General features: G+C 73.9%; 404 protein-coding genes, 1 pseudogene and 2 riboswitches (2 of these 407 only partly in view). Of the genes and pseudogenes, 198 read left to right on the top strand and 207 right to left on the bottom strand.

Annotated elements, in window-relative coordinates; genetic code table 11:
* Both Pdca_RS18375 and Pdca_RS18370 read left to right on the top strand, forming a co-directional pair.
* Positions 1–1002: the 3' portion of an aromatic ring-hydroxylating oxygenase subunit alpha gene (locus Pdca_RS18375; protein WP_085911232.1), read on the top strand. The gene continues 237 nt to the left of window position 1, outside the view; only the last 1002 of its 1239 coding nucleotides appear in the window; its start codon lies beyond the left edge, outside the window; its stop codon occupies positions 1000–1002.
* Between the two features lie 93 nt (positions 1003–1095).
* A complete protein-coding gene (locus Pdca_RS18370) occupies positions 1096–2262 on the top strand; it encodes a GDSL-type esterase/lipase family protein (RefSeq protein WP_085911231.1) in 1167 nt (388 codons plus the stop codon).
* A gap of 212 nt (positions 2263–2474) precedes the next feature.
* On the opposite strand, the gene Pdca_RS18365 is transcribed toward Pdca_RS18370, so the two are convergent.
* Positions 2475–3458 (bottom strand): LysR family transcriptional regulator, encoded by a 984-nt coding sequence (locus Pdca_RS18365; protein WP_085911290.1) that lies wholly within the window; start codon positions 3456–3458, stop codon positions 2475–2477.
* Between the two features lie 91 nt (positions 3459–3549).
* On the opposite strand from Pdca_RS18365, the gene Pdca_RS18360 reads away from it, so the two are divergent.
* Positions 3550–4848: an aspartate aminotransferase family protein gene (locus Pdca_RS18360; protein ID WP_085911230.1), complete on the top strand. Its 1299-nt coding sequence runs from the start codon at positions 3550–3552 to the stop codon at positions 4846–4848.
* Positions 4849–4921: 73 nt separating this feature from the next.
* Here Pdca_RS18360 and Pdca_RS18355 read toward each other — a convergent pair whose 3' ends face one another.
* From Pdca_RS18355 to Pdca_RS18345, 3 genes are read right to left on the bottom strand one after another with little or no spacing between them, the layout of a single operon-like run.
* Positions 4922–5710 carry an SDR family NAD(P)-dependent oxidoreductase gene (locus Pdca_RS18355; RefSeq protein WP_085911229.1) on the bottom strand — a complete coding sequence of 263 codons (789 nt, stop codon included), beginning with the start codon at positions 5708–5710 and terminating at the stop codon, positions 4922–4924.
* Positions 5707–6939: a cytochrome P450 gene (locus Pdca_RS18350; protein WP_085911228.1), complete on the bottom strand. Its 1233-nt coding sequence runs from the start codon at positions 6937–6939 to the stop codon at positions 5707–5709. The genes Pdca_RS18355 and Pdca_RS18350 overlap by 4 nt, the downstream gene beginning before the upstream one ends.
* Positions 6936–8066 (bottom strand): thiolase family protein, encoded by a 1131-nt coding sequence (locus Pdca_RS18345; protein WP_232021046.1) that lies wholly within the window; start codon positions 8064–8066, stop codon positions 6936–6938. The genes Pdca_RS18350 and Pdca_RS18345 overlap by 4 nt, the downstream gene beginning before the upstream one ends.
* Before the next feature lie 299 nt (positions 8067–8365).
* Here Pdca_RS18345 and Pdca_RS18340 point away from each other — a divergent pair, with 299 nt between their 5' ends.
* The 7 genes from Pdca_RS18340 (at position 8366) to Pdca_RS18310 (ending at position 14752) form a co-directional block, all read left to right on the top strand.
* Positions 8366–9475: an LLM class flavin-dependent oxidoreductase gene (locus tag Pdca_RS18340; protein ID WP_085911226.1), complete on the top strand. Its 1110-nt coding sequence runs from the start codon at positions 8366–8368 to the stop codon at positions 9473–9475.
* Positions 9476–9481: 6 nt separating this feature from the next.
* Positions 9482–10240 (top strand): SDR family NAD(P)-dependent oxidoreductase, encoded by a 759-nt coding sequence (locus Pdca_RS18335; RefSeq protein WP_085911289.1) that lies wholly within the window; start codon positions 9482–9484, stop codon positions 10238–10240.
* Positions 10241–10312: 72 nt separating this feature from the next.
* Positions 10313–11128, top strand: a complete 816-nt coding sequence (locus tag Pdca_RS18330; protein ID WP_085911225.1) for an SDR family NAD(P)-dependent oxidoreductase — start codon at positions 10313–10315, stop codon at positions 11126–11128.
* Positions 11125–12552 (top strand): phenylacetate--CoA ligase family protein, encoded by a 1428-nt coding sequence (locus tag Pdca_RS18325; protein ID WP_085911224.1) that lies wholly within the window; start codon positions 11125–11127, stop codon positions 12550–12552. The genes Pdca_RS18330 and Pdca_RS18325 overlap by 4 nt, the downstream gene beginning before the upstream one ends.
* A 47-nt stretch (positions 12553–12599) precedes the next feature.
* A complete protein-coding gene (locus tag Pdca_RS18320; RefSeq protein ID WP_085911288.1) occupies positions 12600–13550 on the top strand; it encodes a PDR/VanB family oxidoreductase in 951 nt (316 codons plus the stop codon).
* 250 nt (positions 13551–13800) lie between these two features.
* Positions 13801–14349, top strand: a complete 549-nt coding sequence (locus tag Pdca_RS18315; protein WP_085911223.1) for a hypothetical protein — start codon at positions 13801–13803, stop codon at positions 14347–14349.
* A gap of 19 nt (positions 14350–14368) precedes the next feature.
* Positions 14369–14752: an Lsr2 dimerization domain-containing protein gene (locus Pdca_RS18310; RefSeq protein WP_085911222.1), complete on the top strand. Its 384-nt coding sequence runs from the start codon at positions 14369–14371 to the stop codon at positions 14750–14752.
* Positions 14753–14764: 12 nt separating this feature from the next.
* On the opposite strand, the gene Pdca_RS18305 is transcribed toward Pdca_RS18310, so the two are convergent.
* Positions 14765–15436, bottom strand: a complete 672-nt coding sequence (locus tag Pdca_RS18305; RefSeq protein WP_232021045.1) for a TetR/AcrR family transcriptional regulator — start codon at positions 15434–15436, stop codon at positions 14765–14767.
* Between the two features lie 262 nt (positions 15437–15698).
* Between Pdca_RS18305 and Pdca_RS36970 the strand changes: the two genes are divergently transcribed.
* Positions 15699–15959: a hypothetical protein gene (locus tag Pdca_RS36970; RefSeq protein WP_232021044.1), complete on the top strand. Its 261-nt coding sequence runs from the start codon at positions 15699–15701 to the stop codon at positions 15957–15959.
* Between the two features lie 7 nt (positions 15960–15966).
* Here the strand turns inward: Pdca_RS36970 and Pdca_RS18295 are convergent, their stop codons facing one another.
* From Pdca_RS18295 to Pdca_RS18270, 6 genes are all read right to left on the bottom strand, one after another.
* Positions 15967–17202, bottom strand: coding sequence for a CoA transferase (locus tag Pdca_RS18295; protein WP_085911221.1), 1236 nt, complete (start codon positions 17200–17202; stop codon positions 15967–15969).
* 47 nt (positions 17203–17249) lie between these two features.
* A complete protein-coding gene (locus Pdca_RS18290) occupies positions 17250–18170 on the bottom strand; it encodes a LysR family transcriptional regulator (RefSeq protein ID WP_197719756.1) in 921 nt (306 codons plus the stop codon).
* 49 nt (positions 18171–18219) lie between these two features.
* Entirely contained in the window at positions 18220–19044 is an 825-nt protein-coding gene (locus tag Pdca_RS18285; RefSeq protein WP_085911220.1) for an HpcH/HpaI aldolase/citrate lyase family protein, read from the bottom strand.
* Positions 19041–20201: an acyl-CoA dehydrogenase family protein gene (locus tag Pdca_RS18280; protein WP_085911219.1), complete on the bottom strand. Its 1161-nt coding sequence runs from the start codon at positions 20199–20201 to the stop codon at positions 19041–19043. The genes Pdca_RS18285 and Pdca_RS18280 overlap by 4 nt, the downstream gene beginning before the upstream one ends.
* Positions 20202–20239: 38 nt before the next feature.
* Positions 20240–21115 carry an HTD2 family dehydratase gene (locus Pdca_RS18275; protein ID WP_232021043.1) on the bottom strand — a complete coding sequence of 292 codons (876 nt, stop codon included), beginning with the start codon at positions 21113–21115 and terminating at the stop codon, positions 20240–20242.
* A gap of 166 nt (positions 21116–21281) precedes the next feature.
* Positions 21282–22433, bottom strand: coding sequence for a hypothetical protein (locus Pdca_RS18270; protein ID WP_085911218.1), 1152 nt, complete (start codon positions 22431–22433; stop codon positions 21282–21284).
* 199 nt (positions 22434–22632) lie between these two features.
* On the opposite strand from Pdca_RS18270, the gene Pdca_RS18265 reads away from it, so the two are divergent.
* From Pdca_RS18265 to Pdca_RS18245, 5 genes are all read left to right on the top strand, one after another.
* Positions 22633–23520 carry a methylenetetrahydrofolate reductase gene (locus Pdca_RS18265; protein ID WP_232021042.1) on the top strand — a complete coding sequence of 296 codons (888 nt, stop codon included), beginning with the start codon at positions 22633–22635 and terminating at the stop codon, positions 23518–23520.
* A gap of 28 nt (positions 23521–23548) precedes the next feature.
* Positions 23549–24316: a class I SAM-dependent methyltransferase gene (locus Pdca_RS18260; RefSeq protein ID WP_197719755.1), complete on the top strand. Its 768-nt coding sequence runs from the start codon at positions 23549–23551 to the stop codon at positions 24314–24316.
* A gap of 55 nt (positions 24317–24371) precedes the next feature.
* Positions 24372–25745 (top strand): DUF2252 domain-containing protein, encoded by a 1374-nt coding sequence (locus Pdca_RS18255; protein WP_085911285.1) that lies wholly within the window; start codon positions 24372–24374, stop codon positions 25743–25745.
* A 97-nt stretch (positions 25746–25842) separates the two neighbouring features.
* Positions 25843–26742 carry a hypothetical protein gene (locus Pdca_RS18250; protein WP_085911215.1) on the top strand — a complete coding sequence of 300 codons (900 nt, stop codon included), beginning with the start codon at positions 25843–25845 and terminating at the stop codon, positions 26740–26742.
* 31 nt (positions 26743–26773) lie between these two features.
* Positions 26774–27628, top strand: coding sequence for a universal stress protein (locus tag Pdca_RS18245; RefSeq protein WP_158092065.1), 855 nt, complete (start codon positions 26774–26776; stop codon positions 27626–27628).
* On the opposite strand, the gene Pdca_RS18240 is transcribed toward Pdca_RS18245, so the two are convergent.
* The 6 genes from Pdca_RS18240 to Pdca_RS18215 form a co-directional block, all read right to left on the bottom strand.
* Positions 27603–28574, bottom strand: a complete 972-nt coding sequence (locus tag Pdca_RS18240; protein ID WP_085911213.1) for a heme-dependent oxidative N-demethylase subunit alpha family protein — start codon at positions 28572–28574, stop codon at positions 27603–27605. The genes Pdca_RS18245 and Pdca_RS18240 overlap by 26 nt on opposite strands.
* Positions 28571–29491 carry a PDR/VanB family oxidoreductase gene (locus tag Pdca_RS18235; RefSeq protein WP_174824351.1) on the bottom strand — a complete coding sequence of 307 codons (921 nt, stop codon included), beginning with the start codon at positions 29489–29491 and terminating at the stop codon, positions 28571–28573. Before Pdca_RS18235 ends, Pdca_RS18240 begins: the two co-directional genes overlap by 4 nt.
* Positions 29488–30009 (bottom strand): dimethylamine monooxygenase subunit DmmA family protein, encoded by a 522-nt coding sequence (locus tag Pdca_RS35645; RefSeq protein WP_158092064.1) that lies wholly within the window; start codon positions 30007–30009, stop codon positions 29488–29490. The genes Pdca_RS18235 and Pdca_RS35645 overlap by 4 nt, the downstream gene beginning before the upstream one ends.
* Positions 30010–30096: 87 nt before the next feature.
* Positions 30097–31134 carry an ABC transporter ATP-binding protein gene (locus Pdca_RS18225; protein ID WP_085911210.1) on the bottom strand — a complete coding sequence of 346 codons (1038 nt, stop codon included), beginning with the start codon at positions 31132–31134 and terminating at the stop codon, positions 30097–30099.
* Complete coding sequence (locus Pdca_RS18220) at positions 31134–32678, bottom strand: ABC transporter permease (protein ID WP_232021041.1); 1545 nt, start codon at positions 32676–32678, stop codon at positions 31134–31136. The genes Pdca_RS18225 and Pdca_RS18220 overlap by 1 nt, the downstream gene beginning before the upstream one ends.
* Positions 32679–32680: 2 nt before the next feature.
* A complete protein-coding gene (locus Pdca_RS18215; protein ID WP_085911209.1) occupies positions 32681–33754 on the bottom strand; it encodes an extracellular solute-binding protein in 1074 nt (357 codons plus the stop codon).
* Between the two features lie 217 nt (positions 33755–33971).
* Here Pdca_RS18215 and Pdca_RS18210 point away from each other — a divergent pair, with 217 nt between their 5' ends.
* From Pdca_RS18210 to Pdca_RS18185, 6 genes are all read left to right on the top strand, one after another.
* The gene (locus tag Pdca_RS18210) at positions 33972–34604 is read left to right on the top strand and encodes a hypothetical protein (protein ID WP_085911208.1); all 633 of its coding nucleotides are present in this window, start codon (positions 33972–33974) and stop codon (positions 34602–34604) included.
* Between the two features lie 228 nt (positions 34605–34832).
* Complete coding sequence (locus tag Pdca_RS18205; protein WP_085911207.1) at positions 34833–36401, top strand: ABC transporter substrate-binding protein; 1569 nt, start codon at positions 34833–34835, stop codon at positions 36399–36401.
* A 3-nt stretch (positions 36402–36404) separates the two neighbouring features.
* Complete coding sequence (locus Pdca_RS18200; RefSeq protein ID WP_197719754.1) at positions 36405–37337, top strand: ABC transporter permease; 933 nt, start codon at positions 36405–36407, stop codon at positions 37335–37337.
* Entirely contained in the window at positions 37334–38215 is an 882-nt protein-coding gene (locus Pdca_RS18195) for an ABC transporter permease (protein ID WP_232021040.1), read from the top strand. Before Pdca_RS18200 ends, Pdca_RS18195 begins: the two co-directional genes overlap by 4 nt.
* Complete coding sequence (locus tag Pdca_RS18190) at positions 38212–39636, top strand: ABC transporter ATP-binding protein (protein ID WP_085911206.1); 1425 nt, start codon at positions 38212–38214, stop codon at positions 39634–39636. Before Pdca_RS18195 ends, Pdca_RS18190 begins: the two co-directional genes overlap by 4 nt.
* Positions 39629–40330, top strand: coding sequence for a (2Fe-2S) ferredoxin domain-containing protein (locus Pdca_RS18185; RefSeq protein ID WP_085911205.1), 702 nt, complete (start codon positions 39629–39631; stop codon positions 40328–40330). Before Pdca_RS18190 ends, Pdca_RS18185 begins: the two co-directional genes overlap by 8 nt.
* Here Pdca_RS18185 and Pdca_RS37580 read toward each other — a convergent pair.
* Positions 40303–40434 (bottom strand): hypothetical protein, encoded by a 132-nt coding sequence (locus Pdca_RS37580; RefSeq protein ID WP_269462800.1) that lies wholly within the window; start codon positions 40432–40434, stop codon positions 40303–40305. The two genes, Pdca_RS18185 and Pdca_RS37580, sit on opposite strands and share 28 nt — an antisense overlap.
* A 261-nt stretch (positions 40435–40695) precedes the next feature.
* Between Pdca_RS37580 and Pdca_RS18180 the strand changes: the two genes are divergently transcribed.
* Both Pdca_RS18180 and Pdca_RS18175 read left to right on the top strand, forming a co-directional pair.
* Positions 40696–41865, top strand: coding sequence for a serine hydrolase domain-containing protein (locus tag Pdca_RS18180; protein WP_085911281.1), 1170 nt, complete (start codon positions 40696–40698; stop codon positions 41863–41865).
* Positions 41866–42113: 248 nt separating this feature from the next.
* Complete coding sequence (locus tag Pdca_RS18175; protein ID WP_232021038.1) at positions 42114–43406, top strand: AI-2E family transporter; 1293 nt, start codon at positions 42114–42116, stop codon at positions 43404–43406.
* 13 nt (positions 43407–43419) lie between these two features.
* Here Pdca_RS18175 and Pdca_RS18170 read toward each other — a convergent pair whose 3' ends face one another.
* Positions 43420–45927: an HAD-IC family P-type ATPase gene (locus Pdca_RS18170; RefSeq protein ID WP_085911203.1), complete on the bottom strand. Its 2508-nt coding sequence runs from the start codon at positions 45925–45927 to the stop codon at positions 43420–43422.
* A 301-nt stretch (positions 45928–46228) separates the two neighbouring features.
* Here Pdca_RS18170 and msrA point away from each other — a divergent pair, with 301 nt between their 5' ends.
* The 11 genes from msrA to Pdca_RS18115 all read left to right on the top strand — a co-directional run bounded on the left by msrA (position 46229) and on the right by Pdca_RS18115 (position 56349).
* Positions 46229–46741 (top strand): peptide-methionine (S)-S-oxide reductase MsrA, encoded by a 513-nt coding sequence (gene msrA / locus Pdca_RS18165; protein WP_085911202.1) that lies wholly within the window; start codon positions 46229–46231, stop codon positions 46739–46741.
* 200 nt (positions 46742–46941) lie between these two features.
* Positions 46942–47838 (top strand): universal stress protein, encoded by an 897-nt coding sequence (locus Pdca_RS36105; protein ID WP_085911201.1) that lies wholly within the window; start codon positions 46942–46944, stop codon positions 47836–47838.
* Between the two features lie 146 nt (positions 47839–47984).
* Entirely contained in the window at positions 47985–48578 is a 594-nt protein-coding gene (locus Pdca_RS18155; RefSeq protein WP_085911200.1) for an Rv1733c family protein, read from the top strand.
* Positions 48579–48633: 55 nt separating this feature from the next.
* On the top strand, positions 48634–49218 hold the full coding sequence (locus Pdca_RS18150) for a dienelactone hydrolase family protein (protein WP_085911199.1): 585 nt from the start codon (positions 48634–48636) through the stop codon (positions 49216–49218).
* 53 nt (positions 49219–49271) lie between these two features.
* On the top strand, positions 49272–50252 hold the full coding sequence (locus tag Pdca_RS18145; protein ID WP_085911198.1) for a LysR family transcriptional regulator: 981 nt from the start codon (positions 49272–49274) through the stop codon (positions 50250–50252).
* 57 nt (positions 50253–50309) lie between these two features.
* Positions 50310–51617: an FAD-dependent oxidoreductase gene (locus tag Pdca_RS18140; protein ID WP_085911197.1), complete on the top strand. Its 1308-nt coding sequence runs from the start codon at positions 50310–50312 to the stop codon at positions 51615–51617.
* An 83-nt stretch (positions 51618–51700) separates the two neighbouring features.
* Positions 51701–52981 carry an aconitase X gene (locus tag Pdca_RS18135; RefSeq protein WP_085911196.1) on the top strand — a complete coding sequence of 427 codons (1281 nt, stop codon included), beginning with the start codon at positions 51701–51703 and terminating at the stop codon, positions 52979–52981.
* Complete coding sequence (locus Pdca_RS18130) at positions 52978–53409, top strand: aconitase X swivel domain-containing protein (RefSeq protein WP_085911195.1); 432 nt, start codon at positions 52978–52980, stop codon at positions 53407–53409. The genes Pdca_RS18135 and Pdca_RS18130 overlap by 4 nt, the downstream gene beginning before the upstream one ends.
* Positions 53410–53440: 31 nt before the next feature.
* Positions 53441–54472 (top strand): ABC transporter substrate-binding protein, encoded by a 1032-nt coding sequence (locus Pdca_RS18125; protein ID WP_085911194.1) that lies wholly within the window; start codon positions 53441–53443, stop codon positions 54470–54472.
* A gap of 38 nt (positions 54473–54510) precedes the next feature.
* Positions 54511–55338 carry an ABC transporter ATP-binding protein gene (locus Pdca_RS18120; RefSeq protein ID WP_085911280.1) on the top strand — a complete coding sequence of 276 codons (828 nt, stop codon included), beginning with the start codon at positions 54511–54513 and terminating at the stop codon, positions 55336–55338.
* 6 nt (positions 55339–55344) lie between these two features.
* Positions 55345–56349 carry an ABC transporter permease gene (locus Pdca_RS18115; RefSeq protein ID WP_232021037.1) on the top strand — a complete coding sequence of 335 codons (1005 nt, stop codon included), beginning with the start codon at positions 55345–55347 and terminating at the stop codon, positions 56347–56349.
* A 24-nt stretch (positions 56350–56373) separates the two neighbouring features.
* Here the strand turns inward: Pdca_RS18115 and Pdca_RS18110 are convergent, their stop codons facing one another.
* The 7 genes from Pdca_RS18110 to Pdca_RS18080 form a co-directional block, all read right to left on the bottom strand.
* Complete coding sequence (locus Pdca_RS18110; RefSeq protein WP_125911458.1) at positions 56374–56574, bottom strand: hypothetical protein; 201 nt, start codon at positions 56572–56574, stop codon at positions 56374–56376.
* Positions 56562–56999, bottom strand: coding sequence for a hypothetical protein (locus tag Pdca_RS18105; RefSeq protein WP_085911192.1), 438 nt, complete (start codon positions 56997–56999; stop codon positions 56562–56564). Before Pdca_RS18105 ends, Pdca_RS18110 begins: the two co-directional genes overlap by 13 nt.
* A gap of 169 nt (positions 57000–57168) precedes the next feature.
* Positions 57169–57996, bottom strand: coding sequence for an alpha/beta hydrolase family protein (locus tag Pdca_RS18100; protein ID WP_085911191.1), 828 nt, complete (start codon positions 57994–57996; stop codon positions 57169–57171).
* Between the two features lie 31 nt (positions 57997–58027).
* A complete protein-coding gene (locus Pdca_RS18095) occupies positions 58028–58651 on the bottom strand; it encodes an acyl-CoA-like ligand-binding transcription factor (RefSeq protein ID WP_085911278.1) in 624 nt (207 codons plus the stop codon).
* Positions 58644–60530: an MFS transporter gene (locus tag Pdca_RS18090; RefSeq protein WP_232021036.1), complete on the bottom strand. Its 1887-nt coding sequence runs from the start codon at positions 60528–60530 to the stop codon at positions 58644–58646. Before Pdca_RS18090 ends, Pdca_RS18095 begins: the two co-directional genes overlap by 8 nt.
* 78 nt (positions 60531–60608) lie before the next feature.
* Complete coding sequence (locus tag Pdca_RS18085) at positions 60609–61859, bottom strand: sensor histidine kinase (RefSeq protein WP_085911189.1); 1251 nt, start codon at positions 61857–61859, stop codon at positions 60609–60611.
* Positions 61856–62491, bottom strand: a complete 636-nt coding sequence (locus Pdca_RS18080) for a response regulator transcription factor (protein ID WP_125911457.1) — start codon at positions 62489–62491, stop codon at positions 61856–61858. The genes Pdca_RS18085 and Pdca_RS18080 overlap by 4 nt, the downstream gene beginning before the upstream one ends.
* 134 nt (positions 62492–62625) lie before the next feature.
* Here Pdca_RS18080 and Pdca_RS18075 point away from each other — a divergent pair, with 134 nt between their 5' ends.
* From Pdca_RS18075 to Pdca_RS18065, 3 genes are read left to right on the top strand one after another with little or no spacing between them, the layout of a single operon-like run.
* Complete coding sequence (locus Pdca_RS18075; protein WP_085911187.1) at positions 62626–63657, top strand: iron ABC transporter substrate-binding protein; 1032 nt, start codon at positions 62626–62628, stop codon at positions 63655–63657.
* A gap of 2 nt (positions 63658–63659) precedes the next feature.
* On the top strand, positions 63660–65351 hold the full coding sequence (locus tag Pdca_RS18070) for an ABC transporter permease (protein WP_232021035.1): 1692 nt from the start codon (positions 63660–63662) through the stop codon (positions 65349–65351).
* The gene (locus tag Pdca_RS18065) at positions 65348–66409 is read left to right on the top strand and encodes an ABC transporter ATP-binding protein (protein ID WP_085911186.1); all 1062 of its coding nucleotides are present in this window, start codon (positions 65348–65350) and stop codon (positions 66407–66409) included. The genes Pdca_RS18070 and Pdca_RS18065 overlap by 4 nt, the downstream gene beginning before the upstream one ends.
* 75 nt (positions 66410–66484) lie before the next feature.
* Here Pdca_RS18065 and Pdca_RS18060 read toward each other — a convergent pair whose 3' ends face one another.
* The gene (locus tag Pdca_RS18060) at positions 66485–67432 is read right to left on the bottom strand and encodes an acyl-CoA desaturase (protein WP_085911185.1); all 948 of its coding nucleotides are present in this window, start codon (positions 67430–67432) and stop codon (positions 66485–66487) included.
* The gene (locus Pdca_RS18055; RefSeq protein WP_085911276.1) at positions 67429–68133 is read right to left on the bottom strand and encodes a GntR family transcriptional regulator; all 705 of its coding nucleotides are present in this window, start codon (positions 68131–68133) and stop codon (positions 67429–67431) included. Before Pdca_RS18055 ends, Pdca_RS18060 begins: the two co-directional genes overlap by 4 nt.
* A 125-nt stretch (positions 68134–68258) precedes the next feature.
* On the opposite strand from Pdca_RS18055, the gene Pdca_RS18050 reads away from it, so the two are divergent.
* The gene (locus tag Pdca_RS18050) at positions 68259–69161 is read left to right on the top strand and encodes an isocitrate lyase/PEP mutase family protein (RefSeq protein ID WP_085911184.1); all 903 of its coding nucleotides are present in this window, start codon (positions 68259–68261) and stop codon (positions 69159–69161) included.
* Positions 69162–69668: 507 nt separating this feature from the next.
* Entirely contained in the window at positions 69669–70103 is a 435-nt protein-coding gene (locus Pdca_RS18045; protein WP_085911183.1) for an STAS domain-containing protein, read from the top strand.
* A 148-nt stretch (positions 70104–70251) separates the two neighbouring features.
* Here the strand turns inward: Pdca_RS18045 and Pdca_RS18040 are convergent, their stop codons facing one another.
* Positions 70252–71073 (bottom strand): hydroxypyruvate isomerase family protein, encoded by an 822-nt coding sequence (locus Pdca_RS18040; RefSeq protein ID WP_232021696.1) that lies wholly within the window; start codon positions 71071–71073, stop codon positions 70252–70254.
* 157 nt (positions 71074–71230) lie between these two features.
* Between Pdca_RS18040 and Pdca_RS18035 the strand changes: the two genes are divergently transcribed.
* Both Pdca_RS18035 and Pdca_RS18030 read left to right on the top strand, forming a co-directional pair.
* A complete protein-coding gene (locus Pdca_RS18035; RefSeq protein WP_085911182.1) occupies positions 71231–72016 on the top strand; it encodes an IclR family transcriptional regulator in 786 nt (261 codons plus the stop codon).
* A 124-nt stretch (positions 72017–72140) separates the two neighbouring features.
* Positions 72141–73025, top strand: a complete 885-nt coding sequence (locus tag Pdca_RS18030; RefSeq protein ID WP_085911181.1) for a DUF559 domain-containing protein — start codon at positions 72141–72143, stop codon at positions 73023–73025.
* A gap of 158 nt (positions 73026–73183) precedes the next feature.
* Here Pdca_RS18030 and Pdca_RS18025 read toward each other — a convergent pair whose 3' ends face one another.
* Genes Pdca_RS18025 through Pdca_RS18000 form a run of 6 tightly spaced genes read right to left on the bottom strand, consistent with a single transcriptional unit; the run spans position 73184 to position 77753 of the window.
* On the bottom strand, positions 73184–73972 hold the full coding sequence (locus Pdca_RS18025) for an urease accessory protein UreD (RefSeq protein ID WP_085911180.1): 789 nt from the start codon (positions 73970–73972) through the stop codon (positions 73184–73186).
* Positions 73973–74695 (bottom strand): urease accessory protein UreG, encoded by a 723-nt coding sequence (gene ureG / locus Pdca_RS18020; protein WP_085911179.1) that lies wholly within the window; start codon positions 74693–74695, stop codon positions 73973–73975.
* Positions 74685–75395: an urease accessory protein UreF gene (locus Pdca_RS18015; RefSeq protein ID WP_085911178.1), complete on the bottom strand. Its 711-nt coding sequence runs from the start codon at positions 75393–75395 to the stop codon at positions 74685–74687. Before Pdca_RS18015 ends, ureG begins: the two co-directional genes overlap by 11 nt.
* A complete protein-coding gene (locus Pdca_RS18010; RefSeq protein ID WP_085911177.1) occupies positions 75395–77113 on the bottom strand; it encodes an urease subunit alpha in 1719 nt (572 codons plus the stop codon). Before Pdca_RS18010 ends, Pdca_RS18015 begins: the two co-directional genes overlap by 1 nt.
* Positions 77110–77454: an urease subunit beta gene (locus Pdca_RS18005; RefSeq protein WP_085911176.1), complete on the bottom strand. Its 345-nt coding sequence runs from the start codon at positions 77452–77454 to the stop codon at positions 77110–77112. Before Pdca_RS18005 ends, Pdca_RS18010 begins: the two co-directional genes overlap by 4 nt.
* Positions 77451–77753, bottom strand: coding sequence for an urease subunit gamma (locus tag Pdca_RS18000; RefSeq protein ID WP_085911274.1), 303 nt, complete (start codon positions 77751–77753; stop codon positions 77451–77453). Before Pdca_RS18000 ends, Pdca_RS18005 begins: the two co-directional genes overlap by 4 nt.
* A gap of 122 nt (positions 77754–77875) precedes the next feature.
* Here Pdca_RS18000 and Pdca_RS17995 point away from each other — a divergent pair, with 122 nt between their 5' ends.
* Both Pdca_RS17995 and yidC read left to right on the top strand, forming a co-directional pair.
* Positions 77876–78205, top strand: coding sequence for a DUF6412 domain-containing protein (locus tag Pdca_RS17995; protein WP_125911456.1), 330 nt, complete (start codon positions 77876–77878; stop codon positions 78203–78205).
* Between the two features lie 72 nt (positions 78206–78277).
* The gene (gene yidC, locus Pdca_RS17990) at positions 78278–79216 is read left to right on the top strand and encodes a membrane protein insertase YidC (RefSeq protein ID WP_085911174.1); all 939 of its coding nucleotides are present in this window, start codon (positions 78278–78280) and stop codon (positions 79214–79216) included.
* 61 nt (positions 79217–79277) lie between these two features.
* On the opposite strand, the gene hchA is transcribed toward yidC, so the two are convergent.
* Together hchA and Pdca_RS17980 are read right to left on the bottom strand one after the other, a co-directional pair.
* Positions 79278–80153 carry a glyoxalase III HchA gene (gene hchA, locus Pdca_RS17985; protein WP_232021034.1) on the bottom strand — a complete coding sequence of 292 codons (876 nt, stop codon included), beginning with the start codon at positions 80151–80153 and terminating at the stop codon, positions 79278–79280.
* An 87-nt stretch (positions 80154–80240) separates the two neighbouring features.
* Positions 80241–80864, bottom strand: coding sequence for a PadR family transcriptional regulator (locus tag Pdca_RS17980; RefSeq protein WP_085911172.1), 624 nt, complete (start codon positions 80862–80864; stop codon positions 80241–80243).
* Positions 80865–80945: 81 nt separating this feature from the next.
* Here Pdca_RS17980 and Pdca_RS17975 point away from each other — a divergent pair, with 81 nt between their 5' ends.
* Positions 80946–81149 (top strand): hypothetical protein, encoded by a 204-nt coding sequence (locus tag Pdca_RS17975; RefSeq protein ID WP_085911171.1) that lies wholly within the window; start codon positions 80946–80948, stop codon positions 81147–81149.
* 28 nt (positions 81150–81177) lie between these two features.
* On the opposite strand, the gene Pdca_RS17970 is transcribed toward Pdca_RS17975, so the two are convergent.
* Positions 81178–81402 (bottom strand): hypothetical protein, encoded by a 225-nt coding sequence (locus Pdca_RS17970; protein ID WP_125911455.1) that lies wholly within the window; start codon positions 81400–81402, stop codon positions 81178–81180.
* 230 nt (positions 81403–81632) lie between these two features.
* Here Pdca_RS17970 and Pdca_RS17965 point away from each other — a divergent pair, with 230 nt between their 5' ends.
* Together Pdca_RS17965 and Pdca_RS17960 are read left to right on the top strand one after the other, a co-directional pair.
* A complete protein-coding gene (locus Pdca_RS17965) occupies positions 81633–82544 on the top strand; it encodes an MEDS domain-containing protein (RefSeq protein ID WP_158092063.1) in 912 nt (303 codons plus the stop codon).
* Positions 82541–83470, top strand: coding sequence for an ATP-binding protein (locus Pdca_RS17960; RefSeq protein ID WP_085911168.1), 930 nt, complete (start codon positions 82541–82543; stop codon positions 83468–83470). Before Pdca_RS17965 ends, Pdca_RS17960 begins: the two co-directional genes overlap by 4 nt.
* 43 nt (positions 83471–83513) lie before the next feature.
* Here Pdca_RS17960 and Pdca_RS17955 read toward each other — a convergent pair whose 3' ends face one another.
* Together Pdca_RS17955 and Pdca_RS17950 are read right to left on the bottom strand one after the other, a co-directional pair.
* A complete protein-coding gene (locus tag Pdca_RS17955; RefSeq protein ID WP_232021033.1) occupies positions 83514–84248 on the bottom strand; it encodes a PIG-L deacetylase family protein in 735 nt (244 codons plus the stop codon).
* Positions 84249–84293: 45 nt separating this feature from the next.
* Positions 84294–85106 carry a DUF4190 domain-containing protein gene (locus Pdca_RS17950; RefSeq protein WP_085911167.1) on the bottom strand — a complete coding sequence of 271 codons (813 nt, stop codon included), beginning with the start codon at positions 85104–85106 and terminating at the stop codon, positions 84294–84296.
* Between the two features lie 172 nt (positions 85107–85278).
* On the opposite strand from Pdca_RS17950, the gene Pdca_RS35640 reads away from it, so the two are divergent.
* Together Pdca_RS35640 and Pdca_RS17945 are read left to right on the top strand one after the other, a co-directional pair.
* On the top strand, positions 85279–85440 hold the full coding sequence (locus Pdca_RS35640) for a hypothetical protein (RefSeq protein WP_158092062.1): 162 nt from the start codon (positions 85279–85281) through the stop codon (positions 85438–85440).
* A 44-nt stretch (positions 85441–85484) separates the two neighbouring features.
* Positions 85485–86333, top strand: a complete 849-nt coding sequence (locus Pdca_RS17945) for a CBS domain-containing protein (protein WP_085911166.1) — start codon at positions 85485–85487, stop codon at positions 86331–86333.
* A 115-nt stretch (positions 86334–86448) separates the two neighbouring features.
* On the opposite strand, the gene Pdca_RS17940 is transcribed toward Pdca_RS17945, so the two are convergent.
* Both Pdca_RS17940 and Pdca_RS17935 read right to left on the bottom strand, forming a co-directional pair.
* A complete protein-coding gene (locus Pdca_RS17940) occupies positions 86449–86733 on the bottom strand; it encodes a hypothetical protein (RefSeq protein ID WP_125911454.1) in 285 nt (94 codons plus the stop codon).
* Between the two features lie 169 nt (positions 86734–86902).
* Positions 86903–88570, bottom strand: a complete 1668-nt coding sequence (locus tag Pdca_RS17935; RefSeq protein ID WP_085911164.1) for an FAD-binding dehydrogenase — start codon at positions 88568–88570, stop codon at positions 86903–86905.
* A 48-nt stretch (positions 88571–88618) separates the two neighbouring features.
* Between Pdca_RS17935 and Pdca_RS17930 the strand changes: the two genes are divergently transcribed.
* Complete coding sequence (locus Pdca_RS17930) at positions 88619–89287, top strand: class II aldolase/adducin family protein (RefSeq protein WP_085911163.1); 669 nt, start codon at positions 88619–88621, stop codon at positions 89285–89287.
* Here Pdca_RS17930 and mtnA read toward each other — a convergent pair.
* Positions 89217–90260 carry an S-methyl-5-thioribose-1-phosphate isomerase gene (mtnA, locus tag Pdca_RS17925; RefSeq protein WP_085911162.1) on the bottom strand — a complete coding sequence of 348 codons (1044 nt, stop codon included), beginning with the start codon at positions 90258–90260 and terminating at the stop codon, positions 89217–89219. The genes Pdca_RS17930 and mtnA overlap by 71 nt on opposite strands.
* 314 nt (positions 90261–90574) lie before the next feature.
* On the bottom strand, positions 90575–91936 hold the full coding sequence (locus Pdca_RS17920; protein ID WP_085911161.1) for a PQQ-dependent sugar dehydrogenase: 1362 nt from the start codon (positions 91934–91936) through the stop codon (positions 90575–90577).
* A 65-nt stretch (positions 91937–92001) separates the two neighbouring features.
* On the opposite strand from Pdca_RS17920, the gene Pdca_RS17915 reads away from it, so the two are divergent.
* On the top strand, positions 92002–92394 hold the full coding sequence (locus Pdca_RS17915) for an SRPBCC family protein (protein ID WP_085911160.1): 393 nt from the start codon (positions 92002–92004) through the stop codon (positions 92392–92394).
* Here Pdca_RS17915 and Pdca_RS17910 read toward each other — a convergent pair.
* The 3 genes from Pdca_RS17910 to Pdca_RS17900 are packed head-to-tail and all read right to left on the bottom strand — an operon-like array spanning position 92340 to position 95637.
* Positions 92340–93218, bottom strand: coding sequence for an alpha/beta fold hydrolase (locus Pdca_RS17910; protein ID WP_085911159.1), 879 nt, complete (start codon positions 93216–93218; stop codon positions 92340–92342). The two genes, Pdca_RS17915 and Pdca_RS17910, sit on opposite strands and share 55 nt — an antisense overlap.
* A complete protein-coding gene (locus tag Pdca_RS17905) occupies positions 93215–94078 on the bottom strand; it encodes an SDR family NAD(P)-dependent oxidoreductase (protein WP_085911158.1) in 864 nt (287 codons plus the stop codon). Before Pdca_RS17905 ends, Pdca_RS17910 begins: the two co-directional genes overlap by 4 nt.
* Positions 94075–95637 (bottom strand): flavin-containing monooxygenase, encoded by a 1563-nt coding sequence (locus Pdca_RS17900; protein ID WP_085911157.1) that lies wholly within the window; start codon positions 95635–95637, stop codon positions 94075–94077. Before Pdca_RS17900 ends, Pdca_RS17905 begins: the two co-directional genes overlap by 4 nt.
* A 138-nt stretch (positions 95638–95775) precedes the next feature.
* On the opposite strand from Pdca_RS17900, the gene Pdca_RS17895 reads away from it, so the two are divergent.
* Entirely contained in the window at positions 95776–96786 is a 1011-nt protein-coding gene (locus Pdca_RS17895; RefSeq protein ID WP_085911156.1) for an AraC family transcriptional regulator, read from the top strand.
* A gap of 7 nt (positions 96787–96793) precedes the next feature.
* On the opposite strand, the gene Pdca_RS17890 is transcribed toward Pdca_RS17895, so the two are convergent.
* From Pdca_RS17890 to Pdca_RS17870, 5 genes are all read right to left on the bottom strand, one after another.
* Positions 96794–97807 (bottom strand): Rieske (2Fe-2S) protein, encoded by a 1014-nt coding sequence (locus Pdca_RS17890; RefSeq protein ID WP_085911155.1) that lies wholly within the window; start codon positions 97805–97807, stop codon positions 96794–96796.
* A gap of 22 nt (positions 97808–97829) precedes the next feature.
* Complete coding sequence (locus Pdca_RS17885) at positions 97830–99425, bottom strand: FAD-dependent oxidoreductase (RefSeq protein WP_085911154.1); 1596 nt, start codon at positions 99423–99425, stop codon at positions 97830–97832.
* Positions 99422–100189, bottom strand: coding sequence for a class I SAM-dependent methyltransferase (locus Pdca_RS17880; protein ID WP_085911153.1), 768 nt, complete (start codon positions 100187–100189; stop codon positions 99422–99424). The genes Pdca_RS17885 and Pdca_RS17880 overlap by 4 nt, the downstream gene beginning before the upstream one ends.
* Before the next feature lie 86 nt (positions 100190–100275).
* Positions 100276–101487, bottom strand: a complete 1212-nt coding sequence (locus Pdca_RS17875) for a polyprenyl synthetase family protein (RefSeq protein ID WP_085911152.1) — start codon at positions 101485–101487, stop codon at positions 100276–100278.
* Positions 101488–101819: 332 nt separating this feature from the next.
* Positions 101820–102215, bottom strand: a complete 396-nt coding sequence (locus Pdca_RS17870) for a hypothetical protein (RefSeq protein WP_085911151.1) — start codon at positions 102213–102215, stop codon at positions 101820–101822.
* A 147-nt stretch (positions 102216–102362) separates the two neighbouring features.
* Between Pdca_RS17870 and Pdca_RS17865 the strand changes: the two genes are divergently transcribed.
* On the top strand, positions 102363–103466 hold the full coding sequence (locus tag Pdca_RS17865; protein WP_085911150.1) for a baeRF2 domain-containing protein: 1104 nt from the start codon (positions 102363–102365) through the stop codon (positions 103464–103466).
* 159 nt (positions 103467–103625) lie between these two features.
* On the opposite strand, the gene Pdca_RS17860 is transcribed toward Pdca_RS17865, so the two are convergent.
* Together Pdca_RS17860 and Pdca_RS17855 are read right to left on the bottom strand one after the other, a co-directional pair.
* Positions 103626–104108, bottom strand: a complete 483-nt coding sequence (locus Pdca_RS17860; RefSeq protein WP_232021031.1) for a DoxX family protein — start codon at positions 104106–104108, stop codon at positions 103626–103628.
* A 196-nt stretch (positions 104109–104304) separates the two neighbouring features.
* Positions 104305–104784, bottom strand: coding sequence for a nucleoside deaminase (locus Pdca_RS17855; protein ID WP_085911149.1), 480 nt, complete (start codon positions 104782–104784; stop codon positions 104305–104307).
* A gap of 131 nt (positions 104785–104915) precedes the next feature.
* On the opposite strand from Pdca_RS17855, the gene Pdca_RS17850 reads away from it, so the two are divergent.
* From Pdca_RS17850 to Pdca_RS17840, 3 genes are all read left to right on the top strand, one after another.
* Positions 104916–105401, top strand: a complete 486-nt coding sequence (locus Pdca_RS17850; protein WP_085911148.1) for a MarR family winged helix-turn-helix transcriptional regulator — start codon at positions 104916–104918, stop codon at positions 105399–105401.
* Positions 105402–105555: 154 nt separating this feature from the next.
* Entirely contained in the window at positions 105556–105996 is a 441-nt protein-coding gene (locus Pdca_RS17845) for a MarR family winged helix-turn-helix transcriptional regulator (RefSeq protein ID WP_085911147.1), read from the top strand.
* Complete coding sequence (locus Pdca_RS17840; protein WP_197719753.1) at positions 105993–107282, top strand: MFS transporter; 1290 nt, start codon at positions 105993–105995, stop codon at positions 107280–107282. Before Pdca_RS17845 ends, Pdca_RS17840 begins: the two co-directional genes overlap by 4 nt.
* Here Pdca_RS17840 and Pdca_RS17835 read toward each other — a convergent pair.
* Both Pdca_RS17835 and Pdca_RS17830 read right to left on the bottom strand, forming a co-directional pair.
* Positions 107223–108146: a LysR family transcriptional regulator gene (locus Pdca_RS17835; protein ID WP_085911146.1), complete on the bottom strand. Its 924-nt coding sequence runs from the start codon at positions 108144–108146 to the stop codon at positions 107223–107225. The genes Pdca_RS17840 and Pdca_RS17835 overlap by 60 nt on opposite strands.
* A gap of 86 nt (positions 108147–108232) precedes the next feature.
* Entirely contained in the window at positions 108233–108757 is a 525-nt protein-coding gene (locus tag Pdca_RS17830) for a mycothiol transferase (protein WP_085911270.1), read from the bottom strand.
* Positions 108758–108819: 62 nt separating this feature from the next.
* On the opposite strand from Pdca_RS17830, the gene Pdca_RS17825 reads away from it, so the two are divergent.
* Positions 108820–111114, top strand: a complete 2295-nt coding sequence (locus Pdca_RS17825; RefSeq protein ID WP_085911145.1) for a molybdopterin-dependent oxidoreductase — start codon at positions 108820–108822, stop codon at positions 111112–111114.
* A 57-nt stretch (positions 111115–111171) separates the two neighbouring features.
* On the opposite strand, the gene Pdca_RS17820 is transcribed toward Pdca_RS17825, so the two are convergent.
* The 4 genes from Pdca_RS17820 to Pdca_RS17805 all read right to left on the bottom strand — a co-directional run bounded on the left by Pdca_RS17820 (position 111172) and on the right by Pdca_RS17805 (position 115905).
* Positions 111172–112242: a Glu/Leu/Phe/Val dehydrogenase dimerization domain-containing protein gene (locus Pdca_RS17820; RefSeq protein WP_085911144.1), complete on the bottom strand. Its 1071-nt coding sequence runs from the start codon at positions 112240–112242 to the stop codon at positions 111172–111174.
* A 39-nt stretch (positions 112243–112281) separates the two neighbouring features.
* Complete coding sequence (locus tag Pdca_RS17815; RefSeq protein ID WP_085911143.1) at positions 112282–113808, bottom strand: dihydrolipoamide acetyltransferase family protein; 1527 nt, start codon at positions 113806–113808, stop codon at positions 112282–112284.
* Positions 113805–114776, bottom strand: coding sequence for an alpha-ketoacid dehydrogenase subunit beta (locus tag Pdca_RS17810; protein WP_085911142.1), 972 nt, complete (start codon positions 114774–114776; stop codon positions 113805–113807). The genes Pdca_RS17815 and Pdca_RS17810 overlap by 4 nt, the downstream gene beginning before the upstream one ends.
* 67 nt (positions 114777–114843) lie before the next feature.
* Positions 114844–115905: a thiamine pyrophosphate-dependent enzyme gene (locus tag Pdca_RS17805; protein ID WP_232021028.1), complete on the bottom strand. Its 1062-nt coding sequence runs from the start codon at positions 115903–115905 to the stop codon at positions 114844–114846.
* 445 nt (positions 115906–116350) lie between these two features.
* Here Pdca_RS17805 and Pdca_RS17800 point away from each other — a divergent pair, with 445 nt between their 5' ends.
* The 15 genes from Pdca_RS17800 (at position 116351) to Pdca_RS17730 (ending at position 132808) form a co-directional block, all read left to right on the top strand.
* Positions 116351–117190, top strand: coding sequence for an FAD binding domain-containing protein (locus tag Pdca_RS17800; RefSeq protein WP_085911141.1), 840 nt, complete (start codon positions 116351–116353; stop codon positions 117188–117190).
* Entirely contained in the window at positions 117187–117768 is a 582-nt protein-coding gene (locus Pdca_RS17795) for a (2Fe-2S)-binding protein (RefSeq protein WP_085911140.1), read from the top strand. Before Pdca_RS17800 ends, Pdca_RS17795 begins: the two co-directional genes overlap by 4 nt.
* The gene (locus tag Pdca_RS17790; RefSeq protein WP_085911139.1) at positions 117765–120152 is read left to right on the top strand and encodes a xanthine dehydrogenase family protein molybdopterin-binding subunit; all 2388 of its coding nucleotides are present in this window, start codon (positions 117765–117767) and stop codon (positions 120150–120152) included. The genes Pdca_RS17795 and Pdca_RS17790 overlap by 4 nt, the downstream gene beginning before the upstream one ends.
* Positions 120149–120487, top strand: a complete 339-nt coding sequence (locus Pdca_RS17785; RefSeq protein WP_085911138.1) for a hypothetical protein — start codon at positions 120149–120151, stop codon at positions 120485–120487. Before Pdca_RS17790 ends, Pdca_RS17785 begins: the two co-directional genes overlap by 4 nt.
* Positions 120484–121497, top strand: coding sequence for a glucose-6-phosphate dehydrogenase (coenzyme-F420) (gene fgd / locus Pdca_RS17780; RefSeq protein ID WP_197719752.1), 1014 nt, complete (start codon positions 120484–120486; stop codon positions 121495–121497). Before Pdca_RS17785 ends, fgd (Pdca_RS17780) begins: the two co-directional genes overlap by 4 nt.
* A gap of 17 nt (positions 121498–121514) precedes the next feature.
* Entirely contained in the window at positions 121515–122510 is a 996-nt protein-coding gene (locus Pdca_RS17775; RefSeq protein ID WP_085911137.1) for an LLM class flavin-dependent oxidoreductase, read from the top strand.
* A gap of 25 nt (positions 122511–122535) precedes the next feature.
* Positions 122536–122997: a YybH family protein gene (locus Pdca_RS17770; protein WP_085911136.1), complete on the top strand. Its 462-nt coding sequence runs from the start codon at positions 122536–122538 to the stop codon at positions 122995–122997.
* Entirely contained in the window at positions 122994–123797 is an 804-nt protein-coding gene (locus Pdca_RS17765; RefSeq protein ID WP_197719751.1) for an alpha/beta fold hydrolase, read from the top strand. Before Pdca_RS17770 ends, Pdca_RS17765 begins: the two co-directional genes overlap by 4 nt.
* On the top strand, positions 123794–124738 hold the full coding sequence (locus Pdca_RS17760) for a DUF1028 domain-containing protein (RefSeq protein ID WP_085911135.1): 945 nt from the start codon (positions 123794–123796) through the stop codon (positions 124736–124738). The genes Pdca_RS17765 and Pdca_RS17760 overlap by 4 nt, the downstream gene beginning before the upstream one ends.
* A gap of 5 nt (positions 124739–124743) precedes the next feature.
* Positions 124744–125913: a M20 family metallopeptidase gene (locus Pdca_RS17755; RefSeq protein ID WP_232021027.1), complete on the top strand. Its 1170-nt coding sequence runs from the start codon at positions 124744–124746 to the stop codon at positions 125911–125913.
* Positions 125914–125931: 18 nt separating this feature from the next.
* On the top strand, positions 125932–127038 hold the full coding sequence (locus tag Pdca_RS17750) for an S-methyl thiohydantoin desulfurase family protein (protein WP_085911134.1): 1107 nt from the start codon (positions 125932–125934) through the stop codon (positions 127036–127038).
* Positions 127035–128561, top strand: coding sequence for a hydantoinase/oxoprolinase family protein (locus tag Pdca_RS17745; RefSeq protein ID WP_085911133.1), 1527 nt, complete (start codon positions 127035–127037; stop codon positions 128559–128561). Before Pdca_RS17750 ends, Pdca_RS17745 begins: the two co-directional genes overlap by 4 nt.
* A complete protein-coding gene (locus tag Pdca_RS17740; RefSeq protein WP_085911132.1) occupies positions 128558–130219 on the top strand; it encodes a helix-turn-helix domain-containing protein in 1662 nt (553 codons plus the stop codon). Before Pdca_RS17745 ends, Pdca_RS17740 begins: the two co-directional genes overlap by 4 nt.
* 307 nt (positions 130220–130526) lie before the next feature.
* The gene (locus Pdca_RS17735; RefSeq protein WP_125911453.1) at positions 130527–132170 is read left to right on the top strand and encodes a PucR family transcriptional regulator; all 1644 of its coding nucleotides are present in this window, start codon (positions 130527–130529) and stop codon (positions 132168–132170) included.
* A gap of 155 nt (positions 132171–132325) precedes the next feature.
* Entirely contained in the window at positions 132326–132808 is a 483-nt protein-coding gene (locus tag Pdca_RS17730; RefSeq protein ID WP_125911452.1) for a hypothetical protein, read from the top strand.
* A 16-nt stretch (positions 132809–132824) separates the two neighbouring features.
* On the opposite strand, the gene Pdca_RS17725 is transcribed toward Pdca_RS17730, so the two are convergent.
* Positions 132825–134009: a CaiB/BaiF CoA transferase family protein gene (locus tag Pdca_RS17725; protein ID WP_085911129.1), complete on the bottom strand. Its 1185-nt coding sequence runs from the start codon at positions 134007–134009 to the stop codon at positions 132825–132827.
* A 113-nt stretch (positions 134010–134122) separates the two neighbouring features.
* On the opposite strand from Pdca_RS17725, the gene Pdca_RS17720 reads away from it, so the two are divergent.
* On the top strand, positions 134123–134344 hold the full coding sequence (locus Pdca_RS17720) for a hypothetical protein (RefSeq protein ID WP_085911128.1): 222 nt from the start codon (positions 134123–134125) through the stop codon (positions 134342–134344).
* Here Pdca_RS17720 and Pdca_RS17715 read toward each other — a convergent pair.
* On the bottom strand, positions 134296–134685 hold the full coding sequence (locus Pdca_RS17715; RefSeq protein WP_085911127.1) for a YchJ family protein: 390 nt from the start codon (positions 134683–134685) through the stop codon (positions 134296–134298). The genes Pdca_RS17720 and Pdca_RS17715 overlap by 49 nt on opposite strands.
* A 37-nt stretch (positions 134686–134722) precedes the next feature.
* Entirely contained in the window at positions 134723–135670 is a 948-nt protein-coding gene (locus Pdca_RS17710) for an AraC family transcriptional regulator (protein ID WP_125911451.1), read from the bottom strand.
* A 217-nt stretch (positions 135671–135887) separates the two neighbouring features.
* On the opposite strand from Pdca_RS17710, the gene Pdca_RS17705 reads away from it, so the two are divergent.
* Genes Pdca_RS17705 through Pdca_RS17685 form a run of 5 tightly spaced genes read left to right on the top strand, consistent with a single transcriptional unit; the run spans position 135888 to position 140989 of the window.
* The gene (locus tag Pdca_RS17705) at positions 135888–137432 is read left to right on the top strand and encodes an AMP-binding protein (RefSeq protein ID WP_085911125.1); all 1545 of its coding nucleotides are present in this window, start codon (positions 135888–135890) and stop codon (positions 137430–137432) included.
* 17 nt (positions 137433–137449) lie between these two features.
* Positions 137450–138637 carry a lipid-transfer protein gene (locus Pdca_RS17700; protein WP_085911124.1) on the top strand — a complete coding sequence of 396 codons (1188 nt, stop codon included), beginning with the start codon at positions 137450–137452 and terminating at the stop codon, positions 138635–138637.
* Complete coding sequence (locus Pdca_RS17695; RefSeq protein ID WP_085911123.1) at positions 138634–139398, top strand: crotonase/enoyl-CoA hydratase family protein; 765 nt, start codon at positions 138634–138636, stop codon at positions 139396–139398. Before Pdca_RS17700 ends, Pdca_RS17695 begins: the two co-directional genes overlap by 4 nt.
* Complete coding sequence (locus Pdca_RS17690) at positions 139395–140201, top strand: SDR family NAD(P)-dependent oxidoreductase (RefSeq protein WP_232021026.1); 807 nt, start codon at positions 139395–139397, stop codon at positions 140199–140201. The genes Pdca_RS17695 and Pdca_RS17690 overlap by 4 nt, the downstream gene beginning before the upstream one ends.
* A complete protein-coding gene (locus Pdca_RS17685) occupies positions 140198–140989 on the top strand; it encodes an SDR family oxidoreductase (protein WP_307724019.1) in 792 nt (263 codons plus the stop codon). Before Pdca_RS17690 ends, Pdca_RS17685 begins: the two co-directional genes overlap by 4 nt.
* Here the strand turns inward: Pdca_RS17685 and Pdca_RS17680 are convergent.
* Positions 140935–142227: a PucR family transcriptional regulator gene (locus Pdca_RS17680; RefSeq protein WP_085911121.1), complete on the bottom strand. Its 1293-nt coding sequence runs from the start codon at positions 142225–142227 to the stop codon at positions 140935–140937. The genes Pdca_RS17685 and Pdca_RS17680 overlap by 55 nt on opposite strands.
* 215 nt (positions 142228–142442) lie before the next feature.
* Between Pdca_RS17680 and Pdca_RS17675 the strand changes: the two genes are divergently transcribed.
* From Pdca_RS17675 to cobM, 8 genes are all read left to right on the top strand, one after another.
* The gene (locus tag Pdca_RS17675) at positions 142443–144260 is read left to right on the top strand and encodes a hydantoinase/oxoprolinase family protein (RefSeq protein ID WP_085911120.1); all 1818 of its coding nucleotides are present in this window, start codon (positions 142443–142445) and stop codon (positions 144258–144260) included.
* Complete coding sequence (locus tag Pdca_RS17670; protein ID WP_197719750.1) at positions 144257–144580, top strand: acetone carboxylase subunit gamma; 324 nt, start codon at positions 144257–144259, stop codon at positions 144578–144580. The genes Pdca_RS17675 and Pdca_RS17670 overlap by 4 nt, the downstream gene beginning before the upstream one ends.
* Positions 144577–146739: a hydantoinase/oxoprolinase family protein gene (locus Pdca_RS17665; RefSeq protein ID WP_085911119.1), complete on the top strand. Its 2163-nt coding sequence runs from the start codon at positions 144577–144579 to the stop codon at positions 146737–146739. Before Pdca_RS17670 ends, Pdca_RS17665 begins: the two co-directional genes overlap by 4 nt.
* Positions 146736–148844, top strand: a complete 2109-nt coding sequence (locus Pdca_RS17660) for a hydantoinase B/oxoprolinase family protein (protein WP_085911118.1) — start codon at positions 146736–146738, stop codon at positions 148842–148844. Before Pdca_RS17665 ends, Pdca_RS17660 begins: the two co-directional genes overlap by 4 nt.
* Positions 148845–148848: 4 nt before the next feature.
* Positions 148849–149643 (top strand): hypothetical protein, encoded by a 795-nt coding sequence (locus tag Pdca_RS17655; protein WP_085911117.1) that lies wholly within the window; start codon positions 148849–148851, stop codon positions 149641–149643.
* Positions 149644–149801: 158 nt separating this feature from the next.
* Positions 149802–151523 carry a nicotinate-nucleotide--dimethylbenzimidazole phosphoribosyltransferase gene (cobT, locus tag Pdca_RS37800; RefSeq protein WP_197719749.1) on the top strand — a complete coding sequence of 574 codons (1722 nt, stop codon included), beginning with the start codon at positions 149802–149804 and terminating at the stop codon, positions 151521–151523.
* Positions 151516–152754 carry a precorrin-6y C5,15-methyltransferase (decarboxylating) subunit CbiE gene (gene cbiE, locus Pdca_RS17645; RefSeq protein ID WP_085911115.1) on the top strand — a complete coding sequence of 413 codons (1239 nt, stop codon included), beginning with the start codon at positions 151516–151518 and terminating at the stop codon, positions 152752–152754. Before cobT ends, cbiE begins: the two co-directional genes overlap by 8 nt.
* Positions 152751–153503 (top strand): precorrin-4 C(11)-methyltransferase, encoded by a 753-nt coding sequence (gene cobM / locus Pdca_RS17640; RefSeq protein WP_085911114.1) that lies wholly within the window; start codon positions 152751–152753, stop codon positions 153501–153503. The genes cbiE and cobM overlap by 4 nt, the downstream gene beginning before the upstream one ends.
* Here cobM and zwf read toward each other — a convergent pair.
* Together zwf and galK are read right to left on the bottom strand one after the other, a co-directional pair.
* Positions 153497–154990, bottom strand: coding sequence for a glucose-6-phosphate dehydrogenase (gene zwf / locus Pdca_RS17635; RefSeq protein WP_085911263.1), 1494 nt, complete (start codon positions 154988–154990; stop codon positions 153497–153499). The genes cobM and zwf overlap by 7 nt on opposite strands.
* A 139-nt stretch (positions 154991–155129) precedes the next feature.
* Positions 155130–156242 (bottom strand): galactokinase, encoded by a 1113-nt coding sequence (gene galK, locus Pdca_RS17630; RefSeq protein ID WP_085911113.1) that lies wholly within the window; start codon positions 156240–156242, stop codon positions 155130–155132.
* A gap of 222 nt (positions 156243–156464) precedes the next feature.
* On the opposite strand from galK, the gene Pdca_RS17625 reads away from it, so the two are divergent.
* On the top strand, positions 156465–157262 hold the full coding sequence (locus tag Pdca_RS17625) for a GNAT family N-acetyltransferase (RefSeq protein WP_232021025.1): 798 nt from the start codon (positions 156465–156467) through the stop codon (positions 157260–157262).
* A gap of 37 nt (positions 157263–157299) precedes the next feature.
* Here Pdca_RS17625 and Pdca_RS17620 read toward each other — a convergent pair whose 3' ends face one another.
* Positions 157300–158631: an ROK family transcriptional regulator gene (locus Pdca_RS17620; RefSeq protein WP_085911112.1), complete on the bottom strand. Its 1332-nt coding sequence runs from the start codon at positions 158629–158631 to the stop codon at positions 157300–157302.
* 157 nt (positions 158632–158788) lie between these two features.
* Between Pdca_RS17620 and edd the strand changes: the two genes are divergently transcribed.
* From edd to nhaA, 3 genes are read left to right on the top strand one after another with little or no spacing between them, the layout of a single operon-like run.
* Positions 158789–160630, top strand: a complete 1842-nt coding sequence (gene edd / locus Pdca_RS17615; RefSeq protein ID WP_085911111.1) for a phosphogluconate dehydratase — start codon at positions 158789–158791, stop codon at positions 160628–160630.
* A gap of 8 nt (positions 160631–160638) precedes the next feature.
* On the top strand, positions 160639–161256 hold the full coding sequence (gene eda, locus Pdca_RS17610) for a bifunctional 4-hydroxy-2-oxoglutarate aldolase/2-dehydro-3-deoxy-phosphogluconate aldolase (protein WP_085911110.1): 618 nt from the start codon (positions 160639–160641) through the stop codon (positions 161254–161256).
* Between the two features lie 46 nt (positions 161257–161302).
* On the top strand, positions 161303–162553 hold the full coding sequence (gene nhaA / locus Pdca_RS17605; protein ID WP_085911109.1) for a Na+/H+ antiporter NhaA: 1251 nt from the start codon (positions 161303–161305) through the stop codon (positions 162551–162553).
* Positions 162554–162570: 17 nt separating this feature from the next.
* Here the strand turns inward: nhaA and Pdca_RS17600 are convergent, their stop codons facing one another.
* Together Pdca_RS17600 and Pdca_RS17595 are read right to left on the bottom strand one after the other, a co-directional pair.
* Positions 162571–162798, bottom strand: a complete 228-nt coding sequence (locus tag Pdca_RS17600) for a hypothetical protein (RefSeq protein ID WP_085911108.1) — start codon at positions 162796–162798, stop codon at positions 162571–162573.
* Complete coding sequence (locus Pdca_RS17595; RefSeq protein WP_125911450.1) at positions 162795–162977, bottom strand: hypothetical protein; 183 nt, start codon at positions 162975–162977, stop codon at positions 162795–162797. The genes Pdca_RS17600 and Pdca_RS17595 overlap by 4 nt, the downstream gene beginning before the upstream one ends.
* A 248-nt stretch (positions 162978–163225) precedes the next feature.
* Here Pdca_RS17595 and Pdca_RS17590 point away from each other — a divergent pair, with 248 nt between their 5' ends.
* The 4 genes from Pdca_RS17590 to Pdca_RS17575 are packed head-to-tail and all read left to right on the top strand — an operon-like array spanning position 163226 to position 169688.
* The gene (locus Pdca_RS17590; protein WP_085911106.1) at positions 163226–164464 is read left to right on the top strand and encodes a metallophosphoesterase family protein; all 1239 of its coding nucleotides are present in this window, start codon (positions 163226–163228) and stop codon (positions 164462–164464) included.
* Positions 164461–168063 carry an AAA family ATPase gene (locus tag Pdca_RS17585; protein WP_085911105.1) on the top strand — a complete coding sequence of 1201 codons (3603 nt, stop codon included), beginning with the start codon at positions 164461–164463 and terminating at the stop codon, positions 168061–168063. The genes Pdca_RS17590 and Pdca_RS17585 overlap by 4 nt, the downstream gene beginning before the upstream one ends.
* Before the next feature lie 27 nt (positions 168064–168090).
* Positions 168091–169008, top strand: a complete 918-nt coding sequence (locus Pdca_RS17580) for an aldose 1-epimerase family protein (protein WP_085911104.1) — start codon at positions 168091–168093, stop codon at positions 169006–169008.
* 56 nt (positions 169009–169064) lie between these two features.
* The gene (locus Pdca_RS17575; protein ID WP_232021024.1) at positions 169065–169688 is read left to right on the top strand and encodes a malonic semialdehyde reductase; all 624 of its coding nucleotides are present in this window, start codon (positions 169065–169067) and stop codon (positions 169686–169688) included.
* Between the two features lie 113 nt (positions 169689–169801).
* On the opposite strand, the gene Pdca_RS17570 is transcribed toward Pdca_RS17575, so the two are convergent.
* Genes Pdca_RS17570 through Pdca_RS17530 form a run of 9 tightly spaced genes read right to left on the bottom strand, consistent with a single transcriptional unit; the run spans position 169802 to position 179309 of the window.
* Positions 169802–170914 (bottom strand): serine hydrolase domain-containing protein, encoded by a 1113-nt coding sequence (locus Pdca_RS17570; protein ID WP_085911103.1) that lies wholly within the window; start codon positions 170912–170914, stop codon positions 169802–169804.
* Complete coding sequence (locus Pdca_RS17565; RefSeq protein ID WP_085911102.1) at positions 170911–172518, bottom strand: ATP-binding cassette domain-containing protein; 1608 nt, start codon at positions 172516–172518, stop codon at positions 170911–170913. Before Pdca_RS17565 ends, Pdca_RS17570 begins: the two co-directional genes overlap by 4 nt.
* Positions 172515–173384 carry an ABC transporter permease gene (locus tag Pdca_RS17560; RefSeq protein ID WP_085911101.1) on the bottom strand — a complete coding sequence of 290 codons (870 nt, stop codon included), beginning with the start codon at positions 173382–173384 and terminating at the stop codon, positions 172515–172517. The genes Pdca_RS17565 and Pdca_RS17560 overlap by 4 nt, the downstream gene beginning before the upstream one ends.
* Complete coding sequence (locus Pdca_RS17555; RefSeq protein WP_085911260.1) at positions 173381–174343, bottom strand: ABC transporter permease; 963 nt, start codon at positions 174341–174343, stop codon at positions 173381–173383. Before Pdca_RS17555 ends, Pdca_RS17560 begins: the two co-directional genes overlap by 4 nt.
* Positions 174344–174348: 5 nt before the next feature.
* Positions 174349–175899 (bottom strand): ABC transporter substrate-binding protein, encoded by a 1551-nt coding sequence (locus Pdca_RS17550; RefSeq protein WP_085911100.1) that lies wholly within the window; start codon positions 175897–175899, stop codon positions 174349–174351.
* 55 nt (positions 175900–175954) lie between these two features.
* The gene (locus Pdca_RS17545) at positions 175955–176491 is read right to left on the bottom strand and encodes a thioesterase family protein (RefSeq protein ID WP_232021023.1); all 537 of its coding nucleotides are present in this window, start codon (positions 176489–176491) and stop codon (positions 175955–175957) included.
* Entirely contained in the window at positions 176484–177479 is a 996-nt protein-coding gene (locus Pdca_RS17540; protein ID WP_232021022.1) for a 3-hydroxyacyl-CoA dehydrogenase NAD-binding domain-containing protein, read from the bottom strand. Before Pdca_RS17540 ends, Pdca_RS17545 begins: the two co-directional genes overlap by 8 nt.
* Positions 177472–178365, bottom strand: a complete 894-nt coding sequence (locus Pdca_RS17535) for a beta-keto acid cleavage family enzyme (RefSeq protein ID WP_085911099.1) — start codon at positions 178363–178365, stop codon at positions 177472–177474. Before Pdca_RS17535 ends, Pdca_RS17540 begins: the two co-directional genes overlap by 8 nt.
* Positions 178362–179309: a TetR/AcrR family transcriptional regulator gene (locus Pdca_RS17530; protein WP_085911098.1), complete on the bottom strand. Its 948-nt coding sequence runs from the start codon at positions 179307–179309 to the stop codon at positions 178362–178364. The genes Pdca_RS17535 and Pdca_RS17530 overlap by 4 nt, the downstream gene beginning before the upstream one ends.
* A gap of 188 nt (positions 179310–179497) precedes the next feature.
* Between Pdca_RS17530 and Pdca_RS17525 the strand changes: the two genes are divergently transcribed.
* A complete protein-coding gene (locus Pdca_RS17525; protein ID WP_085911097.1) occupies positions 179498–180949 on the top strand; it encodes a mannitol dehydrogenase family protein in 1452 nt (483 codons plus the stop codon).
* Between the two features lie 66 nt (positions 180950–181015).
* Complete coding sequence (locus Pdca_RS17520; protein WP_085911096.1) at positions 181016–181558, top strand: dihydrofolate reductase family protein; 543 nt, start codon at positions 181016–181018, stop codon at positions 181556–181558.
* A 16-nt stretch (positions 181559–181574) separates the two neighbouring features.
* Here Pdca_RS17520 and ppgK read toward each other — a convergent pair whose 3' ends face one another.
* Both ppgK and pgm read right to left on the bottom strand, forming a co-directional pair.
* The gene (gene ppgK / locus Pdca_RS17515; protein WP_085911095.1) at positions 181575–182321 is read right to left on the bottom strand and encodes a polyphosphate--glucose phosphotransferase; all 747 of its coding nucleotides are present in this window, start codon (positions 182319–182321) and stop codon (positions 181575–181577) included.
* 15 nt (positions 182322–182336) lie between these two features.
* Positions 182337–184031 (bottom strand): phosphoglucomutase (alpha-D-glucose-1,6-bisphosphate-dependent), encoded by a 1695-nt coding sequence (pgm, locus tag Pdca_RS17510; RefSeq protein ID WP_085911094.1) that lies wholly within the window; start codon positions 184029–184031, stop codon positions 182337–182339.
* A gap of 82 nt (positions 184032–184113) precedes the next feature.
* Here pgm and Pdca_RS17505 point away from each other — a divergent pair, with 82 nt between their 5' ends.
* Positions 184114–185007 carry a TroA family protein gene (locus tag Pdca_RS17505; protein ID WP_085911093.1) on the top strand — a complete coding sequence of 298 codons (894 nt, stop codon included), beginning with the start codon at positions 184114–184116 and terminating at the stop codon, positions 185005–185007.
* Positions 185008–185102: 95 nt separating this feature from the next.
* On the opposite strand, the gene Pdca_RS17500 is transcribed toward Pdca_RS17505, so the two are convergent.
* The 5 genes from Pdca_RS17500 to Pdca_RS17480 form a co-directional block, all read right to left on the bottom strand.
* The gene (locus Pdca_RS17500) at positions 185103–186245 is read right to left on the bottom strand and encodes an AbrB family transcriptional regulator (protein WP_085911092.1); all 1143 of its coding nucleotides are present in this window, start codon (positions 186243–186245) and stop codon (positions 185103–185105) included.
* A 110-nt stretch (positions 186246–186355) separates the two neighbouring features.
* A complete protein-coding gene (locus Pdca_RS17495) occupies positions 186356–186826 on the bottom strand; it encodes a nitroreductase/quinone reductase family protein (RefSeq protein WP_125911449.1) in 471 nt (156 codons plus the stop codon).
* A gap of 284 nt (positions 186827–187110) precedes the next feature.
* Complete coding sequence (locus Pdca_RS17490; RefSeq protein ID WP_085911091.1) at positions 187111–189054, bottom strand: HNH endonuclease; 1944 nt, start codon at positions 189052–189054, stop codon at positions 187111–187113.
* A 596-nt stretch (positions 189055–189650) separates the two neighbouring features.
* Positions 189651–190694 (bottom strand): hypothetical protein, encoded by a 1044-nt coding sequence (locus tag Pdca_RS17485; protein ID WP_085911090.1) that lies wholly within the window; start codon positions 190692–190694, stop codon positions 189651–189653.
* A gap of 12 nt (positions 190695–190706) precedes the next feature.
* Positions 190707–191240: a YbhB/YbcL family Raf kinase inhibitor-like protein gene (locus Pdca_RS17480; RefSeq protein ID WP_085911089.1), complete on the bottom strand. Its 534-nt coding sequence runs from the start codon at positions 191238–191240 to the stop codon at positions 190707–190709.
* A gap of 94 nt (positions 191241–191334) precedes the next feature.
* On the opposite strand from Pdca_RS17480, the gene Pdca_RS17475 reads away from it, so the two are divergent.
* Entirely contained in the window at positions 191335–192927 is a 1593-nt protein-coding gene (locus tag Pdca_RS17475) for a Na+/H+ antiporter (RefSeq protein WP_085911088.1), read from the top strand.
* Between the two features lie 133 nt (positions 192928–193060).
* Here the strand turns inward: Pdca_RS17475 and Pdca_RS17470 are convergent, their stop codons facing one another.
* From Pdca_RS17470 to Pdca_RS17450, 5 genes are all read right to left on the bottom strand, one after another.
* A complete protein-coding gene (locus Pdca_RS17470) occupies positions 193061–193882 on the bottom strand; it encodes a family 1 encapsulin nanocompartment shell protein (RefSeq protein WP_232021020.1) in 822 nt (273 codons plus the stop codon).
* Positions 193879–194478 (bottom strand): hemerythrin domain-containing protein, encoded by a 600-nt coding sequence (locus Pdca_RS17465; protein ID WP_085911087.1) that lies wholly within the window; start codon positions 194476–194478, stop codon positions 193879–193881. Before Pdca_RS17465 ends, Pdca_RS17470 begins: the two co-directional genes overlap by 4 nt.
* Positions 194479–194572: 94 nt before the next feature.
* Positions 194573–195334 (bottom strand): SDR family NAD(P)-dependent oxidoreductase, encoded by a 762-nt coding sequence (locus tag Pdca_RS17460; protein WP_085911086.1) that lies wholly within the window; start codon positions 195332–195334, stop codon positions 194573–194575.
* A gap of 37 nt (positions 195335–195371) precedes the next feature.
* Positions 195372–196340, bottom strand: coding sequence for an iron-siderophore ABC transporter substrate-binding protein (locus tag Pdca_RS17455; RefSeq protein ID WP_197719748.1), 969 nt, complete (start codon positions 196338–196340; stop codon positions 195372–195374).
* A gap of 92 nt (positions 196341–196432) precedes the next feature.
* Complete coding sequence (locus Pdca_RS17450; protein WP_085911084.1) at positions 196433–197191, bottom strand: class I SAM-dependent DNA methyltransferase; 759 nt, start codon at positions 197189–197191, stop codon at positions 196433–196435.
* A 237-nt stretch (positions 197192–197428) separates the two neighbouring features.
* On the opposite strand from Pdca_RS17450, the gene fabG reads away from it, so the two are divergent.
* On the top strand, positions 197429–198187 hold the full coding sequence (gene fabG / locus Pdca_RS17445) for a 3-oxoacyl-ACP reductase FabG (protein WP_085911083.1): 759 nt from the start codon (positions 197429–197431) through the stop codon (positions 198185–198187).
* Between the two features lie 45 nt (positions 198188–198232).
* Here fabG and Pdca_RS17440 read toward each other — a convergent pair whose 3' ends face one another.
* The 5 genes from Pdca_RS17440 to Pdca_RS17420 all read right to left on the bottom strand — a co-directional run bounded on the left by Pdca_RS17440 (position 198233) and on the right by Pdca_RS17420 (position 206075).
* Entirely contained in the window at positions 198233–199660 is a 1428-nt protein-coding gene (locus Pdca_RS17440) for a GH39 family glycosyl hydrolase (RefSeq protein ID WP_125911448.1), read from the bottom strand.
* Positions 199661–199802: 142 nt separating this feature from the next.
* The gene (gene cydC / locus Pdca_RS17435; protein ID WP_085911081.1) at positions 199803–201590 is read right to left on the bottom strand and encodes a thiol reductant ABC exporter subunit CydC; all 1788 of its coding nucleotides are present in this window, start codon (positions 201588–201590) and stop codon (positions 199803–199805) included.
* Complete coding sequence (cydD, locus tag Pdca_RS17430) at positions 201587–203542, bottom strand: thiol reductant ABC exporter subunit CydD (protein WP_232021019.1); 1956 nt, start codon at positions 203540–203542, stop codon at positions 201587–201589. The genes cydC and cydD overlap by 4 nt, the downstream gene beginning before the upstream one ends.
* 5 nt (positions 203543–203547) lie before the next feature.
* Positions 203548–204609 carry a cytochrome d ubiquinol oxidase subunit II gene (cydB, locus tag Pdca_RS17425; RefSeq protein WP_085911079.1) on the bottom strand — a complete coding sequence of 354 codons (1062 nt, stop codon included), beginning with the start codon at positions 204607–204609 and terminating at the stop codon, positions 203548–203550.
* A 29-nt stretch (positions 204610–204638) separates the two neighbouring features.
* Positions 204639–206075 (bottom strand): cytochrome ubiquinol oxidase subunit I, encoded by a 1437-nt coding sequence (locus Pdca_RS17420; protein ID WP_085911078.1) that lies wholly within the window; start codon positions 206073–206075, stop codon positions 204639–204641.
* Between the two features lie 128 nt (positions 206076–206203).
* On the opposite strand from Pdca_RS17420, the gene Pdca_RS17415 reads away from it, so the two are divergent.
* Together Pdca_RS17415 and Pdca_RS17410 are read left to right on the top strand one after the other, a co-directional pair.
* Complete coding sequence (locus tag Pdca_RS17415) at positions 206204–206833, top strand: TetR/AcrR family transcriptional regulator (protein ID WP_085911077.1); 630 nt, start codon at positions 206204–206206, stop codon at positions 206831–206833.
* 7 nt (positions 206834–206840) lie between these two features.
* Positions 206841–207614: an SDR family NAD(P)-dependent oxidoreductase gene (locus tag Pdca_RS17410; RefSeq protein WP_085911076.1), complete on the top strand. Its 774-nt coding sequence runs from the start codon at positions 206841–206843 to the stop codon at positions 207612–207614.
* An 81-nt stretch (positions 207615–207695) separates the two neighbouring features.
* Here the strand turns inward: Pdca_RS17410 and Pdca_RS17405 are convergent, their stop codons facing one another.
* Positions 207696–208094, bottom strand: a complete 399-nt coding sequence (locus Pdca_RS17405) for a Zn-ribbon domain-containing OB-fold protein (RefSeq protein WP_197719747.1) — start codon at positions 208092–208094, stop codon at positions 207696–207698.
* On the bottom strand, positions 208091–208333 hold the full coding sequence (locus tag Pdca_RS17400; protein ID WP_125911447.1) for a hypothetical protein: 243 nt from the start codon (positions 208331–208333) through the stop codon (positions 208091–208093). Before Pdca_RS17400 ends, Pdca_RS17405 begins: the two co-directional genes overlap by 4 nt.
* A gap of 36 nt (positions 208334–208369) precedes the next feature.
* Between Pdca_RS17400 and Pdca_RS17395 the strand changes: the two genes are divergently transcribed.
* Together Pdca_RS17395 and Pdca_RS17390 are read left to right on the top strand one after the other, a co-directional pair.
* On the top strand, positions 208370–209479 hold the full coding sequence (locus Pdca_RS17395) for an LLM class flavin-dependent oxidoreductase (protein WP_085911075.1): 1110 nt from the start codon (positions 208370–208372) through the stop codon (positions 209477–209479).
* On the top strand, positions 209479–210801 hold the full coding sequence (locus tag Pdca_RS17390) for a phenylacetate--CoA ligase family protein (RefSeq protein ID WP_085911074.1): 1323 nt from the start codon (positions 209479–209481) through the stop codon (positions 210799–210801). The genes Pdca_RS17395 and Pdca_RS17390 overlap by 1 nt, the downstream gene beginning before the upstream one ends.
* A 74-nt stretch (positions 210802–210875) precedes the next feature.
* Here the strand turns inward: Pdca_RS17390 and Pdca_RS17385 are convergent, their stop codons facing one another.
* From Pdca_RS17385 to Pdca_RS17355, 7 genes are all read right to left on the bottom strand, one after another.
* Entirely contained in the window at positions 210876–212315 is a 1440-nt protein-coding gene (locus Pdca_RS17385) for a M1 family aminopeptidase (protein ID WP_085911073.1), read from the bottom strand.
* A gap of 9 nt (positions 212316–212324) precedes the next feature.
* Positions 212325–213521: a heparan-alpha-glucosaminide N-acetyltransferase domain-containing protein gene (locus Pdca_RS17380; RefSeq protein ID WP_158092061.1), complete on the bottom strand. Its 1197-nt coding sequence runs from the start codon at positions 213519–213521 to the stop codon at positions 212325–212327.
* 620 nt (positions 213522–214141) lie between these two features.
* The gene (locus Pdca_RS17375) at positions 214142–214846 is read right to left on the bottom strand and encodes a hypothetical protein (RefSeq protein ID WP_269462799.1); all 705 of its coding nucleotides are present in this window, start codon (positions 214844–214846) and stop codon (positions 214142–214144) included.
* Positions 214843–219084: a Pls/PosA family non-ribosomal peptide synthetase gene (locus tag Pdca_RS17370; RefSeq protein WP_085911253.1), complete on the bottom strand. Its 4242-nt coding sequence runs from the start codon at positions 219082–219084 to the stop codon at positions 214843–214845. Before Pdca_RS17370 ends, Pdca_RS17375 begins: the two co-directional genes overlap by 4 nt.
* Positions 219085–219322: 238 nt before the next feature.
* Positions 219323–220267, bottom strand: a complete 945-nt coding sequence (locus tag Pdca_RS17365) for an alpha/beta hydrolase (RefSeq protein ID WP_085911071.1) — start codon at positions 220265–220267, stop codon at positions 219323–219325.
* A gap of 89 nt (positions 220268–220356) precedes the next feature.
* Positions 220357–221073, bottom strand: coding sequence for an FAD-binding oxidoreductase (locus Pdca_RS17360; RefSeq protein ID WP_085911070.1), 717 nt, complete (start codon positions 221071–221073; stop codon positions 220357–220359).
* Positions 221073–221693, bottom strand: coding sequence for a molybdopterin-dependent oxidoreductase (locus tag Pdca_RS17355; RefSeq protein WP_085911252.1), 621 nt, complete (start codon positions 221691–221693; stop codon positions 221073–221075). Before Pdca_RS17355 ends, Pdca_RS17360 begins: the two co-directional genes overlap by 1 nt.
* A gap of 196 nt (positions 221694–221889) precedes the next feature.
* Here Pdca_RS17355 and Pdca_RS17350 point away from each other — a divergent pair, with 196 nt between their 5' ends.
* The 4 genes from Pdca_RS17350 to meaB are packed head-to-tail and all read left to right on the top strand — an operon-like array spanning position 221890 to position 228145.
* Positions 221890–223800 carry a methylmalonyl-CoA mutase family protein gene (locus tag Pdca_RS17350; RefSeq protein WP_085911069.1) on the top strand — a complete coding sequence of 637 codons (1911 nt, stop codon included), beginning with the start codon at positions 221890–221892 and terminating at the stop codon, positions 223798–223800.
* A gap of 29 nt (positions 223801–223829) precedes the next feature.
* Positions 223830–226010 carry a methylmalonyl-CoA mutase gene (scpA, locus tag Pdca_RS17345; protein WP_085911251.1) on the top strand — a complete coding sequence of 727 codons (2181 nt, stop codon included), beginning with the start codon at positions 223830–223832 and terminating at the stop codon, positions 226008–226010.
* 9 nt (positions 226011–226019) lie between these two features.
* Positions 226020–227162: a VanZ family protein gene (locus Pdca_RS17340; RefSeq protein ID WP_085911068.1), complete on the top strand. Its 1143-nt coding sequence runs from the start codon at positions 226020–226022 to the stop codon at positions 227160–227162.
* Positions 227162–228145, top strand: coding sequence for a methylmalonyl Co-A mutase-associated GTPase MeaB (gene meaB, locus Pdca_RS17335; protein WP_085911067.1), 984 nt, complete (start codon positions 227162–227164; stop codon positions 228143–228145). Before Pdca_RS17340 ends, meaB begins: the two co-directional genes overlap by 1 nt.
* Positions 228146–228360: 215 nt before the next feature.
* Here meaB and Pdca_RS17330 read toward each other — a convergent pair whose 3' ends face one another.
* Complete coding sequence (locus tag Pdca_RS17330; protein WP_085911066.1) at positions 228361–229113, bottom strand: HpcH/HpaI aldolase family protein; 753 nt, start codon at positions 229111–229113, stop codon at positions 228361–228363.
* Positions 229114–229170: 57 nt separating this feature from the next.
* Between Pdca_RS17330 and Pdca_RS17325 the strand changes: the two genes are divergently transcribed.
* The gene (locus Pdca_RS17325) at positions 229171–229980 is read left to right on the top strand and encodes a DUF1932 domain-containing protein (RefSeq protein ID WP_232021017.1); all 810 of its coding nucleotides are present in this window, start codon (positions 229171–229173) and stop codon (positions 229978–229980) included.
* 86 nt (positions 229981–230066) lie between these two features.
* Here Pdca_RS17325 and fdhA read toward each other — a convergent pair whose 3' ends face one another.
* On the bottom strand, positions 230067–231281 hold the full coding sequence (fdhA, locus tag Pdca_RS17320) for a formaldehyde dehydrogenase, glutathione-independent (RefSeq protein ID WP_085911065.1): 1215 nt from the start codon (positions 231279–231281) through the stop codon (positions 230067–230069).
* A 211-nt stretch (positions 231282–231492) separates the two neighbouring features.
* Here fdhA and Pdca_RS17315 point away from each other — a divergent pair, with 211 nt between their 5' ends.
* The 3 genes from Pdca_RS17315 to Pdca_RS17305 all read left to right on the top strand — a co-directional run bounded on the left by Pdca_RS17315 (position 231493) and on the right by Pdca_RS17305 (position 234547).
* Complete coding sequence (locus Pdca_RS17315) at positions 231493–232698, top strand: acyl-CoA dehydrogenase family protein (RefSeq protein WP_085911064.1); 1206 nt, start codon at positions 231493–231495, stop codon at positions 232696–232698.
* 231 nt (positions 232699–232929) lie between these two features.
* Positions 232930–233703 (top strand): DUF742 domain-containing protein, encoded by a 774-nt coding sequence (locus tag Pdca_RS17310; RefSeq protein ID WP_085911063.1) that lies wholly within the window; start codon positions 232930–232932, stop codon positions 233701–233703.
* Between the two features lie 58 nt (positions 233704–233761).
* On the top strand, positions 233762–234547 hold the full coding sequence (locus Pdca_RS17305; protein ID WP_085911249.1) for an LLM class F420-dependent oxidoreductase: 786 nt from the start codon (positions 233762–233764) through the stop codon (positions 234545–234547).
* Between the two features lie 8 nt (positions 234548–234555).
* On the opposite strand, the gene Pdca_RS17300 is transcribed toward Pdca_RS17305, so the two are convergent.
* On the bottom strand, positions 234556–236706 hold the full coding sequence (locus Pdca_RS17300; protein WP_085911062.1) for a putative bifunctional diguanylate cyclase/phosphodiesterase: 2151 nt from the start codon (positions 236704–236706) through the stop codon (positions 234556–234558).
* Between the two features lie 91 nt (positions 236707–236797).
* Positions 236798–239377 (bottom strand): DEAD/DEAH box helicase, encoded by a 2580-nt coding sequence (locus Pdca_RS17295; RefSeq protein WP_085911061.1) that lies wholly within the window; start codon positions 239375–239377, stop codon positions 236798–236800.
* 82 nt (positions 239378–239459) lie between these two features.
* Between Pdca_RS17295 and Pdca_RS17290 the strand changes: the two genes are divergently transcribed.
* The 4 genes from Pdca_RS17290 to Pdca_RS17275 all read left to right on the top strand — a co-directional run bounded on the left by Pdca_RS17290 (position 239460) and on the right by Pdca_RS17275 (position 245548).
* On the top strand, positions 239460–241214 hold the full coding sequence (locus tag Pdca_RS17290) for an ATP-dependent DNA ligase (RefSeq protein WP_158092060.1): 1755 nt from the start codon (positions 239460–239462) through the stop codon (positions 241212–241214).
* 72 nt (positions 241215–241286) lie between these two features.
* Positions 241287–242018 carry a beta-phosphoglucomutase family hydrolase gene (locus tag Pdca_RS17285; protein ID WP_085911059.1) on the top strand — a complete coding sequence of 244 codons (732 nt, stop codon included), beginning with the start codon at positions 241287–241289 and terminating at the stop codon, positions 242016–242018.
* Positions 242015–244399 (top strand): glycoside hydrolase family 65 protein, encoded by a 2385-nt coding sequence (locus Pdca_RS17280; protein ID WP_085911058.1) that lies wholly within the window; start codon positions 242015–242017, stop codon positions 244397–244399. The genes Pdca_RS17285 and Pdca_RS17280 overlap by 4 nt, the downstream gene beginning before the upstream one ends.
* Positions 244400–244672: 273 nt before the next feature.
* Entirely contained in the window at positions 244673–245548 is an 876-nt protein-coding gene (locus tag Pdca_RS17275; protein WP_197719746.1) for an ABC transporter substrate-binding protein, read from the top strand.
* On the opposite strand, the gene Pdca_RS17270 is transcribed toward Pdca_RS17275, so the two are convergent.
* Positions 245523–246827, bottom strand: a complete 1305-nt coding sequence (locus tag Pdca_RS17270; protein WP_085911057.1) for an MFS transporter — start codon at positions 246825–246827, stop codon at positions 245523–245525. The genes Pdca_RS17275 and Pdca_RS17270 overlap by 26 nt on opposite strands.
* Positions 246828–247171: 344 nt before the next feature.
* On the opposite strand from Pdca_RS17270, the gene Pdca_RS17265 reads away from it, so the two are divergent.
* On the top strand, positions 247172–249433 hold the full coding sequence (locus Pdca_RS17265; RefSeq protein WP_085911247.1) for a HelD family protein: 2262 nt from the start codon (positions 247172–247174) through the stop codon (positions 249431–249433).
* Here Pdca_RS17265 and Pdca_RS17260 read toward each other — a convergent pair.
* The 5 genes from Pdca_RS17260 to recQ all read right to left on the bottom strand — a co-directional run bounded on the left by Pdca_RS17260 (position 249417) and on the right by recQ (position 255185).
* A complete protein-coding gene (locus Pdca_RS17260; protein WP_085911056.1) occupies positions 249417–250130 on the bottom strand; it encodes a class I SAM-dependent methyltransferase in 714 nt (237 codons plus the stop codon). The genes Pdca_RS17265 and Pdca_RS17260 overlap by 17 nt on opposite strands.
* 44 nt (positions 250131–250174) lie before the next feature.
* Entirely contained in the window at positions 250175–251512 is a 1338-nt protein-coding gene (locus Pdca_RS17255; RefSeq protein ID WP_232021016.1) for a GGDEF domain-containing protein, read from the bottom strand.
* Positions 251513–251997: 485 nt separating this feature from the next.
* The gene (locus Pdca_RS17250; RefSeq protein ID WP_085911055.1) at positions 251998–252573 is read right to left on the bottom strand and encodes a DinB family protein; all 576 of its coding nucleotides are present in this window, start codon (positions 252571–252573) and stop codon (positions 251998–252000) included.
* Between the two features lie 9 nt (positions 252574–252582).
* Complete coding sequence (locus Pdca_RS17245; protein WP_197719745.1) at positions 252583–253329, bottom strand: gamma-glutamyl-gamma-aminobutyrate hydrolase family protein; 747 nt, start codon at positions 253327–253329, stop codon at positions 252583–252585.
* The gene (gene recQ, locus Pdca_RS17240) at positions 253326–255185 is read right to left on the bottom strand and encodes a DNA helicase RecQ (RefSeq protein ID WP_174824260.1); all 1860 of its coding nucleotides are present in this window, start codon (positions 255183–255185) and stop codon (positions 253326–253328) included. Before recQ ends, Pdca_RS17245 begins: the two co-directional genes overlap by 4 nt.
* Positions 255186–255778: 593 nt before the next feature.
* Between recQ and fgd (Pdca_RS17235) the strand changes: the two genes are divergently transcribed.
* Positions 255779–256783 carry a glucose-6-phosphate dehydrogenase (coenzyme-F420) gene (gene fgd / locus Pdca_RS17235; protein ID WP_085911053.1) on the top strand — a complete coding sequence of 335 codons (1005 nt, stop codon included), beginning with the start codon at positions 255779–255781 and terminating at the stop codon, positions 256781–256783.
* Positions 256780–257559, top strand: a complete 780-nt coding sequence (locus tag Pdca_RS17230; protein WP_197719744.1) for an enoyl-CoA hydratase/isomerase family protein — start codon at positions 256780–256782, stop codon at positions 257557–257559. Before fgd (Pdca_RS17235) ends, Pdca_RS17230 begins: the two co-directional genes overlap by 4 nt.
* A gap of 15 nt (positions 257560–257574) precedes the next feature.
* Here the strand turns inward: Pdca_RS17230 and Pdca_RS17225 are convergent, their stop codons facing one another.
* The 4 genes from Pdca_RS17225 to Pdca_RS17210 form a co-directional block, all read right to left on the bottom strand.
* The gene (locus tag Pdca_RS17225) at positions 257575–258471 is read right to left on the bottom strand and encodes an AfsR/SARP family transcriptional regulator (protein WP_158092059.1); all 897 of its coding nucleotides are present in this window, start codon (positions 258469–258471) and stop codon (positions 257575–257577) included.
* 281 nt (positions 258472–258752) lie between these two features.
* Entirely contained in the window at positions 258753–259706 is a 954-nt protein-coding gene (locus tag Pdca_RS17220) for an ATP-binding protein (protein ID WP_158092058.1), read from the bottom strand.
* A 17-nt stretch (positions 259707–259723) separates the two neighbouring features.
* Positions 259724–260635, bottom strand: a complete 912-nt coding sequence (locus Pdca_RS17215; protein WP_085911050.1) for an MEDS domain-containing protein — start codon at positions 260633–260635, stop codon at positions 259724–259726.
* A gap of 236 nt (positions 260636–260871) precedes the next feature.
* A complete protein-coding gene (locus tag Pdca_RS17210) occupies positions 260872–261438 on the bottom strand; it encodes an OsmC family protein (RefSeq protein ID WP_085911049.1) in 567 nt (188 codons plus the stop codon).
* 53 nt (positions 261439–261491) lie between these two features.
* On the opposite strand from Pdca_RS17210, the gene Pdca_RS17205 reads away from it, so the two are divergent.
* From Pdca_RS17205 to Pdca_RS17185, 5 genes are all read left to right on the top strand, one after another.
* The gene (locus tag Pdca_RS17205) at positions 261492–262214 is read left to right on the top strand and encodes a cardiolipin synthase ClsA (RefSeq protein ID WP_085911048.1); all 723 of its coding nucleotides are present in this window, start codon (positions 261492–261494) and stop codon (positions 262212–262214) included.
* 9 nt (positions 262215–262223) lie between these two features.
* Entirely contained in the window at positions 262224–262616 is a 393-nt protein-coding gene (gene gcvH / locus Pdca_RS17200; RefSeq protein WP_085911047.1) for a glycine cleavage system protein GcvH, read from the top strand.
* 212 nt (positions 262617–262828) lie between these two features.
* Complete coding sequence (gene garA, locus Pdca_RS17195; RefSeq protein WP_085911046.1) at positions 262829–263281, top strand: glycogen accumulation regulator GarA; 453 nt, start codon at positions 262829–262831, stop codon at positions 263279–263281.
* A gap of 258 nt (positions 263282–263539) precedes the next feature.
* Entirely contained in the window at positions 263540–264016 is a 477-nt protein-coding gene (locus Pdca_RS17190; RefSeq protein WP_010224693.1) for a bifunctional nuclease family protein, read from the top strand.
* A gap of 203 nt (positions 264017–264219) precedes the next feature.
* A complete protein-coding gene (locus Pdca_RS17185; protein WP_125911444.1) occupies positions 264220–264834 on the top strand; it encodes a MerR family transcriptional regulator in 615 nt (204 codons plus the stop codon).
* Between the two features lie 19 nt (positions 264835–264853).
* Here the strand turns inward: Pdca_RS17185 and Pdca_RS17180 are convergent, their stop codons facing one another.
* Entirely contained in the window at positions 264854–265153 is a 300-nt protein-coding gene (locus tag Pdca_RS17180) for a YiaA/YiaB family inner membrane protein (protein ID WP_085911045.1), read from the bottom strand.
* A gap of 82 nt (positions 265154–265235) precedes the next feature.
* Positions 265236–265332: riboswitch (glycine riboswitch) on the top strand.
* Positions 265333–265448, top strand: a riboswitch (glycine riboswitch).
* Positions 265449–265492: 44 nt separating this feature from the next.
* Here Pdca_RS17180 and gcvP point away from each other — a divergent pair.
* A complete protein-coding gene (gcvP, locus tag Pdca_RS17175) occupies positions 265493–268372 on the top strand; it encodes an aminomethyl-transferring glycine dehydrogenase (RefSeq protein ID WP_085911044.1) in 2880 nt (959 codons plus the stop codon).
* Positions 268373–268576: 204 nt separating this feature from the next.
* On the opposite strand, the gene Pdca_RS17170 is transcribed toward gcvP, so the two are convergent.
* The 3 genes from Pdca_RS17170 to Pdca_RS17160 all read right to left on the bottom strand — a co-directional run bounded on the left by Pdca_RS17170 (position 268577) and on the right by Pdca_RS17160 (position 271555).
* Entirely contained in the window at positions 268577–268969 is a 393-nt protein-coding gene (locus tag Pdca_RS17170) for a type II toxin-antitoxin system VapC family toxin (protein WP_085911043.1), read from the bottom strand.
* Positions 268966–269250: an AbrB/MazE/SpoVT family DNA-binding domain-containing protein gene (locus Pdca_RS17165; protein ID WP_232021014.1), complete on the bottom strand. Its 285-nt coding sequence runs from the start codon at positions 269248–269250 to the stop codon at positions 268966–268968. The genes Pdca_RS17170 and Pdca_RS17165 overlap by 4 nt, the downstream gene beginning before the upstream one ends.
* Before the next feature lie 175 nt (positions 269251–269425).
* Positions 269426–271555 carry an MMPL family transporter gene (locus Pdca_RS17160; RefSeq protein ID WP_085911042.1) on the bottom strand — a complete coding sequence of 710 codons (2130 nt, stop codon included), beginning with the start codon at positions 271553–271555 and terminating at the stop codon, positions 269426–269428.
* Between the two features lie 111 nt (positions 271556–271666).
* Here Pdca_RS17160 and Pdca_RS17155 point away from each other — a divergent pair, with 111 nt between their 5' ends.
* Positions 271667–272350: a response regulator transcription factor gene (locus Pdca_RS17155; RefSeq protein WP_085911041.1), complete on the top strand. Its 684-nt coding sequence runs from the start codon at positions 271667–271669 to the stop codon at positions 272348–272350.
* Positions 272351–272397: 47 nt separating this feature from the next.
* On the top strand, positions 272398–273837 hold the full coding sequence (locus Pdca_RS17150) for a sensor histidine kinase (protein ID WP_158092057.1): 1440 nt from the start codon (positions 272398–272400) through the stop codon (positions 273835–273837).
* On the opposite strand, the gene Pdca_RS17145 is transcribed toward Pdca_RS17150, so the two are convergent.
* Positions 273811–274692: a LysR family transcriptional regulator gene (locus tag Pdca_RS17145; RefSeq protein ID WP_085911039.1), complete on the bottom strand. Its 882-nt coding sequence runs from the start codon at positions 274690–274692 to the stop codon at positions 273811–273813. The genes Pdca_RS17150 and Pdca_RS17145 overlap by 27 nt on opposite strands.
* 79 nt (positions 274693–274771) lie before the next feature.
* On the opposite strand from Pdca_RS17145, the gene Pdca_RS17140 reads away from it, so the two are divergent.
* Positions 274772–276517 carry an acyclic terpene utilization AtuA family protein gene (locus tag Pdca_RS17140; RefSeq protein ID WP_085911038.1) on the top strand — a complete coding sequence of 582 codons (1746 nt, stop codon included), beginning with the start codon at positions 274772–274774 and terminating at the stop codon, positions 276515–276517.
* Positions 276514–278040, top strand: coding sequence for a CoA transferase (locus Pdca_RS17135; RefSeq protein WP_085911037.1), 1527 nt, complete (start codon positions 276514–276516; stop codon positions 278038–278040). Before Pdca_RS17140 ends, Pdca_RS17135 begins: the two co-directional genes overlap by 4 nt.
* Here the strand turns inward: Pdca_RS17135 and Pdca_RS17130 are convergent.
* Together Pdca_RS17130 and Pdca_RS17125 are read right to left on the bottom strand one after the other, a co-directional pair.
* The gene (locus Pdca_RS17130) at positions 278020–278415 is read right to left on the bottom strand and encodes a PPOX class F420-dependent oxidoreductase (RefSeq protein WP_085911036.1); all 396 of its coding nucleotides are present in this window, start codon (positions 278413–278415) and stop codon (positions 278020–278022) included. The genes Pdca_RS17135 and Pdca_RS17130 overlap by 21 nt on opposite strands.
* Positions 278416–278448: 33 nt before the next feature.
* Positions 278449–279516 (bottom strand): DUF368 domain-containing protein, encoded by a 1068-nt coding sequence (locus Pdca_RS17125; protein WP_085911035.1) that lies wholly within the window; start codon positions 279514–279516, stop codon positions 278449–278451.
* A gap of 236 nt (positions 279517–279752) precedes the next feature.
* Between Pdca_RS17125 and Pdca_RS17120 the strand changes: the two genes are divergently transcribed.
* Entirely contained in the window at positions 279753–281486 is a 1734-nt protein-coding gene (locus tag Pdca_RS17120; RefSeq protein ID WP_085911034.1) for an ABC-ATPase domain-containing protein, read from the top strand.
* A 107-nt stretch (positions 281487–281593) separates the two neighbouring features.
* Positions 281594–281791 carry a hypothetical protein gene (locus Pdca_RS17115; RefSeq protein ID WP_085911033.1) on the top strand — a complete coding sequence of 66 codons (198 nt, stop codon included), beginning with the start codon at positions 281594–281596 and terminating at the stop codon, positions 281789–281791.
* 7 nt (positions 281792–281798) lie between these two features.
* Here Pdca_RS17115 and Pdca_RS17110 read toward each other — a convergent pair whose 3' ends face one another.
* From Pdca_RS17110 to Pdca_RS17100, 3 genes are read right to left on the bottom strand one after another with little or no spacing between them, the layout of a single operon-like run.
* Positions 281799–282677, bottom strand: coding sequence for a 3-methyladenine DNA glycosylase (locus Pdca_RS17110; RefSeq protein ID WP_085911032.1), 879 nt, complete (start codon positions 282675–282677; stop codon positions 281799–281801).
* A 25-nt stretch (positions 282678–282702) separates the two neighbouring features.
* Positions 282703–283767 carry a hemolysin family protein gene (locus Pdca_RS17105; protein ID WP_085911031.1) on the bottom strand — a complete coding sequence of 355 codons (1065 nt, stop codon included), beginning with the start codon at positions 283765–283767 and terminating at the stop codon, positions 282703–282705.
* Positions 283764–285083, bottom strand: coding sequence for a hemolysin family protein (locus Pdca_RS17100; protein ID WP_085911241.1), 1320 nt, complete (start codon positions 285081–285083; stop codon positions 283764–283766). Before Pdca_RS17100 ends, Pdca_RS17105 begins: the two co-directional genes overlap by 4 nt.
* A gap of 134 nt (positions 285084–285217) precedes the next feature.
* Here Pdca_RS17100 and Pdca_RS35635 point away from each other — a divergent pair, with 134 nt between their 5' ends.
* Positions 285218–285385 (top strand): hypothetical protein, encoded by a 168-nt coding sequence (locus tag Pdca_RS35635; protein ID WP_158092056.1) that lies wholly within the window; start codon positions 285218–285220, stop codon positions 285383–285385.
* Positions 285382–286368: a type I pantothenate kinase gene (coaA, locus tag Pdca_RS17095; RefSeq protein ID WP_085911030.1), complete on the top strand. Its 987-nt coding sequence runs from the start codon at positions 285382–285384 to the stop codon at positions 286366–286368. Before Pdca_RS35635 ends, coaA begins: the two co-directional genes overlap by 4 nt.
* Here the strand turns inward: coaA and Pdca_RS17090 are convergent.
* A complete protein-coding gene (locus tag Pdca_RS17090; protein WP_085911029.1) occupies positions 286340–287416 on the bottom strand; it encodes a M20/M25/M40 family metallo-hydrolase in 1077 nt (358 codons plus the stop codon). The two genes, coaA and Pdca_RS17090, sit on opposite strands and share 29 nt — an antisense overlap.
* A gap of 87 nt (positions 287417–287503) precedes the next feature.
* Between Pdca_RS17090 and Pdca_RS17085 the strand changes: the two genes are divergently transcribed.
* Positions 287504–287974 (top strand): MarR family winged helix-turn-helix transcriptional regulator, encoded by a 471-nt coding sequence (locus tag Pdca_RS17085; RefSeq protein ID WP_085911028.1) that lies wholly within the window; start codon positions 287504–287506, stop codon positions 287972–287974.
* Between the two features lie 9 nt (positions 287975–287983).
* Here the strand turns inward: Pdca_RS17085 and Pdca_RS17080 are convergent, their stop codons facing one another.
* Complete coding sequence (locus Pdca_RS17080; RefSeq protein ID WP_232021012.1) at positions 287984–288871, bottom strand: DUF427 domain-containing protein; 888 nt, start codon at positions 288869–288871, stop codon at positions 287984–287986.
* Between the two features lie 194 nt (positions 288872–289065).
* Here Pdca_RS17080 and Pdca_RS17075 point away from each other — a divergent pair, with 194 nt between their 5' ends.
* Complete coding sequence (locus tag Pdca_RS17075) at positions 289066–289572, top strand: MarR family winged helix-turn-helix transcriptional regulator (RefSeq protein WP_158092055.1); 507 nt, start codon at positions 289066–289068, stop codon at positions 289570–289572.
* Positions 289573–289709: 137 nt separating this feature from the next.
* Positions 289710–291752 (top strand): serine/threonine-protein kinase, encoded by a 2043-nt coding sequence (locus Pdca_RS17070; protein WP_085911026.1) that lies wholly within the window; start codon positions 289710–289712, stop codon positions 291750–291752.
* Between the two features lie 36 nt (positions 291753–291788).
* Here Pdca_RS17070 and Pdca_RS17065 read toward each other — a convergent pair whose 3' ends face one another.
* A complete protein-coding gene (locus Pdca_RS17065; protein WP_174824257.1) occupies positions 291789–292526 on the bottom strand; it encodes a sulfite exporter TauE/SafE family protein in 738 nt (245 codons plus the stop codon).
* Between the two features lie 147 nt (positions 292527–292673).
* Here Pdca_RS17065 and Pdca_RS17060 point away from each other — a divergent pair, with 147 nt between their 5' ends.
* Entirely contained in the window at positions 292674–293261 is a 588-nt protein-coding gene (locus Pdca_RS17060; protein ID WP_085911025.1) for a DUF4232 domain-containing protein, read from the top strand.
* 32 nt (positions 293262–293293) lie between these two features.
* Here the strand turns inward: Pdca_RS17060 and Pdca_RS17055 are convergent, their stop codons facing one another.
* The 3 genes from Pdca_RS17055 to Pdca_RS17045 form a co-directional block, all read right to left on the bottom strand.
* Positions 293294–294649: an MFS transporter gene (locus tag Pdca_RS17055; protein WP_232021011.1), complete on the bottom strand. Its 1356-nt coding sequence runs from the start codon at positions 294647–294649 to the stop codon at positions 293294–293296.
* Positions 294646–295278 carry an NADPH-dependent FMN reductase gene (locus Pdca_RS17050; RefSeq protein ID WP_085911024.1) on the bottom strand — a complete coding sequence of 211 codons (633 nt, stop codon included), beginning with the start codon at positions 295276–295278 and terminating at the stop codon, positions 294646–294648. The genes Pdca_RS17055 and Pdca_RS17050 overlap by 4 nt, the downstream gene beginning before the upstream one ends.
* Positions 295279–295361: 83 nt before the next feature.
* A complete protein-coding gene (locus Pdca_RS17045; protein WP_085911023.1) occupies positions 295362–296852 on the bottom strand; it encodes a PucR family transcriptional regulator in 1491 nt (496 codons plus the stop codon).
* Between the two features lie 120 nt (positions 296853–296972).
* Here Pdca_RS17045 and Pdca_RS17040 point away from each other — a divergent pair, with 120 nt between their 5' ends.
* The 10 genes from Pdca_RS17040 to Pdca_RS16995 all read left to right on the top strand — a co-directional run bounded on the left by Pdca_RS17040 (position 296973) and on the right by Pdca_RS16995 (position 306977).
* On the top strand, positions 296973–299342 hold the full coding sequence (locus tag Pdca_RS17040) for a xanthine dehydrogenase family protein molybdopterin-binding subunit (protein ID WP_085911022.1): 2370 nt from the start codon (positions 296973–296975) through the stop codon (positions 299340–299342).
* Positions 299343–299366: 24 nt separating this feature from the next.
* Positions 299367–300089 (top strand): LamB/YcsF family protein, encoded by a 723-nt coding sequence (locus tag Pdca_RS17035; RefSeq protein ID WP_085911021.1) that lies wholly within the window; start codon positions 299367–299369, stop codon positions 300087–300089.
* 11 nt (positions 300090–300100) lie between these two features.
* A complete protein-coding gene (locus Pdca_RS17030; RefSeq protein WP_085911020.1) occupies positions 300101–300346 on the top strand; it encodes an acetyl-CoA carboxylase in 246 nt (81 codons plus the stop codon).
* A 9-nt stretch (positions 300347–300355) separates the two neighbouring features.
* Positions 300356–301711: an acetyl-CoA carboxylase biotin carboxylase subunit gene (locus Pdca_RS17025; protein WP_085911019.1), complete on the top strand. Its 1356-nt coding sequence runs from the start codon at positions 300356–300358 to the stop codon at positions 301709–301711.
* On the top strand, positions 301708–302580 hold the full coding sequence (locus Pdca_RS17020; RefSeq protein ID WP_085911018.1) for a 5-oxoprolinase subunit B family protein: 873 nt from the start codon (positions 301708–301710) through the stop codon (positions 302578–302580). The genes Pdca_RS17025 and Pdca_RS17020 overlap by 4 nt, the downstream gene beginning before the upstream one ends.
* A complete protein-coding gene (locus Pdca_RS17015; protein WP_085911017.1) occupies positions 302577–303557 on the top strand; it encodes a 5-oxoprolinase subunit C family protein in 981 nt (326 codons plus the stop codon). Before Pdca_RS17020 ends, Pdca_RS17015 begins: the two co-directional genes overlap by 4 nt.
* A 121-nt stretch (positions 303558–303678) precedes the next feature.
* Entirely contained in the window at positions 303679–304851 is a 1173-nt protein-coding gene (locus Pdca_RS17010) for a hypothetical protein (protein ID WP_085911016.1), read from the top strand.
* A gap of 234 nt (positions 304852–305085) precedes the next feature.
* Positions 305086–305646 (top strand): hypothetical protein, encoded by a 561-nt coding sequence (locus Pdca_RS35630; protein ID WP_169835104.1) that lies wholly within the window; start codon positions 305086–305088, stop codon positions 305644–305646.
* A gap of 88 nt (positions 305647–305734) precedes the next feature.
* Complete coding sequence (locus Pdca_RS17000) at positions 305735–306196, top strand: hypothetical protein (RefSeq protein ID WP_125911441.1); 462 nt, start codon at positions 305735–305737, stop codon at positions 306194–306196.
* 70 nt (positions 306197–306266) lie between these two features.
* Complete coding sequence (locus tag Pdca_RS16995; RefSeq protein WP_085911013.1) at positions 306267–306977, top strand: hypothetical protein; 711 nt, start codon at positions 306267–306269, stop codon at positions 306975–306977.
* Between the two features lie 4 nt (positions 306978–306981).
* Here Pdca_RS16995 and Pdca_RS36955 read toward each other — a convergent pair whose 3' ends face one another.
* The 3 genes from Pdca_RS36955 to Pdca_RS16980 all read right to left on the bottom strand — a co-directional run bounded on the left by Pdca_RS36955 (position 306982) and on the right by Pdca_RS16980 (position 309464).
* Positions 306982–307638 (bottom strand): pentapeptide repeat-containing protein, encoded by a 657-nt coding sequence (locus Pdca_RS36955; RefSeq protein ID WP_158092053.1) that lies wholly within the window; start codon positions 307636–307638, stop codon positions 306982–306984.
* Between the two features lie 38 nt (positions 307639–307676).
* Positions 307677–308621, bottom strand: coding sequence for an esterase/lipase family protein (locus Pdca_RS16985; protein ID WP_085911011.1), 945 nt, complete (start codon positions 308619–308621; stop codon positions 307677–307679).
* An 87-nt stretch (positions 308622–308708) separates the two neighbouring features.
* Complete coding sequence (locus tag Pdca_RS16980) at positions 308709–309464, bottom strand: 2-phosphosulfolactate phosphatase (protein ID WP_085911237.1); 756 nt, start codon at positions 309462–309464, stop codon at positions 308709–308711.
* Between the two features lie 95 nt (positions 309465–309559).
* Here Pdca_RS16980 and Pdca_RS16975 point away from each other — a divergent pair, with 95 nt between their 5' ends.
* The 5 genes from Pdca_RS16975 (at position 309560) to Pdca_RS16960 (ending at position 317065) form a co-directional block, all read left to right on the top strand.
* Positions 309560–310957, top strand: coding sequence for an APC family permease (locus tag Pdca_RS16975; RefSeq protein ID WP_085911010.1), 1398 nt, complete (start codon positions 309560–309562; stop codon positions 310955–310957).
* A gap of 646 nt (positions 310958–311603) precedes the next feature.
* The gene (locus tag Pdca_RS16970) at positions 311604–312056 is read left to right on the top strand and encodes an antibiotic biosynthesis monooxygenase (RefSeq protein WP_197719742.1); all 453 of its coding nucleotides are present in this window, start codon (positions 311604–311606) and stop codon (positions 312054–312056) included.
* A gap of 47 nt (positions 312057–312103) precedes the next feature.
* The gene (locus Pdca_RS36400; protein ID WP_197719741.1) at positions 312104–312244 is read left to right on the top strand and encodes a hypothetical protein; all 141 of its coding nucleotides are present in this window, start codon (positions 312104–312106) and stop codon (positions 312242–312244) included.
* Between the two features lie 259 nt (positions 312245–312503).
* Positions 312504–313571 (top strand): IS110 family RNA-guided transposase, encoded by a 1068-nt coding sequence (locus Pdca_RS16965; RefSeq protein ID WP_125911294.1) that lies wholly within the window; start codon positions 312504–312506, stop codon positions 313569–313571.
* Positions 313572–313651: 80 nt separating this feature from the next.
* The gene (locus Pdca_RS16960) at positions 313652–317065 is read left to right on the top strand and encodes an arabinosyltransferase domain-containing protein (RefSeq protein WP_125911440.1); all 3414 of its coding nucleotides are present in this window, start codon (positions 313652–313654) and stop codon (positions 317063–317065) included.
* Between the two features lie 100 nt (positions 317066–317165).
* Here Pdca_RS16960 and Pdca_RS38035 read toward each other — a convergent pair whose 3' ends face one another.
* The 5 genes from Pdca_RS38035 to Pdca_RS35625 form a co-directional block, all read right to left on the bottom strand.
* Positions 317166–317339 carry a hypothetical protein gene (locus Pdca_RS38035; RefSeq protein WP_373865556.1) on the bottom strand — a complete coding sequence of 58 codons (174 nt, stop codon included), beginning with the start codon at positions 317337–317339 and terminating at the stop codon, positions 317166–317168.
* The gene (locus Pdca_RS38030; RefSeq protein WP_373865557.1) at positions 317330–317590 is read right to left on the bottom strand and encodes a hypothetical protein; all 261 of its coding nucleotides are present in this window, start codon (positions 317588–317590) and stop codon (positions 317330–317332) included. The genes Pdca_RS38035 and Pdca_RS38030 overlap by 10 nt, the downstream gene beginning before the upstream one ends.
* A gap of 26 nt (positions 317591–317616) precedes the next feature.
* Positions 317617–318492: an alpha/beta fold hydrolase gene (locus tag Pdca_RS16950; protein WP_085916831.1), complete on the bottom strand. Its 876-nt coding sequence runs from the start codon at positions 318490–318492 to the stop codon at positions 317617–317619.
* 22 nt (positions 318493–318514) lie between these two features.
* Positions 318515–319228, bottom strand: coding sequence for a histone-like nucleoid-structuring protein Lsr2 (locus Pdca_RS37795; RefSeq protein WP_307724090.1), 714 nt, complete (start codon positions 319226–319228; stop codon positions 318515–318517).
* Positions 319229–319324: 96 nt separating this feature from the next.
* The gene (locus Pdca_RS35625; RefSeq protein ID WP_085916829.1) at positions 319325–319567 is read right to left on the bottom strand and encodes a hypothetical protein; all 243 of its coding nucleotides are present in this window, start codon (positions 319565–319567) and stop codon (positions 319325–319327) included.
* A 165-nt stretch (positions 319568–319732) separates the two neighbouring features.
* Here Pdca_RS35625 and Pdca_RS16935 point away from each other — a divergent pair, with 165 nt between their 5' ends.
* Positions 319733–320197 carry a GNAT family N-acetyltransferase gene (locus Pdca_RS16935; protein ID WP_232021609.1) on the top strand — a complete coding sequence of 155 codons (465 nt, stop codon included), beginning with the start codon at positions 319733–319735 and terminating at the stop codon, positions 320195–320197.
* A 210-nt stretch (positions 320198–320407) separates the two neighbouring features.
* Entirely contained in the window at positions 320408–320890 is a 483-nt protein-coding gene (locus tag Pdca_RS16930) for a hypothetical protein (protein ID WP_085916828.1), read from the top strand.
* Positions 320891–320947: 57 nt separating this feature from the next.
* Here Pdca_RS16930 and Pdca_RS16925 read toward each other — a convergent pair whose 3' ends face one another.
* Positions 320948–322273 (bottom strand): ISL3-like element ISPfr2 family transposase, encoded by a 1326-nt coding sequence (locus tag Pdca_RS16925; RefSeq protein WP_026197714.1) that lies wholly within the window; start codon positions 322271–322273, stop codon positions 320948–320950.
* Positions 322274–322784: 511 nt separating this feature from the next.
* Here Pdca_RS16925 and Pdca_RS38025 point away from each other — a divergent pair.
* A pseudogene (locus Pdca_RS38025) lies at positions 322785–322889 on the top strand (IS481 family transposase); the annotation flags it as partial.
* 608 nt (positions 322890–323497) lie between these two features.
* Complete coding sequence (locus Pdca_RS16920) at positions 323498–349252, top strand: hypothetical protein (RefSeq protein WP_085912334.1); 25755 nt, start codon at positions 323498–323500, stop codon at positions 349250–349252.
* A 19-nt stretch (positions 349253–349271) separates the two neighbouring features.
* On the opposite strand, the gene serA is transcribed toward Pdca_RS16920, so the two are convergent.
* Positions 349272–350471: a phosphoglycerate dehydrogenase gene (gene serA / locus Pdca_RS16915; RefSeq protein ID WP_085912333.1), complete on the bottom strand. Its 1200-nt coding sequence runs from the start codon at positions 350469–350471 to the stop codon at positions 349272–349274.
* A gap of 113 nt (positions 350472–350584) precedes the next feature.
* Between serA and Pdca_RS16910 the strand changes: the two genes are divergently transcribed.
* Together Pdca_RS16910 and Pdca_RS16905 are read left to right on the top strand one after the other, a co-directional pair.
* A complete protein-coding gene (locus Pdca_RS16910) occupies positions 350585–351604 on the top strand; it encodes an iron-siderophore ABC transporter substrate-binding protein (RefSeq protein ID WP_085912332.1) in 1020 nt (339 codons plus the stop codon).
* A gap of 142 nt (positions 351605–351746) precedes the next feature.
* Positions 351747–351941 carry a hypothetical protein gene (locus Pdca_RS16905; protein WP_085912331.1) on the top strand — a complete coding sequence of 65 codons (195 nt, stop codon included), beginning with the start codon at positions 351747–351749 and terminating at the stop codon, positions 351939–351941.
* A 574-nt stretch (positions 351942–352515) separates the two neighbouring features.
* Here Pdca_RS16905 and bfr read toward each other — a convergent pair.
* Together bfr and Pdca_RS16895 are read right to left on the bottom strand one after the other, a co-directional pair.
* Positions 352516–353001: a bacterioferritin gene (gene bfr / locus Pdca_RS16900; RefSeq protein ID WP_085912330.1), complete on the bottom strand. Its 486-nt coding sequence runs from the start codon at positions 352999–353001 to the stop codon at positions 352516–352518.
* A 122-nt stretch (positions 353002–353123) separates the two neighbouring features.
* Entirely contained in the window at positions 353124–353321 is a 198-nt protein-coding gene (locus Pdca_RS16895; RefSeq protein WP_085912329.1) for a (2Fe-2S)-binding protein, read from the bottom strand.
* A gap of 95 nt (positions 353322–353416) precedes the next feature.
* On the opposite strand from Pdca_RS16895, the gene ligD reads away from it, so the two are divergent.
* From ligD to Pdca_RS16870, 4 genes are all read left to right on the top strand, one after another.
* On the top strand, positions 353417–355378 hold the full coding sequence (gene ligD / locus Pdca_RS37790) for a non-homologous end-joining DNA ligase (RefSeq protein ID WP_197720000.1): 1962 nt from the start codon (positions 353417–353419) through the stop codon (positions 355376–355378).
* Between the two features lie 4 nt (positions 355379–355382).
* Positions 355383–356177, top strand: a complete 795-nt coding sequence (locus Pdca_RS16880; protein ID WP_085912328.1) for a glycerophosphodiester phosphodiesterase family protein — start codon at positions 355383–355385, stop codon at positions 356175–356177.
* A 99-nt stretch (positions 356178–356276) separates the two neighbouring features.
* Positions 356277–357593, top strand: a complete 1317-nt coding sequence (locus tag Pdca_RS16875) for an MFS transporter (protein ID WP_085912327.1) — start codon at positions 356277–356279, stop codon at positions 357591–357593.
* A gap of 253 nt (positions 357594–357846) precedes the next feature.
* Positions 357847–358188, top strand: coding sequence for an RNA polymerase-binding protein RbpA (locus Pdca_RS16870; RefSeq protein ID WP_085912326.1), 342 nt, complete (start codon positions 357847–357849; stop codon positions 358186–358188).
* Between the two features lie 147 nt (positions 358189–358335).
* Here the strand turns inward: Pdca_RS16870 and Pdca_RS35620 are convergent, their stop codons facing one another.
* Positions 358336–358509 carry a hypothetical protein gene (locus Pdca_RS35620; protein ID WP_158092125.1) on the bottom strand — a complete coding sequence of 58 codons (174 nt, stop codon included), beginning with the start codon at positions 358507–358509 and terminating at the stop codon, positions 358336–358338.
* A gap of 354 nt (positions 358510–358863) precedes the next feature.
* Between Pdca_RS35620 and Pdca_RS16865 the strand changes: the two genes are divergently transcribed.
* Positions 358864–360066 (top strand): MFS transporter, encoded by a 1203-nt coding sequence (locus tag Pdca_RS16865; protein WP_158092124.1) that lies wholly within the window; start codon positions 358864–358866, stop codon positions 360064–360066.
* 275 nt (positions 360067–360341) lie between these two features.
* On the opposite strand, the gene Pdca_RS16855 is transcribed toward Pdca_RS16865, so the two are convergent.
* Positions 360342–361247, bottom strand: a complete 906-nt coding sequence (locus Pdca_RS16855; protein WP_085912323.1) for a CPBP family intramembrane glutamic endopeptidase — start codon at positions 361245–361247, stop codon at positions 360342–360344.
* 161 nt (positions 361248–361408) lie between these two features.
* Between Pdca_RS16855 and Pdca_RS16850 the strand changes: the two genes are divergently transcribed.
* Complete coding sequence (locus Pdca_RS16850) at positions 361409–362131, top strand: MerR family transcriptional regulator (RefSeq protein ID WP_085912322.1); 723 nt, start codon at positions 361409–361411, stop codon at positions 362129–362131.
* Between the two features lies 1 nt (position 362132).
* On the opposite strand, the gene Pdca_RS16845 is transcribed toward Pdca_RS16850, so the two are convergent.
* The 7 genes from Pdca_RS16845 to Pdca_RS16815 all read right to left on the bottom strand — a co-directional run bounded on the left by Pdca_RS16845 (position 362133) and on the right by Pdca_RS16815 (position 368570).
* Positions 362133–363188 carry a 2,3-butanediol dehydrogenase gene (locus tag Pdca_RS16845; protein WP_085912321.1) on the bottom strand — a complete coding sequence of 352 codons (1056 nt, stop codon included), beginning with the start codon at positions 363186–363188 and terminating at the stop codon, positions 362133–362135.
* Positions 363189–363259: 71 nt separating this feature from the next.
* Positions 363260–364024 (bottom strand): acetoin reductase, encoded by a 765-nt coding sequence (locus Pdca_RS16840; protein WP_085912320.1) that lies wholly within the window; start codon positions 364022–364024, stop codon positions 363260–363262.
* Between the two features lie 352 nt (positions 364025–364376).
* The gene (locus Pdca_RS16835; RefSeq protein WP_158092123.1) at positions 364377–365162 is read right to left on the bottom strand and encodes an alpha/beta fold hydrolase; all 786 of its coding nucleotides are present in this window, start codon (positions 365160–365162) and stop codon (positions 364377–364379) included.
* A gap of 188 nt (positions 365163–365350) precedes the next feature.
* Positions 365351–366568 (bottom strand): sensor histidine kinase, encoded by a 1218-nt coding sequence (locus Pdca_RS16830; RefSeq protein ID WP_232021608.1) that lies wholly within the window; start codon positions 366566–366568, stop codon positions 365351–365353.
* A gap of 42 nt (positions 366569–366610) precedes the next feature.
* Positions 366611–367426 (bottom strand): hypothetical protein, encoded by an 816-nt coding sequence (locus tag Pdca_RS16825; protein ID WP_085912318.1) that lies wholly within the window; start codon positions 367424–367426, stop codon positions 366611–366613.
* Positions 367423–368355, bottom strand: coding sequence for an ABC transporter ATP-binding protein (locus Pdca_RS16820; protein WP_085912359.1), 933 nt, complete (start codon positions 368353–368355; stop codon positions 367423–367425). Before Pdca_RS16820 ends, Pdca_RS16825 begins: the two co-directional genes overlap by 4 nt.
* Positions 368352–368570, bottom strand: a complete 219-nt coding sequence (locus Pdca_RS16815; protein WP_125911439.1) for a hypothetical protein — start codon at positions 368568–368570, stop codon at positions 368352–368354. Before Pdca_RS16815 ends, Pdca_RS16820 begins: the two co-directional genes overlap by 4 nt.
* Positions 368571–368710: 140 nt before the next feature.
* On the opposite strand from Pdca_RS16815, the gene Pdca_RS16810 reads away from it, so the two are divergent.
* On the top strand, positions 368711–369352 hold the full coding sequence (locus Pdca_RS16810) for a response regulator transcription factor (RefSeq protein ID WP_085912316.1): 642 nt from the start codon (positions 368711–368713) through the stop codon (positions 369350–369352).
* 28 nt (positions 369353–369380) lie between these two features.
* On the opposite strand, the gene Pdca_RS16805 is transcribed toward Pdca_RS16810, so the two are convergent.
* Complete coding sequence (locus Pdca_RS16805) at positions 369381–370589, bottom strand: FAD-dependent monooxygenase (RefSeq protein WP_085912315.1); 1209 nt, start codon at positions 370587–370589, stop codon at positions 369381–369383.
* 102 nt (positions 370590–370691) lie between these two features.
* On the opposite strand from Pdca_RS16805, the gene Pdca_RS16800 reads away from it, so the two are divergent.
* A complete protein-coding gene (locus Pdca_RS16800) occupies positions 370692–371477 on the top strand; it encodes a TetR/AcrR family transcriptional regulator (RefSeq protein ID WP_085912314.1) in 786 nt (261 codons plus the stop codon).
* Between the two features lie 86 nt (positions 371478–371563).
* Here the strand turns inward: Pdca_RS16800 and Pdca_RS16795 are convergent, their stop codons facing one another.
* The 3 genes from Pdca_RS16795 to Pdca_RS16785 all read right to left on the bottom strand — a co-directional run bounded on the left by Pdca_RS16795 (position 371564) and on the right by Pdca_RS16785 (position 373933).
* On the bottom strand, positions 371564–372337 hold the full coding sequence (locus tag Pdca_RS16795) for a polyprenol monophosphomannose synthase (RefSeq protein ID WP_085912313.1): 774 nt from the start codon (positions 372335–372337) through the stop codon (positions 371564–371566).
* 217 nt (positions 372338–372554) lie between these two features.
* Positions 372555–373367: a PIG-L deacetylase family protein gene (locus tag Pdca_RS16790; protein ID WP_158092122.1), complete on the bottom strand. Its 813-nt coding sequence runs from the start codon at positions 373365–373367 to the stop codon at positions 372555–372557.
* Positions 373368–373732: 365 nt separating this feature from the next.
* On the bottom strand, positions 373733–373933 hold the full coding sequence (locus Pdca_RS16785; RefSeq protein WP_085912311.1) for a PspC domain-containing protein: 201 nt from the start codon (positions 373931–373933) through the stop codon (positions 373733–373735).
* Positions 373934–374192: 259 nt separating this feature from the next.
* Here Pdca_RS16785 and Pdca_RS16780 point away from each other — a divergent pair, with 259 nt between their 5' ends.
* Positions 374193–374753: an HD domain-containing protein gene (locus tag Pdca_RS16780; RefSeq protein ID WP_085912310.1), complete on the top strand. Its 561-nt coding sequence runs from the start codon at positions 374193–374195 to the stop codon at positions 374751–374753.
* A gap of 112 nt (positions 374754–374865) precedes the next feature.
* On the opposite strand, the gene Pdca_RS16775 is transcribed toward Pdca_RS16780, so the two are convergent.
* Both Pdca_RS16775 and Pdca_RS16770 read right to left on the bottom strand, forming a co-directional pair.
* Positions 374866–375993 (bottom strand): M24 family metallopeptidase, encoded by a 1128-nt coding sequence (locus tag Pdca_RS16775; protein ID WP_085912309.1) that lies wholly within the window; start codon positions 375991–375993, stop codon positions 374866–374868.
* Positions 375994–376087: 94 nt separating this feature from the next.
* Complete coding sequence (locus Pdca_RS16770) at positions 376088–376927, bottom strand: ANTAR domain-containing protein (protein WP_373865477.1); 840 nt, start codon at positions 376925–376927, stop codon at positions 376088–376090.
* Between the two features lie 66 nt (positions 376928–376993).
* Between Pdca_RS16770 and Pdca_RS16765 the strand changes: the two genes are divergently transcribed.
* Positions 376994–377971 carry a 5'-3' exonuclease gene (locus Pdca_RS16765; protein ID WP_232021607.1) on the top strand — a complete coding sequence of 326 codons (978 nt, stop codon included), beginning with the start codon at positions 376994–376996 and terminating at the stop codon, positions 377969–377971.
* Between the two features lie 19 nt (positions 377972–377990).
* Positions 377991–379337: a M20 family metallopeptidase gene (locus tag Pdca_RS16760; protein WP_085912308.1), complete on the top strand. Its 1347-nt coding sequence runs from the start codon at positions 377991–377993 to the stop codon at positions 379335–379337.
* Between the two features lie 37 nt (positions 379338–379374).
* Here Pdca_RS16760 and Pdca_RS16755 read toward each other — a convergent pair whose 3' ends face one another.
* Positions 379375–379956 carry a helix-turn-helix domain-containing protein gene (locus Pdca_RS16755; protein WP_085912307.1) on the bottom strand — a complete coding sequence of 194 codons (582 nt, stop codon included), beginning with the start codon at positions 379954–379956 and terminating at the stop codon, positions 379375–379377.
* A 67-nt stretch (positions 379957–380023) separates the two neighbouring features.
* Between Pdca_RS16755 and Pdca_RS16750 the strand changes: the two genes are divergently transcribed.
* Positions 380024–381628 (top strand): bifunctional NAD(P)/FAD-dependent oxidoreductase/class I SAM-dependent methyltransferase, encoded by a 1605-nt coding sequence (locus Pdca_RS16750; RefSeq protein ID WP_085912306.1) that lies wholly within the window; start codon positions 380024–380026, stop codon positions 381626–381628.
* 19 nt (positions 381629–381647) lie between these two features.
* Here Pdca_RS16750 and Pdca_RS16745 read toward each other — a convergent pair whose 3' ends face one another.
* Entirely contained in the window at positions 381648–383174 is a 1527-nt protein-coding gene (locus tag Pdca_RS16745) for an amidohydrolase family protein (protein WP_085912305.1), read from the bottom strand.
* Positions 383174–384463: a cytosine permease gene (locus Pdca_RS16740; RefSeq protein WP_085912304.1), complete on the bottom strand. Its 1290-nt coding sequence runs from the start codon at positions 384461–384463 to the stop codon at positions 383174–383176. The genes Pdca_RS16745 and Pdca_RS16740 overlap by 1 nt, the downstream gene beginning before the upstream one ends.
* A 199-nt stretch (positions 384464–384662) precedes the next feature.
* Between Pdca_RS16740 and Pdca_RS16735 the strand changes: the two genes are divergently transcribed.
* Positions 384663–385742: a PucR family transcriptional regulator gene (locus tag Pdca_RS16735; RefSeq protein WP_085912303.1), complete on the top strand. Its 1080-nt coding sequence runs from the start codon at positions 384663–384665 to the stop codon at positions 385740–385742.
* Between the two features lie 143 nt (positions 385743–385885).
* Here the strand turns inward: Pdca_RS16735 and Pdca_RS16730 are convergent, their stop codons facing one another.
* The 8 genes from Pdca_RS16730 to Pdca_RS16695 all read right to left on the bottom strand — a co-directional run bounded on the left by Pdca_RS16730 (position 385886) and on the right by Pdca_RS16695 (position 395734).
* Positions 385886–387100, bottom strand: coding sequence for a GNAT family N-acetyltransferase (locus Pdca_RS16730; protein WP_158092121.1), 1215 nt, complete (start codon positions 387098–387100; stop codon positions 385886–385888).
* A gap of 50 nt (positions 387101–387150) precedes the next feature.
* Positions 387151–388179 carry a DUF4333 domain-containing protein gene (locus Pdca_RS16725; RefSeq protein ID WP_085912301.1) on the bottom strand — a complete coding sequence of 343 codons (1029 nt, stop codon included), beginning with the start codon at positions 388177–388179 and terminating at the stop codon, positions 387151–387153.
* A 52-nt stretch (positions 388180–388231) separates the two neighbouring features.
* Positions 388232–391177: a DEAD/DEAH box helicase gene (locus tag Pdca_RS16720; RefSeq protein ID WP_085912300.1), complete on the bottom strand. Its 2946-nt coding sequence runs from the start codon at positions 391175–391177 to the stop codon at positions 388232–388234.
* A 110-nt stretch (positions 391178–391287) separates the two neighbouring features.
* Entirely contained in the window at positions 391288–392034 is a 747-nt protein-coding gene (gene pyrH, locus Pdca_RS16715; protein WP_085912299.1) for a UMP kinase, read from the bottom strand.
* Between the two features lie 225 nt (positions 392035–392259).
* Positions 392260–393249, bottom strand: a complete 990-nt coding sequence (tatC, locus tag Pdca_RS16710; RefSeq protein ID WP_085912356.1) for a twin-arginine translocase subunit TatC — start codon at positions 393247–393249, stop codon at positions 392260–392262.
* 61 nt (positions 393250–393310) lie between these two features.
* Entirely contained in the window at positions 393311–393619 is a 309-nt protein-coding gene (gene tatA / locus Pdca_RS16705) for a Sec-independent protein translocase subunit TatA (protein ID WP_085912298.1), read from the bottom strand.
* A 136-nt stretch (positions 393620–393755) separates the two neighbouring features.
* The gene (locus tag Pdca_RS16700; protein ID WP_085912354.1) at positions 393756–394748 is read right to left on the bottom strand and encodes a helix-turn-helix transcriptional regulator; all 993 of its coding nucleotides are present in this window, start codon (positions 394746–394748) and stop codon (positions 393756–393758) included.
* Entirely contained in the window at positions 394745–395734 is a 990-nt protein-coding gene (locus Pdca_RS16695; RefSeq protein WP_085912355.1) for a helix-turn-helix transcriptional regulator, read from the bottom strand. Before Pdca_RS16695 ends, Pdca_RS16700 begins: the two co-directional genes overlap by 4 nt.
* Positions 395735–395884: 150 nt before the next feature.
* Here Pdca_RS16695 and Pdca_RS16690 point away from each other — a divergent pair, with 150 nt between their 5' ends.
* The 3 genes from Pdca_RS16690 (at position 395885) to glsA (Pdca_RS16680) (ending at position 398322) form a co-directional block, all read left to right on the top strand.
* Positions 395885–396124: a hypothetical protein gene (locus Pdca_RS16690; RefSeq protein WP_085912297.1), complete on the top strand. Its 240-nt coding sequence runs from the start codon at positions 395885–395887 to the stop codon at positions 396122–396124.
* Positions 396125–396205: 81 nt separating this feature from the next.
* Positions 396206–397252, top strand: coding sequence for a glutaminase A (gene glsA, locus Pdca_RS16685; RefSeq protein ID WP_085912296.1), 1047 nt, complete (start codon positions 396206–396208; stop codon positions 397250–397252).
* A gap of 62 nt (positions 397253–397314) precedes the next feature.
* Entirely contained in the window at positions 397315–398322 is a 1008-nt protein-coding gene (glsA, locus tag Pdca_RS16680) for a glutaminase A (RefSeq protein ID WP_085912295.1), read from the top strand.
* Between the two features lie 46 nt (positions 398323–398368).
* Here glsA (Pdca_RS16680) and pafA read toward each other — a convergent pair whose 3' ends face one another.
* On the bottom strand, positions 398369–399730 hold the full coding sequence (gene pafA, locus Pdca_RS16675; RefSeq protein ID WP_085912294.1) for a Pup--protein ligase: 1362 nt from the start codon (positions 399728–399730) through the stop codon (positions 398369–398371).
* 42 nt (positions 399731–399772) lie between these two features.
* Between pafA and Pdca_RS16670 the strand changes: the two genes are divergently transcribed.
* The 4 genes from Pdca_RS16670 to Pdca_RS16655 are packed head-to-tail and all read left to right on the top strand — an operon-like array spanning position 399773 to position 404947.
* Positions 399773–401350 (top strand): bifunctional phosphatase PAP2/diacylglycerol kinase family protein, encoded by a 1578-nt coding sequence (locus Pdca_RS16670; protein ID WP_232021605.1) that lies wholly within the window; start codon positions 399773–399775, stop codon positions 401348–401350.
* Positions 401347–402867, top strand: a complete 1521-nt coding sequence (locus Pdca_RS16665; protein ID WP_085912292.1) for an amidohydrolase — start codon at positions 401347–401349, stop codon at positions 402865–402867. The genes Pdca_RS16670 and Pdca_RS16665 overlap by 4 nt, the downstream gene beginning before the upstream one ends.
* 4 nt (positions 402868–402871) lie before the next feature.
* Complete coding sequence (locus tag Pdca_RS16660; protein WP_158092120.1) at positions 402872–403558, top strand: class I SAM-dependent methyltransferase; 687 nt, start codon at positions 402872–402874, stop codon at positions 403556–403558.
* 42 nt (positions 403559–403600) lie between these two features.
* Positions 403601–404947, top strand: coding sequence for an MFS transporter (locus Pdca_RS16655; RefSeq protein WP_269462862.1), 1347 nt, complete (start codon positions 403601–403603; stop codon positions 404945–404947).
* 94 nt (positions 404948–405041) lie between these two features.
* Here Pdca_RS16655 and Pdca_RS16650 read toward each other — a convergent pair whose 3' ends face one another.
* Positions 405042–405950 (bottom strand): SDR family oxidoreductase, encoded by a 909-nt coding sequence (locus Pdca_RS16650; RefSeq protein ID WP_085912290.1) that lies wholly within the window; start codon positions 405948–405950, stop codon positions 405042–405044.
* A 49-nt stretch (positions 405951–405999) separates the two neighbouring features.
* Between Pdca_RS16650 and Pdca_RS16645 the strand changes: the two genes are divergently transcribed.
* Positions 406000–406587 (top strand): TetR/AcrR family transcriptional regulator, encoded by a 588-nt coding sequence (locus Pdca_RS16645; protein ID WP_085912289.1) that lies wholly within the window; start codon positions 406000–406002, stop codon positions 406585–406587.
* A gap of 19 nt (positions 406588–406606) precedes the next feature.
* Here the strand turns inward: Pdca_RS16645 and mobA are convergent, their stop codons facing one another.
* The gene (mobA, locus tag Pdca_RS16640; RefSeq protein WP_085912288.1) at positions 406607–407407 is read right to left on the bottom strand and encodes a molybdenum cofactor guanylyltransferase; all 801 of its coding nucleotides are present in this window, start codon (positions 407405–407407) and stop codon (positions 406607–406609) included.
* Between the two features lie 87 nt (positions 407408–407494).
* Here mobA and fdhD point away from each other — a divergent pair, with 87 nt between their 5' ends.
* The gene (fdhD, locus tag Pdca_RS16635; protein WP_085912287.1) at positions 407495–408322 is read left to right on the top strand and encodes a formate dehydrogenase accessory sulfurtransferase FdhD; all 828 of its coding nucleotides are present in this window, start codon (positions 407495–407497) and stop codon (positions 408320–408322) included.
* On the opposite strand, the gene Pdca_RS16630 is transcribed toward fdhD, so the two are convergent.
* Entirely contained in the window at positions 408292–409365 is a 1074-nt protein-coding gene (locus Pdca_RS16630; protein ID WP_085912286.1) for a DMT family transporter, read from the bottom strand. The two genes, fdhD and Pdca_RS16630, sit on opposite strands and share 31 nt — an antisense overlap.
* A gap of 84 nt (positions 409366–409449) precedes the next feature.
* Between Pdca_RS16630 and Pdca_RS16625 the strand changes: the two genes are divergently transcribed.
* Complete coding sequence (locus Pdca_RS16625) at positions 409450–410451, top strand: LysR family transcriptional regulator (protein WP_085912285.1); 1002 nt, start codon at positions 409450–409452, stop codon at positions 410449–410451.
* Here the strand turns inward: Pdca_RS16625 and Pdca_RS16620 are convergent.
* A complete protein-coding gene (locus Pdca_RS16620; RefSeq protein ID WP_085912284.1) occupies positions 410420–411445 on the bottom strand; it encodes an LLM class flavin-dependent oxidoreductase in 1026 nt (341 codons plus the stop codon). The genes Pdca_RS16625 and Pdca_RS16620 overlap by 32 nt on opposite strands.
* A 28-nt stretch (positions 411446–411473) precedes the next feature.
* Entirely contained in the window at positions 411474–411923 is a 450-nt protein-coding gene (locus Pdca_RS16615; RefSeq protein ID WP_085912283.1) for a MarR family winged helix-turn-helix transcriptional regulator, read from the bottom strand.
* 81 nt (positions 411924–412004) lie between these two features.
* On the opposite strand from Pdca_RS16615, the gene Pdca_RS16610 reads away from it, so the two are divergent.
* On the top strand, positions 412005–412700 hold the full coding sequence (locus Pdca_RS16610) for an SgcJ/EcaC family oxidoreductase (RefSeq protein WP_085912282.1): 696 nt from the start codon (positions 412005–412007) through the stop codon (positions 412698–412700).
* 11 nt (positions 412701–412711) lie between these two features.
* Here Pdca_RS16610 and Pdca_RS16605 read toward each other — a convergent pair whose 3' ends face one another.
* The 5 genes from Pdca_RS16605 to dop all read right to left on the bottom strand — a co-directional run bounded on the left by Pdca_RS16605 (position 412712) and on the right by dop (position 417030).
* Positions 412712–413161 (bottom strand): SRPBCC family protein, encoded by a 450-nt coding sequence (locus tag Pdca_RS16605; protein ID WP_085912281.1) that lies wholly within the window; start codon positions 413159–413161, stop codon positions 412712–412714.
* Positions 413162–413211: 50 nt separating this feature from the next.
* Entirely contained in the window at positions 413212–414027 is an 816-nt protein-coding gene (prcA, locus tag Pdca_RS16600) for a proteasome subunit alpha (protein ID WP_085912280.1), read from the bottom strand.
* A gap of 52 nt (positions 414028–414079) precedes the next feature.
* Positions 414080–414970 (bottom strand): proteasome subunit beta, encoded by an 891-nt coding sequence (gene prcB / locus Pdca_RS16595; RefSeq protein ID WP_085912279.1) that lies wholly within the window; start codon positions 414968–414970, stop codon positions 414080–414082.
* Positions 414971–415135: 165 nt separating this feature from the next.
* Positions 415136–415333 (bottom strand): ubiquitin-like protein Pup, encoded by a 198-nt coding sequence (locus Pdca_RS16590; protein ID WP_085912278.1) that lies wholly within the window; start codon positions 415331–415333, stop codon positions 415136–415138.
* Between the two features lie 188 nt (positions 415334–415521).
* On the bottom strand, positions 415522–417030 hold the full coding sequence (gene dop, locus Pdca_RS16585) for a depupylase/deamidase Dop (protein WP_085912352.1): 1509 nt from the start codon (positions 417028–417030) through the stop codon (positions 415522–415524).
* A gap of 122 nt (positions 417031–417152) precedes the next feature.
* Here dop and Pdca_RS16580 point away from each other — a divergent pair, with 122 nt between their 5' ends.
* Positions 417153–417710: an NUDIX hydrolase gene (locus Pdca_RS16580; RefSeq protein WP_085912277.1), complete on the top strand. Its 558-nt coding sequence runs from the start codon at positions 417153–417155 to the stop codon at positions 417708–417710.
* A 192-nt stretch (positions 417711–417902) separates the two neighbouring features.
* Entirely contained in the window at positions 417903–418100 is a 198-nt protein-coding gene (locus tag Pdca_RS16575) for a hypothetical protein (RefSeq protein ID WP_085912276.1), read from the top strand.
* A gap of 70 nt (positions 418101–418170) precedes the next feature.
* Here the strand turns inward: Pdca_RS16575 and lpdA are convergent, their stop codons facing one another.
* Positions 418171–419574 (bottom strand): dihydrolipoyl dehydrogenase, encoded by a 1404-nt coding sequence (gene lpdA, locus Pdca_RS16570; RefSeq protein ID WP_085912275.1) that lies wholly within the window; start codon positions 419572–419574, stop codon positions 418171–418173.
* A 9-nt stretch (positions 419575–419583) separates the two neighbouring features.
* Positions 419584–420102 carry a MarR family winged helix-turn-helix transcriptional regulator gene (locus Pdca_RS16565; RefSeq protein ID WP_085912274.1) on the bottom strand — a complete coding sequence of 173 codons (519 nt, stop codon included), beginning with the start codon at positions 420100–420102 and terminating at the stop codon, positions 419584–419586.
* 111 nt (positions 420103–420213) lie between these two features.
* Here Pdca_RS16565 and Pdca_RS16560 point away from each other — a divergent pair, with 111 nt between their 5' ends.
* The 3 genes from Pdca_RS16560 (at position 420214) to Pdca_RS16550 (ending at position 423461) form a co-directional block, all read left to right on the top strand.
* Positions 420214–420762 (top strand): YceI family protein, encoded by a 549-nt coding sequence (locus Pdca_RS16560; protein WP_085912273.1) that lies wholly within the window; start codon positions 420214–420216, stop codon positions 420760–420762.
* 74 nt (positions 420763–420836) lie between these two features.
* Positions 420837–421610, top strand: coding sequence for a helix-turn-helix domain-containing protein (locus Pdca_RS16555; RefSeq protein WP_085912272.1), 774 nt, complete (start codon positions 420837–420839; stop codon positions 421608–421610).
* A gap of 99 nt (positions 421611–421709) precedes the next feature.
* Positions 421710–423461, top strand: a complete 1752-nt coding sequence (locus tag Pdca_RS16550; protein ID WP_085912271.1) for an SLC13 family permease — start codon at positions 421710–421712, stop codon at positions 423459–423461.
* A 127-nt stretch (positions 423462–423588) separates the two neighbouring features.
* On the opposite strand, the gene Pdca_RS16545 is transcribed toward Pdca_RS16550, so the two are convergent.
* The 3 genes from Pdca_RS16545 to Pdca_RS16535 form a co-directional block, all read right to left on the bottom strand.
* Positions 423589–423987, bottom strand: coding sequence for a VOC family protein (locus Pdca_RS16545; RefSeq protein ID WP_085912270.1), 399 nt, complete (start codon positions 423985–423987; stop codon positions 423589–423591).
* Between the two features lie 190 nt (positions 423988–424177).
* Complete coding sequence (arc, locus tag Pdca_RS16540) at positions 424178–425998, bottom strand: proteasome ATPase (RefSeq protein WP_085912269.1); 1821 nt, start codon at positions 425996–425998, stop codon at positions 424178–424180.
* A 239-nt stretch (positions 425999–426237) separates the two neighbouring features.
* Positions 426238–427026, bottom strand: coding sequence for a tRNA (adenine-N1)-methyltransferase (locus Pdca_RS16535; protein WP_085912268.1), 789 nt, complete (start codon positions 427024–427026; stop codon positions 426238–426240).
* A 388-nt stretch (positions 427027–427414) separates the two neighbouring features.
* Here Pdca_RS16535 and Pdca_RS16530 point away from each other — a divergent pair, with 388 nt between their 5' ends.
* Together Pdca_RS16530 and Pdca_RS16525 are read left to right on the top strand one after the other, a co-directional pair.
* Positions 427415–428320, top strand: coding sequence for a RecB family exonuclease (locus tag Pdca_RS16530; RefSeq protein ID WP_085912266.1), 906 nt, complete (start codon positions 427415–427417; stop codon positions 428318–428320).
* The gene (locus tag Pdca_RS16525) at positions 428317–429126 is read left to right on the top strand and encodes a thioesterase family protein (RefSeq protein WP_085912265.1); all 810 of its coding nucleotides are present in this window, start codon (positions 428317–428319) and stop codon (positions 429124–429126) included. Before Pdca_RS16530 ends, Pdca_RS16525 begins: the two co-directional genes overlap by 4 nt.
* Positions 429127–429216: 90 nt before the next feature.
* On the opposite strand, the gene hisG is transcribed toward Pdca_RS16525, so the two are convergent.
* The 4 genes from hisG to metH form a co-directional block, all read right to left on the bottom strand.
* Positions 429217–430110 carry an ATP phosphoribosyltransferase gene (gene hisG, locus Pdca_RS16520; protein ID WP_085912264.1) on the bottom strand — a complete coding sequence of 298 codons (894 nt, stop codon included), beginning with the start codon at positions 430108–430110 and terminating at the stop codon, positions 429217–429219.
* A gap of 56 nt (positions 430111–430166) precedes the next feature.
* Complete coding sequence (locus tag Pdca_RS16515; RefSeq protein ID WP_179956599.1) at positions 430167–430430, bottom strand: phosphoribosyl-ATP diphosphatase; 264 nt, start codon at positions 430428–430430, stop codon at positions 430167–430169.
* A gap of 235 nt (positions 430431–430665) precedes the next feature.
* Positions 430666–431355 carry an HAD family hydrolase gene (locus Pdca_RS16510; RefSeq protein ID WP_085912262.1) on the bottom strand — a complete coding sequence of 230 codons (690 nt, stop codon included), beginning with the start codon at positions 431353–431355 and terminating at the stop codon, positions 430666–430668.
* Positions 431348–434980, bottom strand: a complete 3633-nt coding sequence (gene metH, locus Pdca_RS16505; RefSeq protein WP_166665956.1) for a methionine synthase — start codon at positions 434978–434980, stop codon at positions 431348–431350. Before metH ends, Pdca_RS16510 begins: the two co-directional genes overlap by 8 nt.
* A gap of 162 nt (positions 434981–435142) precedes the next feature.
* On the opposite strand from metH, the gene Pdca_RS16500 reads away from it, so the two are divergent.
* The 6 genes from Pdca_RS16500 to Pdca_RS16475 all read left to right on the top strand — a co-directional run bounded on the left by Pdca_RS16500 (position 435143) and on the right by Pdca_RS16475 (position 441425).
* Positions 435143–436033 (top strand): PAC2 family protein, encoded by an 891-nt coding sequence (locus Pdca_RS16500; protein WP_085912260.1) that lies wholly within the window; start codon positions 435143–435145, stop codon positions 436031–436033.
* On the top strand, positions 436030–437154 hold the full coding sequence (locus tag Pdca_RS16495; RefSeq protein WP_197720076.1) for an MFS transporter: 1125 nt from the start codon (positions 436030–436032) through the stop codon (positions 437152–437154). Before Pdca_RS16500 ends, Pdca_RS16495 begins: the two co-directional genes overlap by 4 nt.
* A 116-nt stretch (positions 437155–437270) precedes the next feature.
* The gene (locus Pdca_RS16490; RefSeq protein WP_085912258.1) at positions 437271–437984 is read left to right on the top strand and encodes a hypothetical protein; all 714 of its coding nucleotides are present in this window, start codon (positions 437271–437273) and stop codon (positions 437982–437984) included.
* A gap of 4 nt (positions 437985–437988) precedes the next feature.
* Entirely contained in the window at positions 437989–440067 is a 2079-nt protein-coding gene (locus Pdca_RS16485) for a sensor histidine kinase (RefSeq protein ID WP_125911437.1), read from the top strand.
* On the top strand, positions 440036–440677 hold the full coding sequence (locus Pdca_RS16480; RefSeq protein WP_085912351.1) for a response regulator transcription factor: 642 nt from the start codon (positions 440036–440038) through the stop codon (positions 440675–440677). The genes Pdca_RS16485 and Pdca_RS16480 overlap by 32 nt, the downstream gene beginning before the upstream one ends.
* Positions 440678–440753: 76 nt before the next feature.
* The gene (locus tag Pdca_RS16475; protein WP_085912256.1) at positions 440754–441425 is read left to right on the top strand and encodes a zinc-binding dehydrogenase; all 672 of its coding nucleotides are present in this window, start codon (positions 440754–440756) and stop codon (positions 441423–441425) included.
* Between the two features lie 45 nt (positions 441426–441470).
* Here the strand turns inward: Pdca_RS16475 and mshC are convergent, their stop codons facing one another.
* The 3 genes from mshC to Pdca_RS16460 form a co-directional block, all read right to left on the bottom strand.
* A complete protein-coding gene (gene mshC / locus Pdca_RS16470) occupies positions 441471–442712 on the bottom strand; it encodes a cysteine--1-D-myo-inosityl 2-amino-2-deoxy-alpha-D-glucopyranoside ligase (protein WP_085912255.1) in 1242 nt (413 codons plus the stop codon).
* A 104-nt stretch (positions 442713–442816) separates the two neighbouring features.
* On the bottom strand, positions 442817–443002 hold the full coding sequence (locus Pdca_RS16465; RefSeq protein ID WP_085912254.1) for a hypothetical protein: 186 nt from the start codon (positions 443000–443002) through the stop codon (positions 442817–442819).
* The gene (locus tag Pdca_RS16460) at positions 442999–443991 is read right to left on the bottom strand and encodes a bile acid:sodium symporter family protein (RefSeq protein WP_174824282.1); all 993 of its coding nucleotides are present in this window, start codon (positions 443989–443991) and stop codon (positions 442999–443001) included. Before Pdca_RS16460 ends, Pdca_RS16465 begins: the two co-directional genes overlap by 4 nt.
* A 94-nt stretch (positions 443992–444085) precedes the next feature.
* On the opposite strand from Pdca_RS16460, the gene Pdca_RS16455 reads away from it, so the two are divergent.
* The gene (locus Pdca_RS16455; protein ID WP_085912253.1) at positions 444086–444946 is read left to right on the top strand and encodes a LysR family transcriptional regulator; all 861 of its coding nucleotides are present in this window, start codon (positions 444086–444088) and stop codon (positions 444944–444946) included.
* Positions 444947–445295: 349 nt separating this feature from the next.
* Complete coding sequence (locus Pdca_RS16450; RefSeq protein ID WP_085912252.1) at positions 445296–446162, top strand: NAD(P)H-binding protein; 867 nt, start codon at positions 445296–445298, stop codon at positions 446160–446162.
* A 262-nt stretch (positions 446163–446424) separates the two neighbouring features.
* Here the strand turns inward: Pdca_RS16450 and Pdca_RS16445 are convergent, their stop codons facing one another.
* Together Pdca_RS16445 and Pdca_RS16440 are read right to left on the bottom strand one after the other, a co-directional pair.
* Positions 446425–448401, bottom strand: a complete 1977-nt coding sequence (locus tag Pdca_RS16445; RefSeq protein ID WP_085912251.1) for a vWA domain-containing protein — start codon at positions 448399–448401, stop codon at positions 446425–446427.
* Positions 448394–449791 (bottom strand): ATP-binding protein, encoded by a 1398-nt coding sequence (locus Pdca_RS16440; RefSeq protein WP_085912349.1) that lies wholly within the window; start codon positions 449789–449791, stop codon positions 448394–448396. Before Pdca_RS16440 ends, Pdca_RS16445 begins: the two co-directional genes overlap by 8 nt.
* A gap of 136 nt (positions 449792–449927) precedes the next feature.
* On the opposite strand from Pdca_RS16440, the gene Pdca_RS16435 reads away from it, so the two are divergent.
* Entirely contained in the window at positions 449928–450659 is a 732-nt protein-coding gene (locus Pdca_RS16435) for a TetR/AcrR family transcriptional regulator (RefSeq protein WP_158092119.1), read from the top strand.
* On the top strand, positions 450656–451840 hold the full coding sequence (locus Pdca_RS16430) for an oxygenase MpaB family protein (protein ID WP_158092118.1): 1185 nt from the start codon (positions 450656–450658) through the stop codon (positions 451838–451840). The genes Pdca_RS16435 and Pdca_RS16430 overlap by 4 nt, the downstream gene beginning before the upstream one ends.
* Positions 451841–451844: 4 nt before the next feature.
* Here Pdca_RS16430 and Pdca_RS16425 read toward each other — a convergent pair whose 3' ends face one another.
* The 10 genes from Pdca_RS16425 to speD form a co-directional block, all read right to left on the bottom strand.
* Positions 451845–452654: a DUF6885 family protein gene (locus Pdca_RS16425; protein WP_085912250.1), complete on the bottom strand. Its 810-nt coding sequence runs from the start codon at positions 452652–452654 to the stop codon at positions 451845–451847.
* Between the two features lie 8 nt (positions 452655–452662).
* Complete coding sequence (locus tag Pdca_RS16420; protein WP_085912249.1) at positions 452663–453973, bottom strand: type I glutamate--ammonia ligase; 1311 nt, start codon at positions 453971–453973, stop codon at positions 452663–452665.
* Between the two features lie 122 nt (positions 453974–454095).
* Positions 454096–455001, bottom strand: coding sequence for a M56 family metallopeptidase (locus tag Pdca_RS16415; protein WP_085912248.1), 906 nt, complete (start codon positions 454999–455001; stop codon positions 454096–454098).
* A gap of 93 nt (positions 455002–455094) precedes the next feature.
* Positions 455095–455436 carry a BlaI/MecI/CopY family transcriptional regulator gene (locus Pdca_RS16410; protein ID WP_085912347.1) on the bottom strand — a complete coding sequence of 114 codons (342 nt, stop codon included), beginning with the start codon at positions 455434–455436 and terminating at the stop codon, positions 455095–455097.
* Positions 455437–455492: 56 nt separating this feature from the next.
* Positions 455493–455912, bottom strand: a complete 420-nt coding sequence (locus Pdca_RS16405) for a DUF2867 domain-containing protein (RefSeq protein WP_085912247.1) — start codon at positions 455910–455912, stop codon at positions 455493–455495.
* Positions 455913–456002: 90 nt separating this feature from the next.
* Positions 456003–456509, bottom strand: a complete 507-nt coding sequence (locus tag Pdca_RS16400) for a L,D-transpeptidase (protein ID WP_085912246.1) — start codon at positions 456507–456509, stop codon at positions 456003–456005.
* A gap of 177 nt (positions 456510–456686) precedes the next feature.
* Positions 456687–457427: an enoyl-CoA hydratase gene (locus Pdca_RS16395; protein ID WP_085912245.1), complete on the bottom strand. Its 741-nt coding sequence runs from the start codon at positions 457425–457427 to the stop codon at positions 456687–456689.
* Positions 457424–459964 carry an FUSC family protein gene (locus Pdca_RS16390; RefSeq protein ID WP_085912244.1) on the bottom strand — a complete coding sequence of 847 codons (2541 nt, stop codon included), beginning with the start codon at positions 459962–459964 and terminating at the stop codon, positions 457424–457426. Before Pdca_RS16390 ends, Pdca_RS16395 begins: the two co-directional genes overlap by 4 nt.
* Before the next feature lie 49 nt (positions 459965–460013).
* Positions 460014–460970: an SGNH/GDSL hydrolase family protein gene (locus tag Pdca_RS16385; protein ID WP_232021601.1), complete on the bottom strand. Its 957-nt coding sequence runs from the start codon at positions 460968–460970 to the stop codon at positions 460014–460016.
* A gap of 191 nt (positions 460971–461161) precedes the next feature.
* Positions 461162–461373: the final stretch of an adenosylmethionine decarboxylase gene (gene speD / locus Pdca_RS16380; protein ID WP_232021600.1), read on the bottom strand. The gene runs 1108 nt beyond the window's last position; 212 of the gene's 1320 nt are visible here — the last part of the coding sequence; its start codon lies beyond the right edge, outside the window — the gene reads right to left on this strand; it ends in the stop codon at positions 461162–461164.

The following is a 461373-nucleotide window of genomic DNA, read 5'->3' as shown; positions in this document are numbered from 1 at the left end:
CGGGACCGGGTGATCGTGGTCCGCGGCGACGACGGCGCCCTGCACGCCCATCACGACGTCTGCGCGCACCGCGGGTCCCGGCTCACCACCGCCGACCGCGGATGCGTGCGCGCCTTCGTCTGCCCGTACCACCAGTGGGTCTACCGCACCGACGGAACGCTGCGCTCGGCGCGGCTGATGGGAGAGGACTTCGGGGTCTCGGCGTACCGGCTCGCCCCGGCCGCGGTGCACGAGATCGAGGGACTGGTGTTCGTCTGCCTGGCCGACGAGCCGCCGGACATCTCCGGGTTCGCCGAGGCGCTGGGCCCGCAGCTCGCGCCGCACCGGCTCGCCGACGCCCGGATCGAGACCCGGCTGCGCTACCGGGTCGCGGCGAACTGGAAGACGCTGGTGGAGAACAACCGGGAGTGCTACCACTGCGCGGGCAGCCATCCCGAGTTCACGCTGTCGAACTTCGATCTCGGGGTGAACGGCGACCTCCGGTCGAACCCGCGCTACGACGCCGCGGTGGCGCGGGCCCGCTCCCGCTGGGCCCGGCGCGGGCTGGCATCGGCGGAGGTCAGCTTCCCGGACGGCGCCTGGTACCGGGTCGCCCGGCTGCCGCTGCGCGACGGCTTCGTCACCGAGTCGCTGGACGGCCGCCCGGTCGCGCCGTTCCTCGGACGGCTCGGCGCCGCCGACGCCGGCAGTCTGCGGGTGGTCGGGCTGCCCGACATGTGGGCGCACGCCAACAGCGACTACGCGGTGACCACCCGGCTCACCCCGGTCGACGCCGGCACCACCGACGTCGAGCTGTGCTTCCTGGTCCGTGCCGACGCCGGCGCGGTCGACCGGGACGCCCTCACCGCGGTCTGGCGTGCCACCTCCGAGCAGGACTGGGCGCTGTGCGAGCAGGCCTACGCCGGGATCGCCTCCCGCGGGTACCGGCCGGGGCCGCTCTCGCCGGTCGTGGAGGCGTCGGTCGAGGCGTTCCTGGGGTGGTACGAGCGGGCGCTCGGCTGAGCACACCCCGGTTGACCGTGCCGTTGCGGCACGGTGTCTGCTCGGTCCCGAGCGCGCCCATCCCGGGTGCGGCGACCCGCCGGAGGCACGAGCATGCGCAGTACCGCGCGACCGGTCAGCATCCCCGTCACCGCGGAGCTGTTCCGCGGCGCGCTGGAATTCGAGCGGACACCGGTCGGGATCCGTCCGCACCGGCTCCCCGCGGCGGCGCTCGCCCAGGCCCGGGACCCGCAGCTGGCGATGGCCGAGGCCCAGCCGTCCGGGGTCCGGCTGGTGGCGGAGACCGAGGCGAGCAGCGTCGAACTGACGGCACTCGCGACCCGGTTCGCGTTCCTCGGGCTGCCCGCGCGGCCGCCCGGGGTGTTCGAGCTGACCGTCGACGGCCGACCGGTCGCGCGGGCGAGCCTGGACAGCGCGACCACGGTGAGCATCGATCCCGCCACCGGCGCCCGGGAGAGCAGCGCCGCCGAGCCCACGACGATCGTGTTCGACGATCTCCCCGCCGGCCCCAAGCTGCTGGAGATCTGGCTGCCGCACACCGAGACCGTCGAGATCGCCGGGCTGCGCGCCGACGCCGCACTGCATCCGGCGCAGCGGCGGCACCCGCGCTGGCTGCACCACGGCAGCTCGATCAGCCACGGCACGGGTGCGGAGCACCCGCTGGGGACCTGGCCGGCGGTCGCCGCCGCGGCCGGGGGGTACGAGCTGGTCAATCTCGGCTTCAGCGGCAGCGCGCTGCTCGACCCGTTCACCGCGCGCGCCATCCGGGACACCCCGGCCGAGGTGATCAGCCTCAAGCTCGGGATCAACCTGGTGAACCTCGACCTGATGCGGCTGCGGGCCTTCGGCCCCGCCGTGCACGGGTTCCTCGACACCGTCCGGGAGGGGCACCCGGACACCCCACTGTTCGTCGTCTCGCCGATCCACTGCCCGATCCACGAGGACACGCCGGGGCCCGGTGCGTTCGATCCGGCCTCGTTCGCCACCGGCCGGATGCGGTTCGTCGCGACCGGGGACCCGGCCGAGGTGCCCGCCGGGAAGCTCACCCTGCGGGTGGTGCGCGAGCACCTGGCCCGGATCGTGGCCGAGCGCAGCGCTGACGACCCGAACCTGCGGTACGTCGACGGACTGTCGCTGTACGGCCCGGACGACGCCGAGCTGTACCCGTTGCCGGACGATCTGCACCCGGCCGCCATCACCCACGTGCAGATGGGGGAGCGGTTCGCCGCCCAGGTGCTCGCCGGGCGCGGCACCGTCTGAGAGCGTGTCGTGCACCGCGCAGCACCGCCCCACAGGTGTCGCGGCTCATCCGATCACCGGCGCGCTGTCCCCGTGGTCCACGTGGGACATCCCCGTGCCGGAATCCGCTCACCCGGTGAGCGGATTCCGGGATCAGGCACACCTGCGGGCCCGCCCCTCCGGTGCCCGGGTCGCCCGGGCACCGGAGGGACCCGTCCGTCGAGGGAATCCGCTCACTCGGTGAGCGAATTCCGGGCCACATACCTCCCCGGCCCCTCCGCGTCCGCCGCCCGGCGGCCCCGGTGTGAACCGGGGGCGGCCAGCGCCGGGATGTCGGGATGGTCGAGCAGCGCCTCGACGACCGCGTCCACCGCCGCCCGCAGCGCCGTCCCGCGGCGGCGCACGATCGCCACGTTGCGGTGCACCGGGGTGGTCAGCTCCCGGGTGACGACGTCGTGGCTGGGCGCCACCGCGAGCGCGGGCAGCAGGGCGACCGACCGGCCGGCCTCGACGTGCTGCAGGGTCAGCAGGTAGTTGCCGAAGCGGCAGGCCACCCGCGGCTCGAACCCCGACTCCCGGCACAGCCGCCGGGTCAGCTCGTCCATGTAGGAGCCCGGCCGGTCGCAGGCCCACAGCTCACCGGCGCAGGCGGCGAGATCGACCACCCGGCGCCGGGCCAGTGAGTGGTCCGGCGGCAGCACCAGCACCACCGGATCCACCCCGAGCGGCACGATCTCCAGGTCGCGGCTCCACGGGAACTCGACGAAGTCGGTGGTCGTGACGACGACGTCCAGCTCACCGGTGCGCAGCGCCGGTCCGCTCTCGTGCGGCTCGGCCTCGACCAGCTCGACGTGCAGGTGCGGATGTGACCCGGTGAGCCGGGCGGTGGCCGGGACGGCGAGCGGATGGATCGCGCTCTGGAACACACCCAGCCGCACGGTGCCGATCGGCTCGTCGTTCAGCGCGCGCAGCTCGGCCTCGGCCTCCGCCATCCGGTCCAGGATCTCCCGGCCCCGGCGGGCCAGCGCGATCCCGGTGCGGGTCAGCCTGACCCGGCGCCCGGACCGCTCCAGCAGCCTGCTGCGGGTCTCGGTCTCCAGCACGGCGAGCTGCTGGGACACCGTCGACGGGCTGACGTGCAGCGTCTCGGCGACCGCACGGACGGTGCCCAGGCTGTCGAGCAGCCCGAGCATCCGCAGCCGCCAGGGGTTCAGCACCCCCGCAGTGTGCCCGCTGTGCACCGGAACCGAACAGCAGCGTCGGAATCGTGTGATGGACGTGCACGCCGGTGGTTCCTAGCCTCGAGGCATGCCGGACCCCACCAGCCATCTCATCCGCTACGCGGGCGGGTTCACCCCCGGGATCATCGAGCGCGCGAAGGGCACCTCGGTGTTCACTGAGGACGGCCGCGAGCTGCTCGACTTCACCTCCGGGCAGATGAGCGCGATCCTCGGTCACTCGCATCCGGAGATCGTCGAGGTGATCCGCGACCAGGTCGGCCGGCTCGACCACCTCTACAGCGGGATGCTGTCGCGGCCGGTCGTCGAGCTCGCCCGGCGGCTCGCCGAGTCCCTCGGGGACCCGCTGGACCGGGCGATGCTGCTCACCACCGGCGCCGAGTCGAACGAGGCGGCGCTGCGGATGGCGAAGCTGGTCACCGGCAAGCACGAGATCGTCTCGTTCGCCCGGTCCTGGCACGGCATGACCCAGGGCGCCGCGAACGCCACCTACGTCGCCGGCCGGTCCGGCTACGGACCCGGCGCACCGGGCAACTTCGCGCTGCCGGTGCCGGACCGGTTCCGGCCCTCGATCGTCGACGCCGACGGGAACCTGGACTGGCGCCGCCAGCTCGATCTGGGCTTCGACCTGATCGACGCCCAGTCGGTCGGCAGCCTCGCGGCCTGCCTGGTGGAGCCGATCCTCAGCTCCGGCGGGATGGTCGACCTGCCGCCCGGCTACCTGGCGGCGCTGCGCGACAAGTGCCGCGAGCGCGGGATGCTGCTGATCCTCGACGAGGCCCAGACCGGGCTGTGCCGGACCGGTGACTGGTACGCGCACGAGCGCGACGGCGTCGTCCCCGACATCCTGACGCTGTCCAAGACCCTCGGCGCGGGGCTCCCGCTGGCCGCGGTCCTGACCAGCGCCGAGATCGAGCAGGAGGCGCACGACCGCGGGTTCCTGTTCCTCACCACGCACGTCAACGATCCGCTGCCGGCTGCGGTCGGGAACACCGTGCTGGACGTGCTGCTCCGGGACCGGCTCGACGAGCGGGCCCGCGACCTGGGCACGCTGCTGCAGGACGGATTGCGCGAGCTCGCCGACCGGCACCCGGTGATCGGGGACGTCCGCGGCCGGGGGCTCCTGGTCGGGCTGGAGCTGGTCGGAGCGCCGACGCGCGGCGGCGCACCCGAGACCGACGCCGGCGTCGACGCGCTCGGCGCCGCGGTCACCCGGCGCTGCGCCGAGCTGGGCCTGCACATGAACATCGTGCAGCTGCCCGGGATGGGCGGCACGTTCCGGATCGCGCCGCCGCTGACCGCCACCGAGGCCGAGATCGGGCGTGGCCTGGAGATCCTGGACACCGCGCTCGCCGAGCTCACCCACTGACCGGTGCCCGCTGCGCCGCGTCGTATGCCGCGTCGTATGCCGTGGCGGTTCGATGCGGGCGCCGGTCTCCGGGTCAGTGCATGGTCCAGCCGCCGTCGACGCACAGGGTGCTGCCGGTGATGTAGGAGCCGGCCTCGGACGCGAGCAGCAGCAGCGGCCCGTCCAGCTCGTCCGGCTCGCCGATCCGGCCCATCCGGATCCGGGTGAGCGCCCGGGCGTGCGCACCCTCGTCGTCGAGCAGTGGTGCCGTCAGCTCGGTCGAGACGTAGCCGGGCGCGAGTGCGTTCACCCGGATCCGGTGCCGCCCGGACCACTGCTGCGCGAGATCACGGGTCAGCCCGAGCATCCCGGCCTTGGACGCCGAGTACGCGGCCTGCGGCACGGTGCCGGTGCTCAGCGCGAGCGCCGAGGAGACGTTGACGATGGAGCCGCCGCGCCCGTTGTCGATCATGGCGCGGCCGACGGCCCGGCACATCTGCAGCGTGCCGAGCAGGTTGGTCTCCAGCAGCCGGGCCGCGCGCTGCGGGTCGTCGTCCTCGGCGCGGGCGGCGTAGCCGGTGCCGGCGTTGTTCACCAGCACGTCCGGGCCGCCCAGCTCGGCGGCGGCCGCGACCAGCGCCCGGCAGTCCTCGTCCCGGGCGATGTCGGTGCGGACGGCGACGCAGCGCCGCCCCAGACCGCGCACCGCGTCGGCCACCGCCTCCAGCTCGGCGACCCGGCGGGCGCCGAGCACCAGATCGGCACCGGCGCGCGCCAGCACCAGCGCGAAGTGCGCGCCGAGCCCGGCCGATGCCCCGGTGACGACGGCGGTGCGCCCGTCGAGCCGGAACCGGGCCGCCGGGTCGTCCTGCGGCGTGCTCATCCGGTGCCCGTGCGCAGGGGGTAGCGCTCCATGCCGCGAGAGAGCAGCACCGGCGCCCAGTGCGGTTCGCCCGCCGGGACCGCACCCGGCAGCCGCTCCAGGATCCGGGGGACCGCGATCGCCGTCTCCAGCCGGGCAAGTGGAGCGCCCAGGCAGTAGTGCATCCCGACCCCGAAGCCGAGCTGGCGGCCCTGCCTGCGGGTGATGTCGAAGGTGTCGGGATCGTCGAACGCCGCCGGATCCCGGTTCGCCGACGACGGGCTGAGGAAGACCCGCTGGCCGCGGCGCAGCACCCGGCCGCGCAGCTCGACGTCCTCGGCCATCAGCCGAACCACGGTCTTGGCCGGGCCGTCGAAGCGCAGCATCTCCTCCACGGCCCCGTTGACCAGCCCGGGATCGGCGGCGAGCCGGGCGGCCTGATCGGGGTGGGCGAGCATCGCCCGCACCCCGCAGCCGATCAGGTTCGTGGTGGTCTCGTGGCCGGCGAACAGCAGCAGCACGCCGGTCGCGATGACCTCGTCGTGGGTCAGGGCGTCCTGCTCGTCGCGGGCGGTGATCAGCCCGGTCAGCAGGTCGTCGGCCGGCTCCCGCTCGCGGCGGGCGACCAGCTCGGTCAGGTATCCGGTGAGCTCACCCATCCCCTCGGCGCCGCTGCGGTGCCGGTCGGAGTCGGACAGGCCGCCGAACACCAGGCCGGTGATCCGGTCGGACCAGTCCTTGAACCGCTCCTGGTCGGCCCGCGGCACGCCGAGCATCTCGGCGATCACCGACGCGGTGAGCGGATAGGCGAGATCCCGGACCACATCGAGCTCACCGGGCGGTGCGGCGTCGAGCAGCTCGTCGACGAGCTCGGTGATCCGCGGGGCGATCCGGCCGACCGCGCGCGGGGTGAAGCTGCGGCTGAGCAACCGGCGCAACCGGGTGTGGTCGGGAGGATCCTTGAACACCATCCACTCGCCGAGGACACCGAACGCGGCCCGCAGTGCCGGATCGGCGTCCGGGCCGTCGAGCTTCGCCTTCCGGTAGGGGGTGATCCGGTCGGAGGAGAACCGGGGATCGCGCAGCGCGGTGGTGACGTCGTCGAAACGGGTCACGAACCACGACCGGAAGCGCTCGCTCCAGTGCACGGGATCGTGCTCGCGCATCGCGGCGAGCAGCGGATAGGGATCGGCGACCGCCTCGGGGGAGAGCAGGTCGGCGCCGGTGACGTCGGCGGCGGTCGGGGTCATGGTGCCTCCAGCACGGCGACGGCGCAGGCGTTCCCGTCCAGCACGGACACCCCGCCGCCCATCGTCTCGACCAGGCCGAGGCGGGCGCCGTCGACCTGACGGCCGTTCGCCAGGCCGCGGAGCTGCCACACGATCTCGGCGACCTGCGCGAGGCCGGTCGCGCCCAGCGGATGTCCCCTGGAGAGCAGTCCGCCCGATGGGTTCACCGGCAGCACGCCGCCGAGCGCGGTGCTGCCGTCGGCGGCCAGCCGGCCGCCGTCGCCGGGCGCGGCGATGCCGAGCGCCTCGGTGGTGACGATCTCGCCGATGGTGAACGCGTCGTGCACCTCCACCACGTCGAGATCGTGCACCGAGTCCAGCCCGGCTGCGGCGAGCGCGTCCGCCGCGGTGTCGCGGACGACGTCGTGCCCCCAGACGTGTGGTGAGCGGTCGTCCCACGGGGCGCCGCTGCGCAGCGCGATCCCCCGCACGGTGACCGCCGGTTCCGGGCCGGCCGCGCCGAGCACGGCGGCGGCCGCCCCGTCGGAGGTCGGGCAGCACTGCAGCACGGTGAGCGGATCGGCGATCATCCGCGACCCGAGCACCTCGGCGACGGTGTAGCGGCCGGAGTACTGGGCGCGCGGGTTGTGCAGGGCGTGCGCGTGGTTCTTCACCGACACCGCGGCCAGCTGTTCGGCGGTGACCAGGCCGTCGTGCAGGTAGCGGGCCGCACCCATGGCGTAGAGCGCGGGCAGCGCGAGCCCGCTGCGCTGCTCGGGATCGGTGGGCTCGGGGGTGATCGCACCGGAGAACGCGCTGCTCATGTGCTCCAGGCCGAGCGCGAGCACCCGGCCGTAGCGCCCGGTCCGGATCGCCTCGTGCGCCTCGACGAACGCGGTGGTCCCGCTGGCGCAGGCGTTCTCCACGGTGATCACCGGGATTCCGGTGATCCCGCAGGCGCGCAGCACCCGCTGGGTCACGCCCGGTGGGCCGAACACGGTGCCCGCCCAGACGGCGTCGATCCGGGTGTCGCCGGCGTCGGCGAGCGCCTCGGTGACCGCGGCGTGCGCGAGCGTGACGAGATCGTGCTCGGGCTGGCGGCCGAAGTGCGAGGTGCCGACACCGAGCACGGCGACCCGCCCGGTCACGGCGTCACCCGGCCACGGTGGGCCGCCGGTGCGGGGCGGGGGAGCGGTGGGGCGGGCACGGGGCCTCCGTGGACGTTGCAGGGGGTGGTCTCGATCAGGATGTAAACAAACCATCGGTAGTTAATCAACTCCCGACCGTCTCGCGTTCCTGCTGGTTCTCGGCAGTCGGAGGCGCGAATCTTGACATGGACGGTGAAGCAGGTCACTGTACGCCGACAGCGATAACTACCCACGGTTTGCCAACGTCGGACCGAGCGGGTGGTTCTGCTCCCACCCCACGAGCCAGGAGGATCCGACCGATGCAGTTCGGCCTGTTCGCCATGCCCGAGCACCCCCCGATCGAGAACTGGACGCTGTCCTACGACCGCGACATCGACGACATCGTCCTGGCGGAGAAGCTCGGCTTCTCCGAGTACTGGATCGGCGAGCACCACACCGGCGGCTTCGAGAACGTGCCGGTCCCCGAGTTCATGATCGCGAAGGCGTCCGCGGTCACCAGCCGGATCCGGCTCGGCACCGGGGTGGTGAACCTGCCCTACCAGGACCCGTTCCAGGTCGCCGAGCGGCTCGCGTTCCTCGACCATCTGACCCACGGCCGGCTCGAGTACGGGTTCGGCGGCGGCGGTCTGCCGACCGACCAGGCACTGTTCGGGCTGGAGCGGGCGGAGGCGGCCCCGCGCACCAGCGAGGCGCTGGAGATCATCGAGCAGCTGCTCACCTCCGACGACCCGGTGAACTACGAGGGCGTCTACTGGAAGTACGAGAACCGCCAGCTCCAGGTCGGCCCGTACCAGGAGGTGCCGCCGTTCGCGGTGGCCGGCCTGACCGGGACGCACAACTACGCCCGCTGCGGGTCCAAGGGCTGGAAGGCGCTGTCGGTGTACTTCGCACCGACCGACAACCGTGGCTACGAGAACGCCCCGGACCTGCAGGCGCACGCCGCCGCGCTGGTCGGTGCGGCCGAGTCGGCCGGGCTCGATCCGGCGGTCGCCCGCCGGAACTGGCGGGTCAGCCGCGAGGTCTACGTCTCCGACAGCCGCAACCAGGCGATGAACGAGATCCGCGAGGGCGTCAAGCGCTCCTACGAGTACCTGCTCGGCCTCGGCCTCGGCGCCCTGATGAAGAAGGGCGACGGGATGGACGACGCCGACCTCACCTTCGAGTGGATGGTCGAGGAGATCCCCTGGATCATCGGCAGTCCGGAGGACTGCATCCGTCAGCTGCGTGAGCTGGAGGAGGGCACCGGCGGCTTCGGCACCTTCCTGATCAACGCCCGGGACTGGGTGACCACCGACCGATGGAACCGCTCGCTGGAGCTGTTCGCCCGCTACGTGATGCCGCAGTTCACCCCGCGGGAGAACATGGCGCGCCGCAACCGGCTCGCCGACGTCGCACTCGGGCGGGGCTGAGCCGTGGTGAGCAGGTTCGAGGGGCGGGTCGCCGTCGTCACCGGCGGCGTGCAGGGGATCGGTCAGGGCATCGCACTGCGGCTGGCGGCCGAGGGGGCCGCGGTCGTCATCGGTGACCTGCAGGACGACGACTCCACCGCACGGCGGATCGTCGCCGACGGCGGGCGGGCCGCGCACGTCGTGATGGACGTGCGCCGGCCCGGTGACTGGAAGCGCCTGGTCGACGAGGCGGTCGGTGGCTTCGGCGGGGTCGACGTGCTCGGCAACGTCGCCGGGGTGACCAACACGATCGGCCCGGACAACGTCGTCGAGCTGACCGAGGCGGGCTGGAACCACGTCGTCGACACCGACCTGAAGGGCGTCTGGCTGGGCATGCAGGCGGTCATCCCGCGGATGCTCGGCGGCGGCGGTGCGATCGTGAACATCGCGTCGATGGCCGCGCTCAAGGGGCTGGAGAACCTCGCCGCGTACTCCGCGGCGAAGGGCGGCGTCGTCAGCCTGACCCAGCAGGTCGCGATGGAGTACAGCCCGCGCGGGATCCGGGTCAACTGCATCTGCCCGGGCACGATCGACACCCCGATCCTGGCCGGCATCACCGACGAGATGCGGGCCAACTTCACCGACGCGCACCTGATCCCGCGGCTCGGCACACCCGCCGACATCGCGGCCGCGGCGGCGTTCCTGCTGTCCGACGACGCGAGCTTCTGCACCGGCGAGATCCTCCCGGTGGACGGTGGCTGGAACACCAAGGGCAGCGCAGGCTGAGGGCTCCCGGCCGGGCGGGACCGCCGAGCCCGCCCGGCCGGGCATCTGCACCGACCACACGAGGAGAGCTACATGAGCGACGACGGAGTTGCCGGCCGGACCGCACTGGTCACCGGGGGCGGCAGCGGCATCGGGAAGGCGATCACGGCGGCGCTGCTCGCGCGCGGCGCGAACGTCGTGGTGCTGGAGCTGTCGGCGGAGAACATCGCGGCGGCCGACGCGGAGCTCGACGGCGGCGACCGGCTCGCCTGGCACGAGGGCTCGGTGGCGGTCTCGGCCGACGTCGACGCCGCCTTCGCGCTCGCCGCGCAGCGTTTCGGCACCGTCCACCACCTCGTCAACAACGCGGGCACCGCCTCGCTGTCGCTGATCCGGGACTGCTCCGAGGAGGACTGGGACCTGATCGTCGGCACCCTGCTCAAGGGCACCTTCCTGGCCACCAGGGCGTTCGCCCGGCAGGCGATCGAGGCGGACGAGGGCGGCAGCATCGTCAACATCTCCTCGCTGAACGCGGTCGCCGCCACCGACGGTCTCGGCCACTACTGCGCCGCGAAGGCGGGGGTCGCCCAGTTCACCCAGGTCACCGCCGGTGAGCTCGGCCGGCACCGGATCCGGGCGAACGCGATCGGGCCGGGCACGGTGAACACCCCACTCGGCGCCGGGTTCACGGTCGGCCGGATCGGGCAGGAGTTCCTGGACCGGACGCTCATCGCGCCGCCCCGGCACCAGGAGGCGCAGGACATCGCCGACGTCGCCCTGTTCCTGATGTCACCCGCCGCCGGACGCATCACCGGGCACTTCCTGCCGGTGGACGGCGGCCAGCACGTCCGCGGGCTGCACTCCTACTGGGACGTCGCCGAGGCACAGGGACTGGTGAGCCGCCCGTGAGCACCGCGACCGGGTCCGCAGCGCGCGCCGAGGAGCTGGACGCGCGCGGCTTCCCACGTTTCTGGGACGCCGAACGCGAGACCAGGCCACACGCCGAACGCGAACGGCTGGTCCTGGAGCGGATCCGGCACCAGCTGCACTACGTGTACGCCGAGCTGCCGTTCTACCGCAGGCACTACGACGCGCACGGTTTCCATCCCGACCAGGTGCGCTCGCTCACCGACTTCACCACCAAGGTTCCGGTGATCACCAAGCGGATGCTGGTCGCCGACCAGGCCGAGCACCCGCCGTTCGGCAGCTACACCCCGCGCGAACCGGACGGCGGGATCGCCCGGATCCACGGCTCGTCCGGCACGTCCGGGACCCCCACCCTGTACGCGGTCTCGCACCGCGACTGGCAGCGGGCCGCCGACGTGCACGCGATGGCCCAGTGGTGCGCGGGGATCCGGCCGGACGACATCGCCCAGGTCGGCTTCCCGTTCGGGCTGTTCTTCGGCGGCTGGGGGGTGCTGCAGGGGCTGGAGCGGATCGGCGCGACCGTGTTCCCGCTCGGCGTGACCGAGTCGGAGAAGCACATCGAGCTCATCACCCGGCTGGGCTCCACGGTGTTCACCGCGACGCCGTCGTACGCGGTGCACCTGCTCTCGGTCGCCGAGCGGATGGGCGTCGATCTGGCCGCGGGCAGTGTCCGCACACTGCTGGTCGGCGGCGAGCCCGGGGGCTCCCTGCCCGGGACCCGCCGGATCATCGAGCACGGCTGGGGTGCGACCGTGATCGACGCGGGCTCGACCTCGGAGATGTACCCGTTCCAGACGAGCGTCGGCTGCCCGGCCGGCACCGGCACGCACCTGATCTCCGACGAGGTGCACACCGAGATCGTCGCCACCGGCGACCTCAACACGCCGATCCCGGCCGGTGAGCGCGGCGCGCTCGTCTACACCCACCTCTGGCGCGAGTCCCAGCCGATGATCCGGTTCGCGCCCGGCGACGAGAGCTACCTGAGCACCGAACCCTGCCCGTGCGGGCGGACGTGGCCGCGACTGCCGGAGGGCGTGCTCGGCCGGCTGGACGACATGCTGGTGATCCGCGGGGCGAACGTGTATCCCTCGGCGATCGAGACCGGCCTGCGGACGGTCCCCGAGCTCGGCCCGGAGTTCCAGATCCGGGTCAGCAGGCCCGGGGCACTGGACGAGATCACCGTGCTCGCCGAGCTCGGCCGGGACGCCGCGGCGGCACTGTCGGGCACGCCGACAGGTGCCGACGCGCTCCGGGCCGACATCGTGGCGCGGACCGAGGCGGCGCTGCGCCGGGCCGTCAACATCGGTGTGCCGGTCCGGCTGCTGGAGCCCGGCACGCTGCCGGAGACGACGTTCAAGGCCCGCCGGGTGGTCGACGAGCGTCCCCGGCCGGAGGATGCCCGTTGACCGTGCAGCAGGCGGCCGGGCGGATCGGCGAAGCGCCGGCGGGCAGCATCGGCACCGTGGTCCGCGACGTCGTCCCGGTGGCCGACGGTGTGGTCGCGATCGAGCTGGTGCCCGACGGTGGCGGCCCGCTGCCCGCCTGGGAGCCGGGCGCCCACATCGATCTGTTGCTCGGCCCGGACCTGGTGCGCCAGTACTCGCTGTGCGGCGACCCGGACGATCCGCGGAGCTGGTGGATCGCGGTGCTGCTGCGCCCGGACGGCGGCGGCGGATCACGACGCGTGCACGCCCTGCGCCCCGGTGACCGGGTACCCGTGCGCGGACCGCGCAACGCCTTCCGGCTGCACCCGGCACCGCACTACGTGTTCGTCGCCGGCGGGATCGGGATCACCCCGATCCGCCCGATGGTCGCCGCGGCCGTCCGGGCGGGCGCCGGCTGGACCCTGCACTACGGCGGCCGCTCGCGCACCACCATGGCCTTCGCCGGTGAGCTGGCCCGCTACGGCGCGCAGGTCCGGCTGCACCCGGAGGACGAGCACGGCCCGCTCGATCCGGATGCCGTCGTGGCCGGTGCGCCGCCCGGCGCACTCGTCTACTGCTGCGGCCCGGCCGGGCTGATCGACGCGATGACCGCGACGACCGCAGGCACAGCAGGTACGGCAGGCACGACAGCCGGGACGCTGCACGTCGAACGGTTCACCGCCGCGCCCGCTGCCGATCCCGCCGCCGACGCGGCGTTCGATGTGGAGTGCCGCGCCTCCGGGATCACGGTGCGGGTACCGCCGGGGGTCTCGGTACTCGACGCGCTGGAGGAGGCCGGCGGTGTGATCGTCAACTCGTCGTGCCGCGACGGTGTCTGCGGCACCTGCGAGACCGGCGTGCTCGCAGGTGATCCGGACCACCGCGACACGGTGCTCGACGACGCCGAACGCGCGGCCGGTGAGGTCATGATGGTGTGTGTCTCCCGGTCCATCGGCCCGCGCCTGGTGCTCGACATCTGACACCACGCGGCGGGCCCGCGATGCACCCGGACGGCGGCACCGTTCGGCGCCGTGTGGAGACCGGACTCACGACACCTTGATCGGAGTTACACCGGTGTTCCTACAATCCCACCGATCAGGCGGAACGGTGGTCGGCGTGGCAACGTCGATCCCGCTCGGCAGTCGTTGTCGGTGAGTGTGGTGCGGTGGTGGTCCGCGATCGGTTCGACGATTGCGGGATGCCTCGGCATCCGGGTGAAGGGAGAAGGGGTTGGCCGAGACCTCGGGCGGCACCGGTGAGTCGGTGTCCGCGAAGTCCATCCAGGGTGAGCAGCAGCAGGACACGGGTTGGGTCAAGGCGTCCGAGGAGGACGTCGACCTCTACGTGGACCGGGTGACCGATGAGGTGCTGGCCTGCCGGGAACGGGGCAGGCATCTGTTCCCGACCATCCGGCAGGCAGGCATCCACTTCACCGGTGTCGACGACGACGGGCTGCTGTTGCGCCGTCTCGTCTGCACCTGCTGCGAGCTCGCCGTGCGGGTGGAGAAGTGGGAGGGCGCCCGCCGTGGCGGGCGGACCCGGTTCCAGCGGGTCGCATCCGGTCTGGAGTACCGGACCGGGCGGGACGGCCAGGAATACCTGGCGCCCAGTGGGCGTGGGCACATGACACCGCGGCAGATCGGTGATTCGGTGGCGTCGAAGGCGTTGTCCGGGCAGACGGTGTCGGCGCTGCGCAAGGCCGCCGAGCGCGCGCAGAAGGCCGAGAAGGCCGAGCAGGCCGCTCGGGCGCGCGATGCCGCGTCGGATCCGCAGGGCTGAGCGGGCAGGAGGCTGACACGTGGGTGTTAGAGAGATCCGGTACTGCGATCTCACCGGTACCGAGGACGGCGTGGAGTCGCACGAGATCCACCTCGACCAGATGCGGATCGCGATCGACCTGGCCGCCGGGGAGTACCAGAGGCTGTTGACGGTGTTGCGTCCGTACATGGATGCGGGCCGGATCGAGGCCTCGGTCCCGGACGGTTCGTCGGTGGCGGGTGCGCGTCGCAACGAGCCCCGGCGGCGGACCACCTCCGGTCTCACCGCCGAGCAGCGGCAGGAGCTGCGCCAGTGGGCGGAGGAGAACGAGATCGAGGTGCCCTCCAACAACCGGTTCAGCCAGGCGCTCGTGCAGCGCTGGAGGGAGGCTCACGAGGAGCCGGCACCGGCATCGCAGGAGTGAGTGCCGCCGGGTTCAGGACGGGTCGCCGCCCTCCGGGGCGGTGGCCACGATCCCGGCGACCAGCAGTTCCAGGCCGAGTGCGAGGTACGCCTCGCGCTCGACCCCCTCGCTGAGCGGGCCGGCCGCCTCGACCAGCCGCGGGTAGCGCCGCACCGGGAGCGCCTCGAGACGCTCCCGGGCCCGGCGCCGCTCCGGCGATGGTCCGTCCGGCTCCCGGACGACGACCCCGGAGCCGCCGGCGGCCAGCGCCGCCAGCGAGGCGATGGCGTGCCGCGCGACCTGGGTGGCGGGCCCGGGTGCGAACCCGCCGCGCCGCAGCAGGTCCAGCAGGGACTCGGTGATCTCCAGGCCGTGTTCCGAGGTGATCGTCCTGGTGGTCAGCAGGCCTGCCGCGATCGGGTCCCGGCACAGCGATCGCAGTATCGAACCGAGCAGCGAGCGGATCCCGCCCGGCCACGGCAGCGCCGGATCGACGCCGGGATCGACCCGGTCCAGTGCCGACTCGGCCATCCCGTCGAGCAGCTCGTCCTTCCCTCGGACGTGCCAGTAGAGCGCCATCGGCGTGACCTGCAGCTCGGTGGCGACCCGGCGCACCGTCACCGCACGCAGCCCCTCCGCGCCGGCCAGGTCGTTCGCGGTCGCGATCACGCGTGCCCTGGTCAGCGGGGTCTCCGGCCGGTTCACCGGGTAACTGTACAACGTATAGCTCAATCCTGTACAACGTAGAGGACTGACCCTCGGGAGGTCCGATGAACCTGCAGCGATGGCTCTACCGCGGTGGACGGCCACGCCGGATCGCCCGGCTGCTCGACCACGCGACGGCGGCGCTGAACGGGCGGGGTCTCGGCGCCGACCGGCTGGTGACGCTGGAGGTGATCGGCCGGCGCAGTGGCCGCACGATCGCGGTGCCGCTGGTCCCGGCCGTCGTCGACGGGAGCGTCATCTGGTGTCGATGCTCGGCCCGGACGTCAACTGGGTGCACAACGTCCGGGCGGCGGCCGGCCACGCCGTGCTGCGGCACGGCGAGCGGGAAGCGGTCCGGCTGGTGGAGATCGCGCCGGGACTGCGGGCGCCGGTGCTGCAGGAGTACCTGCGACGCGCCCCGCTGGCCCGGGCCCACCTGCCGGTGCGGCCCGGCGCCCCGCTCACCGAACTCGCCGCCGTCGCGGACCGGATCCCGGTGTTCCGGGTGCTCTCGGTGCGATGACCGCCGATCAGCCGATCACACCGCGATCGTGCAGCGCACCGATCTCGGCGGCAGAGAGACCGAGCTCCCCGGCGAGGATCTCGTCGGTCTCCCGGCCGAGCCGGGGCGCGTCCCCGGCCGCACCGTGCGCACCGTCCCAGCGGATGGGGGAGCGGGCGGTGATCGCGGCCGTCCCGCCGGGCATCACGATGTCGGTGAGCAGCGGATGCGCACCGGCGCGGTGCTCGTCGACGACGTGGGTCATCCCCTGGTAGCGCCCCCACAGGACGCGGGCCCGGTTCAGCTCGGCCTCGACGGTGGCGGAGTCGCGGGCACCGAACCACGGCCGCAGCACGGCGGCGATGGTCTCGCGGAGCCGGTAACGCTCGGTCTCGTCGGTGAGGTCGGCGTCGAGCGCGGTCTCCAGTGCGGCGAAGACGGCGTCGGTGCCGGTCACCGTGATCAGCGCGCTCCACTGTCCCGGGGTGAGCGCGACGACCATCACCCGGTGGCCGTCGGAGCAGGCCACGTCGATACCGAAGCTGCCGTACACGTGGTTGCCGTGCCGGGGCCGCTCGTGGCCGGTCTCGGCCGCCTCGGAGAGCCAGCCGAGGTTCGCGACGCCGGCGAGTGCGACGTCGGACAGCGCGATCTCGGAGTAGACCCCGCGCCCGGTGCGGCTGCGCTGGTGCAGCGCGGCGAGCACCGTGGTGGACACGGTCAGGCCGGTGACCAGGTCCCACGCCGGCAGCACGTGGTTGACCGGCGCCGCACCCTCCTCGCTGCCGGTGATCTGCGGGATGCCGACCTCGGCGTTGACCGTGTAGTCCACCGCGGGCCGCCCGTCCGGATAACCCTGCACGCGGACGTGGATCAGGTCCGGGCGCCGGGCGGTGAGCACGTCGTTGGCCATCCAGCGCCGACCGACGACGTTGTCGACGAGCACACCCCGGTCGTCGCCGGGGCCGGTGGCCAGCGCGACGACGAGCTCGCGGCCCTCCTCGGAACGCAGGTCCAGCGCGATGGACCGCTTGCCCTTGTTCAGCGACGCCCAGTAGTACGAGTCGCCGGTGCCGTGCCCGGCCGCGGGCCAGCGGCCGTGGTCCGGTCCGCCGCCGAGCGGATCGATCCGGATCACCGAGGCGCCGAGCTGGGCGAGGGTCATTCCGCCGGTGGGCCCGGCCACGAAGCTGGCGCACTCCACGACGTGCAGGCCGGACAGCGGGCGGGTGCTCTCCGGGGAGGTCGGTCGGGTGGTCGTCACGTCCGGTGTGGCTCCTCGGCTCGGGTGGCACGGATGATCACGGATGATCACGGATCGAGGGTAACCGGGCCGTCGGGCGGCCCTTCGGCACGGAACCGGGCGACGACGAACTCCGCGAACCGGGCGACCACCGGTGGGCGGGGCCGGTCCCGCAGCCAGGCCAGGCCGATCATCCGGTGCGCCGCGCCGTCGGTGAGCCGGAGGTGACCGACGCCGGGCTCGGCGCGGTGCGGGCGCGGCTCCGGCACGATCGCGACGCCCAGACCGGCGGCGACGAACCCTTCCAGGGTGCCGATCTCGGTGCCCTCGAACGCGATCCGCGGTGCGAACCCGGCACGCGCGCACAGCTCGTCGGTCAGCCGGCGGAATCCGATCGGCTCGCGCAGCGTCACGAACGGCTCGTCGCCGGCCTCGGCGAGTGCGATCCGCTCGCGGCCGGCGAGCCGGTGCCCGGCCGGAACGGCCAGACACAACGGCTCGCGGTGCAGATCGGCCCAGGCGATCCGGTCGTCGTCCGGGCGGGGTGCGGTCAGCCCGATGTCGACCCGCCCGGCGCGGACGTGCTCGACGATCTCGTGCCCGACGGCCTGGGTGAGCTCGAAGGTGACGCCCGGTGCGTCGGCGCGGTGCGCCCGCAGCACCTCGGGCACCAGCCCGGCGGCGATCGAGTGCAGGAACGCGATCCGGATCGTGCCGCGCCCCGGATCGCGCAGCGCGGCGATCCGTTCCTCGGCGGCGGCGAGCTCGGCGAGGCTGCGCCGGGCGTGCTCCAGCATGATCTCGCCGTAGGGGTTCAGCCGGAGCCTGCGGTTGACCCGGTCGAACAGCGGCGCGCCGACCCGCCGTTCCAGCCGGCCCAGCGCCCGGGACAGCGTCGGCTGGGCCAGTGACAGCCGTTGCGCGGCCTGCGTCATGTGCTCGGTCTCGGCGAGCGTCACGAACCACTCCAGCTCGTCCACGGTCGTCACCCGGGTCATGATGTCAGCCACCACGATGCCGCGGGTGCATCGAGACAGGTCAGGGTGCCGCCTGCCGGAGCACCTCGCGGGCGTGCGCGAGCAGCGGGGCGTCGACCATCCGCCCGTCCAGCCGGAACACGCCCCCGCCGTGCCGCTCGGCGGCGGCGAGCACCGCGTGGGCGTGGGCCACCTCGTCGTCGGTGGGCCGGAACGCCTTCCGCACGACCGGCACCTGCACCGGATGGATGCACGCCTTCGCCGCGAACCCGGCGACGACGGCGGCCGCGGAGTCCGACCGGAGCGTCGTCAGGTCGTCGATGTCGACGAGCACTGTGTCGACCGGCGGGACGCCCGCGGCGCGGGCGGCGTAGAGGATCCGGATCCTGGCCTCCTCGACGGCCGGACGGTATCCGCCCCCGGGAGCGCGCCCCGCTCGGCCACCGAGATCGGCGACCAGGTCCTCGCTGCCCCACATCAGGCCGGCACAGCCGGGCGCGGCGGCGATCTCCGGCGCGGCGAGGACCCCGCGGGCGGTCTCGCACAGCGCGATCACCGGATGCGGGGCGAGCGCCTCGACGTCGGCGGCCCGGGTCGCCATCGGCAGCATCACCGCGACGCCCGGATGGGCGGCGAGTGCGGCCACGTCGTCGTCGAACCAGGGGGTGCCGGGCGCGTTGACCCGCACCAGCACCGCGGCCGGATCGAGATCGGGGAGCGCCCCGGCGACGGCGGCGCGGGCGGCGGCCTTGTCGTCCGGGCCGACGGCGTCCTCCAGGTCCAGGATCACCGTGTCCGCCGCGGCGGCCGCCTTCGCGAACCGGTCGGGCCGGTTGCCGGGGCAGAACAGCAGCGCGGGTCCGCGGAGCGTGTATCCGGGGTTCATCCGCGGTCCAGTCCGCCGCGCTTGACCAGCTGGGCGGCGATCACGTTGCGCTGGATCTCGTTGGTGCCCTCGCCGACGATCATGAGCGGCGCGTCGCGGAAGTACCGCTCGACGTCGAACTCGGTCGAGTAGCCGTACCCGCCGTGGATCCGGACGGCCGACAGCGCGACCTCCATCGCGGTCTCGGAGGCGAACAGCTTTGCCATGCCCGCCTCCATGTCGCAGCGCCGGCCCGACTCGTACTCCCGCGCGGCGTGCAGGATCAGCTGGCGGGCCGCGGTGATCTTGGTGGCCATGTCGGCGAGCAGATTGCCGACCGACTGGTGCTGCCAGATGGGCTTGCCGAACGACTCCCGGTCCCGGGCGTAGCGCAGCGAGTCCTCCAGCGCGGCGTCGGCGACGCCCAGCGCGCGGGCCGCGACCTGGATCCGGCCGGTCTCCAGGCCCTTCATCATCTGCGCGAAACCCTTGCCCTCCACGCCACCGAGCACGGCGTCGGCCGGGACGGCCATGTTCTCGAACACCAGCTCGCAGGTCTCGACGCCCTTGTAGCCGAGCTTGGGGAGGTCCCGGGAGACGGTGAGCCCCGGCCCGTGCTCGACGAGCAGCACCGAGATGCCCCGGTGCGCCGGCTCGGCCGCCGGGTCGGTCTTGCACAACAGCGCGATCAGCCCGGAACGCCGGGCGTTGGAGATCCAGGTCTTCGAGCCGTCGACGAGGTAGCCGTCGTCGGTCCGGCGGGCCCGGGTCGTCATCGCCTGCAGATCGGAGCCGCCGCCGGGCTCGGTGAGCGCCATCGTGGCGCGCAGCTCCCCGGTGGCCATCCGGGGCAGGTAGCGGTCCTGCTGCTCGCGGGTGCCGAACGCGACCAGCAGCTTCGCGACGACGGTGTGCCCGCCCATCGCGCCGGCCAGGCTCATCCAGCCGCGGGCGAGCTCGGCGGTGACCAGCGCGTAGCAGGGCATCGAGACCGGCGCCTCGCCCCACGGCTCGGGGACCGCCAGCCCGTAGATCCCGAGCTGCTTCATCTGCTCGATCCACTGCTCGGGATAGACGTCGGCGTGCTCCAGCTCGTTGACCCGGGGCTTCACCTCCCGGTCGACGAAATCCCGGACCGTGTCGACGACGGCCTGCTCCTCGGTGTCCAGCGCACCCATGGCGCGGACCTCCTGATCCTGGTCGGTGGTGGTGGCCCTCAGCGGAACCGGACGGTCGCGGTCAGCGACGGGGCGACACCCTCGGCGGCGACGGCGATCGTGGCACCGTCGGCGTCCCGGTCGCCGGTGGCGAGCAGCGTCGATGGCAGGAAGGCCGGCCGGGACAGCCGGTACCCGAACTCGGTCACGGTGTCGCCGGGCGCGTGCACCCGGGGCAGTTCGAGCGCGAGCAGGGCCATCAGCGGCCCGTGCACGACGAGATCGGGATAGCCCTCGACGGTCGTGGTGTACGGGTGGTCGTGATGGATGCGGTGGCCGTTGTAGGTCAGCGCGCTGAACCGCGACAGCAGCACGGTGCCGGTGGCCAGCGACCGCCGCCACGCCCCGCCGGGATCGGGCTCGCCGGCCTCCGGACGCGGGATCACCCGGCGCTGCGCACCCTCGGGCTCCGAGCGGTAGACGATCTCCTGCTCCTCCACCGCGACGACCGCCGGATCGTCGCCGATCCGCAGCTCCTGGCGGACGGTCACGAACAGCATCTCGCCGGTCCGCCCGGACTTCGGTGTCACCGAGGCGACCGCCGCGCTGCCGTGCAGCAGCGCGCCGAACGGGATCGGTGCGTGCTGGGTGAACCGGCCCCCGGCGAACATCCGGCGACGCCCCGGGACCGGCGGCAGGTGCGGCCCGTCGGCGGGATGCCCGTCCTCGCCGAGCTCCGCGGTCCGCGGGTGCCCGAGCAGCACGAACCAGTGCCACAGCGGGGGCAGCGGTGCGCCCTCGGCGAGGTCCGGGGGAGCGGCGTCGACCAGGTCGGCGAACGCCGCGGCGAGCCACGGGTCGACCCGCCGGCTGGTCCGGACGGTCGGCGGATCCCAGTCGCGCACCAGATCGGCCAGGCTCGCGGTGTCGGACACGGCACTCCTCTCGTACTGCTCGTCTCCTACTGCTCGGTCGCCGGGCCCACTCTGGTCGCTCGGGCTCGATGTGTGAAATGCAGATCAGCTGCCTGCATGATGTGTGCGGTGCATGACGAGCCCCGCGGCACCGGCGGCCTTCGCCGCGGCACCGCCGGGTGGTCGCTCAGCGGCTGCCCGCCGGCTCCTCGTCCCGGTCCAGCCGGGCCCGCCGCTCCTGTTCCCGCCGGCTGTACGCGGCCTGCCGGACGGCGCCCTCGTCGGCGAAGCCCGAGCCCAGCGCCCCCGCGATGGTGCCCATCGACGCCGACAGCACGGCGATCATCAGGTAGTCGTCGAACCCGGCCTCCCGCATGATGTTCGTGCCGAGATAGTCCGGCGGGATGACCAGCGCCGCCGCGGTCAGCGTGATCCCGAACAGCAGCACGTACATCGTGAGCACGCCGAAGGCGACCGTCAGCACCGTCGACAGGTTCGACAGCAGCATCTCCTCGCGCAGCGACCGGCTGCGCCGGGACTCCCACAGCCCGTTGTCCAGGATCAGCCAGGTGGTCATCGCGATCAGCGCGACCAGCGTGATGGTCGCCTGCCTGCCGACGCTCAGCGCGGTCGCCAGCTCCCAGATGTTCGAGTAGAAGATGCCGAACGCGGCGCCGGCCGCCGCCGCGGCGATGGCGGGCGACAGGCTGGGCACGAGCCGCCACGGCCGGTTCGCCCGGACCATGCCGGCGAGCAGCCGGATCCGTCCGCGCAGACCGGTGAGGGAGAGCCGGACGTCCACCTCGTCCTCGACGCCCGCGCTGCCCGACCGGTCGTCGCCGTCGGCGTCCGCCGCACCGGTGTCGTCGGGATCGAGCCGGGTCAGCGAACCCGCCCGACCGGCGTCGGAGTCCTGGCCGACGCCCTCCCGCTCGCGGGACGGGAACAGATGCCGGGTGACCAGCTGGACCACGGTGTCCCGGCAGCGGCGGTACTGGTCGAACGCGCCCAGCGCCGGAAGCGACACGAGCCCGACCCGGGAACCGGTGGCGCCGTCGGCGACGACCGGGTCGCTCCCGGCCCGCCGGGGCAGGTCGGTGATCAGGACGACGGCGTCGAGATCCTCCCGGTCGCGGGCTCGCTCGCCGATCTCGGTCATCGGCAGGGCGCCGTGCTCGTCCAGCGCGATCCGGTCGTCGGAGACCCGGACCTCCCAGCTGCCGTCAGCATCACGATCCAGCACGCCGGGCAGCTCGCGGGCCAGCCGGTGCGCGAATTCGGTGGGCAGGCCGGGATCGGCGACGAGGCCGAGGACGGTGGGTCGGGACGATTCGGTCACGGCGCGGCACGGTAGGCGTCCGGTGCGGGCCACCGCATCCCGGAGGCCTGCGGATGTCACGATCGGGTGTGACGGGGGAGGAGTGACGCGGTTGTCCGGCGACTGTCCGAAACGGATGCGGTACGGCCCGTGCGGTGGGGTCCGGCCGGACCTGAGCTGCGAGCTCGGCACCGGGCCGTGTCCGTTCGCGGGACGGCCGGTGGAGCGCTGGGACGGCCCGCCCGTCCGATCCGTCCTCCCGCCGGCGCTGACCGGGCCGGGCCCGATGGTGCTCACCGACCTGACGTCCTCGCCCTACGACGCCGGGGCGCTCGCCCGGCACACCCGGATCCTCGCCGGCGCCTGCGACGCGCTGCTGATCGGGCAGCACCACGACGCCCCGGACTTCCCGCCGACGCTGCTCGCCGCACTCGTCCGGGAGGCGGGCGGACGGGCCTGGGTGACGCTGACCTGCCGGGACCGCAACCGGGTCGTGCTGGAACAGGACGTCGCCGGGCTGGTGGCGGCCGGTGCCGACGCCGTGCTCTGCGTGACCGGTGACGGCCGCGCGCCCGGCGTGCGCCCGGACGTCACCCAGGTGTTCGACCTGGACGGCACCCGGCTGGCCGCGATCGCCGCCGGGGCCGGGCTCGCCGCCGTCGTACCGGAGGCACCCGCCGCACCGCCGGTGGACCTGCGCCCCGCCCGGCTCGCCGAGAAGCAGCGGGCCGGAGCGGGTGCGGCGGTGTTGAACCACGCCGGGTCCCCGTCCCAGGTGGCCCGGTTCGTGGAGCGGGCCCGCCGGCACGGCGCCACCCTGCCGGTGCTGGCCGGGGTGGCCGTGTTCACCGACGAGCCGGGTGCGCGGGTACTGCAGGCGTTCCCCGGTCTGGAGCTCGATCCCGGCACGGTGCGGGCGGTGCTCTGCGCACCGGACCCGGTGGAGGCGGGGATCGAGGCCGCCGTCGACGAGGCGGTCGCGCTGCTCGCGGTGGACGGCGTCGCCGGGGTGAATCTGTCCGGCCGCGGCAGCTCCGGCGACCACACCGCCGGCACCGAGATCAAGGCCGAGATCGGCCGCCGGATCCGGGCCCGGGTGCGCGGGTAGACCGCCCGGCACCGGGTAGCCCGGGTGCATGGCCGATCCCGTCCAGGACCGCATGGAGATCGAGTTCGACACCGTCGCCGGCTGGACCGCGGAGGCGGTCGCCGAGCTCGGCGACGATCATGCCGAGCCGGCTGCCTGCCGCGGCAGCGCCAGCCCGGCCGGGCTGGACTGGCTGGCGCGGCGGTGCGGCCTGCGGCCGGGGGACCTGCTCGCCGACGTCGGCGGCGGGATCGGCGGGCCCGCCGCCCGCGCCCGGCGGACCACCGGCGCCGCGCCGGTGGTGATCGACCCGATGCCGGCGGCGTGCCGGGCGGCCACCTCGATGTTCGGCCTGCCCGCCGTCGTCGGCGGTGGCGACGCGCTGCCGCTCAGGACGGCGTCGGTGCCGGTCTGCTGGTGCCTCGGCGTGCTGTGCACGCTGGGGGACAAGGCCGCGCTGCTCGCCGAGGTGCACCGGATCCTGCATCCGGGCGGGGCGCTGGGCCTGCTGGTGTTCACGGCGGACGAGCCGCGCCCGCCCGGTGCGCCGGAGGGGAACGTCTTCCCGACCCGTACCGCGGTGCACGAACTGCTGGCGATGTCCGGGTTCGCCGGCACCGCCGAGGTGGCGCTGACCGAGCTGCCGGCTTCCCCAGCGCGGTGGCGGCAGCGGATCGCCGCGGTCGAGGGCGTCCTCGCCCGCGACCACGGTGCCGATCCGCGGTTCGCCGCCGCGCAGGACCAGTCCCGACGGGTCGGCGGGCTGATCGACGACGGGGTGGTCGTGGGGCGGCTGTTCCACGCGGTCGCCCGTTGAACCGGCCGCCCGGATGGCTATCGTGATCGCCTGCCACATCCTCGGGGGGAACCGGATGACGAGCGTGCGGGACGCGGCCGGGCGGGCCAGGGCGAATCTGAAGCGCCGTGACCAGGCTGCGCTGGTGTTGCCGGCGGACCGCGATCCGGTCGGTCTGCTGGAGGGCCAGCACGTCTCGCGGCTCGCGGACCTGGTGCCGGTCCGGGTCGGGCGGATGCTCCAGTCGCCGTTCGCGTTCTACCGCGGCGGAGCCGGGCTGATGGCGCGGGATCTGCGGGACGCCCCGGTCTCCGGGGTGGACGTCGTGCTGTGCGGTGACGCGCACATCTCCAACTTCGGGTTCTACGCCTCGCCGGAGCGGGAGCTGGTCTTCGATCTCAACGACTTCGACGAGGCGGGCATCGGCCCGTGGGAGTGGGACGTCCGGCGGCTCGCGGCGAGCGTGCACATCGGTGGCCGGGACATCGGGCTGTCCGAGGACGCCTGCCGGGATGCCGTCGTCGCCGCCGCCGAGGCCTACCGGACCGTGCTGCGGCAGTTCGTCGAGTTGTCCGCCGTGGAGCGCTACTTCTATCGGGTCGACACCTCCGAGGTCGCCGAACGGCTCGGCGAGGCCGGGCGCCGGACCTGGCTCAAGGCCACCGACAAGGCTCGCGGCCGCACCTCGGAGCAGGTGTTGCGCAAACTCACCGTGCAGTCCGAGAACGGAAGGCTGCGGATCGACGACCAGCCGCCGGTGCTGCAGCACGTGAACCACGCGACCGCCGACGACATCCCGCAGCTGTTCGACCAGTACCGCACGACCCTGCGCGAGGACGTCGCGTTCCTGCTGGCGCAGTTCCGGCCGGTGGACTTCGCGCTGCGGGTGGTCGGTGTCGGCAGCGTCGGGACGCGCTGCTACCTGATCGCCCTGGAGGGCCCGGCCGGGGAGGTGCTGTTCCTGCAGGCCAAGGAGGCGCAGGCGTCGGTGCTGACCAGCCACGGTGGCCGTCCGTCGGTGATCCCCGGCTACGAGGGCGGCGCGGACCACATCGAGGGACACCGGGTGGTCGCGGCGCAGCGGATCCTGCAGGCCACCTCGGATCCGTTCCTCGGCTGGATCACCGGCTGGGCGGGGGAGTCCGGCGACCGCCCGCGGGTCGACTACTACTGGCGGCAGTTCCGGGACATGAAGGGCTCGATCGACCCGGCGACGCTCTCGGCCGACGGATACCGCGCCTACGGGACGCTGTGCGCGGCGCTGCTCGCCCGCGCGCACGGGCAGTCCCCGGGTGGACGGGTGATCGCCCGCTATCTGGGCCGCTCCGAGCGGTACGCGCTGGCGACGGCCGACTGGGCTGCCGGCTACGCCGACGTCGCCGAGGCGGACTTCGAGACGGTCGCCGCGGCCGTCGCGGCCGGCCGGCTCCCGGTGGAGCGCGGCGTCTGACGGCGCGGAGCCGGATGCCCCCCGATCGGGGCCCGTCGGGCACCGGGCCGTAGTGCTACGCAGGTGGGGTCCGCACGGGGGGACTACGTTGCGGCGCATGAGCCGAGCCGAGTCCCTGCCCTCCGGTGGCGCCCAGCACGGCGCCGCCGGCACGGTCCGTGGCCTGCGTCGCGCGATGATCGTCGCGGTGGTCGGGTCCCTGCTCGTCGCCTCGCTGCTGGGCATCGTCGCGCTGCTCGGCGGGGACTTCGGCGACCTGCAGATCCGGATCGTCCTGACCACCCTGGTCGTCGCCGCGTTCGGGACGACGGCGCTGTGTCATCTCGCCGTCGTCACCCGCGCGGTCCGGGTGGTGGGCCTCGCCGGGATCGCCGCGAGCATCGGTGCCGCGGTCTGCGCGCTGCTGCTGATCTGGCGGGACTGGATGTCGGACACCGGCCCGGAGGAGGGCCTGTTCAAGTCGTTGACCGTCTTCACCGTGCTGGCGATCAGCCTGGCCCACGCCAACCTGCTCCTGCTGCTCGCCGAGCGCCGGGCTCCGGTGATCCGGGCCGGGCTCGCGGCGACACTGCTCGCGATCGCGATCGTCGCGGTGATGATCCTGCTGCCGGTGCTCACCGACGGCGCGATCCCGGGCACCGACGACGGCTGGTACTGGCGCTGGCTGGGGGTCGCGGGCATCGTGGACGCACTCGGCACCGTCGCGCTGCCCGTGCTCGCGCTGGTGCTGCGCAGCCGGCCGGATCCGGCGCCTGTGGCCACCACCCCGGCTGCTCCCGGAGGTGGGCAGGACTCGGTCCGGCTGGTCCTCGACCTGCCGGCGGGGCTGGCCGCCCGGCTGAGCGGGCACGCCGGTGGCGGGGCACTGGAGAACGCCGTGCTGGACGCGATCGACCGCGGGCTCGCCGCCGCCGGACCGCCGCCGCCGGCCGGCCCCCCGTCGGCCCGTTCGGGGCCGGATCCGGCGCGCAGCACCCCGGATGTGCCAGGGTCGTAGGCCGCAACGCCTGCACGACGAAGGAGGCACCATGACCGGGACGACCGGGGAGACGGCCGCGACCGAGCTCGCGGTGGCGGTCGACGGCTCACCGGGCGCGGTGCTGGCCGCGCACTGGGCGCGCGACCTGGCGGAGGTGTGGCGAGGGCAGGTCCGGCTGCTGCACGTCACCGCCGGACCGGACGCCCCGGCGGACCTGGAGCGGCTGGCCGGGGAGACGGGTGCCGGTCTGCAACTGGTGCCCGCACCGCCCGGCGCGGGCACCGACGAGATCGCCGACGCGGTGCTGGCGGCGTCCGGGCGGGCCCGGATGCTGGTGGCCGGCAGCCACGGCGCCGGGGCGACCGGCGCGATGCTGGCGGGCCGGTTCGCCGACCGGGTGGCCCGCAGCTCACCGGTCCCGGTGGCGATCGTGCGGGACGCCGAGCCGGGCGCCGAGGGGGTCGTCGCCGGCGTCGGTGGCGGCGAGTGCGATCACGACCAGGCCGTCGTCGCCGAGGCCGCCGCGCTGGCCGCCGCGTGGGCGGCGCCGCTGACGCTGGTGCACGCCTGGTCGGACGTCGTCGCGCGAGCGGGGAGCCGGCTGCACCGGGTGCAGGCGGACCGCGCGACCGTGGCCGGGGAGGCCAACGTCGCGCTCGAGGCCGCGGCCGCGGCGGCGCGCGATCTCGTGCCGGACGTGCACACCCGCGTCGTCGAGGGCACCGCGTTGCGGGCGCTGCTCGATCTCGCCGCGACCGCCAGGGCGGTGGTGGTGGGACCGTACGGCGCCACCGCGCCGGTCGGGATGCAGCTCGGCTCGACGAGCCGGTCGCTGGTCGCCTTCGCGCCCTGCCCGGTCGTCGTGCTTCCGGCCCGGGTCAACGCCGCAGGTGCGCCAGGGTGAGCGCGGCGATCGGGCCGAGCCCCTTGTAGTCCGACACCTCGGGGGGCAGCGTCTCCAGTACCGACACCAGCCGCTCGCGCCAGGCGGGAACCCGCTCGAGCCGGCTCAGGGCCAGCAGCCGGATCCCGATCAGGAACAGCACCGAGCCGGTCAGCGGCAGCCGGATCAGGTGCTGCACCTCGGTCCGCAGGTGGATCTCCCGGCCCGGGTCGGTGATCCGCAGCGGACGGCGGGCCGGAGCCCACGACGGAGCCGCGTCCAGCGAGAGATCGAGCCGGTCGTCGGGCTGCAGCCCCCAGTTGAGCCGCCGGTAGGCCTCGCCGGGCTGCAGCCGCAGCAGGAACCCCTCGGCCCGCTCGAACACCCCGCCCGGCCCGTTGCCGGGGACCGGGCCGTGCAGCTCACGGAAGCTCATCCCGGCGTCGAACCCGATCGACCAGACCGACGCCGCGGCGACCGCCCCGGCGTCGAGCCACAGCCTGCCCTCACGCGCGCCGAGCACCACGACGTCCTCGGTGAGCTGCCGCGAGGCGAACCGCAGCGGATGCTCGGGCAGGGTCGATGCGTCGCCGAGCACGAACTCCTGGTCGATGCGCAGCCGGGTGTTGCGGAAGCGGTACCGGTCGCCGTCGCGCACCAGCGAGCAGGTGTCCGGTTGTTCGGTCGCGAGCCTGCCGGTGAGATGGAGCAGCGCGTCCCAGCAGGCGGCCCGGCTGTGCGGGGCGGCGACGAACCGGGCCGGTTCCCGGTCCAGGATCGCGGCCCGCTGCCGGGCGACGTCCTCGTAGCCGGCGCCCGATCCGGGGACGTGCAGGATCGTCGAGCCCCAGGACCCGGCCTCGGTCGGCCGGGTCACCCCGGCCGGCTCGACGTTCGCGCTGATGCGGTACGTGCTGTGCGGCAAGGGGAACGGGTACGACGCGAGGTCGTCCGGATAGCGGGTCACAGGTCCAGCTCCAGGGTGGGCCCGGCGCCGCGGGAGACGCAGAGCGCGATCCGGCCGTCCCGCTCGGCGTGCACGGTGTCGCGGTGCTCGACCGCGCCACGGCGGACCGGGGTCAGGCACTCGCCGCACACACCGCTGCGGCACAGGCTCGGCGCGGCGATCCCGATCCGGTGCACCGCGTCGAGCAGCGACTCGCCGGCCCCGACGTCGACGCTCCGCCCGCTGCGCCGCAGCACCGCCCGGAACGGGCTCCCCGGTGCGCTCCGCCGGGTGAAGGTCTCGCTGTGGATCCGGTCCTCGACCCAGTGTGCGTCGCGGGCCGCGTCCTCGACGGCGCCGGTCAGGCCGGGCGGCCCGCAGCTGTACAGATGGCTGCCGAACGGCGCCGTCGACACCAGCCGGTGGATCTCCGCGCGCGCCCCCGCCCGCCCGGTGACGGTCCTCAGCCGGTCCCCGCAGAGCTCCCGCAGCTCGGCCAGGTGCGGGGCCGCTCCGGGCCGGTGCACGTAGAGCACCGCGAACGAAGCGCCCCAGAACGCGTGCCAGCGCACGTGCGACAGCACCGGCGTCACCCCGATCCCGCCCGCCACGAGCAGCTGCCGGCGGGCCGTCTCGACCGGGGCGAACCCGTTGCGCGGCAGCGTCGACCGCACCCGGTCACCGGGTCGCAGGCGGTGCACCCAGCGGGATCCGCCCGCGCCGTTCCGGCGCAGCGCCACCGTGATGTGCAGCCGTCGCGGGGTGATCGAGGGGCCGGTGAGCGAGTAGGCGTTCCACCGCCCGGGCGCCCACTCCAGGCCCAGATGGCTGCCCGGCGGGTACGACGGGGGCGATCCGCCGTCGGCGACCGCGAACGCCACCGACCGCATCCCGGAGCACGGCTCGGTCACCGTGTCGACCCGCAGCTCCAGCGTCACGCCGGGCTCCCCAGGAACGCGGCGTGCGTGCGCGAATGATGGTGCGCCACGACCAGCGCGCAGCCGCATGCCGGGCAGTGCACCGCCCCGCCGATCGCGGCGGTCGCGGAGAACCGGGTGTGGCAGTGACCGCAGTGGACGGTGCGCGGGCGCAGCGCCTCCGGCCCGGCGTCCACATCGGTCGGCCGCAGCTCCAGTTCGGAGTCCAGCGCGCCGCGGGCGAGTGCCGCCGAGCGGACCTGCTGGACGTCGCTCTCGGTGCCGGTGACCAGGATCCGCCAGCCGGTGACCATCGTCGCCAGCTCCGCGTCGAGCAACTCGTCGGCGTCCGCGCCGCAGCGGATCGTCCGCAGCCGGTCCCCGGGGCGCGGCGCGGGCGGCTCGGCGGCGCCCACCGCGATCACCAGGTGCGGGGCGGGGGAGCGGCCGGCGGCCGGATAGCGGGGCAGCGTCGTCTGCTCCACCGGTACCTGCGATGACCGCCCGCCGCGGTGCGACGGTGGGACGGGCGTGGGCATGGCGGTCCTGTCCTGGGCGCTGGCTGTGCCGATCCGGGGGCCGATCCGGGGGCCGATCCGAGGGCAGATCCTACGGCGCAGCGGCGCTCACCCGTCGTCCCCTGCCGGGAAGAACCTCCCCGATCCCGCCACCTCGACGACGACCCGGTCGCCGGGGCGCACATGCGACCGGCCCGGCACCCTGGCGCGCAGCCCGGTCCCGTCGAGATCGAGCACGACCGTGGCGTCCGGACCGTGGAACAGCACGTCGGAGACCTTTGCGGTGGGTTCGCGGTCGCCGTCCGGCGCCCGCAGCCGCAGCTGCTCGGGCCGCAGCAGCAGCCGGCCCGGCCCGGCGCCGGAGGGGACCGGGATCCCGCCGAGCGCGGTGGCCGCCGTGCCACCGGCCGCGTCAGCCGTCAGCACCACCGCGTCGCCGACGAAGCTGCCCACCCCGATGTCGGCGGGGGAGTCGTAGAGGGTGCGGGGTGGCGCGCACTGCACCACCCGGCCACCGCGCAGCACGGCGACGAGATCGGCGGTGCCCAGCGCCTCCTGCTGGTCGTGGGTGACCAGCACCGCCGTCGCACCGGCCGCGGTGAGCGCGTCCCGCACCTGCCCGCGGACCTCGGCACGCAGCCCGGCGTCGAGCGCGACGAAGGGTTCGTCGAGCAGTACCAGCGCCGGGGCGGGTGCCAGCGCGCGGGCCAACGCCACCCGCTGCTGCTGGCCGCCGGACAGCTCGGCGGGCATCCGGGCGCCGTATCCGGCCAGCCCGACGAGCTCCAGCACCTCATCGATCCGGTGCCCGCGCCGGGCCCGGCGGTCCAGCCCGAACCCGACGTTCGCCGCGACGTCGAGATGACCGAACAGTGCGCCCTCCTGGGAGACCAGGCCGACCCGGCGTCGCTCCGGGGCGACGGCGACCCCGTCACCGGCGACGAGCCTGCCGCCGAGGTGGACGGTGCCCCGGTCGACCGGATGGAACCCGGCGACCGTGCGCAGCAGCGTCGTCTTGCCGCAGCCGGAGCCGCCGAGCACGGCGGCGAGCGTCCCGGCCGGGACGCTCAGGTCCACCCCGGACAGCACCGGTAGCCCCGGATGTCCGGCGTGTACGCCGTCCAGCACCAGCGCCGGTTCCTCCATCAGTCCCCTCCTCGGCGCCGCAGCACCCGGTCGAGTACGAGCGTCGGGATCGCGGCCAGCAGCACCAGCAGCACCGCGTACGGGGCGGCGGCGGCGAACTGGCTCGCTCCGGTCCGCGACCAGATCGCCATGGCCAGGGTCTCGGTGCCGGTGGGCCGCAGCATCAGCGTCGCGGGGAGCTCCCGGGCCACCGAGACGAACACCAGCGACGCCGCCGCCACGATCCCGGGGGCGGCGAGTGGCACGGTGACCCTGGCGAGGGTCTGCATCCGGCCGCGGCCGAGTGAGCGGGAGGCCTCCTCCAGACGCACCGGTGCGTCGGACACCGCGGTCCGCACGATCCCGACCGCGAGTGGGAGGAACAGCACCGCGTAGCCGGCGATCAGCATCGGCAGCTGCTGGTAGAGCTGCGGGAACACCCGGATCCCCAGGTAGACCAGTGCCAGCCCGACGGTGACGCCGGGCAGCGCGAAGCCGAGATAGGTGATGTTCTCCAGGGAGCGCACCAGCCGTCCCCGGTGCCGGGCGGCGAGCACGCCGACCGGCAGCGCCAGCGCGACGGTGAGCAGTGCCCCGAGCCCGGCGACCTGCAGGGTGTCCAGCGCGGTGGCGCTCAGGTGCGGCAGGTCGAGCCCCGCGGAGGCGCCCGCCACCGTCCAGACGACCAGGCTGTAGGCCGGGACGCCCAACGAGATCCCGATGACGACGAGCACGAACGCCATCCCGGCGGGTGTCCACCGGCCCAGCGGTGTCGGCCCGGCCCGGCGGCCCGCTCCGCGCCCGACGCGTTCGGTGGACCGCCCGCGCACCCTGGCCTCGGCGACGGTGACCACGATCGCCAGCGCGACCAGCGCCAGCCCCAGCACCGCGGCCGGCGTCGGATCGAACGTCGACCGGTAGCGGGTGAAGATCCCGAGGGTGAAGGTGTCGAAGCGCATCAGCGACGGCACCCCGAAGTCGCTGATCACCGAGAGTGCGACCAGCAGCGCCCCGGCGAGGACGGCCGGCCACACCCGGCGCAGCGTCACCGTCAGCAGCACCCGCACCGGGCCCAGGCCGAGCGACCGGGCGGCCTCCTCCATACCGGCGTCGCCACGCGAGAGCGTCGCGGAGACGGCGAGGAAGACGTAGGGGAAGCTGACCGAGCTGAGCACCAGCAGCGTCCCGCCGAACCCGACGATCCCCGGGAACCCGGAGATCCAGCCGAAGCCGGCGACGTAGGACGGGACGGCCAGCGGCAGCGCGAACAGCACTCCCCAGATCCGTCGGCCGGGCAGGTCGGTCCGCACCACCAGCCAGGCGGCGACCGTCCCGACGACCATGCAGACCAGGGTCGCACTGACGGTCAGGACGACCGTGTTCGCGAAGAGCTGCCCGGTCCGTGGCCGGGTCAGCACGTTCGCGACGTAGCCCGGCCCGCGTTCGAAGGACCGGATCGCGAGGTAGACGAGCGGGGTGAGCATCAGCAGCCCGGCCAGGGCGGCACCGGCGAGAAGTGCCGGTGCCGCCCCGCCGGACCGCCGTCGAAGGGCGCTGCGGAGCACGGTCAGCTCATGCCGGCTTCTTGCAGCATCTCCAGGGTCTGCTCCAGCGTGCGGAGATCGGCCAGGTCGATGTCCGGCTGCTCCAGCTCGGTGATGTCGGGCATGTCGTAGACCGTCGAGGTGATACCGGACCGGACCGCGTACTCACCCGAGGTGTCGACGAAGTACTGCTGGGCGACCTCCGAGGTCAGGAACGCGACCAGCTCCTGGGCGCGGGCCGGATCGTCCGCGGTGTCCATCACCCCGGCACCGGCCACGTTGACCAGGCCGAGCGGGTCGCCGCCGACGTGGTGATTGCGCGTGCGCAGGTTCTCCTCGCCGAGCTCCTCCATCTTGGAGTAGATGTAGTAGTGGTTGACCAGTCCGATCTGGACCTGGCCGTTCTCGATCCCGTCGATCACGCCGTGGTTGTTGTTGAACCGCTCCGGGTTCTGCGCGTCGAAGTCCGCGAGCCACTGCCGCGCACCGTCGTCACCCCGGTCCAGCCGGACCGCGGTGACGAAGGTGTTCCACGACGAGTTCCCCGGCGGGAACCCGATCCGGCCCTCCCAGCGGGGGTCGAGCAGATCGTCGAGGCTCTGCGGCAGTTCCTCGGGTGTCAGCGCCTGCGAGTCGTAGGCGATCACGCGGGCGCGCGCCGAGGTGGCGGTCCAGGAGCCGTCGTCGGCGACGTAGCCGTCCACGACCCCCTCGTGCACCGAGTCGTCGAGCGGGATCAGCCGGCCGGCCTCGGACAATGCGCCGAGTGCCCCGGCGTCCTGGGCGAAGAAGACGTCGGCCGGGCCGGCCTCGCCCTCCTCCAACACCTGCGCGACGAGTTCGGCGGTGTCGCCGTAACGGACGTCGAGCGGGATACCGGATTCGTTCTCGAACTGCTCGAGCAGTTCCTGGACCCGGCTCTCGGAGCGTCCGGAGTAGACGGTGATCGGTGCCGCCTGTCCGGCTGTCGTTCCGTCCGCCTGGGCGGCGTCGTCGCCGGCGGGAGCGCCGGCGCATGCGGTGAGGGCCAGTGCAGCTGCGGCTCCGGTGGCCAGCAGTCTCCAGTGGCGGGATGTCGGTCGTTCGGTGATCTGCATTGATCGCTCCGGGGTCGGGTCACGACAGTCGCCGGCGCGACGCTACCTCCCAAACGTACATTCAGGATGAAACATATGTTTCCGATCAATCAGGCGAACACGCGGCACGGACGGGTGATCAGGGTCACCAGGACTGATGAACTCCAACGCGGGTGGCTAACGGTGCAGGTCGGAGGGCGATGAACCGGCATCGGAGGCGAGCGGGAGGAGGTGCGTCGTGCAGCCGGTGAATCGGTCGGAATCGCCGTACCGTCCGCGACACGCCGCGCCCGACGTGCTCCCGGCGCGTCCGGTGGAGCCGGCCGCCGGTCCCGATCGCGACGGTGGGCTGCCCGGGTTCCCGGAGGCGCTGCTGCCCCGGCAGCGGTCGTCGCGGCTGATCGGCGCCGGGCTGGTCGCCGGGATCGCCGGCCTGCTCGCCGTTTTCACCGGCGTGGTCGTGGCGGCGGACCGGGCCGGCGCGCCGATCTCGTCCGTCTCCGCCGCCGGCGCCGCGATCACCGAGTGGCGGGACGGTGGCGGACAGGTCCGGGTCACCCGGATCGCCGACGATCTCGACGCGATCGCCCGGGCCGGCTCCGGACCCGATCTGGCGGCGATGGGGCAGGCCTGCCGGGCTCTGCGCGACGACGTCGCGACGGCCCGCGCCTACCCGCCGATCCCGGACGCCCGCGCCCAGGCGTCCTGGGCGGCCGGACTGACCGCCGGTGCCGGCGCGGCGCGCAACTGTGTCGCCGGCGCAGCACTGCGCGACGCCGGCCTGCTGGGGGCGGCCGCGGACGACCTGCGCGACATGAGCGGGCACCTCGACGACGTCGCGGCCCGGATCGCCGGCCTCGCCGCCTCCTGATCCGGGGCGTCGGCCCCGATCCGGCCGGGGCGTCGGGATGCGACGCAGCGGGCCGCAGTGATCACGCCGTGCGCCGGGAAGTCGTCCGGTGGCACCGGTGCAGCCGCGCGGTGAACATCACTCCATATGTACAACCGTTCATGTGTCAGGTAGGACTCCTGTCGATCGGTCGTGATCATCCGGTTCATCCGGTGCGCGCGGCCCGCCCGAAGCAGCGCAGGAGGACCCGTGACGCCCAGACGTACCCTGACCCGGCTGGCGGTGGCCGCGACCGCGGTCCTGCTCACCGCAGGATGCGTGCAGACCACCGGCGGAGAGGCCGGCGGCGACGCACCGGACACCCTCACCTTCGCCACCGGCTTCACGATCGACGACCTGGACCCGCTGGAGAACGCGTTCTGGGGGCCGGAGTTCGGCTACGTCGAGCTGCTCATGCGCCCGGACCGGGCGGGCGAGCCGACCCCGTGGGTGTTGACCGACCTCACCTCGACCGGACCGACCACCTGGGAGCTCACCCTCCCCGAGGGCGCGACGTTCGTGAACGGCACCGTGCTCGACGCCGACGCGCTCGCCGATCTGATCACCTTCCAGCTGGCCGAGAACGCGTCGCTGGCCGCCGCCCTGCCGGGTGCGAGCGCCGCCGCCACCGGTCCGCTCCAGGTCACCCTGACCACCGCCGAGCCCGCTCCGCGCGTCCCGGCGCTGCTCGCCGACGAGTCGATCCTGCCGGTCTACGACGTCGCGGCGTACCGCGCGCACCGCGACTCGGGGGCTCCGGCGTCCGAACTGGTCGGTGCGGGGATCTACACCGGGCCCTACGTCGTCGACTCGCTCGACGGGGCCGTCGCGCAGCTCTCGCCGCGGGCGGACCACTGGAAGGGCGCACCCGCGCTGAGCGCCGTGACCGTGCGGTTCGTGCCGGAGGCCTCGGCCCGGATCCAGGCGGTCCAGTCCGGCGAGGCGGACATCGCGCTGTACCCGTCGACGTCGTCGGCGCCGACCCTGCAGGACCGCGACGACATCTTCTACGTGACCGGTGAGCCGACCGGGCCGACGTTCCAGCTGGTGCTCAACCAGCAGCTGGCCCCGTTCGACGACGAGCGGGTCCGCCGGGCGGTCTACTCCGCGGTCGACTACGACTCCATCGCGAACGACGTCATGAACGGGTTCTACCTGCCCGCCACCGGCCTGTACACCGACTCCCGGCCGTGGGCGGAGAAGACCCAGGCGACCGACGTCGCGGCCGCGGCCGCGCTGCTCGACGAGGCCGGTTGGGCCCGGGACGGCGAGGGGCCGCGCACCCGCGACGGGCAGGAGCTGCGGTTCTCGGTGCTCACCTACCCGCAGCAGCCCGACTCGGACACCATCGCGCTGGCGTTCCAGGCGCAGCTCGCGCAGCTGGGGATCGGCGTGGACATCCGCCAGGTCCCCGATCTCGACGCGGAGATGAAGGAGGCCACGACCTGGCACTCCGCCATCGCGGGCAACGGGTTCATGTCCTACGGCGGCGACTACGTGTACCCGCTGGTCCGCTACGTCAGCACCGACGGGGAGCGCAACTACGGCGGCATCGTCGATCCCGAGCTGGACGCCATGATCGACCGGCTCGCCGTCGAGCTGGACACGACCGCCCGCGACGACCTGCTGCGCCAGGTCCAGCAGCGGATCGCCGATCGCGGCTACCTCGCCTACATCGGCCTGCGCAAGCCGGCCGTCGTGACCGGGCCGGCCTGGAAGGGCTACGAGATCGAGGGCTCCAACCTCTGGGTCTCGCACGACACGGCACCGACCGGCTGATCCGTGCTCGCCGTCCTCCGCCGGGTCGGTCAGGCCCTGCTCACCCTCGCCGCCGCCGGTGCGCTCGTCTTCGGGATGCTCGCCGTCACCCCGGGGGATCCGGCGCAGCGGGTGCTGCAGGCGCGGGGGATCCTCGATCCGACCCCGGTCGCGGTCAGCGCGGTGCGCGCGGAGCTGCGGCTCGACGATCCGCTGCCGGTCCGGTTCGGACAGTGGGCAGGCGACGCGGTCCGGGGGGATCTCGGGGTCTCCTGGCGGACCGGGCGCCCGGTCGGGACCGAGTTCTCCGACCGGCTGCCCGCCACGCTGCGGCTGACCGTCACCGCGCTCGGGCTGGCGGTCGCGGCGGCGCTGCTGCTCGGGACGGTCGCCGCGCTCGGCGCCGGCCGGTGGCCGGACACCGTCGCGCGCGGGATCGCGCTCGGCGCGCTGGTGGTGCCGAGCTTCGTGCTCGGGGTGGTGCTGATCGACGTGCTGGTGGTCCGGATCGGGCTCGGCCGGGTGATCGCCGACGGCACCTGGTCGACCGTGTTCCTGCCGGCCGCCGTCCTCGCGCTCGGCTCGGTCGCGACCTGGTCCCGAATACTGCGCACCAGCCTGCTGGAAGCCGGCTCCGCGGCGCACCTGCGGGTCGCCGCGGCCCGCGGTGCGGGGCCGGTCCGGCGGTTGCTGGTGCACCAGCTGCCGAACGCGATCGCCCCGTTCCTGACGATGGTCGGGCTCGGCACCGCGGCCCTGATCGGCGGTGCCGCGGTCGTCGAGAGCGTGTTCACCTGGCCCGGGGTCGGGCGTTTCACGGTCGAGGCGATCAACGCCAGGGACATGCCGGTGATCGTCGGGTTCACGCTGGTCGCGCTGGTCACCTACGTGCTGGCGAGCCTGGTGATCGATCTGCTGTGCGCGTGGATCGACCCGCGCCTGCGGAGTCCACGGTGACCGGGGCGGGGATCCTCACCCCGGTCGCCGAGCCGCCGGTCCGGGTGGTCGAGCGCGGGCTCGTCCGGGCGCTGGTCGCACGGCCCGCCGGCCGGGTCGGCCTGGCGTTCGCCGCGCTGCTGCTGCTCGCCGCGGTCGTCGGGCCGTGGCTGCTGCCCGATCCGGACCTGCCCGACTACACCCGTCAGCTCGCACCGCCGGGGCCGGAGAACCTGCTGGGCACCGACCAGTCCGGCCGGGACCTGCTCGCCCGCACCGTCGCGGGTGCGCGCAGCTCGCTCGGGGCGGCCGTGGTGGTGATGGCGCTGTCCGGGGTGATCGGGCTGCTCGTCGGCACCGTCGCCGGAGCGGTCGGCGGGATCGTGGACACCGTCGCCACCCGGCTCACCGATGTGCTGCTCGGGCTCCCGACGCTGGTCCTGACCCTGGCCGTGGTCGGGATCCTCGGCCCCGGCTACGCGAACCTGGTCCTCGCGATGGCGCTCACCAGCTGGGCCGGCCTGGCCCGGATCGCGCGCAGCGTGGCCCGCGGAGCGGCGTCCCGGCCGGACGTCGTCGCCGCCCGGATGGCCGGGATCGGCCCGGTCCGCGCCGTGCTCACGCACGTCCTGCCGGGGGTGGCGGTGCAGGTGTCGGTCGCTGCGACGCTCGGACTGGGTGAGGCGGTGCTGGCGCTGGGCTCGCTGTCGTTCCTCGGGCTCGGTGCCCAGCCGCCGACCGCGGAATGGGGCACCATGCTCGCGTCCGGCCGGGAGACCTTCGCCGCCGCGCCGTGGCAGCTGATCGGGCCGGGGGTGGGCCTGGTGCTCGCCGTCGCGGCCGCGACGCTGGTCGGCGACGCGCTGCGCGACGTCACCGATCCGGAGCGACGCCGGTGAGTGCCCTGTCGGTGCGGGGCCTCTCCGTCGTGTACCCGGGCGGGCACCTCGCCCTGCACGACGTCGACCTGGAGATCCCGCCCGGCGGCCGGTGGGCGGTGGTCGGGCGGTCCGGCAGCGGCAAGACCACGCTGGTCCGGACGATCCTCGGTCTGCTGCCGGCCGGCGCGGTCGCCACCGGCAGCGTGCGGGTCGACGGCCAGGAGATCCTCGGCCGGCCCGAGTCACAGCTGCGCGGCCTGCGCGGACGCGCGATCGGCTACGTCCCGCAGGACCCGTTCGCGGCCTGCGATCCGCTGCGGACGGTCGGCCACCACGTCGACTCGGCGTGGCGGGTGCACCGGATGGCGCCGCCGTCCGGCCGGGTCGTCGACGACCTGGGCGGGGTCGGCATCGACGACGCGGCCCGCTGCGCCGCCCGGCACCCGCACACCTGGTCCGGCGGGATGCTGCAGCGCGCCACGATCGTCGCCGGGACCGCGCACTCCCCGCCGCTGACGCTGGCCGACGAGCCCACCAGCGCGCTGGACGCCGAGCTCGCCGACGAGGTGCTGGGACTGGTCCGGCGGTGCTCCGGGGCGCTGCTGCTGGTCAGCCACGATCTGTCGCTGGTCGCCCGGCACGCCGGGCACGTCCTGGTGCTCGACGGCGGCCGGGTCGCCGAGCGCGGTCCGGCGGCCCGGCTGCTGTCGGCGCCGTCGGCTCCGGCGACCGTCGAGCTCGTCGGTGCCGGCGCACCGTCGGCCCGGCGGCCGGTGCGGGAGGAACCGGGCGGCACGGTCGTCGTGCGGGGCACCGACCTGGTCCGCAGCTACGGCCCGGTGACCGCGGTGGACGGGGTGTCGGTGACCGTGCGCGCGGGCGAGGTGCTCGGCGTGGTCGGCCGCTCCGGCTCCGGCAAGTCGACGCTGGCCCGTCTGCTGGCCGGGATGGAACGTCCCGACTCCGGCTCCGTGGAGCTGCCCGGGGCCGGGCCGGGGCACGTGATGCCGGTGTTCCAGGACCCGGTCGCGTCACTGGACCGGCGATGGCCGCTGTGGCGGACCCTGACCGAGCCGCTGCGGGCGCGCGGGGAACGCCCCGGCCGTGCCGCCGCCCGGGCGGTCGCGGCCGAGATGCTGGAGCGGGTCGGATTGGCCGGGATCGATCCGGACCGGCGCCCGGCGACGCTGTCGGTCGGCCAGGCGCAGCGGGTCGCGATCGCCCGCGCGCTCGCCGCCCGGCCGGCGCTGCTGGTGGCCGACGAGCCCACCGCGAGCCTGGACGTCGCGACCGCCGACGCGATCACCGCGCTGCTGCGGTCGCTCGCCGGTTCCGGGACCGCGATCGTCGTGGTCAGTCACGATCGGGACCGGCTCGCCGGTTACGCCGACCGGATGCTGGTGATGCGGGACGGCAGAGCGGAGGAGACACATGCCTGAGACGACCGAGCGGGCGCTGGTGCTGGTGGCCCGGCCGACCCCGTCGGGGGTGGACGGACGCTCGCTGGCCCGCCTGGCAGCCGCCGTCGCCGCCCGGGTGCCGGGGCCGGTCCGGGTGGCACATCTGGACCAGGAGGACCCGTCGGTGCCCGCGGTGCTCGACGCCCTCACCGCGGAGGCAGTACCCGCCGTCCTGCTGGTGGGGCTCGCGGTGCCCGCCGACCGCTACCTGACGACGTGGATCGGGCGGGCAGTCGCACACTGGCAGGCCTCGTCCGAGTCCGCCGCGGCCGGGCCGGACGTCCGGGTCGCGCCCGGGCTGACCGGGTTCGCCGCGGACGCCGTCGTCGAGTTGTCCGCCGAGCCGGGCGATCCGGTCACCGTCTCGGCGGGCGGGTTCGCCAGCCCGTCATGGTCGGTGCTCGACGTGCCGGACCGGCACCTGTTCGTCTGCCGCGGCCCGCGCTGCCTGGTCTACGGCGCGGGTGCGACGCACCGGGCGCTCTCCGACGAGGCGAAGGGGACCTCGACGCAGGTCACCCCGTGCGGCTGTTTCGGCCCGTGCAACCTCGGGCCGCTGGTGGTCGAGTACCCGGCCGGCAGCTGGCACACCGCCGTCGATCCGGCACGGGCCCGGGAGCTGGTCCGGGTCACCGCGCGCGGACCTCACAGCGACGGTGATCGGGTGTCGTAGCCGCGCCGGGTCCGTAACCGGCGGGGGCGCCCGCGCAGCACCTCGCGGAAGGTCGCGGCGGAACCGACGACGAGCGTCGCGAGCAACATGATCTGGGTCCACACAGGACTACCTCCGTACGGTTCGACGTGCGGCGGTGTGTGCTCCCAACCGCCTGTGACCAGGATCCGCCCGGCCCGCGGAAGCCGACAGGGGCAGGAAGGACACGGGTCCATCAATTCCTGCCACGGCACTCCGGGGGTGGGCCGACCCACCCGTTGGAGGGGGGCGGGCGGCGTCCCGATCGGCCAGGATGACGCCGAAGGTGCCCGTGGCTCACGTCACATCGAGGGCTCGACGTCACTGCGAGGGTCGTGGAGGACCGGATGGCGAACAAGATCGACGGAAGCGCGCTCGACCAGCTGCTGCGGACCGCCGTGCAGGACGGCGCGGTGCCGCACGTCGCGGCGATCGCGGCCGACCGCGACGGGATCATCTACGAGGGCGGCGCCGGCCCGCGGACGGTGGGGGAGTCCGGCGACGTCGACACCGGGACCCAGTTCCGGATCATGTCGATGACCAAGATGGTCGCCACCACGGTGGCGCTGCAGCTGGTGGAGCGCGGCGAGCTGGAGCTCGACGCGCCGGTCGACACCTACCTGCCCGAGTTCGCCGACCTGCAGGTGCTGGAGAGCGTCGACGGCGACACCCCGAAGCTGCGCCCGGCCGGTGCCCGGGCCACCGTGAAGAACCTGATGACCCACACCAGTGGCCTGGGCTACTGGTTCTTCAACGACAAGCTCGCCCGCTTCGAGCAGGTCACCGGGACCCCGAACGTGCTCGGCGGCGCCGGGGCGTTCGGGGCCCCGCTGCTCGCCGATCCGGGCACCACCTTCGAGTACGGCATCAACACCGACTGGCTCGGGAAGGTCGCCGAGAAGGTGTCCGGCAAGGGGCTGGACGTGCTGGTCAAAGAGGGGGTGACCGGCCCGCTCGGGATGAACGACACGATGTTCCTGCTGGACGAGGGCCGCAAGGCCAACGTCGTCTCGGTGCACGTCCCGGCCGAGGGCGGCGGCTGGGCGTCGGCCGGCGAGCTGCTCCCACAGGAGCCGGACTGGTGGGCCGGTGGCCACGGCCTCTACTCGACCCCGCGCGACTACATCCGGTTCGAGCGGGCCCTGCTGCGCGGCGGCGAGCTCGACGGCGAGCGGATCCTGTCCCAGGACACGGTGGACGCCGCGTTCAGCAACCAGATCGGCGATCTCGACTTCCCGGCCGAGATCCCGACCGCCGATCCGGCGATCAGCGCGACGTTCACCCCCGGCCCCGGCTTCAAGTGGGGCTACGGCCTGCTGCTCAACACCGCCGACGTCCCGGGCGCCCGCCGGGCCGGCACCGGAGCGTGGGCCGGGCTGTTCAACACCCACTTCTGGGTCGACCGCAGCACCGGCATCTGCGCCTCGATCTACACCAACTCACTGCCCTTCATCGACGAGGGCGCGCTGACCCTCTACGGGAACTTCGAGGGTGCCCTCTACGCCGCCCTGAAGTAGCCGGTGTCTCCGCAGGTCCCGGTTCCGGGCCGGGGCCTGCGGGGGTGTGTCGGGCCCGTCACGGCGCGCATCCCGGCGGCCGCGTCCCGGCGCCGTTAGGGTTGCGCCGCACAGCGCCCGTCGGGGACGGGCCAGGGTACGAACGGGGTGGGCAGATGGAGTCGCGGTCGCAACCGGCCGTCCGGGGGACCGGGCGGATCTCTCCGCGCAGGGACCCGGCCGGCGGATCGGTGCTCAGCCCCGCTCCGGTGACCTCGTTCGCCAGCCGCGGGACGCTGATCGGCAACGGACTGACCTGGATGGCGGCCTGGAGCCTGCGGCTCGCGCTGATCGCGGTCGGGCTGGTCCTCATCGGCTACGTGATCGGCAGCTTCTGGGTCGTCGCCTGGCCGGTCCTGCTGGCCATCCTGCTCACCACGGTGCTCCGTCCGCCTGCCGCGTGGCTGATCCGGCACGGGCTGCCACCGGCACTGGCGTCGATCGTCGTGCTGCTGGTCGGTATCGGCGCGATCACCGGGCTGTTCGTCGCGATCGCGCCGTCGGTGATCGGGCAGTCCCAGCAGATCGTCGACGGGGTGGTCGCCGGCCTGGCGCAGATCCAGGAGTGGATCTCCGGGCCGCCGCTGAACCTCGGCGAGGGCCAGATCGGTGAGCTCGTCGCGCAGGTCACCACGCAGCTGCAGCAGAGTGCGAGCGCGATCGCCGGCGGCGTACTCACCGGCGTCTCGACGATCGCCTCCGGCCTGCTGGCGGTCGTGCTGGCGCTGGTGCTGACGTTCTTCTTCGTCAAGGACGGCCCGCGCTTCCTGCCGTGGCTCACCTCCATCACCGGCCGCACCGCGGGCGGGCACCTGACCGAGGTGCTGTCCCGGATGTGGGCGGTGCTCGGCGGGTTCATCCGGGTGCAGGCACTGGTCAGCCTGATCGACGCGGTGTTCATCGGGATCGGCCTGGTGCTGCTCAGCGTGCCGCTGGCACTGCCGCTGGCGATCCTGACCTTCCTCGGCGGGTTCATCCCGATCGTCGGTGCCTTCGTCGCCGGTGCGCTCGCGGTGCTGATCGCGCTGGTCACCCAGGGCTTCACCACCGCGGTGCTGGTGCTGGTGCTGATCGTGGTGGTGCAGCAGGTCGAGGGGAACGTGCTGCAGCCGTTCCTGCAGGGACAGAGCCTCAAGCTGCACGGCGCGGTCGTGCTGCTCGCCGTGACCGCCGGCGGCTCGCTGGGCGGGATCGCCGGGGCGTTCCTCGCGGTGCCGGTCGCGGCCGTGGCCGCGGTGATGCTGCGCTACCTGGGCGAGCAGATCGACCGGCACGACCAGCGCTTCGCCGAGGAGCCGCCGGACGGCGGCCCGGCGGACGGGGCAGCAGAGGACGAGGCCGCGCAGCCGGCCGAGCAGGCCGACGACGAGCAGCGGACCGCGGCCGTCGAGGCCGGGACCGGCAACGGCGCGGTGGCGGTGTCGGGGCAGCCCGACGACGGTGCTCCGGCCGAACCTGCGGATCCGGCGGCGCCGGCGAAGCCGGGCACCTCCGAAGGCTGATCGGGAGGGCTGCTCAGCTCCGCCCGGGCAGCCGGTCGAGGCCGAGTACCCGGTCCATGATCCGGAACCGGTAGGTCACCCACAGCACGGCGAACCAGGTGACCAGCGCCGGGAGCACCACCAGGAACACCGGCCACGCCGCCCCGGTCAGTCCGAAGTACGACGACAGCGCGGGGGTGAACAGCACCCCGGCGAACGCCGCGGCCAGCGCCGGCACCAGCCACGCCGGGCGCCGGTCGGCGACCGGGCGGGTCCAGGCCGCCAGGAACCGGTGCGGCGGCAGCAGGAACAGGATCAGCACGAACGAGGCCAGGCCGACGAACGTCGACAGGCCGGTCTGGGCCCCGATGGTGGCGGCCGCCTCGGTGAAGCCGGCGTCCTCGCCGTAGGTCAGGCCGGTGTAGCTGTGGAACTGCGCCAGCACCTGCGCCGGGGTCCGCCCGCTGCTGAAGCCGTTCAGGATCTGTTGGTACAGCACCGTGTAGACGGCTGTGCCGATCCCGGCGGTGACGACCGCGGCCGGGATCACGAAGCGGGTGAGGTTGCCGAGCAGGTCCGGATCCGGTTCGGTGGGCTTCGCCCACAGGGTGAGGAAGAAGGTCGGGACGCCCACCGTCAGCAGGGTCAGCCCGACCTGGGTCGGGGAGTACGGGAAGCCGAGTCCCAGCATCGTGACCGCGAGGATGACCAGGCCCTGGGTGGCGACCCGGGAGAGGAACACATACATCGACAGCGCGATGCCGTCGATGATCCGCCTGCCCTCCGCGCGGGCCGGCAGCAGCGCCGAGAAGGAGTCGTCGACCAGCACGATGTCGGCGATCCCGCGGGTGACCGGTGACCCGCTGCGCATCGCCACGCCGACGTGCGCGCCCTTCAGCGCACGGGCGTCGTTGACGCCGTCGCCGAGCATCGCCACGTAGCTGCCGCGCCGGCGCAGAGCGGCGACGATCCGCTCCTTCTGCTCGGGGGTGACCCGGCCGAACACCGTCGTGCGGGCGACCAGCCGCTCGAGTCCGGCGTCGTCCAGCTCGTCGAGCAACGGGCCGGCCACCGGCTCGCCCGGATCGAGACCCGCCTGCACTGCCAGGGCGGCGACGGTGCGTGGATCGTCCCCGGACAGCACCGCGACGGTGACCCCGCTCTCGCGGAACCGGGTGATGCTGTCGACGACCTCGGGGCGCAGCTCGTCGGCCAGCGCGAGCAGCGCGATCGGCTCCAGCCGGGGCAGCGACGGGCACCCGTCGGGGGTCCGCAGCCCGGCAGCCGGATCGGCGGTGCGGGCGAACAGCAGAACGCGAAGGCCGCGCCCGGCACGGGCGGTCACGGCGTCGTCGGGGAGCGCGGTCTCCAGGTACGGGGCCAGCGCGTCGGGGGCGCCGAGTACCCAGGCGCCGGCAGCGGTGACCTGACCCGACCAGCGCAGGACCGAGGTGAATCCGATCTCGTCGTGCAGCTCCCGCGGGCGGCCGGGCAGCGCCGCGGCCAGCGCTGCCGAGGTGAGGTTCGGGTCGGAGACCGACGCCGCGAAGCGGGCCAGCGGCGGCTCGGGATCGGCCGGGCCGAGCGGCACGAGCTCGTCGAGGCGTAGTGCCCCGGTGGTGAGCGTGCCGGTCTTGTCGGTGCACACGACGTCGACATGGGTGACCGATTCGACGGCGTTCACCCGCTGCACCAGCGCACCTTGCGCGGCGATCCGGGCCGCGCCGCGGGTGTAGGCAACCGCGATCAGGAAGAACAGGCCGTAGGGCACCAGCCCGGACAGGACCGCGGTGATCTGCACGACCCGCAGCAGTGAGAAGCCCTCCAGGAACGCCTGCGCGAGGATCGCGCCGCTCATCAGTACCACCAGTGCCATCGTCAGGCGGACCACGAGGTCGATCCGGCGCTGCAACGGGGTGGGATCGGTGGTGGAGCGACGGGCGTCGAGGGTGAGCCGCCCGGCGTAGGAGTCGGAGCCGACGCCGTCGGCCCGCTGCCGGACCTCTCCGGCCGTGCAGCGGCTGCCCGAGCGCAGCACGTCGCCGGCCGCCTTCGGCAGCGGCTCGGACTCGCCGGTCAACAGTGACTCGTCGGCCTCGGCGTGCCCGGCCAGCACCGGCCCGTCGACGACGATCTGGTCACCCGCCCGCACCACCAGGAGATCGCCGGCGACCACCTCGGCCGCCGGGATCCGCTGCTCGGCATCGTCCCGGACGACGGTGACGTCGGCCTGGTCGAGGAGCTGGAGGGCGTCGAGCCGGCGCTTAGCCCTGGCCTCCTGCACCGCGCCCACGACCGCGTTGATCAGGCCGAGCCCGACGCTGATGAGCGCGTCGTCGTACCGGCCCATGACCAGCAGGATCGCGCCGATGGAGAGCAGGATCGAGTTGTAGAACGAGAAGACGTTCGTCCGCACGATCGAGCTGTAGCTGCGGGAGCCGCCCGACACAGCAGTGTTGACTCGCCCAGCACGGCGCTGCCCGGCGACCTGGGAGGCGGTGAGCCCACGTTCCTGCGGCGTGTCGACCGTGCCGGCTGCCATGGACGCCCCCCCGGGTGCTGTTCGCTCGGACCGATCATGGCACCGGATGCTGTGCGGGACCTGGGAGACGCCCGATGCGGGCCGGCCCGCCCGCGCCGGGTCGGGGGCGGTGGCTCGACGGGGGCGAACCGGCCCGGGCGGCCCGACCCGGAGGAGGATCGTGAGCCGCCGGCTCCAGCGTCCGTCGGCAGATGCGCCGCATCCAGGGGCGAAGGTCCCCGAACCGGACGGTCGTGCAGGACGGAACAACCGGTTCGGACGTACTGTTGTGCGAGGCGAACCCGAAACAGGAGGCCTTGAGATGACCGAGACCGCGATCCTCGCAGGCGGCTGCTTCTGGGGAGTGCAGGAGCTGATCCGCAAGCGCCAGGGCGTCGTCTCCACCCGGGTCGGATACTCCGGCGACCCGAACACGCCGAACGCGACCTACCGCAGGCACGGTGACCACGCCGAGGCCGTCGAGATCGTCTTCGACCCGGAGCAGATCAGCTACCGGGAGATCCTGGAGCTCTTCTTCCAGATCCACGACCCGACGACGAAGGACCGGCAGGGCAACGACATCGGCCGCAGCTATCGTTCGGCGATCTTCCACGTGACCGACGAGCAGCGGCAGGTCGCGCTCGACACGATCGCCGACGTCGACGCCTCCGGGCTCTGGCCCGGCCGGGCGGCCACCGACGTGGAGCCGGCCGGCGAGTTCTGGGAGGCCGAGCCGGAGCACCAGGACTACCTGCAGAAGTATCCGTACGGCTACACCTGCCACTTCCCGCGCCCGAACTGGGTGCTGCCGAAGCGGGCGGCCAGCACGAGCTGACGGTCCCCGCACACGGGCCGGGCCACGGGGGACACCCTCGGTGACCCGGCCCGTTCTGCTGCGGCGTGCCGGGTCGGCGGAGTGCGGTCGGGGTGCGCGCGGGTGGGCCGGAGGTCCCGCCCCGGCCGGGCCGTCGTCCTGCTGTGCCGGGGCGCCGGACCGGCCACGATGAGCCGGGGGAGACGCGGACGGGAGCGGCCATGGACGGACAGGTCGGGAACGAGGTCGCCGTCGGCTGGGACGGCTCGCCCGGTGCCCGCGCCGCACTCGCGCTGGTCCGCCGGGTGCTGCCCGATCGCCCCGTGGTGGCCGTGACCGTCGGCGCCGCACCCGGCCCGGACGATCCCGCCGTCGTGCGCAGGGTGGTCGTCCCGGCACCGGCCGCGGCGCCGGCCCGGGTCGGGCGGGCGGTGGCCGTCGCGCTCGTCGAGGCGGCCGCGGGCACCGCCGTGCTGGTCGTCGGGGCGAGCTCGACCGGTCACGGCGACCTGCTCGGGAGCACGGCGTCGGCGATCGTCGAGCATGCCGGGATCCCGGTGCTGCTGGCGCCGGTCCCGCCCGGGAACGGCGAGGGCTTCGTGCCGGCCGAGACCAGGACGTCCGCGGTCGGCGTTCCGGAGCCGCGGCGCGCCCCCGGTGCCGCGCCAGCCGGGGGAACCGGCTCGGTGGTGGTCGGTGTCGACGGGTCGGCCTCCGGCCGGGCCGCGCTGCGGTGGGCGGTGGCCGAGGCGGCGCGGACCGGCCGCGCGGTCCGCGCGGTCCGGGTGTGGGATCCGGCAGTGCTGCCGGTGGACCAGTTGCTCGCCGAGCTGCGCGCGGCGGAGCAGGCCGCACTCGCCGCGGACGTGGCGGGCTCCCCGGCCGCGGCCGAGCTCCGGGAGGGGCCGGTCGCCGCCGAGCTGTGCCGGGCGGCCGAGGGGGCGGCGCTGCTCGTGGTCGGCGGACACGGCCGTGGGCGGCTCGGACGGATGCTGCTCGGCTCGGTGAGCGCCGCCTGCCTGCAGCACGCGCGCTGCCCGGTGGTCGTGCTGACACCCGCGGCGGTGGCCGCCGATCATGCTGCGGGGCAGCTGCAGGCGCCCACTCCGACCTCTTGACCAGGGTGAGTTGTGCACCGTTTCACGCAGTGATCCTCGTCCCGACCGGCTGTAGTGGTGCCGTGGCGCGGGTACTCCTCGACGGAGCGAGCACGACCGTGGCCGCCGCGTGCCGGCGGGCCAGGAGAGCCCTGCGAGGAGATTCGATGCGTACTGCGGACGACCACGGCCGGGCCGGGGCACCCCCGGTGACCGGGCCCGCCGACCGGCTGCGGCGTAGCGCCGCCCGCTGGGAGGACCTGCTGTCCGTCGGGCTCGGGCTGCTCCTCGCGATCGGCCTCGTCGTGGCCTGGCTGGCCGGCTCGGCCGCGTCCGGCGCCGTCGCCGAGCGCGGGATGGCCGAGGCATCGGAGCGGACCGAGACCGAGGCCGTCGTGACCGAGCGGGCCACCCCGATCGGTGAGATGCAGGCCGGGATGCAGGCCGTCACCGTCGCCTGGACCGCGTCGGACGGCACGGAACGGACCGGCCCGTCGTCCACGGCCGGACTGCACGAGGTCGGCGACCGGGTCACCGTCTGGGTCGACCGGAACGGCGCGCTGACCAGCCCACCGGCCACCGCGGAGGACGCGGCCACGGTCGGCTTCGGCGCGGGGTTCATGACCGTCGTGCTGTGGGGTGTCCTCGTGGTGGGCGCGGGATTCCTCGCGTTCCGCTGGACGGCGGGTCGGTTCGCCCGCGCCTGGGAGCTGGACTGGGCCGCTGTCGAGCCGCAGTGGACCGGTCGCCGCACCGGCTGACTGTTGGTGTCCCGAACTGCCGATACTGTCCCGAACTGCCGACCGGGAGGGACTCATGGCCGACATCGTCGTCCTGCATCACGCGCTGGGCCGCACACCGGGGGTGCGCGGGTTCGCCGCCGAGCTCACCGCCGCGGGCCACACGGTGACGGTGCCGGACCTGTTCGACGGCCGCACCTTCGACACGGTGGAGGCCGGTGTCGCGCACGCGCAGTCGATCGGCTTCCCCACAGTCGTCGAGCGGGCCGCGCTCGCGGTCGCGGGCCTGCCTCCCGAGCAGGTCTACCTGGGGTTCTCGCTGGGTGTCGTCCCCGCGCAGCAGCTCGCGCAGACCCGCGCGGGCGCCCGCGGCGCCGTTCTGTGCCACGCCTGCATCCCTCCGTCGGAGTTCGGCGGGTGGCCGCCCGGTGTGCCGGTCCGGGTGCACGCCGCCGAGCACGACCCGTACTTCACCGGCGACGGTGACGCGGCGGCGGCACGCGCGCTGGTCGCCGAGGTGCCGGACGCCCAGCTGGCGCTCTACCCCGGCGACGGGCACCTGTTCGCGGAGCCGGCGTCGCCTGATCATGATCCGGCGGCCGCCGCCGTGCTGCGAGTCCGGGTGCTGCAGTTCCTGGCCACCGGATGTAAGGCTGGTTGACTCTCCGGACCGCCCGCGGATAACGTCCGCGAGTCGTGGACACGAGCCCCCGGATGACCGCCCCGACCGCCCGGCTCGCCAATCTCGACCTGAACCTGCTCGTCTCGCTGCGTGAGCTGCTGCGCGAGCGCAACGTCACCCGGGCCGCCGCCCGGATCGGCATCTCACAGCCGGCCGCGAGCGCCGCGCTGTCCCGGCTGCGCCGGCACTTCGACGACGAGCTGCTCGCCCGCCGTCCCGGCGGCTACGTGCTCACCCCGCTGGCCGCCCAGCTGGTCGACCAGGTGGAGGGGGTCTGCTCCGCGGCGGAGCGGCTGTTCGACACCGGGCACCGGTTCGACCCGGCGACGGCCCGGCGCGGCTTCACCCTGCTGGTCGCCGACTACACGATCGCGGTGCTCGGCCCGGCGCTGTCCTCGGCGCTGGCCGCCCGGGCACCGGGGGTGGAGCTGCGGCTGCGGCTGGTGCGCGAGTCGTTCTCCGCCGACATCGGCGAGACCATCCGGCTGATCGACGGCATGATCGCCCCGCACGCGATCCGGTTCGAGCGGCCCGAGCTGCGCTCCACCGGGCTGTTCTCCGATCGCTGGGTGTGCGTCGTCGACGCGAGCCACCCGAGTGCCGCGGCCGGCGCGCTGACCCTCGACGAGCTCGCCGCGATGCCCTGGGTGGTGCCGTTCGCGCCGGACCGGGGCATGTCCGCGTCCGCGCCGATGACCCGGCAGCTGAACCGGCTCGGACTCGAGCCGGAGATCCGGGTCCGGGTCGAGAGCTACCTGTCGGTGCCCTACCTGGTGGTCGGGACCGACCGGGTGGCGCTGCTGCAGGAGCGGCTGGCGCGCCAGGTCGCCGACCGGCTCGGGCTGGCCGTGCTGGCCTGCCCCGGTGAGCCGGGGCCGATCGCCGAGCGACTCTGGTGGCATTCCGATCTCGATGCCGATCCGGCGCACCGGTGGTTCCGCGATCTCATCGTGGAGGTCGCCGGGACCGTCGAGCAGTGCCCGTTGAGCAGGCACTATCTGTCCGGTCGATGATCCGTCAGGCGGAAGCTCTATTTCCGGGCCGCCCGCGGCGTGCTTAGCGTGTGAGCCATGCCTCATCCGCTCACTGACCTGCCGGTGCGCACCGTCGTCCGGGACGCCCCGGTCCGCGCGGGCGATCCGGCGGAGTACGCCGTGACCACCGACGTCTGCGTCGTCGGCTCCGGAATCGCCGGTCTGTCGGCCGCCATCGAGTCCGCCCGGCTCGGCCGGCGGGTGGTGCTCGTCGACGCCGCGCCGGTACTCGGCGGGCAGATGGTGAACTCGCTGATCGGACTGTTCTGCGGGGTCTTCGGCAACGCACCCGAGCACCGCAAGCTGACCCACGGGATCCTGGACGGCATCTTCACCGACCTGGACGCGGCCGGGGACCTGTTCTACCGGGTCGGGCACACGGTGACGGTCGGCTACGACGAGGTCCGGCTCGGCCGCTGGGTCGAGGACACCGTCCGCCGGCACGGCATCCAGGTGCTCACCAACGCCACCCTGACCGGCGTCGAGCGCGACGGCGACCGGCTGCACGCGGCCCGGTTCGCCACCCGCTACGGCTCGGTCGAGGTCCGGGCGTCCGGCTTCGTCGACGCCAGCGGGGACGCCGCGCTGTGCTGGGCCGCGGGGCTGGCGTGCCGGCTGCCGGAGCGCGAGATCTACGGCAGCCAGCAGCTCGTCGTCGAGCACCTGGACACCGGCGCCGCCCCGGATCCCGCCGAGCTGGCGGGCCGGGTCGCGGCGAAGGCGGACGAGTACGGCCTGCGGCGCCGGGACGGCCTCGCGTTCTACTTCCCCGGCCGCGACACCGCGGTGCTGAACATGACCCACATCGAGGCCCCGCTGGATCCGGTCGCGGCGGCCGAGGCGCAGCTGGAGGGCAAGGCACAGGCCGATCGCGTCGTCGAGTTCCTGCGGGCCGAGTTCCCCGAGGTCTTCGGCAAGGCCACCGTGCGCTCCTACGGCCTGCCCGGACGCAGGCAGACCCGCTGGCTCGCCGCGGTGCACCAGCTCACCGTCGACGAGGTGCGGGCCGGCACCCGGTTCCCGGACTCGGTGGCCCGCACCGCCTGGCCGATCGAGCTGCACGACACCCCGGACGGCTACGTCTGGGAGACGTTCGGCCCCGATCACCTGCACTACGTGCCGCTGCGCTCGATGACCCCGCCGGACGCGTCGAACGTGCTGGCCGCGGGCCGCTGCGTGGACGGCGACGCGGCGGCGCTGTCCAGCGTGCGGGTGATGGGCCCGTGCGCGGCGATGGGCCACGCCGCAGCGCACGCCCTCGACCTGGCCGGCCCGGACGGCAGCGTGCACGAGGTCGACGCTTCCGAGCTCACCGGCCGGATCCGGGAGAACCTCGACGACTAGTCCCGGCCCGACCGACCCACCACGAGGAGACCGGCAACGATGCCCAGTCCGAGCACGACGGACCCCGCCGCGGTAGGTGCGGCGTGATCCTCACCGACGACGAGCGAAGGATGCGCGACGGTGCGGACGGCCCCGCCGTCGCCGCGGCGATGGACCTGCTGATCCGCTACGCGGCCGCGCTGGACGCCGAGCGGTTGTGCACGGTCCGCAACGTCGCGGGGACGACCACCCAGCCGTCCCCGCTGAAGGCCCGGCTGGTGGCCGAGGGCGGCTGGGACCGGGCGTTCTCGGTGATCAACCTGGACGCCGACGAGACACTGCCGATCCCGCCGATGGCGGTCCCGACCTGTCAGCTGCAGCAGGGCTTCGGGCCGGACTCGGTGGATGTCGTGCCGTATCCGGCGGACTTCGTCGCGCTGCAGAGCGACGCCGAGGTGTTCTACGGCGGGCGCGGCGTGTCGGTGCTCGCCACCTGCACCCCCTACCAGGTCGGGAACCTGCCGGTGCGCGGCGAGCACTGCGCGTGGATGGAGTCGTCCGCGGTGGTCTACGCGAACGCCGTGCTGGGTGCGCGCACCAACTGCGAGGGGACCGCATCGACCGGCGCGGCGAGCCTCACCGGCCGGGTGCCCTGCTGGGGCAACCACCACGACGAGCACCGGCGCGGGACGCACCTGGTGCGGGTGGACACCCCGGTGGCGACGTTCCTGGACTGGGGCCTGCTCGGCTACTTCACCGGGGACGCGGTGCAGGAGGCCCGCCCGGTCGTCACCGGGGATCACGCGCTGCCCGACCTGACCGATCTCAAGCACTTCGGGGCGGCCGCGGCGTCGTCCGGCGGGGTGGAGATGTACCACATCCCGGGCGTCACCCCGGAGGCGCCGACGACCGAGGCCGCGTTCGGCGGGGCGCGCGTCCCGGAGCCGCTCGTCTACGGCGCCGCGGAGCGCCGGGCGATGTACGAGCGGCTCAACGACCAGGGTGACAGCCCGGACGTCGACTTCGTGCTGCTCGGCTGCCCGCACGCGTCGCTGGACCAGATCCGCGACGCGGCCCGTGCGCTCGACGGCCGTCGGCTGCACGCGGGCACCGAGCTGTGGATCATGGCCCCGCGTGCGCTGGCCGCCGTCGCCGAACGCTCCGGCTACACCGCGGTGATCGAGCGCGCCGGCGGCCGGGTGCTCACCGACTCCTGCCCGGCGATGTCGCGGGCCGCACCGGAGGGGACCAGGGTGTTCGCGACCGACTCGGCCAAGCAGGCGCACTACCTGCCCGCGATCCTGGGCATCGAGGCCTGGTTCGGCAGCACCGCCGAGTGCGTCGACGCCGCCGTCACCGGCCGCTGGCGCGGTGAGCTGCGATGAGCGGGGCACGCACGGTGCTGCGCGGGCGCACGGTGGTGCCCGGCGTCGTCGAGGGCGAGGCGCTGGTCTCGGAGGAGACGATCTCGGGCTGGGGCGGGATCGATCCCGCTACCGGCACGATCATCGAGGCCCGCCATCCGCTGGCCGGGGTCTGCTTCACCGGCCGGATCCTGGTGTTCCCCGGGGCGAAGGGCTCCTCGGGCTGGTCCGGGTTCTTCCAGACGACCCGGCTGCTCGGCACCGCACCGCTCGGAATGATCTTCACCGTCACGACGACCAAGGCCGCGCTGGGCGCCGTCGTCACCCGGGTCCCGGCACTCGCCGACCTCGACGGCGACCCGGTCCGGCTGCTGCGCACCGGCGACCGGATCCGGCTGGACGCGACCGCCGGGACCGTCGACCTGCTGAACCGGGCGATGCCCGGATGACGCTCCCCACCCCACACACGGAGGAAGCCTGATGTCACCCACCACCACCGGCCGGTTGGTCGCCGCGCTGCTCGCGGCGGGGCTCGTGCTCGCCGGCTGCGGCGGCGGGCCCGGCGGGGACACCGACGTCGACGAGATCACCTTCCTGAACATCCTGCCGATGGAGTCGCTCGGCTACGCGGCCGAGATGGTCGCCGAGACGAACGGCCACTTCGCGGCGCACGGGCTGGAGGTGAACTTCGAGGCCACCCAGGGCTCCGCACCGGCCATCCAGACGCTGCTGGCCGGCTCGGCCGAGATCTCGCGAATCGGTGACATCGAGACGATGGTCGCCGCGGGCGAGCGGGGCGCGCCGCTGGTCGCGATCGGCTCGGTGGTCCACAAGGGCCCGATCCGGATGATCTCCGCGGACCGGGCGCCGGTCACCGACGCCGCGGACTTCGCCGGGAAGCTGGTCGGCACTCCGTCGGAGGGCGGCACCAGCTCGATCACCCTGGACCTGGTCGCCGGCTCCGCGGGGATCCCGGCCGAGGAGGTCCGCCGCCAGGTCGTCGGGCTCAGCCCGGGCGTCTTCGAGCTGGTGCAGGGCGGCCGGGTGGACGCCTTCATCGTCTCGCTCGACACCGCGATGGTGCTCGACGCCACCCGCCCGGAGGCCGTCGTCTACGACCCGAACGACGCGATCTCGGCCGGCTCCCAGGTCTACGCGACCTCGGCCGCGATGCTCGAGGACCCGGACGAGAAGGACAAGCTCCGCCGCTACCTGGCGGCGATCGCCGACGCCACCCGCTTCATCACCGAGGACGAGGCGAACGGCTTCACCGAGACGATGCGGCTGATCGGCTCGCGGTACCAGGTCCCCGCGCTGGACGACCCGCAGGTCGCGACGGCCGCGCTGTCGGCCTACGTGGAGTCCTACAACGCGGGTGACGGCCCGACCGGGATCTCCCCACAGCGTTGGCAGGCGACCTACGACGAGGTGGCCGGGATCGGCCAGCTCCCGTCGGGCCTGGACCCGGGCGACTGGCTGGACGGGTCCGTCTCCGCGGCGGCCACGCCGTGACCACCACCGAGAGCGCTCGATCCGAGGAGGAGATGGGCATGACGCAGGACACGGCACCGCGCACGGCGGGAGACCTCGCGTCCCGGGCGGTCGGGATCCGCGTGTCGGGGGTGGACAAGGTCTACCCGACGAGGCGGGGCGAGGTGCACGCATTGTCGTCGATCGACCTGGAGGTCGGCCGCGGCGAGTTCGTGTCGCTGGTCGGCCGGTCGGGCTGCGGGAAGACGACGCTGCTGCGGATCCTGTCCGGCCTGCTGGCGCCATCGGCCGGGAGCGTCGAGGCGGGCGGCCGCCCGGCGTGGGTGGCCGGACGCCGCGACGACGCCGTGTTCGCCGAGTTCGGCCTGGTGTTCCAGGAGGCGAACCTGTTCCCGTGGTTCACGGTCGCCGAGAACGTGGGGCTGCCGCTGAAGCTGCGCGGCGCCGGGAAGGCGGCGCGGCGGGCGCGGGCGGCGGAGCTGTGCGCGACGGTGGGCCTGTCCGGGTTCGAGGAGTCCTACCCGCGGGAGCTCTCCGGTGGCATGCGGCAGCGGGCGGCGATCGCCAGAGCGCTGGCGTGCGATCCGTCGGTGCTGCTGATGGACGAGCCGTTCGGGGCGCTGGACGCCCTGACCCGGGACCGGATGAACCTGGAGCTGCAACAGATCCACGCGGTCTCGGGGGCGACCGTGGTGTTCGTGACGCACTCGATCCCGGAGGCGGTGTTCCTGGCCGACCGGGTGGTGCTGCTGACGCCGCGGCCGGGCCGGATCCGATCGGTGGTGCCGGTGGGCTTGGCCCGGCCGCGCGCGGCCGGGGTCGAGTCGGAGCAGGAGTTCGGGGAGATCGTGGCCGGGCTGCGGCGTGAGCTGGACCGGGAGGACTGAGACGCGATGACGACGGTCGAGCGAGGGGGACAGGTGCCGGAGCGGGACGGGATGCACGGACCGGGATCGGTGGCTGCGGGTGACCCGGATGCTGCGGGTGCGCCGGGCGGAGCCGGTGCGCCGGGCGTGGCGATCGCCGGCGGCCCGGATGCCGCGGGACCGGACGGCGCCCGCGCGCCGGGGCCGGGATCGCCGGGTCCGGGTGGCGACAGCGCCGCCGGCCCGGACGGGGAGTCGGTGTGGATGCGCCGGCTGCCGTGGGTCTCGGGGCCGGTGATGCTGGCGTTGCTGCTGGGTGGCTGGCAGTTCGCGGTCTCGGTGGTGGGGGTCTCGGAGTTCATCCTGCCCGCGCCGGCGGCGGTGGGCTCGGCGCTGGTCGAGCTGTTCTCGGGCCCCGAGATCTGGGGGCACGTGGGGATCACCCTGTTCGAGGTGCTGGCCGGGTTCGGGATCGCGCTGGTGGCCGGTGTGACGGTCGGCTCGGTGCTGGGACGCGTGGTCTGGCTGCAGCGGGCGGTACAGCCGGCGCTGGTGGCGCTGCAGGTGGTACCCAAGGTCGCGTTCGTGCCGATCTTCGTGATCTGGTTCGGGTTCGGCCCGACCTCGAAGATCATCATGGCGGCGTTGCTGGCGTTCTTCCCGATCATGCTGAACGTGATGCTCGGCGTGCGGTCGGTGGAGCGGGGGCACCGCGACGTGATGCGCGGGCTCGGGGCGGGGCGGTGGGCCACGTTCCGGAACCTGGAGCTGCCCTCGACGCTGCCGTACGTGTTCGCGGGTGCCGAGGTGGCGATCGTGTTCTCGGTGATCGGGGCGATCGTGGGTGAGTACCTGGGTGGCAGCGCCGGCCTGGGCTTCCTGGTGGTGTCGAGCCTGAACGCGTTGGACGCGCCGAGACTGTTCGCGGTGATCGTGTTGCTCGCGGTACTGGGCTCGATGCTCTATCTGGCGGTGACCACGACGAAGAAGCTGGTCATCCCGTGGCACGAGTCGGTTTCCACCGGCGTGTGACCCAGCTCCACAGCCCCGCCGGGATCACGGGGTGAGGGCGTCCCGGGCGACCGCATCAGCCAGCGTTGTGGCCGCCCGGGCACGCCCGACCGGCTCGGCCTGCGCGTTCGCGACAGCCGTTCCCTCCAGCCCGGAGGCGTAGTGCCGGCCGGTCCACTGCACGCGACGGCTCGTCCGGAGCTCCTGCACGTTGCCGGTGCCGTAGGTGTCGGTCAGGGTCTGCAACGCTCGGGCGTCGTCGGCGGTGGGCAGGTCGACCACCGCGACCGCCACGACCACGGTCGCGCGCTGTCCCGGACCTCGAACACGCTGCGCTGCAGGCCGGTGCAGGGGGTCGACCGGAAGAACTCCTGCACCTGGCCGTAGGAGTGGGTCGCGCAGTCGTCGTCGAACGAGACGTCCAGCCGGCTGACGACACGTCCGGCCCGGGCGAGCCGGGCGACGAGGGCCGTCGTGTCGCGATCCTGTGCCCGGAGCGACGACGAGCCGCCGCCCGACCCGCGCGGCGCCGAGGCGGTGGAGCCGCCGAGAGCACCGCCACCCGAGCCGATGCCGATCACCCCGAGGGTCAGGGCGATGGCCAGGACGATCCCGCCCGGCCTGCGGATCCACTTGCCGTCCGGTCCACGCGGCTGGTCCGGCTTGCCCACGCCTGCCCCCTCCCACCGCTGGATCGTCCAAGATCAGGTCGGTGATCGGACGTGCTGCGTTACCGGTGCTGCTCGGCCCGGTCGGCGGGGTGGTCGTCGGGGTGCTGTCAGACAGGACGATGCGGACCAGCGCCCCGGTCACGGTGCGCGGGCGGCTCGTGCGGGGCGCTCAGGCGGTCGCGGTCCGCGCCCAGCGCGTCAGCACCTCGGCGGCGGGTCCCGGATCCCTGGCCCAGCCGAAGTGCGGCTGCGTCGCGTCGATCTCCAGGTGCTCGCGGGTGACCCGGGCGTTGCCGAACATGGCGAGCAGCGCGTCGGCCGAGAAGCCCGGCGCCAGGGTGTCGCCTGCGAAGGTCAGGCCGAGCACCGGCAATCGCACCTCGGCGATCGAGGGTGTGTGGTCGATCCGGGGCCGCCCGAACGCGAGCCGCCCGGTCCGCGCCCACCGCCCCCAGTCGGCCATCTGCCCGCGCGCCTCGCGGCCGGCGAAGCCGATCCGATCCCCGGGGAAGTGGCCGAGCAGGGTGGCGGCGGCGACCACCGCCTGGGTCCGCAGCAGGTGCCGCACGCCCCAGGCGTGCCAGTGCACGCTGCCGGACGCGACCAGCGCGATCCCGGCGATCCGGTCCGGCCGGCGTGCCGCGTAGGCCGCGGCGAGATGACCGCCCAGGCTGTGCCCGAGCGGCAGCACCGGGGCCGCGGGGAGCAGCTCTCGGACCGTCTCGACCGCGGCGGCGAGATCCCCGACCAGCTCGTCGTAGCCGAAGTCGTGCCGACGGCCGGGAGCTGGCGCGGGGTGGGCCTGGTGCCCGCGCAGCTCGGTGACCGCGGCCGAGACTCCGGCGTCGCGCAGCGCGCTCAGCAACGGCGCGTAGAACGACGCCCGCATCCCCATCGCCGGAACGACCAGCAGCACCGGCGCCGCCGGGTCGTCGGCGGTGTGCAGGGTGAGTTCCAGCGGGGTCGGAGTCGGCCGGTCCAGGGTCGTCACGGTCACGCCGGTGATCCTCCCCGAGGGCCGGACCGGCTCAGGCCGGTGCCCCGGTCACGGTGCGCAGGCCGGCGTCGAGATGGGACATGACCTCGTCGACGAGCTCGGGGAGATCCGGGTCCCGCGGATCGGGACCGTGATCGCCGAGCCAGTGCTGCACGGCCACCCGCAGTCCGGTCACGGTCGCCGCGGCGACCAGCATCGGGTAGAGGTCACGGGCCGGATCGGCCCCGGTGCGTGCCGCGACGGCCTCGGCCAGCGCCCGCTCCTGGGCCACGAACGCGGCGAGCTGGTGGGCCAGCAGCGTCGGATGCCCGCGCAGCACCCGCATCCGCAGCACCCGATCCCGGTGCTGCGGATCGGACACGACGGCGTGCAGCGCGTGCCGCAGCGACACGGGTACCGGCTCGTCCGCGGGCCGGGCGGCGAACGCCTCGACCAGCACGTCGGTCGAGGTGGCGTTGCCCGCGACGACCGCCTCCTCCTTGGAGGTGAAGTAGTTGAAGAACGTGCGCGGTGCGACGTCGGCGGCGTCGGCGATGTGCTCGACGGTGACGTGCTCGAGGCCGCGTTCGCTGCACAACCGCAGCGCCGCCGATGCCAGTGCGGTCCGGGTGGCGGCCTTCTTCCGCTCGCGCCGGCCGGGTGCGGGATCAGCCATGGTCGGCACCCACGTTCTTGCGGGCCGGCGGATCGATCACGGACACGATCTCCGGCCGGTGCCTGCCGTCATCGGGCTCGAGATCGACGTCGAGGCGCAGGCCCTCCTGCGGCACGGTCACCCGGTGCGCGGCCGGGCGGCCCTCCCACCGGTAGACCGTCGACACGGTGCCGGTCGCCACGCACAGCCGGTACCGGCCGTCGGCGTCGGCCCGGGTGCTGCCGACCTCGGCGCCGTGGCCGTCGAGCACGGTCAGCACGGCACCGCCGGCCGGTGCACCGTCGGCGCGGACCACGCCGTGCAGCACCGGCCCGGGTGCGTCGCCGTGGGTCGGCTCCGCGGGCAGGTCGATGGTGTCGCGCAGCGGCACCTCGCGCAGGGCGAGGATCGCGAGCAGCGCCAGGAACGCCAGCGGCGCCGCCACCAGGAAGATCATCGAGGTGGCGTGCCCGTAGGACTCCATGACGATCGCGCGCACCGGCTCGGGCAGCGTGGCCAGGTTCGGGACCTGCCCGCCGCTGACCGGGCCCGCTCCGTCGGCCAGACCGGCGTCGGCCAGGCCGGTCGCCGTGCGGCTGCCGACGACCGAGGCCAGCAGCGCGCCCAGCCCGGCCACACCCGCCGAGCCGCCGAGCGACCGGAAGAACGTCACCGTGGAGCTGGCCGAGCCCATGTGCCGCAGGGCAACGGTGTTCTGGACCGCCAGGACCAGGTTCTGCTGGGTGGCGCCGACGCCGAGACCGATCAGCGCCATCGTGAGCGCGACCTGCCAGTACGGCACCGTCGAGGAGATCACCGTGCCACCGAGCGTCAGCCCGGCCGTCAGCAGCACACCGCCGGCGACCAGGTAGCGCTTCCACGCGCCGTAGCGGGTGATCAGCTGACCGGCGACGGTCGAGGCGAGGAACATGCCGCCGATCATCGGCAGCGTCAGGAAGCCGGCCTCGGTGGCGGTCGCGCCGCGGGCCAGCTGGAAGTACTGCGAGAGGAAGATCGTCGAGCCGAACATCGCGACGCCGACGAACAGGCTCGCGATCGTCGCGAGGACCACGGTGCGGTCGCGGAACAGGAACGGCGGCACCACCGGCTCCTTGGCCCGCCGCTCGACGACGACGGTCAGCGCCAGCAGCACGATCCCGCCCACGATGAGCCCGATCGAGGTCGGCGAGGTCCAGGCGAACTGCTTGCCGGCCAGCGACATCCACAGCAGCAGCGCGGAGACGCCGGCGGCGATGAGGAAGGCGCCGAGGTAGTCGATCGTGACGTCGTCGCGCTTCTCGGTGGGGATGTTCAGCGTGCGCTGCAGCACGACCAGCGCGATCGCGGCCAGCGGAACGCCGACGAAGAAGCACCAGCGCCAGCCCAGCGGGGAATCCACGATGACGCCGCCCAGCAGCGGTCCGCCGACGACCGCGAGCGACATGATCGCCGACAGATAGCCCATGTACCGGCCCCGCTCGCGCGGGGTGATGATCGCCGCGATGACGACCTGGGTGAGCGCCTGCAGACCACCCATGCCGAGCCCCTGCAGCACCCGGAAGCCGATCAGCTGCGACGTCGACACCGCCAGCCCGCACAGCAGCGACCCGACCAGGAAGATCCCGATCGCCACCTGGACGAGCAGCTTCTTGGAGTAGAGGTCGGCGAGCTTGCCCCAGATCGGGGTGGACGCCGTCATCGCCAGCAGCGCCGCCGAGACCACCCAGGTGTACTCGGCCTGGGTGCCGCCGAGATCGCCGAGGATCCGGGGGAGCGCGTTCGAGACGATCGTGCTGGACAGCACGCCGACGAACAGCGCCATGAGCAGGCCGGTCAGTGGGAGCAGCACGTCGCGGCGGCGGGCGGCGATCTCCTCCGGGGAGCGAGTAGTTGACGTCACGCAACTACCTTACGGGACAATCATGCAGTGAGTGCAAGTTTGCCGAGAGTGCTTCCGCGCACACCGTGCACCTTCGGTTCAGGCCGCGGGCACCTCCACCACGACCTCGGTGCCGGCGCCGGGGGAGCTGCGCACGGAGACCCGGCCGCCCGCGTCCTCGGCAGCCCGGCGGACCAGCGGGAGCCCGACGTGCCCCGGCGCCGGACGGGCGTCGGGCCGGAAGCCGGTCCCGTCGTCGGACACGGTGAGCCGGGCCAGGTCACCCGCGACGGCGAGCTGCACCGTGATCCGGCCCGCCGACGCGTGCGCCCGCGCGTTGCGCAGCAGCTCGCCCGCCATCCGGTGCAGGAGCACGGCCGGTCGGTCACCCAGTCCGCCGGTCGCCCCGATCTCGACCACGGCGACCGGCTCGCCGGTCGCCGCGAGTGCCCGCAGCGCGGCGGGTAGCCCGGCGGCGTCGATCTCGTCGGGCAGCAGCTCGTCGAGCACCGAGCGGATCCGGGTCATCCCGTCGCCGACGCTCTCCCGGGCCCGGGAGAGCAGCTCCGGCCGGGCCGGTGCCAGGTCGAGCATCATCCCGGCCGAGGCGAGGCCGGGCAGGACGTCGTCGTGCAGCCGGCGGGCCAGGTCGCGGCGGGCCAGCTCGCCCGCCGCCAGCCCGTAGAGTGCCGCGTCCCGGCGCTCGGCGCGCTCCCGGTCCCGGCGCCGGGCCAGCGCCACCGACAGCGGCAGCACCGCCAGCGCCACCGCCAGCAGCCCGGCGATCACCGGCGGCACGAGCAGTCCGAGCGCGCGGATCGTGGCCCCGGTGACGTCGACCGGGACGTAGACCTCGAGCCGCGCCGGGCGGCCCGCGGCGTCGGTGAAGCCGAGGAACACCTCGCGTTGGCTCGGGCCCTGCTCGTAGCGGTGCTCGTCGTCGGCCGGCACGCCGAGGACGACGGCCGCGCCGCCGTCCAGCCGGGCGGCGAGATCCGGGTCGAACCGCCGGGTCAGTCCCTCGACCTTCGGTTCGTCGGAGAACACCACCCGCGCCGATGGCCCCTCGACCAGCCAGATCTTGACCCGGCTGACCATCCCGACGTGGCGGAACGGGGCGACGTCCTCCAGCAGCTGCCTGCGTGCCTCGGGCCCGGCGGCGGCCAGATCGCGGTCCGCCAGCGGGACGACGACGGCCGCCGCGACCCGGTGCGAGACCTGCTCGGCACGGCGTTCCGCCTCGTCGTGCGCGAGCCACCACACCCCGGTCACGACCAGCGCGCACACCAGCAGCACCGCGGCCAGGGTGGCGAGAGCGTGCCGGAGCAGGGTCCGGCGGACGATCGTCACGGCTGCGCGTGCGGCCGTGCCGGAGCCGCCGGTTCACCCTCGGGATCGAACGCCACCAGTCCGACGCGTTCGGCCTCCACCACGGCCTCCAGCTGGGAGCGGGCACCGAGTTTGCCGAGCACCGCACGCACGTGGTCGCGCACGGTGTGCAGCGACAGGCCCAGGCCGGCGGCGATCCGGGTGGCGTCCCTGCCGTGCGCGAGCCCGGACAGCACGTCCGCCTCGCGCGGGGTGAGATGCGGCGTGGGAACGGCGGGGACGCCGTGTGCGGTGCCGCCGGCGGCGACCGCGCGGACCGCGGCCACGATCCCGGTGAGCGGGGTGTCCTTCCCGAGGAACCCGGCGGCGCCCGCCGCCAGCGCCTCCCGGGCGGGTGCCGGGCGCGGGTGCGCGGTCAGGACCAGCGCGCGGGCCCCGGCGTCGTGCACCGCGGGCAGCAGCGAGAGGCCGCCGCCGGGCAGCCGGACGTCGAGCAGCACGACGTCGACCGCGCACCCCGCCGCGAGCAGCGGCCGGGCGTCGGCGACCGAGTGCGCCACACCGGCCACGACAAGATCGTGCTCGGCGGACAGACCCAGCGTCAGAAGATCGGTGAACGACCGGTGATCGTCCACCAGGAGTACCCGCACCACGCCTGAGCACCCCCTCAATTCTCGGGAGATCCGGGGAACCTGGCCAGAGGTTAGCCTGCCCTCGCCCGGAACGGGAGTGATCGGACACTCCCGGCTTTCCGGGCCTGTGCGAACGAACCTCGGAGGACCCTCACGTGACCCGATCGACGAGACGCGGCGTGCTTGCCGGCGCGTTCCTCACCGTCTCTCTGCTGGTCGCCGCCTGTGGCGGCGGCACACCGGCCGAGCCGGCACCGGCGGAGGACGGCCAGCGCAGCCTGACGCTCTACTCCGGGCGCGACGAGGACCTCATCGGGCCGCTGATCCAGCAGTTCCAGGAGCAGTCCGGCATCACCGTCGACACCCGGTACGGCTCGACCACCGAGATGGCCGCGCAGCTCGGCGAGGAGGGCGCCAACACGCCGGCGCAGGTCTTCCTCTCCCAGGAGTCCGGTGCGCTCGGTGCGCTCGCGGACGGTGGCGCCTTCGCCCCGCTGCCCGGTGACGTGACCGGTGCCGTCCCGGCCGAGTACACCTCGACCGACGGCTCCTGGGTCGGGCTGACCGGCCGGGCGCGGGTGCTCGCGTACAACACCCGGGTGCCCGAGGCCGAGGTCCCGGCCGACGTCAAGGAGCTCACCGGCCCGGAGTGGAACGGCCGGGTCGGGATCGCCCCGACCAACGCGTCGTTCCAGGCGTTCGTCACCGCCATGCGGCTGGTCGACGGCGACGACGCCACCCGCCAGTGGCTGACCGACATCCGGGACAACGACCCGCAGATCTTCCCGCGGAACACCGCCATCCTGGAGGCCGTGGACAACGGTGCGGTGGACGTCGGCCTGATCAACCACTACTACGTGGCCGCGGCCGAGACCACGCCGGCGAACACGGCGCTGAAGTTCGGTGCGCCGGGTACCGCGAGCGCACTGGTGAACGTGACCGGCGCCGCGATCCTCGCCGGTGCGGCGGAGTCGGCCGAGGCGCAGGAGCTCGTGGCGTTCCTGGTCTCGCAGCCGGCGCAGGAGTACTTCGCGACCGAGACCGGCGAGTACCCGCTGATCGAGGGCGTCGCCGGGCCGGCCGACATGCCCGCGCTCGCCGAGATGGGCGCCCCGGACGTCGACCTGGCCGACCTCAAGGACCTGGACGCGACGACCCAGCTGCTGACCGAGGTCGGTCTGCTCTGAGCGTGCTCCACCGCACCGATCGCGCCGAGCGCACCGGCACCGCCGGGCGCCGTGCGCCGCACCAGGGCCCGCCGGAACGCTCCGTTCCGGCGGGCCCGCCCGTGCGTTCCCGTCCGCCCCGGCTGCTGGTGGCCGCGGCCCTCGTCGTCGCGGCACTGGCGGCCCTGCCGCTGGTCTGGCTGCTGGTCCGGGTCGCCGGGGCCGATCCGGACCGGGTGCTCGCCCTGCTCGTCCGGTCCCGGACCGTCACCCTGGCGGTGAACTCGGCGCTGCTGGTGACGTTCGTGTCCGCCGGCTGCCTGGTCCTGGGACTGCTGACCGCGACCTTGCTGGCCCGGGTCCGGCTGCCCCGCCCCGGACTCTGGTGGGTGCTGGCGGCGCTGCCGCTGGCGGTGCCGTCGTACCTGCTCGCGTTCGCGGTGCTCGCCGTCCGCCCGGAGTCGCGCGGGCTGGTGCCGCTGGTGGCGGTGCTGGTGCTCGCCTGCACGCCGTACGTGACGCTGCCCGCGGCGGCCGCGCTGCGCGCCGCCGACACCGGTCCGGAGGACGCGGCACGCACGCTGGGCCGTGGCCCGGTGGCCGCGTTCTGCCGGGTGACGCTGCCGCAGGCACTGCCCGCCGCGTTCGCCGGGACGCTGCTCGCGGCGCTGTACACGCTGTCCGACTTCGGTGCGCCCGCGCTGCTGCGCTACGAGTCCTTCACCTGGGCGGTGCAGGCCGCCTACGAGGGCACGATCGATCGCACCGGTGCCGCGGTGACCGCGCTGGTGCTGGCCGCACTGACCCTGCTGCTGGTGGTGGCCGAGCGGACCGCCCGGCGCCGCTGGACCCGGGCCGGGGCGACCACCGCGGTGCACCGGATCCCGCCGGCCCGGCTCGGCCGGGGCGGCACCGCATTCGCCGTGACCGGGCTCGGGGCGGTCGCCGCGGTGACGCTGCTCGGGCCGCCGGTGGTGCTGGTGGGCCGGATCGTCGCCGCGGGCGGGGTGTCGGTCGACTGGGCCCGGCTGGCGTCGGCGGCCTGGTCGACGTTGCTGCTCGCCGGGTCGGCGGCGGTGCTCGCGGTGGTGATGGCGCTGCCGGTCGGGATGCTGGCCGCCCGCTACCGGGGACGCCTGGTGGCCGCCGTCGAGTCGACCGCCTATCTCGGGCAGGGCCTGCCCGGCGTCGTCGTCGGGCTCTCGCTGGTGTTCTTCTCACTCGCCGTGGTGCCCGGGCTCTACCAGACGGCCGCGGTGCTGGTGTTCGGCTACGCGGTGCTCTACCTGCCGAAGGCGGTCGGGGCGACCCGGGCGTCGGTGGAGCGGGTCCCGGTGGAGGCCGAGGAGGTCGCCCGGACGCTCGGCCGGTCCGGACCGGCGACCTGGTGGGCGGTGACCGCGCGGCAGGCCTGGCCGGGGGTCGCCGCCGGCGGTCTGCTGGTGATGGTGACCGCGATGAAGGAGCTCCCGGCGACGCTGATGCTGCGTCCGACCGGGGTGGACACGCTGGCCACCCAGCTGTGGGCGCAGACCTCGCTGGGTGCCTACGGCGCGGCCGCCCCGGCGGCGCTGGCATTGTTGCTGCTGGCCTGCGTGCCCGCGGCCCTGCTGGTCCGGGCCGGGACCGAGCGGCCGGGCGACTCCTCCCGGCGGCCGGGGGCGGCGGACCGGCGGCGCTCCGACGACCGAGTACCTATGACGGGGGACCGATGACGCTGACGGTGCGCGGGATCGTCGCGGGGTACGGGGGAGATCCCGTGCTGCACGGCGTCGACCTGGACGTCCGGGCGGGCGAGCTGGTGTCGGTGCTGGGGGCCAGCGGCAGCGGTAAGACGACGCTGCTGCGGGTGGCAGCCGGGCTGCACCGGCCGGACGCCGGACGGGTGCTGGTCGGCGGGGTGGACGTCACCGGCGTCGCACCGGAGCGCCGCCGGGTCGGGTTGGTGCCGCAGGAGGGCGCGCTGTTCGCGCACCTCGACGTGCGGGGCAACGTCGGGTTCGGCCTGGCGCCGACGGGGCTGGCCCGGTTGCGTCCGGACCGGGCGGCCCGCGCCGTGGCCCGGGACCGGGTCGCCGAGCTCCTGGACCTGGTGGGCCTCGCGGGCAAGGCGGACCGGATGCCACACCAGCTCTCCGGCGGCGAGCGCCGCCGGGTCGCGCTGGCCCGCGCGCTGGCACCGCGACCGGAGGTGGTGCTGCTGGACGAGCCGTTCTCGGCACTGGACGCCGGCCTGCGCGAGCAGGTGCGCGGGGACGCCGTCGCCGCGCTGCGGATCGCCGGCTCCACCGCGGTGCTGATCACGCACGACCGGCGGGAGGCGCTGTCGGTGAGCGACCGGGTTGCCGTCCTGCACGACGGGTTGCTCGAACAGACCGCCGAACCGCGCGAGCTCTACGCGACCCCGGCGACCGCCCGGGTCGCGGGCTTCGTCGGCGACGCCGCGCTGCTGCCCGGGACGGCCACCGGCGACCGGGTGCGGACGGCGCTGGGATCGGCGCCGCTGCGGCCCGGCAGTGCGCCGGCGGGTGAGGTGCTGGCGGTGCTGCGACCGGAGCAGCTGCGGCTCACCCCGCAGACCGGGCCCGGCGACGTCGGCGCGCTCGCGGCGGTGGAGCAGGTCGAGTTCCTCGGCGAGGCTCTGCTGGTGACCGCCCGTCCGGAGGGCGGTCCGGCGGTCCGGGTGCGGGCCGCGGCGGGGGAGGGCTGGCGCACCGGCGACGTCTGCCGGGTGCACACCGACGGCCCGGTGCACGTCGTGCCGGTGCGCTGACCTGCCGGTGCGCCGGCTTGGTTCACACTGCCGGTGCGCCGGCCCCGTTCACGCGGCCGGCGCACCCGGCGCTGCTCACGTCGCCGGGGCCTGCTCCGGGCGGGCGGCGAGCTTCGCGAGCCGCTTCGCGGTCGGCCAGCGCACGTCGTGGGCCCAGCCGAGCAGTTCGAACAGCCGGATGGTGCCCGCCGAGATGTCGATCTCCCACCGGCCGACACCGTGCCGGGCCGAGGTCGGGTCGGCGTGGTGCAGATTGTGCCAGGACTCGCCCATGCTGGGGATCGCGAGGATCCAGACGTTGGTGGACCGGTCCCGGGCCCGCCACGGACGCTCGCCGACCAGGTGGCAGATCGAGTTCGTCGACCACGCCACGTGGTGCGACACCGCAACGCGAACCAACCCGGCCCAGAAGAACGCGGTGAGCGCACCCCACCAACTCCAGGTCACCAGCCCGCCGATCAGTGCGGGACCGAGCAGCGATACGACGGTGAGGGCGGAGAAGGCGCGGTGTACCCGGTCGATGTCGGGGTCGTCGAGCAGATCGGGGGTGAATCGGCGCTGGTCGGTGAGCGAGCGGTCGAAGATCCAGCCCATGTGGGCGTGCCAGAACCCGCGCACGAGCGCCGCGGGGGAGGTGCCGTAGCGCCACGGGGAGTGCGGGTCGCCTTCGACGTCGGCGTAGGCGTGGTGCCTGCGGTGGTCGGCGACCCAGTGCCGGACGGGGCCCTGCACGGCCAGGCTGCCCGCGATCGCCAGCGCGATCCGCAACGGCCGGTTCGCCTTGAACGATCCGTGGGTGAAGTAGCGGTGGAATCCGACCGTCACACCGAGCATCGACACCACGTACATCCCGAGCGCGAGACCGGCGTCGAGCCAGGTGAGGCCCCAGCCCCAGGCCAGCGGTACGGCGGCGACGAGCGCGATGGCGGGGACGATCGCGAACGCGTAGACGAACAGGTGCGGTACGGGGTGGCGGAGCCGGTCGGAGAGATCACGGGGAGCCGCTGGCCGAGTTTCGGTCACGAACAGCCATCGTTCCGGTTCACACCACTCGGGGCAGTGGGGAGAACCCCCCGAGCCGCTGTCATCACGGCGCGGGCGTTGGCGAGATGGGACACCATCACCGCGGCCGCCCAGCCGCCGTCGCCGGCCCGCAGCGCGGCGACGATCTCGACGTGGTGCGCGAGGCTGCGGGCCAGCGACGCCGCGTCGTAGCTGTGGAAGGTCCGCAGCACGACCGGCGCGTGGACGACGCCGGCCAGCGCGGCGGTGAGCGTCGGGGCGGCGGCGATCTCGAGCAGCCGGGCGTGGAACCGCTGGTTCAGCTCGACCAGCCGGTCGAGGTCCTGGCCGGGGCCGGGGGAACCGATCGCGAGCATCTCCTGCGCGAGGGCGTCGAGCTCGTCGAGGTCGGCTGTACTCGCACGGCCCGCGGCCCGCTCGGTCGCGCGCGGCTCCAGCGCCCGGCGGACGTCGAAGATGTCCTCCAGGTCGGTCTCGGTGAACTCGGTGACCCGGGCGCCGCGGTGCGCGTGCAGCTCGACGAGACCCTCGGCGGCCAGCCGGGACAACGCCTCGCGGACCGGGGTGCGGGACAGCCCGAGCCGCTCGGCGAGCTCGACCTCGCCGAGACGGGTGCCACCGGGCAGGTCGCCGGAGAGGATCTGCTCGCGCAGCGCCGTCTGGGCCCGCTCGGAGGCCCGGCGGGGCGTGGCCTCGGACATCATCCACCTCCAGTTGTATGCAACTGCCGAGTGTGTCAGGTCACCCACCGACCCCCAATGGGTGGTGATCCCGGTGTGACGAAGGCAGGCTGGGTCTGGTTGTACACAACGATGAAAGGATTGCCGTGGGTGACCTGCTCAGCAAGCCCGGCGACCGGCGTGCCCGGCTGCGTGCCCTGCTCGATTCCGGCGAGCCGCTGCTCGCCCCCGGCGCCTACGACGCGCTGTCCGCCCGGCTCGTCGAACAGGCCGGGTTCGGCGCGGTGTACATGACCGGCTTCGGCTCGACGGCGGGCCTGCTCGGGCGCCCCGACGTCGGGCTGCTCGGTGGCGCCGAGATGGCCGCGCACGCCGCCCGGCTGGCCGACGCCGTCGACCTGCCGCTGATCGCTGACGCGGACACCGGCTACGGGAACCCGGTCAACGTGATCCGCACCGTGCGCGACTACGAGCGGGCCGGGGTCGCTGCGCTGCACATGGAGGACCAGGTCATGCCCAAGCGGTGCGGGCACATGTCGGGCAAGCAGGTCGTCCCGGCCGGCGAGATGGCGGCGAAGATCAGGGCGGCGGTCGACGCCCGGAGCGACCCGGACCTGCTGATCATCGCCCGTACCGACGCCGCCGCGGTGGACGGCCTGGACGCCGCCGTCGACCGGGCCAAGCGCTTCGCCGACGCCGGCGCCGATCTGCTCTTCGTCGAGGCGCCCACCTCGGAGGCGCACATCGAGCAGGTCGCGTCCGCGCTGCAGGGACACAAGCTGGTGTTCAACTGGGCCGAGGGCGGGCGCACCCCGCCGCTGTCGCTGGAGCGGCTCGCCGAGCTCGGGTTCGCGCTGGTGCTGTTCCCGATCGGCACCCTGCTGGCCGCGACCGCGGCGATGGGGGAGTTCCTGCGGGTGCTGCGTGCCGATGGCACGCCGGCCGCGATGCTCGACCGGCTCGGCGGCGTGGACCCCTTCGCCGAGCTCGTCGGTCTCGGCGAGATCCGGGAGCTGGAGGAGCGCTACCGGGACCAGGGGACGGCCTGACGCTGCTCGCCGCAGCTGCACGCCGGACGATCCGGTGCCGCCGCGCGCCGTGCGCCGTCGCCGGTGACCGGCCACCGGTTGCCTCGCCGTGCTGCCGGGACACCCGACGTAGCGGGCACGCACGCCGTGGATCCGGGCCGACGGGCCGAGCGCCTGATGGCCGGAGCCGGCGGTCCCGAACGCGCCGGCTCCGGCCATGGGGCGCCACCCGCCCGCTCCCCAGCGGCGGGTGGTGGGTCCTGCGTGCACCGGCCCCCGAGGCCGACCCGCCAATACTGACGCGGCACCCCGGGGGACGGCAGGGTCGAAGGGCTCCGTCGAGTCGGGACTGTCGTGTCCGGCCCGACGGCGGGTGATGTATATCACGCACAGGGGCGTCCGGGCCAATGAATCGCCGGGCGCACCGCCGGATCGATCCAGCCTGCGGTGCCGGTGTAACCGCACGGAGACCGGGAAGCCCGGGGTCAGGCGGTCCGCAGGGGGCCGCGCGACGACGAGGAGGACTTCGTGCGGAACGACCCGGCGACCGGGCTCGCAGTCGAACCGGCCGCCCCCGGCGTCCGGCTGGTCCGGGTGACCGGCCGGCTGGACCGGCGGGGTGCCGAGGCGATCGCCCGGATGATCGATGCGCAGCGGGCGTGTGGCACCGGACCGGTGGACGTCGTACTGGACCTGGGCGGGGTCAGCGAGTTCGACGGCCCGGCGACCGAGGCTCTCGGCGGGGTTGCCACCCGCTCGCCGGACGGGGGTGTGCGGGTGCATCTCGCCGGCTGCGGCGGCCGGGCGGAGCTGCTGCCGCTGCGCGCCCGTCAGGTTCTGCTGCGGTGCAGTGCGTACCCGTCGGCTGAGGCTGCGGTCCGGGCGATTGCCGCCGTCGGGCGGGTCCCGCGGCCCCGGGAGAGCATCGCGGGCGTGAGGCCCACCGGTCGAGCAACGACGTGATCGGGCGATCGGGGACGGAAATGCGGGCGTAGCGCCCACTGGACGGCCGGGAAGAGATCGCGGGCGTCGCGCCCGCCCAGGGTCAGCAACGACGCGATCGGGCCGGCGGATCGCCCGGCCGTGTGCTCCGGCGAGCTGCCCCCGCGGCTCAGCGGACCGTCAGCCAGCCGAACGGATCGGCCGTGACGGGCCGGTACTCCAGGCTGATCCGCCCGCGGTAGCCGGCGGCGACCACCCGGTCGACGAGCGCGGCGATCGGCAACGTCCCGGTGCCCGGCTCGCCGCGGCCGGGTGCGTCGGCGATCTGGACGTGCCCGATCCGGTCGGCGTGCTGGTCGATCGCGGCGGCCGGGTCGTCGCCGTTGACGGCGAGATGGAACACGTCGAGCAGCAGCCGGACGTCGTCGGATCCGGTCCGGTCGAGCACCGCGACGGCGTCGGCGGCGGTCCGCAGCGGGTAGCGGTCGATCCCGCTGATCGGCTCCAGCAGCGCGACGGCGCCGATCCGGGCCGCCGCCCGCCCGGCCAGCGCCAGGTTCTCCGCGGCCGCCTCGTCCTGTGCGGCCGGGTCGAGACCGTCGAGCCGGTTGCCGTACAACGCGTTGAATCCGGTGGCGCCGAGCCGCTCCCCGATGCCGACCGCGACGTCGACGTTGTCGGCGAACTCGGCGCGGCGCGCCGGATCGGACAGGATGCCCCGCTCGCCGGCGGCCATGTCCCCACCGGTGAAGTTCAGGCCGGACAGCACGACCCCGGCGTCGGACACCGCGGTCACGAACCCGTCGATCTCGGCGTCGCCGGGCACCGACCGCTCGAACGGCCACCAGAACTCGACCGCGTCGAAGCCGGCGGCGGCCGCGGCGGCGGGCCGCGCGGTGATCGGCAGGTCCGGGAACAGGATCGAGCAGTTCGCGGTGAGCGGCAGCGGCAGTGTGATCGGCTGAGCGATCGGCTGAGTGGTCGGCGGGATGCTCGGCACTGGTGTCGACTCCTCCGGGAGTTCCACGATACGGAAGACGCGTTCCGACGAATGATTCTGATCCGAGCACGGCTTCCGGGCGCTGTCAAACCGGTGCGGCTGCGGCGGTTGCTGCACCGAGGATCACCGAACGGCTAGGGTTTTCGTCATGCGGAACAGCGATACCGGGGACGACGACGCCGGCGGATCCGCCGCCCCGGTCCGTTCCGGCACCGTGCAGTCGGTGGAGCGGGCGGTCGACCTCCTGGAGGCGATGGCCGACGCCGGGGGGACGGTCAGCCTGTCCCACCTGGCCGCGTCCTCCGGGCTGCCGCTGCCGACGATCCACCGGCTGGTCCGGACGCTGGCCGGTCGCGGCTACGTGCGCCAGCAGTCCTCCCGCGAGTACGCGCTGGGCCCCCGGCTGGTCCGGCTCGGTGACGCCGCGGGCCGGCTGGTCGGGGTGTGGGCGCGACCGCGGCTCGCCGAGCTGGTCGACGCGCTCGGCGAGAGCGCCAACCTGGCGCTGCTGGAGGGCAACCAGGTCGTCTACGTGGCGCAGGAGCCCGGCCGGCACTCGATGCGGATGTTCACCGAGGTGGGCAGACGCGTCTCACCGCACTGCACGGCCGTCGGCAAGGCGATGCTCGCCCGGATGGCCCCGGACCGGGTGCGGGAGATCATGCGGCACACCGAGATGGTGTCGCACACCGACAACACGATCACCGACCGGGACACCTTCGACGCCGAGCTGGACAAGGTCCGGGCCGCCGGCTACGCGCTGGACGAGGGCGAGCAGGAGCTCGGGGTGCGCTGCGTCGCCGTCGCGCTGAACGGGCCGCTGCCCGCCGCCATCTCCATCTCCGGGCCGACCACCCGGATGACCGACACGCTGCTGGAGTCCGCCGTCCCGCTGCTGCAGGCCGCCGCCGACCGGGTGGCCCGGGACACCTGATCACCGTCCGGTGGAGGGCAGGTGCCGTCGGCGGCACCAGACCTGCACCGGATCGCGATCACTCGAGTGAACCGCGGCCCGGGGATCGACCGTGGTGGCTGCTCCGGTCCCGGATGCTCCGGCGGTGCGACTGGCGGAACTGCTCACCGAACAGGCCGGCGTGCTGTCCCGGGCGCAGGCGCTCGGATGCGGTGTCGGGGCGCGGACCGTCGCCCGCAGGCGGGAGACCGGGGCCTGGATCGAGCTGTTCCCCGGCGTCTACCTGGTGTCCGGGCACCGGCTCTCCCCGGAGGCGCGGCTCCGTGCCGTGGCGCTGTGGGCGGGGCACCGGTGCACCGTGCACGGTCCGGCCGCCGCGTTCTGGCACGGCCTGCTGCCCGGGCTCCCGGCGACCGTTGCGGTGACGGTCCCGCGGGCGCTGCGGCGCCGTGCCCGGCCCGGGGTCCGACTGCGGCACAAGGACCTCGCGGATGCGGATCGGGTCGTCGTGCGACAGCTGATCGTCACGTCCGTCGCGCTGACCGTCCTCGAGACGGCGGCCGGGCTGGAACAGGGCGCTGCGTTCCTCGACCGGGCTCTGCAGCGCCACGTGTCCCCGGCGCAGCTGCAGGCTGCCCACCACCGGGCCCTCGGTGGTCACGGCATGGGCAGGGCCGGCAGGTTGCTGCTCGGTGCGATGGACCGGGCCGACTCGGCCGCGGAGCGACGGCTCACGGCCCTGCTGAGGAGGGCCGGGGTCTCCGGCATGGTCCGGGGGATGGCCTTCGGCCGGTGGACCGTGGACCTGGCCTTCCCCGAGGCGCACGTCGCGATCGAGGTGGACGGCTGGGCGTGGCACGTCGACACCGAGCGGTTCCGCAACGACCGGCGCAAGCAGAACGCCCTGGTCGCCGCCGGGTGGACGGTCCTGCGGTTCACCTGGTCGGACATCCACGAGTCGCCCGGCCGGACGGTCGCCGCGATCCGCGACGCCGTGCACCGTGGACGGCGATCGCCGTCCGGGCCGTGATGACGAGCCGGGCGATGATCCGGAGCCGGGCCGTGATCACCGTCCGGTGGAGGATCGGTGCCGCAGATGGCACCTGCCCTCCACCGGACGGTGATCACCCGGCTCGGAGCCCCACCGCGGGCTCGGGGGCCGGGCGGCGATCCCGAGGTGCGCGCTGATCACCCGGCTCGGAGCCCCACCGCCGGATCGGGACCGGGGGCATGCCCGGGATCCTGGGCCGCGAGCCTGGCCAGTGCCGCGGCGAGCCGCCGCTGCGCGGTGACCGCATCGTGCGCGACGGCCGTCGCCAGCGCACCGCGCACCGGCAGCGGGGACACGCTCCAGCCGTCCCCGGCCATCGGCTCCGGCGCCGGGCCGGTGCCGATCACCACCTCGGTGCCGAGCACCCGGTGCCCGGCCAGGTGCGCGGCCGAGCCGTCGAGCAGCGGATCGCCGACCTCCTGGGTCTGCACCAGCAGCGGGCGGCCACCGTCGGTGATCCGGACGGTGCCGCGGTAGCGCCCCGGCCGCTCCCCGGTCCGCCCGGCGACGAGCACGTCGCGGGCCCGCAGCGACGCCGTCGGCGCCAGCTCGACGTCGAGCACCGTGTGGTGGTCGGCGCGCCCGGTCACCACGGTCGGTTCCGGCCGGTGGATCAGCGAGGCGTCCTCGTCGACCCGGCAACGCAGCAGGGTCCGGCTCGGCCGCCCGGCCCCCGGCAGCGCGACCGCCGCGGCGACGCCGGTCAGCAGCAGGCTCGCGCCGGGGCCGACGGTGACCTCGATCTCGACGTCGTCACCGGCCAGCGGGGTGGCCGCCGATCCGACCAGGTGCACCTCGGCCGCCGGCCGGGCGGCGGCCGTCGCACCCCGGCGCGGGACGAGTGCGAGCGGGGCCTGCGCCCGCAGCGTCGTCACCACGCTGCGGCCGCCGCGCCACTGCACGGCCAGCGCCGCCCGGGCCCGCATTCACACCGCCGCGCGAACGGCGGCGACCTGCTCCAGCACCCAGGCACCGACCTCACCGGCACCCGGATCCACGACCAGCGACTGGGCGATCACCGGGAGCTCGCCGCGGATCCGGGCCGCGTCACCGCGCATCACGTCCAGGTCGGCACCGACCAGCGGCGCCAGGTCGGTCTTGTTGATCACCAGCAGGTCGGCGGTGGTGACTCCGGGGCCGCCCTTGCGCGGCACCTTGTCACCGCCCGCGACGTCGACGACGAAGATCTGCCGGTCGACCAGCCCGCGGGAGAACACCGCGGTCAGGTTGTCCCCGCCGGACTCGACGAGCACCAGGTCCAGATCGCCGAACCGCTCCTCGAGCAGATCGATCGCGTCCAGGTTCGCGGTGATGTCGTCGCGGATCGCGGTGTGCGGGCAGCAGCCGGTCTGCACGGCCTCGACCCGGTCCGGGGCGAGCACCCCGGCCCGGCGCAGGAAGTCGGCGTCCTCGGTGGTGTAGATGTCGTTGGTGACCACCGCCAGCCGCACCCGGCCGGCGAGGCTGCGGGCGAGCGCCGCGACCAGCGCGGTCTTGCCCGATCCGACCGGGCCGCCGATGCCGATCCGGACGGCCCTGCCGGACGGCGGTGCGGGCGCGTGGTGGTCGTGGTCGGTGACCGTCGGATCGAAGCTGATCAGGTGGCCGTGACCGTGGCCGGTTTGCGTGCCGGAACGCTCAGGAGGCAAAGAGACGCACCCTTTCTCGGTGGTGTCGGACGTGGGACTCGGCCATCAGGTCGAGCACCGGCGCTCCGGGCGCCGGAAGCTCGTCGACCGGCCCGGCCGCGAGCGCGGCAGCCTCATGCACGATCGCGTCGAGCTCGGCGTCGAGCGCGACCAGTGCGGAGTTCACCGCGAACGGATCCAGCCCGAGCAGCCGCACCGCGGCCGAGGCGGGCCCGGACACGGCCAGGTAACCGGCGCACCGGGCGGCCGCCGCGGGTGACTCGCCCGCGTGCCCGATCACGGCGCCGAGCAGCAGCGGATGGTGTGGCCGGGGGTGCACGGCGACCAGCGTGTCCAGCAGCGGCGACGGCCAGGCCGCCCGGGCCGCCCGCAGCGACGCCTTCCCCTGCGCCCGGGACGCGTCGCGCTGCGCCGCCGACGGGGTCCGTGCGTCGAGTGCGGCATCCAGCACGTCCCAGGCGACGCCCGCCGGAGCGCGGCCGGGACCGGCCCCGGGAGCCTGCGCGAGCGTCACCGCGGCGGCGGCGAACGCCGCGGCGACCCGGCCCGCGGTGCGCAGCCGCCCCCGCAGGAACGCCCCGAGCGACGGCACGTCGGACACCAGATCGCGGGCGACCGCCTCCTCCAGCCCGCCCGAGTGGACGTGCCCGCCGCCGGGGAAGCGGGCATCGGCGAGTACCAGCGATGCGAGCCCGGCCATCAGAAGAGGAAGTACCGCTGCGCCATCGGCAGCTCGTCGACGGGCGCGGGCTCGACGACGGCGGCGTCGATCGTCACCTGGAACGAGTCCGGATCGACCCGCACCGCAGGCGTCGCGTCGTTGTGCAGCATCGACGACTTGCGCACCGAGCGGGTGTCGGCGACCGGCACGCACGGCGTCGCCAGGCCGAGCCGCTCCGGCGCACCGTCGGCCAGCGCGGACGGTGCCATGAACACCAGCGAGCCCAGCGCGGCCGGGGTGTGCGCGTAGCCGAACATCGGCCGCCCGTAGACCGGGCCGGGCGTCGGGATCGAGGCGTTCGCGTCGCCCATCTGCGCCCACACCGCGAACCCGCCCTTGAGCACCACGGCCGGCCGCACGCCGAAGAACTTCGGCTCCCACAGCACCAGATCGGCGAGCTTGCCGATCTCGACCGAGCCGATCTGGTCGGCGGCGCCGTGCGCCAGCGCCGGGTTGATCGTGTACTTGGCGACGTAGCGCTGGGCGCGGGCGTTGTCGGCGCGCTCGGAGTCGCCGGGCAGCGGCCCGCGGGCGGCCTTCATGACGTGCGCGGTCTGCCAGGTCCGGATGATCACCTCGCCGATCCGGCCCATGGCCTGGGAGTCCGAGCTCATCATCGAGATCGCGCCCAGGTCGTGCAGGACGTCCTCGGCGGCGATCGTCGTCGGCCGGATCCGGGACTCGGCGAACGCCAGGTCCTCGGGCACCGAGGGATTCAGGTGATGGCAGACCATGAGCATGTCGAGGTGCTCGTCGAGGGTGTTGACGGTGTGCGGCCGGGTCGGGTTCGTCGACGACGGCAGCACGTGCGGCGTGGAGACGACCTCGATGATGTCCGGCGCGTGCCCGCCGCCGGCTCCCTCGGTGTGGAAGGCGTTGATCGAGCGGCCGGCGATCGCGTCCAGGGTGGACTGCAGGAACCCGGCCTCGTTGAGCGTGTCGGTGTGGATCGCGGCCTGGACCCCGGTCTCCTCGCAGACCCGTAGGCAGGCGTCGATCGCGGCCGGCGTGGTGCCCCAGTCCTCGTGCAGCTTGAACCCGCCTGCGCCGGCCCGGAGCTGCTCGTGCAGCGCCTCGGCGGAGGTGGTGTTGCCCTTGCCCATGAGCAGCACGTTCACCGGCTGATGGTCCATCGCGGACAGCATCCGGCCGATGTTCCACGGGCCCGGGGTGACGGTGGTGGCCTTCGACCCGTCGACCGGCCCGGTGCCGCCGCCCATCAGCGTCGTCACCCCGGACGCGAGCGCGGTCTCCACCAGCTGCGGGCAGATGAAGTGCACGTGCGCGTCGATCCCGCCCGCGGTGAGGATCTTCCCGTTGCCGGACAGCACCTCGGTGCCCGGGCCGATCACCAGGGCCGGATCGACGCCGTCCATCGTGTCCGGGTTCCCGGCCTTGCCGATGCCGACGATCCGGCCGTCGGACACCCCCACGTCGGCCTTCACCACGCCCCAGTGGTCCAGCACGACCGCACCGGTGATCACCAGGTCCGGGCACCGCGCGGCGGGCACCGCGGCCTGCCCCATCGACTCACGGATGACCTTGCCGCCGCCGAACATCACCTCGTCGCCGGACGCCGGGCCGCGGCTGCGGTCCTCGGTCACCTCGATCAGCAGGTTCGTGTCGGCGAGCCGGATGCGGTCGCTGGTGGTGGGGCCGTACAGATCGGCGTAGCGGGCCCGGTCGATGCCGGTCATCGGTCGTACCGCCGCTCGTCGAGCGCGCCGGCCCGTTCCGGACGCAGGCCCGGGACACGGCGGGTTCCCTGCAACGGCACCAGCGTCACCTCTCGTTCGACGCCGGGTTCGAACCGGACCGACGTCCCGGCGGGGATGTCCAGCCGCAGGCCCCAGGCGGCGTCCCGGTCGAACTCCAGGCCGGGGTTGGCGGCGGCGAAGTGGTAGTGCGAGCCGACCTGCACCGGCCGGTCGGCGGCGTTGACCACGACCAGCGTGCTGCGCTCCCGGCCCGGGTTCAGCGCAACCGGCTCGTCGCCGAGCAGGATCTCGCCGGGCCCGCCCGCTGCGGTGCCGCTCACGCGATCGGCCCGTGCACGGTGACCAGCTTGGTGCCGTCCGGGAAGGTCGCCTCGACCTGCACCGAGTCGAGCATCTCGGGGACGCCGTCGAGGACGTCGGCGCGGCCGAGCACCTCGCGCCCGCTGGACATCAGCTCGTGTACGGCGCGCCCGTCGCGGGCACCTTCCAGAACGTGCTCGGTGATCAGCGCGACCGCCTCCGGGTGGTTGAGCCGCAGCCCCCGATCACGACGGCGACGTGCGACGTCGGCCGCGACGTGGACGAGCAGTTTGTCCCGCTCCTGGGGGCTGAGGTGCATGGCCCGCATTCTCTCCGGCGCCTGGTTTCCGCCCGGTTTCGTCCGGGTTGCGAACGGTGACAGCCACCGTGGGGGAGGCGCTGACCACCGGATTCCGGTGTCCACGGGGTACCGTGACGAACGTGACCGGGAGCGCACGGCAGTCCAGCACCGCAGCAGCGGTGCTCGCGGCGCTCTTCGTGCTCGTCGCGGTACTGGCTCCGGCGCTGTTCCCGCCGGACGGCGATGCCGGGCTGTTCGGCGCCGTCGTCGCACTGGTCGTACTGGCCTGGGCCGGGCGCGGCCACCCCGGCACGGTCCGGACGGTGCTCACCGCCGCGACCACACCGGTCCGCGAGGCCCGCAGGGTCGCGCACCGGGCCGGCGTGCTCCGCCAGCGCGATCCCGATGCCGACGGCCGTCCCCGCCCCAGGGCACCCGGCGCGCTCCGGCCGGAGCCCGCCACCGGCTGAGGTCCTGTTCCTCCGCCACGCCTGCTCCGGCGTTCGCCCGTCCCCGGTCCGGACGACCCCTGGAGCCCGTCGATGCTCGACGTCCTGTACTACCCCGTGTCCCTGGTCATGCGCCTGTGGCACGACCTGTTCGCCTCCCTGCTCGGCCCGGCCTCCGGCCTCGCCTGGGCGCTGTCCGTGGTGTTCCTGGTGCTCACCGTGCGAGCGCTGCTGCTGCGCCCGACGTGGACCCGGATGCGCGCGGCCCGGATCGGACGCGCGCTCACCCCGCAACTCACCGAGCTGCGCGAGCGGCACCGCGGCGACCCGCGGGCACTGGCCGAGGCGACGACGCAGCTGCACCGCAGGCACGGCTCGTCCCCGGTCGCCGGGCTGGGCACCGCGCTGCTGCAGATTCCGGTGTTCGTGGCGCTGCTGCACGTACTGCGCTCGTTCAACCGGCCCGGCCTGAGCTTCGAGCAGAACGCGGCGATCGCGAACTACGCGTTCGGGCCCGAGCAGGTCGCGTCGTTCCTGCAGGCACGGCTGTTCGGTGCGCCGCTCTCGGCCTGGATGACGATGCCAGCCGAGCAGCTCGCGTCGTTCGGCGGTGCGGTGGTCGGCTCGGGTGCGGTGGCTGCCGTCGTGGTGCCGCTGGCGGTGCTCGCGGCGGTGGCCACCCACCTGAGCATGCGATTCGCCCGGACCGATGTCACCGGGCAACCCTCCGGTGTCGCCCAGGCGATGGCGATGCTGCCGTGGGTCGCGCCGATCGGCGTGCTGGCCGGCGGGCTGCTGTTCCCGGTGCCGGTCGCGCTGCTGCTCTACTGGGCGACCGGTGGTGTCGCGACGCTCGTCGTGCAGGTGGTGCTGGGCCGGATGCTGGACCGGCGGCCGCCGCCGGTGCTCGAGCCGGTCGCGGCCGCGCCCGCCGTGCGGGCGCCGCGGCCCGGCGCGAAGCCGGTCGGCCGGTCCACGGGCCGCGGTGGCGGCCGGCGCGGTCGGCGGACCGGGCGAGGGCACGGCCGGTGAGTACCGCGCCCCGCCCGGCACCGGACCGGGTTCACGTGCAGAGCCGGCTACCCGCGCCCGGTCAGCCCAGCGCCGCGGCCCGCTCGACCAGCGCGACCGCGGTGCGCCTGCCGAGCTCGTTCGCCGCCAGCGGGCTGTCCCCGGTGATCACGTTCCGGTCGGTGGTGCAGGCGCCGGACATGTCGTCGTTGACGACCCGCACGCCCGACTTCGCGAGTGCCTCGGCGAGCAGCCACGGCATCTCGCCCGGCAGGTAGCCGATGTCGATGTTCTGGCCGGCGTCCAGCGCGTCGGGGAACACGCACATCTCGTAGCCCGCGAACACCGAGCGCTCGCGGCCGATGTCCGCCGCGAGGAACGCGGCCGGCCCGTGACACAGCGACACCACGAGCCGGTCAGCGGCCATCGCCCACTCCAGGGTGTCCCGGACGTCGGTGCTCGACGGCAGCCCGGACAGCGCCCCGTGCCCGCCGGGGACGAACACCGCCAGGTAGTCGGAGTCGTCGCCGAGCTCGTTCGCGACGACGTCGGCCAGCGACTTTGGCGATCGCCACTTCTCGATCAGCGTGTCGCGGGCGGCGCGCACCGCCTCGTCCTCGGCCGGGTAGGCCCACCACTCGAACTTGGCGGGCTCCCCGGTGAGGGTCGCGATCTCGACGTCGAACCCGGCCTCCAGGACGTGGTACAGCGGGAGCAGCGTCTCCACCGGGTGGTTGCCGGTGGAGAACATCGTGCCGTTGCCCATCAGCAGATAGCGCTCGCCGGTCGCGATCACCAGCACCTTCCAGCGCCCGCCCCGGTAGGCGTCGCGCTCGGTGGCGAGACCGTCGAAGTCGGTGCGCCGGGCGGTGTAGGCATCCAGCGAGTACGGCGACGGGAAGAACGCGTTGTCCTCGGCGACGTCCGGGGTCGGTGTCCTGCTCAGTGCTTCCGTCACGGACGGTCGACCTCCTCGATCGGGGTTCGGTGCCCCGATGTAAACACGGCCCGGTAGCGGCTGCGACCCGACACACATCGACGCAGGTCACCGGCGGGCGCGGGCCGAGACCACGCGCAGCGCGTCCTCGTCCGGCCCGGCGGCGGTCGTGTCCTCCGGCCAGGACTCCACCACCGCGGTGGCCCAGTCGGCCCACTGCTCGGTGGCCTCGGAGATGTCGGACAGGTACCGCCCGACGAGCGTGTTCAGCGCCGCACGCTGCGGGAACGGGGCCTCGTGGCGGAGGTAGCCCTCGGCGATCTCCCCGTCGAGGGCGGCCATCTCCCTGGCCCAGGCGCGGGTCGAGGCGATCGTGGCGAGCAGATCGGTGCGTTCCCCGTGGTCGGCGAGGAACACCTTCAGCAGCTGCTCGGACTCCAGCACCGGTGGCACGGCCGGCTCGGCGAGCCAGCGGGCGAGCACCCGCCTGCCCTCCGGTGTGATCGTGTAGACGGTGCGCCTGCGCCGCCCGTGCAGCCGGGGCTGCGCGGTCGCCAGCCCGAGCGCGACCAGCTTGCGTGGCTCCTCGTAGAGCTTGCTGGCCGCCCGTGGCCAGAACCGCGCCAGGCTGCGCCGGATCTGGGTGGTCAGCTCGTAGCTGCTCCACGGCTGCACGGCGAGCATCCCCAGCATCGCGAACGACGTCGTGGTCGTCGTCTGACCTCGCACCATGCCGGGACCTTCGCATACTCCCCAGGGGAGTGCTCCCCATGGGAGCATGGGCCGGCCGGATCGGGGCTGGGGGGGATCGCTGTGGGTGGCGACGACGAGGGTGGCGGCGGCGCGTTCGGCCTGGCCGCGCTGTTGCTGGTCGTGCTCATCGCGGGTGCGGCGCTGCTGCTGACGACGAGCCCGTCCCGATCCGATCCCGGGCAGGCGCCGGTACCCGCGGAGGCGGGCTGCGAGGACGGTTCCCCGGGTTCGCTGTTCGGGCTGGTCTGCCCGGACGGTCACTGATCCGCCGCGCGTCGCGGCGGTGCCGGGCTCAGCCTCGGTCGACGGTGAGCCGCTGCGCGGCGCTAGACCGGCGGTGGTGCAGGACGACCAGCGGGCGCACGGACAGTGCGGCGGCAGCCAGCAGCAGGGTGACCGCGATCGGCGCGACGGACACCGAGAGGATCGTCGCGGCGGAGAGCAGCACCATCAGCAGCCCGGCCAGCACGACCGGCCGGAGCGGGACCGGGCGCGGTGCTGGGGCAGCTCGAAACATGGTGACCACCTCCAGATCGACGCGGGATGATCGCGCCCCGAACACCCGAGTTCGGTACGACTAACTCTACTCCTCGCTCCTCCTTGGGGTAAAGGGGCCGGCGCGGTCCGGGTCGCCGCATGTCCCGCGGCCACATATCGTTCCCGGGGCGTCACACCGAGTGGGTGACGCGAACTCGAACGGGGGTCCGCGTGACGGCAGGGGCGTCGGGGGCACCGGGGACGTCAGGGGTGCCGGATCCGGACCCGTCGACCCACCTGCTCACCGTCCCGGTCGGCGACGAGCAGCTCTGCGAGTCGGTGGCCGCGTTCCTCGCGGTCGGTCTGGCCGCGGGGGAGCGGGTCGTCTACTTCGACGACGACACCGGTGACGCGGTGCTCGCCCGGCTCGACGACGACGGGATCGACGTGACCGGGCCGCTGCGCAGCGGCCAGTTCCATCTGGTGCCGGGCGAGTTCACCCGGGCGGCGCTGCTGGCCCCGCTCGACGAGCTGGACGGGCTGCTCGAGCACACCGTGCGGTCCGCGCTGGACGACGGCTGGGCCGGGCTGCGCCTCACCGGCCAGATGAACCACGGCCTGACCCGGCCCGGCGGGCATCGCCTCGACGAGTACGACCGGACACTGGCCAGGGCGGTCCGCGGGCGGCCGGTGCACGCACTCTGCGTCTACGACCAGCTGCGCTACCCCGACGAGCTGATCGCCGTCATGCGCACCCTGCACCGGCGGGAGGAGCCGAGCTCACCGCTGCACGACGACAGCCTGCTGCGGATCACCGAGATCGGCCCGGCGCACGTCCGGCTGGCCGGCGAGGTAGACCACGGCAACCGGCCACACGTCCGCCGGGTGCTGGACCTGCTCATGGAGCGGGTCGCGCACGGCGACACGGACACCGACACCGTCGTCGCCGACTGCGCGTCGCTCCGGTTCTGCGACGTCGCCGCCGCCGTCAGCGTCATCCACGTCGCCGACGAGCTCCCGGTCACCCGGCGGCTGCGGCTGGACCACGTCCGGCCGGGGGTCGCCCGGCTGCTGGACCGCTGCGGTGCGCCGTTCGCGGCGCAGCTGGAGGTGCGGGTGCGCGAACCGCGGGCGCTGTGCGTCGCCGAGGCCGTCGCGCTGGCCGGGGGTGAGCCGTCGTGACCCGGCTGCAGCACGCGGTGGGCTGGTACGACGGCGACGCCGGGCTGCGCGAGCAGCTGGCCGGGGTGGTCCTGGACGAGCTGGTCCGCGGCGGCTCGGTCGCGGTGGCGCTGCGACCGGTCACCGAGGTCGCGCTGCGCGCGGTGGTGGCCGGTGAGCTGGGTGCGGAGCCGGTCGCCGGGCTCATCCGGCTGGGCCGGGAGGCGGGACCGGACGGGCCGTCCGGGCAGAACGACGTGCTGCGTGTCGCCCGGACGCTGCGCGCCTGCCACGCCCGTACCGGCGAGCCCATCACGGTCGTCTCCGAGTACATCGCCGCGTTCGACGACGCCGCGGCCACCTGTCTCGCCGAGACCGAGGCGGCCGCCGAGATCGCGCTGGCCGATCTGCCGGTGCGGTTGCTCTGCTTCTTCCCCGACGACGCTCCCGGAGCGGTCGTCGAGACGGCCCGGGTGGCGCATGCGATGCAGCTGCGCGGCGGGGTCCTGGTCCAGACCGCCCCGCCGGTGGATCCGCACCGGCGGGCCGCCGGCCGCCCGGCCGAGCTGGGCCCGCCGGTGCGCACGCTGGCGTTCGACGCAGGCCGGCTACGGGAGGTCCGGGCCGCGGTCCGCGCGCTGCTGCGCCGGCAGGGCTTCCCGGCGAGCCGGACCGACGACATCACGGTGGCGGTGAACGAGGCCGCCACCAACGCCGTCGAGCACGGGCCGGGTTCGGGTCAGCTGATGCTCTGGGCGCTGCACGGCGACGTCGTCTGTGAGGTGCACGATCCGGGCCCGCTCCGTGGCCCGCCGCCCGGGCTCGCCGCGCCGGACCGGCGGGATGCGCACGGGCGCGGGATGTGGGTCGCCCGTCAGCTCTGCGACCTGGTGCACGTCTGGACCGACGACGCCGGCACACACGTCCGCCTGCGCGCCCGCGTCTGACCCGGCGGGTCCGCCGGGGTCTCTCAGCGGGTGTCCGGGGGCCTCAGCGGGTGTCCAGCGCCCGGAACGACTCGGCGAACCGGCCGGGCTGGAACCCGGCCTGCTTGGCCTGCGACTGCGCCCAGTCGCGGATCAGCCCGTCCAGGTCCGTCATGTGCGCGGTCTGGCTCTCGTGTGCCCGCAGCGCCGCGATCTTGCGGTCGAACGTGTCGGTGATGTCGACGTGCCGGGCGCTGTCCGGGGCGCCGAGCGGGCCGCCGGTCACCCAGACCTCGCCCACGGTGTGCGCGGCGAACCCGGCCTCGGCGAGCTCCGGATGCGCCCACGGGTTGCGGGCGTCCGGGTAGACGGCACACAGCGCGGCCTCGCCGGTGGCGGTGTGGTCGGGATGGCTGCCGTACATGCTGTCCAGGTCGCGCACCGGCGACGGCACGACGACCCGGTCCGGACGCACCTCCCGGATCACCCGGGCGAGGTCGCGGCGCAGCTCCAGGGTGACCGTCAGCCGTCCGTCGGGGTAGCCGAGGAAGACCAGCTCGTGCACCCCGGCGACGGCGGCCGCGGCGCGCTGCTCGGCCTGCCGGATGCCGCCGATCTCCGAGCGCGGCACGGCCGGGTCGAATCCGCCGGCGTCGCCGTCGGTCACCAGGCAGTAGGTCACCGCGACACCCGCGTCGGTCCAGAGCGCGACCGTGCCGGCGCAGCTGAAGTCGATGTCGTCGGGGTGCGCGGCGATCACGAGTGCGCGGTCGATGCGGGAGTGTTCGTCGTCGGTCACGCCGACATCATCTCCCCGCGGGCGATCCCGGCCGCTGCCGGATGCTCAGTTCACATCGGGGGCGTCGATCTGCTCCTCCAGGCGGTCCTGCCAGTCGCGCTGGCACTGCTCGATCGCCGCCTGGTCACTGCCCGCCTGCTCGACGCACTGGTAGAGATCGGAGCCGCCGATGCTGGTGAACAGCCCGACCACGACGACCGCGAACGCCACCGTGGCCAGCACGGCCACCACGCCCAGCACCAGCCCGCTGATCGCGACGCCCTGGTTGTTCGCGATGTGCTTGCGGACCCGGGCGATGCCGATGATGCCCAGCGCGATCGCGATCAGGCCGAGCACACCGCCGATCAGGAGCCAGAAGGTCAGCAGCCCCAGGATGCCGAAGACCAGTGCGGCGATCCCGGCGCCGTTGCGCGGCGGGGGACCGGCGGGCCCACCGTAGCCCGGCTGGCCGCCCGAGAACTGGTCGGGACGCTGCGGGTAGCCGCCGTAGGCCTGCTGCCCGTACGGCTGCTGTCCGCCGTAGGCCGGCTGCCCCCCGTACGCCGGCTGCTCCGAGCCGGGCTGCTGGCCCCACCCGGGCTGCTGGCCGTACCCCGGCTGCTGGCCGTAGCCGGGCTGTTCGCCGTAGCCGGGTTGCTGCTGCCCGGGCTGCTGCTCGTAACCGGGCTGCTCGCCGTAGCCGGGCTGCTGCTGGGAACCGGGCTGCTGGCCGTACCCGGGCTGCTGCCCATAGCCGGGCTGCTGGCCGTAACCCGGCTGCTCGGGCGTGGGTTCCGCGGGATAGGGGGCCTGCCTGCCCTGCTGGTCCGGCTCCTGCGGGTCGCCGGGCTGACCCGGATACGGCGGTGGGCTGCTCACGCTGGTCCTTCCCCGCTCCGCACCGGCCGGAGTCGGCCACCGCGGACGGTGCTGCTGAGGTTGTCGTCCCCGATGATCCCGGCGTGCCCGCCGCCGGTCCAGGCGAAACGCCCGTCCGTGCCGGTGTGATGCCCGCTGTGATCGGCGCCGTTCCGGGCCGGGATCGTCGCTCGTGAGTGGACTCGACGAGATCGAGGAGCGGGCCCGGCGCCGGATGATCGACCTGGTCCGCGACGATCCTCCGGCCGGGAGCCCGGCGGATCCCGGGGCTGTGTGCGCTGCTCGGGGCGCTGCCGTCCGCCCCGCCGGCCGGGTCCGGAGCGGGCCCGCCTGATCGGGTGTTCCACATCGATACGGTTGCGCGGCTACCGTCGGAGCATGGTGTTGCGAGCGCGGGATGTCATGACCGAACGCGTCGTCACCGTGTGGGCGGACGCGCCGCTCGCCCGGGCGGAGGAGCGGATGGCGGAGTCCCGTTACTCCGCACTGCCGGTGGTGGATCGGCGGTTCTCGCTGGTCGGGATCATCAGCCTGGTCGACGTGCTGCGGTACCGGAACGACCCGGCGGCGACGGTCGGCGACGCGATGACCCAGCAGGTCGTCACGATGCTGCCGACCACCAACGTCTCGATCATCGCGCACCGGATGCGGGTCTACGGCGAGCTCCGGCTGGTGCCGGTCGTCGACCGGGGCGTGCTGGTCGGGGTGATCACCCGCAGCGACCTGCTGCGGCACCGGCTGGCCGGTGGCGTCCTCCGCCGGGCTGCCCGCCGGTTCGGCGGCGCCGGGCTGATCGGCCCGCTCCCCGAGGCGATGATGCCGCGGGGGGCCGGCCGGGTCGGCGGCCGTCCGCTCGGCTCGCTGCGGGTCGCCGACGTGATGACCGACGGCGGGCTGGTCGCGATCCCGCCGACGCTCGCACTCGACGAAGCCGCCGAGGTGCTGCTGTCCTACCGGTTCACCGCGGTGCCGGTGGTGGACGACCGGGACCGGCTGCTCGGGATCCTCTCCGAGGCCGACCTGATGCACGGCTCGCTGGACGGCGGGCGCCGCACCCGGGCCCGGACCGTCGACAACGTGATGTCCCGCGACGTCGAGGTGGTGCACCCGGACGACCCGCTCACCGACGCCGAGCAGCTGCTCTCCGAGCGCGGCTTCCGGGTGGTGCCGGTCGTCGACGCCGACGACGTGCTGGTCGGCGTGCTCAGCCGCAGCGACCTGCTGTAGTTCGGGTCACCGCGGGCGGTGCGGGCCACGGGCGGCAGCTCGGGCCACTGCCGGTAGTTCGGGCCACTGCTGGTAGCTCGGGCCACCACCGGCAGCTCAGGTCACGGGCTGTAGCTCAGGCCACCGGCGGGGCCGGGACGGCGGGAGCGGGAGCCCGGACGTCCTCGCACTTCTGCGCCGCGTCGGCGACCAGTGCCGAGAACACGACCGGGTCCTCGATGGCCTGCTGCGGCAACGCCGCGAAGTCGAGTTCCTCCTGCACGCAGGCGTACTGCGCCGCCTGGTCGGCGGGTGTCGGCTCCGGCGGCGGGACCGGCTGGGCTCCGGCGACGCCGGTGCCGGCGGCGACGACGACGAGACCGGCTGCGACGACGGCGGCGGCGCGCACGAATGTCCTCACGATGCTCCTGCTTCCTGCGCCTTCCGGCGCGGTACGGGATGTGCCGCATCGCGGGGGAGCGGTCGTCCCCCGACGTCCGCGTGGGCCGCGGTACACCGATCCTGACCGGTCGCCGGAGCACCGGCGCGCGATGTGCCCCGGACGCGTGACGCCCGTCCGGGTCGGAGATTCACGTCCCCAGCGCGAGCGCCCGCCCCGCCTGCCTGCCGGAGAACAGGCAGCCGCCGAGGAACGTCCCCTCCAGTGCCCGGTAGCCGTGCACACCTCCGCCGCCGAACCCGGCGACCTCACCGGCCGCCCAGAGTCCTGGAACGGCGGATCCGCCGGCGTCGAGCACCCGGCCGGCGAGGTCGGTCTGCAGGCCGCCGAGCGTCTTGCGGGTCAGCACGTGCAGCCGGACCGCGATCAGCGGACCGGCCGCCGGATCGAGCAGCCGGTGCGGCGGCGCGGTCCGCGCGACCTTCTCGCCGAGCGTGCGGCGGGCGTTGTGGATCGCCATCACCTGCAGGTCCTTGGCGAAGGCGTTGCCGAGCTGCCGGTCACGGGCGACGACCTGGCGGCGGATCAGCTCGACGTCCAGCTCGGGTGTGCCGCCGGTGATCCGGTTCATCCCGGCGACCAGCTCGTCGAGGGTGTCGGCGACGACGAAGTCCGCGCCGCGCTCCTTGAACGCCTCCACCGGGGCGGTCGCGCCGGGCCGGATCCGGCCGAGCGTCGCGCGCAGGTCCTTTCCGGTGACGTCCGGGTTCTGCTCGGACCCGGACAGCGCGAACTCCTTCTCGATGATCTTCTGGGTGAGCACGAACCAGGAGTGCTCGTGCCCGGTCCCGCGCAGCGCGGCGAGCGTGCCGAGGGTGTCGAATCCGGGGAAGTTCGGGGCGGGCAGTCGTTGCCCGGTGGCGTCGAGCCACAGCGACGACGGCCCGGGGATGATCCGGATGCCGTGCCCCGGCCAGATGGGGGAGTGGTTCGCCACGCCCTCGGTGTAGTGCCACATCCGGTCCCGGTTGACGATCCGGCCGCCCGCCGACTCGGTGATCGCCAGCATCCGGCCGTCGACGTGCGCGGGAACCCCGGTGACCATGTGCTCGGGTGGGGTGCCGAGCCGGGCCGGCCAGTTCGCGCGGACCAGGTCGTGGTCGCCGCCGATCCCGCCGGAGGTCACCAGCACCGCGCCGGCCCGGAAGGTGAAGTCGCCGACGACGTCGCGGTTGGTCGACGCGCCGCGCTCGGCGGCGTCCGGGGCGAACACGCTGCCGTGCACGCCGTCGACGACGCCGTCGGTGACCGCGAGCTCGTCGACCCGGTGCCGGAAGCGCAGCGTGATGGCGCCGGTGGCGGCGTGCTCGCGGACCCGGCGCACGAACGGCTCCAGCACCCCGGGGCCGGTGCCCCAGGTGAGGTGGAACCGCGGGACCGAGTTTCCGTGCCCGTCGGCGAGGTGCCCGCCGCGCTCGGCCCAGCCGACGACCGGCAGCCAGCGCACCCCCTGCTCGTGCAACCAGGACCGCTTCTCACCGGCGGCGAAGTGCACGTACGCGGTCGCCCACTGCCGGGCCCAGAAGTCCTCGCCGATCGGGTCGTCGACACCCCGCTCGAAACCGGCCGAGCCCAGCCAGTCCGACAGCGCCAGGTCGAGCGAGTCGGTGATCCCGGTGCGCCGCTGCTCGGGTGTGTCGACCAGGAACAGCCCGCCGAGCGACCAGAACGCCTGCCCACCCAGGTTCTGCTCCGGTTCCTGGTCGAGCACCAGCACCGAACGTCCGGCGTCGGCGAGCTCGGCTGCGGCGACGAGACCGGCGAGCCCGGCTCCGATCACGATGACATCGGCGTCCATGGCCGCGATCCTGCCGGACATCCCTACCCACGGGTAGGGTCTGGCGGCATGTCCCCGAGCGATCCGGACGACGCGCGCGAGGCCCTCTGCACCTGGTCCCGCCGGATGGTGCGGGACGGCCTGGTCGTCGGCACCTCCGGGAACCTGTCGCTGCGCTGCGGCGAGCTGATCGCCGTTACACCGTCCGGTGTGGACTACGAGACGATGACGCCCGCCGACGTCGTGCTGGTCAGCCCGGAGGGCACCGTGGTCGACGGTGTCCGGGCCCCGACCAGCGAGCTCGCCCTGCACCTCGCGGCGCAGGCCCGGCCCGGCACCTCCGCGGTGGTGCACACGCACTCGCCGGCCGCGGTGGCGCTGTCGCTGCTCCGTGACCACGTCCCGCCGGTGCACTACCAGATCGCGATGTTCGGCGGCACGGTGCGGGTCGCGGACTACGCCCCGTTCGGCAGCGACGAGCTGGTCGCGAACGCCGTCGCCGCGCTCGGCGACGGCAGCGCGGTGGTGCTCGGCAACCACGGGACGCTCGTGCTCGGCGAGCACCTCGGCGCCGCCTACGACGGTGCGCGGCAGCTGGAGTGGCTGTGCGACGTCTGGTTGCGGGCCCGTACGGCAGGTGAGCCGCGGCTGCTGTCCGAGGCCGAGATCAGTGAGGCGATGCGGCGATTCGCGGCGCAGAAGCGGACGGTGCGGGACTCCACGCCCGGCTCTCGGTGACGATCGCGGTCACCAGCTCGTGCGGGGTGACGTCGAACGCCGGATTGTAGACGGGAGTCCCGGGCAGGGTCATGAGCGTGCCGCCGTGCTCGCGGACCTCGTCGGCGCCGCGCTCCTCGACCACGATGTCCGCGCCGGTGGCGGTGTCCGGGTCGATCGTCTCCTCCGGGGCGACGATCACGAACGGGATCCCGGAGCGGGCGGCCGCGCAGGCCAGCATGTAGGTGCCGATCTTGTTGGCGACGTCTCCGTTGGCGGCGATCCGGTCGGCCCCGGCGAACACCACGTCGACCCGGCCGGTGGCGATCGCGGCCGGTCCCGCCGAGTCGACGCACAGTCGGTGCGGCACCCCGGCCCGCTGCAGCTCCCACACGGTCAATCGGGCACCCTGCAGCAGCGGGCGGGTCTCGCAGGCGAGCACCTCCTCGAGCACGCCGTCGGCGTGCAGCGCCAGGATCGCGCCGAGCGCGGTGCCACCGGGGCCTGCGGCGAGCGGGCCGGTGTTGCAGACGGTCAGCGCGCGCAGCGGCCGGTCGGGGCAGCGCTCGCGCACCAGGTCGGCGGCCCGCCGGGTGGCGGCGGCGTTGATCGTGGCGGCCTCGTCGGCGACCGCCCGTGCGGCGGCGAGAACACCGGCGGGGGATTCTTCGAGGGCCGCGAGTGCGCGCCGGACGCCGATCGACAGCGGCACCGCGGTCGGCCGCGCGGTCGCGATCCGCTGCGCGTCGGCCCGCACCGCGGCCCGGGCGTCCGCGGTGCCGGTGCCGTGCAGGTGTGCGGCGAGCGCGACCCCGTAGGCGCCGGTGATCCCCAGGCTGGGTGCCCCGCGCACGGCGAGCGACCGGACGGCGTCGATCACCCCGTCGACGGTGCCGAGGTGCAGGTACTCGGTGCGCTGCGGCAGCGCCCGCTGGTCCAGCAGGACGACGGCCGGGCCGCCCTCGGTCTCGTCGGCCCAGTCCACGATCCGCATCCGCCGACGGTACCCGCCCCGTGATCCGTAATCGGGAACCGGAACGGTCGCTGACCGAACGTCTCGGTTCCCGATTACGGATCATCAGCGGATGGGACGCTCAGGCCCCGGTCTGCGGTGCTCGCCGGGGCCCGGGGTGCTGGAGCGTCGCGGCGGCGGGTGATCACGGATCGGGAACCGGAGCAGTCGCTGACCGAACGTCTCGGTTCCCGATTGTGGATCATCGACGATGGGGTGCCCAGGCCGCGGTCTGCGGTGCTCGCCAGGGCCCGAGGTCCCGGAGCAGCGTCCCGACGGGTGCACCTCGACAGGGATCAGGCGGGCGGGGCGAGGCGGTAGACGGCGCCGGCGTCGTCGTCGGTGATGTAGACGGCGCCGTCCGGGCCGGAGACGGCGGCCACCGGGCGTCCCCAGCGTGCTCCCGACGGGTCCTGGAACCCGCCGACCAGGGTCTGCTGCGCGCCCATCCGGCCGTCGGCGTAGGGGAAGAAGGAGACCTCGGGTGCCCGGGGCGGGTCGGCGTTCCACGATCCGTGCACCCCGGCGAGCGCGCCCTCGGCGTACGGTTCGGGGAGCTCCCCGGAGGTGAACGCCAGGCCGAGCGGGGCGGAGTGCGCGGGGAATGCCTGCTCCATCGCCGGCAGCGTCGCGCAGTCGAGCTCCCGGCCACCGGGGTTGAGCTCGGCGTCGGCCACCATCGGCACGTCGGTGAGGTCCTGTGGGCTGCCCTGCACCCCGGGCTGGGTGTCCGGGTCCGGGTTGCAGTAGGGCCAGCCCAGGTTCCGGCCGGCGGTGAGCCGCGCGAGCGGTTCCGCCGGATGCGCGGTGACGTACTGGTTGATCACCTCACCGAACGACGAGCCGGACGCGTCGCCGTATGGCTGGTCGTAGGGGTAGGGGACGTTGTCGCGGCCGTTGACCGCGGTCCAGACGGCGCCGTCCGGGGCGACCGCCAGGCCGGTGCCGTTGCGGACGCCGACCGCGAACGGCTCGACCGGCCCGCCACCGGGCGGGATCCGCAGGATCGACGCGCGCGGCGGCGTCGCGGTGAGGTCCTCGACCGAGATGTTGCCGGTGGAGCCGATCGAGACGTAGAGCGCGCCGTCCGGTCCGGCGGCGACCGACTTGAGCTCGTGGCCGTAGGCGCCGCGCAGGTCCGGGCTGTTGGCGTCCGGCAGGTCGTCGGCGACGACGCGCGGATCGGTCGCGGCACCCGCGTCGTAGGCGTAGGAGACGACCCGGTTGCTCTCGGCGACGTGCAGCGTCGAGCCGTCCGGGGAGAACGCCAACCCGTGCGGCTGGGTGAGCCCCTCGAGCAGGGTGCGCTGCGCACCGTCGGGACCCAGGACGAGTACCCGGCCGTCGTCCGGGACGGAGACGAGTAGGTTCCGATCGGGGGTCCACACGGCCAGCCTGGCGTTCGGCACCCGCGCGAACACCGAGAGCGTCCACCCCTCCGGGACGAGTGCCTCCCGCGGCTGGTCCAGCGGTGCCGCGGCCATCCCGTCCGGGACGCCGAGCGGGACCGGCACCAGCTCCGCCGCCGCGGCGGCGACCGGGGCCTCGTTGCCGGACACGGCGTTGGTCACCGGGTTCGGGCCGGTCCCGCAGGCCGCCAGCAGGGGCAGGACGGTCAGCGCGGCGAGCCACGCACGACACAACGGTGCAGTCCGCATCAACCGGACGGTACGGGCAGTGCGGTTCCGCTGCGCGGCGGCCCGCAGGGGCGCAGGATCGGCGGATGCGCCTGACCCTGCACGCCCGCGGCCCGCAGCCCGCCGACGAGGTGTGGGAGCGCTACGCGGTTCCGTCCCGCTGGCCGGACTGGGCGCCCTGGATCACCGGGGTGGACTGCCCGGACGACCGGATCCGCACCGGATCGACCGGCGTGGTGCGCGGCCCGCTCGGTGTGCCGGCCGCGCGGTTCACGGTCACCGAGCTGGACGAGCGGCTCGGCACCTGGGCGTGGGACGTCGGGCTCGGCCCGGTCCGGTTGTCGCTCGATCACGGCGTGCGGCCGTCCGGCGGCGGCAGCCGGACCTGGCTCACCATCGAGGGCCCGGCCGCCGCCGTCCTCGGTTACGCGCTGCCGGCGCGGGTGTCGCTGGAGATGCTGGTGCGGCGCGCGGTCTGACCGATGTGCGCCAGCGCCAGCGTCGCGAAGCGCTCCGGCACCTCGATCTGCGGCATGTGCCCGACCCGGCCGAACACGTGCGTCGTCACCTGGGGCAGTTCGCGGGCGGCGGCCCGGAGCTGGGACACCGGCAGGATCAGGTCGCGCTCACCCCAGACGACCAGGGTCGGTTTCGGTGCCTTCGCCGCGGCGGAGAGCAGCGCGCTGCGCCACCCGGCCCGCACCCCGCGCACGGTGCCGAGCTCGGTGATCATCTCCAGGAAGGTCTGCGCGAACTCGGGCCGGGCGGCGATCTCCAGGGCCCGCGTGACCCGCTCCTCGGTGACCAGCGACCGGTCCACGAACAGCGACCGCTCGGTCTGCCGGGCGGCGCGGGCGTCCATCCGCCCGAGCAGGAACCGGCCCAGCAGCGGCACGCCGAGCACCCGCAGTGCGGGTGTCACCTCGGTGCCGAACCCGGCCGGGTCGGCGAGCACCAGGGTGGCGACCCGGTCCGGTGCCCTGGTGGAGAGCAGCAGCGCGACCGCGCCACCGAGCGAGTTGCCCATGACGTGTGCCGGCCGGGTCTCGCCGAGCGCGTCCAGGGTGGCCAGTGCGGTGTCGGCGAGCTTCGCCAGCGTCGCCGGGCCGTGCACGCGGTCGGAGTAGCCGAACCCGGCGAGGTCCGCGGCGATCACCCGGTACCCGGAGAGCAGCTCGTGCTGCTGGTCCCAGTCCTCCAGGCTGCGGCCGATGCCGTGCAGCAGCAGGACGGGCTCGCCCGCCGGGTCACCGGACTCGCGGATCCGGATCCGGACGCCGCCGGCGTCGACGTAGCGGGTCATCGGGCACCCGCCGTCCGCTGCGTGCGCCCGGCCGAGCCGAGCAGCCGGGACAGCAGCCGCAGGCCGTTGACCGGGGCGAGCCGGGCCAGCGCGTCGGGGACCTTCGCGCTGATCCCGATCAGCAGCCGCGGGCGGCGCTTCTCGATGGCCTCGACGATCTGCTCGGCGGCCCGGTCGGCCGGGAACGTCAGCAGCTTCTGGAAGTCCCGCTTGCCCTTCGCCGCCTCGTCGGCCGGAATGTTGACGCCGACCCGCGCCGACTCGGCGATCCCGGTCGCGATGCCGCCGGGGTGCACGGTGGTGACCGTGGTGCCGGCCTGGGCGAGCTCGCCGCGCAGCACCTCGGAGAACCCGCGCAGCGCGAACTTCGACGAGCAGTACGCCGACTGGCCGGGCGGCGCGATCAGCCCGAACAGGCTGGAGACGTTGACGACGTGCCCGCCGGGACGTGCGGTGAGCGCGGGCAGCAGGGCGTGCGTGAGCCGGACCGGGGCCCGGAAGTTGACGTCCATCACCCAATCGAACTCGTCGATCGTGAGCCGGGCGAAGTCGCCGCCCAGCGCGACGCCCGCGTTGTTGACCAGCAGCCGGATCTCGGGATGCCCGGCGCGGATCCGGCCGGCGAGCGCGTCGACCGCGTCGCGATCGGCCAGGTCGACGGTCTCGGTGGTCACCGACAGTCCGGGGTGAGCGGCGCGGATGCCACCGGCGACCGCGTCGAGCTTCGCGCCGTCGCGGTCGACGAGTACCAGGTCGCTGCCGCGCTCGGCGAGCAGCCGGGCGACGTGCGCTCCCATGCCGCCGGCCGCGCCGGTGACCACGGCGGTGCCCTCGGCGAAGCGGAACGGGGTGCGGCTCATGACGCGAGCTCCTTCACGGTCGGGGTGTCGGCGGCGATCCCGGCCTCGGACGGCGTGGTGACCGCCGCCGAGCGCTGCCCGACCGCTGACACCGGGGTCAGCAGCATGTCCTTCTCCAGATCGGCCCGGCCGAGCCCGATCGCGTCGAGGAAGAAGTTCTGCCGCAGCCGCCACGGGTCCTTGCGGCCCTGGCGCGGGAACAGGTGCTCGGAGCGCTTGACGTAGCCGGAGGCGAGATCGAGCAGCGGCCGGTCCGGCGACACGGTCGGCGCCGGCGTCGCGACCGCGATCCGGCGGCGGTCCATGTGCGCCAGCAGCCGGGGGACGTAGCGGGCGACCAGATCGGCCCGCAGCGTCCAGGACGCGTTGACGTAGCCGATGCAGAACGCCAGGTTCGGCACGCCGGAGAGCATCAGGCCGCGGTAGGTGACGGTCTTGCCGATGTCGACCTGCTCGCCGTCCACCCGGATCGTCATGCCGCCCAGTGGCTTCAGCGACAGCCCGGTGGCCGAGACGATGACGTCGGCCGGAAGCTCCTCGCCCGAGCGCAACCGGATGCCGGTCTCGGTGATCCGGTCGATGTGGTCGGTGACGACCGAGGCGTCGCCGGAGCGGATCGACCGGAAGAAGTCGCCCTCCGGGACCACACAGAGGCGCTGGTCCCACGGCTCGTAGGACGGTGTGAAGTGCTGGTCGACGTACGCCTCGTCCTTCAGGAACCGCATGGCCAGGCCACGCAGCACCTTCTTCACCCGCTCCGGGCGGCGCCGCGCGAGCTGGTAGAAGCTCTGGGTGAGCGCGACGTACTGGTAGCGCAGGATCGTGTGCGCGAGCTTCGCGGGCAGGAACCGCCGGAGCCGGTCGGCGACCGGGTCGTGGCTGGGCAGCACGGTCAGGTACGACGGCGAGCGCTGCAGCATCGTGACGTGCTCGGCCTGCGCGGAGAGCGAGGGGATCAGCGTGACCGCGGTTGCGCCGGACCCGATCACCACGACCCGCTTGCCGGTGCAGTCGAGGTCCTCCGGCCAGAACTGCGGGTGCACCCAGGTGCCCGCGAAGTCCTCGCGGCCGGGGAACTCGGGCTGGTAGCCCTGGTCGTAGTCGTAGTAGCCCGAGCACATGAACAGGAATCCGCAGGTGTAGCGGCGGGGCCCGTCCGCGGTCTCGGTGTCGACCGTCCAGCGGGCGGTCGAGGAGTCCCACGACGCGCCGACGACCTTGGTCCCGAACCGGATCCGGTCGCGGACGCCGAACTGGTCGGCGGTCTCGCCGATGTAGCGGCGGATGTCGGCGCCGTCGGCGATGGACTTGGGCTCGCGCCACGGCCGGAACGGGTAGGCCAGGGTGAACATGTCCGAGTCCGACCGGATGCCCGGGTAGCGGAACAGGTCCCACGTGCCGCCGAGGTTCTCCCGGCCCTCGAGGATCGCGTAGTCCTTGCCGGGGAGCTCCTGCTGCAGGCGGCAGGCGGCTCCGATACCGGACAGGCCGGCACCGACGATGATCACGTCCCGGTGCTCGGTCCGGTCGGGGTTGCTGGGCTGTGTCCCGGAAGTCACGGGATGGCCTCCCTGTCGTGGTCGTCTGCGCTGACTGGCCCTCGCCGGCCGCTGCCGACTGCTGTTCGTCGTCGATCCTGCCTGAAACCTACCGCGGGTAACTTGACCTCACGCGACAACAACTTAACCTCAGGCGCCATGGGGACGGGATCACTCACCCGGGCGAGGGCGCTGCGCGGCCTGCCCGAACTGATCGGCGAGCTGGGGGGCGACGGGCCCGCGATGTTCGCCCGGTTCCGGATCCCGGTCGCCGCGGTGGACGGTGCCGATCCGGACGCGCTGGTCCCGACCCGCTCGGTGGCACGCGTCCTGGAGACCGCCGCCGGCGAGCTGTCCTGCCCGGACCTGGGGCTCCGGCTCGCCGAACGACAGGGTCCGGAGATCCTCGGCCCGCTCGCCGTCGCCGTGCAGAACTCGGCGACCCTCGGCGCCGCGCTGGAGTGCGCGTCGCGCTACCTGTACGTGCACAGCCCGGTGCTGACGGTCGGCTCGGTACCCGACCCGGAGGACGCGCCGGGGGTGACCGGGCTGGAGTACGGCAGCACCGATCCGATGCCGCCACAGGTCGCCGATCTGGGCGTCGGTGTGCTGCACCGGATCGTGCGGCTGCTGGCGGGCGGGGCCTACGGCCTGCGGTCGGTGCACCTGCCGCACCCGCGGCTGACCGCACCCGAGCGCTACCGGGCCTTCTTCGACGCCGAGGTCCGCTTCGACCGGCCGGCCGCGGTGCTGCGGGTCCCCGCCGACCTGGTCCGGCGGCCGCTCGCCGGTGGCGACGAGACCGTGCGGGCGATCGCGATCGACTACCTGGAGACGCATTTCGACCGGCCGGGCCGGACGGTCGCCGATCGGGTCCGGACCGCCGTCGACCGGTCGCTGGGCAGCGGGCCGGTCCGGGTCGGCTCGGTCGCGCGGCTGCTGCGGGTGCACCCGCGCACCCTGCAACGGCATCTCGCGGCCGAGGACACGACCTTCGAGCGGATCGTCGACGAGGCGCGCCGGGATCTGGCCGAACGCCTGATCACCCGCACCGACCTGCCGTTCAGCCAGGTGGCTGGGATGGTCGGGCTGGCCGAGCAGTCGGCGCTCACCCGCTCGTCGCGGCGCTGGTTCGGCAGCCCGCCCCGGGAGCTCCGGCGGCAGGCCTGACGCGCGCTCAGGATGTGCGGGTGCGCATCTCGTAGCGCCGCTCGGCGTAGTCCAGGTCGTCGCGCCACAGCTTCGTGGCGGCGGCGGCCATCGCCGGCCGGATCGCCGGGGCGAGCCGGGACGCGACCGCGAATCCCGGCCGGTCCGATCCGGCGACGACGGCCTCGACCACCGAGGTCCGCGGCCGTCCGTCGCGGCCGGGGCCACGCGGTGTCGCGTGCGTCTCGACGACGCTGCCCAGGCCCTCGCCGTCCACGATCCGCATCACGACGGTGCGCGGCTCCGGGCAGACGAACTCGGCCTGTACCGGCACCCCGATCCGCGGTCCGACCTTGAAGGTGACGGTCACCAGGAACCGGTCGTCGGCCTCGGTCACGTCGGTGACCGCAGGCGCGGAGACGACGTCGAGCCGCTGGAACGAGTACGGGTGGAACCACGCCCCGTGCCACGGGTCGAGCCGGTTGGCGACGATGTCCTCGGGCTCGCAGATCCCGGTCAGCGTGGTCACCGCGTCCAGCGTGCGCCCGGCCGGGCGGGCCGGGACCACCGGGGCGTCGGTCGGCTCCTCGCCGCCGATCTCGTCGAGCCGGACCCAGACCAGCACGCCGTCGTCGTGTGCGGGGAAGGGGACCCAGCCCGGGCCGGAGCGGGGGCCCAGGCGCAGCCCGTGCCACCGGCACACCAGCTCCCCGCAGTCGACGGCGGCCAGCGCCATCGGGGCGCCCAGGTGCGGGCAGGCACCCGGGCCGACCCGCACCGTCCCGGCGGTGTCCCGCCAGGCGACGAGCTCGGTCCCGCCGATCCGGCTGCCGAACGGCCGGTCCGCCCGGACCTCCCGGGACGAGGCGAGCACGAACCAGTTGCCGGACGGCCGGGCCTGGGCCCGCTCCAGCGCGGCGGAGATCAGCTTGGGATCGGCCCCGGCGTAGGTGGGCTGCTGGCGTGCCCAGTCCGACGGCGGCAGCGGCTGCAGCGGCCAGCCCGCGGGCCAGCGGCGCGAGATCCGGGACATCAGGCTCATGACGGGTTCCTTCGCAGGGGGATCAGCGGGAGCGCATCGCGTACTCGGCGGCGCGGCGCAGCGGGCCGAACCGGCCACGGGTCGGGACGGTCTCCAGCGGGTGACCGGCGAGTCCCCAGCCGGCGAGCAGCCGGTTCGCCGCCAGCCAGCCGGTGCTCGCCGCACGTTCCATCAGGGCGACCGGCAGATCGACCCGGATGCCGTCACCGGCCAGCACCAGGCCGTCGACGGGGGTGACGACGCCCGGTCGTCGTGCGAAGTCGCCGAGCCCGAACATCGGGCAGTCCCGGCGCCACTGCACCAGCTCCCCGACGGCGCGGGCGCCTGCGGTCTCCGGGTAGATCGCGTGCAGCCGGGCCAGGCAGCGGCTGCGCAGATCGGCCGTCCAGGAGGCCTCGTCGAACCCGGTGGGGACGGTCGCGGAGTAGGCGTGCAGCTCGACCACCGATCCACCGGTGCGCGCCGCCCAGCTCGCGGCGTCGTGCTCGTAGCGGTCGAGCACCGAGATGTTGTCCAGCGGGTCCAGCCCGCCGGTTCCCAGGAACGGCGGCCGGTCCGCGCGGACCGGGCGGTCCAGCCAGAGCCGGTACACCAGGAACGGCGGTGCGCTGCCCAGGGCGGCGATGTCGTCGCGCCAGGCGGGCAGTGCGTCCGGCCCGGCAGGCAACGGGTCGACGGAGCCGAGATCGGAGGCGGCGACGATCTCCCGCAATCCGGGCACGTCGGTCGCCAGAACCACCGCGTCCACCTCGGTACCGCCGGACGAATGATTCACGTGGAACCGTCCACTCCCGACATCGCGCTGCACCGAGGAGGCGAGCGTGCCGGTCCGGAAGCTGACGCCGCGGGCGATCAAGTAGTGCCGCAACGGTTCCCAGAGAGCGGTGTCGAAGCCGTCGTCGGGCACGTCGAACATCAGCCCCTCGGACGAGCCGAGGAAGTAGATGTGGAACATCGTCGCGAGCTCGGCGGCCGACATCGTCGACGGCGGTGCGAAGAAGCTGCGGGAGAAGACCTCGAACGCCAGGTGCCGGGCCGCCGGCGGGAAGTTGATCGACTCGAGGAAGCTCTGCGCGTCGACGTGGTCGAGCGCCTCGTAGATCCCTGGCACCGATACCGCGGCCAGCGGCGCGGCGGCGCGTGGATCGAGCCCGGCCAGGTCGCGCGGGCGGAACGTGGGGCTGCGCAGCGCGAACAGCACGGCGTTCCACGGGGGAGTGCGGGGCAGCCCGCGGAAGGTGTCGCGCCGGCCCTCGGCGTCGATCAGCGGGTAGTCGTCGAGCGCGACCAGCCTGCGCAGGCCCGGATCGGCGCGCCGGAGCAATGCTCGCAGGTTGTAGTACTGCCGGAAGAACGCGTGGAAGCCGCGGCCCATCGACACCGCCGTGCCGTCGGGCAGCCGGTCCGACCAGGCGCCGACCCGGCCGCCGAGGTACGGCTCGCGCTCCAGGACCTCGACGACGACGCCGCGCTCGGCGAGCCCGGTCGCGGCGGCCAGTCCGGCGATCCCGCCGCCGACCACGGCGACCCGCGGGCGCCGCCCGAGCACTCCGGCGTCGCCGTGCCCGTCCGCAGGCGGATGCACGACCCGGCGGGGGTCGACGGGCGCGACGCTCATCGGCGGGTTCCCAGCACGGTGTGCACGACGCCGTTCTGCCAGCCGGTCATCGTCTCGGAGTGGACGGCGTCGAAGCCCGCGGTGCGCAGCCGGTCGCGCAGCCGCCCGATGCCGTCGAAGGTGTTCACGCTGCGCCACAGGTGCCGGTAGAGCGCGGTTTCGCCGGTGGTCAGCCGGCCGAGCGGGACGATCACACCCCAGCAGACCGCGTGCCAGACCGCTCTGGCCCGCGGCGAGTCGGCGACCGAGTACTCGTGCAGGGCGAGCACCCCGCCGGGCCGGAGCAGGTCGTGGAAGCGGCGCAGCTGGGCGTCCGGGTCGTCGAGGTTGCGCAGCAGGTAGGCGGCGAGGATCCCGTCGAAGGGACCGTGCACCCCGGCGTCGGCGAGCGCCTCCGCGGTGGAGTGCACGAACCGCACCGACGCCGGCCACGGCTTCGAGCGGGCCCGGGTGAGCATCCCGGCAGAGGCGTCGACGGCGACGATCTCGGCGCGCGGTGCGGCCGCCAGCAGCGCCGCGGTGGAGGCTCCGGTGCCGCAGCCGGCGTCGAGCAGCCGCAGGCCTGCGCCGTCGCGGGGGAGCCGCATCCGGGCCGCCGAGGCGCGCAGATGCTCGTGGTAGCCGGGGTTCATGCCGACCAGCCGGTCGTAGTCGCCCGCGCCGTCGTCGAAATGGGTGGGGACCTCGTGGCGTGGCAGGCCGGCCCGGCCGACGGTCCCGGTGCGGGCGGTTCCGGTGCTGGAGTGATCGGTGTGCTCGGCCATGCGCCGGAGCGTAGAACCGGACGCCGGCGGCGGCGCGCCGGGGGAGCGGCGGGACGGACGCGGGCCGGCCGGGTACGGCACCGTGCTCAGGAGGCCCGGTCGGCGCAGCGCACCGCCATCGCGCGCAGCACCCCGGCGACGTCGTCGCCGAGCCTGCCGTCGGCGACCGCACCGTCGACCAGCCGCAGCGCACCCTGGACCCGGGTGCCGATCAGCTCGTCGATCCGGCGGCGGGCACCGGTGGACTCGATCAGCGCACGGGCGGCCGCGACGTCGACCGGGCCACCGCCCTCCCGGGCGCTGTCGGTACCGCCCTCCCGGGCGCTGTCGGCACCGCCGTCGCCGTTCTCAGCACCGGACCCGCCGGACCCGCCGTTGTCGGAGCCGAGCAGCAGCGCGTCCAGCCGGGCCCGGGTGTGCGGTTCGGCCAGCTCCCGGGCGAGCACCACCAGGCTGGTGGCCTTGCGCTCGGTCAGGTCGTCGCCCGCGGACTTGCCGGTGGCGCCGGTGCCGAAGACGCCGAGCACGTCGTCGCGCATCTGGAACGCCTCGCCGATCATGGTTCCGTAGTCCCCGAGCAGGGTCAGCAGCTCCTCGTCGGCCCCGGCCATCGCGGCACCGAGCTCCAGCGGGCGCCGGACGGTGTAGTTGCCGGATTTGCGGCGCAACACGTCCATCACCTCGTCCAGGTCGGGGACCCGGCGGGCGTCGTTCACCAGGTCCGCGAACTGCCCGACCGCGAGCTCGGAGCGCATCGCGTCGTAGCGTGGCCAGCCGCGGTCGAGGACCTCGGCCGGCAGGCCGCTCTCCCGCATCGCCTGCTCGGCCCACACCAGGCAGAGATCACCGAGCAGCACGGCCGCCGACTCGCCGAACCGGTCCGCGCTGCCGGACATGCCCTGCTCGCGATGCCAGCCGGCGAGCTGGACGTGCACGGTGGGGCGGCCGCGGCGCAGCTGCGAACCGTCCATCACGTCGTCCTGGATGAGGGCGAAGGCGTGCAGCAGTTCGAGACCGGCGAACGCGCCCAGCGCGCCGGGGGAGTCGGGCGCCGCAGCCCGCCAGCCGAGGTAGCCGAACATCGACCGCAGGTACTTCCCGCGCCCGACGAAGTCGGCGAGCACGCCGGAGACGAACTCCGAGCCCGGCACCGAGTGCACGTGCTCGGCGCAGCGCCGCCGGACGATGTCCGCCACGTGCGCGTGCACCCGCCGGCGGATCTCCTCGGGCCAGCCCGCGCCCGGTGCCACGTGCACGACATGCTCCCGCTGCCTGGTGGTTCCCGTCTCGACGGCCATCGCCACGCCTCCTGTCGGCCGGTCGGTCGCCCCGGACGGGGTCCGGGCACGGCGGGTGCCCGCCGGGTCGTCCGAGCCTATGGGCGACAGCGTGATCGTGCCCGGCGGCCACCGGATCGGGCGAGACTGCCGGTCAGCCGCACCCGCTCCGCGAGGCGCTGTGGATCCTGGCCGAGCGCGACGTCGTCACCATCGTCCCGAACCGTGGTGCACGGGTGAACGGCCGGTCGCTGGCTCGCGAACGCGAGCATCGAGGATTGCGAGATCACCCGCGACCGTCGCAACACGCTGCTGCGCGATGTCGCCGCCGCCGGCCGAGCAGCGGCCGGGGGTCAGCGCAGCCGCAGGAACGACCAGGCGGCCAGCCACACCGAGCCCGCGGTCAGTGCCATCGCGCCCGGGAGGTGCACGATCAGGCCGGGGATGGTCCCGAAGTAGCCCTGGACGAAGGTGAGGACGAAGACGACCGTCGCCACCACCGAGGGCCACCACGGGCCGCCGTTGCGGGTGCGCAGCCAGATCGCCGCGCCCGCGGTCAGGCCGGTGACGATGTGCAGCACGATCGAGCCGGCCGCGTGCGGTCCGACCGCTCCGCCGGTGAACAGTCCGGCCGCGGTCACGAACTGCCAGGTGATCACGGCGACCGAGGCCACCGCGAGCACGCGCAGCGCCAGCACGGGCGCGGCCGACGCGCTGTCGGGGGCCACGTGGCGGTTCTGGGTGGACATCTGACTCCCGGTCGGATCCGAGCGACGCCGGTCGCGGCGCCACAGGTGATCACCGAGTCTGCCCGGAAACGCCCCTCCGTGCACGAAACACGCCCCGGTGCCCGTTGTGCGGGCGGTGGTTTGCCCGGTCGCGTGACGGGAAGGCAGATGGGGATGCGAACCGACTGGATCCGACACCTGAACGACGACGACGGCCCCTTCGCGACGGTCGTCCTGGACGCCACCCACGACACCGCCGACGCCACCGAGCGGTACCGGCTGCGGTGGCGCGACCTGCGTGAGCGGCTGGCCGACGACGGTGCGGACGAGCGGACCCTCTCCGTGCTCGACGACGCGGTGGTGGATGCTCCCGCCCCGAGCGGCACGGCGGGCCGGGTGCTCGTCGCCGCCCCGGACGGTGTGCTGCTCGACCGGCACACCGAGGTGCCGCCGGAACGCGGCACCGCGACCTGGGGCCCGGTGCCCGAGCTGCTACCGGTCCTCGCCGCGGTCGGCGAGCAGGTCCCGACGGTGGTCGTCGCGATCGACAACACCGGCGGCGAGATCCGCGCAGTGGACGGCACCGTGGAGACCGTCGGTTCGGACTCGTCCGGCCCCGTGCACAAGGCCAACACGGCGGGCCCCGGCGAGGGCGGCGCGGACGCCCGGGTCGAGGAGACCTGGAAGCGCAACGCCCAGGCCGTCGCCGAGCGGGTCGACAAGCTGGTCCGGGGCGGAAACGCCGACCTGCTCGTGGTGGCCGGTGACGCGCCGGCCAGGGCCCGGCTGCGCGACGAGCTCGCATCCGCATCGGCCGAGATCATGGCCGAGATCGAGAATACCGGCGGCACCGTGCCCGAGCAGGTCGACGACACCGTGCGGGCGGCCGCCGACGAGGTCCGTGAGCGGCGCCGGTCCGCGGCGGTCGCCGGCTACGCGACGGCGTCCGGCCGCGACGGCGGGCTCGCCGTGACCGGTCTGGGCGACGTCGTCGCCGCGGCCAGGGCGCACGCCGTCGAGACACTGGTGATCGATCCGTCGTCGGTTCCCGGTACCGAGCTCCTGGTCGGCGCGGATCCGACGGCCGTCGCACAGAAGCCGGACGAGCTGCTCGACGACGGGCCGACGACGTCGGCGCCCGCGGTCGGCGTGCTGGTGCGGGCGGTCGCCGGGGCCGACGCCGGGATCGTGCTCGCGGCGCCCGGTGACGACGTGACGCTCGTCGACGGGCTCGGCGCCGTGCTGCGCTTCCCGATCGGCCCGGCCGCCTGACGACCGAGGCCCGCTCGCGTCCGGCCGTCGTCGTGGCTGGTCCCGGGCGGTTCGCCACCCCTGGGACCCCGCCCCTGGGACCCGGCCCCTGTGGCCGAGCCCTGTGGCCCACCCCTGTGTTGCTGCCCCGTCCCCGCCGGCCGCCGGGGCGGGGCGCGATCAGTTCCGGGACCGGTGCCGGCCGGTGCTCCCGTTCCGGGTGGGCCGCAGCAGCGCCCACGAACCGCAGGACCACAGCGCCCACAGCACGAACAGCGGCTGGAACAACAGCCGGGTCGCGCGGGCGGCGTCGGTGTCGAGCCCGAACGCCGCGGTGCCGGTCAGGTACTGCGACACGTTGCCGGGGAACACGATCACGAACAGTGCGGCCGCGGCGAGCCCGGCGACCGGCCGCCGCCGGGCCGGTGCGACGAGCAGCGCCGCGCCCAGCGCGATCTCCACCAGCCCGGACACCAGCACGATCGCGCCGGGCGCGGGCAGGAACGGCGGAACCTGGGCCAGGAACTCACCGGGCACGACCAGGTGCGCGATCCCGGCGGTCACCAGGAACGCGCCGAGCAACAGGCGGGCGACGGTGCGCAACCAGGCCATCGGCCGGGCCTCCGATGCGGGTGGGAAGGGTGTGAGTGGGCCGAACGTCACCCGATCGTCTCATCGCGACGTCGTCGCTGCTCGAACCGGGTGAACTCGAGGGCACCGCGATTTCCGCCGGCGGCAGCGGGGTACTTCCGTGGCGTCACGATCCACGGCGGAGCCGGGTGCTGGGGAGCCTTCCGGCTCCGCTGATCTCACGGTCCGGGGCGCGGCCGATCGGGGATGGTCGCGCTCCGGACCTTTCTCATGCGGATCCTCGGCGGAACCGCTCGTGCAGCAGCCGTACCTGCGGCGCGAGATCCGGATCGGGCCCCTCCACCCGGATCCCGGGTGCCACGTCCGACACCGGCAGCGGCCGGACCGGGCCGGGCGCCGCGCCGAGCTCCTGACGCCAGGTGCTCAGCTGCGCGGTCGAGCTGGCGTAGACGATCCGCCCGAGCCCGGCCCAGGCGTGCGCGGCGGCGCACATCGGGCAGTGCTCGCCGGAGGTGTAGACGGTCGCCGCGGCCCGCTGGGCGGGGGTGAGCAGCTCGGTCGAGCGCCGGGCCAGCGCGAACTCCGGATGCTGCGTCGGGTCGCCGCCGGACACCCGGTTGCGGTCCTCGGCGACGGCCGTCCCGGAGCCGTCGACCAGTACCGAGCCGAACGGCTCGTCACCGGCGAGGAGCGCCTGCTCGGCCAGCTCGACGCACCGCCGCAGGTGTGTCCGATCGCGCTCGTCCATCGCCCCGCCCGTCCTGTGTCGATCGCCGTCCGGGCTCCGATGGTAGGCGGGTCCGCGGGAGTCCGTGGCGGGTCGCCGGGCGCCGGTGACGGGTGGCTGGACGCGGCCCGGCGACGGCATACCCTGTAGTGATGGAACAGCCCGGACTCGTTGCGCCGCGGGCGCTCGACGAGCAGCTCTGCTTCGCGCTGCACTCGGCCTCGCGGGCGATGACCGGGTGCTATCGGCCGGTGCTCGACGAGATCGGGCTCACCTACAGCCAGTACGCGGTGCTGCTCGTGCTCTGGGCGGAGGAGAGCATCCCGCAGCGGGAGCTGGGGGAGCGGATGTATCTCGACAGCGGCACGCTCTCGCCGTTGCTGACCCGGCTGGAGAGCCGCGGCCTGATCACCCGGGCCCGCCGCCCCGACGACGAGCGGACGGTCCAGATCTCGCTCACCACGGAAGGGGCGGCGCTGCGGGAACGGGCGGCCGTCGTGCAGGACCAGGTGGTCCGGACCACCGGGATGTCGAGCGAGGAGATCGTTGCGCTGCGCGACGACCTGCAGCGGCTCGCGGCCCGGCTGCGGGCCGGGGCCGACGGCGGCCCGGCCCGGCCCGATCCCGGCACCGACTGATCCCGGCCACCCACTGATCCCAGCGCGAGCTGATCCCGGCCCGGCCTGATCCCGGCACGAACCGATCCCGGCGCGGGGCGGTCCGGTGGGCGTTCCCGCAACGGTATATGCTTGCCGATAGGCAATAACATCGGCGGCAACGAACTGGAGCGCGATGAGCGGCCTCGATCCCGACGAGCTCGTCCGGCTGCGGGTGGTCCTCGCCCGGATCACCCGGGGACTGGACCGGCACTCCCGCGGTTCCGACCTGACCCGCACCCAGGTGTCGGTACTCGGCACGGTGGTGGTCCGGGGCCCGATCGGAATGGGCGAGCTCGCCGGGCTGGAGGGGCTCAACCCCACGATGCTGTCCCGGCTGGCCGGCAAGATGGAGGCCGCCGGGCTGCTGGTCCGCGACACCGACCCGGCCGACGGGCGGGCCGTGCGGGTCGCCGCCACCGAGGCCGGGATCGCCGAGCACACCCGTCAGCGGGAGGAACGCGCCCGGTTGCTCGCCGAGCACGTCGACGGGCTCCCGGACGGCCACGCCGAGGGGCTGCGCGCGGCGCTTCCGGCACTCGAGGCCCTGGCGGGCTCGCTCCGAGCTTCCCGGTGAGCGCCCGGACGGCGCTGCGGTCGTACTCGGCACGGACCTTCTCGTCGCTGTCCGGGCGCAACTACCGGCTGTGGTTCGGCGGCCAGTCGATCTCCATGATCGGCACCTGGATGCAGTCGATCGCCCAGTCCTGGCTGGTCTACGAGCTGACCGGGTCGGCGGCCGTGCTCGGCACGGTCGTCGCCGTGCAGACCCTGCCCACCCTGCTGGTCGGTCCCTACGCCGGGGTCTGGGTGGACCGGCTGGACCGCAGGCGGCTGATGATCGGCCTGCAGACGCTGATGGGCCTGCAGGCGCTCGCGCTGGCCGTCCTGACGCTCACCGGCACCGTCGTGCTCTGGCACGTCTACCTGCTCGCCGCGGTACTCGGCCTGAACAAGGCGTTCGAGAACCCGGCCCGGCAGGTGTTCGTGCACGAGCTGGTCGGGCCGGACGACCTGCGCAACGCCGTCACCCTGAACTCGGTACTGGTGAACGCCGCCCGGGCGATCGGCCCGGCGGTCGCCGGGCTGGTCATCGTGGCCGGCGGGACCGGCGTCTGCTTCGCGGTGAACGCGGCCAGCTTCGTCGCCGTGGTGGCCTCGCTGCTGCGGCTCGACGTCTCCGCACTCACCCCGAGCGAACCCACGCCGCGGGCGCCCGGCCAGCTGCGCGCCGGGCTGGCCTACGTCCGGCGCAGCCCGGAGCTGAGCGTCCCGCTGGTGATGATGGCGCTCGTCGGCTGCCTGGCCTACGAGTTCCCGGTGGTGCTGCCGGTCGTCGCCTCCGAGACGTTCGGCGGTGACGCGGGCACCTACGGCTACCTGACCGGTGCGATGGGGGCCGGTGCGGTGGTCGGCGGCCTGATCGTCGCCGGGCGCGGGCGGACCGGGCTGCCCGCGCTGGTCCGGACGTCGCTGCTGTTCGGGCTGTCGATGGCGCTGGTGGCGGTGGCGCCGACGCTGTGGGTCGCGCTGGTGGCGATGGGCCTGGTCGGGATGAGCAGCGTCGCGTTCATGGCCGGCGGGAACAGCACCCTGCAGCTCGCATCGGACTCACACATGCGGGGCCGGGTGATGGCGCTGTGGTCGGTCGCGTTCCTCGGGTCGACCCCGATCGGCGGCCCGATCGCGGGCTGGGTGAGCGAACAGTTCGGTGGTCGCGGCGGGCTGGCGCTGGGCGCCCTGGCCTGCGTCGGCGCCGCCGCGATCGGCTGGGCGGCGAGCCGCCGGGCCGATCGCCGCGGATCAGCGGATCCGGCCACCGGTGGCGATGCGGAGGAGGTCCCGCGCGGTTCCCTGCGGTGAGGTGCCCTGCTGCCAGACGGCGCGGAACTCCCGGGTCAGCTCGACCCCGTGCACCGGCACCTCGAGTAGGAGCCCGGTCGCGATGTCCGCGGCGACGACCATCCGGGGCAGCACCGCCGGGCCGTCCCCACCGCGGACGGCGGCCCGCACCGCGGCGTCGGCCGCCAGTTCCCGGATCGGTGCGGCGACCGGGGAGTCGCCGGCCGCGTCGCGCAGCGCCGCGTCGAGCACCGGCCGGGAGCCGGCCTCGGGCCGCCGGCTGACCAGCGGGGTCCCGGCCAGCCCGGCGCCGTCGATCCCGGGCCCGCCGGCCAGCGGATGCCCGGGTGGCACGACCAGGACCAGGGTGTCGCTCGCGACCGTGGTCGCGTGCAGCCCGTCCAGCGGGCCGCCGGTCTCGACGATCCCGACGACGGCGTCCCCGTCGCGGACCGCGGCCGCCGGGTCCGCGGTGTCGAGCAGGGTGATCCGCCCGCCCGGTCCGTCGCGCAGCTCCACCAGCCAGCCGGGGAGCAGCGACTCGGCTGCGGTCGGGCCGGCGGCGAGGACGACCGCGTCCGTGCCGTCGTCCGGCGGGCGCAGGGTGGCGACCGCGGCGTCCAGGTCGTGGGCCGCGTCGAGCACCGGGCCCGCCCACTCGACGAGCAGCACCCCGCGCGGGGTGAGCCTGCTCGACCGGCGCCCGCGCCGGCCGCGCTCCAGCACCGGGGTGCCGACCAGCTGTTCCACCGACCGGACGCGGGCCGTCGCGGCCTGCACGGACAATCCGAGTTCGTGTGCGGCGGTGCCGAGGTTGCCGGTGCGGGCGATCGCGACGAGCAGGGCGAGCCCGGTCAGGTCGGGGACGTGTACGGGTGCGGCCATTCCGATCAGCGTAGGCGGCGGCACCGCGGCCCCGGACGCCGGTGACGCCGGCGGGCCGGTGCGGCGCGCAATCGGCCGGGGACCGATCAGCGTCCGAACAGCCCGCGCAGGTAGGCGGCCTGACCGGCGTGCTGCAGATCGTCACCGAGCACGCTGACCAGCCGCGCGCCCAGGGTGACCCCCTCGCCGTAGGTGGGCGGCAGCACCCGGGCGAGATCGGCCTCGGTGATCGAGACCATGTGCGACACGGTCCTGGCGTGCACCGCAGCGCCGTACCCGGAGAGCAGCTCGGCGCTGGTGCGGACGGCGTCGACCTGCTCCCTGGTGTGCTGGTAGCCGGTCTCGTGCGGATCGAGTGCGAGCCCGAACCGCTCGACCCAGCCCTCGTCGATCCAGACCTGCCCGGTGCCGAACGCCTCGGCCAGGTGATCGTCCTGCACCCGCAGCAGGTGCCACACCAGCCAGCCGATCGGGTTGGCCGCTCCGTCGGCGCCGTCCGGGCGGCGGGCGAGATCGTCCTCGGTGAGCCCGTCGACGATCTCGTGCACGAGCTCGTCCACCCGGCCGAAGTGGTCGGTGAGCAGGTCGGCGGCGGTCAGTGTGTTCGTCATGAACACAGCTTCCCCCGCGATCCCTTCCGCATGCGGGCGCACGCCGCATAGCGTGGAGCCCGGTGACCGAGATCGAGAAGACCCACAGTGCCCACTGGGGCGTGTTCCGCGCCCGCTACGACGGCGATCGGCTGCGGGTGCGCCCGCACCCGGGCGACCCGGATCCGTCGCCGGTGCTGGACAACATCCCGGCCGCGGTCGCGCACCCGGCCCGGGTGGGGGCCCCGGCCGTCCGGCGCGGCTGGTGGGAACGCGGCCCCGGCCGTGATCCCGCACGCGGCCGGGACGACTACCTGACGGTGTCCTGGGACGCGGTGCTGGACCGGCTCGCCGAGGAGACCCACCGGGTCCGCACGACCCACGGCGACGCCGCCGTCTACGGCGGGTCCTACGGCTGGGCGTCGGCCGGGCGGTTCCACCACGCCCAGGGGCAGCTGCACCGCTTCCTCGCCGTCACCGGCGGTTACACCCGCTCGGTCAACACCTACTCCGGCGGCGCTGCGGAGGTGATCCTGCCGCAGGTCCTCGGTGCGTTCGACTCGGTCAGCCGCAACGCGGTCACCTGGGACGCGGTGGCCGCGCACACCGACACCGTGCTGGCCTTCGGCGGGATGGCTCTGAAGAACTCGGCGATCGCCGCCGGTGGGGTGAGCCGGCACGTCGAGCGTGGGGCGATGCGCGCCGCCCGCGATCGTGGCGCGGTGTTCGTGCTGGTCAGCCCGCTGCGCCCGGACCTCCCGGAGGAGGTCGACGCGACCTGGCTGCCGATCCGCCCGGGCACCGACGTGGCGTTGATGCTGGCGTTGATGCACACCGTCACCGCCGAGAACCGGCACGACGGCGACTTCCTCGACACCCACTGCGACGGCTGGGAGCAGCTGCGCGAGTACCTGTTCGCGGCGCCGGTCAAGGACGCCGACTGGGCCGCCGAGATCACCGGCATCGACGCGTCCGCGATCCGGGAGCTGGCCTGGCGGATCGCCTACGGGCGGACGCTGGTCACCGTCGCGCAGTCGCTGCAGCGCGCGGAGCACGGCGAGCAGCCGGTGTGGGGCGCGACCGCGCTGGCCGCGGTGCTCGGCCAGATCGGGCTGCCCGGCGGCGGCTTCAACTACGGCCTCGGCTCGCTCGGCCACTACGGCAGGCTGCGCAACGCCGTGCCGGTGCCGACCTTCTCCCGGGTGCCGAACCCGGTGTCGTCGTTCATCCCGGTGGCCCGGGTCGCCGACATGCTGCTGCACCCGGGGGAGACCTACGACTACAACGGTGCCGAGCACACCTACCCGCACGTGCGGATGGCCTGGTGGGCCGGCGGCAACCCGTTCCACCACCATCAGGACCTGCGCAGGCTGCGCCGGGCCGTCGCCGAGCTGGACACCTTCGTGGTGCACGACCCGATGTGGACCGCCACCGCGCGGCACGCCGACGTCGTGCTGCCCTCCACGACCACCCTCGAACGCGATGACATGGGTGCCACCAGCTCGGATCCGCTGCTGGTCGCGATGAAACAGCTCGTCCCGCCGCGCGGCGAGGCCCGCGACGACTACGACGTACTCGCGGCGCTCGCGCACCGGCTGGGCCACGGTGATCGGTTCACCGAGGGCCGGACGTCGCACGAGTGGCTGGTGCACATGTACGACCGCACCCGCAAGGCACTCGCCGACCGCGGGCTCGACGCACCCGACTTCGACGAGTTCTGGGAACGCGGCGAGCTGGAGCTGCCGCAGCGCCCGGACGACGGCGGGGTCCTCGGCCGGTTCCGCGCGGATCCCGCGGCGCATCCGCTGCCGACCCCGTCCGGCCGGATCCAGGTCGGCTCGGCGCCGATCGCCGGCTACCGCTACTCCGACCACCCCGGGCATCCGGCCTGGCTGGAGCCCACCGAGGCACCCGACGAGCGGCACCCGTTCTGGCTGGTGTCCAACCAGCCCGCGACCCGGCTGCACTCGCAGCTGGACTTCGGCGCGCACTCCAGCGGATCGAAGCGGTCCGGGCGGGAGGTCGTCCGGATCCACCCGGACGACGCCGCCGGCCTGGGGATCTCCGACGGCGACGTGGTCCGGCTGCACAACGACCGCGGTGCCTGCCTGGCCTCGGCCCGGGTGACCGAGGACATCCGGCCCGGCGTGCTGCAGTTGCCGACCGGAGCCTGGTGGGACCCGCGTCCGGACCCGGAGCGCCCGGACGCCGGCGACGACGCGCTCTGCGTGCACGGCAACCCGAACGCGCTGACCCGTGACCACGGCACTTCCCGGCTGGCCCAGGGCTGCACCGGTCAGCTCTGTGCCGTGGCGGTCGCGCCGTACCCGCACGAGCCCCCGGAGGTCACCGCACACACCCCGCCGCCGCTCGGCTGATCACCGATCGGGAACCGCGACGGTCGCTCAGCGAACGCCCCGGTTCCCGATCGGTGATCATGCGCGGGCCGTGCGGTCTCTCGCCGCGGCGAGCCGGCGGTCGGCGAGTGCGGTGGCGGCGGTCAGGGAGTCGACGCCGTCGGCGTCCGCCGCGGCCAGGATCTCCGCGGTGGTGCGGCCGATCACCGCCAGCCGGTCGCCGAACTCGGCGACGCCCCGGATCTCGGCCTCGCAGGAGATCAGCCCGCCGGCGTTGGCGACGAAGTCGGGCACGTAGTCGATCCCGCGCTCGCGCAGCCGCAGCGCCTGCTCGTCCCCGGCCAGCGCGTTGTTCGCGGCCGGGACGACCGCCCAGGCACGGAGCCGGTCGACCCGCTCGGCGTCGAGGACCAGGCCCGCCGCGGCCGGGCAGACCAGATCGACGTCGGCGAGCAGCACGTCGGTGCCGTCGGCCGGGAGCGCACCGAGGCGGGTCACCGCGTCCCGTACCCGGGCCGGGTCGAGATCGTCGACCAGCGTGCGGGCGCCCTCGGCGCGCAGCAGCTCGACGATGTGCCGGCCGACGTTCCCGACGCCCTGCACGGCGACCGACAGCCCGGCCAGCGAGTGGTGCCCGCGCCGGGCGGCGACCGCCCGCATCGCGGTGACGACGCCGGCCGCGGTGGACGGCGACGGATCCCGCTCGGCGCTGGCTACGACCGGGGTGTGCTGGGCGATCACCCGCAGGTCCTCGGGGCCGGTGCCCATGTCGGCGGCCGGGATGTAGCGGCCGCCGAGCAGCCCGATCGCCCGGCCGTGCGCGGCGAGCAGCGCCGCGGTCTTCTCGGTCCGCGGATCGGCGTTGATCACCGACTTGCCGCCGCCGAGCGGCAGCCCGGCCAGCGCCGCCTTGTAGGTCATCGCCCTTGCCAGGCGCAGCGCGTCGGCGGCGGCGGTCTCGTCGTCGGGGTAGCGACGCACCCGGACCCCGCCCAGGGCGGGCCCGAGCGAGGTGTCGTGCACCGCGATGAAGCCGCGTGGCCCGCCGGCCGGGTCCCGGCTGACGAGCAGCTGCTCGAACTCCTGCTCGGCGAAGGTGGTGAGCGCGGTCGGCGCGCCCGGGGTCCTGCGGTCGATCAGTACGGTCATGGCTCCTTCTTCGTGGGGCGAGACGGATCCGGGCGGCGCTCAGGTCAGCGCCAGTTCCCAGGTGGGGTCGGTCAGCACCGCGCCGATCCGGGCGAGCACCCGGCTGGCGAGCTCTCCGTCGACGAGCCGGTGGTCGAACGACAGCGACAACCGGGTCGTCCAGCGCGGGACGACGTCGTCGCCGACGACCCACGGCCGCCTGCGGAACGCCCCGAGGCACAGGATCGCGGCCTCGCCGGGGTTCAGGATCGGGGTCGCGGCGTCCACCCCGAACACCCCGATGTTGGTGACGGTGAGGGTGCCACCGGTCAGGTCGGCGACCGGGGTGCGGCCCGAGCGTGCGGTCGCCACCAGCGCGTCCAGTGCGCGGGCCAGGCCGGGCAGGTCCAGCCGGTCGGCGGCGGCGATGTTCGGCACGATCAGCCCGCGGTCGGTGGCTGCGGCGATCCCGAGATTCACCGCGGCGTGCTGCACGATCTCGGCGGTCTCCGCCGACCAGCGGGCGTTGATCTCCGGGTGGGCGCGGACGGCGGCGAGCACCGCCCGCGCCACCACCAGCAGCGGGGTGACCCGGCTGCCGGCGAGCCGCGGATCGTCGCGCAGCCGCGCCACCAGCTCGACCGTCCCGGTCACGTCGACGTCGAGGAACTCGGTGACGTGCGGGGCGGTGAAGGCGCTGCGGGTGACGGCGTCCGCTGTGGCCTTGCGTACGCCGCGGATCGGGGTGCGGAGCTCGCCGTCCGGCGTGGCGGGGCCGAGGGCGAGCCCGGCCGTGAAGTGGCCCAGTACGTCCTCGCGCAGCACTCGCCCGCCCGGTCCGGTGGCGGCCACCGAGGCCAGCGGGATGCCGAGCTCGCGGGCGAGCCTGCGCACGGCGGGTGCAGCCGGTGGGGGCGCGGTGCCGTTCCGGGCCGGCTGCGGCCCCGGCCCCATGGACGCCGGCCCCGCGGCCGCCGGTTCCACAGACGTCCGCCCCGCAGACGCCGGCCCCACGGTTTCCGGCCCCGCGGGCACCGGTGCGGCGGGCTCGGGATCCGGCACCGTGGTGGCGCCCCGTGCGAGGGCCGGAGCCCTCGCCGCCGGCGCGTCGCCCGACGCACCGGCGGCCGCCGCGTCCCGGATGCGCCGCCGCCTGCGGCTCGGCTCGGCCCGCGGACCGGGCCCGACCAGCACCGCGGGCTGCTCGGCCGGCTCGGCAGGGTCGTCGAGGGCAGTGGCAGTGGCAGTGGCAGTGGCGGGGGCAGAGGCATCGGCGGTGGCATCAGGAGTGGCGGGGGCGAGGGCGGGCTCGGGCGAGCCGGGCCCGTCCGCCCCGGCGAAGCGCAGCAGCACCGCGCCGACCGCGATCGTCTCGCCCTCCGCGGCGCACAGCTCGGCGACCGTCCCGGCGTGCGGGCTGCTCAGCTCGACCAGCGACTTCGCGGTCTCGATGTCGGCCAGTGGATCGTTGACCCCGACGATGTCGCCGGGGCCGACCCGCCAGGTGACGATCTCGGCCTCGGTCAGGCCCTCGCCGACGTCGGGCAGCCGGAACTCGGTACCGGTGTGTGTGGTGGAGGTGCTCATGCGGGATCCAGGGTTCGGTCGACGGCGTCGAGCACGCGATCGAGATCGGGCAGGTACTCGTCCTCCAGGCGGGCCGGCGGATAGGGCGCGTGGAACGCGCCGACCCGCAGCACCGGGGCCTCGAGATCGAAGAAGCAGTGTTCGGTCACCGCCGCGGCGATCTCGGCACCGAGCCCGAGGAAGGTCGGGGCCTCGTGCGCGACGACGGCGCGCCGGGTGCGGCGCACCGAGGCCAGCACGGTGCCCAGATCCAGCGGGGACAGCGTCCGCAGGTCGACGACCTCCAGGTCGTGCCCGTCCTCGGCGGCGGCCTCGGCGGCCGCCAGACAGACCGCGACCATCCCGCCGTAGGTCAGCAGGGTGAGATCGCGCCCCGGCCGGACCACCCGGGCCCGGTCCAGCGGGAGAACCGACGGATCGGCCGGATCGGTGGCGACGTCGCCGGTCGCCCAGTAGCGGCGTTTCGGCTCGTAGAACAGCACCGGATCGTCACCGGTGACGGCCTGGCGCAGCATCCAGTGCGCGTCCTGCGGGGTCGAGCAGTAGACCACCCGCAGGCCGGCGGTGTGCGCGAAATACGCCTCGTTCGACTCGCTGTGGTGCTCGACGGCGCCGATGCCGCCGCCGGCCGGGATCCGGATCACCACCGGCAGCCGGACCGCGCCCGCGGTGCGCGCGTGCAGCTTGGCGAGCTGGGAGACGATCTGGTTGAACGCCGGGTAGGCGAAGCCGTCGAACTGGATCTCGCAGACGGGGCGGTAGCCGCGCATCGCCAGCCCGATCGCGGTGCCCACGATGCCGGACTCGGCCAGCGGGGTGTCGAGCACGCGTGCCTCGCCGAAGTCCTTCTGCAGTCCGTCGGTGACCCGGAAGACACCGCCGAGCCTGCCGACGTCCTCGCCCATCACGAGTACCGCCGGATCGTCCTCCAGGGTGCTGCGCAGCGCGTCGTTCAACGCGCGGACCATTGTGGATTGCCTGGTCACAGGGTTGTCCTCGTCGTCGTCGGGCCGCGGTGGCCCGGAACAGGGGGAGTCAGTCCAGGAAGGACGCCGCGTAGGCGGCGTGCGCCGAACGCTCGGCGTCGACAGTGGCCGAGCCACCGGCCAGCACGTGCGCGAACACCGAGTCGATCCCGGGTGCGGCCAGTGCCAGGCAGTCGGCGCGGACCTGCGCGGCGAGCTCGTCGGACTCGCGGCGCAACTCGTCGGAGAACGCGGTGTCGGTCCAGCCGCGGCGCCCGAGCAGCCGCTCGACCCGGGTGATCGGGTCGCGGGCGGTCCAGCCGGCGAGCTCGGCGTCGTCCCGGTAGCGCGACGGGTCGTCGGACGAGCTGTGCCCGCCCATCCGGTAGGTGAGGGCCTCGACCAGTACCGGCCCGGACCCGGACCGGACGGCCGCGGCGGCCGTGGCGGTGACGGCGTGTACGGCGAGCACGTCGTTGCCGTCGACCAGGTGCGCGTCGACCCCGAAGCCCCTGGCCCGCTGGTGCAGTGGCGCGCGTTGCTGCAGCCGGGCCGGGGTGGAGATCGCGAACTGGTTGTTCTGGCACAGGAACAGCACCGGAGCGGACGTCGTCGCCGCCCAGTTCAGCGCCTCCGAGGCGTCGCCCTCGCTCGCCGCGCCGTCACCGAGACAGGCCATGACGATCTCGTCGGCGCCGTCGCGCTGCACGCCCATCGCGTACCCGACGGCGTGCAGCAGCTGGGCGGCGAGCACCAGGGTGTACACCCCGAACCGGTGCTCATCGGGATCCCAGCCGGCGGCCGAGCAGCCGCGCCACTGGGAGAGCAGGCCCGCGGGCGGAATTCCGCGGCACAGCGCCGCGGCGTGCTCGCGGTAGCTGGGGAAGATCCGGTCGCGGTCGTCGAGCGCGGTCACCGCGCCGACCTGGGCGGCCTCCTGGCCGCGGCACTGCAGCCACAGGCCGAGCTCGCCCTGGCGTTGCAGGTGCAGGGCCTCCTCGTCGAGCCGGCGGGCCAGCACCATGCGGCGCAGCAGATCACGCACGAGCGGGGCGTCGACGTCGAGCGGGTGATCGGGATGGTCGGTGAGCTCACCGTCGGGGGAGAGCAGCTGGACAGGGGTCTCGGACACGGGCACACCTCGTGGGTGATGACGGGACGGTGTCCGGCGGGGTGTGCCGGACACCGTCAGCGTGCGCATCCGGCGGAGCACAGGTCCAGACCGCGCGGGAGCGAACCGTGCCCGTCGCGCGGCGCACCGCGCGGGAACTGGCCACGGTGCACATGCCGGGCGCCGGCGAGCTGGGCACGGTGGCCAGATGATCGCCGTACCGGTGCGTCCGGCCCTGTGCACCGGCGAATCCGCCGGGCGGGGGTGGACGACCGGCGCCGCGCCCACCCGGCCACCCACCAGGGCGTCCCGCCGCGCGTTGAGCACCGTGCACATCCCGGCCGCCGGAGGTTTGTCCGCGGCGCCGAAGCGGCGCGACTGCCGTCACTCCTAGTTTCGGTTCTCGCCACCGATCGGACATCGCGCCGTCCACCACCACGTGGCGTCCCCGTCCCTGGGAGGTTCCATGCGTCCTGCCCCGTTCCGGTATCGGGAACCCCGTTCCCTCGACGAGGCGTGCGCCGTGCTCGCCGCCGAGCCGGGTGAGGTCGCCGTGCTCGCCGGCGGCCAGAGCCTGGTGCCCCAGCTCAACGCCCGTACCCGCACCCCGCAGCTCGTGCTCGCGATCGGCCGTGTCCCGGAACTCGGCGGTGTGACGCTCGACGACGACCGGCTGCGGATCGGTGCGGCCGTGACGCAGCGTGCGGTGCAGCGCGATCCGCTCGCCGCCCGGGTGCCGGTGCTGGCCGAGGCGCTCGGGCACGTCGGGCACGTCCCCACCCGCAACCGCGGCACCGTCGGCGGGAGCATCGCGTTCGCCGATCCGGCCGCGGAGCTGCCGCTGGTGCTGCTCGGGCTGGGCGGCAGCGCGGTAGCGCACTCGGCGTCCGGGGAGCGGCGCATCCCGGCCGCGGAGCTGTTCACCGGCCCGTTCCGGACCAGCCTGCGCCCGGACGAGCTGCTCACCGCCGTCGAGCTGCCGGTCCCGGCCCACCCGTGGGTGTTCGAGCAGCGGCACTTCCGGCGGCACGCGAAGGTCTCCGTGGTCGCCGGGCACGACGCGGGCGGCGCGCTCGTCGTCGCCGTGACCGGTGTCGGCGAGACCCCGGTGCTGGTCCCCGTTCCGGACACCGGCGACGTCGCCGCGGTCGCGGCCACCGCGGCCGATCTGGTCGTCCCGAACGGCGACCGCTACGGATCGGTGACCTACCGCCGCCGGTTGGTCGCCGTGGCGGTCACCGCCGCGCTGTCCCGGATCGCCCCCGATCCCGCCCGCCACACGCCCTCCCGGGAGGACGCCGCATGACCACCACCGACCTGCCACCCACCGCACCGCACCGACCCACCGGTGAACGCGTACTGACCATGCAGGTGAACGGCGAGCCGGTCGCCGCGCTCGCCGAACCGCGGACCAACCTCGCGGACTTCCTGCGCGAACGGGCCGGGCGCACCGGCACCCACACCTCCTGTCACCAGGGCTGGTGCGGGGCCTGCACGGTGCTCGTCGACGGCGAGTCGGCGCGGGCCTGCCTGACCCTGGCGGTCCAGGCGGACCGCGCCGAGGTCACCACCGTCGAGGGCGTCGAGGACCCGGACGGCACGCTCTCGCACTTCCAGCAGGCGCTGATCGAGCACACCGGTTTCCAGTGCGGGTTCTGTACCCCGGGCTTCGTCGTGCTCGGCACCGAGATCATCGCCGAGGCGCGGGCGGGTGCCCGGTTCGACCGGGACGAGCTGATCCGCAGGCTGTCGGCGAACATCTGCCGCTGCACCGGATACGCCGGGATCGTGACCGCCCTGGAATCGGCCCTGGAGTCCCTGGAATCGCTGGAACCGGCCCGGCAATCGGCACCGCGGCACGGGGGCGGGGAGGCGGGCGCATGACCGCCACCGAGCAGACGACCGGCGGCTACGTCGGGCGCAGCATCCCCAGCCGCACCGGTGACCGGTTCGTCCGGGGCGCCGGGCGCTACGTCGACGACGTGCACCACAACCGCGAGGCCACCCTGGTGGTGCTGCGCAGCCCGCATGCGCACGCCCGGATCGTCTCCGTCGACACCTCCGCGGCCCGCGCGATGGACGGCGTCTACGCGGTCGCCACCGGTGCCGAGCTGTTCGAGGAGATCGGGCCCCAGCAGTACCTGTGGGACCTGCCGGGGCAGAAGACCGGGCACGGTCGCCCGCTCACCGTCGACAAGGTGCGGCACGTCGGTGAACCGGTCGCGGTCGTGGTCGCCCGCGATCAGTACGTCGCCGAGGACGCCCGGGACGCCATCGGGATCGTCTACGAGCCGCTGCCCGCGGTGACCACGATGGACCAGGCACTCGCCCCCGACGCCCCGCTGCTGCACGAGGAGTGGGGCGACAACGTGCAGGTGCGGGCGGCCTGGCCGGTCGCCATCCCCGGCCTGCCGGAACCGCCGGACGCCGGTGCCGCGCTCGCCGGCGCGCACACCGTCGTCCGGGAGACCTTCACGACCTCCCGGATCCTCGCGAGCTCGATGGAGACCCGCGGCGTGGTCTGCGACTACGACCCGACCGGGCCCCGGCTGACCATCCACACCTCGACCCAGTCGCCGCACCAGATCCGGGAGGGCGTCGCGGCGATGCTGGGGGTTCCGGAGAACCGGATCCGGGTGATCGCCCCGGACGTCGGCGGAGCCTTCGGGATGAAGGCCGTGCTGTACCCGGAGGAGGCGCTCGTCCCGTACTTCGCGCTGCGGCTGCGCCGCCCGGTGCGGTTCACCGAGCAGCGCGACGAGGCCTTCGTCGCCTCCACCCCGTCCCGGGACCAGCGGATGGAGCTGGAGATCGGGTTCGACGCCGACGCCCGGATCGTCGGGCTGCGCGCCCGCTACCTGATCGACCTCGGCAGCGCCCCGTCGACCTGCGGTGCCGGTACCGGCTGGGCCACCGGCGCCCTGCTCTGCGGGCCGTACGCGGTGCCGGCGGTGGACATCGCGGCGACCGCGGTGGTCACCAACAAGACTCCGCTCGGGGCCTACCGCGGCTTCGGGCAGCCCGAGGCGAACTTCCCGGTGGAGCGGCTGCTCGACATCGCCGCCCCGCAGCTCGGCCTCGATCCGGTGGAGCTGCGCCGGCGCAACCTGGTCCCGCCCGAGGCGTTCCCCTTCACCACCGCCACCGGTCAGCTCCTCGACTCCGGCGACTACCCGGGGATGCTGGGCCTGGCCCTGGACCGGCCCGCCTACCGTGACATGCTGCGCGAGCGCGACGAGATCCGGGCCGCGGGTCGGCCGGCCGGGATCGGGATCGCCTACTTCAACGAGTGCACCAACTTCGGCCCGTCCGGGGTGTTCCCGCTGATCGGGATCACCACCGGCGGCTGGGACGCGACCTCGGCGACCGTCGAGCCGGACGGCCGGGTGCGCGTGGTGTCCAGCCAGACCCCGATGGGCCAGGACCTGGAGACCGCATTCGCCCAGCTGGCCGCGGACCGGTTCGGCGTGCCGCTGGACCACGTGACGGTCCGGTTCGGCGACACCGACTCCAGCCACTACACCGCCTACGCCAGCGGGGCCAGCCGGGCCGCCGGGATCGGCGGGTCCTCGCTGATCCTGGCCGCGGACAAGGCGATCGACAAGATGCGCCGGATCGCCGCGCACCTGCTGGAGGCCGACCCGGACGACGTCGAGCACTCCGGCGGCGAGTTCCGGGTGCGCGGCGCCGGCGCCGCAGGGCTGAGCTACGCCACCGTCGCCGCGGCCGCCTATCAGGGCGGCAACCTGCCCGAGGGGATGGAGCCCGGGCTGGAGACGCTCGGCGCGTTCGACCCGCAGGCGCTCGCGTTCTCCTACGGGGTGGTCGTCGCGCTCGTCGCCGTCGACCCGGACACCGGCCAGGTCGGCGTCCCGCGGATGATCTTCGGGCACGACTGCGGCACCCAGCTGAACCCGCGGATCGTGGACGCCCAGATCGTCGGCGGCGCGCTGCAGGGCCAGGGTGCCGCGCTCACCGAGGAGATCGTCTACGACGAGAGCGGGCAGCCGGGCGCGGTCGGGTTCGCCGACTACCTGATGCCGATCGCCCGGGAGATCCCGGAGCTCGACGTGTTCCACACCGTCACCCCGACCCCGTTCGCGCTGAACGGCGCCAAGGGTGTCGGGGAGAGCGGGGTGATCGCGGCGCCGTCGGCGATCGTGAACGCCCTGCAGGACGCGCTGCCCGCCGGCGCGGCGCCGCTCACCTCGATCCCGGTGCTGCCGGAGCGGGTGCTCGCCGCGCTGGCCACGGAGCCGGCCCGATGAGCCACACCGTCGTCGCCCTGACCACGCTCACCGACGAGAGGGTGCGCGCGGACTACGAGCGCTGGCTGCGCGAGGTGGACGCGCCCACCGCGGCCGCCATGCCGGGGGTGCTCGGGTTCCGGGTGCTGCGCCTGGAGGGCCCGGTGCTCGAGGGCGTCGGCGCTGTCGGGCACCACTACCTGGAGCTGATCGAGGTCGCCGATCTGGACGGTTTCCGCACCGCGATGGCCGGACTCCCGGCGAGCTTCCACGAGGCGTTGCGCACCTACATCGGCGGGATGGACGTGGCACACGCCGCGCCGGTCGTCGACTCGGCCACCGGAGGAGCGGCGTGACCGATTCGGATCCGGTGCTGGGCTACAAGGCCTCGGCCGAGCAGTTCGGCCCACGTGAGCTCGTCGAACTCGCCGTGCTCGCCGAGCAGAGCGGCATGCAGAGCGTGCTGGTCAGCGACCACTTCCAGCCGTGGCGGCACCGGGGCGGGCACGCGCCGTTCTCGATGGCCTGGATCGCCGCCGCCGGCGAGCGCACTTCCCGGGTCACCCTCGGGACCAGCGTGCTCACCGCGACGTTCCGGTACAACCCGGCGGTCGTCGCGCAGGCCTTCGGCACGCTCGGTGCGCTGTACCCGGGGCGGGTGCTGCTCGGCGTCGGCACCGGCGAGGCGCTGAACGAGGTCGCGGTGGGCCGGTCGGAGTGGCCGGAGTTCCGGGAGCGGTTCGCCCGGATGCGCGAGGCGATCGATCTCATCCGGGCGCTGTGGAGCGGCGAGCGGGTCACCGTCGACGGCGAGTACTACCGGACCGTCGACGCCACCGTGTACGACCGCCCCGAGGTCCCGGTCCCGATCTACGTCGCGGCCGGTGGCCCGGTGGTGGCGAAGTACGTCGGACGGGCCGCCGACGGGTTCATCTGCACCAGCGGCAAGGGGATGGACCTCTACACGGAGAAGCTGCAGCCCGCGGTGGACGCGGGGGCCCAGGCCGCCGGGCGGCGGCGCTGCGACGTCGACCGCATGATCGAGATCAAGGTGTCCTACGACCCGGATCCGGACGCCGCCCTGGAGAACACCCGGTTCTGGGCACCGCTGTCACTGCGCCCGGAGCAGAAGCACGGCATCTCCGATCCGCTGGAGATGGAACGGATCGCCGACGAGCTGCCGATCGAGCAGGTCGCGTCCCGCTGGATCGTCGCGTCCGATCCGGACGAGGTCGCCGAGCGGATCCGCCCGTACGTCGACGCCGGCTTCCGGCACCTGGTGCTGCACGCGCCGGGACACGACCAGCAGCGGTTCCTGCAGCTGTTCGACAAGGACCTGGCACCGCGGTTGCGGGCGCTGGGCTGACCCAGGAGTTGAAGATCATGACCAACAGGATCGGCCTGCTGCTCGGCAGCACCACCCCGCCCGAGGACATCGCCCGGCTGGCCCGCGAGGTCGAGGAGCGCGGCTTCGGGGAGCTCTGGATCCCGGAGGACTACTTCTTCCTCGGCGGCATCGCCGCCTCGGCGATCGCACTGGGCGCCACCGAGCGGATTCCGGTCGGGATCGCCGTGGTGTCGTCGATGGTGCGCCATCCCGCCCTGCTCGCCATGGAGGCGGCGACCCTGGCCCGGGCCTACCCGGGCCGGTTCAAGCCGGGGATCGGGCACGGCGTGCCGGCCTGGACCGCCCAGATGGGGCTGACCGTGACGTCCCCGATGTCGGCGCTGCGCGAGACCCTCACCGGGGTGTCGGCGCTGCTGGCGGGGGAGAAGGTCGACGACAGCGGCCGGGTGCACACCTTCAACGAGGTCACCCTCACCCACCCGCCGGCCCAGCCCCCGCCGCTCTACACCGGTGTGCTGGGGGACAAGGGCATCGCCCTGACCGGTGAGCTCGCCGACGGCATCGTCGTGAGCGTGCTCGCCACCCCGGAGTACGTCCGGGCCACCCGGCAGAAGCTGGACGCCGCCGCCGACGCGGCCGGCCGCAGTACCCGGCCCGAGCAGGTCGTGCTGGTCGCGATGAACCTGACCGGTGATCCGGCCCGGGCCGCCGAGGTGCGCGCGCAGATCACCCCGGTGCTGGCCTTCTACATCGCCGCGACCGGCCCGTGCCCGCTGTTCGCCTCGATCGGTGCCAACGACACGATCGCCGACATGATCGCCCGCGGTGGCGCCGAGACGGTCGCCGCCGAGATGCCCGACGAGTGGATCGACGCGTTCAGCGTCACCGGCGGCCCTGACGAGGCCCGCGCCGGCATCCAGGCGCTGCTCGACGCCGGCGCCGACAAGGTCGTCGTCGTCCCGGTGGTGGCCGACAACGCCGAGGAGACCCTCGCGACCGTCGCCGGTCTCGTCCCCGACTTCAGTTCCTGAACCCGACCCCCGGAGGAGATCACCCATGAGCACCCCCGAGCAGGACGCCGCCGCCATCCGGGCCGTCCACGACGGCTGGTTCGCCGCGAACGTCGGCCTCGACGTCGAGAAGATGCTGCCGTTCTTCCCGGTCGGCGACGGCTACCTGCAGTTCAACCTGAACGGCTTCGTCTACCACGGTGCCGCCGACAAGGCGAAGCTGTGGCGCAACCTCACCTCGGTCGGCGTCACCATCACCCGGATCGCGGACCTGACCGAGCCGGACATCCAGGTGTTCGGTGACGTCGCGCTGCTCACCTCGGAGGGCGAGGCCGAGCTGGTGCTGCCGACCGCGACCGGCCGGCTGGAGTCGAGCGGGGCGACCCGGTTCCGCAACACCGAGTTCCTGCGCCGCGACGACGGGGCCGGCAACGCCGATTGGCGGATCTGGCACATGCACATCAGCGAGTTCGCCCCCGAGGGCCAGCTGAAGTACGGCACCGAATGAGCGGCGTCGCGACGTCGACCCGCACCGTGGACGGCCCCGCCGGGCCGCTCACGGTGCGGGTCACCGGTGAGCCGGCCGCCGACGGCGCGCTGGTACTCCTGCACCCGATCAACACCGCGGGCTCGGTCTGGGAGCACGTCAGCGCGGCACTCGACCTGCCGACGGTGGCGCTGGACCTGCGCGGCCACGGCACGTCGACGACGGCCGGGCCGTTCTCGATCGAGGACGGCTGGCTGCCCGACGTCGTCGCCGTGCTCGACGCGCTCGGGCTGCGGACGGTGCACCTGGCGGGCGGCTCGCTGGGCGGGTCCATCGCGCTGGCCGCGGCGGCACTGCACCCGCAGCGGGTGCTCGGCGTCGCGACGTTCGGCTCCACCCTCGGGGTCGGCGCGCCGGACGAGGCGATCGAGGCGATGGTGTCCGAGCTGCGGGCCCAGGGCACCGCCGGCTACTTCGCCGGGCTGCTGCCCGGCATCGTCGGCAGCGCGTTCCGGACCGAGCCGCGGGTCGTCGACGGGCTGGCCGCGGCCGCCGGGACCCGGGACGAGGAGGTCGTCGCAGGGATCCTGCACGGCGCCTTCCGGGCCGACATCCGGCACCTGGCCGGGCGGGTCGGGGTCCCGGTGCTGGCCGCCACCGGCACCGAGGACCCGACCTGCCCACCGGCGATGACCGCCGAGATCGCCGCCGCGACCGGCACCGAACCGGTGTTCCTCGACGGCATCGGGCACCTGCCGATGCTGGAGGTGCCCGAGCGGGTCGCCGCACTGATCACCGAGCACGTGGAGGCCACCCGGTGACCTACTCGATCGTGGCGCGCTGCCCCCGTACCGGAGCGCTGGGGGTGGCCGCCCAGTCGCACTTCTTCGGCGTCGGCCGGCTCGTCGGCTGGACCGAGCCGGGTGTCGGCGCGGCGGCGACCCAGGCGTTCGTCGAGGTCGCACACGGACCCGGCGCGCTGGACCTGATCCGGTCCGGTGCGCCGGCCGCCGACGCCGTCGGCACACTCGTCGCGGGCGACCCGGACGCCGGCTACCGCCAGCTCGGCGTGGTCGACGCCGCGGGCGGCGCGGCCTCGCACACCGGTGACCGGTGCGCCCCGGCGGCGGGTGGCGTGACCGGCGACGGGGTCGCCGTGCAGGGCAACATGCTCGGCTCTGCACAGGTCTGGCCGGCCATGCTGGACGCCTACCACGGCACCTCCGGCGAGCTGGCCGATCGGCTGCTCGCCGCGATGGTCGCGGCCGAGGCGGCCGGCGGCGACGTGCGCGGGTCGCAGTCGGCGATGCTGAAGGTCGTCTCCGGCACCCGCACCGACCGGCCGTGGGAGCAGACGCTGGTCGACCTGCGGGTCGACGACCATCCCGATCCGGTCGGCGAGCTCGGCAGGCTGCTGCCCCGGCAGCGGGCGTTCGACCTGATCGGCGGCGTGATCTTCGAGCGCGGACTGACCCTGGGACCGTTCACCGGGGTCGATGCCGGCGAGCTCACCGACCGGCTGGACGGGCTGGCCAGGGCCGCCGAGCTGCTCGGCCCGGACAACCGGGAGGCGGACTTCTGGCGGGCGCTGCTGATGGCCCGCAGCGGCGACACCGACGGCGCCCGGACGTTGTTCACCGACCTGTTCCGGGCCCGCCCGCAGCTGCGCGGGTTCCTGGAGGGGATCGCCCCGCTCGGCTTCCTGGAGGGGACCGCCTTCCTCGACGACGCCCCGGACCACAGCACCGGCGCTCCGCGGTGACGGCCGTGCACACCACCGCGGACCGGGTCCGGGCGGCGGTCGACACCGGCCGCTGCACCGATCTGACGGTGGCGATGGTGCAGTGCGACACCCGGAACCCGCCGGGCGACGAGACCGCGATCGTCGGGCTGCTGCGCGACGTGCTGCACGGACTCGGCGCGCGCACCGAAGTGTTCGAACCGACCCCCGGGCGGCCGTCGGTACTGGGGACGCTCGGCGCAGGCGACGGCGGCCGCCCGACGCTGCTGGTGAACGGGCACATCGACGTCGTCGCGCTGCGGGCCGAGGACTGGTCGGTGCCGCCGTTCGGCGGGGTGGTGCGCGACGGCCGGGTGTACGGCCGCGGGGCCTGCGACATGAAGGGCGGCATCGCCGCCGCGATCGAAGGGGTCCGCGCCTGCCAGGACGCGGGCGTCGAGCTGCCCTGTGACCTGCAGTTCCACCTGGTCGCCGACGAGGAGACCGGCGGCCGGTGGGGGACCGCCGCGCTGCTGGCGGCCGGCCGGATCGCGGCGGACGCGGCGATCGTGCCGGAGCCGAGCGAGCTCGGCGTCGGGGTCGCCGAACGGGGCGCGCTGCTCGCCGAGGTGCGGGTCCGCGGACGCGCCGCGCACGGCGGCGACCCGGCGGCCGGGCACTCCGCGATCGCCGACGCGGCCCGGCTGGTGGCGGCGCTGCACCTGGCGGACTTCGGCACCGAGCCGCATCCGCTGCTGGGCGACCCGACCTGCAACGTCGGCACCATCTCGGGCGGCTCGATGCCGAACATCGTCGCCGACTCGGCGACCCTGCGCCTGGACCGGCGGGTGCTGCCGGGCTGGACCGAGCAGGAGGTACTGGCCGGTCTCGCCGCGGTGCTGGAGCGAGCCGGGCCCGGGATCGACCACACCGTGCAGACGCTGGCGTTCGTTGAGGGCTCCGAGCTCGATCCGGAGCACCCGTTCGTCCACCGGGTACGCGCCGCGGCCGGCGGCGCGCCGGTGCGCGGATTGAACCTGGGCACCGACGCCCGGTTCCTGCGCAACGCTCTCGGCATCCCGGCGGTGGTCTACGGTCCTGGTTCGATGACCGTCGCGCACACCGCCGACGAGTACGTTCCGATCGACGAGCTGGCGGCGGCCGCCCGCACGTTCGCCGCGGTGTACGCGGGTTTCGGGGTGAGTGCCCCGGCGTGAGGGAGGCGGAGCGCGGCGATGGGGTGCGGCACCGGGAACTGGATCACCACGGGCTGGATCACCGAGGACGACGTCGACGACTTCGTCGGCGGCGCGGTGGTCCTGGGCAGCGGTGGCGGGGGAGACCCGTATCTGCCCCGGCAGATGCTGCGCGCCGCGCTGCGCCGGCACGGCCCGGTCCCGCTGGTGGACGCCGCCGAGCTGCCCCCCGAGTCGCTGGTGCTGCCGGTGCTGTCGGCCGGCACCCCGTCGGTGCTGGTCGAGATGTTCCACGGTGAGCACGAGAGCGCCCGGCTGCGGACGCTGTTCGAGACGGTCGCCGAGGGCAGCTGCTCGGCGGTGCTGCCGGTGCAGCTCGGCGCCGTCAACGCGATCGCGCCGGTGGTGGCCGCCGCCCAGCTGGGGCTGCCCTGCGTGGACGCCGACGTGATGCGCCGCTGCCTGCCGATGATCGAGGCGACCCTCCTCACTCTGGCCGGGATGAGCGCGTCCCCGGTGGTGGTGGTCGACTCCCGCGGCACCTCCGCGGTGTTCTCCGCCGACGACGCGGGCACCGTGTCCCGGCTGCTGCGCAGCGCGATGCCGCACATGGGGCTGGTCGCCCTGATCAGCGCCTACCGGCTGACCGCCGCCGAGTGTGCCCGGCTCGCGCCGCGCGGCGGGCTCACCGAGTGCGTCCGGATCGGCCGCGCGCTGCGCAGCTCGCCGGTCGTCGGCGATCCCGGGCCGCTGCTGGCGGTCACCGGCGGGCGGCTGCTGTTCTCCGGCGTTGTCCGGGAGCTGGTGCACCGGGCCACCGACGGGTTCCCGCGCGGCGTGGTGAGCATCGAGTCGGATCCGCCCGCCGACCGGCGCGGCGCGCGGATGCTGCGGGTCGACTTCCAGAACGAGAACCTGGTGGTCTCCGCCGACGGTGTGGTGGCGGTGACCGTGCCGGACGTGATCGACCTGATCGACCGGGACACCGGGGCGGTGCTGCAGACCGTGGACGTCGTCGTCGGGCAGCAGGTGCACGTGGTCGCACTGCCGGTCGACGAGCGCTGGCACCGGCCCGAGGGCTACGCACTGGCCGGGCCGCGGGCGTTCGGCCTCGACGTCGACCCGGTCCGGGTCGGGGAACCGTGAGCGGCGGGCGGCTGCTGCGGATCGGGATCGACCTGGGCCCCGGCCGGCCCACCGCGGTCCTGGTCGGCGCCGACGGCCGGATCCTGGCCCGGTGCGGGTGCCCGGCCGCGCCGTCCGATCCGGCCGGCACCGTGCGCCGGCTGCTCGCCGGGGTACTGCCGCCCGATCCCGGCCCGGTGCGCGCGGTGGTGAGCTGCCCCGGCCCGGCCGACCTGCTCGGTGATCCTCGGGTGTTGGACCGGGTCGGGGTGCTGCGGATCGGCGCCCCGGCGACGACCGGCGTCCCGCCGCTGACCGGCTGGCCCGGCGATCTCGCCGGCGCCGTGCGCGGTCCGGTCGCCGTCGTCGGCGGCGGGTACCTGCACGACGGATCGGAGATCGCGCCGCTGGACACCGGCGCGATCGGCGCGTTCGCCCGGCGCTGTGCCGGCGAGGTCGCCGCCGTCGCGGTCGCGGCGGTGTCCGGGAACCTCGATCCCGGGCACGAGCAGCGGGCCGCCGGGCTGCTCGGCGCGGTGCTCGGCCCGGATGTCCCGGTGGTCACCGCGCACGGTTACGGCGGCGTCGGCCTGCTGGAGCGGGAGAACACCGCCGTGCTGGACGCGGCGCTGGCCCGCCGGGCCGGTGCGCTCACCGCGGCGCTGGCCGGCGAGCTGGCGGCCGTCGCCGGCCCGGACGCCGAGCTGTACCTGATGGACGGCGGCGGGCACGTGCTGAGCCCGGAGCTGGCCGCCGCGCATCCGGTGCTGATGCTCGGTGCACCGCACGCCACCGCCCGTGCCGGGACGGCCCGGCTGACCGGGTCACCGACCCTGGTCGTGCTGGACTCGGGCGCCGAGGGCCTGCGGATCGGTGGCCTCGACGACGGGCTGGTGCCGGACACCGGGACGTTCCGGGAGGTCCGCGGCATCCGGCTGGCGGTGCGGACCGATCGGGTCGTGCACGTGCAGCCGGACCGGAGCGCCGGCCCGGCGGTGCTGCTGGGCCGGGTCCGGGCCGGGATCGTGCGGGTCGGTGCGGCTCTCGGGGGCGCACCGGTCGCGGTGGCGGGCACCGCCGATGTGGTTCCGGTCCCGCCGGAGGCCCGCCGGCCCGCGGACGCCGAGTGGGCGATCGCCTACGGCGCCGCGACCGCGGAGGCGTCGGCCACGGTGGACCGGCTGTTCCGGTTCGCCGACGGCTCACTCGCCGACGGGGTGCGACTGGCCCGGCGGTCCGCCCGCGACGGTGCGGTTCTGGCCGGGGCCGATCCGCGGCGGGTGCGGATCGGCACGGTGCGCGAGATGGCGATGACCTATGTACCGATGCCGTGTGTGCGGCTGCGGGTGACGGCGACCGGCCCGCTGGTGGACCCGGCCGGGACGGGCACGACGGTGGGCGCAACGACCGGGGAGCCGCAGGGGGAGCCACCGGGGGAGACGACGGGCGCGGCGGCCGGAGCGGTGGCGGGCGCGACGCCGAGGGAAACGCCAGGAGCGGCGGCGGGGGAGTCGTTGGGAGACACGACGGGGGAGACACGGTGAGCGGATCGACGGTCACGCTCGGCAGGCTGCTCGCGACCGGGCTGCTGCGCGGGCACGAGGTGCTCGGCGGTGCGGCCGGACTGGACCGGGCGGTGCGGATGGTCGTGCCCGGTGTGTCGGTGCACGCCGTCGAGGCGCTCGCGCCGGGCAGCGTGGTGGTGTTCGGGCCGGAGCAGCTCACCCTGGACCTGCCCGGCGCGGATCTGGCGCTGCGACTCGCGCACGGCGCCGGACTGGCCGGGATCATCGCGCAGCGGCCCGGCTCGGCCGTGCCACTCGCCACCCGCAGGCTCGCCGACCGGCTGGTCGTCCCACTGGTCGTGCTGGACGAGATCGCCCCTGCGTCGGTGGCCGCCGCGTTCGATCCCTACGTGCGGGCCCCGGAGATCGCCGGGCTGCGGATCCTCGGGACCACCGCGCAGCGCTTCCAGACCCCGTCCGCGGACGCCGGCCGGCTCACCCGGACGCTCGCCCAGACCCTCGGCGGGCCGGTGGCGCTGGTCGACGCGGAGTCCCGCTTCGTCGCGGGCGAGCCCGCCGTCCGGGACCTGATGGACCGGCCCGAGGTGCGGTCGCACCTGGTGGCGGCCCGCCCGGCGGCGGGCACCTTCGGGGTCGGCGAGGGCGACGCACTGCTCGTGCAACCCGTCCAGCTGGATCCGGACGCGCCGGCGAACTTCTGGCTCGCGGCCCGATTGCAGACGGTCACCGGCGCGCTGCTGGAACCGATCCGCCAGTCGATGGCGATCGCGGCGCTGTCCTACACCGCCTACGTCGCGCGCACCACCGCGTCGCTGGAGCGGACCGGGCGGCACCGCTCGCTGCTGCTCGGCGAGCTGCTCGACCAGGGCGACACTCCGTCACCGCGCGCGGTGGAGCGGGCCACCGCACTCGGCTGGCGGCTGGCGGGCAGGCACACCGCCGTGCAGATCGCGGTGCGTCCCGGCGGCGTCGTGCTGCGGCCCGGTGAGCCGGTCGCCGACCTCGACGAACGGCTGGCCGGGCACGGCATGCCGATGGGACTGGTCGAGCGTCCGGACGGGTGGGTGCTGTGGGCGACCACCGACTCGTCGGGCCCCACCGGTTCGTCGGGCAGCGCCGCTGCGTCGGGCTCCGCCGGTTCGTCGGGCTCAGCCGGCCCGGACCCGGCGGCGGCGGTCCGTGAGGCGGTGCGGGAGGCGCTGCTGTCGGTCGAGGCGGACCGGCCGGGACTGCGGCTGTGTGCCGGGATCGGCGCACCCCGCGACGGGCTGGCCGGGCTGCGCAGCTCCCTGGCCGAAGCCCGCCGGGGCTGCCTGCTGGCCGGTACCGAGGACGGGCCGGCGACCGTCGAGCACGTCGACGGGGTGAGCATGAAACGGATGCTGGTCGGCTGGTACAGCTCACCGGCGCTGCGTTCGGTGGCGGCCGAGGTGCTGACCCCGCTGCTGGAGGCCGACCCGCACGGCGAGCTGGTGCGCACCCTGCGCGGCTACCTGGACCGGGAGTCCTCGGCGACCGACACCGCCGCCGCGCTGGGGATGCACCGCAACACCGTGATGCAGCGGCTGGAACGGATCCGCGATCTGCTCCCGGTCGACCTCGACGACCCGGACGACCGCATCGTGGTGCACCTGGCGACCCGGGCGCTGGGCGTGGCCTGGGAGGAGCCCGACTGAGGGCGCTCCGGTGTGGGGCACGACGCAGCGGTGGACCGGGTCGGCGCGGCTACACTCCTGTCACATTCGTGTGTCGCGGCTCGGCCGGCGCTCACCCACAGCCCCGCGGAATTGCTGCGCCGCCGCTGAGCTGCAGCCGAGCCGCTGCTGACCTGCGACCGGGCCGGCCACCCGGTTGCCCCGGGTGCAGTCTGCACACCCCACCGGGCAGGCCGTGCAGTTCGCCCACAGACTGCGGACCGCAGTGTTCCTAACCTCACTCCGAGATCGCACGCCGACCGACGTGCCCGGAGAGGTGGTGACGCAGGTGAGCCTGACGGACCGGCGACCGGTGGAGAGCACACCCGCCCGGACGGACCGCTGTCCGGTCGTCCGGCTGGTGCCCACGGTCCTCGACGAGCCGCCGCCCCCACGGCTCGCCGATCTCCTCCTCGGGCCGGGCCGCGGTGTGCTCGACGTGCTCGCCGCGCCGCACGGGATCGACGGGTCGCTCGGTGGGGTCACGCTGTGGGACCCGCTGTCCGGGCGGCCGTGCGGACCCGACGATCTGCTGCTGGTCGCCGCGCCGTCGACGAGCACCGTGCTCGCCTGCCAGGCCGTCGCCGAGGCCGCCCGCGGCGGTGCCTGCGCGGTCGTCCTCAAGGGCGTCGAGGACGTCAGCGCGGTCCGGGACCGGGCCCGCCGGGCCGGGGTGACGGTGCTCGTCGCCGCGGACCGGGTCTGCTGGGACGACCTGTGCGTGCTCGCCCGCTCCCTGGTCCCGGCCGCCCGCCTCGGCCAGCGACCCGGCGGCGCCGCGCCGGATCTGTTCGGGCTGGCGGAGGCCACGGCGGCCGCCGCCGGCGGACCGGTGGAGATCGTCGACGCGGAGCTGCGGACGCTCGCGCACGCCGGGCTCGGGCATCCGGTCGACCCGCTGCGGGAGCGCTCGGTGCTGGACCGCCGGGCACCGGTCACCGCCCGCGACTGGTTCACCGGATCCGGTGCGGCACAACGGCTGCTCCGCAGTCGCGGGCCGGAGCGGGTGCTGTTCCCGGGTGCGGTGCCGCGGATGATGGCACCGGTCGTCGTCCGGGACGCGGTCGCCGGGTACGTGATCGTCGCCGAGGGCGGCGAGCCGCTGTCCGCGACCGTGCCGGACGTGCTGACCGAGGCGGCGGCCGTGGTCGCCGCCCGCCTGGCGGGCTCGCCGGACCCGGGCTCGCGCGGGCCCGGTGACCTCGCCGACGAGCTGCTGCGCGGGGCGCTGTCCGGGACCGGATCGGTGGAGGCGCTCGGCCGGCCCGCCGAGTGGACGCTGCTGGCGCTCCGGCCGGCCGGCGACGGCCCGGAACCGGCGATCACCGCACCCGCCGGGGCCTGTGTGCGGATGGTGTTCCCGGGTGCCGCGCTCACCCGGAGCGACGGCGCGATCTTCGTGCTGCTCCCCGGCCGGCGGGGTGCCGAGGCCGCCCAGCACGACGCGGAGACGGTGCGGAACCGGCTCTCGGCGCTGCACGGCGCGCGGTTCGTCGCCTGCGTCAGCGGCCGGGTGGACGCCGACTCCGATGTCGCGGGACTGGCCCGCCCGCTCGGCCGTGCCGCGACGGTGCTCGCCGGTCGCGGACGGCCGTCGGTCGCGAGTCTGAGCGACCTGCGCCCGTGGGCGGTGCTCGCCGAGCTGGGGGAGATCGCCCGCGACCGGCCCGGCCTGTTCGACGGCGCACTGGACGCCTCGCTCGATCACGACCCGGACCGTCGCGCCGAGGTGCTGGCCTCGCTGCTGGCCTGGTTCGACGCCGGCCGCGACGTCTCGGAGGCGGCCCGCAGGCTGTGCGTGCACCGCAACACCCTGCGCTACCGGTTGCAGCGGATCGAGGCGCGCAGCGGGATCAGCCTGGACGATCCCGTGCAGCGGTTCACCGTCGAGCTGCAGGTCCGGCTGCTGGCGCTCGGGCCGGCCACCGGCTGAACGGCGAATCGCGCCGCGGGCCAGCGACCGGAGCGCCCCGGACGGGCCACAACGGTTGACACCGTCGTTGGGGCTCACAACAGTCCACTGTGACCGGGTACGTCCGCCGCTGCCGGGCGTGCACGCCGACCATCGAGCTCAGCGGAGGAGCCGACATGTCACGTGTGCTCACACGGGTCGCCACAGTCGCACTGGTGGCGGTCGCAGCCCTGTTCGTCTCGCCGGGAATCGGCCTGGCCTGGTACTACGAGCAGGGGTTCAGCAAGTACCTGCCGTGCGCGTCGGTGCCGGCCCGCGGCGAGACCATCCCGCTGGCGCGGACCGGTGAACCGGCGGAGGGCCACACCAGCAGATGGACCTTCCCGGCGACGACGACCTACAGCGACGCGCTCCGCTCGACGAAGAAGACCTGGCAGTACCGCGCCGTCTCGTTCCGCGTCGTCGACCCGGGCACGTGCGTCAACGGCAACCGCAACGTGCGGATGACCTACGCGGCCTACGAACACCGCGAGAACCGGACCGACTACGTCAAGGCGGGAGACGGGGAGATGCTGGCGCCGGGCTGGCCCGCCGAGGGCGTCGTCTCGGAGTGGCGCCCCGGGGTCGGGCCGCATCCCATTCCCGGCGGCCAGCCGTAGCGAGGCTCGGCCCGGCTCAGTCCTGATCGAGCCAGGCCCGCACCTGCGCGGAGTCGGCACCCAGCGGCGGCGGCGAGCGCCGGTAGGACGGCGGGGTCCGCGACCAGGTCACCGGATTGCGCACGGTGGGGACGCCCGCTTCGTCCGGCGCCCGCACGACCGGCTCCAGGCCCAGCTGCTCGGCCAGCGCGACACCGCCGTCGACCGAGTTGATCGGCCCGCACGGCACGCCCACCTCGGTGATCGCGGTGTACCACTCCTGCGCGGTGCGGGTGGCGAGCCGGGCCCGCAACCGCTGCTCGATCTCGGCGCGGTGGCCGATCCGGTCCGACATCGTCGCGAAGCGGGGGTCCTCGGCCATCGCCGGGTCGCCGAGCACGGTCGCGAGCCTGCGGAACTGCCCGTCGTTGCCTGCGATCACGATGAGATCGCCGTCCTTGCAGGGCATCGGCTGGTAGGGGAAGACGCTCGGGTGCTCGTTGCCCATCCGGTGCGGCACGGCTCCCGCGGCGACGTAGGCCTCGGTCTGGTTGACCAGGGTCGACAGCGCCACCGACAGCAGGTTCGTCTCCAGCAGCTGACCCTCCCCGGTGCGTTCCCGGTGCCGCAGCGCCGCGGTGACCGCCAGCGCCGCGTGCAGGCCGGTGAGCACGTCGAACACCGCGACCCCGGCCCGGTAGGGCGGGCCGTCGGCCGGGCCGGTCACGCTCATCAGGCCGGACACCGCCTGCACCAGCAGGTCGTAGCCGGGCAGGTGGGCGCCGCCGAGCGGGCCGAAGCCGGAGATCGAGCAGTAGACGACCGACGGGTTCTGCGCCGCGACCGAGGCGTGATCGAGCCCGAAGCGGGCCATCCCGCCCGGCTTCATGTTCTCCACCAGCACGTCCGCCCGGTGCGCCAGCCGCCGTGCCACCGCCAGATCGCCGGGGTCCTTCAGGTCCAGCACGATCGACCGCTTGTTCCGGTTGATCGAGAGGTAGTAGGTGGCCGTCCCGTCGTGCACCGGCGGCTTCCAGGTGCGGGTGTCGTCGCCGCCGGGGCCCTCGACCTTGATCACGGTCGCGCCGAGATCGGCCAGCATCATGGTGGCGTACGGGCCGGCCAGCACCCGGGAGAAGTCGGCGACCAGCACGCCGTCCAGCGGGCCGCCGGTCGGTGCGTCGCCGAGTCCAGGGCCGTCCTGCGTCGGGGAGTGATCCACGTACCGGGACGTTATCCCCGCCCGGACGACGTGTCAGGGGCTGGCGGGATGTTGTCGAGAATCGGCGTTGCTGCCGATTCCGTGCGGGAGCGTCCGCGGCCACGATCGACGCCATGAGCAGCGACGACAGCACACTCGTCCGGATCCTGACCGGCCTCGGCCGCACCGTGCGCGAGCTGGGCCGCGCGCAGGAGGACCTGTGGGCCCGGCTGGACCGGATCGACCCGGCGCCCGGCGAGGCCCTGCACTGGGAACCGGGGATCTCCGGCTGGCGACTGCACGGCTCCTACCTGCCGGAGCCGCCGGATCCGGGATCGAGCTCGCCGTCGACGTAGAACCAGCGACCGTCCTCCCGGACGAAGCGGCTCCGCTCGTGCAGCGTCCCGTCGTGGCGCTGCGCCCGGAACTCGACGACGCCCTCGGCGTCGAACATCGCGCCGCCGGAGCGCGCGACGATCTCCAGGCCGGTCCAGACCGATCCGGGTTCCAGCCGCAGCCGGCGCGGCCGGGTCGAGGGATGCCAGGAGGCGAGCAGATGCGCGCTGTCGCCCCGCACGAATGCGGTGTAGCGGCTGCGCATCAGGTCCTCGGCGGTCGCCGCGGGTCTGCCGCCCAGCACCGGCCCGCAACACGCCTGCTCCGGGCGGGTACGGCCACAGGGACAGTTCGCCGACATCCGCCCAGTATCCGGGTCGGGGGGTGCCCCGGACGCGTCAGCCCCCGCCGCGCACCGATCGCGGGCTGACACCGAACATGTCGCGGAACGCCGTGCTGAAGGTGCCGGCCGACCGGAAGCCGGACCGGTGGGCGATCTCGGTGACCGACATCGTCCGATGGGCCGGGCCGACGAGAAGGGCCCGCGCGCGAACCAGCCGTTCCTCCCGGATGAGTTCGCGCGCCGTCGTGCCGGCCCGCTGCAGGGCGAGCTGCACCTGACGGGTCGACCATCCCAGCGCCGCCGCGGCCGATGCGGCGTTGAGGTCCGGGTCGTCGGCGTGCTCGCGGACGTACCGCCGGACGGCGAGCTCGATCTCGCCGAGCCGCCCGTGGCCGGGCCCCGTCTGCCCGGCGATCACCATGCCGGTCAGCTCGCCGAGCCGCTCGAGCGCCGCGTCGAAATGATCCGCCGGGAGCCGCTCCTGGGCCAGGGTGCTCTGGAGTACCGCCCGGACGACGGCGCCCAGCCCGGTGCTCAGGTCGATCGGCGGGGTGCCGTCGGCCGACCGCCCGGTGTGCCGTGCGATCTCGTGGCCGGTCATGGTCAGCACGACCAGCTCGCAGTCCCGGCTGTGGGTCACCTCGAACGGCTGATCCATCCGCACCAGCGCGGCGGTGCCCGCGTCGAGCACGACGGGGCTGCGGTCGCCGCCGAGCGCGACCCGGCCGCGGGACGGCACGACGAGCAGGCAGCTGTCGATCCCATCGGCCCGGATGTGCCGGCCGGTACGCCGGTAGCGGATCGGCGAGGATCCCCAGCGCAGCAGCTGGTAGCGGCGGCTGTGGGTCCGGGTGAGCGCACCGCGGAACTCGGCCCGGTCCCCGAAGTCGCAGCTCATCGAGCCCTGCACGGCGGTCGTGAGAGTCCGCCAGCTGTCCCGCGCTCGGGCCACCGGCACGTCCCGGATCGCCGTGTACTCGCTGCGGACCTCATCGTCCGGCATCTCGTCCACCCTCCGGTCGTGACCGGCATCCGGCGCAGCGTAGCGGGCGGACGGACGGATACCGAGCGGGTGTGCTCCTGTGCCCGTCCACCACCACACGGTGGTCGCTCACTCCATTGGGCCGCCCCCGGCGGCTTCCTAGCGTGGAGTGCACGCCCGGTGCAGGCCACCGGAGGCCGGGCGCACTCACGACCGGCCCGACCCCGGAGGACGACGGATGGACCTCTCGACCCTGATCCGGTCCGGCGCACGCGAGCACCCCGAGCACATCGCACTGCGGTGCGATGCGGTGACCCTCACCTACCGCGATCTCCACGAGCGCTCGTGCCGGCTGGACAACGCACTGGCCGATCTCGGTGTCCGGGCCGGTGACCGCGTCGCCACCCTGACCGACAACAGCCCGGAGTCGCTGGAGCTGATCCTGGGGATCGCGCTCGGCGGCTACGTCCGGGCATCGCTCTACACACACAACACCGCGTCGACGAACGTCGGACTGCTGAACGCGATCGGCGCGACGGTGCTGATCGCGCAGCGTTCGCAGCACGACCTGATCGCCCCACACCTCGGTGCGGTCGCCGGGCTGCGGCACGTGATCGTGCTCGACGGCCCGGCCCCGGACGGCGTGCATGCCTACGACGAGCTGCTCGCCGCCGCAGCACCCGGCGACCGCGGCGTCGAGCCGGACCCGGATGCACCCCAGACGATCCGGTTCTCGGCCGGGACGACCGGCACACCGAAGGGCATCGTGCACTCCTGCCGGGCCTGGACCGGCCTCGGCACCGAGACCGCCGCCGCGCTGATGGAGCTCGGCCCCGACGACACCTATCTCGCCGCGGGCCCGCTGGCACACGCGACGATCATGCCGGTCTTCGGGGTGCTGGCCGCCGGCGGTTCGGTGGTGGTGCTGCGCGCCTTCGAACCGGGTGCGTTCCTCGCCGCGATCGAGCGGCATCGCTGCACCGTGACCTTCGGCGTCCCCACGATGGTCCAGGTGGCGGCCGCCCATCCGGCGGCCGCGGACACCGATGTGAGCAGCCTGCGCCAGTTCGTCTACGGCGGCTCCCCGATGACCGGGAAGGCGCTGACCCGCGCCAGGGAGGTCTTCGGCGAGGTGATGTTGCAGCTCTACGGCCAGAGCGAGGTCGCACCGGTGACGGTGCTCTCCCCGGCCGATCACCTCGCCGAGGGCGGCCGCTGGTTGCGTTCGGCGGGGCGCGCGACCCCGAACACCCGCATCACGATCGTCGACGATCAGGGAGATCCGGTGCCGACCGGCGCGGTCGGTGAGGTCGCGGCGCACAACCCCACCGTGTTCGACGGGATCTGGGCCGATCCGGAAGCCACCCGGGCCCGGTTGCTGGCCGACGGGTCCGTGCTCACCCGGGACATGGGCTACCTCGACGAGCACGGTTTCCTGTTCCTGACCGACCGCAAGGAAGACATGATCATCTCCGGCGGCTTCAACATCTGGCCGACCGAGATCGAGAACGCCCTGGCCGAGCATCCGGCGGTCCGCGAGGCCTCGGTGGTCGGGATCCCGCACGACAAGTGGGGCGAGACGCCCCTGGCACTGGTGGTGTCGCAGCCGGGCACCGAGGTCACCGAGGACGAGCTGATCGCCTGGACCCGGGAGCGCCTCGGGCCGGTGAAGCGGGTGACCACCGTGCGGTTCGGCACCGAGCTGCCGAAGACCCCGGTCGGGAAGGTGCTGCGCCGCGAGGTTCGCGCGCTGCACGCCCCGATCGACCCCCCGACGAGTTGAGGAGCAGGACCCCCGCGATGAGACGTGCATTCGTGCTCGGTGTCGGCATGACCGAGTTCAGCAAGCCAGGACGTCCCGACCCGAACTATCCCGAACTCGCCCACCGAGCGGCCGACGCCGCCCTGCACGACGCCGGGATCGGCTACCCGCAGGTCGAACAGGCCTGTGTCGGGTTCGTGCACGCCGACTCGACCGCGGGACAGCGCGCGGTCTACGAGCTCGGGATGACCGGGATCCCGGTCATGAACGTCAACAACAACTGTGCGAGCGGCTCGTCGGCGCTGCTCTACGCCCGCCAGCTGGTGCAGGGCGGACTCGCCGACTGCGTGCTGGCGCTGGGCTTCGAGAAGATGCAGCGCGGTTCGCTCGGTACCCCGAACCACCCGCATGCGGCGAACCCGATCGAGAAGTTCCTCGAGGCGCTGTCCGGGCTGCACGAGCCGTTCGGAGCGCCGGTGGTGCTGGAGATGTTCCGGGCCGCGGGCACCGAGCACATGCAGCGGTTCGGCACCACACCCGAGCAGTTCGCCAAGGTCGCCGAGAAGAACCACAGGCACTCCGCCGGCAACCCGTACGCCCAGTTCCGCGACGTCCACACGCTCGACGAGATCCTCGCCTCCACCGAGGTCTGCCCGCCGCTGACCAAGCTGCAGTGCTCGCCGACCTCGGACGGGGCGGCGGCGGCGATCGTCGTCTCGGAGGACGTCGTCGACCGCCTCGGTGCCGCGGACCGCGCGGTGGAGATCGTCGCCCAGACACTGGCGACCGACACCGCGGAGGCCTACGACAGCGCCGTGAACATCGTCGGCACCCCGATCTCGCGGCGGGCCGCGCGCCAGGTCTACGAGCAGGCCGGCGTCGGGCCGGAGGATCTCGACGTGATCGAGCTGCACGACTGCTTCTCGATCAACGAGATCCTCACCTACGAGGCGCTCGGGTTGTGCCCGGAGGGCGAGGGCGGCGCCCTCGTCGACTCCGGGGACACCACCTACGGCGGCCGGTGGGTGGTGAACCCGTCCGGTGGCCTGATCTCCAAGGGCCATCCGCTCGGTGCGACCGGGCTCGCCCAGTGCGCCGAGCTGAGCTGGCAGCTGCGCGGCGAGGCGGGCCCCCGCCAGGTCGACGGTGCCCGCCTCGCGCTGGCGCACAACGTCGGCATCGGCAGCGCCGGGATCGTCACCCTCTACCGGATGGCCCAGTCGTGAGCGGCCCGGTGCTGGTGGAGCGACGGGACACGATCGCCGTCCTCACGATCAACCGGCCGGAGCGCCGCAACGCCTTCGACCGGGCGACGGCCGAGGCGATGGAGGCCGCGATCGACGCCTTCGAGGCCGACGAGAGCCTGCGGGTCGCGGTGCTCACCGGCGCGGGCGGCACCTTCTGCGCCGGACAGGACCTGAAGGCCGCGGCCCGCGGGGAGATCGGCCGGACCGAGCGGCGTGGTGGCGGCGGGATGATGGCCCTCCCGCCGGACAAGCCGATCATCGCTGCGGTCGAGGGATACGCGCTCGGCGGCGGGATGGAGCTCGCGCTGGCCTGCGACCTGGTCGTCGCGGCACGGGGCGCCCGGATGGGCCTGCCCGAGGCACGCCGGGGGCTCCCCGCGATGGGCGGGGGATTGTTCCGGCTGCCCCGCCGGATCCCCTACGCGCCGGCGATGGAGGCCGCGCTGACCGGGCTGCCGTGGGACGCCGAGCGCTACCACGAGCTCGGGCTGGTCAACCGGCTGGCCGCCGAGGGACAGGCGCTGGAGGTCGCCCTCGAGCTCGCCGCCGAGGTCGCCGCGGGCGGACCGGTCGCGGTCCGGGCGAGCAAGGCGGTCGTGAAGCACGGTCCGGAGTGGACCGACGCGGAGAGCTGGACGGCCCAGCAGCGTTTCGTCGACGAGGTGCTGGCGTCCGAGGACTACCGCGAGGGCCTGGCGGCCTTCGCCGAGAAGCGGGATCCGGTATGGAAGGGACGGTGAGCCCGGTGGGTGCGGACGGGACCGATGTGCAGGGCCGGGTCGCGCTGGTCACCGGCGCCGGCCAGGGCGTCGGCAGGCAGGTCGCGCTGGATCTGGCGGCACACGGCGCGAGCGCGGTGCTGGTGAACGACGTGGACCCGGCCCGGGCCGACGCGGTGGCCGCTGAGATCCACGCGCAGGGCGGGACGGCGACCGGCGTCGCCTGCGACGTCACCGACTACGAGGCGGTCGGCGAGATGTTCGCCATGGCCCGCAGCGAGCACGGCCCGGTGGGGGTGCTGGTGAACAACGCAGGCAACCAGGGCGGTGGGGGAGCGGCGCCGCCGACGCTGCCGTTCTGGGAACAGGGCCCGGAGCACTGGTCGCCGTCGCTCGGGGTCAACCTGCACGGCGTGCTGCACTGCGCGCGGCACGCGCTGGCACAGATGGTGGAGGCCGGGGACGGGGGCCGGATCGTCACGGTCATCTCGGACGCGGGCCGGGTCGGCGAGATCGGCGGCCTGGAGGCCTACTCCGCGGCCAAAGCCGGCGCGGCGGGTCTCACCCGGGCATTGGCCCGGGCCGGTGGCCGGCACGCGGTGACCGCGAACAGTGTCGCGCTCGGTGCCACCCGGACCCCGGCGACCGAGCAATACCTGGCCGATCCGGCGCTGCGCAAGCAGCTGCTGGGCCGGTACATGGTGCGCCGGATCGGTGAGCCGTCGGACGCCTCGGCGATGATCGTGTTCCTGGCCTCGCATGGCGCCTCCTGGATCACCGGCCAGACCATGCCGGTGAACGGCGGCTACTCGGTGACCCTGTGAGCGACCGGGCCCCGGCCGCGGGGCTGTTCGACATGACCGACCGGAACGTACTGGTGACCGGCGGGACCAGCGGTATCGGGCTGATGATCGCGGAGGGCCTGGTGGCGGCCGGGGCCCGGGTACTGGTGTCCTCGCGCAAGCCCGCCGCCTGCGCGGAGACCGCCGCTGCGCTCGGCCCGCGGTGCACCGGCGTGCCGGCCGACGTCGGCACCCCGGACGCGGCCCGGATCCTCGCCGCGGCCGTCGACTCACACTTCGACGGCCGGCTCGACGTGCTGGTCAACAACGCGGGAGCCACCTGGGGCGCTCCGCTGGAGGACTTCCCCGACGAGGCGTGGGACAAGCTGGTCAGGGTCAACCTGACCGGTGTCTTCCGCCTCACGACGTCGCTGCTGCCCGCGTTGCGGGCGACCGCGACCGCCGACCACCCGGCCCGGGTGATCACCATCGGCTCGCTGGTCGGGCTGCGGGTCACCGAGCTGGAGAACTACCCGTACAGCGCCACCAAGGCTGCCGTGCACATGCTGACCCGGCACCTGGGGCGTCGGCTGGCCGGCGAGCACATCACGGTCAACGCGATCGCCCCCGGCTACTTCGTCAGCCGGATGAGTGCGTACGTGGCCGACGACCCGGACGCCAGGGCCGCGGTTGCCGCGGGCATCCCCGGCGGGCGGTGGGGTCGCCCCGACGACATCGTCGGGGCGACCGTGTTCCTCTCCTCGCGGGCCGGTTCCTATCTGACCGGCGTCGTGCTGCCGGTCGACGGCGGCGTCCACGGCTGCACCTGAGCCGGATCCGGCCCGGGGACCAGCCGGGCCAGCTCGGTGGCGGTACGCAGCGCCAGATCAGCGGGATCCACCGGGCGGCCCAGCAGCGACTCGATCCGCTCGACCCGTTTGACCACCGTGTTGGGGTGCACGTGCAGCCTGCGGGCGGTCCGGGTCGGGCTGCCGAGCTCGGTCAGGTGCACCCGCAGCGTCTCCAGCAGCCGGTCCGCCTCCTCGCCCCCGGCGACGAGCCTGCCCAGGGTGCGGACCACGAACGTGGTCGCGGCCGCGGAGTCGCGGGAGGCCAGCGCCAGCACCGCGACGTCGTCGAACAGCACCGTCCCCGTAGCCCCCATCCGGCGGGCGACCCGGCGGGCCTGGCGGGCCTCGTCGTGGGTGGTCCGGAACCCGGCCGGCCCGGTGGCCGGGCCACCCCAGGCGATGTGCACACCCGCCGGGAGGGCACGCCGCGCCGCGAGCTCACGCCAGCCGTCACCGCGACAGGCCAGCCAGCCGCGGATCGACCGGCCGTCCGCGGGCACCCGCAGCTGGCGCTGCGGCCGGATCAGCTCGACCAGCGACCGGACCGCACCGTCGAGCCGGTCCAGGTCGGAGCCGCGTTCGGTCCAGGCGACGTAGCCGACGTGCCGGGTCCCCAGGTCGTAGCCGAGCTCGCGCTGTGCGGCATCGGGATCCACCGTGCCGGCGAGCAGGCCGGCGACCAGGTCGGCCCGGTGCGATGCGGCGCGCCGCTCCAGCAGCGCCTGCTCGGTCCCGTAGAGCGACGCGGTGCGCTCGCTCGCGGTCCGGAAGTAGGCGAACAGCCGGGCCGCGGCCCACTCCAGCACGGCCGCCCGCTCGGCCGGGGAGGGCCGGGGGTCACCGGTGCGCAGCGCCACGACGAGGTGTTTCCACAACGCCGCGTGCAGGGTCTCGAACGAGCGCAGCAGCACCGGCAGCGGGACCGCCTCGTGCCGGGCGAGCGCACGGGTGTAGCGCGACACCATCGCCGGCATGGCGATCTCGGCGTCCGGGTCGTCGGGGGCGAAACAGCGGCTCAGCGTGTCCAGGTGCACCCGTACCGCGTCCCGGACGTGTCGGTCCGGGTCCTCGGCGGCGACCAGGATCTCGGGGATCGCCGAGGTGAGCGCCGCGACCAGCGAGTCGAGCACCATGTCGGGATCGCGCCGCAACCAACCGGCCAGCCAGGCCTGCGGGGCGGTTCCGCCCGCGCGGCCGATCGTCGTCGATCGGGTCATGACCGGACCCTGGCCCCGCCGGCAGGCCCCGGCAACCGGCGGCGCGCAAGGAACTTCGTGTGCCGCGCAGAGCCGCCTGCCGCCGACCCCGATGTGCGGTGCCGACACCGGACGGTGGCGGGCGGGCCCATTGAGCGCGTCCGGCCGTGGTTCCAGGGTTTCCGACCAACAGGGGCTGCCGGGTGCGGCGCACCGGGAACGACGGAGGGACGGCTATGCCGGTCACGATCGACATCGACACGGGAGGGACGTTCACCGACGTGTTCGTGGTGCGCGACGGCACCGTTCACACCGCGAAGACGCTCACCACCCCGCACGATCTCGCGCTGTGTTTCCGCGCCGCGGTGCAGGCGGCCGCGGAGCGCCTGGGTACCGGCGTCGCCGAGATGCTGCGCGACACGGTCGCCGTCCGCTACGCGACGACGGTCGGGACGAACACGGTGATCCAGCGCAACGGTCCGCGGCTCGGGCTGCTGACCGACGACGACCGGATCGCCACCGGCGGTCCGGCGACCGGCGTCGGCACATTCGTCGACCGCGGGATGGTCGCGCGGGTCCCGGACGGGGAGAGCGGTCTGGCCGAGACCCGCGGGCTGCTGCACGACGGTGCCCGCGGGCTGGTACTCGCCGCCGAGGACACCGAACGCGAGTCGGCACTGGCCGGCACCTTCCGCGAGCACCACCCGCGGCACTGTCTGGACGCGGTCCCGCTGCTGCGGGCCGGCGAGCTGGCCACCGGCCCGGACCCGGTGCGTGCCGCCGCGACCGCGCTGTTCAACGCCTACCTCCATCCCGACGTCGCCGACTACCTCTACCGGGCCGAGGACTACCTGCGCGACCAGGGCTACGACCGTCCGCTGCGGGTGGTGCACAACGACGGTGGCGCCGCGCGGGTGGCCCGTACCGTCGCCGCCCGTACCTACAACTCCGGTCCGGCCGCCGGTCTGCTCGGTGCCGCGGCGGTCGCCCGGCACCGCGGCATCGAGAACCTGGTGACCCTCGACATGGGCGGGACGAGCCTGGACGTGGGGGTGCTGTGCTCGGCCGCGGTCCCGGTCCTCGAGCACGGGGTGGTGGCCGGGGTGGAGATCGACCTGCCGCTGCCGGATCTGCTCCCGTTCGGTCTGGGTGGCGGCTCGATCGCCTGGCTCGACGGCACCGAGCTACGGGTCGGCCCGCGCAGCGCCGGGGCGAGCCCCGGCCCGGCCTGCTTCGGCTTCGGGGGCGCCGAGCCCACCGTGACCGACGCCGATGCGGTGCTCGGCGTGCTGCGGCCGGAGACCTTCCTCGGCGGCGGGATGGAGCTCGACGTCACCGCGGCCCGGCGGGTGTTCACCCCGATCGCGGACCGGCTCGGGATCACCGTGGAGGACCTGGCCGGACGGGTGCTGGAGACCGCCCACCGCGACGCCGGTCACGGGGTCGCCGCGGAGCTGCGCAGACGAGGGGTGGAGCCGTCGTCGGCGACCGCGCTGGCGTTCGGCGGCAACGGCGCCACCCACGGTGCCGGGATCGCCGCGGCGGCCGGGATCGGCGAGGTGCTGGTGCTGCCGTTCGGGGCGGTCTTCTCCGCGTACGGCGCCTCCACCGTCGATGTGCGGCACACCCGGCAGGTCCCGGAGGGCACCGTCGAGGAGAGCGTGCTGCGCGACCGGGTGCTGCGCGACATGCACGGTGAGGGCGTCGGCCCGGAGGACGTCGAGCTGACAGTGACCACAGTGGACCGCGACGGCGGGCGGTGGCTGGTGGTGCAGGGCGTGCACCGGCTCCCGCACCACCCGCCGACCGGACCCCGGCTGCCGGCTGCCACCGGGCGGGCCACGAGCAGCCGCCCGGTGCACTGGCCGGGGCTCGGACTGCTCGACACCGCCGTCCTGGACCGGGACGAGCTGGCCGGAGGGCCCGCGGTCCCCGGACCGGCGCTGATCGACTCCGCCGACACCACCCTGACCGTCCCGCCCGGCTGGACGCTGACCGTCGACGACCACGGCGCCGCCCGGCTCGGCGCCTCGAACGAGGGGAGCGGCCGATGAGCGACCGCATCCGGATGACCGAATACCTGGTCATCGACCGGACCACACGGAGCTGGCACTGCGAGCGGTGCGACCACCGGATCGGCCCGGCGACGCAGGACTACAAGCGCGGGCTGCTGCTGCACGACCGCGACCCGCGCGAGATCCACCCGCCGCGCTTCCCCGACGGGCACGACGTGGCGCCGGACCCCACGTGGTGCCGGATCGTCGAGTACTACTGCCCCGGCTGCGGCACCCAGGTCGAGGCCGAGTACCTGCCACCCGGGCACCCGCTGGTGCACGACATCGAGATCGACCTCGACGCCCTGGAGGCACGATGACCAGCACGGCGAGTCGTACCGTGACCTCGACCGAGATCAACGTCGACATCGGTGGCACCTTCACCGACTGCCTCGCCACCACCGCGGACGGCACCGTGTACACGGCGAAGGCCCTCACCACCCATCACGACCTGTCGATCGGCTTCCTGCGCGCGATCGGCGACATCGCCGCCGCGGCGGGCCAGGACACCGACGACCTGTTCGCCGGCACCGGCGCGATCCGCTACGCGACCACCCTGGGTACGAACGCGCTGATCGAGCGCAGCGGGCCGCGGCTGGGCCTGATCACCACCCGCGGACACACCGCGACCGTGCCCATCGGACGCTGCAGGCAGTGGGCCGACGGACTGCCCTCCTCGGCCACCCGGGATCTGCCCCGGGCCACCCGGCCGGTCCCGCTGATCGAGCCCGAGCGCATCGCCGGACTGACCGAGCGGATCGACTCCGCCGGCCGGGTGGTGATCCCGCTGGACCCGGACGAGGTCCGGGACCGGGTGCTCGATCTCGTCGACCAAGGCGTACGCGGGTTCGTGGTGTGCCTGCTCAACTCGCACCTGGCGCCCGAGCACGAGCTGATGGTCCGCGAGGTCGTCGAGCAGGAGTACCCGGACAGCTGTCTGGGCCGGTTCCCGACGATCCTGTCCCACGAGGTGTCCGGCCGGGCCGGCGAGTACGCGCGGTCCATGACCGCCACCATCGACGCCTACCTGCACCGCTTCACCTCCGACCGGCTCTCCGCGCTGCGCGACGAGCTGCGCGGCCGCGGCTACCTCGGTGAGCTGCTGCTGGTGCACAACAGCGGTGGCATGGGCGGGCTCGCCGGGACCTCACCGATCCAGACGGTGCACGCCGGACCGGTGTCCGGGCTGTACGGCTCGCGGCACATCGCGAGCGCCCGCGGCCTGGACAAGGTCGTGACCACCGACATGGGCGGGACATCGTTCGACGTCGGGATCGTCGTCGACGGCTCGGTCCGCTTCTACGACTTCCACCCGGTGATCGACCGCTGGCACGTGCAGCTGCCGATGATGGACATCTCGGCGATCGGCGCGGGCGGCGGCTCGATCGCGCGCCTCGACCCGGTCACCGGGATCGCGGTCGGGCCGGAGTCGGCCGGATCCACCCCCGGCCCGGCCTGCTACGGCCAGGGCGGCACCGAACCCACCGTCACCGACGCCAATCTGGTGCTCGGCTACCTCGATCCGGACACCTATCACGGTGGCAGGCTGCCGCTGGACCGGCGGCGCGCGGAGCGGGCCATCGCGCGCCGGATCGCCGGACCGCTGGGCATCGGCGTCGCCGAGGCTGCGCAGCGGATCCGCCGGGTCGTCGACGAGACGATGGGTGCGGAGATCTTCACCGGGATCACCGCGAAGGGCTACGACCCGCGCCAGTTCACGGTGCTCTCCTTCGGCGGCGGCGGCCCGCTGCACGCCTGCGGGTACGCGGCCGCGCTGGACGCCAGGGAGGTCGTCGTGCCCCCGCACAGCTCGGTGTTCTCCGCCGCGGGTGCGGCCGGTCTGGAGCGGCTGCACATCTACGAGCGCTCGGTGTGGATGGTGCTGTTCAACCCGCTGACCAAGCAGCTGCTCGCCGACACCGACGGGTTCAACGCGATCGTCGACGGGTTCCGGGAACGGGCCGCGACCGACTTCGCGGGCCAGGGCCACCGGTCCGAGGACGTGGTGACCACGGTCGAGCTGGACATCCGCTCGCTGGGGCAGCTCGACGTCGTGACGATCGCCAGCCCGGTCGATCGGATCACCGGTCGCGACGACCTGGTCGCGATCCTGAAGACCTACTTCGCCGAGTACGGCGACCGGTTCGGCGATGTGGCGCTGACCAGGGAGATCGGCGTCGCGATCGACGCCGTCCGGGTCCGTGCCCGGATCCCGCGCCCGGCTGCGGGGCCGCCGCCGCGGGCCGGCACCGGGACCGACGTCCGGGACGCGCTGCGGGGCAGCCGGGACTGCCACTGGGACGGCACCGGGCCGATCAGCACCGATGTCTACGCCTACGCCGCACTGGCACCCGGGCACCCGGTCGAGGGCCCCGCGATCGTCGAGGCCGACGACACCACGATCGTCGTGAATCCCGGCTGGCACGGCGAGCTCGACACCCACGGCTTCTTCCGGATGCGCCGAGAGGACCACGCATGAGCACGGACACCGAGGCGTTCCTGAACGACCTCCTGGACAACCGGCCGGTGATGTACGGCCCGGACCCCGAGCTGACCGGGGAGTTCCGGCTGCGCCCGCGCACGGACCGGGAGGACGCCGCGCTCGCCGCCGTCACCGACCCGACGGACCTGACCGTGGGACTGAGCCGGATCGAGGCCGTCCTCGAGTCGAGCATGCAGATGCTGCAGCAGATCAGCGCCTCGTCCGCGGCGAAGTGGGGTGACCTGATCATCGGGATCTACACCCGGGAAGGCGACTTCGCGATCGCCACCTCGGGCGGGGTGAACATGTTTTCCGCGACCACGTCGCCGGTGCCCAAGTTCATCAACCGGTACTGGGCGGACGAGCCCACCGTCGGGCTGGCCGAGGGCGACGTCTTCTACCACAACGACGCCAACTACGGCGGCACGCACAATCCCGACCACACCCTGCTGCTGCCGCTGTACTGGGAGGGCGAGCACGTCGCCTGGATCGGCGCGGTGGTGCACGAGGGGGAGAACGGTGCCTCGCTGGACCCGGGTGGGTTCGCGGTCCGGGCCACCACGAAGTACGGGGAGGGTGTCCGGATCCCGCCGATGAAGATCGGCGAGAGCCACACGCTGCGCCGCGACGTGGTGAACATGTTCCAGAATCAGGTCCGTGACCCGCTGCTGTGGCTGACCGACATCCGGGCGAAGCTGGCAGCCGCCCGTTCGGTCGAACGCCGCATGCACGACTTCATGGCCGAGCGTTCGCCGGAGCTGCTGGTCGCGACCCTGCGCTCGGTGCTGGAGAACACCGAGACCGAGGTGCGGCGGCGGATCGCGGCATGGCCGGACGGCACCTACCGCGGCGTCCACTTCGGGGACACGACGCTGCTGGAGGAGCGGCTGTTCAAGCTGAACGTGGAGCTGGACAAGCGGGGCGACACCCTCACCGTGCGCACCGCGGGCAGCTCCCCGGCGATCGACCGGGCGCTGAACACCCAGGCGCACTTCACCCGGGCGATGGTCGCGAACCTGTTCATGAACTTCCTCTACGGCGATCTGCCCCGGACCGCCGGGTTCATCGCCGCGCTGGACTACGACCTGGAGCCCGGGTCGATCCTCACCGCCGACACCGAGCACCCGTCGTCGCTGTCGCTGACCACGATGTTCTGCCTGAACGCCGCGCTGCACCAGGCCGTCACGAAGGCGATGTTCTCCGCACCGGGGCCGGCCAAGCCGATGGCGCCCTGGTACGCGATGATCCCGACCCTGCAGTACGGCGGCCTGACCCAGCACATGCAGGTCACGGCGAACGTGTCGACGGAGATGAACGCCGCCGGCGGTGGTGCCCGCTGCGACGCCGACGGGGAGCACGCCGCCGGACCGGTGTTCGCCCCGGTGTCGGACTGGGGTGAGATGGAGACCCGGGAAGCCGAGCTGCCGCTGCTCGGGCTCTGGCGGGAGATCCCGGCCGACAATCACGGCTTCGGGCGCTACCGCGGCGGCGCATCGGTCGAGTGGGCGTACATGCTCTACGGCAGCCAGATGTTCGGGTTCGGGATCACCAGCATGGGCGGCCGGTTCCCGGTCACCGCAGGCATGTTCGGCGGGTACGGCGGCAGCTGCACCCCGCTGACCAGGATCCGGCCGGACGGCGGGGTGGATGCGGTGCGGACCTGGCTGGCCGGCGGCGCGAAGGGCCTCACCTACGACGGGCCCTCGATGGTCGCCGATCAGCCGCTGCCGGGCAGCTACGAGGTCGGGAACCCGGTGCAGCCGGCCGACCCGATCGTCGAGGGCGACATCTGGATTCAGCGGATGGGTGGTGGTGGCGGCTACGGCGACCCGCTCGAACGCGATCCGCAGGAGGCGATGACCGACCTGCGCCGCGGGCTGATCAGCCCGGAGGTGGCGCGCGCGGTCTACCGGCTGGTGTGGGACCCGCAGCGGATGGAGGTCGATGCCCGGGCGACCGAGACCGCCCGGGCGACCGAGCGGGCCGAGCGGATCACCAGGGGGCGTGGCTACGACGAGTTCGTTGCCGGTTGGCGCGCCGACACCCCGCCGGAGCACCTCGGATTCCTGGGCTCCTGGGAGTGGCCGGACGCGGCGGGCTGATCCGGTGGACTTCGTTCCGGTCCTCGACCTGGTCGCGGCGCGGATGGCCGGCGTGCCGGTCGGTGCCCGCACCGACCCGGCGCGGTGGGCCTATCACCTGCGGGACGCCATCGCGCTGGCCCGGCCGGACTGGGTCGTCACCCATCACGATCCGCTGGCCGAGCCGGACGCCGTCCGCGAGGCGGGTGGCGACCCGCTGGACCGGCCGCTGGCCACCGCCGCCGCGGTCGAGCCGCTGGTCGAGCTGACCCGGGTGCTGGCGGGACTGTTCCCGCGCGCCACGGTGGCCGCCTCGCTCACCGGCCCGGTCGCGATGGCCAGGGCGCTCGCCGGAGCCGATCCCGGCGGTGGGCCGGCCGGTGAGCCGGCCCCGGACCTGGTGGCCGACTGCGCGGACGCGCTGGCCGAGCTGGCCTCGGCGCAGGTGCAGGCGGGTGCACGGCGATTGCTGGTGTGGGAGGACGCAGCATCGCTCGCCGGAGCACTGGATCCGCTGCTGCGTCGCGCGGCGACACTCGGGACGCCGGTCGTGGTCCGCGGCGGCACCGGACCCGGCGCGACCGGCGGCGACGGGGCCGGGTCGGTGCTGCACGCCGGCCCGGACGGCGACGGGGGCGCACTGCTGGTCGATCCCGCGGTCGTCGCAGCAGGCTCGGCGGGGGAATCGGATGAGCCGTTCGGGACACTGTGGCGACGCTGGCGGGCCGTCCCGGGGGCACGCCTCGTCCTGACCGACGGCCCACTGCCCCTCGACTGCGATCTCGGCAGGCTCCGGGAGGCGGGGGAGCGCCCCGGGTGATCCGTCCCGCTGTCCCGTGACCGCGATCTCGCCCCGTCGGGGAGCTCGGGAGCGCCCCGTGTGACCTGCCCGACCGGCCGACGGGGTCCGGTTGACCGCCCGCTGTGCGGTGTGGTCGGCTCGTTCGCCGCTGTGGGTCGATCATCGGGAGGTCAGGGGTGCAGGGCGACTTCTACGACGTGCTGCACTCCCGGCGCGACGTCCGGACCGGGTTCCGCCCCGACCCGGTCGACGACGCTGTGCTCACCCGGATCCTGGAGGCCGCGCACGCCGCGCCCAGCGTCGGTTTCTCCCAGCCGTGGGACTTCGTGCTGGTCCGCGACCCCGCGGTGCGGGCCCGGGTGCACGCACTGGTGGCCGAGCACCGCGAGCGCTACGCCGCCTCGTTGCCCGCGGCGCGGGCGGAGGCGCTGCGCGCGATCCGGATCGAGGCGATCAGGGAGACGCCGCTGAACGTCGTCGTCACCGCCGACCCGACCCGCGGTGGCCGGCACACCCTCGGCCGGCACGACCGGCCGGAGATGGGCCCTTACTCGGCGGCGCTGGCCGTCCAGAACCTGTGGCTGGCGGCGCGCGCCGAGGGCCTCGGCGTCGGCTGGGTCAGCTTCTTCGACGACGCCGGGCTGGCCGCCGTGCAGGAGCTGCTCGGGCTGCCCGCACATGTGCAGCTGATCGCCTACCTGTGCGTCGGGCACGTCGACCGGTTCCCGGACAGGCCCGAGCTCGAACAGCACGGCTGGGCCCGCCGCCGTCCGCTGGAGTGGGCGGTGCACCAGGAGGGCTGGGGCTCCCGCGGCCTCCCCGGCGCACCGCCGGCCCGCCTGCTGGAGTCCACGGTGGACGCGATCGAGCCGGTCGACGGCCCGGCCAGGGCGGCAGCCCGTGACCGGCTGGACCGGATGACGAAGCCGCGCGGTGCGCTGGGCCGGGTCGAGGACGTCGCCGTCGCACTCGCCGGGATCACCGGGGCGCCGGTGCCACCGGTGCCGTCGCCGGCCGCGGTCGCGGTGTTCGCCGCCGATCACGGGGTGCACGCCCGGGGTGTCACGCCGTGGCCGCAGGAGGTCACCGCACAGATGGTGGCGAACTTCCTCGACGGCGGCGCGGTGGTGAACGCGTTCGCCCGCCAGCTCGGCGCGGAGGTGCAGATCGTCGACATCGGGGTGGCCGCCGACCTGGACCCGGTCCCGGGGTTGCTGCCGCGCAAGGTGGCCCGCGGCACCGCCGACATGACCGCCGGGCCGGCGATGACCCGCGAGCAGGCCCGCACCGCGCTCGAGCACGGCATCGAGGTGGCCCGTGATCTGGTCGCCGCCGGGAACCGCTGCCTGCTGACCGGCGACATGGGCATCGCCAACACCACCGCCGCGGCCGCCCTGATCTGCGCCTTCAGCGGCGCCGACCCGGCCGGGGTGACCGGCCGCGGCACCGGTGTCGACGACGAGACCCTCGCCCGCAAGACCGCCGTCGTGCAGGAGGCGCTGGAGCGGCATCGTCCCGGCCCGGGGGACCCGCTCGGTGCGCTGGCCGTGGTCGGCGGGTTCGAGCACGCCGGGCTGGCCGGGCTGGTGCTGGGCGCCGCCGCGCTGCGGGTGCCGGTGCTGCTCGACGGCGTCTCGGCCGGTGCCGCGGCACTGGTCGCGGCCGCGTTCGCCCCGGAGGTGACCGGCTACTGCCTGGCCGGGCACCGCTCCGCCGAGCCCGGCGGCGCGACCGCGCTGGCCCACCTGGGTCTGACCCCGCTGCTGGAGCTGGACATGCGGCTCGGCGAGGGCACCGGCGCACTGCTCGCGCTGCCGGTGCTGCAGGGCGCGGCGCGGGCGATGGCCGACGTCGCGACCTTCGACAGCGCCGGGGTCACGGACAAGACCGATGGGTGACACACCGCTGTCGGTCGTCGGGATCGGCGCCGACGGCTGGGCCGGTCTGCCGCAGACCTCCCGGGATGCGTTGTGCGCGGCCGAGGTGCTGCTCGGCGGTCCGCGCCAGCTCGATCTGCTGCCCGCCGAGGTGGCGGGGGAGCGCCGGGAGTGGCCGTCTCCGCTGGTGCCGGCGCTGCCCGGGATCCTCGGTGAGCTGGACGGCCGCCGCACGACGGTACTCGCCTCCGGAGACCCGATGTTCTTCGGGATCGGGGCCACCCTGGCGCGGCTCGCCGGGCCGGAGCGGCTGCGGGTGCTGCCGCACCCGTCGTCGGTGTCGCTGGCCTGTGCCCGGCTCGGCTGGGGCAGTGAGCAGGTCCGGGTGCTCAGCGTCGTCGGCCGGCCGCTGGACGCGCTGCGCCGCGCGCTCGCGCCCGGCGCCCGGCTGGTCGTGCTCTCCGCCGGTGCCGGGTCGCCGGCGCAGATCGCCGCCCTGCTCACCGGCGCCGGCTGGGGCGGCTCGAGGCTCACCGTGCTGGAGCGCCTCGGCGCGGGCGACGAGCGGATACTCACCGGCACCGCCGCCGGCTGGCGGGGTGACTGCGATCCGCTGAACGTGGTCGCCGTCGAGTGCGTCGCCGACGACGGCCTGCGCCCGCCGGGGGAGACCCCCGGGCTGCCCGACGACGCCTACGAGCACGACGGCCAGCTCACCAAGCGCGAGATCCGCGCCGTCACCCTGGCCCGGCTGGCGCCGCGGCCGGGCGAGCTGCTGTGGGACGTCGGCGCGGGCTCCGGCTCGATCGGGATCGAATGGCTGCGCGCGCACCCGGCCTGCCGCGCGATCGCCGTCGAGTCCCGCCCGGAACGCGCCGATCGGGTGGCGCGCAACGCGGCCGCGCTCGGCGTCCCCGGTCTGCGGGTGGTGATCGGCCGCGCCCCCGACGCGCTGGCCGGGCTGCCGCAGCCGGACGTGATCTTCGTCGGTGGCGGCCTGACCCGCGCCGGCGTGCTGGACGCCTGCCTGGGCGCGCTGCGCCCCGGCGGCCGGCTGGTCGCCAACGCGGTGACCGTGCAGACCGAGGCGATGCTCGCCGCCTCCCACGCCGAGCACGGCGGTGACCTGGTCCGGCTGCAGGTGGCCCGGGCCGAGCCGCTCGGCCCGGCGACGGCCGGGGCGGGCTTCCACGGCTGGCGGCCGGCGATGCCGGTGACGATCTGGACGTACGAGAAGGGGGACGCGCCGTGACGGTGCACTTCATCGGGGCCGGGCCGGGTGCGGTGGACCTGCTGACCCTGCGGGCCAGGGACCTGATCGCGGCCGCCCCGGTCTGTCTGTACGCGGGCAGCCTGGTCCCGCCGGAGATGCTGGACATCTGCCCGCCGGGCGCACGCACCGTCGACACCGCGCTGATGACGCTGGACGAGATCATCGACGAGATGGTCCGGGCGCACCGGCACGGCCTGGACGTCGCCCGGCTCGCCTCCGGCGATCCGTCGGTGTTCTCCGCGATGGCCGAGCAGATGCGCCGGCTGGAGATCGAGGGTGTGCCCTACGACGTCTGCCCCGGGGTCCCCGCCTACGCCGCGGCGGCCGCCGCGCTGGGCCGGGAGCTGACCGTCCCCACGGTCGCGCAGACCGTCACGCTCACCCGGGTCGCCGCCCGGGCCACCCCGATGCCGCCCGCCGAGGACCTCGCCTCGCTCGGGAAGGCCGGTGGCACCGTGGTGCTGCACCTGGCCGTGCATCGGATCGACGAGGCCGTCGACGCGCTCGCCCCCGCGTACGGCGGCGACTGCCCGGCCGCGGTGGTCGCGCACGCCTCACGGGCGCACGAGATCGTGCTGCGCGGCACCCTGCAGGGGATGCCGAAGGCGGTCCGCGAGGCGGGTATCGAGCGCACGGCGGTGATCATCGTCGGTGAGGCGCTGGCCGCCCGGCACTTCCCCGACTCGCACCTGTACTCCCACGACCGCTGCCGGGACCGGCCTCAGTAGTCCTCGTGCCAGGCCCGGCAGTCGCGTTCGACCAGTGCGGTGGCCGAGGCCGGGCCGTTGCTGCCCGCCGCGTACGGCCGTGGGCGCTGGTCGGTGGACTCCCAGGTGCGCAGGATCGGCTCCGCCCAGGTCCAGGCCGCCTCGATCTCGTCCCGGCGCATGAACAGGGTCGGGTTGCCGCGCAGCACATCCATCAGCAGCCGCTCGTAGGCGTCGGGCAGCCGATCGCCGAAGGTGCGGGCGAACGACAGGTCCAGCGGAGCCGGGATCGGCCGGATCCCGCCGGGGCCGGGCTGCTTGGCGGTCATGTGCAGCGGCACCCCCTCGTCGGGCTGCAGGCGCAGCACCAGACGGTTCGCCGGGATCTCCTCGCCGAACGCCGGGAAGATCGAGTGCGGGACCGGCTTGAACTGCACCACGATCTCCGAGGCGTGGGTGGCCATCCGCTTGCCGGTGCGCAGGTAGAAGGGCACGCCCGCCCAGCGCCAGTTGGCGACCTCGGCGCGCAGCGCGACGAACGTCTCGGTGGCCGACCGCTCGCGCTCGCGCGGGGTCCCGGCGCGGGACTCGGCCAGCTCGGTGGCGTAGCCGGGCACCGCGGAGCCGTCGACCAGGCCCTCGGTGTACTGCCCGCGCACCGTGTCCCGGACGACGTCGGGGCCGTCGAGCGGCTTCAGCGACTGCAGCACCTTGAGCTTCTCGTTGCGCACGCCCTCGCCGTCGATCCGGGCGGGCGGTTCCATCGCGACCAGACAGAGCAGCTGCAACAGGTGGTTCTGCACCATGTCGCGCAGCGCGCCGCTGCCGTCGTAGTAGTCGGCCCGGTTACCGACGCCGATCGACTCGGACACGGTGATCTGCACGTGGTCGATCTGACCCGCGTTCCACAACGGCTCGAACAGCGAGTTGCCGAAGCGCAGGACCAGCAGGTTCTGCACGGTCTCCTTGCCGAGGTAGTGGTCGATCCGGAAGATCTGCTCCTCGGCGAACACCGAGCCGACCTCGTCGTTGATCGCGCGGGCGGAGGCGAGGTCGTGGCCCAGCGGCTTCTCCAGCACCACCCGGGTGCGGTCGTCGACGATGCCCGCGGCGGCGCTGCCCACGCAGATCCGGCCGAACAGCTGCGGCGCCGACGCCAGGTAGAGCACCCGGATCCGCTGGTCCTGCGGGCCGAGCAGCTCGGCCAGGACGGACCAGTCGGAGTCGGCGACGTCCAGGGTCACGTGGTGCAGCCTGCTCAGGAACCGCTCGTGCACCGCGTCGTCGGTGCACACGTCGGCCCCGGCCCAGCGGGGGGCGGTGGCCCGCAGCTCGGAGTCGACCTTGTCCCGGTACCCGGCGTCGTCGAGACCGGAGCGGGAGACGGCGACGATCCGGGTGCCCGCGGCGAGCTGGTCGTCGCGGTCGCGCAGGTAGAGCGAAGGTAGGAGCTTGCGCATGGCGAGATCGCCGGTGCCGCCGAACACGACGATGTCGGCGGGGTCCATGACGGGATGCGGGTGCGGATGCGGGTACGGATGCGGCACGAGCCGTCTCCTCGATCGATCGGGAACAGAGGTGCCTGTCGGACCGCCACTCGGGGCAGCCCTTCCGTACTGTACCGATTCCGATCGGACTCTTAAAAGCCTAACCAGGGAGGCGTCCGGCACCGTCACTCGGACGGCCGGGGAACACCACCGGCTCGGCCCAGCCGCGTTCGGTGTAGGCCGCCCGCACCGCCGAGGTCACCGCGTCGACCCGATCGGCGTCGCACAGCGCGATCACGCAGCCGCCGAAGCCGCCGCCGGTCATCCGGGCCCCGATCGCGCCGCCGGCACGGGCCGCCTGCACCGCCACGTCCACGTGCGGGACGGTGATCTCGAAGTCGTCGCGCATCGAGCGGTGCGAAGCGTCCAGCAGTGGCCCGATCTCCCGTGGGTCGGCGCCGCCGGAGAGCAGCGCCACCACCTCGCGCACCCGGTCGTTCTCGGTGATCACGTGCCGGGCCCGGCGCCGGATCCGGTCGTCGGTCAGCGTCGCGAGGTCGGTGAGGCGCGCGTCGCGCAGCGCGGGCACCCCGAGTGCGGCGGCCGCGGCCTCGCAGTCGGCCCGGCGGGCGCCGTACTCGCCGTCCGCGTGCGCGTGCGGTGCCCGCGAGTCGATCACCAGCAGTTCCAGCCCGTGCGCCGGTGGGTCGAACGGCACCAGCTGCACGGTGTCGTCGCGGGTGTCGAGGAAGACCAGCCGGCCGGACCTGCCGTGCATCGATGCCATCTGGTCCATGCCGCCGGTGGGCGCGCCGACGAACTCGTTCTCCGCGCGCCTGGCGATCCGGGCCAGCCCGGTCGGGTCGACCGACACTCCGGCGAGCCCGGCCAGCGCGACCCCGACCGCGCACTCCACCGCCGCCGATGAGGAGAGCCCCGCCCCGACCGGCACGTCCGAGTCGAGCCACAGGTCGACCTCGCCGACCGGGTGTCCCGCCTCGCGGAACGCCCAGCACGTGCCCGCCACGTAGGCGGCCCAGCCGGTCACCTCACCCGGGACCACGGTCGGCGCGGAGAACTCGACGACGGCGTCCTGCTGCGCCGAGTGCACCCGGCCGGTCCGGCCGGCCGCCGCCGACGCCGTGACCACGGCCCGGTGCGGCAGCGCGAACGGCAGCACGAACCCGTCGTTGTAGTCGGTGTGCTCGCCGATCAGGTTGACCCGGCCGGGCGCGAACCAGGCCCCGGCGGACGGCGCGGGCTCGGTGGACATCGCAATGCTCCTCAAGATGTGACGGGCGCTGACAGGCACTGACCAGCACTGCCCGGCGCCGACCAGCACTGACCAGCACCGACCGGCACTGCCCGGCGCCGACCGGCACCGGCCAGGGCTGCCGGGCACGACAGGTACTGACGGCGCAGACGGAACCGGCTTGCGCCGACAAGCACCGCCGGACACCGACAGCGCCCCGCGGTCCCGGGACCGGTGCCGCCGGTGCAGGATCGCAGTGTGCACGCCGATCTCGATACCGCCCTGCGCAACCCGGTCCCGGACACCCTGACCGGCAGGCTGCGCGAGTTCGGCTCGGTCCGCGGGCGGGCGGCCCGCTTCGACCGGGAGGTCTCCCCGTTCGGCGGGATGCCGCTCGCCCCCACCCACGACGACTGGTCCGACCTGGCAGTGCTCTGCGGGCCGGGCAACCCGGTCGTCCTGGTCCGCGCGGGGGACGGGCCACCGGAGCTGCCGGCGGGCTGGGAGCTGGAGCGGGCGTTCCCCGGTGTCCAGATGGACGGCTCCGGCGTGCCGGGTGAGCCGGACGACGACGCGATCGAGCTGGGCCCGGCCGACCGGGCCGAGATGGCGGAGCTGACCGCCCGCACCGAGCCGGGGCCGTGGCTGGCCCGCACCGCCGAGCTCGGCGGGTTCCTCGGATTCCGGCACGACGGCAGGCTGATCGCGATGGCGGGGGAGCGGATGCGCATCGGCGGGCCGGGCGCGGCGGGCGCGACCGAGATCAGCGCCGTGTGCACCGACCCGGACTTCCGCGGCAAGGGCCTCGCCCGGCGGCTGGTGGGCGCGGTCGCCGCCGGGATCGTGGCACGCGGTGAGCGGCCACTGCTGCACGCGTCCGCGGTGAACACCGGCGCCATCCGGCTGTACCGGGACATGGGCTTCGTGGTGGCCCGGGACATGCGCTTCGACCTGCTGCGCTCCCCGGCCGGCCGGCCGGCAGGCAGGCCGGGTAGCCGGCCACCCTCCGCCCGATGCTCGGTTGAGCCGACGTCTGCATGATCGGCCGCAGGCTGGTGCCCGGCCGCCGACTGTGTGATCAGCCGCCGGCCGCGGTGTCGGCACGGCCCGCCGCTGCACCGCCTGCGCTGTCTGCACCCTCTGCGCGGTTCGCCGCTGTGTTGTCTGCGGGGCTCGCCGCGGTGTCGTCTGCGCGGCTCGCCGCGGTGTTGTCTGCGCGGCCCGCCGCGGTGCGCACCGCGCGATCCACCGCGGCCGCCGAGAGCACCTCGTCGAGCACCAGGATCGCGCAGCCGATCACGCCGCTGCGTCCGCTGAGCAATCCGGGCTCGATCCGCAGGCTCTGCGTCGCGGTGGCCATCGACCGCCGGTAGATCGCCTCGCGGACACCGGCGACCAGCGGATCGAAAGCACCGACGAGGTCACCTCCGATCGCCACCAGCGCCGGGTTCACCAGGTTCACCGCCGCGGCCAGCACCTCGCCGAGCCTGCGCCCGGCGATCCGGACCAGCCGGACCGCATCCGGATCGCCCTGCTTGACCAGCGCGACGACGTCGGCGATCGAGCCGACGTCGCCGTCCGGGCGCCCGACCGACAGGTCGCGCACCAGCGCCCGGCCCGAGGCCAGCACCTCCAGGCAGTCGATGTTGCCGCAACCGCAGCCGATCCCCGGGCCGTCGTGCACCGGGATGTGCCCGATCTCGCCGGCCGCGCCCCAGGCGCCGCGCTGCAGGGCCCCGCCGGACACCAGCCCCGCGCCGACCCCGGAGCCGATCTTCACCATCAGCAGGTCGTCGACGTCGGGATGCGCGGCGTGCTCGGCGAGCGCCATCACGTTCACGTCGTTGTCCACCCGCACCGGCACCGGGAAGCGCTCGGTCAGCAGCGGCGGCAGCGGGATCCGCTCCCAGCCGGGCAGCGAGGGGACGCCCACCGACCAGCCGTTGCGGTCGTCGACGGTGCCCGGGATGGAGAGCCCGAGCCCGCGGATCCCGGCGTCCTCGGCGCCGGCGTCGCCCAGCAGCTTCTCCAGCGTGGCGACGGCGTCGCCGAGCAGGCGATGCGGCCCGACCGAGGCGGGCAGGTCGACCACGGCCTCGGCCTGGACGGCACCGGTGAGATCGCAGACCGCGGCCTTGCTCCGGCTGACGCCGACCGACACCGCGAGCACGGTGCCGCCGGCGGCGTTGAACTCGAGCCGGGCGGCGGGCCGCCCACCGGTGGCGGCGGCACCCACCACCTCGGTGACGAGACCGTCGGCCAGCAACCGGTCGACACGGGCCGCGACGGCCGTCCGGGACAGCCCGGTCTCCCGGCCGATCTCGGTCCGGGTCGCGGCGGTGCCGTCCCGGACCAGCCGGAAGATCTCGCCCGCGGTGGCGGGCGCGCTGGTCGGGGTGCGTCCTCGCATTCGTCCAGTCAACCACAGGGCTTTGAGCTGGCAAAACGCCGATCGACTGAGACTAACGTCTTGTGAGTACGTAATAGTCTCGTTAGAGTGCAGATGGCGGGCGCGCTCCGCCCGGTTCGGCACCTCCGCCCACCACCCCTCAGGAGATGGACGCATCGTGACCGTCATCCCCGAACTGCACCCGGTCCTCGACCAGGTCACCCGGCGGGTCATCGCCCGATCGGCGACCACCCGATCCGCATACCTCCAGCGCATCCGGGCGGCCCGCCCGCCGGCCATGGCCGGTCCCGGCCGGGAGAGTCTCGGCTGCGCGAACCTCGCCCACGGCGCTGCCGCCTGCGGCCCGGACAAGCTGACCCTGACCGCCACCCCGGCCCGCAACCTGGCGATCGTCACCGCCTACAACGACATGCTCTCCGCCCACCAGCCGTTCGAGGGCTACCCCGAACTGATCCGCGCCGCCGCCCGCGAGGCGGGCGGTGTCGCCCAGGTCGCCGGCGGCGTGCCCGCCATGTGCGACGGCATCACCCAGGGCCGGGCCGGGATGGAGCTGTCGCTGTTCTCCCGCGACGTCATCGCGATGTCCACCGCGGTCGCCCTCTCGCACGACATGTTCGACGCCGCGGTACTGCTCGGCGTCTGCGACAAGATCGTCCCCGGGCTGGTGATGGGCGCGCTGTCGTTCGGTCACCTGCCGGTGCTGCTGGCCCCCGCCGGCCCGATGCCCTCCGGTCTGCCGAACAAGGAGAAGGCCAGGATCCGGCAGGCCTACGCGGCCGGCGAGGTCGGTCGCGACGAGCTCCTGGAAGCCGAGTCGCGCAGCTACCACGGCCCCGGGACCTGCACCTTCTTCGGCACCGCGAACTCCAACCAGCTGCTCATGGAGATCATGGGCCTGCACCTGCCCGGCTCGTCGTTCGTGAATCCCGGCACCCCGCTGCGGGCGGCGCTGACCGCCGAGACCGCGCGCCGGGCGCTCGCCGCCGCCGACGACCCGGACCGCGCGATGGGCGAGATCATCGACGAGCGGGCGGTGCTCAACGGCATCGTCGCGCTGCTCGCCACCGGCGGTTCGACCAACCACACCATGCACCTGGTCGCGATGGCCGGGGCAGCGGGCGTCCGGATCACCTGGGACGACTTCTCCGACCTGTCGGCGGTCGTCCCGCTGCTCGCCCGGATCTACCCCAACGGGCAGGCCGATGTGAACCACTTCCAGGCCGCGGGCGGCGTGTCGCTGCTGGTCCGGGAGCTGTTGCAGGCCGGGCTGCTGCACGACGAGGTCCGCACCGTCGACGGGCCGGGGCTGCACCGCTACACCCGCGAGCCGTTCCTCGACGGCCCCGAGCTGGTGTGGCGCGAGGGGCCCACCGAGAGCCTGGACAAGTCCGTGCTGCGCGGGGTGGGCGACCCGTTCTCCCCGGACGGCGGCCTGCGCGTGCTGCACGGCAACCTCGGCCGCTCGGTCGTGAAGACCTCCGCCGTCGAGCCGGACCACCGGTTCGTCGAGGCACCCGCCGTCGTGTTCGACCACCAGGACGAGCTGCTCGACGCCTACCGGGCCGGTGAACTCGACGCGCGGGACTTCGTCGCCGTCGTCCGGTACCAGGGCCCGCGCGCCAACGGGATGCCCGAGCTGCACAAGCTCACCCCGGCACTCGGTGTGCTGCAGGACCGCGGGCAGCGGGTCGCGGTCGTCACCGACGGCCGGATGTCCGGCGCGTCCGGGAAGGTGCCCGCGGCGCTGCACGTCACGCCGGAGGCGGCTCGCGGCGGCCCGCTGGAGAAGGTCCGCGACGGCGACCCGATCCGCCTCGACACCCTGAACGGCACACTGTCCCTGCTGGTGGACGCCGACGAGTTCGACGCCCGCGAGCCGGCCCGGCGCACCATCCCGTCCGGGCCGACGTTCGGTACCGGCCGGGAGCTGTTCGGGGTGTTCCGGGCCGCGGTCGGACCGGCCGACGAGGGCGCCGTCATCGCGGGCCCGGGATCCTGAGAGGAACCATGAGCGAGAAGCTGCTGGAACTGGCCCCGGTCGTACCGGTGGTCGTGCTGGACGACGCCGGATCGGCCGTCCCGCTGGCCCGCGCACTGGTCGACGGCGGACTGCCGGTGATCGAGGTGACCCTGCGGACCCCGGCAGCCGCCGAGGCGGTCCGCCGGATCGTCGCCGAGGTGCCGGACGCCGTCGTCGGGACCGGCACCGTCCGCACCCCGGCCGACGTGCGGCTCTCGGTCGACGCCGGGGCGCGTTTCCTGGTCAGCCCGGGCGCCACCCCGCGACTGCTGGACGCGATGGAGGACTCCGGGCTCGATCTGCTGCCGGGCACCTCGTCGATCTCGGAGATGCTGGCCGTCGCCGAGCGTGGGCACACCGCGATGAAGTTCTTCCCGGCCGAGGCGGCCGGCGGGCGCCCGTTCCTCCGCTCGGTCGCCGGCCCGCTGCCGGACCTGCGGTTCTGCCCGACCGGCGGGATCACCGTGGCCAGCGCGCCGGACTACCTCGCGCTGCCCAACGTGTCCTGCGTCGGCGGGTCGTGGCTCACCCCGTCCGACCTGGTGGCGGCCGGGGACTGGGACCGGATCCGGTCCCTCGCGGCGGCCGCGGCGGCACTGGGCTAGAGTCCTTCCCGGTGTGCCGGGAAGTCTGGTCGGCGATCGATGACGCATGCCCGCCGACCCCCGGAGCCCCGTAAAGACCTCGCACCCGCTCACCCGTATCGCCGACGCCCTGCGGGGCGAGTCCGTCGGCGGATTCCTGCTGGTCGGCGCCGCCGTGCTGGCGCTGGTACTGGCGAACTCGCCATGGCGCGACGCCTACTTCGCGCTCTCCGGGTTCTCGGTCGGCCCGGCGGCGCTGCACCTGGATCTCACGGTCGCGACCTGGGCCGCGGACGGGCTGCTCGCGATCTTCTTCTTCGTCGTCGGGCTGGAGCTCAAACGCGAGTTCCTGGCCGGCGACCTGCGGGACCCGGCGAAAGCGGTGCTGCCGGTCGCCGCCGCGGTCGGCGGGATGATCGCCCCGGCGCTGATCTACGTGGCGATCAACCTGGCCAACCCGGACGCGCTGGTCGGCTGGGCGATCCCGACGGCCACCGACATCGCGTTCGCGCTGGCCGTGCTGGCGGTGATCGGCAGCAGCCTGCCGCCGGCGCTGCGGATGTTCCTGCTGACCCTGGCCGTCGTCGACGACCTGCTGGCCATCTCGATCATCGCGGTGTTCTACACCGACGACCTGTCATTCGCGCCGCTGCTGCTGGCGCTGGTCCCGCTCGGGCTGTTCGCGCTGGCCGTGCAGCGCGGTCTGCGGGCCTGGTGGCTGCTGCTGCCGCTCGCCGCACTGACCTGGGCGCTGGTGCACGCCTGCGGTGTGCACGCCACCGTCGCCGGGGTGCTGCTCGGTTTCACCGTGCCCGTTCTGGCCCGGCGCGGCGAGCGGCCCGATCCCGGGCGGCGATCGCCCGCGGAGCGGATCGAGCACCTCGTCCGGCCGATCTCGGCCGGGATCGCGGTGCCGGTGTTCGCCTTCTTCGCCGCCGGGGTGTCGGTCGTCGACGGCGGTGGGATCGGCGCCGCACTCGCCGACCCGGTGACGCAGGGCATCATCGCCGGGCTGGTGCTGGGCAAGACGGTCGGCGTGCTCGGCTCGACCTGGCTGGTGCAGCGGTTCACCCGGGCCCGGCTCTCCGACGACCTGGGCTGGTGGGACCTGCTCGGGCTGGCCCAGCTCGCCGGGATCGGGTTCACCGTGTCGCTGCTGGTGGGTGAGCTGGCGTTCGGCACCGGGACCCCGGAGGACGATCACGTCAAGATCGGGGTACTGACCGGCTCGGTGACCGCGGTGCTGCTGGCGACGGTGCTGTTGCGGATCCGCAACGCCCACCACCGGCGGCTCGCCGAGGACCGCGAGCGCTCCTGAGCCGCTCGGGGCCCCGGTCAGCGGTGGTCGGCGCGCGCGGCCGCGTGCCGGACGGCAGCGGGGGACAGGCCGCGCCGGGCGGCGTCCCAGTCGCCGGTGTCCGGTGCCAGGCAGGGCAGCGCGTGCACGAACGTCCGCGCCGGGGCGCCGTCCGCTGCGACACCGCACAGGGTGTTCATCCGGAGCGGCTCCGCGGTGCGGTCGATCGGGTTCCAGCACCGCTCGCAGAGCGGGTGGCGGGTCATGCCGCGCGGTCCTGCCACTCGGCGGTGAACCGGCTGCCGGCCGCCGCACAGGCTGCGGTGTGCACGGCCGCCTCGCGCCAGGTGATGTTGCCGGCGGAGTCGGCGTGGTCGATGTGCGAGAGCCGGTAGTGGCCCTCGGTGTCGGGATCGATCGGGCCGTAGCACCGTTCGCAGAGCATGATCATCGTTCACGGCCCCCGGGGAGCTGTCGGAGTCGGATCCACCATGCTTGCTCAGGGCACCCTTACCTCGCATCCGAATGTGGTGGGCGCCGCTCTGTGTCCTGGGGCACCTGAGCTGCGATTTCACGACGGATCGCGGACGCGCCGGGTCGCGTCGCGGTCGCTGTCGGTGCCCTCTCCTACACTCGGCGCGCCCCTCGACGATCACCCCGGGCAGGACCGGGCCGGGACAGGACGGAGCCGCCATGCGCCTGGTGCACGCTGCCGACCTGCACCTGGACAGCCCGCTGCGCGGTCTGGCCCGGCTCGGCGACTCCGAGCTGGCCGGCACCCTGCGCGCGGCGACCCGCCGGGCCTGCGAGAACCTGGTCGACGCCGTCGTCGATCACCGGGCCGACGCGCTGCTGCTCGCCGGCGACGTCTACGACGGCGACTGGAAGGACTACGCCACCGGCGCCTTCTTCGTCCGGCAGCTGTCCCGGCTGCACGACGAGGGCATCCCGGTGTTCCTGATCAACGGCAACCACGACGCCGAGTCCGAGATCACCCGGTCGCTGCGGCTGCCGCCGAACACCCACCGGTTGTCGGTGCAGGCACCGGAGACGGTCGTGCTCGACGACGTCGGCCTGGCGGTACACGGTCAGGGCTTCGCCCGCCGGGCCGTCCTGGAGAACCTGGTCCCCGCCTACCCGGACCGGATCCCCGGCCTGGTCAACGCGGGCATGCTGCACACCTCGGTGCAGGGCGACGACCGGCACGACACCTACGCGCCGTGCCGCCCGGAGGACCTGTCCGGCTGCGGCTACGAGTACTTCGCGCTCGGGCACGTGCACGAGCAGCGCACGGTCTGCGACGGGCCGCACAAGGCCGCGTTCTCCGGGAACCTGCAGGGCCGCCACCCCCAGGAACGCGGCCCGAAGGGTGCGCTGCTGGTGGAGGTCGAGCCGGGCGGCCCCGCGTCGATCGAGCCGCTCGTGCTGGATGTGGCGCGCTGGGAGCTGGTCGAGGTGGACATCACCGGCCTCGCCGGCGCCGACGAGGTGTTCGACGCGGCCGGTGCCGCGCTGCGCGAGCGGTGCGTGCAGGCGGCGCCGCGCGCCGTCGTCGCGCAGGTGACGCTGCACGGCGCCGGTCCGGCCGCGGCCGAGCTCACCGAGACCGAGCGGGTGCGCACCGAGCTCGACCTGGCCGCCGGGCAGGCCGGCGCGGTGCTGGAGAAGATCCGCAACCGGACCCGGCCCCCGGCCGATGCGCTCGCCGTCGATCCGGAGCTGACCGCAGCGGTCTCGGCCGCCGCCGCCGGGCTGGCCGGTGACCCGGACCGGATCCGGGAACTGGCCGCCCCGCTCGACCGCGAGGTCGGGCGCCGGCTGCGCGAGGCCGGCCTGCTGGACCTGCGTGACGACGCGCGCCTGGCCGCGCTGGCCCACGAGGCCGAGCAGCAGCTGCTGGCCCGGATGGCCGGGACGGAGGGCGACCGGTGAACCTGCGGACCCTGGTGTTGGAACGCTACGGCGCCTACGAGGGCCGCGAGCTCACGCTCGGCCGGGGCCTGACCGTGGTCTCCGGGCCGAACGAGGCGGGCAAGACGACCCTGCTCGACGCGCTGTCCGACCTGCTCTGGGGGATGCCCCGCCCGGTCCGGCACGGCTACGCGTTCAGCCCGGCCCGGCTCGCGGTGTCCGCCCGGGTGGACGGTCCCGACGGTGAGCAGCTGCTGCGGCGCACCACCCGTGGGCTGCATCGGGTGTCCGGCGACCCGGACGGTCCGGCCGAGGTCGCGCTGGACGCGCCGTGGGGCCCCGGCGGCGCCGAGGCCCGCCGGCGCTGGCGGGAGGGTTTCGGGCTCGGCCACGAGCAGCTGCGCGAGGGCGGCCGCAAGCTGTGCACCGGCGGTGGGGACCTCGCCGAGCTGGTGTTCACCGCTCGCAGCGGTCGCGACGCGCGCGCGCTGATCGCCGCGCTCGACGCCGAGGCCGACGCGCTGTTCAAGGAGCACCGAGGGAACCGGTCGGTGACGGTGCGGGCCGCGTTCGCCCGGTTCACCGAGACCGAGCAGGTGGCGACCGAGCGGACCTCGCGCGCGGGCGAGGTCACCGCGGTCGCCGACGAGATCGCCCGGCTGGAGCGCCGGGCGGCGGAGCTGGCCCGCGCGCGGCGTACCGCGGCCGACGGCGCCGACCGGGCCCGGCAGGCCCTGCGTGCCCGGGAACCGGCCCGGGAGCTGGCCGCGCTGCGCGCCGAGCGGGCCGCGCAGTGCGCGACCGGCGCCGCGCTCGGTGCCGATGCGCTCGCCGAGTACAGCCGGGCCACCGCCGACCGCGCCACCGCCGAGCAGCAGCGCGACAGCCACCGCGAGCGGGCCGACGCGTTACGGGCCGACCGGGCCGAGCTGGACCTCGACGAGGACCTGCTGGCCGACGCGAGCCGGGTGCGCGAGCTGGAGTCCGCGGCCCAGGCCCGCCGCGCCGACGCCGAGCGGGCGGCCCGGCTGCGGGCCGATGCCGCGGAGGCACACCGGCGTGCCGAGTCGGCGCTGGCCGGGCTGGTCGCCGAGGACGGTCGCAGCGCGGGGGAGCGGCTCGCCGCGGTGCACCTGCCCGCCGACCGGGCCCGCGATCTCGACGAGATCGCCCGCCGGCTGCACGACGCGATCGTCGAGGCCGAGCGCGCGGAGCGGGTGTACGCCGAGGCACTCGCCGAGGTGCGCGAGACGGCCGACGTGCCGGGCGGACTGGATCCGGAGCGGGTCGGCCGGGTCGCCGAGGTCCGGCGGGCGATCGAGGCCGACGGATCCGCGGCCGAGCTCTGCCGGACGGCGATCGCCGAGCGGGACACCGCACGTGCCCGGCGCTCCGAGGCGCTCACCGCGGCCGACTACCGCGGGCCGGGTGCGGATGCCTCCGGGCCGGGCACCGAGGTCGCGGTGCTCGCCCCGCCGGTGCGCGAGGTGCGGTCGGCCCGCACGGCGCTGCGCGCTGCCGAGCAGGAGCTGCGCGCTGCCGAGCGGGCGGCCGCCGACGCCGCCGAGCGCGAGCACCGGGCCCGGACCACCCGCGACGGGGTGGTGGCCCGTGGCCGCCCGGTCGGGCCCGACGCGCTGGCCGCCGCCCGCGCGGAGCGCGACGATGCCGTCACCCGGCTGCTGGCCGCCGACGACCGCGCCGCATCGGCCGCGGCCGGGCGGGTCGCGGCAGCGGTCGCCGCGGCCGACCGGGTCGCCGACGACATGATCGCCTCCGCGGACCGGGTCGCCGAGCTCGCACAGAAGGAGTCCGAGCTGGCCGCCGCGGCGACCGCGCTGACCGAGGCGGGCCGGGTGGTCGAGCGGGCCCGCGGCCAGGCCGACGTGGCCGGATCGGCGTGGACGACGCTGTGGCGGGCGCACGGCGTCGCGGTGCCCGACCCGGACGACGCCGACACCGTCGTCGCCGCGCTCGCCGACGCCTCCCGCGCACAGGACGAGGTGGCCCGCGCCGACGAGCGACTGGCCCGGCTGCGCGACCAGGCCGACGAGCAGGAGCGGGCACTCGGCACGGCTCTGGCCGCCGCCGGGCGGCCGCGCGACGGGGCACCGCTGGACGTGCTGCTGGTCGCCGCCGAGGATCTGGCGGTCGAAGCCGGGCACGCCAGGGACCGGCAGGTGCTGCTGTCCCGGTTGCGCAGTGAGGCGGAGCGGGCCGGGGGAGCGGCCGACGCCGCCCGGCACGACCGCGAGCTCGCGACCCAGCGCTGGCGGTTCGCGCTGCGCGGGGCGGGCCTGCCTACCGACCTGGAGCCGTCGGGCTGGGGAACCCGGCGCGACACCGTCGCCGATGCCCAGCAGGCCGGGGCGCTGGCCCGGCAGGACGATCAGGAGGCCACCCGCCTGGAGCGGGCGGTGAACGCGCACCGCAAGGCCGTCACGGCGCTGGTCGAGCGGCACCTGGACCGGGCTCCGACCGGCACCGCTTCCGCCGACCGGCTCGGTGAGCTGGCCGACCGGGTCCGCGAGGTCACCAAGGCCGCCGTGTCGGCGGGGCATCTCGACGACGGCATCGTCGACGCCGAGGACGCCGCGGCGCGGGCCGCCCGCGACGTCGCGACCGCCGGGGCGGTGCTGGACCGGCTCGCCGTCGAGCTGGCCCTGACCGAGGCGATGGAACCGGGCGGGCTGGAGGCCGCTGCCGAGCGCGGCGCTGTGGTGGCCGAACTGGACTCGCGGATCGCCGAGCAGTCCCGGCTGCTGGCCGCCGCCGCACCGGATCTCGACGCGGGCGAGCTCGTGGCGTCGGCGGCCGATCCGAGTGCACAGCCGCCCACCGGCGCCGGCGGGGTGAGCCTGAGCGCCGAGCCGGGAGCACTGGTGGAGGCCCTGGAGCGGGCCGAGGCACACGAGCGGGAGCTGGGTGCCGAGCAGGACGACGTGCGCGAGCAGCTGGGCGGGCTGCGTGCCCGGCGCCGCGAGCTGGAGGACGCCGAGGGCGCCGCCGAGCTGCACGCCCGCGCGCAGGAGGAGCTCGCGGGCGTCGCCGACGCGGCGGAGCGCTATCTGGTGCTGCATCTGCAGCGCGAGATCCTGCGCCGCGAACTGGACGCCTATGAGCGCAGCCACGCCTCGCCGTTGCTGGTCCGGGCCGGTGCGCTGCTGGAGCGGCTGACCGGCGGCCGGTTCGTGGCACTGCGCCCGCCGTCCGAGCCGGGGGCGGGCGCCCGGACACTGGTCGCGGTCCGTGCCGACGGTGAGGAGCTGACCCCGCCGACGCTCTCCGAGGGCACCGCGGACCAGGTCCACCTGGCGCTGCGGCTGGCCGGGATCGAGCAGTTGCAGGCCGACCGGGTCGCGGCCGGGCTGCCGCCGGTGCCGGTGGTGCTCGACGACGTCCTGATGACCTTCGACGACGAGCGTGCCCCGGCCGCGATCCGGGTGCTCGCCGAGCTGGCCGGATCCGCCCAGGTGCTGCTGTTCACCCATCACGAGCATCTGGTCGGGCTGGCCCGCGCGACGGGCGTCGAGTTCACCGTCGCCGAGCTGGGCCCGCCGTCGCGGATCGAACCGCTGCTCGACGCCGGTGCCGCACGTGCCACCCCGCTCGCCGGCTGACCCGTACCGGTCGAGCACACTGCGGGGATGGACGCGTGCGGTGAGCGGTTCGTGATCGTCTCCGGGGACTCCCGGGCCGAGGTGGACGAGGTCGGTGGTGGGTTGGCCGGGTTCGTCCAGGGCGGCCGGGTCCGGGTGGAGCCGCATTCGCCCACCGCCCGGCCCGCGAAGGGCTCCGGCGCGGTGCTCGCGCCGTGGCCGAACCGGGTCCGCGGCGGGCGATGGAGCCTGCGCGGCGCGCGGCAGCAGCTCGCGCTGACCGAGCCCGGCGCCGGCAACGCGATCCACGGTCTGCTCCGGCACGTCCCGTGGACGCTCGTCGACCGGGCCGGCGACCGGCTGGTGCTGGCGGCGGTCGCTGCGGCGCAGCCGGGCTGGCCGCAGCCGGTGCGGATCCGGATCACCTACACCGTCGGTGCCGGCGGGCTCGGCGTCGAGACCGAGGTGGAGAACCTCGGGTCCGCGCCGGTCCCGTTCGGCCTGGGCTTCCACCCCTACCTGCGGGTCGGCGACGTCCCGGCCGACGATCTGGAGCTGACCCTGGCCGCCCGGACCCGGCTGCCGTTGCGCGACCAGCTCCCGGACGGGCCGCCGGAGCCGCTGGAGCGCCCGTTCGCCGGGACCCCGCTGGCCGGGCTGGAGCTGGACGACGCGTTCGGCGGCTGCGTGCCTGTCGAGGGCGACGGGCTCGTCCGGCACCGGGTGGTCGCCCCGGACGGCGGTGGCACCGAGCTGTGGGCGGAGCCGGCGTTCGGCTGGGTGCAGGTGTTCACCCCGGCGGACTTCCCGCGGCACGGGCCGGACGGGGCGCTGGCCGGGGCCAGGGCGGTCGCGGTGGAGCCCATGACCTGCCCGCCGGACGCGCTGAACTCGGGCACCGACCTGATCGAGCTGATCCCGGGTGAGGCGCAGGTGCTGCACTGGGGGATCACCGCCACCGGGTGATCCACTTCACGGTGCGAGCCGGAATCCGGCGGAGTTGATTGAGCGTTCTATCGTCTGTGACGACCGAGACCCAGCTCCCCCTGCGCCTGCCCGTACTCGACGACGCCGGCCGCAGTGTGCTGTTCAGCGAGGCCCGTACGGCGAACACGTTCACCGACGAGCCGGTGTCCGACGAGACGTTGCGCGCGATCTGGGAGCTCGCCCAGTGGCCGCCGACCGCCGCGAACACGCAGCCGCTGCGGATCACGTTCGTGCGTTCGGACGAGGCGAGGCAGCGCCTGCTGCCGCTGCTCGCCGATGGCAACCGCGCCAAGTCCGAGCAGGCCCCGGTGACCGCGATCCTCGCCGCGGACCTGGACTTCCACGAGCACTCCCCGGTGACCTTCCCGATCAAGCCGGACCTGCGCGACAACATGGAGGCCCAGGGTCGCGAGGGTCGCGAGGGCATGGCGCGGTTCAACGCAGGCCTGCAGATCGGCTACTTCCTGCTCGCCGCCCGCGCGCACGGCCTCGCCACCGGTCCGATGGCCGGGTTCGACGCCGACGCCGTCACCGAGGAGTTCCTCCCCGGTGGCCGGCAGCGGGCGCTGCTCGTGGTGAACATCGGCCATCCCGGCCCGGACGCCTGGTACCCGCGGCTGCCGCGGCTGGCCGCCGAGGACGTCCTCACCTTCGCCTGACGCACCGGCTGAGACTCCGCCTGACACACCACCCGAGACACCGGCTGACACACCCCGCCGGGGACATCGCCTGAGATGCGCCGGCCGGTAGGCGGCTCATCCCGGCAGGCGGCTCAGCCCGGTCCCAGGCAGCTGTGCAGCGCGCCGAGCAGGCGGGCGGCCCGGTGGTCGACGTCCTCGGCGTGCATCTCGTTGGTGAGGAACGAGAAGCCCACACCGTGCTCGGGCCATGCGCCGTGCCGTCCGCCGCCGGCCCCGCTGTGCCCGAACGCGATCGGCTCCGGGCCGAACGTGCCGAGCGGATCGGCGAGCTCGTAGCCCAGGCCGAACCGCAGCGGCCGGTCGTTGACCGCGTCGGTGCCCTCCGCGTGCGTGCGCACGGCGCGGGCCAGCGCGGCGGCCGGGACCGGTGAGCGGGCCGGATCGGCGAGCGCGCCGTAGAGCCGGGCGATCGCCGGCGCCCCGGCCACCGCGGCTCCGGCCAGCGCCCCGGAGCGGTACCAGCCGGGTGCGTTGACGGCGTCGGCGTCGTCGAGCAGCACCCGGTACATCCGTTCGACGGTGCGCCGGCGCTGCGCGTCGTCGAGGAACGTCGAGAGCCGGTAGCCGCGGTCCCGGATGATCCGGGCCGGTGCCGGCGGCGGGGTCGTCAGGAACACCCGCGCGCCGGCCACCCGCCCGACGACGTCCTCGACGACCGTCCGCGGATCATCGCCGGTGACCCGGCGGATCAGCTCGGCGACCAGATGCCCCCAGGTCAGCGCGTGGTAGGCGACCCGGGTTCCGGGCTCCCACAACGGTGCCTGCCGGGCCAGCGCCGCGGCACCGGCCCGGTCGTCGAGCGTCTCGGCAGGCGACGGCTCCGGATCGACGTAGGGCAGTCCCGCGGTGTGCGCGAGCACCTGCCCGACCCGCACCGTGCTCTTGCCCGCGGCCCCGAACTCCGGCCAGTACCGGACCACCGGGGCGTCCGGATCGAGCCGGTCGGCGAGCGCCGCACAGGCCGTCGCGGCGAGCCCCTTGGTGCCGGAGAACAGCACCGCGACGGTGTCCGCCGACCAGGGCCGCCCGGCGCCCGGATCGGCGAGCCCGCCGTGCAGCTCCACCATCGGGACCCCGCCGCGCACCACCGAGAACGCCGCGCCGCCACGCGCGGCGGCCAGCACCTCGGCGAACGCGTCCGCGACCGCGGAGAACCCGGCCGCCACCGTGCCGTGCGGCCTCACCGCACCGCGGCCATCGACGGCGTGTGCTCCAGCAGCTCCCGGGTGTAGGCGTGCTGCGGGTTCGCCAGCACCTCCTCGACGGTGCCCTGCTCCACGATCCGGCCGCCCTGCAGCACCGCGATCCGGTCCGCGACCTCGCGGGCCAGCGCGATGTTGTGCGTCACGAACAGCATCGCGGTGCCCAGCTCGCGGCGCACCGTCGCCAGCAGGTCCACGATGGCCGCCTGTACCGAGACGTCGAGCGCCGAGGTGACCTCGTCGCAGACCAGCACGTCCGGCGCGGTGACCAGTGCCCGGGCGATCGCCGCCCGCTGCCGCTCCCCGCCGGAGAGCCCGCCCGGGTAGCGGCCCGCGAACGTGTCGTCCAGCCGTACCTGGCCGAGCATGTCCAGTACCCGGGCCCGCCGCGCCGCGGCGTCCAGATCGGTGAGGTGGCGCAGCGGCACCTCCAGCGAGCTGGCCACCGTCCGGCGCGGGTTCAGCGACGCGAACGGGCTCTGGAACACGTACTGCACGCTGCGCAGCTGGGCGTAGCTGCGCGGGGTCGCCAGCGGCTCACCGCGCAGCGACAGCGACCCGGCGTCGAGATCGAGCAGCCCGGCCAGACCACGGGCCAGGGTCGTCTTGCCCGAGCCGGACTCGCCGAGCAGCATCAGGCACTCGCCGGGCCACAGCTCCAGGTCGATCCCGTCGAGCACGGTCGTGGGCCCGTAGCGCTTCCCGGCCCCGGACACCCGCAGCAGCGGGGTGCCCGCGCCGTCGCCGGAGGGCACGGAGTCCCGCTCGACGATCCGGTCGAGATCGGGCACCGCCGCGATCAGGCTCTGCGTGTAGGGGTGCTCGGGTGCGGTGAGCACCTGGCGCACCGTCCCCGTCTCGACCACCTCACCGGCCTGCATCACGGCCACCCGGTCGGCCAGCCCGGCGACGACGGCCAGGTCGTGGGTGATGTAGAGGGCCGCGGTCCCGGATCGGGTCACCAGCTCCCGGACGGTGTCGAGCACCAGGTCCTGGGTGGTCACGTCGAGTCCGGTGGTCGGCTCGTCGAGCACGACGACGTCCGGCCGGTTCGCGAACGCGGCCGCGATCCCGACCCGCTGCTGCTGCCCGCCGGAGAGCTGATGCGGGTAGCGGTGCAGGAACGTCTCGTCGCAGTCCAGGCCGACATCGGTCAGCACCTCCCGCACCCGCTCGTCGACGTCGCCGTCGTAGCCGTGCGCCACCAGTACCTCGGACACCTGGGTGCCGATCCGCAGCAGCGGGTTCAGCGACAGCGCCGGGTCCTGCGGCACGTAGCTGACCAGCCGGCCACGGATCCCGCGGATCGTCGCCGGTGGCACCGCGAGCAGGTCGTCGTGCGACTCGGTGTGCCCGCGGAAGGTGATCGTGCCGCCGGTGTGCGCGAGCCCGGTCCGGAAGTGCCCGAGCGCCGCGAGCGCCGCGGTGGTCTTGCCCGATCCGGACTCGCCGACCAGCGCCAGGATCTCGCCGGGGGCGACGGCGTAGTCCACCCCGTGCAACACCTCCCGGCCGCCGGTGGTGGCCACCCGCAGTCCGGTGCACTCGATCGTCGTGCCCGTGCTGCTGGAATCGGCGTCGCTCATGATGCGGCCTCCCCGGTCGTGTCGGCCGACTCCTTCGCCAGCGCGTCGGTGATCATGTTCGTGCCGACGGTCAGCACCGCGATCGCGAGCACCGGCAGGATCACGCCCCACGGCGTGACGATCAGCGCGATCCGGTTCTCGTTGATCTGCAGGCCCCAGTCCGATGCGGGCGGCTGCACGCCGAGCCCGAGGAACGACAGCGATGCCACGTAGCCGATCGAGTAGGTCAGGCGCAGGCCCAGCTCGACCATCAGCGGCCCGGTGATGTTCGGCAGCACCTCGGTCGCGAGGATCCGCCGCCGCGGCACGCCGTACATCCGGGCGGCCAGCACGTAGTCCTGGCCCGCCACCGACAGCGTGGCCTGCCGGGCGACCCTCGCCACCCGGGGGATGTGCGTGATCCCGATGACCAGCACCAGCAGCCAGCCCGACGAGCCGAGCACGGCCACCGCCAGCAACGCGAGCACCAGCTGCGGGAACGACAGCAGCACGTCGCCGCCGCGCATGATCAGCGCGTCCAGCCTGCTGCGACGGTCACCGGCCGAGTACCCGGCGAGCATCCCGGCGATCGCGCCGCCGACGATGCCGATCGCGGTCGCGGCCAGCGCGTAGAGCAGCACCGGGCCGCCGCCGGCGAGGAACCGGGTCAGCACGTCGCGTCCGAGGTCGTCGGTGCCGGCGACCCCGTCGGACTGGAACGGCCGGCCGGCGAAGTCGTCCACCCCGTGGCCGGTGAGCAGCGGGCCGAGCAACGGTCCGAGCAGCGCCACCGCCACCACGACGAGGGTCAGCACCGCCCCGATCCGGGCCTGGCGGCGGCGGAACGTGCGCCGCAGCAGTCCTGCAGGAACAGTGGGGGCACTCATGCGCCACCTCCCGAGGCGTGACGGATCCGCGGATCGGCCAGGATCCCGGCCACGTCCGCGGCCAGGTTCACGAGCACGTAGAACGCCGCGATGATGAGGGTGATCGCCTGCACCACCTGGACGTCCCGGTTGGCGACGGCGTCGATCAACGCCTGCCCGATGCCGGGATAGCGGAACAGGAACTCGACGACGACGACGCCGCCGGCGAGCCAGGCGAGCTGCAGCGCGAGCACCTGCGCGACGGGCCCGATCGTGTGCGGCACGGCGTGCCGGACGAGCACGGTGCGCTCCGGCAGGCCCTTGAGCCGGGCCATCTCGACGAACCCGGCGTCCAGTGCCTCGGACAGCGTCGCGCGGGTCATCCGCACGACGTAGGGGATCACCACCAGGGCGAGCGTCAGCACCGGAAGCACCAGCTGCTCGGGGCGGGCCCAGACCGGCTCCCCGGGCCGTGCGATCGTCACCGACGGCAGGATCTGCAGCACCGAGGTGGCGAACAGGACCACCAGCAGCACACCGATCACGAACTCCGGCAGCGCGGCCAGCACGAGGCTGGAACCGGACAGCATCGAGTCGGTGCGGGTGCCGCGGCGGGTGGCCGCCCAGGCACCCAGCGCCAGCGCCACCGGGGTGCTGATCAGCGCGGTGAGCACCAGCAGCAGCGCGGAAGCGGCGATCCGGCCGCCGAGCAGCTCGGACACCGGGCCCTGGGTGGCTGCGGAGAAGCCGAGATCGCCGGTGACGACACCGCCGAGCCAGGACAGGTAGCGCTCCCAGGCGGGCCGGTCGAGGCCGAGCTGCTCGGTCAGCGCCGCCACCCGTTCCGGGGTGGCCTGCTGGCCGAGGATCGCCCGGGCCGGGTCGCCGGGCAGCAGCAGCGTCGCGGCGAAGATCAGCAGCGACACCACGAGCAGCACCAGCAGGCTCACCAGGAGCCGTTTCAGGATCATCTTGGTCAGCAGGCTCATGCGGACACCCACGCCTTCCGGAACTCGTAGCCGGACAGCGACAGCCCGGTTCGGTTCGGGACGAGCCCGCCGACGTAGGCCTGGTGCGCGTCGACCCGGTCCGGGAAGCCCCAGATCAGGTAGCCGCCGCGGTCGAACTCGATCTCCTGGGCGCGTCGCACCAGCGCCGCCCGTGCCGTCGCGTCGAGCTCGGAGCGGGCACGGCGGATGACGCCCTGGTACTCGGCGTCCTCCCAGTGCGTCTCGTTGAACGGCGCCTCGGGCATCGAGGACTGCGACGCCTGCGGGATGTAGTTGCGGGTGTTCCAGAAGCTCTGCGCGAACTCCCACTGCAGGTACTGGTCGGAGAAGAAGGTCGAGGTGTCGACCCGGCGCAACCCGATCTCGACGCCCGCCGCGCGGGCCTGCGTCGCGTACACCTGGGCCGCCTCGACGGTGCCCGCCTGGATCGGCGAGGTCACCAGCTCCAGCGACAGGTTCGGCCGCCCGGCCGCCGAGAGCAGATCACGCGCCCGCTCCAGGTCCTGCTCCCGCTCCGGGTCCAGGTACTCCGGATCGAAGCGGGCGTACAGGTCGACCGCGGGGGCGCCCAGGCCGGACAGCACCTGGTTCACCATCTGCTCGCGGCCGGCGATCAGCCGCAACGCCTGCCGGACCCGGACGTCGTCGAACGGCTCGACGTCGACCCGCATCGTGATCGGCAGCCAGGCCCCGGTCTCCGAGGTGAGCAGCCGGATCGACTCGTAGGAGCCGACGACCTCGGTCAGCGACAGCGGGACCTGGTCGATCGCGTCGACCTGGCCCGAGAGCAGCGCGTTGATCCGAGCGTCGTCCTCGGAGAAGTTGATCAGCTCCAGCCGGTCGACGTAGGGCTCGTCCGGGCGCCAGTAGCCGTCGTGCCGCACGAAGGCGCTCTGCTGGCCGGGCGACCACGACTCGAACTTGAACGCCCCGGTACCGATCGGGTTCTCGACGTCGAAGTCGGCGGGCACGATGCCGCACGAGTACTCGGCCAGGTACTGGTCGAACACCGGCGACGGCTCGGTCAGCTCGAACCGCACCTCCCGGTCACCCGCCACCACGATGTCGTCCAGGATCCCGAACTGGGACGCCCCGGACTTCGGGTCGTCCGGGTCGGTGATCCGGCGGAAGGTGGCGACGACGTCGTCCGGGGTGACCGGGCGGCCGTCGTGGAAGGTGATGCCGGCGCGGATCGTCGCCGTCCAGGCCCGTGCGCCCGGCTCCGGGCGGACCGCCTCGGCGACGGCAGGCTGCAGGGTGTAGGCGTCGTCCCAGTGCACCAGCGGCTCGTAGAGGCTCAGCGTGCGGGCGATGTCCGGGTTGGCGGCCGGGCTGTGCGGGTCGAGGGTGTCCGACGCTCCACCGCCGGTCACCCCCACCCGCAGGACCCCGCCGCGGCGGGGCGGACCGGCGTCGCGGGCGGCGGCGGGTCCGCCGCAGCCCGCGAGCAGGGCCACCGCCCCCAGACCGGCCGCACCGGCGAGCAGGCGGCGTCGTGAGAACGACGCCGCTGGCGTGCTGATCAATGAACTTCTCCTCCGGGAAGGCCCCGGAGTCCTGCCCCGGGGCCGCGGTCGCGGGCTAGGTCGGGGGCCGGCGCACCACCTTCCCGCTCCGTTCGGACCCGGCCGGTCCGACCGGCGAGATCGCGCGTCCGGCGTGCGCGGGTTCCGGATCGTCACCGGTCAGCGCGTCCAGCGCGGAGGCGACGGCGTCCGGGAACGGCAGCGTGCCGTCCGGCCCGACGTGCAGGCACATCAGTTCCTCGGTGGCCGCGAGCGGGCCGGTGCCGTCGGGCCCGGTGTACAGCTCGTGCCAGAGCCGCAGCCGCTTGGCGTCCCGGCCGAGCACCCGGGTGCGGACGGTCAGCGCGGCGCCCGGCCCGATCTCGGCCAGGTACCGGACGTGCGCCTCGACCGTGTACAGCGAGCAGCCGCTCGCCGCCCGGTAGGCCGGGTCCATCCCGGTGCGGTCCATCAGCGCGGTGGTCGCGTCACCGAACACCAGCACGTAGTACGGCTCGGAGAGGTGCCCGTTGTAGTCGATCCACTCCGGACGCACGGTGTCGGTGTGCACCAGCGGGCCGCGCAGCTCCCGGGACGCCTGCGGCTCAGCCACCGGTGCCGCCTGCCGCCCGGGCCGCCTCGACCGCGCGCCGGACGGCGATGACCGCCCGGTCCCGCTCGGCCACCAGCTCGGCCATCGGGCGTCCACCGGCACTGACCTGCGCACCGGCGACCATGTCGTCGCGCAGCGCCGTGGTCAGCTCCGGGGCGTCGAGCCGGGTCCACGGCGCCTTCAGCGATGGGCCGAAGTGATCGAGCATGTGCGCCATGCCGCCCTCGCCGCCGGCCAGGTGGAAGGTCAGGCAGGGGCCGTGCACCGGCCAGCGCAGGCCCGGCCCGTCGGTGATCGACCGGTCGATCTCCTCCGGGGTCGCCTCGCCCTCGGCGACCATGTGCAGCGCCTCCCGCCAGATCGCCTCCTGCAGCCGGTTCGCGATGAAGCCGGGCAGCTCCCGGTCCATCTCGATCACCGACTTGCCGATGTGCCGGTAGAACTCGGCCGCCCGCGTGGTCGCCCAGGCCTGCGTCGCCGTCCCACCGACGACCTCGACCAGCGGGATCAGGTAAGGCGGGTTGAACGGATGCCCGACGACCAGCCGGCCCGGGTCGGCGGCCTCGGTCGCCATGTCCGACATCGGGAATCCCGACGTCGACGACGCGACGACCACGCCGGGGCCCGCCGCGGCGGCGAGCTCGGCCAGCAGCGCCCGCTTCAGCGCCAGGTCCTCCGGCGCGCTCTCCTGCACGAAGTCGGCACCCGCGACGGCCTCGGCGGCGGTCGGGAACAGCTCCAGCGCCGCCGGATCGGCACCGTCGGCCAGGCCCAGCTCGGTCAGCGCGGGCCAGGCCGCGTCGATCGTGCGCCGCAGCCGGTCGCCGGCGTCCGGCGCCGGGTCCCAGGCGCGCACCCGCAGACCGCGGGCCAGGAAGTACGCCGCCCAGCCGCCGCCGATCACCCCGGCGCCGATGCAGGCAACGGTGCGGATCGCCGACACCGGCTGCCCGGCCGGATCGGAGCCGGGCACGGGGAGCTCAGACACCGGCCCGCTCCTTCAGCCCCAGGATCTCGCGCGCCTGGTCCGGCGTCGCGACGTTCGCGCCGAGGTTCTGCACGATCTCGACGGCCCGCTCGGTGAGCTGGGCGTTGGTCGCCTTCACCCCGCGGGCGAGATAGAGGTTGTCCTCCAGCCCGACCCGCACGTGCCCGCCCTGCAGCATCGACTGCGCCACCCACGGCAACTGGTCGCGGCCGATCGAGAAGGACGCGAAGTTCGAGCCGGGCGGCAGCAGGTCGACCATCGCGGCGAGCACCCCCGGATCGGCCGGTGCGCCGTAGGGGATGCCCATGCACAGCTGGAACAGCGGCGGGGCGTCGATCAGGCCCTCGGCGACCATCGTCGAGGCGAACCACAGCTGGCCGGTGTCGAAGATCTCCAGCTCCGGCTTCACCCCGAGCTCCTGCACCCGCTTGGCGCCGGTACGCAGCATGTCCGGGGTGGAGATGTAGAGCTGGTTGCCCTCGCCGAAGTTCAGCGATCCGCAGTCCAGGGTGCAGATGTCGGGCAGCAGCTCCTCGACGTGCGGGAGCCGCTCGAGCGCGTTCACCAGATCGGTGCCGTCGACCGGCTTGAGCGGGTCCTCGGCATCGATGACCAGGTCACCGCCCATGCCCGCGGTCAGGTTCAGGACGACGTCGACGCCGGCGTCCCGGATCCGGGTGACGGTGTCGCGGTACAGCTCGACGGCCCGGGACGGGTCGCCGGTCTCGGGGTCGCGCACGTGGATGTGCACGACGGCGGCGCCCGCGCGGGCGGCGGCGATCGCGTCGGCGGCGATCGCGGCCGGGGTCACGGGGACGTGCGGGCTGCGGCCCACGGTGTCCCCGGCTCCGGTCACCGCGCAGGTGATGATGACGTCACGGTTCATCCGTTCTCCGTCCGATCGGTCTCGGCTGATGGGTGTCCCGGCGCCGCGAGCACGGCCCGGTCGATGAAGTCGTGCAGCACCGCGCGCATCTCGGCGGGCCCGGTGCCGGGGGTGCCGGCCATGACCTGGATCCCGAGACCGTCGATCAGTGCGGTGAGCTGGTGGGCCAGCGGCTCGGCCCGGCCGGCGACGAACACGCCGGTGGCGGCGCCGTCCTGCAACGTCATGAGCACGCTGCGGTACCAGCGGTCGTAGGAGTCCCAGTAGAGCTCGCGCCGGGCCGGGTCGATCGCCGACTCCGCCCACACCTGGATCCAGATGGACCACTCGCGGCGCAGCAGCTCGCCCTGCGGCAGCTGCAGGTCGATCAGCTGCAGCAGCCGCCGGTGCGGGTCGGTGATCTCGCCCAGCTCGGCGACCTGCCGGTCGAACGCGAGCTTCACGTTGTGCCGCAGCGCCTCGTCCAGCAGCTGCGACCGGGTGGGGAAGTGGTAGTGGATCGCCGCCGGGCTGGTGCCGCATTCGCGGGCCACGTCGGCCGTCCGCACCCGGTGGTAGCCGTGGTCGGCGATCAGCCGCCACGCGGCGTCCAGGATCCGGCGCCGGGTCCGGCGGGCGCCGTGTGTCCCGGCGCCCGCACCGGCCGGCGTGCCGTCGGAGGAGGACGGGGACGAGGCGGACGAGGCAGCGGCGCCGGCCGGCACCGCGGTGTGCGTGCGGGCGTCGTCCCGGCCGTGCAGCAGCCGGTTCACCGTCTCCCCGGTGACGTCGGCGATCGAGACCAGCTCGGCGGCCGCGAATCGGCGGCGCCCGGCCAGCGACTTGGACAGCTTGGTCTCGTCCAGCCCGATCGCGGCGGCGAACCGGCGCTGGGTCCACCCGTCCCGTTCCAGCAGCGCGCGCACCCGGGAGGCGACGGCGGGCGCGGAACGAGGATCGGTCATCGCGGAGCACCGTAGTGCCCGACTTGCGCAATTCGCAACAGTGGATCAACACATGCCCTGCGTACAGCGATCTTGCGAGCATCTGTCCGGTGCACCGTTCAGCTTGCGATCACAGACCCGGTGGTCGGTGTCCGGATCACCGGTAGGGTCGCGCGTCGGTACCGAGTCGACCCGGGGGAGAGAGAGCCATGCGCTCGCTGGACGAGGCCGCGATCTGGAACGAGGGCGTGCCGGGGGTGGACGTCCCCGGCTACGACCGGACGGGCATCCGTACCGGCATCGTGCACATCGGTGTCGGCGGGTTCCACCGCGCGCACCTGGCGATGTACGTCGACTCGCTGCTGATCGCCGGGGAGGCCCGGGAGTGGGGGATCTGCGGCGTCGGGGTGCTGCCCGGCGACGCCCGGATGCGGGACGTGTTGCGCGCCCAGGAAGGGCTCTACACCCTCGTGCGCAAGGAGCCGGACGGCTCGCTCGCGCCGCGTGTGGTCGGCTCGCTGGTCGACTACCTGTTCGCCCCGGACGACCCGGAGGCGGTGATCGAGCGGATCGCGCACGCCGACACCCGGATCGTCTCGCTGACGATCACCGAGGGCGGCTACGCGATCGACCAGAAGACCGGCGAGTTCGATCCGGAGTTCCCCGGTGTGCGGGACGAGACGAGCGCGTTCGGCCTGGTCGTCGAGGCGCTGGCGCGGCGCCGGGACCGCGGCACCGGTCCGCTCACGATCATGAGCTGCGACAACATGCAGGGCAACGGCGACGCCGCGCGCCGGGTGTTCACCGGGGTCGCACAGCTGCGCGATCCCGAGCTGGGCGCCTGGGTGGCCGATCGGGTCAGCTTCCCGAACTCGATGGTCGACCGGATCACCCCGGCGACCGCCGACTCCGACCGCGAGGCTCTCGCCGAGCGCTTCGGCCTGCGCGACGGCTGGCCGGTGGTCTGCGAGCCGTTCACCCAGTGGGTGCTGGAGGACGACTTCGCCGCGGGCCGCCCGGAGTTCGAGCGGGTCGACGTGCAGGTCGTCGACGACGTCGTGCCCTACGAGTTCATGAAGCTGCGGCTGCTCAACGCGACCCACCAGGCGCTGGGCTACCTCGGCTACCTGGCCGGGCACCGGTACGTGCACGAGGTCGCACAGGACCCGGTGTTCGCGAGGTTCCTGCGCGGCTACATGGACGACGAGGCCACCCCGACCCTGCGCCCGGTCCCGGGGATCGATCTCGACGGCTACAAGGACACGCTGATCGAGCGGTTCGCCAATCCCGGCGTCGCCGACACCCTGATGCGGATCAACTACGGCAGCTCCGACCGGATCTCGATCTTCCTGCTGCCGGTGGTGCGCGAGCAGCTGGCCGCAGGCGGCCCGGTGCAGCGGGCCGCGGCCGTCGTCGCCGGGTGGTGCCGTTACGCCGAGGGGACCGACGAGCAGGGCGCCCCGATCGAGCAGCAGGACCGGCTCGCCGAGGAGCTGACCGCGCTCGCGCTGCGCGAGCGCGACGAGCCGCTCGCCTTCCTGCGCCACCCGGCGGTGTTCGGCGACCTGGCCGACGACGAGCGGTTCGCCACCGCCTTCCGGGGCGCGCTGGAGTCGCTCTACGCCCGCGGGGCGGCGGCCACGGTCGCCGATCTCGCCTGAGCCGATGAGTTCCGCCCCGGTCGACGGTCGACAGGAGAGACATCCGCTGTAGACAGGGAGACCGCCGTGGGAACAATCGACGTGCACGAGTTCATCAGCCTCGACGGTGTGGTCGAGGATCCGTCCTGGACCGCCGAGTACGGCTTCACCGAGGCGATGGGTGCCGCCATCGGGAAGCTCTGCGACCAGGCGATCCTGCTGGGGCGCACCACCTACGAGGCGTTCCACCCGGCCTGGTCGGAGCGCGGTGACGACGTCGAGTCCGGCGGCGCGTTCTTCAACGGCTCGCCGAAGCACGTGGTGACGTCCACCCTGGACGATCCGCTGGAGTGGGCGAACGCCACCGTGCTCGGCGGCTACGACCCGACACGGATCCAGGAGCTGAAGGACTCGGTCGACGGCGGCATCTACGTCAGCGGCAGCGTGCGGCTGGTCCGCGCGCTGCTCGCCGACGGCCTGGTCGACACCCTCAACCTGTTCGTCTACCCGGTCGCGCTGGGTTCGGGCCTGAGGCTGTTCGCCGACGGGCAGCAGGTGCCGCTGCGGCTGCTCGAGACCGAGCCGTTCGACAACGGTGTCGTCCGGATGACCTACGGCCCGCCCGTCTGAGCCCGCCCGGCCGGGGTCAGTCGTGCGCGAGCAGCGCGGCGCCGATGATCCCGGCCTCGTTGAGCAGCTTCGCCGGGACCATCGGGGTGCGCGTCGACACGTACGGCGACCACTTGTCGAACTTCTTGCTGACCCCGCCGCCGACGACGATCAGGTCCGGCCACAGCAGGTTCTCGACGTGCTGGAAGTACCGGGTCAGCCGCCCGCCCCACTCCTCCCAGCTCAGGTCCTCGCGCTCGCGGGCGGAGTCGGCGGCGCGGGACTCGGCGTCGTGCCCGTCGATCTCCAGGTGGCCCAGCTCGGTGTTCGGCACCAGATGGCCGTGCGAGATCACCGCGGTGCCGATCCCGGTGCCCAGCGTCGCCAGCAGCACGACGCCGGACGCCGCCCCGGCCGCCCCGAACTCGACCTCCGCGACACCGGCCGCGTCGGCGTCGTTGACCAGCAGTGCGTCCCGGCCGGTGACCTTGCGCAGCACCGAGCCCGCGTCGCAGTCGACCCAGGAGGCGTCGACGTTGGCGGCGGTCCGGGTGATCCCGTGCTGGACGACGGCAGGGAAGGTGCAGCCGAACGAGCCCTTCCAGTCGAAGGCGTCGAGGATCTCGGCGACGGTCCCGGCGACCGCCTCCGGGGTGGACGGTTGCGGGGTCGGGATGCGGATCCGATCCGCGGCCAGCTTCCCGCTCGTCAGGTCGACCGGTGCCCCCTTGATGCCGGAGCCGCCGATGTCGATACCGAACCCGTGTTCGCGCTTCCTGCTCACGTGGACGATCCTCCCTCAGCCGGCCAGCGCGGCCGACACCACGTCACGGGCCTGGTCCTGGATCCGCGCCAGGTGCTCCGGCCCGCGGAAGCTCTCGGCGTAGACCTTGTAGACGTCCTCGGTGCCCGAGGGGCGGGCGGCGAACCAGCCGGAGTCGGTGACGACCTTGAGCCCGCCGATCGGCGCGTCGTTGCCCGGGGCCCTGGTGAGCTTGGCGGTGATCGGGTCGCCGGCCAGCTCGGTCGCGGTGACGGCGTCCGCGTCGAGCTTGCCCAGCGCCGCCTTCTCCTCGCGCGAGCAGGCCACATCGGTACGGGCGTAGGCGGGTTCGCCGAAGCGGGCGGTGAGGTCGCGGTAGTGCTCGCTGGGCGTCCGGCCGGTGGTCGCGGTGATCTCGGAGGCGAGCAGCGCGAGCAGCAGACCGTCCTTGTCGGTGGTCCACGGCGAGCCGTCGCGGCGCAGGAACGACGCCCCGGCGCTCTCCTCACCGCCGAAACCGATCTCCCCGGAGCGCAGGCCGGGGACGAACCACTTGAACCCGACCGGCACCTCGACCAGCGGCCGGCCCAGGTCGGCGGCCACCCGGTCGATCATCGACGAGCTGACCGCGGTCTTGCCGATCCCGGCGACGGCGGGCCAGCCCGGCCGGTGCGCGTAGAGGTAGCCGATGGCCACGGCGAGATAGTGGTTGGGGTTCATCAGGCCGCCGTCGGCGGTGACGATGCCGTGCCGGTCGGCGTCGGCGTCGTTGCCGGTGGCGATCCGGTACGGGGCACCACGGGGAGCGTCGGCGGAACTCGCATCGGCGCTGCCGGGCTCCATCCGGGCGATCAGCGAGGCCATCGCGTACGGCGACGAGCAGTCCATCCGGATCTTGCCGTCCCAGTCCAGGGTCATGAACCCGAACGCCGGATCGACGTCCGGGTTCACCACGGTGAGATCCAGCCCGTAGCGCTCGGCGATGACGCCCCAGTAGTCGACCGAGGCGCCGCCGAGCGGGTCCGCACCGATCCGCACGCCGGCGTCCCGGATCGCGTCCATGTCGAGGACCTGGTCGAGCTGGGCGACGTACTCGCCGAGGAAGTCGTAGCGGCCGGGATCGATCGTGGAGCTGCGGCGCACCCCGGCCAGTCCGGCCTCGAGCAGCTCGTTGGCGCGGTCGGCGATCCAGGTGGTGGCCTCGGTGCCGGCCGGGCCGCCGTCCGGCGGGTTGTACTTGAAGCCGCCGTCGGCGGGCGGGTTGTGCGACGGCGTGACGACCACACCGTCGGCGAGCCGACCGGATCCGGCACCGCCTGCTCGCCCACCCGGTCCCGCGTTGGCGACCAGGATCGCGTGCGAGAGCGCCGGGGTGGGGGTGAGGCCGTCCCGGGAGTCGACGACCAGCGTCACGTCGTTCGCGGTGAACACCTCGGCGGCGGTGCGCAGCGCCGGCTCGGACAGTGCGTGCGAGTCGCGGCCCAGGAACAGTGGCCCGTCGATGCCCTGCGCGGCTCGGTACTCGACGATCGCCTGGCTGGTGGCGGCGATGTGGTCGTCGTTGAAGGTGGCCGTGCGGGCGGACCCGCGGTGCCCGGAGGTGCCGAATGCGACCCGCTGGACGTCGACCTTCGGATCCGGGTGGACGTCCCGGTACGCCGCGAGCAGCGCGGGCACGTCCACCAGGTCCTCGGGGCGGGCCGGGGTGCCGGCGCGCTCGTGCACGGTCATGTATGTCCTGTCCTTCCGGAGTACGGTCGCCGCCCACCCTGCCGTATGGGCGGGGGTGTCGGCAGCACCTACGCTCTCGTCCGTGCGGATCGCCTCGTTGCTGCCGGCCGGTACCGAGATCGCCGGGCGGCTCGGCCTGGCCGACCGGCTGGTCGGGGTGACGTTCGAGTGCGACGAGCCGGCCGGGGTGCGGGACCGGGTGCCGGTGGTGGTCGACACGGCCCTGCCCGCTGCCGGGACGCCCGCCGAGATCGATGCGGTGGTGCGGGAGCGGGCGGCGAGCGGGCTGCCGCTCTACGACCTGGACCGGGCGACGCTCGCCGCCGCCGATCCCGATCTGATCCTGACCCAGGACCTGTGTGCGGTGTGCGCGCTGCCGGGTTCGTCGGTCGCGCAGGCGCAGGCGTCGATCGGTACCAGCGCTCAGGTGCTGTCGCTCGACCCGCACCGGCTGCCCGACGTGCTGGAGGTGATCTCCGCGGTCGGCACGGCGGCGCGGGTGCCGGAGGCGGCCGCGGCGCTGGTCGGTGAGCTGAGTGCCCGGTTGGACGCGGTCGCGGCGGCGGTGCGTGGCCGGCCGGAGCCCCGGGTGCTGGTGCTCGAATGGACGGATCCGCCGTTCCTGCCAGGGCACTGGGTGCCGGACCTGGTCACCGCGGCGGGCGGGATCGCGGTCGGTGCGGTCCCGGGTGGCCGCAGTGTCGCGACCGGATGGGACGCGCTGCCCGGCCCGTTCGACGTGGTGCTGGTCGCGCCGTGCGGGTTCGGGCTGGCGGGGGAGCAGGGTGCGCTCGCGCAGGCCCGGGCGGTGCTGGACCGGTTGCCGGCGCAGTTGCCGGTGTACGCGCTGGACTCGGCGTCGTACGTGGTGCGGGCCGGTCCGCGGTTGGTGGACGGGATCGAGGCGATCGCCGCGGCGCTGCACCCGGGTGCGGTGCCGGAGCCGCCGCCGGGCCGGATCGAACGGATCCGCTGAGCCGGCTCCGGGCCGGACCGGGCGGATCCGCTGAACCGGCTCAGGGCCGGACCGAGCGGGTCCGCTGAACCGGCTCCGCTGCCGCCTGTCCGTGCCTACCTGTCCCGGCCGTCCCCGCCCGGAGTGTCCGCCGGCTCCGTCGGGTCGCCGGTCCGGTGTCCGGACCCGAGCCACCACCCGACGAACCGGGCGATCCACGGCGCGACGAGCAGCATCAGCACGACCCGCAGCACCTGAACGGCGACCACCGAGGTGACGTCGACGCCCGACGAGATCGCGGTCGCCAGCACCGCATAGACGCCGCCCGGTGTCGTCGCGAGATAGCCCTCCAGTGGGGTCATGCCGGTGAAGTGCGACAGGACGAGCCCGAGGCCGGCGCACAGTGCGACGACGGCCAGGATGAGTGCGGTGGCCAGTGGGAGCACCCGGGCGACGGTGGCGAGGGCTCGGCGGGTGAACCGCAGCCCGGCCTGCCAGCCGATCAGTGCGTAGGCGAGATCGACGATCGGCAGCGGCACCGAGGCGTCGAAGGAGAACCCGGCGAGACTGATCACCAGCGCGATGACCATCGGTCCGAGCAGGGAACCGGCGGGCACCCGCGCGAGCCGGGCGAGCGGGATGCCGACCGCGACGCACACACCGAGCAGGGCGAGCCCGATCCACCACGGCGCCGCGGACACGCCCGGATCCGGCGCCGCACCGGGTGCGGCGTGCTGCGCGCCGTAGAGCGCGACGGCGACCACCGGCATCGTCGCCGTCACCAGGCCGACCCGCAGGTACTGGATGACCGCGACCATCCGTTCGTCGCCGCCCAGTTCGCGGCTGATCGCCACCAGCCCGCTCGCGCCCCCGGCGGTCTGCGCGAGCATCCCGGTGAGCGGGGTGACGCCGCGCTGCAGACCCATCAGCAGACCGGCGGCCATGCTGGCCAGCAGCGTCGCCAGGCTGATCAGCAGTACCGGTATCCAGTTGGAGGCGATCGCGGCGAGTGTGTCGGGCCGGGCGAGCAGCCCGATGACGACGCCGATCACGGCCTGCGCGCCGGCGGTGAGCGGGCGCGCGACCCGGCTCGGACCGAGCCCGCAGAGGGCCAGCACGGTCGCCACCAGCAGCCCGGCGAACAGGGCGGGCGATGGCACGCCGAGGGCGGCCAGGCCGATCGTGCCGAGCACGGTGAGTGCGGCGAGCAGGAGCCACCGCCACCAGGAGACGTTCCGCAGACGCCGGAGCGCCGTCACCGTGCGATCACGGCCCGAGCGTATGCGGGACGCTCCCGCGCCGTGCGGCGCGCGACGGTGACACCGCCCACGATCGTTGCCGTGAGCGAACGATCTGGCGGTGGGGCAGCTCAGCCCGGTTCGATACGGAAGACCGGGCAGGTCCCGGCGAGGTCCGCCAGCGCCTCGGGTGTCGGTGCCGTCGCCACTCCGCTCGCCACCATTGCCTCGACGCCGTCCGGGGTCACCTCCGGCCAGGCCGCGAGCACCGGGCGGGCCTCGTCGATCGGCACCTCGGTGAGAACCACGGCCTCGGTGGTCGGGGGGTTGCCGCTGCTCAGCGTCGCGTGACCGGCCGCGGCGCGGACGTTCGCGATCCAGTCGGCCGCCGGGAACCCGCCGACCACGAACCGGACGCCGTCGCGCTCGTACACGGTCAGCGGAGTGGCGCGTGGGCGGCCGCTGCGTCGCCCCGGCACGGTGAGCACCGGTAGCTCGAACGGCAGCTCGCCCGCCTCACGCTGGGCGAGGAGTTGTTCGTTCATCTCCTTGAGCTCGTGCGGAGCGCGGATCCGGGAACGGGGGTCGGTGGTGCCGGTCATGAGACCTCCACAGCTCGGTGCCGGGTTCGGCACAAGTTCGGTACGGCGTACGGAGTGCAGTCTGCCAGTGATTCGGCCGTGCCGTCCATCGCATCGGGTGCTGTCGGATGCGATGGTCGCCCCGTCGCCCCGTCGCCCCGTCGCCCCGTCGCCCCGTCGCGGCACGGGACTCGACCACGCCATCACCCCGTCACGCCGCTGCGTCGCCACGCCGTCATGTCGTTGCGTCGGGCGCCGTCCGGCGGAGGTGGGTGTGGCTGTCGCGCCCTGGCCCGCCGGAGCCATCAGAAGGGCGCTGGATCGTTCGCGCAGCCCTCGGACGCACCCGGTCCGGTGAGTGAATCGGCCGGATCGGGCATGGCGGGTCGGCCGGGCTTGGCAGATGTCTCCGGGGTCCGGGACGGCACGGCGTCGGCCACCTCCGGATAGGGGTCGGTGAGGTCGCGGTAGTCGCGGGGATGTGAGGTGCTCGTCCAGCCGTGGGGGCTGATCCATTGAACGGTGCCGTCGGGGTGGGCGAGGACCTGCCAGCCGGGCCGATCCTTGAGTGTGTGGCAGCCGCGGCAGTAGCCGTGCAGGTTGTCCTCGCTGGTCTGGCCACCGCGCGCCCAGGGGACGTGGTGGTCGAGGTCGCGGATGGTGTGGTCGCAGGCAGGGCCGCGGCAGTGACCGTCGCGGGCTCGGACGTGGTCGGCCATGGCGGCGGGCGGGGAGTACGTGGTGCGTCCGACGGAGTGGATGCGCCCGGTGGTGGAGTCGGTCACGAGCTGTCGCCAGACGCCGCCGGCAGCGAGTGCACGGGCGGTGGTGGCGGGGATGGGGCCGTGTCCGGTGAGCTCGGCGGGGCGGTCGCCGGCGCCGATGAGCGTGTCGAGGGCGACCACGACCTGGATGAGTGGCTTGCGGCCGATCGTCTCGTTGGGGTCCGGCTTCTGCGCCAGGGCGCGCACCACGGCTTCGGCGAGTACGGAGGACGAGATGTGGGGCGGAATGGGGACCGCGCCGGTCGGGTCGGTGGTGGCGTCGACGGCCGTATGGTCGACGCGAGCGGAACCCGTCTCGTCGACGTGAGCGGAACCCGTGTCGTCGGCGCGAGTGGAGATCGTGTCGTCGGCGTGAGCAGAGGTCGGGCCATCCTCCGCGTCGGCCGGAGCGGCAGCTGTGTCGGTCGCAACATTGGCTCCAACAGCACCGGTCCGAGCGGCATCAGCGGTTGCGGTGTCAGCACTAACAGCGGCTGCGCCCGCCGCGAGGAGGCTGTCGACCGCGGCGTGGACCTGGCCGAGGTCGGTGACGGCGAGAGTGCCCTGCAGGAGCTGGTGGGCGAGGTCGACGCGGCGCTGTTCGAGGGTGCGAGGATCTCCGGCCCCCAGCGAGCGGGCGAGGCGGTCGAGTGATTGCCAGGAGGCCTGGGTGTCGTGGGCGGAACCGGTGAGCCAGAGGGTGGCCATGCCGTCGTCGCCGTGGGACAGCCCGATCCGGCGATCGACCAGGGAACGCTGGTGGCGGCGACGGGTGCCGTGCGGGTCGACCTTGGCCACGGCGCGGCGGAGCCGGTCGTAGACCTGGCGGCGAGTGGCTCCGGCAACCTTGGCGAGCACGATCGCCTCGACCTGCTGAGCCTGGTCGGAGTCGAGAACGTCGGTGGCGCGGAGCACCGTGTCGACCTTGCTCTGGTCGAGCACCCCGGACTGCAGTGCATCGAGCGTGCCGGGCAGGACATGAGTGAGACGCTGGGCGTCGGTGATGATCCCGCGGGCTCGCTCGCGGCTGACGGCGAGTACGAGGCCGAGCTCGTCGGGGACCCACTGTTCGGTCGGAGTCGCCGAAGCGGCGCCGGGGCGGACAGCCTGGCTGTCGCGGGGGTGCCGATCGGCGTAGGCGGCGATCATGCGGTGTTCGAGTGCGGCGAGCCAGTTGCGGTGCCGCGCGATCCCGGCAACGACCTCCAGCAGCTGGGTGTCGGTGAGCTGGGCGGCCAGGGCGGCGGCGTATTCGATGTCGAGGGCGAGGCGGGCGCCGGGTGCGGAGTCGGGATCGATGACAGGAGTGCCAGGAGTGGGCTGGTAGGCCGCGAGGAGCACATCGTCCTCGGGGTCGATGTCGGGAGGCTCGCGGTCGGCCCAGTGCGGGCGGTCGAGCATCACGTCTGCCTCGTCCATCATTCCTGCCGCATCCACTACTTCTGTCGCGTCCATCGCCTGTACCTCCCTCACGGACTCGAACATATATTCGATGGTAGTGGAGGCCGGGGCGTCCTCGCGAGCGTTCGACCATGATCGTTTGCAATGGCGAACGACATGACCACGCCGGAGCCGTGGCTACGAGTGGCATCGGCGCCGTGCCGGCCCGACGCCGCTGCCGGACGAGGCGATATGCTCGGCCGCGCGACGTCGGACGCCCGCGCGGTCACGCTCGTGAGCGGTCGAGATGCGAGGGCGGAACGTCGGCCGTCGCACACTCCCCAAGGCGGCAAGGCGGCAAGGCGGCAAGGCGGCAAGGCGGCAAGGCGGCAAGGCGGCAAGGCGGTTCGTGGTTCGCGGCCACAGTGCTGCTTCGACTCGGCGGTTGTTCCGGTCCGGCAACCGTGACGTCCGTGAACGCGGCGTAGGCGACCGGCCGGATCGCGCCCCGGTCGAGCCCCCACCCACGGGGCGCATCGATACCGACGGTGCCGGCTGCGAGCCGGTGAGGAACCCGGGGGAGCATGCCGACGACGGGCCGACGACACAGGGCGACGGCACGAGCCGGCGCGATACGAGCCGACGCGACACGAGCCGGTGCGACACGAACCGACGGTCACGAGCGCGGGACCAGCCGCCGGTCACAGCTCCCGGAGGTCTTCGACGGCCTGTTCGGCGCGGGCCACCTCGGCCGCGGTGGAGCGGGCCCGGCGGGCCGCGTCGTCGGCCTCCCGTTCCGCGGACTTCGCCTCGCGATCGGCGGCCGTGACCGCGCTGCGGGCACGATCGAGCTCGGCCCGCAGTTCCTCGACACGGCGGTGCGCATCGTCGCGCCGCCCGGTCGCCGCATCGGCCCGTTCACGGGCGTCGTCGCGCTCCCGGACCGCGTCGTTCGCGCCGAGGCGGGTCCGCTCGAGAAGGTCCTCGGCGTCGGCGACGGCCTTCTGCCGGCGTTCCTGCTGCTCCCGCGCACGGCGGAGCGCCGCGTCCTGCTCCCGCTCCTGCCGCCGTGCCGCGCTGCGCCCGCGGGCCGGCGGATCGGGTTGTGCCCGGCGGACGGTCGGCTCGGGCGCCGTCCGGATCCCGGCCGCCTGCTGTGTATCCGGATCGGGCGCACCGGCCAGCGGGCCGAATCCGCTGTGTCGCTCGAAACGCACCAGCCGCCCGGAGCGAACCCGCGCGGCCAGCTCCTCGTCGGCCAGCGCGGACTCCAGCACCACCCGCACCTCGCGCTCCAGTGCGGGCTCGATCCGGCGGCCGGTCGCCCGGCCGAGCTGCGCCGCACGCCGGGCGAGCGAGCCGACCAGCGCGTTGCGCTGCGCGGAGACCCGGCGCAGGGCGGCGCCGTCCAGCGACTGTTGCGCGTCCGCGAGCGGCGCGGCGAGATCGAGCAGGCCGTCCACCTCGTCGGGTGCCTCGGCGACGAGCAGGTTGGCCAGCCAGGCCGCCCGGGTGGGCCGCTTGAACCCGGCGATCTCGGTGGCGGACGCGCGGTCCCCGGCGGCCCGGGCCTCGGCGACGAGCGCGTCCCGCGCGGCGACGAAGTCCTCCGGCGGGATCCGGTGCAGTCGCGCCGCCGCGTCGGCGACGGCGGAGGCGGCCGCCGACCCGGAGCCGGACCCGGGGACCGGCGGGCCACCGGTCCCCGGGTGCGAGCCCGGGGCGGTGTCCTCGTCCCAGCCCACCGGGTCCGCCCGTCAGCTCAGGTTGGCGTGCGTGCCGATGAGCACCGCCCGGCCCACGGTGTGGCCGAACAGGTTGAACCCGAGGAACGCCGGCGTCGCGGTCTCCGGGACGTCCAGCGACGGGACGTCGACCGCGTGCACCACGAAGTAGTAGCGGTGCGGCCCGTGTCCGGGCGGCGGGGCGGCACCCAGGTACCGGGCCAGGCCGGCGTCGTTCTTCAGCTGCACGGCACCATCGGGGATCCCGGAGCCGCTGTCGTCGCCCGCCCCGGACGGCAGCGACGTCACCGACGCCGGGATGTTCAGCACCGCCCAGTGCCAGAACCCGGAACCGGTCGGCGCGTCCGGGTCGAAGCAGGTGACCACGTAGGACCGGGTGCCCTCCGGCGCACCGGACCAGGACAGCTGCGGGGACGTGTCCTCGCCACCGGCACCGAAGATGCCGGACAGCTGCGGGGTGGCGAGCGCGGCGCCGTCGTTCACATCGGTGCTGGTCAGCTCGAACGACGGGACCTGGGGCAGTTCGTCGTAGGGGTTACGGGGCACGTGGGCGTCCTCCTCGTCACGGGTGGATGTCCGCCGAATCCTGGCACGGCGCGCCGCCGCCCGTCCTGCCGGAGAGCGGAGAAAGCTGTACCCCGTGCAGATACTGCTGGTGGTCGTCGGGCTGATGGTGGCGACGGTGGTGCTGGTCGGGGTGGGGGAGCGGCTGCGGCTGCCGTGGCCGGCGCTGATGGTCGTGCTCGGGGCGGGTGTCGCGATCACCCCCGGCCTGCCGGACGGGTTCCGGGTCGATCCCGACCTGATCCTGCCGCTGTTCCTGCCACCACTGCTGTTCGCGACCGCGCAGCGGACGTCGTGGGCGCTGTTCCGGGCTCGCTGGCGGACGATCGCGCTGCTCGCCGTCGGTCTGGTGCTGGTGACCGCCACCGCGGTCGCGGGGACCGCCTGGCTGCTGGTCCCCGGGATCGCGGTGACCGCCGCGATCGCACTCGGGGCGATGGTGGCGCCACCGGACCCGGTCGCCGTCGAGGCGGTCGCCGGGCAGGTCCGGATCCCACGCCGGCTGGTCTCGGTGCTGCAGAGCGAGGGCCTGTTCAACGACGCCACCGCGCTGGTGATCTTCCAGGCGGCGGTGCTCGCGACGGTCGCCGGCGACGAGCTCAGCCCGCTCGGCCTCGGCGTGCGGTTCGTGGCGGGCGCGGCGGGCGCCGTCGTCGTCGGGCTGGCGGTGGCCTGGCTGGCGCGCCGGGTGCTCGGCAGGCTCACCGACACGGTCGGACGCAGCGCGCTCACCCTGGTGCTGCCGTTCGCGACCTACCTGGCGGCCGAGGAGATCCATGCGTCCGGGGTGATCGCCGTCGTGGTGCTCGCGCTGCAGCTGCGCGCCGGTGCCGACGCCGACGAAGCCGCCGAACGGCTCACCCAGACCTCGCTGTGGAACGTGGTGGAGCTCCTGGTCACCGGCCTCGCGTTCGGCCTGATCGGGCTGGACCTGCGCCAGGTGGTGACCGACGCGGGCGACGACCTGCCCCGGATGCTCGGGCACGCCGCGATCGTCTGCCTGGTCGTGATCGCGGTACGGGTGCTCTGGATGGTCGCCGCCTGGCGGATCCTCCGGCGCACCCCCGGCGTGGCCGATGCGGGGGCGGCGCCGGTCACCGGGCGGGAGGCCGTGCTGCTGTCCTGGTGCGGCATGCGCGGGCTCGCGACGCTGGCGCTCGCCCTGTCATTGCCGTTCACCACCGCCACCGGCGAGCCCTTCCCGGCCCGCGCGGAACTGGTGCTGATCGCGGTGTCGGTGCTGCTGGTGACGCTGCTGGTGCCCGGCTTCACGCTCCCGGCGCTGGTCCGCGCGCTCGACGTCGACGACGAGGCGGAGGCCGAGGAACGCGCCGAGCGGGAGATCGTCGGGCGGGCCCGCCGGGCCGCGATGGCGACGATCCAGTTCGAGCAGCAGGTTCGTGAGCTCCCCGCCGAGGTCGGCACCGCGTTGCGGGAGCGGGCGGACCGGTTGGCGGCCATGCTGGCGGGGGAGACGCCCTCGGAGGACGAACGGCAGCGGATCGCGATGGTGAAGACGATGCGCGATCAGATGGCGCAGGCCCAGGCCGCCGCGCTGGCTGCGGCCCGGGCCGAGGTGCTCGCCGCCCGCCGCGAACCCGGGGTGGATCCGCACGCGGCCGACCGGGTGCTGCGCCGGCTCGACCTGCGCACGGTGCTGCTGGACTGAGCAGGCAGGGGAAGTGCTGCGCTCAGCGCAGATCTGCTGCCGCGTTCAGCTCGGTGCGGGACGCCGACGCCTCCGCCTCAGCGCAGTACTACTGCCGCGTCCGGCTCAGCGCAGATCTGCCGCCGCATCCGGCTCAGCGCAGTACGACCGCCGCGTCCGGCTCGGTGACCCGGAAGGTGAACGACTCCTCCAGGTAGAGGTGCACGTCGTCGGCGTCGTGATCGGTGTAGCCGATCGCCAGGTCCTGCCCGACGTCGAGCACGAAGTCCCCACCGCGCTGGGACACCACGAGCGCACCGTCCAGGCCGGGCGCCCGCAGGATCTGCCCGCCCAGGATCCGGGTCAGGTGGTCGAACAGTGGGAACCCGCCGTGCTCGGCCGTCTCGGCGATCCGGGTGAAGCCCTCGGGTGCCACCGCCAGCGCGAAAGGCCCCTCGATCCCGTTGCGGCGCAACACATCGACTGCACGCGCGACGACCGCCGGATAGTGGTCGGGCTCGGCGCCGAGAGACAGCACGTCGTACGGCGTCGACGCCGCGATGCCCCCGATGCCGGCCTCCGGCCAGCCGTGGAACAGCGTCCGGTTCTCCACCTCGGCGGCTTCCCGGGCGGCCCGGGCCAGGTCGTCGAACTCGGGATCCTGCGCACCCCGCTGGATGTCCTCGATCTCCTCGCGGGACACCGTGAACGGCACCCGGAACTCGGCCAGCGGCTGCACCTCGCGCAGCCGCGCCCGGAACCCCTCGGCCTTCACCCCGGGCGGCGGGCCGTCCAGCCGGTGCGACCGCCCGGTGGAGACCGACGACGCGTTCCAGCCGGACGTCCCGCCCCAGTCGGCGAGCCGGCGTCCGGCCAGCAGCGGGGTGAGCCGCTCGCGCGCCTCGTCGTCGATCGCCTTCCAGGCGGTGACCGGGATCGGGGCCTTGTCGCGGAGAAGGTGGTCCTGCACGGTCACTGGCTCTGTCCTCTCAGGCTGCCGATGCCCAGGCCGTGGGCGGTCGGGTCGGGCGGGTCGATGCGGGCCTCTGCGGCCTCGACGTAGTCCCCGGGATCGAGATCGGAGCCGTCGGGGCCGTCGAGGCCCTCGAGATCGCCCGGGGTGGGATGGGCGTCCATGAACTCGGCGAACCGGGTCCCGAGCGACTCCCGCAGCTCCGGCGCGGCGTGCAGCCGGAAGTTCGCGAGGCCCTCGTTCTCCTCCTCGCCCATGTGCTCGTCGTTGGCCCGGCGGGCGTCCCACACGCCGTCCCACCAGCCGCGGGAGCCGACCGGGTTGCGCTGCGCCTGCGCGATCCCGTCCCGGATGTCGTTGTGGTCGCCGATCGCGTCGAGGGTCTCCTCGCGCGGGTCCTCGCCGTGCGCGAGCAGCTCCGGGTAGAAGATCCGCTCCTCGGCGACGGCGTGCACGTCCAGCCGGGCGGCGAGCGGGTCCCAGAGCCGGGTCAGTTCGCGGGGATCGGTGTCGGCCCGGGCCTGCAGCTCGTCGAGGGCCGCGAACTGCCGCCGGAACCAGGCGTGATCGTCGAGGATCAGCGTCGTGATGTCGGGCACGACCGGAGCGTAGAACGGCGGGGCGTCAGCGGCGCGCCGGAGCGGGCGGCGCGCGGAGCCGGACAGGGCCGGGTCCGCGCGCCGAGGGCGGTGATCAGGTGATGGTGAGTCCGCCGTCGACCGCCCAGGTCTGGCCGGTGACGTAGCCACCCGCGTCGGACGCCAGGAACAGCACCGCCGCGGTCAGCTCCTCCGGGTCGCCCTTGCGGCCCATCGGGATCCGCTCGGCCATCTTCTCCAGGTAGCCGGGCTGGTACTGCTCGGTCATCTCGGAGGCGAAGAAGCCGGGGGCGATGGCGTTGACCCGGATGCCCTTGCGCCCCGACCACTGCTGGGCGAGGTCGCGGGTGAGCCCGATGACGGCCGCCTTGGACGCCGAGTAGGCCGCCTGGGGCAGCGCCGCCGTCGTCAGCCCCAGGATGCTGGAGATGTTGACGACGCTCGATCCCGGGCCCATGTGCGACGCGCAGGCCTGCGCCATCCAGTAGCTGCCGTTCAGATTGATGTCGACGACCTGGGTGAACTGCTCCGGGGTCTCCTTCAACGCCGGAACCGCGGTACCGATCCCGGCGTTGTTGATCAACACGTCGAGCCGACCGAACTCGTCCATCGCGGCCTGCGCCAGTGCCCGGCAGTCCTCGGGGCGGGCCACGTCGGTGGCGACCGCGATCGCGCGGCGCCCGGCGTCCTCGACGAGCTTCACGGTGTCGGCCAGCTTGTCGGTGCGCCGGGCGCCGAGGACCAGATCGGCCCCAGCCTCGGCCAGGCCACGGGCGAAGGCCACACCCAGCCCGGAGGATGCACCGGTGACGACGGCGACCTTGCCGTCCAGTCGGAATCGTTCGATCACGCTCACGGGGACGACCCTATCCGGGCCGCCCCCGTGCAGGCGATCAGGAGCCGAGCGCAGCCTGCAGCTCGGGCACCAGCCGCTCCAGCGCGAACGGCGCGGACAGCACGCTGTTGTAGGTCATCGCACCGCGGGTGTCGGCGTCCGGCACGATCATCCGGTCCTGCGCGACGACCGGGACCTGCGCGAGCACCGCGTCCCCGGCGACCTGCTGGGCGGCGGCGCCCTCGTCGGCCAGCATCACCAGCGCGTCCCCGTCGAGCAGCCCGGCCTGCTCCGCGGCGATCTCGACGTAGAAGCTGTCCCCGGTGTCGAGCTCGTCGATCCGCGGGGGCTGCACGAGGCCGAGCCCGGTCATGAACCGGCCCCGGTTGTCGGCGGTGGTGAAGGCGCCGTACTTCCCGTCGAAGGGCAGCACGGTCGCTGCGGTCCGCCCCTGGAACTGCGGGTTCGCGGCGACGGCATCGCTGAAGGCTGCGTCGGCCTGCCGGATCAGCTCCTCGCCGCGCTCCCGCTCGCCGAGCGCGGACGCCACGATCCGGGTGTGCTCGTCCCGCGGGACGCCGAAGGCGATCGTCCCGGCCGGCCGGGCCACCACCGGCGCGATCGCGGACAGCTGGTCGTACATCGGCTGCTCGATGCCCGCGCTGACGGCGATGATCACGTCCGGCGCGAGCCCGGCGATCTGTTCGAGGTTCGGCTCCCCGGCGAGCACCACCGGTGCCTCGCCCTGCACCAGGTCACGGGCCCACGGGCCGAGCCCGCCGGTGTCCTCGTAGAACGTGTAGGAGGCCAGTCCGACCGGTGTCACGCCGAGCGCGAGCAACGGATCGGCGTCGGTCACGCCGAGTGCGACCACCCGGGAGGGGCGTTCGGGGATCTCGGTGGTCCCGTAGACGTGCTCGACGCTCACCGGGAAGGCCCCGCCGGGATCACCGCCCCGGTCGGCGGGTTCGTCGGACGCGGAGGAGCAGCCGGCCAGCAGTGCCAGCAGGGCTGGGAGTACAAGCAACTTTCGGAACACGACGGGACATTAACCCAGGCTTACCTGTGCTCGCGCCCGCGTCGAGAGCCTCGTCGCTCCCCGACGCGGGCGCGCCGGAATCAGCCGCGCGGGCGGCGCTTGCGGGCCACCACGGCCCGGTAGAGCAGCGGATCGCGGGAGGTCGCGAGCCGGTGCCGGTAGACGGTCGAGCCCAGCTGCTCGAGCTCACCGGAGTCGAGCTGCGATCCGATCAGGCCGGAGAAGCCGGAGGTGTCGCCGTCGGACAGGAAGTCGTCGCGGAGCGTGATCGCGACGAAACCGTCCACCGCGACCATGTCGAACGCCGCCCGGAAGGCGGCGGGCGGGATGTCACCGAACCCGAGCGCCGCCACGCAGGTCAGGGCATCGAACCCGCCGGCGGCGATGGACTCGGCCTGCTCGTCGTCGAGCGCTGTGAGGTCCACCACGTGGTAGTCGGCGTAGACGCCGGGACGATCCCGCTCGGCGGCGTCACGCGCCTCCGGGATGATGTCGACCCCCACGACCTTGCCGACGCCCCGGCTGCGCAGCTCCTCGGCGACGATGCCGTTGCCGGCGCCGACGTCGAGCACCCGCAGGCTCGAGGGATCGACCTGCTGGGCCCGCAGCTGCTCGACGAGCAGATCGCACACCACCGGCGGCGACTGGCACTGAAGGATGTCGTAGAACAGCTTCTCGTAGAGGCCGGGGATCCGGTAGAGCGCGTCGTAGTCGTGGAAGCGGTACTCCTGCCAGCCCCCTCCGGTGTCGATGACGCAGAACTCGGCGTCCTGCTCGTGGGTCTCGGTGGGTTCCGGCAGAGCCAGCCGGTACGGGAGTTCGGAACGCTCGACGGCCATAGAAGCACCTTCCTGGTCGGGAACGGGCTCTTCGACGTTAGTCGACCCGACGCGCCCCGTCCGGGGCGTGACCAACGCCGCACCGTGCGCGCGGCACCGGCGAGGCGGGAGTGACACGATCGACCCGGCGCCGCCGCCGTGTCCGCGTTGTCCGTGTCCGGTGGTGCGCCGCACCGGGTCCACCCGGAGTTCCGGCCCGCCGGCCCACCGGCGGCACGCGCGCACGCGAGGAGAGACATGACCCAGCAGCAGAGGACCGCGATCGTCACCGGCGGCGCCCGCGGGATCGGGGCGGCCACCGCGGTCCGGCTGGCCGCCGACGGGCACCGGGTCGCGGTGCTGGACCTCGAGGAGTCGGCGGCCAAGGCGACCGTCGAGACGATCGAGGGTGCCGGCGGCACCGCGGCGGCGTTCGGCGCCGACGTGTCCGACGCCGCCGCCGTCGAGGCGGCCATCGGGGCGATCGTCGAGAAGCTCGGCAACCCGACGATCCTGGTCAACAACGCCGGCATCACCAAGGACAACCTGCTGTTCAAGATGTCCGAGGGTGATTGGGACGCGGTGATGGGCGTCCACCTCAAGGGCTCGTTCCTGATGACCCGCGCCGTCCAGAAGTACATGGTCGAGGCGAAGTGGGGCCGGGTGGTCAACCTGTCGTCGACCTCGGCGCTGGGCAACCGTGGCCAGGCGAACTACTCCACCGCGAAGGCCGGCCTGCAGGGCTTCACCAAGACACTCGCGATCGAGCTGGGCAAGTTCGGCGTCACGGCCAACTGCATCGCGCCCGGGTTCATCGCCTCGGAGATGACCAAGGCGACCGCCGAGCGGCTCGGCGTGGACTGGGAGCAGTTCAAGGCGGCCCGCGCCGCCGAGATCCCGGTGCAGCGGCCGGGTGCGCCCGAGGACATCGCCAACACGGTGTCGTTCTTCGTCGACGAGCGGTCGTCGTTCGTCAGCGGGCAGGTCGTCTACGTGGCCGGTGGCCCGAAGGACTGATCCCGGACGGGGCGGGCCGATCCGGCCCGCCCCACCCGGCGGCCGTCAGGCGCTGTTGTCCATCGGGATGATCGCCCAGCCCGGGATGGCCTCCTGGCCGGGCACCGGGACCGGGTCGGCACTCAGGTTCATCATCAGCACCGAGCCGTCCGCCGTGCGGAACGCGGCCAGCGCGGACTCACCCTGCGCACGGCCCAGCTCGACGTCACCGGCCCGCATCTTCGGGACCAGCCAGCGCCAGGCGTCGGTCAGCGGGGTCGGCTGTCCGCCGTCGGCCTCGGTGGCCGGGCTCCACAGCGACGAGTAGTCCAGCGACTCACTGCCCTCCGGGCCCCAGAGCAGGGCACCCTGGGTGCCGCTGCGGGCCATCGCCTGGATGACGGCGAGGGTGGACACCGCGCTGGCCTCGGTGCCGAAACCGGCGTCCGAGTCCGCCGGGACGTTGGCGTAGAACTCGGCCCACCAGATCGGCAGCTGGGTGCGCTCCTGGATCCACCGGTCGATCACCGAGAACTTCTCCGCGCCGACGTCGACCGGCGAGATCGCGTCCTGCTGGCCTCGGTTGGTGGTCGCGCCGTCGACCACCATGAAGTCGGCGCCGACGTTGTTCTCCAGCCAGTACTCGATGACGTCCAGCGGTCGCTGGTCGAGCGCGCCCCATCGGCCGCGGATGTCCGAGGCGTCCGGCGAGTCCGTCGGCAGGCTGCTCATCACCACGTACGGCCCGCCGACCTGGACGTCCGGCCGGACCGACTTCACCGCCTGGTACACCTCGTTGTAGAACGCGGTGTAGCCCTCGTAGTCCCAGCGGTTCTCCTCCTCGTTGTAGAAGCCCTTGAGCTCGTTCCAGACGAGGACCCGGTCGACCTGCGGGTAGCGCTGCACGGCCTCGCGGGCGAGGTTCGCGTAGTCGCGGAAGTACTCGGGCAGCGGCGACATCTCGATCCGCTCCCAGGACGTGACGCCGGGCGGGCCGCCCTTCATCCAGTCCGGCGAGCAGCACAGCGTCAGCATCGCCTTGCCGCCGGTCTCCTCGGTCAGCTCCATCCGCCGGTCCAGCGAGCTCCACTCGAACTCACCCGGCGACGGCTCGGGGTTCAGCGTCCCGAAGCCCATCAGGTGGTGGTTCTGGTACTCCTCGCCGAGGCTGGACAGGATGTCGACGCCGCGCTGCCGGGCCTCGGCGGGCTCGGTGTCGTCCAGGCTGTTCTGGGTGTGCGTGACGCCCAGCTCCATCGGTCCGGGCTGACGGTCCCAGGTCCAGCCCTCGTCCAGGTCGACGGCGCGGGCGGAGGCCTCCAGGGAGGTCGACGGCGCAGTGTCCGTCGTCCCGGTGTCACCCGGGGTGCAGGACGCCACGGCGAGCAGCCCGACGACGAAGGCGGCGAGGGCGGGGATCCGCCGTCTCCGGAACGGGCCGGGCGGCAGGGACCGCCCCGGGGACGTCGGGGACGGACGGCGGGACACTCGCACGGGGTGGGACCTCACGTTCTGACACGGTCGCTGACACGGGGGTTCACGACCACCGGACGAGACCGTGTCACCCGGGGCCGGACCCAAGGGTCGCAGCGGGCTCCTGTGATCCGACTGAGAGCAGGAGCCGCGGCGCCCGCTCTCAGACGTTCGCAGCAGGGTATTGGCGCGGTTCGGCCGCCCCGAGCGCAGCCCCCGTGCGAGCGTGCAGCCGCCCGTCACGCAACGTGTACACGGCATCGAAGCGGTGCAGGATCGCCGGATCGTGGGTGATCAGCAGGACGGAGCGGCCCGCCGCGGCGGCCAGCAGGTCGTCCAGGACGGCGTCGCGGGTGTCCGGGTCCAGATGCGCGGTCGGTTCGTCCAGCACCAGGACGGCCGGATCGACGAGCAGCGCCCTGGCCAGCGCCAGCCGCCTGCGCATGCCGCCGGAGAGCCGGGCACCGTGCGCGCCCACCTCGTCGTCCGGGGTGAGACCGGAACCGGATCCGGACAGCCCGACCCGGCGCAGGACCTCGATCAGCTCGGCGTCCGTGCTCGCCGGGGCCGCCAGGCGCAGGTTCTCCCGCACCGTCGAGTCGAACACGTGCGGATCGGCCGGCACACCGGACACCACCGCACGGACCTCGTCCGGCGGACGGGTGCCGAGCTCGTGGCCGGCGAGGGTGATCGACCCGGCCACCGGATCGAGGAACCGGAACAGCACGGCGGCCAGCGTCGACTTGCCCGAGCCGCTCGCGCCGACCAGTGCGACGTGCTCGCCGTGCCGGACGTCCAGGTCGAGAGCGTCCAGCACCGGTTCAGCGGCCCCGGGGTGGGTCACGGTCAGTCCGCGGATCCGCAGGTCACCGCGGGCCGGGAGCGGTGCGGCACCGGGCTCGCGGTGCCGCACCGACGGCTCCGCACGCAGCACCGGGACCAGCCGGGCGAGGCCCGCCCGGACCGCGGCCAGCTTGGCGGCCGCCGCCGGCAACGGTGCGACGATCTCGAACGCGGCCAGCGCGGTCAGCACGAGCACGGCCATCGGGACGGCGCCGAGCGTCCCGGCGTCGACCGCGGCGACCCCGAGCAACAGCATCCCGGCCAGCGTCAGCCCGGCCACCAGCGCACCGGCGCCTGCGCTCAGCCCGAGCAGCCCGGCGTCCCGGCGGGCGGCGCGGGTGAGCTCCGCGTCGGCCCGCTCCACCTCGGCTACCACCCGTCCGGTGGCGCCGTGGGCCAGCAGGTCCTGTGCCCCGTCGAGGAGATCGACCAGACCGGTCGCGAGCCGGGCCCTGGCGCGCGCCGCGCGGGCGGCCGGCCCCCGGGACAGCGCCGCGGCGATCGCCGGAACGGCGACCCCGGCGAGCAGCAGCCCGGCGGCGAGCAGCGCACCACCGGGGACGAGCAGCGCGGTCGCCAGCAGCACCGCGCCGGAGCCGGCGACGGTCGCGGCGACCGGCGGGAGCACCCCGCGCACCACCAGGTCCTGCACCGAGTCGGTGTCGTTGACCAGCCGGGACACCAGATCGCCCGAGCGGAACCGGCGGACCGGCTCGGCGGCGGCGAGCCGGGCGTAGACCCGGTTGCGCAGGTCGGCCAGCGCGCGCAGGGCCGCGTCGTGCCCGACCAGGCGTTCGGCGTAGCGGGCGACACCGCGCCCCACCCCGAGCGCGCGGGTGAGCACGACGGCGATGCTCAGCGCCGTCACCGACGGGTGCTGCGCGGCGGTCGCCAGCAGCCAGGCGGCGAGGCTGAGCAGCCCGGCCCCGCAGGCGGTGGCGAGCGCGCCGAGCAGCGCGCCGCCCACGATGCCGCGGGTCCGTGGGCGCAGCACGGTGCGGGCGAGCGCCCACGGGCTGTGCGGTGTGGTGTGGGCAGGCTCGGCGGATGGTGCCGTGCGGGTGCTCGGCGGCGGGGGAGCGGGGGCGCCGGGGCCGGGGTGGGTCATCGGTGGGCCTCCTGGGCGGGCGCGGCCTCGGCTGTCCGGTGCACTGTCTGCACTGTCTGCGCTGTCTGCGCTGCCCGCGGTGCTGTTTGCTCGCTCTGCTGCTCGGCCTGCTGCTCGGTCCGCTGCGTTGCCTGCGGCGTTGTCTGCTCGGCCTGCTGCTCGGCTCGCTGTGCTGCCTGCTGTGCTGTCTCGTGTGCTGTCTCCTGTGCTGTCTGCCGGGCCGGCGGCTCGAGCCGCACCGTCCGGTCGGTGTGCTCGGTCCAGCCCGCGTCGTGGGCGACGACGATCGCGGTGCGCCCGCGCAGCAGCTCGGCGGCCGCGGCGCGGACCGCGTCGGCCGAGTCCGGATCGAGGTGCGCGGTGGGTTCGTCGAGCAGCACCAGCGGGGCGTCCCGCAGGAACGCCCTGGCCAGCGCGACCCGCTGCCGCTCACCCGACGACAGCCGCGCCCCGCCCTCACCGAGCGGGGTGTCCCAGCCCTGCGGTAGCCGAGCGACGACGGCGTCCAGCCCGGCCCGGCGGGCCGCGGCGTGCACGGCGGCGTCCGGCGCGTCCGGCTCACCGAGCCGGACGTTGTCGGCGACCGACCCGGCGAACAGGTGCGGCTGCTGCGGCACCCAGGCGACCGTCCGCCGCCAGGCGTCCAGGTCCAGCTCGGCGAGTTCCGGCCCGTCGCCGGGTGCGGATCCGTCGATCCGCACGGTGCCCGCTGCCGGGGCGACGAATCCGAGCAGCACACCCAGCAGGGTCGACTTCCCGGCGCCGGACGGCCCGCGCAGCAGCACCGACTCACCGGGCCGCACCGTGAGGGTCAGACCGGACAGCGCGTCGGCGTCCGCACCCGGGTAGCGCACCCGCAGGTCGGCCACGGCCACGCCGCGACCTGCCGGGGCCGCGGGCGGTGCCGCAGCGGTGCCCCCGGTGGCGCCGGTGGCCGGGCGGTCCAGCTCGTCGAACACCTGACGGGCCGCGGCGACGCCCTCCATGCTGGCGTGGAACCGGGCGCCGACCTCGCGCAGCGGGAGGTACGCCTCCGGCGCCAGTACCAGTACGAACAGCGCGGTGGCGTAGTCCAGGTCGCCGTAGAGCAGCCGCAGGCCGACCTCCACCGCGACCAGCGCCACCGCCAGCGTCGCGAGCAGCTCCAGCACGAACGCCGACAGGAACGCCACCCGCAGCGTGCCCATCGTCGCCTGCCGGTGCTCGTCGGTGGTGTCCCGGACCTTCTCGGCGACGATCCCGGCCCGGCGGAACAGGGCCAGCGTCGGCAGGCCCTGCACGACGTCGAGGAAGTGCCCGCCGAGCCGGGACAGCATCCGCCACTGCCGCTCGGTGCGGGCCCTGGTGTGCATCCCGACCAGCGCCATGAAGATCGGGATCAGCGGCAGCGTGACGCCGACGACGATCGCCGAGATCCAGTCCGCGTCGGCGACGACGATCAGCACCGTCACCGGCACCAGCACCGCCAGCACCAGCTGCGGCAGGTAGCGGGCGAAGTAGTCGTCGAGCGCGTCCAGCCCGCGGGTGGCCAGCGTGACCGTGGTGCCGGTGGACCGGGCCGGGTCCGGCCCGGTCGCGGCCAGCCTGCGCACCAGCTGCATCCGCAGCTGTGACTTCGCCCGTGCTGCGCTGCGCAGCGCCGCGGCCTCCGCGCCGTAGGACAGCAACGCCCTGGCCACCGCGACCCCGGCGACGGCGACCACCAGCGGGAACAGCGTGTCCAGGCCCGCGCCGGTGCCGAGGAACCCGCCGTCGAGCCCCCACTGCGGGGTCGCGCCGGCGATCACCCGGGACACCAGCCAGGCCTGGGCCAGGATCAGCGCGGTCGCGGCGACGCCGCAGCCGGCGGCGACGAGCAGGTGCACGCGCACCGCGCTCGCCGAGCGGAGCAGCCGGGGATCGACCGGTGGTCCGGCGGCGGCCGGTGGGGCGGCTGGGGCGGCCGGGGTCACGCCGCTCATCGTGGCGCCGGGACCGCGCGCTCGTCAGGGCCGTCGGTCCCGGCCGGTTCGATCCGTTCGCCCCCCAGCCGCTTGCGGAAGACCCAATAGCTCCAGCTCTGGTAGCCCAGCACGAGCGGCAGGAACACCACGGCCACCCAACTCATCACGGTCAGCGTGTAGGGGGCGGACGCCGCGTTCGCCACGGTCAGGGTGTGCGCCGGGTCGGTGCTCGACACCAGCAGCCCGGGGAACAGCTGCCCGAACAGCACCACCGACAGCCCGCCGATGGTGGCCGCGGTGGCGGTGAACGCCCAGCCCTCGCGGCCCAGCAGCAGGGCGATCCCGGCGACCGCGAGTGCCACCCCGGCCGCCCAGGCCACCGGGGTGGTCCAGGACGGGTCGCGCAGGGCGAGCGTGGCGGTCAGGAACGCGACGGTCAGCAGCAGCACCGGCAGCACCGCACGGACGGCGAAACTGCGGGCCCGGTACCGGACCGGGCCGTCGGTCTTGAGCGCCAGGAAGACCGCGCCGTGCAGCAGGAACAGCGCCGTGGTGAGCACCCCGCCGAGCACCGCGTAGCCGTTGAACAGGTCGCCGAGCGAGGCCGTGACGACGGTGTTCGCGCCGCTGCCCGGTTCGGTCACCCGGGTCGGGAGACCGCGGACCAGGTTCGCCAGCACCATGCCCCAGACGAACGACGGGACCAGCGAGCCGACGCCGATCAGCACGTCCCAGCGGGCCCGCCAGGCGGCGTCGTCGCGCTTGGCCCGGTACTCCAACCCGACCCCGCGCACGATCAGCGCCAGCAGCACGAACAGCACCGGCAGGTAGAAGCCGGAGAAGGTGGCCGCGTACCAGGCCGGGAACGCCGCGAACATGGCGCCGACGGCCGCGATCAGCCAGACCTCGTTGCCGTCCCAGACCGGGCCGATCGCGCCGATGGCGACCTCCCGGTCGTCCTCCGTGCGGCCGAACGCCCGCAGCAGCATCCCGACCCCGAAGTCGAATCCCTCCAGGACGAGGTAGCCGGTCCACAGCACGGCGACCGCCAGGAACCAGACGGTGGGCAGGTCCATCACGCTCTCCTCGTGGGATCGGGTGTCGGTCAGTAGCTGAACGCGGGCTCGCGGCGTTCCTGTGGTTCGGGATCGGGCCCGTAGGGCAGGACGGCGCCCGGTCCGGCCTTCACGTACCGCAGCAGCAGCCCGGCCTCGACCACCGCGAGTGCGCCGTAGAGCAGGGTGAACGCGGCCAGCGAGAACGCGACCTGGCCCAGGCTCACGCCGGGGGAGACGCTCGCCGCGGTCAGCAGCTCGCCGTGCACCGTCCAGGGCTGGCGGCCCATCTCGGTGAGGATCCAGCCGAAGATGTTCCCGGCCAGCGCCGCGGGCAGCGCGGCGACCACCACCCGGTACATCCAGCGCCGGTCCGGCAGCCTGCCCCCGCGGGTCAGCCAGAGCCCGGCCACCGAGACCGCGACGCCGGCCAGACCCAGCCCCATCATCAGCCGGAACGACCAGTAGAGGACGGCGATGTTGGGCCGGTAGTCGCCGGGGCCGTAGAGCTGCTCGTACTGCGCCTGGACGGGTTCGATGCCCTGCACCTCGCCCCAGGGGCTGCCGGTGGCCAGGAAGCTGAGCACGCCGGGAACCTGGATGTTGATGTGGTTGCGGCTGCCCTGGATGTCACCGACGGCGAACAGCGAGAACCCGGCGGACCGCTCGTTCTCCCAGAGCGCCTCGGCCGCGGCGAGCTTCATCGGCTCGTAGGTGGCGGCCAGCTTGGCCTGGTGATCGCCGGAGGCCACCACCAGCGCACCGGCGATCGCGGCGACCAGGAACCCGGCGCGCAGGCTGGTGCGGAACAGCTCGTGCTCCTGCGGGTGCGGTGCGTCGTCGCGCGCACCGGGCCACCGTTCGCGCATCAGCTTCCAGGCACTGACCGCGGCGACGAACAGCCCGGCGATCACGAACGACGCGGCGATCACGTGCAGGTAGGTCGACCAGGCCTGCGGGTTGGTCAGCACCGCGCCGATGTCGGTGAGCCGGGCCCGGCCGGTGGCCTCGTCGACCTCGTAGCCGACCGGGTTCCGCATCCACGCGTTCGCGGCGAGGATGAAGTAGGCGGACAGGTTCGAGCCGATCGCGGCGGCCCAGATGCAGGCCAGGTGGACGCCCTTGCGGAGCCGGTCCCAGCCGAAGATCCACAGACCGATGAAGGTGGACTCCAGGAAGAACGCGATCAGCGCCTCCATCGCCAGCGGTGCGCCGAAGACGTCGCCGACGAAGGTGGAGTAGGCGCTCCAGTTCATCCCGAACTGGAACTCCTGGACGATCCCGGTGACCACGCCCATCGCGAAGTTGATCAGGAACAGCTTCCCGAAGAACTTGGTGGCCCGCAGGTACTCGGTCCGGCCGGTGCGGTACCAGGCGGTCTGCAGCGACGCGACGATCACCGACAGCCCGATGGTGAGCGGCACGAACAGGAAGTGGTAGATCGTGGTGATCCCGAACTGCCAGCGTGCCAGGTCGAGCGCGTCCATCCGGACCTCGTCTCCGCGAAGTTCTACGTCCAGTAGTAGTTCTACCGTAAGTAGAAGATCGATGCCGGGCCGGGGTGCCGTGGGCTCGGCCACGCAGCTCCAGGACCCGTGGGGACTAGGCTGTCCGGGTGCCCCGCCCGAGCCGCTGGTCGGAGATCGTCGCTGCTGCCAGTGAGGAGTTCCGCGACCGCGGCTACGAGAACGCGACGCTGGAGAGCATCGGCGCCCGGGTCGGGATCCTGAAGGGCAGCATCTACAACTACGTGGCCTCCAAGGAGGAGCTGCTGCTCGCGGTGGTCGAGGAGCCGGCCCGGCAGCTGCTCGCCGAACTGGAGCGGCTGCGGACCGCGTCCGGGCGTACCGTCACCGTCCGACTGCGGGAGCTGATCCGGATGCAGGTCCGGATCTTCGCCGACTGCCATCCGGCCGCGTTCGTCTACCTGCAGCACCTCGGCCGGATGCCGTCGCCCCGGTTCGCGGAGTTCCGGGAGATGGACGAGCAGTACATGGACGCACTGGAGGCGCTGCTCGCCGAAGGGGTCCGGACCGGCGAGTTCGCGCTCCCCGGTGCGCCGCGCACCGCCGCCTACGTCGTGGTCGGCACGCTCGGCTGGATGCAGCACTGGTTCGTCCCGCGCGGCCCGGAGGCGGACCGCGCGCTCGCCGACCAGCTGTTCGCGCACGTGCTGGGTGGCCTGGTTGCGGGTTCCGGGATGCTCGGGATCTCCCGCTCCTTCGACAGCGACGACGACCTGTGACCCGGCGGTGAACCCCTCGTTCCGGCTGGACGGGCGGGTGGCCGTGGTGACCGGGGCGTCGTCCGGACTCGGATTGCGGTTCGCCGGGGTGCTCGCCGCCGCCGGTGCCGACGTCGTGGTGGGCGCCCGCCGGGCCGCCGCGCTCACCGCCGCACAGGACGCCGTCCGGGCCGCGGGCCGGCGCTGCGTCGCGGTCCCGACCGACGTGACCGACGACGGCGACTGCGCCCGGCTGGCCGACGCCGCGGTGCGGGAACTGGGACGGCTCGACGTGCTGGTGAACAACGCCGGAACCGGGTACGCGGCGCGGGCCGAGTCCGACGACGACCCCGCCCGGGCCGCCGAGCTGTTCGCGGTCAACCTGTTCGGCGCCTACCGGATGGCGGTGCACGCGGGCCGGGCGATGATCGCGGCGGGCCGCGGCGGATCGATCGTCAACATCGGCTCGGCACTCGGATCCGCGACCGGACCGTTGCCGGAGGCCGCCTACTCGGCGTCCAAGGCGGGGGTGGCCGGGCTGACCCGTGATCTGGCGGCCCAGTGGTCGTCCCGGCACGGGATCCGGGTGAACACGCTGGCTCCCGGCTGGTTCGCCTCCGAGCTGACCGGGCAGTTGCTGGCCTCCGACGACCACGCGCGCCGGCTCGCCGAGTGCGCGTCGCTCGGCCGGATCGGCCGCCCCGAGGAGCTGGACGGGCCGCTGCTGCTGCTCGCCTCCGACGCCGGGTCCTACATCACCGGCACGACGCTGGCCGTCGACGGCGGGTGGAGCGCGCGCTGAGCGTGCACTGAACGTGCACTGAGGGGCGGACATACGCCCGGGCGCCGCGGCCTGCCCGGTCGAGGCCGGTCGCGGGTGTGCTCAGGGGGAGGGTTCGGCGCGCACGTCCCCGCCGTCCCCGTCGCCGGGGTGACCCATCAGGTGCGGCGCACTGGGACCGAGCAGCCGCACCCGCGCGCCGATCGGCTGTTGCTCGGTGGTGTGCGCGAGCACCCGGGGGCCGTCGTCGAGATCGACGTAGGCGAGCGGGTAGGGCGGGGTGCGGCCCGGCACCGGGATCCGGACCACGGTGCTGCTCCAGACCGTGCCGCCCGGCCCGAACTCGGCGGGCTCGACGGCGCCGCCGCAGCTCGGGCAGGCGGGCCAGTCGAAGGCGGCCCGGCCCGGGCAGCGTTCGTGGTCGGCGCAGCGGACTCCGGTCACGAGTCCGGCACCGTCCGGCGCCGCGACGATGCGAGGTCGGGGATCGACGATGGTCACGTCGACATGTAAGCAAACGAAGGTTTGATTATCAATGCCGAGCACCTACCTGCGCAGCCATTATTGACAGCCACGTTGATCCCCGACAGGCTCATTCGGGCGCCGACGCCAAACAGATGTTTGTCCACCACCCGCTCGACCACCCGTCCTGCCGTCTCTGTCACCCGCCGCACGACCGTCCGCTCGACCCCCTGGCTGTTCGACCCGTCCGGCCCTGCCGGCGGCTCGACCACCGCCACCGCCCGTTCCGCGGATCGCTTGAAAGGACCCGACCGATGAAGTTCGGCTTCTTCACCATGCCGGAGCACCCGCCGATCGAGAACTGGACACTGTCCTACGACCGCGACATCGCGGCGATCGTGGAGGCCGAGCGGCTCGGGTTCGACGAGTTCTGGATCGGCGAGCACCACACCGGCGGGTTCGAGAACGTCCCGGTGCCGGAGTTCATGATCGCGAAGGCGAGCGCGCTGACGCACCGGATCCGGCTCGGCACCGGCGTCATCAACCTGCCCTACCAGGACCCGTTCATGGTGGCCGAGCGGATGGCGTTCCTCGACCACCTCACGCACGGACGGCTCGACTACGGCTTCGGCGGCGGCGGGCTGCCCACCGACAAGGCGCTGTTCGGCCTGGAACCGGCCGAGGCCGCACCCCGGACCAACGAGGCGCTGGAGATCATCTGGCAACTGCTGACCTCGGACGACCCGGTCAGCTACGAGGGCCAGTACTGGAAGTACGAGAACCGCCAGCTGCAGGTCGGCCCCTACCAGGACGTGCCGCCCTTCGCGATCGCCGGACTGACCGGCGTGCACAACTACGCCAGGTGCGGCGAGCGCGGCTGGAAGCCGTTGTCGGTGCACTTCGCCCCGATCGACAACGGGACCTACCCGCACGCCCCGGACCTGCGGGCGATGGGCCAGGCGATGCTGGAGGCGGGTGCCCGCTCCGGGATCGATCCCGCCGTCACCCGGGACAACTGGCGGATCGTGCGCGAGGTCTACGTGACCGACGACCGCGACCAGGCGCTGCGCGACATCCGCGAGGGCGTCAAGCGGTCCTACGACTACCTGTTCGGTCTCGGCCTCGGCGGTCTCATGCTCATCGGCGAGGAGATGACCGACGCCGATCTCACGCTGGACTGGATGGTCGACAACATCCCGTGGATCATCGGCAGCCCGGAGGACTGCACCCGCCAGCTCAAGGAGCTGGAGGAGGAGGTCGGCGGCTTCGGCACGCTGCTGATCAACTGCCGGGACTGGGTGACCACCGACAAGTGGAACCGGTCGCTGGAGCTGTTCGCCCGCTACGTCGTCCCGCAGTTCACCCGGCGCGAGCGGCTCGACCGCAGACAGCGGATGGCGAACGTCGCCCTCGGCCTCGCCTGATGGCAGGTGCCGACGGGCGGGACTGGCCCCGGTACTGGGACGCCGAGCGGGAGACCCGCGATCCCGCCGAACGGGACGGGCTGATCCTGGAGCGGGTGCAGGCCCAGCTCGGCTACGTCTACCACTGCCTGCCCTTCTACCGCAGGCACTACGACGCGCACGGATTCCACCCGGACCAGATCCGGTCGCTGGCCGACTTCACCGCGAAGGTCCCGGTGATCACCAAGGCGATGCTGGTCGCCGACCAGGCCGAGCACCCGCCGTTCGGCAGCTACACCCCGGAACGGCCCACCGGCGGCATCGCCCGGATCCACGGGTCGTCGGGGACCTCCGGCACCCCGACGATGTACGCGGTCTCGCGCGGCGACTGGGAGCGGGCCGGCGAGGTGCACGCGATGGCGCAGTGGTGCGCCGGGGTCCGGCCGGACGACATCGTCCAGGTCGGGTTCCCGTTCGGCCTGTTCTTCGGCGGCTGGGGCGTGGTGCAGGGCGCCGAGCGGATCGGCGCGACCCTGTTCCCGATCGGGATCACCGACTCCGTCCGGCACCTGGAGCTGATCGAACGACTCGGGTCCACGGTGTTCTCGGCGACCCCGTCGTACGCGGTGCACCTGCTCTCGGTGGCCGAGAGACACGGTGTCGACCTGCGCGCCACCACCGTCCGGCACCTGCTGGTCGGCGGGGAGCCGGGCGGTTCGCTGCCCGGCATCCGCAAGGTCATCGAGGACGGCTGGGGCGCGGTCGTCGCGGACGCCGGATCGACGTCGGAGATGTACCCGTTCCAGACCAACGTCGGCTGCGAGGCCGGCACCGGGACGCACCTGTTCACCGACGAGGTGTTCACCGAGATCGTCGACACCCACGACACGAACACGGCGGTCCCGGCCGGCACCCGGGGCGCCGTCGTCTACACCCACCTGTGGCGCGACTCCCAGCCGATGATCCGGTTCGCGCCGGGTGACGAGTCCTACCTCGCCGACGACCCGTGCCCCTGCGGCCGCACCTACCCGCGGCTACCGGAGGGCGTGCTCGGCAGGCTCGACGACATGCTGGTGATCCGCGGCGCCAACATCTACCCGAGCGCCGTCGACACCGCCGTCCGCTCGGTGCCCGGTCTCGGACCGGAGTTCCGGATCCGGGTGACCCGGCCCGGTGCACTCGACGAGATGACGGTCGAGGCCGAGGGCGATCCGGCGGCGCAGCCGGAGCTGGAGGCCGCACTGGCCAGGGTGCTCGGCATCCGGGTGCCCGCCGTGCTGCTCGCACCCGGCACGCTGCCGGAGACGACCTTCAAGGCCCGCCGGGTGGTCGACGAACGCTGACCCGGCCCCGGGATCCCCGGCGACAGCCCGGGGGTGGTGTGTGCGCCACCCCCGTGTGGTCACCGGTCCGGCGCTCACGGCCCGTCGAACGCGCCGTGTTCAGCCAGGACGTCGAGCACCTCGGGCAGCCCGGCGAACGACGCCTGCACGTCGGCCGGCTCCACGACCCGATGCGCGTTGCGGGCGATGTGCTCGCGCATCGCCGCGTCGAACCGGTCCTCGCCGACCCGGCGGCGGCCCTCCAGCAGCGCCGCGGCGCCCTGGTCGTAGACGCCGGTGACGTACCCGGCGAACCCGTCCCCGCGCCGGTCCCAGAGCGTCATCGGGTCGCCGATCCGGCCGTCCGTGGCGGGGGAGTACTTCGCAGGCCGGTAGTAGTCGATCTGGTCGGCGACGACGGCCTGGGCCCAGGTCGTGAACGACTCGTCAAGCCACGGGTCGCGGGCCTGGTCGTTGCCCAGCAGCGCGTAGAACCACATGTGCGCCAGCTCGTGCGCGGCGAGCCCCGCCCGGGTGCCCTCGTCGACGTCGCCGAACTGCAGGTGGGTGGGGAACTCGACGCCGTCGCTCTGGGAGGGGACGATCGTCAGCCACAGGTCCGGATAGGGGTGCGGGCCGAGCAGCTCCTCGAGCCGGGGCAGGAACTCGGCGACGGCGCCGGTCCAGTCGGCCGCCGAGCCGCGCAGCGCGGCACCGTCGGCCCGGCCCGCGGCCGGCACCGCGACGTGCACCCGGGTGGTCCCGACGGTGGACTCGGTGATCGCGTAGTCACCGGCCGCGATCGCGACGTCGCGGATCGCGTCCGCGGTGAAGGTGTGGGTGCTGCGGCCCGGGCCGGCGGGGGTCCGGCCCGCGGGGGTGCCGACGCCGACGACCTGCTGGTCGTCGTCCACGGTGACGGCGAGCGAGGCGAGCCGGAAGTCCTCCGACACCACCGTCTCGCCGGCCATCGACACCGCGGGCTCACGCACCCAGCCGCGCCCGCGCACGTGGTCGAGGACCGGCAGCGGGGAACCCAGCCAGGCGGTCCCGGCGGCGGGCGAGTAGCCGATCCGCTGACCGGAGTCCGCGCCCAGGGTGATCCGGAAGCCGAGCTCGGCGGTGACCGTGCCGCCCGGTTCCGCGCAGACGGGCAGGGGCAGCTCGACCAGCGTGCCCGGGGCGCCGTCGGGTGCGCCGGCCTGCTCCACCACCGGAGTGACCGGGGAGCCGTCGACCGCGGCGGTGGTGATCTCCGAGGACGTGCCGTCGGCGATGGTGGGCGGCCGGTTCGTCCAGAGCCGGAACACCAGCTCGCAGATCGGCTCGTCCGGGGTGAACCGGACGGACTGGGTGCCGGTGGCCGAGGCGAGATCGGGTGCCAGGTCCAGGGTCGCGTCGACGACCGGCCGGTCCGGGTCCGGTGCGGCCCGCTCGACGGTCGTGCCGGGCCCCGCGGCGGCGCATCCGCCGAGTATCGCCAGCGCCACGGTGAGCACGACGAACGCGCGGTACCGGCCGCTCGGGTCGATCATGTGAGGAGGTTAGTCGCGGTGCCGGCCGGCGGCGGACGGCGTGCCGGTGCCCGCCGCCGGTCGCACCCGATCGCGCACCGCGAGGGCCGGGGCCGACACCAGCGTCTCCAGCGGGCCGCGGCCGACCGCGCGCCGCCAGGCGAGCCCCGCCACCAGCGCGACGCCGGCCTGCCACAGGTAGCCCTCCAGCGGGCCGAAGGTGTCCAGCGGGGAGTTCATGAACAGGATGGACGCGACGTAGAACGTCAGCGTCATCGATCCGGCGGCCGCGAGCGGGCGCAGCAGGTGCCCCAGGACGGCCGACACGCCCCGGGTGGTGATCCCGGCGAGCAGCAGCGTCGTGCCGAGCACGGCGAGCGCGGACCCGGCGGTCTGTACGACGTCGAGCGGGGTGCCCGAGTGCGGCGCGACCGTCGCCAGCCACCACCAGGTGGTGGTCGGGGTGACGCCGTCCGGGTAGCCGGTGACGGCGTCGGCGATGGTCGGCGCCGAGTCGAGCAGCTCCGGCGGGCTCGCGGCGGCGATGACGGCGTACCCGCCGCCCGGCCCGAGCAGCCGGACCGACGCCGCCGTCGCGGCCAGCGCGGCGGCGACACCCCAGACCAGCAGCCCGGCCGCGGTCCGCGCCGACGACAGCCGCAGCCGGCCGACGACGATCCCCACCGCCATGTAGGCGAGCCAGACGACCCCCGGATAGGCGCCCGTGACGGTCAGCTCGGACAGCAGCCCGAGCGGATCGGTGAGCAGCCCGGTGAGCGACGGGTTGCCGAGGTCCGGCACCGGCAGCATCGGCCGGACCAGGTGCGACAGCACCGGGATCCCCAGGCAGAACGCCGCCGCCAGCGGTGCCAGGACCGCCGTCGGCAGCGCCACGAGCGGGATCGCGAGCAGGAAGGCGATCGCGTAGTACGGCAGGATCAGCGCGGCGATCGTCGGATCGGTCCAGCTCAGCGCCAGCCCGATCAGCATCAGCATCCCGGCGCGGGTCGCGAGCATCGCGGCGGCGGAGCGCAGATCGGGGCCGGGCCGGACCCGGGCCCGCCCGGTCAGAAAGGCGAACGAGACCCCGGCGAGCACGGCGAACAGTGCGGCCGAGCGGCCACCGAAGATCAGGTAGCTGGGTGTCGACACGCCGTCGTCGGTGGTCTCGACGAGCGCGTGCACGGCGATGATCCCGAGCAGCGCGACGCCGCGTGCGGCGTCCACGCCGATCAGCCGGGAGGCGCGTGGGGCCTGCGCCGTCGGGGGTGGGGTGGGCGGGGGCTGCGTGGTCGGGGACAGGGTGGTCGGGGACAGGGTGGCCGAGGACAGGGTGGCCGGGGACGCGGGGCGCGGCTCGTCGTCCGCGGCGGCGGGGCCGGTCGTGGGTGGGGGCGCGGTGGGCGGCGCGGCGGCCCGGGGCTCGGCGATCCGGGGGACCGGGGTCGCCGGGGCCGGGGGAGCGGAGTGGCGTGCGGCCGCGGTCGCGGTACCCCGTGGGCTCTGCAGTGCGGTATCCCGTGCGGTCGGCAGCGCAGCATCCCGTGCGGTCGGCGGAGCGGTGTCACGGCGGACCGGCGAAGCGACATCCCGTGGGCTCGGCTGTGCGCCGTCACGTGCGGTCCGAGGCGCGCCGTCACGAGGCGTCGGCGCAGGCGGGCGCGGGATCGGGGGTGCGGTGTGCCGCGGGCCGGCGGGCACCGGGGCGGCCTGTGACGGGCCGGCCTGTGCCGGGCGGGGCGTGGGCTCGGGTGTGGTCCGCACCGGTCGCACCGTCCGTACGGTCGGTGCGTCGATGCGGGGCGGGGGCACCCGCGGGGCCGGTCCCGGCGGCGGGGTCGGTCGGGTCACGCCATCACCTCGTCGATCAACTGGTGGCCGAGGTCGCGCGCGTCGGCCCGGGGGAGCCCGGCATCGGCGAACCAGTCCGGTCCGGCCTCGGGATGCGGGCCGACGACGCCGACCCGCCCGGCGCCGAACGGCAGCACGGCCGCGGCGATCTCGTCGTTCGGGTAGCGGGCCAGCACTGAACCGGCGGAACCCGGGTCGAGCAGGAACCGCGGCCCGTCCTGGAAGAACAGCGTGCGTTCCCGGCCGCGCCAGTCGATCCGGACCAGCGCGTCGCCGTCGTGGTTGACGGTGGCGCCGCGGGTGCCGATCCACCGGTCGGTGTCACCGGGCAGCAGGCCGAAGCCGGGGGTCGCCCCGGCCAGGTAGCCGCCGAGGCAGAACCCCAGGTAGCGCCCGCCGCCCGCGACCAGATCGCGGACCGGGCCGCGGACCCGGCGCACCACGGGCCAGACCGCGTCCAGCTCACCGCCACCGGGCTCGGCGTACAGCGTCGCCGCGGCCAGGGTCTGCGCGGTCAGCGGGAGCTCCTCACCGTGCCCGGTGAACCGCACGTCGAAGCCGTGCCGCGACGACGCGAGCAGCGACGCGACCGACTCCGCGCAGCCCGGCACCGCGTCCGGGCCGCGCCGGACCAGGGCGAGCGGCGCCGCACCGGGCCGGGCCGGGCCGCGGGAGCGCCGGAACGGGCGGGGCAGCCTCACCGGTCGGTCCTGCGGTGCCGGGCGCCACCGGCCCGCTGCTGCGGTACCCGGTGCCGCGGCGGACCGGACGGCCGTGGAGCCGAGCGGGCGGCCTGCACCGACCGCATCCGCACGGTGCGCCCCGGATCGACGGCCTGGCCGACCCGGGTGAGGACGGTCGTCCGTTGCACGTCCGGCGCCGCGGTGCGGACGGTCTGTTCCACCGGCGTCGCCGCGGCCGGGACCGGTACCGGCACGGGGAGCTGCGCCGGTGCCGGCGGATCGGAGACCGGCTGGGCGGTGATCCCGCGCCAGCGAGTCCCGGCGGGCAGGTGCTCGCCCTTCATCACCAGCGACAGCGGCTCCAGCCGGACCCCGGCGCCGACGACCGCGTCGTAGAGCACGATCGCCCGGTCGCCGACGGTCGCCCCGGCGCCGACGGTCACCGTGGACATCTTCATGACCCGGTCCTCGAACAGGTGGGTCTGCAGCGACACGTCCCGGCCGACGACCGCGTCGTCACCGATGTCCACCAGGTCGAACTCGGTCAGATAGGTGGTCGACAGACACGTCCGCCTGCCGATCCGGGCGCCCATCAGCCGCAGCATCGGCGGCAGCAGCGGGGAGCCGGACAGCATCGTCAGCAGTCCCGGCACGGCGGCGGCCTCGTAGAGCCCGGTGACGAACTCGGAGCGGCGCACGAACCGGCTCCACAGCGGCTCGGTGCGTGCCCGGTACGCCCCGACGACCAGCCATTTCACCGCCGCGACCAGCAGGACCAGCAACAGCGCCGTGCCGAGCGCGAGTGCCGGCGCGGCGAGCACCACGACCCACGGCGGGGAGGTACGGGCGACGTCGGAGAGCCACTGCAGGAACAGGTAGAGCGACACCGAGATCGCCGACGCGGGCAGCGTCGCCCGCAGGAACTCGATGCCCAGCCGTTCGGCGACCCGTCCGCGGGACGGCCGGAAGGTCAGCGACTCCGGATGGTCGCCGGAGTCCTGCCGCACCGGCAGGTGCATCGCGGGGGAGCCGAGCCAGGTGCTGTCCTGCGGCACACCGGACGGCGGCGGCACCGTCGCCACCCCGATCAGCGACTCGTCGCCGAGCGTCGAACCCGCCGGTACGACGGCGGCGTTCCCGACGAACGCCCGCCGGCCGACCAGTGTCGGGCGGCGCACCATCCAGCCGTTGTGGAAGGTCGCGCTGCCCACGCTCGCCATGTCGGCGACGAAGCTGCCCTGGGAGATGGTGAGCATCTCCGGGTCGATGTGCGATGCCGTCGACACCTCGGCACCGCGGCCCACCTTCGCGCCGAGCAGCCGTAGCCAGCCGACCGTGTACAGCGTCGAGTACAGCGCGTTGGTGTAGGTCAGGCTCATCTCGAGCAGCTTGTCGCCGAACCATTTCCGCAGCCCCAGCGACGACCGGGCGGGGAACACGCCGGGCCCGGTGCGCGGTGCGACCACCCACCGCCCGACCGCGACCAGCACGCAGACGGTCAGCACGAACACCGGGCCCACCGCGACCGCCACGGCGAGTGCCGGACCGTCGCCGAACAGCAGCAGCGACGTCCACACCAGCAGCACGGCGGGCACCAGCGAGGCGAGCGCGACCAGTTCGAGTGCCAGCACGCCGCCCGCAGCGGCGGCCAGCTGCGGCCGGGTCCAGGGCGGTGCCTGCCCGCGCTCGGTCAGCTCGGCCACCGCGGCGTCGGCGGCGTCGGGCACGCACGGCGAGCCCGCCCAGTGCTCGCCGCTCGGGATCACCTGGTCCTCGGCGACCGCGGACTGCTCCCCGACGACCGCGTCGGCGCCGATCACCGCCCCCGGCTCGACGACGGCGCTGGCGCCGACGTGCGCACCCTCGCCGACGGCGATCGGCGCGACCGTGACCCAGCCGTCGCCGACCGTCCACGGCCGCAGCGCGGCCCCGTAGCCGACGGTCGCGCCGTCGCCGATCTGCAGCATCCGCGGCAACGACAGCACCGACGTGCCGACGTGCACCTCCCGGCCGACGCGGGCGCCGAGCAGCCGCAGGTACGGCGCCGCCAGCGGACCACCGGACAGCACCGGCAGCGGCGACATGGCCAGCAGCTGGTCCGCGGCCCACAGCCGCAGGTGCGCGACGCCCCACATCGGGTACCGGCCGGCGCGCATCCGCGCGGTGAGCGCGCGCACCGCCAGCGGGGCGAGCAGCCAGCGTTGCAGCAGGAAGACCGCGGTCGCGCCGACGGCGAGCTGGGCCAGCACGTCCGGCGCGACCCGGCCGTCGTGCCAGGCGTAGACACCGGCGGCGGGCAGCGTCATCACCAGCAACAGCACGAACAGCGCCGCCGCCTGCACCGTCCCGGCCCGCGAGTAGCGCCCGCGCGAGTGGCGCAGCGGCTGCGGGCGCTGCGGGGGAGGAGGCGCCGCGTTCGCCGCGGGTCCGGCGGTGGGATCCAGCGCCCCGGCCAATCCGCGGACGGTCGGGTTGTCGTAGAGATCGCGCACCGCGGCCGTCCGGCCGACGGAGCGCTCGCGCAGCAGGGTCACCACCCGTGCCGCGAGCAGCGAGTGGCCGCCCAGCTCGTCGAAGAAGTCGGCGGTCACCGAGACCTGGCCGGGTTCGAACGACAGTGCCTCGGCGAGCACGTCACGCACCCGGCTCTCCAGCTCGGTGCCGGGCGCGATCACCGGCCCCGCGGACACCACGATCCGCGGCCCGGACGGCGGCGGGAGCTTCGGGCGGTCGACCTTGCCGCTGGGCATCATCGGCAGCCGGTCGAGCACCTCCAGGTAGCCGGGAACCATGTACTCCGGCAGCCGGGTGCGCAGCAGCTCGTGCAGCCCGGCCCGATCGACGCCACCGGCCCCACCCGACCCACCGGACACCGCGACGACGTAGACGGTCAGCTCCTCACCGGTGCCGTCGGCCGGCTTGGTGAGCGCCGCGACCGCGCTCTCCACGTCGGCGTGCTCCAGCGCGACGCTCTCGATCTCGCCCAGGTCGACCCGGTGCCCGCGGATCTTGACCTCGTCGTCGGCCCGGCCGAGATAGACGATCTCGCCGCGCTCGTCGAACCGGCCGAGATCACCGGTCCGGTAGAGCCTGCCGTCCCCGTCGGGCGGTGCGGCGCGATGCCGGACGAACCGGTCGGCGGTCTTCTCCGGGAGGTTGACGTACCCGACGGCGACGCCGGGTCCGCCGATGCAGATCTCGCCGACCTCGCCGCGGGGCACCTCGCGCAGCGCGTCGTCCAGGATCACCACCGAGTAGGTGGGCACCGGGACCCCGATCGTCACCGGGCGGCCCGGCAGCAGCTCGCCCCAGGTGGCGGTCACGGTGGCCTCGGTCGGGCCGTAGGTGTTGAGCATCCGGCGGCCGGGCCGGGCCCAGCGCTCGACCAGCCCGGCCGGGCATGCCTCGCCGCCGACCAGCAGGGTGCGCAGCGCCGGCAGCTCGACCGGGATCGTCGCGAGCAGGGTCGGGACGCAGCACAGCACCGTCACCCCGGTCCCGGCCAGGAACTCGCCCAGCTCGGCCCCGATCCGCCGGGAGTCGGTCGGCCCGACGACCAGCGTCGCCCCGGCCGCGAAGGTTGGCCAGATCTCCTCGATCGAGAAGTCGAACGAGATCGTCATGCCCTGGTAGACGCGGTCGTGGGCGCGGACGTCGTAGACCCGGGTGATCACGTGCACGAAGTTGCAGATGCTCGGGTGCGCGACCGCGACGCCCTTGGGGCGTCCACTGGAGCCCGAGGTGTAGATGATGTAGGCGAGCGGATCCGCGCCGGGCGGGACCGGCTCGACCGGGTGCCGGGGCAGCCGTGCCACCTCGTCGGCGCACAGGTCGAGCTGCACGAGCCGGTCCCGGGACAGCTCCGCGGCCAGGTCCGAGGTGGTGACCAGCAGATCCAGCGCCGCGTCGGAACGGATGTAGCCGACCCGGTCCGGCGGCGCCGCCGGATCGATCGGGACGAACGCGGCACCGGTCTTCAGCACGGCCAGGAGCACCGCATAGGTCCGCCACGAGCGGTGCAGCAGGATCCCGATCCGGCTGCCCGGCCCGGCGCCCCGTGCGCTCAGGTAGCGGGCCAGCTGGGCGGCCCGGGCATCGAGCTCGGCGTAGCTGAGCTCCAGGGTGCCGTCCTGCAGCGCGACGGCGTCGGGGGTGCGGGCCACGGTGGCCTCGAAGAACCGGTGCAGCCGGTCCGGGTGTCGCCGCGGGGGCGGGCCCGTGCGCGGGGCGGCGCGGCCCGCGCGGGGCGGGGACATCGTCACGTGCCGTCAACTCCCTCGTGCGACGGCGGGCCGGGCCGGGCGGGGAGCAGGGTGGTGGGGAGTCGCTCGGCCGGGCCGCCGTGGTGCATCCGGTATGTCGACGACGGTGGGTGAGGATGTTACGACGAAATTGCACCGTCAGGGCACTGTCGTCACACTGCGTGCAGATGGGGCCCGAGTTCCTACGGCCATCAGTGGTAGCCGCTGGGCCGCTCGGCGGATCCGGGCTCGGTCAGCCGGCCGCAGGGTCGGCACGCAGGGTGCGAGTGAGGAAGGACACCTGCGCGGCCACCGAGCGCTCGAACGGGGCGCCGGTGTAGATGTCGAAGTGCCCGCAGCCCAGCTCCAGTACCTCGGCGCCGGCACCGGCCCGGGCCGCGGCCCGGCGTGCCGCCGCGGGCGGTGCGATCGAGTCCCGGGCGGCGACCACGACCAGCATCGGCGCGCGCAGCCGGCGCGCGGCCGTCACCGGGCGGTTCGCCGGGATGCGCAGCGCACCGCGGGCCCGCAGGGTGTTGCGGAACGACGGGCCGGTGATCGAGGAGTAACCGGCCTCCGCGTCCGGTGCGGTGATCGCGGCGGTCGAGCCGGGCGGGCCGAACACCCCGATCCGGTGCGGCGGGCGGCCGAGCAGGGTCCCGGCGACGTCACGCAGACCGTGCCCGGTGAGCGCGAGCAGCGCACCGGGACCCGCGTTGCGCACGACCGCCCACAGGGCGCCGATCCCGTCCATCGCCGCGCCCTGCGAGATCACCGCGGCGACCTGCCCGTCCCGGGCGGCGACCGGGACCACGTGCCCACCCGAGTACGAGCTGCCCCACAGCACGATCCGCTCCCGGTCCACCCCGGGCAGCGTCCGGGCGTGCGCGATCGCGGCGTGGTAGTCGGCCCGGTGCCGCAGGTGGTGCACGTCCTGGGCGAGCCCCGGGTCGCGGGTGCCGTCGCTGGTGCCGAAACCGCGGTAGTCGAACAGCAGCACGTCGCAGCCCGCCGCGGCGAACCGCTGCGCGAACGGCAGCAACCCGGAGTCCCGGGTGGCGCCGAAGCCGTGCGCCATCACCACACACGGCCGACCCCGCTCGCCGGTGAGCGCGTCCGACGGGGTGGTCAGGTACCAGGCCGCGCAGCGGGTGCCCCGGCTGACGAACGAGGTCTCGACCGGGGTCACAGGGTTCATCGGCGCTCCCGGGGCGTGGTCACGTACGGCTCCGGGCCATCGTGACGCAGCCGGGCGACCGGCGCGCTGCGGGGGCCGCTTCCGCGTCGTCAGGCGCCGGTCGGGCCGAACTGCTCGATCCGGATCGCCGCGGGGGGCAGGCCGGCCTCGGTGAGCAGCGCCGCCGCCGCATCGGCGAACGCCGGGCTCCCGCACACGAACGCGGTCTCCCCGCCGCGGACCAGCGGCGCGACGTCGTCGAGCCGCAGCCGCCCGGCCGGCCGCCGCGAGCCCTCCGGGGCGACCTTGGTGAACACCGGGTGCACCTCGGGACCGCGCAGCTCGTCGCCGTAGTACAGGCCGCGCGGGGTGCGCACCGACAGCACCATCCGCACCAGCTCCGGCCGGCCGAGGGCGCGGGCGTGCCGCAGCATCGCGGCCAGCGGGACCTGCCCGGAGCCGCCACCGACCAGCAGCGCGGGCCCGGCGCCGTCCCAGGCGAACCAGCCGCCGACCGGGCCGCGCACCTCCAGCACGTCACCGGGGACGACGACGTCGTGCAGGAACTCCGACACCTCACCGTCGTCGAGCCGCTCCACGGTCAGCTCGATCTCCGGGCGCCCGTGGGGGGCGGAGGCCACCGAGTAGGAGCGCTGGGCGGTGTAGCCGTCCTCGGCGGTCAGCCGAAGCACGTAGTACTGCCCCGGCAGGTGGGTCGCCGGGCCGTCGAGGCCGAGCCGGAAGGTCCGCACCTTCGGCGCCTCGTCGCGGACCTCCAGCACGGTCGCGAGCTGCCAGCGCAGGGTCTTCCTGGACGTCGTCTCCATCAGTCCCCCTGGAAGCGCTGCTCGGCCCACGGGTCCCCGCGGTCGTGGTAGCCGTTGCGCTCCCAGAACCCGGGGTCGTCGTCGGCCAGCAGTCGCAGCCCGGCGACCCACTTGGCGCTCTTCCAGAAGTACAGATGCGGTACCAGCAGCCGGGCCGGGCCGCCGTGCTCCCGGGTGAGCGGGGCCGGCCGCTCGGGTGCGGACGCGGCGGCGAAGGCGAGCCAGGCCCGCCCGCCGGTGATGTCGGCCAGCGGCAGGTTCGTCGTGTAGCCGGTGTGCGAGTGCGCCACCACGTAGCGGGCCTCCGGCAGCGGGCCGGCCGCCTCCAGCAGCGCGTCGAGCGGGATCCCGTCCCAGGTCATCCCGAACTTCGTCCAGGTCGTGACGCAGTGGATGTCGCCGTCCCAGCGCTCGCGCGGCAGCGCCCGGATCTCGTCCCAGTTCCACTCGACCGAGTGGTCGACGAGCCCGTCGATGCGGAACGTCCAGCGGGCGGTGTCCAGGTTCGGCGCGGGTTCGGCGGTGAGCACCGGCCACTGGTCACCGACGTCGTACTGTCCGGGCGGCAGTCGCGGGTCCCGCTTGCGCCTGCCGACGAAGCCTCGGGTCACGGGGGGCATGAACGGCACAATGCCGCACCGGGCATGTCGTGTTCCAGGCCGTCGGATGCGTCACAGGCCGTGCGCGTCTCACCACAGCCGATGCTCCGGGACGGGTGCCGTCACTAGACTCCGTTGCACTTCGGCGCCCGTCATGGCGACGGCGCCCGGGTGGGGCAACGAGGCCGCCCACGGGCCGGTGAGGAGAACTGAGCGGATGACGGGCAGCGACCGTGCGGCGGTCGACGCAGGTGACGGTCCGGCGGAGCCGGACGAGCTGGTCCTGGCGGGCGGGTTCGACCCGGTCACCCGTGAGCAGTGGACCGCAGCCGTCGACTCGGTGGTGCGACGGTCCGGCCGGATCGGCGAGGACGCGGATCCGGGAGCCGGGGTCGATGCCCTGACCCGGACCAGTGCCGACGGCATCCGGGTCGCCCCGCTCTACGCGTCCGAGGACGTCGAGGACGTCCCCGCCACCGGTGTCCCCGGGGCGTGGCCCTTCACCCGGGGTGCGCTGACCGACGGTCACGTGCCCGGCGGCTGGGACATCCGCCAGCGGCACGTCGGCACCGATCCGGCGGCCGTGCGCGAGGCGCTGCTGGCCGACCTGGAGTGCGGCGTCAACTCGATCTGGCTGCGGGTCGGCGACGGCGGCATCCCGGTCGCCGAGCTGCCCGCCGCGGTCGAGGGCGTCTATCTCGACCTGGCCCCGATCGCCCTGGACGCCGACGCCGACGCCGTCGAGGCCGGTACCGCCTACCTGGACCTGGCCGCGCGCAACGGCGTCGAGGACGCCGACCTGCTCGGCTCGCTGGGCGCCGACCCGATCGGCCTGCGGGCCCGCACCGGGTCCGGGCCGGAGGCCGCATCGGTGGTCGAGCTCGCCCGCCGGGTCGCCACGTCGTTCCCGCAGGTCACCGCGGTCACCGTGGACGCCAGGGTGATCCGCGAGGCCGGCGGATCGGACGCCCAGGAGCTGGGCTGGTCGCTCGCCGCCGGGGTCGGCTACCTGCGGGCACTGGTCGAGGGCGGGCTCGACGTCGCCGCGGCGGCGCGGGTGCTGGAGTTCCGCTACGCGGCCACCCCCGAGCAGTTCCCGACGATCGCGAAGCTGCGCGCCGCGCGCCGGCTGTGGTCGCGGGTGCTCGAGGCCAGCGGCACCACCGACGTCCCGCAGCGCCAGCACGCGGTCGTCAGCGAGGTGCTGTTCTCCCGGCGCGATCCGTGGGTCAACATGCTCCGCGGAACCGTGGCCGGTTTCGCGGCCGGTGTCGGCGGCGCCGATGCGGTCACCGTGCCGCCGTTCGACGCCGCGATCGGCTCGGCCGAGCCGTTCTCCCGCCGGATCGCCCGCAACACCCAGAACCTGCTGGTCGAGGAGTCGCACCTGGGCCGGGTCATCGACCCGGCCGGCGGTTCCTGGTACGTCGAGCACCTCACGGACGATCTCGCCCGGGTCGCCTGGGAGTTCTTCCAGGCGATCGAGGCGGCCGGCGGCGCGGTCGCCGCGCTCGACTCCGGTCTGGTCGCGGAGCGGGTCGCCGAGGTCCGGGCGCGGCGGGAGACCGATGTCGCCCGCCGCAAGACCCCGCTGACCGGCGTCTCCGAGTTCCCGAACCTGGACGAGAAGCCGGTCGTCCGGGAACCGCTGCCCGCTCCGGTGGCCCGCGGTGGCCTCCCGCTGTACCGGCCGGCCGAGGCCTACGAGTCCCAGCGCGACCGCTCCGACGCGGTGCTGGAGCGCGACGGGCGCCGTCCGACCGTCTTCCTCGCGACGATCGGACCGCTGGCCGGCTACACCGCTCGTGCCGGGTTCACCCGCAACCTGCTCGGCGCCGGCGGGATCGACGCCGCCGAGGCCGGGCCGACCGACACCGCCGAAGCGGTCGCCGAGGCGTACCGGGCCGGTGACCGGCCCGCGGTCGCCGTGCTGTGCTCGTCGGACGCGCTCTACGACGAGCGGGCCGCCGACACCGCCGCCGCGCTGCGCGAGGCGGGCGCAACCCGCATCCTGCTCGCGGGTAAGCCGAAGGACCCGGTGCAGGGCGTCGACGGATACCTGTTCGCCGGCTGTGACGCCCTGGCCGTGATCGACGACGTGCACACCTCGCTGGAGGGATCGACGTGACCCGCATCCCCGACTTCACCTCGGTTCCGCTGACCTCCGGGGCCGTCCCGTCGTCGGCATGGGCCGGATCCGCCCCCACCTGGGAGGCCCCGGAGGGCATCGGCGTCAAGCCGCTGTACACCGCGGACGACCTGGGCGACGTCGACTTCCTCCGGACCTACCCGGGGATCACGCCGTACCTGCGCGGGCCGTACCCGACGATGTACACCAACCAGCCGTGGACGGTCCGCCAGTACGCCGGGTTCTCCACCGCCGCCGAGTCGAACGCGTTCTACCGCCGGAACCTGGCCGCCGGGCAGAAGGGCCTGTCGATCGCGTTCGACCTGGCCACCCACCGCGGCTACGACTCCGACCATCCCCGCGTCGCGGGCGACGTCGGCATGGCCGGTGTCGCGATCGACTCGATCCTGGACATGCGCCAGCTGTTCGACGGCATCCCGCTGGACAAGATGTCGGTGTCGATGACCATGAACGGGGCCGTGCTCCCCGTGCTGGCGCTCTACATCGTCGCGGCCGAGGAGCAGGGTGTCGCGCCGGAGAAGCTGACCGGAACCATTCAGAACGACATTCTGAAGGAGTTCATGGTCCGCAACACCTACATCTACCCGCCGCAGCCCTCCATGCAGATCATCTCCGACATCTTCGGCTTCACCAGCGCGAAGATGCCGAAGTTCAACTCGATCTCGATCTCCGGGTATCACATCCAGGAGGCGGGCGCGACCAACGACCTGGAGCTCGCGTACACCCTCGCCGACGGCGTGGAGTACCTGCGGGCCGGCGTCGACGCGGGCCTCGACATCGACAAGTTCGCGCCCCGGCTGAGCTTCTTCTGGGCGATCGGCATGAACTTCTTCATGGAGGTCGCCAAGATGCGGGCCGCGCGCCTGCTCTGGTCGAAGCTGGTGAACCGGTTCGAGCCGCAGAACGCGAAGTCGCTGTCGCTGCGCACGCACTCGCAGACCTCCGGCTGGTCGCTGACCGCGCAGGACGTCTACAACAACGTCGTCCGCACCTGCATCGAGGCGATGGCCGCCACCCAGGGGCACACCCAGTCGCTGCACACCAACGCGCTCGACGAGGCACTCGCGCTGCCCACCGACTTCTCCGCGCGGATCGCCCGCAACACCCAGCTGATGCTGCAGCAGGAGTCGGGCACCACGAACGTCGTCGACCCGTGGGGTGGCAGCTACTACGTCGAGAAGCTCACCTACGACCTGGCGCGCCGGGCGTGGGCGCACATCGACGAGGTCGAGAAGGCCGGCGGGATGGCCGAGGCGATCGACGCGGGCATCCCGAAGATGCGTGTCGAGGAGGCCGCGGCCCGCACCCAGGCCCGGATCGACTCGGGCCGTCAGCCGGTGATCGGCGTCAACAAGTACGTCGTGGACGTCGACGAGCAGATCGACGTGCTCAAGGTCGACAACGCGAACGTGCGCCGCGAGCAGCTGGACAAGCTGGCGCGGCTGCGCGCCGAGCGCGACGATCGCGCGCTCGAAGACTCGCTGCGCCGGTTGACCGCGGTCGCCGAGAAGATCGCCGAGGGCTCGAAGCGCGACGAGGCCGACAACCTGCTCGGGCTGGCCGTCGACGCGGCCCGGAACATGGCCACCGTCGGTGAGATCTCGGACGCACTGGAGAAGGTCTTCGGGCGGCACGCCGGTCAGATCCGCATCATCTCCGGTGTGTACTCCGCCGAGGCCGGGAAGAACCCGGCGATCGACCGCGCCCGCGAGCTGGTGGACGACTTCGCCGGGGCCGAGGGTCGCCAGCCCCGGATCCTGGTCGCCAAGATGGGGCAGGACGGCCACGACCGTGGCCAGAAGGTCATCTCGACGGCCTTCGCCGACATCGGCTTCGACGTCGACGTCGGCCCGCTGTTCCAGACCCCGGCCGAGGTGGCCAAGCAGGCCGCCGAGTCCGACGTGCACGTGATCGGCGCCAGCTCGCTGGCCGCAGGCCACCTCACGCTGGTCCCGGAGCTGCGCAACGAACTGGCGGCGCTGGGCCGCGAGGACATCATGGTGGTCGTCGGCGGAGTGATCCCGCCGGCCGACGTGCCGGAGCTGCTGAAGATGGGGGCGGCCGCGGTGTTCCCGCCGGGGACGGTCATCGCCGAGGCGGCGGTGGACCTGCTCGGGAAGCTGGCGGTCGCGCTCGGCCACGGTGAGTCCGACACGGCCACCGGGACCGGCAGCGTCTACGCGGACTGACCTCGGCACGTGAACGACCGAACGTTCCCGGCGATCGTCGCCGTGCTGCTCGGCACGGTGATCGTGCTGGCCGTCCTCGTCCCGGTGGTGGCGGCGTCCTACCGGCGGCGGGGGCGGTTCGGCCTGCGCGAGCTCGCCGTCGCGGTCGCCGTCCCGGTGTACGGGCTGGCGGTGATGACGTACACGCTGCTGCCGCTGCCCGAGGTCGACGCCGCCTTCTGCGCGGCCCGATCCTCGGCGGACGGGTTGCAGCTGCGGCCGTTCCAGTTCGTCGCCGACATCGCGCGGATCGCGGGGCGCCAGGAGGCCACCGGCGTCCGTGCCTGGCTCGCGAACTCCGCGGTGCAGCAGATCGTGCTGAACGTGGTGCTGTTCGTGCCGCTGGGCTGGCTGCTGCGCGGCCCCGGCCGGCGCTCGACCGGAACCGCGGTGCTGGCCGGGTTCGGGCTGTCGCTGCTGGTGGAGACCACCCAATACACCGGGAACTGGTTCCTCTTCCCGTGCTCCTACCGGGTCGCCGACGTCGACGACCTGATCGCGAACACCGCGGGCGCGCTGCTGGGCGCGCTGCTCGTGGCGCTGCTGCGGCCGCGCTCGGACGAGGTGATCGACCCGGGCCGGCCCGCCCCGGTCACCGCGGGCCGCCGGCTGCTCGGTGCCCTCTGCGACGTGCTGGCGGTGGCCGTCGGCGGCACCGTTCTCGGGGCGCTGGTGGGCGGTCTGAGCCTGGCCGCCGGGATGCGGTCGCCCTTCCCGGGCTGGTACGCCCCGATCTCCGAACTCGCGTCGTTCTGGCTGCCGCTGCTGGTCTTCCTGCTGGTGCCGCTGTTCGGCGCCGGCGGCACGATCGGCCAGCGGACGGTGCGGCTGCGACCCGCCTCGCCGGATGGTGGTGTCCCGGCCTGCGGGGTGCGGCTGCTGCGGGTGCTGCTCGGCACCGGCGGGGTGATCCTGCTGACCGGCCCCTCCGGGTCGCTGGGCGTGCTCGGGTTCCTGTGGTCGGTCGCGAGCCTGGTCGGGCTGTTCCGTACCGCAGGGCACACCGGCCTGGCCGGCCGGATCACCGGCCTCGTCATGATCGACAGCCGGGTGGCGGACCGTCCCGCCGCCGCGGCGCGACCCGTCCCGAACCCCGAGAACCGGAGGACCTGATGGCCCCGCGCGTGCCCGATCCCGCGGATCTCGCCCGCGGCGTGCTGGCCGGCGACCGCACCCGGCTGGCCCGGGCGATCACGCTCGTCGAGTCCAGCCGTGCCGATCACCAGCGAGCCGCGCAGGAGCTGCTGCTGGAGGTGACCCCGAAGTCGGGTGACGCCGTGCGGGTCGGCATCTCCGGTGTCCCCGGCGTCGGGAAGTCGACCTTCATCGAGGCGATGGGGACCCGGTTGACCGAGCAGGGGCACCGGGTCGCGGTGCTGGCGGTGGACCCGTCGTCCACCCGGACCCGCGGGTCGATCCTGGGCGACAAGACCCGAATGCCCCGGCTGGCCGTCGACCCGAACGCGTTCGTCCGGCCGTCCCCGTCGGCCGGGACGCTCGGCGGGGTCGCCCGCCGGACCCGGGAGACGATGGTGGTGATGGAGGCCGCCGGCTACGACGTCGTGCTGGTCGAGACGGTCGGCGTCGGCCAGTCCGAGACGACGGTCGCCGGGATGGTCGACACCTTCCTGTTCCTCACCATCGCGCGCACCGGCGACTCGCTGCAGGGGATCAAGAAGGGCATCCTGGAGCTCGCCGACGTCGTCGCGGTGAACAAGGCCGACGGGCGGCACGAGCAGGACGCCCGCGCCGCGGCCCGCGAGCTCGCCGGGGCACTGCACATGATGACGCCGACGTCGACGTCGTGGCGGACACCGGTGCTGTCCTGCTCGGCGCAGACCGGGAAGGGCCTGGACAAGGTCTGGGAGAAGGTCGGCGAGCACCGGGCCGCCCTGGATCAGGCCGGTGAGCTGGCGACCCGGCGTGCCGACCAGCAGGTCGAGTGGATGTGGCAGATGGTCCGCGACCGGCTGATGGACCGGCTGCTGCACGATCCGGACCTGCAGAAGAAGCTGCCCGCGCTCACCACGGACGTGCGCACCGGCGGGCTGACCCCGACCCTCGCCGCGCAGACCATCCTGGACACGCTGCGCTGAGCTGGACTGAGCTGGACTGAGCTGGACGGAGCTGAGCTGGGCTGGGCTGACCTGCCCTGAGCTGGACTGAGCTGCGATCTGCTGGGCTGACGTGCGCTGCGCTGACCTGTGCTGTGCTGCGCTGATCTGACCTGCGCTGGACTGACGTGTGCTGCCCTGCGCGGCTCGCCGGGCCGTTGCCCGGCCGGTGCACGGGCGGGCCGGGGCGCGCCGGGTCAGCTCGCGCGGGCCTGCGCGAGTCGCTCCGCGCAGGCCGCCCGCAGGATGGCCTGCTCCGCGCCGAGCATGGTGAACGTGCACCCGAGCTCCCGGAACCGGCGGGCGTGCGCGGGGGAGTCGCAGTAGATCCCCACCGGCACCCCCGCGGCGGCGCACCGTGCCGTGATGCCCTCGATGAGCTCGCCGTAGCGGGCCGCCTCCGGCGCGTCCGGCGCCTGTGCGGCCGGTGCGAGCCCGTAGGCCAGGGCCAGGTCCGACGGACCGACGAAGACCGCGTCGATCCCCTCCACGGCGAGGATCTCCTCCAGGTTCGCCACCGCGGCCACCGTCTCGATCATCACCACGCAGCGGCCCCCGGCGAGCAGATCACGCCCCAGCCAGGACGGCCGGACCGGGCCGTAGCTGCGGGTTCCCGCCGGCGGGTAGCGGCAGGCGGAGACCGCGGCGGCGGCCTGCTCGGCAGTCTCCACCAGCGGGACGATCACGCCGTCGGCGCCGCGGTCCAGCGCCCGGCCGATCGCCTCCGGCCCGTGCCCCGGCACCCGGACCAGCGACCGGGTGCCGGTCGCGGTGAGTGCCTGCAGCATCCCGAGGACGCTGTCGTCGCCGATCATGCCGTGCTGGGTGTCGACGCAGACGCTGTCGAACCCGACCGAGCCGACGATCTCGGCGACCGCGGAGGAGGGCAGCTGCAGCCAGCCACCGACGGCGTCGCCGGTGAACATCGGATCCGTGCTGGAAATGCTCATGGACCGACCGTGCCTGTCCGCGGCGCGTTGCGCCACCGCCGGGGCATCATGATCCCCATGCCGACGAGCCTGCCGTCCCGCCCGGTGATCGGGATCCTGCACCCCGGAGCGATGGGGGCGGCGATCGGTTCGGCGCTCAAGGCCCGGGCCGGCGCGGTGATCTGGGCCGATGCCGGCCGTAGTCACGCCACGGCGAAGCGCGCCGAGCTCGCCGACCTGGTGGCCGTGCCGGACGTCGCGGAGCTGGCCGCGCGGTCCGACGTGATCGTCTCGATCTGCCCACCGCACGCCGCCCGCGCGGTGGCGGAGCAGGTGGCGGCCGGACTCCGGGGGCGCGCCGACCGGCCGATCTACCTGGAGGCGAACGCGGTCGCACCGGGCACCGTGCACGCGGTCGCGGAGGTGCTCGGCGATCGGGCCGTGGTCTGCGACGGCGCCGTGATCGGCCCGCCCGCCTGGAAGCACGGGACGACCGTGCTGTGGCTCGCGGGCCCGGGCGCCCGGGCGGTCGCGGACCTGTTCGAGGGCTCCCCGTTCGGCGTCCGGACGCTCGACGAGCTCGGCTCGGCCAGCGGGCTCAAGATCTGCTACGCGCTGCAGAGCAAGGCCCTGCCGACGCTGTGGCTGGCGATGGCGGAGGCTGCCGACCGGTTCGGGGTCACCGAGGTACTGCACGACGAGCTGGCCCGCACCGGGGTCGAGCACACCGTGGCGCTGGCCGCGGTCCGGGAGCGGGCCGCGTCGAAGGGCTGGCGCTGGGCGGGGGAGATGGACGAGGCCGCCGACGCGCTGGCCGCGGTCGACGTGCCGGACGGATTCTCCCGGGCCGCCGCCGAGCTGTACCGGCACGCCGCAGACCGCCCCTGACGTGCGCATCCGCCCTGCCGGGTGACCGGCCTCCTCGTGGCGAGACACCGCCACGAGGAGGCCGGTGTACGAGCCCGCGCCGCGGGTCAGGCCGCGACGGAACCGTGCGGGTCGATGACGTACTTGCGCGAGGCCCCACCGTCGAAGTCCCGGTAGCCCTGCGGGGCGTCGTCCAGCGAGATCGTGGTCGCGTTCACCGCCTTCGCGATCTGCGCCCGGCCGGACAGGATCGCCTGCATCAGCTGCCGGTTGTACTTCTTCACCGGGCACTGTCCGGTGGTGAAGCTGTGCGACTTCGCCCAGCCCAGTCCGATCCGGACGCCGAGGGTCCCCTCCTTCGCGCTGTCGTCGACCGCGCCCGGGTCGCCGGTCACGTAGAGACCCGGGATGCCGAGCGCGCCGCCCACCCGGGTCACCTCCATCACCGAGTTCAGCACCGTGGCGGGCGCCTCGGCGGCGTCCTTGCCGTGGCCGCGGGCCTCGAACCCGACCGCGTCGACGGCCGCGTCCACCTCGGGCTCACCGAGCAGCTGCGCGAGCTGTTCGGGCAGCGTGCCGCCCGCGGAGAGATCGACGGTCTCGCAACCGAAGCTGCGGGCCTGCTCCAGCCGGGACGCGACCATGTCGCCGACGACCACGGTGGCCGCGCCGAGCAGCTGCGCGGCGTGCGCCGCGGCCAGCCCGACCGGCCCGGCGCCCGCGACGTAGACGGTCGACCCGGTGGTCACACCCGCGGTGACCGCACCGTGGTATCCGGTCGGGAAGATGTCGGACAGCATCGTGAGATCGAGGATCTTCTCCAGTGCCTGGTCGCGGTCCGGGAACCGCAGCAGGTTGAAGTCGGCGAAGGGCACCATCACGTACTCGGCCTGGCCGCCGATCCAGCCACCCATGTCGACGTAGCCGTAGGCCGCGCCCGGGCGGGCCGGGTTGACGTTCAGACAGACCCCGGTCTTGCCCTCGTTGCACATCCGGCAGCGACCGCAGGCGATGTTGAACGGCACCGAGCAGATGTCGCCGGGCCGGACGAACAGCACGTCGTCGCCGACCTCGACGATCTCGCCGGTGATCTCGTGGCCGAGCGTCTGCCCGGCCGGGGCGGTGGTGCGGCCACGGACCATGTGCTGGTCGGAACCGCAGATGTTGGTGGTGACAACCTTGAGGATCGCGGCGTGCGGAGCCTTCTTCTTGATCTTGAGGCCGTCCACGACGTCGGTCGGGAGTTCGAGCTTCGGGTAGTCGATCGACTCGACGGCGACCTCGCCCGGAGACTTGTAGACGACCACGCGGTTGTCGGGCATGTGACTGGCTCCCCTCACGGTGGGTGCGGTCCGCGGGCGCGGACCGGAACCGGCGGACACGTCCGGGCCCCGCCCCCGCGCCGGCCGCGTCGCCGGTCCTGACGGTGGCACAGGATGCCGACGTGCGCATACCTGGTTGCACTGCGGATCGCCGGAGTGCGTGGTGGCACGGTCCCCGGCGGGCCGGGGCGCGGGCGGTGATACTGCGCGGATGACCGATGATCTCCGCGAGCCGCCCGTCCCGGTGCTGACCGCGCCGCACCACACGCCGGAGCGGGCGGCGTTGCAGAAGCAGGCCCGCGAGTTCGCGGCCACCAGGGTGCTCCCGGTCGCGAACGAGCTCGACCCGCGCCGGGGTGAGATCCCGCGCGACCTGCTCGAAGAGATGGGTGAGCTCGGCTACTTCGGGATCACGGTCGGGCGCGAGCACGGCGGGCTCGGCCTGGGCGCGTTCGAGTACTGCATGGTGGCCGAGGAGCTGGCCAGGGCGTGGATGAGCGTCGGGTCGATCATCGCGCGCGCCCAGGGTGCCGGCACCGGGGTGGCCGATCCCGACCGGCGCGCCGAGCTGCTGCGGCGCAGCGCGCGCGGGGAGTGGATCGGCGCCATCGCGCTGTCCGAGCCGGACGCCGGCTCCGATCTCGCCGCGGTGGAGACCCGGGCCGTGCGGGACGGCGACGACTACGTGATCACCGGCCACAAGCGCTGGACCGGCAACGCGAAGGCCGCCGACTTCATCCAGGTGCTGGTGCGCACCGACGACCCGGGTCCGGGGGAGAAGCGCTCGGCCGGGCTCGCGACCGTCGTCGTCGAGAAGCAGCGAGGCACCTTCCCCGACGGGCTCACCGGCAGCCCGATCGACAAGATCGGATACCACGGCTTCGTCACCTGGGATCTCGAGTTCGACGGCCTGCGGGTCCCGGTCGCCAACCAGCTCGGCGACGGCGGCGAGGGCTTCGCCGACGCACAGGCCTGGCTGAACATCGCCCGCGTGCACACCGCCGCCCGTGCGGTCGGGCTGGCCAGAGCCGCCGTCGAGGACTGCGTGCGGTACCTGCAGCGGCGCCGGCAGTTCGAGCACCCGATCGGCGACTTCCAGGCCGTCCGGTTCACCCTGGCGACGATGGCGGCCAGGGTCGAGCAGGCGCGGTCGTTCTACCAGCACGTCGCGCACCGCCTGGACCAGGGCGAACAGTGCGCCCGGGAGGCCGCGATGGCCAAGCTGGTGGCCACCGAGATGGCCGCCGAGGTCACCGCCGACGGCATCCAGCTGCACGGCGGCAACGGGTACACCACCGAGCACCAGGTGGAGCGACACTGGCGCGACGCGCGGCTCACGACGATCTTCGAGGGGACCAGCGAGATCCAGAAGAAGATCATCGCCGACCGTTTGCTGCCGCGCAGTCCGCTGGGCTGAACGGTCCAGGCGTGTCGTGCTCCGATCGGACCTATTTTCAGCGGCCTGACCTGGGGATCCTCGTTTGTGTCACACGCCCGTGACACAGTGGACATCGTTCGGTAGCGAAGTCGATGCACCCTGTGCGTCTTCCCGGTCGCCCACAGTGATCATGACCACGGTGATCATGTTCGGCGCGGTGGACCAACGGATTTCGGCGCCGCCACCGGCGGAGCAGGAGCGGAGGGGTGGATGGCACCGTCGGACATCGGGCGGACGGGTGCCCGGTTCGGGGCCCGCCCGGCCCGGCACGCGCCGGATCCGGATCACCCGCACGGCCCCGCGGAGGACGGCGAGGAGCCGATCACCCCGGAGCCGGAGGAGGACCTGGTCGGCGTCACCGGGGCCCGGTTCGGCGGGCACTCCGCCAAGCGGAGCCGCAAGACCCGCAAGGAACGTGCCGCGGAGCGGGCCGCCGCGGCGGAACAGGAGCGGATCGCGCGGCAGGCGGCCGCCGGGTCGCACGACGGGATCGGCGATGCCGGAGACGGCACGGCCGGTACGGTCAGGGACAGCACCGCCGGTACGGCCAGGGACAGCACGGCCGGTACGGCCAGGGACAGCACCGCCGGCACCGCCGATACCGCGCCGCTCCCAGTGGTCAGCGGTGCCGCGGGACCGGCCCCACGGTCCGCGTTCACCGCGGTCCGCCCCTATGTCATCACCGGCGGCCGGACCCGGGTCCGGATGGAGCTGCGGCTGGAGACCCTCATCTCCGTCCGGCCGGTCCCCGGCCCGGCACCGGTGCTCGGCGCCGAGAAGGCGACCGTGCTGAAGCTCTGCGCGCAGGCTCGTTCGGTGTCCGAGGTGGCCGCGCTCGCCGCCGTGCCACTCGGCGTCGCCCGGGTCCTGATCGACGACCTGGCGACCGAGGGCAGGCTGACCGTGCACGGGGTCTCCTCGGCCGAGGACGGTCCGAGCATGGCGTTGCTGGACCGCGTGCTGTCCGGCCTGCGCAACCTCTGAGCCGGTCGCCTGCCGGGGTCGCGCGGCGGATGACCGGGTGATCGGCCAGTATCGGGACATGACCGATCCGCGTCCCGTCCGCATCGGGCTGCAGCTGCAGCCCCAGCACGCCGACTACTCCGACATCCGCCGCACGGTGGCCGCCGCCGAGGAGGCCGGTGCCGACGTCGTCTTCAACTGGGACCACTTCTTCCCGCTCTACGGCGAACCCGACGGCAAGCACTTCGAGTGCTGGACGATGCTGGGTGCCTGGGCCGAGGCCACCTCCCGGGTGCAGATCGGCGCCCTGGTGAGCTGCAACAGCTACCGCAATCCCGAGCTGCTCGCGGACATGGCCCGCACCGTGGACCACATCTCCGAGGGCCGGCTGATCCTCGGCATCGGCGCCGGCTGGTTCGAGCGCGACTACGACGAGTACGGCTACGAGTTCGGCACCGCGGGCGACCGGCTGCGCGACCTCGCCCAGGCGCTGCCCCGGATCCGGGACCGCTGGGCGAAGCTGAACCCGGCACCCACCCGTGACATCCCGGTGCTCGTCGGCGGTGGGGGCGAGAAGAAGACCCTGCGCTACACCGCCGAGCACGCCACCATCTGGCACGGCTTCGGCGACGTCGACACCCTCACGCACAAGTGCGCGGTGCTCGACGGGCACTGCCGCGACATCGGTCGCGACCCGGCCGAGATCGAGCGTTCGGCCGCCGTCGAGGGCACCCCGGACGAGCTCGGGGCCGGACTGTACGACGCCGGCGTCCGGATGTTCACCGTCGGCCAGGACGGGCAGGGCGGCTACGACCTCGGCCGGCTCAAGGACTGGATCGCCTGGCGCGACGAGCGCAACGGCTGACGCCCGGCTCAGCCGCCATCGCGCAGGAACGGGTCGCGGATGAGCTCCGGGACCCGTTCCGGGACGACCGCGGGCGCGTAGTACCAGCCCTGCGCGTTCGCGCAGCCGTACTCACGCAGCCGCATCGCCTGCTCCCTGGTCTCCACCGCCTCCGCGGTGACCTCCAGGTCCAGTGCCGAGGCCAGCGAGATCAGCGTGCGCAGGATGACGTCGTCCCGCTCGGCGGAGCCGGCCACGAAGTGGCCGGCCAGCTTCAGCACGTGCACCGGGAGATGCCGCAGGTAGGCGAGGTTCGAGTAGCCGGTCCCGAAGTCGTCGATCGCGATCCGCACGCCCATCCGTTCCAGCTCCCGCAGCGTCGCGGGCGGCCCGCCCGGCGACCCCATCAGGTCGGACTCGGTCAGCTCGATCTGCAGCCGTTCGGCCGGCCAGTCGTGCCGTTCCAGGGTGGCCGCGACGTCCGCAACCAGATCGGACTCGACGATCTGGCGGGCCGCGACGTTCACGCTGACCAGCAGCGGCCGGTCCGGGTGCTGATCGGCCCAGGTCCGTCCCTGCCGGCACGCCTCGTCGAGCACCCGGCGGCCCAGCGGGACGACCAGCCCGGTCTCCTCGGCGAGCGGGATGAACCGATCCGGGCCGAGCAGCTCGCCGTCCGGGCGCTGCCACCGCACCAGCGCCTCCACCCCGACGGTCTGCTCGTCGGCGAGCCGGACCAGCGGCTGGTAGACCACCACGAAGTCGTCGCGACGCAGCGCCTCGGGCATCTGCGAGGAGAGCTCGAACCGGCGGACGTCGGACCGGTGCCGTTCCCGGTCGTAGAGCACGTAGCGGCCCCGCCCGGCCCGCTTGGCGGAGTAGAGCGTGGTGTCGGCGGCCTGCAGCAGCTCGTCCGCGTCCAGCTCGCCGTCGTGCCGCACCACCCCGACGCTGGCCGAGATCACGATGTCCCGGCCGTCGATCCGGACCGGCCGGCGCACGGTGCCCAGCGCGCGACCCGCGATCTCCTCCAGATCGGCCCGGTCGGTCGTGCGGGGCACGAGCACCACGAACTCGTCGCCGCCCATCCGGGCGACCAGATACCCCTCCGGCTCCAGGGCGGCGCGCAACCGGTCCGCGAGCACCGTCAGCAGCCGGTCACCCGCCTGGTGCCCGAGGGTGTCGTTCACGACCTTGAAGCCGTCCAGGTCGAGATAGCAGATGCCGGGGCGGGGGCCGTCGATGCCGGACCCGGCGATCGCTGCGGCCAGCCGCCCGAAGAACAACGAGCGGTTCGGCAGGCCGGTCAGCGGATCGTGGGAGGCCTGGTGCTCCAGCCGTCGCTGCAGCTCGCGCTGCTCGGTGACGTCGCTCAGGACGGCGACCAGGTAGTCGGTCGAGCCGTCGTCCTCGTGGAGCGGGGTGACGACCGCGTCGATCCAGATCTCGACGTCGTCGGCGCGGCGCACCGGGCGCACGACGCGCAGCCGGTCCAGCGAGCCGTCGAGCAGCCGCGGGCGTTCCGCCCAGAGCTCGGGGGCGTGCTCGACGGACACGAAGTCGGCGACGCTCATCCCGGTGAGCTGCTCACGGGAGTAGCCGAGCATCGCCGCGGCGGCGTCGTTGGCCTCGATCGAACGACCACGCGGGTCGAAGATCACGATGCCGACCGCGGCGGAGTCGAACATCGCCGAGAACCGGGTCTCGGACGCCCAGCGGGCCCGTTCGGCGACCTCACGGGCCTCCAGTGCCGCCCGGGTGACCTGCTCCTGGTCGGCGAGCACCTGCAGCCGCAGGGCATCGGTGAACCCGCGGACGAACGACGCCTGCACCGCGGCCAGCCGCCGGACCCGGGCCCCGGTGTCGGCCCCCGGCTCCAGATGCCCGCCGAGCACCGTCAGCGAGGCCTCCAGGCAGGCCGGATCGGTGATCCGCGCCTGGATCAGCTCGCGGCCCACGCCGACGACCTCCGCCGGATCGAGGCTCTCGCCGGTCGCGGCCGCGCGCATCCGGTCGGTGAGCCGCTCCAGCAGCGGGCGCAGCTCGGCGGCGGGCTGGGCACACCGGCGGGCCAGTGTGGCGGTCCAGGCACTCACGAGCTCGGACGGCGCGGGCAACGCCTCGGCGGCGAGCGCCCGGCCGTGGTCAGCGCATGCAGCGGCGACGTCGGCCTGCTGCATCCACCGACCCCCGTTCGCTCCGGTGGAGGGACTGCCCTCTCGATCGTGGAACACCGTAACCGATCCGGCGTGTCCGATGGGGCCGACCGGGTTACGCCTGCGGGTCGAGCGCCTCCGTCGGTGAGCCGTCGGTCACCGCCGTCACCCAGACGACCGCTTCGCCCGCCTCGTCCGAGGCGGCCAGGTCGATCTCGGCGGTGATCGCCCAGTCCCGGTCACCGGCCGGATCGTCGAGCACCTGGCGGACCAGCCAGCGGTCGGCCTCCTCGGTGAGGTCGAACAGCTCCGGGCCGCGGGCCTGGGGCCCGAACCCGATCCGGTCGTGGATCTCGAAGTACGGCGCCAGTGCCTCGCGCCAGCGCGCGGCCGTCCAGCCGGCGTCGGCGTCGAGTGCGCCGAGCTCGTCGAGACGGCTCAGCGCGGCGAGCTCCACCCGGCGGAACATCGCGTTGCGGACCAGCACCCGGAACGCGCGCGCGTTGCCGGTCACCCCGGACGGCGCGGCCAGCCCGACGTCCGCGCCCGGTGGCGTGACCTCGCCGCCCGCGCCGTCGGTGTCGGCGCCCGCGGCGAGCTTCTCCCACTCGTCGAGCAGCGACGAGTCGGTCTGCCGGACCAGCTCGCCGAGCCACTCGATCAGGTCGGTGAGCTCCTCGGTGCGCGCGTGCTCCGGAACGGTCTGGCGCAGCGCCCGGTAGGCGTCGGCCAGGTAGCGCAGCACGAGCCCCTCGGACCGGGCGAGCTGGTAGTGCGAGACGTACTCGGTGAACGTCATCGCCCGCTCGCTCATGTCGCGCACCACCGACTTGGGCGACAGCACGGCATCCGCCACCCACGGTGCGCCGCCGCGGTAGGTCGCCAGCGCCGCGTGCAGCATCTCGTCCAGCGGCTTGGGGTGGGTGACCTCCTCCAGCCGCGCCATCCGCTCCTCGTACTCGATGCCGTCGGCCTTCATCGCCGCGATCGCCTCGCCGCGAGCCTTGTTCTGCTGGGCGGCGAGGATCTGCCGCGGGTCGTCCAGGGTGGACTCGACCACCGACAGCACGTCCAGCGCGTAGTCGGGGGACTCCTGGTCGAGCAGCTCGAACACGGCGAGCGCGAACGGCGACAGCGGCTGGTTCAGCGCGAAGTCGAGCTGCAGCTCGTCGACGATCCGGACCCGGGGCCGCTCGGCGCCCTCCACCCGGTACTCCTCGACGACGCCCGCGCTGCGCAGCGCCCGGTAGATCGCGATCGCCCGCAGCATGTGCTTGAGCTGGCGGCGGCGCGGCTCGTGGTTGTCGGTGAGCAGGTGCCGCATCGCGGCGTAGGTGTCGCCACCGCGCGAGACGACGTTCAGCAGCATCGCGTGGGTGACCTCGAAGTGGCTGGTCAGCGCCTCGGGGCTGGCCTGCTGCAGCTTCTCGAACGAGGTCTGCGACCAGCCGACGAAACCCTCGGGCGGCTGCTTGCGCTGGATCTTGCGACGCTTCTTCGGGTCGTCACCGGCCTTGGCGAGTGCCTTCGCGTTCTCGATGTCGTGCTCCGGCGCCTGGGCGACGACGGTGCCGACGGTGTCGTATCCGGCGCGCCCGGCCCGGCCGGCGATCTGGTGGAACTCGCGGGCCTTGAGCGGGCGGACCCGGCGGCCGTCGTACTTGGACAGCGCGGTGAACAGCACCGTGCGGATCGGCACGTTGATGCCGACGCCGAGGGTGTCGGTGCCGCAGATGACCTTGAGCAGCCCGGCCTGGGCGAGCGTCTCCACCAGCCGCCGGTAGCGGGGCAGCATCCCGGCGTGGTGCACCCCGATGCCGTGCCGGACCAGCCGGGACAGCGTCCGGCCGAACCCGGAGGTGAAGCGGAACGCGCCGATCGTCTCGGCGATCGCCGCCTTGTCCTCCTTGGACGTGACGTTCACGCTCATCAGCGCCTGCGCCCGCTCCACGGCCGCCTGCTGGGTGAAGTGCACGATGTAGACCGGCGCCTCCTTCGTCCCCAGCAGCTCGGTGATCGTCTCGTGCAACGGCTCGACGACGTAGCGGAAGTGCAGCGGCACCGGCCGGTCCACCGAGGTGATCTCGGCGGTCTCCCGGCCGGTGCGCCGGGTCAGGTCCCCGGCGAAGAACGACGTGTCGCCCAGGGTCGCGCTCATCAGCAGGAACTGTGCCTGCGGGAGCTCGACGATCGGCACCTGCCAGGCCCAGCCGCGGGACGGGTCGGCGTAGAAGTGGAACTCGTCCATCACGACGGAGCCGACGTCGGCGCCCGATCCGGTGCGCAACGCCAGATTGGCCAGGATCTCCGCGGTGCAGCAGATGATCGGGGCCTTCTCGTTGACCGCGGCGTCGCCGGTGAGCATGCCGACCTTGTCCGCACCGAACACCTCGCACAGCGCGAAGAACTTCTCGCTGACCAGCGCCTTGATCGGCGCGGTGTAGAAGGTGCGCTCCCCGCGGGCCAGCGCCGCGGCGTGGGCGCCCATCGCCACCAGCGACTTCCCGGAGCCGGTCGGGGTGGACAGGATGACGTTCGCGCCGGTCACCAGCTCCAGCAGCGACTCCTCCTGCGCCGGGTACAGCGACAGCCCGCGCTCGTCGAACGCCCAGTCGGCGAAGATCTCCACCAGGTCGGCGGGATCGATCGGGTTGTCGGGGCCGGAGGTGCGGGGAAGCCGGTCGGTGAGCGTCATGATGGCCCCGATTGTGCCTGGTGGCCCGGGCGCGGTGACCGCGGCTGGAGGCCGGCGCCGCGCGCCCGACTACCGTGGGCCCGTGACCGGGGGAGGGGTGTCGGGTGGGTCCCGCCCGACCATGCCCGATCTCGTGCCGCCGATGCTGCCCGCGACCGGCGAACTGGCCGACGCCACCGATCCCGCGCGCTGGGCCGTCGAGTTCGGCTGGGAGGGGCACCGGTGTGTCGCCTACGTGCGCCGCGGGCGGGTGCGGCTGCTGTCGTCGACGGCGCGCAGCGTCACCGGTTCGTTCCCCGAGCTGGCCGTGCTGGCCGAGCAGGCGCCGCCGGGCGGACTGGTCCTCGACGGCACCGTCGTCGCGCTCGACGAGGCGGGCCGCCCGTCCCGCGGGCCGCTGCTGCGCCGGACCGCGACGCTCACCCCGGACGCCGCGCTGCGCGCCGAGGTGCCGATCGGCTACGTCGTGACCGATCTGCTGTGGTGTGACGGGCGCCGGGTGCTGGAGCTGCCCTACCGGCGCCGGCGCGCCGAGCTGGAGAAGCTGGCGCTGGCCGGGCCGGCGATCCTGGTGCCGCCCTCGTTCGGGCTGGACGAGGCCGAGCTGGTGGTCCGCACCGCCGAGCAGTACGGGCTGGACGGGCTGCACCTCAAGCGGCTCGACGTGCCCTACCAGCCGGGCAGGCGGACCCGGAACTGGCTGCGGGTGCCGCTGCGCAGGCGCAGGCAGGTGCTCCTGGCCGGCTGGGTCCCGGCGCCGGGGCGGCCGGACCGGATCGCCGCGGTGCTGCTGGCGCTGCCCGGGCCGGAGGGGCCGCGGTACGTCGGCCGGGTCGGGATCGGCGCCGCGGACGCCGATGCACGGACGATCCTCGCCGCACCGTCCGGCCCACCGCCCTCGGCCGTGCCGGACGGGGTCGCCGAGCACGCCCGCTGGCTGGCGCCCGGGCTGGCCGCCGCCGTCGAGCACCGGGGCCGGACGGCCGCCGGACGGCTCGCGCTGCCCTCCTGGCGGGGGCTCGTCCCGGACGACGAGCGCGACGACGACCTGCTCGACATGCCGGCCGCCGGGGGGTCGCAGGGTGGCGGGCCGGTGTCGCCGGACCCTGTGCGCGACACCGGCACCCGCGCCCGCGACGAGGCCCGGTCCCGCCCCCGTGCCGACGCCGGTGCCGAGGCCCGCTCCCGCGCCGATGCCGAGCCCCGCTCACGTGCAGGTGCCGACGTCCACTCGCGCGCCGATGCCGGGGCCCGCTCGCGCACCGGTACCGACGCCCGCTCCGGCGCCGGGCCGGCGGGCACCGATGCCGCGCCGGTGCCGGCCGCCGGCCCGGAGCAGCCCGGCACCTGGCACGGCCCGCTGTCCCGGCGGCTGGAGCAGCACTTCGTCTACAACACGCTGAACACGATCGCCTCGCTGGTCCGCACCGATCCGCCGCGGGCCCGCGAGCTGCTGCTCGGCTTCGCCGATCTGTCCCGGGCCGCCGACCGCGCCGAGGAGCCGACCATCCGGCTGGACGAGGAGCTGGCCGCGGTCCGCGCATACCTGCAGATCGAGGGGACCCGGTTCGGTGCCCGGCTGAGCGCCGAGATCGACGACCCGGCGGCCGCCGGCGTCGATCCGGGGGCCGCGGTCCCGCCGCTGTCGGTGCTGGCCGCGGTGCGCCGCGGGGTGCAGGAGGAGATCGAGCCGGTACCCGGCGGGGGAGCGGTGCACGTCCGGCTCGTCACCGATCCGGGTGGACCGTCCTGCCGGATCGAGATCCGCCCCGCGGACGCCGTCCGTGACCCGTTCGTCCTGTTCAGCGTGCCGCTGGACGTTCCGGAAGGTTTGTGATCGACATCTCGGGGTAACCACTGTGGTCCCCGGGGGAGACGGAACTTCATCGATCCGGATAGCGTGCGCGCCATGCTGGGGCTCCCCGACGGCACACGAGCGTGCCTGTTCGACCTCGACGGCGTGCTGACCGATACCGCGAGCGTGCATGCCGCGGCGTGGAAGCAGATGTTCGACGAGTACCTCCGACGCCGTGACGGGGACACGTTCACCCCGTTCGACGTAGCGGCCGACTACGGTCCGTACGTCGACGGCAAGCCGCGACTCGAGGGCACCCGCAGCTTCCTCGAATCGCGTGGCGTGGCGCTGCCCGAGGGCAGCCCGGACGACGACGCCGACACCGAGACGCTGTGGGGCCTGTCGACCCGCAAGAACGACCTGGTCCAGGTGAAGATCACCGAGGGCGTCCGGGTGTACCCGGGCTCGCGGCGTTACCTGGAGGCGGTACGGGAGGCCGGGCTGGTCACCGCCGTCGTCTCGTCCTCGGCGAACGCCGAGCAGATCCTGCGGGTCACCGGGCTGGAGACGTTCATCGACCACCGGGTCGACGGCGTCACCGCCCGGGAACGCGGGCTTCCCGGCAAGCCCGCACCCGACACCTTCCTCGCTGCCGCGGCCGACCTGGAGGTCGACACCTCCGCCGCCGTGGTGTTCGAGGACGCGCTGGCCGGCGTGCAGGCCGGCCGCGCCGGAGGATTCGGCGCCGTGATCGGCGTCGACCGCCTCGACCAGGCCGCCGCGCTGCGTGAGCACGGCGCGGACGTCGTCGTCACCGATCTCGCCGACCTGCTGGAGCGCTCGTGAAGCCGGACCACCTGCCCACCTTCACCGTCGAGCCGTGGGTGGTGCGTGAGCCGCGACTCGACCTGGACGCGATGGGCCAGACCGAGTCGGTGTTCGCCCTCTCGAACGGGCACATCGGACTTCGCGGCAACCTCGACGAGGGCGAGCCGCACGTGCTGCCCGGCACCTACCTGAACTCGTTCTACGAGGTCCGGCCGCTGCCCTATGCCGAGGGCGGCTACGGCTACCCCGAGTCCGGGCAGACGATCATCAACACCACCAACGGCAAGCTGATCCGGCTGCTGGTCGACGACGAGCCGTTCGACCTGCGCTACGGCACCCTGCACCGGCACGAGCGGGTGCTGGACATGCAGGCCGGCACGCTGCACCGCGAGGTCGAGTGGGAGTCCCCGGCCGGGCGCCGGGTCCGGGTCCGCTCCACCCGCATGGTGTCGCTGACCCAGCGCGCGGTCGCCGCGATCTCCTACGAGGTCGAGCTGGTCAGCAACGGCAACGAGGGCAGCGGCGCCGCCGGTGACGGCGCGCTGCTGGTGCTGCAGTCCGAGCTGGTCGCCAACGAGCAGCTGCCCGGCCGCGACGCCGACGACCCGCGCCTGGACACCGCCCTGGACAACGTGCTCGAGCCCGAGCAGTCCCGCGCCGGTGACGCCGGGGCGACCCTGGTGCACCGCACCCGCAAGTCGGAGCTGCGCTGCGGCGCCGCGATGGAGCACGAGGTGTTCGGGCCGGAGGGGATCCAGGTGTCCACCGACGCCAACGAGGATCTCGCCCGCACCACCGTCATCGCCCGGGTCCAGCCCGGCCAGTCGCTGCGCGTGGTCAAGTACCTCGCCTACGGCTGGTCCTCGCGGCGCAGCCTGCCCGCCGTCTACGACCAGGTGCGCGCCGCCATCGCCGCCGCCCGCTACACCGGCTGGGACGGCCTGGTCGCCGAGCAGCGCGACTACCTCGACGACTTCTGGGCCACCGCCGACGTCGAGATCGACGGTGACGCCGAGCTGCAGCAGGCCGTGCGGCTGGCGACCTTCCACATCCTGCAGGCCGGCGCCCGTGCCGAGCGGCGCTGCATCCCGGCCAAGGGGCTGACCGCCGACGGCTACGACGGCCACACCTTCTGGGACACCGAGACGTTCTGCCTGCAGGTGCTGTCCTTCGTCGCCCCGGAGGCGGCGGCGGACGCGCTGCGCTGGCGCAAGTCGATCCTGCCGCTGGCCTTCGAACGCGCCGAGACCCTCGGGCTCAAGGGCGCGGCGTTCCCGTGGCGCACCATCCGCGGCCACGAGTGCTCCGGCTACTGGCCGGCGGGCACCGCGGCGTTCCACATCAACGCCGACATCGCCGACGCGGTGAAGCGGCACGTGCACGCCACCGGTGACACCAAGTTCGAGCTGGAGGTCGGGCTGGAGCTGCTGGTCGCGACCGCGCGGCTGTGGCGCTCACTGGGCAGCCACGACTCGGCGGGCAACTTCCGGATCGACGGCGTCACCGGCCCCGACGAGTACTCCTCGATCGCGGACAACAACGTCTACACCAACCTGATGGCGCAGCAGAACCTGCGCTACGCCGCCGAGGTCGCCGCGAAGCACCCGCGGTCGGCGTCGCGGCTCGGGGTGGACTCCGAGGAGATCGCGTCCTGGCGGGACGCCGCGGGCGCGATGTTCATCCCGTTCGACGAGCGCCTGGGTGTGCACCCGCAGTCCGAGGGCTTCACCGACCACCAGCGGTGGAACTTCGAGGAGACCCCGGCCGACTGCTACCCGCTGCTGCTGAACTACCCGTACTTCGACCTGTACCGCAAGCAGGTGATCAAGCAGGCCGATCTCGTGCTGGCGATGCAGATCTTCCCGGAGGCGTTCACCGAGGAGCAGAAGCGCCGCAACTTCGCCTACTACGAGGCGATCACGGTGCGGGACTCGTCGCTGTCGGCGTGCACCCAGTCGGTGATGGCCGCCCGCACCGGGCACCTGGAGCTGGCCCACCAGTACCTCGCCGAGGCCGCCCTGGTGGACCTGCAGGACCTGGCGGGCAACACCGACCACGGCATGCACATCGCGTCGATGGCGGGCACCTGGTCGGCGGTGGTGCTCGGGTTCGGCGGGATGCGGTGCGAGGCGGACGGCCTGTCGTTCGCCCCGGTGCTCCCGCCGTCGCTGTCCCGGGTCTCGTTCGGGTTGAAGTGGCAGGGCCGCAGGCTCCGGGTGACGATCACTTCCGAGGACGTCGAGTACCAGCTGCTCGACGGGGCACCGATGCGGCTGCGCCACCACGACGAGCCGATCGCGCTGGACGGGGAGGCGCCGGTGACCGCGCCGACGCCGGCCGCCGAGTGGGTCGAGCCGGTCGAGCAGCCCTACGGCAGGGCCCCGCGCCAGCGCACCTGAGCCACCTCGCCGGCACACCGGGCCGGGCCGTGTCCGATCTTCGGTCCGATCTTTCGGTCCGGCCCGGTGTGCCCGGGCACCCGCCGCAATAAGGTGAGGCACACCTGAACGTGATGGAGGTGTGCGGTGGACGCGGTGCTCAATCGTCGTGCGGTGCTGTCCTTGGCGCTGGTCGGCCTCGCAGCGGGGGCTGTCGGGTGTTCGGCCGACGGCGGGCCCGGAGCCGATGGGGCCCCGGCGGCGGGACCGGAAGCCGAGCCGGGTGCGATGCCGGTGACCATCGAGCACCAGCACGGTGCGACGACGATCAGCTCGCCGCCGCAGCGGGTCGCCGCGGTCGGCCTCGGCGATGCCGACGTGCTGCTCGCGCTCGGTGTGGTGCCGGTGCTGGTGCCGGTCTGGAGCGGCTCGACCGACGACGGTGTCGGGGAGTGGGCCCGGCCGCTGCTCGACGGGGCGGCGCCGGTCGCGCTGCAGGATGCGACGACCCGGTTCGACCTGGAGCCGATCGTGGCCGCGCAGCCCGATCTCATCCTGGCCGTCAACAACGCGATCGACGCCGACCGTTACGCGCAGCTGAGCCGGATCGCGCCGACGGTGCTGCACGCCGCCGGGCAGATCGACTGGTCGTTGCCGTGGCGGGAGGTCACCACCCGGATCGGCGCCGCGGTCGGGCTGCCGGACCGGGCGGCGGCGGAGGTCGGCGGGATCGACGACCTGTTCGCCAGGACCCGCGCCGAGAATCCCGGCTTCGGCGAGCGCACGGCCGCGCTGGTCCGGGTGCTGGACGGCGGAACCCTGCGGGTGTTCAGCCCGGACTCCGGACGCGGACAGCTGCTCACCGAGCTCGGGTTCCGCCCGGCGCCCGCGGTGGCGGACCGCTTCGGCGACACCTTCTACCTCGACATCGCGGCCGAGAACCTGCCCACCCTGGACGCCGACCTGCTGGTCGTGGACAACTACGACAACGCCAGGGAGCAGCTGGACGCGATGCCGACGTTCCAGGCGATGCCCGCCGTTCGCGCGTCCCGGCTGATCGGCCTGGACCCGGTCCTCAGCGACGCGGTGTCGATGCCCAATCCGCTGACCATCCCCTACCTGGTCGAGGACCTGCTGGCCCGGATCAGCCAGGTGCCGCTGCAGGGCTGAGCGGCCGGCCCCGGCTCCACGTCCACAGGGCGCCGGCCGCGACCGCCACGGTCGCGGCCAGCGCCCACCACGGGGTGCCGACGGCCATGATCCCGGCGTCGACGCCGTCGTACATCGCGCCGACCGCCAGTGCCCCGATCAGCGTGAGCCCGCCGCCGAGGGTGTTCAGCATCCCGAAGTGCGCACCGAGCAGGCGTTCGCCGGCCAGCCGCGCGATCACGTCACGCATCGGCGGCACCATCAGCATCTGCCCCAGGTGCAGCAGCAGCACCCAGCAGGCCAGCCCGGCCAGCGTCACGACGGCCGATCCGGTCAGCATCGGGGGCACCAGGAACGACACCGCGATCAGCGCCAGCCCGCCGACGATCGCCACCCGGTGCCCGAGCCGGGCCGCGACCGCGGTCACCGTCCGCTGCCCGCCGATGACCAGCAGCGCCGCACCGGTGAAGAACCAGCCCAGCGCGGCCTGCCCACCGACCGCCCGGTCCAGCTGCTCGGGCAGCATCAGGTAGAGCTGGTTGTAGGCGACCAGCTGCGCCCCGCACAGCACGGTGAACACCAGGAACGGGCGGTTGCGCAGCACCGTGCCCCACACCGCCTGCAGGGTCGGTGCCACGGTGCCGGATCGCTGCTCGCCGCCGGCCCCGGTCCCGGTGCTCGCGTCGGCCGGCAGCCAGCGCAGGAACGCCACCCACAACAGCGCGAACAGCCCCGCGGCCGCCGCCGACGTGACACCGAACGGCACTGCCAGCAACAGCGCGCCCAGCGCCGGGCCCAGCACCGATCCCAGCCGGCTGCACATCTGCTCGATCGCGAACAGCTCGGTGCGTGGCAACACCCCGTCGGTCTCCAGCCGGTGCCCGTAGGCGGCGTTCGCGGACTCGACCGCGGGTGCGAACAGCGCCGCGGCCACCCCGACGAGCAGCACCGCGACCAGCACCGACGCCAGATCGTCGGCCAGCCCGAGCAGCAGGAACCCGACCACCCGCACCGCGACCCCGAGCAGCACCATCCGGCGCACGCCGAACCGGTCGGCCAGGCCGCCGCCGAGGAAGAACAGGCCCTGCTGACTGAACGTCCGCAGGCCGAGCACCAGGCCCACCGCCCATCCGGCCAGCGCCAGGTTCTCCGACAGGTGCACCGCCAGGAACGGCACCACCAGGTAGAACCCGATGTTGAACACCACCATCGAGGCCAGGATCAACCTGACCGCGGGCGGCAGCACCCGGATGGTGTCGCGCAGTCCCCGGGCGGCGGGGTCCCGGCGGCGGAGGATCATGCGATCAACCTATGGCCTGGCCGCTGCGCCGCCGCGGCACGTCGGGCGCGGCCGGAGTGAGGCCGCCCACCCGGGCCGGGCGGTGGCACACGGCGGCCCGGCGCGCCCACCTGTCCGTGGGCTGCCCGGCCGAACTGCCGGGCAGCCGAACACGCAGCGCTGGTACGTTGATACGTCGCGCCGCCCGACGACGGTACTGACCGCACCGGCGGGCGAGCGCGACCGTGCTCGTCCCCTCGGTGGAGGATCCCCGCGCCGTGCCCGAACCCACTCCCGACCCGTCCGCCACCGGACGGGAACCCGAGCCCGATCCGGAACTGCTGCACGAGCAGGCCTATGTGGGCATGCTCTACGAGCAGCTCGAGGATCGCCGCAAGGACACCACCCGGCGGCTCGCCGACACGCTGCGCGAGGAGACCGTCGGCACCCCGCAGGCGCTGACCCAGCGCGACGCGGCCGCCGCGCTGCTCGCCGACAAGCTGGCCGCGCTGCGCGCCGCCGAGCACGGTCTCGCCTTCGGGCGGCTGGACTCCGACGACGGCGAGACCCGCTACGTCGGCCGGATCGGGCTGCTCGACGAGCAGAACGAGTACGAGCCGCTGCTGATGGACTGGCGGGCGCCCGCGGCGCGGCCGTTCTACACCGCGACCGCGGCGAACCCGGAGGGCATGCGCCGGCGCAGGCACCTGCGGACCCGGCTGCGCAACGTCGTCGCGATCGACGACGAGCCGCTCAACCTCGCCGAGATGACCGAGGAGGAGCAGGCCCGCGCCGGGGCCGGGCTGACCAGCGAGGCCGCGCTGCTGGCCGCGGTGTCGCAGGCCCGCACCGGACGGATGGGCGACATCGTCGCCACCATTCAGGGTGAGCAGGACCGGATCATCCGGTCCAAGCCGTCCGGGGTGCTGGTCGTGCAGGGCGGGCCGGGTACCGGTAAGACGGCGGTGGCGCTGCACCGCGCCGCCTACCTGCTCTACACCCACCGTGACCGGCTGGCCCGGCGCGGTGTGCTCGTGGTCGGGCCGAACCCGACGTTCCTGCGCTACATCGGGCAGGTGCTGCCGTCGCTGGGGGAGACCTCGGTGGTGCTGGGCACCGTCGCGCAGCTCTATCCCGGGCTGGACGCCCGCCGCCGGGAGGACCCGGCGACCGCGGAGCTGAAGGGCCGCGCCGACATGGCCGCCGTCGTCGCGGCCGCCGTGCGGGACCGCCAGCAGGTTCCGCGCAAGCCGATCGAGCTGGTGGTCGAGCAGCAGCGGGTCGTACTGGACCGGGACACCGTCGCCCAGGCCAGAACGCGCGCCCGGCGCTCCCGTAAACCGCACAACGAGGCCCGCCGGACCTTCCGCAAGGAGCTGCTGCGGCTGCTCGCCCAGCAGGTCGCCCACCGGGTCGGGGCGGAGCTGCTGGACCGGCTCGACGTCGAGGACATCCGTGAGGAGCTGACCGAGTCGGCCGCGATGGCGCACGAGCTGGAGCAGCTGTGGCCCACGCTGTCGCCGGAGCAGCTGCTCACCGACCTGTTCGCCGACCGACGGCGGCTGAACTCGGTGGCCCGCCGGATCCCGGCCGCCGAGCGGGTGCTGCTGGAACGCGACGCGCCGGATCCCGAGCTGCCCTACGAGCAGCGCTGGTCGGCCGCCGACGTGGCGCTGCTCGACGAGGCGGCCGAGCTGCTCGGCGACGACGGTGCCGCGCAGGCCGCGGCCGAGGCCGCCGCGCTGCGCGAGGAGGTCGAATACGCCCAGGGCGTGCTGGACGTCCTCGATCTCGAGGAGGATCTCGACCCGGAGCTGCTGCGCGCCACCGACATCATCGACGCCGACCGGCTCGCCGAGCGGATGCAGGTCTCGCGCTACGACTCGACCGCCGAGCGGGCCGCCGCGGATCGCGAGTGGACCTACGGGCACGTGATCATCGACGAGGCGCAGGAGTTGTCCGCGATGGCCTGGCGGATGGTGATGCGCCGGGCGCCCGCCCGCTCGATGACACTGGTCGGGGACATCGCGCAGACCGGTGACCGGGGCGGTGCCGGATCGTGGCACGACGTGCTGTCGCCGTTCGTGGCGCGCCGCTGGCGGCTGGAGCAGCTGACGGTCAACTACCGGACGCCCGCGGAGATCGCCGACGTCGCCGACGACGTGCTCACCGAGATCGACGCCTCGCTGGAGCCGCCGTCGTCGGTCCGGTCGACCGGGGTGCCGCCGTGGGCGGCGTCGCTCCCGGCCGCCGGCGCCGAGCGGGACCGGGTGCTGGTGGATCGGGTCGCCGCCGAGCGGGACGCGGTCGGCGAGGGCCGGACGGCGGTGCTCGTCCCGGCCGCACGGCTGGAGCAGACCCGGGCGGCGCTGGTCGCCGCCGGGGTCGTCGACGCCGACACCGACCCGGACGAGCTGGACACGGCCGTCGTGGTGCTCGCGGTGACCGGGTCGAAGGGCCTGGAGTTCGACGCCGTCATCGTCGTCGAACCGCAGGAGATGCTCACCGAGTCGCCGCGCGGCCTCAGCGACCTGTACGTGGCGATCACCCGGGCGACCCAGCGGCTCGGCGTGCTGCACTCCGGTGACCTGCCGCCGGTGCTGAAGCGGATCAGCCGGGAGCGGTAGCGGCGATCAGCAGGAACGCCGGCTCGGCGGACAGCGCCGCGAACGTGCCCGGGTGGTCGACGGCCATCTCCTCGACCGGCCGCGGCTCGACGAGATCGGTGAGCGACAGCCCGGCGCCGCTCACCCAGCCGGTGATCCTGCCCAGCGGATGGTGCCAGAACCGGACGGACGCGGAGACCGCTCCGACCGACCACCGGATCGGGATCGGGTAGCTGTCGAGGTAGTCGCCGTGCCCATCCGGTGCCAGGCTCGGCACCCGCCGGTCGGTCATCGGATGGTGCACCGACGCGACCAGCCGGCCACCGGGGCGCAGCACCCGCCGGATCTCGGCGAGCGGACCGGACCAGTCCGCCAGGTAGTGCAGGCTCAGCCCGGCGACGACGGTGTCGACGGCCGCGTCGGGCAGCGGCAGCGGATCGTTCATGTCGTGCTGCAGCAGCGTCGCCCGGTCGCCGAGCAGCCCGGCCGCGGCCGAGATCATCGCCGCGCTCCGGTCGAGCGCCGTGACCCTCGCTCCGGCCCCGAGCAGCGCGGCGGCGGTCACCCCTGGGCCGCATCCCAGGTCGAGGACGTCGCGTCCGCACTGGTCGCCGCACAGCTCCAGCAGGGCCGGCCGTTCGTAGTACGCGTTGTAGGGACCGGTTCGATTGTGCTCGACGTAGTGACCGGCCAGTACGTCGTAGGGATCGGTCGGCATCGGGTCAGTGGACAGGATCGGCCGCCGCGCTCGCACCGTGGCGCTCAGCGCGCGGGCCCGGCCTGCCCGCCGCCGTGGTCACGCACCCGGACCTGGTTCCGGCCGGCCCGCTTCGCGGTGTAGAGGGCCTCGTCCGCGGCGGCGAGCAGACGATCGAGCTCGGTTCCCGCACCGGGCTGCACGGCGGCCCCCACCGACACGCTGAGCCGGTCGATCCGCACGGCGCCCTGCAGCGACGGCACCTCCACGCTCATCGACTCGACCCGCCGCCGGATCCGCTCACACGTCTCGCGCACCGCCGTCGCCCCGGCCGCCGGATCCTGCTTCATCGTCCCCATCGCGACGACGAACTCCTCACCACCGAACCGGCCGACCACGTCGGTGCCACGGACCTCGCCGGTCAGCACGTCGGCCATCGAGGCCAGCACGGCGTCCCCGACCAGGTGGCCGTACCGGTCGTTGACGTCCTTGAAGTGGTCGAGATCGAGGATGAGCACGCCGGCGGCAACCCGGTCGCGGCGGGCCGCGGTGAGCAACCGGGTGGCGCGGGACCGCCAGGCGTCGGCGTTGAGCAGTCCGGTCTTGGCGTCCGTGTTCGCCTTGTCCTCCAGCTGGCGGAGCAGGGTCGTCTGCTCGAGCAGCAGCAGCGACGGCACCAGCAGGCCGACCAGCAGCCAGTAGTGCGGGACGATCACGACGGCGACCAGCGCGCCCAGGCTCAGCGTCGCCAGCTCCAGCACGATCTCGCCGCCGGCCAGGATCGCCAGGAAACTCGACCGCGGCTGCGACAACCGGATCACGGCGACCACCAGCAGGGTGTTCGTCAGCGTGTAGACCAGCAGACAGCACAGCAGGGTGACGACGCCGGCGACCGAACCGACGTCGCCGCCCACGCCGGAGTACTCCCGCAGCATCACGACCAGGTACACGGCGAGCACGACGGTGGAGGTCGAGTAGAGCTGCCGGTGCAGTGGCGTCCCGGCCGGGCGGAACACCCGGAGGAACAGGTGCAGGTAGACGGCCACCACGGTGGCGACCGCCGGCACGGCGGGCAGCAGCAGGGCGGCCGCGAAAGTCCACACCGAACTCAGGTCGATGTAGCGGGTATCGGCTATTCGGCGACGCATCCGTTCGGCCCCGAGCGAGAGCTCGGCATGCAACGCCGCCGCGACGAGTAGCGCCCCGCTGACGATCCACGGCCGCGGTTCGAGCAGTTCCGGGCCGTGCCGCAGCAGCTCTGCGGCCACCAGCAGTACGGCGGTGACCTCGACCGCGATCAGCAGCAGGCGTACTCGCAGTGGCAGCTGCCGGAACGGCCGGCGGCGCGCCGCGTTGCCGGTACCCGGTACCCGGGCGCCGGATGCCGAGGGATCTCCAGACAAGGGTGCCGAACCTTTGATCGTTTCTCCCGCCGAGCATAGCGGCTGGGAGCACGGACCCGCCGCTGGTCAGCAGGGGCGGGACCGGGCCACGGCTGCGGCCCGCGCGGTGCGGTGAACCGGCCTCTGGAGATCAACACGGCACCTGACATGGCGAAGTCGTGTTTACCCTTGTTGCCGGATCTCACCCATACGAGTGTCCGCACTGCGGACGGTGACGACTCCGGGACACATTCCGGGGAGTCAGGGGAGGGGCATGGGATCCCCGGGGCCGACGACGGGGAGGTGAATCGACATGCGCAACTGGAATTGGTGAAACAGATCGCGAAGGGATGATCACCGCGAACAGCCGGAAGGGGATCGGGCAATGCGCAACTGGAACTGGTGACCGCGTCCGAAAGCCGTCGACTCGATCGGGAAAGGAGTACGCCATGCGCAACTGGAACTGGTGAATGCGCGCCGTGCGTGGTTCTCGCGGCCCTGCCGCGTCAACCACGCACGGGCGGCGAGGCCGCATACAGATCCCGCAACAGGGCGATCTCGGCGCCGTGATGGATGACCTCACGGTGGATGTGCAGGACCAGCGTCGCGAGCGGCGCATCGGAGTACGGGCCCTCGGCCGGCCCGCACGGCCGGGCCAGCCCGTCCGATCCGAGCGCCGTGACACCCGCGGTCCAGCGGCGGTAGGCCTCGTCGAGCTGGGCGAGCGCCTCCGCCGCCGTCCCCGCGCAGGCGTGCGAGTCGTAGTCGACCGGTGGTCCGCCGAAGTGCGAGTGCACCCGCATGCCGAGCACGCCGACGATCACGTGCACCAGCCGCCAGGCGATCGTCGTGACCGGCGGCGGCTCCGGCACCGGGAACACGAAGTCGATCACCCGGTCCCCGGACCCCGCGCCGGGCGGGGTCACGGACTCGCCCCGCGGGCGCACGCTCCACATGCCGCGCACGGGCTCCCAGAGGTACTCGTCGTCGGTGAGCCCCGCCAGGCGGGGCCGCAGCTGCTGCTCCCAGTGGAACGTCAGCTGCGCACCGAGCTCGGTGTTCCAGTCGATCGTGCGGTCCATGGCGGCAGGCTAGGACCGAACGAGGTCAGGCGCTGTCCTCGTCGTCGAGCGCGATCGGGCCGCGGCGACCAGGGCACCCGCCAGCCGCAGGTCGTCCGGGCTGCGCTCGGGATGGGACTGCACCCCGAGCACCCACGGTCCGCCGTCGCCGGTCTCGATCGCCTCGACGACCGCACCGGCGCGGGCGGTCACCCGCAGCCCGGCCCCGAGCCGGTCCACCGACTGGTGATGGTGGCAGCGGACGGTGACCGGCTCGGTGCCGAGCGCCGCCGCGGCCCGGGATCCGGGCTCGGCGACGACCTGCACCGGCGCATAGCTGCCCGGCCCGGCGGAGTGCTCGGCGGCGACGCCGTCTCCCACGACGTCCGGCAGGTGCTGGTGCAGCGTGCCGCCCAGTGCGACGTTGAGCAGCTGGTGCCCGCGGCACACGCCGAGCACCGGGATGCCGAGGTCCAGTGCGCGGCGCACGGCGGCCAGGTCGGCGGCGTCCCGCTCGGGCCGGGGATCGTCGTCGTGCGGGCCGCGGACGGCGCCGTAGTGCGCGGCTCCGATGTCCGGCCCGCCGCTGACCAGCACGCCGTCACAGGCCGCTGCCGCGTCGGCGGCGTCCGAGGTGGGCGGTAGCAGTACCGGTGTGCCGCCGGCGGCGGAGATCATGTCGAGGTACCCGCGCGGGATGAGCACGGTCTCCTCGTCCTCGACGATCCAGTAGCTGGCCCGCTCGGTGTAGCCGGTGATCCCGATCAGCGGCCTCACGCGTCAGCTCCGCGCAGGACCTCGAGCACCTGGTCGCCGTAGCGGGCCAGCTTGCCCTCGCCGATCCCGGCGATCGTGCCCAGCGCCGCCCGGTCGGCCGGGGTCCGGGAGGCGATCTCCCGCAGCGTCGCGTCGTGGAAGATCACGTAGGCTGGCACCCCCTGTTCCTTGGCCGCGCCGGCACGCCAGCTCCGCAGCCGCTCGAACACCGGCGCCGCGTCGGCGGACAGCTCGACGGCGGGCTTGGAGCCCGGTCCGGAACGCGAGCGCGAGCGGGCGGCCCGCTCCGGCTCCGAGCGGAGCATCAGCGGCTTCTCGCCACGCATCACGGCGGGGGAGTCGTCGGTGAACACCAGCGTCGAGTGCAGCCCGCCGACGGCCAGCAGCCTGCGCGCCACCAGCTGGCGGATCACGCTGCGCCACTGCGGCTCCGACAGCTCGGTGCCGATCCCGAACACGGAGAGCTGGTCGTGCGAGAACTGCTCGACCTTCGCCGTCCGCCGACCCAGCAGGATGTCGATCAGGTGCACCGCGCCGAAGCTCTGCCTGCGCTCGTTCTTGAGCCGCCAGACGGCGGACAGCGCCTTCTGCGCGGCGACCGTGCCGTCCCACGACGACACCGGGGTCAGGCAGGTGTCGCAGTTGCCGCACCGGCTGGTTCCGGCGTCCTGACCGAAGTAGCGCAGCAGCTGCACCCGCCGGCACTCGGTGGTCTCGCAGAGCGCGAGCATCGCGTCCAGGTGCATGCCCAGGCGGCGCTTGTGCGCAGCGTCGCCCTCCGAGTCGTCGATCATCTTGCGCTGCTGGACGACGTCGGCGAGCCCATAGGCCAGCCAGGCCGTCGACGGCTCGCCGTCCCGGCCGGCGCGGCCGGTCTCCTGGTAGTAGCCCTCGACGGACTTGGGCAGGTCCAGGTGCGCGACGAACCGGACGTCCGGCTTGTCGATGCCCATCCCGAACGCGATGGTCGCGACCATCACCAGGCCGTCCTCGCGCAGGAACCGGGACTGGTTGTTGCGGCGCACCGCCGCCTCCAGTCCCGCGTGATAGGGCAGCGCCCGGATGCCCTGCCCGGAGAGGAACTCGGCGGTCTGCTCGACCGACTTGCGGGACAGGCAGTAGACGATGCCGGAGTCCCCGGCGTGCTCGGCGCGCAGCAGTTCGAGCAGCTGCTTGCGCGGCTCGTTCTTCGGGGCGATCCGGTACTGGATGTTCGGCCGGTCGAAGCTCGCGACGAAGTGCCGCGCGTCGGTGAGCTGCAGCCGCTGCGCGATCTCGGTGCGGGTGGCCTCGGTCGCGGTCGCGGTGAGCGCGATCCGCGGGACGTCCGGCCAGCGCCCGTGCAGCTCGGAGAGCAGCAGATAGTCCGGCCGGAAGTCGTGGCCCCACTGCGCGACACAGTGCGCCTCGTCGATCGCGAACAGTGCGATCCGGCCACGCTCCAGCAGCCGGACGGTCGACTCCACCCGCAGCCGCTCCGGCGCCAGGTAGAGCAGGTCCAGCTCGCCCGCCAGGAACTCCTGTTCGGTGAGCCTGCGCTCGTCGGCGTCCTGGGTGGAGTTGAGGAACCCGGCCCGCACGCCGAGCGCCTGCAGCGCGTCGACCTGGTCCTGCATCAGCGCGATCAGCGGGGAGACGACGACGCCGGTGCCCTCCCGGACCAGCGCCGGGACCTGGTAGCAGAGCGACTTCCCGCCACCGGTCGGCATGAGCACCAGCGCGTCGCCGCCGGCGACCACGTGCGAGACGATCTCCTGCTGGTCGCCGCGGAACGCGTCGTAGCCGAAGACCCGGCGCAGCACCTCCTGCGGGTCGGAGCTGCGCACCCGGGGCACGACGGGCTCGTCGGTCGGCATGTCCGAGCGGCCGGGGTCCTCGAAGCCACCGGAGCGCGCAGAGCCGCCACGGCCGCCGGGGCCGGCTGAGCCGGCTGGGCCCTCGGACCCGCCGGGGCCGTCATCGGGCGGCGGTTCCCAGCCGTGGTCGTCGTCCGGCTCGGGCGGGAGCGGGATCTCGTCCGGTGCGGCAGGGTCGAACACACCCCCGATCGTAGGGGCCGGGATCAGCCGGTTCCGCCCGGCTCCGGCGATCCGGCACCGAGGACCGCGGGCGGCTCGTCGAGCGGCACGATCCGGAGTGCCACGACCGTCTGCGCCCGGTCCCCGCCGCCGCACATCCATCACCTGTGCCCGCTCGATCGGGTGATGTCCGCGCCGCGGCGCGCGGTACGAGTGGATGGCCGCTGAGCTGCACGGACACGCCGTACGGGGTGGGATTCGGACAGCCGCTCGCCCCGACGGAGCACCGTCGTGGGGCGAACGGCCCCGGGCGGCGAGGGCCCCGGAGTGACCGGATCGGTGCTGCGCGCGCCCCGCCGGGGGTGTAGGTACTCGGGTAGGACACGGCGCGCCGACCCCGGTGCGCGCCCTGCACGCGGTAAGGAAACTCTGTGGATCTCAAGATCGGGTACAAGGCGTCGGCCGAGCAGTTCGGCCCGCGCGACCTCGTCGAGTACGCGGTGCTGGCCGAGCAGGTCGGGCTGGACAGCGTCTGGGCGTCGGACCACTTCCTGCCATGGCGGCACACCGGCGGGCACGCTCCCGCCGCGCTGCCGTGGATGGCGGCGGTGGGGGAGCGGACCGAACGGGTCCAGATCGGCACCTCGGTGCTGACTCCCACCTTCCGCTACAACCCGGCCGTTCTCGCGCAGACGTTCGCGACGATGTCGCTGCTCACCGGGGGCCGGATCATCGCCGGTGTCGGCACCGGCGAGGCGCTGAACGAGATCGCCGTCTCCGGCCGGGAGTGGCCGGAGTTCAAGGAGCGCTTCGCCCGGCTGCGCGAGGCGGTCCGGGCGATGCGCGCGCTGTGGACCGAGGACTCGGTCTCCTTCGAGGGCGAGTACTACACGCTGGTCGACGCCACGATCTACGACCGCCCCGAGCAGCCGGTCCCGATCTACATCGCGGCCGGCGGCCCGATGGTCGCGCGTTATGCCGGACGGCACGGAGACGGCTTCATCTGCACTTCCGGCAAGGGGATGGAGCTCTACACGGAGAAGCTGATCCCGGGCGTCGAGGAGGGCGCCGCGAAGGAGGACCGGGACGCCGGCACGATCGACAAGATGATCGAGATCAAGATCAGCTACGACCGGGACCCGGAGGCCGCCAGGGAGAACTGCCGGTTCTGGGCGCCGCTGTCGCTGACCGCCGAGCAGAAGCACTCGGTCGGCTCCTCACAGGAGATGGAGCGGCTGGCCGACGAGCTGCCGATCGAGCAGATCACCCAGCGCTGGATCGTCGCCTCCGACCCGGACGAGGCGGTCGAGCAGATCCGCCCCTACCTCGACGCCGGGCTGAACCATCTCGTCGTGCACGGGCCGGGCGCCGACCAGCGCCGTTTCCTCACCCAGTTCTCCGAGGACGTGCTGCCCAAGCTGCGGGCGCTGGCGTGAGCGCACTGGAGCGCGACGGCCGGGTACTGCGCTGCCGGGTCTCCTCCGGCCGGCACGGCACCCTGGACGGCGCCGCGATGCAGGAGGTCACCGCGGCGCTGGAGAAGCTGGCGGACACCGACCCGGCCGATCCGGACGGCGTCGGGGCGGTGCTGCTGCACGGCGACGGCGAGAACTTCTGCACCGGTGGCGACGTGCGTGCCTTCGCCGGCGCCGAGGACCGCTACGGCTACGTGCACGATCTCGCGGACACCTTCCACGCGATGCTGCGACCGCTGGTCGGCTCGCCGGTCCCGACGGTCGCCGCGGTGCCGGGCTGGGCCGCCGGAGCCGGGATGAGCATCGTGCTGGCCTGTGACCTGGCGGTGGGCGGCCGGTCGACCCGGCTGCGCCCGGCCTACCCGGCGATCGGGTTCTCCCCGGACGGCGGGATGACCTGGACACTGCCGCGCCTGGTCGGCGCTGCGCGGGCCCGCCGGATCCTGCTCACCGACGAGGTGCTGGACGCCGACGCGCTGACCGAGCTCGGCGTGCTCGCCTCGGTGGTCGACGACGACGCGGTGGCCGACGAGGCCGCAGCGCTCGCGCACCGATTGGCGCAGGGTCCGACGGCGGCGCTCGGCCGGATCCGAGGGCTGCTGGGCCGCACCTGGGAATCGACCCTGGACGACCAGCTCGCGGCCGAGTCGGACTCGATCGCGACCTGCGCGGCCGGGCCCGAGGGCACCGAGGGGCTCACCGCGTTCACCGAGAAGCGGCGGCCCCGGTTCCACTGACCGGGGCGGGCCCGGTCAGCGTCCGCTGGCCGGGCTCCCCGCGGCGAGCCGGCGGCCGCGCTGTGCCGGACGGTGGGTGCCGGGCATCCCGACACCCCAGCGCTGCACCGGGCGGTGCAGGCCCGGCCCGAGCGGCCAGCCGGAGTCGAGCGGGGCGAGCAGCCGGTCCAGCTCGGAGTCCGGGGTGGCACCGACGCTGTTGCGCAGCAGCTGCTGGAACTTCTCGTACTCGGCCAGCGCGTCGGAGACGTGTCCGCCGGCCAGCAGGGCCTCGACCAGTGCGCGGCGGGAACGCTCGCGGCTGGGGGCCGTGGCCACCGCGCGGCGAGCGACGGCGACCGCGTCGTCGTGCCGGTCGACGGCGGTGAGGGTGCCGGCGAGGCCCTCCAGCGCGGAGAGCCGCAGCTGACGGAACCGCTCCCGCTCGACGGCGATCCACGGCGCCGTCCAGGACGGCAGGATGTCGGCCTCGAGCAGGCCGGTCTGCGGGCAGCCGATGTCGCGCACCGTGCGCAGCAGATCGGCCGAGGACAGCCCGCGGACCAGCAGCAGCGCCTCGGCGAGATCGACCCGTACGTCGTCGGCGAGGTGCAGCCGGCCGCGGTCGTCGGCGGCCAGCAGCTCCGGGAGATCCACCCCGGTCACGGCCTCGTCCAGCAGCCGGGCCGCCGGGGCCGGGCCGACGCCCGACCACAGGTCGGCGGCCAGTGCGGCGGTCGGCTGGGGGCGCGGGTGCACGGCCAGGTAGGCGATGAGCCGGCGCGAGTCGACCGGCAACGGGACCGGGTGGTCGTCGACGCGCAGGCCGAACGCGCCCAGCACCCGCACCCGGGGGCCGGAGCACTCGGTGCTCCGGTCGGCCGGCGCGCGCTCGGTTGCGAGGTCGGCGGACTCGGCGTGTGCTGGTGTCACATCACACTCACTGGATCGACAGTGATCGTCGGACATGCGGTTTCCCCGGATCGTTCGTGACGTGCGGCCCGCAGGCGGCCCTGCGCCGGGCCGGGGTGCGCCACCCGGGCGGAAGACCGGGGCGCGGAGAGGGCGCGACGAGACCGCATCGCACGGACGGCGGGCGGCGTCTCCGTGCGATGTGCTCGATCGCCGAGGATAGCGGAGCCGGGCCCCGCGCGTGAGATCCGGGTAAGGATTCACTCCGGCGGCGGGGTCCGCGCACCGCCGAACGTGGCAGTTCAGGCGCGGACGAGCAGCCGGACACGGGTGCCGTCATGGGCCCGCCACACGTGCAGGCTGTCGCAGAGCTGGCGGGCGATCCAGGTGCCGCGTCCCCGGGGCCGCGACGGGTGCGGCGGCGCCAGCCCGATCAGGGCCAGTGGGATCGAGCCGGTGTCGTGCACCTCGCACACCAGCTCACCCGGGCGGGACCAGACCGACAGCGCGGCCTCCGGCGAGCCGTGCTCGACCGCGTTCGTCGCCACCTCGTTCACCGCCTGCACCATGTCCTCACCGCGGACCGGGTCGAACCGGCAGGCACGGGCGGCCTCCTCCACCGCGTCGCGCACCCGGGACAGCTCGAAGGTGTTGTACTGCAGCTGCACGTCCGGCGGCCCGAGCAGATGCGGCGGGGCGAACGGGAGCGCCGAGAGCACCTCGGCCGGTGAGCGGAACGCCGGATTGCCGGTCAGCTGCTCGGCGCGCAGCTGCAGCGGATGGTTCGCGACGGCGGCGTCACCGATCGCACCGTGCAACGGGATCCGCGGATACACGCAGAGCTGGGTGACCGCCAGGCCGTCCAGCGAGATGTTGAGCGCGGCCTCCAGCTCGATCCAGAACCCGCCGTCGATCCCGTCGAGGTCCGGATCGTGCTGCGCCACGACGAACACCGGCCTGCCCGACGACGTCAACGCCCGCAGCTCCCTGGCCCGCCACGCGGCCACCGTCTGGCCGGACTCGCGGGCCGAGCGGGTCAGCGTGGTCAGCCTGCCGATCCCGCCCGCACAGTCGGCCAGCTCCGCACGCAGCGCCTGCTCGGCGTCGGGGGAGACGGCGAGTGCGATCTGGGCGCCGGTGTCGCGGTCCGCGGCCGCGGCGACCGGGGCGACCCGGCGGACGAGCTCCGCGGTGTCGTCGGCATGCACCAGCGCGTGCGCGAACCCGGGTGGACGGGGGACCGCATTGACCTTCACCGGACCTTCACCGATCCTCACCGGACCTGCTGCGCGGGTGGCGCGAGCCGGGGCGGATCGTCGTCGAAGGCGAGCTGGGGCGAGAACGCGGCACCGCAGCGGTCCAGGATCCGCTGCACCCGGGGGCGCACCCGGTGCAGCACCAGCCGATGGGTGGACGGGAAGCCCTCGGCCGCATGCACCAGTGCCACCGCCGACGCGACGTCGACGAACCGGACCGAGGCCATGTCGAGCCCGATGTCGGTCGGGGCGTCGGCCGAGCGCAGCGTGCCGTCGAGTGCCTGGTGCAGCAGCGAGGTGATCTTCGGGCGGTTGCTGTGGTCGATCTCGCCGGCCAGCCGGGCGTGCCCGATCCCGAGCCGGACGATCCGCAGCAACCCGTCGTCGTAGGCACCGGCCACCGCCAGATGGTCACGGTGCAGCGCGCGCATGATGTCGATCGACTCGTCCGGGAAGTGCACGTGATCGAACGTGCAGAGCGCGGAGAGGTTCTCCCGGTTCTCCCGGATCAGCCGGGCGAGCAGCCCGTCGTACTCGGGCAGCGTGCCGGACGCCGAGGGATCGAGCGCCGCGTGCATCTGCCCGGTGATCCGGGTGCCGGTCCAGCCCGCGTCCAGCGCATCGGCCACCTTGCCGGTGATCCCGGCGTGGATGTCCGGGAGCGGGGTGCGGAAGGTCCGCCGGGTGTCCTCCTCCGGAAGGATCTCCAGCTGCCCGGTGCGGAGTGGCTCGTCGATCCGGTGACCGTCCTCGGTCATCCTGCGCAGCAAGCCGTCCGCCGCACCGTCGTCGTCGAAGAACAGGACCTTCTCGCCGCGGGCCAGCCCGTGCGCCACGAACCCGGACGCGATCTCCCCGAGATGCTCGACGCTCTCCGGGATCGCGCAGACGTGATCACCGGACGACACATCGTCCGCCAGCTTGATCACGTGTCACCTACCGGGGCGGGCCGCCGACTGTCGGCAGGCACGCCCTGTCACGCCTACGAGGACGACGTCACCGTACGGAGACCCGCGGAGCCCCCCGGAGACCTCGGACCGTACCGGGCGCCGAACCGACAGTGACACGCGGCGAGCGGCCCGCCACCGGCGGTGGACCGCAGGTGGCGGCACCCCGTCCGAGCCGTTCGGCGCAGCAGGATGACGCCCGGACGGACCAGAACGGATCAGGAAGCGGGCCTGACCTCGACCGATGTGGTCGCGCTGCCCTTGATCGTCTGCAGCACCACGCAGTACCGCTCGGTCAGCTTCACCAGGGTGGCGACCGTGTCCGGGTCGGCCGCCGCGTCCCCGGAGCGGACGTCCACGTCGAGGAACAGCCGGATGTCACGGAAGCCGACCGGCGCGTCCTTCGCGACACCGAGCGTGCCGCGGAAGTCGAGATCACCCTCGGCCCGCAGACCACCGCTGACGTCGAGCTCCAGCGCGGTGGCCACCGCCCGCAGCGTCACCCCGGCACACGCGACCAGCGCCTCCAGCAGCATGTCCCCGGAGCACAGCTGGGTCCCGTCGCCACCGGTGGCCGGGTGCAGCCCGGCCTCCGCGAGTGCCTGGCCGGTCGTCACCTTGCAGGCGACCCCGGCGCCGAGCTCGCCGTCCGCGGACAGCGTGACGACCGCGGAGCCGGGATCGTCGCGGTACTGCTGTTTGAGCGGAGCCTGGATGTCCTTCAGCGTTCCGCCGGGGATCGGGCCGGACCCCGGGGAGGAATGAGTGTCGGTCACGGCACCCATCCTCACCCCGCCGGGCCGGACTGCACAGTGCGGGAGCCGTCTAGGCTGACCGGGTGGGCGGGGAATCCGATACGGGCAGGGCCGCGGCGGTCCGACGCGGCGCCCGCGAGGCCCGGGACACGGTGCGCGACACCGTCCGGGACTCGGTACACGAGGTCGCCGGACCGCCCACCGGCGACGATCGGCTCTGGACGGTGCCGAACGCGCTGAGCATGCTGCGGCTGGCCGGCGTCCCGCTGTTCCTGTGGCTGATGCTGGGCCCGCAGGCCGACGGCTGGGCCGTCGCGGTGCTGGCGATCGGCGGCTTCACCGACTGGCTGGACGGCAAACTGGCCCGGGTCCTCGACCAGTACAGCCGGTTCGGCGCGATGCTCGATCCGGCGGTCGACCGGCTCTACATCCTCGCCGCACTGATCGGTCTCGCGATCCGCGACATCGTGCCGTGGTGGGCGGTGGCCGCGCTGCTGGCCAGGGACGTGGTGCTGGCGGTCTGCGTGCTCGTGCTGCGCCGCCGTGGCTACGGCCCGTTCGAGGTGATCTACCTGGGCAAGGCGGCGACCTTCGTGCTGCTCTACGCCTTCCCGTTGCTCCTTCTCGGTGACGGGCCGTCCGCCGCGGAGACCGCCGTCCGGGTGATCGCACACGCCTTCGCGATCTGGGGCGTCGCCCTCTACATGTGGTCCGGCCTGCTGTACATCGCGCAGTTCGTGCTGGCGCTGCGCAGCCCGTTCCCACCCCCGACGACCCGCTTCGATCACCCGGATGGCGGGCGCTAGGCTCACTGCGTGAGTTCGGAGATTCCGTCGGACCTGACCTACACCGAGGCCCACGAGTGGGTGCGCGACACCGGGAACGGGGTGGTCCGGATCGGCATCACCGATCATGCCCAGTCGCAGCTGGGCGATGTCGTGTTCGTCCAGCTTCCGACGGTCGGCGACACCCTCTCCGTGGGCGACGCGATGGGTGAGGTCGAGTCGACCAAATCGGTGTCGGACATCTACGCCCCGGTGCCAGGCGAGGTCGTCGCCGTGAACGAGGCACTGGACGCCGGTCCGGAGCTGATCAACTCCGCTCCGTACGGCGACGGCTGGATCATCGACCTGCGGCTCGCCGACGGTGCGACGCCGGCCGGGCCGCTCGACGCAGAGGCCTACCGCCGGCTCGCCGAGGGCTCCTGACCGACCTCGGCGACCGCCTGACGCAAGTGTCGCCCGGACGCCACCGCCTGACGTATCGCGGTGACACCCGGGCAGGTAGGTTCGGTCCCCCTGACACGTCGACACCGCAGCCGGCCGAGACAACACCGCGACAGAGCGATCACGGCGGACGGCCTGCCTGCATCACCCGGACCGTGTCCGGGATTCCCGTTTCCGGAGGAGGAGACCCCGAGGTGACCACGAACGACCCGCGCGACGTGCCGCCGGAGCGCGCACCGGAGACCACATCGGTCTTCCGGGCGGACTTCCTCGCCGATGTGGAGCAGCCGAGCGCCGAGCCCGCCGTCTCCGGCGTCGACGGGCTACCCGCCGGGTCGGCCCTGCTGGTGGTCCGGCGCGGTCCGAACGCCGGTTCGCGCTTCCTGCTCGACGTGCCGACCACCAGCGCCGGCCGGCACCCCGACAGCGACATCTTCCTCGACGACGTCACGGTGTCCCGCCGGCACGCCGAGTTCCGGCGTGACGCGGGCGAGTTCGTCGTGGTCGACGTCGGCAGCCTCAACGGCACCTACGTCAATCGCGAGCCGGTCGACACGGCGGTGCTCGCGAACGGCGACGAGGTCCAGATCGGCAAGTTCCGGCTGGTCTTCCTGACCGGCCCCCGCGAGGGCGACCCCCGGGGCTGATCCATCCGCGGCGGTCCAGTCGACACGCCGCGGGAAGGACGGGCGTGTGACGATCGTCGAAAGGACGCTCGCACACCCCGTCCGGAGGCGCGCATCGGTGGCCCCGCCCGTGTAGCGTCGGAACGTGTCGGTGGCAGCGGTACGAGCGACCACAGCTCCCAGGGCGCGGACCAGGGCGAGCAAGGCGATCAGGGCGGCCGGGGTGGCGGGTCCATCCCGGGCGGCCGACAGGCCCGACAGGGCCGGGGAGGCGGGCTGATGAGCGAGATGCGCGTCGTGGGCGTCCGGGTCGAACTCCCGGCGAACCAGCCGATCCTGTTGCTGCGGGAGACGAACGGTGATCGCTACCTCCCGATCTGGATCGGATCGGTCGAGGCGACTGCCATAGCTCTCGAGCAGCAGGGGGTGAAGCCGGCCCGGCCACTGACCCACGATCTGCTCAAGGACGTCATCGGGGCGCTGGGGCGGCGGCTGGAGCAGGTACGGGTGACCGACCTGCAGGAGGGCACCTTCTACGCCGAGCTGATCTTCGACGGCGGCGTGACGGTCTCCGCACGGCCGAGCGACTCGATCGCGCTGGCACTGCGGACCGGAGTCCCGGTGCACGCCGACGAGAGCGTGCTGGCCGAGGCCGGGCTCGTCATCCCCGACGAGCAGGAGGACGAGGTCGAGAAGTTCCGCGAGTTCCTCGACTCGGTGTCGCCGGAGGACTTCCGCGGAGCCCAGCCCGGGTGACACCCGATCGGGCGTTCCGGACCGTTCGGCGACATCGGATGCCGCTCGGCGTGTCCGGCCCGTCCCGTGCCACGTCACCTGGCGTTGTGCGGCACGGCCGTGTCGGCGAGCCGCGTTGACCACTCCGGCCGCCGCGCCTACCGTCATCTGCGTTGATGACATCCGTGCAACTCACCTTCACCGAGAGTGATGGGAAGGTGAGGATGGCCACGGTGCGGCCGACCGAGGGAGACCACGCGGTGCAGACGCCACCACCCGAGGGGCCGGGGCAGGCAGAGCTGTTCCCGGACCCGCTCGTCGGTGAGGGGCTGGACGGGGTGTCCGATCGCCTCGTCGGCTTCCGCGGCCCGACCGCGTGCCAGGTCGTCGGTATCACCTACCGGCAGCTCGACTACTGGGCACGGACCGGGCTGGTGGTGCCCTCCATCCGCGGGGCTGCCGGATCGGGCAGCCAGCGGCTGTACTCGTTCAAGGACGTACTCGTCCTGAAGATCGTGAAGCGGCTGCTCGACGCCGGGGTCTCGTTGCAGAACATCCGGATCGCGGTCGAGCACCTGCGCCGGCGCGGGATAAGAGATCTTGCCGGGATCACCCTGTTCTCCGACGGCACCACCGTCTACGAGTGCACCTCCCCGGAGGAGGTCGTCGATCTGCTGCAGGGCGGCCAGGGTGTCTTCGGGATCGCCGTCTCGGGCGCGATGCGCGAGATCAGCGGTGTGATCAAGGACTTCCCGGCGGAGCGGGCCGACGGTGGCACCGTCGACGAGTCCCCGGAGGACGAGCTGGCCCGGCGCCGGTCGCGGCGCGCCATCTCCTGACCGGCGGGCCGGTCACCGGTCACGCGACGGAGCGGAACGGGTCGTGCTCGGCGATCAGCTTCTCCAGCCGAGCCTGATCGACCCGGTTCACCACGGTCAGGCTCTCCTGCTTGTCGCGGACGCACTTGGCCAGCGTGAACGCCGAGGTGATGGCGTAGAGCACCGCGATCGCGAGGAAGGCCTTCACCCACCCGTCGACGGGCAGGTAGAAGGTCCCGATGACGACCGCGGCCAGCGAGACGCCGAAGGACAGCACCGCCTGCAGGTGGAAGGCGGCCGTGGTGGCGGGGACGGGGCTCGGAGCGTTGCTGTTCGACATGCCGGGAAGCCTGGCGTGCCGGAGCGGAGCCCGGTGCCGTGGAAATACTGACCGAACCGGTTATCCTCTCTCCGGTAGTCGTTGACACCGAGCGGGAGAGACCCGGGGCAGCACGACCGGGCGCCGAAGGAGCAAATCCCTTCCCGGAACCTCTCAGGCACCAGGACCGCTCGGTACAGACGCCTCTGGAAAGCGACGGACCACCACGGGGAGTCCGTCCGCCGACGGGGAAAGCCCGAAGCCTCGGGTGAATCTCTCAGGCGCCCGGATCGCGGGTACGGACAGAGGGGAGGGGCGACACAGCCCTGCCCCGCCCGAGCCGTCACCTTCGGAGGCGCCGTGAGCCCGACCCCGCAGCAGGACCGTCCCACCCTCGCCGAACTCGAGCGCGGACTGCCGTTCGCCGACCGGCACGTCGGGCCACGCCCCGGCGAGCTCGCCCGGATGCTCGACGCACTCGGCGTCGACTCGCTCGACGCTCTCGCCGATCGAGCGCTGCCCGGCGCCATCCGCGATCGAGAGCCGGTCGGCGGTTCGCTGCCGGCGCCGGTCGGTGAGGCCGAGATGCTGGCCGAGCTGCAGGGGCTGGCCGACCGGAACACGGTGAACGTCCCGATGATCGGGCTCGGCTACCACGGCACCCGGACCCCGTCGGCGATCCGGCGCAACGTGCTGGAGAACCCGGCCTGGTACACCGCCTACACGCCGTACCAGCCGGAGATCAGCCAGGGCAGGCTGGAGGCACTGCTGGCGTTCCAGACGATGGTGTCGGACCTGACCGGACTGCCCGTCGCCGGTGCGTCGCTGCTGGACGAGGCCACCGCCGCCGCCGAGGCGATGACGCTGCTGCGTCGCGCGGGCCGGGCCACGTCGGCCCGGTTCGTGGTCGACGCCGACACACTGCCGCAGACCGTGGAGGTGCTCCGCACCCGGGCGGCGCCGCTCGGCATCGAGCTGGAGATCGCAGACCTGTCCGGCGGGAGCCTGCCGGACGGCGAGATGTTCGGTGTGCTGCTGAGCTACCCGGGCGCCTCGGGGCGGGTCGCCGATCCGTCCGAGCTGATCGCGCAGGCCCACGAGCGGGGCGCGCTGGTCGCGGTCGCCGCGGACCTGCTGGCGCTGACCCTGCTCACCCCGCCCGGTGAGCTGGGCGCGGACGCCGCGATCGGCTGCACCCAGCGCTTCGGCGTCCCGCTCGGCTTCGGCGGCCCGCACGCCGCGTACCTCTCGGTCGGGCAGCGGCACGCCCGTCAGCTCCCCGGCCGGCTCGTGGGCGTCTCCCGCGACGCGGATGGCCACTACGCGCTGCGGCTCGCGCTGCAGACCCGTGAGCAGCACATCCGCCGGGAGAAGGCGACCTCCAACATCTGCACGGCGCAGGTGCTGCTGGCCGTGATGGCGGCCTGCTACGCCGTTTACCACGGCCCGGACGGGCTGCGCTCGATCGCGCAGCGGACGCACCGGATGGCGGCGGTGCTGGCCGCCGGGCTGCGCGCCGGCGGCGTCGAGATCACCCACGACGCGTTCTTCGACACCGTGCTCGCCCGGGTGCCCGGCCGGGCCGACGCCGTGGTCGCCGCGGCGCACGCCGCCGGGATCGCGCTGCGCCGGGTGTCCGGCGACGAGGTGGGCGTCTCCACCTCTGAGATCACCACCGTCGCGCACCTGCGGACGGTCTGGGAGGCCTTCGGGGCCGGCGCGCCGGACGCCGCGGCACTGGACTCCGGCACCGCCGACGCACTGCCCGCCGAGCTGGCCCGGACCAGCGAGTACCTGACCCACCCGACGTTCCACGAGCACCGGTCGGAGACCGCGCTGATGCGCTGGCTGCGCCGGCTCTCCGACGCCGACCTGGCGCTCGACCGCACGATGATCCCGCTCGGCTCGTGCACGATGAAGCTCAACGCCGCCGCCGAGATGGAGGCGGTGACCTGGCCGCAGTTCAGCGACCTGCACCCGTTCGCACCGGAGTCGGACACTGCAGGTTCCCGGGAGCTGATCGGCCAGCTGGAGAGCTGGCTGGCCGATCTGACCGGCTACGCCGCGGTCTCGCTGCAGCCCAACGCCGGCAGCCAGGGCGAGTTCGCCGGGCTGCTGGCGATCGCGGCCTACCACCGCAGCCGCGGCGAGAGCGAGCGGAACGTCTGCCTGATCCCGGCGTCCGCGCACGGCACCAACGCCGCCTCGGCGATCATGGCCGGGATGCGGGTGGTGGTGGTCGGCACCGACGCCCGGGGCAACGTCGATCTCGACGACCTGCGGGCGAAGATCGACGAGCACGGTCCGCGGCTGTCCGCGCTGATGATCACCTACCCGTCCACGCACGGTGTCTACGAGGCGCAGGTCCGCGACGTGTGCGGCGCGGTGCACGACGCGGGCGGCCAGGTCTACGTCGACGGCGCCAACCTGAACGCACTGGTCGGGGTGGCCCGGCCGGGCGCGTTCGGCGGCGACGTCTCGCACCTGAACCTGCACAAGACCTTCTGCATCCCGCACGGCGGTGGGGGCCCGGGCGTCGGGCCGGTCGCGGTGGCCGAGCACCTCGTGCCGTTCCTGCCGGGGCGCGGCGAGGTCGGTCCGGTGTCCGCGGCGCCGTACGGCTCGCCCGGCGTCCTGCCGATCTCCTGGGCCTACCTGCGGATGATGGGCCTGGACGGGCTGCGCCGGGCGACGCTCACCGCCGTCGCCGCCGCGAACTACGTCGCGACCCGGCTGCAGGAGCACTACCCGGTGCTGTACTCGGGCATCGACGGCTCCGTCGCGCACGAGTGCATCCTGGACCTGCGCGCGATCACCAAGGAGACCGGCGTCACCGTCGACGACGTCGCCAAGCGGCTGATCGACCACGGCATCCACGCCCCGACCATGTCGTTCCCGGTGGCGGGCACCCTGATGGTGGAGCCGACCGAGTCCGAGGACCTGCCCGAGATCGAGCGGTTCGTCGCCGCGATGATCTCGATTCGCGGGGAGATCGACCGGGTCGCGGCGGGGGAGTGGCCGGCCGACGACAACCCGCTGCGCGGCGCCCCGCACACCGCGGCCTGCCTGGCCGACGACAAGTGGGACCACCCCTACCCGCGCGAGCTGGCCGCCTACCCGACCGGCGGGACACCGGGCGTGCACGACCGCAAGGTGTGGCCGCCGGTGCGCCGGATCGACGGCGCGCACGGCGACCGGAACCTGGTCTGCTCCTGCCCGCCGCCGGAGGCCTTCGCCTGACCCGTGAAGTCCCGCCCGTCCCCTCGGCGGGCGGGACTCAGCAGCCGCAGAGCGGGTGACCAGCCGGGTGTTCGGTGCGGGCCGGGGGCCGGCACGGAGGAGCCGGGTGGCTGTTCGTCTCGAACGAGGATCCAGCGGGTATCCACGCAGGTGTCGGGCATCGCCGGCTGCCGGCGGTCGGCGCGGCTGCGGTCGCGGGACTCGCTAGCGGATCGCTACGACAGTGACGTCGAGATCGAGCCCTGTCCACGCCTGGTCGGCGGTGATCGCAGGACCTGCGAGGCGAGCGGCCAGTGCGAGACAGCACCGGTCGCCGAGGGACAGCCCCGCCGTCCGGGTGGTGGGCCACAGCTTCGCCGCGGCGGTCGCGTCGGCGACATCGAGTGGCTCGATCCGGATCCCGACGGTGCGCAGGCGGGCGATGGCCCGGTCGGCGTCGACGCCGTGCTGGGCGAGTTTCTGGTGCACCTCGGCGAGGTTGACCGCCGAGAGCACCGCGGCGGGCAGGTACGTGTCGACGACCTCGGCGCCGGGCTCGGCGCGCAGCCAGGCCAGGACCGCGGAGGCGTCCAGCACTGCCGGCCCGGCCGGGGTCATCGGGCGTTCTCGGCGGCCGCCTCGGCACGACGCTCGGCGATCAGCTCGTCGGCCGGGGAGGTGTCGGGGTCACCGGTCCAGGATTCGGCGATCTCCTGACGCATCCGGGCGATGAGCTGCTCACGGGTCTCGAGCACCACACGTCCGTCCTCGACGGACAGGAGCAGGGTCGATCCGGCGGTCATCCGGAGGTCTCGACGGATCTGGGCCGGGATGAGGATGCGCCCGTCCTGGTTGACGACCACCTCGGCTGATCCACCGTCGTTCACCTCAGCTGACATGGAACGAGCCTAGCAGTCACGTCTGCAACTGTCTGTCAGATCAAGTCGGTTCCTGTCAGATCCAATCGTTCCCTCGCAGAGGGCTGCCCACCCATCACGACGTTGCTCCCCGCAGTGACCCGTGGTGGCCGTTCCCGACCGCCCGGAAAGCGAACGAGGACACTGCGCACGCCGTTCACTCTCCGGTGCGCCGGGGGGCGGGCGCGACCCCGAGCAGCCGGGCGGCGGGGGCGGGCAGCCACCAGTTCCAGCTCCCCAGCAGTGCAACCCCCGCCGGTAGCAGCACGGCACGGATCAGTGTCGCGTCGATCAGGATCCCGAGCGCCACCCCGGAGGCGAAGATCGCCACGTCCAGCTCCCCGCCGCCGGCCATCGCCGCGAACGAGAAGAACAGGATCAGTGCGGCGTAGCCCACCACCCGGCCGGATCGGCCCAGCCCCTCCACCAGCGCCTCGGTGGTGTCCATCCCGGCGTCGCGGGCCTCGCGCACCCGCGACAGCAGGAACACCTCGTAGTCGGTGGTCAGCCCGTAGAGGAAGGCGAACACGGTGACCGGCACGAAGGTCCCGATCGCGCCGTCCGGGGTGATGCCGAGCAGCGCCTCGGTACCCCAGCCCCACTGCCACAGCAGGACCAGCGCGCCCAGCACCGCGCCGAGCGAGAGCAGACAGAACAGGACTGCCTTGAGCGCGAGCAGCACCGAGCGCAGCGCCCGGGTGAGTACGACGAGCGTGACCAGTCCGACCAGAGCCAGCATCAGCGGGAACGTGCCGTAGGTCGCGTCGAGGTAGTCCAACTGCTGGGTGGCGTTCCCGCCGACCTGCACCCCGGACGGGGCGGCGTCGCGCACCGCCTGCACCGTCGCCCGCCCGGCCCCGGTGCCTGCCTCATCGTGCGGCAGCACCGTCAGCACCGATCCGGCGGCCGCCCGCCATTCGTCGCCGTCCGGGGCGATGGCCGCCGCCACTCCCGGTACCGACGCCAGGTGCCGGGCGACCGCGGCCGGATCGGCTCCCGGCGGCACGAACACGTCGAACCCGGAGAGCAGCCCGGTCGGCAGCCCGGCCGTCTGCAGCGCGTTCAGGCCGTCCCGGCCGGGCCCGGTCGCGGCCAGGTCCGGGCTGGCCGGAAGGTGCAGGTTGATCCCGGTGGCCACCGCGCAGAGGCCGAGCAGGAGCCCGCCGGCCGATGCAGCCGCCGGCACCCGGTGCCGCACCACGAACCTGGTCCAGCGGGCCCAGCCGGGCCCGGCAACAATGCGTTCCGGTGCAGGATCGGGCATCCGTGCCAGCAGCACCGGCAACAACAGCAGGGTGACCAGCGCGGACGCCAACGTCACCAGCATCCCGCCGACACCCAGGCTCCGCAGCAGCGGGATCGGCAGCACGATCATCGTGGCCAGGCCGAACGCGACGGCGGCCGTGCTGGTCAGCACGGCCCGGCCGGACGTGGCCATCGTCCGGTGCACTGCTGCGGAGCGGGGCTCGCCCGGCAGCGCGGACGCCCGCTCCTCCCGCCAGCGGGCCACCACGATCAGCGCGTAGTCGACCGCCAGCCCGACGCCCAGCAGCGGCAGCATGATCACGGTCGTCTCGTGCACCGTGATCAGCGGACTGACCAGGAGCAGCCCGAGGAACGCGACCGGGGTGGCGACCGCGGCGACGACCAGCGGCACCACCGCCAGCCGGGACCGGAACACCCACACCAGCACGACCAGCGCGGCGCCGACGGTGACCGCCAGCTTGACCGGAGCGTTCAGGCCACCTGTGTCGACACCGGTGGCGAGCGCGTCCAGCCCGGTCACCCGCAGCTCCGCCCCGGGTGGCAGCAGCGGCGTCATCGCGGCGTAGACCGCGGTCTCCAGCCCGGGTCCCTCACCGAGCGCGCTGCCGGGTAGTCCGCCCTGCTCGACCGGAGCGCCGGAGAACAACCCGGCCAGCACCCGGCCGTCCGCAGAGCGGGTCGCCTGCGACGGGGCGTCGATCGGGGAGAGCACCCGGGCGCCGACCGCACGGCCCGCCGCGGCGTAGGCGTCACCGACCGCGGCGGCGGTCGCCGGATCGTCCGGGTACTGACCGGGCGCGAGCGTCACCACCCCGATGACCGGGCGCTCGTAGCCCCCGGTGCCGACCACGTCCCGGATCGCCTCGTTCGCCCGGTAGCCGGCCAGCGCCGGGTACTCGTTGGTCTCGGACACCCTCGGGAGCAGCAGTGCGATGGACGCGCATCCGGCGAGGAACAGCACGGTGAGCAGCGCCGTCGTCCGCCCGGGGCGGGCGAGCACGGCGCGGGAGAGTCGGTCCATGTGCCCAGTTCACGGCCCCGGCCTTCAGCTGCCCTGCGCCGGTTCTGGGAGTTCTCTGTGGATCCGCGCGTGTCGTGGCCGCGCCGGCCGCGGGGCGGGAGACTGCCGGTCATGAGGCCGGCAACCCGGATCCTGGTCGTCGACGACGAGCGCTACCTCGCCGATCTGATCGCCACCGCGCTGCGCTACCAGGGCTACGAGACCACGGTGGCCTGCACCGCCGCCGAAGCGCTCGAACTGGCGTCCGGGTACCGGCCGCACCTCGTCGTCCTCGACGTCGTGCTGCCCGATCTGTCCGGCTGGGAGGTCTGCGCACGGCTGCGCTCGCGCGGGGACCGGGTGCCGGTGCTGTTCCTGACCGCCCGGGACGCGACCGAGGACACGGTGCACGGGCTGCGCATCGGTGGCGACGACTACGTGACCAAGCCGTTCAGCATCGACGAGCTGGCCGCGCGGGTGGAGGCGCTGCTGCGCCGGGCGGGCACCGGGCGCCCCGGGGCGCTGCTCCGGATCGCCGACCTGGAGATCGACGTCGACGCCTACCGGGTGCACCGGGCCGGGACCGAACTGGAGCTGACACCGACCGAGTTCGCCCTGCTGCGGCTGCTCGTCGCGCACGCCGGGCGGGTGCTGAGCAAGCGGCGGATCCTGGCCGAGGTGTGGGAGTACGACTTCGGCGGCAACGACGGCGTCGTGCAGACCTACGTGTCCTATCTGCGCCGCAAGCTCGATGCGCACGGTCCGCCGCTGATCCACACGGTGCCCCGGGTCGGCTACGTCGTGCGGGCGCCCTGATGGGTGCGGTGCGGCTGACAGGTGCCGTGTCGCTGCGGACCCGCCTGGTGGCCAGCGCGGCTGGGGTGCTGCTGGCCGGCCTGGTGCTCACCGGCGGAGCCACCTTCGGTGCGCTGCAGGACTGGCGGGCCAGTCAGGTGGACGACCAGCTGCGGCTCGCTGCCGGGACGGTGCTCGCCGCGCTGCCGGCCGCCGGCGGCCCGTCGCCGCTGCGCACCGTCGCCGGCGAACCGGGCCCGCTGTGGACGACCCTGGTGGGCCGCGGTGATCTGCCGTCGTTCCTGCAGCTGCGTGCGCCGGACGGCGGTCCGCTCGAGACGGTGGCGCTCGCTCCGGCCCCGGCCGTCCCCGGCGGCCTGGAACACGGTGCCGGGCCGGTGGCGGTGACCGGGGTGGACGGGACACCGTGGCGGGTGCTGGCCGTGCCGGTCCCGGACGGGACCACGCTGGTCGTGGGGCAGCCGACGGCCGCCTCCACCGAGCTGATGGAGCGCACCCGCAACGTGCTCGTCGGGACCGGGCTGGCCGCGCTGCTGCTGCTCACGGGGGTGGCGACGGTGCTGGTGCGCCGCGGTCTGCGACCACTGGACCGGATCGCCGACGCGGCGACGGCGATCGGGTCCGGTGATCTGACCCGCCGGGTACCGGACGGCGCGGCTCCCGGCACCGAGGTCGGCCGGCTCGCAGCGGCGCTGAACGCGATGCTGGCCCGGCTGGAGGAGGCGTTCACCGCGCGGGCCCGGTCCGAGGACCGGCTGCGCCGGTTCGTGGCGGACGCCTCGCACGAGCTGCGCACACCGCTCACCACGGTGCGCGGGTACGCGGAGCTGTTCCGGCACGGCGCCGACCGCCGCCCGGACGATCTCGCCGAGGCGATGCGCCGGATCGAGGAGGAGGCGACCCGGATGAGTTCGCTGGTCGACGAGCTGTTGCTGCTCGCCCGGCTCGACCAGGGGCCGGTGACCGAGCGCCGCCCGGTCGACGTCGCCGGGCTCGCCGCCGCCGCGCTCGGGACGGCGCGGGCTGCCGATCCGGCTCGGTCCTGGGCGCTCACGGTGCACGGCCCGACCGAGGTCCGCGGTGACGGCGTGCAGCTGCGCCGGGTGCTGGACAACCTGCTCACCAACGTCCGGGAGCACACACCCGCCGGCACCGCCGCCGTCGTCACCGTGTCCGGTGCCGACGAGGCAGCGGGCGGGGTCGTGCTGGAGGTGGCCGACGACGGCCCCGGGGTGCCCGACGCCGAGCGAGAACGGGTGCTGGAACGGTTCCACCAGGTCGGTGGCCCGGCCGGCCGGCCGGGGGGCGGCGGATCGGGGCTCGGGCTGGCGATCGTCGCGGCGGTGGTCGCGGCGCACGGCGGCACGGTGCGGGTCGGCGCCGGCGCCGGCGGGGGCTGCCTGGTCCGGATCGGGCTGCCCCGCACCCCGGCCGGCGGGGCCGATCGCGCCCCCGGTGACTCAGCGGGCGGCGGCCGCGATCAGTAGCCGCACGACGGCGTCGTCCTCCCGGTCGCCCCGCCACACCGCCTCAGTGGTGAGCCGGACGTCGGCGCCGGTCACCGGCAGCACGTGCACCGGCTCCCCGACGAACGCCTTGTGGGTCGCCCCCGACCCGAGCGCGACCAGGGTGAATGCCTGCCCGGCCGCCACGACGTGGGCGAGATCGCCGGGACTGTGCGTGTCGAGTTCGATCCGCCCGTGCACCCCGTGCACGGCCAGCAGCTCGCCGGTCGCCCGGTAGACGGCCGGGGCCGCGTCGTACCGGATCGAGGCGTAGGGCAGCTCGGCGAGCTCGTCGAGCCGGATCTCCGTGCGGTCGTCGAACCCCAGCCCGTGCCCGACGGCGACGCCCGCCGGCCGGGAGTCGATCCGCCGCTCCCGCAGTCGCGGGTCGTCGGTCCGCCCGTGTACGAAGGCGAGATCCAGATCGCCGCGGGCCACCGCCTTGGCGAGCTCCGAGCTGGGCCCGGGCCGGATCCGCACCGCCAGCGCGGGGTGGGCGGCCCGCAGCCGTGCCAGGTAACCGTCCCGCACGGCCGCGGTGACGTCGGGGGCCATCCCGACCGAGGCGACCGGATGACCGTCGGCGGCGGCGATCTCGCCGGGCAGCGTGTCCACCCGGTGCACGATCTCCCGGGCGCGGGGGAGCAGCGCCCGGCCCGCCTCGGTGAGCGCCATCCCGCGCGCGGACCGGACGAACAGCGGCGTCCCGAGCTCGCGTTCGAGATCGCGGATGCGCCGCGACAGCGGCGAGGCGGCCAGATGCAGCCGGGCCGCGGCCCGGGTCAGGTTCAGCTCGTCGGCGACGGCGATGAAATAGCGCAGGTGGAACAGTTCCACGATCCATGACCCTAGGGGTCACGCCCGGTTCGTGCATCGGTCCTGGCCACAGCACCGGCGTCGCCTTAGCGTGACCGGCATGGGCACACGATCGCTGCGGATCGCGAACGTCTCCGGCTACCTGGGTGACCGGTACACCGCGGTCGACGAGGTGATGGCGGGTGATCCGGTGGACGTCCTGATGGGCGACTACCTGGCCGAGATCACCCTGGCCGCACTGGCCGCCGGCGCCCGGCGCGGCAAGCCGGGCTACGTCGGCTACGCGCTCGACCAGCTCGGCCCGCACCTGCCCGAGATCGCCCGGCGCGGGCTGCGGGTGGTCACCAACGCGGGCGGGTTCGACCCGGCCGGGATGGCCGCCGAGCTGCGCCGCCGGATCGCCGCCGCCGGGGTGACGTTGCGGGTCGCGCACGTCACCGGCGACGGGGTGCTGGATCGGCTGGCCGGCTTCCACGCCGACGGGCACGGCCTGGAGCATCTGGACACCGGTGCCCCGCTCAAGGACTGGGGCGTCGAGCCGATCGCCGCGAACGCCTACCTCGGCGGCTTCGGGATCGCGGCCGCACTCGCGGCGGGTGCCGACATCGTGGTGACCGGCCGGGTCACCGACGCCTCGCTCACCGCGGGCCCGGCGGCCTGGTGGCACGGCCTCACCCCGGACGACCACGACGCGCTGGCCGGCGCCGTCACCGCCGGGCACGTGATCGAGTGCGGCGCGCACGCGACCGGCGGCAACTTCTCCGGGTTCCGCGACGTCCCGGGGATGCTGCGGCCCGGGTTCCCGATCGCCGAGATCGCCGCCGACGGATCGAGCGTGATCACCAAGCACGGCGCCGACGGTGGTGCGGTCACCGTCGACACGGTCACCGCGCAGCTGCTCTACGAGATCCAGGGCCCGCGCTACCTCAATCCGGACGTCACGGTGCACCTGGACACCGTGCGGCTGACCCAGCAGGGCCCGGACCGGGTGGCGATCGGCCCGGTCACCGGCTCCCCGCCACCACCGACCGCGAAGGTCGCGGTGTTCGCACCGATCGGCTACGAGATCTCGACGATGCTGTTCTGCACCGCCCCGGACGTCGAGGCGAAGGTGGCGCTGCTGCGCAGCCAGCTGGCCGATCGGCTGGCGGGCCACGTCGACCAGCTGGAGATCACCCCGCTCGGTGTCGCCGCCGACGATCCGGCCGACCAGTGGGCGGCGACGGTGCCGATCCGGGTGATCGCCACCGCCCGGGACCCGGAGCCGCTGCGCCGCTTCGCCCCGGCCGTCGGCTCGCTGTACCTGCAGGGCTTCCCCGGGTTCCACCACGACGGGCACGCCCCGCGGGCGACCGAGCCCTGGCCCAGGATCGAGTACTGGCCGGCGCTGCTGGAAGCGACGCTGCTCGACGAGCACGTCGTGCTCGACGACGGCACCCGGATCGATCCGCCGCGCCCGACCCGGACCGCAGGCCCGGAGGAGCTCGCCCAGCCGGTGCATCCCGAGCCACCGCTGCCCGAACCCGACGGCGACCCGGTCCAGCTCGGCCGGTTCGTGCACGCCAGGGCAGGCGACAAGGGCGGCAACGCGAACGTCGGGATCTGGGTGAAGGATCCGGCGCACTGGGACTGGCTGCGCGCCACACTGGGCACCGAGCGGGTGGCGACGCTGCTCCCGGAGGCGGGCGGGGCGATCGTCCGGCACGAGTTCCCGCACCTCGGCGCGGTGCACCTGGTGCTGGTCGGGCTGCTCGGCTCGGGCGGCTCGGCGAACCTGCGGGTCGACCAGATCGGCAAGTCCGTGGGCGAGTACCTGCGGGCCAAGCACGTGCCGGGTCCGCGGTGAACGGCCCGACGGGTCTGTCCGGGCGGATCCGGGCCGCCGTCGCACATCCCGCCACCGACGACGCGTTCGACCCGGCCGCCGCCCTGGACGGCCTGCTGGCCGGGACCGGGCTGTCCGCTGCCGATGCCGGCGGCCGGATCGGCTTCGTCGGTGCCGATCCGGTGGTGCCCAGCGCGCTGCGGCTCGGCGGGGGAGCGGCGGTCGCGCTCGCCGCGAAGTCGGTCGGCGTCGCCGCGATCCACCGGGACCGCGGCGGCGACGGCCAGGACGTCACGGTCGACGTCCGCCGCGCCCCGCACCGGCTCTGCCCGTTCTACGACCGGCGCTGGGAGCTGCTCAACGGCTATCCGGCGGCCAGCCCGGCGATCACCTCGCAGGCACTCGGGTTCACCTTCCACGAGACGCGCGACGGCCGCTGGGTGATGCCGCTCAACCCGTACCCGAAGCTGCGGCACGCCGCCGAGACCTTCCTCGGGGCGCCCGAGGCAGGCGTCGCCGACGCGATCCGCCGGTGGGACGCCGCGGACCTGGAGGAGGCCGCGGCCGCCGCCGGGATCGTGCTGCCGATGGCCCGGACCCCGCAGGAGTGGCTCGACACCGCGCAGCACGCCGCGATCGCGGACACACCGCCGATCACGCTGCGCCGGATCGGGGACGCCCCGCCCGAGCCGTTCCCCGGCCGCGACCGGCCCGAGCAGCCGCTGGACGGGCTGCGCGCGCTCGGCATGGGGCACGTGATCGCCGGGGCAGGCACCGGCCGCTCGCTCGCGCTGCACGGCGCCGACGTGCTCAACGTGTGGCGGCCCGACGAGTTCGAGCACGACACCACCTACATCAGCGCGAACGTCGGCGTCCGTTCCTGCACGGTGGACCCGCGCACATCGGGCGGCCGGTCACTGCTGCGCGGGCTGCTCGCCGGGGCCGACGTCTTCCACGCCAACCGGCGGCCCGGCTACCTGGAGTCGATCGGACTGTCGGCGGAGGAGGCGGCGGCCGTCCGGCCCGGGATCGTGCACGCCACGACCACCCTGCACGGCCCGCACGGGCCGTGGGCGGACCGGATCGGCTTCGACCAGTCCGCGGGCACCCTGGTCGGGATGATGACGCTGGAGGGCGGCGGGGGCCGGCCGCGGCTGTCCCCGATCCTGGTCGTCAACGACTACATCGTGTCCTGGCTGGCGGCCGCCGGGATCTGCGCGGCACTGCGCAGGCGCGCCACCGAGGGTGGCTCGTGGGCGGTCGAGGTGTCGCTGGTCCGGGCCGCGCTGTGGATGCTGGAGCTGGGCGTGTTCGATCTCGGCTACGCCAGGGAGATCGCCGGGACCGGCACCGAGCACGCGTACCCCGATCCGGAGACGTTCACCGCGTCCACCCCGCTCGGGCACTACCAGGGCGTCACCGACCAGGTCAGGATGACGGCGACGCCCGGCGGGTACCGCACGGTGCTGGTGCCGCGCGGGTCGTCGCGGCCGGGGTGGCTGCCACACGGCGCCCAGGCGGAGTCACACGGTCCTGTTGTGTGAGGTGCCGTCGACATGGGCCAGGATCCGCCGTGGCCGGATCCGGATCACGCCGGGCGCGGCGTCGCGGAGCGCGCCGCCGGGCACCACGCCCGGCAGCAGCTCGGCGGTCCCGCGCACCTCGACCCAGCGCGGCGACCAGCCCGGACCGTCCCCGGTGTCGTCCACGACGAGCGCGACCCGCTCGTCCCGCCGCACGTTGCGCCATTTCTGGGTGGCCGGGTTGTCGATGCCGCCGACGTCGATCGTGCCGTCCTGGTTCACCAGGTAGCCGACCGGCCGGACCTGTGGGCCCCCGTCCGGCCCGATCGTGGCCAGCCGGGCGAGCCGGCCCGTCCCGCGCAGGTATCCGAGTTCGCTCTCGCTGAAGATGCTCATGGGAGCATCGTCGGAGCTGAACCCGAGGTCAGGTCAAGGGTTTCCGGGACCGTCCCGCCGATCGATCCGGGGGAGCGGGCGGGTCACGTCGGCCGGGCCCCCGTCGGGGGTGTCGGCCGGGCGGACCGGGCGCAGGAACCGGGTCTCCTCCTCGGCGGACGGCGGCACGGTCGCCGCCGCCTGCTCGGACACGGTCCCGGACGCCGCACCGCCGTCGGCATCGGCGGAGCGCGGCTCGACCCGGCGCTCCAGCAGCATGATGCCGATCACGAGCGCGGCGCCGAGCAGCGCGGGGATCAGCATGGCGATCCAGCCCGGGTCCGGGGTGAGCACGCCGCGGGCGTCGTCCTGCCAGGGCCAGAGCGCCCGGAGCGCACCCAGCAGTACCCCGACCATGATCACCATCAGGGTGCGGCGGTGGTGCTCGAGCAGCCACTGCAGCAGCGAGACGAAGGTGCCGAGCCCGACGATCGCGCCGAGCGCGAACACCGCGATGTAGGCGATGTCGAACTCGGCGACCGCGCGCAGGGTCGGCTCGTACAGGCCGAACACCAGCAGCAGGAACGAGCCGGAGAAGCCGGGCAGCACCAGCGCGCAGATCGCGATGGCGGCGGCGAGCCCGACGAGGATGTAGGGCGGCCTGCCGTCACCAGCGGCCGGCGGCAGGCTGCTCACCAGGTAGGTCACCACGAACGCGACGACCACGATCGCCCACTCGCGCCATCCGCGCAGCATCCCGGTGATCCGCAGCGGCACCGCGACCGACGCGGCGACCATGCCGAAGAACACCGCCCGCGCGCCGACCGGATGCGACTCGATCAGGTCGGGCAGCACCCGCGACGCCAGCACGACGGCCAGGATCATCCCGATCGCGACCGGCACCAGCAGGCCCCAGTCCAGGCGCCGCAACTGCTCGCGGGGGCGGACGTCGCCGCCGGCCTGGCCGGGCAGCAGCGCTCGCACCGCGCCCACCAGGTGACCGGCCTGGGCGATCAGCCGCTCGTAGATACCGACGACGAGGGCCATCGTCCCGCCACTGACGCCGGGGATCGTCTCGACGACACCGATCGCCGCGCCACGCGCGAGGTGGACTCCGGACATACGCGACAACACGACGAGTCAGGCTACCGACCGGCATTCGACGACGAATCACTCGGGTGAACAGGACCCGCCCGAGCTGGGCGATGACGACCCGAAACGGCACCGGCCACCGCGCGGCCGGGCCGGACGGGTGAGATGGACACGGGTGAGATCGGCACGGTTGAGATGGACACGGGTGAGATCGGCACGGCCGGGTACCCCCGCCGGGACATCCAGACCCGTCCGGAGAGGACCGCATGACCCGCACGCACCGCACCCGCCCCGATCGTCGCGCGGGTGGCCCGCCACCGTCCGGTGTCCAGGGCGACCGCCGGGAGCTCGCCGCCCGGTTGCACGGCATGGACGGCTCGGGCTACGGCGCCTACAAGGGCCTCGCCGGACGCTGGTCGATCGACGGTGCCGAGCTGGAGATCCGCAAGGTCCAGGCCGACCCGTTCGCGCCGCCGTCCCGGCTGCGGGTCACCGTGCCGGCGGCGACCGCTGCCCTGCCCGCCGAGCTGTACCGGACCCCGGTACGGGCGCGGGCGCTCGGCGGGTTCCTGCTCCGTGCGCTGCGCACCGGTCTGCGCGACACCCCGCTGACGGTCGACGCCGGCGGTCAGGAGGTGCTCGACCGCAGCGCGATCCGGATCGACGCCGACTCCGGCGACGTCGTCGTCGAGCTCGGTGTGCCGCTGCCGGGGCACGGCCGCCGGATCGCCGGGCACGCCGCCGCCCGCACGCTCACCGACGACCTCCCCGATGCCATCGGGAGCGCCCTGACCTGGGAGAACGCCGATCGCGACCGGGCGGTCGAGTTCGTCGAGACGATCGAGGACGCCGGTGCCCTGCGGGACGCGCTGCGAGCCGAGGGCCTGGTCGGGTTCGTCGCCGACGGCGCGGTGCTGCCGCGCGCCTCCGGCATCGACGACCGCCCACTGCCCGACGCCGTGCCGTTCGGGTCCCCGGAGTCGCTGCGGGTCACCCTGAGGACACCGAACCGCGGCCCGGTGACCGGGATGGGGGTCCCCGAGGGCGTCACCCTGATCGTCGGCGGTGGCTACCACGGCAAGTCCACGCTGCTGCGGGCGCTCGAGACCGGGGTGTACGACCACGTCCCCGGCGACGGCCGGGAGCTCGTCGTGACCCGCCGGGACACTGTCTCGGTGCGCGCCGAGGACGAGCGGTCGGTGCAGCGGGTGGACGTCCGCGCCTTCGTCTCCGACCTGCCGTCGGGGCGCCCGACCGACGACTTCTCGACGCCGTCGGCGTCCGGCTCGACCTCGCAGGCCGCCTCGACGATCGAGGCCCTCGAGTCCGGTGCCGACACGCTGCTGGTCGACGAGGACACCTCGGCGACCAACGTGATGATCCGGGACGCCCGGATGCGGGAGCTGATCTCCGCGGAACCGCTGGTGCCGTTCGTCGACCGGGTCCGCCCGCTGCACCGCGACCGCGGGGTGTCCACGGTGCTGGTGATGGGCGGATCGGGGGACTACCTGGATCGGGCCGACACGGTGATCCTGCTGCAGGACTACCGGGTCGACGAGATCACCGACCGGGCCCGCGAGATCGCCGGGGTGGCCCCGGACTCCGCCGACGCCGGGTTCCCCGCGTTCGGGCACCGGATCTTCGATCCGGCGAGCGTCGATCCGCAGGTCCGCGGCCGCCGCAAGGTCACCGCCCGCGGGCGCGGCCGGCTCACCTTCGGTGGCGACGACATCGACCTCTCCGCGGTGTCCCAGCTGGCGGATCCGTCACAGACGAACGGGATCGGCCTCGCGCTGGCGCATCTGGAGCTCGACGGCGGCACCCTCGCCGAGGCGCTGGACCGGTTCGACGCCGACGTCGAACGCGACGGTGCGGCCGCCATCGCGCACGGCTCGCTCGCCGACTTCGCGGTGCCCCGCCGGCACGAGGTCGCCGCGGCCCTCAACCGGCTGCGGACCGCCCGGGTCACCGGCCACCGCCGTACGGACGCGCCGCGGTGACAGCGTGCCCCCGTCGGGTGACAGCCGGAACCACCGGGCCGGCGGGCGCGACCGCTCCGCACGGCGCGGACGTCCGTCCGTGCACCGCCCGAGAGGGGAGCACCCGCATGCGTCACATCGCCACCTTCTGCGGCAGCTGCAACTGCGGCTGCCCCGAGCTGTACGTCGACGACGCCGCCGTCCCGGAGAAGCGGATCGTGATCACCGACGACTTCGGTCAGCGGATCCAGATGAGCGTCGACCAGTTCTCGGATCTGGTGGCCTCGGCCCGCGACGGCGTGCTGGACGAGGTGGTCCCGGCCTGAGGCCCGCTCAGCGCGCCGCGCCCAGCAGTCCGTCCGTCAGCTCGATCAGGCGGTCCCGCAGCGGCGCGGCGCGTTCGGCGAACCCGGCCTGCGCGCGGACGTACCCGGCCCGCCCCTCGGCGGTCTCGATCCGCACCGGATCGAAGCCGTGCGCGGCCAGATCGTAGGGGCTCGCCCGCATGTCCAGCTCGCGCACGTCCGCGGCCAGCTCGAAGCAGTCCGCGACCAGCTCCGAGGGGACCGCCGGGGCCAGCTTGTACGCCCACTTGTAGAGATCCATCGTCGCGTGCAGGCAGCCCGGCTGCTCCAGCTCGATCTGCGTCTCCCGGGTCGGGGTCAGCGTGTTCCGCGGTGCTGCGGCGTCGGTGAAGAACCGGTAGGCGTCGAAGTGCGAGCAGCTGATCCGCTGGGACTCGACGACGGCGTCGGTCCCGGCGCTGCCCAGCCGCAGCGGCACCGCCTCGTGCCGCGGCTGCTCGGTGCGGTAGACCATCGCCCACTCGTGCAGCCCGAAGCAGGCCAGCCGGGGCTCCCGGGACCGGGTCGCGGTGAGCAGCCGGTGCACGAACGCGGCGGTGCCGCGCAGCCGGTCCGGGAGCTCGGCCGGATCGAGCAGCACCCCGCCGGCGGCGCGCCGGTAGCCGGGCCGGTCCAGGAATCGGTCCGCGTCGTCGCCGGTGAGCAGCACCCCCGGGCCCGGGTCCCAGCGCTCCAGCAGCGCCGGCCGGTGCGAGTAGTAGGTGAACAGGAAGTCCCACACCGGATGTGGCTCGCCGCGCCGGCGCCGTTCGCGGTGCGGGCCGGTCCAGGCGGCCACCCGCTGCCGGTGCGCCTGCGCGCGGGCCCGCCAACGCGGCCCGTCCAGCACCAGGGTCGGCTCGGCCACGGTGCCGACGGTACGTCCCCGGTCGTCAGGGCCGGGCGTCCGGGGCGTGCGTGGCGTCCCGGACGGTCCCGACGAACGCCTCGGTGACGTCCTCCAGCGTGACCACCCCGACGGTGCGCTCGCGGTCGTCGACCGCCCGCGCCAGGTGCGACCTGGCATCGCGCATGATCGTCAGCGCCTCCTCCAGCCCGGCGCCGACCGGCACCGCGGCCAGTGCCCGCACCCGCTGCGGCGGGATCGTCGCCGCGTCCGCGTCGGCGAGATCGAGTACGTCCTTGACGTGCAGGTAGCCGGTCAGCCTGCCGTGCGCGCCGCGGACCGGGAACCGGGAGAACCCGGTGCGCCCGACGGCCGCGGTCAACTCGCCGACGGTGGGGGAGCCGTCCAGGCAGACCAGGTCGTCCAGCCCGACGACCAGCCCGTCGACGTCGGCGACGGTGGACTCGGCGGAGGCGAGTGTGCGGCCGATCCGGGCGGACTCGTCGTCGTCGAGCAGGCCCTCGCGGCGCGCGTCGTCGATCATCTCGGAGAGCTCACCGGAGGTGAACGCGGTCTCCAGCTCGTCCTTCGGGGTCACCCCGGCCAGCCGCAGGGTCCCGTTGGCCATCCGGTTGAACAGCTCGACGAACGGCCGCGCGAGCGCGGTCCACGCCAGGAAGGCGGGCACCAGCACGATCGCCGCCCGCTCCGGCCCGGCGATCGCGATGTTCTTCGGCACCATCTCGCCGAGCAGCATGTGCGCGACGACCACCAGCAGCAGCGAGATCCCGAAGGCGATCGGGTAGGCGAGCGCGTCCGGCACGCCGACCACCGCCAGCGGACCGTCGATGAGATGTGCCACCGCGGGCTCGCCGAGCCGGCCGAGCAGCAGCGACGCGATCGTGATGCCCAGCTGGGACGCGGCGAGCATCCGGGACAGGTCGTGCGCCGAGTCCAGCACCGTCCTGGCACCGGTGGACCCGGCCTCGGCCATCGCCTCCAGCCGGTCCTTGCGCGCGGAGATCAGCGCGAACTCGGCGGCGACGAAGAACGCGTTCGCCCCGAGCAGCGCGATCGCCGCGAGCAGCGCCAGCAGATCCCCGGTGGTCATGCCCGCACCCCCCGGTCGTGGGCGAGCCGGATCTCGGCGACCCGGTTGCGGGACCGGCGCAGCACGGTGAGCCGCCAGCCGTCGAGCACCAGCTCGTCGCCCGCGTCGGGGATCCGCCCGAGCCGCGCCAGCACCAGCCCGGCGAGGGTCTCGAACCCGCCGGCCGGCATCCGGAATCCGGTCGCGGCCAGCACCTCGTCGGGCCGCATGAGCCCGGACAGCGCCCAGCCGTCGTCGCCGAGCCGGCGGACCCGGCCCTGCTCGGCGCGGTCGTGCTCGTCGCGGACGTCGCCGACGATCTCCTCGAGCAGGTCCTCCATGGTGACCAGACCGGCGGTGCCGCCGTACTCGTCGACGACGACCGCGGTCTGCAGCCCGGCGGCCCGCAGCCGGGTCATCAGCAGGTCGCCGTCCAGCGAGGACGGCACCGTCTCCACCGGCCGGGCCAGGTCACGTGCCCGGGTGGTCGGGCGGTCCGCCGGCGGCACCGAGAACGCCTGCTTCACGTGCACCAGCCCGAGCGGGACGTCCGGATCGCCGTCGATGACCGGGAACCGGGAGAACCCGGAACGACGGGCCAGCGCCACCAGATCGGACACCGTCTGCTCGGCGTCGATCGTCTCCACCCGCGGCCGCGGTGTCATCAGGTCCTCCGCGGTGCGGTCGGTGAAGCGCAGCGAGCGGTCGAGCAGCGCTGCGGTCGCCGGATCGAGGCTGCCGCTGGCGGCGCTGGCCCGGACCAGCGAGCTCAGCTCGCCCGGCGACCGGGCCGAGCGCAGCTCCTCGGCGGGCTCGACACCGAGCCGCCGGACGATCGCGTTCGCCGCCGCGTTCAGGCCGGTGATCAGCGGCCGGAAGACCGACGCGAACCCGGCCTGCAGCCAGACCACCGCCCGGGCGACCTCCAGCGGGTGCGCGATCGCGAGGTTCTTCGGCACCAGCTCGCCGAACACCATCGACAGCACCGTGGCGACCACCAGCGAGAGCGCGGTCGCCGAGCCCGACGCCCAGCCGCCGGGCAGCCCGATCGCCTCCAGCACCGGCCGGATCAGCCCGGCGATCGCGGGCTCGGCGATGTAGCCGGTGGCCAGGGTGGTCACCGTGATCCCGAGCTGGCAGCCGGAGAGCTGGAACGACAGGCCCGAGTGGGCGCGGCGGACGGCGCGCGTGCGGCGGTCGCCGTCGCGGGCGACGGCGGCCTCGATCCGGCTGCGCTCCAGCGCCGTCAACGAGAACTCCGACGCGACGGAGACGGCGGTCCCGAGGGGCAGCACCGGCACCGCGAGCAGGCCGAGCAACGAGAGCAGGACGGTCACCGAGGACACTCCGGACGGCAGATGCGGGCTGCAACGATGCACGACGATACGGAGCGACCCGCGGCGGCGCGCGACGGAAGCTGCGAGTGATGTCACGCCGTGCGACACCCGGCCGGGGACTAGGTTGGTCAGCCATGACCACGGCGACGACGCCCCAGCCCGCGACATCGGGACGCGATCCCGGCGGGCCGCCCCCGGCCGGTCGCCGCGTGCTCGTGCGGCGGGTCCCGGCCGCGGTCGCGCAGGTGCTGCCGGGCCCGGCCCTGGTCGTCGGGTACGCGCCGGCCCCGGTGGCCCGATGACGGCCGCGGCGTCCGACCCGTCCCCGCAGTACCGCGGGCGCAAACCCTCCGGCCTGGCGAAGGGCAGCGCCTCGCCGTTCGTCGACTTCGACCGCCGGTCGTGGTCACAGCTGGCGTCGTCGACCCGGGTCCCGCTGACCGCCGAGGAGCTCGAGCAGCTGCGCAGCTTCGGCGACTTCGTGGATCTCGACGATGTCCGCGAGGTCTACCTGCCGCTGTCGCGGCTGCTGAACCTGCACGTCGAGGAGGGCGGCCGGCTCTACCGCGCCTATCGGCGGTTCCTCGGCGCGGCCAGCGCCCGGACCCCGTTCGTGATCGGGATCGCCGGCTCGGTGTCGGTCGGCAAGTCGACCACCGCCCGGTTGCTGCGGCTGCTGCTGGCCCGTTCCCCGGAGCACCCGAACGTCCAGCTGGTCACCACCGACGGGTTCCTGCACCCGAACGCCGAGTTGCAGCGGCGCGGCCTGATGGAGCGCAAAGGGTTCCCGGAGTCCTACGACCGCCGCAAGCTGCTGCGGTTCGTCTCGGAGATCAAAGGCGGCCGGCCCGAGGTGACCGCGCCGGTCTACTCGCACCTGGTCTACGACATCGTCCCGGACGCCCAGCTCGTCGTCCGCAGGCCGGACATCCTCATCATCGAGGGACTCAACGTGCTGCAGCCCGCCGTGGCGGGTGCGCTCACGGTGTCCGACTTCATCGACTTCTCGGTCTACGTCGACGCCGCCACCGCGGACGTCCGGCGCTGGTACGTGGAGCGCTTCCTGCGGCTGCGGGGGACCGCCTTCCGGGACCCGCAGTCGTACTTCCGGCGGTACGCCGAGCTCGACCACGACGACGCGGTGGCCCGCGCGGAGACGATCTGGGCCTCGATCAACGCCCCGAACCTGGAGCAGAACATCCTGCCCACCCGGTCCCGGGCCAGCCTGGTGCTGACCAAGGGGGCCGACCACAACGTCACCCGGGTGCGACTGCGCAAGCTCTGAGCAGCGCGTCCGTGCCGGCTGCGATGTTCGCCGCCGAGCAGGTCTCGTCGGTGACGTGCGCCAGCGCCGGATCGCCGGGACCGTAGACGAGCACCGCGCAGTCCCGCTCGCCCCCGCCGAGCCGCCGGGCCAGCACCGAGGCATCGGTGAAGTAGCTGGCGAACTCCGGCTCCGCCCCGCCGTGCCCGAGCTCCCGGGCGGCCCGCGCCGCGTGCGGATCGGCCGGATCGGTGCCGATCGCGGGCAGGTCGATCATCGTGTCGATCCGGACGTCGCCGGCCAGCCCGGCGACGACGGCGCGGGCGGCGTCGGCGTCGAACCCGGGGACCAGGCGCAGGTCCAGTTCCAGCTCGGCGTGGTCGGGCACCAGATTCGGCTGGGTGCCGGCTCGCAGGACACCGGGGTTGCAGGTCACCGGGCCGTGCGTGGAGCCGACCGGCCACCCGTCGTGGTCGTGCAGCCGGGCCGCGGCGCGGGCCAGCGCGACGAGTGCGTTGCGCCCCAGCTCGGGCCGTGAGCCGTGTGCGGAGACCCCGGCGGCGATCAGCCGCAGCCACAGCACGCCCTTGTGGCCGTGCAGCACCCGGTTCGAGGTCGGCTCGGCGACCAGCAGCAGCGGCGACGGTTCGAGACCGGTGAGGGCACGTGCGCCATCGCCCCCGGTCTCCTCGCCGAAGGTGAACACGAGCTGCAGCGGGACCTCGGGTGCGCTGCGCAGCGCGGCCACCGTGATCGCGGCGACGCCGGCCTTCATGTCGGTGGAGCCGCGCCCGCGTAGCCGCCCGTCGACGACGTCGCCGGCGTGCGGATCGAACGACCACCCCGCGGGATCGGCCGGAACGGTGTCCAGATGCCCGGTCAGCGTGGTCGGGGTGCCGTACCCGCGGCGTGCCACCAGGTTCGCCCGTCCGGGCTCGGGCTCGGTCAGCGCGATCGTGAACCCGCCGTCGTCGAGCAGATCGGCGAGCAGGTCGGCGGCGGCGCGTTCACCTCCGCCGCGGGTGTCCAGGGCGACGAGCCGGCCGGCGAGGTCGACGGGATCGTGCACGGGCTCTCTCCTCTCGTTCGGATCACCGACTGTGACACGCGGCAAGGCCGATGCCATTGCTCAGCGTTCGGCTGGCAGGATGTCCGGATGGGAGCTGACTCCGGCGGCGTGACCGTGACCAGCGGGTCCGAGACGCGCGACGACGAGCTCGCGGCCCGGCTGCGACTGGTGGTCGGGCGGCTCAACCGGCGGATCCGGATCGACGGGAGCGAGACGCTGCCCCCGCTGCAGCTCTCCACCCTGGTGACCGTGGAGCAGCACGGACCGTTGCGGCTCTCCGAGCTGGCCCGGCGCGAGGGCGTGACCGCCCCGACGATGTCTCGGGTGCTGTCCTCGCTCGACGAGCAGGGCATGGTGGCGCGGGCGGCCGATCCCTGCGACGCGCGGGGCGTGCTCGTCAGCATCGCCGACACCGGCCAGGCATGTCTGCGGGAGATCCGCAGCCACCGCACCGCGCTGATCGCGCGCCGGCTCGACCGGCTCGACGCCGGCCAGCGGGACGCGCTGGTCACGGCGCTGCCGGCGCTCGAGGCGCTGCTCGTGCCCGACGATGACTGACCGGCAGGTTCAGGCCGGCTCACCGTCGACCGTCACGGTGATCTCCGAGCCGTCGTTCCGGCTGCCGCCCACGATGCAGCGCAGCCCGGCGATCCGGGAGGACTCCGGCAGCGGCTCCGGGTAGTGCCAGAACGCGTCCGCGACCCGCACGCCGGAGGGCAGCTCGGCGTTCTCGTAGGCGGCCTCGCCCTTGTACGGGCACCGGGTCCGGGTGTCGGCCGGCGTCAGGTCCACGGCGATGTCGGCCCGGGGCAGGTACCAGCGGTTGGGCAGTCCGGTCTCGGACAGCACCAGCGGCCGGTGCGACTCGGCGAGCACCGTGCGGGTGCCGTCGGGCGCGGTGTGCGCGACGACGACGTGCCGGCCGGTCGGGCGGACGTCGACCCGGGTGTAGGGGTCGGTGAGGTGCGCGAAGACCTCCTCGTCCTCGTCGTACCAGGCGTCCGCCGCGTTCCAGTAGAGCGCGGCCAGCCCGCGCAGCCAGTCCGCCGCGGGCACCGGCTCCGGGTAGTGCCAGACCGCGTCGGCGACGGTCCGGTCGCCCACCCGCAGCGAGCGGTAGGCGGCGTCGCCCTTGAACGGGCAGTGCGTCGTGTGGTCGCTGGCGACCAGCGCGGACGCGTCCAGGTCGGCCTCGGGGACGTAGAGGACCGGCAGCAGGTTGGACTCGTGCACCAGGAACCCGCGCCGGGTGTCGAGCACGGTCCGGCCGGCCAGTACCGCCCGGACCCGGCGTGGGAACGGGTGCATCAGCAGCTTGTGCGCCGGACCGTCGAGGGCGTAGTTGACCGTGGTCGGCGCGTACGGCGACAACGGTCCGTCGGATCGGGTGAGGCCCACGGCCGTCCTCTCGTCGGATGTCTCCCCACCGAACCAGACGTCCGGGGGCGGGGCCACGCGAGCTCATCGGGATCTCATCGAGCGCTCATCGAGAACTCGTCGAGGACGTGTCGCCATTACCCCGAACAGCGCAACGCATGCAAGGAACCTTTCGATCCTCTTACATGATTGCGAACCCTAATATTGCGGATCGCAACGTGTGTAGCATTCGAAACATGACGGAACGTCCGATTGGCCCGATTGACGACGACATGACCGTTGGCAGTGTCGCCACGGCCGAGCGCGACGACCTCGATGCCGTCGAGCGCTCCAACCGCTCCGAGGACTCCCTGCAGTCGCTGGAGAAGCAGATCACCCTGCTCGTCCGGCGGACGATGGAGTCGGTGTGGGCGCACGGCTACGGCTCGAACGAGGCCGTGGACCGCTACACCTACCCGGTCCTGATGCTGCTCGACGACGAGGGCGCGCTCTCGCTGACCGCCCTGACCGGCAAGCTCGGGGTCAGCAAGCCGACCGCCAGCCGCCAGGTCTCCCGGCTCTCCCGGGCGGGCCTGGTCGAGGTCTCGCCGCACGAGCGTGATCCGCGCTCGGTCAGCGTCGAGCTCACCCCGGCCGGGATGGCCGCCCGCGAGCAGGTCCGGGCCGCGCGCCTGGCACCGCTGCGCGACGTGATCGCGCACTGGCCGGACGCCGACCGCGAGTCGCTCGCCGGTCTGCTCGACCGCTTCAACACCGATCTCGACCTCTACCTGCGCTGATCCCACCCGTCGTCCCCGCCGGTCGCCCCCGGGCACGATGCGCGGACGGTCCGCCGTCCGTGTGATGCCATAGTGGGGGGTCCGGCCGGTCAGCCGTCCGGACCCGGCGGAACCGGCGACGAGGGGTAGGTGCGGGCGTGGACGCGCTGGTGGCACTCGTCGCCGGGGTGCTGAACGGTATCCGGGGTCTCGGGATCCCGGACGTGTGTCCCGGAGACTGGGCGTGGTCGGTCACCGCCCTCGGCGTACTGGCCGGTCTGCTGCCCACCGCGGGCGCGGCGACCGTCGCACTGATCCGCCGCCGGATCGGCTCCGGCTCCTCGTCGGGCTACAACGCCGCCGAGTCGGTGCTGATCGGCGGGATCGGGGTGCTCGCGGCCGGCCTGTTCCCGCTCGCCGTGTTCGTCGGTGCGGGCGAGGTGTTCGCCCGGGCCACCGCGGGTGACCCGGTGGTGCCCGGGCTGAGTGCCGGGGCGACCGACTCGATCCGCGTCACCACCTGCGACATCGTCGGCACCCAGAGCAGCTACCTGGGCCGGGGGAGCGTCGCCGGTGCGATCGGCGGCGGCGACGTCGTCACCTCGGTGACCGCGGTCGTGCTGCTCGGCGTCGTGCCGCTGCTGGCCGTGCTGCTGGTCGCCGTGCAGGCCCGCACCGCGCTGCGCCGCGGGCCGCGCTGGCCCGCCAAGTTCTTCTGGCTCTCGCTGTTCTCGCTGATCGTGCTGACCGCCGCCGTTCCGGCGGGCACCGCGGAGCACCTGTGGGTCGGCATCCTCGGCGGCAGCCTGCTCGGTGTGCTGGTGGTGCCGATGTTCCCGCCGCCGTCGCGGGCCCGGATCGAACGGATCCGGGCCGGTAGGGACGCGCCGCCGGAGCCCCGGTCGGCGCCCCCGGTGGCGGCCGGCTCCTCGCGCACCGGGCGCGGCCCGGGATCGTCGGTGGCCCCGCAGGTGGTGTCCACACCGAGCGTGGCCGAGCGGCTCGCGGAGCGGTTCAGCCGCCGCGAGCCGGAGGCACCGGTCGGGGTGTCGGCGCGAACCGGTGCGCCGTCGGTGGAGCAGGCCACCCCCTACGTCGGCTTCGGGGCGCCGCCCGCCGCGCCACCTGCGGCATCCGGCCGGTCCCGGGGCGCACTCGCTCCCGGTCGCCCGTCCATCGCGCATCCGCCGTCCGCACCGGCGCCGCCGGCATCGGGCCCCGCCGCGCATCCGGCTGCCGGTCCGATGCGCGGCCCCCGGTCCGGCGGGCCCTATCCACCCCCGGTGCCGCCCGGCCCGCCGCCGCGCAGGCCGACCCTGGTCGCGCCGGTAGCGGGCGGTCCGCCGCGGGCGCCGCGGTTCCGGCTGCTCAAGCGGCTCGGCGCGGGCGGCTTCGGCGGCGTCTGGCTGGCCCACGACGCCAAGCTCGGGCACACCGTGGCGGTCAAGTCGGCGCACGCCGCCGATCCGGAGACCGAGGAACGGATCCGCCGCGAGGCGGCCGCGCTGGGGGCGATGCGGCATCCGTGCTGCGTGGAGATCTACGACCTGCTGCACGCCTCCTCCGATCCCGGCCTGCGCGGGATGGACGGGCTGGTGATCGTGATGCAGCACGTGGACGGGATGTCGCTGGGCCAGCTCGTCGCCGAGCGGGGCATCCTCGACGACATCTCCGCCGCCCGGATCTGGACCGGGATCGCCGGCGCGCTGGACACGGCACACCGGTCCGGAGTGCTGCACCGCGACATCAAGCCGGGCAACATCGTCGTCGACCCGCAGGGGCATCCGCATCTGATCGACTTCGGGATCGCCCGCAAGCAGGGCGACTCGACGCTGACCCAGACCGGCTACGTACTCGGCACACCCGACTACCTGGCCCCGGAGACGGCGGCCGGGAAGCCCGCGTCGCCGTCCTCGGACGGGTGGCAGCTGGCCGCGGCGGTGTCGTTCGCGCTGAGCGGGCAGCCGCCCCGCGGTGAGTCCAGCGACGCCGTCGCCGGGCTCCGCGCGGCCGCCGCCGGAGCGAAGCTGACCCACCTGCCCAGCCGGACCGCGCACCTGTCGCTGCTCAAGCAGGCGATGCGCACCGAGCCGCACAAGCGGCCCGAGCTGCGCGCGGTGCAGTCGAAGCTGGACGGGTGGTTGCAGCGCCAGGGCTACCGCTCGGACGGGCCGGTCACCGCGGTCTTCGACCGGCCCTGACACCGGCCCGGGATACGGGCTGGGGAGCTGCGCTGCCTACAGCCAGGCGTCCACGAACAGCCGCACCGCCAGCCCGAGCCCGGCGACCGCGATCACGATCCGCAGCAGCCGGGTCGGCAGCCGGCGCGCCAGCGGCGGACCGAGCCGGGCACCCACCAGCAGGCCCGCCGCCAGCGCGGGCACCGCCGCCCACGCGACGTCACCGAGTATCGCGAACCCGACGGCGGCGATCGCGTTGGCCGCCCAGCTCAGGACGTTCTTCAGGCCGTTGGCCCGCAGCAGCGTGGTGCCGGGCAGCGTGGCCAGCAGCGCCAGCATCAGCACCCCGGCCGCCGCGCCGAAGTAGCCGCCGTACACCGCCACCGCGAACACCCCGACGGCGACGCCCGGGCCGGGTTCCCGGGCCGCGGCGGGGCGCGGCGGCCGCAGCAGCAGCGTCGCCGCGCCCGCGACCAGGAACGGCACGATCCGTTCGAACCCGCCCTCCGGGGTCAGCAGCAGCAGACCGGCCCCGGTCGCGCCGCCGAGCAGCGCCGGAACGACCCAGCGCCGGATCTGCGGGCCCGCCCCGCGCAGCTCCGGGCGCGATCCGGCGACCGAACCGGCGCCCTGGAACAGCATGCAGACGGTGTTGGTGATGTTCGCGGTCGTCGCCGGGAGCCCGACGGCGAGCAGCGCCGGATAGGAGAACAGCGAGGCCAGCCCGGCGACCGCGCCGGTCAGTCCGGCGGCGATCCCGGCCGCGAACAGCAGGAGCAGCTGGGCGGCGGTCACCGGCCGGTGCGGGGGAGCGGTGCAACGGGGTGGATGTCGCGATCCTATCGCCGGGCATCGCAGCCGACCCGGTACCCCGACCGGGTGAGGGCGCGGTCACAGCAGGCGTCACAATGAGGCTGTCGATTCGACGGGACGGAGCGCGACATGGCGGATCTGTGCAGGCCGGGCGCCGTCGTCGCGCTGCTGGTGCTGGCCGCGGGCTGTGCCGCCCCCGCGCTCCCGGCCCCGGCGCCGACTGCCGTCCCGAACGTCGCCGCGGTTCCGGAGGTGGTGACCCCCGGCCCGCCGGAACCTGCTGCCCCGGCCGGGCCTGCCGGCCCGTGCACCGGGGACACCCTGGACGTCTCGGCCACCCCGGTGCGTCCGGACGGCGACGCCGGCGTGCAGGAGCTGATCTTCCGCAACACCGGAGCCGTGGCCTGTGTACTCGACGGCTACCCGGGGGTCTCCTTCGTGGCCGGCAACGAGGGCGCGCCGGTCGGTCCGCGCGCCGCGGTCGAGGGACCCCGGGCCCGGGTACAGCTCGAGCCGGGGCGGGCCGCCACCGCGGCGCTGCGGGTCACGGCCACCGACAGCTATCCGGCGCGGGACTGCGCACCGCAGGAGGTTCGCGGGATCCGGGTCGCGCCGCCCGGCGGGACCGGCGGCCGCTTCGTGCCGCGGCCCGGCCCGGTGTGCTCGGCCGAGCCGGACCAGCCGCAGGCCACCGTGGCCTCCGTGGTCGCCCGCTGACCGACCGGGGCGGCCCCGCGTGCCGGGTGGGTTCAGGCCGGTGCCCGCAGTGCCGGACGCAGCACGGCGAGGGTCCCCACCGCGGCGGCGACCAGCAGGATCCCGATCCCGAGCCGCCAGCCCGGCGTGCCACCACCGGTCAGCGTCCAGCCCAGTGCCACCGCGGCGGGTCCGACCGCGGCGCCGATCGTCCGGACCGTCATCGCGATCCCGCCGGTGGCACCCTCCGCGCCGGCGGGTGCCGCGGCGAGCACCGCGGCGTTCACCGCCGGGTTGAACACCCCGGCGGCGATCCCGAACAGCGCCATCCGCCAGGCCAGCGCGGTCGCGTCGGAGCCGTCACCGAGCGGCAGCAGGACGGCCAGTGCGAGCACGCTGAGCGATCCGCCCGCCACGGTGATCCGCAGCGCCCCGAACCGGTCGGTCAGCCGGCCCGCCACCGGTGAGGTGATTGCCATCGCCGCCACGAACGCCAGCAGCGCCGCGCCGCTCGTGGCCGCTGTCCCGCGGACGACGTCGGTGACGAACCAGGGCACCAGGAACGCGCTCAGCCCGGCACCGAGGGACAGCGTGAGCAGCGCGGCGAGGGTCGCCCCGAACCGGGGCCGCCGGACCAGCTCGACGACGGCGGCGGCCGCCGGGAGCCGGGACCAGCCGGCCAGCAGGGCCACCGCGAGCACTGCTGCCAGCGGCGCCTGCCAGACCGGGCCGGCGCCCTGCTCCAGTGCCAGCAGCAGGGCGGTCACCGCACCGCCGAGCAGCACCGCCTCGGCGAGCACCGACCGGTCCGGCAGCGGCACCCCGCGGACCCGGCGCCGGTCCAGCAGGATCGCGCCGGTCACCACCGCGGCGAGCACGGCGGGGACCTTCACCAGGAACACCGCGCGCCAGCCGACGGCGTCGGCGACCAGGCCACCGATCGGTGCGCCCGCCATCGCACCCACCGTCATGATGGTGATGATCACGCTGATCGCGCTGCCCCGGCGCTCCGGTGCCACCGCCGCGGTCACGATCGGCATGTACACCGCGACCACCAGCGCCCCGGCGATGCCCTGCAGCACCCGGGCGCCGATCAGCACCGCGAAGGTGGGCGCCAGGACCGTCGCCGCCGTCCCCAGCAGCAGCCCGGCCTGGGCGATCAGGAACACCGGCCGGGGATCGGCCCGGTCACCCCACCGTCCGGCCGGGATGCCCAGCGCGGCCATCGGGACGGTGTAGGCGAGCATCACCCACGCCGTCGCACCGGGACCGACGCCCATCCCGGAGCCGATCCCGGGCAGTGCGACCGCGGCGATGGTGATCTCCGAGGTCACCGCGAGCATCGCCAGCCCGAGTGCGACGACCGCGCCCCACCGGGTGCGGACCGGTGCCGTCTCCGGCGCGTTCACGCGAGCGCACCGTGCCGGGCGCGGGCGTCGCGCAGGGCCCGTCCCCACCACACGAGCTGGCCGGCGAGCAGCTGCGCGGCCTGCGCGGCGGAACCGTCGTCGGTGAGTGCACCGTCGTCGTCGAACAGGGTCCAGTAGTCCGGCAGGCTGACCGCGTCCCGCACGGGTGCCCCGTGCAGCTCGACGAACACGGTCCGCAGGTGCTCGACCGCCCGGATGCCCCCGGAGCGTCCGCCGTAGCTGACGAACCCGACCGGCTTGGCGGCCCATTCGGAGTGGAACGCGTCGATCGCGATCTTCAGACCGGCCGGGTAGGAGTGGTTGTACTCCGGTGTGACCACGACGAACGCGTCCGCGGCGGCGAGCCGGGCTCCCAGGTCCGGATCGGGATCCCGGTCCATCCGGGGTGCCAGATCGGACCCGAGCAGGTCCACGACGTCGACGACGACGTCGTCCCGCCCGGTGATCTCACCGGTGAACCAGCGCGCGACGGTCGGCCCGTACCGGCCGGCGCGCACGCTCCCGATGATCACCGCGAGCCGGACCGGATCGGCCGGTCCGGTGCCGGTCGAGGTGCCTGCGTCGGCTGGAGTGGCTGAGTTTGCTGGGGTGGTCGAGGTGCGGGTCATGACTGCTCCCGTAGGGGGTCGGCGGGTGGCTTCTCCACCCGGCCCGACAGACGCTAGGAGCTGTAGTTCACTTCAGGTCAAGGTCAGGCCGGCGCGTGCAGGGCGAACCACAGCTCGGCCCGGACGCCGGGGGAGTCGAGATCGCGCCCCAGCAGCGCACCGGCCTTCTCGATCCGGGACCGGAGCGTGTGCCGGTGCACGCCCAGGCGGGCCGCCGCCGGATCCCACTGCCCGTGGTGGGCGAGCCACTCGCGCAGCGAGGCGACCAGGTCACCGCGGCGCTCGATGTCGTGGCGCACCAGCGGGGCGAGCACCGACTCGGCGAACGCGGCGGCGTCCTCCGGGATCACCAGCGCGGAGAGCCCGCTGCCCGCCAGGTCGGCGAACCGGATCACCGCCCGGTCCCGGCGCTCGGCGGCGTCCAGCGCCCGCCCGGCCTCCCGCAGCGCCCGACCGAGACCGGACACCGGCGCCGGATCGGAGATCCCGGCCCGGACGCCGCGGGCCCGCGCGGCGAGGCTCAGCACCGGCTCCACCGCGTCCGCACCGACGACGATGGCGACCTGTCCGTCGAGCTCGGCGTGGAACCCGACCGCGGCCCGCTCGAGCGCGTCGACCAGCACGTCGAGCCGGCCCGCCGCGGGCCGCCCGCCGAGCGCGATCGCGACCAGGTCGCCGTCCGGCAGCGGGCCCCAGGTGTCGGCCAGCACCTGATCGGCGCCGCAGTCCGGCAGCGTGGCCAGGGTCCGCAGCACGGCGGTACGCAGCCGCTGCTCGGCCCGCCCGGCCGCGGCGCCGCGCGCGTGCGCCAGGGTCAGCACCGACACCGCCGAACCGATCACCTGCCGGTCGACCGGGCTGAACAGCCGGTTCCGCCCGACCACGAGCACCGCAGGCCCGATCAACCGGACCGGCTGCAGCACGACCTGCCCGCCGCCGGCCGCCACCGTGACGCTCGACGGGCCGGAGTGCTCGCGCACCCGGGTGATCTCACCGGCCAGTGCGACCGCCCGCCGGGACGCCTGGCGGGGCGCGGCGTGCCGGACCCGGTCGTCGGCGTCGGAGACCAGCACCCACGCCTCCAGCCGCTCGGCGAGCCGGTCCAGCACCCGCCCGGTGCTCTCGGCCCGGTCGTCGCCCAGCGCGGCCGCGGTCAATGCCCGCTGCGCCTCGTCGGTGCGCACCACCTCGGCGTACCGCTCGGCCGCCCGGGCCTCGGTCACCGCCCTGGTCAGCGCCAGGAACGGGGTCCGCTCGGGCACCTCGATCAGCGGCAGCCCCTCGTGCTCGCAGGCAGCGGCGACCGCCGGGAGATGCTCGTCGTGCCCGAGCCCGGTGCCGAAGCCGAGCGCCGCCAGCCCGTGCACGGCGACCCGCCGGACGTAGGCGGCCGGATCGATGGCCGGGCCCAGCCCGGTGGTCAGCAACAGTTCGCCGCCGTCGAGGTACGGCGTGGGGTCGGGCAACTCGGAAGAGTGCACCCAGGAGATACGACGATCCAGATCCGCGGCGGGACACGCGGGCCGCAGACCGAGGTTGCGGTCGGTACACAGATCGCGCAAGGTGACCGGCACGGCTCCCCCTGACAGGTTGGAGTGTCACGGAATCTCAACTGGACAGTTCGTACACTACCGCGAGCCGGTGTCGTGGATCACGCTGTCCGGCACGGATCGTCGTCGAAGGGAAGTTCGAGCGTGACCACCACCGCGCCGCGTTACGTCGGGACGAGCCTGCCCCGCAAGGAGGACCCGGCACTGTTGACCGGCCGGGCTACCTGGACCGATGACATCGCCCCCGCGGGGACGCTGCACCTGGCCGTCGTCCGCAGCCCGCTCCCACACGCCAAGATCGTCTCGATCGAGACCGCCGCCGCACTCGAGCAGGAGGGCGTCCGGGCGGTCTACACCGCCGAGGACATCGATCACGAGTTCCTCGCCGGCATCCCGTGCGGATGGCCGGTCACCGAGGACATCAAGATCCCGGACCACCGTCCGCTGGCCCGCGGCGAGGTGAACCACGTCGGCGACGGCGTCGCCGTGGTGCTGGCCACCAGCGCCCGGGCCGCCCGGGACGCCGCGGATCTGGTCGATGTCGAGTACGACGAGCTGCCCGCCGTCGTCGACATGGCCGACTCGCTGGCCGAGGGTGCCCCGCTGGTGCACGAGGAGCTGGGCACCAACCACTGCTACACCTGGCCGCTGGCCACCGGCGACGTCGACGCCGCGTTCGCCGAGGCCGACGTCGTGGTGTCCGGGCAGTACCTGCAGCAGCGGCTGATCCCGTCGCCGATGGAGCCGCGCGCCGTGGTCTGTGTGCCGGATCAGGTCGGTGGCGGCTTCACCGTCTACACCGCCACCCAGGTCCCGCACTTCGTCCGGGACATCCTGTCCGCGGTCACCGGGATCGCCGACACCAAGATCCGGGTCATCGCCCCGGACGTCGGCGGCGGTTTCGGCGCCAAGCTCAACGTCTACGCCGAGGAGTTCCTGGCGCTGGTACTGGCCCGCAAGCTCGGCGCGCCGGTCAAGTGGACCGAGACCCGCTCCGAGCACCACCAGGCCACCACGCACGGCCGGGGCCAGATCCAGGACATCTCGATCGCCGCCACCTCCGAGGGCAAGATCCTCGGGATGAAGGTGGAGCTGCTCGCCGACATGGGCGCCTACCTGCAGCTGCTGACCCCGGGCATCGCCGTGTTCGGTGCCTTCACCTTCTGCGGGCTCTACGACTTCGGCAGCTACTCCTTCACCTGCCGCGGCGTGTTCACCAACCTGACGCCCACCGACGCCTACCGCGGCGCCGGCCGCTCCGAGGCCGCCTACGGCCACGAGCGGATCATGGACGACCTGGCCCGCGAGCTGGGGATGGACGCCGCCGAGCTGCGGCTGCGCAACCTGCACCCGAAGTTCGACGAGCCGCGCACCGTGCCGTCCGGCGTCCAGTACGACTCCGGCGACTACGAGACCTGCATGCGCAAGGCGATGGAGCTCGCCGACTACGACGCGCTGCGCGAGGAGCAGCGCAAGCGCCGCGAGTCCGGTGACCCGGTCCAGCTCGGCATCGGGTTCGGCAACTTCACCGAGTCCGGCGGGCTGTCGCCGTCGAAGGTGGCGGCCGGGGTGCGGCTGCAGTCCGGCGGCTGGGAGCAGTCCACCGTCCGGATGACGACCAGCGGCAAGGTCGAGGTCATCACCGGCACCTCGCCGCACGGCCAGGGGCACGAGACCGCCTGGTCGCAGATCGTCGCCGACCGGCTCGGCGTGCACCCCGACGACGTCGAGGTGCTGCACGGCGACACCCTGATCGCGCCGTTCGGCCGCGACACCTACGGCTCGCGGAGCCTGTCGGTCGGCGGCACCGCGGTCCACCTGGCGGCGGGCAAGGTGCTGGACAAGGCGATGCTGATCGCCGCGCACCTGCTGGAGGCCGACGAGAAGGACCTCGAGTTCGAGGGCGGCAAGTTCCAGGTCGTCGGGACGGCCGGGCCGTCGGTGACGATCCAGGAGGTCGCCGGTGCCGCGTCGCTGGCGGCGAACCTGCCCGAGGGCATGGAGCCGAACCTGACCGCGGACTCGGCCTTCGACCCGCCGAACTTCACCTGGCCGTTCGGCACGCACATCTGCGTGACCGAGGTCGACACCGAGACCGGCTTCACCCGGATCCGCCGCTACGTCGCCGTCGACGACTGCGGGGTGGTGGTGAACCCGACGATCGTGGAGGGCCAGCTGCACGGCGGTATCGCGCAGGGCATCGGCCAGGCGCTCTACGAGCACGCCACGTTCGACGACGCGGGCAACCCGACCGCGGGCAACCTGGCGTCCTACACCGTGCCGTCGGCGACCGACCTGCCGAACTTCGAGCTGGAGCAGACCGTCACCCCGTCGCCGACGAACCCGATGGGGGTCAAGGGGATCGGCGAGTCCGGCGCGATCGGCTCGTCGCCTGCGGTGGTGAACTCGGTGATCGACGCCGTCTCGCACCTCGGGGTCACCCACGTCGACATGCCCGCCACGCCGCAGGCCGTCTGGCGGGCGATCATGCAGGCGAACCAGCAGACTGCCTGAACCCGTAGGAGAGGAGGCCGGAACATGGTGGCCATCAACTGCGACATGGGCGAGTCGTTCTCGATCTACCACTGCGGCGACGACGAGGGGCTGATGCCGTTCGTGACCGTCGCCAACGTGGCGTGCGGGTTCCACGCGTCCGATCCCCGGGTGATGACCCGGACCGTGAAGCTCGCGAAGCGGCACGGGGTGAAGGTCGGTGCGCACCCGTCACTGCCCGACCGCGAGGGCTTCGGCCGTCGCGAGATGAAGATGGACCGTGAGGAACTGACCGCAGCCGTCGTCTACCAGATCGGCGCGCTGTCGGGATTCCTGCGCGCCGAGGGCATGGAGCTCAACCACGTGAAGGTGCACGGGTCGCTCTACGGGATGTCCTCCCGTGATCCGGAGGTGGCGCAGGCGATCGCGGACGCCGCCGACGTGTTCGGCGCGCCCCTGATGGGGATGGTCGGCACCGTGCACGAGCAGGTGTGGGGGGACCGCGGCGCCGGATTCATCGCCGAGTACTACGCCGATCTCGACTACCGCGACGACGGCTCGCTGATCATCACCCGGGAGCACCAGGCGTTCGACCCGGTGCGGTCCGCGGAGCGCGCGCTGCGCGCCGTCACCGAGGGCAAGGCGACCTCGGAGAACGGCAAGGAGCTCACCGTGCGCGCGGACTCGGTCTGCGTGCACTCCGACACCCCGAACGCGGTGGAGCTGGCCCAGGCCGTCAACACCGCGCTGAAGCCCCACCTGAGCTGAGGAGTTTGTACGTGCCCCGACACGAGGTCGTCTCCCCGATCCCCGGCGTCTTCTACCGCCGGCCCGATCCCGACAGCCCGGCGTTCGCCGAGGACGGCAGCACCGTCACCGACGACCAGACGGTCGGCCTGGTCGAGGTCATGAAGTCGTTCCACCAGATCCAGGCCGGGGCGTCCGGCACACTCGTCGAGTTCCTGGTCGGCGACGAGGACGAGGTGGACGCCGGCCAGCCCGTGGCGGTCGTCGAGATCGGCTGAGGGGCGCTGATGAAAAAGCTGCTCGTCGCCAACCGCGGTGAGATCGCCGTCCGGATCATCCGGGCCGCACGCGACCTGGGGATCCGCACGGTCGCCGTGGCCTCGAAGGCGGACGCCGACGCGCTGCACACCCGGCTGGCCGACTCGTGTGTCGAGATCGGGCCGTCGCCGGCGTCCAAGTCCTACCTGGTGACCGAGGCGATCCTGGCCGCGGCGAAGGAGACCGGTGCCGACGCGGTGCACCCGGGTTACGGGTTCCTGTCCGAGCGGGCCGCGTTCGCCACCGCCGTCGCCGACGCCGGGCTGACCTTCGTCGGCCCGGCCGGCTCGGTGATCGAGAAGATGGGCGACAAGGTCGCCGCACGGGAGGTCGCCCGGGCCGCGGGCGTGCCGACCGTGCCGGGCACCCCCGGCGGGGTGGACGGTGTCGACGCCGCCGTCGAGGCGGCCCGCCACACCGGCTACCCGGTGATGCTCAAGGCCGCCGCCGGCGGCGGCGGGCGCGGCATCCGGGTCGTGCACGACGAGGACGGTCTGCGCACCGCGTTCGGGCAGGCGTCCACCGAGGCGCAGAAGGCGTTCGGCGACGGCACCATGTACCTGGAGCGGTTCGTCGAGCGGGCCCGGCACGTCGAGGTCCAGGTGCTCGGCGACGGCTCCGACGCGGTGCACCTGTTCGAGCGGGAGTGCTCGCTGCAGCGGCGCCGGCAGAAGGTCGTCGAGGAGGCGGTGTCCCCGGGCATCTCCGAGGCCACCCGGGACGCCATGACCAGCGCCGCGGTGAACCTGTGCCGGGAGGTCGGCTACACCTCGGCGGGCACCGTCGAGTTCCTGGTCGACGACGCCGGCGGCGATTTCTTCTTCATCGAGATGAACACCCGGATCCAGGTCGAGCACCCGACGACCGAGCTGGTCACCGGCATCGACCTGGTCGCCGAGCAGCTCCGGATCGCGGCCGGCGAGCCGCTGCGCCACAGCCAGGAGCAGATCGAGCGGCGCGGGCACGCGATCGAGTACCGGGTCAACGCCGAGGACCCGACCAAGGACTTCATGCCACAGCCGGGCTCGGTCGGGCGGATCACGCTGCCCTCCGGGCCGTGGGTCCGCTGCGACACCTGGCTCGAGCCGGACGGCACCGTCCCGCCCTACTACGACTCGCTGCTGGCGAAGGTCGTCGTCTGGGGTGCCGACCGGGAGGAGGCGCTCGCCCGTTCCCGGCGCGCGCTGGATGAGTTCACCGTCGCCGGCATCCCGACCACCGTCGGGCTGCTGCGTGAGCTGGTCGACGAGCCGTGGGTCGGCTCGGCCGACTTCCACACCGGAACCCTCGAACAGTGGCTGGCCGAACGGAAGGAGACCTCATGAGCGCCCGCTACAGCTGGGGCGGCGACGAGTTCGTGTTCGTCGAGCTGGCCGAGGAGATGAGCCTGCAGGCCAACTTCAAGGCCGTCGCGATCACCAACCTGCTGCAGGAGGAGCGGCCGGACGGGATCCTGGAGATCTGCCCGGCGAACGCGTCCTACCAGGTGCGTTACGACCCCGACGTGCTGGAGCCGCACGGGTTCCTGGAGCACCTCAAGTCGCTCGAGGCGCGGGTCGGTGACGCGCTGGGTGTCACCCTGAACTGCCGGGTCGTCGACATCCCGGTGCTCTACCAGGACCCGTGGACCACCGAGACGCTGATGCGTTTCCGGGACCGGCACCAGGACCCGGACGCCACCGACATCGAGTACGCGGCCCGGATCAACGGCTACGCGGGCGTCGACGAGTTCATCGCGGCGCACTCGGGCTCACCGTGGTTCACCTCGATGGTCGGGTTCGTGGCGGGGCTGCCGTTCAAGTACCAGATGGTGCCCCGGGAGCGGCAGATCGTGGTTCCCAAGTACCTGCGGCCGCGTACCGACACCCCGAAGCAGACGGTCGGCTACGGCGGCTGCTTCTCCTGCATCTACTCGGTGCGCGGGGCCGGCGGCTACCAGATGTTCGGCATCACCCCGGCGCCGATCTACGACCCGCGTCAGACGAAGCCGGACTTCACCGACCACAAGGTGTTCATGCGGCCCGGTGACATGGTCAAGTTCCGGCCGATCGACCGGGACGAGTACGACGACGCGCAGGCGAAGGCCGAGGCGGGGGAGTACCGGATCACCGCCCGGCCGGTGGAGTTCGACCTGCAGCCGTTCCTGGACGACCCGGACGGCTACAACAAGCGCCTGCTGGAGGTCCTGACGTGAGCGCGACGACGTCGATCGAGGTCCGCAAGCCCGGCCTGTCCACCACGGTGCAGGACGGCGGCCGGTCGGGCTACTACCACCTGGGCATCCCGCCGTCGGGCGCGCTGGACCAGTACTCGCTCGCCGCGGCGAACGCGCTGGTCGGCAACTCGCCGGACGACGCGGTGCTCGAGATCGTCTACATGGGACCGGAGCTGCGGTTCACCGGCCCGGCCGTGGTCGCCGTGACCGGTGCGACGATCGCGCCGCGGGTGAACGGGGAGACCCGCCCGCAGTGGGAGTCGTTCGCCGTCGCCGAGGGCGACGTGCTCGACTTCGACTACCTCAAGTCCGGCGCGCGGGCCTACCTCGCGGTGTCCGGCGGGCTGGACACCCGGGTCGACCTGGGCAGCCGGTCCACCTATGTGATCGGCTCGCTGGGCGGGGTGGACGGTCGCCCGATCGCCGAGGGCGACGTGCTGCCGGTCGGCTCCGGCGGCTCCGGCCGGGCCGGGCTGGTGGTTCCCGACGACCTGCGGTCGTCGACGTCGAAGGACGTCGAGGTGCGGGTCGTGATGGGGCTCTACGACCACCGGCTCACCGACAACGGGCGCGCGACGTTCCTGGACACGACGTGGACGCTGACGCCCGTCGCGGACCGGATGGGGTTCCGCTACGCCGGTGGCCGGCTGGAGACGGTGGACCGGGAGCCGCCGTTCGGTGCCGGACAGGACCCGTCGAACATCGTGGACTCGCCGTACCCGATCGGCTCGATCCAGGTGCCGGGCGGCGTGGAGCCGATCATCCTGCACCGCGACGCGGTGTCCGGTGGCGGCTACATGATGGTGGCGACGGTGATCTCCGGCGATCTCGACATCGTCGCGCAGTCGGCGCCGCGGACCCGAACCCGCTTCGTCGAGGTCGACCTGGAGACCGCGCTGGGGCTGCGCGCCGAGCGGAAGGACCGCCTCGCCCGGCTGTACGCCTCACTCACCTGACGGCCCGGTGCCGCCGAACCGGTGTATGTGACTCATCCGTTCGGGGTGGCCTAACGCGAACATCTGGTCCAGACTCGACGCTCGGTCGTACCGGAACATCGCGGGGAGGCGGTCGGCACACATGGGCAGGCATCGGAGGACGGCGGGCGCGAGCCTGACCCGGAAGATCCTCGCGGTCGCGATCCCCACGCTCGGTGCGGTCGCGCTGGCCGCGGTCGTGGTGGTCGGTGCCGGCGCGGACCGGCTCGCGAGCCGCTCCTCGGAGCCGGACGCGTCAGCGCCCGATCCGGGGGCGGCCGCGGCCACCCCGCCGCTGCGGCCCGCTGCGCCCGACGCCACGGGCGCACCGGCTCGCACGGTCGACTCCCGGGTCGCGGCCGCGCCCGCACTCGCCGCCGGGGAGGCAGCCGGAGCCGCCGCGACCGCTCCGGGTGCCCGGGGCCCGGCCCTCTGGGGCGCGGCGTCGGCTCCGGGGCCGGTGGGGGCGGGCGCGGCCATGTTCCGGGCGGCAGGTTCTTCCGGCTCGGTCGGCCCATTCGGTTCGGTCGGGCCTGTCGCTTCGGGTACCGCCGGCGCCAGCCCTGCCGGTTCGGGTTCCGCCGGTTCCAGCCCTGCCGGTGCCGCGCCGGGTACCGCGCGTCCGGGGGCCGGTGGGCCGGGGAGCGGCGCGACTCCGGTCCGGCCGGTGCCTCAGCCCGCCCCTGAGCCTGCTGCGGCCGCGCCGGTCGTCCCCCAGCAGCGTTCGGCCGAGCCGCAGCCGCCGCGCAGCACCACCCCGCAGCAGCGCTCCATCGGGCCCGCATCGCCGCGCAGCACCGACCCACGCAGCAGCACCCCGCAGCAGCGCCCCGCCGGGCCGGCATCCCCGCGCAGTACGGCGCCCCAGCAGCGCTCGGCCGAGCCGGCATCCCCGCGCGGCACCGCCCCACGGAGCACCGCCCCGCGCAGCACGACCCCTCAGCAGCGTTCCGTCGAGCCGGCATCCCCGCGCAGCGCCACTCCGCACAGCACCACTCCGCGCGGTGCCGCCCCGCAGCAGCGCTCCGCCGAACCGGCCTCCCCGGACACCGCCGACCCGGTCGGCACCGCCCCGCGCAGCACCGTTCCCCAGCAACGCTCGGACAGCCCGGACCGGGACACCCGCGACGAGGCTCGGCAGAGCGCCCGCGGCGACGCCGAGGGCGACGCTCTGCAGCGACTCCGGACGAAGGTGCAGGAGTCCCAGCAGGCCCAGGAGTCCCAGGACTCGGACGCGCGGACCGCGGGCCCGGCGCTCTCCCAGATCCCGGACTGACCCGGACGGACACCTCACCCACCCGTTCGGCGCATGACCGGGGCGCACCCCGACGGGCATGGTCAGCACCATGACTGGTCCGAACGGCCCTATCGGCTGCTGCTGATGGCCGCACGCCATCGCATGCCCGAGCCGCCGCCGGCGGACGGTTCGACGCCTTGGACCGGGTCCGCCCGGCCGCCCCGCGGACCGGGCCGCCGGTCCGGCGGGCTGCGGACCGTCCTGATCGGTGGCGTGCCGCTGCTCCTCGTGACCGTCGCCGCCGTCGCGAGCCTGCTCGTCGGCCGGGCCGCACCGGCCGACGAGCGGATGGGCGACGGGGTGCCGATCCCGACCTTCACCGACCGGCCGCCGGCCGTGGCGTCCGGCCCGGAGCGGACGCCACCGGCACCCCGCACCACCACGCCCCGCACCACGGCACCCCGCGGGGCCGTGCTCGGCGACGTCGTCCTGACCGGTGACGGAGCCGCCCGCGCCGCGGGTGACGCCGCACAGGCGGTCACCGCGCGGGTCGCCGCGCAGGAGCGCGCGGCACAACAGGCCCGGCAGGCACAGCAGGCCCGGGAACGGGCCGCGCAGCTGGAGCGACGGGCGGCGCAGGAGGAACTCCGCCGGGAGCGGGCCCGCACTACCGCGGCGCCGCCCCCGCCGCCCCCACCGGCGGCACCACCCGCCGAACCGGCCGAGCCCGCTCCGGAGCCGCCCGCCCCGGCCACGCCGCAGGACGGGGCGTCTCCGGCCGGTGCCGCACCCGCGGACCCGGCGGGGGAGCGGACCGGGGCCACCGGAGAGTGAACAGCCATCCGGGCGGTCGCGGTCCGGCCGCCCACAGGCCATCATCGGAGCAGCCGTTGAGCTGTTCGGAACAGCCGGAGGGGCGCTGATGGGCGGACGTCATCGGGTGCATCGGGTACGCCGTGCGCCGTCCCGCCGCGCCTGTCTCGACGCACTGCCGGTCGTCGTCGCGATCGCCGCGGTGGTCGCCGTGGTGGCGGTGATCGTCGGCAGCGGGGCGCTCGACCGCGGCACGGCATCCCTGACGCAGCAGGCGTCCGGTGCGGTCCCGGTGGCGGCGGCCCCGCGTACCGCGCCGGTGCTCGAACTCCCGGCCACCGACGCCGTCGCCACCGCCGCGGGCGACGCGCTCCGCGCCGCGGCCCGCCAGGACCGCCCGGCACCGGGTCCGGTCGCCGGCTGCGACCTCGACGGCCCGCCCCGGTTCGACGATCCGGCCGACCCGAACCGGATCACCGACCGGGACTGCGGTTACCGCGATGACCAGGGCCGGGAGCGGTCCCGCGACCCCTGGATCGACGCCCAGCTCCTCGACGCGGCCGGGAACTGATCCGCCGTCGGTGTTTCGCCCCGGACCGTTCTGGATACGAAGATCGGGAACGGGACGGGAGGCGATCACGATGACCGGACGGCATCGACGAACACTCACCACACCGGGCCGTCGTGCCCTGATCGGCACGGCTCCGCTGATCGGCGGCGCCGGTGTGGCCGCCGGCCTGCTGGTCGGTGCCACGCCGGGAGTCGAGCCGGCCCCGACTCCGGCCGCGGCGTCGCTGCCGGTCGCCGAGGCCGAGCCGGTGGCGGCGGAGGCCGCGCCCGGCGAACCCGCCCCGGCTGCCACGGCGGCTCCCGTGGCAGCCGACACGACGGCTGCCACGACGACTGTCACGACGACACAGCCGCCGGTCGGCTCGGGGACCCTCCCGGGCCGCGGGGAGCTGCTGATGGACGCGGTCGCGGGAGCCCGCGACGCCGCACAGGCCCGGCAGTCGGCGGACGAGCGCGATGCCGCCGAGGTGAGCACGATCGCCGATCAGCTGCGCGTGCAGGCCGAGGAGCGAGCCGAGCAGGCCCGTGCCGCCGGAGACGCCGAGGTCGCCGCCTACTACGACGCCGAGGCGCAGCAGCAGCGCACGGCCGGCTCGTCGCGCCACGTCGTCCCGGCGCCGCTCGACGCCGACGATCCCGTCGCGGACCCGGGCGCCACCTGCTCGTCGTCGGACCTGCTGGAGCTGGGACCGATCGCGATGGCCGGTCCGGACGACCCGAACTGCGCGCTGGACCCGTGGATCGCCGGACAGATCGAGGACGGCCTGGACCGGGTCCGCTGAGCCGCTAGCCGAGCACGGTGAGCCCGAGCGCGCCACAGATCGCGGCCGCCTGACCGGGGGAGACGACCGCGCCCCGCAACTCGCGCGGGGTGTCCGGGGTGATCTCGCCCAGGTCGCTGGTCCGCAGGTCGGCCTGGTCCAGCCGGGCGGCCCGCAGCACGGTCCCGCGCAGCCGGCACCGGTCGAAGACCACCGTCCGCAGGTCCGCGCCGGAGAGATCGGCCTCGGACAGGTCGCACTCGGAGACCCGCAGCCCGCGCAGCGCCAGATCCCCGAGATCCGCCAGCTGCAGATTGCACCCGGTCAGCACGAACGACGCCGCCAGGCCACGGACGCCGCGCAGCACCGTCCCCAGCATCCGGCAGTCGTCGAACCGGGTGTCGCCCAGCAACGCACCCGCGAGCCGGGCACGCGACAGGTCGACCGCGCTCAGTACGGCGTCGGTCAGGTCGGCCTCCCGCAGATCGGCCCCCGCCAGCGAGGTACCCGAGATCCGGGCCCGGTCCAGTCGCGCACCACGCAGATCGGCCCCGGCAAGCGAGCCGCCGCGCAACTGCAGGCCGGCGAGATCGACCTCCCGCAGGTCACACTCCGCCAGATCGGGATCGTGCACCGGTTCCCCGGCCCGGACGGCGGCGATGAGTATCTCGGCGGTCGTCACCCGGGCAGCCTGGCACGGCCCACCGACCGTTCCGCCGGTCAGGTGGCCGGCGGGGCGTCCGGCCCGACCGGGAAGCAGCGGACCGGCTCGGCGTTCGCCGGGTCGAGCGCGTTGGTGATGTGCTGCAGCGTCACCGGGTCGAACGCGACGGCCAGGTGCTCGGCCAGGTTCGCCGGGCACCCCTCCTGCAGGACGATGTTCGTCGCCCCGTCCATCAACCCGGACGTGTACGGGACCACCAGCTCGTCGTACCGGGTGAGGATCATCGTGTAGGTGACGCCGTCCACCCGCGGCCCGCCGCCGGAGTTCATCTCGGCGAGGAAGTCCGAGCCGCGCAGGACCTGCCGGCAGGCGGCGCACAACGGGTCGAGGGCGAGCCCGACCGCGGGTCCCAGCCCGAGCTGCTCACCGGTGCGGTTGAGGAAGGCCAGCCCGGCGGTCTCGGTGCCGTCCCACAACGGCGTGAGGCCGACGTAGCGGTCGACGACCGCGGCACCGCCGAGGAACTTCACCCAGTGGTTCGGCATCAGCGAACCCTCGGAGTGACCGACGATGTCCACCTTCTCCGCGCCGGTCGCGTCCAGCACCCGGTCGACGAACGTCGCCAGCTCCTGCGCGCTCTCCTCGATGGGTGCCAGACCGCCGACCTGGGTCAGCGGCGGCGGGGTGAGCGGGTTGCGGCCGTAGGTCAGCGAGAACACGCAGTGCCCGCGCTCCGCCAGCTGCGGCGCGATGTACGCCCAGTTGTTCGCCTGGTTCGCCGTCAGCCCGTGCACCAGCACGACCGGGTTCGGGAGCTCGTCGGTCGGCGTGCAGTCCCAGTCGTTGGAGCCGGGCGGGGAGGGAACGAGCAGCTCCGGGAGCTGCGCCGGAGCCGGCGCGGGCGCCGCCTGGGCCGCCTGTACGGGGGTCACCATGGCCGCCCCGACCACCAGGGTCGCCAGTGCGATCGACGCGATCGCACCCCATCGCCGCCGGTTCATCCCTGCTGCCTCCCCGCATCGGTGTTACCGGTGGGTACAACGACGCGTCACGCAAAGGGATGCGCACTGCTCCGATCGAGTGGCCGGTTATCCCTCCGCCGCAGGTACCGCGGCCGCCGTCGGGACGAACACCCCGTCCTCCAGCACCGGCACCGCGGTCCCGGCGTCCAGCTCGGCGGCCACGTCGACGTCGTCGCCGAACCCGATCGCGGTCAGCTCCCGGCCGCTCGCGCAGCCGTGCAGCATCCCGGCCGGGTCGGCGAGCACCGGACCGGCCGCGGCGGCCGCGGCGTGCGCCTCGGGTGAGCGACCGTCGTCGGGCAGGGCCGCGATCAGCGCCCCGGCGCCCCACAGGTCCTCGACGGCGGGACGCAGTGTCCCGTCCGGCCACCGTTCGCCCGCGGCGACCACCGTGATCCGCCGGCCCGCGTCCAGCAGGGTGCGGATCCGGGCCGCGGCGGCCGTCCGGTTCCGCAGCGACACCCCGAGCACCGGCACCCGTGCCGCGGCCGCGATCGCCGAGCCGTTGGGGGAGGGCAGCACCAGCCGCGCCAGGCCGGCCGCGGCCCGGACGGTGCCGGGGGACAGGCTGACCTCGCCCGGTCCGGCGGCCGAACGCGGGACGGCCAGGGTCGCCCGGTGCTCGCGCGCGAGCACCGTCGCGCGCTCGTCCCGCCACCGGCAGGGCACCACCGGGACACCGCGGTCGGCCGCGACCGACAGCGTCGTGGTGAAACTGAGGACGTCGACGACGACCAGCACGTCGCTCGCGCTCGCGACGGCGCCGACCGGGCCCCAGTCGAAGCGGATGCGGTACCCGTCCTGGGTGTGCACGCCGGACATCACCGGTACCCCCGGACGGAGTGGTGCGTACCACTGCTCGATTGTGACGATCTGGACCCTATCGGAACGAAACCCTCGTCCCGGACCCTGTCGCGATGGGGAACGAGCAGACGTTCGTGAAGGCACTGGGCCGGGCGGACGTGCTCGCCGTCGGCTTCGGGGCGATGATCGGGTTCGGCTGGGTGGTGCTGGCCGGCGAGTGGGTGTCCGGTGCCGGGACCGCCGGCGCCGCACTGGCTTTCGTGCTCGGCGGGTCGGTGATGGCCGTCGTCGGGCTCACCTACGCCGAGCTGGTGTCGGCGATGCCGAAGGCCGGTGGTGAGCACCACTACGTGCTGCGGGCGCTCGGCTCGCGATGGGCGTTCGTCGCGTCCTGGGCGATGGTGCTCGGGTATCTGTCGGTCGTCGCGTTCGAGGCGGTCGCGCTGCCCGAGACGGCGCTCTACCTGTTCCCCGATCTCAACGCGGGCCTGCTCTGGACGATCGCGGGCTACGACGTCTACGCCACCTGGGTACTGGTCGGGGTCGCCGGCGCCGTCCTCATCACCTGGCTGAACTACATCGGGATCCGCCCGGCCGCCGTGGCCCAGACGATCGCGGTCGCGTTCCTGGTCGGCGTCGCGATCGTGATGGCGACCGGCACGGTCGTCGGCGGCAGCGCCGCGACGGCGGAGCCGTGGTTCACCGGTGGGCTCGCCGGGATGCTCGGTGTGCTGGTCGCGGTGCCGTTCCTGTTCGTCGGCTTCGACGTCATCCCGCAGTCCGCCGAGGAGATCGACCTGCCCGAACGACACATCGGGCGACTGCTGGTGGTGTCGGTGCTGATGGCGATCGCGTTCTACGTGGTGATCGTGGTGGGGACCGGGTTCGCACTCGGCGACGACGCGCTGGAGAACTCCCAGCTCGCCGCGGCCGATGCGATGGCCGGTCTGTGGGGGCATCAGTCGTTCGGCACGCTGCTCGTGCTCGGTGGCATCGCCGGCATCCTGACCAGCTGGAACGCCTTCCTCATCGGGGCGAGCAGGCTGGTCTACGCGATGGCGGCGTCCGGCATGCTGCCGCGCTGGTTCGCCTACGTGCACCCGCGGTTCCGGACCCCGACGCACGCGATCCTGTTCATCGGCGGCCTGTCGGTGCTCGCGCCGCTGTTTGGCGACAACATGCTCACCTGGCTGGTGAACGCCGGCGGCCTCACGATCACGATGGGCTTCACGATGGTCGCGATCACCTTCCTGGTGCTGCGCAGCCGCGAGCCCGGGTTGGTGCGCCCGTTCCGGGTGCGCGGTGGACCGGTGATCGGGACGACCGCCGCCGTCGCGAGCCTGGTGCTGCTGTCGCTGTACCTGCCGGGCATGCCCGCCGCGCTGGGCGTCCCGGAGTGGACGATCGTCGGCACCTGGTGGCTCGCCGGCCTCTACTTCCTGACCCGCTTCCCGGAGATCGGCCCGGGCCCCGACGCGGAGCGCCGCCTCATCGCCGCCACCGGCCGCTGATTCGCACGGGGTCGCGCCGCCCGCACCGGTTGGCGCTGCTCGCACGGGGTCGCACCGTTCGCAGGGTGGCGCGCCGCCGCACGGCATCGCGTCGTTCGCACGGGTTCACGCCGGGGCAAGTCCGTTCGCACGGGATCACGCCGTTCGCACGGGATCCGATCCCGTGCGAACCGCACGAACCCGTGCGAACCGTGGCCGGGCCCGCGCGATGTCGGGCGGGATCGCACCCTCCGCGCTGGATCGCGCCCGCGCACACGGCGTTGCACCGCACACACGGCCTCGCGCCGTTCGCACGGGGTCGCGCCGCGCACCCGGGGTCGCACTGTTCGCACGAGGTCGCGCCCTCCGTACTGGAGCCCGCCGCTCACACGACGTCGCACCGTTCGCAGGGACACGCCGCCGCACCGGCACTGTCCGACGACCGCGCCCGCTTGCTCGTCCGGCGCGACACCACGTCCGGGATCGGCCGGCATGCCGGCATCGCGCCATTCACCATGCCGGCATCGCGCCATTCGCACGGGCTCACGCCGTTCGCACGGGATCCGATCCCGTGCGAACCGGACGATCCCGTGCGAACCGTGACCGGCCCGGTGTGATGTCGCGCGGGCGGCGTGCGACCGGGGCCGGGCACCGTCACCATTCCGGCATGGCCGTTGACACCCCCACCGGCGTCCTGTCGCCCGGCACCACCCCCGCCGACGCGAGCACCACCCCGGTCACCGTCTCCTTCACCCGCCGCGCCGATCCGGCGCACACCACCGAGATGATCGCCTGGATCCGCTCCGGCCTGCTGATGGCCGAGGCCTTCCCCGGCTTCCTCGGCGGAGGCTGGGTCCGCCCCCGCAGCGGCTCCGACGAATGGCACATGCTCGCCCGCTTCGACTCCCCGGACTCGCTGGCCGGCTGGGAGGCCAGCCCGGAACGCCGCTGGTGGCTCGGCTCCGCGCAGGGCCTCGCCGAGATGACCCGCGCCGAGCGCCGCACCGGGATCGAGGGCTGGTTCGACACCCGGAGCGGATCGAGGCGGTCGGCCCGGCGCAGGTCACCCCGCCACGCTGGAAGCAGGCCACCACGATCTGGCTGGCGTTCTTCCCGCTGAACCTGCTCGCCACCGTCACTCTGGGCGCACTGATCGCGGACTGGCCGGTGCTCCCGCGGACGGCGCTGCTGACCATTGTGCTGACCCCGCTGATGGTCTACCTGATCCTGCCGCGGATCACCCGGCTGCTCGGCTGGTGGCTGCACGGCCTCCGGTTCCGCGACCGGCACCGGAGCCCCGTCGGCTGACTGTGAGGGTGGACCTGCCAGTCCCGGAAGTGATGGGCTGGTGATCAGCAGCGGCGGGTGTGACTCATCGCCTGACTGGCCCTTTGGTGCCTGTGGCGGGACATGTCCGCTCGCTGCTGCTGGTGCCGGCCCGGCCGGAGTGGTGGCCTGATCAGGAGCCTGACCCCCGCAGTAGCCGCTACGGGGTGTCCCATCACAGTCCTGCCCGGATCTCCGAACCAGGCCGGCGATCAACAGCCGCGTCCTGCAAGGAGAACGCATGCCCATGCTGGCAGAGACCGTCGAACTCGTCATCGGGGTCGACACCCACACCGACACTCACACCGCCGCGGTCGTGGTCGCCGCGACCGGTGCGCGGGTGCAGACCCTGACCGTGGCCGCGGACCCGCACGGCTACGACGAGCTGCTGGCCACCGCCGAGCGACACGGTGGGCTGCGCGCGTTCGCCGTGGAGGGCGCCGGCGGCTACGGCGCGGGCCTGACCCGCCACCTCACCGAGGCCGGGGAGGTAGTCGTCGAACTCGACCGACCGCAGCGCCCGGCACGGCGCGGGGGCCGCCGCTCGGACCCTCTCGACGCCGAACGCGCCGCCCGCGATGCCCTGTCGCGGGCCCAGCTGGCCCGGCCCAAGACCGGGGCCGAGCGGGCTGCGCTGCAGTCGCTGCTGACCGCGCGTCGTTCAGCGGTCGAGGCGGCCAGCACCGCCCAGCGCCAGCTCCGCGCGCAGGTCATCACCGCCCCGGAAGCGGTCCGTGCTCGCTTCCGCGGACACCGCAGCACTCGCGCGCAGATCAGCATCGCGGCTGGCCTGCGCCCAGCCAACAGCACCGGCGACGTCGAGGTGCTCACCACGCTCAGGGTGCTGCGCGACCTCGCCCGGCGGATCCGCGCCCTGGAGGCCGAGGCCGCCGAGTACGAGAAGACGATCCGACGCGTGGTGGCGTCATGGCGGCCGGATCTACTCGAGTTGACCGGGGTCGGGCCGATCAACGCTGCGACCGTGCTCACCGCCTGGTCCCACCCCGGCCGCTGCCGCGACGAGGCCGCCTTCGCCATGCTCGCCGGAGCCGCCCCGATCCCGGCCAGCTCCGGGCGCACCGTCCGCTACCGGCTCAACCGTTCCGGCGACCGCCAGCTCAACCGAGCCCTGCACAGCATCGTGCTCTCACGACAACGCTACGACCAGGCCACCCGCGACTACACCCAACGGCGCCACACCGAAGGCAAGACCGACCGGGAGATCCGCCGCTGCCTCAAGCGCTACACCGCACGACAGCTGTTCCGCCAGCTCGAAACCGACCCCCTTCGCGGCCTTGACGAACCATAGGAGCGTCCCGGCACAGCCGCCGGGCTGATCATCCACGGGGGCCCCCGGATCGTCCGTTGCGCGGTCGCTACCGTCGTTCGGTGCTCACCTCGGAAGCGTCGGTCGCGGAGCGGGAGCCGGGCGTCAGCGCACGCGACCGGCTACGCCTGCGCTGGGCGGGCGGGCTCGGCCTGCTCGCCTTCGTGCTGGCCGTCGCCGTGCCGTTCCTCCCGGTGGTCCAGCACGAGAACACGATCGTCTGGCCGTCGCCGACGACCGGCACCACCGACGTCAACGCCCCGCTGGTGGCGCTGCGGCCCGAGTCGATGTCGATCACCGTCCCGGCGGAGGCGATCCGCAGCCTGGACGCGCGCAGCCCCGGCCCGGTGACCGTGGTGTCCACGGTGCCGCCCGAGTCGCCGGAGGGCGCCCGCTCCGGGATGGGGCTCTCGGTGTCCGACGGCAGGCTGCTGCTGGTCAACCGGGGCCAGGAGCTGGCGTCCGCTCCACTGCGTGACGGCCCCACCCAGGTACGGATCACCTCCGACGCCCGCTCCAGCACCGTCGATCTCGGCTCCGGCGCGCAGACCTTCGAGGGCGACCTGCGCCCGCAGTCGGTCGGCATCTACTCCGACCTGGACGCCGATCTCGATCCGCTCGCCGACACCGCCGTCCGGATCAGCCCGGACACCCGCTTCGACACCAGCCCGTCGGTCTGGAAGACGGCGGCGACCGCCGTGGCGAGCGTCGCGCTGATCGGCTCGCTGCTCGCGCTCGCCGGGGTGGACCGCCGGCTCGGACGCCGTCCGCACCGCGCCGGGCGGGAGGCCGTAGGGGGGCTGGCCGGGCGCTGGCCGCCGCGGCTGCGCCGATGGTGGTCGCGGGCACGGCCGCGGCCGGTCGATCTCGTCGTCACCGCGGTGTTGTTCGTCTGGATGGCGATCGGCGGCCAGACCTCCGACGACGGCTTCACCCTCGGCATCGTCCGGGACGTCCCCGGCTCGGGCTACGTCGGCAACTACTACCGCTGGTACGACGCGGCCGAGGCCCCCTTCGGCTGGTTCTACGACCTCTACGCGCTCTGGGTGCAGGTCTCGGACTCGCTGCTGTGGCTGCGGCTGCCGTCGGTGCTGATGGGGATCACCGCGTGGTGGCTCGTGTCGCGCGGCATGCTCCCGCGCCTGGGCAGGCAGGCCCGCCGCTCGCACGCGGCCACCTGGGCCGCCGCCGCGGTGTTCCTGGCGTTCTGGATGGCCTACAACTCGGGGCTGCGCCCGGAACCGGTCGTGGTCGTGTGCTCGCTGCTCGCGCTGGTGTGCGTCGAGCGGGCGGTCGCGCTGCAGCGGCTGCTGCCGCTGGCACTCGGCCTGTTCGCCGCGTCGATGGCGGTCGGGGCGAACCCGGCCGGGCTGATCGCGGTCGCGCCGTTCCTGGCCGCGGTCCGGCCGCTGTGGCGGCTGCTCAGCAGCCGGGTCAGGGCGTTCGGCCCGGTGCCGGTGCTGGCGCCGCTGCTCGCCGTGGGCACCGCGATCCTGATGATCGCGTGGGCCGACCAGAGCTGGGCCGCGGTCATCGAGTCCACCCGGATCCGCTCCGACATCGGCCCGAACTGGCCGTGGTACACCGAGATCGAGAACCGCTACGCGCCGCTGTTCGCCGGGACCGCGGACGGCTCGATCGCCCGTCGCTTCCCGATCCTGCTGGTCATGCTGTGCACGCTGGCCTGTGTCGCCGTGCTGATCCGCCGCTCCCGGATCCCGGGGGCCGCGCTCGGCCCCGCGCAGCGGCTGATCGGCAGCACGATCATCTCGTTCCTGATCTTCGCCATGACCCCGACGAAGTGGACCCACCACTTCGGTGACCTGGTCGGTCTCGGCGCCGGGATGGTCGCGCTCGCCGCGATCGCGACCGGGTCCGATGCGCTGCGCTCGCTGCGCAACCGGCTCGCGTTCCTCTCGGCGGCGTTCCTGGTGGCCGCATTGAGCGCCGCCGGGCCGAACACCTGGTGGTACACCAACAACTGGGGTGTCCCGTGGGCCGACGAGCAGCTGATGCTCGGCGGGTTCGAGGTGTCCACGGTGCTGCTGTTCGCCGCGTTGCTGCTGGCCGCCGGGGCAGGTGTCGAGCACCTGCGCGGCATCCGCGAGGAGCGCCATCCCGACCAGCTGGCAGGGCTGGAACGAGCGGTCGGCAGGCTGCCGCTGGTCGGCCGCTGGTGGCGGGCCCGGGACTGGCGCCGGGACGCCTCGGCGGCACTGCGGGCCACCCGACGGCTGCGGCTCACCTCGGCGCCGCTGGCGCTGCTCTGCGGCATGCTCGTGACGTTCAACCTGTGGTCGATGGCGGCCGCGATGCAGAACCAGGCCGGCTCCTGGTCGATGGGCGCCGACGCGCTGACCCACCCGTTCGGCGGCTCCTGTGGGCTGGCCAGCCAGGTCTATGCCGAGCGCAGGCCGGCCGACGGCGTGCTGCCGCCCGCCGCGGAACCGACCGGGATGGCCCCGCCCGCGAATCCCGACCTGCTCCCGACCGTCGCCCCGCCGCCCCCGCCCGGCGAGGTGACCGCGACCCCGGCACCGCTGCCACCCGGCGTCGTACCGGCCAACAGCCCGGACACCGAGCTGCTCAACCCGACCAGCGGCGGATCCGGCTTCCGCCGGGACGCGGTCCCGCCGACCGGCGGCGGCACCGGCGTCTCCGGATTCGAGTACGTGCTGTCCGGCGGTCTGGGCAGCGACGCGGCCCCGGCGTTCGGCAGCTTCGACCCGTCCGGCCAGAACACCGGCACCCTGCGCACACCGTGGGCCGAGCTGACCGAGGAGCAGCGGGCCGGTACGACACCGCTGGTGGTGACGGCGGCGGGCCGGCTCGGCGGCGGGAACCGGCTGACCGTGCAGTACGCGACCCGGCTCGACGACGGCCGGGTCCGCGTCGTGGAGCAGACCACACTGGACGACGGCCGTGGCGAGGAGATGCCGTGGCGGGAGTTGCGGTTCGACCTGCCCGAGCCGGCCCGCAGCGCGACCGAGGTGCGGATGGTCGTGCAGGACAACTCGGTCGGCGCCGACGGCTGGCTGGCCGTCGCGCCGCTGCGCGCCCCGCAGCTGGCGCCGCTGTCGACCGTCGTCGCGGACCAGCCGATGTTCCTGGAGTACCCGGTGTCGCTGGCCAGCCCCTGCCTGCGCCCGTTCGGGAACTCCGGCGGGATCGCCGAGCTCCCGGCGTACCGCCTGCAGGCCGACGGCAGCCGGATGCGGTCCGACGGCGAGGGCTGGTCCAGCCCGCAGGCCGGTGGCCCGCTCGGCTGGATCACCGTGATCGGCAAGCAGAACGAGCTGCCGACCTACCTGGAGGGCGATCCCGCCCGGGACTGGGGCAAGGTGCAGTCGATCCAGCCCTACCGGCCCAACGCGGTCGGCCCGACGCTGGAGCGCACCGACCAGCTGCGTGCCGGGACCTACAGCTCCGGTCCGCTGCCCGCGCCGCCGCCGGGTATCCCGTCCCCGAGCCGCTGACCGTCTCCGAGCCGCTCACCGTCCCAGAGCCGCTCACCGTCTCCGAGCCGCTGACCGGACCCGCGGCGCCGCGGACCCACGGCGCCGACCGGGCCCGGGATCAGGCCGCCGCGGTGATCCCGAGCGCAGTGATTCCGAGCGCGATGAGCACACCGAGCTTCACGAGCTCCAGCGCCACGTAGGCGAGGTGGGTGCGGGAGCCCGACGGTGCGTCGCCGCGCAGCACGGCGTCCGTGCGGCGGGTCAGCAGCGGCCGGACGACGATCAGCTGCACCGCGAGCACGCCACCGGCGACCGCGGCCAGCACCGGAGCAGCGCCGGCCGCGCCCGCCAGGACCAGGGCGGTCGCAACGATCGCAGCAACACCAGCTCGGCGATGTTCAGCGCCCGGAAGACGAGCCGCCCGATGCCCAGCCCCAGCACCGTGGTGATCCCCGGCGCGCGGAACTTCAGCGGCGCCTCGATGAACGAGATCGCCAGCACCATCCCGACCCAGACCCAGGTCGCCGCGAGCACAGTGCCCACTGCTGCTGGGGTCACTGCTGCTGTGCTCACTGCCGTCCCGACTCGACGAGCCGCAGGATCTCACCGGCGACCAGGTCCGGCTCGGTCAGCGGGACGAGATGCCCGGACCGCAGCGCGAGGACGTGGCGGCGCTCCGGCCCGAGCCCGGCCCGGCCGGCGTGCGCGGCGTTGAGCGCGGCGCGGCTCCGGCGGCCCAACCCGGACGTCTCGGCCCCGGAGATCACGGTGACCGGGACGGTTCCGGTGTCCGGCGGATCGGCCTGCAGTCCACGCAGATCGTGCACCGTGGACGCGGCCTCGGCGAGGTGCCCGGCGACGCCGGCGGGGGAGAGCCACTCGGTGCGAAGGTCCGCCGCCGCATCGGCGGGCAGCCCGCGCCGCATCGGTGCCGTCGACCAGCGGAGCAGCCCGGTCCGGGCGAGTACCGGCAGCAGCGCGGCCGTGATGCGCTCCTGCACGGCGAGTGCCCGGCCGAAGTACAGTTCGCAGCCCTCGTCGGTCGGGTCGACCAGGACCAGGCCGGCCACCCGCTCCGTACGGCCGGCGGTGGCGACCCGCACGATCGGCCCGCCCCAGCTGTGCCCGGCGAGCACGTACCGGTCGGCGCCGACGTGGTCGAGGACGTCGTTCAGGTCCATCGCGAGCCGGTGCAGGATGCGCGGGCCCGGATCGGGTGCGCTGCGGCCCAGCCCGGACCGGTCGTAGACGACGACGGGCGCGCGGCCGGCGATCGCGCCCTGCACCGCCGCCCAGGACGACCGGGTGGCACCCATCCCGGCTTCGAGCACGACCGTCGGCACCCCCGGCGGCCCCGCGGTGCGCTGCACGAACACTGTCCGGCCGTCCCGGGTCCGGACGTGCCCCGGCTCGCCCTGGGAGTGTGCGGCCGCCGTCCCGGTCATCGCCGGTCCCGTTCCACGCCGGTCAGCCGCTGAACTCGACCGCGGGCGCCGTGCTGGACCGCCCGTCAGTGGCCGCGCCGTTCTCCTGCGACCCGGCGGACGCCGGTTCCGGCGAGGAGCCGAACGGTGCGGCCTGCGCGGGGGAGAACGGCCCATCGATCCCGGACGATCCGGTCGCCGCCGTGCGGTCGGCCCCTGCCGTGCGGTCGGAACCCGCCGTCCGGTCGGATACAGCCGGGCGGTCGGACACGGCAGGGCGATCCGGCTCGGGCTGCGACGGCCCGGGCCGCGATGACGCAGCCTGCGACGACGTGGCCCGGGACGGCGCTGCCTGCGGTGACGCTGCCTGCGATGACGTCGCCCGGGACGGCGCAGCCTGCGCGCCACGGCGATAGGCCTCGACGACCCCGGACGGGATCCGGCCGCGCTCCGACACCGTGTAACCGTGCTCCCGGGCCCAGGCCCGGACCGCGCGGTTGTGCTCGCGCGCCTCCGGCTCGCCGTCCCCGTCGGGTCGCGGTGCCGAGGTCACCCCGTTCCGCGCACGACGTGCGCCGGGGGTGCCTGCCGGACGGGCGACTGCGAGATAGGGCGCCAGTTCCTCGCGGAGCCGGCGGGCGTTGGCGGCACCCAGGTCGATCTCGAAACGGATCCCGTCGAGCCCGAAGTCGAGGGTCTCGTCCGCGTCGCCGCCCGTGATGTCGTCGACGAACCGGGTCGTCTCGACCTTCGCCACTGCAGATCCTCTCGCGTCGCCGATCCGGGAACCCCGGTAGTCGACACGAGCATAACGACGCGCCATCGGACAGTGGACCGGGCGGACTCGGGCCCCTCAGCAGCCCCCGCCGCCGTCGCCACCACCGCCGCCCCCGCCGTCACCACCACAATCGCCACCGGAGGAGCCGCCCCCGAAGAAACCGCCTCCCGCGGCGGCACCGGAGTCCGCGCTGCTCCCGGCCCGGGCACGGCGCCGGGTGGGCTCGGGCCGGCGCCGGCGCGAGAGCGCGGTGAGACCGAGCGCGCCGACGATGCCGACCAGAACGAGCGCGAGCAACACGACGATGACAGCGTTCACGGTGTTCTCCTCCCGGGCGGGACGTGCGCCACAGCGGCCACGACAGCACGGTGGCCACGACGGCACAGCGGCGATGCACCGACGATAGGACGCGGGGGGAGCCGCCGATCCGTACTTGAGCAGTTCTTGAGCCTGTCGCGGCCCCGGTTGCGGCAGGCTGTGATCGTGCACATCGCGGTCGACGACCTCACCGGCCCGGCGATCCTGGAGTTCCTCGGCGGCCATCTCGCCGACATGCGAACGCAGGGACCGCCGGAAAGCACCCACGCGCTCGACGCGGACGCGTTGCGCGATCCCGCCGTCACCGTCTGGGCCGTGCGCGATGACACCGGGGAGCTCATCGGGTGCGGGGCGTTGAAGGAACTCGCCCCGGACGACGCCGAGATCAAGTCGATGCGCACCGCGCCGTGGGCGACCGGTCGAGGGATCGCCGGCACCCTGTTGCAGCACATGATCGGCGAGGCGCGCGGCCGCGGGTACCGCACGCTGCACCTGGAGACCGGCTCGACGGCGTACTTCGCGCCCGCCAGGCGGCTGTACCTGCGGCACGGCTTCGTGGCCTGCCCGCCGTTCGCGGACTACCCGGACGACCCGAACAGCGTCCACCTTCGTCTGGATCTGCCCGGGTGATCGTCGTCCGGTGACCGGGCCGTTGCGCTGCGCACCCGAACTGTGATGCCGCTCTCGCCCGTGTGCGCAGCGTGACCTAGAATGCTCTACGAGCCGTAGAAATACGGTGCCGACGCCAGACCGCTCGACGGTCCACCACCTGGGCGCCCCGGCCGACGTTCGCCGCCCGTCCGCATCCGGGTACAGGGGACGGAAACGGAGCCACGGGGAATGACGGTCGAGCCCGGCCTGGTCGACGCCGACCTGCGCCGCAAGCGATCGGTGGATCTCGCGCAAGTGATCCACGAGCGGTACGGCGACGACGTGACGAGCCTTCGCGGTGGGCTGCTGGCCTACCCCTACCCGCGTCCGCTGCCGGACTGGCACCGCGTGGAGGTCGACGTGCCCGCGGTCCGCGGTGACGTGACGCTCCAGCTGGCCGCCTCGACCGCGCCGGACACCGCCGCCCCGGCGACGGGTGTCGGCATCTGGGAACTCTCCGTCGCCGTCCGCGGCGGGGGAGTACTGCCCAAGGGGGAGGCCGAGGGCTGGGCCCGGGCCGTGTTCGGCTACCGCTGCGCGCCGCTGGTGTACCGGCGTCGGGCAGGCGGCTCGTGGTTACGCCGCCCGTCCGGAATCGAGTTCGTGGTGCACCACGGAGAACACGGCCCGATGCACCCCTCGGATGTCGAGGAGTACGGCGCGTGCGCTTGAACCACCGCCTCGTCGCGGAACGGTGGAGTCGGGATCGGGCCGCCGAGGACAAGCGGCTCATCCCAATCGGGGGTGTAGGAGTTGGGGTCTGAAGCCGCCGGTCTCGAGCAGGCTTCGGGCGATGTAGTTGGTCAGGTTGCGGAACCCGAGTGCGGAGCCGCGCAGGTGTTCGAGCCGTCCGTTGAGCGCCTCGGTCGGCCCGTTGCTGGTGCCGGGTCGTTCGAAGTAGGCGAGCACGTCGGCGGCTCGCTTCTTCAGGGTCCGGCCCAGGGTGGTGAGCTCGGTGAGCACCTTGGGGACGCCGGCGCTGAGGTCGGTGATCAGCTTCTCCATGAGCTCGCGGCCACGTTGCCGGTCCTCGTGGCGATAGGCGGCGATCATGCGCTGGTAGACACCCCAGGTCGCCTCGACCTCGACGTGAGCGTCATCAACGAACAGCGCGCGTAGCCTGTCGCTCTGCTTGTCGGTGAGCAGGTCCGCGCCGGTGTGCAGCGTGCGCCGCGACTTGTAGAGCGGGTCGTCCCTGAACCCACGGTGCCCGTGGATCGCGAGTTGGACCCGGCGCCGGCACCTGTCGAGGGCGTCACCGGCCAGGCGCACGACGTGGAAGGGATCCATCACCGTGACCGCGTCCGGGATCTCCTCCGCAGCGGCGGTCTTGAACCCGGTGAAGCCGTCCATCGCGACCACCTCGACCGCGTCACGGAAGGCGTCGTCGCGGTCGGCGAGCCAGGTCTTGAACGCCGCCTTCGACCGGCCCTCGACCATGTCCAGCAGCCTTGCTGGGCCGGCGCCATCGCGGACCGGGGTGAGGTCGATGATCACGGTGACGTACTTGTCGCCACGCCTGGTGTGGCGCCAGACGTGCTCATCGACGCCAATGACCTTCACGCCCTCGAACCGCGTGGGGTCGTTGATCAGCAGCCGATTGCCTTCGGCCAGGACCGCGTTGTTGGCGGTGTCCCACGCGACCCCGAGTCCCTCGGCGACACGGGCGACGGTGAGGTGTGCGACCACGATCCCTTCCAGCGCCCACCGCAACCCGGTGCGCGAGAGCTTCGCGCGTGGCTCCGCCGCGGCGCTGGTGTCTTGGCGCCACACGTGTCCGCAGTCGGCACAGCGGTAGCGGCGCACTACAACTTCCAGCACGGTCGGTCGCCAGCCCAGCGGCTCGTGGGCCAACCGCCGGATCACGGTGTCACGAGCAGCGCCTTCGCTGCCGCACCGTCGGCAAGACTGATCTGGTTCCACCACGCGGCACGCGAGGACCGCACGATCCGGTTCAAGTCGTTGCCCGGTCACGCTCAGACCGAGGCCGTCGAGTCGAGCGAAGGCGGTCAGGTCAGGGCGGCCGAAGCCGGCCGGCGGGGTAGCGTCGGACACGTCGAGGTCTTTCGGATGGATGGCGTAGGAACCTCCATCGTCGGGAGACCTCGACGTCTATCTGCGGACCGACGCGCCGACCTACACCCTCATCTGGGAAGAGCCGGACAAGCTCTACCTGGGCGCGGTCGAGGACGACTGTTCGAAGCGGATCGTGGGCTACTCCATCGACGCCCGCATGACCTCGGCGCCGGCGGTGACAGCGTTGCGAAACGCCATCGTCCGGTGCGACGTCCCGGCGCCGGCGATGATTCTTTCGAGCGCGGCAGTCAATTTCGATCGCACCCTCACCAGCGACAATTCCGGGCCGATCGACTGTGGGCCCCGATAGGACCTGTCGGGAGCTGCGTCGACAACTCCGCAATGCAGCTGCTTTCGTCAGCTGGCTGCCGAAGAGCGTGCTCAGCCGCCGGCACTGAACCACCCGCGCCGAACTCCGGCTCGCGATCGTGCCCCGGATCGAGACGACCTGCCACCACCGGGTCGACCAAAGTCCGAGCAGTCCCGAGCGCTTCCGGGTCGGCTGCACGACTACAACCACCACAGGCCGCACACCGCCGTTGGACGCCGGCCACCGAGCAATCGCTCGACCGACGTCCCTGGGCAGCACAACTGAGTCGGTGCGCATGTGCTCGGCGATCGACGTCGGGTCGCCGAGAACCTTCCACCGGCGGAGGCACGACTGCGCCGCAAGCGGCCGAACGTCGGCGGGGTGGCGGGTAACTCACCCCAGCCGGATCCCCTGCGGGCACGGAAGCGCGGGTCGCCGATGGCCATCTCGTCGGGGCGGGAGGCGGATCGACCGGTGCCGGTTGCGCTGCGGGGCTCCGCTCCGGCGCACGTGCGACCAAGGCCATGGCCGGCGGTGGGGATCGTTCAGGGGAATGTCGAAGGAGGCTTTACACGGCCGCACTCGCCGTCCTACAGTCCTCGTCGATCGGATGTGCAGTGCTGAATACTCGCGCTGTCCGTACGGTTCGCAGCCGAGGCCGGCAGTGCTCGTGGCCCGCCCGCTTCGTCTGTGGTTACGGCTCCCTGTGTCGTGGGGCCGAGTGCCTCTGCGTGACGTGACCGCGGCCGGCATCGGCGCCGTGTAGACGACAGTTTCCAGGGATCACCTCTTCAGTACCGCCCGAAGTCCCGGTCGCCCGGCCGGTGTCTTCTCCGGCGGGCCCGCACTCGCGGCCCGTTCGCTGGTCCTCCTCTTCTGGTTGGAGTCTTCCGATGGTGCGCACGTTCACGATGGGCAGGGAGCGCCGCTGCGGCGTCGTCCTGTCGGTCGTGCTGCGTGCGGCGCTGGTCGCCTGTGTGGTTCTGGGCGGGGTCGCGACCGCCTGGTTCCTCTCCTCCGGGGCACCGTCCCGGGTGGCGGGTGTCGAGCTGGTGTCGTCGTCGACGGCCGACTCGCCCGACGGGAAGTCCGGCGGGGACGAGAAGTCGGACAGCGACAAGAAGTCCGACGGCGGCGACAAGAAGTCGGACGGCGACAAGAAGTCCGACCGCGGCGACAAGAAGTCGGACGGCGACAAGAAGTCCGACCGCGGCGACAAGAAGTCGGACGGCGACAAGAAGTCCGACCGCGGCGACAAGAAGTCGGACGGCGACAAGAAGTCCGACCGCGACGACAAGAAGTCGGACAACGACAAGAAGTCCGACCGCGGCTCGGCGTCGTCGGACGACGGCCGGAAGTCCGGCGGCGAGAAGTCGGATCGCGCCCGGAAGTCCGACAGTGGTTCGAAGCGGGGCAATGGGGAGCGGGCCGAGCGGTCCGGCTCCGCGGCGCAGCCGAAGCGTTCCGCGTCGTCGAGTTCCGGTGACCGCGGCTCCGATGGTGCGGCCACTTCGGAACGGGTCGCCGAGAAGGTGGAGAAGAAGACGGCCGCCGCTCGCAAGTCCGCGGAGAAGCGGGTCACCGCCGCTGAGCGGGCGGTGGAGAAGAAGGTCGCTGCTGCGCAGGAGAAGGTCGCGCAGAAGACCGAAAAGGCCACCGAGAAGGCCACCGAGAGGATTGCTGCGGCCACGACCGCGGCCACGACGACTACTGCCGATGCCGCCGATCAGGCCTCGCCCGGGCAGATCTCGGCTGTGCAGAAGCGTGCCGTCGAGAAGGCGGTGGAGAAGCCCGCTGCCGACAAGGCGGCGCACGCACGGAAGGTCGTCGAGAAGAAGGCCGCTGCGGCAGCGGACGCTGCCGGGGAACGTGCCGGGGCGAAGGCGGCCGGCGTGCGGGAGGTGGCCGGCACGATCGCCGAGCGGGCCACCGGGCGGGCGGTCGAGCTGGCCCCCGAGGCGGCCGAGCAGGCCGGGAGTGACGCCGGAGCCGATGCCCGCCGGGTCGTCGAGCGCGTCGGACGGGACCTGGCGCCGGTCGTCGCCGCGGCGCAGCGGCACGGGTCGCACGACTCCGACGCGCAGCGGGCGGGGGCGGCGCTGCGGGCTGACGTCGAGCGGATCGTCACCGACGCCGTGCGGACCGCCGGCCGCGCCACGACCGAGCAGCCGGCTCGCGACCACGCGACGCGTGACGGGGCGACGGCCGGACCGTCGGCGGCGGCGGCGCTACGGGCCGCGGAGGGCACGCTCGCCCGTGCCGACCGGATCGTCGACGAGGCGGACACGCCGACCCGGGACCGGGTGGAGCGCGCGCCGGCGGCGGTGCACCGGATGGGCGACTCCGCGGAGCAGCCGGGTGAGATCCCCGGGCACCGGGTGAGCGCCGCCGTGCAGGAGGTCCTCGACCGGGCCCACGTCACCGGTGACAGCGCACCGCCGATGGGGCTCGAGATCGCCGGACACGCCGTGGAGCGGGTGTCGAGCCGGTCGCCGGAACGGGCCGTCGTCGAGGGGCTGCGGTCCGTCGAGGGGCTGCGGTCCGAGGACACGAACGGCGCGACCGATCCGGCCGGGCGGACGACGGCACGGGTGCAGCACGTCGGTATCGACGGTGGCGCGCTCGGCCGGGTGATCGAGCGTGCGGTCGAGACGGGCACCGCCGTGGATGGGGCGGCGCCGGGCCAGGCCGGGGAGCTGTCCGGACGGGCGATCGCGGAGATCGAGCGTGCGGTCGCCGCGCAGTTGCAGCGCGGTGCCGGAGGCACGGTCGGGTCGTCGCAGGTTCTGGAGCAGGCGCGGCAGGTCACCGAGCAGGTGCTCGGGCGCAGCGGCGCGGCGGCGGAACGGACCGTGTCGGGTCCCGGGGCGCCCTCCGAGTTGCGGCGGGCTCTGTCGGATGCCCGTGGTGTGACCGATGAGGCGTTCACCGTGGTCGGTGAGCTGCTCTCGGCCCGGCAGCCGGACGAGCGGGTCGTGGCCGGTCCCGGGCAGGCCGGGACCGACCCGGCGACGGCGGGTGTGGTCGAGCGCGCGATCCTCGACGGTGGCCGGAGCGTCGGGTTCGGGGCCGGATCGGACGAGCTCCGGGCGGCGTTGGCGCAGGCGCACCGGATGGCGGGGGAGCAGACGGGGCGTGCCGGCACGCAGGTCCTGGACGCCCTGCGCCGAGCCGGGCTGGACGCGGACCACCGGGAGTGGACCGGTGCCGGTCGCGAGTCACTGCAGCGTCTGGTCGAGCGGGCTGTCGCGAGCGGTGTGGCCGGGCAGGTTCCTCAGGGTCGGGAGCCGGAACGTCGGGAGCCGGAACGTCGGGAGTCGCTGTACCGGCTGGCCGAGCGCACTGGTGTGGACCTGTCCGACCTGACCGACCTGGCCGAGCGGTCCGGTGCCGACCGGAGTGACCGGGGTGACCGGGCGGATCTGATCGGTCGGGCCGGTCTCGATCGGGCCGGGTGGGCGGATCTGGTCGATCGGGCCGATCTGGTCGACCGCGCCGGGGCGGACCGGGCCGAATGGGCCGACCGGGACGGGCGTGCGTCGGACGGATCGCTGCGTGAGGCCGTCCGGGAGGCCGTCGAGGACGCCCGGGGCGAGGCCCGCACGCCGGTGCTGCGCGACGGCTCGGACGAGCTGGTGCGCGAGGCCTGGTCCGGGGGCCGGGAGCAGGCCCGTCAGGCCCTGTCGCAGGTGCGTGCCGCGGCGGACGAGGCGTTCGACCGGGCCGGGTCCGGCGCCGAGCGGCACGGCGCCGGCCCTGTGGTGGGCGCGGTGCTCGATGTGGCCCGGGGTGCGGTCGATGCCGGGTTGCAGCTGGCCGAGCAGTTCCTGGCCTCGGTCGGGGACGGTGCCCCGCAACACGCTCGGGAGTTCCCGGGCGAGCACACCCCTGATGGCGTGCTCGTGCCGCGGTCCGGTGAGCGCGACCGGGTCGGCCCCGGGGCGGCGAACGACGGCGACGACACCAGTCTCGACGGGCCCGCCATCGATCTGCTGGGCGAGTCCTCCCAGGCCCGGATCGGCCGCGGCTGCGCCGGCTACGGCTGCGCGGACGGCGTCCGCGACGGTCGTGACGAGCTGACCGTGGACGGTCGCGGCCCTCCGACCGGCGGAGGTTACTGGTACTCCGACTCCTCCGAGCAGACCGATCGGGTCCTGCAGGGCCGCCTGGACGTCGAGCAGGGCCGCAAGGACCTGGCGGCGACGAAGAAGAAGGTGGCCTCCGGCAAGGCCACGAAGGCGTCCTACACCGAGGCCCAGGCGGAGCAGCGCGAACTGGAGCAGCGCGTCGAGGACGACGCCGCAGCCCTCTCGCCCGAGCGCGCCGCCCTGGTCGACGACGTGGTCTCGGGTCACCGCGAGCTCACCACCACCGACAAGAAGCTCGCCTCCCAGCGCAAGCAGGTCGAGGCCGGCACCTTGTCCCAGGCCCGTTACGACAAGGCCGAGGCCGCCCGCGACGAACGCGCCGCCGAGGTCTACGACGCCACCGACCGGCTCGCCGCCGCCTCCGGCCACGACACCGGCGTCGATCTCGACGGTGACGCCGCCGCCGGCTGTACCACCAGCGGCGCGTTCGGTTCCTGCGCCGCCCGCGCTCCCGGCGAGGCCGCCGATCCCGGTGAACCCGGGACCGGGGCCGGGCGCGACGACCGTGTCCGCACGGCCGGGTACCACAGCGCGTTCGGCGACGGCCGCGCGGCCGAGCAGCGGGACACCGAGGACTGCCGGGCGCTGGCCGGGGTCTCCTCCTGCGGGGTCACCGCCGGAAAGGGCGCGAACACGGCGTCCGCGTCGTGCACCCTGACCGGTTCCGACCCGCGCTGCGCCACCAGCACCACCGGTGAGCGTCCGACCACCAGTCCGGGCAGCGAGAACGCGACGACCACCGCGAACGCATCCTGCGACACCGCGAAGGGCGACTGCCGGCTGGGATCCACGGTGGGCGAGCGGGGTGCCGAAGCCGGCTGCACGGGCGCCGGCTGCACCGGCCAGGTCTCCGCCGAGCGAGCCGGCACCGGGCCGGCCGCGGTGTCGGAGCAGGAGCGCACGGCGTCGGCGTCGGCGTCGTGCACCGCGGGTGCCGCGGGCTGCGGGCTGCGGCTCACCGCGTCCCCGGGCGACGGGTGGACCCCTGCCCGGGCGAACGGTGCGGTCGAGTGCGCCACCGAGCGCGGCTGCACCGGGCAGGCCTCGGTCGAGACCGGCGGTGAGGTCGAGACCTCCACCGCGACGACCCCGCAGGCCGCGACGACCGGCACGACCCCCGAGACCGGCACGACCGGGACCGGCGCGCAGACGCAGGCCGCGCAGACGCAGGCCGCGGTGACGCCGGCGGAGGGCGCCACCGCGGGCACCGCGCGGTGCGAGGTCACCGGTGGTGGCTGCCAGGCCCGCAGCGCGTCGCTGCCGGGCGGGCCGGGCTCCCACGACCGGTACGGGTTCGCCGGTACGGACCGTCCGGGTCGTAGCCAGGCCGAGGCGGTCGTCGACTGCGACGGTCGCGAGGGCTGCACCGGCACCGGCCGCAGCACCACCCGGGCCGCCGGTGAGCGTCCGGTCACCACCGAGACCACGACGCCCGCGACCGGCACCGGGAGCACGGCCGCCGCGGCCGAGGCCGCCGGCACCGGTGCCACCACCGGAGCCGCGAACACGAAGGCGATCACCGCCCCGGTCGTGCGGACGACCTCGGGTGCGGCGGACTGCACCGCCGAGGCCGGCCGGTGCACCGCGGGCAGCTCCTCGGACGCCTCGACCCCGGACGGCACCCCCGGCACCGGGTTCGCGGGTCTCGGCACCGGTGACACCGACGGGGACACGGGTAGCCGGTCGTCGTCGAGTGTGGACTGCTCGGCGGGCACGACCGGTTGCACCGGCAAGGGCACCTCCTCCACGCGCAGTGCCGGCTCCGGCGACCGGGTCACCGACCCGGAGACCGGCACCATCACCGCGGCCACGCTCAAGACCGCGACCGGGTCCGGAACCTGCACCACCACCGGCGGCACGTGCGACAGCACCTCGACCGCGCAGACCGGAGCGCGCGCCGCCACCGGTGACATCCCCGCCGGGCTGGCCAGCACCTCCGATGTGACCGGCACCGCCGACTGCGCCGACGGCGCCGGCACGTGCTCCGGGAAGGTCACCAGCACGGTCTCCGGCGCCGACGCGGATGTCGACGGCGGCCGTGCGAAGTCGAGCACCGGTGGCGCGACCTGCACCGTGACCGGCGGCGGCTGCCACGCCCAGACCCGCTCGCAGGGCTCCTCGGGACCCGAGCGGACCCTCGACGGGCAGAAGCCCGGCACCGGCCCGTCGGCGACGTCGACCTCCTCGGCCCGGGTGGACTGCGCAGCCGGGACCCGCTGCTCGGGCACCGCGACCAGCACCGCGACCAGCCACGACCCCGCCACCGGCAAGCCGAGGACCACCACCGGGTCGGCGTCGTGTTCGGGCACCGGCGGCGGCTGCTCCCCGCAGACCACCTCGGTCGCCTCCACCGGACCCGGCGCGGCCCGCAGCCTGTCCGGCGACCCGTCGCAGACCCCGAAGGCGCAGCAGAACGGGGCGTCGGCGGCGTCGGCGTCGGGTGCCGCGCTGGACTGCGCCGCGGGCACCGTCTGTGACGGGACGGTGCGCAGCGCGGCCTCGGGGACCGATGACGACCGGACCCGCGGCTCGCACGGGTCGGGATCCTGCGACGGTACGGCGGACGGGTGCCGGGCGGTCAGCAACTCCGGTGGTTCGGCCGGCCCGGACGCCTCGGTGATCGCCGCACTGGTCGAGGGCCGGTCCAGCAGCAACGCCACCGTCTACCAGGGCCACAGCGAGCAGGCCGCCGACCGGCAGCCCGCCGAGCCGGCGCAGCAGCCCGCTCAGGGCGACCAGCCCCCGGCGACGCTGCCGACCGGATCGCCCGGTGCCGGCGCGAACGCCGCCCCCAGCGTGTCCGGTGCCTCGGCGTGGACCAACGCCTCCGCGGTGCTCGACTGCGCCGGCGGCGAGGGTTCCTGCCGGGGCACGGTGCGCAGCTCCGCCTCGGGCACCGAGGACACCGGCCGCGATGTCGGTGCCCAGGGTGCGCGCGGTCCCCCGGCCGATGCGAGTTCCTCGACCAGCACCTGTTCCAGCGCCGGCACCGGATGCCGGGGCACCAGTTCCTCCATCGCGGGCAGTGGCCAGGTCGTTGCGGACGTGATCGTCCTGCAGCGTCGTGAGGCCGCCGAGACCGCCCGCAGCACCGCTGACACCGCCACCGACGAAGCCGGTCGGCTCCGCGGGGCCGCGGACGCCGCCGCCGCGCGCGCCGAGCGTGTCGCGAGCAACCCGTTCGCCTCCGCCGAGCAGCGCCGCGCGGCGAGCACCGACCGGGTCGAGGCGGAGAAGAAGGCCACGGCAGCGGAGAAGAAGGCCACCACCGCCGAGAAGGCCGCGACCACCGCGCAGAAGGCCGCCCGCTCGACGGTCGAGAACGCACCCGCGGCGACGAGTGATTCCCAGGCCTCCGGCGAGTGCGCCGGGCCGGGCTGCACCGCCACCGTCACCGGCCACGCCCGCTCCGCCACCCCGGCCGGGGACGCCGTCTCCGACTCCCGCTCCCGCTCGAGCTGCACGTCCGGTGCGGCCGGGTGCGCGGTGCAGGCCGGGGCCTCGGCGGTCACCGACCCGACGATCAAGGGCACCCGCAGCGGCGCCACGAACGCCACCGCCGCCCTGGACTGCCCCGACGGCTCGTGCCGCGGTGCCGCATCGTCCGACACCGTCTCGGCCACCGTTGTCGACGGCGACGCCGAGGCCGCGATCGCCGCCGCCCGCGCCGGCCGTGACCAGGCCGCCGCCGACACCGCGGCTCGCACCGCCGACGAGGCCGCTCGCACCGCGGAGGAGACGGCTCGCGCCGCGGCCGCGGCCGCCCGCGCCGCGGAGCGGACCGCCGGCACCGCCCGCACGGACGCCGACACCGCCCGCGCGGCCGCGGAGAGGTCCGGCGGGGTCCTCGACGGACGTGCCGCCGAGGACGCCGCCGTGCAGCGGGCCGCCGCCGCAACCGAGGAGCGGGCTGTGGCCGCCGAACGGGCTGCGGCCGTCGCTGCCGGACGGGCCGACACCGCCGCCGGGCAGGCCGCGGCCGCCGCCGATCGGGCCAGGACCGCCCACGAGGCGGTCGCCGCGATCGAGGTCCCCCGCGTCGCGGGCCGGTCCGCGAGCGTCGGCCTGGCCGAGTCGGCCACCAGCTGCGACGGCCGTGCGCAGGGCTGCCGGGCCGTCGTCGGTACCGACGGGTCACTGACCCTGTCCGGCACCGGGACCGGCGCGACCGGGGCGACCACCGCCGGTGCGTCCGGGGCCTGCCGCTCCGGGGAGGACGACTGCCCGGTGCGCGGGCTCAGCACCACGCTCAGCACCGACGATCCCGCCACCATCGCCCCCGACCTGCGGGCCGGGACGGTGACCCCGCGCGACGGGCTCGCCCACGGAATCGCCACCGCGACCTGCGGCGACCAGGGCCCCTGCGAGGTCGCCACCGGCGGCGCCACCGCGCAGGACAACGCCGAGCTGACCGCGCAGTGCACCGGTGAGGGCTGCAGCACCCGCACCCGCGCGGTCGCCGACGCCGGGGGTGACGCCGCGCGCTCGGCGACGTCGTGCACCGCGGGCCCCGACGGTGCGTGCCGCTCCGCCGGGCAGGCCGGGGCCACCGCCGACGGGGCGCAGACCTCCGCGGTGTGCACGGCGACCGAGGGCTCGAACTGCCGGCACTCCTACTCCGCCCGCTCGACCGCGTCGGAGCGTGCGCCGGGCAACCGGGCCGACGCCTCGGCCCGCTGTTCCGCCTCCGGTGGCGCCGGCAGCGGCTGGTGCGCCACCGCCGCGTCCGCGCAGGCCGGGTCGGACGGGGCGATCGCCGCCGCGGCGTGCCAGGGCAGCGCCGGGTCGGGCTGCTCCTACCGCTACTCCGCCTCCAGCACCGCTGCGGCCGGGGCGGCCGCGCAGGCCGACGCGGCCGGGCGCGGGTCCGGCGGCCGTGGGTCCGGGTTCGTCCGGACCAGCGCCGCCGCCGCTGCCGGTGGTGGGGCCGCTCAGGCGTCGTCGTCGTGTGTCGGTAGTGCGGGCACCAGCTGCCGGCACTCCTACTCCGCACAGGTCAGCGACTCGGCCTCGGCCGGTGGGTCCACCGCGACCGCGTCCGCGTCCGGATCCGGCGGGGGTGGCATGGGTGGCGGCGGGGTCGCGGTCACCGCACAGGCCACGGCCGGTCCCGGGCAGGCATCGGCGTCGGCGTCGTGTTCGGGTGCGGCGAACTGCCGGCACTCCTATTCGGCGTCGTCGTCGGCGTCGGCGTCCGCCCCGGGCGCCCAGGCTTCCGCGTCGGCGTCCGGTTCCGGTGGTGGTGGGCAGGGTGCTGGTGGGGTGTCGGTGTCGGCGCAGGCGTCGGCGAGCCCGGGTCAGGCGTCGGCGTCGGCGTCCTGTTCGGGTGCGGCGAACTGCCGGCACGACTACTCCGCGTCGGCGTCCGCGTCGGCGTCGCACGGGCCGAACTGGGCCCGGGCGAACGCGTCGGGTTCCGGTGGTGGTGGGCAGGGTGGCGGTGGGGTGTCGGTGTCGGCGCAGGCATCGGCGAGCCCGGGTCAGGCGTCGGCGTCGGCGTCCTGTTCCGGTGCGGCGAACTGCTCGTCGAGCTACTCGGCGCACGCCGAGGCCGAGGACAGGGCCGAGACCGCACCCAGCTGGGACCAGCCGGGCATGGCCTGGAACGCGCACGGCGAGGGCACCTGTTCGGGCAGCGGCAACGGCGGCTGCGGGGTCTCCGCGTGGGCCGTGGCCGGCCCGGGTGGTGGCGGTGGCGCCACCTGCTCCGGGGACTGCGCGAACTTCACCCAGAGCGGATCGAACACCGGCGTCATCACCGCCCCCTCGTTGCGCGACCAGGCCGCCGCCCAGCAGCAGCAGGAGGCCGAGCAGCAGGATCCGGACCGTGGGTCGATCCCGATCGAGGAGATGGGCGAGAACGACCGCGGCATCGAGGGGAGGTTCGACGAGAACGGCAACCCCGTTCTGAGCGTGAAGTCCTCCGGCGACGAGGTCACCACCGAGACCTGCCGCGACGGCTGTTCGGGCGGGGCCACCCTCAGGACCGAGGACGGCGAGACCGTCCGCTACAACCCGCGCGAGGGCTTCCACGGCTCACTGCCGATCGAACGGGGGGCCGACGAGAAGGACACCGTGTCCGGCTCGCACGGCGTCGGGCTGCACCGTGACGCCGACGGCAACGGCTCGGGCCACGTCCGCGGCACCGGCCGGATGGTCGACGGCCGCACCGGCGAGACCGTGCGTTACACCAACTCCGAGAGCCGCAAGCCGGCCGAGGTGCAGAACTCGTTCCGGATGAGCAGCCCGAAGGGCTCGCCGGTGCACAGCACCTGCAACAGCGGTTGCATCTACCAGGGCGCCACCCAGGGGGCCGGCGTCCCGGAGAGCGGCGGCCGGGACCACCTGGTGATCAAGGGCCCCTCGGGCGACATCACCGGCCGCGACGGCGCCGGCAACTCCGCCCGGATCAGCTTCCAGGGGGAGGGCACCTTCACCTCGGCCGAAGGCGACGTCGTGCACGCCGATGGCGTCGCGTTCAAGCCGAGCGAGAACGTCACCACCATCATCAGCCGCGACGGCGAGGGCAACTCCGGCCACTACAGCCTGGGCACGACCGAGACCGGCTACATCTCGCTGCACGAGGGCTACCGGATCGACCAGAACCGGGGCAGGCAGGTGCACACCTTCACCGACGAGGAGCGACTCGAGGCGGCTAAGACGCGCTTGAACCTGCCCGAGCAGATCGTCTCCGGAAGCAACAACCGGGTCGAGGTGACGACCCCGGACGCCGCCGGCGACGGTGGCCGGATCCGCTGTGTTGGTGACTGCACCCTGACCCGGCCGGACTGGGCGCAGGCCCCCGAGCAGAACTGCCCGAACTGCCGGATCGACGAGCCGATGATCCGGGAGGGGCAGACCTCGTCGGAGACCGCGTCGGTCGTCTTCTTCGGCGACCCCGACGCGTCCCAGACCTGGACCGACCCGTACGGCAACTCCACCAGCTGCAAGGCCGGCACCAGCGCCGACGGCTGCCAGATCGGGATGAACTACGGGCCCGGCGGCGGCGCGGTCTGCCGAGGAGTGGACTGCAGGTCCACCAACGTCGCCGGCCACTCGCTGGAGGGCGAGGGCTACCTGCTCTACCCGACGAAGGACGGCAAGCAGAACATCGGCTTCGGCTGCCGCGCGGGCGCCGATGAGTGCACCACGTCCCCGGATCTGCCCGAGCTGGGCTGGATCGCCGACCCGGACGCCTCCTGGATGCCGGCCATCGACCCCACGTTCACCCGTCCCGCCCAGGACACCGCGGTCGACCGGGAGCTGGCCCACCACCTCGGGCTCGAGCCCGGCGACCCGCTCCCGCCGCTGAACCCGTCCGAGCTGAGCGCACTGCAGGAGGAGAATCCGGAGCTCTACGCGCAGTACCAGGACGCGTTGCCGGAGATGACCCCGGCGCAGGAGGACAGCGCCGTCCTGAAGGTCGGCAGCGCGCTCAGCACGCTGCAGATCCACCGCACGGAGAACGGACCCCGGGCGCGCGCCCTGGACGAGGCGCTGACCGCGCAGGAGCAGGCGAACCGGGACGGGACGGCCGTCGCCCCGGAGCACCTGCGGGTCATCGACGACTTCGCGAAGACCGAACCGGAGGTCCTTCACGCCCGCGGCCTCGTCGATGCCGTCCGCGGCGTGGCCGGGCAGCGCCCGAACATCGCCGGCGACCAGGCGGACGCGATCGGCGGCGCCGGCACGATCCCCGGGCACCGGGAGGGCTTCGGGGGGATGGGCCTCGCCGAGGACGGCACGCCCGCGGTTGAGCTGTCGCCGGCCGACCGGGCGAAGGCGAACGCCGCCCAGATCGCCGGGATGACCCTGGTGCCCCGCCAGTACGAGCTGAGCAGGCGACAGGAGACCTTCGCCGACCGCCGGACGGCCCTGCAGAACGACCCGAACGCCACCCCCGCGCAGTACGCGGCGCTCGAGACGGAGCGGGTGAGCATCAACGAGGAGATCGAGTCGGTCAACGGCGTGCGGAACCGGATCGCGGCCACCGACACACACCTGAAGGAGGTCGGCGGCTCCGGCGTCGTGTTCTCCCCGCAACGACGGCGGCAGCTCGACATCGCCGCGGCCGAGGCGGCCGGTGACACCGCGCTGGCCGCTGAACTCCGGACGTGGGACGACCTGCTGACCCGCAGCGAGCGGCTGGGCCGGGAGATGAAGGAGTCCGGCGACCCGCGGCAGGAGCGCCTCGCGGAGCGCTACGCGGAGCTCGGCTCCGCGGTCGCGCTGAACTACAACACCATCGCCCGCGACCAGGGTTCCCGTACCCAGGGAACGACCCTGGGGGAGCTGCAGCTGCCCTCCAGCGGTCGGGCCGACATCTTCTACGCGAAGAGGTCCGCGTTCAACCAGCCCTCGTTGGACGCCGTGACCGATCCGCGGTCCAAGCAGTACCTCGACGAGGGCTTCGCGGGCGAGGAGTCGCTGGGTGACACCCCGCGGGACCGCAGGGCGGAACTGGCGGCCCGGGCCAACGCCGACGAGCTGCTCGGCGAGCTCCTGCACGGCGAGGTGAAGGTCAGCGACATCGAGGAGCCGAGCGCCCGCCGGGAGGCGGCGAAGCGCGTCGGCGAGGACGGCTCGGTCGAACGCCGGGGGATCCTCTTCGAGGACGAGGACGGCAACCTCGGGATGACCGACGTCTACAAGGCGACGGGGGACGACGAGACCCGGTACATCGACGCGAACGGGCACCACTACAGCGGCTTCGATGATTTCCGCAACAACAACGAGATCTTCGGCGAGGACACGAAGATCTCGACGTCGGGTGACTGGGGTGCCTCCGGCGGCCCGGTCGAGATGACCTCGACCACGGGTCGCCACCTGGGCCACTGGGAGAAGTACAAGGGCTATTACATCGGCGTGCCCATGGTGGCCGCCGGGGCCGCGACCTGGTGGACGGGTGTCGGCAGCGGTGTCGGCATGGCCGGTGCCGCGGTGCTGGCCGGCGGCACGATCGTCACCACGATCGACGCCGGTGCGACCCTGTACAACCGTGCCCAGCACGGGCAGAGCAACAGCTTCGGCGATCGGAGCGCCCGCAACGCGTACCTGACGCTCGCCGGGAACACGTTGGCCGTGGCCACGGTCGGGATGAGCATCCCCGCCACCAAGCTGGGGACCGCGGCGACGAAGGCCCTCACGGCGGGCAACCAGGTGCGGGCCGCCAACCTGGCGCGGTCGTCCCTGCGCTACCGCAACGCGGCCGTCGCAGGCAACACGGCGGCGCTGGGCACGTTCGGCTACATGGCCGTCGACCACACCTCGACGTTCATCGCCAACGACGACAACGGTGCGTACGAGATCGGAAACCTGGTGATGACCTGGGGGATGCTCGCCGCGCCGGTCGCGATGAGCGCGAAGCCGCCCCGGATCGCACCGGCTCGCAAGGGCCCGCAGCCGGTGTCCCGCGCCGAACTGGTCGCCATCCGCGACGGCGCGAAGCTGCCCGACGCCCGCGTCGAGTCCCTCGCCCCGACCGGGGCGGTGGCCGGCGAGCTGCCCGCGACCAACCGGGCCGCGGAGCCGGCGACCGGGATCCAGGGCCCGCGCGCACCCCGGGTCGCCTCCGAGGGCACGCCGCGGCCCGCGACGTCGCGGACGCAGCCGGGATCCCGCAGCCAGCCCACCCAGAACCGGACCGGGACCGAGCGCGGTGCGCCCGCTGCGCGGTCCACGCCGCAGACCAGGGCGGGGGAGCGCCCCGCGCCGCCGAGGAGCCGGTCGCAGAACCCGCGTACCCAGCAGCAGAGCCAGGCGCGGACCCTGCAGAGCCAGGCGCGCGGTCTGCAGGGGCAGGCGCGAGACCTGCGGGGCCAGGCGCGCGGTGTACAGGGGCAGGCGCGGGGTCTGCGGGGCCAGGCGCGGGATCAGCGGACCCAGGCGCGAACCCTGCAGAACCAGGCACGGGACCTGCGGAACCAGGCGCGGGATCAGCGGACTCAAGCGCGAACCCTGCAGAACCAGGCACGGGACCTGCGGAACCAGGCACGGGGCCAGCAGAACCAGGCGCGCGGCCAGCAGAACCAGGCACGGACGCTGCAGAGCCAGGCACGAGAGTTGCAGAACCGGGCGCGGACCCTGCAGAACCAGGCACGAGAGTTGCAGAACCAGGCGCGGGGCCACCAGGGTCAGGCGCGGGAGCTGGGCAACCAGGCACGGGGTCTGCAGAGCCAGGCACGGGACCTGCGGAACCAGGCGCGCGAGCTGGGGAGCCGGGCGCGGGTCCTGCAGAGCCAGGCGCGGGGCCTGCTGGACCGGGCACAGGGCCGACAGAGCCAGAGCATCGGTACCCGTACCGGCACCGGGGCGGTCTCGGGCTCCGGGGCGGCCACCGGCCAGGGCATCGGCGCCACGGGGCGCGGCAACGGCGCGCCGGCTGCCCAGGGCGGTCCGTCCCGCGCCGGCGTCACCGGCGTCGGAACCGGCCGGCCCCCTGCGCCGATCGGCGACCGCGCCCCCGCCGGCGAGACGCGAGCACCGGCCGGTGAGGTGCCGAAGCCGCACCGCGACCGTCCCACCGGCCCGGCTGCGCCACCCAAGCAACAGCCGAACCGCACGAACGCCGAGGTGCTCGCCGAACGCTCCACCGGCACCGGCGGCCACGAGCCGCCGCCGGGAACGGTGGACGGGACGTCCGCCGATCGACCGGGCCCGAAGCAGGGCCGCCCTGCCACGGAGCCGACGGCGGCGAGCGGATCGACGCCGGGACCCCCGCGGAACCGCGGGCCTCCGGCGGACGGAACCGACCCCGCCACCGCCCGCGCCCCGGGCGAAGCCGGCGCGCCCCGCGCGTCGGAGCGTGCCACCGACGGTGGCGCCGATACCCCGACGACCACTCGGAACGCAACGAACGAGAACGGAGGCCGTGCGGGACAGGAGCAGGCAGGTCAGCAGCGCAACCGCAACGGAGGACGGAACGATGAGGTAGCCCCGGACGGTCGCCCGGCCGCGCACCCCACCGAGGGAGCGCAGGGCGGCGGCATCACGATGCACGTCGTGCGCGACGTGGCCTACGAGGCACAGGCGGCCCACGCCGCCCGCCTGCAGGATCGGTACGACGCGGCCAAGGCCGAGACGGCCAAGGACACGATGCCGGACGCCCACGACGCGCGGACGGTGGGGACGTGGAACAGCTCGTCCGAGGTCGCGGCCCGCGCTGCGCGGAAGGTGGAGCTCAACCGCGCGTACGAGGATCTGCTCCAGGCACAGCACGAGCTGGACTGGATGAGCGGCCCGACGGCGCTGCCGCGGGTCGACCTGCACGGAGCACCCGTGTTCGGCACGCAGAAGGCGGCCGGCCCGCGCCCCGTCGCGGAACGGACGGCGAGCGCTGCCTACCCGACGCCGGGCGTCCTGTCCCGGCCCCCCAGGCAGTTCGCCAGCGCGTTCCGTGGACTGACCGCCTTCACCGCCATGGTGATGTTCTCCGGGCATCTGGCAGTGCTACCGCCCGGCCACGGCACGGCGAAGTCGATGAACGTCCGCTCCGCCGGTGCGGTGGAGTCGGTGTCGGCTCCGCTCCGCCCGAGCGCGGAGACCCTCCCGGTCAGGAACGCGGGGCAGCCCCGTGCCGGCCTCGGCGCGCAGGGCGGGACTCCTGCGGGGGCGAAGACGCTGCGGGCGATCGGCGAGACCCCCACGCTGACGAACCCCGTGCGGACGATCGGCGAGACGCCCACCGGACCCGGTCCGGTCCGGGCGACACCGGGCGACCTCCTCGTGCCGTTCGGCAGCTCGGACACCCCGCAGTCCCCGCCGCAGTCCCCGCCGCGGTCGCCGCTGCCGCCGTCGCTGACGGTCTTCGTCTTCGACTACCGGCTGGCCTGGGAGTACATGTCCTTCCGGTCGCTGCTCTCGCACTCGCGGGAGGTCGCCGCGGTGCACCGGGACACGATGCGGAAACTCCACGCCGCACAGCCGTCCCACATCACCCGGATGGAGCACTTCGTCCGGACGGCGCGGCCGGACTACCTGACGTACGTGATCGACGCGGACGGCAGGCAGCGGTGGGTACGACCGGTCGCCGAGACCCACCCCGATGCCACGCTGCAGACCGAGCGCAGCGCCACGGCCGTCGCGCCGATGTCGGAGCGGGCCTGGACGACCTTCACGAAGCGGGCCCCGGAGAGCTTCCGTGTCGGGGAAGGAACGAGCGCGGACCACGCGGACGTGCGGACCGCCTACTACGGCGGGCACGACTTCGGCCGGATGGCGCAGCGGGTCGAGCAGGCACGGGCGCGGCACCGGGCCGTCGGCGAGCACAACCAGCAGGCGTTCCGCGCCGCGGCGCAGCGCTCCGACCTGGCCGCCCGCCAGGAGGCGGCCGCGGTCCGGGCCACCGAGCTGGAGCGTCTCGCCGTCCTGGAGGCCCGGCAGAAGGCCGGTCTGCTCAGCCGGGCGAACCGGCCGGCACCGAAGGGACCCGGCCGGAACCAGGAGGTGAGCTGGCGGGCCGACGCCGAGCGCGCCCGGGCGGGGATCGCACACCGGGGCGAGCAGGCGGCGGCAGCCCGGGCCACTGCCGACGGGCTGGCCGCGGAGCTGGCCGCGATGCCGGTTCTGCCGCGGGTCACCGTGGAGCAGGGGCACACCCCCTCGGCCCGGGTGCAGCGCACCCTGCTCGTGCTGAACCGGCTGTGGCGGCAGAACACCGATGACCTGACCCGACACGCCGTCGGGCAGCTGGCCGGCACGGTCGTCGCCGACGTCGGTCGCAGCCCGCTGGGGGTCGCCGGCCTGCCGCAGTTGTTCCGTTCCGCGTGGGCGCCGGACCGGGCGGCGGCCACCGATGCGGTGCGGTCCTGGGGCGAGCGGCACGGCACGGGCTGGGACGACGCCACCGTGAACGCGCTGTTCACCGCGCTCCGCGGACTCCCGCACGACACGATGGCCCAGTTCGGCTCCCGCTATCGTTCCGGCCCGGACGGGATCCGGGTGGTGGTCCTGACCCGCGCCGCCGCGGCGGTCGTGGTGCTGACCGGGGCCGCCGCCGGCGGGGCCGCCGCCGCGGGCGCCCCGGTGGGGATCGTCGGCTGGCTCGCGGTCCTCGGTTCCGCGACGGCCGCGCTCCTCGCGAACCGGGCCGCCGCCGACCACGCCCGGATGATGAGCTCGGGCACCGGCAACCGCGGCCCGCCGGCCGTCGCCGACACGCTGCGGGCCCGCCTGGCGGGCACCGCGAACACGGCCGCCGCCTGGGCGGCCACGACGGGCGGTCTGGTCTGGATCGCGACCGTGGGTGTGGTCGGTGCGGGCGCCGCGCTGATGCTGATGGCGCCGCTGCCCGCGATCGCGGCGATGGTCGCCTTCCAGGTGCGCGGCACGCTGAACGCGGCCACGTCCCTGCTGTCGTCGAACCGCTGGGTGCGGACCGTCCGGACGGCCCTGGTCGTCGGCACGTTCACGGTGAACCTGCCGCTGCACGTGTTCGGCGTCCTCAACCCCGCCTCGTCGTGGGAGTTCCGGGCCTCGGCCGCCGCGTTCCTGGTCGTCGACGTGACGGCGCTGCTGACGCTGGTCCCGGCGATGCTGGGTACCTGGAAGCAGGACATGGTCCTGGACGGCCCGCGGGCCGTGAAGGTCTTCCGGGTGGCCGCCATGGCGGGCACCTGGGCGGTCGCGCTGTCCCTGATCTCGCTGCTGACCGCGGCGTTCGGCCCGAACTCGGTGCTGGACCCGATCGTGTCGATGAACGCCGCGGTGAAGTGGCTCGTCGTCGCGACCTTCGTCGGGTTCGGCGGGGAGGCGCTCTACACCCTGTGGAACGCGGCGCGCACCGCGCGCAACCCGGCCCACACGGCTCCGGCCCGGGCGACGTTCGCCATGTCGGTCGCGAGCGCGCTCGGAGTGGGCCTCTACGGGGCGCTGTACCAGCTGAACTCGCTGCCGGTGCTGATCGGGACGACCGCGTCGCTGGCCGTTGCCGGGGTGGCGTACGTGCTGCTGCACCGCTCCGGGGCGGTGCCGCCGGCCCGGGACGAGGGCACGCCGGACGGCCCGGCCGCGGACGCCGGCACGCCGGCACCGATGGCGGGGGAGGCGACCCCGAACGCGCCGCCGCGCGGCTGGGCCCGGCGGATCGGGCGGATGACCGCGCGGCTGCTGGTCACCGCGGCCGTCACGGCGACCCTGGTACTCGGGTTCGCCGCGGACGCGGTCGGCTCCCCGGGCGCCGGGGGCCGGGGGCCGACGTACACGGTCGTCCCGGGTGCCGAGCAGCGCCCGGCGCCCGCCGTCGCACCGGCCGTGGTGGTGCGCTCGGGAACCGACCCCGTGGTGGTCGTGCGCGAGGGCGACTGGCTGGAGGCGATCGCGGAGCACCACGGCGTGCCGGGCGGGTGGCCGGCGCTGTACGCGGCGAACCGGGACGTGATCGGCGCGAACCCGGACCTGATCCTGCCGGGCACGGAACTGCGGATCCCGGCCGGGGCGCGCCCGGAGCCGGGCCGCCCGGAGCTCGCCGAGCCGTCCCCGACCGAGCGGCCGTCGCCCACCGAGCGCCCCACGGAGACCGGGCGGCCGACCCCGCCGGCGGACCCGGCGCCGCCCGCTTCCCCGGTGCAGCCGGGCCGCGGACCGGGCCCGCTGACGTGGCTGGTCGGCGGCTCGGTCGTCGTCGCGCTGCTGGCGTTCCAGGGCCGGGTCCTGCTCCCGGGGCTGCGCGGTGCCGTGCGGGGTGTCCGGACGGCGCTGGCCGGCACGGTGCGCGGGATCGGCGATGCGGCCGCCGCGGGTGGTCGTCTCCGGTCCGGCTCCCCGGCCGGCGGCGCGGCGCCGCGGTTCGGTGACACCGTCGGCCTGCTGCTGCGTGACCTGCGGATCGGGGTCCGGCTGTCCGTCGGGGCCGGGATGCGGCTGCCGGGCGCACTGGGCGACGGGTACTGGCTGGCCCGCTCGGCGCACCGGGTGGCACACGCCCGGACCTCCGACGATGCGGAGCGGGCGGCCGAGCGGCACCGACGGCTGGTCGCGGCCGCCGGGATCCGGGCGGACGGTCACTGGCGGGGCATGCTCGCCCGGGCCGCCGCGAGTGACGGCGCGATCCGGTGGGCCGCCCGGATCGCCGCGCTGCCCTGGCGGGTGGGATCGGGCCTGCGGCTTGCGACCGGCACGCCCGTCCTCGGCGGGATCGCGCTGGCAGGGCTCCCGGTCCTGGTGGGTGTCCTGAGCGGCTCACTCTGGGCCGGTGCCGCGGTGGGTGCGGCGAGCGCGGCGACCCTGCGTGGCCTGGTGGTGTCGGCGCGGCGGGCCGCGGCGACGGCGCGGGCGGCCGAGCGGCATCGGACCCGGTGGCTCGCGGTGCCGCCGACCGGCGCCCCCGCCACGCCGGCGATCGACCCGGTGACGGTGTGGCGGCTGCTGTGGGGGCTTCGGCTCCACGCGCCGGCGCGCGGCCCGGTACGCGCCGGGGATCTGCTCGCTCCGATGGCTCCGGGGGTCCCGGCCTGGCTGGCGGCGTTGTCACCGCCCCGGGACGCGGTGCGGGAGAGCGAGCTGGAGCGGGTGCTGGCCGAGCTGGCCGCGGCCGGGCTGCTGGTGACCGACGGTGCGGGCTACCGCCCGGCCGATCTGTTCGGCGCGACCCCGGCCGGGTACGCCGAGGCGCTGCTGCGCAACCCGGGCGTCGTGCTCGGTTCGGCCACTCCGGCCGAGTGGACGGCGACCGAGCTGGCCGACCTGGTCGGTGCCGGGATCCGGGACGCGGTCCGCGCGGTGACCGTGCCCCGGGCGTGGCAGCGGCAGCCGGTGTGGCTGCGCGGCGGGAGCCGCACCCCCGCCGAGCGCCTGCGGCAGGTCCGGGACGCCCGGTCCGAGCGGGCCCGGCTGCGGCGCGCGGTCGCCGGCGCGGTCCGCGCCCTGGACGACACCCGGCCCGGTGGCCCGGGGCGGGAGCCGGCGGAGCGGGCGCTGACCGCGGCGCTCGACGCCGCCCTGGACGCCGGGGTCGCACCGGCCGGGCTGATGGACGGCCCGGGCTGGGAGCGGGTACTGGCCGCGGGCCGCGACGCCGCCCTGGGCGAGCTGCTGGCGGCGGGGGAGCAGCTCGGCGTCGGCCGTCCGGTCCGGCATCGTGGCGGCCTCGTCGCCGCCGGTCCGGACGGCGCCCGGATCCGGGTCACGGCGTCCGACCTGCGGGAGGAGGTGCTGGTGCTCCAGGGCCGGATGTCGGCCGGTGCACCGGCCGAGCGGGTGCGGGCCGAGGTCGTCGCCTGGTGGGGCGCGCACCTGGGCCTGGTGCGCGGGCAGGCGCTGTCCGGGGTACTGGATGCGCTCGGCGTGCTGCACGGTGAGGGCGGGGACCGGGCCGCCGCGGCCGTCGGCGTCGCGGACCTGGTGCTGGCCGCCAACGGTGGCGCCGACGCGCTGACCGGCCAGGTGCTCACCGGCGCCGGGGCCGGGGTGGCGGGCGAGGTTCTGGCGAGCGGCCCGGTCACCGGGGAGCTGCGGGGCCGGGCCGCCCTGCATCGCGACCTCGACGCGGTGGCCGGCGAGATCACGGCCGCGGCGGACGGCGACCGGCCGGCCACGGTCACCGGGCTGACCCGCACGATCGAGCTGATGCACGTCGAGCTGACCCACCGGGCAGGGGCGAAGCGGGACGCGGCCGCGCGGGTCGCGACCGAGATCGACGAACTGGCCGCCGCCCGCGCCGCCCGCGGGCGTGACGACCGGCACGCCGCCGAGCGTCGCCGCGCCGCCAGGGCCGGGGTGGTCGAGGCGAGCGAGCGGCAGGCCCGGCTGGTGCGGGCCGAGCGGGCCTACCGGGCCGCCGCAGCTGCCGCCGAGGAGACCCGGGCTGCGCTGGAGGGCCTCGGGATCAGCCTGCGGGCGGTGGCGCTGACCCCGCCGCAGGCCCGCGACGGTGCCCGCGATGCGGCCCGTGCGGCGGCGGCCCGGGCCGTGACCGCGGTTCGGGCGCTGGACGTGGCGCTGGCCGACACCGTCCCGGACCGTGCTGCGCTGCCCGCCGGGGTGCCCACCGACGCGTTGCCGGGGCTGGCCGGGTTGCGGGCCACGGTCCGGGACCTGCTGGCCGAGTCCGGTGCGGCGGTGCGGCTGTCCGCGCAGGACCTCGACGACCTGTTGACCGCGCGGTGGCGCTCGGCCGTCGGCGCGGAGGGCCTGGTGCTGGGTGTGGGCGGTGGAGTCGAGCTGGCGCTGCGGTGGGTGCCGGGACGCAGCGTCGAGGTGGTCGACGTGACCGAGCAGGCGTCGCAGCTGATGCTGGGCGATCTGACCCAGGCCGGCGGGTCGGTGACCGCGACCGTCGCCCGCACCCTGTCCGGGAACGCCGGCGGCGCGGCCGGGACGATCGGGCTGGGCGCGAACGCGGGCCGCAACGAGTCGCTGTCCGGTGGTGCGGCCGGCTTCATGGTCGGTGGCGGCGTCGTCGACAACCGGGGCACGTCGGTGCTGGTGGAGACGAGCGGGCACTGGGAGGCGGCGGTACGGGGCGCGGACCGGGGTCCGGCGTGGTCGCAGGGTGTGCGGGTGGACACCGGCGGCGCGGTCGTCCGATCCTGGATCCCGCACACCTACGAGGCCCGGGGCCCGCCGGAGCGGATCCGTGGCCCGCGCACGAAGGAGGCGCTGCCGCTGTCGGCGCCGATCTGGGCGGACGGGCTGCACACGCTCACCGACCGGGTCGCCGACCGGTTGGGCCGGCACGGCGAGATCGGGAGCACGACCCGCGAGCAGCTGCGCACGCTGCTGGTCGGCGGGTCGCCGTCGCGGCTGTCGACGCTGCTCGACGCCCCGGAGGGGTGGCAGCCGGTGCTGTCCGACGACCGGGGCCGCCCGCTGGCGGTACTGACGGTGCGCGCGAGCCTGGAGTCGAGCCGGGCGTTCGGCACCCGCAGCACGAAGGAGCACCTCGAGGACCTGCACGTGACGTTCTCGAAGGTGTCCGGGTCCTGGTCGTCGGGGCGCAGCGTGGGCGGTGAGGCGTCGGGCCGGCTGCCCGCGGTGCTGCGGCGGGTCGCCGCTCGGCTCGGGGTGGAGACGGGTGGCGTCCTGGGCGGATCCCGGTCGTGGTCGGTGGGAGCGAACGCCGGGGGCGACGCGATCCACCCGGGCGTGCACCGCTACTCCGGCTACACCCAGGCCCAGCTGCTCGACCTGCGCTACAGCGTCGGGATCACCTGGCTGGACCGGACGGCCGAAACCCCGGATCCTGTCACCGGTGACGTCGGGATGCTGGTGCGGATGCCGGAGGCGGACGCCTTCCGCTACGGCATGGAGGTCGGCACCGCCGCGGTGCGGCGCATCGACACCGCCGCGGTGCGCCGGGACCGGGCGGGCGCCGCGGTGCTGCGCGAACAGCTCGGCCGCAGCGCCCCGCCCGGGCGGCGGGCGGTGCAGCCGTTCTTCATCGGGACCGGGATCGGGCAGGTCCGCGGGGTCGGGCACGGCCTGGTCCGGGATCTGACGGGGGCCGCGGAGCTGCGGGCCCGGGTGACCGGGCAGCTGCGTGCCGAGGGCCTGCTGCCCCCCGCGACGCGCAACCGGTGGACGGGCGACCGCGACGAGCTGGCCGTGCAGTGGGCCAACGCCACCGAGGTCGCCGAGCAGCTGACCGACGAGCGGATCGCGGGCAGCCTGGACCAGGCCGCCCAGCAGGGCATCGTCATCTCGCTGCGCCGCTACCGCCGGATGCACGGCCCCGAGCACGTCACGCTGCGGGTGCGGGTGGACGCCGACTGGGACCGGATGCGCTGGCTGGGCCACTCCACGCGGTGGACGCTGGTCGGGCTCGACATCGGGTCCAACACCTCCGGCCGTTCCCGCGGCGGGTCGCGGTCGGCGCGGGCGTCGGTCTCGGCGTCGTGGAAGCCGGGCGCCGGGTGGCTGTCCGGGATCACCGGCGGTGCCGGATGGTCGCGGGGCCGCAGCTGGGGCACCTCGGTCGGGGACACGGTCAACCAGGTCACCCTGGTGGAGTCCACGACGACGACCGCGGCGTTCGCGCTGGACCACCGGGTCGTCGTCGAACGCCTCGGGCCTGGTGGCGCGGCGACCCCGCTGGCGTCGGCACCCGGGCGGGCCACGGTGTACCTGCCCAGCGACTGGCTGCCCGCCGTCGACCCGATCACCGATGCCGCGCAGTCCGTGCCGGAGCAGGTGCGCCAGCGGATGACCCCGCTCGCGCTGGAGACCGGGGACCTCGACGCGGTCGCCGCCTCCGTGCTGGGCCGCGCCCACGATCCGGACTCACCGGCCGGGCAGCACCTGCGGGAGCTGCTCGGGGTCGAGGGTGTCCGCGCCCACCTCGGGGAGCTGCTCGCCGAGGGCTACCGCACCGCGGTCGCCGTGCGGGAGCGCGGGCTGCGCCACCGCCGCACCCCGGTGCAGCTGTCCGCCGGGCTCGGCGGGGCCCGGTTCGCCGGGGTGTCCGGGCTGGTCACCGGCGACATCAACCTGACGCTGGCCAGCCGCGGCAGCCAGGCCGGGACCTCGGGTTCCCGCTCGGTCAACGCCGGGCTGACCGCCGGCGCCGCCGGCCCGAACGGGTCCCGCTCGGTCGACGGCGGCCGGAACCGGTCCTGGCTGGGCATCTGGGGCCGTGAGCGGCTCACCATCGAGACCGGGCTGCACTACCTCTACACCGCGCCGCTGGGGATGGGGCTCGCCGTCGCCGGGGGCACCCCGGCCGCGGTGCATGGCGCCCGAGTCGTGTTCGCGCTGCCCGAGCGCGACGCGATCGACCTCTACGGCCGCGGCGACTGGGACCTGCCCGCCGCGCAGGTCCGCGACGTGATCGTCCGGTTCGCCCACGGCGACCTCGCGATCGACGACGCCCCGGTGCACCGCCTGCTCGACCGCTACCTGCGCACCGGCGGCCGGCTCGACGCGCGGACCCGCGACGCCCTGACCGCCCGCCTGGACACCCTGTTCGCCGGTCGCGCGGGCTACCCCGTGCTGCTGCGCCACGACCTGGCCGGACGGGTCCGGGCCGGTACCGCCCGCGCCGGACACGAGCAGCGGGTGAGCCTCACCGAGCCGTTCGCGACCCGGCTGGGCCGGTCGGCGCTGGAGACCGCGACGCTGCGCACCGCGGGCGGGGTCCCGGCCCGGCTGTTCGCCCAGGTCCGCGACGCCGTCGCCGCGCAGCTGCCGCCGGGCACCCTGGAACACGACCCGCTGCTGTGGCAGCGGTTGTGGAACGACCTGGCCGGCAAGCGCTGGTGGGGCAAGATCGACGCGATGCTGGACCGCGACGGGTTCAGCCTGCAGGTCCCGGTCCGGATCCCCGAGACGGGTCCGGACGGCGTCGCGGTGCCGGGCGCGGACCGCCTCCGCCGGGTCGAGGTGTGGATCACCGCCCGCCTCGTCGACGACGCCCGGCTGCTCGACACGACCACCGCGGCCGGGCAGATCATCCAGGACTACGGCTACCTGCAGCACGACCGCGGCGCGTCACGGTCGCGCACCACCGGCGGCGGCACCAGCCTGGACCTGGCACCGGGGGAGGGCGGGCTCGGCGCGTCGGTGTCCACCGACCACAGCCGGGGCGCCGGCGGCGGGACGAGCACCCAGCGGACCCGTCTCGACGGCACCGCGTCGTTCGGCGGATCCGACCGGATCGCCCAGAGCGTGCGGGTCACCGTCAGCGTCCGGGGCGGTGCTGCGCTGCTCGACCGCGGCACCGCCGCCGCCACCCGCGTCGTGCTCGACGGCAGCCTGGTCCGGCTGATCCCCGGCGGGATCGCCACCCCCGTTCCCGCCGGTGACCGGGCCTCCGGCACTCCGGCCCGGGTGGACGCCCGCGGCCCGGTCGACCCGCGCCCGCTCGTCCTGCCGCGGGTGTACAGCGCCGAGGCGGTCGAGGCCCCCGGCCTGGTCGACACCGTCGTCGACGCGCTCGCCGCCCGCGCCATGCTGGGCCGCACCCGCGCCGAGGATCACCGCGCCGATCTGGAGCACGTCTTCGCCGCGAACGCGCTCACCGCGTTCCTGCGCGACATGCTCTCCGGAGAGGGGCACACGTTCCACCGGATCCCGGTCGGTGGGCGCACCGTCATCGACGTCGTGGTGCGCGCCGACACGCACGGCGCGCAGCGCCTGCTCCAGGGCCGGGACCTGGACAAGCGCACCGTGCGTCGGTTCCAGGAGCAGACCACCACCAGCACCTCCGACGCCCGGATGGCCCCGCTGGGCCGCGGCGCGACGCTGGGCGGGGAGCCCGGATCGATCGGGCTCTCCGGCGGCGACCAGGCCGGGCACCGGGGAGCCGCGGTCGCCGGGACCCGCGCCGAGACGACCCTGATCCTCGTCGGGAAGGGCGGCACCGCCCGCACGGATCTGAGCCTGGTCGTCGAGGTCCGCCGCGGCACGCTCACCGGGTACCGCGACGAGCCCACGGTGCGCCGCACCGTCACCGCCAGGGACCGGGGCACCGCCCACCTGACCCTGTTCGACGGCGACCTCAGCGCCGCCATCGCCGCCCAGGAGATCGCAGCCCACGACGACGGCGGCTGGCGGCTGCGCACCGGCCACGGCCACGCCTCGCCGTTCGCCCCGCGGGCCGGGGGCCCGGTGACCGGTCGGGCCCCGGGAACCGACCCGGCACGGGCACTGACCGCCGCGCGGCGGGCCGCGATCGGGTCCGGCCGCCCGGTCGTCGTCGAGTTGCCCGGGGCCGGGCCGGTGCGTGCCACCCCGGACGGCGCCCTGCACGGTGTCCGCGACGGCGGGTACGCCGCGGCACTGGCGAGCCTGCCCCCCGAGCTGCTCGCCGCCGCGCACCACCTTCCCGACCTGCGCCGGCTGCACGCCGCGGGCGGGGGGCCGTTCGCCGCGGTCGTCCGGGACGCGCTGGCCGGGCGCGGCCTCCCGATCGCCATCGATCCGGCCGATCCCGGCTCGGCACCGGCCGGCCCCGACGCCGGGCCACCCGCGGTCGAGGCCTCCACCGGTTACTCCTCGGTCAGCAGCGGCCCGGTGTCGCTGCGCCCGCTGACCCGCGCGGAGAACGACGCGCTGGTCGCGGGCGCAGAGCGGACCCGAGGACTCGGACGGCCGATCGGCGCGGAGCTGCCCGGTGTCGCCGCCGGATCGATGGCGATCGTCGCGGCGGAGCAGCTGGTCGCCGCGGGCGTCCCGCCCGCGCTGATCGACGAGGTCGTCGCGCACACCTACGACGGCCGGACCGTCATGGCCGAACCGATGCTGGCCGAGATCATCCGGCTGCTCCGGCAGCGGCGGCTCGCCCCCTCGTGGCCGGGCCGGGTGCTCGGCCACGAGCACCGGTTCCACCACCCGGCCGCGCCGCGCGGGCCCCCGCACTCCCGGGACGCCGCCGCGCACGACCGGGACGCCGCCGCGCTGGCGTTCGAGCTGGTGCTGGCCCGGATGCCCGGCCCAGGCGGCCCGGGCGCCGGCTCGGTGGTGTCGGCGCTGTTCCGCGAGTACGACCACCACAGGCCCGACACCGCCGTCGGACGCCGACCACCGGGCAGCCGCTCGACCGTCCCTGGGCAGTACCCGATCTCGTAGGACCCAGATCTCGTGGGACCTAGATTTCGTAGGACCTCAGCCAGACCGTCTGCGGGGCCTGACGCAGCGCCGAGAGCACCTCGTCCGGCAGCACCCGGTCGGTGTCGGTCAGCACGTAGCCGTGGTCGCCCTGGGTGGACAGCGACTGGCCGGTCACGTTCACCCCGGCGTCGGCGAGCAGCCGGTTGATCTCGGCGAGCACGCCCGGGGTGCTGGTGTGCAGGTAGCCGGTGCGGAACACGCCGGGCGGCCGCGGCGCGGCGACGTTGGGCAGGTTCACCGACAGCGCGGTGGCCCCGCCGGTGACGAAGTCGGTGAGCTTGGTGGAGACGAAGTGGCCGATCTCCTCCTGCGCCTCCTGGGTGGACCCGCCGATGTGCGGGGTGAGGATGACGTTGTCCAGCCCGCGCAGCGGCGAGCCGAACTCGTCGCCCTGTGCCTTCGGCTCGATCGGGAACACGTCGACCGCGGCACCGGCGATGTGCCCGGACAGGATGTTCTCGCGCAGGGCCTGCTCGTCGATCACCATGCCGCGCGAGGCGTTGATGAACATCGACCGCGGCTTCATCCGGGCGAACTGCTCGGCTCCGAACAGGCCGGCGTTGCCGGGGCGCCCGTCGACGTGGATGGAGACGATGTCGGCCTGCTCCAGCAGCGCGTCCAGGGTGGGTACGCGGCGGGCGTTGCCGTGCGCGAGCCGGTCCGCGGTGTCGTAGAAGATCACCCGCAGGCCGACCGCCTCGGCCATGTTCGACAGCTGGGTGCCGATGTTGCCGTAGCCGACGATGCCCAGCGTGCGGCCGCGGATCTCGTGGCTGCCGCGCGCGGACTTGTCCCAGACGCCCTCGTGCATCCGCTGGGTCTTCTCGGTCAGCCGGCGTGCGAGCACCACGATCTCGCCGAGCACGAGCTCGACGACGCTGCGGGTGTTCGAGTAGGGCGCGTTGAACACCGCGATGCCGCGCTCGGCCGCCGCGGACAGCTCGACCTGGTTGGTGCCGATGCAGAAACACCCGACGGCGAGCAGGTCCTTGGCTGCGTCGAGGACGTCGGCCGTGACCGTGGTGTTGGATCGGATACCGAGCAGCTGCACGCCGGACACCGCGTCGAGCAGCTCGTCGCCGCTGAGCGAGCCGGCACGCGTCTCGACCTCGATGCCCGCGCGACGGAACGCCTCGGCCGCGCCGGGGTGGATGTTTTCGAGCAGCAGAGCCTTCACCCGACCCAACCTAGGCGTCCGGGTCCGGGCACAGGCAGCGGGCAGGGGGTTTTCTTGCCTCGCAACGATCATGTTGTTTAGGTTCGGCATACCTGAAGAGAGGACTGCCGAACATGTCCACTGCTCTGACCCGGGCGGCGCTCGCGGCACCGCTTGCCGCGCTGCTGCTCGTCGCCGGCTGCGGGGCCGCCGGCCCGGCCGACGCCCCTGCGCCGGACGCCGGGGGAACCGGGGCGTTCCCGGCCCGGATCGACCACGCCTACGGCACCACCGAGATCCCGGCCGAGCCGCAGCGGGTGGTCACCCTGGGCCTGTCCGATCAGGACCCGCTGCTGGCCCTCGGCGTCCGGCCGATCGCGGTCAGCCAGTGGTACGGCGATCAGCCGCACGCCACCTGGCCGTGGGCCCAGGACGAGCTCGGTGACGCGCAGCCGGTCGTGCTCAACGGCGGAGTGCGCAACGAAGAGGCCCCGCCGCTGGAGGAGATCGCAGCCCTCGATCCCGACCTGATCCTCTCGCTGTACAACGGGACCACGGCCCAGCAGTACGAGCAGCTGTCCGCGATCGCCCCGACCGTCGTCCCGGACGAGGGGTTCACCGACTTCACCATCACGTGGCAGGAGGCGACGCGGGCGACCGGAGAGGCACTCGGGCGCGAGCAGGAGGCCCTGGACCTGGTTGCCGCCACCGAGCAGAAGTTCGCCGAGGCCGCTCGGGATCACCCCGGTTTCGCGGGCAAGCGGGCCGTCGTGGCCGAACGGTTCGAACCGGGCGCCAGCGTCGTGCGCAGCGGCAACGACATCCGCGCGCTCTTCTTCACCCAGCTGGGCTTCGAGTCACCGACCGAGATCGCCGGAATCGCGCCCGACCAGTACGGCGAGATCAAGGTCTCCGACGAGCTGATGGGGGAGCTGTCCCGCGACCTGCTGGTGTGGAACATCGGCTCGTCTCCGGAGCTGCGCCCCGAGATCGAGAACAACCCGGTGTATCCGACGCTGCCGGTGGTGCAGCAGGGCCGGGTGTTGTGGGTCGAGGATCCGGTCGTGTCGGGCGCGTTCAGCTGGGGGACGATCCTCAGCCTGGACTATGCGCTCGAGAAGCTGGTCCCGCAGATCGCTGAGACCCTCGACTGATCCCGGGGCCGTCCACGGCGCTCGGTCGCCCGGGGCAGGCTGGACCCTGCCACCCGGCGGCCTACGGCTTCGCGGCGAGGTCCGGGCCGGCTGTGGTGCGGGAGGCGGAACGCGCGCCCAGGGGGAGTAGCAGCACGGCGTCGTGATCACGGATGCCTGGAGCAGCCTGGCGGGCGACCACACGTTGCGGACCCGTCGCGACCAGGCATTCGTGGCGGCCAACTTCGGCGTCCGCCGTGACGGTGGACATCGCTGGACGGACACCGGCCCGGATTACGTACGCGCCGCGCGCGAGGCCGGTCTGGGCCGGCTCGGGATCGACACGATCGACCTCTAATCTGCACCGCACCGACCCGCCTGGATCCCGATGGGCTGCTCGACCGCCGCCGATTGCTCGCAGGCCGGCTCGCCGTGCGGAGGCGGACGAGCCCTCCAACACTCGAACTGTCATAACGTGCATTATCGGCTCAATGTCCGCACCGGAACGGGGTGGTGGGTGCGACGGTTCGCCGCACCCACTCCACACCGTCCTCGGCCGCGCCCCGCGGTCTCCTGCAGCACGTCGATCCACCGGGACGCCTCGAGCTTCGCCGAGTCGCTCCAGATCACCGGATGCGTCGCCACCGGCCTGCTGCAGCAGCGTCGTCGGCGACAAGCACTGTCGTCGACAGCAAGCACTGCCGTCGGCAACCAGCACTGCGACCCGGGTATCGGCTCATCGCCGGACACCCGGTCCGCCGGATCCTGCTCAGGCGCTCCGAGGTTGACGACACGGGCTTCGCGGCGGCCCGCCTCGCCCTACTGCGTCGTGCCGTGCCGGTTCATCATCGACCGAGCACATTCACGATCGTGGGTGTCCCGTACCCCAGTTCATCGCCGGAACGCGAAAACTGTCATAACTATATGGTCGATCAGCCCGCCGTCGGCGGCTGGTCGACCAGCTGCGCGAGGTAGAGCTGCTCGCCGAGCCGGTCCATCAGCTCCAGGTTGGTCTCGATGTAGTCGATGTGGTGCTCCTCGTCGGCGAGGATCTTCTCGAACAGGTTGGCCGTGGTGATGTCACCCTTGTCGCGGCACAGCCCAATGCCCGGGCGCAGCCGCTCCACGACCGCCACCTCGATCGCCAGGTCCGCCTGCAGCTGCTCGCGCACGCTCTGCCCGATGTTCAGGGTGCCGAGACGCTGGTAGTTCGGGAGCCCCTCCAGGAACAGGATCCGGTCGGTGATCTCCTCGGCGTGCCGCATCTCGTCGATCGACTCGGCGCGGGTGTAGGCCGCCATCTTGGTCAGGCCCCAGTTCTGCTGCATCTTGGCGTGCAGGAAGTACTGGTTGATCGCCGTGAGCTCGCTGGTGAGCTGCTCGTTGAGCAGGCCGATGATCTCGTCGTCGCCGCGCATGACTGACGTCCCCTCGTCCGAGTACTGGTGGACGGCGAATGTAAGCCGGAGCACAGAGGGCCCTGTCGATCAGGACCGACTCACAGTCGTGCAGGCTCACCTGTGCTGCGGTGAGCCCCGGGTCAGGCGGAGGCCGGCAACCGGTCGATGTCGTCGCCCGCGGATGCCGAGATCAGCAGCGTGCGGAGCCGGTCGTGACAGCTCCCGCATCCGGTGCCCGCGCCGCAGGCGTCGCCGATCGTGTCCACACAGGAGGCGCCCTCGCGGACGCAGCCGCGCACTTCCGCCTCGGTGACGGCAGCGCAGATGCATGCGAACACAGCGACCCCTTCCTTGTGGATAGGTAACCCTATGCTGACATTCGATCATGCTTGCCCACAAGGCCCGGACGCCTCCGGATCGCTACGCTGCGCGGGTGCCGCTGGAGGAGTACCGCCGCAGGCGCGACCCGCGGCGCACCCCGGAGCCGGTCCCGGAGACCGATCCGGCGCCGAGCGGTCCGAAGCCGGATGGCCCCGGCGGCGGTCGCTTCGTGGTCCAGGAGCACCACGCCACCGCGCTGCACTGGGACCTACGACTGGAACGCGACGGTGTGCTCGTCTCGTGGGCGGTGCCCAAGGGACTGCCGGAGGACTCGGAGACCGTGCGGATGGCCGTCCGTACCGAGGACCATCCGCTGGAGTACCTGGACTTCCAGGGCGAGATCCCGCGCGGCGAGTACGGCGGCGGGCGGATGTCGGTGTGGGACTCCGGCCACTACGACACCGAGAAGTGGACCGACCGCGAGGTGGCCGTGGTCCTGCACGGCGCGCGCGCCGCGGGCCGGTTCGTGCTGCTGCACCGGCCGGGTGAGCGCCGGGACCGCTGGCTGCTGCGGCGCACCCGGGCGCAGCCGGCCGGTGCGCCCGCGCCCGGTGCACCGCTCCCCCGCGATCTCGCACTCGCCGTCCCGAGCCCGGCACAGCGTCTCCCCGCCGGTGCGGACTGGCAGGTCCGGCCGGTGTTCGGTGGACGCCGCGTGCTGGTCCGCAGCGACGGCGGCCGGCTCACGCTGTGCCCGGTCGGCGACGACGGCATGCCCGGCGACCCGATCGACCCGCCCGGCCGGCTGCGCGAGCTGGGCCCGGCGCTCGGGGCGGGCGGGCACCTGCTCGACGCCGAGCTCACCGGGCGCGGTGAGTTGTGGATCGCCGACGTGCTGCACACGGGTGGGCGCGACGTCCGGGCACTCCCCCTCGACGACCGTCGCGCACTGCTGGAGGCGCTGCCGCTGGACGGCCCGCAGCGCCGTGCGGCCCCGCTGTACCCGAACGCGGGCGCACCGCTGCTCGACGCGGTGCGGGCACAGGGGCTGCCGGGGGTGGTCGCCGTCCGTTCCGGATCGGCCTACCCGGCGGGCGGTGCGCCCTCGGAGGACTGGCGGGAGGTTCCGGTGGGTGGATCGAGGAGCCGCGGAGCGCAGCCGGACGGCCACGGCCGCGCGACGCTGTCCAACCCGCACAAGGTGCTCTACCCGGCGACCGGCACCACGAAGGCCGACGTGCTCGGTCACTACCTGGCCGTCGCCGAGGCGATGCTGCCACACATCGACGGCCGTCCGGCGACCCTGAAGCGCTGGCCGGACGGGGTCGCCGCGTCGTCGTTCTTCGAGAAGAACGTCTCCCGGCACGCGCCGTCCTGGCTGCGTACCGCCCGGGTCGGGACGCCCGGCGGGCGATCGGAGTCGGCCGACTTCGCGGTGATCGCCGACGCCGAGGGCCTGGCCTGGGCGGCGAACCTGGCGGCGCTGGAGCTGCACGTGCCGCAGTGGCGCCTCGGCGCCCGGGACGCACGGCATCCGCCGGACCGGGTGGTGTTCGATCTCGACCCGGGCGAGGGGACGACGGTGGTGGACTGCTGCCGGGTCGCGCTGCGGCTACGTGCGCTGCTCGACGACCACGGGCTGCCGGTGTACCCGTCGACGTCCGGGGGCAAGGGGATGCAGCTCTACCTGCCGGTGCGGGTCAGCCGGCCGGAGCGGACCTCGGAGTTCGCCCGGGAGGTCGCCGAGCGGCTCGCCGCCGAACACCCGCGGGAGACGATCGCGGTGATGACCCGCGCGCGGCGCCGCGGGAAGGTGTTCGTCGACTGGAGCCAGAACAACACGGCGAAGACCACGATCGCGTCGTACTCGTTGCGCGGACGGGAGCTACCGACCGTCGCGACCCCGCTGACCTGGGACGAGGTGGCGGCCTGCCGTGAACCCGGGGACCTGCTGTTCACCATCGACGACCTGCCGGGACGGCTGGACACGCACGGGGACCTGATGCGTCCCCTGATCGACACCGACGGTTTCCGGCTCCCCCGTGGTGGCGCGATCGCCGAGGTGCCAGGCTGACGGCGTGACCGGCCCGGACGACCGACACCCCTATCTCGCGGGCCCGTACCCGCGCGCCTATGCCCACCGCGGCTGGCACCTCGGTGAGCTGGACGGCTGCGAGAACACCCTCGCCGCGTTCGTCGCCGCCGCCGACCACGGCCTGGGCTACGTCGAGCTGGACGTGCACGCCAGCGCCGACGGCATCCCGTTCGTGCATCACGACCCGACGCTGGACCGCACCACCGACGCGACCGGGCGGATCGACGCCCGCCCTGCCGCCGAGCTCGACGACGTCCTGGTCCGGGGGGTGAGCCGCGCGGAGCCGCTCCCCCGGCTGGCCGGCGTGCTCGCCGCACTGCCCGGCACCCGGTTCACGATCGAGCTGAAGTCCGACGCCGTGGTCGGACCGACCCTCGCCGCGTTGGACGAGGCCGGTGCCTGGGACCGGGTGTGCCTGGGGTCGTTCTCCGATCGGCGGCTCGCCGCGGCCCGGACCGCTGCCGGGGCGCGGCTGTGCACGTCGATGGGGCAGGCCGCGGTGACCGGGTTGCGGGCGCGCGCCTACCGGGTGCCCGAGCGCGTGCTGCCGCCGCTGTCCGGCACGCTCGCCCAGGTCCCGCCGTCGTTCGGTCCGATCCCGGTGGCGTCCGACCGGCGGTTCGTCGAGGCCGCCCACGCGTCCGGCCGGGAGGTGCACGTCTGGACGGTCGACGAGCCGGCGGAGATGGAGCGACTGCTGGATCTGGGCGTCGACGGGTTGCTGTCCGACCGGCCGGACCGGCTGCTCGAGGTACTGGGCAGGCGGGCCCCGCGGTGAGCGCAGGTCGGTGATCGCATGTCCGTGATCGCATGTCCGTGATCGCATGTCCGTGATCGCACTGAGTCCGTTGCCCGGCAACGTGGATAGTCTCGCCCGGTGACCGCAGCAACACTGTCCGGGGCCGAACCCCGTCGATCCCGGGTATGGGCATGGGGCTTCTGGGACTGGGGTTCGTCGGGCTTCCAGCACATCGCCCTGACCTTCGTGTTCTCCGTCTACCTGACCGATGCGGTCGGGGCCGACCTGCCCGGCACGATCAGTGCGAACAGCTGGCTCGCCTGGTCCACCGCGGCCGCCGGGGTGCTGATCGCACTGATGGCGCCGGTGATCGGCCAGAGCGCGGACCGCAAGGGACGCAGGCTGCGGGCCACCGGGCTGTGGACCGCGCTGGTCGTGCTGAGCATGATCGGGATGTTCTGGGTCCGGGACGACTGGACCTACCTCTGGCTGGGGCTGGTGCTGCTCGGCCTGGCCTCGATCTTCGTCGAGCTGGCCGCGGTCTCGTACTACGCGCTGATGGCGCAGGTCTCGACGCCCTCGACGGTCGGCCGGGTGTCCGGCTTCGGCTGGGCTCTGGGCTACCTCGGCGGGATCGTGCTGCTGCTCGGCGTCTACCTGGGCTTCCTGTCCGGTGACGGCGGGTTGTTCGGGGTGTCCACCGCCGACGGGTTCGACGTTCGGATCTCGGTGCTGGTCGCCGCGATCTGGTTCGCCGTGTTCGCCGCGCCGATGTTCTTCCTGCTGCCGGAGACGGCGCCGGCCGTGCCCGGGGCGCCGAAGCTCGGCGTCGCAGGCTCCTACCGCAAGCTGCTCACCGACCTGCGCGACCTCTACCGGGCCAGCCCGCACACCGTGTACTTCCTCGGGGCCAGCGCGCTCTACCGGGACGGCCTGAACGCGATCTTCGCCTTCGGCGGGGTGCTCGCCGTGACGGTCTACGGCCTGGATCCGGGCCAGGTGCTGCTGTTCGGGGTGGCGATCAACGTCGTGTCGGCGACCGGAGCACTCGTCGGAGGCCGGCTCGACGACCGGTACGGACCGAAGGCCGTCGTGGTCGGGTCGCTGGTGGGTCTGGTCGCCGTAGGGATCGTGCTGCTGCTGGTGTCCGGGCCGACCATGTTCTGGATCTTCGGTCTGGTGCTGGGACTGTTCGTCGGCCCGGCGCAGGCGTCATCGCGCTCGTACCTGCTGCGGGTCTGCCCGGAGGGCCGGGAAGGCCAGCTGTTCGGTCTGTACGCCACGACGGGCCGCGCCGTGTCGTTCCTGGCGCCCGCGTTGATCGGTCTGTTCACCTACGTGTTCGGCTCCGACCGGGCGGGCACGATCGGAATCGTGCTGGTCCTGGCGCTGGGTCTGGTCGCGCTGCTGCCGGTGCGCCCGCCGGCACCCGCTCGGGACCGGGCAAGCACATGAACTTGCATGAACACTCGGCGAACCCGCGTGAGTAGCAACACACATGGCTGACACGTCACATCAGCGTGTGTAACGGGCCCTGATAGGGAACACTGGCCAATCGGGCGCAGGAATGGTTACCACCGGGTAAGAACCGGTGGTGATCGCCGCCCAGCCGCCGGAATAGCGTAGCCCCACGAACGTTACACCCGGTGGCGGCGACGTAACCGTCGAGGTGCCGCCGCCTCGACAGACGCAAGGAGGGTGACGACGCATGGCCGACCGCGTTCTGCGTGGCAGCCGGCTCGGGGCTGTCAGCTACGAGACCGACCGCAATCACGACCTGGCGCCGCGGCAGATGGTCCGTTATGTGTCCGAGTCCGGCTACGAGTTCGAGGTGCCGTTCGCGAACGACGCCGAGGCTCCGGCGACCTGGGAGTCGCCTCAGGGCGGCGTCGGTCGCCGGGTCGACGGGACCCAGCCGGATCAGAAGAAGCAGAAGCCCCCGCGTACGCACTGGGACATGCTGCTCGAGCGCCGTTCGATCGCCGAGCTCGAGGAGCTGCTCAACGAGCGCCTCGAGGTTCTGCGCGAGCGACGCGCCGAGATCGCCTGACCTCGGACACACGCGCACGACGGAGCCCGGATTCCCGCACAGGGGGTCCGGGCTCCGTCGTGTTCGGGGCACCGGACCGTCCGGCCGCTCCCCCGGCGGCGGCCCGCCGACGTTGCCACGGAGGCCGATCCTCCGGCGGTGCCGGGATCAGCTCACCAGAGTGCGCCGGCGTGCGTAGGTGACGGCGGTCGCCGCGTCGAGCGCGAGGCTGAGCACGACGACACCGGCGAGTACGGCGGAGAGGATCGCGCCGCCGCCGGGCCCCATCCCGAGCAGCTCGACGGCCTCCGGATCGATCAGCCCTCGCCATGGCGAGCCCACCGCTCGCGGGATACAGAGCTGCGTTCTTTCACTCCAGCAGGACATGCGATAATTTGTCCTGACAAATCGTCTTGCTTGACGGCAGGTGCAACCGGAGGTGGCTGTGAACCGCGCACCCTGCGCTCGGAGTCACCGGCCCGACCACACGGAACTCGCCCACGTCGCAGTACGCACAGCGGGCCTCGACGAGGCGTCGGCGACGATCCGCGACCGGCTGCCGGACGATCGCGGCGAGATCGATCCGCGGCGATGGGCAGACCTGCTGTCGATCCGCACCCGCTCCGGCGCCCCGCGGCCGGATGCGCCCGTGCCGGCGGGGACGCCGTCGCCGGAGTGCCTGCGGCGCCCGGCGACATGAGCATCGCCGGACCCGCGGTGGCCGAGCCGCGGCTCGATTCGTGGCGCGCCTGGACGGCGGCGGCCGGCGCGACACTCGCCGCGACCGTGGTCTACGGCATCGCCTACGGCTACGGGCAGTTCTTCGGCCCGATGTCGGCGACCTTCGGGACCGGCATGGGGGCCGGGTCGGTGGTCTTCTCGATCACGATGCTGTTCGGCTTCGGGATGAGCGCCCTGACCGGGCCACTGGCCGACCGGATCGGGCCGCAGGTGCTGCTCGTCGCGGGTGCGAGCTGTATCGGGATCGGGCTGTACCTGACCTCGATCGCGCAGGACCTGTGGCAGGCCTACGTGACCTACGGGCTGGGCGTCGGACTGGGGCTCGCGTTCGTCTACGTGCCGGTGGTGACCGCGATCGGGCGCTGGTTCGACCGCTACCGCGCGATCGCCACCGGCGTCGTGGTGGCCGGGGTCGGAATCGGCACCGTGGTCACCGCACCGCTGTCGGAGGCGATGGTCGCCGGATTCGGCTGGCGTCAGGCCTACGAGACGTACGCCATCGGTGGCGCGGCACTGTTGCTGCTCGCGGCGTGGGCGATCGGACGGCCACCGTGCTCAGCCGACCGGACCGGTCCCGTGTCACGTGTTGACACCCGCGGCTTCGGCACCATCTACCTCTCGACCCTGCTCCTCAGCACTGTCATGTACGTGCCGTTCGCGCATCTGGCCGCCGCCGCCGAGTGGCTCGGCAGCACGCCGGGAACGGCGGCGACGTTGATCTCGGTGATCGGGATCAGCAGCATCGTCGGCCGGTTGGCGATCACCGCCGCTGCCGGCCGGCTGGGGGCGCTGGTGATGTACCAGGGCTGCCATGTGGCGGTCGGCCTGAGCTGTCTGGTGTGGATGGCAGCGAGCGGTTTCGCGGGGATGCTCGTCTTCGCGGTCGTCATCGGTTTGGCCTACGGCGGCTACAGCGCGCTCATCCCCGTGGTGCTGGCCGAGCGGTTCGGGATCGAACGCCTCGGGACGATGCTCGGCCTGCTGTTCACCGCCATCGGTGCCGGAGCGGCGATCGGCCCCGTCCTCGTCGGCTACGCCGTCGAGCAGTCGGGCAGCTACACGCCTGCGCTGACGATGCTGAGCGTGTTCGGCATGCTGGGCGCCGGGATCATCCTGACCCTGCGCCCCCGACCTGCTGTGCGGAGATGGGACGGCTGAGCTCGAACCGGGCTCACCGTGCCTCGGCAGCCAGGCCCATCACGCTCGGTCCCCTCGCTGCTGCCGGTGCTCGTTCAACTCCAGGCCGACGAACGCGTCGATCATCGCCGTCCAGGTGGCGTCGACCACCGACGGTGAGAGACCGGTTTCCATCCCTCGCTCGCGCAGCCTGGCCATGAGCGCTGCCCGTCGGGCGGGAGCACGGACCGCGGCATCGTCCCGCTTGTAGGTCGCGGCTTCCGGTCGGGCCCGATAGCCCGACGCCCGAGCCCACATCACGTCGTCGACCGGGAGAGGGTCGTCCTGGAGCGGCCGTGGGCGTGCAGGACGGCCACCACCGTCGGGACGACCAGGACCAGCAGCACCGGCCCGGTGCCACCGCCGAGCAGGTCGGTGTGGATCACCAGCGCGAACGCGAAGGCGAGGGTGTTGTTCAGCGCGTGCAGGACGACGGCCGTCTCGAGCCCGCCGGTCCGCCAGGTGACGACGGCCGCGCCCACGCCGAGGGCGAGATAGTGGATGTTCAGCCACAGGTCGCTCCGGAAGTGGATCACGGCGAACAGTACGGCCGACACCGCGACACCCACGACCAGCGCGGTCCGCGGGTTGCGGTTCCAGCTGCCCGCGACCCGGAAGACCAGGCCGCGGAACCCGAACTCCTCCCCCGCCGCCTGCAACGGTGTGAGCAGCAGGGTGACGGCGAGGAGCCCGATCAGGTCGACGGTGCTGAATCCCGTGGGCTCCACCGGCCCGAGGAGCGAGACCACGACGACACACAGCACGGACACCGGACCGACGACCAGCAGCGCCCGCCCGAACACGTCGAACCGGAACCGGCCGACGACCGAGACGAGGGTCCGCCCGCGGACCCCGTACAGCCAACGCTGTACGAGCATGCTCCACGGGATCAGCAACGCGATCGAGATCGCCCCGGCGGCCTGGAAGAGCACCGTGACGTCGTCACCGCCGAGCGTCGGATTGACCCGCCCCATCGAGAGATCGACCTGGGCGGCCAGCCAGGTGATCACCGATCCGAAGCCGAACAGGCCGGCGAGCACCAGCCCGATGGCGGCGATGCCGCGCCACACCCGGCGGCGTTCGGAGACCAGAGCCCGGTGGTACTCGATGTCGCCGGCCTCCGCGGCGCTGTTCGGAGCACGTCCCCCGGTGTCGACTGTCATGCGTCCTCCCGTTCCTCGGTTCCCGCGGCGCACGTCCGCGGCCGCCGAGCAGTGGACACGTTGACCCGACGTCACACTCAAGTCCGGCCCGGGAATCACCGGTACGGCAAGCTGGCGGGCGCAGGCGGAAGCAGGGGCGGAGCCGGCCGGGGAGGACCGCGATGTCGTGGAGCACCAGGGAGATCGCCGAGCTGGCGGGGACCACACCGCGCGCGGTGCGGCACTACCACCACATCGGGCTGCTGCCCGAGCCGGAGCGGCGCAGCAACGGCTACAAGCAGTACGGCGTGCCCCACCTGATCCGGCTGCTGCGGATCACCCGTCTGGCCGAGCTCGGCGTTGGCTTGCACGCCATCGCCGAGCTGGGTGACGACGACGAGCACCCGGTGGACGCGTTGCGTGCTCTCGACGCCGAGCTGGCCCGGCAGATGGAGCGGTTGAGCGCAGCCCGCGCCGAGGTCGCGACGATGCTCGAGACGGAGCTCGCGACGGATCTGCCGCCGGAGTTCGCGGCGACCGCCGCCGCCCCGCTGTCCGACGCCGACCGCCGGCTGACCGCCGTCCTGGGCAGGCTGCTCGACCCCGGCGAGCGCCAGGTCTACGCGGACCTGGTGACCTCCACCGCCGACAGCCAGGTCGACGACGACTTCGAGCAGCTCCCGGCCGACGCCGACGAGGCCGTCCGGGACGATCTCGCCGCACGTCTGGCCGTACGGGTACGCACACTGCAGCAGGAGCACCCCGGCATCACCGAGCTGGGCTCGTCCGCCCCCCGCAGGTTCCGGCGCACCGTCGACCAGGTGTCACGGGAGATCTACAACCCCGCTCAGCTCGACGTGCTGCGCCGGATGACGGCCCTGTACTGGCAGCGCGCCCGCTCGTGAGTCAGGGCTGAACCAGGATCTTCACGTTGGACTCCTTGTGCTCGATGAGCTCGTGGAAGCCACGCTCGACGATGTCCTCGAGCCCGATCCGCCCGGTGATGAACTGGTCGACGTCCACGGTGCCGGACCGGATGAGCTCGATCACCTCCTCGTGCCGGTTGGCGTAGGCCAGCGAGCCCACGAGGTTGATCTCGGAGAACACCAGCGAGTTCACATCGAAGGTCGCCGGGTGGCCCCAGATCGAGACGTTGACGCAGGTGCCGCCCGGGCGGGTGCTCGCGACGGCGGAGGCGAGCACGGCGTCGATCCCGGCGCATTCGAAGGTCACGTCGGCGCCGCGCCCCTCGGTGAGATCGCGGATCGCCTCGGCGACGTCGACCTGGGTGGGATCGAGGACGTGGTCGGCGCCCGCGCCGGGCGCCTTCTGCTTACGCGCCTCGGCCGGCTCGACGACGATGATCGTGCCGGCCCCGGTGGCGCGCAACGCGGCGGCGGTGACCAGCCCGATCGGGCCGGAGCCGAACACGGCCGCCGTCCCACCCGCGGGCAGGCCGGAGAGCTTGGCGGCGTGGTAGCCGACGGCGAGCGGCTCCACCAGCGCTCCCTGCTCGGGGGTGAGCCCGTCGATCCGGTGTACCCACCGCGCGTCCACGACCATCCGCTCGGCGAACCCGCCCTGGTCTCCGTCCAGGCCGATGAACCCGAGATTGCGGCAGGTGTTGTAGCGCCCGTCGCGGCACGCGACGCACGACCCGCAGACGTCGTAGGGCTCGACGACGACGCGATCGCCCTCCGCGAGCCCGGTGACGCCGCTGCCGATCTCGGCGACGACGCCGGAGAACTCGTGCCCCAGCGTGATCGGGACGGCGCCACCGGTGAGCGGGTGCGGGCTCGCCGGGGTCGGTGCGAAGATCGGGCCGTCGAGGTACTCGTGCAGGTCGGTCCCGCAGATGCCGCACCACTCGACGGCGATCTGCACCTGGTTCGGGCCCGGGTGGGGCTCGGCGAGCTCTTCGACGCGGACGTCGCCGCGTCCGTGGAAGCGTGCGGCCTTCATGGTTGCTCCTTCGTCTCAGGGGCCGTGCCCCGCTCGGGTAGCGCGCGGATGGACGTCGGAAATACGGCTCGTCAGACCATCACGATGCCGCCGTCGATCATCACCGACTGGCCCGTCATGTAGTCCGAGTCCGGTCCGGCGAGATAGGAGACGAAGCCGGCCACGTCGTCCGGGGTCTGCACCCGCTTGAGCGCGATCAGCTGGGTGTACTGCTCGAGTGTCTCGCCGCGGGCATTGCCCAGGTAGGGGCCCATCTTCTCGTCGATGAGATCCCACATGTCGGTGCCCACGATGCCCGGGCAGTAGGCGTTCACGGTGATCTTGTGCGGGGCGAGTTCCTTCGCGCCGGCCTGGGTGAGCGCACGCACCGCGAACTTGCTCGCGGAGTAGTGACCGAGGAAGTCGAATCCGGAATGGCCCGCGATGGAGGCGGCGTTGATGATCTTTCCGCCGCCGTGTTCCTTCATCTGCTCCGCGGCGGCCTGCATCCCGTACACGGTGCCGAAGACGTTGACGTCGAACATGGTCCGCAGGTCCGCCGGGGTCAGTTCGAGCAACGTCTTGACCTGGGCGATCCCAGCGTTGTTGACCATGACGCCGAGCCCACCGAGCTGGTCGACGACAGCGGCGACCCCGTCGAAGACCTGATCGCGGGACGACACGTCGAACGGGACCGCCACCGACCGGTGGCCGGCCGCCGCGATCTCCGCGGCGACGGTGGTCGCGGCGCCCTCGTCGACGTCGTTGACCGCGACGTCGTGGCCGTCGGCGGCGAGCCGCACGGCGATGGCGCGGCCGATCCCGCGTCCGGCTCCGGTCACCAATGCAACACTCATCTGGATTCAACCTCCGAAGAACGAGACGACTCTGTTCGAACTGCGTCGGACGAGCGGGCGCCGGAAGATCCGGACCGGAGACACCCGGGCCCCGATCGGTTCATGGCGCGACGATGTCGAGCGCGGGGCCGGCAACGGTGGGCGACACATGGCGCAGTTCACAGCCCGCCGCAGCTGCCCGCCAGGGTTGCATCAGTGTTGCGACCAGCGGGCTGCTGCACGTGGGCCACGTCCCGCGGGCGGTGTGTCGCGCACGCACGGGATCTCGGCAGGTCGGATCCTGCTGTCCGGCCGCACGTCGGTTCCCGGAACGGAGATGGCCACCGGAACTCCGCGGGACCGGCGCCGCGCGCTACCGGGCGTCGAGGAAATCGGCGAGTACGGCGTTGAACGCATCCGGTTGGCACAGGGGTGTGGGGTCGTTGGAGTCGGCGACCCGGACCAGACGTGTGCGGGGCACGGCTCGTCGGAGCTCCTCCATGAAGGTGATCGATCGTGGCCAGGAGTTCTCGCCGACGACGCCCAGGATCGGGTACTCCGCGGCGTTGAGCGCGGGTGGGTAGTTGACGAGGTTGATCGCACACCGGGTCTTGAGCGCGTCGAGTGGTCTGAGCCTCGTCACCGCCTCGGAGAGGTAGTCGGCCGCATGCGGCCACCGGCGGTACTGATCGCGCAGGACGCGTGACAGTGCGGCGGGCGGGAGGAGATTGGAGACCGAGCCTGCGTAGACCGAGGCGAGCCACAGTGCCTTGCCCACCGAGGTGGGGCGGGTGTCACCGTAGGAGTCGACGACGACGAGTCGCTCGACACGTTCCGGATGACGAGCAGCGAAGTGCTGGGCGATGACGCCGCCGAAGCTGACCCCGCAGATCGTCGCTCGTTCCTCCCCGAGATGGGCCAGCAACCGTGCGATGTCGTCGGCCATCCGGTCGCGGACCCGCCGCCATCCCCGGATCGGCCCGGACCGGCCGACGCCCCGGGCATCGAAGACCACCACCCGGTGGTCCCGTGAGAATCGCTCGACCTGCGCCGACCACATGCCCGCTCCGGCGCTGATGGCGTGCACGAGGACCAGTGGGTGCCCCCGGCCGTGGGTCTCGTAGTAGATCGGCGGGCCATGGGTGTCCAGGACCGGCATCAGCGTTCGGCTCCCTCTTCGCCTGCGGCAACACGGGCCGCATCCATTCCGGTCGTGCCGGCTGCACGACCCGTGGCGTCGGCGTCCGGGCCGTCCACCACTCTGCGTCGACAGTGTCATGTGCTGCCCGCGGCGAGCACCAGCGGTTCCGGCCGTCCCGGACCGGCCGGGTCGGCCCGAGCGTCCGATCACGCGGTTCCCGTCGGCACGAAGAACGGCAGCCGGGCGTCGACGACGTAGCCGCCGTCGTCGAGCGTGCCGTGATCGAGGGTCGCCCCGATCAGCGACAGCCGTTGTTCCAGACCGTGCAGGCCCCGCCCGCCGCCGCTGGCGACGAGTGCGGCGTCCGGCGGCCGTCGTGCGGCCGAGGTCCGGACGCCGACCCGGACGAGATCGGGTCCGTACCGGATGGTGACCGAGACGTCGGCGCCCGGCGCGTGCTTACGCGCGTTGGTGAGTGCTTCCTGGACGACCCGGTACGCGGTGCGGGCCACCGTCGGGCTGACCTGCTCCGGAGTGCCGTCGACGTCGAGCGTCACGGCACCGACGCCGGTGGTGTCGCGGGTCAGGTCGGCGATCTCGCCGGGAGGACCGACGGTGTCCCGCGCGGCCGGTCGCGGGCAGCCGTCCTCGTGCAGCACGCCGATCAGGTCGCGCAGCTCCTGCAGCGCCCGGGTGCCCGCGTCCCGCAGGTCGTCGACGGCCTCCCGCACGTTCGGATCGCTCGTGGTCGCGCCCAGGGCCGAGGCCTGCAGCACCATCCCGCTGATGCGGTGGGTCACGACGTCGTGCATCTCGGCCGCGAGCCGCCGGCGTTCCTCGGCGCGGACCCGCCCGGCGATCAGCACCTGCTCGCGCTCGGCCCGCTCGGCACGGTCGCGCAACGACGCCTCCAGGCGGGCGCGGGCGTCGAGCCAGAGCGCGGCCGCCGCGGGCAGCAGCGTGCTGAGCAGGCCGAACGAGCTCACGTCCCAGGCCGGGGCCCAGATCCGCGCTGCGAGCGCCGAGAGCAGCACGACCAGTGGATAGGCGATCCGCGGACGCTCGGTCAGGACGAGCCAGATGACGATGACGGGGGTCGCTCGTGGGATCGACATCGGACTGGCCGGGTCGGCGGGCACGAGCAGCCCGGGCGCGAAGGCCTCGGACCACGCCATCGCCAGCGACACCACCACGGTCAGCGCCACGACCGCGCGCGGCACGATCCGCAGCAACGGCAGCGACAGGCCGACCAGCAGCGGCAGGATCAGGCCGATCCACGGGCCCGCCGCCCCGTCGGTGGGCCGGCCGGCCAGGTAGACGCTGATGTCCGCGGCGCTGAACACCACCGCCAGCAGCACGAGTGCCGGTAGCCGCAGCATCGGCCGCGGTGAGAGCGTGGAGTCGTCCGCCGTCCCGGCCGTCATGACGCCCAGCCTTGCGCACTCGCGCCGGATCCGTGGGACATGTCAGCGGATGTCGGACGTGGCGAGCCGGCGGTGCGCGGCGATCCAGGCGATCCCGACCCATGCCGCCAGCACGGTCGCGGCCACCCCGGTCGGGAGATATCCGGCGGATCCCGGCACCGACAGGCCCGCGACGCTCTCCACCGCGGCGCCCGGCATGAACCGGGGGATCGAGTTCCGGTAGGTCTCCCCGAGGAACTCCGCCAGCATCACCGGCAGCGCGTTGAGCAGCAGCAGGACCACACCGAGTGCGCCGATGGCGTTGCGCACCAGCACCGCGACGAGCGCGGCCAGCACCCCTTGGACGGTCATCGAGAGCACCACGTATCCCAGCGCGGCCCGCCACAGGGTCGGGTCGGCCAGGTCCAGCGGCACCGCCCCGGTGGCGGTGAGCCCGACCTGGGTCAGCAGCACTGCGCTCACCGCGATCGCCGATCCGAGTACCGGACCGCAGGCGGCGACGATCAGGGCCTTCGCGGCCAGCACACGTCCCCGGCCCGGTGTGGCCACGAAGGTGTAGTAGCCCGTTCCGCCGAACTCGGACGCCACCAGCGCCGCGCCGAAGTAGCAGTACACCCAGACGCCCAGACCTGCACTGAACAGGACGACGTTGTACTCACCATCGGCCTGCGCCGCCGCGAGATCACCGGCGCTGCCGAAGAACGCCATCACCGCGCTGAGCCCCACGGTGAGCGCCAGGACCACGCCCAGCAGGTGCCAGGTCGACCGGACCGCCCAGAGCTTGATCCACTCCGAGGCGACCACCGCACCGAAGCCCGGTCGCACTCCCACCTCCTGCTCGCCTGCGAGCCCGTTCATCGGGACACCTCCGTACCGGCCCGGTAGTCGACCGCGTCGTCGGTCAGTTGCAGGTAGATCTCCTCGAGCGATCGCGCGCGCGGCGCGAGCTCCAGCACCGCGCTCCCGACCGCGTGCGCGGCGACACCGATCTCGTCCGGGGTCGCACCGACGACCTCCAGCGCGTCGCCGTCGACGGCCCTGGTCGCGACCGACGCCACCCGGTCCCGGAGCTCGGCGAGGACCCGGTCCGGATCGACCGTGCGCAGCCGGACCGGCACCGCCGCGCGACGCATGTCGGCCAGGTCGAGCTCGGCGACCAGGCGCCCACGCCCGATCACGACGACCCGATCGGCGGTCTGCTCCATCTCGCTCATCAGGTGGCTCGACAGCAGCACGGTCCGCCCCTCCGCCGCGAGATCGCGCAACAGGCCACGCAACCAGCGCACCCCGTCCGGGTCGAGCCCGTTGACCGGCTCGTCGAGGATCAGCGTCGCCGGATCGGCGAGCAGCGCGGCGGCGAGGCCGACCCGCTGCCGCATCCCCAGCGACATCGTCCCGATCCGCCGGTCACCCGCCCCGCCCAGGCCGACCCGCTCCAGGACGGTGCCGATCCGCCCGGTGCCGATCCGGCCGGTGCCGACGCCCGCCGCGCGGGCGAGCCAGCGCAGGTGGCCGCGTGCGGTCATCCCGGCCGGGCAGGCGTCGGCGTCGAGCAGCACACCGACCTCGCGCAGCGGTGAGGCGAGCTCGGCGATCGGGCGTCCGTCGATGTGCGCCCACCCCCGGGTCGGGCGTTCCAGCCCGACCATCATGCGCATGGTGGTCGACTTCCCGGCACCGTTCGGGCCGAGGAATCCGGTGACCGTTCCCGGCTGCACCCGGAACGAGAGGTCCTCGACCGCCGTCGTCGCGCGGTAGACCCTGGTCAGATCGCGGACCTCGATCATCGTCGCGGCCCCGCGCGGTGCCGGCGCCGCCACCATAGGGTGACGCCGATGAACAGGACCACGTTCAGCACGATGCTGGCCAGCGCGTTCAGCACCGGTCCGGTGCTCCCCAGCAGCGTCGTCTGGGCGACGGCGTTCGCCACCGCGAGCACGAGCACGTACCGCCACCAGGGCGCCCATCGGGTATCGGTGGCCGGGTCGGTCGATGCGGGCACGGTGAACCTCCTGTGTCCGGCGGACCGCTGTGATCCGCGCTCCTCCACCGTCGCCGCCCGGACCCGCCCGGGGATCCACAAAAAGTTGATCCTCCGGGTCTCCGTCGGTCTACCGCCCGCGGCGCTGCGATACTGCGGGCATGATCCGTCTGGTGCTCGTCGACGACGAGCCGATGGTCTGCACGCACCTCACGACGATCCTCGAGCAGGCCGGGGACATCACCGTCGCCGGCGTCGCGCACGACGGTGCCGAAGCGGTCGAGGTCGTCCTGCGCGAGCGTCCCGATCTCGTCCTGATGGACCTGCGGATGCCCGGCGTCGACGGGCTCACCGCGATCGAGCGGATCGCCGCGATGGTCTCCGCTCCCCCGGTCGTCGCACTGACCACCTTCGACGCCGACGAGTACGTCCTGCGGGCGCTGCGCCTCGGCGCCTCGGGATTCCTGGTCAAGACCACACCCCCGCAGGACCTGATCGGGCTGGTGCGGGTCGCCGCCGACGGGCACACCGTGCTGTCCGCCGAGGCCGCCCGGCGTCTCGTGCACGCCTCGACCGGGCATCTGGACCGCGCCGCCGAGGCACGGGCCCGGATCACCGAGCTCACCGATCGGGAGACCGAGGTGCTGCGGTGCCTCGGGCGCGGGATGAGCAACGCCGACGTGGCCGGTGCGCTGTTCCTCTCCGAGGCCACCGTCAAGACCTATGTCTCCCGGATGCTGGTCAAGCTCGGTTGCGCCAACCGCACCCAGGCCGGATTGCTCGCGGTCGAAGCGGGGCTGTGACCGAGGGCCCTCCCGTCGGCTCCCGGCGTCAGCCGTTGTGGTCCGCGCGGTATCCGGTGGTCCCGATGCGCGGGTAGTCGGGGAGCTCGATGTCGGTGGCGTAGTCGTCGCCGAGCTTCATCATCATGCTCCGCAGCGGCCGGTACTTGAAGATCCAGTTGCGCAGGCGGATCCGGGTGCACGTGGGCGGTGCCAGGAACGGTCCGGGGGCGGCCTTGCGGGCGATCTTCGCGTAGTCGTGCATGAGTTCCTGGTATCGCGCGAACGCGATGCCCGGGTCGCCGTGCGCGGCGGCGAGCTCCCCCGCGAGCACACAGGCACCCACGACGGCCAGTCCGCTGCCGAACCCGCCGAGGGTGTTGCCGTACGCGGCGTCACCGAGCAGGGCGACCCGGCCGCGCGTGTAGCGGTCCATCCCGACCCTGCTGATCGAGTCGAGATGGACGTCGGCGGTGGGCAGAACGTCGGTGAGGTATCCGGGAACCTCCCATCCGGCACCGTCGTAGGCCTCGGCGAGGACCGCTCGTTGCTGGTCCTGGTCGAACCGGTCGAAGTTCAGCGGCGGTGCGGCGAAGACGAAGAAGGCGGGGTCGCCGGGGCCGTCGATGGCGGCCATCCGGCCGGGTTCGTTGTACATCCGCCCGGCCGCACGGTTCTCTGCCGCCGGCCGGGTGCGGGCGCCCGGTGCGGGATCGACGAGCGCGTAGTAGTAGCCCGAGTGCGTCACGAAATTCTCCTCCGGACCGAATGTCAGCCGGCGGACGGCGGAGTGGATGCCGTCCGCTCCGACCACGAGATCGAAGGTGGCGGGAGCGGCTCGCTCGAACGTGACCTGCACGCCGTCGGGCGTCTGCACCAGGCCGGTGACGGAGTCGCCGAAGATGTAGGTGCAGTCATCGGCCGTCGCGTCGTACAGGATGCGGGCGAGATCTCCCCGCCGGATCTCCAGATCGCCGCCGGTGAACTCGCCGGGCATCGTCGCCAGCTCCCGGCCTCGGCCGTCGACGAACATCGTGTCGGTGGGCACCGTTCGTTGTGCGCGCACCTGCTCCAGGACGCCCATGCGCTCCAGCACCGAGAGGTGGGTCGCGCCCTTGAAATCGACCGCCTGCCCGCCGCGGCGCAACGCGGGCGCCTTCTCGACCACCGTGACGTCGTAGCCCTGGCGGCCGAGCCACAGGGCGAGTGCCGGGCCGGCGATGCTCGCGCCCGAGATCAGAACTCGTGGGGTGGGCATGGGGAAGCTCCTTCTGCGCGACGACTAACTGCGTCCGATGGACACTAATTAGCGTATGGTAGACACAGTCCGATGGGCAAGCCCGACGACAGGAGGCCGCGGATGGACGGGCCGGTGACAACCGCCGGCGGCGCCGGACAGACGCGGACGGCGACGGTGCTCTGGGGGCCGTCCCCGGGGCAGCGGCGGGGCCCGAAGCCCAAGCTCAGCCGGGAGCTGATCGTCGGGACCGCACTCGCGATCGGGGATGCCGAAGGGCTTGCGGCGCTGTCCATGCAGCGCCTCTCCGACGAGCTGGGGTGCGCCAAGATGGCGCTCTACCGGCACGTCCCGGGCAAGGCCGAGCTCACCGCCCTGATGCTGGACGCGGCCATCGGCCCGCCGCCCCCCACCTACGCGGCACCGCAGGACTGGCGGCTGCGCCTGCGGACCTGGGCGACGGCCCTGTTCGCGATCTTCAGCCGCCGTCCGTGGACGCTGGAGATCTCGACCGGTGTACGGGTACTGGGGCCGAACGAGCTCGGCTGGCTCGAGACGGGGGTCGGCGCCCTGTCACACACCGGCCTGTCCGGAGCCGAGCGCCTGGACGCCGTCGTGCTCGTCCTCGGACACGTCCGCAACCTGGCCCAGCAGGGTGCGAGCGCACCGGATCCCGCGGCGGTCACAGAACGCGATCTGGCCACGGTGATGAGCGGAATCCTCACCGAGCACGGCGACGACTATCCGCATGTCCGGGCCGCCTTCGCCGAAGCTTCGCGGGACGCAGGGCAGGACGATGCGCTGGACTTCGGCCTCGCGCGCATCCTCGACGGGCTCGCCGCGCTCATCGACGGCCGGGGCGAGCACGGCCCGCACCGGCCGGGCGGGGCAGGCCCCGGCTCCGGTTGAGACCGACGGGTACGGCGCCGAGGCGCGTCCGGGGCCGGCTGTGCGGTGTCACCGCTGCGGCGGCAGCGTGAATGCGCCGTGCCCGGTCAGGAACGGGCGCCCTCGGCCACCGGTCCCGCCGGGTGCTGGGGAAGGTCCCGGCCCAGCCGGTGCGACAGGCCCCAGCAGGTGACCCGCCACAGTGCCTCGGCCACGATCGCGCCGCTCATCTTGGATGATCCGCGCTCCCGCTCGGCGAAGGTGATCGGCACCTCGCGGACCCGGAACCCGGCCCGGACGGCGCGCCACGCCATGTCGACCTGGAAGCAGTAGCCCTGCGAGGCGACCGACTCCAGGTGCAGCTGTTCGAGGACCGAGCGCCGGAACACCCGGTAGCCACCGGTGATGTCGCGGATCGGGACACCCAGCGCGAGCCGGGAGTACAGGTTGCCGCCCCGCGACAGCGCCTCGCGGTGCCACGGCCAGTTCACGACCCGGCCACCGGGGACGTACCGGGAACCGAGCACGACGTCGGCGTCCTCCAGGGCGGCGAGCAGCGCCGGGAGGTCCTCGGGGGCGTGCGAGCCGTCGGCGTCCATCTCGACGACGACCTGGTGCTCACCGATGAGCGCGTGCCGGAAACCGTCGAGGTAGGCAGCGCCGAGCCCGTCCTTGCCGGCCCGGTGCAGCACCGTGATCCGGTCGTCGTCGGCGGCCAGCTCGTCGGCCAGCTCTCCGGTACCGTCCGGGCTGGCGTCGTCCACCACCAGGACGTCCACATCGGGCAGGCAGGCGTGCAGCCGCGCCACCGCGGGCCCCAGGTTCTCCCGCTCGTCGTAGGTCGGCACCACGACCAGGACCGGGCCCGGTGGTTCAGCCATTCTCGCCCTGTCCTTCCCTGCCCGTGCCCGACGCAACGGACGACCTTACAGCCTCACTGTCTGCGAGCCCGGGTCATGACACACCGGCCGAACGGCCCGCGGTGGACGTGCCGATGACGGTGCGCACCCGCCGGGCGCCGGAGTGCAGTTGTGCGGACAGCGTAGTCCTCGCCCGGAATCCGGTGCGATCGACCGGTCCCGCGGCGCGTGCCACCGCTCAGCGGGCGCCGGTGAGCAGGTGCGCGTTGCCCAGCGCGTCGAGGACACCCGGCGCGGGCGTGACGCCGTCGCGCTCACCGCGCAGGAACCACTCGTAGCCGTAGGCGGCGGCGAACGACGCGTCCGGGACGGCGGCCGGATCGATCTGGCTGCCGTGCGCGAGCATGGCGTCCCGCTTGACGGCCAGATCGGCGTCGGTCCCGGTGACGGCGACCGCGATCTCGGCGGTGACCCTGCCGAACCCGACCCCCGCGGCGCGGGCCGCGCCGTGCACGAGATGCCGGTCGTGGGCGGAGAGTGCGAGGTGCTCCCGGTCGACCGTCATCCGATAGCCGGTGGCCCCGGTGAGCGAGCAGGCGATGGCCCCGGCGGCGTGTGCCGCCCGGTGGTCGGGATGGCCGTAGATGCCGGCGTCGTCGTCGTGCACGACGGTGCCTGCGCCCTCGGCGTCGACCAGTTCGGCGACGGTGCGGCCGAGCACGACCGGATCGGCGCCGGCGAGGGCCGACGGGTGCCGGGTGCCGGGGCCGCCCGGCAATCCGGAGTCGCGGTGCCCGAGCAGCACCAGGCGGGACACGCCGAGCAGCGCGGCGGCGTCCTCCAGCTCGCGGCGGCGCCGGTCGGTGACGGCCTCGCCGGGCTGGAGCGGGAGCCGGGAACCGCCGAGATCGCCGCCGGTGGCCATCACGAGGACGACTCGCGCGCCGGCGTCGGCCAGCCGGCGCAGGGTCAGCCCGGTGAAGATCGACTCGTCGTCGGGGTGGGCGTGCAGGGCGAGAACGGTCTCGCCGGACAGATCGGGGGTGTGCACCTGTGTGATCGCTTCGCGTGCGGGGCCCGGAGCGGGCCGACGGGAACGGGACCGGAAAGGGCCGGTGCCCGCTCCGCCGCCGGAGCGGGGATCAGATCGACGGACGCAGAGCCGTCAACCGAGCGGGCACGGACCCGGACGACAGCGACACGCGGCGCGGTGCGCGGCGGCAGTCGTCGGATCGGTCACGCGGCACATCATGGCAGCACCGTCCCAGGGGCGCCACACCGCCCCCGCAGCGCCACAGCCGGCGCGTGGCGCCACACCGGTACCCGACAGCTCAGTCCTCGAAAGCCCCGTACCCGAAGCTCAGCACTCCGGACTCAGAAGTCCAGACCCTGTACTCCGGGCTGAGCGCTCCGGGCTCAGAAGTCGGCCTTCGGCATGACGAACCACAGCACCAGGTAGAACACGAACTGCGGGCCGGGCAGCAGGCAGGACAGCAAGAACAGGAGCCGGACCGTGTTGCGACCGAGGCCGAACCGGTCGGCGATCCCGGCGCAGACCCCGGCGATCACCGTCCCGTTGCGCGGTCGGACGAGGCGGTGGGGCTGCACGACGTTCACCGGTGTCTCCTTCTCAGTGGGTGGAAGTTACGCACTCCACCATGGCGGGGCGGAGCGCTCCTGCACTCAGGGGTTACCCGGAACGTTCCCCGGACCCACTCCCCTGGTGCCGCGGCGACTGGAGTCGTGGCTGCGGTCCTCGTCGAGCCGGCCCGACGGCCGGAAGCCCGACGGAGCTCTCGCGTGACTGTGCCACCATTGAAGTGATCGGGGTGCTCCACGCAGCCCGCCTCACCGGCGCATGAGGAGAACCGATTCGATGCCGGACGATTCGGCTGCCATCGCAGCATTCGGATACGAACTCGGCGTGCTCAAACGCATCCGCCGTGCCGGCTGGTGGCACGCCGGAGTACGCGACCCCGAGTCCGTCGCCGAACACAGCCTCCGCGTCGCCCAACTCGCAGCCCTCATCGCCGCCGAGGAAGGCGCCGATGCCGCACGCGCATCGCTGCTCGCGATCTTCCACGACAGCCAGGAGGTCCGAACCGGCGACCTCCCCCACACCACCAAGGACTATCTCGTCAAGCCCGACGCACGTGCGATCACCGCGGACCAGACCGAAGCCCTCCCGGACGCTTCCCGGTCGATGGTGCGGGCCGCGGTCGACGAGTACGAGAGCGGGGACTCGCCGGAATCCCGGTGCGCACGTGACGCCGACAAGCTGGAGATGATTCTGCAAGCCGTGGAGTACCGCGACATCGGCGTCGAGCGCGTTGGCGGCTGGATCGACTCCGGGCGCAAGACGCTGACCACCGAGACCGCTCGCCGGGTCGCCGAAGCTGCGGTGAGCCTCTCACCCCTGCGCTGGCGAGACCGCTGACGACACCCTCCCTCGACGGCGAGGCGCTTGGCCGCGCTGCTGTTCGCCGACCCGGGACCTGCCGGCCGGGCGAACTCCACGGTCCGCCCGCCGGCGTCACGGCGAGCCTTCCCTAGACGACGACCAGGTCGCGCGAGTTGCGGTTGAGCCGCTCCGCACCGTCCGCGGTCACCACGACGATGTCCTCGATCCGCGCGCCCCACCGTCCGGCCTGGTAGATGCCGGGCTCCACGGAGAACGCCATGCCCTCCTCGAGGACCAGGTCGTTGCCATCGACGATGTAGGGCTCCTCGTGCACGTCCAGGCCGATGCCGTGGCCGGTCCGGTGGATGAAGTGCGCCCCGTGCCCGGCGGCCGCGATGTGCTCGCGGGCGGCACGGTCGATCGCCGCGGCGGTGACCCCGGGACGTACCGCGGCGACGGCGCGCTCCTGGGCCTCCTGCAGCACCGAGTAGGTCTCCCGCACGTCCGCGCCGGGCTCGCCGCCCACCGCGTAGGTCCGGGTGCAGTCGGAGTTGTAGCCGTCCGGGAGCGGACCGCCGATGTCGATGACGACGACGTCGCCGGCCTCGATCACCCGGTCGGACACGTCGTGGTGCGGGCTGGCGCCGTTCGGCCCGGACCCGACGATGATGAACGCCGCCTCGGTGTGCCCCTCGGCGACGATCGCCTCGGCGATATCGGCCGCGACCGCGGCCTCGGTGCGGCCCGGCTTCAGCCACTCGCCGATCCGCGCGTGCACCCGGTCGATGGCCTCGCCCGCGGCGCGCAGCCGGGCCACCTCTGCCGGGTCCTTGCGCATCCGCAGCTCGCGCAGCACGGCGCCACCGAGGGACTGCGGCACGTCCGGGAAGGCGTTCCGCAGGCCGAGCACGTGCCGGGCCTGCATGTCGTCGTCCACCGCGACCCGGGTCGGGCCGCCCGCGAGGTCACTGACCAGCAGGTACGGGTCCTCGCCGTCGGTCCAGGTGACCAGGTCGATGCCGAGGGCCTCCAGCGGGAGCCCGGCGAGCCCGGGTGCCTCCAGCGACGGGACGACCAGCGCGGGTGGGGCGCGGTGCCCGGCAGCCGGGACGACCAGGCAGGTCAGCCGCTCGTGCGACGAACCCTCGAATCCGGTCAGGTACCGCAGGTCGGTACCCGGGGTCAGGAAGAGCACGTCGGTGCCCTGCTCGGCGGCGTGCTCACCGGCCCGGCGGAGTCGGTCGGCGAGCAGCTCGATGGCGACGGCGTCGGTCATGGTTCGCAGCGTATGCGGGCACGCGCGGTGTGCGACCGCCGCCCGGGTACCGGTGTGGACCTGCGGTCCGCGAGAACCGTCACGTCCTCACCGGTCACTCCCTGTCGAGTGCGGACGGCTGCGCGGCGAGTGTCCCGGCCAGCTCGACGAGCTTGACGTTGAGATCCTGCGAGGTGCGGCGGAGCACGTCGAACGCGGCGTCCGCGGTGAGCCCTCGGCGTGCCATCAGGATCCCCTTGGCCTGCCCGATGACGTCGCGGGAGGCGATCGCCTGGCGCAGCTGGGCCTCCTGCAGGCCTGCGGCGGACACCGCGGTGCAGGTGGCCAGGGCCAGGGTGGCGTGTGTGGAGAGCAGCAGCAGCCGGTCCCGGTCGGCCGGGACGAACGCACCGGCGGAACGGGCGTAGACGTTGAGGGCGCCGGGCAGCCGCGGCGGGAGTGCGTCCGGGACCAGCGAGGTCGCCAGCACCGACCGGTAGCCGTGCCCGACGGCGGCCTCGGAGAACTCCGGCCAGCGTTCCTCGGAGCGCAGGTCGTCGGAGTAGGCCAGGGCCGGGCCGTCGGCCCGCGCGGACTCCACGCACGGCCCGCGGCCGCTGCGGTACTGGGCGGCGTCGATGTCGGACGCGGCCGGGCCGGTCTCGATGGGCGTGTGGAAGGTGCCGTCGGCATCCCGCAGGGTGACGCTGACCAGGTCGGCTGCCAGGACGACCCGATGGACCGCCGCCACCACCCTCGCGAGGATGTCGGCGACCGAGCCGGACGACAGCAGCTCCCCGGTGAGAGCAGTGAATTCCCTGGCCAGCGGGCCGGCGGCGACCAGACCGTCCTCCGCGTGCCCGGTCCGCTCCTGTGCCAGTACGAATCCGTCGCGGTCCACGGTCCACTCCTGCTCGCCCCGGCTCACCGGGGCCGTCCCGCTGTGCTCCACCACCCCATCATGCCGAACCGGTGGTGGCAGGGCGCTCCCCCAGGGGTACGAATGCCAGACTCACCGGCCATGAGCGACCGCCCGCTGATGCTGCTGGACTCCGCGAGTATGTACTTCCGTGCCTATTTCGGTGTGCCGGAGAGCATCACCGCACCCGACGGGACACCGGTCAATGCGGTGCGCGGGTTCACCGACATGATCTCCCGGCTGGTCACCGAGCACCGTCCACGGGAGCTGGTGGCGTGCCTCGACCTGGACTGGCGGCCGGCGTTCCGGGTGGCGGCGCTGCCGTCCTACAAGGCGCACCGGGTCGTCGGGGGTGACCCGGCGGACGGTGGAACGGGCACCGCCGAGGCGGGCGTCCCGGAGGAGGTGCCGGACACGCTCGCCCCGCAGGTCCCGGTGATCATGGAGGTGCTGGCCGCGGCCGGGATCTGCACCGGCGGCGCCGAGGGGCACGAGGCCGACGACGTGATCGGGACCCTCGCGCACCGGGCGGAGACCGGGCCGGTGCTGGCGGTGTCGGGCGACCGGGACCTGATCCAGATCGTCCGGGACGAGCCGCAGGTGCGGCTGCTCTACATCGGGCGCGGGCTGAACCGGGCCGAGCTGATGGGCCCGGCGGAGGTCGCGGCCAAGTTCGGGCTGCCCACCGAACGTGCCGGTGCGGCCTACGCGGAGATGGCGATGCTGCGCGGCGACCCCTCCGACGGTCTGCCCGGGGTGCCCGGCGTCGGCGCCAAGACCGCCGCGACCCTGGTCGGGCGGTTCGACTCCTGGGGCGAGCTGCTCGCCGCGGTGACCCGCCCGGACGACACGCGGATGGCGTCCGGGGTGCGGGCCAAGCTGATGGCGGCGAGCGACTACCTGGGCGTCGTCGAGCCGGTGGTACGGGTGGTGACCGACGCGCAGGTCGATCTGGACCGGGACACCGTGCTCCCCCGCACACCGGCCGATCCGGACCGGCTCGACGAGCTGGCCGCCCGCTGGGGCCTGGAGTCCTCGGTGCGGCGGCTGCGTACGGCGCTGGACGCGGCCGCCTCCTGAGCCCTGCGATGATCGGGGCGTGACCTGTCCCGAGCACGAGGCCCCGCTGCAGCCGAGCCGGGCCCACGACGACGCCGTCACCCGCGAGACCGCCGCACGGGCCGCGGCCGCCGAGCCGATCAGCTCGCCCTACGCCGGAGCCCCGGACGCCGCGCGGGAGCTGCTGACAGGTGCGGTGGACGCGCTGTCCGCCGAGCTGCTGGAGCTCTCGCACGGTCTGCACGCCGATCCGGAGACCGCGTTCACCGAGCACCGCTCGGCCGCCGCGGTCGCCGCACTGCTGCAGCGGCACGGGATCAGCTCCGAGGTCGGGGGGTACGGGCTGGACACCGCACTGCGCGCCGAGATCGGGCGCAGCGGCACGGGCCCGACGATCGCGGTACTCGCCGAGTACGACGCGCTGCCCGGGATCGGGCACGCCTGCGGGCACAACGTCATCTGCTCGGCCGCGGTCGGCGCGTTCCTGGCGCTGGCCCGGCTGCTCGCCGCCGACGACGCCCCGGCGGGGACCGTGCTGCTGCTCGGCACGCCGGCCGAGGAGGGCGGCGGCGGCAAGGAGACGATGGCCCGCGCCGGCGCGTTCGACGGGGTCGACGCCGCGGTGATGGTGCATCCGTTCGCGCACGACATCGCCGACCACCCGTTTCTGGGGCGGCGCCAGCTCGAGGTCACCTACCACGGTGTCGCCGCGCACGCGTCGGCCCAGCCGCACATGGGGCGCAACGCGCTGGACGCCGTCGTCCTCGCCTATCAGGGCGTGGCGATGCTGCGCCAGCACCTGCCCGACGGAGACCGGGTGCACGGGATCATCACCGACGGCGGGCAGGCCCCGAACGTCGTGCCGGAGCGGGCGGGCGCCCGCTACTACCTGCGTTCCCAGCACCCGGAGACGTTGCTCGACCTCGCCACCCGGGTGCAGGCGATCGCCGTCGGCGCCGCCGCGATGACCGGCTGCGGCTACACCCTGACCTGGGATCCGAATCCGCCGTACCTGCCGATCCGGCACAACCGGACCCTCGCCGCACGCTGGGCGGTGCACCAGACGCAGCGGGGCCGCACGGTGTGGCCACGCGGTGTGGTCCCGGAGTCCGAGACCGGATCGACCGATCTCGGGAACGTGTCGCTGCGGGTCCCGGCGATCCATCCGATGCTGGCGATCGCCGAGCCCGGCACCGCCCTGCACACCGTCGGGTTCGCGCAGGCCGCGGGCGGGCCGGGCGGGGACCGGGGCGTCGTCGACGGGGCGATCGGGCTGGCGCTGGTGGTCGCGGACCTGCTGCACGACGCCGCACTGCGCGACGCCGTCGCCGCCGAGTTCGCCGACGCCGGCGGCCCGGTGGACGTGCCGTCGTTCTTCGACAGCTGATCCGGGGCGGCACTCACCCCGACGGGCGCAGGGCCGGTCAGCGGCCCCGGGGAGCGGCGCGGGTGTGCACCCGCTCGCCCTGCGGGCCGAACAGGCTCAGCACCTCGACCGCCTCGTCCCGCACGGCGGAGCCGAACCAGTGCGGGACGTGGGTGTCGAACTCGGCCGCCTCACCCGCACCGAGCACGACGTCGTGTCCACCCAGGACCAGGCGCAGCCGGCCGTCGAGCACGTAGAGCCACTCGTAGCCCTCGTGCACCCGCGGATCGGGCTGTTCGCCGCGCCACGGGATCAGCATCTTGTAGGCCTGCAGCCCGCCGGGCCGCTCGGTCAGCGGCACGATGGTCATGCCGTGTGCCTTGCGGGGCCGCAGCCGGATGCGTGGGTCCCCGACCGGCGGGGCGGCGACCAGCTCGTCGAGCGGGACCTGGTGTGCCGAGGCGATCGGCAGCAGCAGCTCCAGGGTGGGCCTGCGCCCGCCGGATTCCAGGCGGGACAGCGTGCTCACCGAGATGCCGGTGACCTCGGAGAGGTCGGCGAGGGTCATTCCGCGTGCCGTGCGCAGTCCGGCGAGCCGGGGGCCGACACCGGCCAGGGTGCTCGAGAGCGCGTCGTCCATCCCAGCACTTTGCCATTGCGGCAACATATTTTGCCACCCATTCCCTGAGGACGTCACCCTGTTCGACATGACCTCGTACGACGTGATCGTCATCGGCGGTGGCGCCGCCGGCCTGTCCGCCGCGCTCACCCTCTCCCGGGCCCGCTGGCAGGTGCTGGTGCTCGACGACGGCACCCCGCGCAACGCGCCCGCCGAGGGCGTGCACAACTGGCTCACCCGCGACGGCCTGCCGCCCGCCGAGATCGGCCGGATCGGCCGGGCGGAGGTGACCGGCTACGGCGGCACCGTGCGGGACGCCCGCGTGCGTTCCGCCGTCGCCGACCCGTCCGGCGGGTTCGGCGTGAGCACCGCCGACGGGGACCGGTTCACCGGGCGCCGGCTGCTCGTCACCACCGGGCTGAGCGACGAGCTGCCCGATCTCGACGGACTGGCCGGGCACTGGGGCGGCGCCGTGTTCGGCTGCCCGTTCTGCCACGCCTGGGAGTACCGCGACACCCGGATCGGGGTGCTCTCCACCGGCCCGCACGACCTGATGAAGGCGCAGCTGCTGACCCGCTGGACCGACGCGGTCACGCTGTTCCTGCACACCGGACCGCAGCCCGACGACGGGCAGCGGGCCGGGTTCGCCGCCCGCGGCATCACCGTCGTCGAGGGGCCGGTGGCCGGCGTCGAGTCCGACGGCGGCCGGCTGACCGGGGTCCGGCTCACCACCGGTGACGTCGTCGCCTGCGACGCGCTGACCGTCTCCCCGCCCGCGCGGGCACGCGCCGGGTTCCTCGACGGCCTGGGACTCGCCACCGTCGAGCACCCGTCCGGGCTGGGTGATCATCTGCCGGCCGATCCGACGGGGGCGACGACCGTGCCCGGGGTGTACGCGGCCGGGAACGTCACCGACCCGATGGCGACCGTCCCGCTGGCCGTCGCGGCCGGGGTGACCGCAGGCGCCGCGATCACCCGGGACCTGGTCGCGGACGACGTGGCCCGGGCCGTCGCCGACGCACGGCAGCCCGACCAGCACCAGCACCAGCACCAGCACCGGGATGCCGGTGTCGACATGTGGTCCGCCGGGTTCTGGGACGCGCACTACGGGACCCGGGAGCACCTGTGGAGCGGGAACCCGAACCGCTGGCTGGTTACCGACGCGGCCGAGCTGCAGCCCGGCCGGGCGCTGGACGCCGGCTGCGGCGAGGGGGCCGACGCGATCTGGCTGGCTGCCCGCGGCTGGCAGGTGACCGGCACCGACGTCTCGCAGGTCGCCCTGGACCGTGCGGGCAGTGCCGCCCGGGAGGCGGGCCAGGCCGACCGGATCCGTCTGGAGGCGGCCGACCTGCGTGGCGATGAGCTGCCGGAGCGGGCGTTCGACCTGGTCACGGCGCAGTACCTGCACCTGCCCGCGGAGCTGCGGCGCACCGTCTACGCCCGGCTCGCCGAAGCCGTCGCACCCGGCGGGACGTTGCTGCTGGTCGCCCATCACCCGAAGGACCTGGAGGGCCCGCTGCGGCGCCCGCACGATCGGGACCTGTTCGCCGACGAGCTCGAGCTCGCCGCCGAGCTCGACGACGCCGAGTGGGAGGTACAGGTCGCGCAGGCCCGACCGCACCCGGTGCCGCACCCGGACGGGCACGAGGTCACCGCCTACGACACCGTCGTCCGAGCGCGCAGGCGGGCCTGAGCAGGACCGGACAGCAGGCTCAGTGGCTCCGGGCGAGCGACGGGTCCGGGCCGGACCAGCGGTGCACCCCGACGTCCTCCCCCGCGCAGGTGCGGTGCATCCACTCGAAGGCGTCGGCGAAGACGTCGTTCTCCCGTTCCAGGCGGTCCTGCTCGGCCCGGATTCCCGGCATGAGCTCCGCGAGCTCGGCGCGCAGCGCGTCCTCGTCGACGGTGGTCAGCCTGCCGTCCTCCACCACGGTGCGTCCGGCGACCAGCACCCGGCGCAGCGACGATCCGTTCTCCGAGTGGACGAGCTGCAGCTCGGCCCGGTTGCGCGGGGTGAAGGCGAGCGTGTCCAGGTCGTAGAGGAGCAGGTCCGCCTGCATCCCGGGGGCGATCGTGCCGATCTCGTGGTGCCGGTGGGCGGTCCGTGCGCCTCCGGCGGTCGCGGCCCGCAGCACCTCGTCGGCCCGCGGCCAGTCGTGGTGGTCGGGCCCGGTGACCTTGTGCAGCAGGGCGGCCGCCTTGAGCACGTCGTGCATCCGCGGGGTGTCGCTGCTGGAGCAGCCGTCGGTGCCCAGCCCGAGCGTCACGCCGGCCCGGTGGTAGCGCCGCCAGGGTGCGATGCCGGAGCCGAGCTTGAGGTTCGACACCGGATTGTGGGCCACGCCGGAGCCGTGCTCGGCGAGCAGGTCGATGTCGGCGTCGGTGACCCAGATGCCGTGCGCGAGCGTGGTGTTCGGGGTGAGCGCGCCGATCCGCCGCAGGTGCTCGACCAGGGTGCTGCCGTGGAACTCGCGCCCGGTGACGGCCTGCACCTTGGTCTCCAGCACGTGGATGTGGCACGACACGTCGTGCGCCGGCGCGAGCTCGGCCGCGCCGGTGATCAGGTCGTCGGTGCAGCGCTGCGGGCCGGACGGGGCGAGCATGTAGCGGACCCGCCCACCGGCCCGGTCCCGGTACCGCCGCAGCGCCTCCGCACTGAAGTCGAGGTACTCCTGCGCGGTCGGCACCGGCCGGGACCGCACCGTGGACACGACGGCCGGTGGCAGCCGGTCGGCCGCGTACGGGACCGTGTCGACGAACGGCCGGTTGATCACGTGTCCGGAGACGTCGGCCCGGATGCCGATCCGGTCGTAGGCGCCGACGACCGCGTCGAGCTGATCGAGATCCTGGGCCGGGGTCTCCAGGACGTCGTCGACCAGCGTCGTCACCCCGGACTTCAGCGACTCGGCCGCGAACAGCAGGCTGCGCAGCCGGATCAGGTCCGGCGACAGCGGGCGGGCGCCCAGGATCGGGTAGCTGTAGAGCATCCACAGCTCGAGCGGCAGATTGTCGTAGCGGCCCTTCGCCAGGTACTCCCACGAGTGGGTGTGGGCGTTGACGAAGCCGGGGCAGACCAGCCGGTCCCGTCCGTCGAGCACGGTGTCGGTGTCGTCGGTCCGCACCCGGGTGCCGACCTCGGTGATCGTGTCGCCGTCGATCCGGATGCTGCGCCGGACCGGGGTGGCACCGGTGACGGCGTCCATCGTCAGGACCTCGGCGTCGCGGATGACCAGTGCCATCAGAGCTGCACCGCCCGAGCGCCGGTGGCGGCGGGGAGCAGCGCGGCGAGCAGTGCCGCCACCACGATCCCCTGCACCGCGGGGATGCCGAGGTCGAACCACGCCCCGGCGACCGCGGCCGCGGTGCCGCCCAGGTAGGCGATCAGGCCCGGCAGGCGCACCGGACCGACGGCGTCCAGATCGGTGCCGGGGTCCCGGCGCCGCCACGGCCCGACGAAGGTGCCGATGATCGCCCCGCCCAGCGGCGGGATCAGCACACCGAGCACCACCAGGAAGGTCGTGAGGCCGTCGGTGACGCCGGTGAGCGCCAGCACGATCGCCAGCGCGACCCCGCCCACGATGAAGGGGCGCTTGTCCGGGCGCCCGGTCAGCTCGGCGCCGGCGACCCCGAAGGCGTAGGCGGCGTTGTCGTTCGTCGTCCAGAGGTTCGAGATGATCAGGAAGACGGCCAGGCCGATCGAGCCGGTCATGATCAGGATGCCGGAGAAGTCCGGCTCGCCGAACCCGGTGGCGCCGATACCGCCGAAGAGCAGCATCGCCGACTGCACGACCATGATCGTCACCGCGGTGACACCGAACGCGAGCCGGCCGCCCGCGGCGAACCGGGTCCAGTTGCCGATCTGGGTGCCACCGCTGACGAAGGTGCCGATCAGCAGGGTGAGGGCGGCGCCGACGCTGAGCGTTCCCGCTCCGTCCTGGGCCAGCAGTCCCGACCAGCCGCCGGCGTTGCCGACCGCGCCCACCGCGATCCAGACGCAGAGCGCCGTCATCAGCGGTACCGAGATCCAGGACAGGAGCTCGATGCCGCGGAAGCCGTAGTAGGCGGTGACCGCCATCGCGATCCCGCCGAGCAGCACCACCGGCCAGGTCGGGACCCCCAGCGCCGTACCGAGCAGGTCGCCGAGCACCGCGATGGTGATGCCGTACCAGCCGATCTGGGTGCCACCGAGCAGGATCGACGCCCACTTCCCGCCGATCCGCCCCAGCACCAGCCGGGAGAGCAGGACGGTCGTCAGCCCGGTGCGGCCCGCGGCGATCCCCAGTGCGGCGATGTAGAGCGCGAGCACGGCGGCGGCGGTCAGGGCGAGCACCGCGAACGTCGCGAAGGAGAACTCCGACGCGACCGCACCGCCGGTGATCATCGTCGGGGTGAAGAAGCCGAACCCGGCGATCACGACCGCGACCGAGGCGACCCCCTTGCGTTCGGCGACCGGTATCCGCTCCAGCGGACGGTCCCGGTCGAGCACGGCCGGGCGCTGCGGCGCGGTGGAGGACGGCGGAGAGACCACGGGGCACCTCGGGACGGATTCGGGCGATGGGGTCCCCCCGATGGGACGGGTCCAGGCCCGGCCGCCACCAGGGCCGGGCCCCGGTTCTGGCCGGTCGCACCCGATCCGGCACGGGCCGGTGTCCGATCGCACACCGCTGCGCAACATCACGGACAACCGCGTTCACCTGCGCGTGACGCCGCGCTCCTAGCGTCTCGGCATGCCCGTCGAACCCGATGAACCGCCCATTCCGGTGCGGGAGGTGCTGGGCTGGGCACCGGGGCTGCGGCTGGTCGGTGCGGACGTCGGGCTGGACCGCCCCGTGCGCTGGGCTCAGGCGACCGACCTGCTCGACCCGTCGCCCTATCTGCGCGGTTCGGAGCTGGTCCTGGTGACAGGGCTGTCCATGGTCGACGATGCCGCGGCCCGGGCGTTCGTGACGGCGCTGGCGCCGACCCGGCCGGCGGCGATCGGGTACGCGATCGGCGTGGTGCACGCGCGGGCACCGGTGGTGCTGGTGCGGGAGGCGAACCGGCGCGGGATCCCGGTGTTCGAGATCCCGACCGACGTGCCGTTCATCCACTTCACCGAGCAGCTGTCCCGCGAGCGGATGGACCACCAGCAGCGTCGGCAGCACGGGCACCTGGTCGAACTGGTGCGCCTCGGCCGGGCCGGTACCGAGGTGCTCCTGCAGCGCGCTCCGGGGCTGGACGGCGACCACCATGCGCTACAGGTGACCGTGCACGCCCGCGGGCCGTCGCCGGGGCCACCGGTGTCACCGTCGGGCCGGATGCTGGTCGCCGATCTCGGTGACCGGATCGTCGTGGTGCACCGGGTCGGGGAGAGCCTGCCGGCCGGAACCGGCCCGGCCGTGGGGACGAGCGGGCCGGGGCGGCCCGCCGACCTGCCGCGGCTGCTCGGGCAGGCCGTCGCGGCTTTCGATCTCGCCCGGTCCCGGGGCCGCCCGGCGACGGCGGCGGACCTGGCATCGCTGGACTCGCTCGCCCGCTGCCTCCCGGCGGCCTACCTGCAGCCCTTCCACGAGCACCTGTGGGAACCGCTGGCCCGGCACGACCGGGTACACGGCACCGAGCTGCTCGCGACGATCCGCACGCTCGTCGCCTGCGCCGGGTCGGTCCGGGAGTGCGGACGGCGGATGTATCTGCACCCGAACTCGGTCCGGAAGCGGATCAGCCGGATCCAGGCGGTGACCGGGCGGGACCCGGCCGATCCGGCCGATCTCGCGGCGTTGACGGTGGCGCTCACCTACGCCGAGGGCCCGGCGCCACCACCGGCCTGAGCGGCACTGCCGGTGTGCGCAGCACTCCCGGTGTGGGCAGCACTCCCGGTGTGGGCAGCACTGCCGACCCGCGCAGCGCAGCCGGTGTGAGCAGCGCAGCCGGACCGGGCATCACCGGCCGGCCGGAGCAGCTGCTCCCGGCCTCAGAAGAACGTGCCGCACCACGGCGCCGCGCCGGGCACCGCGAACAGCGCGTCCGCCCGGGCGGCCGCACCGGCGGTGTGCTCGCTCCAGCGGCCGGCCGCGACCAGCGCCGACGGCGCCCGGTCCCCCAGGAACGCCGGTGCGAGCGACTCCAGGCCGCACTCCAGGTCCGGCATCGCGTCACCGGCGGGGGCGGCGCCCTCCGGGCCGAGCCGCCAGGTGCCCGCGTCGTCGAACAGCGGATCGTGCAGCCGGAGCACCACCGGCTCACCGGCGCCCCAGGCACGAGCACCGAACGCGGCCGGGACGTCGACGATCCGCAGCCACAGGTCGTCGCCGCGGCCGGTGATCCGGTGCAGTCGCGGGTCGTCGAGCATCAGGTCGAGGTCCTCGTCGCGGGGGCGGGACCAGGCGGTCACCCCGGACACCAAGTCGATCCCGGTGAGGAACCGCCACAGGCCCGCGGTGGCCGACGGCGACGCCGCCCACAGGTCGTGCACGACGATCTCGTCGCGGCCGAACCGCTCGCCCTCCCGGATGCCCCAGACGGCGAACCCGTCGTCGCCGTCCGGTCCGGTGTGCAGCGCGATGCCCCGGTAGTCACCGGCCGACTTGCCGCCCGGGTCGATGCCCCGTCGCCACCACCGCGCGTTGCGGGTGAGCGCGCCGGGCCGCGTCGCGGCCAGCCGCTCCTGCAGCTCGGGCAGCAGCTTCATGGCCTCCGCCGCACCGAGCATCCGGACCCGGCCGGGCTCGGGTGCTCCTCGGCGCCACTGCGGGCGGGCGGCGATCTGCACGTGGTCACCGCGGGAGGCGATCCCGTAGCCGAACCGGCCGTAGATCGCGGCCTCACTGGCCCGCAGCACGGTCGCGGCGTCGCCGCGCTCCCGGGCCGCGGTCAGCTGGGCGTGCATCAGAGCCGTCAGCCGGCCGGCCCGGGTGTGGTCGGCGCGCACCCCCACCGCGCTCACCGCAGCCGCGGGCACCCGGCCGCCGCCGGGAAGGGTCAGCCGGGTCGGGAAGGAGAACGCACTGCCGACCATCTCGCCGTCGGCACCGCGCACACCCAGCCAGTGCTCGTCCGGGGACTGGCCGTGCGACTCCCAGTCGGCCTCCTGGACGGGGCCGCGGTGCAGGGTCCGGACGAAGACGTCGTAGGCGGCCCGCCGGTCTGCGGGATCGGTCAGGACCTGGACGTGGTGCTCTGCGCTCACGTCCACGGAGCCTTCCCGGTGCCGCCGCGGGCCGCCACCGGATTCCCCGCTCACACCCGGTTGATCTGGTAGTCGCCCTCGTCGGAGGTGACCAGGCCCGGGACCTCGACCTGCTCGCCGTCCACCACCGCCTGGCAGGAGAACGCCGTCCCGGCCGACACGACGACGTCGTCCGGGCACTGCACGGCGCCGACCTCGAGCCCGTAGTCCTCGGTGAGGACCTGGTTCACCCCGGCCTGCAGCGCGGTCTGGTCGAGATGCCGGGTGATCGCCCAGGCCGGCCAGACGAACGCGGACAGCGCCAGCACGGCGACCAGCAGCACGGCACCCCCGATCAGGATCCAGGTGCGGGCACCGGAGGGCTTCTTCACCTGCTCCGGCGGCGCCCACGGCTGGTCGGCGCCCCAGCCGCCGTCGGCGGGCTGCGCGGTGGTGGTGTCCCCGGCCCAGGCCGACGCCGGGGACGACGCGGGTACCGCGTCGGCCGGCTCGTCGGCCGCCCGGCGCCTGCGGCGGCGCCCGGTCGGCACCGCCCAGGTGTCGTCCTGCGACGGCGCCTCGTCGCCCCAGAGCGCGCCCTCCTGCTGCGGGGGTGCCCCGGCCGTGCCGACCGGCTGTGCGCCGCCCCAGCCACCGGCGGCACCGTCCTGCTGCGTGCCCCAGCCCGCCGCGGCGGGATCCTGCTGTGCGCCCCAGCCTCCGGCGGCGGGATCCTGTTGCGCACCCCAGCCTCCGGCACCGTTGTCCGGCTGTGCGGGCCAGTCGCCGGTGGCGGGGTTCTGCTGCGTGCCCCAGCCCTCAGCGGCACCGTCCTGCTGCGCACCCCAGCCGGTCGCGGCCGGATCCTGCTGTGCGCCCCAGCCGGCGGCGCCCGATTCCTGCTGCGCCCACGCGCCGGTGTCGGCCGGCGCGGCACCGGTGTCGGAACCGTCCCGCTCGGGGGACCATGCCCCGGTCGACTCCGGGTCGGCACCCCACCCGCCCGGCGGAGGGGTACCCCACGCCGGGATCTCCCCCGTCTGCTCGGTGGCATCCGCGTCGTGCGCGGTATGCCGGTCCGGTCCCTGCGGGTTGCTCATCGCCGACCTCTCGCCCGTCCGTCGTCCGCCCGGAGGTGTCGCACCGGGCGCCTCATTGCATGCCGGCCGCGACGACGCCGCGGCGCACCGCACCGGACGCCCGGTGCGCGGCCCGCCCGACGCCGCTCGACCGGCCGGCGACACCGGCGATCTGGTCGAGCAGGTCGAGCACCTGTCGGGCCCAGCGTACGAAGTCGCCCGCGGACAGCTCGTGCCCGTTGCGTTCGGCGGCCTCCAGAACCTGTGCGAGGGACTCCCCGCGCGCCCAGCGGTGCATCGGCCAGGCGAACGCCAGATCGGGGGCCCGGGTGCGCTCGGCCTTGTGCCTGCGCTGGTCGGCGTCCAGCTCGTCCCACAAGCCGACGGTCCGCTCCAGCGCGTCGGCCACCGGCCCGGTGGGCAGCCGCGGCATCGGCGCGTCGTCCCGGCGCGACTCGTACACCAGCGCCGACACCACGGCCGCCAGCTCGTCGGGTTCGAGACCGTCCCAGGCTCCGTGCCGCAGGCACTCCGCAGCGAGCAGATCGGACTCGCCCCACAGCCGGGCGAGCACCCGGCCGTGCGCGGTCACCTCGTCCTCGCCGGCGCCCGCCTCCTCCGCCGGGACCAGGTAGCCGCGCTCGGAGAGCAGCGCCCGGATCCGGTCGAAGGCCCGCGCCAGCGAGTTCGTCGTCGCGCGGACCTTCTGCCGCAGCGACTCGGTCTCACGTTCCAGCCGCTGGTACCGCTCGGCCCACCGGGCGTGCGCCTCCCGGTCGTCGCACCCGTGGCAGGGATGTACCCGCAGCGCCCGGCGCAGCGTGACCAACTCGGGATCGTCCTGCACGCCGTGCTTGCCCCGACGGCCGGCGCCGTCGGTCGGGCGGATGCGGGAGTTCCGCAGCGACGACGCGAGATCACGGCGGACCTGCGGGGAGCGGTGCTCGACCCGCCGGGGCAGCTTGATCCGGCCCAGCACCTCGACCACGCCCGGGAAGTCCGCAGCGGACAGCCTGCCCGCCCACCGGTCCTCGGTGCACACCAGCGGCCGCGGCTCGGGGTCGTCGCGGCCGTTCGCCGACAACGCACCCACCCCCGGGTCGAGGACGACCGCGATCCCGGCCCGCCTGCCGGACGGGATGGCGATCACGTCGCCGGGGCGCAGCTCGCGCAGCGACTCGGCGGTCTCCTCCCGCGCGACGGCGGTGTTCTGCCTGCGCAGCGACTTCTCCCGCTCGCTGAGCCGCCTGCGCAGGTCGGCGTACTCGGCGAAGTCGCCGAGATGACAGGTCATCGACTCCCGGTAGCCCGCGAGCGCCTCGGCGTTGCGGTCGATCCGGCGGGCCAGGCCGACCACCGAGCGGTCTGCCTGGAACTGCCCGAACGAGCGCTCCAGCAGCTCGCGGGCGGCGTCGGTGCCGAGCCTCCCGACCAGGTTGACCGACATGTTGTAGACCGGGCGGAACGAGCTGTGCAGCGGGTAGGTCCGGGTGGACGCCAGCCCGGCGACCTGCTCCGGATCCATACCGGGCGCCCACAGCACGACCGCGTGCCCCTCGACGTCGATCCCGCGCCGCCCGGCCCGGCCGGTGAGCTGGGTGTACTCCCCCGGGGTCAGGTCGACGTGTGCCTCGCCGTTGTACTTGACGAGCCGCTCCAGCACCACGGTGCGGGCCGGCATGTTGATGCCCAGCGCCAGGGTCTCGGTCGCGAAGACGCACCGCACCAGGCCGGCGACGAACAGCTCCTCGACGGTCTCCTTGAACGACGGCAGCAGCCCGGCGTGGTGGGCGGCGACGCCGCGTTCGAGGGCCTCCCGCCACTCCCAGTACCCGAGCACGCCGAGATCGTCCTGCGGGAGGTCACCGGTGTGCTTCTCGACGATCCGGCGGATCTCCTCGACCTCGTCGGGCTCGGTGAGCCGGATGCCGGACCGCACACACTGTCCGACGGCGGCCTCGCACCCGGCCCGCGAGAACACGAACGTGATCGCCGGGAGCAGCCCCTCCCGGTTCAGCCGGTCGATCACCTGCACCCGCGACGGCGGCCGGAACCCACCGGGCCAGCCGGGGCCACCGGGCCGCGGGCCGCGCCCGACGACGGCGGTCGAGTCGTTGCGGGCGTCGCGCCCGCCGCGGGTGCGGTTACGGTCCCGCGGCCCGCCGCGGCCCCGCCCGCCACCGTGCCGCGGGCCACGATCCCCGGCCCGGTCGGCGGCCCGTGATCCGGTGACATCCCGCCGCTGCATCTCCCGGGTGTAGCGGACCAGATCCGGATCGACGGCGAGCTCCGCCGGCCCGGCGCCCGGCGTGCGCTCACCGAACAGGTCGAACAGCCGGTTGCCGACCATCATGTGCTGCCACAGCGGGACCGGCCGGTGCTCGTCGACGACCACGGTGGTGTCGCCGCGCACCTCGACCAGCCAGTCGCCGAACTCCTCGGCGTTGCTCACCGTCGCCGACAGCCCGACCACGGCGACGTGCTCGGGCAGCTGGAGGATGACCTCCTCCCAGACCGCGCCGCGGAACCGGTCGGCGAGGTAGTGCACCTCGTCCATCACGACGTAGCCGAGGTGGTCGAGCCGGCGGTTCGCCGCGGCATCGGAGTCGGCGTAGATCATGTTCCGGAGCACCTCGGTGGTCATCACGACCACCTGTGCGTCCCCGTTGACGGCTGTGTCGCCGGTCAGCAGGCCGACCGCGTCGGCGCCGTAGCGGTCGACGAGATCGGCGTACTTCTGGTTCGACAGCGCCTTGATCGGGGTGGTGTAGAAGCACTTGCGGCCCTCGGAGAGCGCCAGGTGCACCGCGAACTCGCCGGCGACCGTCTTCCCGGCGCCGGTGGGCGCACACAGCAACACGCCGTGCCCGTCCTCCAGGGCCTCGCAGGCGTCCCGCTGGAAACCGTCCAGCTCGAACGGCAGCAGGCCGGTGAACTCGGCGAGTCGGGGATGCGCCGCCCGGGCCTTCGCCGCCGCGTAGGCGGCGGCCGGGTCACTGCTCCCTGCACGGGTACTCACGGACCCAGGCTGTCACACACCCCCGACGGTTCGCCGTCGTGACGGGTGTGACGAGACGCGCGGGCCGCGGACCGGTGGGTTCCCGCAGCCCCGCAGCCCCGCGGCCCCGCTCACGCGTCCTGCGCGAACTCCGGTTCCACGATGTCGGAGTTGATCTCGGTGCCGTGGTGCTCGCCGCGGCAGATCGCGGCCATCAGGCCGTCCTTCTCGATGTCGAACACGTGCAGCGGCAGGCCGTGATCGCGGGCCAGGATGAACGCGGTCTGGTCCATCACGGCGAGCCGCCGGGAGAGCACCTCGTCGTAGGGCAGCCGCTCGTAGCGGCGGGCGTCGGAGTCCTTGCGGGGGTCGGTGTCGTAGACGCCGTCGACGCCGTGCTTGGCGACCAGCAGGGCGTCCGCGCCGATCTCCAGCGCCCGCTGCACACTCGGGTAGTCGGTGGTGATGAAGGGCTGCCCGTTCCCGCCGGAGAAGATCAGGATGGCGTCCTTGTCGAGGTGCCGCTTGGCGCGCAGCCGCAGGAACGGCTCGGCCACCGCGTTGATCGGGATCGCGGTCATCACCCGGACGTTGTCCTCGCCGCCCGCGGAGAGCTTGCCGCGCAGCAGCAGGCTGTTGATGACGGTGCCGAGCATGCCGATGTTGTCGGCCTCGACGCGGTCGATGCCCCAGGAATCGGAGCGGTTCCCGCGGAAGACGTTGCCGCCGCCGACGACGACGGCGATCTGCACACCCAACTCCCGGACCTGCTGGATCTGGGAGGCCAGGTGGGTCAGCGCCGGGGCCGAGAATCCGAAGCCGTCGTCACCGGCCATCGCCTGCCCGCTGAGCTTGATGACCACCCGGTTGTACTTCATGCGCCCCGACCCACTCCTCGCCTGTGCTGCCCACCGTTCCCGGTCCGGCCCGAGCCTACGGACGTGTCCGCGGCCACCTGTTGTGCGGGGGCACGGTCTGCGGGGGCACGGTCTGCAGCGACACCGTCTGCGGGGGCACCGTCTGCGGGGGCACCGTCTGCGGGGGCACCGACTGCGGGGGCACGGGTGCCAGGTCTCGCGTGCCGGGGCTCAGGTGATGTCGTCTCAGGTGATGTCGTCGTAGCCCGGCGCCGGGTCGTCGCGGCGGCGCGGCGGCGGCGCGGGATCGGCCGGGCGGCTCGCCACCGGCGGTGCGGCGGTCCGGGTGCTGCCGGTGCTGCCCCCGGCCCCGGCCGGGTCGTCGATCCGGGACGGCCCGTCGATCGGCGACGGCGTGGTGTCGATCTGCGAGGGGGTGTCCGGGTCCAGCCCGTCCCAGCCCTCCTCGACCCGCTTGCGGGCCTTGCGGCGGTCGTTGATGCGGCAGATCTGGATGGCGCCCTCGAACAGCAGCGTCAGCGCGAACGCCAGCGCCAGCATCGAGATCGGGTCCTGCCCGGGGGTCGCGATCGCGGCGAAGACGAACAGACCGAAGATCAGGCCGCGGCGGGACTTCGCCAGTGCCGCGTAGCTGACCACCCCGGCCGCGTTGAGCGCGACCACCACCAGCGGGATCAGGAAACTGACCCCGAAGATCACGATGAGGTTGACGACCAACGAGAAGTACGAGGAACCGGTGAGCGCCGTCGTCTGGATCTCACTACCGATGGTGAGCAGGAAGCCGAGCGCCTGCGGGATGATCAGGTATGCGAGCACCGCACCGGTGACGAACAGCAGCGCCGCGACCGAGACGAAGCTGAGCGCGTAGCGCCGCTCCTTCTTCAGCAGCCCCGGGGTGATGAAGCCCCAGAACTGGTAGAGCCAGATCGGACAGGCCAGGATCACCCCGGCTGTCGCGCCGACCTTCAGTCGCAGCATGAACTGGTCGAACGGCGTCGTACCGAGCAGCGTGCACGAGTTCGGGTCGGCGTTGAACGACGCCCGCGAGGTCGCTGGGAGCGAGCAGTACGGGTCCTTCAGCAGCTGGCCCAGGCTGGGCCAGCCGAAGAACGACACCTCGAACCAGATGTAGCCGAACACCGTGGTCACCGCGATCGCGGCGAGCGAGATCCCGAGCCGGTTGCGCAGCTCGTAGAGGTGCTCGATCAGCGTCATGGTCCCGTCGGGATTGACGGTGCGCTTCCGACGGAACGGCGACTTCACAGCGCTGGATACCTCAGTTCGTGGAACCCGCGCCGCGCTCCTGCGGCTGCTGCGGGGCCGGCTCGGCCTGGTGCTGCGGGACCGATCCGGCCGGCAGCTCCGACACGACAGGCTTCTCGGGGGTCTTCTCGGCGGGCTTCTCCGGGGCCTGCTCGGCGGACGCCGCCTGAGCGCGGTCGTCGTCGTCCTTCAGGCCCTTCATCTCACCCTTGAACACCCGGGCGGACTGGCCGATCGACCGCGCCATCTCGGGGAGCTTCTTCGCGCCGAACAGCAGCAGCAGTACGGCGATGATGATGAGCCACTCGTATCCACCAGGCATGGTGTCAACCTCCGTCGATCTCGACCTGGCCGAGTCTACGCACGGCACCTGTGCCGTCCCCGTGTGCCCGGCAGGAACCAAGCGATCGTCATCGCGAGTTCACGAGCTCGCGACGAAACGCACCGTGATCGTACTGTCACGCTCCGTCAGTCAGCGCCAGGGCCTGCCGGGCGCGCTCCCGGACCACCCCGGCCAGCTCGGCGGGCTCGACGATCCGGGCCCGCCCGCCCAGCCCCAGTACCAGCCGGACCAGCCAGTCCGGATCGGCGAACCGGATCAGCACCCGCAGCACGCCACCTGCGCCGGGAAGCAGCTCGCCGGCGCGCTCCTGCGGCGCCCGCACCTCGTCCACCGGGTAGTACTCCGCGACCCAGTGCGCTTCCGGATCGAGTTCCAGCACCGCGAACCGGTGCCCGGACCGCGGGCTGAACAATCCGTGCGTGACGTCGGTCGGCTCGGCCTCCGGGTGCGGGCGGGCCGGCTCCGGGAGCTCCTCGGCCTGCTCGACCCGGTCCAGCCGGAACATCCGGACACCCTCCGCGCGGCGGCACCACGCCTCCAGGTAGCCGCGCCCCTCGGCGACGACCAGCCGCATCGGATCGACGTCGCGCCGCGACACCGCGTCCCGGCCCGCCGTGAAGTAGACGATGCGCAGCGCGCGCCCCCGGTCCAGCGCCCCCCGCACGACCGTGGTGCTCTCCCGCTCCCCGGTCCCGGACTCGACGCTCACCACGCCGGCCCGCTCCCCCGCCGTCCCGACCGCGGCCTCGATCTTCCCGATCGCCCTGGCGACCGCATCCGAGTCGACGACGCCCGGTGTCTGGTGCAGCATCCGCAGCGCGACCAGCAGCGCCGTCGCCTCGCTGGTGGTGAGCCGCAGCGGCCGGGTCAGGCCGGCGTCGAACACGACGTCCACGGTGTCCCCGGCGAACGACAGGTCCACCAGGTCACCGGGGCCGTAGCCGGGCAGCCCGCACATCCAGAGCAGCTCCAGGTCGCGGCGCAGCTGCTTCTCGTCGACCCCGAAGTCGGCGGCCGCCTCGGCGACCGGGACGCCGGGCCGGGCCCGCAGGTAGGGCACCAGGGAGAGCAACCGGGGCAACCGCTGGGCGACGCCGTGCCGGGTCACCGGGCGGCCTCGGCCGCGATCGCCGCGGCACCCGCCCACAGTGAGCGGACCGCGCCGGCCAGCTCCGGCGGATCCAGCACCGCGACGTCCGGGCCGTGCCCGGCCAGCCAGCGCGCGACCGTGTCCCGGTCCCGCACGTCCAGCTCGATCGTGACGCCGGCGCGCCCGGCGTGCTCGGCGGGCCCGCGCTCCCGGCCCAGCCTGCGCAGCCCGGCCGCGCGATCCCTGGCCACCCAGACCAGGGCCGTCCCGGAGACCGGCGGCGGCCCGGCCGAGGCGCGCACGAGCGCCCGCAGATCGACGCCGTCCGGGACCCGCACCGCACCCTCGGGCCCGGTCGGCCGGATCTCGCCCTGGATCCGGGAGAGCCGGAAGCAGCGCACGTCGTCCCGGCCGCGGTCGTGGCCGACCAGGTACCAGCGGCCGCGGAACGAGACGACACCCCAGGGCTCCACCTCGCGCCGGGTCGGCTCACCGGCCGGCCCGCCTCGGCGGTGCGAGAAGATCACGGCACGGCCGGCCCTGGTCGCCGCCAGCAGCGGGGCGAGCGCCGGCTCACCGGCGTGCAGGCCGGTCCGGACCGTGGCGGCCGGGCTCTCCGCGACCTCCACCCCGGCCGCCCGCAGCTTCACCAGCGCACCGTGCGCGGCACCGGCGAGATCCGGGGTGTCCCACAGGTTCCCGGCCAGCGCCACCACCGTCGCCTCGTCCGGCGCCAGCTCGATCTCGCCCAGCTCGTAGTCGGCGCGGGCGATCCGGTAGCCCTCCACGGTGTCGAACGCCGAGGTGTGCCCGGTCTCCAGCGGGACGCCCAGCTCGCGCAGCTCCGCCTTGTCCCGCTCGAACATCCGGAAGAACGCCTCGTCACTCGCCGCCTCGGCGTAGCCCGGCACGGTCGCCCGGATCCGTTCCGCGGACAGGAACTGCCGGGTCGACATCAGGCAGAGCACCAGGTTCACCAGTCGCTCGGCGCGGGCGGAGGACACGACGGCATCGTATCCGCGCGCACCGGGCGGCACCGGGCGCCCCGCGCAGCCGGTGACCGGGTGTCTCATCCTGCGACAGGGCTGTTGACTGCCCTGCCCGTTGGGGAAAGGCTCGTGGTCGGCGACGACGCCGGACGTGGAGGTGGCGGAATGACCCCGGACCAGGAGACGTACAACCCGTGGACCGTGGTGAACCTGGTGTTCAACCACCTTGCCGAACAGGGACTGCATCCGGTTCTCGGCGAGACCGGTGACCCGGCGGCCGCGGCCACCGGGCTGCTGCGCGCGATGGGGATCGCGCCCGCGCCGGAGAAGGCCGGCCCCGCCGACCCCGAGGTGCAGGACGAGCTGGCCGAGCTCCGGCGGAGGATCATGCCCGGGATCGAGTGAGCCGTCCGCGTGATCTAGGTTCCGCTGCGCACCGGTCGCGGCGGGACGGGCCCCCGCGCCGAGCACGGCGGAGGGGGCGGGATGGAGCAGACCGAGCGCGAGATCGTCCAGCAGCAGCTCGAGGAGCTGCATCAGGTCGTGGGCCGTCCGGGTGGCATCCCGGACGGCCGGGTCGTCTCCTACTACCCGCCGTCGATGGCGGCCGGCTCGCACGTGTTCGGGCTGGCGGCGACCGACGTGGACGGCACGCAGTGGCAGGTCGGTGACGCCGAGGTCCGGTTCCCGCTGCACTCGATCTCGAAGGTGTTCACCTACGGGCTCGCCCTGGAGGACAACGGCCGCGAGGAGGTCATGCTCCGGGTCGGGGTGGAGCCCTCCGGCGACCCGTTCAACTCGATCAGCTTCGACGAGGTCAACAACCGCCCGTTCAACCCCATGATCAACGCCGGCGCGCTGGTCGCGGTGAACCTGGTGCACGGCGCGTCCAAGGAGGAGAAGGTCGAGCGGCTGCTCACCCGGCTGCGGATCTACGCCGGGAACCCCGACCTGACCGTCGACGAGGACATCCTCGCCGAGCAGCTCGTCTCCAACGACCGCAACGTCTCGCTGTCCTACCTGATGCGCAGCCTCGGCATGCTGCACGGCAACATCGAGGACAACCTCTACGTCTACCTGGCCGCCTGCTCGGTGTGCGTCACCAGCGTCGAGCTCTCCACGATGGCCGCCACGATCGCCCGCGGCGGCGCGAACCCGTTCACCGGCGTCCCGGCGCTGCCCCGCACCTACACCCGCGACGTGCTCAGCGTGATGAGCATGTGCGGCATGTACGACGCCGCCGGGCAGTGGCACTACGACGTCGGCATCCCGGCCAAGTCCAGCGTGTCCGGCGCGATCCTGGCCGTCATCCCGGACGCCATCGGGGTCGGCGTCCACTCCCCCGGCCTGGACCGGCACGGCAACTCCGCCCGCGGGGTCGCGGTCTGCCGGGCGCTGTCGGACCGGTTCGGACTGCACGTCTTCGCCGATCCGTCGGAGTCGCGGCTGGGCCGGATCGTGCGTCCCGGCCGGCGCGACGACGCCACCGAGATGTATCCCTCCGGGGACGGCTGGCTGCCCGAGGGTCTGTAGCGCGGACCGGCCGCCGGGCCTCTACGTTGCGGTGGTCCACATCGTCGACGGGGAGGGACGACATGGTCGCCCAGAAGGAACGCGAGCTGGTCCAGGAGCAGCTCGAGGACCTGCGCAACACCTGCACCGCCGGCCGGGGGAGCCTGCTGCCCGGCGAGGAGGTCGTGAGCTACTACCCGGCCGAGATGGAGGCCCGCGCCGACGAGTTCGGGCTCGCCGGGACCAACGTCGACGGCACCCAGTGGAAGGTCGGCGACTGCGACATCCGGTTCCCGCTGCACTCGATCTCGAAGGTGTTCACCTACGGGCTCGCGCTGGAGGACAACGGCCTGGACGCCACCCTGGACGCGGTCGGCGTCGAGCCCTCCGGCGACCCGTTCAACTCGATCACCTTCGACGACGTGCACAACCGCCCGTTCAACCCCATGATCAACGCCGGCGCGCTGGTCGCCGCGAACCTGGTCAAGGGGTCGTCGAAGGAGGAGCGGGTCGAGCGGCTGCTGGAGCGCTACCGGGCTTACACGGGCAACCCGGAACTCGCCGTCGACCAGCAGATCCTCGACGAGCAGCTGGTCTCCAACGACCGGAACCTGGGCCTGTCGTACCTGATGCGCAGCCTCGGCATGCTCAGCGGCGACATCGACGACAACCTCTACGTCTACCTGTCGGCCTGCTCGATCACCGTCACCACCCCCGAGCTGTCGGTGATGGCCGCGACCCTGGCCAACGGCGGTGTCAACCCGCTGACCGGGGACTCGGCGCTGCACCGCGAGCACCTGCGCACGGTGATCAGCGTGATGAGCATGTGCGGCATGTACGACGCCGCCGGTGAGTGGGCGCACGACGTCGGCATCCCGGCGAAGAGCGGCGTGTCCGGCGGCATCATGGGCACCCTGCCGCGGTACTTCGGCCTCGGGGTCTACTCCCCCGGCCTGGACCGGCACGGCAACTCGGTGCGCGGCGTCGCGGTCTGCCGTGAGCTGTCCCGCCGGTTCGGCCTGCACGTGTTCGCCGACCCGTCGGAGTCCCGCTTCGGACGGGTCGCGCAGCCGGACACGCTCCAGGCCTGAACCGACTCTCCTGCGGGTGGTCGTCGCGAGGACCACCCGCAGGGGGTCACAGCGAGGCGATCAGCCGGTCGACCCGCTCGTCGACGGCGCGGAACGGGTCCTTGCACAGCACGGTCCGCTGGGCCTGGTCGTTCAGCTTCAGGTGCACCCAGTCCACGGTGAAGTCGCGACCCGCGGCCTGGGCGGCGGCGATGAAGTCACCGCGCAGCTTGGCCCGGGTGGACTGCGGCGGGGTGTCCTTGGCTGCCTCGATCTCGCCGTCGTCGGTCACCCGGTCCACCAGGTCCTTGCGCTGAAGCATGTCGAACAGCCCGCGGCCGCGCCGCACGTCATGATAGGCCAGGTCGAGCTGGGCGATCCGGGCGCTGGACAGCTCCATGTCGTGCTTGTTGCGGTAGCGCTCGACCAGCCGGTGCTTGATCGCCCAGTCGATCTCACGGTCGATCAGCGAGAGGTTCTGCTGCTCGACCGCGTCCAGTGTGCGGCCCCAGAGCTCGACGACCCGGTCCATCACCTTGTCGGAGTGCCCACGGCTCTGCAGGTACTCGACGGCGCGGGCGTGGTACTCGCGCTGGATGTCCAGCGCGCTCGCCTCCCGGCCGCCCGCCATCCGGACCGGACGCCGCCCGGTGAGGTCGTGGCTGATCTCCCGGATCGCCCGGATCGGGTTGTCCAGGGTGAAGTCCCGGAACTGGACACCGGCCTCGATCATCTCCAGCACCAGGTGCGCCGATCCGACCTTGAGCAGGGTCGTCACCTCGGACATGTTCGAGTCGCCGACGATGACGTGCAGCCTGCGGTAGCGCTCGGCGTCGGCGTGCGGCTCGTCGCGGGTGTTGATGATCGGCCGGGACCGGGTGGTCGCCGAGGAGACGCCCTCCCAGATGTGCTCGGCCCGCTGGGACAGGCAGTACACCGCGCCGCGCGGGGTCTGCAGCACCTTGCCGGCACCGCAGATCAGCTGGCGCGTCACCAGGAACGGCAGCAGCACGTCGGCGATCCGGGAGAACTCGCCCTGCCGGGCGACCAGATAGTTCTCGTGGCAGCCGTAGGAGTTGCCCGCCGAGTCGGTGTTGTTCTTGAACAGGTAGATGTCACCGCCGATGCCCTCGTCGACCAGCCTGCGTTCGGCGTCGACCAGGAGGTCCTCGAGGATGCGTTCGCCCGCTTTGTCGTGCGCGACGAGCTGGGTCAGCGAGTCGCACTCGGCGGTGGCGTACTCGGGATGGGAGCCGACGTCGAGATAGAGCCGGGCACCGTTGCGGAGGAACACGTTGGAGGAGCGGCCCCACGACACCACCCGCCGGAACAGGTAGCGGGCCACCTCGTCCGGGGACAGCCGACGCTGCCCGTGGAAGGTGCACGTGACACCGAACTCCGTCTCGATCCCGAAGATCCGACGCTGCATGCCGTTCAGGGTAGGCGCCCGACCCCCTCTACTGTCAGTGTTGTGAGCGGATGGTTCGAGCGCGTCGCACGTCGGTCCCGCCGGGTGGACGGAGGTATTGCGACCGTCTCCCAGCTCGACCAGGGCATCACCGATTTCATCGCGAGCCGGCCGCCGAGCCGGGTGGACCCGACGCTGCGACGTCTCACCCGGACGGCCGATCACAGTCTGCTGTGGTTCGCGATCGCCGGGATTCTCGCGGCGCGGCGCGGCGCGGGCCGCAAAGCGGCCCTGCGCGGCGTCGCCTCGATCGCGCTGACCAGCCTGACGGCGAACGCGATCCTCAAGCCGCTGCTGCCGCGGCGGCGCCCGGCCGCGGCCGATCTGCCGGTGTTCCGGACGGTGACCGATCCGCCGTCGTCGTCGTCGTTCCCGTCCGGGCACTCCGCGTCGGCCGCCGCGTTCGCCACCGCCGTCGTCCTGGAGCACCGGCGTGCCGCACCGGTGGTGGTGCCGCTCGCCGCGCTGGTCGGCTGGTCGCGGGTGCACGTGGGTGTGCACTGGACCTCCGACGTGCTCGCCGGGGCCGCCGTCGGGACGGGTGTCGCGCTCCTGACCCGCCGCTGGTGGCCGGTCCGGCCCTCCGACGAGGCCCGGGCCCGGCCGATCGACACCGTGCCGGTGCTGCCCAACGGCGACGGCCTGGTCATCGTGTCGAACCCGTTCTCCGGGCCGCCCGATCACGACGTCTCCGACGAGGTGCGGGAGCGGCTGCCGGCCGCGCATCATCTCGTCGTCGGCGACGGGGTGAAGGTCGAGGACATGCTGCAGGACGCGATCGCGGAACGCGGGCAGTGGGTGCGCGCGGTCGGGGTGGCCGGCGGCGACGGCACGGTGGCCACCGCCGCGTCGGTCGCCGACCGCTACGGGCTGCCGCTGGTCGTCGTGCCGGGCGGCACGCTGAACCACTTCGCCCGTGACGTCGGCGTCTACGACACCCAGGAGGCGGTCGACGCGACCCAGGCCGGTGAGGCGGTCGCCGTCGACCTGGCTCTGGTGGAGTCGCACCCGGGACGCCTGGACGACCCGGAGGACGTCTCGGTCACCAGCACCCGCTACTTCATCAACACCGCCTCGATCGGCTCCTACCCGGAGCTGGTGCGGCTGCGCGAGCAGTGGCAGCCGCGCTACGGCAAGTGGCCGGCGTTCGCGGCGGCGCTGATCACCGTGCTGCAGCGCTCCGAGAAGATCAGCGTGAAGATCGCCGGCCGCTGGTACAAGGTGTGGTTCCTGTTCGTCGGCAACGGCCCGTACCACCCGCGTGGCGCGGTGCCCGCCTGGCGGCCGACGCTGGACTCGGGCCTGCTCGACGTCCGCTGGCTGCGCGCCGACGTCCGGTTCTCCCGGCTGCGGGTGGTGCTGGCCCTGATCCTCGGCGCGCTCGGTCACAGCCGCGTGTACCACCAGAGCGAGGTGGCGCGGCTGGACGTGGAGCTGCACGAGCCGAGCATGCTGGCGACCGACGGCGAGGTGGTCGAGGAGGCCGGCCGCTACACCTTCCGGGTCGCCGAGCGGCCGATCCCGGTCTACCGGCGCGACGAGGACCGCTGGACCGGGCGCGACCGCCCCTACCAGGGATGACGCCGGTGCTGCTGCGCTCGGTCCGTCCGCTGCTGCCCGGCTGCGACGCACTCGGCGAGCCGGTGGACGTGCTGCTGTCCGGGCAGCGGGTGGTGGCCGTCGGTCCGGGCCTGGATCCCGGCTGGGCCGAGATCGTCGAGTGCGACGGCCGCGCCCTGCTGCCCGGGCTGTGGGACCACCACGTGCACATGGCCCAGTGGTCGCTCGCCCGGCGCAGGCTCGACCTGTCCGGGGCCCGGTCGGCGGCGGACTGCGCCGCGCTGGTGGCCGACCGGATCGCCGCGGACCCGCCGGCGCCCGGGGAGGTCCTGATCGGGTTCGGCTTCCGGGACGCGCTGTGGCCCGACGAGGCGCACCGCTCGCTGCTCGATGCCGTGTCGGTCTCGGCGGCCGGTGACGTCCCGGTCGTGCTGGTCTCCGGTGACCTGCACCAGGGCTGGCTGAACGGGGCCGCCGCGGCCCGCTTCGGGCATCGGGGGCACCCGACCGGACGGATCCGCGAGTCGGAGTTCTTCGCGATCACCGTCGCCCTGCAGGACGTCCCGGCCGAGGTACTCGACGGGTTCGTCGCCGAGGCGGTGCGGGCGGCGTCGGCCCGCGGGGTCGTCGGGATCGTGGATTTCGAGGCGCCGTGGTCGCTGCCGGACTGGCGGCGCCGGATCGACGCCGGGGTGACCGGGCTGCGCGTCGAGGCGTCGGTCTGGCCGGACCGGCTGGAGGAGATGATCGCGACCGGCCTGCGTTCCGGCGACGTCGTCGAGGGCTCGGGCGGGCTGCTGACCGCTGGCCCGCTGAAGGTGATCACCGACGGATCGCTGAACACCCGCACCGCGTACTGCTACGACCCCTACCCCGCGCCGCCGGGAGTGGTCCTCGACCATCCGTGCGGCCTGCTGGTCGTGCCGCCCGGCGAGCTGCGGCCGCTGCTCGCCCGGGCACACGGGGCGGGGCTCACCGCGGCCCTGCACGCGATCGGTGACCACGCGAACACCCTGGTGCTGGACGCGTTCGCCGGTACCGGGGCGCGCGGCCGGATCGAGCACGCGCAGCTGCTCACCGACGACGACGTGCCCCGCTTCGCCGATCTCGGCCTGATCGCGAGTGTGCAGCCCGAGCACGCGCTGGACGACCGGGACGTCGCCGACCGGCTGTGGGCCGGCCGCACCGGGCGGGCGTTCGCGTTCGCCTCGCTGCACCGGGCCGGTGCCCGCCTCGCGCTCGGCTCGGACGCCCCGGTCGCCCCGCTCGATCCGTGGATCGCGCTGGCCGCGGCGGTGCACCGGTCGGCCGACGACCGGGAGCGCTGGCATCCCGAGCAGGAGATCGGGCGGGCCACCGCGCTCGGCGCGTCGTTCGGCGTCGTGCCCGGCTCGGCCGCCGCCGTCACCGAGGGGGCCCGCGCCGACCTGGTGCTCACCGACCTGGATCCGGCCTCCTGCGATCCGGCGGCCCTGCGGGCGATGCCGGTCGCCGGGACGCTCGTCGGGGGCCGGTGGACGCACCGGACCGGGATCTGACACCGTGCCGGACTCCGAGGCCGGGCCGCCCGCCCACGACGGTCCGTACGGGCCGACCGGCCCCGCGGTACTGGAACGGATCGACCTGCCGCGCGGGCCGCTGACGATCCTGCGCCCCGCCGACCCGGACGCGGTCCGGTTCGACGCCGTCACTCACGCCGAGGGGGTCGAGGAGCTGCACCCGCCGCACTGGGCACGGCTGTGGCCCTCGGCGCGGGGGCTCGCCGCCACCGTCGACCGGGCCGGACCGGGCCGGCTGGCCGGACGCCGGGTGCTGGAACTGGGCTGCGGTCTCGGCCTGCCCTCGCTGGTCGCCGCCCGGGCCGGAGCGGTGCCGGTGGTCGCGACCGACCGGTCCCCGGCAGCGGTCGCCTGGGTCGCGGCGAACGCTCGCCGGTCCGGGCTGCGGGTCGAGACCGCCGCCGCATCGTTCGACGACCGGGACCCGCTGCTCGACGCGACCCGCTGGGATCTGGTGCTCGCCTCGGACGTGCTCTACGGCGCGGCCGCCGCCGACGCCCTCACCGAGCTGCTCCCCCGGGTGACCAGCAGGCGGGCCGCGGTGTGGCTGGCCGATCCCGGCCGCCCGGAGACGCCACGCTGGCTGGCGGCGAACAAGGACCGGTGGATCGGGCGGACCCGGCCGCTGCCCGACGGGGTGGATCTGCACGTGCTGCGCCGACGTCCGTGACGGTGCACCGGCCACCGGGGCCCGTGGCGCTCGAGCCGCCGGGTGGTCCGGGGCCGGGAGCCCGGCCCCCGTGGGCTGCCGCCCGCGTCCGGCGAGAATCATGTCGGCTGCACCCCGCAACACCACCACGGGCGTGCCGCACCGCAGAGAGGGCCGATCATCGTCCACCTGAAACCGTCCGCCGCATTCGCCGGGCTCGCGATCACGTTCGCCGTGGTCATGATCGGGACGACGATGCCGACCCCGATGTACGCGCTCTACCAGCACGAGCTCGGGTTCTCCCCGCTGGTACAGACGGTGATCTTCGCGGTCTACGCCGTCGGTGTGCTGACGGCGCTGCTGGTCACCGGCAGCTGGTCCGACCAGCTCGGCCGGCGGCCCGTACTGCTCGCCGGGATCGCCCTCGCCCTGCTGAGCAGCCTGGTCTTCCTGTTCGCCGGTCCGGTGCAGGTCCTGCTGGCCGGACGTGTGCTGTCCGGGTTCTCGGCCGGAATCTTCGCCGGAGCCGCGACCGCGGCCGTGATCGAGGCAGCCCCGCCCGCCTGGCGGAATCGTGGTCCCGCGGTCGCGACCGTGGCGAACATCGGCGGACTCGGACTCGGTGCGGCCCTGGCCGGGCTCGCGGTCCAGTTCCTCCCCGCCCCGCTGCACCTGTCCTTCGCGGTGCACGCCGTCGCCGTCGCGCTCTGCGGACTGCTGGTGCTGGCAGCACCGGAGACGGTCCGGGACCGTCCGGCGCGCCCGGTGCTGCGCCCCCGGGCGCTCACGGTCCCGGGCCCGGTGCGGGCGGTCTTCGCGATCTCGGCGACGGCCGGGATCGCCGGGTTCGCGACGATCGGGCTGTTCACCGCGCTCTCCCCGCGGATCGTCGCCGAGATCATCGGAAACCCGAACCACGCCGTCGCCGGGCTCATGCCGCTGCTGATGTTGGGCTCGTCGGTGATCGCGCAGGTCGTCGTCCGCGACCGCGGGACGGATCGGACGCTCGACGCCGGCTGCGTCCTGCTGGTGCTCGGCGCCGGTCTGGTCGCGCTGTCGGTGGCCCAGGAATCGATGGCCGAGCTGGTCGGTGGCGCCCTGGTGGCGGGCGCCGGTCAGGGCATGACGTTCGCCACCGGGCTCGCCGCGGTGAACAGCCGGGTCGACGCCCAGCAGCGGGCAGGGGTCACCTCGACCTACTTCGTGGTGCTCTACCTCGCGATCTCGGTACCGATCATCGGGCTGGGGGCGGCCAGCCAGGTGTGGGATCTGACGATCGCGGGCATCGTGTTCTGTGCAGGGGTGGCGGTGCTCGCGACGGTCGCGCTCGGAGCGCTGCAGGTGCTCAAGCGCAGCACCGCGACCGAGCGCGACCGGGCAGCTCCCGGCCCCGGAGAGCGAGAGCCCTGAGCCCCGGGCACTGGGCACTGGGCACTGGGCGTGTGCACCCGACGTCGCCCATCGCGATCCCGGGCCGCCGCAGCCCGGCTTCGGCGACGGCGGGTCAGCGGTATCCGGTGGTGTCCGCCGGCAGTCCCGCGTCCTGCACCTCGACCACGTAGCGCCACGCGTCCGGCCGGGAGCCGTCCAGGTCGTCCACCCCGTACTCCCGCCCGAGCTCACCGGAGGAGGTGGAGCGCCCGCTCCACCGGTGCCGCTGCGGGTCGGCGGCCAGCGCCGCGATCCCCCGGCCGACGAACCGCGGCGTCTCGGAGATCGCGAAGTGCGGCACCCGCTCCAGCGCGTCGCGCCAGGTGTCCTCGGTGACGCCGAAGGTCTCCAGCATGATCTCCGACCGCAGCCAGCCCGGGGTGACGGCGACGGCCGTGCCGTCGTGCCCGCGCAGCTCGTGCGCCCAGGATCGGGCGAGCCGGATCGGGGCGATCTTGGCCAGGTCGTAGTAGACGTTGAGCCGGTAGTTCGCCGCGTTGTAGTCGGCCGTCCCGTCGGTGACCTCGACGACGAGCCCGCCCGGCGTGCGCGACAGCAGCCGCAGGGCGTGGTGCGCGGTGACCAGGTGCGTATCGATCGCCAGGCGCAGGGTGCGCAGACCGTTCGCCAGGTCGTGCCGCCAGACCGGGACGTCCCACTCGACCATCAGCTCGCCGCCCCAGATGTCGTTGACCAGGACGTCGAGCCGGCCGTGCTCGCGTTCGATGCGGTCCACCAGGGCGGCGACCGCATCCGGGTCGAGATGGTCGGTGGGGACCGCGATCCCGGTGCCGCCGGCCGCGGTGACGAGCTCCGCGGTGTCCTCGATCGTCTCCGGCCTGCCGTACTCCGACGCCCGGTCGCGGGTGGTCCGGCCGGTGCAGTACACCGTGGCCCCGGCCGCGCCCAGTTCGACCGCGATGCCGCGCCCCGCTCCGCGGGTCGCCCCGGCGACCAGCGCGATCCGCCCGCTGAGTGTCATGCGTCCTCCTCGATAACCGAATGCTCGTTTATATATATACGATGGTCGCATGCCCCGCCACAAGCTGCTGTCCGATTCCGAGGTCCTCGACCACGCACTGGAGCTGATGCATGCGCGCGGACCGCAGGCGCTCACGTTCGCCGCGCTGGCCAGGACGAGCGGGCTCGCCCCGGCCACCCTGGTGCAGCGCTTCGGGAGCAAGGCGGAACTGCTGCACGGGGCGCTGCTGCACGCCTGGGACCGGCTCGAACGGCGGACCGCCGAGCTCGGCGATGCGGCCGCCCCGACGCCGGCGGGCGCGGTCGCCTTCCTGGTGGGACTCTCCGAGCAGTACGGCGGGATCGACAACTACGCCGACGCCCTGCTGGTCCTGCGCGAGGACCTGCTCGATCCCGAGGTCCGGACCCGGGGCACGGCGTGGCACGCCTCGCTCACCACGGTGCTCGACGGCTGCCTGGCCGGGACCCCCGGTGCGCCGCCGGACATCGGCGAGATGGTCGCGACCTACTGGCAGGGCTCGCTGCTGTGGTGGGGATTCGACCCGCGCGAGCCGGTGGTCGAGCACGTCGAGCGGACGCTCACCCGGTTCCTGCACAGCGTGCTGCGACTGCCCACCGGAGACACCGGCCGAGCCTGACCAGCAGGCCCGGCCGGTCTCATCCGGTTCCCAGCTCGTCCCCGGTGACCAGTGGGAACCAGTCCGGAAGCGGCCCGGCCGGAGCAACGGTGTCCCGCGCCGCTACGACCGGCCCGGACAGCTCGCCCACCGTCGCCGCCCGTGCCGTCGTGGTGCCGCGGGCGTCGTGCAGCTTCACCGCGGGGGACGGACGGCGCAGCGCGGCGGTGTACTCCTGCGGGGTGTTGACGTTGAGCAGCGAGTCGAGGTCGGGATCGAGCCGGGCGAGCACCGGATCGGACCGCAGCGTCTCCTCCTCGATCCGGCGCACGTCGACCCGGCCGAACAGCGAGGGCGGCCGGCCCTCGCCGGCCGCAGTCAGCTCGGTGATCACCGGGGCGAGCCCGGTCCGGTAGGCGGCCGCGAGGGGCTGGTGGTGGCCGTGTGCGACCGGCAGCGCGACGTCGTGCTCGCCCAGCAGGTCCAGGATCCGCGCGGCGAACGCCGGATGCAGCAGCGGCAGGTCGGTCGAGGCGACGAACCCGGCGGACACCCGGTCCGCGACCGCCGCCAGTCCGATCCCGATCGCCGGCAGCGGGCCCAGGCCCGGCACCGGATCGTCGAGCACCTCGGTGCCACCGGGCAGCTCCGGCAACGGCTGGCCGGCCGCGCGGACGACCACCAGCGGGCCGTCCACCGCCCGGGAGAGCACGGCGACGGTCCGGGTCAGCAGGGCGGCGCCGTGCCAGTCGAGATCGGCCTTCGGCACCCCCATCCGCGACGACCGGCCGCCGGCCAGCACGATCCCGGCCGCCGCCCGCCGCCCCCCGTAGCCACGCACGCGGGCGATCCTACGACCGGACTCCTACCCTGGAGGTCCGGCCGCGACCCGACCTGCCCGATCGTCGCGCCGGAGGGAGAGGACGAGATGGGACGGTTGACGGTCCGCCGCCCGGTACTGCGGCTCAATGCCGACGGCAGCACCCGGCAGCGCCCGGACACACTGGTGGCCGAGGAACCGCTGGAGATCCGGGTCGACGGGAAGCCGCTGACGGTCACCATGCGCACCCCCGGCCACGACGTCGAGCTCGCGCACGGCTTCCTGCTCACCGAGGGCGTGATCGGGTCGGGGGCGGACCTGTCGACGGCGCGCTACTGCGACTCGCTCGACGAGCAGGGCCGCAACACCTACAACGTGCTCGACGTGGGCCTGGCGCCCGGCGTCGAACCGCCGGACGTCTCGCTCGAGCGGAACTTCTACACGACGTCGTCCTGCGGGGTGTGCGGGAAGGCCTCGCTGGACGCGGTGAAGCTCAAGACCCGCTACTCCCCCGCCACCGACCCGCTGCGGCTGCCCCGAACCGTGCTGCTGGAGCTGCCGGACCGGCTGCGCGAGCGGCAGAAGGTGTTCGGGTCCACCGGCGGGCTGCACGCCGCCGCGCTGTTCGACGCCACCGGTGAGCTGCTGGTGGCCCGGGAGGACGTCGGCAGGCACAACGCGGTCGACAAGGTGCTCGGCCGGATGCTGATGGACGGCCGGGTGCCCGCCGCCGGGACGGTGCTGATGGTCTCCGGGCGGGCATCGTTCGAGCTGGTGCAGAAGGCCGTCATGGCCGGGGTACCCGCACTGGCCGCGGTCTCCGCGCCCTCCTCGCTGGCCGTCGAGCTGGCTGAGGAGGCCGGGATCACCCTGGTCGGGTTCCTCCGGGGTGCGACCGGCAACGTCTACACCGGGGCCGAGCGCATCGAGCTCTGAGCAGCCGGCTCGGCTGTCACGCCGGCGCCGGCGTTCTCACCGCCCGCGCTGTCCCCCGCGCTGTCTGTGCTGCCCGTGCTGTCCGTGCTGCCCTCGTCGTGGCCGGGCGTGCGTGCGGCTCGGTCCTCCGACGACCGGGCCGGGCGGGCCACCGCGGCGACCGTCAGCACGACGAGCGCGCAGCCGGCCAGCTGCCATCCGGTCGGCCGCTCGTCGAGCACCAGCATGCCCAGCAGCACCGACAGCACCGGATGTGCCAGCAGCAGGGCACCCGCCGCGCCCGGCGCCATCCCGGCGGTCCCCCGCCCGATCAGCACCCAGGCCACCACCTGCCCGGCCAGCGCCAGCAGGATCAGCCAGGCCCAGCTCGCGGCGGGCAGGGCGACCGCGATCCCGGCACCCGCGACGCCGACGAGTCCGCAGGTCACGCCCGCACCGACGGTCGCCAGCGCGACCGGGGTGACCAGGTGCCGCGGGTTGCGCCGGGACACCTGGCGGTTCAGGTACAGGAACCCGGCGTAGGCGATCCCGGCGAGCGTGCCGAGCACCGCGCCGCGGACCGGCGCCGGGCCGCCCACACCGGCGCCGAGTACGCCGCCGGCCAGCAGGATCCCGCCGAGCAGCACCGGCGCGGCGAGCAGCTGCCTGCGCGCCATCCGCTCCCCCGCGACCAGGAAGGCGATCAGCGGCAGCGCCAGCACCTGCACGTTGAGGACCACGTTCGCGATCCCGGATCCGGCGTCGAGCACCGCCCGCGTCCAGAGCAGGAAGTCGGCCCCCAGCAGCACCCCGGAGAGCAGCGCCCAGCCGGCCGCGGCCGGCGCCACCGGGCCGTGCCTGCGGTACTCCGCCAGCGCCCACGGAACCAGCACCACCAGCGCGAGCACGCAGCGCCAGAACGACGCGGTGGCCGGGTCGGCTCCGGACAGCGCGACCAGGATCCCGGTCCACGCGAGCACCGACGCCCCGGCGAGCAACGCGACGGCCGCACGCGGATCGGTGGGCAGGGGCGCGGGGACGCGGGATGCGGCGGGAGCGGTCACGTGATCCAGGCTCCCCAGCGCGATCGAAAAGCACCAATGACTGTTTCTGCGCTGTACTGCTTAGCTGTGATTTAGACTCGGGCTGTGATCACGTGGGACCGGCTCCGGGTGTTCGCCGTCGTCGCCGAGCACGGTTCGGTCGGCGGGGCGGCCGCCGCACTGCACATCACCGGCCCGGCCGTCACCCAGCAGCTGCGCAGGCTGGAGCGGGAGGCCGGTACCCGTCTGGTGGAGCCGGACGGCCGGGGCATCCGGCTGACCGCGGCCGGGCATGTCCTCGCCGGGCACGCGGCGTCGATCGCCGGTGCGGTCGCCGACGCCGAACGCGATCTGGCCGCTCTGCAGGACGAGGTGGCCGGGCCGCTGCGGATCGGTTCGGTCGCCTCCGCGTTGCGCGCGCTGCTCCCCGAGGTCCTCGGCGCGCTGGCGGCCGAGCACCCGCGTCTGATCCCGACCGTGCAGGACGGCGAGGTGGTCGATCTGCTGCCCGCGCTGCGCTCCCGCGACCTGGACGCGGTGCTGCTGGAGAGCTGGACGCACCACCCGGCCCGGCTCCCGCCGGGCGTCCGGGTGACGACGCTGGTCACCGAGCCGGTACTGCTCGCCGTCCCGCAGGGGCACCGGGTCGCCGATCGCGATCCGGCGCCGCTGGGCGAGCTGGCCGGTGAGGTGTGGGCGTCCAGCCCGGCCGGCACCGAGCCCTACGAGGCGCTGGTGCAGCTGCTGCGGGCGAACGACGTCGAGCCCGAGATCCGCTACCTGTTCGCGGACTTCACCACCCAGCTCGCGCTGGTGCGGGCCGGGCTGGCGGTCGCGGTGGTGCCCGGGGTCGCCGTGACCCCGCCGCCGGACGGGGTGCGGTTCCTGTCCTGCACCCCGGCGATCGGGCGGTCCCTGGTACTGGCCACCCGCGAGCAGGACGCGGCGCTGCCCCCGTTGCGTGCGCTCGGCACCGCGCTGCGGACAGCGGCCGGACGAGCGGTCGCCGCCGCCCCGGACCCGGGATCCGGGTCCGGGGGCAGAGACAGAGACACAGACACAGACACAGCCCGGATCAGGCCAGCAGCTCCCGGACCTTCGGGATGACCTGCGTCCCGTAGAGCTCCACGGCCTTGCGCCGTGCCGACACCGGCTGCGGCCCGACGGTGTAGATGAGATCGAAGCGCTCGGCGCCGACCGCGCGCACCGAGTCGGCGATCTTGCGGGCCACCGTCTCCGGGGACCCCACGTGCAGCGCGCCCTGCTCGATCTCGGCCTCGAACCGCTCCCGGGCCATCGGCGGCCAGCCGCGCTGGGCCCCGATCAGATCCATCTGCGCCTTGTACGGCGGGTAGAAGACCTCGCGGGCCTCCTCGTCGGTGGCCGCGACGAAGCCGGGTGCGTGCATACCGACCGGGCGCGCCGGGTTCCCGAACTGCTCGACCGCACGGTGGTAGAGATCCACGTACGGTGCGAACCGCTCGGGCGGGCCGCCGATGATGGCCAGCATCAGGCCCAGGTCGTGGTGGGCGGTGCGGACGACCGACTCCGGGGAGCCGCCGACGCCGACCCAGACCGGAATCCGGCGGCCCGCCTTCGGGAACACCTCGACGGAGTCCAGCCCGGCCCGGGTGGTGCCCTGCCAGGTGACGGGCTTCTCGTCGAGGAGCTTGACGAACAGGTCCAGCTTCTCGTCGAACAGCACCTCGTAGTCGCTCATGTCGTAGCCGAACAGCGGGAACGACTCGGTGAACGACCCGCGCCCGACGATCACCTCGGCGCGGCCGTCGGACAGCGCGTCGAGTGTGGCGAACCGCTGGTACACCCGTACCGGGTCGTCGGAGCTCAGCACCGTCACGCCGGAGGACAGCCGGATCCGGGAGGTCCGGCTGGCGATCCCGGCGAGCACGGTCTCCGGCGTGGAGATCGAGTACTCGGGGCGGTGGTGCTCCCCCAGTGCGACGACGTCGACGCCGGCCTGGTCGGCCAGCACCACCTCGTCGACCACCTGTCGGATCGCCTGTGGATGCGGGAGCAGCACACCCTGGTCGTCCGTCGGGACGTCGCCGAAGGTGTCCAGTCCGAACTCGATCTCGCTCATGTACCGCCCAACGTAGTTGATGCTTCAATCATTCCAGGGTCGCATCCCGCCCGTCGAGCGCCTCGCGGTACACGCGTTCGGCCACCGTCAGGTACCGCTCGATCCCGGCCCGCTCCGGCGCCGGGAGCCCGGCCAGCAGCTCCCCCAGCGGCGCGCGGACCCGGTCCAGCAGCGCGGCCAGCCCGTCCGGCAGCACGCCGGTGTGCTCGACCAGCACCCGCCGCCGATCGTCCGGATCGGCGACCCGCCGGGCCAGCCCCGCGGCCACCAGGCGATCCACCACCCGGGTCGCCGAGCCCGCCGTCAGCCCGAGCCGCCCGCCGAGGGCTCCGGTGGTCGTCGGACCGTCCAGCTCCAGCAGGCTCGCCGCCTGGTAGTCGGTCGACCCGATTCCGGACCGCTCGGCCGCATGCAGGTGGAACCGGACGACGGCGGCGAGATAGCGACGATAGGTCGCCGGGTCGTGCTCATCGCTCATCGCGCCTCCCGAGATTTACTTGCGCTTATGCAAGCTCTGCGTGTAAGCAATTATTGCACACACGCAATCGATTGGAGAGTCATGACCCGATCCGCCCCGCCCCAGCACGTCGACACCTCCGCCGCCGAGAAGGTTCGTTCCGGTGCGGCCTCGGTGCCATCCGGAAGAGCGCCGGGTGCCGGAGGGCGCCGGCTGCGCGCGGCCGCGATCACCGTCGCGGTCGTCGCCGCCCTGGGCCTCGGCACGTACACCTGGATCTCTGCGACCTCCACACCCACCGCCACCGGAGTGCCCGACTGTGGCACCGCACCGGTGACCGGACCCGCCCTCGCGGGCGGCGCCGAGCATGTGGCGGTGTGTTCGGCGATCGGCGCGCTCACCGCGGCCTGGAACGCCGGGGACGCCGACGCCTACGGTGCGGCCTTCACCGCCGACGCCACCTACACCAGCTGGATCGGCACGCACTACGCCGGCCGGGAGGACATCGTCGAGGGCCATCGGGCGCTGTTCGGCGGCGTCCTCGCCGGGACCCGGCTGACCGACTCGTACCTGTCGGTACGGTTCGTGCATCCCGACGTCGCCGTCGTCTCGACCCGGGGCGACACGTACGAGGGCGCCGATCCGCCGCGCGCCCCCGGCAAGGTGCAGACCTACACGGTCGTCCGGGACGGCGAGCGGTGGCGGATCGCGTCGTTCCACAACACGAAGCGGAACGCGCTGATGGAACGCATCCAGTTCCTGGTCGATCCCGGGTCGCGGCCGATCGCGGAGCGGTGAGCCCCGCGGGATCACCGCTCGCGGGCGTGCAGGTGCCGGAGCAGGTTGGCCGAGAACCGGTCGCCGGTCATGTCCATCGTCGTCTGCATCGTGCGGGTCACGACCGGCGCCGCCAGCCGGGACAGCGGCATGTCGACGTGCAGCGACAGCGAGATCTCCAGGTGGGTGGCGGGCGCCCCGTCGGCACCGGGCTCGGCGTCGGTGAGCGCATAGTGGCCCTCGGCGCCCGCCCACTCGGTCACCCCCGGTGGTGGGGTGTGCGTGAACTCGATCCGCTTGCCCTCGGTGAAGGTCATCCGCTCGGTGAACACCGGCTTGATGCCGACCCCGAGTACGGCGATCTGCACCAGGTGCCAGCGCCACCAGATGCCGTCGTCGTCCTCGGTCGCGTCGATCCGGCTGAGCAGCGGGGTCAGCTTCGGCAGCAGCCGCGGATCGGTCAGCACCCGCCACACCGCCATCCGGTCCGCGGTGACGACCGCCTCCGACTCGGTGGTGGCGGAGAACCGGGTCAGGAGTCGCCGCCCTCGTCCAGCGCGCCCTCCGCGGCCGCGGCGTCGTCACCACCGGCGACGTCGGGGTCCGAATCCTGGGTCCCGCGGTTCGCTGCGGGGAGCAGCCCGGCCAGCGCGTCACGCTCGATCCGGCGGAAGGTACGGCGCGCCCGGGACCGGTCGAGGACCGCGATCTCCAGCGCGTCCGCCCCGAGCACCCGGGGCTGGGCGTTGCTGCCGTTGCCGCCCGACGCCGGATCGGCGCCCGGCACCTGCAGACCGCCGAGCGCGACGGCGATCGCCGCCTCCAGCTCCAGGCCGGCCTCGTAGGTCTCGCTCAGCTTCGTCGAGATCGGCTCGGTCTGGCCGCCCATCACCACGAACCGCGGCTCGTCGGTGATCGAGCCGTCGTAGGTGATCCGGTAGAGCTGGTCACCGTCCGGCCGCTCCCCCACCTCGGCGACGCACAGCTCCACCTCGAACGGCTTCTGCTGCTCGACGAACGCCGTGCCCAGCGCCTGCGCGTAGGCGTTGGCCAGCATCCGGCCGGTCACGTCACGCCGGTCGTAGGTGAAGCCGCGGTAGTCGGCCATCCGGATGCCCCCGGTACGCAGGTTCTCGAACTCGTTGTACCGGCCGACCGCGGCGAAGCCGATCCGGTCGTAGATCTCGGAGACCTTGCGCAGCGACGTGCCGCGGTTCTCGGCGACGAACAGCACGCCCCCGGCATAGGTCAGCACGACCACGCTGCGCCCGCGGGCGATCCCCTTGCGGGCGAGCTCCGAGCGGTCGCGCAGCAGCTGGTCGACGGAGGAGTAGAACGGCATCGTCATGGGGAGCGCTCCAGTGGCTCGTGCGGTGCGGGCGGCGGCGGGGGGACGCGGGTCAGCGGGAGGGCCCGCCGGGGCGCTCGGTGCGCCCGGCGATGACCTGCTCGACGACATCGGCGATCTCGTCCTCGCCGCGGCGGGTCGCCCCGTCGGCGTCGATCCCGACGACCACCGGGTAGATCCGGCGGACCGTGTCCGGGCCGCCGGTCGCGGTGTCGTCGTCGGCGGCGTCGTAGAGCGCCTCGATCGCCGTCCGTACCGCGCCCGCGAGATCCGCGGCCGGGTCGTGCAGCTTCTTCAGCGACGACTTCGCGAAGATCGAGCCGGAGCCGACCGCGTGGAAGCCGAGGTTCTCGTCGTACCGGCCGCCGGTCGGGTCGAAGGTGACGATGCGACCGGCCCTGGCCGGGTCGGCGATGTCGGTGTCGTACCCGGCGAACAGCGGGACCACGACGAAGCCCTGCATCGCCGCGCCCAGGTTCTGCCGGACCATCCCGGCCAGCCGGTTCGCCTTGCCGTCGAGCGAGAGCGGGACGCCCTCGAGCTTCTCGTAGTTCTCCAGGTCGACGCTGAACAGCCGGACCATCTCCAGCGCGATCCCGGCCGAGCCGGCGATCCCGACGGCCGAGTGCTCGTCGGTGACGAAGACCTTCTCGATGTCGCGCTGGGCGATCACGTTGCCCGAGGTCGCGCGCCGGTCACCGGCGATGACCACGCCACCGGCGTAGGTCAGAGCGATGATCGTGGTGCCGTGCGGCACGCCGAGCGCGTCGGCGGCGTTCCCGCCGTGCGCGGGCGACGCCGCGATCCCGGCGCCCGGCAACAGGTGCGGTGCCGTGGCCCCGACGAAATCCGCGAACGACTCGGATCCGGTGAGGAAGGTGCCGAGCTGACCTGTGTGGCGCCCGGGCACGATCCCGGGTGTGACCGACGGCCGGAACTCCATCTTCGGGTACGTGCCTCTCGTTCGAGCTGCGTGCGCCGGACACCCCGCCCGGCGGCGGGGGTTCCGGCACGGCCGGGCCCGCTGATGCGGACCCGGCCGGGACGGTAGTACGGGAACGGGCGGGGCGCCCGCGCGACGCCGGTCAGCCGGCGCGGCGCCGTCGGGTCACTCGCCGCCCTTCTGGACGTAGGACCGGACGAAGTCCTCCGCGTTCTCCTCCAGGACGTCGTCGATCTCGTCGAGGATGGTGTCCACGTCCTCGCCGAGCTTCTCGCGGCGCTCCTGCCCGGATCCGGAGGCGCCCTCCGCGGACTCGTCGTCGCCGTCGCCACCGCCCTGGCGCTTCGTCTGCTCCTGCGACATGACGTCTCCTCCTCGCACTGAGCCGGTCGAGACCCACCGGATCCGGCCACCATCACCCACTCGACCACCGGCTCGACCCACCGGCTCGGAAATCACCGGTGTGCCGGACCGCATCCGGTATGTACTCACCCTACCGATCGGCACCGACAAAATCGCCTGTTGCGCGATGGTGCGTCGCCCGGACGGCGTCAGTGCGCTGTGAGCTTGTCCACCAGCTCCTCGGCGCTGGACACCGCGTCGAACAGCTCCCCGACGTGCTTGCGGGTGCCCCGCAGCGGCTCCAGCGTCGGGATCCGCACCAGCGACTCGCGACCCAGGTCGAAGATCACCGAGTCCCAGGACGCGGCGGCCACCTCCGCCGGGTAACGGCTCATACAGGTACCCCGGAAGTACGCCCGGGTGTCCTCCGGCGGCTCCGTCATCGCCGCCATCACCTGCTCCTCGGAGACCAGCCTGCGCATCGAGCCCCTGGTCACCAGCCGGTTGTAGAGGCCCTTGGCCAGCCGGACGTCGGAGTACTGCAGGTCGACCATGCCCAGCCGGCCGGACGCCCACGTCAGGCCGTCCCGCTCACGGTAGGCCTCGAGCAGTTTGAGCTTCGCCGTCCAGTCCAGCCGGTCCGCGGTGAGCATCGGGTCGCGGGCCAGGTCGGTCAGCACCGACTCCCACTCCTCGACGACCTCGCGGGTGTCCGGGTCCCAGTCCGACCGCTGGTTGCCGACGATCTCCTCCAGGTAGGCGACCGCACGGGTCAGGTACTCCTCCTGCAGGTTCAGCCCGGTCAGCTTCTGGCCGTCGGCCAGTGGAACGGTCTGCCGCAGGGTCGGGTCGTGGCTGATCCGGGACACCGACTTCACCGGCTCGGCCAGCCGCAGATCCTCGAACGAGCGGCCGTGCTCGATCATGTCGAGCACCAGCGCCGTGGTGCCGACCTTGAGCAGCGTCGCGATCTCGGAGAGGTTCGCGTCACCGATGATGACGTGCAGTCTGCGGTACTTGTCGGCGTCGGCGTGCGGCTCGTCGCGGGTGTTGATGATGCCGCGCTTGAGCGTGGTCTCCAGGCCGACCTCGACCTCGATGTAGTCCGAGCGCTGCGCCAGCTGATATCCGGGATCGTCACCCTGCTGGCCCAGCCCGACCCGCCCGGAGCCGCAGACCACCTGGCGGGACACGAAGAACGGGGTGAGCCCGGTGACGATCGAGGGGAACGTCGTGGTCCGGGCCATCAGGTAGTTCTCGTGCGACCCGTAGCTGGCGCCCTTGCCGTCGACGTTGTTCTTGTAGAGCTGCATCCGGGGTGCGCCCGGCACGGTCGCCGCCCGGTTCGCCGCCTCGAGCATGATCCGCTCGCCGGCCTTGTCCCAGATCACGACGTCGCGCGGGGTCAGCACCTCGGGGGTGGCGAACTCCGGGTGCGCGTGGTCGACGTAGAACCGGGCGCCGTTGGTCAGGATGACGTTGGCCGCGCCGAGATCGTCGAGGTCGGTGTCGAGCTGGGGCGCCAGCGACGGCGCCGACAGGTCGAACCCGCGGGCGTCGCGCAGCGGCGACTCGACCTCGTAGTCCCAGCGTGCCCGCCGGTTGCGCGGGACGTCCGCGGCGGCGGCGTAGGCCAGCACCACCTGGGTGGAGGTCACCACCGGGTTCGCGGTCGGGTCGCCCGGCACCGCGATGCCGTACTCGACCTCGGTCCCCATGATCCGCCGTGCCGTCACATCCGGCTCCCTGCACGAGACTGCATCATCCGAGCCTAACCGTCACCGGGCCCGGCGCGACCCCGCCGCGCTGCCGAGTCGACCACTGTCCGATCATCGCGGTCGTGACCGACCCCGCACGCGAACGCCTGACGCTCTTCGACGCCGAGGGCAGGCCCACCGGCGCCGCCGAGCGGGGTGAGGTCTACGCGCGGTCGCTGTGGCACGCCAGCACCGCCGTCGCCCTGCGCAGCACCGACGGCGAGCGGATCTACGTGCATCGCCGCACCGACACAAAGATGATCATGGCCGGCCGGTGGGGCTGCTGGGCGGGCGGCGTGCTCGGGGAGGGCGAGGCGCCGGACGCGGGCGCGGCCCGCGAGCTGGCCGAGGAACTCGGCATCACCGGCGTCGCGCTGCGACCGCTGTTCGTGCTGGCCTTCGACGCCTCCGCACTGGGCATCGACACCGGCCCCGGCACCGGCCCGCACGGCCTGCGGGCACACATGCACGCCTACCAGGTCTTCTCCGACGGGCCGGTCGTCCATCAGGCGTCCGAGGTCGCCGAGGGCGCCTGGTGGACCCTCGACGAGCTGCGTGCCCGGCTCGGCTCACCGGAGTACCCGTGGGCCCCCGACGGCTTCTGGATCACCCGGCGCTGGCTCGACGGCGACGTCGGTTAGGGTTCCCGCCTGCGCGTTTACCACCAGGTAACCTCCGTCACCCACACCGGTCACTGGATCGGTCAATACCCGGCGGGTCGCGCGACGACCGGACGGGGAGGGCCCAGCGTGGGGTCTCCGCCACCGACTCGACCGGCAGCACCGCGCACCGGTACCCACCACCAGCACCCACGCAGCACACTGGAGTCCGCCATGGTCAGCATCTCGGTCTCGGCCCGGTCCCTCGCCGCCGCCCGGCTGATCGATCCCGATGTCAACACCGCCGCCGTGCAGGCCGCGGTCGAGGCCGCCCTCGCGGCGGAGCGCCAGGAGAAGAAGCGCGAGGCCGACCGGCCGGCCGCCCGCCGCGAGCACACCGCGGGCCGCGAACCGGACCGCCGCACCGACTGAACGGGACCGGACGGACCTCGGGCCCGCACCCCGGGTGGGGTACGGGCCCGACGGCACCGCGTTCGCCGCGTCAGAGGTTGATCATGTGGCCGGCCAGGCCGTGGATCGCCTCCTGCAGGCCCTCCGACAGGGTCGGGTGGGCGTGCACGTTGCGGGCCATCTCGTGGACGGTCAGGTCCCACTTCTGGGCCAGCGTCAGCTCGGGCAGCAGCTCGGTGGCCTCGGCACCGATGATGTGCCCACCGAGCAGCTCGCCGTGGGTGTCGTCGGAGATCAGCTTGACGAAGCCGTTCGGCTCGGCCATGCCCTGCGCCTTGCCGTTCGCCGTGTACGGGAACTGGGCGACCTTGACCTTCCAGCCCTTCTCGTCGGCGAGCTGCTCGGCCTCGGCCTGGGTGTACCCGAAGCTCGCGACCTGCGGCGAGCAGAACGTCGCCCGCGGCATCATCTTGTAGTCGAGCTCCTGGGTCTCGGCGCCCGCGAGGGTCTCCGAGGCCACGATGCCCTGGGCCTCCGCCACGTGCGCCAGCATCAGCTTGGCGGTGACGTCGCCGATCGCGTAGACGTGCTCGACGTTGGTGCGCATCCGGTCGTCGATCGCGATGGCGCCGCGCTCGGTCAGCTCGACGCCCAGCTTCTCGAGGCCGAAGCCGTCCACCCGGGGGGCGAAGCCGATGGCCTGGACGACCTTGTCGGCGCGCAGCTCCTGGGTGCCCTTGGCGTCGGAGACGGTGACCGTGACGCCGTTGCCGTCGTCGGTGATCGACTCCACCTTGGTCGACGTGCGGACGGTCACGCCCAGCTTCTTGTAGCGCTTGAGCAGCTCCTTGGACACGTCGGCGTCCTCGAGCGGGAGCAGCCGGTCCAGGTACTCGACGATGGTGACGTCGACGCCGTAATTGGCCAGCACGTAGGCGAACTCGACCCCGATCGCCCCGGCGCCGGCGATGACGACGCTGTTCGGCAGCTCACGGGTGAGGATCTGCTCCTCGTAGGTCACCACCCGCTCGGACAGCTCGGTGCCCGGCAGCAGCTTCACCGTCGACCCGGAGGCGATGATCACGTCGTCGTAGGTGACGGTGTCCGAACCGCCCTTCGAGAGATCGACCTCGATCTCGCCCGGCTTGGTGAACCGGCCGAACCCGTCGATCTCGGTGATCTTGTTCTTCTTCATCAGGAAGTGCACGCCCTTGACCCGGCCGTCCGCGACGGTCCGGCTGCGGTCGAAGGCGACACCGAAGTCGAACGTGACGTCGCCGGAGAGCCCGAAGGTCTTCTGCTCCTTGGTGACGATGTGGGCGATCTCGGCGTTGCGCAGCAGCGCTTTGGACGGGATGCAGCCCACGTTCAGGCACACCCCGCCCCAGTACTTCTCCTCGATCACCGCCACACTGCGGCCGAGCTGGGCGGCACGAATGGCCGCCACGTATCCACCGGGTCCGGCTCCGAGCACGACGACGTCGAAATGAGGCATGCGCCCAGCCTAGGATGCGCGGGCCGCGCCGGGGCCGTCCGGTCCTGCGTCACCGGTCACCGGCCACTGCCCGGCGCCGGACAGGTGCTCCACCACCGTCTCGCAGGCCTCCCGGAGCCCGGCCTGCTGGGCCGGGGTGAGCCCGTCGAACAGTGCTTCCCGCACGCTCTCGACGTGATCGGGTGCGGCGGTGCGCAGCACCTCGAACCCCTCGTCGGTCAGCTCGGCCAGCTGGCCGCGGCGATCGGTGGGACAGGACCGGCGGACGACCCAGCCGGCCTCCTCCATCCGGGCCACCGCATGGGACAGGCGGCTGCGCGACGACCACGAGGACTCGGCGAGCACGCTCATCCGGAGGGTCCGGCCGGGCGCCTCGGAGAGCCGGACCAGGATCTCGTAGTAGGCCTGCGGCATCCCGGCGTTCGATTGCAGGCGACGCTCGACGTGCTCCAGGACCAGTCGCTGCGTCGCCAGGAAGGCCCGCCAGGTCCGCTGCTCCTCGTCGTCGAGCCAGCGCGTGTGCTCCACGTCACCCTCCGGAATTGTTGAGCGCTCATCTTGTTGGTCCTAGTATCGCCCTCAACAAGTGAGAGTTCAACTATGAATCTGCGGTACCCCAGCACATCGGAGGCGTTCCTCATGACCAGCATCCCCAACTACGTCGCAGGCACCTGGGACATCGACGCGGTGCACAGCGACGTGTCGTTCGTCGTCCGGCACATGATGGTCAGCAAGGTCCGCGGCCGCTTCGAGCAGCTGAGCGGGGAGCTCGTCACCGGCGACTCGATCGAGAACTCGAGCGTCACCGCGACCATCGACGTGACCTCCCTGAGCACCGGCAACGAGCAGCGCGACGGGCACATCAAGTCCGCCGACTTCTTCGAGGTCGAGAAGCACCCGACGTGGACCTTCACCTCGACCGGGATCGTGGCCAAGGGTGACGACCTGGTCCTCAACGGCGACCTCACCATCAAGGGTGTCACGAAGCCGGTCGAGCTGGCACTCGAGGTGAACGGCTTCGGCCCGGACCCCTACGGCGGCACCCGCGCCGGCTTCACCGCCACCACCAGCATCAACCGCTCCGACTTCGGCGTCGACATCGCGCTGCCGATGGACGGCGGCGGCGTCGTGGTGAGCGAGAAGGTGACCGTCGAGCTGGAGATCCAGGCCGTCCTGCGGGCCGCCTGAGTTCCACCGCACCCCGGGAGCCCCGGTCCGCGTCGCGCGGACCGGGGCTCCGGTGCGTCGTAGGCTCGGCGACCGTGAGCTATCGGGAGTTCGTACCCGCGGGGCCGCTCGCATGGACGATCGAGTGCGCCTGGCAGGCGAGCACCGACGTCCCGCGCGACCAGCGGGTGCTGCCCGACGGCTGCATGGACCTCATCCTGCTCGACGACCGGGTGATCGTCGCCGGGCCGGACACGACCGCCCACCTGGCCCGCACCGCACCGGGGACGACGACCACCGGCCTGCGTTTCCGGCCCGGCGCCCTGCCCCCGCTGCTCGGCGTCCCCGCGGACGCCCTGCGCGACCACCGCGTCCCGCTCGCCGAGCTCCTCCCCCGCACCCCCGGCGTCGGGCTCGTCGAGCGGTACCTGAGAGCTGTCGGGGACGGCCTCGGCGACTCCCCTGTGCCCCTCGGCGCGCTGCCGGGGTTGGGTGGGCGGCGGCTGCGGGTGGCGGCACTGCCCGGGGGTGCTGTGCGGGCGCTGGGCCGTGGGATGCCGGCCGCGGAGGTCGCGGATCGGCTCGGCATCACGGTGCGGACGCTGCACCGGCGCTGTGTCGGCACGCTGGGCTACGGCCCGTCGGTGGTCCGCCGGGTGCTGCGCTTCCGCGCCGCCGGCGCGCTGCTGTTCGACGGCGTCCCACCGGCTGAGGTCGCCGTCCGCGCCGGGTACGCCGACCAGCCGCACCTGTCCCGCGAGGTCCGGGCGCTGGCCGGGGTGTCCCCCGGCGAGCTGGCGGGCCGGCCGGTCCGGGTCGTTGAACCCGACAATCAGTGCGGGTCAGAACGAACTTCGCTTATCGGGTAGGTTCCGGCGCCGCACGCCGCCGTCATGACCGCGACCGAATTCCGGGTCCGGCACGCGCGAGCCGCGGCGACGATCCGGAGTCGACCGAGGAGGACGTTCATGGCCACGGCCGGTGCCGAGAGCCACCGCGACAGCGACACGGACACCGACAGCTGCAGCGACACCGGCAGCCACCGCGACACCGACAGCAGCGGCGGCAGCGGCAGCGGCAGCGGCAGCGGCAGCGGCAGCGGCAGCGGCAGCGGCAGCGGCGGCGGCAGCGGCAGCAGCGGCGGCGGCAACAGCGGCCGCAGCCCCCGGACCGCCTGGGCCTACCGCGGGCTCGGGGTGGGCCTGGCCGGACTGGCCTGGCTGCTGCTGGGGCTCTCCGACACCCTCGAACCGGACGCCCGCAACGTCGCCGCCGTCGGTGTGCTCATGGCCACCTGGTGGATCACCGAGGCGATCCCGTTGCCGGCGACCGCGCTGATCCCGATCGTCGCGTTCCCGCTGCTCGGCGTCGGAACGGTCCGCGAGGCGACCGAGCGCTACGCCGATCCGATCGTGTTCCTGTTCCTCGGCGGCTTCCTGATCGCCATCGCGATGCAGAAGTGGCACCTGCACCGGCGGATCGCCCTGCTCACGCTGCGCACCGTCGGGACCACCCCGAACCGGATCGTGCTCGGGATGATGATCGCCTGCGGCTTCCTCGCGCTGTGGGTGTCGAACACGGCCGTCGCGCTGATGATGCTGCCGATCGCGCTGTCGGTGCTGGCGCTGGTCGCCGAGCGCTGCAGCGGCGAGCGGCCGGCCGCGGGCACTCCGCTGTCGGACACCATCCGCGATCCCGGGGTGCGGACGTTCGGGATCGGGCTGATGCTCGCCGTCGCCTGGTCGTCGTCGATCGGTGGTCTGGGCTCGCTGGTCGCCACGGTGCCCAACGCGATGCTCGCCGCCTACCTCTCCGACGAGCTCGACATCACGATCACCTTCCTGGACTGGATGATGCTCGGCGTGCCGCTGTCGGCGGTGTTCATCCTGCTGACCTGGCTGCTGATCACCCGCGTGCTGTTCCGGACGACGCTCACCGAGGTTCCCGGCGGCCGGGAGATGATCGCCGAACAGCTGCGCGGGATGGGCCCGGTCAGCACCGCCGAGAAGCGGGTGCTCGCGGTGTTCGCCGGTGCCGCCACGATGTGGATCGTGCCCGGCCTGGTCACCGAGATCGACGCCGTCGACGCCGCCCTGCCCTGGCTCGGCGAGCTCAGCGACTCCACGATCGCGGTCGCCGCGGGCATCGCACTGTTCCTGCTCCCAGCGGCCACCACCCCGCCCGACCAGGCGGACGAGCCCGGCGACACCGCGACCCCTCCCCCGTACCGGATGCTGCTGAACTGGGACGACGCCCAGAAGGGCCTCCCGTGGGGTGTCCTGCTGCTCTTCGGCGGGGGGCTGAGCCTGGCCGGCGGGATCTCGTCGAGCGGGCTGGACAACTACATCGGCAGCAGCGTCGAGGCGCTCGGGGCGCTGCCGACGGTGGCGCTGATGATCGCCGTCGTGATCCTGGTGCTGGCGCTGACCGAGCTGACCAGCAACACCGCCACCGCGGCCACCATCATCCCGGTGCTCGGCGCAGCGGCGCTCGGCATCGGGGCCGATCCACTGACCCTGCTGGTGCCCGCCGCGCTGGCCACCACCTGCACCTTCATGCTGCCGGTCGGCACCCCACCGAACGCGATCGTGTTCAGCTCCGGTGTGGTGACGATCGGCCAGATGGCCCGCGGTGGCCTCGCCGTCAACGTGGTCGGGATCGTGGTCATCTCCTCGACCGTCTACCTGCTCGGCGGGTGGGCGCTCGGACTGGAGTTCTAGACCGGTCGCCGGCCAGACCCGGCCAGGTCAGGTCAGCCCCGGTCGGGTCGGCTCAGGCCAGGTCAGGCCGGGTCGGGTCGGGTCGGGTCAGGCCGGGTCAGGTCAGGCCGGGTCAGGTCAGGCCGGCTCAGGCCCAGGCGAACAGGTCCATCGAGGTGCCGTCGGGGTCGCGGACCGTGGCGTACCGCTGGCCCCACGGCGCGTCGAACGGTTCCAGTACCGAGCCGTAGCCGGCGTCGGTGACCCGCTTCCAGGCGGCGTCGACGGCGTCGGCGCTCGGGAGCTTGAACGCCAGGCCCATCCGGCCCTCGCCGGTCGGGGCGGCCCCCGGATGGAAGCCCTCCACCATCGACTGCAGGTCCAGGGCCAGCCGCAACCCGCCGCGCAGTGTCGTCTCCACGTGCGGGGAGTCCGGTGCGTCCTCCGGGAAGTCGAGCCCGAGCAGCCGGTAGAAGGCCAGGGCACGGGGCATGTCCGTCACCACGATGCCGATCATGTCGAGTTCGGCGCCGATCGATTCGCTCATGCCGCCGAGGCTAGGGCCGCGGCCTGCGGCCGGTCGTGAACGGATCGGACACCGCCGCGCCGTCACCGGCGTCGCGCCTCCCGCAGCGGGTGTGCCGGCTCCTCCGCGGGTGCGGGAGCGCCGGGCACCGCACGACGCGAGCGGGCCCCGCCGCAGGGTGCGGCGGGGCCCGTCTCCGATGGTGCGGTGCCTACAGGTACTGGCCGGTGTTCGACGCGGTGTCGATCGCGCGACCGGTGGCCTCGTTCTTCCCGGTGACCAGCGTGCGGATGTAGACGATCCGCTCGCCCTTCTTGCCCGAGATCCGGGCCCAGTCGTCCGGGTTGGTGGTGTTGGGAAGGTCCTCGTTCTCGGCGAACTCGTCGACGATCGCGTCCAGCAGGTGCTGGACCCGCAGGCCCGGCTGGCCGGACTCGAGCACCGACTTGATCGCGGACTTCTTCGCCCGGTCGACGATGTTCTGGATCATCGCGCCGGAGTTGAAGTCCTTGAAGTAGAGGGTCTCCTTGTCACCGTTGGCGTAGGTGACCTCCAGGAACCGGTTCTCCTCGGACTCGTCGTACATCCGCTCGGTGATCCGCTGGATCATCCCGTCCACGCAGGCCTTGCGGCTGCCGCCGAACTCGGCGACGTCGTCGGCGTGGATGGGCAGCGTCTCGGTGAGGTACTTGGAGAAGATGTCCTGTGCGCCCTCGGCGTCCGGACGCTCGATCTTGATCTTCACGTCCAGCCGGCCCGGCCGCAGGATCGCCGGGTCGATCATGTCCTCGCGGTTCGAGGCGCCGATCACGATGACGTTCTCCAGGCCCTCGACGCCGTCGATCTCGGCGAGGAGCTGGGGGACGATCGTCGTCTCGACGTCCGAGGACACACCCGAGCCACGGGTCCGGAAGATCGAGTCCATCTCGTCGAAGAACACGATCACCGGGGTGCCGGCGCTGGCCTTCTCCCTGGCCCGCTGGAAGATCAGCCGGATGTGCCGCTCGGTCTCGCCGACGAACTTGTTGAGCAGCTCAGGGCCCTTGATGTTGAGGAAGAACGCCCGCCCCTCGTCCGGGTTGTCTCCGCGCTGCTTGGCGATCTTCTTCGCCAGCGAGTTGGCGACCGCCTTGGCGATGAGCGTCTTGCCGCAGCCGGGCGGACCGTAGAGCAGCACGCCCTTGGGCGGGCGCAGCTCGTACTGGGTGAACAGCTCGGTGTGCAGGAACGGCAGCTCGACCGCGTCCTGGATCTGCTCGATCTGCCGGGACAGACCACCGATGTCGGAGTAGGAGATGTCCGGGACCTCTTCCAGGACGAGGTCCTCGACCTCGGCCTTGGCGACCCGTTCGTAGGCGTAGCCCGCCCGCGAGTCGACCATGAGGTGGTCACCGGACTTGAGCGGACTGGTGCCCTCCTCCTGACCGAGGTCGAACAGCGGTGCGGCGAGCCACACCACCCGCTCCTCGTCGGAGTGCCCGATCACCAGGCCGCGGCCCGCCGAGCCGTCGGCACCGGGTTTGGAGACGATCTCGCGCAGCGAGTACAGGTCACCGACCTGCTCGAAGCCCATCGCCTCGACCACGGTGAGCGCCTCGTTCAGCCTCAGCGACTGGCCGCTGCGCAGCTCGGTCGCCTCGACCGCAGGCGACACCGGGACCCGCATCCGGCGACCGGAGGTGAACACGTCCACCGTGTCGTCGTCGTAGCGGGCGAGGAACACGCCGTAACCGGACGGTGGCTGGGCCAGCCGGTCGACCTCCTCGCGGAGCGCCACGAGCTGCCCCCGCGCCTCCTTGAGGGTCTCGGTGAGCTTCTCGTTGCGGGCGTTCAGTGCGGAGAGCCTGCTCGTGGTCTCCGCCAGACGCTGTTCCAGCACTCGGGCGTGCCGGGGGGTCTCGCTCAGCCGCTGGCGCAGCGTCGCGATCTCGCTCTCGAGATGACGGATCTGTTCTACGGCCTCAGCCGGGCTGAGGTCGCGACCAGCCTGGAATTCATGCCTGCCGGGACCGTCGTCGTAGGGGTGGTTCACGGCAGCCTCCCTCCGTGTTCCGTTCAACCACGGTACCCCGGGCGGGGATACCGCGGCGGTGCGTCGAACCGGTGATCCGGGCCTCAGCCGGTCGGCACCATGACGTCACTCTGCGGCTTCCTGCCCGTCACCGCCACGTCCACACGGATGGGACTTTGTGAAGTTCTTGTTCCGCGCCGGGCGCGCCGCCCCGCAGCCGTACACCCTTACGGTCCAACCGGCTGATCCGGAAGGGGGTGTCAGCGGCCCGTCGGACGGCGCTGCTGCCGCGGCGGAGTGACCCCGTCGGCAAGCCGTCGCGAAGTCACCAGGAACGCGGTGTGGGCGATCATCCGGTGCTCCGGCCGGACGGCCAGGCCGACCACGTGCCACGGCCGGACCATCGCCTCCCAGGCCTCCGGCTCGGTCCAGCACTGCATGTCGCGCAAGCGTTCCGTGAGCACCGAGAGCTGCGTCGTGGTCGCCACGTAGCCGACCAGGATCCCGCCGGGGACCAGGCTCTCGCGGACCGTGTCGAGCACCTCCCACGGCGAGAGCATGTCCAGCACGACACGGTCCACCTCGCCCCGGTGCGCGCGGACGTCACCGACCGTGAGGTCCCAGTTCGGCGGGCGGTGCCCGAAGAACGTCTCGACGTTCTGCACGGCGTGCGGGGCGTGGTCGTCGCGCACCTCGTAGGAGATCACCCGGCCGGTCGGACCGACCGCCTGCAGCAGCGAGCAGGTGAGCGCGCCGGACCCGGCGCCGGCCTCCAGCACCCGCGCTCCCGGGAACACGTCGCCCCACATCAGGATCTGCGCGGAGTCCTTCGGGTAGATGACCTGGGCCCCCCGCGGCATCGAGAGCACGTAGTCGGCCAGCCGCGGGCGCAGCGCCAGGTAGGGGGTGTTCGCCGCGGAGTGGACCAGGCTGCCCTCCGGGGCGCCGATCAGGTCGTCGTGGGCGATCTGGCCGCGATGGGTGTGGTACGACCCGCCGGACTCCAGCACCACCGTGTAGTGCCGGCCCTTCGGGTCGGTCAGCTGCACCCGGTCGCCCGGGACGAACGGCCCGCCCCGGCGGCGCGACCCCCGGCCCGCCTCAGCGGCTGTGCCCGAAGCGGCCGCGGTGCTGCCGGAAGGGATGGTCTCGTCGGAAGCAGCGTCATCGGAAGCAGCGTGATCGGAAGCAGCGTCGTCGGAAGCAGGGCCATCGGCCTCGCCGGCCGCGGTGGGCACGGCTGCCGCGGAACCACCGGCCGTCTCGGCAGCAGCGGCAACACCCTCGCTGTCGGTGGCACCGGTACCGGCGTCGGGCAGATCGGTCGGAACGGGGTCGGGCACGGGCGACGACGCTATCCACGCCCGGGCCCGCGCCCGGAGCCGGGGTCGGGCACTGGCCGCCGGAACCGTCGGGGGGCCGGGTTAGCCTCCGCCCGTGACCGCCCCGCTCCCCGATCCCGCACCGGCCGGTGATGCGGGCACGGACGCCGGCACCACCAGCGGCACGGCCCGCCGGTCACCGGCGCTCTCGCCGTCCCGGGCGGCGGACTTCCGGCGCTGCCCGCTGTTGTACCGCTTCCGCGCGGTCGACCGGCTGCCCGAGCCGCCGAGCCGGGCGCAGGTACGCGGCACGCTGGTGCACGCGGTGCTGGAGGCGCTGTTCAGCCGGCCCCCCGAGCAGCGGACCCTCGGCGCCGCGCGGGAGCTCCTGGGCCCCTGCTGGGACGAGCTGGCCGCGGCGTGGCCGGAGACGTCCACCCTGTTCGACGGGGCACAGGAGCAGGCGGTGTGGCTGGACTCGGCGGCGGCGCTGCTCGACGCCTACTTCACCCTGGAGGATCCGGCAGCGGTCCCGGCCACCGCCGTCGAGAGCCGGATCGAGACCGAGCTCGCCGCCCCGGGCGGGCCGGTCCCGCTGCGCGGCATCCTCGACCGGCTCGACGAGGCCCCGGACGGCAGCCTCCGGGTGATCGACTACAAGACCGGTGCGACGCCCGGAGCGGGCTTCGAGGGGCCGGTGCTGTTCCAGCTGAAGTTCTACGCACTGGCGGTGCTGCTGGCCCGCGGCCGGATGCCGGAGGAGCTGCGGATGCTCTACCTGGCCGACCGCACCGTGCTGACCTACCGGCCCGACGAGGCAGAGCTGCACCGCTTCGGCAGGCTTCTCGACGCACTGTGGGCGGCCATCGGGCGGGCCGCGCCGACCGGTGACTTCCAGCCGAACCGGGGCTCGGCCTGCCGGACCTGTGACCACCGCGAACGCTGCCCCGCCTGGGGCGGCGTACCACCGCCCTACCCGGGCTGGCCCACCGGCGGTGCGCCGCCCGCCGCCGAGGCATGATCACCGTCGTGGATCCCTTCTACCGCCGCACCGGCGAACGGACCGACCCGGCCGGGTTCGAGGCCACCTCGTCGACCACCGGACCGTGGTTCGCCGACGCCCAGCACATGGGCCCGCCGTCGGCGCTGCTCACCCGCGCCATGCGGCTGCTGCCCGCCCGGGACGACGCGCCCCGCCGGATCGCCCGGGTCACCGTCGAGGTGCTCGGCACCGTGCCGGCCGGCCCGATCACGGTCGACGCGCAGGTGGAGCGGCCCGGGCGCACGATCGAGCTGCTGTCGGCCACCATGCGGGCCGGCGATCGCGACGTCCTGCGTGCCAGGGCGTGGCGGCTCGCCGCCGGCGACACCGCGGCGGTCGCGCAGGGCACGGTCGAGCCGATGCCCGGTCCGGCGGCCGGTGTGGTCGGTCTCGACCGGCCGGAGGGCTGGCTGCCCGGGTTCCTGGACGCCGTCGAGTGGTCCTGGCTCGACGGCGGCGGGCTCGAGCGCCGTGGTCCGGGTCGCGGCTGGATCCGGATGCGGGTGCCGCTCGTCGCCGGTGAGGAGCCGGACGCCCTGGAGCGGCTGATGGTGGCCGCGGACTGCGCCAACGGGCTGGCGGCACCGCTGGACGTGCGGGAGTGGCTGTTCGTCAACACCGAGCTCACCGTGCACCTGCACCGGGCGCCGGAGGGCGAATGGTTCGGCGCCGACGCGGCCACCGTCGTCGGGCCGGACGGGCTGGGCACCTGCTCGGCCACCCTGTTCGACGAGCACGGGCAGGTGGGCCGGATCGCGCAGGCGCTCACCGTGCGCGCGCGCTGACCTGACGGACGCACACCGGCGGCCCGCAGCCGGGGACGGAGTCCTCCGGTGCGGGCCGCCGGGGTGGGGGCGGACGTCGTGGGCGTGGGCTCAGCCGGAGCCGTGCCCGTTCACCGACATGGCGCGGCAACTCCGGATCTCCGAGGTCAGGATCGCGGTGGCGCCGATCCGGGCCAGCGTGTCCATCACCCGGTTGGTGTCCTTGGCCGGGACCATCGTCCGGACCGCGACCCAGCCGGCCTTCCGCAGCGGGGACACGGTGGGTGCCTGCAGCCCGGGAGCGACCTTCTCGACGTCGGGAAGCAGTGTCTCGGGGCAGTCGAAGTCCATCATCAGGTACTCGCGGGCCAGCACGACGCCCTGCAGCCGGTCGGCGAAGACCCGCTTGGTGCCGGTGGTCTCACTGTTCTCCACCCGGTCCGGGCGCTTCTCGCGCTCGATCAGGGTGGCCTGCGACGTCGCGATCGGCTCCCCGATGACCTGCAGCCCGTGCTGGCGCAGTGTCCGGCCGGACGAGACGACGTCGGCGATCGCGTCGGCCAGACCGAGCTGGATGGAGATCTCCACGGCGCCGTCGAGCTTCACGATCTCGGCGCCGATCCGCTTGCCGGACAGGAACGACCGGACCAGCCGCGGGTACGACGTGGCGATCTTGCGCCCGTCCAGGTCCTCGAGCTTCCAGTCGCTGTCGGCCGGGCCGGCGAAGTGGAACCGGGAACGGCCGAAGCCCAGTGCGAGCAGCTCCTGGGTCTGGCTGCCGGACTCCTCCATCAGGTCGAAGCCGGTGACCCCCAGGTGCAGGTCGCCCTTGCCGACGTAGGTTGCGATGTCCTTGGGCCGCAAGTAGAAGAACTCGATCTCGTTCTCCTCGTCGACCACGCTGAGATCGCGCGAGTCGGTCCGCTGGCGGTACCCGGCCTCGCGCATCATCGTCGCGGCGGGCTCGGCCAGGGTGCCCTTGTTCGGCAGTGCCACGCGGAGCATGACGCTCTCCTGAGAATCGTCGGTGCTGACAAGTGCTGGTGGTCGGGGCTCAGGCCCTAGAGATGCTTGTAGACGTCCTCGAGGGTGAGCCCGCGCTGGATCATGATCACTTGCAGCCGGTACAGCAGCTGTGAGATCTCCTCCGCGAGCTCGTCGTCGCCCTGGTACTCGGCGGCGATCCACACCTCGCCGGCCTCCTCGAGCACCTTCTTGCCCTGGGCGTGCACCCCGGCGTCCAGCGCCGCGACGGTGCCCGACCCGGACGGCCGCTCCCGGGCTCTCGTCTGCAGCTCGGCGAACAGCTCGTCGAATGTCTTCACGTGCATCGACCCCTTTCCACGTCAAGTGTGAAGGGTGCGGCCGATCGTTCCGGCGGGTACCCGGGGTGCGGAGCCATGCGGGCAACACACCGCGCCGGATGGTTCACCCGGTGTGACCAATCGGCGCAGGATGGGCCGTTCGCCGACGGGAGGCAACCGCTCGCGAGCGGCGCACGCTGGCTCGGCGCAGCGGCCACCGCCGCGCGAACGGGCCCGGTCCGCGCGGCGGCCACGCTCAGGCCCGGGCGCGGACCTCGCGGAGGATGCCGTCCAGATCGGCCGGCGTCACCCCGCTCAGGGTGCTGCGCTGCACCCGCCGCTCCCCCGCCGGCACCTCCAGCTCGCACGGCACCACCAGCACCGCACAGCCCGCACGCTCGGCCGAGCGTGCGCCGGTCGGCGAGTCCTCGACGGCGACGCAGTCCGCCGGGTCCAGTCCGAGCAGCTCCGCACCGCGCAGGTAGGGCTCCGGGCCCGGCTTGGGCTCCGACACCTCGTCGCCGGGGACGATCGCGGCGAAGTGCTCCGCCCCGAGGGTGTCCAGCGCACGCGTCACCAACACCCGGATCGTGTTGGTGACCAGCGCGGCCGGGATGCCCTCGGCACGCAGCGCCACCAGCAGCTCCCGGGCCCCGGGACGCCACGGCACGCCGTGCGCGAACAGCTCACCGGCCCGGGAGTAGAGCCACTCCCCGGTCTCGCGGTACTCGTCGGCGGGCACCGTGGCCGGGTCCCGTCCGGCCTCCCGGAAGCAGATCCGCAGCGACGAGTCCAGCGAACCGCCGACCGACTCCAGCCTGGCCTCGACCGGCAGCGGAACGGACCCGAGGTGCTTCATGAGGTCGTTGAGCGCGACCTCCCACACCTTCTCCGAGTCGATCAGCGTGCCGTCCATGTCGAGCAGTACGCCCCTGAGCTCACGCATCGGGGGTGTATCCCAGGTTCGGCCGCAGCCACCGCTCGACCTCGGCGACCTCGGTCCCGAGCCGCTCCGCGTAGTCCGCGACCTGGTCCGGACCGATCCGGCCCACCGTGAAGTAGCGCGACTGCGGGTTCTGGAACATCATCCCGCTGACCGCGGCCGCCGGGGTCATCGCGAACGACTCGGTCAGTGCCATCCCGATGCCCTCGGCGCCCAGCAGGTCGAACAGCGGGCGCTTGAGGGTGTGGTCCGGGCAGGCCGGATAGCCGAAGGCGGGCCGGATGCCGCGGAACTTCTCCGCGAGCAGCTCGTCGAGCGGCTGGTCGGATCCGGGCTCGAACCACTCCCGGCGGGCCTGCAGGTGAGCGAACTCGGCGAACGCCTCGGCCAGCCGGTCGGCCAGCGCCTTCACCATGATCGCCTTGTAGTCGTCGAGCTGCTCCTCGAACTCGGCGGCCATCTCCTCGGCGCCGTGGATGGACACCGCGAACGCACCGAGATGGTCGCCGGAGGGGGCGACGTAGTCGGCGAGGCTGCGGTTGGCGCGGCCCTCCGGCTTCTTCGTCTGCTGACGCAGCATCGGCAGCCGCAGGTCGCCCGAGTCCGGGCTGATCACGATGTCCTCGCCGTCCGAGTGCGCCGGCCAGAAGCCGTACACACCCCGCGCGGTGAACCGGTCGTCGGCGATGATCTGGTCGAGCATCGCGTTGGCGTCGTCGTAGAGCTCCTTGGCCACCGGCGAGTTCAGGATCTGCGGGAACTTGCCCTTCAGCTCCCAGGCCAGGAACAGGAACTGCCAGTCGATGTAGCGGCGCAGCTCGGCGATCGGCGGGGTCAGGTCGCGCACACCGGTGAACTCCGGCACCGGAAGCTCGTCGAACGCGACGGTCTCGCGGTTGGCGACGGCGTCGGCGAACGACAGCACCGGCTTCGCCTCACGGCCGGCGTGCTGCTCGCGGAGCCGGACCTGGTCCTCCGCGTTGCGCTTGGCCAGTGCCTCGGCCCGGTCGTCGTCGAGCAGGTCGGAGACGACACCGACGACCCGGGAGGCGTCCAGCACGTGCAGCACGTTGCCCTCGTACATGGGGGCGATCTTGACCGCGGTGTGCTGGCGGGACGTCGTCGCGCCGCCGATCAGCAGCGGGAGCTTCAGCCCGCGCCGGTCCATCTCCTGGGCCACGCCGACCATCTCGTCCAGCGACGGTGTGATCAGCCCGGACAGCCCGATGACGTCGGCGTTCTCGGCGACCGCGGTGTCCAGGATCGTCTGGGCGGGCACCATCACGCCGAGGTCGATGACGTCGTAGCTGTTGCAGCCCAGCACGACGCCGACGATGTTCTTGCCGATGTCGTGCACGTCGCCCTTGACCGTGGCCATGACGACCTTGCCGTTGCCGCGCTCGTCGATCTCGCCGCGGGCCTTGGCCTCCTCCTTCTCCTGCTCCATGTAGGGCTCGAGATAGGCGACCGCCCGCTTCATCACGCGCGCGGACTTCACGACCTGGGGCAGGAACATCTTGCCGTCGCCGAACAGGTCACCGACGACCTTCATGCCGTCCATCAGCGGACCCTCGATGACGTGCAGCGGCTTGTCCGCCTGCTGCCGCGCCTCCTCGGTGTCCTCTTCGACGAAGTCGACGATCCCGTGCACCAGCGCGTGCGAGAGCCGGGCGCGGACGTCGTTCTCCCGCCAGGACAGGTCGACCTTGCGCTGGGTGCCCTCACCCTTGAACCGCTCCGCGGCCTCGACCAGCCGGTCGGTGGCGTCCGGCCGGCGGTTGAACAGGATGTCCTCGCACATCTCCAGCAGGTCGGCCGGGATGTCCTGGTAGACCGCGAGCTGGCCGGCGTTGACGATGCCCATGTCCAGGCCGGCCTTGATGGCGTGGAACAGGAACGCCGAGTCCATCGCCTCGCGCACCACGTTGTTGCCACGGAAGGCGAACGACAGGTTCGAGACACCACCGGAGATGTGCGCGCCCGGGCAGCGCTCCTTGATCCGGGGGCAGGCCTCGATGAAGTTCTTCGCGTAGTCGTTGTGCTCCTCCATGCCGGTGGCGACGGCGAGGATGTTCGGGTCGAAGATGATGTCGTGCGGGTCGATGCCCGCCTGCTCGACGAGCAGGTCGTAGGCGCGGCCGCAGATCTCGACCTTGCGGTCGGCGGTGTCGGCCTGGCCGGTCTCGTCGAACGCCATCACCACGACGCCCGCGCCGTAGGCCTTGACCTTGCGGGCCTGCTCCAGGAAGGGCTCCTCGCCCTCCTTGAGGCTGATCGAGTTGACGATGCCCTTGCCCTGCACGCACCGCAGCCCGGCCTCGATCACCGACCAGCGGGAGCTGTCGATCATGATCGGCAGCCGGGCGACCTCGGGCTCGGTGGCCAGCAGGTTCAGGAAGGTCGTCATCTCCTGGTCGGACTCGAGGAGATCGGCGTCCATGTTGACGTCGAGGATGTTCGCGCCGCCGCGGACCATGTCCAGCGCCACGTCGAGGGCGCCGTTGTAGTCCTTGGACTCGATCAGCCTGCGGAACCGCTTGGAGCCGGTGACGTTGGTCCGCTCACCGATCATCACGAAGCCGGTGTCCTGGCTGATCTCGAAGCGCTCCAGGCCGGAGAACCGGGTACGGCTCGGCGGCTCGACCGGAACCCGCGGGGGGAGGTCCTTGACCGCGTCGGCGATCGCCCGGATGTGGTCGTGCCCGGTGCCGCAGCAACCGCCGACGATGTTCACCAGGCCGGACTCGCCGAACTCCTGGAGCAGCGCCGCGGTCTGCTCGGGGGTCTCGTCGTAGCCGCCGAAGGCGTTCGGCAGGCCGGCGTTCGGGTAGGTCGCGATGAAGGTGTCGGCGATCTCGGACAGCGCCGCGGCGTGCGGGCGCATCTCGTCCGCGCCCAGCGCGCAGTTCAGGCCGACGACCAGTGGCTGGGCGTGCCGCACCGAGGTCCAGAACGCGTCGACGGTCTGCCCGGACAACGTCCGCCCCGAGCGGTCGACGATCGTCACCGAGATCCACACCGGCAGATGCGGCGCGACGTCGTGCGCGGCCTGCAGCGCCACCTTGGAGTTCAGCGTGTCGAAGATGGTCTCGATCAGCAGGATGTCGACGCCGCCCGCGTCGAGCGCCGCGATCTGCGCGGCGTAGGAGTCGTAGACCTGCTGGTAGGTGACGGCGCGGTAGGCCGGGTCCTCCACCTTCGGCGACAGCGACAACGTGACGTTGAGCGGGCCGATCGACCCGGCCACCCACTTCGGCTCGCCGGTGGCCTCCTCGGCCTCGTCGGCGGCCTGCCGGGCCAGCCGCGCGGCCTCGGTGTTCATCCGGCCGGCGTAGTCCTCCAGCGCGTAGTCGGCCTGGCCGATCGTCGTCGCGGTGAAGGTGTTGGTCGTGGTCAGGTCCGCGCCGGACTCGAAGTACCGCCGGTGCACGTCGAGGATGACGTCCGGACGGGTCAGGTTCAGCAGGTCCGGGTCCCCGTTGGTGTCCTTCGGGTGCCCCTCGAGGAAGTCCGCCGCATAGTCCTCGTGGGACAGGCCCAACCCCTGGATGACGGTGCCCCAGGCACCGTCGATCACCCCGATCCGCCGGCCCAGGAGTTCCCTGAGCTGTTGGGTCTTCCGCTCCACCTGTTGGACCCGGGCAGGGTCCGGTCGAGTCGTCGTGTTCTCGCCGCCCGCAGAGTTGCTCACCGAGTGATCCGCTCCCGCCGTAGATGACACGATGGGTCAGGCTACCCGCAGGCCGGGTCTCACCCCGGTTCCGAGCGCTCGGGGTCGTAGGCTGGCCCGATGACCGACCGAGAGCCGAGCGCCACGGGTGGCGGAGAGACCCCCGACCTGGTCGAGCCGGTCCTCATCGCCGCGTTCGAGGGCTGGAACGACGCCGGGGAGGCCGCGAGCACCGCTCTGGAGCACCTGGAGCTCAGCTGGGATGCCGAGCCGTTGACCTCGATCGATCCCGAGGAGTATTACGACTTCCAGGTCACGCGGCCGCACGTGAAGCTCGCCGACGGGGTGACCCGGCGGATCGAGTGGCAGACCACCCGGCTGTCCTGGGCGACGCTGCCCGGCACCGGACGACACGTCGTACTGGTCAACGGGATCGAGCCGAATCTGCGCTGGCGCTCCTTCTGTGCCGAACTGATCGGTCAGGCCGAACGCCTGGGAGTGACGAAGGTCATCACACTGGGCGCGTTGCTCACCGAGGTTCCGCACACCCGTCCCACCCCGGTGAACGGGACCTCGTGGGACGCGGAGTCGCTCAAGGACATGGGCACCGAGCCGTCGAACTACGAGGGGCCGACCGGCATCGTCGCGGTGTTCCAGCAGGCCTGCGTGCAGGCCGGGATCCCAGCCGTGTCGTACTGGGCCGAGGTCCCGCACTACGTGTCCCAGGCCCAGGTGCCGAAGGCCGCGGTGGCGCTGCTGCACCGGATCGAGGAGGCGCTCGACGTCGAGGTGCCGCTCGGGTCGCTCCCGGAGAAGGCCGAGGAGTGGGAGCGGACCGTCTCCGAGATGGCCGATGCCGACGACGAGGTCCGTGAGTACGTCCGCCAGCTCGAGGAGCAGGCCAACGAGTCGGACGAGGAGGAGGCGCGGACCGAGATGCGGGAGACCTCCGGCGACGCGATCGCCGCCGACTTCGAGCGCTACCTGCGCCGCCGCGGCCCGAACTCCTGATCCGCCGGTTCGCGCTGTTCGCCGGCGCCTTCCTCGGCCCGTTCGGTGGCGGCCTGACCGCGGCGATCCTGCCGGAACTGGCCGCCGACTTCGGCGTCCCGACGGCGGCGGCGTCGGCCTCCATCACCGTCTACCTGCTGCCGTTCGCCGCCGTGATGCTCGTCTCCGGGACACTCGGCGAGCGGTGGGGCAGATCCCGCACCGTGGTCGCCGGGTACGCGGTCTACGTCGTGGCGTCGCTGGCCTGCGTGCTCGCGGCGTCCTGGACGCTGTTCCTGGCCGCCCGGGCGTTGCAGGGGGTCGCGAACGCCTTCACCACACCGCTGCTGCTGGCCGCACTGGCCGGATCGGTGGAGCCCGAGCGGCTCGGCAGGGCACTCGGCTGGTTCGGCTCGCTGCAGGCCGCGGGTCAGACGTTCGCACCGCTGGTCGGCGGTCTGGCCGCCGAGATCGACTGGCGGCTGGCGTTCGGCGCGGCCGCCGCGGTGGCGCTGCTGCTCGGATCGGCCGGGATCCCGGGAGGGGCCGCTCCGGGGACGTCCACGACGCGGCCACGACCGCGGCTGCGTTCGGCGTGGACCGGTCCGATCCTGCGGCTCGGACTGGCCGCCGGACTGGGCTGGGGCCTGCTGGCCGGGCTGAACTTCCTGCTCGCGCTGCGCCTGGAGGAGACCTTCGGGCTCGGCTCCGGCGCCCGTGGGCTGGTACTGACCGCGCTCGGTGTCGCCGGGATGCTGTCCGCGCGTGCGGTCGGCGGCGCGATCGACCGGATCGGGCCGCGCCGCTGCGTGGCACTCGGCGCCGTCGGTGGGGCGCTGCTGGTCGCCGGGATGGGGACGGTCCCGGTGCTGGGCGTGGTCGTCGCCTGCTGGGCGCTGGCCGGGGTGTGCGGCCAGTTCGTGCTGGTCGGGGTGAACACTCTCGCGCTGGGCGCCGGCGGCACGAACAGCGGCGGGGCGGTGTCGGTGGTGCAGGCGGGGCGGTTCGGCGGGACGGCCGCGTCACCGATGGTGATCACCCCGCTCTATCACGCGGACCCGCTGGCCGCCTTCCTGGTGCCCGCCGGGGTGCTGGCCTCCGCGGTGCCGGCCGTCCTCGCGCTGGACCGGCACCGGCCCTGACCGACCGGTACGGCCCGATCACGTCCCGGGGGGTCGGGACGAACCGACCCTGATGCCCGGGACACCGGCGGGGACACGGTGGGTCCCGACCGACACCCGTCCGGAAGGAACCCGCCGTGCACGCCGTACCGCCACCGCTGCCCCGCACCGCCCCCACCCGGCTCGCCGCCGGCCCGCCCGGCTCCGGCTGGGCCTGGTGCGGCGCCGGCGCCGGGTTGGCCGGTCTGATCGGCCTGTTCGGCACCGCGGGCATCTACACCCAGGACGCCTGGGACGCCGGCGACAACGACCGGATGGCCGCCTCGGTGGCCGAGCACGCCACGCTCGTCTGGGCGCACCAGGCGCTCTGCGCGCTGGTCGTCACCCTGCTCGTGGTCTTCGCCGCCGGCCTCTACCGGCATCTGGCGCTGCGCGAACCTCCGGGCGGCCTGGTGCCGGCGGTGGCGGCGGCCGGGGTGCTGCTGACCGCCGTCGCGGTGTTCCTCGGTGCCGGGCTGGACACCGAGCTCTGGTGGTCGGTCGGCACCGGCGCGATCGCCGATCCGGACACCGTCGGCTCGATGGTGGTCCACTACGGGGCGCTGCCGTGGTTGTGGGGCGGTCTCGGTCTCAGCGCCGCCGCCGTCGCCCGGGCCGGGTTCGCGCGCCGCTCCGCGGGCCGCGGGCTCGCCCTGACCAGCGCGGTCGCGGCCGTGCTGCTGCTCGCCACCCAGGTGACCCCGGTGCAGTACATCGCGCTGCTCCCGGGTGCGCTGTGGCTGATCGTGGCCGGGCCGCTGCTCGCCAGGCAACGGACTGTCCTCGCCGGGGCGCGTGCGGCGGCAGACTGACCCGGTGACCTCCCGTTCCGGCGTCGCGGCGATCGTGCTCCTGCTGTGCGCGGTCGCCGCGGCGCTCGCCGTGGACGCCGGCGAGCCGCTCACCCAGCTGTGGGTGCTGCCGTTCGTCGCGGCCTGCGCGGTGACCGGCGGGCTGGTGCTGGAGCACCGGTCCGGGCACCGGGTCGGCCTGCTGCTGCTCGGGTCCTCGGCCTGCTTCGCGCTGCCCGAGGCCGCCGGCCGGCTGGCGCTGCGCCTGCCGGAGGGGTCGGTCGCCGCATCCGCGCTCGGGTGGCCCCAGTCCTGGCTGTGGGTGCCCGCGAACCTGATGCTGGCGCTGGTTCCGCTGCTGTTCCCGGACGGGGTGCTCCCCCGCCGCGGCCGGATCGTGCTGGCCGGGATCACCGGACTCGCCGGGATCACCGCGGTGCTGTCCGCGGTGCGCCCCGGCCCGGATACCCAGCTCGGCATCGGCAGCAGGCCCAATCCGCTCGGCGTCCCGGCGCTGGCCGGGCTCGTCGATCCGGTCGCGACGCTGTTCACCCTGGTCTGCGGGCTGCTGCTGGTCGTCGGCGTGGTGCAGCTCGGCGTGCGGTTCCGCCGGGCCGCACCGGGCAGCACCGACCGCCGCAGGCTCGCCTGGCCGGTCTGGGCGCTCGGGATGGCCGCACTGGTCGTGCTCGCCCGGCTCGTCGCCGGACTGACCGACGACGAGCCGGGACCGTGGCCGTCGTCGGCGCCGTTCTGGGAGGTGCTCGGCTCGACGGCGGCGCTGCTCGTCCCGGTGTCCATCGGGATCGCGGTGGCCCGGCACCGGCTGCTCGACATCGAGCTGGTGATCGGGCGGACGGTCGTACTGGTGACGCTGTCCGCCGCCGTCGTCGGCAGCTACCTCGCCGCCGTCACGATCGGCGGTCGGCTGCTGGAACCACTGCTCGGGACCCGCGGGGACCTGCCGGCGGCGCTGGTCGGGGTCGCGGTGGCGGCGGTGCTGTTCGCACCGCTGCGCTCCCGCCTGCAGCGGCGGGTGGACCGGTTCCTCTACGGGGAACGCGGCGACCCCTACGCGGTGCTCGCCGGTCTCGGGCACCGGCTGGAGGCGGTCGCCGATCCGTCGTCGCTGCCCGCGATCGCCCGCACCGTGCGGGACGCGCTGCAGCTGTCCTCGGTACGGATCGAGGTCGACGGGGACCCCGATCTCGGCGCGGGAGCCGGTGCCGGTCAGGATCCGGCGGCGGGCACCGCGGAGATCGTCGAGCTGACCGCGGGTGCCGAGCACGTCGGACGGCTGGTGCTGGGCCCGCGGCCCGGTGAGCGGACCCTGTCCGCGCGCGACCGCAGGTTGCTGCGCGACCTGTCCGGCCCGATCGCGAGCACCGTGCGCGCGGTGCGGGCGACCGGCCGGGCCCGGTTGCTCGCCGAGGACCTGCAACGGTCCCGGGAGCATCTGGTGCGGGCCCGCGAGGAGGAGCGCAGGCGGATGCGGCGCGACCTGCACGACGGCCTCGGCCCGACGCTCGCCGGTCTGGTCATGCGGGCCGACGCGGCCCGGGAGACCGGTGGCGGGCCGGACGAGCTCGCCGAGATCGCCGTGCAGGCCAGGACCGCGCTCGACGACGTCCGGCGGCTCGTCGACGGCCTGCGTCCGCCCGCGCTGGACACCCTCGGGCTCGCCGGGACGATCCGGGCCCAGCTGCAGGGCAGGCCGCGCGGAGTTCCCGAGGCCGTCCTCGATCTGCCCGCTCCGCTGCCGCAGCTGCCCGCCGCCGCCGAGGTGGCGGCGCTGCGGATCGTCACCGAGGCCGTCGCCAACGCCGACCGGCACGCCAGGGCGTCCCGGGTGCGGGTGGCGCTGCGGATGTGCGGGGACGACCTGCACGTCACCGTCACCGACGACGGGATCGGCCCGCCGGACGGGCCGGGCTCCGGGGTCGGGTTGCCCTCGATGGTCGAGCGGGCCGCGGAGCTGGGTGGTGGCGCTACGGTCGATCGGGCCGCCGGGGGCGGGACCCGGGTGCACGCCGTGCTGCCGGCCGGCCCCGGTACCGGAGCGGGAGGTGCCGATGGACCGGATCCGGACACTGATCGTCGATGACCACGCGCCCTTCCGGGCCGGGCTGCGGACCCTGCTCGGCACGGCCGACGACGTCGAGGTCTGCGGCGAGGCCGCGACCGGCGAGGAGGCGCTCGCCGCGGTCGTCGCGCACCACCCGGACGTCGTGCTGCTCGATCTCACGATGCCAGGGATGGGCGGGATCACCGCCACCGAGCGGATCGTCACCGCCAGCCCGCACGCCCGTGTCCTGGTGCTGAGCATGTCCGGCGACGACGACTCGGTGCTCGCCGCGCTGCGCGCCGGTGCCCGCGGTTACCTGCTGAAGGGCGCGGCGCGGGCGGAGATCCTGCGGGCGGTGCGCACCGTCGCCGGCGGCGAAGCCATCCTCGGCCCGTCCGTGGCCGGCCGGCTCCCCGCGCTGCTGGCTCCGGCCGCCGCGGCGCCGCCACCGTTTCCGCAGCTCAGCGCACGGGAGCGGGAGGTGCTGGCCGGACTGGCGGCGGGCCTGACCAATCCGCGGATCGCGAGCCGGCTGGGGTTGAGCGAGAAGACCGTCCGCAACCTGGTGTCGGCGGTGCTCGCGAAGCTCGGGGTGGCCGACCGGGCCGAGGCCGCCGATCGGGCCCGGGCGGCCGGGCTCGGCCCGTGAGGCGCACCACCGTCCACTGGACCTGAAGCGGGGTTCAGGGAGCACGCTCGGACCCGGATCGTGGGAGGAGCGGGCGATGAACACCGAACCGGGCCGGGGTGAGCTGCTGGTGGACGTCGGGGCGCAGCGCCCCGGGCCGGGGACCGGCCACACCCTGGCCGGGACCGTCACCGCGCTCGGCCCCGGCGTCGACCCGGAGCTGCGCGGACGGACCGTCGTGACCCGGACGGGCCGCGGCCGGCCGGACGCGCGGATCGTCGTCACGGCGAGCACGGTCGTCGCCCTGCCCGACGGGATCGACGCCGCGCGCGCCGCGGTGCTGTTCGACGACGCCGGGACCGCGCTCGCGGCACTGGAGCGGACCCCGGTCCGCCGCGGCGAGGACGTCCTGGTGCTGCCCGCCGCCGACGGGCCGGGCGCGCTGCTCGTCCGGCTGCTCGCCGACGCCGGCGCGCGGGTCGTCGGTGCGGCGCGCGGGGAGCAGGCGACGCGGCTGGCGCGCGAGCTCGGGGCGGCACAGGTCGTCGACCACGGGCACCGGGACTGGGTGGCGCAGGTGCACGCGCTGCTCCCGCGCGGCCCGGCGGTCGTGTTCGACGGCGCCGGGGGCACGATCGGCCGAGCCGCCGCCTGGCTGGTCGCCGAGGGCGGCCGCTACGACTCCTACGGCACCGCGCTGGGGCCCGCACCGGATCTCGGGCCGTGCGAGCCGCGGGCACGCAGGATCACCGTCACGAGATCGCCGTGACGGTGCGCGCCCGCGCACCGCCACGGTGATCGAGCAGGCCTGCGCTCAGAGGCGGACGCCCAGGAGTGCGTCCAGCGCGGTGCGGACCGTCCCGGGTGCCTGCGGGTCGGTGCCCCGGCGGGTGAGCGCCTCGTCGGCCCAGGCGTCGACCGCGGCGAGCGCGCCGGGGGTGTCCAGGTCGTCGGCGAGCCGGGTGCGCAGCGCCGACACCAGCTCCGTGGCATCCGGCCCGGCGTCGAGCGCCACGGCCTCCCGCCAGCGGGCGATCCGCTTGTCCCCCACCGCGTGCACCTCGTCGGTCCAGGACCGGTCGGTGCGGTAGTGCCCGCCGAGCAGCGCGACCCGGATGACGTTCGGGTCCACCCCGGAGTTGCGCAGCTTGGACACGAAGACCAGGTTCCCCTTGGACTTCGACATCTTCTCGCCGTCCAACCCGATCATGCCGGTGTGCGTGTAGTGCCGGGCGAACGGGTGCTCACCGCTGAGGGACTCGGCGTGCAGGGCACCGCACTCGTGGTGCGGGAAGATCAGGTCCGAACCACCACCGTTCAGGTCGATCTGCGGGCCGAGCCGGTTGAGCCCGATCGCCGCACACTCGACGTGCCATCCGGGGCGGCCACGGCCCAGGTCGGTGGACTCCCACGCCGGCTCGCCAGGGCGCTCCATCCGCCACAGCAGCGGATCGAGCGGGTTGCGCTTGCCCGGGCGGTCCGGGTCGCCGCCGCGCTCCCGGGAGAAGCGCAGCATCGTCTCCTGGTCGTAGTTCGACTCGTAGCCGAAACGGCCGGTCGACGAGACGTCGTGGTAGACGTCCGGGTACTCCGGGTCGTCGATCCGGTAGGCCGCACCCGAGGCGACCAGCTTCGCGACCAGCTCGGCGATCTCCGGGATGGCCTCGACCGCGCCGACGAACTGGCGCGGCGGGATCACCCGCAGCGCCTCCATGTCCTCGCGGAACAGCGCCGTCTCGCGCAGCGCCAGCACGACCCAGTCGTCCTGGTCGCGCTCGGCCCGCTCGAGCAGCGGCTCGTCGATGTCGGTGACGTTCTGGACGTAGTGCACCTCGTGCCCGAGATCCCGCCACAGCCGGTTGACCAGGTCGAACGCCAGGTAGGTGGCGGCGTGGCCGAGGTGGGTCGCGTCGTACGGGGTGATCCCGCAGACGTACATCGTGGCGACCGCACCGGGCGCGGTCGGCCGGATCCGGCCGGTCGCGGTGTCGTGCAGCCGCAACGGGGGACCGCTGCCATCCAGTGCCGGGACGTCGGTCGGGGCCCAGGTGTCCATACGGTCAAACCTACCTAGCTGCTCGGGTGCACTCACGCTCCCGAACGCGCGGGGCGGTCCACGGATTCCGGACGGCTGATCATCTCACCGTCCGGGCGCCCGGATCACCACCATTCGGCGTCGAGCTTCGACTCGATGTCGCGGACGTGCCGGCGGGCGCAGGCCGGGCAGAGCCACCCCTCACGCCCCCGCCCGTCCCGGTCGGACACCCATCCGGCCACGGCCGCGGCCCCGGCCTCCCCCGGCCGGGCGGTGCCGCAGATCCGGCAGGACGGCGTCGCTGGGCTCACGCCCGTGATGGTGCCCCGGCGGGTGCGTCGTCGTCGAGGTGCGCCCGGCTGCGCCCGAGCCGGTTCGCGATCATCGCGCAGACGATCAGCTGGAGCTGGTGGAACACCATCAGCGGGACGACGATCAGTGCCGCGGCCGGGCCGCCGAACAGCACCCCGGCGATCGGCAGGCCGCTCGCGAGGGACTTCTTCGAACCGCAGAAGGCGATCGTGATCCGGTCGGCGGCGTCGAACCCGAGCAGCCGCCCGGCGGCCACCGTCGCCCCCAGCACGATCCCCAGCAGCAGCACGCAGATCCCGAACAGCACGCCCAGCGAGAGCGGGGTGATCTGCTCCCAGATCCCGGCGACCATGCCCTCGCTGAACGCGGCGTAGACGACCAGCAGGATCGCGCCCCGGTCGAGCAGGGTGAGCTGCTTCTTGTGCCGGGTGACGAAGCTGCCGATCAGCGGACGGGCCGCCTGCCCGGCGAGGAACGGCACCAGCAGGCGCAGCGCGATGTCCCCGAACGACGACGGGTCGAACCCGCCGCTGGTGGCCAGCAGCAGCGCCGCGAGCAGCGGGGTCAGGAAGACGCCGAGGACGTTCGACACCGAGGCCGCGACGATCGCGCCCGGCACGTTCCCGCGGGCGATCCCGGTGAACGCGATCGAGGACTGCACGGTCGAGGGCAGGCAGCAGAGGAAGACCACGCCGATCGCCAGCGGCGCCGGGAGCAGCCACTCGGGCAGCAACAGCACCGAGAGCCCGATCAGCGGGAACAGCACGAACGTGAACACTAGGACGGTGCTGTGCAGCTGCCAGTGCTTGAGCCCGCCGAGCGCCTGGGCCGCCGACAGCCGGGCGCCGTAGAGGAAGAACAGCAGCGCGATGGCGACGGTCACCGCGATGTCGACCACCTGCACCATCGCGCCGCGGGCCGGCAGGAGTGCCGCGAACCCGACGGTGGCGAGCAGCAGGACCAGGTAGGGATCGGGGCGCACGCGCATGTGATCGATTCTGAGCGGTCCCCCATCATTCCGAAACCTGCTGGGCACAGTGACTGTCATCGCGTTCTCCGATGACCGCGCTAGGATCGCGCCCGTGCTGGATCCGGTGCTGCTCCGCTCCTTCACCGCCGTCGCGCGGGTCCGCAGCTTCACCCGGGCCGCCGCCCTGCTCGGGCTCGGCCAGTCCACCGTCAGCCAGCACGTCCGGCGGCTGGAGGAGGCGGTCGGCAGGCCACTGCTGGACCGTGACACGCACTCGGTGTCGCTGACCGCCGACGGTGAGGCGATGGAGAAGTTCGCCGCCACCATCCTGGCCGCCGGCGAGCGGGCGATGGCGCACTTCCAGGCGTCCCGGGTGCACGGCCGGGTCCGGTTCGGGGTGTCGGAGGACCTGGTGATGACCCGGCTGCCCGCGATCCTCGCCGACTTCCGGCACCGGCACCCGCAGGTCGACCTGGAGCTGACCGTCGGGCTGGCCGACGACCTGGAACGGCGGCTGGAGGCCGGCGAGCTCGACCTGATGGTCGCCAAACGCCTCCCGGGGCCCGACGACGGCCGCTCCGTGGTCCGCCGGGACCGGTTCGTCTGGGTCGGTGCGCCCGGCTTCCGGCTGGGCACCGGCGATCCGGTGCCGCTGCTCGGGTACCCGCCGCCGAGCCTGTCCCGCTCCGCCGCGATCGGCGCGCTCGAGGCGATCGGTCGGCCCTGGCGGATGGCCTGCACCAGCGGCAGCCTGTCCGGGCTGCGCGCCGCCGCGCTCGCGGGGCTGGGCGTGATCGCGCACGCCGCGACCCTCGTCCCGGACGGCCTGGTCGAGGTGCCGGCCCGCGCCGGGCTCCCCGCACTCGGCCCGGTCGAGGTGGTGCTGGCCCACGGACGCCGGCGGACCGAGCAGGCGCAGGCGCTGGCGCGCAGCATCCGCACCGGATCCGCCGATCTCCGCTCAGATCCCTGATCGCTCGCCGCCACATTCGCCGTGTCGCCGTGTCGCCGTGTCGCCGTGTCGCCGTGCCGACGCGGGCTCGCGCCATCCGCACGAGATCGCCGCACCCGAGCGAGAACGCGCCACCCACACAAGGGCACCGCACCCACGCGAGATCGCCCCGCCTGCACGCATCCGCACGGGATCGCCCCGCCTGCGCAGGATCGTCGCACCCACTCGACAACGCGCGGCCCACACAGAGGCGCCACACCCACACGAGATCGCCCCGTCCGCGCACATCCGCACGGGATCGCCGCATCCGCACGGGATCCGATCCCGTGCGGATGCGGCATACCCGTGCGAACGATGACATCGTGGCCGCATGCGGATCGTGGTGACCACTCCGACCGGGAACGTCGGCTCACGGGTGCTCCGGCTGCTGGTGCAGGCGGGGGTGCGCCCGGTGGCCCTGCTACGGGACCCGGGGCGGCTGCCACCGGACCTCGCCGGGCTCGTCGACGCCGTGCCGGCCGACCAGACCGACCGGGACGCCGTGCTGCGGGCGACCGCGGGCGCCGACCGGCTGTACTGGGTGAACCCGCCTGCCCCCTTCGGCGCGGACCCGATGGCGCAGCACCACGCCTGCGCCACCGTCGTGGCCGAGGCGGTGCGCGAGCACGGGATCCGCGGCACCGTGTTCCAGAGCAGTGTCGGCGCGGAGCTTCGGACCGGGGCCGGCGACATCGACGGCCTCGCCGCCACCGAGCTGGCGCTCGACGGGACCGGGGCGCCGGTGCTGCACCTGCGCTGCGGCTACTTCACCAGCAACCTGCTGCTCTCGGCCGAGGAGATGGCGGCGGGCACGCTGCAGACCCCCTGGCCGGTCGACCATCCGCTGCCGTGGGTGGATCCGCGCGACATCGGCGACGTCGCCGCGGCCCGGCTGCTCGGCCCCGCCTGGGACGGCCGGATCGTGCAGGCCGTCCACGGGCCGCAGGACCTGACCTTCGAGCAGGTGGCGGAGCTGCTGACGGAGCTGCGGGGACACCCGGTGGTGGCCGGGCACATCCCGGACGCCGACTTCCGCGCCGCGCTGGCCGCCGCCGGTCTCGGCGCGCCCGAGGTGGACGCGATCGCCGGGATGTCCGCCGGCCTCACCGGCGGGTTCGTCCCCGAACAGTCCAGGGACGCGACCTCCACGACGCCGACCACGCTGCGGTCCTGGGCCGCGGAGCACCTCAGGCCGTGACCGAAGGCCGCGATCGGAGGCCGCGATCGGAGGCCGTGACCGGACGGTGCGATCGGAAGCCGCGATCAGGTGCCGCGACCGAGCGCTGCGATCCGACACCGCGACCAGGCGCCGCAACCGAACGCCGCGATCCTAGGCAGCGACCGGGTGCAGCGGGACGGGTGCAGCGGGACGGGTGCAGCGGGACGGGTGCAGCGGGACGGGTGCAGCGGGACGGGTGCAGCGGGACGGCGCCCGGCGCGCCGCCGTCCCGCAGCCCCGGTCAGCCCGAGCGTCGGCGGAGGTAGTCCGACACCACCTCGGCGCCGAGGCCGTCCAGGTCGGGATGCACCACCCGCCCACCGGCCCGGCGGGCGAGCCGGTCGGTGAAGGCGGCGAGCCCGGGATCGTCGCCCAGGACGAAGAACGTGAACCGGGCGTCCATCCCGATCAGCCGGTCCAGCCCGTCGACGGTCGCCCGCAGTGTGTACGGGCTCGGCGGGTAGTCGAAGAACGCCTCGCCGTCGGACTCCAGGTGCGCGGTCGGCTCGCCGTCGGTCACCACGAGCACCACCGGGGTGGCGTCCGGTTGCCGGGCGAGTCGCTCGCGGGCGAGCAGCAGGGCGTGGTGCAGGTTGGTGCCCTGCCGGTACACGCCCTCCATCCCGACCAGCTCAGCCAGGTCGACGGTCTGCGCTTGCCTGCCGAAGGTGATCAGCGACAGGTCGTCGCCCCGGAACCGGGTGGAGATCAGCTGATGCAGGGCCAGCGCGGTGCGCTTCATCGGCACCCACCGCCCCTCGGCGACCATCGACCACGAGGTGTCGACCAGCAGGGCGACCGCGGCCCGGGTGCGCTGCTCGGTCTCCACGATCTCGACGTCGGACACGTCGAGCCGTCGATCGTCGCCGCCGTGCCGGTGTGCGCCTCCGGCGCGGCGCAGCTGCGCGTTGAGCAGGGTCCGCGGCACCGACCAGGCCTGGGTGTCGCCGAACTCCCACGGCCGGGTCGCACCGGTGGCCTCCCCCGCCGCACCGGACCGCCGGGTCTCCCGGGCGCCCTGGCGGCCCGAGATCCGGTCCGCGACGTCACGCAGCACGGACTGGCCCAGCGTGCGCAACGCCTTGGGCGAGAGCATCAGCGAGCCGTCGGCGGCCCGCCGGAACAGATCCTGACGCTGTAGCTCCCGCTCCAGCTCGGCGAGCGTGCGGGCGTCCGCGGCGGCCTCCGGGCCGAGCATCTCGGTGAGTGCGTCGAGATCGATGTCCTCCATCCGTGCGCCGGGATAGCTCTGCGCCAGCTGCTCGGCCAGGGCGTCGAGCTTCCCCAGCTCCTCCATCGCGCGGGTGGCCTCGCCCATACCCATCGGGTTCTCGCCGCGGAAGTTCCCCTCCCCGGACCAGTCCTCGCCCGGCCGCAGGCCCTGCAGCATGGAATCCAGCCGGGACAGCGACTGCGCCAGCCGGGGATCCCCGAACGCCTGCTGGGACAGCTCCGCGAGCTCGGCCCGCTGCTCGGCCGACATCGAGTTCATCATCCGCTGGGCGGCCGCGGAGCGGGCGGCCAGCGCGTCGATCAGCTCCTCGGTGTTGCGCGGGTTCTCCGGGAAGTGCTCGCCGTGGCGGCTCATGAACTCGGCGAACCGCTCGGTGGTGTCCTCACCGCGGGCGTGCTGCTCCAGCAACCCGTTGAGGTCATCGAGCATGGCGTTGATCCGCTCGACGTCCTGCGGGGTGGCGTTCTGCATGGCCTGCTTCATGCCCTGGAAGCGCTGATCGAGCATCTCCCGGCCGAGCAGGTCACGGATCTCCTGGTAGGCCTCGCGGGCGTCGGCGGAGCGCCAGTCGTACTCGCCGAGCTCCCGGACCGCTCCCCCGGTGTCGTTCGGGAGGGCGTCGAGCTGCATCTCGCGGAACCGGGCGTCGTCGCTGTCCTCGTTGTCCAGCGCACTGCGCTCGGCGTCGACGGCACGTTGCAGGAGCTCGCGGACCTCCTGCAACGTGCCGTCGATCCGGTTGTCCCGCTGCAGATCCCGCCGACGTTCCCAGACCCGGCGGGTCAGGTCGTCGAGCCCGCGACGACCGTCGAGGCCACGACGCATCAGCTCCTGCAGCGCCTGGCGGGGCGACGAGCCCTCCATGACGTCGCGGCCGATCTCGTCCATCGCCGACCGGATGTCGTACGGCGGGGCGAGCGGATCGGGCCCACCGGTGTAGGGCCCGTAGGCCCAGCGGCGCCGGGCCCTCCGGGGATCAGCCATAGGACACCGTGTCCCCGTCGTCGGAGGAGTCCTTCGCCAGCTTGCGGGTCAGGAACAGGTACTCCAGCGCCAGCTCCGCCGCCGACGCCATCGGGCCCGGGTCCTCGGTGCCCGACGCGCCCAGCTTCGCCGCGATCTCGGTGAGTGCACCGACCTGTGGCAACGCCGCGACGACGTCGCGGGCCGGGACCCGCTCGCCGGTGCGGACCGGCCGGGTCGAGACCTCGACCGCCAGCTCGTCGAGATCGACCCCGCGCAGCGCGAACCGGGCGGTGTCCGAGGTCGCACGACGCAGCAGGTGCTCGAGCACGTCGTCCTCACGGCCCTCCTCACCGGCCGCGAACTCCAGCTTTCCGCGCAGCACGGCGGGCACCGACTCCAGATCGACCGGGCGGGCGTGTGCCCGCTCCTCGCCGACCAGCGCGGCCCGGCGCAGCGCGGCGGCGGCGACGGTCTCGGCGGCGGCCACGGCGAACCGCGCGGACACCCCGGAGCTCTGGTCGATCGCCGACGAGTCGCGCAGCAGCCGGGTGAAGCGGGCGACGACCTCGATCAGGTGCCGGGGCACCTCGGCCGACAGCGATGCCTCCTGGACGACCACGTCGATCTCCGGGGCGAGCTCGAGCGGGTAGTGCGTGCGGACCTCGGCGCCGAACCGGTCCTTGAGCGGGGTGATGATCCGCCCGCGGTTGGTGTAGTCCTCCGGATTGGCGCTCGCGACGAGCAGCACGTCCAGCGGCAGCCGCAGCGTGTAGCCGCGGACCTGGATGTCGCGCTCCTCCATCACGTTGAGCAGCGCGACCTGGATGCGCTCGGCCAGGTCGGGCAGCTCGTTGATCGCCACGATGCCGCGGTGGGCGCGCGGTACGAGTCCGAAGTGGATGGTCTCCGGGTCACCGAGCGAGCGGCCCTCGGCGACCTTGACCGGGTCGACGTCGCCGATCAGGTCGGCGACCGCGGTGTCCGGGGTGGCCAGCTTCTCGGTGTAGCGCCGACTGCGGTGCACCCAGTCGACCGGCAGGTCGTCACCGAGCTCGGCGGCCTGCCGCAGGGCGGCCGGGGTGATCGGCTCGTACGGGTGCTCGCCGATCTCGGAGCCGGAGATCACCGGCGTCCACTCGTCGAGCAGGTTGCCGATCGCGCGCAGCAGGCGGGTCTTGCCCTGGCCGCGCTCGCCCAGCAGGACGACGTCGTGACCGGCGATCAGGGCCCGCTCCAGCTGCGGGACGACGGTGTCGCCGAACCCGACGATGCCGGGCCAGGGATCGCGGCCCTCGCGCAGGGCCGCCAGGAGGTTGTCGCGGATCTCGTGCTTCACGGCCCGCAGCTCGTGTCCGGATGCGCGCAGCGCGCCGACGGTGCGGGGAAGGTCAGATGGTGTGACGGGCACGGTTTCCACGCTACGCCCGGTTCCGCGGTACAGCGCGCCACCGGACCGGGCCGCCGTGACCGGGGTCACCGTGCACGGACGGGCTCGGCAAACTTACTATCTGGTTGTTCAGACAGTTTGTTGGGAAGGGCATCTCGTGACGGACGGACGCAGGCAACGCGGCGCCGACACCAGGCGCGCACTGGTCGACGCCGCAACCGACGTCGTCACCACCGGCGGGTTCGACCGGCTCACCCTGCGCGAGGTCGCGAGCCGGGCCGGGGTCTCCCCCGCGTCCGCCACGTATCACTTCGGCACCGTCGCCGAGCTGCTCGGCGCGGTCGTGGACGAGCTGGAGCACCGGGCCGCCGGGCGGCTCGCGGAGCTGACCCGGCGCAGCCGGGCCGGCGAGCTGACCCTGCTCGGCGCCTGCACGACCTATCTGGTCGATCTGCTGGGCCCCGGCAGGCAGGCATACCTGACGATGCTCGAGCTGCGGATCCGGGCCGCCCGCGATCCGGGCCGGGTCGCCCCGTCCGGCAGGGCGGACGCCGCCGTCCTCGACCTGATCGCCGACTACACCGGTGATCGGCAGCGGGCCCGCGAGCTGTTCTCCGCGGTGGCCGGGCTGGCCACGCTCGGCGCGCTCGATCCGGCACCGCCGGATCCGGAGCGGATCCGCGCGCACATGGCCCGGCTGCTCGCCGGCTTCGACCTGCTCGGTCCCGACAGCACCGACGGCACCGACAGCCCAGACAGTCCCGACGGCACGACAGGCAGCAGCAGTACCGACAGCACCGCCCCCGGGACCGAGCCCGGCGGCGACGCAGACACCGAAACCGGCACCAGCGCCGATACCCACGACCACCGCACCGGAGGACGACCGTGACCGCACCCTGGCCCAGCGGGCGCGTCCCGCGCTCGCAGATCGCCGCCCGGTTCGGCGCCGACCGGACCGGCCTGGCCGAGCGCGCACTGGGAACCGGTGATCCGCTCGCCGACGCCGTCGTCGCCGAGATCCGCTCCGGTGGCCGCCCCGTGCGCGAACAGCTCGATCACGGCATCCGGCACGGGCTGGCCTCGCTGGCCGATCCGCCACCGGCCGTCGCGGCCCTGCTCACCGCCACCGAATCGCTGCTCGCGGCTGCCGATCCGGCGCTCGTCGACGCCGGCGCCCGCCCGCTGTTCACCTCGCCACCGCCGGTGCACACGCTCTCGCTGTCGGCCGGCGCGCTGCTGCGCACCTACGGCTCGCCGTCGATCGCGGTGCTCCTCGGGACCACCGGACGGCTGGTGGACGGTGCCGAACGCCGGCTCACCGAGACCGGCCGCTGGGTGCTCTCGACGACCCTGCCCGGCGCGCTGCACCCCGGCCGGCCGGGTTACGTGATGACGTTGCAGGTCCGGATGCTGCACGCGCACATGCGCGAGCTCGCCCGCACCCGCGACTACGACGAGCTCGCGCACGGCGTGCCGATCAACCAGATCGACCTCGCCCGGACCTGGCTGGACTTCACACTGGTCTCGATGCGGGCCGAGGAGACGATCGGTTTCGGCCTCACCCCGGCCGAGATCGCCGAGGTCTACACCTACTGGCAGCTGCTGGGCACGCTGCTGGGCATCGACCCGGAACTGACCGCCGGGATCACCGGCCATCGCGCCGCCGCCCGGCTCGACGAGCTGGTCACCGCGCTCACCGGGCCGCTCGCGCCGCAGTCACGCGCACTGGCCGGCCCGACCGTCGACGCCATCGCCGGTCTACTCGTCGGCTCGCTGCGGCTCCCGCGCCCGGCCGGCCGGCTGCTGCTGGAGGTACTGGCCAGGCGCTTCCACGGGCCGCAGGTGGCCGACGAGCTCGGGCTGCGCCGGTCCCGGCCGGTGGAGCTCCTGGTCGGTGCGGGTGCGCGATTACTCCGGGCCCGGCGGGGACGCCTGCGCCGCAGGCCCGGTGCGCTCGACGCCGCGCGGCAGCGCAACGTCGCCGCCACCCGGGAGCTGCTCGGTGCCGACGGGATCGGCGAGGCGCTGTTCCAGACCTACCGGCCCGAACGCTCCGGCACGCACGCCTGAACCGTCACCGCGGGCGCTGCGGGGTGCCGTTGTCCCACCACTCGACCTCCAGGCCGGCCGCCCGGACGGCGACGCCGGCGGTCTCCCGGTGCCCGGCCGCCGTCACCAGCATCAGTCCCCCGGTGCGGCGGCGTTCCCTGGCCAGCGCCGTCGCGACCCGGGGCAGCGGCTGCCGGTGCCTGCCGCTCTCGCCGAGCTGCGGGTAGCTGTCGGCGAGGGCCAGCAGCGTCCCGCCGGGGCCGTCCTCGCGGCCGTAGAGCACGACGAAGTGCCCGGCCGACCAGTCCGCCCTCGGCAGCGCCCCGTCCGCACCCGTCGCGAGGTAGCCCTGCAGGGCATCCGACGGGGCGTGCGAGGAGACGAACCGGCCGGTGTCGACGTTCGCCACCGGCAGCACCGGCATCCCGGTGAGCCCGTCGAGCAGCACGCGGAGCCGGTCGGGGGTCCATGTCCCGCTGACCGGGACGGCGGCGAGCGTGCCATCGGACAGCTGCTCGACGGCCCGGCCGGTGCCGGCCGCCGAGGTACCGGCCGAACGCTCGTCGGCGGCCCGGTCGAGCCCCGGCCACAGATCGGTGCGCGGCGGCACCCCCGGTGGACGGGCCCCGGGCAGATCGTGCGGCCAGATCGCCGATCCGGCGGCGCGGGCGAACGCGGTGACGTCCGGGACCGGCTCCGCGCTGCGGGACCGGCCGGTCAGCGCCACGACGGCGAGCCGGGCCGCGAACGGGCCGCACAGCTGGTCGGGCTGGGGCAGGGCTGCGGCGTGCTCGGCGAGCAGCGCGTCGACGCCGGTGAAGGGGACGAACGCCATCGTCGCCGTCAGTACCGATACCGGAACGCGGCCAGCACGTCCTCGACGGATCCGTCCTCGGCGAACGCGGCGTCCGAGGCCCGCACCGCCCGGAACGCCGCCGTCACGTGCTCGCCCAGCACCCCGGTGATCCGCGGGTTCGCGTGCAGTGCCTCCGCCTGCTCGGCCGGGGTCGCGGGCAGTGCGGTCACCCCGCGGGCGGACCGCTCCGCGGCGCTCCAGGTACCCGGATCCTGCTGGACCGGGTCGGGCAGCTCCGGCCGGTCGGCGATGCCGGCGAGACCGGCGCCGATCACCGCGGCCAGTGCCAGGTACGGGTTGGCCGATGCGTCCGAGGTCTTGAGCTCGACGTTCGCGTGCCCGGCCCCGAGCAGGCCGGTGGCGGGCACCATCCGCAGCGCCGCCTCCCGGTTCTCGACGCCCCAGAACCGGTAGGCCGCCGCGAAGTGGCCGGGCCGGCGCCGGTGCACCGACGGCACGCTCGGCGCCGTCACCGCGGCCACCGCGTCGAGGTCGCGCAGCAGCCCGGCCAGCCAGGCAGCACCGTCCTCGGTCAGCCCGGCCGGCCCGGCACCGCCGGAGAGCAGGTTGACGCCGTCCCGGGCGACCGAGGTGTGCAGGTGCCAGCCGTTGCCCGCGGAGCCGGTCGAGGGCAGCGGCGCGAAGCTTGCCCGGAAACCGTGCGCGAGGGCGGCGGCACGGATCGTCTGCCGGGCCAGCAGCTGCCGGTCCGCCGCGGTCAGCGGGTCGGCCGCACCGATGCTCAGCTCCAGCTGCGCGGGGCCGTACTCGGCGTGCAGCTGGCCGATCGGGATGCCGTTGTCGTGCAGGTCGGCGAGCAGCCGGGTGACGAAGCCGTCCAGCCCCACCAGCGCGTCCGGCCCGTAGGCGGGGCCGGTGAAGGCCGGGATCGGCGGTTCGTGGTCGCCGTCGCGGTAGAGCGCGAACTCGATCTCGTAGCCGGCGAGCACCGACAAGCCCGCCTCGCCCGCCGCGGCCACCTGCCGTTCCAGGACGCCGCGCTGGTCGTAGGGCCACGGGGCGCCGTCGGCGGCGACGATCCGCCCGGGGCTCCAGGCGAGACCCGGACGTCCGGCGAGCGGGACGACTCCCTCGGGGCCTGCGGCCGGAACCAGCCGGACGTCGCCGGCGGGCGTCTCCAGACCCGGCGGTCCGAAGACGATCCCGTCCCGGGTGTCGAACACCGCGAACAGCGTCGTGACCCCGACTCCGCGGGCGGCGGCGTCGGGCAGCGCCGCGACCGGCACCGTGCGCGAGCGCAGGACACCGTTGTTGTCCGGCCACTGTTGTCCGGCCACCCGATGGTCACCCCGACCACGCCGAGATCGGCCAGCGCGCGGGCGCGGGCCTCGAACCCGGCCGTGTCCGAAGTGTCCGCCGTGTTCATGGTGGTCAGCCTACGACCGCGGGCGCCCCGCCGTCAGGGGGACAGCAGCGCCCAGAGCGGGAGCGCGACGAGCGCGACCGCGGCCACCCGGACCAGCCAGTGCACGGTGACCGGCAACGACGTGGGTGGCGCGGTGATCCGATCGATCCGGGCGTCCAGCGCGTCGGTGAACGACGACAGCGCGGCGGCCGGGGCCGATCCGCCGACGGCCTTCAGCGCGGTGGCCAGCTCCGTCGGGTCGCACAGCCGGCGGGCGACGTCGTCGGCCCGCATCTCGATCAGCCGGGCCACGGCGAGCTGGGCGGCCACCATCCCCCGGACGAACGGTGCCGTGGCACCCCAGGCGACGAACGGGAGCACCACCAGGTCGTGCCGCTCACGCAGGTGGGCCCGCTCGTGGGCGAGGACGGCGACCACTCCCGCGGTGTCCAGCGCGTCCAGCACTCCGGCCGACACCACCAGCCGGGAGCTGCGCCCCGGCAGGCAGTAGGCGACCGGGACGGGATGATCGAGCACCCGGGTCCCGGACGCGAACGGCCACGGTGTCGCGAGCACGTCGAGCAGGTCGCGGTGCCTGCGCCGGGCTCGCAGGGTGCGGACGGTCGTGATCACCAGCACCGACAGCAGCCGGGCCAGCACGCCGAGCGCGATCAGCAGGGCACCGACGTGCAGCGGATCGAGTGCCTCCGGGAAGTCGCCTGCGGCGATCGCGCCCGTCAGCACCGACGCCGCGGCCGGGAGGCTGTCGCCGAGCGGGGCGAGGCCGTAGGCGAGACCGGCGCCGAACAGCGAGATGCCGCCGCCGAGCCCGACCGCCTGCCACAGCAGCAGTGCTCCGACCGGATCGCGGGCGGGCCAGCGGGCGCGTGCGAGCATGCGGCTGACCGGCTCGGCGAGTATCAGGCCGAGCAGCCCGAGTCCCAGCGCGGTCAGCTCCATCGCGTCACATCGTGGCCGAGGGACCGCGATCCCGCTGAACGACCCCCCCTGTCCGGCGAGGTCACTCGCGGACCGGCAGGTCCACCCGTGTCCTCAGTCCAGCAGGTCCCTGAGCCGGGACCGCTCCTCCTCGGACATCGAACCGAGGAAGCGCGCGAGTGCCGCACCGCGGTCGGAGGCGTCGTCGAGCGCGTCGCTCATCAGCTCCGCCACGTGGTCCTCGCGGCTGGCGACCGGACGGTAGTGGTGCGCCCGGCCGTCCCGGATGCGGTGCACGAGCTGTTTGCGCTCCAGCCGCCCCAGCACGGTCAGCACCGTGGTGGTCGCCAGATCACGATCCGCGAGCTGATCCTGCACCTCACGCGCCGTCATGTCCCTGTCGGCCGCCCACAGGACATTCATGACCGCCCGCTCCAGCTCACCCAGACTCGTCACGGTGTCCATCGTACGCGAGCCTTTCTACGGTACGTAGAACGGATCCGGAACGATCGTCACATCCCCGCCGGGAGGCGCTCGCGCAGCGCGAGCCGGTAGGCAGCCCGGCCCAGCATCGCCCGTACCACAACCGGATGCAGCAACCGGACCAGCGCGAAGTAGGCCCGTCCGCGCAGCCCGTGCAGGGTGACGACGGTCGAGACGACCACCCGGTCCCCCTGGCACCACACCGACGCCCGGAAGTCCAGGTGTCGCTCGTCGGTGCCGAGCAGTACCTCGTCGCCGGTGCGCCCGACGGTGTCGAACGACCCCGCGCCACCGCGGGCGATGCCGACCAGCCCGACCAGCGCCTCACGCAGGCCCAGCAGGCCGACCACCCAGGCCGGCGGATCGCGGAACAGCGCGTCCGCCCAGACCTGGGGGTCGTCGGGCAGCCCCGGACGGGCCGGGATCGCGTAGGCGTCGGCGGCGTCGATCCGACCTGGTCCCGGACGGTCCCCCGCCGCCCGCCTACCTGCGGACGGTGATCGACGCCCTCACGTCCCCCGGCACCGGGTGAACCGGCGTCAGTGCACCTGCACCTGGTCGCCGACCTGCAACGTGTCGAAGTAGTGCCGGGCGTTCGCCTCGTCGAGCTTCACACAGCCCGCCGACGGCGTGTCCATCGCGCCCTGGTGGAACGCCACCCCGCCCTCGGCGAAGAACACCGAGTACGGCATCTGGGTGAGGTGCTCGCGGCTGGTCCACTTCTCGGCCTTCCACTGCACGCCGAAGGTGCCGCGCGGGGTCGGGTCCTGGGCGTCACCGGGGCGCATCGGCACCGGTCCGAAGGCGATCCGGCCGCTCTCGATCAACCAGGTCTGCCGGGTGGAGAGTTGCACGCAGGCCCGGGCGGACGACGTGCACGGGGTCCCGGCGACCAGCGGCCCGGTCGCGATCTGGGCCCGGGCCTCGGTCTGCGGGTCCGGCTCGGCGACGGCGACGCCGGTGATCACCGCGCCGGCCAGGACGATCATCGCGAGCACCGCGGCGCGCGCGCCGGTCCACCCGACACGCCGGACGCCTCGTCGCATTCCTCGGACCCTCCCGTCGGGCCGTCGGGCTCGCCGCCCGACGCATACGTCTGACCCCGGAGAGTAGTCGCAGGTGATCTTGAACGCCCCCGGAGCGGAGCGTTGGTCCGTTCGGCGGTACCGGAAGGTCGACAGACGGTCGTTCACTCCGCAACGACCCGGTGGACGGGCCGGGCGTCAGCGGCCCTGGAACACCGGGGTCCGCTTCTCCACCCGGGCCGCCCGGCCCTCGGCGATGTCGGACGCCGTCCAGCAGGCGGCGAACTCGGCCTGCAGGCCGGCGACGACGTCGTCGGCCGTCTGCCCGCCGCGACCGAAGGCGTTCGCGGTCCGCTTGTTGTAGGCCAGCGTCAGCGGGGCCATTGTCGCGATGTCGGCGGCCAGCGCCAGCGCCGCGTCCCGGTCCCCGAGGGTGTCGGCGAGCCCGCGTGCGTGCGCGGTCGCCGCGTCGACGGTCGCGCAGGCCAGCAGCAGGCTCCGCGCGGTACCGCCACCGGCGATCTGCACCAGCCGCTCGATCGTCCACGGGTCGACGGCCAGCCCGAGCCGCGCCGTCGGGAGCGCGAACACCGCCTCGGGAGCGGCGACCCGCAGGTCACAGGCCAGCGCGAGCTGCAGGCCGGCGCCGATCGCCGGGCCGGTGACGGCGGCGACCACCGGCACCGGCAGATCGGCGACCGCGTGCAGGGCCGCGTAGAGCGCCTCCAGGAACTCGTCGCCGTAGACCTCGCCGAAGTCGGCACCCGAGCAGAAGGCCGGCCCCTCGCCGGCGACGACGACCGCGCGGGCGCCGTCCGCGCGCACCTGCTCGGTCGCCTCGACCAGTTGCCGGCAGGTGGCGATGTCCAGGGCGTTGCGGCGTTCGGGCCGGTGCAGCTCGATCAGCCCGACGCCGTCGGCGGTGTTCACGGTGATCACCGCCGGAGCCTAACCCGGGCCGGCGCGGGCTCGGTCCACTCGCCACCACACAGCTCCCGGGCCAGTCCGACGGCGAGCTGGTCGATCCGGCGCAGCAGCCGGGCCGCGGCGAGCCGGCGGCGCCGGTCCCCCGGCGTGACACCGCCGGGGTCCCAGCCCGCGGTGTCCGCCGGACCGCCGAGCCCGGGCAGCGCCGACGGCCCGATGGGCGGGGTGACCGGAGCAGCCGGGCCGGTCGAGGTGGTCGTATCGGCCGAGGTCGCCGGGGTGGGCCGGGTTGCCGGGGTTGGCCGGGCCGCTGGGGCCGGCTGGGTTTCCGCGTCGATCGGCGTTGCGGCGTCCGCCTCGGCGGCGTCGATCAGATCCTCCGCCGAGACCACGCCGTAGTCGGCGGGCTCCGCGCCCGTACCGAACTCCCGGCGAGCCGGCGGACCCCAGCCGTCGTTCAGGATCCGACGCAGACCGTCCAGGTTGTCCAGCACCCGCGCGGTCGCGGGTTCCAGGGTGGCCGCCCATCCCGGCACGTGGGCGGTGACCGCCTGCGCGGCGAGCAGCCGGGTGTAGTGGTCCAGCGCGCCGATCACCCGCACCGTGTGGTGCACCCCGCGGCGCAGCGGACGGCGGGAGATCGGATGCTCCAGCGGCCGGGCCCGTTCGCGGACGTCGGCCACCGCTGCATCCACCGCGCGGGCCTTCGCCGGCGGGTCCCCCGCGCCGGGGCGGCCCAGCGCCCGGTCCACCGAGACCCGCAACGACTCCGCCACCGCACTCAGTGCGCCGTCCAGGGCCTCGGCGAACGCCGTCCGGGAGCGCGTCGGCAGCACCAGGTAGGCGGCGAGCATCCCGAGTGCGCCGCCGACCACGGTCTCCTCCACGCGCAGCACCATCGTCTGCACGCTGAACTGGCCGATCACGCCGTAGAGCAGGGCGAGCACCGTGGTGATCCAGAACGCCATCATCACCTGGGACACCCGCACCAGGTACAGCGCGAGGAAGACGCAGACGAACAGCAGCACCAGGCTGACGACCACGTTCCCGGCGACCAGCAACGCCAGCAGCATCCCGGCCACGACGCCGCCGATCGTCCCGACCGCGCGGGCCCAGCCGCGGCTGAGCACGTCACCGCGGCTGACCGCCCCGGCGAACACGATGAAGGCCGCGATCACCGCCCAGTACCAGCGGTCCGGGGAGATCGCCTCGCCCACGACGATCGCCAGGCTCGTCGCCACCCCGACCTGCAGTGCCTGCCGGGTGTACAACCCGATCCCACCGCCCGGACGCCCGGTGTCGGTGTCCGCCGCGGACACCCCGGATTCCGCAGACGCCCCGGACGTCACAGACGCCACGGGGAGCTCGGCCTCCTCGGAGGGCTCGGCCTCCTCGGAGGGCTCGGGCCGATCGGTGTCCGCACGGCGCTCGGCGATCCGGCGCTGCGCCTGCTCGACGGTGGTCTGCATCGCGTCCGCCAGCCGCCCCACCGCGAACGCGATCCGCTGTTCCCGGGCACTGCCACCGGTCCCCGCCGGGCGCCCGGCGATCTCGGCCACCGAGTTCCGCGCGGACCGGTACAGGCTCGCCGCCATCGGCCGCGGTGTCCCGACGGCGGTCGCCGCGGCCAGCCCCCGGATCCCGGCGACGAGCGCCTCCCGGTCGTCGTCCGGCATCGGGTCGTGATGCTCCACCGAGCGCCGGACCGACATCGCGACCCGCTCGGCCGCCAGCTCCGAGTCGACGACCCACTGCCGCAGGCCGGCCAGCTCGGTCTCGGCACCCTCCGGCCCACCGGGGCGGGCCCCGCCGGGCAGCCGCCCCGGGCGGTGCGCCGCCGGATCGTCGTCGGCCTCGTCCAGCCGGTCGGCGACCAGCAGCGCGGTCTCGTTCACCCGGGCCTGTGCCCGCAGCACCGGCCGCAGATCGATCGATCCGGACGGCGCCTGCAGCGCCTCGCCGGCGGCGAGCATCAGCACGTGCAGCCGGGCCTCGAACGCGCGGACCAGCGCGTCGATCACGTTCTCCACCCGCCGGGTGAACACCACGCAGCGCAGCAGGAACGTGCTCCCGATACCGATCACCACACCGACCAGCAGGAACGGGAGATCGGCCGGGACCGCCCGCAGGAACAGCACGAAGAAGTACGGCATGAACGCGGCCATGCCGAGCGCCGTGCCGCGCGGCCCGTACCGCCGGAGCGCGACGGCGACCACCATCACCAGCACGAACACCACGTCGGCGGCGATCGGGTACGGGCTCAGCAGCACCGCCACCGTGGCCGATCCGGCGGCGGGCAGCGCCATCAGCGCGGTGGTCACCCGGCGCCGGGGCAGGGTCGGCTCGTTCACCGCGAGATTGCTGACCATCGCCAGCACCACCGCGAAGAGCAGCGTCGTCACCGGGCGGCCGGTGAGCACCCGTACGACCTCGGCCACCGCCGCGGCCACGATCATGGCGGCGGTCGCGACCGCCGCCATGTGCAGCCGGGTCCGGCCCGGGTCGACGGCGGCGGCCCGGGACCTCAGCTCACCCCACCACGTCCTCACGCGGCGAGTCTGGCACGCACCCCACCGGCTCGGTGCCGGGGTGAAACGATCAGCCGTTCGCGGACGCCGCGGCGGTCTCCGCCGGGGCGGGCTCCGTCACCGGCGGCGCCACCGGGACGCCGATCACGTCACCGGTCGCCGCGGCCATCGCGCGCATGCCCTGCGAGTTCGGGTGCACCGGAGCGGCCGGCGAGGTCGGGACGAGCCCCTCCACCCACTTCACACCGGGAAGCTGGCAGATGTCGTGCCCGATGGTCGGGGTGTAGGTGTCGACGTAGTCGATACCCGCGTCGGCGGCCTGCTCGGCGAGCATCTCGTTCAGCCGCTTCTGGGTGTCCCGCAGGTAGGCGGTGTCACCCGCGCTGAACGGCGCGACCGGGTAACAGCCGGGACCGGTGTCCGGGAGGATCGACGGGTAGCCGACGAGCGCGACCCGCGCGGCGGGCGACCGCTCCCGGATCCCGGCCAGCACGTCCTCGACCTTGCCCGCGGCGTCGTCGATCCGCTCCGCCAGCTCGTCCTCGCCGCCCGCGGTGAAGAAGTCCCGGCAGGCGGCACCCAGCAGGTTCGTCGACGACCGGGTCGTGCACTCCGAGATGATCGAGCCGAAGCCGATGTCGTTGCCGCCGATGGTCAGCGTGACCAGCGACTCGGTGCCGTCCAGCGCGTCGAGCTGCGGCGGGTTGGGGCCGAGCTTGACCGCCTGCGGGGCGGTCATGTCCTCGGTCGTCGCACCGCTGCAGGAGACGTCGGTGAAGTTCGTGAAGCCCGCCGAGCGGGCCAGCACGGCCGGGTAGTTGCGGGTGGAGCGCAGGCAGCCCGCCGGGTCCCCGGTCTGCACCGGAACCAGCGGCCCGGCCGCGTAGGAGTCGCCCAGCGCCACGTAGCGCCCGATCGGCGCGCTGTCGAGGTTGCGCGCGGACAGCGTCGTCTCGGCGAACGTCGTCGGCGCGTCGGCCTGGGCCGGCGCGAGGGCGCTCATCCCCGCGGTGGTCAGCAGGGTCATGCTCGCGACGGCGAGCCACCGGGCGGGACGGGGACGGCGCACGGGCTCTGAGACCTCCGGTCGGCGGCGGCCGGTGACACTCACCGGTCCTGATCCGACCAACGAGGGCGGACACCCCGGGTTACGACCCGATCGGCGGTGTGTGACGGGCACCGGCATCCCGGCACCCGTCACACACCGTCACCGGAACGTCAGCCGGTCGTCCGGCGCAGCGAGAGCGGTGCGACGAGCCGGTGCCGCAACGACACCTCGTCCCACAGCTCGGGCCGAGCCGGCATCTGCGCCAGCCGGGTCGCGGCGACCTCGCCCGGGTCGGCCATGTGCTCCCGGACACCGGCCAGGAAGGCCCACTCGTGCTCCTCGCAGCCGATGTAGACGCCACGACCGCCGGTCGCCCCGAACA

This window comes from Pseudonocardia autotrophica (genome assembly GCF_003945385.1).
GTDB classification, from domain to species: domain Bacteria; phylum Actinomycetota; class Actinomycetes; order Mycobacteriales; family Pseudonocardiaceae; genus Pseudonocardia; species Pseudonocardia autotrophica.
Note: the sequence above shows the minus strand (reverse complement) of the source record. Positions and strands in the feature narration are given on the sequence as shown.

Excerpts from the sequence above, each read along its gene's own strand:
- Pdca_RS18370 (WP_085911231.1), top strand. The coding sequence starts at position 1,096 with ATGCGCAGTACCGCGCGACCGGTCAGCATCCCCGTCACCGCGGAGCTG.
- Pdca_RS18360 (WP_085911230.1), top strand. The coding sequence starts at position 3,550 with ATGCCGGACCCCACCAGCCATCTCATCCGCTACGCGGGCGGGTTCACC.
- Pdca_RS18355 (WP_085911229.1), bottom strand. The coding sequence starts at position 5,710 with ATGAGCACGCCGCAGGACGACCCGGCGGCCCGGTTCCGGCTCGACGGG.
- Pdca_RS18350 (WP_085911228.1), bottom strand. The coding sequence starts at position 6,939 with ATGACCCCGACCGCCGCCGACGTCACCGGCGCCGACCTGCTCTCCCCC.
- Pdca_RS18340 (WP_085911226.1), top strand. The coding sequence starts at position 8,366 with ATGCAGTTCGGCCTGTTCGCCATGCCCGAGCACCCCCCGATCGAGAAC.
- Pdca_RS18330 (WP_085911225.1), top strand. The coding sequence starts at position 10,313 with ATGAGCGACGACGGAGTTGCCGGCCGGACCGCACTGGTCACCGGGGGC.
- Pdca_RS18285 (WP_085911220.1), bottom strand. The coding sequence starts at position 19,044 with ATGAACCCCGGATACACGCTCCGCGGACCCGCGCTGCTGTTCTGCCCC.
- Pdca_RS18280 (WP_085911219.1), bottom strand. The coding sequence starts at position 20,201 with ATGGGTGCGCTGGACACCGAGGAGCAGGCCGTCGTCGACACGGTCCGG.
- Pdca_RS18260 (WP_197719755.1), top strand. The coding sequence starts at position 23,549 with ATGGCCGATCCCGTCCAGGACCGCATGGAGATCGAGTTCGACACCGTC.
- Pdca_RS18255 (WP_085911285.1), top strand. The coding sequence starts at position 24,372 with ATGACGAGCGTGCGGGACGCGGCCGGGCGGGCCAGGGCGAATCTGAAG.
- Pdca_RS18250 (WP_085911215.1), top strand. The coding sequence starts at position 25,843 with ATGAGCCGAGCCGAGTCCCTGCCCTCCGGTGGCGCCCAGCACGGCGCC.
- Pdca_RS18245 (WP_158092065.1), top strand. The coding sequence starts at position 26,774 with ATGACCGGGACGACCGGGGAGACGGCCGCGACCGAGCTCGCGGTGGCG.
- Pdca_RS35645 (WP_158092064.1), bottom strand. The coding sequence starts at position 30,009 with ATGCCCACGCCCGTCCCACCGTCGCACCGCGGCGGGCGGTCATCGCAG.
- Pdca_RS18225 (WP_085911210.1), bottom strand. The coding sequence starts at position 31,134 with ATGGAGGAACCGGCGCTGGTGCTGGACGGCGTACACGCCGGACATCCG.
- Pdca_RS18215 (WP_085911209.1), bottom strand. The coding sequence starts at position 33,754 with ATGCAGATCACCGAACGACCGACATCCCGCCACTGGAGACTGCTGGCC.
- Pdca_RS18185 (WP_085911205.1), top strand. The coding sequence starts at position 39,629 with ATGCCTGAGACGACCGAGCGGGCGCTGGTGCTGGTGGCCCGGCCGACC.
- Pdca_RS18180 (WP_085911281.1), top strand. The coding sequence starts at position 40,696 with ATGGCGAACAAGATCGACGGAAGCGCGCTCGACCAGCTGCTGCGGACC.
- Pdca_RS18170 (WP_085911203.1), bottom strand. The coding sequence starts at position 45,927 with ATGGCAGCCGGCACGGTCGACACGCCGCAGGAACGTGGGCTCACCGCC.
- msrA (WP_085911202.1), top strand. The coding sequence starts at position 46,229 with ATGACCGAGACCGCGATCCTCGCAGGCGGCTGCTTCTGGGGAGTGCAG.
- Pdca_RS36105 (WP_085911201.1), top strand. The coding sequence starts at position 46,942 with ATGGACGGACAGGTCGGGAACGAGGTCGCCGTCGGCTGGGACGGCTCG.
- Pdca_RS18155 (WP_085911200.1), top strand. The coding sequence starts at position 47,985 with ATGCGTACTGCGGACGACCACGGCCGGGCCGGGGCACCCCCGGTGACC.
- Pdca_RS18150 (WP_085911199.1), top strand. The coding sequence starts at position 48,634 with ATGGCCGACATCGTCGTCCTGCATCACGCGCTGGGCCGCACACCGGGG.
- Pdca_RS18145 (WP_085911198.1), top strand. The coding sequence starts at position 49,272 with ATGACCGCCCCGACCGCCCGGCTCGCCAATCTCGACCTGAACCTGCTC.
- Pdca_RS18140 (WP_085911197.1), top strand. The coding sequence starts at position 50,310 with ATGCCTCATCCGCTCACTGACCTGCCGGTGCGCACCGTCGTCCGGGAC.
- Pdca_RS18130 (WP_085911195.1), top strand. The coding sequence starts at position 52,978 with ATGAGCGGGGCACGCACGGTGCTGCGCGGGCGCACGGTGGTGCCCGGC.
- Pdca_RS18125 (WP_085911194.1), top strand. The coding sequence starts at position 53,441 with ATGTCACCCACCACCACCGGCCGGTTGGTCGCCGCGCTGCTCGCGGCG.
- Pdca_RS18120 (WP_085911280.1), top strand. The coding sequence starts at position 54,511 with ATGACGCAGGACACGGCACCGCGCACGGCGGGAGACCTCGCGTCCCGG.
- Pdca_RS18115 (WP_232021037.1), top strand. The coding sequence starts at position 55,345 with ATGACGACGGTCGAGCGAGGGGGACAGGTGCCGGAGCGGGACGGGATG.
- Pdca_RS18095 (WP_085911278.1), bottom strand. The coding sequence starts at position 58,651 with ATGGCTGATCCCGCACCCGGCCGGCGCGAGCGGAAGAAGGCCGCCACC.
- Pdca_RS18065 (WP_085911186.1), top strand. The coding sequence starts at position 65,348 with ATGACGCTGACGGTGCGCGGGATCGTCGCGGGGTACGGGGGAGATCCC.
- Pdca_RS18055 (WP_085911276.1), bottom strand. The coding sequence starts at position 68,133 with ATGTCCGAGGCCACGCCCCGCCGGGCCTCCGAGCGGGCCCAGACGGCG.
- Pdca_RS18035 (WP_085911182.1), top strand. The coding sequence starts at position 71,231 with ATGCGGAACAGCGATACCGGGGACGACGACGCCGGCGGATCCGCCGCC.
- Pdca_RS18025 (WP_085911180.1), bottom strand. The coding sequence starts at position 73,972 with ATGCGGGCCCGGGCGGCGCTGGCCGTGCAGTGGCGCGGCGGCCGCAGC.
- Pdca_RS18015 (WP_085911178.1), bottom strand. The coding sequence starts at position 75,395 with ATGGCCGGGCTCGCATCGCTGGTACTCGCCGATGCCCGCTTCCCCGGC.
- Pdca_RS18010 (WP_085911177.1), bottom strand. The coding sequence starts at position 77,113 with ATGACCGGCATCGACCGGGCCCGCTACGCCGATCTGTACGGCCCCACC.
- Pdca_RS18000 (WP_085911274.1), bottom strand. The coding sequence starts at position 77,753 with ATGCACCTCAGCCCCCAGGAGCGGGACAAACTGCTCGTCCACGTCGCG.
- yidC (WP_085911174.1), top strand. The coding sequence starts at position 78,278 with ATGCTCGACGTCCTGTACTACCCCGTGTCCCTGGTCATGCGCCTGTGG.
- Pdca_RS17980 (WP_085911172.1), bottom strand. The coding sequence starts at position 80,864 with ATGGTGCGAGGTCAGACGACGACCACGACGTCGTTCGCGATGCTGGGG.
- Pdca_RS17970 (WP_125911455.1), bottom strand. The coding sequence starts at position 81,402 with ATGTTTCGAGCTGCCCCAGCACCGCGCCCGGTCCCGCTCCGGCCGGTC.
- Pdca_RS17945 (WP_085911166.1), top strand. The coding sequence starts at position 85,485 with ATGGTGTTGCGAGCGCGGGATGTCATGACCGAACGCGTCGTCACCGTG.
- Pdca_RS17935 (WP_085911164.1), bottom strand. The coding sequence starts at position 88,570 with ATGGACGCCGATGTCATCGTGATCGGAGCCGGGCTCGCCGGTCTCGTC.
- Pdca_RS17930 (WP_085911163.1), top strand. The coding sequence starts at position 88,619 with ATGTCCCCGAGCGATCCGGACGACGCGCGCGAGGCCCTCTGCACCTGG.
- mtnA (WP_085911162.1), bottom strand. The coding sequence starts at position 90,260 with ATGCGGATCGTGGACTGGGCCGACGAGACCGAGGGCGGCCCGGCCGTC.
- Pdca_RS17920 (WP_085911161.1), bottom strand. The coding sequence starts at position 91,936 with ATGCGGACTGCACCGTTGTGTCGTGCGTGGCTCGCCGCGCTGACCGTC.
- Pdca_RS17915 (WP_085911160.1), top strand. The coding sequence starts at position 92,002 with ATGCGCCTGACCCTGCACGCCCGCGGCCCGCAGCCCGCCGACGAGGTG.
- Pdca_RS17910 (WP_085911159.1), bottom strand. The coding sequence starts at position 93,218 with ATGACCCGCTACGTCGACGCCGGCGGCGTCCGGATCCGGATCCGCGAG.
- Pdca_RS17905 (WP_085911158.1), bottom strand. The coding sequence starts at position 94,078 with ATGAGCCGCACCCCGTTCCGCTTCGCCGAGGGCACCGCCGTGGTCACC.
- Pdca_RS17895 (WP_085911156.1), top strand. The coding sequence starts at position 95,776 with ATGGGGACGGGATCACTCACCCGGGCGAGGGCGCTGCGCGGCCTGCCC.
- Pdca_RS17890 (WP_085911155.1), bottom strand. The coding sequence starts at position 97,807 with ATGAGCCTGATGTCCCGGATCTCGCGCCGCTGGCCCGCGGGCTGGCCG.
- Pdca_RS17885 (WP_085911154.1), bottom strand. The coding sequence starts at position 99,425 with ATGAGCGTCGCGCCCGTCGACCCCCGCCGGGTCGTGCATCCGCCTGCG.
- Pdca_RS17880 (WP_085911153.1), bottom strand. The coding sequence starts at position 100,189 with ATGGCCGAGCACACCGATCACTCCAGCACCGGAACCGCCCGCACCGGG.
- Pdca_RS17875 (WP_085911152.1), bottom strand. The coding sequence starts at position 101,487 with ATGGCCGTCGAGACGGGAACCACCAGGCAGCGGGAGCATGTCGTGCAC.
- Pdca_RS17870 (WP_085911151.1), bottom strand. The coding sequence starts at position 102,215 with ATGTCCACCCAGAACCGCCACGTGGCCCCCGACAGCGCGTCGGCCGCG.
- Pdca_RS17865 (WP_085911150.1), top strand. The coding sequence starts at position 102,363 with ATGGGGATGCGAACCGACTGGATCCGACACCTGAACGACGACGACGGC.
- Pdca_RS17855 (WP_085911149.1), bottom strand. The coding sequence starts at position 104,784 with ATGGACGAGCGCGATCGGACACACCTGCGGCGGTGCGTCGAGCTGGCC.
- Pdca_RS17850 (WP_085911148.1), top strand. The coding sequence starts at position 104,916 with ATGGAACAGCCCGGACTCGTTGCGCCGCGGGCGCTCGACGAGCAGCTC.
- Pdca_RS17845 (WP_085911147.1), top strand. The coding sequence starts at position 105,556 with ATGAGCGGCCTCGATCCCGACGAGCTCGTCCGGCTGCGGGTGGTCCTC.
- Pdca_RS17835 (WP_085911146.1), bottom strand. The coding sequence starts at position 108,146 with ATGGCCGCACCCGTACACGTCCCCGACCTGACCGGGCTCGCCCTGCTC.
- Pdca_RS17830 (WP_085911270.1), bottom strand. The coding sequence starts at position 108,757 with ATGACGAACACACTGACCGCCGCCGACCTGCTCACCGACCACTTCGGC.
- Pdca_RS17820 (WP_085911144.1), bottom strand. The coding sequence starts at position 112,242 with ATGACCGTACTGATCGACCGCAGGACCCCGGGCGCGCCGACCGCGCTC.
- Pdca_RS17815 (WP_085911143.1), bottom strand. The coding sequence starts at position 113,808 with ATGAGCACCTCCACCACACACACCGGTACCGAGTTCCGGCTGCCCGAC.
- Pdca_RS17810 (WP_085911142.1), bottom strand. The coding sequence starts at position 114,776 with ATGGTCCGCGCGTTGAACGACGCGCTGCGCAGCACCCTGGAGGACGAT.
- Pdca_RS17800 (WP_085911141.1), top strand. The coding sequence starts at position 116,351 with ATGCGTCCTGCCCCGTTCCGGTATCGGGAACCCCGTTCCCTCGACGAG.
- Pdca_RS17795 (WP_085911140.1), top strand. The coding sequence starts at position 117,187 with ATGACCACCACCGACCTGCCACCCACCGCACCGCACCGACCCACCGGT.
- Pdca_RS17790 (WP_085911139.1), top strand. The coding sequence starts at position 117,765 with ATGACCGCCACCGAGCAGACGACCGGCGGCTACGTCGGGCGCAGCATC.
- Pdca_RS17785 (WP_085911138.1), top strand. The coding sequence starts at position 120,149 with ATGAGCCACACCGTCGTCGCCCTGACCACGCTCACCGACGAGAGGGTG.
- Pdca_RS17775 (WP_085911137.1), top strand. The coding sequence starts at position 121,515 with ATGACCAACAGGATCGGCCTGCTGCTCGGCAGCACCACCCCGCCCGAG.
- Pdca_RS17770 (WP_085911136.1), top strand. The coding sequence starts at position 122,536 with ATGAGCACCCCCGAGCAGGACGCCGCCGCCATCCGGGCCGTCCACGAC.
- Pdca_RS17765 (WP_197719751.1), top strand. The coding sequence starts at position 122,994 with ATGAGCGGCGTCGCGACGTCGACCCGCACCGTGGACGGCCCCGCCGGG.
- Pdca_RS17750 (WP_085911134.1), top strand. The coding sequence starts at position 125,932 with ATGGGGTGCGGCACCGGGAACTGGATCACCACGGGCTGGATCACCGAG.
- Pdca_RS17730 (WP_125911452.1), top strand. The coding sequence starts at position 132,326 with ATGTCACGTGTGCTCACACGGGTCGCCACAGTCGCACTGGTGGCGGTC.
- Pdca_RS17720 (WP_085911128.1), top strand. The coding sequence starts at position 134,123 with ATGAGCAGCGACGACAGCACACTCGTCCGGATCCTGACCGGCCTCGGC.
- Pdca_RS17715 (WP_085911127.1), bottom strand. The coding sequence starts at position 134,685 with ATGTCGGCGAACTGTCCCTGTGGCCGTACCCGCCCGGAGCAGGCGTGT.
- Pdca_RS17710 (WP_125911451.1), bottom strand. The coding sequence starts at position 135,670 with ATGCCGGACGATGAGGTCCGCAGCGAGTACACGGCGATCCGGGACGTG.
- Pdca_RS17705 (WP_085911125.1), top strand. The coding sequence starts at position 135,888 with ATGGACCTCTCGACCCTGATCCGGTCCGGCGCACGCGAGCACCCCGAG.
- Pdca_RS17700 (WP_085911124.1), top strand. The coding sequence starts at position 137,450 with ATGAGACGTGCATTCGTGCTCGGTGTCGGCATGACCGAGTTCAGCAAG.
- Pdca_RS17680 (WP_085911121.1), bottom strand. The coding sequence starts at position 142,227 with ATGACCCGATCGACGACGATCGGCCGCGCGGGCGGAACCGCCCCGCAG.
- Pdca_RS17675 (WP_085911120.1), top strand. The coding sequence starts at position 142,443 with ATGCCGGTCACGATCGACATCGACACGGGAGGGACGTTCACCGACGTG.
- Pdca_RS17670 (WP_197719750.1), top strand. The coding sequence starts at position 144,257 with ATGAGCGACCGCATCCGGATGACCGAATACCTGGTCATCGACCGGACC.
- Pdca_RS17665 (WP_085911119.1), top strand. The coding sequence starts at position 144,577 with ATGACCAGCACGGCGAGTCGTACCGTGACCTCGACCGAGATCAACGTC.
- Pdca_RS17660 (WP_085911118.1), top strand. The coding sequence starts at position 146,736 with ATGAGCACGGACACCGAGGCGTTCCTGAACGACCTCCTGGACAACCGG.
- cbiE (WP_085911115.1), top strand. The coding sequence starts at position 151,516 with ATGGGTGACACACCGCTGTCGGTCGTCGGGATCGGCGCCGACGGCTGG.
- zwf (WP_085911263.1), bottom strand. The coding sequence starts at position 154,990 with ATGGACCCCGCCGACATCGTCGTGTTCGGCGGCACCGGCGATCTCGCC.
- galK (WP_085911113.1), bottom strand. The coding sequence starts at position 156,242 with ATGTCCACCGAGCCCGCGCCGTCCGCCGGGGCCTGGTTCGCGCCCGGC.
- Pdca_RS17620 (WP_085911112.1), bottom strand. The coding sequence starts at position 158,631 with ATGCGAGGACGCACCCCGACCAGCGCGCCCGCCACCGCGGGCGAGATC.
- eda (WP_085911110.1), top strand. The coding sequence starts at position 160,639 with ATGAGCGAGAAGCTGCTGGAACTGGCCCCGGTCGTACCGGTGGTCGTG.
- nhaA (WP_085911109.1), top strand. The coding sequence starts at position 161,303 with ATGCCCGCCGACCCCCGGAGCCCCGTAAAGACCTCGCACCCGCTCACC.
- Pdca_RS17600 (WP_085911108.1), bottom strand. The coding sequence starts at position 162,798 with ATGACCCGCCACCCGCTCTGCGAGCGGTGCTGGAACCCGATCGACCGC.
- Pdca_RS17595 (WP_125911450.1), bottom strand. The coding sequence starts at position 162,977 with ATGCTCTGCGAACGGTGCTACGGCCCGATCGATCCCGACACCGAGGGC.
- Pdca_RS17590 (WP_085911106.1), top strand. The coding sequence starts at position 163,226 with ATGCGCCTGGTGCACGCTGCCGACCTGCACCTGGACAGCCCGCTGCGC.
- Pdca_RS17580 (WP_085911104.1), top strand. The coding sequence starts at position 168,091 with ATGGACGCGTGCGGTGAGCGGTTCGTGATCGTCTCCGGGGACTCCCGG.
- Pdca_RS17565 (WP_085911102.1), bottom strand. The coding sequence starts at position 172,518 with ATGAGCGACGCCGATTCCAGCAGCACGGGCACGACGATCGAGTGCACC.
- Pdca_RS17560 (WP_085911101.1), bottom strand. The coding sequence starts at position 173,384 with ATGAGTGCCCCCACTGTTCCTGCAGGACTGCTGCGGCGCACGTTCCGC.
- Pdca_RS17535 (WP_085911099.1), bottom strand. The coding sequence starts at position 178,365 with ATGAACCGTGACGTCATCATCACCTGCGCGGTGACCGGAGCCGGGGAC.
- Pdca_RS17530 (WP_085911098.1), bottom strand. The coding sequence starts at position 179,309 with ATGACCGATCCTCGTTCCGCGCCCGCCGTCGCCTCCCGGGTGCGCGCG.
- Pdca_RS17525 (WP_085911097.1), top strand. The coding sequence starts at position 179,498 with ATGCGCTCGCTGGACGAGGCCGCGATCTGGAACGAGGGCGTGCCGGGG.
- pgm (WP_085911094.1), bottom strand. The coding sequence starts at position 184,031 with ATGACCGTGCACGAGCGCGCCGGCACCCCGGCCCGCCCCGAGGACCTG.
- Pdca_RS17495 (WP_125911449.1), bottom strand. The coding sequence starts at position 186,826 with ATGACCGGCACCACCGACCCCCGTTCCCGGATCCGCGCTCCGCACGAG.
- Pdca_RS17490 (WP_085911091.1), bottom strand. The coding sequence starts at position 189,054 with ATGTTCGAGTCCGTGAGGGAGGTACAGGCGATGGACGCGACAGAAGTA.
- Pdca_RS17450 (WP_085911084.1), bottom strand. The coding sequence starts at position 197,191 with ATGGCCGTCGAGCGTTCCGAACTCCCGTACCGGCTGGCTCTGCCGGAA.
- fabG (WP_085911083.1), top strand. The coding sequence starts at position 197,429 with ATGACCCAGCAGCAGAGGACCGCGATCGTCACCGGCGGCGCCCGCGGG.
- cydC (WP_085911081.1), bottom strand. The coding sequence starts at position 201,590 with ATGACCCACCCCGGCCCCGGCGCCCCCGCTCCCCCGCCGCCGAGCACC.
- cydB (WP_085911079.1), bottom strand. The coding sequence starts at position 204,609 with ATGGACCTGCCCACCGTCTGGTTCCTGGCGGTCGCCGTGCTGTGGACC.
- Pdca_RS17420 (WP_085911078.1), bottom strand. The coding sequence starts at position 206,075 with ATGGACGCGCTCGACCTGGCACGCTGGCAGTTCGGGATCACCACGATC.
- Pdca_RS17395 (WP_085911075.1), top strand. The coding sequence starts at position 208,370 with ATGAAGTTCGGCTTCTTCACCATGCCGGAGCACCCGCCGATCGAGAAC.
- Pdca_RS17390 (WP_085911074.1), top strand. The coding sequence starts at position 209,479 with ATGGCAGGTGCCGACGGGCGGGACTGGCCCCGGTACTGGGACGCCGAG.
- Pdca_RS17385 (WP_085911073.1), bottom strand. The coding sequence starts at position 212,315 with ATGATCGACCCGAGCGGCCGGTACCGCGCGTTCGTCGTGCTCACCGTG.
- Pdca_RS17370 (WP_085911253.1), bottom strand. The coding sequence starts at position 219,084 with ATGTCCCCGCCCCGCGCGGGCCGCGCCGCCCCGCGCACGGGCCCGCCC.
- Pdca_RS17365 (WP_085911071.1), bottom strand. The coding sequence starts at position 220,267 with ATGAACCCTGTGACCCCGGTCGAGACCTCGTTCGTCAGCCGGGGCACC.
- Pdca_RS17360 (WP_085911070.1), bottom strand. The coding sequence starts at position 221,073 with ATGGAGACGACGTCCAGGAAGACCCTGCGCTGGCAGCTCGCGACCGTG.
- Pdca_RS17355 (WP_085911252.1), bottom strand. The coding sequence starts at position 221,693 with ATGCCCCCCGTGACCCGAGGCTTCGTCGGCAGGCGCAAGCGGGACCCG.
- Pdca_RS17350 (WP_085911069.1), top strand. The coding sequence starts at position 221,890 with ATGACGGGCAGCGACCGTGCGGCGGTCGACGCAGGTGACGGTCCGGCG.
- meaB (WP_085911067.1), top strand. The coding sequence starts at position 227,162 with ATGGCCCCGCGCGTGCCCGATCCCGCGGATCTCGCCCGCGGCGTGCTG.
- Pdca_RS17330 (WP_085911066.1), bottom strand. The coding sequence starts at position 229,113 with ATGAGCATTTCCAGCACGGATCCGATGTTCACCGGCGACGCCGTCGGT.
- Pdca_RS17325 (WP_232021017.1), top strand. The coding sequence starts at position 229,171 with ATGCCGACGAGCCTGCCGTCCCGCCCGGTGATCGGGATCCTGCACCCC.
- fdhA (WP_085911065.1), bottom strand. The coding sequence starts at position 231,281 with ATGCCCGACAACCGCGTGGTCGTCTACAAGTCTCCGGGCGAGGTCGCC.
- Pdca_RS17315 (WP_085911064.1), top strand. The coding sequence starts at position 231,493 with ATGACCGATGATCTCCGCGAGCCGCCCGTCCCGGTGCTGACCGCGCCG.
- Pdca_RS17310 (WP_085911063.1), top strand. The coding sequence starts at position 232,930 with ATGGCACCGTCGGACATCGGGCGGACGGGTGCCCGGTTCGGGGCCCGC.
- Pdca_RS17305 (WP_085911249.1), top strand. The coding sequence starts at position 233,762 with ATGACCGATCCGCGTCCCGTCCGCATCGGGCTGCAGCTGCAGCCCCAG.
- Pdca_RS17300 (WP_085911062.1), bottom strand. The coding sequence starts at position 236,706 with ATGCAGCAGGCCGACGTCGCCGCTGCATGCGCTGACCACGGCCGGGCG.
- Pdca_RS17295 (WP_085911061.1), bottom strand. The coding sequence starts at position 239,377 with ATGACGCTCACCGACCGGCTTCCCCGCACCTCCGGCCCCGACAACCCG.
- Pdca_RS17285 (WP_085911059.1), top strand. The coding sequence starts at position 241,287 with ATGCTGGGGCTCCCCGACGGCACACGAGCGTGCCTGTTCGACCTCGAC.
- Pdca_RS17270 (WP_085911057.1), bottom strand. The coding sequence starts at position 246,827 with ATGATCCTCCGCCGCCGGGACCCCGCCGCCCGGGGACTGCGCGACACC.
- Pdca_RS17265 (WP_085911247.1), top strand. The coding sequence starts at position 247,172 with ATGCTCTACGAGCAGCTCGAGGATCGCCGCAAGGACACCACCCGGCGG.
- Pdca_RS17260 (WP_085911056.1), bottom strand. The coding sequence starts at position 250,130 with ATGCCGACCGATCCCTACGACGTACTGGCCGGTCACTACGTCGAGCAC.
- Pdca_RS17250 (WP_085911055.1), bottom strand. The coding sequence starts at position 252,573 with ATGGACCGCACGATCGACTGGAACACCGAGCTCGGTGCGCAGCTGACG.
- recQ (WP_174824260.1), bottom strand. The coding sequence starts at position 255,185 with ATGCCGACCGACGAGCCCGTCGTGCCCCGGGTGCGCAGCTCCGACCCG.
- Pdca_RS17210 (WP_085911049.1), bottom strand. The coding sequence starts at position 261,438 with ATGGGTGCCGTGACCGACACTCATTCCTCCCCGGGGTCCGGCCCGATC.
- Pdca_RS17190 (WP_010224693.1), top strand. The coding sequence starts at position 263,540 with ATGAGCGAGATGCGCGTCGTGGGCGTCCGGGTCGAACTCCCGGCGAAC.
- Pdca_RS17185 (WP_125911444.1), top strand. The coding sequence starts at position 264,220 with ATGGCCACGGTGCGGCCGACCGAGGGAGACCACGCGGTGCAGACGCCA.
- Pdca_RS17180 (WP_085911045.1), bottom strand. The coding sequence starts at position 265,153 with ATGTCGAACAGCAACGCTCCGAGCCCCGTCCCCGCCACCACGGCCGCC.
- Pdca_RS17170 (WP_085911043.1), bottom strand. The coding sequence starts at position 268,969 with ATGACCCCGGCCGGGCCGGCAGTGCTGGACGCCTCCGCGGTCCTGGCC.
- Pdca_RS17165 (WP_232021014.1), bottom strand. The coding sequence starts at position 269,250 with ATGTCAGCTGAGGTGAACGACGGTGGATCAGCCGAGGTGGTCGTCAAC.
- Pdca_RS17160 (WP_085911042.1), bottom strand. The coding sequence starts at position 271,555 with ATGGACCGACTCTCCCGCGCCGTGCTCGCCCGCCCCGGGCGGACGACG.
- Pdca_RS17155 (WP_085911041.1), top strand. The coding sequence starts at position 271,667 with ATGAGGCCGGCAACCCGGATCCTGGTCGTCGACGACGAGCGCTACCTC.
- Pdca_RS17140 (WP_085911038.1), top strand. The coding sequence starts at position 274,772 with ATGGGCACACGATCGCTGCGGATCGCGAACGTCTCCGGCTACCTGGGT.
- Pdca_RS17130 (WP_085911036.1), bottom strand. The coding sequence starts at position 278,415 with ATGAGCATCTTCAGCGAGAGCGAACTCGGATACCTGCGCGGGACGGGC.
- Pdca_RS17125 (WP_085911035.1), bottom strand. The coding sequence starts at position 279,516 with ATGTCCGGAGTCCACCTCGCGCGTGGCGCGGCGATCGGTGTCGTCGAG.
- Pdca_RS17120 (WP_085911034.1), top strand. The coding sequence starts at position 279,753 with ATGACCCGCACGCACCGCACCCGCCCCGATCGTCGCGCGGGTGGCCCG.
- Pdca_RS17115 (WP_085911033.1), top strand. The coding sequence starts at position 281,594 with ATGCGTCACATCGCCACCTTCTGCGGCAGCTGCAACTGCGGCTGCCCC.
- Pdca_RS17105 (WP_085911031.1), bottom strand. The coding sequence starts at position 283,767 with ATGACCACCGGGGATCTGCTGGCGCTGCTCGCGGCGATCGCGCTGCTC.
- Pdca_RS35635 (WP_158092056.1), top strand. The coding sequence starts at position 285,218 with ATGACCACGGCGACGACGCCCCAGCCCGCGACATCGGGACGCGATCCC.
- coaA (WP_085911030.1), top strand. The coding sequence starts at position 285,382 with ATGACGGCCGCGGCGTCCGACCCGTCCCCGCAGTACCGCGGGCGCAAA.
- Pdca_RS17085 (WP_085911028.1), top strand. The coding sequence starts at position 287,504 with ATGGGAGCTGACTCCGGCGGCGTGACCGTGACCAGCGGGTCCGAGACG.
- Pdca_RS17075 (WP_158092055.1), top strand. The coding sequence starts at position 289,066 with ATGACCGTTGGCAGTGTCGCCACGGCCGAGCGCGACGACCTCGATGCC.
- Pdca_RS17060 (WP_085911025.1), top strand. The coding sequence starts at position 292,674 with ATGGCGGATCTGTGCAGGCCGGGCGCCGTCGTCGCGCTGCTGGTGCTG.
- Pdca_RS17050 (WP_085911024.1), bottom strand. The coding sequence starts at position 295,278 with ATGACCCGCACCTCGACCACCCCAGCAAACTCAGCCACTCCAGCCGAC.
- Pdca_RS17035 (WP_085911021.1), top strand. The coding sequence starts at position 299,367 with ATGGTGGCCATCAACTGCGACATGGGCGAGTCGTTCTCGATCTACCAC.
- Pdca_RS17025 (WP_085911019.1), top strand. The coding sequence starts at position 300,356 with ATGAAAAAGCTGCTCGTCGCCAACCGCGGTGAGATCGCCGTCCGGATC.
- Pdca_RS17020 (WP_085911018.1), top strand. The coding sequence starts at position 301,708 with ATGAGCGCCCGCTACAGCTGGGGCGGCGACGAGTTCGTGTTCGTCGAG.
- Pdca_RS17010 (WP_085911016.1), top strand. The coding sequence starts at position 303,679 with ATGGGCAGGCATCGGAGGACGGCGGGCGCGAGCCTGACCCGGAAGATC.
- Pdca_RS17000 (WP_125911441.1), top strand. The coding sequence starts at position 305,735 with ATGGGCGGACGTCATCGGGTGCATCGGGTACGCCGTGCGCCGTCCCGC.
- Pdca_RS16995 (WP_085911013.1), top strand. The coding sequence starts at position 306,267 with ATGACCGGACGGCATCGACGAACACTCACCACACCGGGCCGTCGTGCC.
- Pdca_RS16985 (WP_085911011.1), bottom strand. The coding sequence starts at position 308,621 with ATGAACCGGCGGCGATGGGGTGCGATCGCGTCGATCGCACTGGCGACC.
- Pdca_RS16980 (WP_085911237.1), bottom strand. The coding sequence starts at position 309,464 with ATGTCCGGCGTGCACACCCAGGACGGGTACCGCATCCGCTTCGACTGG.
- Pdca_RS16975 (WP_085911010.1), top strand. The coding sequence starts at position 309,560 with ATGGGGAACGAGCAGACGTTCGTGAAGGCACTGGGCCGGGCGGACGTG.
- Pdca_RS16970 (WP_197719742.1), top strand. The coding sequence starts at position 311,604 with ATGGCCGTTGACACCCCCACCGGCGTCCTGTCGCCCGGCACCACCCCC.
- Pdca_RS16965 (WP_125911294.1), top strand. The coding sequence starts at position 312,504 with ATGCCCATGCTGGCAGAGACCGTCGAACTCGTCATCGGGGTCGACACC.
- Pdca_RS16950 (WP_085916831.1), bottom strand. The coding sequence starts at position 318,492 with ATGACCGGGACGGCGGCCGCACACTCCCAGGGCGAGCCGGGGCACGTC.
- Pdca_RS16930 (WP_085916828.1), top strand. The coding sequence starts at position 320,408 with ATGACGGTCGAGCCCGGCCTGGTCGACGCCGACCTGCGCCGCAAGCGA.
- Pdca_RS16920 (WP_085912334.1), top strand. The coding sequence starts at position 323,498 with ATGGTGCGCACGTTCACGATGGGCAGGGAGCGCCGCTGCGGCGTCGTC.
- Pdca_RS16910 (WP_085912332.1), top strand. The coding sequence starts at position 350,585 with ATGTCCACTGCTCTGACCCGGGCGGCGCTCGCGGCACCGCTTGCCGCG.
- bfr (WP_085912330.1), bottom strand. The coding sequence starts at position 353,001 with ATGCGCGGCGACGACGAGATCATCGGCCTGCTCAACGAGCAGCTCACC.
- Pdca_RS16870 (WP_085912326.1), top strand. The coding sequence starts at position 357,847 with ATGGCCGACCGCGTTCTGCGTGGCAGCCGGCTCGGGGCTGTCAGCTAC.
- Pdca_RS16865 (WP_158092124.1), top strand. The coding sequence starts at position 358,864 with ATGAGCATCGCCGGACCCGCGGTGGCCGAGCCGCGGCTCGATTCGTGG.
- Pdca_RS16855 (WP_085912323.1), bottom strand. The coding sequence starts at position 361,247 with ATGACAGTCGACACCGGGGGACGTGCTCCGAACAGCGCCGCGGAGGCC.
- Pdca_RS16850 (WP_085912322.1), top strand. The coding sequence starts at position 361,409 with ATGTCGTGGAGCACCAGGGAGATCGCCGAGCTGGCGGGGACCACACCG.
- Pdca_RS16845 (WP_085912321.1), bottom strand. The coding sequence starts at position 363,188 with ATGAAGGCCGCACGCTTCCACGGACGCGGCGACGTCCGCGTCGAAGAG.
- Pdca_RS16840 (WP_085912320.1), bottom strand. The coding sequence starts at position 364,024 with ATGAGTGTTGCATTGGTGACCGGAGCCGGACGCGGGATCGGCCGCGCC.
- Pdca_RS16835 (WP_158092123.1), bottom strand. The coding sequence starts at position 365,162 with ATGCCGGTCCTGGACACCCATGGCCCGCCGATCTACTACGAGACCCAC.
- Pdca_RS16830 (WP_232021608.1), bottom strand. The coding sequence starts at position 366,568 with ATGACGGCCGGGACGGCGGACGACTCCACGCTCTCACCGCGGCCGATG.
- Pdca_RS16825 (WP_085912318.1), bottom strand. The coding sequence starts at position 367,426 with ATGAACGGGCTCGCAGGCGAGCAGGAGGTGGGAGTGCGACCGGGCTTC.
- Pdca_RS16820 (WP_085912359.1), bottom strand. The coding sequence starts at position 368,355 with ATGATCGAGGTCCGCGATCTGACCAGGGTCTACCGCGCGACGACGGCG.
- Pdca_RS16810 (WP_085912316.1), top strand. The coding sequence starts at position 368,711 with ATGATCCGTCTGGTGCTCGTCGACGACGAGCCGATGGTCTGCACGCAC.
- Pdca_RS16805 (WP_085912315.1), bottom strand. The coding sequence starts at position 370,589 with ATGCCCACCCCACGAGTTCTGATCTCGGGCGCGAGCATCGCCGGCCCG.
- Pdca_RS16800 (WP_085912314.1), top strand. The coding sequence starts at position 370,692 with ATGGACGGGCCGGTGACAACCGCCGGCGGCGCCGGACAGACGCGGACG.
- Pdca_RS16795 (WP_085912313.1), bottom strand. The coding sequence starts at position 372,337 with ATGGCTGAACCACCGGGCCCGGTCCTGGTCGTGGTGCCGACCTACGAC.
- Pdca_RS16780 (WP_085912310.1), top strand. The coding sequence starts at position 374,193 with ATGCCGGACGATTCGGCTGCCATCGCAGCATTCGGATACGAACTCGGC.
- Pdca_RS16775 (WP_085912309.1), bottom strand. The coding sequence starts at position 375,993 with ATGACCGACGCCGTCGCCATCGAGCTGCTCGCCGACCGACTCCGCCGG.
- Pdca_RS16765 (WP_232021607.1), top strand. The coding sequence starts at position 376,994 with ATGAGCGACCGCCCGCTGATGCTGCTGGACTCCGCGAGTATGTACTTC.
- Pdca_RS16755 (WP_085912307.1), bottom strand. The coding sequence starts at position 379,956 with ATGGACGACGCGCTCTCGAGCACCCTGGCCGGTGTCGGCCCCCGGCTC.
- Pdca_RS16750 (WP_085912306.1), top strand. The coding sequence starts at position 380,024 with ATGACCTCGTACGACGTGATCGTCATCGGCGGTGGCGCCGCCGGCCTG.
- Pdca_RS16745 (WP_085912305.1), bottom strand. The coding sequence starts at position 383,174 with ATGGCACTGGTCATCCGCGACGCCGAGGTCCTGACGATGGACGCCGTC.
- Pdca_RS16735 (WP_085912303.1), top strand. The coding sequence starts at position 384,663 with ATGCCCGTCGAACCCGATGAACCGCCCATTCCGGTGCGGGAGGTGCTG.
- Pdca_RS16725 (WP_085912301.1), bottom strand. The coding sequence starts at position 388,179 with ATGAGCAACCCGCAGGGACCGGACCGGCATACCGCGCACGACGCGGAT.
- pyrH (WP_085912299.1), bottom strand. The coding sequence starts at position 392,034 with ATGAAGTACAACCGGGTGGTCATCAAGCTCAGCGGGCAGGCGATGGCC.
- tatC (WP_085912356.1), bottom strand. The coding sequence starts at position 393,249 with ATGACGCTGATCGAGCACCTCTACGAGCTGCGCAACCGGCTCGGGATC.
- tatA (WP_085912298.1), bottom strand. The coding sequence starts at position 393,619 with ATGCCTGGTGGATACGAGTGGCTCATCATCATCGCCGTACTGCTGCTG.
- Pdca_RS16690 (WP_085912297.1), top strand. The coding sequence starts at position 395,885 with ATGACCCCGGACCAGGAGACGTACAACCCGTGGACCGTGGTGAACCTG.
- glsA (WP_085912296.1), top strand. The coding sequence starts at position 396,206 with ATGGAGCAGACCGAGCGCGAGATCGTCCAGCAGCAGCTCGAGGAGCTG.
- glsA (WP_085912295.1), top strand. The coding sequence starts at position 397,315 with ATGGTCGCCCAGAAGGAACGCGAGCTGGTCCAGGAGCAGCTCGAGGAC.
- pafA (WP_085912294.1), bottom strand. The coding sequence starts at position 399,730 with ATGCAGCGTCGGATCTTCGGGATCGAGACGGAGTTCGGTGTCACGTGC.
- Pdca_RS16665 (WP_085912292.1), top strand. The coding sequence starts at position 401,347 with ATGACGCCGGTGCTGCTGCGCTCGGTCCGTCCGCTGCTGCCCGGCTGC.
- Pdca_RS16650 (WP_085912290.1), bottom strand. The coding sequence starts at position 405,950 with ATGACACTCAGCGGGCGGATCGCGCTGGTCGCCGGGGCGACCCGCGGA.
- Pdca_RS16645 (WP_085912289.1), top strand. The coding sequence starts at position 406,000 with ATGCCCCGCCACAAGCTGCTGTCCGATTCCGAGGTCCTCGACCACGCA.
- fdhD (WP_085912287.1), top strand. The coding sequence starts at position 407,495 with ATGGGACGGTTGACGGTCCGCCGCCCGGTACTGCGGCTCAATGCCGAC.
- Pdca_RS16620 (WP_085912284.1), bottom strand. The coding sequence starts at position 411,445 with ATGAGCGAGATCGAGTTCGGACTGGACACCTTCGGCGACGTCCCGACG.
- Pdca_RS16615 (WP_085912283.1), bottom strand. The coding sequence starts at position 411,923 with ATGAGCGATGAGCACGACCCGGCGACCTATCGTCGCTATCTCGCCGCC.
- Pdca_RS16610 (WP_085912282.1), top strand. The coding sequence starts at position 412,005 with ATGACCCGATCCGCCCCGCCCCAGCACGTCGACACCTCCGCCGCCGAG.
- Pdca_RS16605 (WP_085912281.1), bottom strand. The coding sequence starts at position 413,161 with ATGGCGGTGTGGCGGGTGCTGACCGATCCGCGGCTGCTGCCGAAGCTG.
- prcA (WP_085912280.1), bottom strand. The coding sequence starts at position 414,027 with ATGACGATGCCGTTCTACTCCTCCGTCGACCAGCTGCTGCGCGACCGC.
- prcB (WP_085912279.1), bottom strand. The coding sequence starts at position 414,970 with ATGGAGTTCCGGCCGTCGGTCACACCCGGGATCGTGCCCGGGCGCCAC.
- Pdca_RS16590 (WP_085912278.1), bottom strand. The coding sequence starts at position 415,333 with ATGTCGCAGGAGCAGACGAAGCGCCAGGGCGGTGGCGACGGCGACGAC.
- dop (WP_085912352.1), bottom strand. The coding sequence starts at position 417,030 with ATGGGGACCGAGGTCGAGTACGGCATCGCGGTGCCGGGCGACCCGACC.
- Pdca_RS16575 (WP_085912276.1), top strand. The coding sequence starts at position 417,903 with ATGGTCAGCATCTCGGTCTCGGCCCGGTCCCTCGCCGCCGCCCGGCTG.
- lpdA (WP_085912275.1), bottom strand. The coding sequence starts at position 419,574 with ATGCCTCATTTCGACGTCGTCGTGCTCGGAGCCGGACCCGGTGGATAC.
- Pdca_RS16560 (WP_085912273.1), top strand. The coding sequence starts at position 420,214 with ATGACCAGCATCCCCAACTACGTCGCAGGCACCTGGGACATCGACGCG.
- Pdca_RS16550 (WP_085912271.1), top strand. The coding sequence starts at position 421,710 with ATGGCCACGGCCGGTGCCGAGAGCCACCGCGACAGCGACACGGACACC.
- Pdca_RS16545 (WP_085912270.1), bottom strand. The coding sequence starts at position 423,987 with ATGAGCGAATCGATCGGCGCCGAACTCGACATGATCGGCATCGTGGTG.
- Pdca_RS16525 (WP_085912265.1), top strand. The coding sequence starts at position 428,317 with ATGATCACCGTCGTGGATCCCTTCTACCGCCGCACCGGCGAACGGACC.
- hisG (WP_085912264.1), bottom strand. The coding sequence starts at position 430,110 with ATGCTCCGCGTGGCACTGCCGAACAAGGGCACCCTGGCCGAGCCCGCC.
- Pdca_RS16510 (WP_085912262.1), bottom strand. The coding sequence starts at position 431,355 with ATGCGTGAGCTCAGGGGCGTACTGCTCGACATGGACGGCACGCTGATC.
- Pdca_RS16500 (WP_085912260.1), top strand. The coding sequence starts at position 435,143 with ATGACCGACCGAGAGCCGAGCGCCACGGGTGGCGGAGAGACCCCCGAC.
- Pdca_RS16480 (WP_085912351.1), top strand. The coding sequence starts at position 440,036 with ATGGACCGGATCCGGACACTGATCGTCGATGACCACGCGCCCTTCCGG.
- Pdca_RS16475 (WP_085912256.1), top strand. The coding sequence starts at position 440,754 with ATGAACACCGAACCGGGCCGGGGTGAGCTGCTGGTGGACGTCGGGGCG.
- mshC (WP_085912255.1), bottom strand. The coding sequence starts at position 442,712 with ATGGACACCTGGGCCCCGACCGACGTCCCGGCACTGGATGGCAGCGGT.
- Pdca_RS16460 (WP_174824282.1), bottom strand. The coding sequence starts at position 443,991 with ATGCGCGTGCGCCCCGATCCCTACCTGGTCCTGCTGCTCGCCACCGTC.
- Pdca_RS16450 (WP_085912252.1), top strand. The coding sequence starts at position 445,296 with ATGCGGATCGTGGTGACCACTCCGACCGGGAACGTCGGCTCACGGGTG.
- Pdca_RS16445 (WP_085912251.1), bottom strand. The coding sequence starts at position 448,401 with ATGGCTGATCCCCGGAGGGCCCGGCGCCGCTGGGCCTACGGGCCCTAC.
- Pdca_RS16425 (WP_085912250.1), bottom strand. The coding sequence starts at position 452,654 with ATGGCGTTCGTCCCCTTCACCGGCGTCGACGCGCTGCTCGCCGAGCAC.
- Pdca_RS16415 (WP_085912248.1), bottom strand. The coding sequence starts at position 455,001 with ATGGAGCTGACCGCGCTGGGACTCGGGCTGCTCGGCCTGATACTCGCC.
- Pdca_RS16400 (WP_085912246.1), bottom strand. The coding sequence starts at position 456,509 with ATGCGACGAGGCGTCCGGCGTGTCGGGTGGACCGGCGCGCGCGCCGCG.
- Pdca_RS16385 (WP_232021601.1), bottom strand. The coding sequence starts at position 460,970 with ATGACCCTGCTGACCACCGCGGGGATGAGCGCCCTCGCGCCGGCCCAG.